Origin of the sequence: Bryobacter aggregatus MPL3 (genome assembly GCF_000702445.1) — a bacterium.
In the GTDB taxonomy this organism is placed as follows: domain Bacteria; phylum Acidobacteriota; class Terriglobia; order Bryobacterales; family Bryobacteraceae; genus Bryobacter; species Bryobacter aggregatus.
This window is the reverse complement of the sequence record NZ_JNIF01000004.1, coordinates 864,784-1,326,156: the sequence shown is the minus strand read 5'-3', so window position 1 is coordinate 1,326,156 and position 461,373 is coordinate 864,784. Positions and strand designations below refer to the sequence as shown.

General features: G+C 57.8%; 393 protein-coding genes, 3 tRNA genes, 1 pseudogene and 1 CRISPR repeat array (1 of these 398 only partly in view). Of the genes and pseudogenes, 203 read left to right on the top strand and 194 right to left on the bottom strand.

Annotated elements, in window-relative coordinates; all coding sequences use genetic code 11:
- Nucleotides 1-214: 214 nt before the first annotated feature.
- The 10 genes from M017_RS0125455 to M017_RS0125415 form a co-directional block, all read right to left on the bottom strand.
- Nucleotides 215-559, bottom strand: coding sequence for a copper-binding protein (locus M017_RS0125455; protein ID WP_080508176.1), 345 nt, complete (start codon nucleotides 557-559; stop codon nucleotides 215-217).
- Complete coding sequence (locus M017_RS0125450) at nucleotides 560-1,252, bottom strand: superoxide dismutase (protein ID WP_080508175.1); 693 nt, start codon at nucleotides 1,250-1,252, stop codon at nucleotides 560-562.
- Entirely contained in the window at nucleotides 1,249-1,425 is a 177-nt protein-coding gene (locus tag M017_RS30830) for a hypothetical protein (protein ID WP_474939341.1), read from the bottom strand. Before M017_RS30830 ends, M017_RS0125450 begins: the two co-directional genes overlap by 4 nt.
- Nucleotides 1,425-2,021, bottom strand: a complete 597-nt coding sequence (locus tag M017_RS0125445) for a carboxypeptidase-like regulatory domain-containing protein (RefSeq protein ID WP_031501075.1) — start codon at nucleotides 2,019-2,021, stop codon at nucleotides 1,425-1,427. The genes M017_RS30830 and M017_RS0125445 overlap by 1 nt, the downstream gene beginning before the upstream one ends.
- 614 nt (nucleotides 2,022-2,635) lie before the next feature.
- Complete coding sequence (locus M017_RS28355; RefSeq protein ID WP_051670868.1) at nucleotides 2,636-3,655, bottom strand: tetratricopeptide repeat protein; 1,020 nt, start codon at nucleotides 3,653-3,655, stop codon at nucleotides 2,636-2,638.
- Nucleotides 3,656-3,853: 198 nt separating this feature from the next.
- Nucleotides 3,854-4,093, bottom strand: coding sequence for a hypothetical protein (locus tag M017_RS29580; protein ID WP_155121625.1), 240 nt, complete (start codon nucleotides 4,091-4,093; stop codon nucleotides 3,854-3,856).
- Between the two features lie 346 nt (nucleotides 4,094-4,439).
- Entirely contained in the window at nucleotides 4,440-5,267 is an 828-nt protein-coding gene (locus M017_RS0125430) for an ABC transporter permease subunit (protein WP_031501072.1), read from the bottom strand.
- The gene (locus tag M017_RS0125425; protein ID WP_051670867.1) at nucleotides 5,264-6,211 is read right to left on the bottom strand and encodes an ABC transporter ATP-binding protein; all 948 of its coding nucleotides are present in this window, start codon (nucleotides 6,209-6,211) and stop codon (nucleotides 5,264-5,266) included. The genes M017_RS0125430 and M017_RS0125425 overlap by 4 nt, the downstream gene beginning before the upstream one ends.
- Before the next feature lies 1 nt (nucleotide 6,212).
- Nucleotides 6,213-6,767, bottom strand: a complete 555-nt coding sequence (locus M017_RS0125420) for a PEP-CTERM sorting domain-containing protein (protein WP_031501070.1) — start codon at nucleotides 6,765-6,767, stop codon at nucleotides 6,213-6,215.
- 30 nt (nucleotides 6,768-6,797) lie between these two features.
- On the bottom strand, nucleotides 6,798-9,734 hold the full coding sequence (locus tag M017_RS0125415) for a dockerin type I repeat-containing protein (protein WP_155121624.1): 2,937 nt from the start codon (nucleotides 9,732-9,734) through the stop codon (nucleotides 6,798-6,800).
- Nucleotides 9,735-9,959: 225 nt separating this feature from the next.
- Between M017_RS0125415 and M017_RS0125410 the strand changes: the two genes are divergently transcribed.
- The 3 genes from M017_RS0125410 (at nucleotide 9,960) to M017_RS0125400 (ending at nucleotide 14,213) form a co-directional block, all read left to right on the top strand.
- On the top strand, nucleotides 9,960-10,541 hold the full coding sequence (locus tag M017_RS0125410; protein WP_031501068.1) for an ECF-type sigma factor: 582 nt from the start codon (nucleotides 9,960-9,962) through the stop codon (nucleotides 10,539-10,541).
- Entirely contained in the window at nucleotides 10,538-13,222 is a 2,685-nt protein-coding gene (locus M017_RS28350; RefSeq protein ID WP_051670866.1) for a protein kinase domain-containing protein, read from the top strand. Before M017_RS0125410 ends, M017_RS28350 begins: the two co-directional genes overlap by 4 nt.
- 154 nt (nucleotides 13,223-13,376) lie before the next feature.
- A complete protein-coding gene (locus tag M017_RS0125400; protein WP_031501066.1) occupies nucleotides 13,377-14,213 on the top strand; it encodes an ankyrin repeat domain-containing protein in 837 nt (278 codons plus the stop codon).
- Nucleotides 14,214-14,876: 663 nt separating this feature from the next.
- Here M017_RS0125400 and M017_RS0125390 read toward each other — a convergent pair.
- A complete protein-coding gene (locus tag M017_RS0125390; protein WP_080508170.1) occupies nucleotides 14,877-18,617 on the bottom strand; it encodes a TonB-dependent receptor in 3,741 nt (1,246 codons plus the stop codon).
- A 101-nt stretch (nucleotides 18,618-18,718) separates the two neighbouring features.
- Between M017_RS0125390 and M017_RS0125385 the strand changes: the two genes are divergently transcribed.
- Nucleotides 18,719-20,920, top strand: coding sequence for a tetratricopeptide repeat protein (locus M017_RS0125385; RefSeq protein WP_080508169.1), 2,202 nt, complete (start codon nucleotides 18,719-18,721; stop codon nucleotides 20,918-20,920).
- Here the strand turns inward: M017_RS0125385 and M017_RS0125380 are convergent.
- Both M017_RS0125380 and M017_RS0125375 read right to left on the bottom strand, forming a co-directional pair.
- The gene (locus M017_RS0125380) at nucleotides 20,897-22,507 is read right to left on the bottom strand and encodes a carboxypeptidase-like regulatory domain-containing protein (protein ID WP_202901723.1); all 1,611 of its coding nucleotides are present in this window, start codon (nucleotides 22,505-22,507) and stop codon (nucleotides 20,897-20,899) included. The two genes, M017_RS0125385 and M017_RS0125380, sit on opposite strands and share 24 nt — an antisense overlap.
- Nucleotides 22,508-22,552: 45 nt before the next feature.
- Nucleotides 22,553-23,653, bottom strand: coding sequence for a mandelate racemase/muconate lactonizing enzyme family protein (locus tag M017_RS0125375; protein ID WP_031501062.1), 1,101 nt, complete (start codon nucleotides 23,651-23,653; stop codon nucleotides 22,553-22,555).
- Nucleotides 23,654-23,822: 169 nt separating this feature from the next.
- Here M017_RS0125375 and M017_RS0125370 point away from each other — a divergent pair, with 169 nt between their 5' ends.
- A complete protein-coding gene (locus M017_RS0125370; protein ID WP_202901722.1) occupies nucleotides 23,823-24,536 on the top strand; it encodes an RraA family protein in 714 nt (237 codons plus the stop codon).
- 99 nt (nucleotides 24,537-24,635) lie between these two features.
- Here the strand turns inward: M017_RS0125370 and M017_RS0125365 are convergent, their stop codons facing one another.
- From M017_RS0125365 to M017_RS0125355, 3 genes are all read right to left on the bottom strand, one after another.
- The gene (locus M017_RS0125365; RefSeq protein WP_031501060.1) at nucleotides 24,636-25,418 is read right to left on the bottom strand and encodes a creatininase family protein; all 783 of its coding nucleotides are present in this window, start codon (nucleotides 25,416-25,418) and stop codon (nucleotides 24,636-24,638) included.
- Nucleotides 25,419-25,652: 234 nt separating this feature from the next.
- Nucleotides 25,653-26,897 (bottom strand): MFS transporter, encoded by a 1,245-nt coding sequence (locus M017_RS0125360; protein WP_080508166.1) that lies wholly within the window; start codon nucleotides 26,895-26,897, stop codon nucleotides 25,653-25,655.
- Between the two features lie 72 nt (nucleotides 26,898-26,969).
- Nucleotides 26,970-27,815 (bottom strand): amidohydrolase family protein, encoded by an 846-nt coding sequence (locus M017_RS0125355; protein WP_031501058.1) that lies wholly within the window; start codon nucleotides 27,813-27,815, stop codon nucleotides 26,970-26,972.
- Between the two features lie 147 nt (nucleotides 27,816-27,962).
- Between M017_RS0125355 and M017_RS0125350 the strand changes: the two genes are divergently transcribed.
- Entirely contained in the window at nucleotides 27,963-28,805 is an 843-nt protein-coding gene (locus M017_RS0125350) for an IclR family transcriptional regulator (protein ID WP_080508165.1), read from the top strand.
- On the opposite strand, the gene M017_RS0125345 is transcribed toward M017_RS0125350, so the two are convergent.
- The 8 genes from M017_RS0125345 to M017_RS0125310 form a co-directional block, all read right to left on the bottom strand.
- The gene (locus M017_RS0125345; RefSeq protein WP_031501056.1) at nucleotides 28,783-30,642 is read right to left on the bottom strand and encodes a S9 family peptidase; all 1,860 of its coding nucleotides are present in this window, start codon (nucleotides 30,640-30,642) and stop codon (nucleotides 28,783-28,785) included. The two genes, M017_RS0125350 and M017_RS0125345, sit on opposite strands and share 23 nt — an antisense overlap.
- Nucleotides 30,643-30,693: 51 nt before the next feature.
- On the bottom strand, nucleotides 30,694-33,921 hold the full coding sequence (locus M017_RS0125340) for a TonB-dependent receptor (protein WP_031501055.1): 3,228 nt from the start codon (nucleotides 33,919-33,921) through the stop codon (nucleotides 30,694-30,696).
- A gap of 235 nt (nucleotides 33,922-34,156) precedes the next feature.
- Nucleotides 34,157-35,446 (bottom strand): DUF1501 domain-containing protein, encoded by a 1,290-nt coding sequence (locus M017_RS0125335; protein ID WP_051670864.1) that lies wholly within the window; start codon nucleotides 35,444-35,446, stop codon nucleotides 34,157-34,159.
- Nucleotides 35,447-35,456: 10 nt separating this feature from the next.
- Nucleotides 35,457-37,964 (bottom strand): DUF1553 domain-containing protein, encoded by a 2,508-nt coding sequence (locus M017_RS0125330; protein WP_031501053.1) that lies wholly within the window; start codon nucleotides 37,962-37,964, stop codon nucleotides 35,457-35,459.
- The gene (locus M017_RS0125325) at nucleotides 37,961-39,613 is read right to left on the bottom strand and encodes a hypothetical protein (RefSeq protein ID WP_031501052.1); all 1,653 of its coding nucleotides are present in this window, start codon (nucleotides 39,611-39,613) and stop codon (nucleotides 37,961-37,963) included. The genes M017_RS0125330 and M017_RS0125325 overlap by 4 nt, the downstream gene beginning before the upstream one ends.
- 4 nt (nucleotides 39,614-39,617) lie before the next feature.
- Entirely contained in the window at nucleotides 39,618-41,066 is a 1,449-nt protein-coding gene (locus M017_RS0125320; RefSeq protein WP_031501050.1) for a DUF1501 domain-containing protein, read from the bottom strand.
- A 22-nt stretch (nucleotides 41,067-41,088) separates the two neighbouring features.
- Nucleotides 41,089-43,662, bottom strand: a complete 2,574-nt coding sequence (locus M017_RS0125315) for a DUF1553 domain-containing protein (RefSeq protein WP_035958838.1) — start codon at nucleotides 43,660-43,662, stop codon at nucleotides 41,089-41,091.
- 102 nt (nucleotides 43,663-43,764) lie between these two features.
- Nucleotides 43,765-44,919, bottom strand: coding sequence for a mandelate racemase/muconate lactonizing enzyme family protein (locus M017_RS0125310; protein ID WP_031501048.1), 1,155 nt, complete (start codon nucleotides 44,917-44,919; stop codon nucleotides 43,765-43,767).
- Nucleotides 44,920-45,059: 140 nt separating this feature from the next.
- Between M017_RS0125310 and M017_RS0125305 the strand changes: the two genes are divergently transcribed.
- The 7 genes from M017_RS0125305 to M017_RS0125275 all read left to right on the top strand — a co-directional run bounded on the left by M017_RS0125305 (nucleotide 45,060) and on the right by M017_RS0125275 (nucleotide 52,175).
- Nucleotides 45,060-45,845 (top strand): IclR family transcriptional regulator, encoded by a 786-nt coding sequence (locus M017_RS0125305; protein ID WP_031501047.1) that lies wholly within the window; start codon nucleotides 45,060-45,062, stop codon nucleotides 45,843-45,845.
- A gap of 15 nt (nucleotides 45,846-45,860) precedes the next feature.
- On the top strand, nucleotides 45,861-47,474 hold the full coding sequence (locus tag M017_RS0125300; RefSeq protein ID WP_031501046.1) for a carboxypeptidase-like regulatory domain-containing protein: 1,614 nt from the start codon (nucleotides 45,861-45,863) through the stop codon (nucleotides 47,472-47,474).
- A gap of 92 nt (nucleotides 47,475-47,566) precedes the next feature.
- The gene (locus tag M017_RS0125295; protein WP_031501045.1) at nucleotides 47,567-47,908 is read left to right on the top strand and encodes a DUF488 domain-containing protein; all 342 of its coding nucleotides are present in this window, start codon (nucleotides 47,567-47,569) and stop codon (nucleotides 47,906-47,908) included.
- Nucleotides 47,909-47,935: 27 nt separating this feature from the next.
- Nucleotides 47,936-48,835, top strand: a complete 900-nt coding sequence (locus M017_RS0125290; RefSeq protein ID WP_031501043.1) for a helix-turn-helix domain-containing protein — start codon at nucleotides 47,936-47,938, stop codon at nucleotides 48,833-48,835.
- A gap of 78 nt (nucleotides 48,836-48,913) precedes the next feature.
- Nucleotides 48,914-49,459 carry a DUF417 family protein gene (locus M017_RS0125285; RefSeq protein ID WP_080508160.1) on the top strand — a complete coding sequence of 182 codons (546 nt, stop codon included), beginning with the start codon at nucleotides 48,914-48,916 and terminating at the stop codon, nucleotides 49,457-49,459.
- Nucleotides 49,460-49,538: 79 nt separating this feature from the next.
- Nucleotides 49,539-51,140 carry a glycosyl hydrolase family 79 N-terminal domain-containing protein gene (locus M017_RS0125280; protein ID WP_031501041.1) on the top strand — a complete coding sequence of 534 codons (1,602 nt, stop codon included), beginning with the start codon at nucleotides 49,539-49,541 and terminating at the stop codon, nucleotides 51,138-51,140.
- Nucleotides 51,141-51,149: 9 nt separating this feature from the next.
- The gene (locus tag M017_RS0125275) at nucleotides 51,150-52,175 is read left to right on the top strand and encodes an alpha/beta hydrolase (RefSeq protein WP_051670863.1); all 1,026 of its coding nucleotides are present in this window, start codon (nucleotides 51,150-51,152) and stop codon (nucleotides 52,173-52,175) included.
- A gap of 31 nt (nucleotides 52,176-52,206) precedes the next feature.
- Here the strand turns inward: M017_RS0125275 and M017_RS0125270 are convergent, their stop codons facing one another.
- From M017_RS0125270 to M017_RS0125255, 4 genes are all read right to left on the bottom strand, one after another.
- Entirely contained in the window at nucleotides 52,207-53,214 is a 1,008-nt protein-coding gene (locus M017_RS0125270) for a baeRF3 domain-containing protein (protein ID WP_155121623.1), read from the bottom strand.
- Between the two features lie 177 nt (nucleotides 53,215-53,391).
- Nucleotides 53,392-56,493, bottom strand: coding sequence for an efflux RND transporter permease subunit (locus tag M017_RS0125265; RefSeq protein WP_031501038.1), 3,102 nt, complete (start codon nucleotides 56,491-56,493; stop codon nucleotides 53,392-53,394).
- Nucleotides 56,490-57,710, bottom strand: coding sequence for an efflux RND transporter periplasmic adaptor subunit (locus tag M017_RS0125260; RefSeq protein WP_051670862.1), 1,221 nt, complete (start codon nucleotides 57,708-57,710; stop codon nucleotides 56,490-56,492). The genes M017_RS0125265 and M017_RS0125260 overlap by 4 nt, the downstream gene beginning before the upstream one ends.
- A 110-nt stretch (nucleotides 57,711-57,820) precedes the next feature.
- Nucleotides 57,821-58,219, bottom strand: a complete 399-nt coding sequence (locus M017_RS0125255) for a hypothetical protein (RefSeq protein WP_031501036.1) — start codon at nucleotides 58,217-58,219, stop codon at nucleotides 57,821-57,823.
- Nucleotides 58,220-58,285: 66 nt separating this feature from the next.
- Here M017_RS0125255 and M017_RS28345 point away from each other — a divergent pair, with 66 nt between their 5' ends.
- Nucleotides 58,286-58,966, top strand: coding sequence for an ankyrin repeat domain-containing protein (locus tag M017_RS28345; RefSeq protein WP_051670861.1), 681 nt, complete (start codon nucleotides 58,286-58,288; stop codon nucleotides 58,964-58,966).
- Here the strand turns inward: M017_RS28345 and M017_RS0125245 are convergent.
- Genes M017_RS0125245 through M017_RS0125230 form a run of 4 tightly spaced genes read right to left on the bottom strand, consistent with a single transcriptional unit; the run spans nucleotide 58,963 to nucleotide 62,433 of the window.
- Nucleotides 58,963-60,081, bottom strand: coding sequence for a WD40/YVTN/BNR-like repeat-containing protein (locus M017_RS0125245; RefSeq protein ID WP_031501034.1), 1,119 nt, complete (start codon nucleotides 60,079-60,081; stop codon nucleotides 58,963-58,965). The two genes, M017_RS28345 and M017_RS0125245, sit on opposite strands and share 4 nt — an antisense overlap.
- Nucleotides 60,082-60,089: 8 nt before the next feature.
- Nucleotides 60,090-60,359, bottom strand: coding sequence for a MoaD/ThiS family protein (locus M017_RS0125240; protein WP_031501033.1), 270 nt, complete (start codon nucleotides 60,357-60,359; stop codon nucleotides 60,090-60,092).
- Nucleotides 60,360-60,366: 7 nt separating this feature from the next.
- Nucleotides 60,367-60,810: an META domain-containing protein gene (locus tag M017_RS0125235; RefSeq protein WP_272945418.1), complete on the bottom strand. Its 444-nt coding sequence runs from the start codon at nucleotides 60,808-60,810 to the stop codon at nucleotides 60,367-60,369.
- A 36-nt stretch (nucleotides 60,811-60,846) separates the two neighbouring features.
- The gene (locus tag M017_RS0125230; protein WP_031501031.1) at nucleotides 60,847-62,433 is read right to left on the bottom strand and encodes an amidohydrolase; all 1,587 of its coding nucleotides are present in this window, start codon (nucleotides 62,431-62,433) and stop codon (nucleotides 60,847-60,849) included.
- Nucleotides 62,434-62,500: 67 nt separating this feature from the next.
- Here M017_RS0125230 and M017_RS0125225 point away from each other — a divergent pair, with 67 nt between their 5' ends.
- The 6 genes from M017_RS0125225 (at nucleotide 62,501) to M017_RS0125195 (ending at nucleotide 75,751) form a co-directional block, all read left to right on the top strand.
- The gene (locus M017_RS0125225; RefSeq protein ID WP_031501030.1) at nucleotides 62,501-63,415 is read left to right on the top strand and encodes a glycoside hydrolase family 43 protein; all 915 of its coding nucleotides are present in this window, start codon (nucleotides 62,501-62,503) and stop codon (nucleotides 63,413-63,415) included.
- Nucleotides 63,412-64,011: an LOG family protein gene (locus M017_RS0125220; protein ID WP_031501029.1), complete on the top strand. Its 600-nt coding sequence runs from the start codon at nucleotides 63,412-63,414 to the stop codon at nucleotides 64,009-64,011. Before M017_RS0125225 ends, M017_RS0125220 begins: the two co-directional genes overlap by 4 nt.
- The gene (locus M017_RS0125215; RefSeq protein ID WP_051670859.1) at nucleotides 64,008-64,529 is read left to right on the top strand and encodes a thermonuclease family protein; all 522 of its coding nucleotides are present in this window, start codon (nucleotides 64,008-64,010) and stop codon (nucleotides 64,527-64,529) included. The genes M017_RS0125220 and M017_RS0125215 overlap by 4 nt, the downstream gene beginning before the upstream one ends.
- A 353-nt stretch (nucleotides 64,530-64,882) precedes the next feature.
- A complete protein-coding gene (rpoB, locus tag M017_RS0125205; RefSeq protein WP_031501026.1) occupies nucleotides 64,883-69,298 on the top strand; it encodes a DNA-directed RNA polymerase subunit beta in 4,416 nt (1,471 codons plus the stop codon).
- A gap of 24 nt (nucleotides 69,299-69,322) precedes the next feature.
- Complete coding sequence (rpoC, locus tag M017_RS0125200; RefSeq protein WP_031501025.1) at nucleotides 69,323-73,570, top strand: DNA-directed RNA polymerase subunit beta'; 4,248 nt, start codon at nucleotides 69,323-69,325, stop codon at nucleotides 73,568-73,570.
- 228 nt (nucleotides 73,571-73,798) lie between these two features.
- On the top strand, nucleotides 73,799-75,751 hold the full coding sequence (locus M017_RS0125195; RefSeq protein ID WP_031501024.1) for a hypothetical protein: 1,953 nt from the start codon (nucleotides 73,799-73,801) through the stop codon (nucleotides 75,749-75,751).
- A gap of 270 nt (nucleotides 75,752-76,021) precedes the next feature.
- On the opposite strand, the gene M017_RS0125190 is transcribed toward M017_RS0125195, so the two are convergent.
- Entirely contained in the window at nucleotides 76,022-76,741 is a 720-nt protein-coding gene (locus M017_RS0125190; RefSeq protein WP_155121622.1) for a hypothetical protein, read from the bottom strand.
- Between the two features lie 181 nt (nucleotides 76,742-76,922).
- On the opposite strand from M017_RS0125190, the gene M017_RS0125185 reads away from it, so the two are divergent.
- From M017_RS0125185 to M017_RS28340, 5 genes are read left to right on the top strand one after another with little or no spacing between them, the layout of a single operon-like run.
- A complete protein-coding gene (locus tag M017_RS0125185) occupies nucleotides 76,923-78,158 on the top strand; it encodes a BamA/TamA family outer membrane protein (protein WP_031501022.1) in 1,236 nt (411 codons plus the stop codon).
- Nucleotides 78,155-78,733: a hypothetical protein gene (locus M017_RS0125180; protein ID WP_031501021.1), complete on the top strand. Its 579-nt coding sequence runs from the start codon at nucleotides 78,155-78,157 to the stop codon at nucleotides 78,731-78,733. The genes M017_RS0125185 and M017_RS0125180 overlap by 4 nt, the downstream gene beginning before the upstream one ends.
- A 4-nt stretch (nucleotides 78,734-78,737) precedes the next feature.
- Complete coding sequence (locus M017_RS0125175) at nucleotides 78,738-80,105, top strand: sensor histidine kinase (RefSeq protein ID WP_031501020.1); 1,368 nt, start codon at nucleotides 78,738-78,740, stop codon at nucleotides 80,103-80,105.
- Nucleotides 80,045-81,373 (top strand): sigma-54-dependent transcriptional regulator, encoded by a 1,329-nt coding sequence (locus M017_RS0125170; RefSeq protein WP_031501019.1) that lies wholly within the window; start codon nucleotides 80,045-80,047, stop codon nucleotides 81,371-81,373. Before M017_RS0125175 ends, M017_RS0125170 begins: the two co-directional genes overlap by 61 nt.
- A 9-nt stretch (nucleotides 81,374-81,382) precedes the next feature.
- A complete protein-coding gene (locus M017_RS28340) occupies nucleotides 81,383-82,231 on the top strand; it encodes an aspartyl protease family protein (protein ID WP_031501017.1) in 849 nt (282 codons plus the stop codon).
- A gap of 266 nt (nucleotides 82,232-82,497) precedes the next feature.
- On the opposite strand, the gene ggt is transcribed toward M017_RS28340, so the two are convergent.
- Nucleotides 82,498-84,195 (bottom strand): gamma-glutamyltransferase, encoded by a 1,698-nt coding sequence (gene ggt / locus M017_RS0125160; RefSeq protein WP_031501016.1) that lies wholly within the window; start codon nucleotides 84,193-84,195, stop codon nucleotides 82,498-82,500.
- A gap of 339 nt (nucleotides 84,196-84,534) precedes the next feature.
- On the opposite strand from ggt, the gene M017_RS0125155 reads away from it, so the two are divergent.
- Nucleotides 84,535-87,363 (top strand): vitamin B12-dependent ribonucleotide reductase, encoded by a 2,829-nt coding sequence (locus tag M017_RS0125155; RefSeq protein WP_031501015.1) that lies wholly within the window; start codon nucleotides 84,535-84,537, stop codon nucleotides 87,361-87,363.
- Nucleotides 87,364-87,433: 70 nt separating this feature from the next.
- On the opposite strand, the gene M017_RS0125150 is transcribed toward M017_RS0125155, so the two are convergent.
- The 6 genes from M017_RS0125150 to M017_RS0125120 all read right to left on the bottom strand — a co-directional run bounded on the left by M017_RS0125150 (nucleotide 87,434) and on the right by M017_RS0125120 (nucleotide 95,608).
- Nucleotides 87,434-87,967, bottom strand: a complete 534-nt coding sequence (locus M017_RS0125150; RefSeq protein WP_031501014.1) for a DUF4136 domain-containing protein — start codon at nucleotides 87,965-87,967, stop codon at nucleotides 87,434-87,436.
- A gap of 83 nt (nucleotides 87,968-88,050) precedes the next feature.
- Nucleotides 88,051-90,261 (bottom strand): 3-keto-alpha-glucoside-1,2-lyase-like domain-containing protein, encoded by a 2,211-nt coding sequence (locus tag M017_RS28335; RefSeq protein ID WP_051670858.1) that lies wholly within the window; start codon nucleotides 90,259-90,261, stop codon nucleotides 88,051-88,053.
- Nucleotides 90,254-91,423 carry an MFS transporter gene (locus M017_RS0125135; RefSeq protein WP_031501013.1) on the bottom strand — a complete coding sequence of 390 codons (1,170 nt, stop codon included), beginning with the start codon at nucleotides 91,421-91,423 and terminating at the stop codon, nucleotides 90,254-90,256. The genes M017_RS28335 and M017_RS0125135 overlap by 8 nt, the downstream gene beginning before the upstream one ends.
- Nucleotides 91,424-91,427: 4 nt before the next feature.
- Nucleotides 91,428-92,834 carry a DUF1501 domain-containing protein gene (locus M017_RS0125130; RefSeq protein ID WP_031501012.1) on the bottom strand — a complete coding sequence of 469 codons (1,407 nt, stop codon included), beginning with the start codon at nucleotides 92,832-92,834 and terminating at the stop codon, nucleotides 91,428-91,430.
- A 7-nt stretch (nucleotides 92,835-92,841) separates the two neighbouring features.
- Nucleotides 92,842-94,794 (bottom strand): DUF1549 and DUF1553 domain-containing protein, encoded by a 1,953-nt coding sequence (locus M017_RS0125125; RefSeq protein ID WP_051670857.1) that lies wholly within the window; start codon nucleotides 94,792-94,794, stop codon nucleotides 92,842-92,844.
- A gap of 49 nt (nucleotides 94,795-94,843) precedes the next feature.
- The gene (locus M017_RS0125120) at nucleotides 94,844-95,608 is read right to left on the bottom strand and encodes a class I SAM-dependent methyltransferase (protein ID WP_031501010.1); all 765 of its coding nucleotides are present in this window, start codon (nucleotides 95,606-95,608) and stop codon (nucleotides 94,844-94,846) included.
- Nucleotides 95,609-95,723: 115 nt separating this feature from the next.
- On the opposite strand from M017_RS0125120, the gene M017_RS28330 reads away from it, so the two are divergent.
- Both M017_RS28330 and M017_RS0125110 read left to right on the top strand, forming a co-directional pair.
- Nucleotides 95,724-96,890 (top strand): sensor histidine kinase, encoded by a 1,167-nt coding sequence (locus M017_RS28330; protein WP_051670856.1) that lies wholly within the window; start codon nucleotides 95,724-95,726, stop codon nucleotides 96,888-96,890.
- Nucleotides 96,868-97,611: a LytR/AlgR family response regulator transcription factor gene (locus tag M017_RS0125110; RefSeq protein WP_031501008.1), complete on the top strand. Its 744-nt coding sequence runs from the start codon at nucleotides 96,868-96,870 to the stop codon at nucleotides 97,609-97,611. The genes M017_RS28330 and M017_RS0125110 overlap by 23 nt, the downstream gene beginning before the upstream one ends.
- An 89-nt stretch (nucleotides 97,612-97,700) precedes the next feature.
- Here M017_RS0125110 and M017_RS0125105 read toward each other — a convergent pair whose 3' ends face one another.
- The 15 genes from M017_RS0125105 to M017_RS0125035 all read right to left on the bottom strand — a co-directional run bounded on the left by M017_RS0125105 (nucleotide 97,701) and on the right by M017_RS0125035 (nucleotide 113,494).
- Nucleotides 97,701-98,627: an NADP-dependent oxidoreductase gene (locus tag M017_RS0125105; RefSeq protein WP_031501007.1), complete on the bottom strand. Its 927-nt coding sequence runs from the start codon at nucleotides 98,625-98,627 to the stop codon at nucleotides 97,701-97,703.
- Between the two features lies 1 nt (nucleotide 98,628).
- The gene (locus M017_RS0125100) at nucleotides 98,629-99,780 is read right to left on the bottom strand and encodes a hypothetical protein (RefSeq protein WP_031501006.1); all 1,152 of its coding nucleotides are present in this window, start codon (nucleotides 99,778-99,780) and stop codon (nucleotides 98,629-98,631) included.
- Between the two features lie 39 nt (nucleotides 99,781-99,819).
- Complete coding sequence (locus M017_RS0125095; RefSeq protein ID WP_031501005.1) at nucleotides 99,820-100,497, bottom strand: DUF3108 domain-containing protein; 678 nt, start codon at nucleotides 100,495-100,497, stop codon at nucleotides 99,820-99,822.
- Nucleotides 100,498-100,638: 141 nt separating this feature from the next.
- Nucleotides 100,639-101,094, bottom strand: coding sequence for a cytochrome C oxidase subunit IV family protein (locus M017_RS0125090; protein ID WP_051670855.1), 456 nt, complete (start codon nucleotides 101,092-101,094; stop codon nucleotides 100,639-100,641).
- A 20-nt stretch (nucleotides 101,095-101,114) separates the two neighbouring features.
- Nucleotides 101,115-101,819, bottom strand: a complete 705-nt coding sequence (locus M017_RS0125085) for a cytochrome c oxidase subunit 3 family protein (protein ID WP_031501003.1) — start codon at nucleotides 101,817-101,819, stop codon at nucleotides 101,115-101,117.
- A 47-nt stretch (nucleotides 101,820-101,866) separates the two neighbouring features.
- A complete protein-coding gene (gene ctaD, locus M017_RS0125080) occupies nucleotides 101,867-103,522 on the bottom strand; it encodes a cytochrome c oxidase subunit I (protein WP_031501002.1) in 1,656 nt (551 codons plus the stop codon).
- A gap of 28 nt (nucleotides 103,523-103,550) precedes the next feature.
- Nucleotides 103,551-104,492: a cytochrome c oxidase subunit II gene (gene coxB, locus M017_RS30355; RefSeq protein WP_031501001.1), complete on the bottom strand. Its 942-nt coding sequence runs from the start codon at nucleotides 104,490-104,492 to the stop codon at nucleotides 103,551-103,553.
- Nucleotide 104,493: 1 nt separating this feature from the next.
- On the bottom strand, nucleotides 104,494-105,417 hold the full coding sequence (locus M017_RS0125070) for an SCO family protein (protein ID WP_051670854.1): 924 nt from the start codon (nucleotides 105,415-105,417) through the stop codon (nucleotides 104,494-104,496).
- Between the two features lie 6 nt (nucleotides 105,418-105,423).
- Nucleotides 105,424-105,906 (bottom strand): hypothetical protein, encoded by a 483-nt coding sequence (locus tag M017_RS0125065; RefSeq protein WP_031500999.1) that lies wholly within the window; start codon nucleotides 105,904-105,906, stop codon nucleotides 105,424-105,426.
- A gap of 17 nt (nucleotides 105,907-105,923) precedes the next feature.
- Complete coding sequence (locus M017_RS27160; protein WP_051670853.1) at nucleotides 105,924-107,129, bottom strand: hypothetical protein; 1,206 nt, start codon at nucleotides 107,127-107,129, stop codon at nucleotides 105,924-105,926.
- Nucleotides 107,130-107,155: 26 nt separating this feature from the next.
- Entirely contained in the window at nucleotides 107,156-107,764 is a 609-nt protein-coding gene (locus tag M017_RS0125055; RefSeq protein WP_155121621.1) for a c-type cytochrome, read from the bottom strand.
- A gap of 7 nt (nucleotides 107,765-107,771) precedes the next feature.
- Nucleotides 107,772-108,356 carry a DUF3341 domain-containing protein gene (locus tag M017_RS0125050; protein ID WP_031500996.1) on the bottom strand — a complete coding sequence of 195 codons (585 nt, stop codon included), beginning with the start codon at nucleotides 108,354-108,356 and terminating at the stop codon, nucleotides 107,772-107,774.
- Between the two features lie 2 nt (nucleotides 108,357-108,358).
- Nucleotides 108,359-109,810 carry an NrfD/PsrC family molybdoenzyme membrane anchor subunit gene (nrfD, locus tag M017_RS0125045; protein ID WP_080508156.1) on the bottom strand — a complete coding sequence of 484 codons (1,452 nt, stop codon included), beginning with the start codon at nucleotides 109,808-109,810 and terminating at the stop codon, nucleotides 108,359-108,361.
- A gap of 20 nt (nucleotides 109,811-109,830) precedes the next feature.
- Complete coding sequence (locus M017_RS0125040; protein ID WP_051670852.1) at nucleotides 109,831-112,812, bottom strand: 4Fe-4S dicluster domain-containing protein; 2,982 nt, start codon at nucleotides 112,810-112,812, stop codon at nucleotides 109,831-109,833.
- A 28-nt stretch (nucleotides 112,813-112,840) separates the two neighbouring features.
- Nucleotides 112,841-113,494: a cytochrome c3 family protein gene (locus M017_RS0125035; protein WP_031500993.1), complete on the bottom strand. Its 654-nt coding sequence runs from the start codon at nucleotides 113,492-113,494 to the stop codon at nucleotides 112,841-112,843.
- Nucleotides 113,495-113,870: 376 nt separating this feature from the next.
- On the opposite strand from M017_RS0125035, the gene M017_RS0125030 reads away from it, so the two are divergent.
- The 8 genes from M017_RS0125030 to M017_RS0124995 all read left to right on the top strand — a co-directional run bounded on the left by M017_RS0125030 (nucleotide 113,871) and on the right by M017_RS0124995 (nucleotide 122,470).
- Nucleotides 113,871-114,569, top strand: coding sequence for a hypothetical protein (locus M017_RS0125030; RefSeq protein ID WP_155121620.1), 699 nt, complete (start codon nucleotides 113,871-113,873; stop codon nucleotides 114,567-114,569).
- Nucleotides 114,570-114,640: 71 nt separating this feature from the next.
- Nucleotides 114,641-115,537: a VWA domain-containing protein gene (locus M017_RS0125025; protein WP_031500991.1), complete on the top strand. Its 897-nt coding sequence runs from the start codon at nucleotides 114,641-114,643 to the stop codon at nucleotides 115,535-115,537.
- Nucleotides 115,534-116,181 (top strand): class D sortase, encoded by a 648-nt coding sequence (locus M017_RS28325; protein ID WP_051670851.1) that lies wholly within the window; start codon nucleotides 115,534-115,536, stop codon nucleotides 116,179-116,181. The genes M017_RS0125025 and M017_RS28325 overlap by 4 nt, the downstream gene beginning before the upstream one ends.
- A gap of 60 nt (nucleotides 116,182-116,241) precedes the next feature.
- Nucleotides 116,242-118,326, top strand: coding sequence for a M28 family peptidase (locus M017_RS0125015; RefSeq protein WP_031500989.1), 2,085 nt, complete (start codon nucleotides 116,242-116,244; stop codon nucleotides 118,324-118,326).
- A 22-nt stretch (nucleotides 118,327-118,348) separates the two neighbouring features.
- Nucleotides 118,349-119,455, top strand: a complete 1,107-nt coding sequence (locus tag M017_RS0125010; RefSeq protein WP_031500988.1) for a hypothetical protein — start codon at nucleotides 118,349-118,351, stop codon at nucleotides 119,453-119,455.
- A 309-nt stretch (nucleotides 119,456-119,764) separates the two neighbouring features.
- Nucleotides 119,765-120,112, top strand: a complete 348-nt coding sequence (locus M017_RS0125005; protein WP_031500987.1) for a bleomycin resistance protein — start codon at nucleotides 119,765-119,767, stop codon at nucleotides 120,110-120,112.
- Entirely contained in the window at nucleotides 120,113-121,390 is a 1,278-nt protein-coding gene (locus M017_RS0125000) for a sulfatase-like hydrolase/transferase (RefSeq protein WP_035958832.1), read from the top strand.
- Nucleotides 121,391-121,396: 6 nt separating this feature from the next.
- Complete coding sequence (locus tag M017_RS0124995) at nucleotides 121,397-122,470, top strand: acyltransferase family protein (protein WP_031500985.1); 1,074 nt, start codon at nucleotides 121,397-121,399, stop codon at nucleotides 122,468-122,470.
- A 1-nt stretch (nucleotide 122,471) separates the two neighbouring features.
- On the opposite strand, the gene M017_RS0124990 is transcribed toward M017_RS0124995, so the two are convergent.
- Both M017_RS0124990 and ispG read right to left on the bottom strand, forming a co-directional pair.
- Nucleotides 122,472-123,728 carry an L-lactate MFS transporter gene (locus M017_RS0124990; protein WP_031500984.1) on the bottom strand — a complete coding sequence of 419 codons (1,257 nt, stop codon included), beginning with the start codon at nucleotides 123,726-123,728 and terminating at the stop codon, nucleotides 122,472-122,474.
- A 14-nt stretch (nucleotides 123,729-123,742) separates the two neighbouring features.
- Nucleotides 123,743-124,972, bottom strand: a complete 1,230-nt coding sequence (gene ispG / locus M017_RS0124985; RefSeq protein WP_155121619.1) for a flavodoxin-dependent (E)-4-hydroxy-3-methylbut-2-enyl-diphosphate synthase — start codon at nucleotides 124,970-124,972, stop codon at nucleotides 123,743-123,745.
- 232 nt (nucleotides 124,973-125,204) lie between these two features.
- On the opposite strand from ispG, the gene M017_RS0124980 reads away from it, so the two are divergent.
- A complete protein-coding gene (locus M017_RS0124980) occupies nucleotides 125,205-125,576 on the top strand; it encodes a DNA-binding transcriptional response regulator (protein ID WP_031500981.1) in 372 nt (123 codons plus the stop codon).
- 3 nt (nucleotides 125,577-125,579) lie between these two features.
- Here M017_RS0124980 and M017_RS27155 read toward each other — a convergent pair whose 3' ends face one another.
- The gene (locus tag M017_RS27155) at nucleotides 125,580-128,123 is read right to left on the bottom strand and encodes an ATP-dependent helicase (RefSeq protein WP_035958830.1); all 2,544 of its coding nucleotides are present in this window, start codon (nucleotides 128,121-128,123) and stop codon (nucleotides 125,580-125,582) included.
- A gap of 208 nt (nucleotides 128,124-128,331) precedes the next feature.
- Between M017_RS27155 and M017_RS0124970 the strand changes: the two genes are divergently transcribed.
- Entirely contained in the window at nucleotides 128,332-128,574 is a 243-nt protein-coding gene (locus M017_RS0124970; protein WP_031500979.1) for a hypothetical protein, read from the top strand.
- On the opposite strand, the gene lepB is transcribed toward M017_RS0124970, so the two are convergent.
- Complete coding sequence (lepB, locus tag M017_RS0124965) at nucleotides 128,575-129,144, bottom strand: signal peptidase I (RefSeq protein ID WP_031500978.1); 570 nt, start codon at nucleotides 129,142-129,144, stop codon at nucleotides 128,575-128,577. It lies immediately after the preceding gene.
- A gap of 51 nt (nucleotides 129,145-129,195) precedes the next feature.
- Nucleotides 129,196-130,917 (bottom strand): DUF885 domain-containing protein, encoded by a 1,722-nt coding sequence (locus M017_RS0124960; RefSeq protein ID WP_031500977.1) that lies wholly within the window; start codon nucleotides 130,915-130,917, stop codon nucleotides 129,196-129,198.
- A 49-nt stretch (nucleotides 130,918-130,966) separates the two neighbouring features.
- On the opposite strand from M017_RS0124960, the gene M017_RS0124955 reads away from it, so the two are divergent.
- The 7 genes from M017_RS0124955 to glmU are packed head-to-tail and all read left to right on the top strand — an operon-like array spanning nucleotide 130,967 to nucleotide 139,648.
- Nucleotides 130,967-131,899, top strand: coding sequence for an ROK family protein (locus tag M017_RS0124955; protein ID WP_031500975.1), 933 nt, complete (start codon nucleotides 130,967-130,969; stop codon nucleotides 131,897-131,899).
- Between the two features lie 24 nt (nucleotides 131,900-131,923).
- On the top strand, nucleotides 131,924-133,408 hold the full coding sequence (gene xylB / locus M017_RS0124950; protein ID WP_031500974.1) for a xylulokinase: 1,485 nt from the start codon (nucleotides 131,924-131,926) through the stop codon (nucleotides 133,406-133,408).
- Between the two features lie 6 nt (nucleotides 133,409-133,414).
- Entirely contained in the window at nucleotides 133,415-135,829 is a 2,415-nt protein-coding gene (gene priA, locus M017_RS0124945) for a primosomal protein N' (RefSeq protein WP_031500973.1), read from the top strand.
- Nucleotides 135,829-136,620, top strand: a complete 792-nt coding sequence (locus M017_RS0124940; RefSeq protein ID WP_031500971.1) for a GNAT family N-acetyltransferase — start codon at nucleotides 135,829-135,831, stop codon at nucleotides 136,618-136,620. Before priA ends, M017_RS0124940 begins: the two co-directional genes overlap by 1 nt.
- Nucleotides 136,621-136,679: 59 nt before the next feature.
- Nucleotides 136,680-137,219, top strand: coding sequence for a hypothetical protein (locus M017_RS0124935; protein ID WP_031500970.1), 540 nt, complete (start codon nucleotides 136,680-136,682; stop codon nucleotides 137,217-137,219).
- A gap of 7 nt (nucleotides 137,220-137,226) precedes the next feature.
- Nucleotides 137,227-138,252: a gluconeogenesis factor YvcK family protein gene (locus M017_RS0124930; RefSeq protein WP_051670850.1), complete on the top strand. Its 1,026-nt coding sequence runs from the start codon at nucleotides 137,227-137,229 to the stop codon at nucleotides 138,250-138,252.
- Between the two features lies 1 nt (nucleotide 138,253).
- Nucleotides 138,254-139,648, top strand: coding sequence for a bifunctional UDP-N-acetylglucosamine diphosphorylase/glucosamine-1-phosphate N-acetyltransferase GlmU (gene glmU / locus M017_RS0124925; RefSeq protein ID WP_031500968.1), 1,395 nt, complete (start codon nucleotides 138,254-138,256; stop codon nucleotides 139,646-139,648).
- A gap of 3 nt (nucleotides 139,649-139,651) precedes the next feature.
- Here glmU and truB read toward each other — a convergent pair whose 3' ends face one another.
- On the bottom strand, nucleotides 139,652-140,554 hold the full coding sequence (truB, locus tag M017_RS0124920; protein ID WP_080508155.1) for a tRNA pseudouridine(55) synthase TruB: 903 nt from the start codon (nucleotides 140,552-140,554) through the stop codon (nucleotides 139,652-139,654).
- Nucleotides 140,555-140,613: 59 nt separating this feature from the next.
- On the opposite strand from truB, the gene M017_RS0124915 reads away from it, so the two are divergent.
- Complete coding sequence (locus M017_RS0124915; protein ID WP_155121618.1) at nucleotides 140,614-141,195, top strand: hypothetical protein; 582 nt, start codon at nucleotides 140,614-140,616, stop codon at nucleotides 141,193-141,195.
- On the opposite strand, the gene M017_RS0124910 is transcribed toward M017_RS0124915, so the two are convergent.
- Nucleotides 141,192-142,526: a hypothetical protein gene (locus tag M017_RS0124910; protein WP_155121617.1), complete on the bottom strand. Its 1,335-nt coding sequence runs from the start codon at nucleotides 142,524-142,526 to the stop codon at nucleotides 141,192-141,194. The two genes, M017_RS0124915 and M017_RS0124910, sit on opposite strands and share 4 nt — an antisense overlap.
- Before the next feature lie 199 nt (nucleotides 142,527-142,725).
- Here M017_RS0124910 and M017_RS0124905 point away from each other — a divergent pair, with 199 nt between their 5' ends.
- The 12 genes from M017_RS0124905 (at nucleotide 142,726) to M017_RS0124850 (ending at nucleotide 151,755) form a co-directional block, all read left to right on the top strand.
- Entirely contained in the window at nucleotides 142,726-142,992 is a 267-nt protein-coding gene (locus M017_RS0124905) for an acylphosphatase (protein ID WP_031500963.1), read from the top strand.
- On the top strand, nucleotides 142,989-143,504 hold the full coding sequence (locus M017_RS0124900; RefSeq protein WP_031500962.1) for an adenine phosphoribosyltransferase: 516 nt from the start codon (nucleotides 142,989-142,991) through the stop codon (nucleotides 143,502-143,504). Before M017_RS0124905 ends, M017_RS0124900 begins: the two co-directional genes overlap by 4 nt.
- Nucleotides 143,504-144,475: a 4-(cytidine 5'-diphospho)-2-C-methyl-D-erythritol kinase gene (gene ispE / locus M017_RS0124895; protein ID WP_051670849.1), complete on the top strand. Its 972-nt coding sequence runs from the start codon at nucleotides 143,504-143,506 to the stop codon at nucleotides 144,473-144,475. Before M017_RS0124900 ends, ispE begins: the two co-directional genes overlap by 1 nt.
- A 37-nt stretch (nucleotides 144,476-144,512) precedes the next feature.
- Nucleotides 144,513-145,460 (top strand): ribose-phosphate pyrophosphokinase, encoded by a 948-nt coding sequence (locus M017_RS0124890; RefSeq protein WP_031500959.1) that lies wholly within the window; start codon nucleotides 144,513-144,515, stop codon nucleotides 145,458-145,460.
- 31 nt (nucleotides 145,461-145,491) lie between these two features.
- Nucleotides 145,492-146,196 (top strand): 50S ribosomal protein L25, encoded by a 705-nt coding sequence (locus M017_RS0124885; RefSeq protein ID WP_031500958.1) that lies wholly within the window; start codon nucleotides 145,492-145,494, stop codon nucleotides 146,194-146,196.
- A gap of 8 nt (nucleotides 146,197-146,204) precedes the next feature.
- A complete protein-coding gene (gene pth, locus M017_RS0124880) occupies nucleotides 146,205-146,825 on the top strand; it encodes an aminoacyl-tRNA hydrolase (RefSeq protein WP_031500957.1) in 621 nt (206 codons plus the stop codon).
- Nucleotides 146,822-147,352, top strand: a complete 531-nt coding sequence (rpsF, locus tag M017_RS0124875; RefSeq protein WP_080508154.1) for a 30S ribosomal protein S6 — start codon at nucleotides 146,822-146,824, stop codon at nucleotides 147,350-147,352. The genes pth and rpsF overlap by 4 nt, the downstream gene beginning before the upstream one ends.
- 29 nt (nucleotides 147,353-147,381) lie before the next feature.
- Entirely contained in the window at nucleotides 147,382-147,693 is a 312-nt protein-coding gene (gene rpsR, locus M017_RS0124870; protein WP_031500953.1) for a 30S ribosomal protein S18, read from the top strand.
- Nucleotides 147,694-148,140 carry a 50S ribosomal protein L9 gene (gene rplI, locus M017_RS0124865; RefSeq protein WP_031500951.1) on the top strand — a complete coding sequence of 149 codons (447 nt, stop codon included), beginning with the start codon at nucleotides 147,694-147,696 and terminating at the stop codon, nucleotides 148,138-148,140.
- A 10-nt stretch (nucleotides 148,141-148,150) separates the two neighbouring features.
- Nucleotides 148,151-148,900, top strand: a complete 750-nt coding sequence (locus M017_RS0124860; protein ID WP_031500948.1) for an SDR family NAD(P)-dependent oxidoreductase — start codon at nucleotides 148,151-148,153, stop codon at nucleotides 148,898-148,900.
- Nucleotides 148,900-150,315 (top strand): HEAT repeat domain-containing protein, encoded by a 1,416-nt coding sequence (locus M017_RS0124855; protein ID WP_031500947.1) that lies wholly within the window; start codon nucleotides 148,900-148,902, stop codon nucleotides 150,313-150,315. Before M017_RS0124860 ends, M017_RS0124855 begins: the two co-directional genes overlap by 1 nt.
- A gap of 243 nt (nucleotides 150,316-150,558) precedes the next feature.
- Entirely contained in the window at nucleotides 150,559-151,755 is a 1,197-nt protein-coding gene (locus M017_RS0124850; protein WP_051670848.1) for a glycosyltransferase, read from the top strand.
- Here M017_RS0124850 and M017_RS0124845 read toward each other — a convergent pair.
- From M017_RS0124845 to ybaK, 6 genes are all read right to left on the bottom strand, one after another.
- Entirely contained in the window at nucleotides 151,692-153,428 is a 1,737-nt protein-coding gene (locus M017_RS0124845) for a hypothetical protein (protein ID WP_031500945.1), read from the bottom strand. The two genes, M017_RS0124850 and M017_RS0124845, sit on opposite strands and share 64 nt — an antisense overlap.
- Nucleotides 153,416-153,892: a hypothetical protein gene (locus tag M017_RS0124840; protein ID WP_155121616.1), complete on the bottom strand. Its 477-nt coding sequence runs from the start codon at nucleotides 153,890-153,892 to the stop codon at nucleotides 153,416-153,418. Before M017_RS0124840 ends, M017_RS0124845 begins: the two co-directional genes overlap by 13 nt.
- Before the next feature lie 70 nt (nucleotides 153,893-153,962).
- Nucleotides 153,963-154,823, bottom strand: a complete 861-nt coding sequence (locus tag M017_RS0124835; RefSeq protein ID WP_031500943.1) for a hypothetical protein — start codon at nucleotides 154,821-154,823, stop codon at nucleotides 153,963-153,965.
- A gap of 71 nt (nucleotides 154,824-154,894) precedes the next feature.
- Nucleotides 154,895-155,242 (bottom strand): FmdB family zinc ribbon protein, encoded by a 348-nt coding sequence (locus M017_RS28960; protein ID WP_035958828.1) that lies wholly within the window; start codon nucleotides 155,240-155,242, stop codon nucleotides 154,895-154,897.
- 17 nt (nucleotides 155,243-155,259) lie between these two features.
- A complete protein-coding gene (locus M017_RS0124825) occupies nucleotides 155,260-156,504 on the bottom strand; it encodes a S41 family peptidase (protein WP_051670847.1) in 1,245 nt (414 codons plus the stop codon).
- Nucleotides 156,505-156,573: 69 nt separating this feature from the next.
- On the bottom strand, nucleotides 156,574-157,032 hold the full coding sequence (gene ybaK, locus M017_RS0124820) for a Cys-tRNA(Pro) deacylase (protein ID WP_031500941.1): 459 nt from the start codon (nucleotides 157,030-157,032) through the stop codon (nucleotides 156,574-156,576).
- Nucleotides 157,033-157,143: 111 nt separating this feature from the next.
- On the opposite strand from ybaK, the gene M017_RS0124815 reads away from it, so the two are divergent.
- Together M017_RS0124815 and M017_RS0124810 are read left to right on the top strand one after the other, a co-directional pair.
- Nucleotides 157,144-157,779 carry a MarC family protein gene (locus M017_RS0124815; RefSeq protein WP_051670846.1) on the top strand — a complete coding sequence of 212 codons (636 nt, stop codon included), beginning with the start codon at nucleotides 157,144-157,146 and terminating at the stop codon, nucleotides 157,777-157,779.
- A 26-nt stretch (nucleotides 157,780-157,805) separates the two neighbouring features.
- Nucleotides 157,806-158,936, top strand: a complete 1,131-nt coding sequence (locus M017_RS0124810) for a serine hydrolase domain-containing protein (RefSeq protein ID WP_035958824.1) — start codon at nucleotides 157,806-157,808, stop codon at nucleotides 158,934-158,936.
- Here the strand turns inward: M017_RS0124810 and cax are convergent.
- The 7 genes from cax to M017_RS0124775 form a co-directional block, all read right to left on the bottom strand.
- Entirely contained in the window at nucleotides 158,926-159,993 is a 1,068-nt protein-coding gene (gene cax, locus M017_RS0124805) for a calcium/proton exchanger (RefSeq protein ID WP_031500938.1), read from the bottom strand. The two genes, M017_RS0124810 and cax, sit on opposite strands and share 11 nt — an antisense overlap.
- Complete coding sequence (locus M017_RS0124800) at nucleotides 159,990-161,519, bottom strand: Hsp70 family protein (protein ID WP_155121615.1); 1,530 nt, start codon at nucleotides 161,517-161,519, stop codon at nucleotides 159,990-159,992. The genes cax and M017_RS0124800 overlap by 4 nt, the downstream gene beginning before the upstream one ends.
- Nucleotides 161,520-161,602: 83 nt before the next feature.
- Entirely contained in the window at nucleotides 161,603-161,953 is a 351-nt protein-coding gene (locus M017_RS0124795) for a TraR/DksA family transcriptional regulator (RefSeq protein WP_051670844.1), read from the bottom strand.
- Between the two features lie 26 nt (nucleotides 161,954-161,979).
- Entirely contained in the window at nucleotides 161,980-162,192 is a 213-nt protein-coding gene (locus tag M017_RS0124790) for a hypothetical protein (RefSeq protein WP_031500935.1), read from the bottom strand.
- Between the two features lie 6 nt (nucleotides 162,193-162,198).
- Complete coding sequence (locus M017_RS0124785) at nucleotides 162,199-162,717, bottom strand: BON domain-containing protein (protein WP_031500934.1); 519 nt, start codon at nucleotides 162,715-162,717, stop codon at nucleotides 162,199-162,201.
- A complete protein-coding gene (locus M017_RS0124780; protein WP_031500933.1) occupies nucleotides 162,717-163,397 on the bottom strand; it encodes a lipid-binding SYLF domain-containing protein in 681 nt (226 codons plus the stop codon). The genes M017_RS0124785 and M017_RS0124780 overlap by 1 nt, the downstream gene beginning before the upstream one ends.
- A gap of 180 nt (nucleotides 163,398-163,577) precedes the next feature.
- Nucleotides 163,578-163,781 carry a CsbD family protein gene (locus M017_RS0124775; protein ID WP_031500932.1) on the bottom strand — a complete coding sequence of 68 codons (204 nt, stop codon included), beginning with the start codon at nucleotides 163,779-163,781 and terminating at the stop codon, nucleotides 163,578-163,580.
- Nucleotides 163,782-163,981: 200 nt separating this feature from the next.
- Here M017_RS0124775 and M017_RS0124770 point away from each other — a divergent pair, with 200 nt between their 5' ends.
- The 6 genes from M017_RS0124770 to M017_RS28320 all read left to right on the top strand — a co-directional run bounded on the left by M017_RS0124770 (nucleotide 163,982) and on the right by M017_RS28320 (nucleotide 171,785).
- Entirely contained in the window at nucleotides 163,982-164,224 is a 243-nt protein-coding gene (locus tag M017_RS0124770; protein WP_031500931.1) for a hypothetical protein, read from the top strand.
- Nucleotides 164,225-164,307: 83 nt separating this feature from the next.
- Nucleotides 164,308-165,990, top strand: coding sequence for an OmpA family protein (locus tag M017_RS0124765; protein WP_238326037.1), 1,683 nt, complete (start codon nucleotides 164,308-164,310; stop codon nucleotides 165,988-165,990).
- Between the two features lie 80 nt (nucleotides 165,991-166,070).
- Nucleotides 166,071-167,480, top strand: coding sequence for a sigma-54-dependent transcriptional regulator (locus tag M017_RS0124760; RefSeq protein WP_031500929.1), 1,410 nt, complete (start codon nucleotides 166,071-166,073; stop codon nucleotides 167,478-167,480).
- A 226-nt stretch (nucleotides 167,481-167,706) separates the two neighbouring features.
- The gene (locus tag M017_RS0124755) at nucleotides 167,707-169,872 is read left to right on the top strand and encodes a response regulator (RefSeq protein ID WP_051670841.1); all 2,166 of its coding nucleotides are present in this window, start codon (nucleotides 167,707-167,709) and stop codon (nucleotides 169,870-169,872) included.
- A 1-nt stretch (nucleotide 169,873) separates the two neighbouring features.
- Nucleotides 169,874-170,239, top strand: a complete 366-nt coding sequence (locus M017_RS0124750; RefSeq protein ID WP_031500927.1) for a response regulator — start codon at nucleotides 169,874-169,876, stop codon at nucleotides 170,237-170,239.
- A gap of 1 nt (nucleotide 170,240) precedes the next feature.
- Nucleotides 170,241-171,785: a sensor histidine kinase gene (locus M017_RS28320; protein WP_031500926.1), complete on the top strand. Its 1,545-nt coding sequence runs from the start codon at nucleotides 170,241-170,243 to the stop codon at nucleotides 171,783-171,785.
- Here the strand turns inward: M017_RS28320 and M017_RS0124740 are convergent.
- The 3 genes from M017_RS0124740 to M017_RS0124725 form a co-directional block, all read right to left on the bottom strand.
- The gene (locus M017_RS0124740) at nucleotides 171,782-172,564 is read right to left on the bottom strand and encodes an SDR family NAD(P)-dependent oxidoreductase (protein ID WP_031500925.1); all 783 of its coding nucleotides are present in this window, start codon (nucleotides 172,562-172,564) and stop codon (nucleotides 171,782-171,784) included. The genes M017_RS28320 and M017_RS0124740 overlap by 4 nt on opposite strands.
- Before the next feature lie 11 nt (nucleotides 172,565-172,575).
- Nucleotides 172,576-174,483 (bottom strand): PAS domain-containing protein, encoded by a 1,908-nt coding sequence (locus tag M017_RS0124735; protein WP_031500924.1) that lies wholly within the window; start codon nucleotides 174,481-174,483, stop codon nucleotides 172,576-172,578.
- An 853-nt stretch (nucleotides 174,484-175,336) separates the two neighbouring features.
- The gene (locus M017_RS0124725) at nucleotides 175,337-177,079 is read right to left on the bottom strand and encodes a TonB-dependent receptor plug domain-containing protein (RefSeq protein ID WP_031500922.1); all 1,743 of its coding nucleotides are present in this window, start codon (nucleotides 177,077-177,079) and stop codon (nucleotides 175,337-175,339) included.
- A 244-nt stretch (nucleotides 177,080-177,323) separates the two neighbouring features.
- Nucleotides 177,324-179,317: direct repeats of the CRISPR family, unit length 32 nt; unit sequence GTTTCAATCCACGCGCCCGTGAAGGGCGCGAC.
- A gap of 265 nt (nucleotides 179,318-179,582) precedes the next feature.
- Between M017_RS0124725 and M017_RS0124715 the strand changes: the two genes are divergently transcribed.
- The 6 genes from M017_RS0124715 to M017_RS0124690 all read left to right on the top strand — a co-directional run bounded on the left by M017_RS0124715 (nucleotide 179,583) and on the right by M017_RS0124690 (nucleotide 184,475).
- The gene (locus M017_RS0124715; protein ID WP_337588911.1) at nucleotides 179,583-180,155 is read left to right on the top strand and encodes a Csu type fimbrial protein; all 573 of its coding nucleotides are present in this window, start codon (nucleotides 179,583-179,585) and stop codon (nucleotides 180,153-180,155) included.
- 52 nt (nucleotides 180,156-180,207) lie between these two features.
- A complete protein-coding gene (locus M017_RS0124710; protein WP_031500920.1) occupies nucleotides 180,208-180,846 on the top strand; it encodes a fimbrial biogenesis chaperone in 639 nt (212 codons plus the stop codon).
- Complete coding sequence (locus M017_RS0124705; protein WP_080508152.1) at nucleotides 180,815-183,157, top strand: fimbria/pilus outer membrane usher protein; 2,343 nt, start codon at nucleotides 180,815-180,817, stop codon at nucleotides 183,155-183,157. Before M017_RS0124710 ends, M017_RS0124705 begins: the two co-directional genes overlap by 32 nt.
- On the top strand, nucleotides 183,142-183,600 hold the full coding sequence (locus M017_RS0124700) for a spore coat protein U domain-containing protein (protein ID WP_031500918.1): 459 nt from the start codon (nucleotides 183,142-183,144) through the stop codon (nucleotides 183,598-183,600). Before M017_RS0124705 ends, M017_RS0124700 begins: the two co-directional genes overlap by 16 nt.
- 84 nt (nucleotides 183,601-183,684) lie before the next feature.
- On the top strand, nucleotides 183,685-184,071 hold the full coding sequence (locus M017_RS0124695) for a VOC family protein (RefSeq protein ID WP_031500917.1): 387 nt from the start codon (nucleotides 183,685-183,687) through the stop codon (nucleotides 184,069-184,071).
- Nucleotides 184,072-184,142: 71 nt separating this feature from the next.
- On the top strand, nucleotides 184,143-184,475 hold the full coding sequence (locus tag M017_RS0124690; RefSeq protein WP_031500916.1) for a YegP family protein: 333 nt from the start codon (nucleotides 184,143-184,145) through the stop codon (nucleotides 184,473-184,475).
- A 7-nt stretch (nucleotides 184,476-184,482) separates the two neighbouring features.
- On the opposite strand, the gene M017_RS0124685 is transcribed toward M017_RS0124690, so the two are convergent.
- Together M017_RS0124685 and M017_RS0124680 are read right to left on the bottom strand one after the other, a co-directional pair.
- Complete coding sequence (locus M017_RS0124685; protein WP_031500915.1) at nucleotides 184,483-185,721, bottom strand: SGNH/GDSL hydrolase family protein; 1,239 nt, start codon at nucleotides 185,719-185,721, stop codon at nucleotides 184,483-184,485.
- Complete coding sequence (locus tag M017_RS0124680) at nucleotides 185,721-186,437, bottom strand: 5-oxoprolinase subunit PxpA (protein WP_031500914.1); 717 nt, start codon at nucleotides 186,435-186,437, stop codon at nucleotides 185,721-185,723. The genes M017_RS0124685 and M017_RS0124680 overlap by 1 nt, the downstream gene beginning before the upstream one ends.
- 116 nt (nucleotides 186,438-186,553) lie before the next feature.
- Here M017_RS0124680 and M017_RS0124675 point away from each other — a divergent pair, with 116 nt between their 5' ends.
- The 4 genes from M017_RS0124675 to M017_RS0124660 are packed head-to-tail and all read left to right on the top strand — an operon-like array spanning nucleotide 186,554 to nucleotide 191,307.
- Nucleotides 186,554-188,470, top strand: a complete 1,917-nt coding sequence (locus M017_RS0124675; RefSeq protein WP_051670839.1) for a methyl-accepting chemotaxis protein — start codon at nucleotides 186,554-186,556, stop codon at nucleotides 188,468-188,470.
- Nucleotides 188,448-189,302, top strand: a complete 855-nt coding sequence (locus tag M017_RS0124670; protein ID WP_051670838.1) for a CheR family methyltransferase — start codon at nucleotides 188,448-188,450, stop codon at nucleotides 189,300-189,302. The genes M017_RS0124675 and M017_RS0124670 overlap by 23 nt, the downstream gene beginning before the upstream one ends.
- A complete protein-coding gene (locus M017_RS0124665) occupies nucleotides 189,302-189,805 on the top strand; it encodes a chemotaxis protein CheD (protein WP_051670837.1) in 504 nt (167 codons plus the stop codon). The genes M017_RS0124670 and M017_RS0124665 overlap by 1 nt, the downstream gene beginning before the upstream one ends.
- A complete protein-coding gene (locus M017_RS0124660) occupies nucleotides 189,802-191,307 on the top strand; it encodes a chemotaxis protein CheW (protein WP_031500910.1) in 1,506 nt (501 codons plus the stop codon). Before M017_RS0124665 ends, M017_RS0124660 begins: the two co-directional genes overlap by 4 nt.
- Here M017_RS0124660 and M017_RS29575 read toward each other — a convergent pair.
- Both M017_RS29575 and M017_RS0124650 read right to left on the bottom strand, forming a co-directional pair.
- Nucleotides 191,304-191,480, bottom strand: coding sequence for a hypothetical protein (locus M017_RS29575; protein WP_155121614.1), 177 nt, complete (start codon nucleotides 191,478-191,480; stop codon nucleotides 191,304-191,306). The genes M017_RS0124660 and M017_RS29575 overlap by 4 nt on opposite strands.
- A gap of 36 nt (nucleotides 191,481-191,516) precedes the next feature.
- Complete coding sequence (locus M017_RS0124650) at nucleotides 191,517-192,173, bottom strand: helix-turn-helix domain-containing protein (protein ID WP_080508150.1); 657 nt, start codon at nucleotides 192,171-192,173, stop codon at nucleotides 191,517-191,519.
- A gap of 96 nt (nucleotides 192,174-192,269) precedes the next feature.
- Between M017_RS0124650 and M017_RS0124645 the strand changes: the two genes are divergently transcribed.
- A complete protein-coding gene (locus tag M017_RS0124645) occupies nucleotides 192,270-192,902 on the top strand; it encodes an RNA polymerase sigma factor (RefSeq protein ID WP_080508149.1) in 633 nt (210 codons plus the stop codon).
- Here the strand turns inward: M017_RS0124645 and M017_RS0124640 are convergent.
- Genes M017_RS0124640 through M017_RS0124600 form a run of 9 tightly spaced genes read right to left on the bottom strand, consistent with a single transcriptional unit; the run spans nucleotide 192,893 to nucleotide 204,758 of the window.
- Nucleotides 192,893-194,893 carry an LssY C-terminal domain-containing protein gene (locus tag M017_RS0124640; protein WP_031500907.1) on the bottom strand — a complete coding sequence of 667 codons (2,001 nt, stop codon included), beginning with the start codon at nucleotides 194,891-194,893 and terminating at the stop codon, nucleotides 192,893-192,895. The genes M017_RS0124645 and M017_RS0124640 overlap by 10 nt on opposite strands.
- A gap of 10 nt (nucleotides 194,894-194,903) precedes the next feature.
- Complete coding sequence (locus M017_RS0124635) at nucleotides 194,904-195,563, bottom strand: hypothetical protein (RefSeq protein WP_031500906.1); 660 nt, start codon at nucleotides 195,561-195,563, stop codon at nucleotides 194,904-194,906.
- Nucleotides 195,544-196,320 (bottom strand): type III pantothenate kinase, encoded by a 777-nt coding sequence (locus M017_RS0124630; protein ID WP_031500905.1) that lies wholly within the window; start codon nucleotides 196,318-196,320, stop codon nucleotides 195,544-195,546. The genes M017_RS0124635 and M017_RS0124630 overlap by 20 nt, the downstream gene beginning before the upstream one ends.
- 2 nt (nucleotides 196,321-196,322) lie before the next feature.
- Nucleotides 196,323-197,030 (bottom strand): biotin--[acetyl-CoA-carboxylase] ligase, encoded by a 708-nt coding sequence (locus M017_RS0124625; RefSeq protein WP_080508148.1) that lies wholly within the window; start codon nucleotides 197,028-197,030, stop codon nucleotides 196,323-196,325.
- A complete protein-coding gene (nadC, locus tag M017_RS0124620) occupies nucleotides 197,027-197,866 on the bottom strand; it encodes a carboxylating nicotinate-nucleotide diphosphorylase (RefSeq protein WP_051670835.1) in 840 nt (279 codons plus the stop codon). Before nadC ends, M017_RS0124625 begins: the two co-directional genes overlap by 4 nt.
- Nucleotides 197,856-200,450, bottom strand: a complete 2,595-nt coding sequence (locus M017_RS0124615) for a valine--tRNA ligase (protein WP_031500902.1) — start codon at nucleotides 200,448-200,450, stop codon at nucleotides 197,856-197,858. The genes nadC and M017_RS0124615 overlap by 11 nt, the downstream gene beginning before the upstream one ends.
- An 8-nt stretch (nucleotides 200,451-200,458) precedes the next feature.
- A complete protein-coding gene (locus tag M017_RS0124610) occupies nucleotides 200,459-201,058 on the bottom strand; it encodes an HAD family hydrolase (RefSeq protein WP_031500901.1) in 600 nt (199 codons plus the stop codon).
- The gene (locus tag M017_RS0124605; protein ID WP_031500900.1) at nucleotides 201,058-203,403 is read right to left on the bottom strand and encodes an ABC transporter permease; all 2,346 of its coding nucleotides are present in this window, start codon (nucleotides 203,401-203,403) and stop codon (nucleotides 201,058-201,060) included. The genes M017_RS0124610 and M017_RS0124605 overlap by 1 nt, the downstream gene beginning before the upstream one ends.
- Before the next feature lie 2 nt (nucleotides 203,404-203,405).
- Nucleotides 203,406-204,758 (bottom strand): M48 family metalloprotease, encoded by a 1,353-nt coding sequence (locus tag M017_RS0124600; RefSeq protein ID WP_080508146.1) that lies wholly within the window; start codon nucleotides 204,756-204,758, stop codon nucleotides 203,406-203,408.
- A 24-nt stretch (nucleotides 204,759-204,782) separates the two neighbouring features.
- Between M017_RS0124600 and M017_RS0124595 the strand changes: the two genes are divergently transcribed.
- The 3 genes from M017_RS0124595 (at nucleotide 204,783) to M017_RS27140 (ending at nucleotide 207,899) form a co-directional block, all read left to right on the top strand.
- Nucleotides 204,783-205,718 carry a branched-chain amino acid transaminase gene (locus M017_RS0124595; protein ID WP_031500898.1) on the top strand — a complete coding sequence of 312 codons (936 nt, stop codon included), beginning with the start codon at nucleotides 204,783-204,785 and terminating at the stop codon, nucleotides 205,716-205,718.
- A 229-nt stretch (nucleotides 205,719-205,947) separates the two neighbouring features.
- Nucleotides 205,948-207,108, top strand: a complete 1,161-nt coding sequence (locus M017_RS0124590) for an N-acetylglucosamine-6-phosphate deacetylase (protein WP_031500897.1) — start codon at nucleotides 205,948-205,950, stop codon at nucleotides 207,106-207,108.
- Nucleotides 207,108-207,899 carry a hypothetical protein gene (locus M017_RS27140; protein WP_051670834.1) on the top strand — a complete coding sequence of 264 codons (792 nt, stop codon included), beginning with the start codon at nucleotides 207,108-207,110 and terminating at the stop codon, nucleotides 207,897-207,899. Before M017_RS0124590 ends, M017_RS27140 begins: the two co-directional genes overlap by 1 nt.
- Nucleotides 207,900-208,084: 185 nt before the next feature.
- Here M017_RS27140 and M017_RS0124575 read toward each other — a convergent pair whose 3' ends face one another.
- The 4 genes from M017_RS0124575 to M017_RS0124560 are packed head-to-tail and all read right to left on the bottom strand — an operon-like array spanning nucleotide 208,085 to nucleotide 211,881.
- Entirely contained in the window at nucleotides 208,085-208,672 is a 588-nt protein-coding gene (locus M017_RS0124575; RefSeq protein WP_031500895.1) for a hypothetical protein, read from the bottom strand.
- Between the two features lie 37 nt (nucleotides 208,673-208,709).
- Nucleotides 208,710-210,014, bottom strand: a complete 1,305-nt coding sequence (locus tag M017_RS0124570) for a homoserine dehydrogenase (protein ID WP_031500894.1) — start codon at nucleotides 210,012-210,014, stop codon at nucleotides 208,710-208,712.
- A gap of 22 nt (nucleotides 210,015-210,036) precedes the next feature.
- Nucleotides 210,037-210,801 (bottom strand): RidA family protein, encoded by a 765-nt coding sequence (locus tag M017_RS28315; protein WP_051670833.1) that lies wholly within the window; start codon nucleotides 210,799-210,801, stop codon nucleotides 210,037-210,039.
- Between the two features lie 27 nt (nucleotides 210,802-210,828).
- Entirely contained in the window at nucleotides 210,829-211,881 is a 1,053-nt protein-coding gene (locus M017_RS0124560; RefSeq protein ID WP_080508145.1) for a M48 family metallopeptidase, read from the bottom strand.
- A 67-nt stretch (nucleotides 211,882-211,948) separates the two neighbouring features.
- On the opposite strand from M017_RS0124560, the gene M017_RS0124555 reads away from it, so the two are divergent.
- The 6 genes from M017_RS0124555 to M017_RS0124530 are packed head-to-tail and all read left to right on the top strand — an operon-like array spanning nucleotide 211,949 to nucleotide 217,038.
- The gene (locus tag M017_RS0124555) at nucleotides 211,949-213,064 is read left to right on the top strand and encodes an aminotransferase class V-fold PLP-dependent enzyme (RefSeq protein ID WP_031500891.1); all 1,116 of its coding nucleotides are present in this window, start codon (nucleotides 211,949-211,951) and stop codon (nucleotides 213,062-213,064) included.
- On the top strand, nucleotides 213,061-213,819 hold the full coding sequence (locus tag M017_RS0124550; RefSeq protein WP_031500890.1) for a sugar phosphate isomerase/epimerase family protein: 759 nt from the start codon (nucleotides 213,061-213,063) through the stop codon (nucleotides 213,817-213,819). The genes M017_RS0124555 and M017_RS0124550 overlap by 4 nt, the downstream gene beginning before the upstream one ends.
- A complete protein-coding gene (locus M017_RS0124545; protein WP_031500889.1) occupies nucleotides 213,819-214,562 on the top strand; it encodes a sialate O-acetylesterase in 744 nt (247 codons plus the stop codon). Before M017_RS0124550 ends, M017_RS0124545 begins: the two co-directional genes overlap by 1 nt.
- Nucleotides 214,563-214,581: 19 nt before the next feature.
- Entirely contained in the window at nucleotides 214,582-215,085 is a 504-nt protein-coding gene (locus M017_RS28310; RefSeq protein ID WP_051670832.1) for a heme-binding domain-containing protein, read from the top strand.
- Nucleotides 215,086-215,104: 19 nt separating this feature from the next.
- Nucleotides 215,105-216,460, top strand: a complete 1,356-nt coding sequence (locus M017_RS0124535; protein ID WP_155121613.1) for a hypothetical protein — start codon at nucleotides 215,105-215,107, stop codon at nucleotides 216,458-216,460.
- Nucleotides 216,457-217,038, top strand: coding sequence for a hypothetical protein (locus tag M017_RS0124530; RefSeq protein WP_031500886.1), 582 nt, complete (start codon nucleotides 216,457-216,459; stop codon nucleotides 217,036-217,038). Before M017_RS0124535 ends, M017_RS0124530 begins: the two co-directional genes overlap by 4 nt.
- Here M017_RS0124530 and M017_RS0124525 read toward each other — a convergent pair.
- From M017_RS0124525 to M017_RS0124510, 4 genes are all read right to left on the bottom strand, one after another.
- Nucleotides 217,035-218,882, bottom strand: coding sequence for an Nramp family divalent metal transporter (locus M017_RS0124525; RefSeq protein WP_031500885.1), 1,848 nt, complete (start codon nucleotides 218,880-218,882; stop codon nucleotides 217,035-217,037). The genes M017_RS0124530 and M017_RS0124525 overlap by 4 nt on opposite strands.
- A 33-nt stretch (nucleotides 218,883-218,915) precedes the next feature.
- The gene (locus M017_RS0124520) at nucleotides 218,916-220,076 is read right to left on the bottom strand and encodes a PQQ-dependent sugar dehydrogenase (RefSeq protein ID WP_031500884.1); all 1,161 of its coding nucleotides are present in this window, start codon (nucleotides 220,074-220,076) and stop codon (nucleotides 218,916-218,918) included.
- 75 nt (nucleotides 220,077-220,151) lie between these two features.
- Nucleotides 220,152-221,498, bottom strand: a complete 1,347-nt coding sequence (locus M017_RS0124515) for a DUF1552 domain-containing protein (protein WP_031500883.1) — start codon at nucleotides 221,496-221,498, stop codon at nucleotides 220,152-220,154.
- A complete protein-coding gene (locus tag M017_RS0124510) occupies nucleotides 221,449-224,523 on the bottom strand; it encodes a DUF1592 domain-containing protein (protein WP_162180041.1) in 3,075 nt (1,024 codons plus the stop codon). The genes M017_RS0124515 and M017_RS0124510 overlap by 50 nt, the downstream gene beginning before the upstream one ends.
- A 318-nt stretch (nucleotides 224,524-224,841) precedes the next feature.
- Here M017_RS0124510 and M017_RS0124505 point away from each other — a divergent pair, with 318 nt between their 5' ends.
- A complete protein-coding gene (locus M017_RS0124505; RefSeq protein WP_155121611.1) occupies nucleotides 224,842-226,380 on the top strand; it encodes a BACON domain-containing protein in 1,539 nt (512 codons plus the stop codon).
- Nucleotides 226,381-226,383: 3 nt separating this feature from the next.
- Here M017_RS0124505 and M017_RS0124500 read toward each other — a convergent pair whose 3' ends face one another.
- The gene (locus tag M017_RS0124500) at nucleotides 226,384-227,202 is read right to left on the bottom strand and encodes a transglutaminase family protein (protein ID WP_031500880.1); all 819 of its coding nucleotides are present in this window, start codon (nucleotides 227,200-227,202) and stop codon (nucleotides 226,384-226,386) included.
- 4 nt (nucleotides 227,203-227,206) lie between these two features.
- The gene (locus M017_RS0124495; RefSeq protein ID WP_162180040.1) at nucleotides 227,207-229,714 is read right to left on the bottom strand and encodes a circularly permuted type 2 ATP-grasp protein; all 2,508 of its coding nucleotides are present in this window, start codon (nucleotides 229,712-229,714) and stop codon (nucleotides 227,207-227,209) included.
- 41 nt (nucleotides 229,715-229,755) lie between these two features.
- Between M017_RS0124495 and M017_RS0124490 the strand changes: the two genes are divergently transcribed.
- From M017_RS0124490 to M017_RS0124465, 6 genes are read left to right on the top strand one after another with little or no spacing between them, the layout of a single operon-like run.
- Complete coding sequence (locus M017_RS0124490) at nucleotides 229,756-230,958, top strand: hypothetical protein (RefSeq protein ID WP_031500878.1); 1,203 nt, start codon at nucleotides 229,756-229,758, stop codon at nucleotides 230,956-230,958.
- 23 nt (nucleotides 230,959-230,981) lie between these two features.
- Complete coding sequence (locus M017_RS0124485) at nucleotides 230,982-232,241, top strand: DUF362 domain-containing protein (RefSeq protein WP_031500877.1); 1,260 nt, start codon at nucleotides 230,982-230,984, stop codon at nucleotides 232,239-232,241.
- A 4-nt stretch (nucleotides 232,242-232,245) separates the two neighbouring features.
- Nucleotides 232,246-233,883, top strand: coding sequence for an ABC-F family ATP-binding cassette domain-containing protein (locus tag M017_RS0124480; protein WP_031500876.1), 1,638 nt, complete (start codon nucleotides 232,246-232,248; stop codon nucleotides 233,881-233,883).
- Nucleotides 233,884-233,905: 22 nt separating this feature from the next.
- Nucleotides 233,906-236,182 (top strand): DUF1592 domain-containing protein, encoded by a 2,277-nt coding sequence (locus M017_RS0124475; protein WP_238326036.1) that lies wholly within the window; start codon nucleotides 233,906-233,908, stop codon nucleotides 236,180-236,182.
- Nucleotides 236,179-237,510: a DUF1552 domain-containing protein gene (locus M017_RS0124470; protein ID WP_031500874.1), complete on the top strand. Its 1,332-nt coding sequence runs from the start codon at nucleotides 236,179-236,181 to the stop codon at nucleotides 237,508-237,510. The genes M017_RS0124475 and M017_RS0124470 overlap by 4 nt, the downstream gene beginning before the upstream one ends.
- A complete protein-coding gene (locus M017_RS0124465) occupies nucleotides 237,510-238,802 on the top strand; it encodes an ankyrin repeat domain-containing protein (protein WP_051670828.1) in 1,293 nt (430 codons plus the stop codon). The genes M017_RS0124470 and M017_RS0124465 overlap by 1 nt, the downstream gene beginning before the upstream one ends.
- 74 nt (nucleotides 238,803-238,876) lie before the next feature.
- Here M017_RS0124465 and M017_RS28305 read toward each other — a convergent pair whose 3' ends face one another.
- From M017_RS28305 to M017_RS0124450, 3 genes are all read right to left on the bottom strand, one after another.
- Nucleotides 238,877-240,040, bottom strand: a complete 1,164-nt coding sequence (locus M017_RS28305; protein ID WP_155121610.1) for a hypothetical protein — start codon at nucleotides 240,038-240,040, stop codon at nucleotides 238,877-238,879.
- A gap of 80 nt (nucleotides 240,041-240,120) precedes the next feature.
- The gene (locus M017_RS0124455; protein ID WP_031500871.1) at nucleotides 240,121-240,786 is read right to left on the bottom strand and encodes a hypothetical protein; all 666 of its coding nucleotides are present in this window, start codon (nucleotides 240,784-240,786) and stop codon (nucleotides 240,121-240,123) included.
- 95 nt (nucleotides 240,787-240,881) lie between these two features.
- Nucleotides 240,882-241,688, bottom strand: coding sequence for a hypothetical protein (locus tag M017_RS0124450; protein ID WP_155121609.1), 807 nt, complete (start codon nucleotides 241,686-241,688; stop codon nucleotides 240,882-240,884).
- A gap of 79 nt (nucleotides 241,689-241,767) precedes the next feature.
- Between M017_RS0124450 and M017_RS0124445 the strand changes: the two genes are divergently transcribed.
- The 4 genes from M017_RS0124445 to M017_RS0124430 are packed head-to-tail and all read left to right on the top strand — an operon-like array spanning nucleotide 241,768 to nucleotide 245,402.
- Nucleotides 241,768-242,529: a menaquinone biosynthetic enzyme MqnA/MqnD family protein gene (locus M017_RS0124445; protein ID WP_051670827.1), complete on the top strand. Its 762-nt coding sequence runs from the start codon at nucleotides 241,768-241,770 to the stop codon at nucleotides 242,527-242,529.
- A complete protein-coding gene (mqnC, locus tag M017_RS0124440) occupies nucleotides 242,526-243,560 on the top strand; it encodes a cyclic dehypoxanthinyl futalosine synthase (RefSeq protein WP_031500868.1) in 1,035 nt (344 codons plus the stop codon). Before M017_RS0124445 ends, mqnC begins: the two co-directional genes overlap by 4 nt.
- Nucleotides 243,561-243,564: 4 nt before the next feature.
- On the top strand, nucleotides 243,565-243,915 hold the full coding sequence (locus M017_RS0124435) for a DUF7009 family protein (RefSeq protein WP_031500867.1): 351 nt from the start codon (nucleotides 243,565-243,567) through the stop codon (nucleotides 243,913-243,915).
- Nucleotides 243,916-243,920: 5 nt separating this feature from the next.
- Nucleotides 243,921-245,402 carry a peptide MFS transporter gene (locus M017_RS0124430; RefSeq protein ID WP_031500866.1) on the top strand — a complete coding sequence of 494 codons (1,482 nt, stop codon included), beginning with the start codon at nucleotides 243,921-243,923 and terminating at the stop codon, nucleotides 245,400-245,402.
- Here the strand turns inward: M017_RS0124430 and M017_RS0124425 are convergent.
- From M017_RS0124425 to aroF, 3 genes are read right to left on the bottom strand one after another with little or no spacing between them, the layout of a single operon-like run.
- Nucleotides 245,344-246,249, bottom strand: coding sequence for a carbohydrate kinase family protein (locus M017_RS0124425; protein ID WP_238326055.1), 906 nt, complete (start codon nucleotides 246,247-246,249; stop codon nucleotides 245,344-245,346). The genes M017_RS0124430 and M017_RS0124425 overlap by 59 nt on opposite strands.
- Before the next feature lie 5 nt (nucleotides 246,250-246,254).
- On the bottom strand, nucleotides 246,255-246,893 hold the full coding sequence (locus M017_RS0124420) for a hypothetical protein (RefSeq protein ID WP_155121608.1): 639 nt from the start codon (nucleotides 246,891-246,893) through the stop codon (nucleotides 246,255-246,257).
- Nucleotides 246,890-247,690, bottom strand: a complete 801-nt coding sequence (gene aroF, locus M017_RS0124415; protein WP_051670826.1) for a 3-deoxy-7-phosphoheptulonate synthase — start codon at nucleotides 247,688-247,690, stop codon at nucleotides 246,890-246,892. The genes M017_RS0124420 and aroF overlap by 4 nt, the downstream gene beginning before the upstream one ends.
- A gap of 287 nt (nucleotides 247,691-247,977) precedes the next feature.
- Between aroF and M017_RS0124410 the strand changes: the two genes are divergently transcribed.
- Nucleotides 247,978-250,134 carry a sodium-translocating pyrophosphatase gene (locus M017_RS0124410; RefSeq protein ID WP_080508141.1) on the top strand — a complete coding sequence of 719 codons (2,157 nt, stop codon included), beginning with the start codon at nucleotides 247,978-247,980 and terminating at the stop codon, nucleotides 250,132-250,134.
- On the opposite strand, the gene M017_RS28300 is transcribed toward M017_RS0124410, so the two are convergent.
- The gene (locus M017_RS28300) at nucleotides 250,127-250,717 is read right to left on the bottom strand and encodes a DinB family protein (RefSeq protein ID WP_031500861.1); all 591 of its coding nucleotides are present in this window, start codon (nucleotides 250,715-250,717) and stop codon (nucleotides 250,127-250,129) included. The genes M017_RS0124410 and M017_RS28300 overlap by 8 nt on opposite strands.
- A 74-nt stretch (nucleotides 250,718-250,791) precedes the next feature.
- Here M017_RS28300 and M017_RS0124400 point away from each other — a divergent pair, with 74 nt between their 5' ends.
- The 3 genes from M017_RS0124400 to M017_RS0124390 are packed head-to-tail and all read left to right on the top strand — an operon-like array spanning nucleotide 250,792 to nucleotide 253,140.
- A complete protein-coding gene (locus tag M017_RS0124400) occupies nucleotides 250,792-251,871 on the top strand; it encodes an HD-GYP domain-containing protein (RefSeq protein ID WP_051670825.1) in 1,080 nt (359 codons plus the stop codon).
- A 33-nt stretch (nucleotides 251,872-251,904) separates the two neighbouring features.
- Nucleotides 251,905-252,276, top strand: a complete 372-nt coding sequence (locus M017_RS0124395; RefSeq protein ID WP_051670824.1) for a hypothetical protein — start codon at nucleotides 251,905-251,907, stop codon at nucleotides 252,274-252,276.
- 39 nt (nucleotides 252,277-252,315) lie between these two features.
- On the top strand, nucleotides 252,316-253,140 hold the full coding sequence (locus M017_RS0124390) for a class I SAM-dependent methyltransferase (protein WP_031500858.1): 825 nt from the start codon (nucleotides 252,316-252,318) through the stop codon (nucleotides 253,138-253,140).
- Here M017_RS0124390 and M017_RS0124385 read toward each other — a convergent pair.
- The 3 genes from M017_RS0124385 to M017_RS0124375 are packed head-to-tail and all read right to left on the bottom strand — an operon-like array spanning nucleotide 253,097 to nucleotide 256,083.
- Nucleotides 253,097-254,167 (bottom strand): hypothetical protein, encoded by a 1,071-nt coding sequence (locus tag M017_RS0124385; RefSeq protein ID WP_155121607.1) that lies wholly within the window; start codon nucleotides 254,165-254,167, stop codon nucleotides 253,097-253,099. The two genes, M017_RS0124390 and M017_RS0124385, sit on opposite strands and share 44 nt — an antisense overlap.
- 50 nt (nucleotides 254,168-254,217) lie before the next feature.
- Entirely contained in the window at nucleotides 254,218-254,832 is a 615-nt protein-coding gene (locus M017_RS0124380; protein WP_031500856.1) for a GNAT family N-acetyltransferase, read from the bottom strand.
- A 21-nt stretch (nucleotides 254,833-254,853) separates the two neighbouring features.
- Nucleotides 254,854-256,083, bottom strand: a complete 1,230-nt coding sequence (locus tag M017_RS0124375; protein ID WP_031500855.1) for a phenylacetate--CoA ligase family protein — start codon at nucleotides 256,081-256,083, stop codon at nucleotides 254,854-254,856.
- A 45-nt stretch (nucleotides 256,084-256,128) separates the two neighbouring features.
- On the opposite strand from M017_RS0124375, the gene M017_RS0124370 reads away from it, so the two are divergent.
- Complete coding sequence (locus M017_RS0124370) at nucleotides 256,129-257,136, top strand: class I SAM-dependent methyltransferase (RefSeq protein ID WP_031500854.1); 1,008 nt, start codon at nucleotides 256,129-256,131, stop codon at nucleotides 257,134-257,136.
- Here the strand turns inward: M017_RS0124370 and M017_RS0124365 are convergent.
- Entirely contained in the window at nucleotides 257,133-257,369 is a 237-nt protein-coding gene (locus M017_RS0124365) for a hypothetical protein (protein ID WP_031500853.1), read from the bottom strand. The genes M017_RS0124370 and M017_RS0124365 overlap by 4 nt on opposite strands.
- A gap of 148 nt (nucleotides 257,370-257,517) precedes the next feature.
- A complete protein-coding gene (locus tag M017_RS0124360; protein WP_031500852.1) occupies nucleotides 257,518-258,855 on the bottom strand; it encodes a glycoside hydrolase family 88 protein in 1,338 nt (445 codons plus the stop codon).
- Nucleotides 258,856-258,896: 41 nt separating this feature from the next.
- Here M017_RS0124360 and M017_RS0124355 point away from each other — a divergent pair, with 41 nt between their 5' ends.
- The 5 genes from M017_RS0124355 to M017_RS0124335 all read left to right on the top strand — a co-directional run bounded on the left by M017_RS0124355 (nucleotide 258,897) and on the right by M017_RS0124335 (nucleotide 263,614).
- The gene (locus M017_RS0124355) at nucleotides 258,897-260,633 is read left to right on the top strand and encodes an alpha-L-fucosidase (RefSeq protein WP_051670823.1); all 1,737 of its coding nucleotides are present in this window, start codon (nucleotides 258,897-258,899) and stop codon (nucleotides 260,631-260,633) included.
- Nucleotides 260,630-261,322 (top strand): LiaF domain-containing protein, encoded by a 693-nt coding sequence (locus tag M017_RS0124350; protein ID WP_031500850.1) that lies wholly within the window; start codon nucleotides 260,630-260,632, stop codon nucleotides 261,320-261,322. Before M017_RS0124355 ends, M017_RS0124350 begins: the two co-directional genes overlap by 4 nt.
- A 72-nt stretch (nucleotides 261,323-261,394) precedes the next feature.
- Nucleotides 261,395-261,760, top strand: a complete 366-nt coding sequence (locus M017_RS0124345) for a YciI family protein (protein ID WP_031500849.1) — start codon at nucleotides 261,395-261,397, stop codon at nucleotides 261,758-261,760.
- On the top strand, nucleotides 261,757-262,938 hold the full coding sequence (locus tag M017_RS0124340; RefSeq protein WP_031500848.1) for an RNA polymerase sigma factor: 1,182 nt from the start codon (nucleotides 261,757-261,759) through the stop codon (nucleotides 262,936-262,938). Before M017_RS0124345 ends, M017_RS0124340 begins: the two co-directional genes overlap by 4 nt.
- Nucleotides 262,931-263,614, top strand: coding sequence for a uracil-DNA glycosylase (locus M017_RS0124335; RefSeq protein ID WP_031500847.1), 684 nt, complete (start codon nucleotides 262,931-262,933; stop codon nucleotides 263,612-263,614). The genes M017_RS0124340 and M017_RS0124335 overlap by 8 nt, the downstream gene beginning before the upstream one ends.
- On the opposite strand, the gene M017_RS0124330 is transcribed toward M017_RS0124335, so the two are convergent.
- Nucleotides 263,548-264,015 (bottom strand): helix-turn-helix domain-containing protein, encoded by a 468-nt coding sequence (locus M017_RS0124330; RefSeq protein WP_031500846.1) that lies wholly within the window; start codon nucleotides 264,013-264,015, stop codon nucleotides 263,548-263,550. The two genes, M017_RS0124335 and M017_RS0124330, sit on opposite strands and share 67 nt — an antisense overlap.
- Nucleotides 264,016-264,042: 27 nt before the next feature.
- Between M017_RS0124330 and M017_RS0124325 the strand changes: the two genes are divergently transcribed.
- The 3 genes from M017_RS0124325 to M017_RS0124315 are packed head-to-tail and all read left to right on the top strand — an operon-like array spanning nucleotide 264,043 to nucleotide 268,413.
- Nucleotides 264,043-264,786, top strand: a complete 744-nt coding sequence (locus M017_RS0124325; protein ID WP_035958818.1) for a glutaminyl-peptide cyclotransferase — start codon at nucleotides 264,043-264,045, stop codon at nucleotides 264,784-264,786.
- Nucleotides 264,786-267,050 (top strand): DUF1553 domain-containing protein, encoded by a 2,265-nt coding sequence (locus M017_RS0124320; protein ID WP_051670822.1) that lies wholly within the window; start codon nucleotides 264,786-264,788, stop codon nucleotides 267,048-267,050. Before M017_RS0124325 ends, M017_RS0124320 begins: the two co-directional genes overlap by 1 nt.
- Nucleotides 267,028-268,413 (top strand): DUF1501 domain-containing protein, encoded by a 1,386-nt coding sequence (locus M017_RS0124315; protein WP_031500843.1) that lies wholly within the window; start codon nucleotides 267,028-267,030, stop codon nucleotides 268,411-268,413. The genes M017_RS0124320 and M017_RS0124315 overlap by 23 nt, the downstream gene beginning before the upstream one ends.
- Here M017_RS0124315 and M017_RS0124310 read toward each other — a convergent pair whose 3' ends face one another.
- Both M017_RS0124310 and M017_RS0124305 read right to left on the bottom strand, forming a co-directional pair.
- The gene (locus M017_RS0124310; RefSeq protein WP_031500842.1) at nucleotides 268,414-269,715 is read right to left on the bottom strand and encodes a hypothetical protein; all 1,302 of its coding nucleotides are present in this window, start codon (nucleotides 269,713-269,715) and stop codon (nucleotides 268,414-268,416) included.
- Nucleotides 269,716-269,725: 10 nt separating this feature from the next.
- Nucleotides 269,726-271,888, bottom strand: a complete 2,163-nt coding sequence (locus M017_RS0124305) for a S9 family peptidase (protein ID WP_051670821.1) — start codon at nucleotides 271,886-271,888, stop codon at nucleotides 269,726-269,728.
- A gap of 25 nt (nucleotides 271,889-271,913) precedes the next feature.
- Between M017_RS0124305 and M017_RS0124300 the strand changes: the two genes are divergently transcribed.
- Complete coding sequence (locus M017_RS0124300; RefSeq protein WP_031500840.1) at nucleotides 271,914-273,323, top strand: MBL fold metallo-hydrolase RNA specificity domain-containing protein; 1,410 nt, start codon at nucleotides 271,914-271,916, stop codon at nucleotides 273,321-273,323.
- On the opposite strand, the gene M017_RS0124295 is transcribed toward M017_RS0124300, so the two are convergent.
- Nucleotides 273,320-274,027 carry a winged helix-turn-helix domain-containing protein gene (locus M017_RS0124295; RefSeq protein WP_031500839.1) on the bottom strand — a complete coding sequence of 236 codons (708 nt, stop codon included), beginning with the start codon at nucleotides 274,025-274,027 and terminating at the stop codon, nucleotides 273,320-273,322. The two genes, M017_RS0124300 and M017_RS0124295, sit on opposite strands and share 4 nt — an antisense overlap.
- Nucleotides 274,028-274,127: 100 nt before the next feature.
- Here M017_RS0124295 and nikR point away from each other — a divergent pair, with 100 nt between their 5' ends.
- From nikR to M017_RS28295, 4 genes are all read left to right on the top strand, one after another.
- Nucleotides 274,128-274,586, top strand: a complete 459-nt coding sequence (gene nikR, locus M017_RS0124290; RefSeq protein ID WP_051670820.1) for a nickel-responsive transcriptional regulator NikR — start codon at nucleotides 274,128-274,130, stop codon at nucleotides 274,584-274,586.
- Nucleotides 274,587-274,635: 49 nt separating this feature from the next.
- Entirely contained in the window at nucleotides 274,636-275,565 is a 930-nt protein-coding gene (locus M017_RS0124285) for a sugar phosphate isomerase/epimerase family protein (RefSeq protein WP_238326033.1), read from the top strand.
- Between the two features lie 237 nt (nucleotides 275,566-275,802).
- Nucleotides 275,803-277,287, top strand: a complete 1,485-nt coding sequence (locus M017_RS0124275) for a sigma-54-dependent Fis family transcriptional regulator (RefSeq protein WP_031500836.1) — start codon at nucleotides 275,803-275,805, stop codon at nucleotides 277,285-277,287.
- A 274-nt stretch (nucleotides 277,288-277,561) separates the two neighbouring features.
- Complete coding sequence (locus M017_RS28295; RefSeq protein ID WP_051670819.1) at nucleotides 277,562-279,301, top strand: serine/threonine-protein kinase; 1,740 nt, start codon at nucleotides 277,562-277,564, stop codon at nucleotides 279,299-279,301.
- Here M017_RS28295 and M017_RS0124260 read toward each other — a convergent pair.
- Together M017_RS0124260 and M017_RS0124255 are read right to left on the bottom strand one after the other, a co-directional pair.
- Nucleotides 279,284-281,359 carry a tetratricopeptide repeat protein gene (locus M017_RS0124260; RefSeq protein WP_031500833.1) on the bottom strand — a complete coding sequence of 692 codons (2,076 nt, stop codon included), beginning with the start codon at nucleotides 281,357-281,359 and terminating at the stop codon, nucleotides 279,284-279,286. The two genes, M017_RS28295 and M017_RS0124260, sit on opposite strands and share 18 nt — an antisense overlap.
- Nucleotides 281,356-282,234, bottom strand: a complete 879-nt coding sequence (locus M017_RS0124255) for a DUF4384 domain-containing protein (protein ID WP_031500832.1) — start codon at nucleotides 282,232-282,234, stop codon at nucleotides 281,356-281,358. Before M017_RS0124255 ends, M017_RS0124260 begins: the two co-directional genes overlap by 4 nt.
- Nucleotides 282,235-282,287: 53 nt before the next feature.
- Here M017_RS0124255 and M017_RS0124250 point away from each other — a divergent pair, with 53 nt between their 5' ends.
- From M017_RS0124250 to M017_RS0124235, 4 genes are all read left to right on the top strand, one after another.
- Entirely contained in the window at nucleotides 282,288-282,875 is a 588-nt protein-coding gene (locus M017_RS0124250; RefSeq protein WP_031500831.1) for a carboxypeptidase-like regulatory domain-containing protein, read from the top strand.
- A 10-nt stretch (nucleotides 282,876-282,885) separates the two neighbouring features.
- Nucleotides 282,886-288,993 (top strand): Ig domain-containing protein, encoded by a 6,108-nt coding sequence (locus M017_RS0124245; protein WP_031500830.1) that lies wholly within the window; start codon nucleotides 282,886-282,888, stop codon nucleotides 288,991-288,993.
- 87 nt (nucleotides 288,994-289,080) lie between these two features.
- The gene (locus tag M017_RS0124240) at nucleotides 289,081-290,256 is read left to right on the top strand and encodes a M20/M25/M40 family metallo-hydrolase (protein WP_162180037.1); all 1,176 of its coding nucleotides are present in this window, start codon (nucleotides 289,081-289,083) and stop codon (nucleotides 290,254-290,256) included.
- Nucleotides 290,257-290,345: 89 nt separating this feature from the next.
- On the top strand, nucleotides 290,346-292,673 hold the full coding sequence (locus tag M017_RS0124235; RefSeq protein WP_031500827.1) for a TonB-dependent receptor: 2,328 nt from the start codon (nucleotides 290,346-290,348) through the stop codon (nucleotides 292,671-292,673).
- Here M017_RS0124235 and M017_RS0124230 read toward each other — a convergent pair.
- From M017_RS0124230 to M017_RS0124220, 3 genes are all read right to left on the bottom strand, one after another.
- Complete coding sequence (locus M017_RS0124230) at nucleotides 292,670-293,023, bottom strand: hypothetical protein (RefSeq protein WP_155121606.1); 354 nt, start codon at nucleotides 293,021-293,023, stop codon at nucleotides 292,670-292,672. The two genes, M017_RS0124235 and M017_RS0124230, sit on opposite strands and share 4 nt — an antisense overlap.
- A 74-nt stretch (nucleotides 293,024-293,097) precedes the next feature.
- Nucleotides 293,098-294,462 (bottom strand): Gfo/Idh/MocA family protein, encoded by a 1,365-nt coding sequence (locus M017_RS0124225; RefSeq protein WP_031500825.1) that lies wholly within the window; start codon nucleotides 294,460-294,462, stop codon nucleotides 293,098-293,100.
- A 67-nt stretch (nucleotides 294,463-294,529) separates the two neighbouring features.
- Entirely contained in the window at nucleotides 294,530-295,216 is a 687-nt protein-coding gene (locus M017_RS0124220; protein ID WP_155121605.1) for a hypothetical protein, read from the bottom strand.
- A 362-nt stretch (nucleotides 295,217-295,578) separates the two neighbouring features.
- Here M017_RS0124220 and M017_RS0124215 point away from each other — a divergent pair, with 362 nt between their 5' ends.
- Genes M017_RS0124215 through M017_RS0124205 form a run of 3 tightly spaced genes read left to right on the top strand, consistent with a single transcriptional unit; the run spans nucleotide 295,579 to nucleotide 299,830 of the window.
- Nucleotides 295,579-298,395 carry a TonB-dependent receptor gene (locus M017_RS0124215; protein ID WP_162180036.1) on the top strand — a complete coding sequence of 939 codons (2,817 nt, stop codon included), beginning with the start codon at nucleotides 295,579-295,581 and terminating at the stop codon, nucleotides 298,393-298,395.
- Nucleotides 298,396-298,429: 34 nt separating this feature from the next.
- On the top strand, nucleotides 298,430-299,008 hold the full coding sequence (locus M017_RS29780; RefSeq protein WP_035959009.1) for a GNAT family N-acetyltransferase: 579 nt from the start codon (nucleotides 298,430-298,432) through the stop codon (nucleotides 299,006-299,008).
- 12 nt (nucleotides 299,009-299,020) lie between these two features.
- Nucleotides 299,021-299,830, top strand: a complete 810-nt coding sequence (locus M017_RS0124205; protein WP_155121603.1) for a hypothetical protein — start codon at nucleotides 299,021-299,023, stop codon at nucleotides 299,828-299,830.
- 3 nt (nucleotides 299,831-299,833) lie between these two features.
- Here the strand turns inward: M017_RS0124205 and M017_RS0124200 are convergent, their stop codons facing one another.
- The 7 genes from M017_RS0124200 to M017_RS0124170 form a co-directional block, all read right to left on the bottom strand.
- Nucleotides 299,834-300,403, bottom strand: coding sequence for a hypothetical protein (locus M017_RS0124200; RefSeq protein WP_031500819.1), 570 nt, complete (start codon nucleotides 300,401-300,403; stop codon nucleotides 299,834-299,836).
- Between the two features lie 16 nt (nucleotides 300,404-300,419).
- Nucleotides 300,420-301,829, bottom strand: a complete 1,410-nt coding sequence (locus tag M017_RS0124195) for an adenosine deaminase family protein (RefSeq protein ID WP_035958816.1) — start codon at nucleotides 301,827-301,829, stop codon at nucleotides 300,420-300,422.
- Nucleotides 301,790-302,743 carry an SMP-30/gluconolactonase/LRE family protein gene (locus tag M017_RS0124190; protein WP_035959008.1) on the bottom strand — a complete coding sequence of 318 codons (954 nt, stop codon included), beginning with the start codon at nucleotides 302,741-302,743 and terminating at the stop codon, nucleotides 301,790-301,792. The genes M017_RS0124195 and M017_RS0124190 overlap by 40 nt, the downstream gene beginning before the upstream one ends.
- A 121-nt stretch (nucleotides 302,744-302,864) precedes the next feature.
- The gene (locus tag M017_RS0124185) at nucleotides 302,865-303,350 is read right to left on the bottom strand and encodes a DUF3106 domain-containing protein (RefSeq protein WP_080508135.1); all 486 of its coding nucleotides are present in this window, start codon (nucleotides 303,348-303,350) and stop codon (nucleotides 302,865-302,867) included.
- Nucleotides 303,347-303,835 (bottom strand): anti-sigma factor family protein, encoded by a 489-nt coding sequence (locus M017_RS0124180; RefSeq protein WP_031500815.1) that lies wholly within the window; start codon nucleotides 303,833-303,835, stop codon nucleotides 303,347-303,349. Before M017_RS0124180 ends, M017_RS0124185 begins: the two co-directional genes overlap by 4 nt.
- A gap of 12 nt (nucleotides 303,836-303,847) precedes the next feature.
- Nucleotides 303,848-304,414, bottom strand: coding sequence for an RNA polymerase sigma factor (locus M017_RS0124175; protein WP_051670907.1), 567 nt, complete (start codon nucleotides 304,412-304,414; stop codon nucleotides 303,848-303,850).
- 93 nt (nucleotides 304,415-304,507) lie between these two features.
- On the bottom strand, nucleotides 304,508-305,884 hold the full coding sequence (locus tag M017_RS0124170) for a sulfatase family protein (protein ID WP_080508134.1): 1,377 nt from the start codon (nucleotides 305,882-305,884) through the stop codon (nucleotides 304,508-304,510).
- A 19-nt stretch (nucleotides 305,885-305,903) separates the two neighbouring features.
- On the opposite strand from M017_RS0124170, the gene M017_RS0124165 reads away from it, so the two are divergent.
- A complete protein-coding gene (locus M017_RS0124165; RefSeq protein WP_031500812.1) occupies nucleotides 305,904-306,710 on the top strand; it encodes a creatininase family protein in 807 nt (268 codons plus the stop codon).
- Here the strand turns inward: M017_RS0124165 and M017_RS0124160 are convergent, their stop codons facing one another.
- The 3 genes from M017_RS0124160 to M017_RS0124150 are packed head-to-tail and all read right to left on the bottom strand — an operon-like array spanning nucleotide 306,711 to nucleotide 309,935.
- Nucleotides 306,711-307,451 (bottom strand): SDR family oxidoreductase, encoded by a 741-nt coding sequence (locus tag M017_RS0124160; protein WP_031500811.1) that lies wholly within the window; start codon nucleotides 307,449-307,451, stop codon nucleotides 306,711-306,713.
- Nucleotides 307,452-307,470: 19 nt separating this feature from the next.
- The gene (locus M017_RS0124155) at nucleotides 307,471-308,163 is read right to left on the bottom strand and encodes a response regulator transcription factor (protein ID WP_031500810.1); all 693 of its coding nucleotides are present in this window, start codon (nucleotides 308,161-308,163) and stop codon (nucleotides 307,471-307,473) included.
- Between the two features lie 2 nt (nucleotides 308,164-308,165).
- Nucleotides 308,166-309,935: a sensor histidine kinase gene (locus M017_RS0124150; protein ID WP_155121602.1), complete on the bottom strand. Its 1,770-nt coding sequence runs from the start codon at nucleotides 309,933-309,935 to the stop codon at nucleotides 308,166-308,168.
- Nucleotides 309,936-310,205: 270 nt separating this feature from the next.
- Between M017_RS0124150 and M017_RS0124145 the strand changes: the two genes are divergently transcribed.
- From M017_RS0124145 to M017_RS0124135, 3 genes are all read left to right on the top strand, one after another.
- Nucleotides 310,206-313,634, top strand: a complete 3,429-nt coding sequence (locus M017_RS0124145) for a TonB-dependent receptor (protein WP_031500808.1) — start codon at nucleotides 310,206-310,208, stop codon at nucleotides 313,632-313,634.
- Between the two features lie 175 nt (nucleotides 313,635-313,809).
- Nucleotides 313,810-314,994, top strand: coding sequence for a pyridoxal phosphate-dependent aminotransferase (locus M017_RS0124140; protein ID WP_238326032.1), 1,185 nt, complete (start codon nucleotides 313,810-313,812; stop codon nucleotides 314,992-314,994).
- A gap of 87 nt (nucleotides 314,995-315,081) precedes the next feature.
- Complete coding sequence (locus tag M017_RS0124135; protein ID WP_031500806.1) at nucleotides 315,082-316,368, top strand: SulP family inorganic anion transporter; 1,287 nt, start codon at nucleotides 315,082-315,084, stop codon at nucleotides 316,366-316,368.
- Here M017_RS0124135 and M017_RS0124130 read toward each other — a convergent pair.
- A complete protein-coding gene (locus tag M017_RS0124130; protein WP_031500805.1) occupies nucleotides 316,365-318,695 on the bottom strand; it encodes a HAMP domain-containing sensor histidine kinase in 2,331 nt (776 codons plus the stop codon). The two genes, M017_RS0124135 and M017_RS0124130, sit on opposite strands and share 4 nt — an antisense overlap.
- 11 nt (nucleotides 318,696-318,706) lie before the next feature.
- Nucleotides 318,707-319,354, bottom strand: a complete 648-nt coding sequence (locus M017_RS0124125) for an HAD family hydrolase (RefSeq protein ID WP_051670815.1) — start codon at nucleotides 319,352-319,354, stop codon at nucleotides 318,707-318,709.
- 35 nt (nucleotides 319,355-319,389) lie between these two features.
- Between M017_RS0124125 and M017_RS0124120 the strand changes: the two genes are divergently transcribed.
- The 3 genes from M017_RS0124120 to M017_RS0124110 are packed head-to-tail and all read left to right on the top strand — an operon-like array spanning nucleotide 319,390 to nucleotide 323,020.
- Nucleotides 319,390-320,226, top strand: a complete 837-nt coding sequence (locus tag M017_RS0124120) for an XdhC family protein (RefSeq protein WP_031500802.1) — start codon at nucleotides 319,390-319,392, stop codon at nucleotides 320,224-320,226.
- Nucleotides 320,223-320,798, top strand: coding sequence for a nucleotidyltransferase family protein (locus M017_RS27120; protein ID WP_031500801.1), 576 nt, complete (start codon nucleotides 320,223-320,225; stop codon nucleotides 320,796-320,798). Before M017_RS0124120 ends, M017_RS27120 begins: the two co-directional genes overlap by 4 nt.
- Nucleotides 320,795-323,020 (top strand): AsmA family protein, encoded by a 2,226-nt coding sequence (locus tag M017_RS0124110; RefSeq protein WP_035958814.1) that lies wholly within the window; start codon nucleotides 320,795-320,797, stop codon nucleotides 323,018-323,020. Before M017_RS27120 ends, M017_RS0124110 begins: the two co-directional genes overlap by 4 nt.
- Here M017_RS0124110 and M017_RS0124105 read toward each other — a convergent pair.
- A complete protein-coding gene (locus tag M017_RS0124105) occupies nucleotides 322,987-323,610 on the bottom strand; it encodes a nucleotidyl transferase family protein (protein WP_155121600.1) in 624 nt (207 codons plus the stop codon). The two genes, M017_RS0124110 and M017_RS0124105, sit on opposite strands and share 34 nt — an antisense overlap.
- A gap of 94 nt (nucleotides 323,611-323,704) precedes the next feature.
- Between M017_RS0124105 and M017_RS0124095 the strand changes: the two genes are divergently transcribed.
- Nucleotides 323,705-324,535, top strand: a complete 831-nt coding sequence (locus tag M017_RS0124095) for a hypothetical protein (RefSeq protein WP_080508133.1) — start codon at nucleotides 323,705-323,707, stop codon at nucleotides 324,533-324,535.
- On the opposite strand, the gene M017_RS0124090 is transcribed toward M017_RS0124095, so the two are convergent.
- Nucleotides 324,519-325,883 (bottom strand): glycosyltransferase family 39 protein, encoded by a 1,365-nt coding sequence (locus M017_RS0124090; RefSeq protein ID WP_162180034.1) that lies wholly within the window; start codon nucleotides 325,881-325,883, stop codon nucleotides 324,519-324,521. The genes M017_RS0124095 and M017_RS0124090 overlap by 17 nt on opposite strands.
- A gap of 44 nt (nucleotides 325,884-325,927) precedes the next feature.
- On the opposite strand from M017_RS0124090, the gene nth reads away from it, so the two are divergent.
- From nth to M017_RS28290, 9 genes are read left to right on the top strand one after another with little or no spacing between them, the layout of a single operon-like run.
- Nucleotides 325,928-326,608, top strand: a complete 681-nt coding sequence (nth, locus tag M017_RS0124085) for an endonuclease III (protein WP_031500793.1) — start codon at nucleotides 325,928-325,930, stop codon at nucleotides 326,606-326,608.
- Nucleotides 326,601-327,071, top strand: a complete 471-nt coding sequence (locus M017_RS0124080; protein ID WP_031500792.1) for a hypothetical protein — start codon at nucleotides 326,601-326,603, stop codon at nucleotides 327,069-327,071. Before nth ends, M017_RS0124080 begins: the two co-directional genes overlap by 8 nt.
- Entirely contained in the window at nucleotides 327,068-329,095 is a 2,028-nt protein-coding gene (locus M017_RS0124075; protein ID WP_031500790.1) for an ArnT family glycosyltransferase, read from the top strand. Before M017_RS0124080 ends, M017_RS0124075 begins: the two co-directional genes overlap by 4 nt.
- Nucleotides 329,070-329,984 (top strand): BadF/BadG/BcrA/BcrD ATPase family protein, encoded by a 915-nt coding sequence (locus M017_RS0124070; RefSeq protein ID WP_031500789.1) that lies wholly within the window; start codon nucleotides 329,070-329,072, stop codon nucleotides 329,982-329,984. The genes M017_RS0124075 and M017_RS0124070 overlap by 26 nt, the downstream gene beginning before the upstream one ends.
- A 15-nt stretch (nucleotides 329,985-329,999) precedes the next feature.
- Nucleotides 330,000-331,166 (top strand): phosphoglycerate kinase, encoded by a 1,167-nt coding sequence (locus M017_RS0124065; protein WP_031500787.1) that lies wholly within the window; start codon nucleotides 330,000-330,002, stop codon nucleotides 331,164-331,166.
- 8 nt (nucleotides 331,167-331,174) lie between these two features.
- Complete coding sequence (locus M017_RS0124060; protein WP_051670814.1) at nucleotides 331,175-332,035, top strand: RraA family protein; 861 nt, start codon at nucleotides 331,175-331,177, stop codon at nucleotides 332,033-332,035.
- A gap of 7 nt (nucleotides 332,036-332,042) precedes the next feature.
- Nucleotides 332,043-332,621, top strand: coding sequence for a GAF domain-containing protein (locus tag M017_RS0124055; protein ID WP_051670813.1), 579 nt, complete (start codon nucleotides 332,043-332,045; stop codon nucleotides 332,619-332,621).
- A complete protein-coding gene (locus tag M017_RS0124050) occupies nucleotides 332,599-333,696 on the top strand; it encodes a YCF48-related protein (RefSeq protein WP_031500783.1) in 1,098 nt (365 codons plus the stop codon). The genes M017_RS0124055 and M017_RS0124050 overlap by 23 nt, the downstream gene beginning before the upstream one ends.
- Entirely contained in the window at nucleotides 333,693-334,688 is a 996-nt protein-coding gene (locus tag M017_RS28290) for an amidohydrolase family protein (RefSeq protein ID WP_031500782.1), read from the top strand. Before M017_RS0124050 ends, M017_RS28290 begins: the two co-directional genes overlap by 4 nt.
- Here M017_RS28290 and M017_RS0124040 read toward each other — a convergent pair.
- Nucleotides 334,618-336,006 (bottom strand): sulfatase family protein, encoded by a 1,389-nt coding sequence (locus M017_RS0124040; RefSeq protein WP_202901719.1) that lies wholly within the window; start codon nucleotides 336,004-336,006, stop codon nucleotides 334,618-334,620. The two genes, M017_RS28290 and M017_RS0124040, sit on opposite strands and share 71 nt — an antisense overlap.
- A 15-nt stretch (nucleotides 336,007-336,021) precedes the next feature.
- On the opposite strand from M017_RS0124040, the gene M017_RS0124035 reads away from it, so the two are divergent.
- The gene (locus tag M017_RS0124035) at nucleotides 336,022-337,002 is read left to right on the top strand and encodes an exo-alpha-sialidase (RefSeq protein ID WP_155121598.1); all 981 of its coding nucleotides are present in this window, start codon (nucleotides 336,022-336,024) and stop codon (nucleotides 337,000-337,002) included.
- Here the strand turns inward: M017_RS0124035 and M017_RS0124030 are convergent.
- Genes M017_RS0124030 through M017_RS0124000 form a run of 7 tightly spaced genes read right to left on the bottom strand, consistent with a single transcriptional unit; the run spans nucleotide 336,965 to nucleotide 343,718 of the window.
- Entirely contained in the window at nucleotides 336,965-337,900 is a 936-nt protein-coding gene (locus tag M017_RS0124030) for a UDP-glucose--hexose-1-phosphate uridylyltransferase (RefSeq protein ID WP_031500779.1), read from the bottom strand. The two genes, M017_RS0124035 and M017_RS0124030, sit on opposite strands and share 38 nt — an antisense overlap.
- Complete coding sequence (gene galK / locus M017_RS0124025) at nucleotides 337,897-338,895, bottom strand: galactokinase (protein WP_051670811.1); 999 nt, start codon at nucleotides 338,893-338,895, stop codon at nucleotides 337,897-337,899. The genes M017_RS0124030 and galK overlap by 4 nt, the downstream gene beginning before the upstream one ends.
- Nucleotides 338,892-339,074: a hypothetical protein gene (locus M017_RS0124020; protein WP_031500777.1), complete on the bottom strand. Its 183-nt coding sequence runs from the start codon at nucleotides 339,072-339,074 to the stop codon at nucleotides 338,892-338,894. Before M017_RS0124020 ends, galK begins: the two co-directional genes overlap by 4 nt.
- A gap of 6 nt (nucleotides 339,075-339,080) precedes the next feature.
- On the bottom strand, nucleotides 339,081-340,778 hold the full coding sequence (locus M017_RS0124015; protein WP_238326031.1) for a sodium:solute symporter family protein: 1,698 nt from the start codon (nucleotides 340,776-340,778) through the stop codon (nucleotides 339,081-339,083).
- Nucleotides 340,779-340,830: 52 nt separating this feature from the next.
- Nucleotides 340,831-341,613 carry a 50S ribosomal protein L11 methyltransferase gene (locus M017_RS0124010; RefSeq protein ID WP_031500775.1) on the bottom strand — a complete coding sequence of 261 codons (783 nt, stop codon included), beginning with the start codon at nucleotides 341,611-341,613 and terminating at the stop codon, nucleotides 340,831-340,833.
- A gap of 3 nt (nucleotides 341,614-341,616) precedes the next feature.
- A complete protein-coding gene (locus tag M017_RS0124005) occupies nucleotides 341,617-343,227 on the bottom strand; it encodes a M28 family metallopeptidase (RefSeq protein WP_031500774.1) in 1,611 nt (536 codons plus the stop codon).
- The gene (locus tag M017_RS0124000) at nucleotides 343,224-343,718 is read right to left on the bottom strand and encodes a DinB family protein (protein WP_031500773.1); all 495 of its coding nucleotides are present in this window, start codon (nucleotides 343,716-343,718) and stop codon (nucleotides 343,224-343,226) included. The genes M017_RS0124005 and M017_RS0124000 overlap by 4 nt, the downstream gene beginning before the upstream one ends.
- Nucleotides 343,719-343,941: 223 nt before the next feature.
- Here M017_RS0124000 and M017_RS0123995 point away from each other — a divergent pair, with 223 nt between their 5' ends.
- From M017_RS0123995 to M017_RS0123980, 4 genes are read left to right on the top strand one after another with little or no spacing between them, the layout of a single operon-like run.
- The gene (locus M017_RS0123995) at nucleotides 343,942-345,792 is read left to right on the top strand and encodes a gamma-glutamyltransferase family protein (RefSeq protein WP_162180033.1); all 1,851 of its coding nucleotides are present in this window, start codon (nucleotides 343,942-343,944) and stop codon (nucleotides 345,790-345,792) included.
- A complete protein-coding gene (locus M017_RS0123990; RefSeq protein WP_031500771.1) occupies nucleotides 345,789-346,463 on the top strand; it encodes a YdcF family protein in 675 nt (224 codons plus the stop codon). The genes M017_RS0123995 and M017_RS0123990 overlap by 4 nt, the downstream gene beginning before the upstream one ends.
- A gap of 19 nt (nucleotides 346,464-346,482) precedes the next feature.
- Nucleotides 346,483-347,394, top strand: a complete 912-nt coding sequence (locus M017_RS0123985; RefSeq protein WP_031500770.1) for a sugar phosphate isomerase/epimerase family protein — start codon at nucleotides 346,483-346,485, stop codon at nucleotides 347,392-347,394.
- Nucleotides 347,395-347,397: 3 nt separating this feature from the next.
- A complete protein-coding gene (locus tag M017_RS0123980; RefSeq protein WP_202901718.1) occupies nucleotides 347,398-348,051 on the top strand; it encodes a pseudouridine synthase in 654 nt (217 codons plus the stop codon).
- A 12-nt stretch (nucleotides 348,052-348,063) separates the two neighbouring features.
- Here M017_RS0123980 and M017_RS0123975 read toward each other — a convergent pair whose 3' ends face one another.
- Nucleotides 348,064-348,474: a hypothetical protein gene (locus M017_RS0123975; RefSeq protein ID WP_031500768.1), complete on the bottom strand. Its 411-nt coding sequence runs from the start codon at nucleotides 348,472-348,474 to the stop codon at nucleotides 348,064-348,066.
- Between the two features lie 80 nt (nucleotides 348,475-348,554).
- Here M017_RS0123975 and M017_RS0123970 point away from each other — a divergent pair, with 80 nt between their 5' ends.
- Genes M017_RS0123970 through M017_RS0123960 form a run of 3 tightly spaced genes read left to right on the top strand, consistent with a single transcriptional unit; the run spans nucleotide 348,555 to nucleotide 353,144 of the window.
- Nucleotides 348,555-349,565: an NHL domain-containing protein gene (locus tag M017_RS0123970; protein ID WP_035958810.1), complete on the top strand. Its 1,011-nt coding sequence runs from the start codon at nucleotides 348,555-348,557 to the stop codon at nucleotides 349,563-349,565.
- Between the two features lie 4 nt (nucleotides 349,566-349,569).
- Nucleotides 349,570-351,741 carry a DUF1549 and DUF1553 domain-containing protein gene (locus M017_RS0123965; RefSeq protein WP_051670809.1) on the top strand — a complete coding sequence of 724 codons (2,172 nt, stop codon included), beginning with the start codon at nucleotides 349,570-349,572 and terminating at the stop codon, nucleotides 351,739-351,741.
- A 14-nt stretch (nucleotides 351,742-351,755) separates the two neighbouring features.
- On the top strand, nucleotides 351,756-353,144 hold the full coding sequence (locus tag M017_RS0123960; RefSeq protein ID WP_031500765.1) for a DUF1501 domain-containing protein: 1,389 nt from the start codon (nucleotides 351,756-351,758) through the stop codon (nucleotides 353,142-353,144).
- 2 nt (nucleotides 353,145-353,146) lie between these two features.
- Here M017_RS0123960 and fabG read toward each other — a convergent pair whose 3' ends face one another.
- Complete coding sequence (gene fabG / locus M017_RS0123955) at nucleotides 353,147-353,881, bottom strand: 3-oxoacyl-[acyl-carrier-protein] reductase (RefSeq protein ID WP_031500764.1); 735 nt, start codon at nucleotides 353,879-353,881, stop codon at nucleotides 353,147-353,149.
- A 19-nt stretch (nucleotides 353,882-353,900) separates the two neighbouring features.
- Between fabG and M017_RS0123950 the strand changes: the two genes are divergently transcribed.
- Together M017_RS0123950 and M017_RS0123945 are read left to right on the top strand one after the other, a co-directional pair.
- Nucleotides 353,901-355,358 carry a menaquinone biosynthesis decarboxylase gene (locus tag M017_RS0123950; RefSeq protein ID WP_031500763.1) on the top strand — a complete coding sequence of 486 codons (1,458 nt, stop codon included), beginning with the start codon at nucleotides 353,901-353,903 and terminating at the stop codon, nucleotides 355,356-355,358.
- Nucleotides 355,359-355,379: 21 nt separating this feature from the next.
- Nucleotides 355,380-355,455, top strand: a tRNA-His gene (locus tag M017_RS0123945).
- A gap of 70 nt (nucleotides 355,456-355,525) precedes the next feature.
- On the opposite strand, the gene M017_RS0123940 is transcribed toward M017_RS0123945, so the two are convergent.
- From M017_RS0123940 to M017_RS28285, 3 genes are read right to left on the bottom strand one after another with little or no spacing between them, the layout of a single operon-like run.
- On the bottom strand, nucleotides 355,526-356,455 hold the full coding sequence (locus tag M017_RS0123940; protein ID WP_031500762.1) for a 5-oxoprolinase subunit C family protein: 930 nt from the start codon (nucleotides 356,453-356,455) through the stop codon (nucleotides 355,526-355,528).
- Nucleotides 356,449-357,123, bottom strand: a complete 675-nt coding sequence (locus M017_RS0123935; RefSeq protein WP_035958808.1) for a 5-oxoprolinase subunit B family protein — start codon at nucleotides 357,121-357,123, stop codon at nucleotides 356,449-356,451. The genes M017_RS0123940 and M017_RS0123935 overlap by 7 nt, the downstream gene beginning before the upstream one ends.
- Before the next feature lie 23 nt (nucleotides 357,124-357,146).
- Nucleotides 357,147-357,647, bottom strand: a complete 501-nt coding sequence (locus tag M017_RS28285) for a GyrI-like domain-containing protein (protein ID WP_031500759.1) — start codon at nucleotides 357,645-357,647, stop codon at nucleotides 357,147-357,149.
- An 81-nt stretch (nucleotides 357,648-357,728) separates the two neighbouring features.
- Here M017_RS28285 and M017_RS28280 point away from each other — a divergent pair, with 81 nt between their 5' ends.
- A complete protein-coding gene (locus tag M017_RS28280) occupies nucleotides 357,729-358,499 on the top strand; it encodes a class I SAM-dependent methyltransferase (RefSeq protein ID WP_051670807.1) in 771 nt (256 codons plus the stop codon).
- Here M017_RS28280 and M017_RS29565 read toward each other — a convergent pair.
- The 6 genes from M017_RS29565 to M017_RS0123890 all read right to left on the bottom strand — a co-directional run bounded on the left by M017_RS29565 (nucleotide 358,496) and on the right by M017_RS0123890 (nucleotide 362,733).
- The gene (locus tag M017_RS29565; RefSeq protein WP_155121597.1) at nucleotides 358,496-358,669 is read right to left on the bottom strand and encodes a hypothetical protein; all 174 of its coding nucleotides are present in this window, start codon (nucleotides 358,667-358,669) and stop codon (nucleotides 358,496-358,498) included. The two genes, M017_RS28280 and M017_RS29565, sit on opposite strands and share 4 nt — an antisense overlap.
- A 147-nt stretch (nucleotides 358,670-358,816) precedes the next feature.
- Nucleotides 358,817-359,173, bottom strand: coding sequence for a hypothetical protein (locus M017_RS29560; RefSeq protein ID WP_155121596.1), 357 nt, complete (start codon nucleotides 359,171-359,173; stop codon nucleotides 358,817-358,819).
- Between the two features lie 355 nt (nucleotides 359,174-359,528).
- Nucleotides 359,529-359,771 carry a hypothetical protein gene (locus M017_RS0123905; protein ID WP_031500754.1) on the bottom strand — a complete coding sequence of 81 codons (243 nt, stop codon included), beginning with the start codon at nucleotides 359,769-359,771 and terminating at the stop codon, nucleotides 359,529-359,531.
- 89 nt (nucleotides 359,772-359,860) lie between these two features.
- On the bottom strand, nucleotides 359,861-361,240 hold the full coding sequence (locus M017_RS0123900; protein WP_031500753.1) for a hypothetical protein: 1,380 nt from the start codon (nucleotides 361,238-361,240) through the stop codon (nucleotides 359,861-359,863).
- A gap of 38 nt (nucleotides 361,241-361,278) precedes the next feature.
- A complete protein-coding gene (locus M017_RS0123895; RefSeq protein WP_031500752.1) occupies nucleotides 361,279-361,581 on the bottom strand; it encodes a hypothetical protein in 303 nt (100 codons plus the stop codon).
- Nucleotides 361,582-361,602: 21 nt separating this feature from the next.
- Nucleotides 361,603-362,733 (bottom strand): hypothetical protein, encoded by a 1,131-nt coding sequence (locus M017_RS0123890; RefSeq protein ID WP_031500751.1) that lies wholly within the window; start codon nucleotides 362,731-362,733, stop codon nucleotides 361,603-361,605.
- A gap of 48 nt (nucleotides 362,734-362,781) precedes the next feature.
- On the opposite strand from M017_RS0123890, the gene M017_RS0123885 reads away from it, so the two are divergent.
- Nucleotides 362,782-363,798, top strand: coding sequence for a Gfo/Idh/MocA family protein (locus M017_RS0123885; protein ID WP_238326029.1), 1,017 nt, complete (start codon nucleotides 362,782-362,784; stop codon nucleotides 363,796-363,798).
- Here M017_RS0123885 and M017_RS0123880 read toward each other — a convergent pair.
- Nucleotides 363,785-364,222, bottom strand: coding sequence for a DinB family protein (locus M017_RS0123880; protein WP_051670806.1), 438 nt, complete (start codon nucleotides 364,220-364,222; stop codon nucleotides 363,785-363,787). The genes M017_RS0123885 and M017_RS0123880 overlap by 14 nt on opposite strands.
- Nucleotides 364,223-364,282: 60 nt before the next feature.
- Between M017_RS0123880 and M017_RS28275 the strand changes: the two genes are divergently transcribed.
- Genes M017_RS28275 through M017_RS0123855 form a run of 5 tightly spaced genes read left to right on the top strand, consistent with a single transcriptional unit; the run spans nucleotide 364,283 to nucleotide 368,243 of the window.
- Nucleotides 364,283-365,158 carry a prenyltransferase/squalene oxidase repeat-containing protein gene (locus M017_RS28275; RefSeq protein WP_155121595.1) on the top strand — a complete coding sequence of 292 codons (876 nt, stop codon included), beginning with the start codon at nucleotides 364,283-364,285 and terminating at the stop codon, nucleotides 365,156-365,158.
- Nucleotides 365,155-366,132 carry a DUF362 domain-containing protein gene (locus tag M017_RS0123870; RefSeq protein WP_051670805.1) on the top strand — a complete coding sequence of 326 codons (978 nt, stop codon included), beginning with the start codon at nucleotides 365,155-365,157 and terminating at the stop codon, nucleotides 366,130-366,132. Before M017_RS28275 ends, M017_RS0123870 begins: the two co-directional genes overlap by 4 nt.
- A 23-nt stretch (nucleotides 366,133-366,155) precedes the next feature.
- Nucleotides 366,156-366,491 (top strand): hypothetical protein, encoded by a 336-nt coding sequence (locus M017_RS0123865; protein ID WP_031500746.1) that lies wholly within the window; start codon nucleotides 366,156-366,158, stop codon nucleotides 366,489-366,491.
- A gap of 4 nt (nucleotides 366,492-366,495) precedes the next feature.
- Nucleotides 366,496-367,152 (top strand): LolA family protein, encoded by a 657-nt coding sequence (locus M017_RS0123860; RefSeq protein ID WP_031500745.1) that lies wholly within the window; start codon nucleotides 366,496-366,498, stop codon nucleotides 367,150-367,152.
- A gap of 2 nt (nucleotides 367,153-367,154) precedes the next feature.
- Nucleotides 367,155-368,243 carry a heparan-alpha-glucosaminide N-acetyltransferase domain-containing protein gene (locus M017_RS0123855; protein WP_031500744.1) on the top strand — a complete coding sequence of 363 codons (1,089 nt, stop codon included), beginning with the start codon at nucleotides 367,155-367,157 and terminating at the stop codon, nucleotides 368,241-368,243.
- Here M017_RS0123855 and M017_RS27100 read toward each other — a convergent pair.
- Complete coding sequence (locus M017_RS27100; protein WP_051670804.1) at nucleotides 368,240-369,724, bottom strand: serine hydrolase; 1,485 nt, start codon at nucleotides 369,722-369,724, stop codon at nucleotides 368,240-368,242. The two genes, M017_RS0123855 and M017_RS27100, sit on opposite strands and share 4 nt — an antisense overlap.
- A gap of 41 nt (nucleotides 369,725-369,765) precedes the next feature.
- Entirely contained in the window at nucleotides 369,766-370,683 is a 918-nt protein-coding gene (locus M017_RS0123845) for a pentapeptide repeat-containing protein (RefSeq protein ID WP_031500742.1), read from the bottom strand.
- A 41-nt stretch (nucleotides 370,684-370,724) separates the two neighbouring features.
- On the opposite strand from M017_RS0123845, the gene M017_RS0123840 reads away from it, so the two are divergent.
- The 5 genes from M017_RS0123840 (at nucleotide 370,725) to M017_RS28270 (ending at nucleotide 375,318) form a co-directional block, all read left to right on the top strand.
- Nucleotides 370,725-371,237 carry a gluconate 2-dehydrogenase subunit 3 family protein gene (locus M017_RS0123840; protein WP_031500741.1) on the top strand — a complete coding sequence of 171 codons (513 nt, stop codon included), beginning with the start codon at nucleotides 370,725-370,727 and terminating at the stop codon, nucleotides 371,235-371,237.
- Nucleotides 371,227-372,882: an FAD-dependent oxidoreductase gene (locus M017_RS0123835; RefSeq protein ID WP_031500740.1), complete on the top strand. Its 1,656-nt coding sequence runs from the start codon at nucleotides 371,227-371,229 to the stop codon at nucleotides 372,880-372,882. The genes M017_RS0123840 and M017_RS0123835 overlap by 11 nt, the downstream gene beginning before the upstream one ends.
- Nucleotides 372,883-372,926: 44 nt before the next feature.
- Nucleotides 372,927-373,208: a type II toxin-antitoxin system Phd/YefM family antitoxin gene (locus M017_RS0123830; protein WP_051670803.1), complete on the top strand. Its 282-nt coding sequence runs from the start codon at nucleotides 372,927-372,929 to the stop codon at nucleotides 373,206-373,208.
- Nucleotides 373,205-373,591 carry a type II toxin-antitoxin system VapC family toxin gene (locus M017_RS0123825; protein WP_031500738.1) on the top strand — a complete coding sequence of 129 codons (387 nt, stop codon included), beginning with the start codon at nucleotides 373,205-373,207 and terminating at the stop codon, nucleotides 373,589-373,591. Before M017_RS0123830 ends, M017_RS0123825 begins: the two co-directional genes overlap by 4 nt.
- A 98-nt stretch (nucleotides 373,592-373,689) precedes the next feature.
- Nucleotides 373,690-375,318 carry a serine/threonine-protein kinase gene (locus M017_RS28270; RefSeq protein WP_051670802.1) on the top strand — a complete coding sequence of 543 codons (1,629 nt, stop codon included), beginning with the start codon at nucleotides 373,690-373,692 and terminating at the stop codon, nucleotides 375,316-375,318.
- Here M017_RS28270 and M017_RS0123815 read toward each other — a convergent pair.
- The 3 genes from M017_RS0123815 to M017_RS0123800 all read right to left on the bottom strand — a co-directional run bounded on the left by M017_RS0123815 (nucleotide 375,315) and on the right by M017_RS0123800 (nucleotide 378,407).
- Nucleotides 375,315-376,898, bottom strand: coding sequence for a M20/M25/M40 family metallo-hydrolase (locus M017_RS0123815; protein WP_238326028.1), 1,584 nt, complete (start codon nucleotides 376,896-376,898; stop codon nucleotides 375,315-375,317). The two genes, M017_RS28270 and M017_RS0123815, sit on opposite strands and share 4 nt — an antisense overlap.
- 63 nt (nucleotides 376,899-376,961) lie before the next feature.
- Complete coding sequence (locus M017_RS28955) at nucleotides 376,962-378,194, bottom strand: M24 family metallopeptidase (protein WP_031500735.1); 1,233 nt, start codon at nucleotides 378,192-378,194, stop codon at nucleotides 376,962-376,964.
- A gap of 128 nt (nucleotides 378,195-378,322) precedes the next feature.
- Nucleotides 378,323-378,407: transfer RNA gene (locus tag M017_RS0123800), tRNA-Leu, on the bottom strand.
- A 21-nt stretch (nucleotides 378,408-378,428) separates the two neighbouring features.
- Between M017_RS0123800 and M017_RS28950 the strand changes: the two genes are divergently transcribed.
- A complete protein-coding gene (locus M017_RS28950; RefSeq protein ID WP_080508131.1) occupies nucleotides 378,429-378,851 on the top strand; it encodes a thiol-disulfide oxidoreductase DCC family protein in 423 nt (140 codons plus the stop codon).
- Here the strand turns inward: M017_RS28950 and M017_RS0123790 are convergent.
- Complete coding sequence (locus M017_RS0123790) at nucleotides 378,790-379,761, bottom strand: hypothetical protein (RefSeq protein ID WP_031500732.1); 972 nt, start codon at nucleotides 379,759-379,761, stop codon at nucleotides 378,790-378,792. The genes M017_RS28950 and M017_RS0123790 overlap by 62 nt on opposite strands.
- A gap of 192 nt (nucleotides 379,762-379,953) precedes the next feature.
- Between M017_RS0123790 and M017_RS27090 the strand changes: the two genes are divergently transcribed.
- The gene (locus M017_RS27090) at nucleotides 379,954-380,487 is read left to right on the top strand and encodes an NUDIX hydrolase (protein ID WP_051670801.1); all 534 of its coding nucleotides are present in this window, start codon (nucleotides 379,954-379,956) and stop codon (nucleotides 380,485-380,487) included.
- On the opposite strand, the gene M017_RS0123780 is transcribed toward M017_RS27090, so the two are convergent.
- Complete coding sequence (locus tag M017_RS0123780; RefSeq protein WP_031500730.1) at nucleotides 380,460-381,317, bottom strand: aminotransferase class IV; 858 nt, start codon at nucleotides 381,315-381,317, stop codon at nucleotides 380,460-380,462. The two genes, M017_RS27090 and M017_RS0123780, sit on opposite strands and share 28 nt — an antisense overlap.
- A 22-nt stretch (nucleotides 381,318-381,339) precedes the next feature.
- On the opposite strand from M017_RS0123780, the gene M017_RS0123775 reads away from it, so the two are divergent.
- Nucleotides 381,340-382,161 (top strand): NAD(P)/FAD-dependent oxidoreductase, encoded by an 822-nt coding sequence (locus tag M017_RS0123775; RefSeq protein ID WP_031500729.1) that lies wholly within the window; start codon nucleotides 381,340-381,342, stop codon nucleotides 382,159-382,161.
- Here the strand turns inward: M017_RS0123775 and M017_RS0123770 are convergent.
- On the bottom strand, nucleotides 382,140-382,988 hold the full coding sequence (locus M017_RS0123770; protein WP_031500728.1) for a HipA family kinase: 849 nt from the start codon (nucleotides 382,986-382,988) through the stop codon (nucleotides 382,140-382,142). The genes M017_RS0123775 and M017_RS0123770 overlap by 22 nt on opposite strands.
- Before the next feature lie 26 nt (nucleotides 382,989-383,014).
- Between M017_RS0123770 and M017_RS0123765 the strand changes: the two genes are divergently transcribed.
- The gene (locus M017_RS0123765; protein ID WP_031500727.1) at nucleotides 383,015-383,233 is read left to right on the top strand and encodes a hypothetical protein; all 219 of its coding nucleotides are present in this window, start codon (nucleotides 383,015-383,017) and stop codon (nucleotides 383,231-383,233) included.
- A gap of 86 nt (nucleotides 383,234-383,319) precedes the next feature.
- Here M017_RS0123765 and M017_RS30005 read toward each other — a convergent pair whose 3' ends face one another.
- Nucleotides 383,320-383,955: a hypothetical protein gene (locus M017_RS30005; protein WP_051670800.1), complete on the bottom strand. Its 636-nt coding sequence runs from the start codon at nucleotides 383,953-383,955 to the stop codon at nucleotides 383,320-383,322.
- A 128-nt stretch (nucleotides 383,956-384,083) separates the two neighbouring features.
- On the opposite strand from M017_RS30005, the gene M017_RS0123755 reads away from it, so the two are divergent.
- On the top strand, nucleotides 384,084-384,536 hold the full coding sequence (locus M017_RS0123755) for a RidA family protein (RefSeq protein ID WP_031500724.1): 453 nt from the start codon (nucleotides 384,084-384,086) through the stop codon (nucleotides 384,534-384,536).
- Here M017_RS0123755 and M017_RS0123750 read toward each other — a convergent pair.
- Together M017_RS0123750 and M017_RS0123745 are read right to left on the bottom strand one after the other, a co-directional pair.
- Complete coding sequence (locus M017_RS0123750; protein WP_031500722.1) at nucleotides 384,533-385,723, bottom strand: aminotransferase class V-fold PLP-dependent enzyme; 1,191 nt, start codon at nucleotides 385,721-385,723, stop codon at nucleotides 384,533-384,535. The genes M017_RS0123755 and M017_RS0123750 overlap by 4 nt on opposite strands.
- An 18-nt stretch (nucleotides 385,724-385,741) precedes the next feature.
- Nucleotides 385,742-387,547: a CocE/NonD family hydrolase gene (locus M017_RS0123745; protein ID WP_202901717.1), complete on the bottom strand. Its 1,806-nt coding sequence runs from the start codon at nucleotides 387,545-387,547 to the stop codon at nucleotides 385,742-385,744.
- A 6-nt stretch (nucleotides 387,548-387,553) separates the two neighbouring features.
- Between M017_RS0123745 and M017_RS0123740 the strand changes: the two genes are divergently transcribed.
- Genes M017_RS0123740 through M017_RS0123730 form a run of 3 tightly spaced genes read left to right on the top strand, consistent with a single transcriptional unit; the run spans nucleotide 387,554 to nucleotide 392,923 of the window.
- The gene (locus tag M017_RS0123740; protein ID WP_080508130.1) at nucleotides 387,554-389,944 is read left to right on the top strand and encodes a PSD1 and planctomycete cytochrome C domain-containing protein; all 2,391 of its coding nucleotides are present in this window, start codon (nucleotides 387,554-387,556) and stop codon (nucleotides 389,942-389,944) included.
- Nucleotides 389,934-391,325 carry a DUF1501 domain-containing protein gene (locus tag M017_RS0123735; RefSeq protein ID WP_031500719.1) on the top strand — a complete coding sequence of 464 codons (1,392 nt, stop codon included), beginning with the start codon at nucleotides 389,934-389,936 and terminating at the stop codon, nucleotides 391,323-391,325. Before M017_RS0123740 ends, M017_RS0123735 begins: the two co-directional genes overlap by 11 nt.
- Nucleotides 391,322-392,923 (top strand): ArnT family glycosyltransferase, encoded by a 1,602-nt coding sequence (locus M017_RS0123730; RefSeq protein WP_031500718.1) that lies wholly within the window; start codon nucleotides 391,322-391,324, stop codon nucleotides 392,921-392,923. The genes M017_RS0123735 and M017_RS0123730 overlap by 4 nt, the downstream gene beginning before the upstream one ends.
- 3 nt (nucleotides 392,924-392,926) lie before the next feature.
- Here the strand turns inward: M017_RS0123730 and M017_RS0123725 are convergent, their stop codons facing one another.
- The gene (locus M017_RS0123725) at nucleotides 392,927-394,441 is read right to left on the bottom strand and encodes a transglycosylase SLT domain-containing protein (protein WP_080508129.1); all 1,515 of its coding nucleotides are present in this window, start codon (nucleotides 394,439-394,441) and stop codon (nucleotides 392,927-392,929) included.
- On the opposite strand from M017_RS0123725, the gene M017_RS0123720 reads away from it, so the two are divergent.
- The 3 genes from M017_RS0123720 (at nucleotide 394,376) to M017_RS0123710 (ending at nucleotide 399,815) form a co-directional block, all read left to right on the top strand.
- Complete coding sequence (locus M017_RS0123720; RefSeq protein WP_080508128.1) at nucleotides 394,376-397,510, top strand: DUF1553 domain-containing protein; 3,135 nt, start codon at nucleotides 394,376-394,378, stop codon at nucleotides 397,508-397,510. The two genes, M017_RS0123725 and M017_RS0123720, sit on opposite strands and share 66 nt — an antisense overlap.
- The gene (locus M017_RS0123715; RefSeq protein ID WP_238326027.1) at nucleotides 397,507-398,949 is read left to right on the top strand and encodes a DUF1501 domain-containing protein; all 1,443 of its coding nucleotides are present in this window, start codon (nucleotides 397,507-397,509) and stop codon (nucleotides 398,947-398,949) included. The genes M017_RS0123720 and M017_RS0123715 overlap by 4 nt, the downstream gene beginning before the upstream one ends.
- Before the next feature lie 89 nt (nucleotides 398,950-399,038).
- Complete coding sequence (locus tag M017_RS0123710) at nucleotides 399,039-399,815, top strand: 2Fe-2S iron-sulfur cluster-binding protein (protein WP_031500714.1); 777 nt, start codon at nucleotides 399,039-399,041, stop codon at nucleotides 399,813-399,815.
- Nucleotides 399,816-399,819: 4 nt separating this feature from the next.
- On the opposite strand, the gene M017_RS0123705 is transcribed toward M017_RS0123710, so the two are convergent.
- A complete protein-coding gene (locus M017_RS0123705; RefSeq protein ID WP_031500712.1) occupies nucleotides 399,820-400,824 on the bottom strand; it encodes a zinc-binding alcohol dehydrogenase family protein in 1,005 nt (334 codons plus the stop codon).
- Between the two features lie 29 nt (nucleotides 400,825-400,853).
- On the opposite strand from M017_RS0123705, the gene M017_RS0123700 reads away from it, so the two are divergent.
- The gene (locus M017_RS0123700) at nucleotides 400,854-403,031 is read left to right on the top strand and encodes a DUF1549 domain-containing protein (RefSeq protein ID WP_051670795.1); all 2,178 of its coding nucleotides are present in this window, start codon (nucleotides 400,854-400,856) and stop codon (nucleotides 403,029-403,031) included.
- Nucleotides 403,025-404,419 carry a DUF1501 domain-containing protein gene (locus M017_RS0123695; RefSeq protein WP_031500708.1) on the top strand — a complete coding sequence of 465 codons (1,395 nt, stop codon included), beginning with the start codon at nucleotides 403,025-403,027 and terminating at the stop codon, nucleotides 404,417-404,419. The genes M017_RS0123700 and M017_RS0123695 overlap by 7 nt, the downstream gene beginning before the upstream one ends.
- Here M017_RS0123695 and M017_RS28260 read toward each other — a convergent pair.
- Nucleotides 404,416-405,321 (bottom strand): cupin domain-containing protein, encoded by a 906-nt coding sequence (locus M017_RS28260; protein ID WP_051670794.1) that lies wholly within the window; start codon nucleotides 405,319-405,321, stop codon nucleotides 404,416-404,418. The genes M017_RS0123695 and M017_RS28260 overlap by 4 nt on opposite strands.
- A 209-nt stretch (nucleotides 405,322-405,530) precedes the next feature.
- On the opposite strand from M017_RS28260, the gene rpsU reads away from it, so the two are divergent.
- Together rpsU and M017_RS0123675 are read left to right on the top strand one after the other, a co-directional pair.
- Nucleotides 405,531-405,728, top strand: coding sequence for a 30S ribosomal protein S21 (gene rpsU, locus M017_RS0123680; RefSeq protein ID WP_031500707.1), 198 nt, complete (start codon nucleotides 405,531-405,533; stop codon nucleotides 405,726-405,728).
- 83 nt (nucleotides 405,729-405,811) lie between these two features.
- Nucleotides 405,812-406,672: a hypothetical protein gene (locus M017_RS0123675; RefSeq protein ID WP_155121592.1), complete on the top strand. Its 861-nt coding sequence runs from the start codon at nucleotides 405,812-405,814 to the stop codon at nucleotides 406,670-406,672.
- Here M017_RS0123675 and M017_RS28255 read toward each other — a convergent pair whose 3' ends face one another.
- The gene (locus M017_RS28255) at nucleotides 406,673-407,737 is read right to left on the bottom strand and encodes a peptidylprolyl isomerase (protein WP_080508126.1); all 1,065 of its coding nucleotides are present in this window, start codon (nucleotides 407,735-407,737) and stop codon (nucleotides 406,673-406,675) included.
- 145 nt (nucleotides 407,738-407,882) lie between these two features.
- Between M017_RS28255 and M017_RS0123660 the strand changes: the two genes are divergently transcribed.
- Together M017_RS0123660 and M017_RS28940 are read left to right on the top strand one after the other, a co-directional pair.
- Nucleotides 407,883-407,959 (top strand) — tRNA-Arg (locus M017_RS0123660).
- A gap of 10 nt (nucleotides 407,960-407,969) precedes the next feature.
- Nucleotides 407,970-408,506 carry a 3-keto-disaccharide hydrolase gene (locus M017_RS28940; RefSeq protein WP_080508125.1) on the top strand — a complete coding sequence of 179 codons (537 nt, stop codon included), beginning with the start codon at nucleotides 407,970-407,972 and terminating at the stop codon, nucleotides 408,504-408,506.
- A 47-nt stretch (nucleotides 408,507-408,553) separates the two neighbouring features.
- Here M017_RS28940 and M017_RS0123650 read toward each other — a convergent pair whose 3' ends face one another.
- From M017_RS0123650 to M017_RS0123635, 4 genes are read right to left on the bottom strand one after another with little or no spacing between them, the layout of a single operon-like run.
- The gene (locus M017_RS0123650) at nucleotides 408,554-409,522 is read right to left on the bottom strand and encodes a substrate-binding domain-containing protein (RefSeq protein ID WP_080508124.1); all 969 of its coding nucleotides are present in this window, start codon (nucleotides 409,520-409,522) and stop codon (nucleotides 408,554-408,556) included.
- A 10-nt stretch (nucleotides 409,523-409,532) separates the two neighbouring features.
- On the bottom strand, nucleotides 409,533-410,543 hold the full coding sequence (locus M017_RS0123645; RefSeq protein ID WP_035958804.1) for a cytochrome-c peroxidase: 1,011 nt from the start codon (nucleotides 410,541-410,543) through the stop codon (nucleotides 409,533-409,535).
- A 6-nt stretch (nucleotides 410,544-410,549) separates the two neighbouring features.
- Entirely contained in the window at nucleotides 410,550-411,101 is a 552-nt protein-coding gene (locus tag M017_RS27085) for a hypothetical protein (RefSeq protein WP_035958803.1), read from the bottom strand.
- A gap of 34 nt (nucleotides 411,102-411,135) precedes the next feature.
- Complete coding sequence (locus M017_RS0123635; RefSeq protein ID WP_202901715.1) at nucleotides 411,136-412,032, bottom strand: aldo/keto reductase; 897 nt, start codon at nucleotides 412,030-412,032, stop codon at nucleotides 411,136-411,138.
- 78 nt (nucleotides 412,033-412,110) lie between these two features.
- On the opposite strand from M017_RS0123635, the gene M017_RS0123630 reads away from it, so the two are divergent.
- The 5 genes from M017_RS0123630 (at nucleotide 412,111) to M017_RS0123605 (ending at nucleotide 417,785) form a co-directional block, all read left to right on the top strand.
- Nucleotides 412,111-413,445: a hypothetical protein gene (locus M017_RS0123630; RefSeq protein WP_051670791.1), complete on the top strand. Its 1,335-nt coding sequence runs from the start codon at nucleotides 412,111-412,113 to the stop codon at nucleotides 413,443-413,445.
- A gap of 75 nt (nucleotides 413,446-413,520) precedes the next feature.
- On the top strand, nucleotides 413,521-415,566 hold the full coding sequence (locus M017_RS28250) for a hybrid sensor histidine kinase/response regulator (RefSeq protein ID WP_162180031.1): 2,046 nt from the start codon (nucleotides 413,521-413,523) through the stop codon (nucleotides 415,564-415,566).
- Nucleotides 415,567-415,624: 58 nt separating this feature from the next.
- Nucleotides 415,625-416,242 (top strand): carboxymuconolactone decarboxylase family protein, encoded by a 618-nt coding sequence (locus M017_RS29550; protein WP_155121591.1) that lies wholly within the window; start codon nucleotides 415,625-415,627, stop codon nucleotides 416,240-416,242.
- Between the two features lie 18 nt (nucleotides 416,243-416,260).
- Complete coding sequence (locus M017_RS0123610; RefSeq protein WP_051670789.1) at nucleotides 416,261-417,502, top strand: alpha/beta hydrolase; 1,242 nt, start codon at nucleotides 416,261-416,263, stop codon at nucleotides 417,500-417,502.
- 10 nt (nucleotides 417,503-417,512) lie between these two features.
- Nucleotides 417,513-417,785, top strand: coding sequence for a hypothetical protein (locus M017_RS0123605; RefSeq protein ID WP_238326026.1), 273 nt, complete (start codon nucleotides 417,513-417,515; stop codon nucleotides 417,783-417,785).
- Here M017_RS0123605 and M017_RS0123600 read toward each other — a convergent pair.
- The 3 genes from M017_RS0123600 to M017_RS0123590 all read right to left on the bottom strand — a co-directional run bounded on the left by M017_RS0123600 (nucleotide 417,763) and on the right by M017_RS0123590 (nucleotide 421,408).
- A complete protein-coding gene (locus M017_RS0123600) occupies nucleotides 417,763-419,670 on the bottom strand; it encodes a hypothetical protein (protein ID WP_031500694.1) in 1,908 nt (635 codons plus the stop codon). The two genes, M017_RS0123605 and M017_RS0123600, sit on opposite strands and share 23 nt — an antisense overlap.
- Before the next feature lie 42 nt (nucleotides 419,671-419,712).
- Nucleotides 419,713-420,699, bottom strand: coding sequence for a radical SAM protein (locus M017_RS0123595; RefSeq protein WP_238326025.1), 987 nt, complete (start codon nucleotides 420,697-420,699; stop codon nucleotides 419,713-419,715).
- Between the two features lie 73 nt (nucleotides 420,700-420,772).
- Complete coding sequence (locus tag M017_RS0123590; RefSeq protein ID WP_031500692.1) at nucleotides 420,773-421,408, bottom strand: hypothetical protein; 636 nt, start codon at nucleotides 421,406-421,408, stop codon at nucleotides 420,773-420,775.
- Between the two features lie 16 nt (nucleotides 421,409-421,424).
- Between M017_RS0123590 and dacB the strand changes: the two genes are divergently transcribed.
- The 4 genes from dacB to M017_RS0123570 are packed head-to-tail and all read left to right on the top strand — an operon-like array spanning nucleotide 421,425 to nucleotide 424,540.
- Nucleotides 421,425-422,813, top strand: a complete 1,389-nt coding sequence (dacB, locus tag M017_RS0123585) for a D-alanyl-D-alanine carboxypeptidase/D-alanyl-D-alanine endopeptidase (protein ID WP_031500691.1) — start codon at nucleotides 421,425-421,427, stop codon at nucleotides 422,811-422,813.
- 5 nt (nucleotides 422,814-422,818) lie between these two features.
- Nucleotides 422,819-423,052 (top strand): FmdB family zinc ribbon protein, encoded by a 234-nt coding sequence (locus tag M017_RS28935; protein WP_031500690.1) that lies wholly within the window; start codon nucleotides 422,819-422,821, stop codon nucleotides 423,050-423,052.
- A 17-nt stretch (nucleotides 423,053-423,069) separates the two neighbouring features.
- Nucleotides 423,070-423,705: an ATP-dependent Clp protease proteolytic subunit gene (locus tag M017_RS0123575; protein WP_080508203.1), complete on the top strand. Its 636-nt coding sequence runs from the start codon at nucleotides 423,070-423,072 to the stop codon at nucleotides 423,703-423,705.
- A 46-nt stretch (nucleotides 423,706-423,751) separates the two neighbouring features.
- The gene (locus M017_RS0123570) at nucleotides 423,752-424,540 is read left to right on the top strand and encodes a hypothetical protein (RefSeq protein WP_031500688.1); all 789 of its coding nucleotides are present in this window, start codon (nucleotides 423,752-423,754) and stop codon (nucleotides 424,538-424,540) included.
- A 61-nt stretch (nucleotides 424,541-424,601) separates the two neighbouring features.
- On the opposite strand, the gene M017_RS0123565 is transcribed toward M017_RS0123570, so the two are convergent.
- The 3 genes from M017_RS0123565 to tsaD form a co-directional block, all read right to left on the bottom strand.
- Nucleotides 424,602-425,813: an outer membrane protein assembly factor BamB family protein gene (locus M017_RS0123565; RefSeq protein WP_162180030.1), complete on the bottom strand. Its 1,212-nt coding sequence runs from the start codon at nucleotides 425,811-425,813 to the stop codon at nucleotides 424,602-424,604.
- A 354-nt stretch (nucleotides 425,814-426,167) separates the two neighbouring features.
- Nucleotides 426,168-426,998: a sugar phosphate isomerase/epimerase family protein gene (locus tag M017_RS0123560; protein ID WP_031500686.1), complete on the bottom strand. Its 831-nt coding sequence runs from the start codon at nucleotides 426,996-426,998 to the stop codon at nucleotides 426,168-426,170.
- Nucleotides 426,999-427,018: 20 nt separating this feature from the next.
- Entirely contained in the window at nucleotides 427,019-428,059 is a 1,041-nt protein-coding gene (gene tsaD / locus M017_RS0123555) for a tRNA (adenosine(37)-N6)-threonylcarbamoyltransferase complex transferase subunit TsaD (RefSeq protein WP_031500685.1), read from the bottom strand.
- Nucleotides 428,060-428,074: 15 nt separating this feature from the next.
- Here tsaD and queA point away from each other — a divergent pair, with 15 nt between their 5' ends.
- Nucleotides 428,075-429,055 carry a tRNA preQ1(34) S-adenosylmethionine ribosyltransferase-isomerase QueA gene (gene queA / locus M017_RS0123550; protein ID WP_031500684.1) on the top strand — a complete coding sequence of 327 codons (981 nt, stop codon included), beginning with the start codon at nucleotides 428,075-428,077 and terminating at the stop codon, nucleotides 429,053-429,055.
- Here queA and M017_RS0123545 read toward each other — a convergent pair.
- Entirely contained in the window at nucleotides 429,044-429,991 is a 948-nt protein-coding gene (locus tag M017_RS0123545) for a quinone oxidoreductase family protein (RefSeq protein ID WP_031500683.1), read from the bottom strand. The two genes, queA and M017_RS0123545, sit on opposite strands and share 12 nt — an antisense overlap.
- Nucleotides 429,988-430,539 carry a hypothetical protein gene (locus tag M017_RS0123540; RefSeq protein ID WP_031500682.1) on the bottom strand — a complete coding sequence of 184 codons (552 nt, stop codon included), beginning with the start codon at nucleotides 430,537-430,539 and terminating at the stop codon, nucleotides 429,988-429,990. The genes M017_RS0123545 and M017_RS0123540 overlap by 4 nt, the downstream gene beginning before the upstream one ends.
- A gap of 76 nt (nucleotides 430,540-430,615) precedes the next feature.
- Between M017_RS0123540 and M017_RS27080 the strand changes: the two genes are divergently transcribed.
- Complete coding sequence (locus tag M017_RS27080; RefSeq protein WP_080508122.1) at nucleotides 430,616-431,392, top strand: alpha/beta hydrolase; 777 nt, start codon at nucleotides 430,616-430,618, stop codon at nucleotides 431,390-431,392.
- Between the two features lie 200 nt (nucleotides 431,393-431,592).
- On the opposite strand, the gene cimA is transcribed toward M017_RS27080, so the two are convergent.
- From cimA to ilvB, 4 genes are read right to left on the bottom strand one after another with little or no spacing between them, the layout of a single operon-like run.
- Nucleotides 431,593-433,206, bottom strand: a complete 1,614-nt coding sequence (gene cimA / locus M017_RS0123530; protein ID WP_031500681.1) for a citramalate synthase — start codon at nucleotides 433,204-433,206, stop codon at nucleotides 431,593-431,595.
- An 11-nt stretch (nucleotides 433,207-433,217) separates the two neighbouring features.
- On the bottom strand, nucleotides 433,218-434,237 hold the full coding sequence (gene ilvC / locus M017_RS0123525) for a ketol-acid reductoisomerase (protein WP_031500680.1): 1,020 nt from the start codon (nucleotides 434,235-434,237) through the stop codon (nucleotides 433,218-433,220).
- Complete coding sequence (gene ilvN, locus M017_RS0123520) at nucleotides 434,238-434,795, bottom strand: acetolactate synthase small subunit (protein WP_031500679.1); 558 nt, start codon at nucleotides 434,793-434,795, stop codon at nucleotides 434,238-434,240.
- Between the two features lie 14 nt (nucleotides 434,796-434,809).
- Entirely contained in the window at nucleotides 434,810-436,570 is a 1,761-nt protein-coding gene (gene ilvB / locus M017_RS0123515) for a biosynthetic-type acetolactate synthase large subunit (protein WP_051670787.1), read from the bottom strand.
- 339 nt (nucleotides 436,571-436,909) lie between these two features.
- Here ilvB and M017_RS0123505 point away from each other — a divergent pair, with 339 nt between their 5' ends.
- A complete protein-coding gene (locus M017_RS0123505; RefSeq protein ID WP_031500676.1) occupies nucleotides 436,910-437,812 on the top strand; it encodes a dihydrodipicolinate synthase family protein in 903 nt (300 codons plus the stop codon).
- On the opposite strand, the gene M017_RS0123500 is transcribed toward M017_RS0123505, so the two are convergent.
- Nucleotides 437,809-439,296, bottom strand: a complete 1,488-nt coding sequence (locus tag M017_RS0123500) for a serine hydrolase domain-containing protein (RefSeq protein ID WP_051670786.1) — start codon at nucleotides 439,294-439,296, stop codon at nucleotides 437,809-437,811. The genes M017_RS0123505 and M017_RS0123500 overlap by 4 nt on opposite strands.
- Nucleotides 439,297-439,321: 25 nt before the next feature.
- Here M017_RS0123500 and M017_RS28245 point away from each other — a divergent pair, with 25 nt between their 5' ends.
- The 3 genes from M017_RS28245 to M017_RS0123480 all read left to right on the top strand — a co-directional run bounded on the left by M017_RS28245 (nucleotide 439,322) and on the right by M017_RS0123480 (nucleotide 444,862).
- Entirely contained in the window at nucleotides 439,322-442,354 is a 3,033-nt protein-coding gene (locus M017_RS28245) for a DUF1553 domain-containing protein (RefSeq protein ID WP_051670785.1), read from the top strand.
- Nucleotides 442,355-442,363: 9 nt separating this feature from the next.
- Complete coding sequence (locus tag M017_RS0123485; RefSeq protein WP_031500674.1) at nucleotides 442,364-443,773, top strand: DUF1501 domain-containing protein; 1,410 nt, start codon at nucleotides 442,364-442,366, stop codon at nucleotides 443,771-443,773.
- 120 nt (nucleotides 443,774-443,893) lie between these two features.
- Complete coding sequence (locus M017_RS0123480; protein WP_051670784.1) at nucleotides 443,894-444,862, top strand: VWA domain-containing protein; 969 nt, start codon at nucleotides 443,894-443,896, stop codon at nucleotides 444,860-444,862.
- On the opposite strand, the gene M017_RS0123475 is transcribed toward M017_RS0123480, so the two are convergent.
- The 3 genes from M017_RS0123475 to M017_RS0123465 are packed head-to-tail and all read right to left on the bottom strand — an operon-like array spanning nucleotide 444,859 to nucleotide 449,271.
- Complete coding sequence (locus M017_RS0123475; protein WP_031500672.1) at nucleotides 444,859-446,193, bottom strand: sigma-54-dependent transcriptional regulator; 1,335 nt, start codon at nucleotides 446,191-446,193, stop codon at nucleotides 444,859-444,861. The genes M017_RS0123480 and M017_RS0123475 overlap by 4 nt on opposite strands.
- Entirely contained in the window at nucleotides 446,162-448,009 is a 1,848-nt protein-coding gene (locus tag M017_RS0123470; RefSeq protein ID WP_031500671.1) for a CHASE2 domain-containing protein, read from the bottom strand. The genes M017_RS0123475 and M017_RS0123470 overlap by 32 nt, the downstream gene beginning before the upstream one ends.
- A gap of 17 nt (nucleotides 448,010-448,026) precedes the next feature.
- Nucleotides 448,027-449,271: a M24 family metallopeptidase gene (locus M017_RS0123465; protein WP_051670783.1), complete on the bottom strand. Its 1,245-nt coding sequence runs from the start codon at nucleotides 449,269-449,271 to the stop codon at nucleotides 448,027-448,029.
- A gap of 26 nt (nucleotides 449,272-449,297) precedes the next feature.
- Here M017_RS0123465 and M017_RS0123460 point away from each other — a divergent pair, with 26 nt between their 5' ends.
- Both M017_RS0123460 and M017_RS0123455 read left to right on the top strand, forming a co-directional pair.
- Nucleotides 449,298-449,588 (top strand): class I SAM-dependent methyltransferase, encoded by a 291-nt coding sequence (locus M017_RS0123460; RefSeq protein ID WP_031500669.1) that lies wholly within the window; start codon nucleotides 449,298-449,300, stop codon nucleotides 449,586-449,588.
- Nucleotides 449,570-450,841 carry a glycosyltransferase gene (locus tag M017_RS0123455; RefSeq protein WP_031500668.1) on the top strand — a complete coding sequence of 424 codons (1,272 nt, stop codon included), beginning with the start codon at nucleotides 449,570-449,572 and terminating at the stop codon, nucleotides 450,839-450,841. The genes M017_RS0123460 and M017_RS0123455 overlap by 19 nt, the downstream gene beginning before the upstream one ends.
- Here M017_RS0123455 and M017_RS28240 read toward each other — a convergent pair.
- A complete protein-coding gene (locus M017_RS28240; RefSeq protein WP_080508119.1) occupies nucleotides 450,769-451,533 on the bottom strand; it encodes a 50S ribosomal protein L11 methyltransferase in 765 nt (254 codons plus the stop codon). The two genes, M017_RS0123455 and M017_RS28240, sit on opposite strands and share 73 nt — an antisense overlap.
- 43 nt (nucleotides 451,534-451,576) lie before the next feature.
- On the opposite strand from M017_RS28240, the gene M017_RS0123445 reads away from it, so the two are divergent.
- Nucleotides 451,577-452,479 carry an NAD(P)/FAD-dependent oxidoreductase gene (locus M017_RS0123445; RefSeq protein WP_031500666.1) on the top strand — a complete coding sequence of 301 codons (903 nt, stop codon included), beginning with the start codon at nucleotides 451,577-451,579 and terminating at the stop codon, nucleotides 452,477-452,479.
- Here the strand turns inward: M017_RS0123445 and M017_RS0123440 are convergent.
- Nucleotides 452,433-454,064: a glycosyltransferase gene (locus tag M017_RS0123440; RefSeq protein ID WP_051670781.1), complete on the bottom strand. Its 1,632-nt coding sequence runs from the start codon at nucleotides 454,062-454,064 to the stop codon at nucleotides 452,433-452,435. The two genes, M017_RS0123445 and M017_RS0123440, sit on opposite strands and share 47 nt — an antisense overlap.
- Nucleotides 454,065-454,141: 77 nt before the next feature.
- Between M017_RS0123440 and M017_RS0123435 the strand changes: the two genes are divergently transcribed.
- Genes M017_RS0123435 through M017_RS0123405 form a run of 7 tightly spaced genes read left to right on the top strand, consistent with a single transcriptional unit; the run spans nucleotide 454,142 to nucleotide 460,227 of the window.
- Nucleotides 454,142-454,507, top strand: coding sequence for a hypothetical protein (locus tag M017_RS0123435; protein WP_031500664.1), 366 nt, complete (start codon nucleotides 454,142-454,144; stop codon nucleotides 454,505-454,507).
- Between the two features lie 60 nt (nucleotides 454,508-454,567).
- Nucleotides 454,568-455,092 (top strand): YceD family protein, encoded by a 525-nt coding sequence (locus M017_RS0123430; RefSeq protein WP_031500663.1) that lies wholly within the window; start codon nucleotides 454,568-454,570, stop codon nucleotides 455,090-455,092.
- Between the two features lie 20 nt (nucleotides 455,093-455,112).
- Nucleotides 455,113-455,295 (top strand): 50S ribosomal protein L32, encoded by a 183-nt coding sequence (gene rpmF, locus M017_RS0123425; RefSeq protein WP_031500662.1) that lies wholly within the window; start codon nucleotides 455,113-455,115, stop codon nucleotides 455,293-455,295.
- An 18-nt stretch (nucleotides 455,296-455,313) separates the two neighbouring features.
- A complete protein-coding gene (plsX, locus tag M017_RS0123420) occupies nucleotides 455,314-456,324 on the top strand; it encodes a phosphate acyltransferase PlsX (RefSeq protein WP_031500661.1) in 1,011 nt (336 codons plus the stop codon).
- 23 nt (nucleotides 456,325-456,347) lie between these two features.
- The gene (locus M017_RS29545) at nucleotides 456,348-456,578 is read left to right on the top strand and encodes a hypothetical protein (RefSeq protein ID WP_031500660.1); all 231 of its coding nucleotides are present in this window, start codon (nucleotides 456,348-456,350) and stop codon (nucleotides 456,576-456,578) included.
- Nucleotides 456,575-458,152: a protein-disulfide reductase DsbD family protein gene (locus M017_RS0123410; protein WP_031500659.1), complete on the top strand. Its 1,578-nt coding sequence runs from the start codon at nucleotides 456,575-456,577 to the stop codon at nucleotides 458,150-458,152. The genes M017_RS29545 and M017_RS0123410 overlap by 4 nt, the downstream gene beginning before the upstream one ends.
- Nucleotides 458,149-460,227 carry a M28 family peptidase gene (locus M017_RS0123405; protein WP_051670780.1) on the top strand — a complete coding sequence of 693 codons (2,079 nt, stop codon included), beginning with the start codon at nucleotides 458,149-458,151 and terminating at the stop codon, nucleotides 460,225-460,227. The genes M017_RS0123410 and M017_RS0123405 overlap by 4 nt, the downstream gene beginning before the upstream one ends.
- A gap of 1,122 nt (nucleotides 460,228-461,349) precedes the next feature.
- Here M017_RS0123405 and M017_RS27075 read toward each other — a convergent pair.
- Nucleotides 461,350-461,373, bottom strand: a pseudogene (locus M017_RS27075) (IS3 family transposase); it runs 1,178 nt beyond the window's last position.

Below are 461,373 nucleotides of genomic sequence, written 5' to 3'. Positions count from 1 at the left end.
CGCTTTTTTACACGTTTGCGGCTATCTGATCCGCATAAATTAAGATCCGCCCGCTCTGATCCAGAAGCCCACTCGGCGCCTTGCGGTTTTTCCTCGAAGTTTCGAAAGACATTCTGGATTCTCGCTGAAGAGTGTCAACTCGAAATTGGCTATCGAGAGACATTAGCCCCAGTGCATCGATTTTTGACTGCTCTGACCGTTACTTCGAAAACTCCTACTCTTCCCGCGTCCGCACTTCCTCAATCCAGTATTCGAAATTAGAATCACGCGCGATAAGGGTCGCGGTGATTTTATTCCCTTTGGTCAGTTGGGCGAAGTCTTCCGGCTTGGGCACCGGAAACTCCATCGTCATTGGCTCCATCCAGATCTTGCCGGCATGATTGACAATTGCACTGTGCTTGATTGTCACGATCTTGGATGCTTCATCTCGACGAATCACCACACCTTCCAATTGGTACTTCTGAACAGAACCGTCATCTATGCCTCTCTCAAGTGTTGCGTTTTGGCGGCACCCCGCCAAAACGCAATAGAACGAGAGTAGGACGCGTCGTCGCGTCATCTATTTCGCGATCTCCTCGTAGCGCTGCGAAAGGAAGTCCCAGTTGATTACCTTGATGAGAGCGGCGAGATAGTCTGCGCGCCGGTTCTGGTACTTCAAGTAGTAGGCGTGTTCCCAGACGTCGATACCGAACAACGGCGTCTTGCCACTCATCCAAGGACTGTCTTGATTTGACGAGGTTTCCATCGCGAGCGCCTCTTTATCCTGCGGCAGGATCCACACCCAACCAGAGCCGAAGACCGTGAGGCCTGCGGCCCGCAATTTCTCCTCCAGCGCCGACTGGCTGCCAAAAGATCTCTCAATCGCTGCCTGCAAGCGCCCTTTCGGCCCGGCCTTGGGTTTGCCGAGAGTCTGCCAAAACAACGAATGGTTGAGATGTCCCCCGCCGTTGTTTCGGACTGCAGCGCGGATTGGTTCCGGTATGCTGACGAGGTTGGATACTAACTTCTCTACAGGCTTGGTGGTGAGCTCCGGATGAGTTGCCAGAGCCTTGTTCAAGTTGTCGACGTAGGCCTGATGATGTTTCCCGTGGTGGATCTCCATCGTCTTCGCGTCGATGAACGGTTCCAATGCGTCCACAGCGTAAGGCAGTTTGGGCAAGGTCACAACGCTCGGCAGAGCTTGCGCAAATGCCGGTAGTATCGTCGCGGTGGAAGCGCTCATGCGCATCATGGTTCTTCTAGTCATGCTCATTTTGTTCTCCTGAGAATCGGTTCAAGAATGTAATCAGCTCCGCGCTTTCGGACACCTGCTGTGAGCTTCATGCCGGGGCGCAGAGTGGAAAGAAACTGTTTGGCGGGTACGAGGAACTCCATTGCGTATGGAGGCTGCATGGCATTCATGAAGCCCGGCACCTCTTCGTGAATCAGCGAAACTGCGCCGTCCTCAGGGAAAATCTTGACGACTTCACCGCGTAAGACATATTTCGGTGGCGAGGTGGGGCGGTGACAGTCACTGGACGCCAGGGATCGCTGAAAGCCGGGTTGGCCAACATGCTGCGATCCGTCAGACTTCGGAGCAATGCCAGCATGTCCGCTTTTGCTCCTGCAGTCAGATCGAAGGCCTTCACGAACTCGCTCTTGTTTGGATTATCGAAGCCGATACCGGCATTTGGTCCGGTCTTAATGGTGCGACCACCGAAGCGATAATGTTCGATCGCGGCCTCCAGCGTGGCTACCGAACCGTCGTGCATGTCGGGCGCGGTGAGCGCGATGTTCCGCAGGGACGGGGCCTTGGAGGCGAAGCCGGGCGCCTTTACTTCTACAACATAGGACCCTGCTTCCAATCCGGGGACGAAGAAGGCGCCGGTGTCGTTGGAAGTTGTTTTGTGGACGGTTCCCCGTGTGCGTTCGAAGACCGAAATATTGGCGTTTTGCACCGAGCCGCCCGACGCATCGGAAATGTGGCCTTGGATTGCGGACTTAATATTCTGCGCCCAAAGTCCAGGCGCATTTCCCGCCATAAGGGCAGCGAGTAAAGCTATTGGGGCGCATTGTCTGATAGCTGGAATGAATCTACACGTCGAACTCTTTTTTTTTGAAAGCGATAAGGTTGCAGGTGAATGAAATACACCTATGGCATACATGCTTTGGAATCTCCTCAAAGTTGAAACAATCATCACCAGAGAGCTTCGCCAGCGAAGGCAAAGTTCCCGAACACGAACTACGCGAAACGTGCGGTGTCAAAAGGAGGAGGTCGCTGGAAGAGCGCGAAGCATAGGACCAGCGCACAGGCGATATGAAGGGGACTTGTGAGTTTGATCCCGATCACCAGAGTGGTGAACAGGTTCAGTGTCGAATTGGCGGCCAGCGTTAGCTGGAGGTTAGGAAGGGCAGGGGCCTGAGCACAATTGGGTGGACATGTTTTGGCTGATATGGCCCCGTCTTGCGACTGAGGGTACGGCTTCTTGCGGCAACAGCAAACCTTCTTTACTCGGCAGCATTTCGTGCCGCAACCGTCGCCAGCCCCAGCGGCAAGGAGCATCCAATTTGCGTTTGACGCCAACAGGAATAGCGCCATCAGTATGGTGCTGATGACCTTTCCGAAAATATTGGCGGAACGCGGTGACATGAAAGGTTATCTCGCCTGGGCGAGCTTCTGCTTCAAAGTTGAAACTAAGTTTCTCGCTGCCGCAATCTGTGCTGCAGTCATTTCTTTCGCGATACGGTCGCGAAGGGCTGCGGATGCGGGAATTCTGAGGCCGGCCAGATCCAGCCAAGCGTAGGCGTGTACGTAGTCCTTGGGCACGCCTTGTCCATTCGCGTACATCAAGGCCAGATTATTTTGCGCTACAGGGTAACCGCGATTAGCCGCCCGCTTGTAGAACGCCAACGCTTCGGAGTAATCCTTTTTGACGCCTCGTCCCTCAAGGTAAAGAGAACCCAGGTTTGTCATTCCCTCCAAGTCATCTTGACCTGCCGCCTTCATGTACCATTTGGCCGCCTCGACGTAGCTTCGTTCCGAACCCTTTGCCGTCGCGTAGAGAACGCCGAGATTGGTCTGTGCCTGCGCGTCGCCCTGTTCCGCGGCCTTCCGATACCAGAGCATCGCCATGGCGAGGTTCGTCTTCACCCCGAGACCGTTCTCATAGAGAAAGCCAAGGTTATATTGGGCGGCGATATGTCCTCGCTCGGCGGCGCGCAGATAGCAATCGGCCGCTTTTGCGTAGTCACGCAAAGCACCTTTGCCTTCGGCATATTTCAGCCCAAGACGATATTGGTTTTCCGCCTCCCGCCCGGCAGGGGTGGTCTGCGCCAGATCATTGAATGTGGAGGGAGAACTCTTCTTGGGCGGCACGCCCGCAACCAACGGAAGTGCCGCCAGCAACAACAGGGAGGCTCCGGAAGCATCGGTTGCAAACCGTACCACGTCATTGGCTTTGCGCGCCTTCCAGAAACCTCGTGTACTTGCAAACAACGATTGCAGCTTTTTTGCATCCTCTGCCGCCGAAGCATCCTTTGCAGTGATCTTCTTTCCAAGCACCCCGTTGGCAGGGCCAATCTGCTTCATTGCATCGGGCATGACCGCCTCGCCGTCTTGACCGGCAAGTAGTCCGGCTGTGGCAAACAGGAACACAAATGCAGGAAATCCTCGCATAGGTTCACTCCTTATGGAACTCAAATTGGTATGGTTCGCTGTGTACTGTGATACACAACGTTGGCACGCGCGTCGGTACAAGACGCACGGTGAACTGTTCAGAAGCACTTACATCTCAGGCATTAGAACGCAATGCAGAGAAGCAGCTACACGAACAAGCTGAGACGAGGCCATACCTCGAAATGAAAAGTGTGGATGTTATGCGAGGAGCTTCGGCGGTCCGCGTCCGGTTGGGGCAGGCGAGGCGAGGGTGGGGAGGATGTCCTCATCCTGAACGATCGCGGAACCGCAAGTGGCTAAGGAATCGAGAGGTGTCGAGTCCGCTACAACAGCAAACTTTGTGTGAGCTGGAGTGGCTGCTCCGGTAGGATAGAGCGGGCAGAGAGCAGCGCCTGCTGTAACTACTGGTCCGGACGGAAGCTGCGATTGTTTCTTCATGCCCATCATCGAGCAATGATGTTTGCCATCCCGTCGACAGCAGGCAGGAAGTTTGGATTCGGGCTCGAACGAGAGCAGCGGCGTAACCAGTCCAGAACTGGTTGCTAGTAACAACAAAATTGCGTAGACGCGCTGCAAGTATCAAGTGTACATCGGCTCAAGAAGTGCCGGATCAAAAATCAGGGTCCTCCGCCCCGGTCTGCCCTCTATCGCAGCAGCCCTCCGCGCCTTCCGGCAACCGGCTGCTGCGAGAACCAATTCAATGGTCTCTTTCTCGTCTCGGCGATGGAAAACACATCTGTTTTCCGCCCCCTGCCAGCGCGATCTGATGCGCACTCACGGCAGGCTACAGATCTTTGCGGGAGAACCGCCACGCCGCCAGCGCCAGGCAAGCGGCGCCGAACAGCCCGGATGTCCAGAGAGGCGACCCGCTTACAAATGAGCCGGTCTGGACATACTCGTTTGTTAGGTGCGCCGTCTCCGCTGCCTTTGGGAGTAGACCTGACACAAACAGCATCGAGTGGTATAGCCATCCGCCGCCCGTGATTCCGTGCAACTCGTTCGGTCTGGAAGCCGCGATGTTGAACATCCCGATTGCCATTGTGCCACTCGCCATCAGGGTGGGCGATGTAGACAGCAGGTGAAGCGACAGCATGGCCGCAAACAGCGAACAATAGAGCAACAGGGTGGTCAGGATTCCAAAGAAGAAGGGCCAGTGCCACAGGTTCACCTTCAGCCCGGTCACTAGCCAGGCTCCCAGGAACGTATAGACAAAACTGCCGGCCGCGAGCACCATGCACCCTAGGAAGCGGCCCAACAGGATGCTAGCGCGCGACAGCGGATGAGACACGATCCACGCGTTGCGAGCAGGATCGAGCAGGCTGGGCACCAGGCTCATCGTTGTCATCAGGCAGAGAAGCAGCTGCACCGAATACACGATCAGCGATGCATTCCCGAAAATACCCCGCGCTACCCATTGCGCGTTCAGATATCGATAGTCCGTGTGACTCATCAAGGTGACCATTGAGGTCGGTCCCGAGAGAGGGTAGGTCCGGAGAATCCAAAACAAGGCCGCGATCGATAGAGTTCCGTTCAGCAGCAGCGCCGCAATCACCTTTCGGGCGCGAGCCTCCTGAATCGTATCCACCACCAATGCAAACATCTGGCTGGTCATGAACGAACCCCCTGCTTCGCGGCTGTTGCGGACAGGAACATTTCCGTCAACGATCTTCCTGCCGGCGCTAGAGATTCGATCTGCCCTTCACCTTCGTTTTGAACTGTCTCGATCGCCCAATCCAGGTCCACCCGCGAAGTGAAATGCAGCCGCACCGCCCCGCTGTCGCCATCGCACACCGGCTGTGATCGAAGAGCAAGAGCAAGCAGCACATTGGCTGGCACGGCGCTCAGCGTCAGCACGTACCCGGCCTGAGCTGCGGAGGCGAGGCATTCCCGCTTCACGATCTCACCATGATTCAGAATCGCGACCTCGTCGCACAGGGACTGCAATTCATCGAGCAGGTGCGAGTTAATGAAAAGCGTGACTCCGGACCGGTTCAGAGTACGCAGAAGGTCAAGAACCAGAACTCGCGCGGCAGGGTCGAGACCGTCCGTCGGCTCATCCAGGATCAGCAACTCTGGCTCATGCAGCATCGCCTGTGCGATTCCCGCCCGCTGCACCATGCCTTTCGAATACTTCGCCAGAGGTACATCGGCCCAATCGGCGAGCCCGACTCGATCCAACAGTTCGGCTGCGCGATTTGCGATTAGGCGTCCGCCCAGGCCCATCAGTCTGCCGTGGAATTGGAGCAGTTGGCGCGCAGTGAGGTATGGCGGGAAAGCGCAGGTCTCTGGAAGGTAGCCCACGAGGCGGGCGGCGCCGGCGCTTCGGGCCAGCCATCCGAATAGTTCCACGCTTCCGGAACTCGGCCGTACCGCGCCGATCATGATCTTCATGAGTGTGGTTTTTCCCGCTCCGTTGGGCCCTGCAAGTCCGAATGCAGCTCCGCGCCGCACCTTCAAATCGACTTGGTTCAGCGCCCGGATCGGGTTGCGCCGGAAGAACGACCGGTACGCCTTCGTCACTCCGGCCACTTGGATCGCGTCTTCAGTCCGGCTCACTCTACCGCCTCCGCGCGATTCGATTCCATCCCAGCACAGCCAGCGCTGTGCCCGCGAGAGCAAAGGTCGCCGGTTCCGGGGTTGGGGCGGTCGTCGAGGACACCGTATAGGACAATGGCACGAAGTCCGGACCATCCAGGAACGTGAACTCTTCGTTGATCGTCACAAACAGCGGGCCCTCTGTTGAGGAAATGTATTGGAACGGAATTTTGAACAGCATGTCATCGGTCATCAGCGAATCGCCACCCGAAAGCAAGTCGCTGACGGTGATCCAGTCCGGTCCCTGGCTGACATAGAAGAATACGCCGTTGTCGCGGAAGTAGCCGAGTTCCACTGGGCTTCCGGCTGTGAGTCCGGCGGAGAATGAAATGTCGAAGTTGAAATCCATAATCTGTTCGGCAGGATCGGCGCTCTTATCGAACACAACGCCGAGATAAATGTCGAACGAATCACCGGGGTTGATCCCCGCCGGTACCGGACTTATGTAAATCGTCGCAGCCTGGGCGCCCCCCGTCAGGAGTGCGGCCGCAAAAGCAAGCTGGAAGAGTGTCTTCATGTCAATTCCTTGTTGTTGTCTGAATCAAAGCTACTGGCATCTCGTGCCGGCCGGCAGATATGGCGTTACCTGCGCTGTGTCGCGAACGTCAATCACGCCGTCCATGTTGTAGTCGGCATTGTAGTCGTAGCCTTCCTGGCCGCGGCGGATCCCGTACCGTGCCGTAATGAAATTCACGTCATCGCAGCTCACCTTCCCGTCCCCGTTTACATCGCCGGGGATCGTCACGCGCACGGTCAGAGAATGAACGTCCCGCGGCTGTATGCCGTTCTCGGCGTAGAACACCAGCGTGGTGCTGCCCACCGTCGTCGGCTTGCCGGTCAGCAGAGCTTTTCCGTATGTGGGTTGTCCGGTATCCGGATCGGTCTGGACCAACGAGAGTCCCGGCGGCAGCACGCCCACTAGACTGAGCTGCATCGGGCCCGGAGGATTCGGGATTCCCTCCAGGGGCTGCATCGGATATCCCGAAGTCAGGATTGGCAGCGTCTTTGTCTGGCCGATATAGAAGTTGATGTTGAACGGAATCCGGAGCGTGGGGTTCTCAGTGACGATGATTCGGAACCATCTGTCGTCGGTCCCGGTGCTATTGCCGTTCGAAGCCCTGAGGAAAACTCCGGTCTCTCCGCCGTTGCTGCCCCGTCCGTTGAGGCGGAATTGATTCGTGCCGGTAGAGAACAGATTGAAGCCCGGGGGCAGGGAAGCGCCCAAGACGCTCACTGTGCCCGGCAGAGTCAACGTGCCGTTGTAGTCGGTGTAGTACTGCGTGCCCCAAAACCCGTACATCGGGCTGCTGACCTGCGGATACTTGACCACGTGCATTCGCAGCAGATTCTCTTCCTTGTAGCCGGTGTAGGTTAGGCCCTCAGTGAAGACTTGGACCTCCACGTTGAAGAACTCGGGAGAATCTGCCGGCGGCGTGCCGCTCAGAGTTGCGGTGCCATTGCCATGATTCACCAGTTGCAGCCAGGAGGGCGGCCGGTTCGCATAGCCTGGCATCACACTGAGAGGTGGGTATTGAATCACCACCGGCACCGCCGATGCCGCCGGGCTCGTCTTGAGCACGATCGAGTTCGGCTGGCCGACAATGAAGTCGACTGTATTGTCGAGGAAGTTCGGCTGGGGAGGAAAAATGGCCGAATAGCTCACGTATGCGCTGTCGCTCGACAAGCCGTTGTCCGCCTTGATGTTCGCTGCGCAGCCCGAAGTGAACTGCAATTGCGGAATTCCGGTGACGGTTGCTGTTCCGTCGCCGTTGTTGACCAACGACATCTGACATAGAGGCCGGACCGTGAGATCGGGATTCCCGGAATTGATCACGCTGAACGTTGGTCGCGGAGAGCCGGTGCTTTGGATCGTAAACGAGGCCGGCACACCGTAGGTGACGGTCGGCGGGGTCGGCGGCACGATCTTGACTTGCGTTGCGATGATCATCTTATAGGTCGCAGTCGTACTTCCTCCGTCATGCGCGGCCCGAATCGGGATGTCCGCAAATACAGCCGTTCCAGATGTTCCATCGTATTGGAATCGCGCCTTGCCGGCGCCCGCCACACTGCTGTTCTCGAACGTCACTCCAGGGGGCAGCGGAGAGTCGATCGTAATTGACGGCAGCGGCAACCCGACCGCCTCAACCTGCAGCGTTTGCTTGCCCTGCCCGATCGAGAACGCGCCTCCCAACTGCGACACGAAGGCCGGAGCCTGCGCCAACGACACCTCTCGCTGTCCGGTGGGAAGATCCATCATCACGGATTTGGCGACGAAGGTCTTACACTGGCTGAGGTAGGTCGCATCGCTGACTCCGCTTGGCCCGGCAGGGCAGTCCGTATCCGATGGAGCCGGATCGTTCTTGGTGACTACCAGGAGATCCGCCGACCGGTCGAGCGTGTACTTCTTCCCGTTCCATAGATACTGCATTTTCAGGCCGAAACTGTCTACTGTTGAAGGACCAAACGTGATCTTCTGCATAAACCATCCGCCGTACATCTGCGCGTCGACTGGGATGTTGTCCCAGTTTCGATAACTCAGCTTGTCGGTGACGGTCTGTGTGTGTAGCGCCCAGTCGAACAATACGAATACAGGGTCGATGTTCGACCGGGCCGGGAGCGGCGTGGGAGTCGGATAACTGCTCTGGCTGTACAGGTCCGGAAGCGCCATCATCGTATACGCCGCGGTCATCCGGGCCATTCCTTTCGAATCCTTCGTCATCGCGTCCAAATTAACGGCGCTGTTCCGTATGGCGGCCTGGTCCTGGTCCAACTGCCCCAGCGCATCCAACTGAGCCTGACCCTCATACATCAGGACGACGGCGACCACGATGATCAGCACCATCAGCGCTAGCGTCACCGCAAGGCTGATTCCGCTCATCATTGAGAATCCGGAATTCGGAAACACCACTTTCGCGATAGCTGAAACCTTCAGAACCATCGCCAGCGATACGAGCCCGATCATAGCGATGGAGCCGAACGCGAGAATCAGCTTGCTTCCTGTCGAAATGTCGCGAAATGCCGCGACTCCTCCGAGGTAGTTGGTCTTAAGCGGTTCGAAGTAGATCTTCTTCTGTCCGTATGACCGGAAGTAGTCTTTTGAAGGAAAAACGGGCGGGACCATCCCCAGGAACAAAGCGTGCCGGTCGTTCTGGCTACACCAGTAACTCCCATCGTAGGTAAAGTTGTACGCCTTGGCGATGTCCGGATCGGGCTTCCAGCGGCACATGTCCTTGATGAGCGCGTTCTTGTGATCCACTGCCTCCTGTGCGGCGTCTACTTCAAACGCCTTGATCCGCGCCCCGAATGCGCTTACGACATCGTTCTCCAGGGACGTCCGTTGTTCGGCCGGAGTCCGGATGATTCCCAGCAACTCGCCCCAGGCAAACGCACGGAGGTCGTTCCTCAGGTCCTCACGGGCGTAGGTGACGAACAGGGCGCGGTCCGCCGGCGACAGTTGATGCGCCGTAAAGTAGTCATTAACCACTTTGTTGTCAAACTGCTGCCACGTCCCGTAGCAACTCTGAAAGATCAGGCACTGTGCCCGAAGACTTCCCGAAAAGAGACATGCAAAGAAGATGAGTAGACCAAGCTGCTGCCATCGCGCCATTGAGGACCTCCGTCAACTGGGGATTGCTTCCCTTACTGAATAAGTGCGAGCAGACGGACAAAACCGGAAGCCATGTAGTAAAATTTTTCAAATTGAGCCTACATGCCTCATGCATCTTCAGCGCAGGTGGGTGACCTGCTCCGCGAGTGGCAAAGCGGTCGCAAGGGTATTGCCGACGAGTTTTTCAATGTGCTGTATCCCGAATTGCGCCGTCTCGCCGCAGTTCGAATGAGCCGCGAGCGAGGGGCGCACTCCTGGCAGCCAACGCTTCTGGTCAACGAGTTGTACCTCGAGTTGCTGAAGAACAACGCTCTCGATCACTCACTGGAAGGGGAGGAGCAGTGTCAGGCCTTTCTCCGCCTCGCTGGATTCCTGATGACGCGTCTACTCATCCTGCACAGCCGCCCCCTCAAGAGAAGGGTTAGCAGAGACACAGACGCCGACCTATCCGGCTTTCCGTCTTCCAGCCCAAACCAGGAAAGTCTCCAATTCGTGGACCAGTTGCTCGCCCGGCTCGGCGAGGTTGATCCGAAGCTCCGTACGGTTGTCGAGCTGAAAGTCTTCGAAGGCCGATCTCACGATGAGATCGCCAGAGACCTGGGGTGTTCCACGCGGTCGGTCGGCGCCTATTGGTCTTTTGCTCGCCGGTGGCTGGAACAGGAGTTGTTGGAGACTCCGGATTGACTGCGGAAGACTGGGTACTCGCCTGGGAAGTCTTTCGGACCTCTGCCGAGTTGCCGCCGGCTGAACGTCTTGCCTTTGTTGATGCCGCCGGACTCCCGCCCCATGTCCTTGAGCAAATCTACGCGCTGCTCGAGGAGGAAAGGCCAACCGAAGAGCCCGTCCCGGGACGTCAGTATGGCCGTTACACGATTCTCGATCTACTGGGCCGGGGCGGCACGGGCGAGGTGTACTCGGCTCGCGACACGGAACTCGACCGCCTCGTGGCCCTGAAATTCCTCAGCAACAAAGCGCGCCTTGTGCCCGCCTCCCGCGAGCGTCTTGTTCGCGAGGCCCAAGCCGCTTCCGCCCTAAATCACCCGCATCTGGTGACCGTCTACGAAATCCTGGAATCTGAAGCAGGCACGGCGATCGTCACCGAACTGATCGAAGGACAGGCGCTCCGCGCTCTATGCAGTACGCCGCAAAGACCTGAGTTCGTGGCCCGGCTGGGCGCGCAGATCGCCCGTGGGCTTTCCGCCGCCCACGCCCGCGGCATTGTCCATGGAGACATCAAGCCGGAGAACGCAATGCTCCGGCCCGATGGCTACGCAAAGTTACTCGACTTTGGTCTGGCTCGTCATCAGAGCGATGGCGTCAATCTGGAGATGGCGCCACTCGGCACCCTCGGCTACATGTCGCCGGAACAGATTGCCGGTAGCCCCCTCACCGGAGCCAGTGACGTGTTTTCACTGGGGGTGGTTCTCGTGGAGATGCTGGCGGGAAGGCATCCCTTTCGTAAGACTACGGTGCACGAAACGACTCGGTCCATCCTCCATGGCAGCGTTCAGATTCCGCGTCCTCAGGATGCGCGTTCCGGCCATCGCGACTTGTCGCGCCTTCTTCGCGAGATGCTCGAGAAGGACCCGGACCGCCGTCCCTCAGCGTCGGCTGTGGCATTGCGCCTCGAGGCGATCACCCGGGCATCGCGTTCGCGGATTCCGAAATGGGCCTTCGCCGCGACCGCGATCGCCACAGTCGCGCTAGCCGCGATCTGGACGTGGCTCCGGCCTTCGGGCGCGATGCGCTTGGGACCCGCCGTCGCCATCACCAGCTATCCCGGAATCGCGTCGCAGGCGTCCTTTTCGCCCGACGGCGCCCGCATGGCCTTTGTCTGGACCGGACCCGAGGACGCCAATCCCGACATCTACGTCCGCGGTGTCGCTACAGAAGATCTACGCCGCATTACGACGGATCCGAGAGACGATTTCAGCCCCGCCTGGTCCCCCGACGGTGCCCGCATCGCTTATTTGCGTCGTGCATCCGACGGCAGCGATGCTGAGATCTTTATCGTCCCCGCAGAGGGCGGCTCCGAGAGATTGGTCGGACGCGTCGTGGATCCGCAAGGCTTTCGCGGCCTGGAGTGGTGGCCTGACTCGCAGTCCCTCGTCGTGCGCGACGCCGGCCCGCGTGGGCGGCCGCTCGTCCGGGTTTTTCTGAGCGATGGCCACAAGCAGATTCTCACGGTTCCCATCGAATCCCAGGACCATCATGCAGCCATTTCTCCCGACGGGAAGAAGATCGCTTTTCTTCGGAACTCGCCGCAGAGCACGCTCATCTGCGAGCGCGATCTGGCCGGAGGTCCGGAAAACTGTGTTCAGTCGATGAGCGATGCGAAATCGCTCGCCTGGGTCAAGGGAACCCTCTTGGCAGTCGATCAGCAGGGCCTCTGGCGCATCGACCTCAAATCCTCTGAGCCAACTCGCCTCTCTCTCGTCGCCAAGGGCCAGTTCGGCGACATTGCGGCAGCCCGTTCCGGATCGCGTCTCCTGTTCGCCACCAGCTACGCCGATCACAACATCTGGCGGCTCGACGTCGCATCCCAACAGGTCGCCAAACTGGTCGGCCGGGAGGGAGAGGATAGCGAGCCTGACTTCTCCGCCGACGGCGGCCGAATTCTCTATCGCTCCAATCGATCGGGCGTATACCAGCTCTACCTGGTCGATCGGGATGGCGGCAACGAGAGGCAATTGACTGCTCTGAACGGCCACGTGGGCAGCGCGCGCTTCTCACCCGACGGCAAATGGATCGCTTTTGATGGCGGCTCCATAACGCTGCCCGGCGGAACGACCACGGCGTTCACAAATCTGTATATCATGCCCTCGACCGGCGGCCCGATTCGGCAGCTTACAGACGACACCGCCGAGCGCATGGTTCCCGGCTGGTCGCGGGACAGCAAGTGGATCTATTATGCCGAGGAGCGCGGTAGTCTGCGCGAGACCTGGAAAATGCCTTTGGAAGGCGGACTCGCCGTGCGCGTCAGCGAGTCCGAGATGTTCGACGTCGTGGAAGACGCCGATTCGCGCTGGCTGTATTACGCGCGCCCCCGCTCCGCGCAGGGCTTGTGGCGCAGGCACATCTCCGGTGACGCGGAAACCCTCATCCCCGGCACGAACGATCTGGTGTATCGCTGCTGGGACCTTCGCGGCAACTCGCTGTTTTTCCTTCGCGCCGGCTCATCCCCCGGTTTCGTCGAACTGAACGTGCTCACGGGAATGTCCCGTCTGATCGGCCCCGGCGTGCGCAACGTCATGAACGGTCCCCGCATTCTCGCCGCCTCCCCGGACGGCAAAACGGTTCTCTATACGCAGTTGGACTCCGCTACCGGCGAGATCCGCATGGCCGACCTTCTGGGCGGCCGCTAGCCTCGGCGCGGAAGCCGTAAATTCTGCTCGGGTGTCGCTGAGGTCTTCGGTGTTCCATGTGCTTGGGGTGGCCACTCTGCTTTCCAAGCCAACGCGCTTGTTTCTTTGGGCGGACGCAGGACGCGCATCTGCTGCCCTATGATATGGTGTCGGCATGCGCACGGTTCTTCTGTTGCTGGTATCACTTACCCTTGCTCACGCTGGAGAACTCCACCAAGCGGCGCGTGTGTGCCATGTGGACCGTATGAAGCAGTTGCTTGCGCAACACCCTTCGGTGAGCGAGGCGGACGAAAACGGGATGCCGCCACTCCATATCGCAGTCGATGCCAACAAGCGAGCTTGTGTGTTTCTTTTGATCAACGCGGGCGCGGATCCTAAGGCACGTGATCGGCAGGGCCGGACAGCAATCGAGATCGCTGCACAGATTCCGAACCAGCGGGACCGGGCGATGATCGGCTACATGCTGCAGAATTTCGTCCGGGATCCGTCTCAAGGACCGGCACAATTGATGCCTTGGTCGCTCGAGCATTCTGTGCCTCGCCGCCAGACCGATGTCACGAAGATGCTGCTGGAGATGGGTGTCGATCCGAATGCGCCTGGAAAAGAAGGCACAACGCCGCTTGCCGAAGCTGCGTTGAAGGGCGATCTTGAGAGCGTTCGCGCGCTTGTGGAGCGCGGCGCGCGGCCCAACGCCATCAGCCGGTCGGGTACGCAGCCGATCCATGATGCAGCGCTGGGTGATAACGCGGAGGTCATCCGGATGCTAGTCGCGAAAGGTGCAGATGTAAACGCCCGCACTCGGGACGAGAATCAAACGCCGCTTCATGTTGCGGCAGCAATGGGCAAGATGAAAGCGGTCGAGGCGCTCGTCGCACTCGGCGCGGATCTGACTCTGAAAGACGCAAAGGGACAGACGCCACTCGATGCTGCTGAACGAGTTGAGCTCAGCGATGTTGTCGCCTTCCTGAGACGTGCAGGGATGCCGAAGTAAATCGCCACCATTCGACATTGAGTTAGGCAACCGGACAGACAGTTCATTCTCTCGACCGCTGGCTGGCCGTGGACTGGCTCTGTCGTTTGGGTGTCGTGCTGACGATCTGAATCATGATTGGCGGGACACTGGCCGTCATCGCGTCGATCTTTTTAGTTAGGTTGACGCTGTTCGCGATCAAAGGCTTTCGACGGCGTCTAGCCCTCTATGCCTCCACACTTCCTTTTGCATGCGCTGCTGGAGCCGGCGTTGTTTTCTTCGCCATACTGGTCATCAATGGGTGTTGCTCGATCGAGATCCAAGGATTGGCGATGGTGCCTGTAGATCCAAGGCCGTTATGTCGTTGCGATTGCAATCGGGGAGAAGCAAGAAGCTCATTACGTCGGCCTATCGATGGAGCGCCGTTGAGGGACTTGCAGAGACTTTGAACGAGTTTTCTCGCTGTTCCGATTGCGGCGTAACGCGAGAGTGAGTTGAAGAGGATGCAAACTCATGAGCCTCCACGGAATAGAGCGCACGGCGTACAGCAGGGATCCGAGGAGGCACAGACCGCCAGTGCTGCTGGCTCAGAAATCAGAGGAGAGTTCCTGCATTAGTGTGCTTCGAAATACAGAAGCCTCCCCGAATGAGGAGGCTTCTGCGCTATGGAGCTGTCCTTCTGTATCAGAACGACAGGCGTGCGGTGAGCTGGATTTGCCGGGGAGTCCAATAGGAGTTCTGGAAGGTTTGGATTCCATCGGTGGAGGGAGTGCTGCTGTTGGGGACGGGATTGGTGAGGCCTTGGATGTTGAACGCGTTGAAGGCGTCCACGTTCAGCCGGAGCTTCCATCGCTCGGAGATATCGAAAACCTTGTAGAGTGACATATCCGTCTGGAAGTTCTTGGGGCCTTGCAGAATGGTCTGCGAGTAGGGGTTGGCTCCGGCAGGACCGGGAGAATAGGCAGTGGTAACCTGCTGCCCATTCTTCAGCGTGACCGACACATTGTTGTTGCCGAAGTTTGTGGTTCCTGGCGTGTTGTTGATCGGAGCCAGATAGGGTTTGTAGTTGTCAGGAACTCCCATCACGCCATTCTTCTGATTGATGACGGCCGGAGAAAGATAGCCATTGAACCAGAGCTTGCCCGGGCGGCAAACACCGCTACGGCAATCGGTGATGGAGATGGCGTCCTTATAGAGCTCGATCGGGTTCGTTGCTCCCCAATTGGAGGATGCGACCTGGAAAGCCTGCGAAACCATGGTTCCCACGAAGGCCATCTGGTATCCGCCGACGAGGGCGTTCACCAGCCGATTGCTGTTTCCGAGGAAGCGCTTCCCCTTCCCGACGGGAACTTCGACGATTCCGTTGAAACTGAGCCGGTGGAGCGGAATTGCGGTGTCGAGTTTGTAGTTCTCCCACTTATTCAATTCCCGGCTGGGTTCGAGCAGGGTGCCTGTGTTCATGCCTGCAGGAAGGATACCCGGGGCATAGTTTGCGGCTGGATAGAGAACGTTGTCGCGGAAGGTATTGCCGCCCAGACGGAAGGCGCGCGAGAAGACATAGAAGGCCTGGAAGCCGACGCCTTTGCGGAACGGACGCTGGTAGTTGAACTGGAAGGCATTGTTATTGGACCATCCGTTCTTGGTGGAAATGACGTTGCCGCCCCAGAGCGTCTGGTCATAGGGACGCGTGGCAGTACCGGCATAAGTACCGGTGGGAAGCGCAGTTCCCGTGCTGGTCTGCCACACATAGGTGGAAGGAGCGTTGTTGTAGGAGTAGTTCTGATCGAGGTTGGTGCCGTGGGTGTACACGTAGCTGGCGCGGAAGACCGAACCGTCATGGAAGGGCTGCTCGATCGTGAAGTTTGCCTCGCGGACTCGCGCCGGAGGATACTTCGCCGCGAGCGAGGTGCCGATGTTGATGCCGGGAAGCAGGGCATTGGTGTTGTTGGAGTTGACCGCATCCGAACTGTTGAGCCCGGCGACAACGGGAATAGGCCCGCGGAGGAGGAGATTGGGCTGTCCATCCGGTGCGTAGGTTGCGTTCGTATAGCTTTGCGAATAGGAAGCGGTAAAAGGATAGTTGGCGGTGAGGTAACGGATGGAGTTGCGAACCGGCACCGGATACACGTACTCGCCATAGCCGCCACGAATGACTGTGCCATTGCGCGCGAAAGTGGGCGTATAGGCGAAGCCCAAGCGAGGCAGCACGTTGCCGTAACTGGAGTAGAAGCCGCGACTGGGCAGGCCAGCCTGCTCGAAGGACTCAAACTTGGCGCCGAGATTCTTCAGATTGGTGAGGAGTGCCTGTGAGGTGAGACCCTGCTGGAGGTAGTAATCGAGAGGGCGGGGCAGGGCAATCGCATTATTCTTGATGTCGAAGGTGGTCAGATAGTCGTTGGCCGCCTTGGGAGCCGGGTGCATTTCCCACCGGAGGCCGACGTTGATGGTGAGGCGATTGCTCAGGCGGAAATTGTCCTGGAGATAGAAATCGAACTCCTCGATGCTGACGTTGTTGAAGGGAGCATTCCTGTTCTGGGAGTAGCTGCTGGCGGCGCCGAGGAAGAAGTCGGCGTCGGCGAAACCGGTGTTCGCTAGGGCCGTATAGTTGGCGCCGGAGGCGGGATCGTAGAGCGCTGTTGCCAGATTGGTGAAGGCGATGGTGTCGGGAGAGCGATCGGACATGTAGCCGAACTTCTCGTGGCGCCAGCGGCCGCCAAAGGCAAACTGGTGCTTGCCCCAGATCTTATTCAGGTTTTCGTCGAGTGTGGACAAGCGCTGGCTCATCCCGTAGTTCCACTGCGAACCACCGTAGGGCATGATGAGGTTCGCGCCGATGTTGGGGAAGCCGATCTGGCCGAAGTTGTTGGGCAAGCCCAGTTGCTTTTCGTAGTTGGCCTGCGACGCTTCGTTGCCTTCGACGTACATCCGTTGCCACTGCATGCTGTAGATGGTTTCGGAGAAGAAGGTGGGTGAGAAGACGTGGGAGAAGCCGAGGGCGCCGCTGATGGTCTGGATCGGGATGCGCTGGAAGCCGGTGGCTCCAGCAGGAAGCCCGCCGCCTGCGATGTTGGCGGGTGAGTTGGCTGGATAGTTCCGGAGTGCCTGCTGCTGCTGGTCGATATCGGTGAAACGGAAGTAGCCGCGATTGTTTTCATTGAAAACATGGTCGAGACGGAAGGTTGTGTTGGGAACCGTCTGTGTGGTGTTGTTGATCGCGTTGAAGTTGGGATTGACCAACGGGTTATCTGCAGTCAATGGGAGCGGTGTGGCAGCGTAGAGCGTTTTTGCGAGAGGGCTGATTCGATTCAGCGGGATCTGATTGTTGGGGAAGGGAGCACGGACATAGTTGTTTTCACGCGACTGGGTGGTGCTGGGATCGTAGAGCTGTTGGAGGATGCCGCTGCCATTGATGAGACCGCTGAAGTCGCCGTTTCGCATCGCCGCTGTCGGTACCGCGACGAGTTGGTTGGCGGCCTGGCGCAGGGAGAAGCGTTCGAAGGCAACGAAGAAGAAGGAGCGGTTCTTGCCGTTGTAGAGCTTGGGGATGAAGATGGGGCCGCCGACGGAGCCGCCAAATTCGTTTCTCACCAGATGGGGCGCCGCGAAGTTCGCAGGATTCTGACGAGCCTTGGCGATTCCGAAGAAGTTGTTGCGCGCCGTTTCAAAGAGGGAACCGTGCACGGCATTGGTGCCCGACTTGGTGGTGAGAATCACGGTGGCGGGTGTTGCGAATTGTGCGCTGGAGTTCATCGTCTCGAAACGGGCTTCTTGCACGGAGTCCGGATCGGGGAGCGTGGCCTGGGCGGAGTTGCCTTCGCCGCCGAAGTTGCGGTTGGTCATGGGCGCGCCGTCCTGGGAATATTCCATACCTTCCTGCATGATGCCGTTGGCGCGGGTGCCACCACCTTCGAGGCCAGGGACTGTGTTCTGGGCGAGGCCCAGGACGTTGCGGCCGTTCATCGGAAGCTGGCTAATGCGGGCGGAGTCGAGCTGGGTGTTGACGGTACCGCTGTCGTAGGTGGCAAGCTGCAAGGTCTCGCCGCTGACCGTAATTTTGTCGTTGGTGTCGCCGACGTTCAACTGCGGATTCAGGACCAGTACTTGACCTGTGGCGAGGGTAATGGATGCCTCATATTTCTTCATCCCTGGGGCGCTGAAGATGGCGGTGTACTTGCCGGCGGTGAGACCGGGTACGGAATAAAAGCCATTATTATTGGAAGTCGTATCATTGGAAACCGAGGTGGCTTGGTTGACGATTCGAATGGCGACAGCGGGAACAGCAGCTCCAGTGAGGTCCTGGACAGTTCCTTGGATCGTGGCCGCACCACTTTGGCAGAACAATGTTCCTGGTAGGAGAAGAGTTACAGCGATTGCGCTGACCCAGACTCCATACAACGCGGGACGGGCGTTGGGTATCGATTTCATCTTGATTCCTTGAGAGAGCAGTTGGCGTAGAGTGGACGTGACCGTATGCCGTGGACAGACCCCAGAACGCTATTGTGTGCAAAGCCTATCACAGGTCATAAATGAGAAATGAAAAGGATTTGTTAAAATCGCGTTACCCCGGCGCGGTGCTGCAATCGGTCTGTCTCCTCTCGTTGTTGCTGGTCTCGCTGGCGAATGCAGATTCGCGCGTGTGTGCGCCTTGCCATCGAGAAATCTGGGAGTCTTATGGCCGGACGGGGATGGGAAAGTCGTTTTTCCGGCTGACGCCGCAGAATCTGGTAGAAGACTTCATCCAGAAAAATTCCTATTTCCACGGGCCGTCGAACAGCTATTTCACGATGTCGGCGCGCGATGGAAAGTACTACCAACGCCGGTACCAGGTGGATGCGGCAGGCCATGCCAGCAATGAGCTGGAGATGCGGGTGGACTATGTGATGGGATCGGGCAATCATGCCCGCGCCTATCTGCATCGGACGGAATCGGGCCGGCTGCTGCAACTGCCGCTTGGCTGGTACGCGGAAAAGGGCGGCTATTGGGCGATGAATCCGGGGTATGACCGGCCGGATCATGACGGTTTTCGCCGGCCGATCGGTTATGACTGCATGTTCTGCCACAATGCCTATCCGAAGATCCCGGCTGGGCATGACCAGCCCTTTGCAGAGGCGATCTATGAGGGAGCGCTGCCGGAGGGAATCGATTGCCAGCGTTGCCACGGGGATGGAGGACAACATGCGCGGTTGGCGGGTTCCGGCAAGAGCAAGGCCGAAGAGATCCGGCGGGCAATCATCAATCCTGCGCGGCTGAACACAGAGCGGCAGATGGAGCTTTGCATGGCTTGTCATCTCGAGTCGACGAGCTATCCTTTGCCGAACGCATTGCAGCGCTATGACAGAGGGCCGTTCTCATTTCAACCGGGTGAAAGTCTTGCTGGCTTCCTTCTGAATTTCGATCACGCGCCGGGGACGGGGCGCGAGGATAAGTTCGAGATTGTGAGCGCTGCCTATCGCTTGCGGCAGTCTGCCTGCTACTTGAAAAGCGAGGGCAAGCTGGTTTGCACGACTTGTCACAATCCACATCGGGTGTCTGGCGCAAAAGAGTTCAATGATCGCTGCCGCAGTTGTCATGTCGCCAGTGAGCATGTCAGGGCCAACTCGAATTGCGTGGATTGCCATATGCCGAAGCGCCGGACGGAAGATGTGATCCATGCGGTGATGACAGACCATCGCATCCAGAGGAGGAAGCCCGCCGGAGATTTACTGGCAGAACTGGCGGAACGGCGAGATGCCTATCAGGGGCCCGTGGTTCCTTACTATCCATCGAAGTTGCCGCCCACGCCGGAGAACGAACTCTATTTGGGGGTGGCGCAAGTCAAGCAGGGGAGTCATACAAAGGTCGGGATTCCGCAGTTGCAGGCAGCGATCTCAAAGCATGCGCCGAAGCGGGGAGAGTGGTATCTCGAACTGGCAGAGGCCTTGGATCGTGATCAGAGTTTTGAGCAAGCTCTGATTTACTTTCGGGAGGCGGCGCGGCGGAGTCCGTCGTCCGGTTATGCGCGGCAGAAGCTGGGCACGGCATTGCGGCGAACCGGACGGACAGCGGAGGCGGTAGAGGTGTTAGTCCAGGCGACGGCGCTCGCGCCAGAGCGAGCGCTCACTTGGCATGAACTCGGGCTTTGTTATCGCACCCAAGGGAAGACTGCCGAGGCGATCGAGGCTTTGCTGCAGGCGATTAAGAAGGATCCAGGGCTACCGGAAGCACATAACAATCTGGGAATCCTGCGCTTGTCCGAGGTTGATTTTCGAGAGGCGATCCGGCTGCGTCCTGAGTACGTGGATGCCCATGCGAATCTGGCAGGACTGTTGGCCCGGAATGGGAGGAGGACGGCGGCTCGTCAGGAGTTTGAGTTGGCGCTTCGGTTGCGGCCGATGGATGCGCCCACCCGGTATCAATATGCCATGCTCTTAGGCGGCAGTGGGGACTATCAACAGGCCAGGAAAGAGCTAGAGGCCTCATTGGCCGCGGATCCAAAGTTTGTGGATGCGCACTTGTTGCTGGGGGATCTTCTCATGGGCATGCAGCAGGAGAGTGAGGCTGTGCCTCATTATCAAGCGGCGCTGCGTCTGCAGCCTGACTCGGGGCGTGCGCATCTGGGATTGGGGGCGGTGCTTGCTGCGAGGGGGGATCGGGCGGGAGCCCTCTCTCATCTCCAGAAAGCGGCGGCGGATGCAGATGCCGGGCTGAGGCAGCGTGCCACGGAGTTACTCCGTAGCTTGGCAAGATAGCATGCGAGTCAGAGCATTGTGTGTGATGCGAGATACTACCGGATCAGGGAAGAGAGAACTGACCCAGGTGATGGAGCCGACCGAGAAAATGGCACCATCGCCGAGAGAACCATAGACAAGGTCTGCGCCGCCTCCGTCGGGGTTGTTGCCTTTGGCGATGCACTGCAGGTTCGGAATGGAAGATGCGGAGATCTTGTCCGTTTCGTGCCCCGAGGCTCCTCCAGGTACTCGCTCATGTAAAGAGTTCTTGCCGAAAGTAGCACCATTTTTTAAGAGCGTGCCCTCTAATAGCCAATGTTTTTCATCAAGCACCGTGTACGGGGCGCTGGTCATCACTCCCGAATAAGTGAAGACAACTCCCAGCAGCCCGGCCTCGGCGGCGTAAGTCCGGTGCATGCGGGATTCATGACCACCCGGCTGGTCGCTGTCGTCATAAGTGAGGCAACGCATGGCGCCGTCCGCTTCGTAGACCACTTCACAGTTGACGCCGTTGCCGCCCAGATAGAGCAGTTGCCCTCCTCGGGTGACCCATTCCTGCACCTTGCGGAACATCTCCCGGGTCCAGTACTCCGGATGAACAGAGAGGATCAGTGCATTGTAACTGTCGAGGGATAAAGTGCCGTCGTGGAGTTGGGCTTCAGAATAGTAGTCATAAGCGAAGCCTTCGCGCTCGAGCCATCCAAGCAGCCGCCATTCGCCAGGAGCCAGGCCGGACTGGACACGTCCGTGGATGCTGTCTTCGATGCTGCGGTTATCCCATGGACTGTTATCGAAGTTATGATTGCCGGGTTCCGGACGTTCGAAGGAGAGTGGTTGATACGCAGTATCGGGGAAACGCCAGACGGGTTGGGGTTGCGTGTAGCGATCCAAATCGAGACGGGCATTCACGGTAGGCTTGTCGGGCAGGCCCTCCGGATTGATGTAGTTCGAACGGCCGCCATAGTTGTTGTACGCGTTCCATGTGTTGGTTGAAGCCAAGACGGCGAGCTTCGCTTGAGGAGCGGCTGGTGCAACGACCCACGGAAAGGAGAAAGACCTTCCGGATGGCGTCCGTGCCCAGAGATAGTAGAGTCCGGATTGCTCCGGCGCTTCGACAAACTGCTGGATATGTGGCGCCGGATAGCCATGATTGTTCCAGTGCATGCCGGTTTGGGTGAAGTCGGTGTCCGGAGCAATTTGCACGGTGGCGCGTGGGCCGTGTTCATCAAACCAACTGAGTGTCCGGACGAATTCCTTCTTGAGTCCATAGCGCCAGAGTGTGAGCTGATATTGCTCAGGGCTGTGTACACGGATCTCTGACTTCTCGCCTGTGCGGAGCCATTTGGGCCACATATAGCCGGCCAAATGATCGCGAAGAAGGCGGAAGCGTTGGGGCACCGCGCCGATCTCGCATTCCACCCACTTAGAACCGTAGCCATCTTTTGCGAAGGTGATCCGGTAACGGCCTTCTGGCAGGTCGGTGTAGAGTGCGCCGCGTGGCGAAGAGCTCAGGAGAGTGATCGTGCCGCTGTGCAGCGACTCAATCTCGACGGCGACTCCTGGGATCGCCAGATCTTCTTCATCTGATATGTAGCCGATGGCTTTCACTTGTTTTCCTCGTGACTCGATAGCACTCATCGTGGTGACCAATCGTCAAGGCTTGAAGTCAACTCCAAGGCCGGGACCATCCGGAAGAACTGCACACCCGTTCCGGAACTGAATCGGAGAAGAGGTGAAATGTTCGTCGTAGTAGAGCGGACCGATGATGTCGTGATCGACGGCGCTGGCCAACGACGGAAGCGCAGCGGCGACATGCAGCATGGCGGCCGACCCAAGATCCATTTCGAGATTGCTCCCGATGGTGCAGCGCAAGCCGGCCACGGCGGCCATCTGCGCAATCTCCAGGGAGCGAGTGATGCCGCCATTCTTTCCGGGATAGACGCTGATGATATCGCAGGCTTCCTGCCGGATCGCCTCCATGGCATCCTGTCTGGTGAATACAGATTCGTCGAGCATGAGTGGGATATGGGTGCGCTCGCGGAGGCGGGCACAATTGCGGAAGTCGCCGCGGCGGAGAGGTTGCTCGATGCAATTGACCTTCAGTGCTTCAAGATGAGGCAGTGCGAGAAGGGCGTCATTTTCCAGCCAGCCTCCATTGCCATCCACAGCAATGCGGAAGTCATCGCCCAGTGCTTCTCGAACAGCAGTGACACGAGCGATGTCGCCTGCGACGTCGAGGCCTACCTTCACCTTGACGGCCTTGAGCCCGATCGACTTGGCATGGAGGGCGACACGGGCGGCTTCCTGCGGGGAGAATGCGCCGATCGAGAACTTCAATCCAATCTCCGGAGCGCGGCGCGGGCCGCCGAGGAGAGTGACGACAGGCACGCCGAGGATCTTTCCACTGACATCGAGCAAGGCCATTTCGAGGGCACATTTGGTGAAGGGGTTCCCGATAAGGTAGCGGTCCATTTTATCGGCAAGTGCTGCGACGTGAGTGGGGTCTTCGCCGATCAGCAGCGGGGCGAGAAGCTGATTGACAATGCTGGCTGCACTGTCTTGACTCTCGCCACTCCAGGCGGGTACTACGGTTGCTTCTCCGTAGCCTGTGTGCCCCGTTTTCGTATGGACGGAGACGACGATGTAGTGGGATTCCGGTTGCGAGCCGGCGGCGCTGATGATCGCGAGGTCTCGCCGGACGACCTGGGAAACCCGACTTACTTCAATGGCGCAGATTTCATTTTGCTGTGTCACAATCACCGATTGTAGGCCGTCGCTGGCAGCACTCTGACCTGGCTTTGGCCGCTGGTTCGGTGAATTGAACAGATTCGACCGAGCGGGCTTGGCATGAAGTTCGAATCTTGCAGGGGTCTCGTATCCTGAACCTAACCGCGACAGGGTATCGAGCATGAAAGGAGGCGACGTGGAGAAAGAATTGGTAACGACTTCACCGAGCCGCATTGTTAGAGAGGCCGCGAGCGCCAAGGATTTAGAACTGTTTGCTCACATTGAGGCGAAATTGTATACCGCCGTTGTGTCGGACTCACTGGACGAGATGGGGTATCGCGACCAGGCGATGCGGAAGGATTTTAGGCCACTTGATCCTACCTTCCGCTGTGCCGGCTGGGCACGGACCGTGCAGTGCATGGATGTATTTGAAATCCCGGAAGACCCCTACGGGCTGGAGATTGAGGCGATAGACAGTCTCTTGCCGGGTGAGGTTGTTGTTGTCAGTACGGGGGACTCGGAGCGAAATGCACCTTGGGGAGAGCTCCTGTCTACGGCGTCGAAAGCTCGTGGTGCGCGTGGGGCGATCATCGGTGGCCTGGTCCGCGATGTGATCAAGATCCAAGAACTGAAGTTTCCGGTATTTGCGACTGGCATCAAGCCGGTGGACTCGATGGGGCGAGGCGTGGTGACGGATTACAATGTGCCCATCGAATGTGGTGAGATTTCGGTGTGGCCAGGCGATCTTGTTTTTGCCGACTTTGATGGAGTGGTGGTGGTTCCTGCGGCTATTGTGAGTGAAGTGATTACCCGGGCGACCGATAAGATGAACCGCGAAAACCACAGTCGCGATGAGCTGATGCGTGGCCTATATCTTGCAGATGTCTATAAGAAGTATGGTGTCTTGTAGGGATTGTCGATGGCCAGGAGTCGCGCGTTCGTCGAGGACGCGCGTTCCCGGCTTTTGAGCTCACCACGCCGGAGAGTGATGGCTCATCTTGCTGGGGTATTAACGCACGGACTTAGTGAGGAGCAATTCTCCCGATTGGTATTGGCGGAGAAGTAAAGCGAGTCGTCCGGTAATTGCATTCAGGAACTGTTCTCCCTTCGCTGCAGTGGCGGTGCGAGGGTCACCGTTTGTACCCGACTTTGTGAATTCCGAGAAGGCGGATGCGATGCCGATCTGTGAGCTGCCGAGCATGTCATGTGCGAGGAAATCGGAGCAAGGCCAGGCTCCGTCCGGCTGCGCCAACTCCAGCCTGACATTGTGCTTGGAGATGGCAAGGAGTATTGACGTTTCAAGTTCACAGGCATGTCCCATGCCGCCCTCAGAGGATTCGCGAAGTCCCTGGATCTCTGCACGCGCTACATTCCAATACGTGGCAGTGACGAAGCTGGCTTGAGGGAACTGGAAGCGGAGTTCCGTGGCGGCGACGTCGAGAATCGCACGATTGCCGCCATGCGCGTTTAACAAAAGGAAGCGATGGAATCCAGCGTGTGCGAGGGAGCTGGCAATCTCCACCGCCACACGAATGTAAGTTTCCGCAGTGAGTGTGATGGAGCCTGCAAAGTCCATATGGTGCGGCGAATAGCCAGCCCATTGGACAGGCAGGATCAAGGCGCTGCCGTCTACCGCTTGGTCGAGGCGCTGGACAAGTTCGGTTGCGATGCGGGCATCTGTTTGAAAGGGTAGGTGCGGGCCGTGTTGCTCCATCGCTCCAAAGGGTGCAACGACGATGGTGTTGCGGGGGAGCGCGGCGACCTCTGGCCAAGTGGCATTTTCGAGAAGCATCGTGGAGATGGTAAACGATGTGGCGGTTGTTGATTGCTCCGATCAGAATCGACGTTCATTCGATGGAACGGTATTAAAAAAAACAAGCGATGAATTCGGCAGGAGGCCTTGGCGATACGCAGTGGCAATCTTGAATCCTCAAGTCTTCGTCGACGGAAGTTTTACTTTCACCGCGATTGACTGCCTCGTGAAAATCCTCCCCCCTCCTTCGCCATGGACGAGATGTCTTCTCCTCTAAGCGGGCACCGTGGCTGGACGATTTGGCATCGCGGGAGTACAGCGGCGGAGCGTAAGCGTGAAGATCAAGGCCATGAGCAGTGCAAAGGCCGCGCCGATCGCCATCAGCGACGAAATAGAAACTGATTGCTTCCAAATGCCGGTGAGTAGGATGGCTGCGCCGCTGCCCAGGCCGCCTGCCATGTTGATGATGCCGGCGGCCAAGCCGAAATTTCCGGGTGAGACGATATCGTAAGCGCTGGCAAAGATATTCGAGACAAAAATTCCTGCGAAGAGGCCAAAGCAAAAGGCTGAGCTCTTGAGCAACAGAAGTGAGGGCGCGGCGAAAGTGCCAAGCGCGAAGGGCGCACAGGCAACAAGGCCGAAAAGCAACACGTGGAAGCGGCCGAAAGGACGCCGCGCCCCGTAGGTGTCGCCGACATAGCCTCCGAGCATGGCTCCCGAGGCAGAACCGGTCTGGAGAAAGAGTGTGGCGGTGAGCCCGCTTTCCGCAAGAGACAAATGGAAGTGGTCGTAGATGTAGGTTGGCAGCCAGGCGTACAGCATCCAGAGCATGCCGCAGAAGCTGAGGAAGGTGATCGAAAGAGCGATGAAACTCGGGGAGCGCAGTAACGCAAGCGGCGTGGCCTGAGCCGATTCCTTCTTCTCTGAAACGCTGCGTTCCGGAGAGTGGAGGAACTTCATGATGACGAAGGAATACGCCACCCCGAGCGCCGCCAGGATCGAGAGGCCCGGTCGCCACCCGATTCCCTCTCCAGCCCAGCCGCCATACCAACTGCCCAGGGTGATGCCGGCGAACTGAGCCAGACCGTGCACGGCCAAGGCGCGGGAGCGCGTGGCGCCAGGATGAGCTTGCGTGATGAGAGCGATAGCCGCTGGTACGTAAAGCGATTCGCTCAACCCGGTGAGGACGCGCGAGATGAGGAACTCATTGAGGTTGCGGCTGCAGGCCGTGGCAAAGGTTGCCAGGCTCCACAAGATGAGTGAGGCGATGACCAGGCGATGACGAGGAAAGATATCGGCTAAGCGGCCCGATACCGGCATCGCTGCAGAGTAGGTCCAGGTGAAGAGACTGCCTGCGAGCCCGAGCTGAATGTCTGAGAACTGCAGTTCGCGGCGGAGGATCGGGAAGATGGCAAATACCACCTGACGATCCATATAGTTGATGACGAAGGCCAGCGAGAGCAAGGCGACCAGCACCCAGGCGCTTCGTCGACTGATTGTGTGCTCTCGGGGTTCCATGGTGTTCAGCGTAAGGGGCCTCTCGTCCGCTCAGCAAGCTCTTGCAGGCAGTGTGTTCCGGATATCGAACAATTAGGGAGCGATGCCCAGGATGGATAAGGAGTCTCTGGTGAAGAGTCTCTCCATGGCATCCATATCGAGACGGGGCAGAGCGGTCCCAGCAAGCATGTCATTGAGTGCGCGCATGCCAGTGATACTGGCGTCAACGGTGGTGAAGGGATAGTCGCTACCAAAGAGCACCTTGTCCCACACACCATACTCCTGCACCAGCATCAACGAATGATAGAGCTGGAAGGGGCGGTAATGTAAGGCGGAACAGTCCGCATAAAGATTGGCGTGTTTTCGAATCGTGACGACGCATTCTCCTTCATAGGGATGACCAAGGTGAGCCAGGACCATGCGCACTTCCGGGAAGCGGATGGCGACGTCGTCAAGCAAGCGTGGCAGCGTGCAATCGAGCGGCGCGTTGCTGATGAAGGTGGTGCCGGTATGCAGCAGAACTGGGAGCGAGTGGCGTGTGGCGTATTCCCAGAGCGGGTCCAGATCACGGGAGTTGGGATAGAAGCCCGCATACATGGGCATCAGCTTAATGCCCTTGAGCTTCAGGTCCTGATGGCCGTGGCGGAGTTCATCCTGCCAGCCCGGCTGAGTGGGGTCCAGCGACAGATAACCGATGAGCCGGCCTGGCTGTGTGGCAACGTAGGCGGCGACTTCATCGTCAGGCACCCACAGTCCTGCGAGCTTTGCTTTGCCGCCAAAGACGACGGTATGTGTGGCGTTTGTGGCTCCTTTGGCATAGTCTGCCCAGCGAACGGTCAGATCGATCTCACGGTTGCGACCGCGGACGGATTCTTTAATAAATGCAGGAGAAAAGTGGCGTGGGTACTCGAAGAAGTGGCTATGAACGTCGACGACCATGAAAGCAGGGTAACGCGCCCACAATCACGATCGTCTTCCTTCAACCGGTCGTGTTCGATTAGCTGCACGGCTCGATTGCCAGGATCGGCCGAATCGTTGACATTCTAACGAGCTGAGCCTATTCTGAGGAACTATCGCGGAGGTGTTATGGAGAATATTTCCAAGGCCACGGCGCCTGCGTTGGAGAGGGGTTTGACAGTTTTAGAGGCCGTGGCGCGGTCGCGAGGTGGCTTAACGCTTTCGCAGATTACGCGCTACCTCGACCTGCCCAAGAGTTCCGCCTTTTGCCTTTTACGGACGCTCGAACAGTGCGGATATCTGATCCGAGATCCGAAGACCGGCAAGTACAGTGTCAGTTTGAGAATTTGCACCGTCGCCAGTATGGCCTTGAATGGCATTGGTCTTCGTGAGAAAGCCAAACCTTATCTGCGCCGGCTCTCAGAAGAGTCTGGTCTCACGGTGCACATGGCGATTCTCGAGAATGGATCTTGCCTGTTGATCGAGAAGATGACTCCCGCAGGCGTTCCACCGATTGCAACATGGGTGGGCAAGCAATTGAGCTTGCACTGCACTGCCATCGGGAAAGCGATTGGGGCCTACATGGACGAAGAAGCCCTGACAACGCTCATGCGCGAACAAGGGTTTATGCGCCACAACGAGAACACCATCTGTTCGATGAGGCGGCTGAAGCAGGAACTGGCCACCGTCCGGCAGCGTGGTTATTCCATGGACGATGAAGAAGAGGAAATCAGCATCCGCTGTATTGGTGGTGCACTGTTTGAGGACGGCAAGGTTGTTGGCGGTCTGAGCCTGGTTGGTACGACAAATGAGATCCACGGCGGAACGATCCAACATCTTGCGTCGATGTTGGTGAATACGGCAACGCAGATCTCAGAGCTGGTGAAGTTGCCGGATCTCAAGCATTCTGCGATGTCAGGACCCTTGCGGATGAAGTCGGTTCCAACTTCTAGGGCCTTAGCCAGCGCTTGAACCAATCGAGGTTGCGCGTCATCATGTCGCGCTGATGGGCGGGCTCGCCAATCGAATGCGGCTCGCGCGGATAGGTAATGAACTCCGTAGGAATCTTGGATTCTGTGAGAGCCAGATAGAGTTCGGCCACGTTGTCGAGATCTCTTTCGCCACGCATGAGCAATGTTGGCGTTTTGATGTTCTTTAAGTGAGGACGCTGTGAGTGCCGGTAATAGGCTTCTAGGCGATCCCAAGGCTTGCCGCCGAAGTACTCGTGGATGACTTCAGGCGGGCCGTCATCCCCGCCGACCGACATCCCGTAGTAAGTGACCCAATCCATGCTGCAACCACCAAGGGATGCGGCCTGGAAGCGATTGGTTTGGGTGATGATCCAGGAGCTGAGAAAGCCGCCATAGCTCCAGCCCATGATGCCGAGGCGGTTGGGATCGGCGATTCCTTTGGCGATGAGATGATCCACACCGGTCATGATGTCGTCCATGTCTCCATACCCCTGCCGCTGGATGGTGGCCGTCCGAAAGGCAGGACCATAGTTGATGCTGCCACGGAAGTTGGGTTCAAAGGTAGCAAAGCCTTCTTGAAGAAAGGCCTGCGTCGGATACATGCGGGGAACAGGGAACGACTCTGTCGCGACACCTGTCGGGCCACCATGAACAAGAACGAGCAAGGGCACTTTCTTGCCAGTTGCGTAGTTCACCGGATAGCGAAGGACTCCCTCGATTTCGAGGCCATCCTTCGACTTCCATCGCACTGTTTCTGTCTGGAAGGCAGGCATGCCCTGCGGTTTCAGATCGACAAGCAGCTTTTGATCGAGATAGAGCGCCGAGTCGCGGAGGAGGGCGGTATGCTGTCCATCGGCACTGATGCTGAATGAGTTTGTGTCACTGTGCCCGAGTCTCTTTCCGAGAGCGTTTGCAACATCGACGGAATAGAGATAATCGCTGCTTCCTTTGCCAGCGCCGAAACGAATCTCCTTGTCATCGGGACTCCACCAGATCTTCGATCCTCCGCTAAATACATCGCCGTCCAAGGTCTGTGTGAGGTAGCGAATCGGGCCGCCACCTGAAGGCACCACGCCCAGCTGTCGCGGACCAAAATAACTGAGACTGCCAACCTGGGAATGGAAGGCGATGTACTTCCCGTCGTTGGAATAAACAGGGTAGAGATCCTGTCCTGGTTGCACGACAAGAGGCGTATCGGTTCCTTTGGCAAGTGAATATTCAAACAGGTCTGCATGAAAGCGTTGCTGCGCCCGTCCATTCTTCTGTGCCGCGTAGGCAATCTTGGAACCGTCCGGAGACCAATCAAAACTCAGAACGTGCTTGGGGATATGCAGCGTCTGCGTGGCCCCTGTCGCAAGGGTCAGAACGACGATGGCGCTGTCTCGATAGTTCTTTCCCGCGATGATCATGTCCCGGCCTGCAGCCCGATCCTGTTGCTCTTCCGCAGAGAGCGGGCGTGGGGCGACATAGGCGATTTGTCTGCCATCTCGAGACCAGCGAAAGAACTGGATGCCGGTGGTCGATTGGGTGAGCTGCCGTCCGGATGAGAGATGAATCTGCAAGTTTCCGCTGCGACGGGAGAGAAAGGCGAGCTGCCTTCCATCAGGAGACCAGCGTGGGCTTGCATCTGTCGGATGTGAGGCAGGCATGGGTTGAGGGGACTTGCCGCGGGTGAGCAGCCAGATCGTAGAGAGATAGCGGTTTGCTGCTGTGTCTACTTGACGCACAACATAGGCAACCTGTTTTCCATCGGATGACAGTTGCGGGTCATGGATGGTCTGTAGCGACATCAGTGCATCAGGAGACCAGACGGAAGCAGCGAAGAGAAGAAGTAGCATGTTGATGATCAGGGTGACGTGGAGACGCCACCCCGCTCCGTTCCATAGAGATTAGAAGAGGAACTTCAGTCCCAGTTGCATGTACCGCGACGACCCGGCACTTGTGATCCTGCCATAGGTTGCGCTGGTCAGCGATGTGCTTGGGTTGTTGTAGTTCACGCGGTTGGTGGTGTTGAAGGTCTCAAAGCGGAACTGAAAGTACTTCGACTCCGTGGCGTGGAAGTTCTTTGTAAGCCCCGTATTGATGGCAAAGTTGCCGGGGCCTTCGATGATTCCGATGCCGGAATTGCCGAAGACGTAGGCGGGCGGCGCTGCAAATGCGGCAGTGTTAAACCAGAGGGCAGGACTTGGATTGCTCACTCCGGGATTCCCGACGATATTGGCTCTTGGCGTCCAGGAATTACCCAGACTCGGGGTACCTGCGGAGATACTGAGAGGCGCACCAGATTGCCCCTGTTGGGTTACATTGAGTTGCCATCCACCGGCGATGAGGTCAACGACACGGTTGATTTGTGTGCCGAACTTCTTGCCGCGTCCAAAGGGTGCTTCCCAAACGACGGTTGCATACTCGATGTGACGGCGATCGAAGGAAGTGCGTCCTCGGTTATACCAATCGGGGGAGTAAGGCGTGAGCGCGCAGGTTTCGCAGTCTGGTGTATTCGACATCATGCTACGCGAGAAGGAGTAAGAGACGGTGAAGGCGAGACCGGTGGAGTAGCGGCGCTCCACTTTGGTCTGCAGTGCGTTATACCAGTTCCGTCCGAAGTTCTCATTGATCTGGATGCTGGCGAAGGCAGGGAAGGGGCGGTCCGCCTGTAGATTCGTATGGAGGCCTGTCGTGGCTTCGTTGTAATTCCGAACGCCAACTTCATTGCCAACCAGTGTGCCGACGTAGGCGACGGTGAGGGCGGTGCGTCCTGGCAGCGCGGTTTGTACCGTGAAGTTCCACTCATGAGTGCGAGCGGGGCGGAGGTTGTAGGCGGGAGCATAGATGGTGCCAGGCCCGAAGGTCGTGGGCGAGGCAGGCCACATGGTCTCCCATCGCTGCAAGGTGGTTGGACTAAAACTCAACGACTCGAGGCTCCAATGCGGAATATTCACGGTCGAGGCGCCGCGATTGCCCGTGTAGCTGTTGTAGAAGATGCCGTAGCCGCCACGAATGATGATGTTCTCATTTTTGAACGGGCGATAGACTGCGCCGAGACGGGGAGCCCAGTTCCCATTGGGTTCGTAGAGTCCATCGGGAATGCCTGCCTCGCGTGCCGTGATGAAGAGGCCTTTGGTGGCTGCTGCCAGATAAGGAGTGACGGCGAAGGCAGTGAGATTGGGCTTGCCATTCGAGTCGACGGCGGTAACCATGATGTTTCGCTTGGGGTCCCAGGTACTCGAGACATCGTTGACGTTGTGGCGGGCCAGCCAGCGCTCATAGCGGATGCCAAGTTCTAAGGTCAGATTCGACCTGACGCGCCAGGTGTCCTGAATGTAGCCGGCAGCGTAAGGGCTCTTATCCGTTCCGAACTTGGTGAGCGGATCGTTGCGATTACTGGAAGAGGCGTAGCCAAGTAGATAATCGGCGAATCCATCATTGGTATAGAGATTGTTAAATGCGAAGGAGCCGCGGGCTGCGGCTGAACCGTGTTCTCCAAAGGTGTGCCAATCGCCGTACTCAAAGCCGGCGGCCAGCGTATTGCGGCCACGGATCGCGCTGACTGCTACTTTGCCATTGCGAACGTCGCCTTTGAGATAGCCAGGAACGCCCCAACCGCCAGGGAAGCTGACGCCGGTATAGCCATTCGCAAAGCTGATATCCGGTGGGCCGATCCAAGCTTCACGGCCTGCTGTCGGGATGCCTTGGATGCCAGCAAGCAGAACATCGTTCTGCTTGCCAAGAGACGGATTGGTATAGCTGCTATTGGTTCGCATCACCCCGGCCGAGGCGGTGAACAAGATGTTGGGCGAGACAGTCCAACTGTAGTTGGCGCCGATGTTGTCCTGCTTCACTTGCGAGAAGCCAGTGATCGACGGATTGGGTACGTAACCGAGTTGATCCTGGGGTTGCCGTACCGTGACCCAGCGGCCGTAAACCCGCTGGCCGGATGTGATCATGTGGTCGATGCGGAGCGTGCCTTCGTGGGTGTCGTTCTTCGCCGAGGCGTTCTGCTTGAAGAAGCCGTCTGAGGAATTGGGTTCGAGGATCAACGGCAGGAAGTATTTCGATGCGGAAGAGATACGATCTGCCGGAATTCGATTGCCAGGGAAGGGCTGCTTTGTCAGAGGATCGATGATGGTTTTGCTGAGCGCACTAAAGTCGCCGGTTTTCATCGCAGGGGTGACGCCAAGACTGTTGTAGATGCGTGCGTTGCGAATGATCGTACCTTCGTAAGCGCCGAAGAAGAAGGTTTTGTTTTTGAGGATCGGGCCACCTACCGCGGCGCCAAACTGGTTGCGGCGCACCCGGGCGATGGTGGGTGAGAAGGTATTGCGGGCGTTGAAGGCGTCGTTCTGCACAAACTCCCATGCCGCGCCATGTAGATTGTTGGTGCCCGATTTGGTGACCACCAAAACCTGCATCGGATTGCGCCCGCTCTCTGCGGTGAAGTTCATGGTCTGGACGTTGAACTCGGCAATCGTATCGACGTTCGGGATTGCTGTGCCGCCCTCATCCATGGGGGCATTGGAGTTCAGCCCATCCAACTGGAAGCCGGCCTTGTTGTTGCGCAAGCCCTGTCCTTGAATGTAGGTGGCGCGCTCGCCCCCATCCTGTGTGCTTTCCCAGCGCATGCCGGGCACCAGCGCAACAAGAGCGAGAGGGTTGCGTGTGGCTAGCGGCAACTCGCGAATCTGCCGCATCTGCACAACCGTTTCGACAGATGTCTTTTCCGTCTGGAGCACTTCGGCTGTGGCCTCGACGGCAACGGTTTCGGCGACGTCTCCAACCGTGAGAACAGGGCTGAGACGGCTGCGGTCCCCGACCGTGAGCTCTGTACGGGAGAGCTCCCATCGTTTAAAGCCCTTAGAGCGAACGCCGATGAAGTATGGCCCGATGGGCAGGGCAGGGATGGCAAAGTTTCCAGTCTCATCGGCGGCGACAGTCTTGGTCAGGCCGGTGTTGAGTTGCTTAATCGTAATTTCGGCGCGAGGTACTGCGGCGCCGGATGAATCGAGGACAGTTCCGAAAAACGAGCCGTCCGTACCGGTCTGTGCCAGGAGCGGCAGCGACAGCAGAACAGCCAAGAGTAGAAGTAGGTAATTGCCGCGTGCGGGCGGGCCTGGATTCATGCGAACTCCACCAAGTACTAGCCTCATAGGCCTCCTTTTGAACGGCAATCTCAATCCTGCTGTGCCGTTCAATCTGGTCTATTTTCACGTGGAGGAAAACGAATGCAGCGTGTTCGTAGCGATACTGTTCATCCCGTTGAACGTGTGTCGATGGAGCCTGCAAGCTGCACCATGACGCAGCACATCGCGCCGCTCGGAAGCAGCGTCGATGCGAGTTTGCGGGGATCGCGTGCGCTTAGGTGAAGAGCTCCGACAACGGTTTGCCGGTCTCATCGTCGAGAGCGTTTGCGATCTTGATGGGCCGGCCAACGGGAGTGTCGTACTCCTTGGTCCAATCAATGCCGAAGGCCTTATAGACGGTTGCGAAGATGTCTCCCATGCTGGTGAGACGGCTGGTGACATTGCCTCCTGTGGCATCGCTCGAACCGATCACCTGGCCGCCGGTAAGTCCTCCACCACCGATCGCCAGAGACCAGCAGGTGGGCCAATGATCGCGCCCGCGATCGGAGTTGACGAACGGGGTTCTGCCGAACTCACCCATTGCGAGCACGACGGTGGAATCAAGGAGACCTCGCTCCTCAAGATCATCGAGCAGGACGGCTAAGGTGCGATCAAACTTCGGACAAAGACGATCCCGATGGCCGGTGTCGTTATCCCCGTGAGTGTCCCAGGCGAGCGTGTGATAACCCGCTGCGGTGACAAAGCGTGCGCCTGCTTCCACAAGACGGCGTGCATACAGAGCGCTTTGGCCTACGGCGTCGCGGCCGTACCGATCTCGCAGGGAATCTGGTTCCTTGGTCAAGTCGAAAGCATCGCGTACAGCGGGGTTCAACAACATCTTCCAAGCTTGTGCTGTGAACCCGTCCATGTTGGAGTGCTCGACGCTTTGCGTCAACTTGCGGTATCGCTGATCGACGATATCGAGAAAGGACTGCCGGCCTGCTACAGCCTGCTCAGAGAGGCCCTTGGGCAAGCTCAGGTCGGTGACTTGAAAGTCTTTGCGGCTCGGGTCGGGCAATGCCATCGGGTCATAGTCCGGACCAAGGAAGCCCGATCCGAAGTACTGCTCATACTGCCGGCTTTGTGCCCACTGCGGAACCAGAATGTGCGGCGGGATGCCGTTGCGGGACCCAACCTCACGGGCGATGACGGAGCCGATCGAAGGGAACTGCATCACTGGATTCGACTCGTGCCCGGTGATCGCATAGTGGCAACCCTGGGGATGGTCTGTGCCGCGCGTGTGCATGGAGCGGACGAGCGAGAGCTTATTCATGCGCTTGGCAATCTGAGGCAATAACTCTGATACCTGGATGCCGGCAACGTTGGTGGAGATTGGCTTGAACGCAGAGTTTGGTTTGGGATCGAAGGTATCCACCTGGCTCGGTCCTCCTTCGAGCCAGAACAGGATGCAGGACTTCGCCTTGCCAGTGCCAGGGCTCGCTGCTGCAGCGCGCAAATATTGGGGGAGCGAGATTCCGAGTGCCCCCAAAGAACCGGCGGAAACAAAATTTCTGCGGGTGGTCATGTTGTAACTCCTAATGGTTTTCTGCGAATTCGCGTGAGCAAATGAGTGCCCAGACAAAGTCGCGTAGTGCTTCCGCGCGATTGCTGCTGGTGCTGACGAGTTTGAGGAGGGCGCTCCGCTCCTGGGCCTCGGGGAGACGAGAGAGAGCAGCAAGATAGAACTCGTCAATGATCTCTGCATCGGACTTGCCCGCGTCGATGCGTTGTTGCAAGCGTCCGGCCGGAGAGGCAAGCTTCTCGTTGTAGACATTGCCTGCTACCATGTGCAGCGCTTGTCCTAGATTCGCCTTGCCGCTGCGTTCTGGGATGGTCAAGCGGTTGGGCCTGCCGTACAGCTCCAGGAAGCGGGAATAGAAAGTCTCAGGCTGGCGTAGCGTGATCGCGCGTGTGTGGAGAGGGGCGTAGCGCGGCGGGCTCTGGCCGTCCGGAATTCCGATTGTGAAGCGTTCCGCAACGCCTGTAACGTCGCTGATTGCATCGAGTAGCACTTCAGCATCGAGGGCACGCGGGGGAAAGTGGGAATAGTTCGTGTGGTCTGATGCGTTATCCGGGCGTGTCTGGCTCGAGAGTTGATAGGTGCGCGACAGGACGATGGTGCGGATGAGTGCGCGCAGATCATGCCGATGATTCCGGAAGGAATCGGCGAGTTCGTTCAACAGCGCAGGATGAGTGGGCGGATTGGTGGATCGGAAGTCGTCGACAGGATCGACGATGCCGCGACCAAAGAAGTAGGACCACATGCGATTCACAATGGCTTCTGCGAAGAAGGGATTCTTTACCATCCAATCGGCCATGATGGTGCGAGGGTTGATGTGATCCTGGGGTTCGATCACCCGGCCATCGAGGAGCGCAGGTTTCAGTTCCGCCTTGGTCCGCGGATGAAAGACTTTGATGTTGGCGTCAACATCGGCGTTGCCCATGGATTTGTGCACGGGATGGTCAAAGACAACATAGTCGTCCGCAACGCCGTTATCGCCAAGCTTGAACATGCGTCCATAAAAGGCGGCCATGCCCCAGAACTGATCCTGGCTCCAGGTTTCGTAAGGGTGGTTGTGACATTGTGCGCAGTCGAGACGGCGCCCGAAGAAGACGCGAACCTCTTCGGCCATGGTCTCGTTGATCGGCGCAATGACATCGTAAGGCAGAAAGTGGCGGCTGGCGGCTGTATAGCCTTGCCCCACCAGGCGTTCGCGGGCGATCTGGTCATAGGGCTTGTTTGTAGCGATGCTTGTGCGGATCCACTCCGCATACATGTTGCTCCACTTCGGGAGCGCGTTGGCATTGACTGAGACACGGAAGACATCGTCAAAGCGGAAGGTCCAATAGTCAACAAACTCAGGACTGCCAATCAAGGTATCGATCAGCTTCTCTCGTTTCTTCGGATCCTTGTTTGTTAGAAACTCACGAACGCGTGCCGGCGGGGGCAGTGTGCCCGTAAGGTCGAGACAAAGCCGCCGAATGAACTCCGAATCACTGGAAAGCTCGCTCGGCACAATGCGAAAGCGGCGTAGCTTCTCGAAGATCTGCTCGTCGATAAAGTTGGTGCGTGGAGTGTCCGGGTACTTGCTCGCGATCGCACCCATCACGCCGACGGTGGCGCTGGCGGCTTGTCCCGCGGCACGGACCACGATGGCCGTTTCGCCGAGCTCCTTTGCCTTGACGATGCCCGCCTCATCGACGGTTGCAACCTCCTTGTTGTTCGATGCGTAGAGGGCCTGATGCGTGAAATCCTTCTGTGTCCCGTCTGCGAAATGAGCGGTAACGATCAGGCGTTGCTGCGTTTTGCTTTCAAGTGCAATGGTTGCCGGGTAGACCTCAAGGCGGGAGACACGGTTCTCTGCTTTTACCTCCGGGCCATAGGGCGCGCCCTTACGAACCCAATCCAAAATACTGCGGTACTCAGGCGAATCTAGCGCAAAGCGACGCCCGCCTCCGTGGGGAATGGAGTTGGTGGCCTTGAGCAGAATGAGGCTCTTCTCTGGTTCTTTGGTATTGACTCGTGGCGTTCGTTCCCCTTTCGCCTCGGCGCTGAGCACCTGGTAGACGCCTCCTTTGACGATCCATTCATAGTCATCCTTCGGATAGAGAACGCCAGAGGATAGCTTCAAGCCGCCACGGCCTTTCACGCCTCCATGACAGCCAGCGCCATTGCAGCCTTTGCGTGTGAGTACATTGCCAATATCCCGTGCGAACTGAAACTCATTGCTGGCAGTAGAGTTTTGCACAATGACTTGCGTCTCGACGGATTTGCCACCGTAGCTGGCAGTCAGCTTCAGATTCCCATCAGCGCGTGCGCGGAGCAGTGCCGTCGCTGATACTTCGACAAGTGCAGGGTTGGAGAGGCGCCAACTTACATTTGCTGTGACGTCGTGTTCGATCCCATCGGGATAAACGGCGGTGACCGCGAGTTGTTGGGAATCGTCGGCGCCGCGAAGCGTTGTCGTGCTTGGGGCGATGCGCAAGGAAAGTGGGGCCTGGGCGAAGGCGGCCACGACAAAGAGAGAAAGGGCGTACTTCATTTTTTGTTCACCACGACGAGGAGAATGTCGGCTGAGGCGATGGGCTCTCCCATGCGGCCATCACGAATGGGCCGGGCGACGGCTCGCACTCGAGTCGGCTCTTGTGAAAGCGGCGCATCCGGAGCAGCCATCACAATCAGTGAGGCTGCTTGTACCCGGGGTTGATAGCGTTCGACCTTGCCCGCGTTCGGTAAGACGGGACGGTCCGCGGGATTCTCGATTCCAAGGACAGAAGTCACACCTGTTGGAAGATTCTCCAGTTGGATGGCGACAAGTCCATTGAATCCCTCTTCGCGCTCAATTCGCACCGAGACTGGACGGGTGCCACCACGTTCGACGCTGAGCGTTTCCTGCTGGACGAGGAACTTCCCGAGGTGGGGAATCTGCGGACGCACCATCACGCGATAGCGGAAGTCCGGTGCTGCATGGTCGGTCGTAATCTCGTGGATCTCAAGCGTATAAATCCCTGGAGCGAACAGCGAGAAAGTCGTCTTGGCCATGACCGACTTCATCATCTTGAGATTGTTGTTATTGAGCCGCGTGTAGAGGTTGCCGACCATCTCTTGTCCGCCTGGTTCGAGCAGTCGCACCACCGGCGTGAACACCGGTGTGGTCGCCTCGGGGGTTTCGATTTCAATAACGGTTTCCTGGGCCTTCTCGATCTGGAGCCGGATGACATGTGTCTGCCCAGCTTTTGCAATGACCCCTTCCACAATGCCGGGAAGCTTCATCACCGGGATTTCCTGGGAACCTTCCGGGACGGCGCGGTAAATCTCAGCAGCTTCGACGGGTAGGGCATTGCCTCGGCTGGAGATCTGTTTCATCCAGTCCTCTCCCATATTGCGTGTCAGTTCGCGTTCCTCCCACGCTGCGGAGAGGGTCGGACGGAGGGAAGGTTTGTGCTGGAGTTTGCCTTCTGTTACGCGCAACTCATAGACAGCGTCCGGCCCGCCCTGTCCGGCAAATGCCTCGACACGGATGCAATAGCGGCCGGCCCGTGGGAATGTATAGTCGAGCTCGGCGTTGAGCGAGAGACCGGGGAAGTTGAGCGGTTCATCATTGAAGGCCAGGCGGTTGATGCGCTTGGGATCGAACCAGCTTCCGGACGGCTCATAGATCGCGACAGAGGGGTCCAGTGTCTTGCTTCCGGAGATGGCCTGGAGAGTCACCTCTTGGCCTGCACGGGCCTCGATCCAGTACTCATCCACCTCGCCAGAGGTCGCAATGCGTCCGGTGACGATGGAGGGAATCGCGAGCGGAGTGCTCGGCTCGGTTGCGACGGGCTGGTCGACCACACGAATTGGAATCTCGTTGGAGAGACCCTGATTGGTGACCACGCGGAGTGTGTGGGGACCAAGCTTCGTATCTGTCGCTATGGTCAGTCCAACGTGGAGTAACTGCGGCTGTGGTCCCTTGGCTCCAGCGGGTATGGGCTCCGGTACAGGTTCCACTTTCTCCACCCGTGCCTGGAAACCGTTCTCTCGAAAGTAGACGGACTGCACCTGATCGAGATGTGCGCCGCGGATGACTGCGGATACGGATTGTCCACGCTGCACGGTAAGGGGGAAGATACTCGTCAGGCGTGGTTCCCGCGACGGCTGGGCAAGCAGAAGGATCGCGGCGAAAGGGAACAGGCAGAGCGGCTTCATCGGATTAAGACAGGATCCCTTCAATCGGCTTGCCGTAATCGATTTCTAAACGTTTGCGGCCCGGCACTTCAAGGCGGCGGGGATCAATTCCCATCAGCTTGAGCACTGTGGCATGGACATCCGTCACATAGTGGCGATCTGTGACCGCATGGAAGCCGATCTCGTCGGTGGCCCCATGGACGACTCCGCGCTTGATGCCGGCGCCTGCCATAAAGATCGAGAAACCGTAAGGATGGTGATCGCGGCCATCGCCTGCTTCGGCCCCGGGAGTGCGGCCGAACTCGGTTGCCCAGACGACGATCGTGTCGTCGAGCATCCCGCGTTGCTTCAGATCTTTCAGCAGACCGGCGATGGGCTTGTCGACCTTCGCGCTCAGTTCACCATGATTCTTCTTGAGCGCCTTGTGCGCATCCCAGGCATTCCCAGCGCCACCGTGATAGATCTGCACAAAACGAACACCGCGTTCCGAAAGGCGGCGCGCCGCTAAGCAGACTTCGCCAAAGCCCTTCGTATTCTCCTGATCCAGGCCATAGAGACGCTTGGTCTCTTCGTTCTCCTCTTTGAACTGAATCGCCTCGGGAACTGCCATCTGCATGCGGTAAGCCAGCTCATAAGACTTGATGCGGGCCTTGAGGGCTGCGTCGGCTGGGTACTCGACGGCGGCGATGGAGTTGAGCTTGTTGATGAACTCGAACTCGCGCTGTTGCTCCTTGCGGTAGACGTCTGCGCCGGGGGAGACGAACGGCAAGGGATGATCGGGATTCACTTCGAGATGTACGCCGCTATGTTCCGGGCCCAGATAGCCGGAGCCATGCGTGCCGTTGCCGCCGCAGCAGTCGCTCGGTGGTTCCCCCAGCACGACGAAGGAGGGCAGGTTCTCATTCAACGAGCCCAGGCCATAGTGCGCCCAGGAGCCGATGGTGGGAAGGAATCCATCAAGGATGTGCCGCCCCGTATGGAACTGCAGAATCGCGCCATGGTCATTGTCGGTGGTCCAGGCAGAACGGACAATTGCGATATCGTCGACGGCGCTCCCGATATGCGGAAACCAGTCGGACACCTCCGCACCGCTTTGCCCATACTTCTTGAAGCCGGTTTGCATGGGATACAGCGAAAGCTGTAGCTTTCGCGTGTCGAGCATAATGGATTTCGCGTTGTCTTTCACTGCCGGGTTCGCCAGTGAATCCTTATACGGGGTGTCTCCGATGGATTTGCCTGCGTACTTGTTCAACTCGGGCTTGGGATCGAAGGATTCCACGTGGCTGACACCGCCCAGCATAAAGAGCCAGATCACGCGCTTTGCCTTAGGGGGGAAGTGAGGCTTCCCATCTGGCGTTTCTGCCTTGAGGTTCTGGCCCAGCATCGAGCCCAACACCATACCGGTGAGGCCCATGCCACAGTCTGAGAGGAAGATGCGCCGTGGGCGACCGTTCGAGCAAAGTGGAGTTTTCATAGAGGCCTCCTGATGGCTTTCGTTAGCGGATGGTGACGAAATCGTTGTGGTTAATCAACACGTGGAGCAAGCTCTCACGGGCCCTTTGTTCTGGCGATTGCGCGGGTTTGAGCAGTGCTGTAGATGGGGCAGAAAAACTCGTAAGCGTGGCGGGCTCCTGGTAGAGCGCTGCTTGCTGTTTGAGGAAGCGGATAGACTCTGCGATCTCTAGGGGTGTTGCAGTGCGGCCAAGCACTTTTTCAAACGCTGAGGCGACGAAGGCGGCAGCTTGCGTATGCTTGCTGAGCGAATCGGCAACGCTTCTGGCAATGGTGTACCCCAGACCGCTGTTAGCCAACGCCAGCGCCTGCTGCGGCATAACACTCTCCGTGCGCTCAAAGCATTCGATGGGATTCGCCAGATCGAAGACGCTCAACATCTCCACCTGAAGATCTGGCGCATGACGGAAGTAGAGACTGCGACGGAAGACTTGCTCGGCCTTGGTTTCATCCAGTTCCGGACCGCCCATCGTGCGATCAAGCTTGCCGGCAATCTGAATCAGGCTGTCGCGCACGGCCTCGGCCTCCATCCTGCGCGGATTCATGCGCCAGAGATAGATGTTGTCCGGGTCAATGGCCAAGTTCGCGTTGTTCGCTACTACCGCGGAGGTCATCTGGTAAGCATTGCTGGTGACCATCAAACGGTGCATGCGCTTCATGTCCCAACCGGAATCCATAAACTCGATGGCCAGATAGTCGAGTAACTCCGGGTGGGAGGGCGCCTTGCCGCTCTTGCCGAAATTGAAGACCGTGGGAACGAGTGCCTTGCCAAAGTGGCGCAGCCACATATGATTGACAGCGACACGCGCGGTGAGCGGATTGTCTTTGGAGGCAATCCACTTGGCGAGAGCGAGACGCCGTCCGGAACTGATATCGGGATAGATCTTGCCGACGGGTGTGTAGGTCTCAGTCGCTTCTCCCAGCGCTTTTACGGCAGCCTCCAGCCGGCTCCTACCTGCGGCGAGCTTCTTCTCTTCACCCTTGGCGCCTTCCATTTCCAGATTGGCGTGATAAAGCTCTTCCTGAGCCTTTAGAATCGTTGCGTGGCGCTCAAGCTTACGGGCCTCGACGCGTAGTGCTTCAATCGCATCGGCGTTGGCGTTCTTTCCGTACTTTGCCTGATCAGCCGCGATTCGAGCCCGTAGGGCGGGGACTTCGGCTTCGAGAGACTCGAGACGTTTCTTCGCTCCGAGATTGGTGGCATCCTTGGCGAGTGTTGCTCTTGCCTTTTCGACACGCTGCTCCGCATCCCGAACCAGATCAGTGTAGACGAAGTCGCGGCCATCGGGATGACGCGAGTCGAAGGGAATTGTGATGGGTTTGATGTCGAGCTTTGCCTGGAAGATCGCAGGAATGCCGGGTGTCAGGGGCTTGTCTTTTTCAGGAGCGGCTTCGTTGCCGCGAATGAAGCGGTAAGTGGGCGTGGTCACGTCGCCATCGAAGATGCGGGCCACCCCCGCCTTATCGATGTCCACTTCCCCCGCAATTCTGTCTGTTCGCACCTCGATGGGCTCAAAAAAAGCGCGGAAGCGATAGTGCTCCACATGGCTGATGGGATCGTACTTGTGCGTATGGCAGCGTGCGCATTTCATGGTGAGCGCCATGAAAGAAGTTGAGGTGTACTCGGCAGCCTCTTGTACCCAGGTGTTGCGATTGAATCGATACCAACTCCGTGCCAGATAGCCGGTGGCGCGGAGGACATTGGGATCGTTGGGGGCAATCTCATCCCCGGCTAGCATCTCTTCAATCATTTGTCCGTAAGACTTGTTTTGATTGAGCGATTCAACGGTCCAGTCGCGCCAACGCCACAGATGCCGCTGGCTGTAGCGCACCTGGTTCTCCTTTCGCCAGCCGTACCAATCGCTATAGCGCCAGATGTCGAGCCAATGGCGGCCCCAGCGTTCGCCGTACTGCGGGCTTGCCAGCAACTGGTCGACCACCCTTTCGTAGGCCTGGGGAGCTTTGTCTTCGAGAAATGCTTTGACTTCCGCCTCGCTGGGGGGCAATCCCACGAGGTCTAGATAGACCCTTCGGATGAGAGTGCGGCGATCGGCTTGAGGTGATGGCGTCAACTTGCGATCGGCTCTCGCTGCCTGGAGGAAGGCGTCGATTGGATTGGCTGCGCCTGGGGGTGGCACTTGCTTAGCCGGCAACCGGAAGGCCCAATGGTCGGCCTGAGGCATGGATTCCGTTGTGGCTCCGTCCATCGTTGCGCCTTCGCGAATCCACCTGGCAATCTGAGCGATCGCCTCATCGGGTAACTTCGCCGCCTGGAACGGCATCGCCGGTTGTTCCGTGTGCGAGATGAGTTTGAGCAGGGTGGATCGGTCTGGGTCGCCCGGGACAACAACCGGCCCATTGTCGCTGCCTTTCATGAGTGCCGCGTGCGATGACAAGTCGAAGCCGCCCTGCTGGAGCTTTGCGTTATGGCAACCGAGGCAATTTTTCGCGAGCAGCGGACGAACCGTCTGGGTGTAAAAGCCGTTCGACGGGTTGGTGGGCTGAGCAACCGCGAGGTGGATGGTGAGTCCGGTGAGAAGCCAGATGCGGTAAATCATAGATGGCAAATCCACCCCCATGCTAGGGCAGCTCCTCGCGCGAGGGAATCTCTGCGTCCACAACTCGGGAACAAATTCGCAAAAAGACGGTGTTTGGGACACCTAAGCGATGCGGTAGCGCTCGATAACATCTTCGTCCACCTCCACTCCTAACCCAGGTCCTTCAGGCACACGAACAAAACCGTCCTCAATCCGCAGACTATTTTTGACCAACTCACGGCTCAGCGGACCCTGTGAGGTATTGAATTCGATAAACACGGCACGCCGGAGAAAGGCGTTGAAATGTAAGGACGCAGCCGTCAGTAGGTCACTCGACCAGGAGTGTGGGATCACTAGAATATTGGACAGCTCGGCCATCTGGGCGATCTTGCGGCCAACGGTGAAACCACCGCAGCGCGTGAGATCTGGTTGGACAATGTCCACACCGCCCCGATGGATCAGTTGCTGGAAACCCCACTCGGTGGCTTCCTGCTCTCCGCAGGCGATCAGCGTGTCGACGGAGTCTGCCACTTTGCGGTAGCCGTCATAGTCTTCGGGATGGAGGAGTTCTTCAATGAAGAAAGGACGATACGGTTCCAGGCTGCGGACCACCTGGATGGCCTCTTTCGCCGTACGTTCGACAAACCAGCCGGTGTCGACCAGCAGATCATTTTTGTCACCAAGCGCAGCGCGCGCGGCTTCCACGAGCCGGACATCGAGTTCCCGATCCTTGCCAAACACACCCCAGCCAAACTTGATCGCGGTAAAGCCTTCATCTTTGTACTTGTGAACGGCCTCGCGCATTGCTTCGGGTGTGGAGCGGAAGAGCGTACTGGCGTAAGCGCGCACACGATCACGCCATTTGGCGCCGAGCAGAATGTGAATCGGCTGGCCATAGAACTTACCGGCGATGTCCCAGAGTGCGATGTCGATGGCCGATATGGCCTGGATTGCGACACCGCGGCGGCCATAGTAAATGCTGCCCCGGTACATGCGATACCAGAGCCGTTCAACTTCGAGAGGGTTCTCGCCAATCAGCAGCGAGGCAAGGCCATCGAAGCACTCCATTCCTGGCTCAGAACTCCATTTGGGGGCTTCAATGGCGGCCTTGGCGACGGAGGCGCAGGTCTCGACATCCGAGTAGCCGCAAATACCGGCATCGGTCGAAACCTTCACCAGTCCCATATAAGTGGGGCCAGAAGCCTCTTCCGCGCCTTCGGGATTGTTGTAGAGGCCGCTGCTTTTAAGAACGAACAACTCGACTTTAGTGATCTTCATAGCTGCCGGTGTCACTAGGGTATTGCACGGCATCGTTCGGCGGAACGGCGGTGCGAAAGGGTGTTCAATACACTGGAAAGCATTTGTGCCGCTGCTTGTATTGGCAGGTTTTCCCTTCGAAAATTGCAATCAGGAGTGGAATGAAACAGGCAGAGTTCGGGACCCCCACCGCGGGCGCTGTGAAGCGGGCGCTGGCCATTCTCGAGTGTCTCGATGGTTCCCGCCGCGGCTTAAACATTTCTGAGTTGAGCCGTAAGCTCAAGATCCCGAAAAGCTCCACCCATGTGATTGTCCTGACACTCGAACGTCTTGGCTATCTGGAGCGGGAAGAGCGAGGATTGCACTACTCGCTGGGTTTGAAAGCGCATATCCTGGGCCAGGGTGTGATGAAGACGCTGCGCCTTGCCGACATCGCTCAACCTCGCATGAGACAGTTGGCGGACAGTTTGCGAGTGACGGCGCACTTGGCAGTTCCGGACAGGGATCAGGGCGTGTTCATCCAGAAGGTGGATGCGCCGGGTTTGATCAAATTTGACACTTATGTCGGCCGCCATATGGATCTGCATTGCACCGCAGTCGGAAAAGTCATCCTCGCTTTTGGCCCGGCGGAAATCCGCGAACATATCCTGGCGAAGTCTGTCTACATGCGCTACACCGAACACACGCTGACTACGCCTCGCCAACTGCTACGCGATCTGAAGCGTGTACAGAGGCTGCGTTATGCCAGCGACGACGAGGAAGAAGAGTTGGAAGTCCGCTGTGTGGCGGTTCCCGTGTACTCTACGGCAGGGCAGTTTCTTGCTGCGTTGAGTGTCACAGGGACCATCCGGCAGATTGCCGGCGATGCGGTGGAGCGGATTGCGGCGCTGCTGAAAAGTGCGGCAGCGGAAATTGGAGCGGCGGCCAGTGTCCAGAATCATGGATGAGCAAAGAGGAACTACATGTTGATTGGTTATGTGAGCGACGAGCATTTTTCAGCGATTGCAGATGCACAGGTGGAGTTTACAGTGGGAGGCTTGCTGGCGGCTGTGGTGCGGTCCACTCCTTCAGGTGCCCTCTATGCCGACATTCCACCCGGCCCCTATCGTGTGACGCTTGCCCGCGACGGCTTCGGCTCAAAACGGGTGGAGATGACTGTAGATCCCGAAAGCCCCTATCAGTTCCGAATGCTCTCACATTCCCTCTGCGGCTATGCCTGGCCCAAGTGGCTGCGGTCTGGGGAGCGCTGCGAGTTCCGCGTGCATTCCATAGAAGCATTTCGCTTGAGTTTGTGGCGCTACGGGCGGGAGAAGGAGTTGATTCGACTGCTCGGATGGCAGGACGAACATGGGCCGCAGGCAATGCGGCAAATCCTGCCTGATGGGGACTTCACCCAGACTGGTACTCATTGGAATCGCATCGGCTTTACCAATCCGCATAGCAATGGCTTGATCCAGGCTCCGGAACGTTCTGGTTTGTACTACCTCCACGCCGAGACGGCCACGGGCGCATTCTTCGCATTTCCGTGGGTGGTTGCCCCCGCGAGGCCTTCGGCTCGTATCGCCGTTCTCGCCGCCACGAATAGTTGGAATGCCTACAACAACTGGGGTGGCCGCAGTAACTATGTCAATGCCGCAGGCCTTCCGCCGGAGCCAACGGTATATGCGCGGCAGGACCTGAATCGCTATCAGAAAGGGCCCTTCACGGAATGGCTGCCCAACGATGATGCCTTCCTCCCGCTGAGCTTTGAACGGCCAGAACTCTTCAATAGTCCTTTTCCCGACGAGGGCGCAGCAGACCCGATCAAAGGCCGCTTGCAATCGAGCATGGCTCCCGGGGAATGGCGTCTGCTCGCTTGGTTAGAGCGCGAGGGCTTCGCCTATGACTACTATTCCGAGCAGCACTTGGATAACGGCCTTCTCGAACTGGATGCATACGAGGTGTTGATCTTCGGTGTCCATCCAGAGTACTGGACAAGACGGATGTATCTGCGATTGAAAGAGTGGGTGCAGGAACGGGGTGGCCGCTTGCTGTACCTGGGGGGCAATGGAGTGAACGCCGAGGTCCAGTTCGTCGGCGATTCTGCAATGTGCATCCATAGTCATTTGAAGAGCGAAGGTGGCACATTCAGCATGCGGGACGAGGCGGGCGAGATCCTGGAGAGCCGCTTCCACCGGAATGTTGAGTCCGAAGCAAACCTACTGGGCGTGGTCTCCACAGACAGCGGCGTGATGACGGCCGCGCCTTACAGGGCCATCCAGCCCGATCACTGGGTCTTTGCAGGGACAGGGCTCGAAGCAGGAGATCTCTTTGGAGAAGCGAGCCAGCACGAACGCTGCCCCGGTGGGGCTTCCGGCTATGAGACTGACAAGAGGAGCCGCTACTCTCCGCAGGAGACTGTCCTGCTGGCGAAGGGTGAGAATCCCGACGAAGGCGGCGCAGAAATGGTGATTTACGAACTGGCGTCGGGAGGCGCCTGCTTCTCCGCCAGCTCCATCACCTGGGTCAGTTCCTTGATGGTGGATGAGAATGTATCGAGAATCACTGCCAATGTGATCCGGAGGTTCTTGCGCTAGATCGCTTTGTCCTGTCCGTCGAAGTAAGTTGTGATGCAGAGAGATCCGGAGTCCATAATGAAGACAGAGTATTTTGGGAAGTAGTTTCTACTATGAGCGTCCACAGCAAACGCGTTTACGAGAAGCCCGGCGCCGAGGATGGCATGCGCATCCTCGTAGACCGGCTCTGGCCCAGAGGTCTCAGCAAAGAGAAAGCGCATGTCGATCTTTGGCTGAAAGAGCTTGCGCCCAGTACCGAACTGCGGAAGTGGTTCGCACATGATCCGGAGAAGTGGGTTGAGTTCCAAAAGCGTTACCGGCTCGAACTCAAGGACCACTCCGAGGCGCTCGAGCAGTTGAAGCGGGAAGTCGATCAAGGTCCCGTGACACTTCTTTATGCCGCAAAGGACGAGTCGCATAATGAAGCCTTGGTCCTTGAAAAACTGATGGGCTGACAGCGATCGGGTATCCTGATCCTTTGCATGAAGTCTGTTGTAGAGGAGACTCCTCTTCATCTCTATGATCCCCGAAACGGAGATCTTGCCCTCAAGCTGGAGCATTTCCAAGTCGCACCGGGAGATTGGGAGCTTCCTCGTTCCAACTGCTTTACGATCTACTGGATACAATTGGGCCGCGGAGACTTCCACGCGGATTTTGGCTGCTATTCCTTCGAACCGAACTCCTTACTCTTCCGTGTCCCTTATCAATTTGCAAGGCTTCATGCGGCGGAGCATTTGCGAGGCATCCTGCTCCAGTTCCACGCAAACTTCTTTTGCATTGAAACACACCATGAGGAGGTCGGTTGCAACGGCATTCTCTTCAATGATGTCTATGGTCTTCCTTTCATTACCCTCGGCCCGCTGAGTGTTGTTGAATTTGCTCGCCTCTTTGACCTGATGAGTGGAGAGTTGCGGGACGCGGCCCTCGCACATTCAGAAGTACTCGTGTCCTATTTGAAGATCCTGCTGATCCAGTCCACTCGCCTGAAGCTGGGGCAACAGCAGTTGTCTCAACTACCGGGTTCCAGAGTCCCCGGGATGCTGCGGCAGTTGCAGGAACTGGTTGAGACCCACTTCCGCCAGCAGCGGAGTCCCTCGAAGTATGCGGAGTTCCTGGCGATCTCGCCCAAAGCTCTGGCGCGCCTGGTCAAGACCCACCTGCACAAAACGCTCACGGAATTGATCCGCGAGCGCATTCTCAAACAGGCGAAGTGGGAACTGTTGCACACGAGAAAGCCGGTGAAGGAGATTGCGCTGGAGCTCGGCTTTGAGGACATTTTCTACTTCAGCCGCATGTTCAAGCGCGGTACGGGCTGTTCGCCGACATTTTTCCGCGACTTCGAGACGGAGATCCGCGGCGGAAGAAATTTGTCCATGTCGTAGCGCCTTCGATCCATTCCTTTCCGTGCCGCATCCTCATAGGCTGAAGGCGTGAACCGAACAATTAAAGTATTCCAAGTGATGGCTGGCGCAGATCGATGGGCCGTTGCGCTGACGCGCCTGGGTCTCATTGTGGTGTTGGTCTGGATTGGCGCTTTGAAAGTGGAGCGCTATGAGGCCGATGGTATCGTCCCCTTTGTCGCCAACAGCCCATTGATGAGCTTTTTCTATGCGCATCCAGCGCCCGAATATAAGCAACACATGAATCGGGAAGGCGATCCTGCTCCTGCCAATCATGCCTGGCACGTGACGAATCATACCTATCCGTTCGCGATCGGCCTGGGCTCGGTCATCGTCGGGTTCGGACTCATGCTCTCCGTTCACCGCTGGTTGCCGCAGGTGGCGGCGGTGGGGAGCTTGCTCGTTTTCCTGATGTCCCTCGTCACTCTTTCCTTTCTGATTACCACCCCCGAGGTTTGGGTGCCAGACTTGGGCGGGCCCGAGCACGGCTTCCCACTGTTGACGGGTGCCGGACGCCTGGTGGTGAAGGATGCAATCATGATGGGCGCCGCGCTGGTCACAATGGCAGACTCGGCGAAAGCCTACCTGAGTAAGGTCGCGCTGTAACTCTTCCCTTGGGTGCCTTCCCTTACAGGAGAGCTGGAATCACAATCTAGCGAAACGGAGAAGGAGGAAGGGAAGCGAGATGCTCTGGAAGCCGCCCCAACGGAACTGGGTTGTCCTCATTGTCTTGCTCGGGAGTCATGCGTGTTCTCATCCTCCTGGTGCGGCTGTGATTTCTCCTGCCAGGATGCCCCGCCTGGCGACGGTTGAGGATCGCTTCCAATCCTTCAACGTCGAGATGGTCGAAGTGACAGGCGGCAGATTCTGGAAGCCTTATCGCGAGATTGAGGGCGTCTTGAAAACTGAGGAATCCTCAAAGCAAGCCGCCGCCGTACCCGCCGGAATGAATCCGGAACTCTACCAGTACCGGCCCCCGATTGATTTGACCAATAAGAAGCTAAGAAAGCTGGCTGCTGCGCTGGCTCCTTCTTATCTGCGCGTGAGTGGAACCTGGGCCAACTCGACATACTTTTACAACGCGGATACGACCGCTCCAGCAAAGCCTCCGGCAGGATTCAATGGAATTCTCACGCGCTCGCAGTGGAAAGGGGTGATGCAGTTCTCAGAGGCAACTGGTGCAAAGCTCATCACGTCTTTTGCCACGAGCGCGGGCACGCGGGATGCGAAAGGACTCTGGACGCCGGTCGAGGCGGAAAAGCTTCTTTCTTATACGGCCTCGCTTGGCGGTAGCATCGCTGCCGCGGAGTTCATGAACGAGCCAACGCTAGCAGTGATGGGCGGCGCACCCAAAGGCTATGATGCTGCCGCATACGGACGGGATCTCGCCGTATTTCGTCCGTATCTGAAAAAGACCTCACCCTCCGTGCTCTTGCTGGGGCCAGGTTCTGTGGGAGAGGGACTGCCGCTCGGGGACGCACTGATTCCAAGCGGAATGTCCTTCCTGAAGTCCGCGGATCTGCTCGCCGCTGCCGGGCCGGGATTCGATGCCTTTTCCTATCATTTTTATGGTGCGGTTTCCGCGCGCTGTGCGTCGCTCGGCGCAGGTTCAACAACAAAGATCGATGCGGCTCTGACAAACGAGTGGCTTTCGCGTACCGATCAAGCCGAGGCCTTTTATCAGGATCTTCGTGACCGCTTCGAGCCCGGAAAGCCGATCTGGATTACGGAGACGGCTGATGCGGCATGTGGTGGAAACCGATGGGCCTCTACTTTCGTGGACAGCTTCCGCTATCTCGATCAATTGGGACGTATGGCCAGGCGCGGCGTTCAGGTGGTGGCGCACAATACTCTCGCTTCCAGTGATTACGGATTGCTGGATGAGAACACCTTGGATCCCAGGCCCAACTATTGGGCGGCCTTGCTCTGGAGGAGCTTAATGGGCAATACGGTGTTGGAGGCAGGCCCTTCGCCCGCATCCGGGCTGCATCTGTATGCGCATTGCCTGCGTGGGCAACCAGGAGGGGTTGCCCTGCTGGTGATCAATACAAATCGTACGGCAACTCAGGCTCTTGAGTTCGGAACGGCCTCCGATCGCTACAGTCTCACCGCGAAACGCCTTGATTCTTCCAGCATTGCTTTGAATGGCGCGGAACTGCGGCTGGAGTCCGGCGATCTGGTGCCCACTCTAATGGCCACGCCTGTCGTGGCAGGCCCGCAGAGCTTTGCGCCGGCGAGCATTACCTTTCTGGCTATTCCGGCGGCCAACAACTCCAGTTGCCGGTAGGGTGGCCGAATGAAGCTTGTGATCCATCCATCCATTGCCCTTACGATCCTCGCAAGCGCTTTATCCGCGCAGCTTCCTTCGCCCGCACCGGAAATCGCAGGCAAGATCGAGGAAGAAAATCATTATCCGAATCATGAGGTGACATTTGCCAATGGTGTGAGTGGCTTCTCGAATCTGGTCTATGCGCAGCCGCTGGGCTATCGGCCCTTATCGCTTGACCTCTACTTGCCACCGAAGACACTTCCGCGGGCCGATGCCGGACATCCCTTGATTGTCTTCCTCCACGGAGGAGGTTGGATGGACGGCGATCCCCAGCGAAGCGGCGCTTTCGTTGATTTTCCGAGCGTGCTCGCGTCTCTTGCCGAGAAGGGATACGTGGTGGCATCGATCGAGTACCGCCTGAGCGGGGAAGCGATTTTCCCTGCACAACTACAGGATGCGAAAGCAGCCATCCGCTGGCTGCGATCTCAGGCTTCGCTGTATGGAATTGATCCCAGCCGGGCGATGGCCTGGGGTGTTGCTGCCGGAGGACATCTCGCGGCACTACTCGGAGTCAGTTGCCATGTTGCCGCTCTCGCAAGCAGGAGCAACGCTTCCGATCCATCGGACTGTGTCCAGGGGAGTGTGGTTTGGTCTGGCGTTTTCGACATGGCGACCATTGCGGTACAGGCACGCGCCGCGAAGGCACTGTCGAGAGATACTGCGGATGCTCCGGAGTGGCGTCTCTTGGGATGCTTTGCCGGGCAGTGTCAGAAAGGACAGCTCGCCGCTGCAAGTCCGGTCACTTATCTTGATCCGAAAGATCCTCCGATGCTGCTCATTGTGGGCGAAGAAGATAAGACCATTCCTGCTCTCCAATCGCTGGAGATGGCAGAAAAGCTGCGCGCCTTCAATCTCCCTCACGAGTTGATCGTGATTCCTGAAGTCGGCCAAGGATTCATTGGCAAGTCCTTGGCGAAAACGCGCGAAGCCAATCTGAAGGCGCTGGCGGCTACCTTTCGCTTTATCAATCAGACGATGAATCAGGAAGAGTAGCCGCCGCAGCCAGGAAGGACAAGGAGCGCCACTAATATCGCATGTAGGCTGCGATTTCAGTTTGATTGGGCATCTTGTCCCTCGGGAACAGATAGACGTCGCCGCCATGGCCTAAGGTCTGGAGCATCATCCAATTCAGCAGGTCTTCGCCGGAATCTGTTTCCCGGGTCTTGTGAGAGATTTCGTCGAATACACCGCGACGCTTTGCATCCGCGGCGACAAACAGGTTGAGGACTCGCCCGTTTACAGTGGCGGCGGCAATAGTGTCGAGATCGGAGGACACCCGCTGTCCGGACGCCTTGGACTGGATGTCGAGAGCGCGCTGTGCCCTGCTTTGATTCAATTGCTCCAGCACCTGAATCGCCCGGCTGTGCAACTCTCCGCCCTTCAGTCCGTCCGGCGACCCGATAACGCCTCCCGGGATGAGATGAGGACAGTTGCTGATCTTGTGATAGAGTGCCACCTCGTAATCCACTCCAGCGATAATAACCGGAAGCTCTGGCTGGTCTCCGAGAAAGATCTGCAGTTGTTTATCAATCGCACTGAAGAAGTTGTGCAGATACTCACCCTTCTTGTCCGCATCCGCTTTGGTGCCAAACGAGATCGACCCATTCTGTCCCCCTGAGGAATGGTTCTCGGACCGATGGTCTGGAATGGCGTGGGAGTTAAACTCGGTCAGATTCGTCGGAAACGACGGGGGCAGGCTAACCTCGATCGAATTGGTTGTGGTGCAACGAATCAGCCGGGTGTGTTTCTGGCTGAGGGCGAGCAGGTAGAACTCGCGATGATCCGAAAGAGATGGAATCAGTGGCGTGATGTGAAAGGAATTGCCGACCATCGCAAAATCACGGATGTCGCAACTCACATCAAATACCCAGGTTTTATGCAGCGATTGGTAGATGGCGAGGCATCCGGTTGGCCGCTGCTCCAACCGTTCTGTAACGCGAGTCCGAATTGCATCGAGGAAAGACTTGGCTTCCTGATCGGAGAGTCCAGCCTGCGCCAGTTGCCTCTTCAATGTGTCAACAAGATGCTGCAATCGGAGGTCTCGGGTACCCGGTACCTCCGCGAGACGAAATAAGAAGGAGAGGCAGGGACCTGTCTCCTTCGCCATTTCATGAATCTGTTCTTTGGTGGGTGAAGTTTCAAGGGTGGCTACTTGCATGAGGAGTCCGCTTTAGAGACTGAGGACTCCTCCTCTTCGTTTCCCAATCCCCTAGGCGACTTGCACTTCTACCGGCTCCAATTTGTGCTTTGCCTTCCGTCGTCCCAAGTTCCGGAATCGCTCCAGATAGAGGTAAATCACGGGGGTGATATAAAGCGTGAGCAATTGGCTGACGAGCAAACCTCCGACGACTGCCAGCCCTAGCGGTTGTCTCGCATCAGACCCCTCCCCGTAGGCCATAGCGATAGGGAGAGTGCCCAGAAGCGCGGCTGCCGTCGTCATCATGATCGGACGGAAGCGTAGAATGCAGCCCTGCCAGATGGCTTCTTTCGGGTCCATGCCTTCCTTCTGCGCCGCGATCGCGAAATCGATCATCATGATCGCATTCTTCTTCACCACGCCGAAGAGCATGATCAACCCGACGAAAGCATACAGATCCAGTTGCTTTCCAAAGAGTAACAGCGTCGCAAGGGCTCCGAATACCGCCGAGGGCAGACCGCTCAGGATCGTGATCGGATGGATGAAGCTCTCGTAAAGAATCCCCAACACGATAAAGATCACCAGCACGGCAACGACCAGCAGGATCGTCATGTTGTCAAACGACTTCTGGAATTCCTTCACCGTGCCCTGGAAGTTGGTGGTGATCACCGAGGGCATTCGCAGATCCTTAATCGCTTCCCCAACCGCGCCGGCTGCTTGTCCGAGCGCGAAGCCCGGTTGCAGATTGAACGAGATCGTGACGGCGGGCAACTGTCCAAAGTGGTTGATGGTCAGCGGGCCGCTTCTCGATTCCGCTTTCACCAGGCTGTCCAAGGGAACCAGCGCTCCCGTGGCCGATCGCAAGTAGAGTTTCTTCAAGGAAGTAGCATCCTTCTGATACTTCGCCTCCACTTCCAAAATCACCGCATACTGATTCGCCGGGGAATAGATGGTTGTGACCTCGCGTTGCCCATAGGCGCCGTAGAGTGTGCTCTGGATCTGTTGTGGCGAGATTCCCAGTGCCTGTGCGCGGTCGCGGTCGATCTCCACATTGAGCTCCGGACTGGCAATCTGCAGATCGGTGTTGACGTCGACAAAGCCCGGCAATTTCTTCATCGCATCCATCAAGCGGGGGGCCCACAGATACATTGCCTTCAAGTCTGTACTTTGCAGGGTCAATTGGTAGGCGCTTTGGGACTGCTGTCCGCCGATCCGGATCGGCGGCGGATTCTGAATGAAGGTCATCACTCCCGGTACTTCCGCCACCTGGGGCCGGAGTTCGTTGATGATTTCGTCCACAGATTTGCTGCGGGATTCCAATGGCTTCGTTCTGGTAGCGACAAAACCGCCGTTGCCACGAGAAACAAAGGAAACGACGCCTGCTACATCGGGATGTGCCTGGAACTTAGCGGCCACCGCCTGTTGGTGTGCGGCCATCGACGCAAAAGAAATATCCTGTGCGGCCTGGGTTTGTGAGAAGAACATCCCGGTGTCGGTGCTCGGAATGAATCCGGTCGGCATCTGCAGGAAGAGATAGATCGTACCCACCAGCATGGTGATCGCGATTCCCATCGTGACCCCGTGCCACTTCAAGGCCGGTCTTAAGGTAGCGGCATAGAGCGAAGCCAATCCGTCAAACGCAGACTCAAAGGAGCGGTACAACCAGCCATGCGCTTTGCCATGTTCGGAGGTCAGCATCCGGCTTCCGAGCATCGGTGTAAGGGTGAGCGAAACAAAGCCGGAGATCAGGATCGCGACTACAATCGTCACGGAGAACTCGTGCAGCAGTCTGCCGACAATCCCTCCCAGAAAGAGAACCGGGATGAAGACGGCAATCAGCGAAATGGTCATCGAGACGATCGTGAATCCAACTTCCTGCGAGGCATCGAGAGCCGCCTGCATGCGCGGCTTGCCCATCTCCATATGACGAACGATGTTCTCCAGCATTACGATGGCGTCATCCACCACAAAGCCCACCGAGAGCGTGAGCGCCATCAGCGAAAGATTGTTCAAGCTATAGCCGAGCAGGTACATCGCGCCAAAGGTGCCCACCAATGAAATGGGCACGGCGAGCCCTGGAATCAAGGTCGCGGGAATGTTGCGTAAGAAGATAAAGATCACCATGATGACCAGCACCACAGTGAGCATCAGTGTGAATTCAACGTCATGGATCGAGGCCCGGATGGATCGCGAGGTGTCGTTCTCAATATCCAACTCAATCGTTGGCGGGATCTCCTTGCGGAACTCGGGAAGCAGTTCGCGGATCTTATCGACGATCTCCACTGTATTCGTTCCGGGCTGCCGTTGCACTGCGAGAATGACGCTGCGCTCGCCGTTGTACCAGCCAATATTTTTGTCGTTCTCGACACCGTCCAGCACCGTAGCAATCTGATCCAACCGCACGGGTGTGCCCCCGCGCCAGGCAATAATCACGGGACGATAGGCGGCAGCATTGGCAAGCGTGCCGCTCGATTGGATGGTCACGGCTTGTTTATCGCCATCGAGCCGGCCGGTGGGCAGATTCGTATTGCTGGTCTGGATGGCTCGCTGGACGTCTTCGACAGAAATGTTGCGGGCGGCCATGCGATCCGGATCCATCTGGATGCGTACGGCATACTTCTGCACGCCAAAGATGTTCACGCGCGAGACGCCGCTCACCATCGAGATACGCTGTGCGAGTTGCGTGTCGGCATACTCGTTCACCGTGTAGAGCGGTTGCGACTTCGAGTGCAACGCCAGATAGACGATCGGCTGCTCGGCCGGATTCACTTTCTGGAACGAAGGAGGCCGCGGCATCGTGGTGGGCAGGCGGCCGCCGGCCTTGGCAATCGCACTTTGTACGTCCTGGGCCGCGGCGTCGATATCGCGGCTGAGTTCAAACTGGATGGTGATCGACGTCGAGCCCTGGGCATTCGTCGAACTCATGGAATCAATGCCGGCAATCGTCGAGAACTCACGTTCGAGTGGCGTCGCGACACTCGTGGCCATGGTCTCCGGACTCGCTCCTGGCAATGCGGCCTGCACCTGAATAGTGGGATAGTCAATCGCAGGCAATGCCGCCACGGGAAGCAGGCGGAAGGCGAGCGTGCCAAACAGAATGATCGACGAGGTCACCAGCGTCGTCATCACGGGCCGCTCGATGAAGGGCTTTGAGAAGTTGAAACTGAGATTCAAGGCGCTACCACTCCTGCCGTCGGGTCGACACCTTTCTTCACTTTAGCGCCCGCGCTGAGACGAAGCTGCCCGTCGGTCACCAGTACATCTCCCGGCTCCACGCCACTCAAAATCTGCAGTTTTCCGGCGACACTTTCGCCGGTGGTCACCTGGACGATCTCGACCGTCATATCCGGCTTTACGCGATAGACCATCGGACCCTTCTGGCCAGGCTGCACAGACTCGGCGGGCACGAGTGTCGCTTGTGCGACGCTGCCCAGTCCAAGCACAACATCGGCAAACTGCCCAGGCCACAGGACGCTGTTCGCATTTTCAAACTTCGCTTTCAGACGAATGGTTCCGGTGCTTGCATCGACGGCATTGTCGATTACGCTGAGCACTCCATTGGCGACAACATCGGGCTGGTCGCGGAGCGTCGCGCGGACAGACACACGTCCCGAAGTATAGAGGCGGCGAATTGCCGTGAGATGCCGTTCCGGGACATTGAAACTCACAAAGACCGGAGCAATCCGATTGATGACTACCAGGGGAACGTCGTTCACCTTTACTAGATTTCCGGCATGCACCAGGAGCATTCCGGCGCGGCCTGTGATCGGCGAGCGCACCGAGCAATAGGAGATGTCGAGTTTTGCGCGTTCCACGCCTGCCAGATCATTGGCGAGATTCGCCTGGGCACTCTCGATCGCAGCGCGAGAAGCGGCCACACCGGCCTGTGCCACATCGCCCGCGGTTTTGAGCTGCTCGTATTGGGTTGCGGAGATGATGCCGCTCTTCTGGAGTTCGGCGTAGCGCTCGGCTTCAGACTTGGCCAGTTTCGCCTGGGCGTTGTCGCGATTCAGGACCGCCTCGGCTTGGCGCAAGGCTCCGCGGTCCCGTGCAACGGCGGCCTCAAATTGGGTAAGGGCCTGACGGAAGGGTTGCTCATCCAACTGAAAGAGCAGATCGCCTTTTTGCACGGTCTGGCCTTCCTGGAACAATACTTTCAAGATCTGCCCGGCCACTTGGGATTTGATCTGTACCGTCTCAGAGGCTTCGACAGAGCCGACGACGCTAATCTCAACGGGGATTGCCGCGCGGGTCACCACTGCCGTCACCACGGGAATCGCCGGCGCATCGGGCGCCTTGGTGGAGACAGTTGCAGTCGGTTTGCAGCCTGCCAGGAAGACCGTCCCGAAGGCAGCAAGGCAGGAGAAGAAAAAGAGAAATCGAGAGTTCAAAGGGAATCGCTCAACAGAAAAAGTGGGATGAGTAAAGCCTAACACTTTGGGAGTGAGAGGCTTTCTCCTTTACTGTTGCCCTGGTAAGTTTGAACGGAACGAAGCCAATCTTAGGAGTTGGCCGCGACGCGGATGTCGTCCTCAATCTCATAAATGCGATCTTCAATCGCTTTGGTGGCTTTACCGGCGGCCTTGGCCTCGGCAAGTTTCTTCTTCTGGACCGCAAGCAATTTCTCCAGCGGATTGGCGGGAGCAGGCTTGGACGGAGTGGGAACTGGCTTTGCGGCTACTGGGGGAGCGGGAGCTGGTGCGGCTTTTTTCGCCGGGCCTTTTTTCGCCTTCAAGGGCAGGCTCACCTTTTCGCCGAAGTCTTCGAGTAACTCGCGCTGGATCTGGAGCAGTTCTGCGCCGACTTCGTGGAATCGCGTCACCAATTCCTTTTTGGCCTGGTTTCTAAGCTTGAGCCAGTTCTGTTTGGCTTCGCGGTATTGATCGAGAGTGGTGGACATAATGCCGAACTCGCATTATAAGCTGTGGCGCCTCTCTGCTTTCTCCGAAGTGCTAGAGTCAGCAACATGGCAATGCTGGAAGAAATCCTGGAAGGACGTACCGACCTGGTTTTTGAGTATATTGCCGCGGGAGAATCTGCATCCGCGACAGATGAAGACGGCACCTCACTACTCCAGTGGTGTGCCTATTACGGCGACGTGAGCGCGATGAAGCTTCTGCTCCAACAGGGGGCAACGCTTGGCTCCCTGGGCCGGAATCTCGATCTCAATGGCGCCGCATTTCATGGCCACTGGCGGCTGGTAAAGTTTCTTATCGATCAGGGCGCGGATGTCAATCTGCCCTTAGAGGATACAGGCGAAACGCCGCTCCACGCCGCACTCTGCACCGCAAACCGCCTGGCGCGCAACCGCGTGCTGCGTGTACTTCTCGCTCACGGAGCAAACCCCAATGTGGCGACCATTCCGAATGTGGAGACCGGAGCGTTCATGCGCGATTGCCGGACCAAAGGGGAGACGCCTCTGCATCGTGCCGCTGCGTTTGGGGACGAAGGAGCAATTCAGATGCTTCTCGATTCCACTGCCGTGATCGACGCGCGGGATGCCAACGGCGAGACTCCGCTCAGTTGGGCCAGTTGGTACTGCCGTCCGATTCCGATCTTGCGCAAGCTCCTCTATGGCAGGCACCGGATCAGCGCCAGTTATGGAGACGGGATGGAAGCAAATCTCCTGGGCAACCCAATGCCCTAAAGATTCTTCTCAAAGCGAACGGCGTAGATGGGCGGCAAGTTCGAGGAGACGGTGGTCCATTGATCGCCTTCGTCTTCGCTCAGCCACAGAGAGCCGGTTGTCGAACCAAAGGCAAGCGTTGCGCCTTTCTCATCGACATCAAGGGCATGGCGGTACACCAGGTCGTAGGCATGTTCTTGCGGCAGACCGGCCGTGAGCTCTTCAAAGGTCTTTCCACCGTCGCGAGTTCGATTCACCACCATGCGCCCGTTCGCTGGATAACGTTTCTCATCCTTCACGGCAGGGACAAACCAAGCCGTTTGCGGATTCTTGGGATGGACGGAGACAGCAAATCCAAAGGCGGAAGGCTTGACTCCCGCAATCTCCTGCCACAAGGCTCCCCCGTTAGTCGAGCGAAAGATTCCGTTATGATGCTGTACCCACAGTGCATCGGGATCCGCCTGGCACTGGACAACGAGATGCGGGTCCTGCACGTTCGGATCAAATTGCAATTCGGGCGGCATAAACTCGGCACGCATTCCAGTACCCGTATGTTCCCAACTCGCACCACCATCGCGGGTTTCCCAGACACCTCCGCAAGACACCCCAATCGTGACATGTTTGGAGTCTCTCGGGTCCACGCAGATCGAATGGATGCCAGGATGATCGGCGCCGCCACCGAACCATTTCTCCCGCAAGGGATGATCCCAGAGCGGCCGATTCAATTCCCAGCTCTCGCCGCCGTCCTCGCTGCGAAACAATCCCCCGGGCAAGGTGCCACACCACAACACGCCAGGTTCATCGGCGCCTCCGGGCGTCAACGCCCAGACCAGCTTTAAGGACCAATCTGCAGCCTTGCCTTCGAGGGGCGCTGCCGGTTGGTAGTCTGCCGGCTTCTCTGGATACTTCGGCGTGGCAATCTCCCGCCAGCTATCGCCATGGTCGTTGGACTTGTGGAGTTTCACTCCAAAATGGCCGTGATTCAAAGCGGCAATCAGACTCTGGTCGCGCGGGTCATGCATCACCAAGGTGCAGTTGTCCCCGATAAAGTTAGACTTCTCGATCGACCAGCCCTGTGCTCCTCGTGCGAGCGAGAACAAGCCTTTTCGAGTTGCAATATGGCAACGTTTGCTCATGTGCTTTCTTATCCTCCAGAGAGAGCCTGTACAACATCCACAACGGAATTTTCTCTTAGCGCATCACTGAAATGCAATATGTCCCGTAGCTGCTCGCCGTCCACGAAAATCGCCATGTGCTGGCGCAGCGCGCCCTGGTCATCAAGGACATAGCCGCGCGCTCGCGGGTGGATCGCAAAATAGGCATCGAGCGCCTCTTGCAGTGTCTTGCCTGGGACCTGAAGATTGGGGCAGGCAACGTGCCGCTGGATGTTCTGAGTAAAGCGCAGGCTTGCCACATGGGACCTATTTCTTCTGCTTCGCTTTTTCCGGCTCGGGCTCTTTCTCCTTTTCGCTCGCCGCTTCAAAATGTCCGATCTTACGCTCGGTTGCATCGAACAGATCGAGCCCCTGATCCTTCACCTTCCACGTCTTCACCATGGGGAGCATCTGCAGGAACTTCATCTCGATCTCCATGCCTTGTGCGCACGCCATCCTGGTGCCCGCCACAGGTCCGAACTCGAGCTTGGTCCCGATCAATTTGTAGCTGCCCGTCAGGCGATTGCAGCCACTAAAGCCAATGACATGATTTCCCTGCGCCTTCAGAATTAAGTAGGGCTTCTTTTGTCCCTTGCCTGGAGTGTAGGGTTCCTCGGCAACTTGCTTCAATCTCCACTGTGTTTCGACCAAGGGCGCATTTTCCGCGCATAGGGCAAAACAGACGAATCCTAGTGCAATAACTCGTTTCATCATGACCTCCTTCGCCAGGATAACGGAGCACCTCGTCTATTTCTGAGGCTGCTCATCTTTTTTCCGCAAGACCGGATACTGGATGCCCAACTGTTCCAGGTAGCTGCTGTACTTGCTGGGATCGTAATAGTACTTGCGCATCTTCTCGCGATAGCTGTCCATCTTGTCGCGATTCAGCTCGATCGCCGGTTGATCGCTGGCGGAGATCAGGGGCTGGTACTTCTGATCCTTCGTCTGCACTTCGCGGAAGTACTTCCACGCTTGCTCCACCAACTCCGGTTGCAACAGATAATCGAGTGCCGTCGTGGCCTGTACCTTCGCGCCCACGGTTGATCCTTTATGGGCGATCGGGGTTGCCATCGAGATCGCGTCGGCCCAGCTATGGCCGGGCAGATTCGGAATATTGGCTGGATAGCGCAGATACACCATCGGCATCACCCAGGAGATGTCGCCCACATCGTCGGACCCGCCGCCCCTCCACGCCGCCGGGGCGTCCAGTGGTTTCACGCTGGTGGGGAGCGGGTCCACCTTGGGTGCTTGGATCTCGCGCTGCAACTCGCGGGCCAGCGCCTGATCCGCCTCCGTCCAGAGGGGCATGCCCACCAGTTCCATATTCTTCTGCTGCACTTCTGCCAGCGGCTTGTTAAAGTGATTCGGCCAGGCGGAGCCCACCACTCGCTGAGAAACGGTGGTGCCGGTGGCCATCGCCGCGGCCTTGGCCATGGTGGTGCCAAACTCGTGCAACTCCTTGATGCGTGCAAAGTCTTCTTCGCGGAAGTAATACCAGACGGTCGCTTCGCTGGGCACGACATTCGGTTGGTCCCCGCCGTTGACGATGACGTAGTGCGAACGCTGTTCGGGCCGCAAGTGTTCGCGCTTGTAGTTCCACATCACGTTCATGATTTCGACGGCATCGAGCGCACTCTTGCCTTTCCATGGGGCGCCTGCCGCATGGGCCGCCTCGCCCTTAAAGGTGAACTGGACCGAGACCAGTCCGCTATTGATCGCTGGATGCCCATAAGATGTCGCCAATTCCCGCCCGACATGGCAACCGAGCATGATGTCGACATCTTTCAGGAGCCCGGCCCGGATGTAGAACGCCTTGGTCGCCACCAGTTCTTCTGCAACACCCGGATAGAGTTTGATCGTTCCTGGGATCTTGTGCTTGGTCATCAGATCTTTCAATGCCAGCGCTGCGACAATATTCACCGCGTTGCCGGAATTGTGACCCTCTCCATGGCCCGGCGCTCCCTCAATAATCGGATCGTGGAATGCCACCCCAGGCTTTTGAGAAGCCCGCGGAATTCCGTCGATGTCGGTGATGAACCCGATCGTCGGCTTGCCCGATCCCCAACTCGCCACCCAGGCCGTCGGCATTCCGGCAACACCGCGTTGCACCTGGAAGCCGTTCTTCTCGAGGATGCCTGTCAGGTAGCGGGAGGTCTCCACTTCCTGAAAACCAAGTTCGCCAAAGCTGAACACCATGTCGACAATCTCCTGCACCATCTTGGTGCGTCCGTCGATATTGGAGATCGCTTCCTTTTTCAGTTGTTCGAGCGAAGGGCTTTGCGCGAGTAGCAGCGCCGGCACGGCAAGGGAGAACAGAGCGATGCGGAGTCTCATAGCCGTTTAGGTTACAACAGACGGCACAATGCAAAAATGGTGGTGGATTGCGACAATAAGGGCGTTTATGACGAATCAAAAGCTCTTTGCCCAACTCCTCGGCCTTCTGGTTCTCTGCAGTGCTCTCGCGTCAGCCAAAGATCGCTATCTGTTCTCTTTCTTTCGCAACAATGGCGAAGATGGCCTCTATCTGGCGGAAAGTACGGATGGCCTCAACTGGACGCCGCTCAATGGCGACAAGCCGGTCCTCAAGCCGGAAGTGGGCGAATCGAGACTCATTCGTGATCCGTCGATCACTCTCGGTCCCAATGGGGTCTATCACATGGTCTGGACCACCTCCTGGCAGGGCCGGACGCTTGGCTATGCGTCCTCTCGCGATCTCAAGACCTGGTCTCCCCAGCGCACCATCACTCCTTTCGGCGATTCTTCGGACGTCCTCAATTGCTGGGCTCCCGAGCTTTACTACGACGCTCCCTCCAAGAGCTATCTCATCATCTGGGCTTCGACCTTTTCCGGGAAGTTTCCAGCCACGCTAGGGCAGGGAAACAAAGAGTACAATCACCGTCTTTACTCCACTAAAACCAAAGACTTTCAGTCTTTTTCTAAAGCAGAACTTTTCTATGATCCGGGCTTCATTGTGATTGATGGAGCACTCTTCTGGGATGGAAAGCGTTATGGGATGGTGGCGAAAAACGAGACCCAGACTCCCCCGGCGAAATACCTGTTCCTGACCTTTGCCGACAGTCTGAATGGTCCCTGGACGCCGCCGAGTGCGAACATCAGTGGTCCGGAATGGGCTGAAGGCGCCAGCCCGCTCAAAATTGGTGACTACTGGTACATCTACTTCGACAAGTACCGCGATCACAAGTACGGAGCCATCCGCAGCAAAGATCTCAAGACTTGGGAAGATGTCAGCGCGCAGATTCGTCTGCCGAAAGGAATGCGGCACGGGACGGCCTTCCGTGCAGGCCGAAAGCAATGAAACGGATTTGCGTCTTCTGTGGCTCCAGCCGAGGCGCGCGCCCCGAATATTTGAGCGCGGCAACCACCTTTGGGGAATGTCTGGCGCAGCAAGGACTGGAGCTTGTCTACGGCGGGGCGCGTGTCGGGCTGATGGGCGCGGTTGCTGACGCGGTTCTCGCCGCTGGCGGCAATGTGATTGGCGTGATTCCGGAAGCGCTCATGGTGAAGGAAGTCGCCCATGGCGGGATCAAGGACCTGCGCGTTGTTGGCTCGATGCACGAACGAAAGGCGCTGATGGCCGAGCTCTCCGATGCCTTTGTCGCGATGCCCGGTGGCTACGGAACCCTCGAGGAACTCTGCGAGATCCTCACCTGGACGCAACTTGGTCTGCAACGGAAGTATGTGAGTGTCCTGAACACGCTCGGCTTCTTTGACCGGCTTCTCGATCTCTTCGACCATCTGGTTGCCGAAGGCTTTCTTCTGCCTGATCATCGTAACTTGCTACTGGTAGACAAGGACCCCGCACGCCTGATTCGCACCCTCCAAACCGCCAAGCTCCCCACGCTCCGTGAGAAGTGGGTTGAGGAACTGAGAAAGTCTGAGCTGCTCGATTGAGCGGGAAGGGAAAGAGGCTCGTCCAGCTCCTGATCCTCTGCCTTGCCTGGAATGCTTCCTCCTGGGCGGGGGAAATCCGGGGGCGCGTTGTCGGTGTGGTGGATGGCGATACGGTACGGATCCTGGTCGATCGGGAAGAGCGGCGGGTGCGTCTGGCCGGAATCGATGCTCCGGAAAAAGGGCAAGCTTTCGGGACACGTGCCAAGCAGGCGCTGAGCGAATTGGTGTTTGGGCGAGAGCTTGGGCTGATCGATCGTGGTCAGGATCGCTATCGAAGGACCTTGGCCATCCTCCGGCTGGACGACGGCACAATTGTGAATGAGTGGCTCGTCGAACAGGGTTGGGCATGGCACTACCGGCAGTATTCGAAGGACCAGAAACTGGAACGCTTGGAGACGGCAGCCAGAGAGGCCCATCGTGGCCTCTGGGTCGATCCTCATCCGCTTCCTCCCTGGGAATTTCGAAAGAAAAGCCAAGGAAAATCGATAAATCAAGTAGAAACAGGAACTTCCAGGTAAATCATCAGCAATCAGGTGCGATCGTGGAAGGGAAACTGTCCTTGGGCCTCATTTGACGATTGAATGACAGTCTGCTAAGCTAGCTTCTGTAGGGCTAGGTTAAGGCGCCAATTTTTGATCCATCTTCAAATTTGTGACCCGCTTCTCGAGACGGCGCGTACTGCGTTGTCTCGTTTTGCTGTTTCTAGCTCCAGATTTTTTCTTTTCCGTGTCTATGATCTGACATCGCTCGCCGGAGAGCCAGGGTTTTAGCCCCTGGGGCCGGTCGATGTTCCCCGCAGTATCTGTAGTCTCCTTCTTATTGATGAATTCGTCAGCTTGACGATTGCCCACGCAGCCAGAGGTTCGAACGAATGCAACAGTCTTCTTCTACACCGGCTTATCGCCCAAATCAGCCGATTACTCGAGTCGACTTCTCCCGAATCAAGTCCTCCATTCCGATCCCTAACCTGATCGAAGTGCAAAAGCTCTCCTACGAGCGCTTTCTGCAGATGGATTTGCTTCCGGATGAACGCGACGAAATCGGTTTACAGAGTGTTTTCAAGAGCGTCTTTCCAATCACAGATTTCCGCGGTCTTTCCCAACTGGATTTTGTCGATTACGCCATCGGCAATTGGGAATGCAAATGTAGCGCGCTGAAGGGGCTCAACCACCTTCGCAGCGTTTGCCGCCAGTGCGGCTCCACCATCAAGACCGATCCCTTCCATGCCGGCGATGTGCTTTGCCACCATTGCGGCACCTTCAACAAGAACATCGTTACCTTCTGCAACCGTTGCGGTGACCCGGTTGGCCTCCAACTGAAGTACGACATTCCGGAGTGCGAAGAGCGCGGTATGACCTTCTCGGCTCCGCTGAAGGTCACCATCCGGCTCACGGTGTACGACAAGGATCCGGACAATCCCGATCCGAAGGCCAAGACCGTCCGCGACATCAAGGAACAGGAAGTCTTCTTCGGCGAAATCCCGCTGATGACTCCCAACGGCACCTTTGTCATCAACGGCACCGAGCGCGTCATCGTCAGCCAGCTCCATCGTTCCCCGGGTGTGTTCTTCGAGCGCGTTCCCGCAGCCGGATACCATCTCGGCAAGATCATCCCGTATCGCGGTTCGTGGGTGGAGTTTGAATACGACAATAAGAACTACCTCTTCGTTCGCATTGACCGTAAGAGAAAGTTCTACGGCACCGTGTTTCTCCGCGCGCTTGGTTTCAAGAGCGATGAGCAGATCATCAAGGCCTTCTACACCGACACCCTGTCGCGCATCAGCCTCAAGAAGGGCAAGCTCATGCTCGGGGTTGCCGATTCTCTGCGCAACCAGAAGCTCAGCTTTCCCATCCTGAACAAGGCTGGCGAAACGATCGTCACCCAGGGCAAGAAGATCACCTCTTCGGTCTTCAAGCTGATCAAGGAAAACAAGGTCACTGAAGTGGAAGTGGCCCCGAACGATCTCGAAGGCGCGCACTTTGCCGCCGACGTCATCGACATGGAAACCGGTGAGATCCTCGCCGAAGCGAACCACAAGCTGACCGAGACCCACTTCTCGAAGTTCCTCGATGCCAGCATCGAGAGCATCGAAATCTTCTTCCCCGAGCGGGACGAAGTCGGTGTCGTCATCAGCGAGACCATCCGCAAGGATGAAAAGAAGAGCCAGGCCGAGAGCCTGCTTGAAATCTACCGCAAGCTACGGCCGGGCGATCCGCCTACCCTCGACACGGCGACCCAACTCTTTCAGGGGATGTTCTTCGACCCCCGCAAGTACGACTTCTCGCGCGTCGGCCGCATGAAGTTCAACATCAAGATCCACGACGACGAAAAGTTCGTTCCGGAAGGCTGGGTCGAAAAGCAGGAAGAGCTGAAGAAGGACGGCAAGCAGAGCTTCACCAACCCGCTCGATCGCCGCACTCTCGATCACGGCGACTTCATCTCGACCATCAAGTACCTGCTCAAGCTGCGCCGCAGCATCGGCGCCGTCGATGACATCGATCATCTCGGCAATCGCCGCGTCCGCGCTGTCGGCGAACTGCTCGAGAACCAGTTCCGCATCGGTCTGGTCCGCATGGAACGCGCCATCAAGGAAAAGATGAGCGTGTACCAGGAGATGTCCACTGCCATGCCGCACGACTTGGTCAACGCCAAGCCGGTCATGGCGGCCATCCGCGAATTCTTCGGCTCCTCGCAGCTTTCGCAGTTCATGGATCAAACGAATCCATTGTCAGAAATCACCCACAAGCGCCGTCTCTCGGCTCTTGGACCGGGTGGTCTGTCGCGCGAACGTGCTGGTTTCGAAGTCCGCGACGTCCATCCGACGCACTATGGCCGCATCTGTCCAATCGAAACGCCGGAAGGTCCGAACATCGGTCTCATCTCGTCGTTGTCCTGCTTTGCCCGCATCAATGATTACGGCTTCATCGAATCGCCCTACCGGCGTGTCGAAGACGGCCATGTCGTTGACGAAGTGAAGATCCTGAACCCGGGCGACACCTCCTATAAGGTCAATGACATCATCAAGCGTCATGAGCTGGAGAAGGCGAATAAGGCTCTCGGCAAGGACAAGCAACTTGCGGAATTCGAGTCCTACTCCGACTATCTGAGCGCTTGGGAAGAAGACAAGTACATCATCGCGCAGGCGAACATCCCGCTCGACGAAAAAGGCAAGATCACCGCTGAGCTGGTCAACGCCCGTCAGGCCGGTAACTTCGTGTTGAAGACGGTCAACGAAGTGCAGTACATGGACGTCTCGCCCAAGCAGCTCGTCAGCGTCGCCGCCTCATTGATTCCGTTCCTTGAGAACGACGACGCGAACCGCGCGCTCATGGGTTCGAACATGCAACGCCAGGCCGTACCGCTGCTCCGCGCCGACTCTCCTGTCGTCGGAACCGGTATGGAGAAGGTCACCGCCCGCGACTCGGGCGCGGTGGTCATCTGTAAGCGTGCCGGCATCGTCGATTCGGTCGACTCCGAACGCATCATCGTTCGCGTGGACGGCGGCGGCGTGGCCGAAGGCCAGATGTCGCGCGAAGTCGGCGCCGACATCTATCCGCTCACCAAGTTCAAGCGTTCCAACCAGAACACCTGCATCAACCAGAAGCCGATTGCCTACATTGGGCAGCGCGTGCGCAAGGGCGATGTGCTGGCCGACGGTCCTTGCACCGACGCCGGCGAACTCGCTCTCGGCCGCAACGTGCTGGTGGCCTTCATGCCCTGGCGCGGTTATAACTTCGAGGACGCCATCGTCATCTCCGAAAAGATGGTGAAGGAAGACTACTACACTTCGATCCATATCGAAGAGTTCGAAATCGAAGCCCGCGACACGAAGCTCGGACCGGAAGAAATCACCCGCGACATTCCGAATATCTCGGAATCCTTCCTGCGCAATCTCGACGAGAGCGGCATCATCCGCATCGGCGCGACTGTGAAGCCGGGCGACATTCTCGTCGGCAAGGTCACGCCGAAGGGCGAAACCCAGTTGACGCCGGAAGAGAAGCTCCTCCGTGCGATCTTCGGCGAAAAGGCCGGCGACGTGAAGGATGCCTCGCTGTACTGCCCGCCTGGAATCGAAGGCGTGGTGGTTGATGCGAAGGTCTTCTCGCGTAAGGGCGCTGATCTTGACGAGCGCTCGAAGCTGATCCAGGAGGAAGAGGTCCAACGCCTCGACCGCAACCTGGCTGACGAAAAGCGGATCCTGAACGACGAGCGTTCAAAGCGTCTCGAGAACATGCTCGGCGGCCGCATTCTGCAAGCCGACCTGCATGATGAAAAGACGAACAAGAAGCTGCTCTCCAAGGGCCAGGAGATCACCCGCGACCTGCTGGAGAAGATGCGTTCGCGCGACTTGAAGCGCATGCGCCTCGACAAGAAGGACCCCCTTCTCAACGAGAAACTCGACGAGATCGAAGACATGACCTCGCGTCAGATCGCCGTTCTCGAAAAGATCACCGAAGAGAAGAAGGCGAAGCTCAAGAAGGGCGACGAACTGCCCCCGGGTGTCATCAAGCTCGTCAAGTGCTATATCGCGATGAAGCGCAAGCTCAGCGTCGGTGACAAGATGGCCGGCCGCCACGGCAACAAGGGTGTCATTGCCCGCATCGTTCCCGAAGAAGATATGCCCTATCTTCCCGACGGCACGCCTGTCGAAATCGTGCTGAATCCGCTCGGCGTTCCTAGCCGTATGAACGTCGGTCAGATTCTCGAAACCCACCTCGGTTGGGCTGCCCGCGCGCTCGGCGTGAAGTTCGCAACACCTGTATTTGACGGCGCCACGGAGAAGGATATCAAGGAGCAGCTCTCGAAGGCTGGCCTGCCTTCTTCGGGCAAGATCAAGCTGGTCGACGGCATGACCGGTATGGTCTTTGAACAGCCTGTCACTGTCGGCTACATTTACATGCTCAAGTTGAGCCACTTGGTGGACGACAAGATCCACGCGAGAAGCATTGGACCGTACTCGCTCATCACTCAGCAGCCGCTGGGCGGTAAGGCGCAGTTCGGTGGACAGCGCTTCGGTGAGATGGAAGTCTGGGCGCTCGAAGCTTATGGCGCCGCTTACATCCTGCAGGAACTGCTCACTGCCAAGTCGGATGACGTTTACGGCCGCGCGAAGATTTACGAAGCCATCGTCAAGGGTGAGGCTGCGGCCGAACCTGGAGTCCCGGAGAGCTTCAACGTATTGATTCGCGAGTTGCAATCGCTCTGTCTCGACGTCGAACTGATGAAGATGAAGAAACTCACGGAAGACGAAGACGCTCCCGTGGACACCGCCCTGGCGGCGGACTAGTGGAAAGGGAAAGGAGCTAACAATATGTATCGTTCATCCCCCTACGATCGTGCGAATATCATCGCGGACTTTGACTCGATCCGCATCTCGTTGGCCTCGCCGGAGAAGATCATCAACTGGTCTCACGGCGAAGTCACCAAGCCTGAGACGATTAACTACCGCACCTTCAAGCCGGAACGGGACGGTTTGTTTTGCGCCCGCATTTTCGGACCGGTAGCGGACTGGGAATGTCTCTGCGGTAAGTACAAGCGCATGAAGCACCGCGGCGTCATCTGCGACAAGTGCGGCGTTGAGGTCACCCTCTCGCGCGTGCGTCGGGAACGTCTCGGCCACATCGAACTCGCTAGCCCCTGCTCGCACGTCTGGTTCTTCAAGGGCCTGCCGTCCAGGATCGGTTACCTGCTCGACATCACGCTGCGCGAACTCGAGCGCGTGCTCTACTTTGAAGCCTATGTCATCGTCGAACCGGGCGAGGCGCACACCGCCGTCACCCGTGGCGAAGTCATCAGCGACGAGCGCAAGCGCGCTCTCGACCTCGAGTTCCCCGGCGGCTACACCGCCATGATGGGCGCCGAAGGCATCAAGGAACTGCTCAAGAAGATCGACGTCGATACCCTCTCCGTCGAAATTCGCGAGCGCATGAAGACTGAACAGTCTGCGCAGAAGAAGCTGAAGTTTGCCAAGCGTCTGCGCGTCACCGAGAGCTTCCGCAAGTCCGGCAACAAGCCGGAATGGATGATCCTCGATGTGCTGCCGGTCATTCCTCCCGACTTGCGTCCGCTCGTTCCGCTCGACGGTGGCCGTTTTGCCACCTCCGATTTGAACGACCTCTACCGTCGCGTCATCAACCGCAACAACCGTCTGAAGAAGCTGATCGAATTGCATGCTCCCGACGTCATCGTGCGCAACGAAAAGCGCATGCTGCAGGAAGCTGTCGACGCTCTGTTTGACAACGGCCGCCGTGGCCGCGTCCTCCGTGGCGCAAACAACCGCCCGCTGAAGTCGCTCTCGGACACCCTCAAGGGCAAGCAGGGCCGTTTCCGGCAGAATCTTCTCGGCAAGCGCGTCGATTACTCCGGCCGTTCGGTCATCGTGGTGGGTCCGGAATTGAAGCTGAACCAGTGCGGTCTTCCGAAGAAGATGGCGCTCGAACTCTTCAAGCCCTTCATCTACCATCGCCTCGAACAGCGTGGACATTGCACCACCATCAAGCAGGCCAAGGAACTCGTCGAACAGCAGGATCCGGTCGTTTGGGACATCCTCGAGGAAGTCATCAAGGACCATCCGATCCTTCTGAACCGCGCTCCTACCCTCCATCGTCTCGGCATCCAGGCCTTTGAGCCGGTGCTGGTCGAAGGCAAGGCGCTCAAGCTGCATCCGCTGGTTTGTACCGCCTTCAACGCCGACTTCGACGGTGACCAGATGGCCGTGCACATTCCGCTTTCGCCGGAAGCACAGATCGAAGCATCGACGCTGATGCTCGCCTCGAACAACATCCTGTCGCCTGCTCACGGCGCGCCGATCGCGACGCCCACTCAGGACATGGTGTTGGGTCTCTACTACCTCACCAAGGCTCGTCCGGGCACCAAGGGAGAAGGCCGTACCTTCGCCTCGGTCGACGACGTTTTGATCGCGCTCGAAATGGGCGAAGTCGAAACCCTGTCGCCCATCCGCCTGCGCTACACCGGCAAGGTGATCGACCTGACCAAGGCCTTTGACTCGCAGAACGTCATGCACACCGAACCGGTGGAATACGTGAAGCAGTACATGGACACCACGGTCGGCCGCGTCATCCTCAACGACGTATTGCAGCGCGCCATCTCCAGCATCTCCACCGAGCCCATCCCGTACCTCAACGGTCTTCTCAAGAAGAAGGGCCTCACGCAGATGGTGCATTATTGCTACCTGCGTTTTGGCCTGCAGGCGACGGTTGTCATGCTCGACGACGTCAAGAGCCTCGGCTTCCACTACGCCACCCGCGGCGGCGTCTCGATCGGCATCGACGACATGGTCGTGCCGAGCGTCAAGCCCAAGCTCGTTTCGGACGCCGAAAAGATGGTGATCGAAGTCCAGCAGCAGTACAACGACGGCGCCATCACCAACGGCGAACGCTACAACAAGACGATCGAAATCTGGCAGCGCGCCAACGACCAGGTCTCCGACGCCATGTTCAAACTCATGGAAGAGGACGACCGTACCGGCCGCTACCTCAACCCGATTTACATCATGGCCGACTCGGGCGCTCGTGGTTCAAAGCAGCAGATTCGTCAGCTGTCCGGTATGCGTGGTTTGATGGCCAAGCCGAACGGCGAAATCATCGAAACCCCGATCACCGCAAACTTCCGCGAAGGTCTGAACGTTCTCCAGTACTTCATCTCGACGCACGGCGCCCGTAAGGGTCTGGCCGACACCGCGCTCAAGACGGCGGACTCGGGTTACCTCACACGCCGCCTCTGCGACGTCGCTCAGGACGTGATCATTTCTGATCTCGACTGCGGCACGCAGGAAGGCATCTTCGTCGAGCCGATCATCGAAGCCGGTGAAATCATCGAACCGTTGCGTGACCGTATCATCGGCCGCGTAGCGCAGGAAGATGAAGTCGATTTCGAAGGCCAGATCATTGTCCGCGCCAACGAAGAGATCACCGAAGAGAAGGCCTCTGCGATCCAGGGTGCTGGTATCGAGCGCGTCAAAATTCGCTCGGTGCTCACCTGCGAATCCAAGCGCGGCGTCTGCCAGCTCTGCTACGGTCGCAACCTCGCCACTGGCCGCATGGTCGAACGCGGTGAAGCGGTCGGTATCATCTCGGCTCAGTCGATCGGTGAACCCGGCACGCAGCTCACCATGCGTACCTTCCACGTCGGCGGTACGGCCAGCTCTCAGTCGGAGCAGTCCACGCAGGACGCCAAGACCGATGGCTTCATCAAGTACGAAGGCATGCTTGTCGTCAAGGACAAGGTAGGCCAGGCGATCTCGATGAACCGCTCCGGCATCCTGGTCATCGTCGATGACCGTGGCCGCGAAAAGGAACGCTACCCCGTTGTATACGGCGCGAAGATTCTGGTCGAAGACGGCGCACCCGTCAAGCAGAATCAGATCGTGCTCGAATGGGATCCCTTCTCGTTCTCGATCCTCACCGAAGTCACCGGTACGGTGCACTTCAAGGACATGATCGATCAGGTGACCATCACCGAGCAGGTGGATGAAATCACCGGCATGAGCCAGTTTGTTGTCATCGATGCAACCGACGACAAGAAGGTTCCGGCTGTGATCATCAAGCAGGCTGGCGGTTCCAAGGCCGACGAACGCAAGTACCTCATGCCGACCCACGCGCACATGCTGGTGCGTGACGGCGAAGAAGTACACGCGGGCGACGTGCTGGCAAAGCTGCCGCGTGCGACCACCAAGACCAAGGACATCACCGGCGGTCTGCCGCGCGTTGTCGAACTCTTCGAGGCCCGCAAGCCCCACGATCCGGCGATCATCGCCGAGATCAACGGCGCCATTCACTTCGGTGAATTGGTGAAGGGTTATCGGAAGATCTCGATCACTGGCGACGACGGTACCGTGAAGGATTACTCGATCCCCCGCGGTGTCCACATCAACTTCCAAGAGGGCGAACGCATCAAGGCGGGCGACCCCTTGATGGACGGACCTCGCAACCCGCACGACATCCTCGCGGTGCTCGGCGAAACGGAACTGCAAAAGTACATGGTCAATGAGATCCAGGAAGTCTACCGGCTTCAGGGTGTGAACATCAATGACAAGCACTTGGAAGTGATCGTTCGTCAGATGCTGCGCTGGGTGAAGATCGACGAGATCGGCGACACCGAATTCCTTCCTGAGGAAACGGTCGATCGCTTCAAGTTCAAGGAAGAGAACACGCGCGCCATTGAGAGCGGTGGCCGGCCGGCCCGGGGCAACCCGATCCTGTTGGGCATCACCAAGGCGAGCCTCTCGACCGACAGCTTTATCTCGGCTGCGTCCTTCCAGGAAACCACTCGCGTACTCACCGAAGCCGCCATCAACGGCAAGGTCGATTACCTGCGCGGTCTCAAGGAGAACGTCATCATGGGTCGTCTCATCCCGGCTGGTACGGGTATGGAGCACTACCGCAAGGCGAAGATCGCTGGTGAAGACATCGTCGACACCGTCGAGCAGGAACCGGAGAACATCATGGATTCGTTGTCAGCCTATGACGACGACGCCAAGAGCCTGTTCGCTGGTGGTCTGGACGACGACGGCGACCTCGGCATGGGCGACGTCGAGTAGTCAAAGTTCACAAACGAACCCAATGGATGGCCCGCTGGCAGAGATGCTAGCGGGCCATCCGCATTTCCTCTCGCGCTTTGCTCACGATCGCAAGGGCAGGGAAAGTTGAATTACAGAAAGTGATTGGAACAGATGTAATTCTACATACAGGAGAGGCGAGCAATCTGATATTGCAAGCAGGAAGGCTGAAGTTCGCTTTTCTCCGCGTTTTGACCCGAGGAGATAGTGATGTTCAAATATATTCTTGCCTTACTCTGCACGCCGCTCTCTGCGCAGATCATGGGCATACGTGTGACCGATGCGCCGAATGGCGATCGCGTTGTCGTTCAATCCACCACACAAGACGGACTCGAGGTCAGCGAGCAAGCTTTGCAGCGTACCCGAACGCCAGGTGAGTGTATTGTGCTGAGTGTTGGCAGTGGTCAGGGAGCGAGAACGATTCCATGTCCGGACCTCTACATTGCGCGTTACGCGCCCAATGCCTCAACGCCAATTGCAGCCACTTATTTCGGAGGTGTGGGCAGTGAGTCGGTTGAGGCAGTTACGGTAGATGCCACGGGGAATGTATTTGTAGCAGGTTACTCCGATTCGCCCGACATCGCTGGCGGCTATCTGCTCACGATGGATCCAACCCTATCTACACTCAGGAGCTTGCGAAAGTTAGGTGAAAATTTCCGGCCTTCCGCACTTGCCGTTGGTAGCGGACGCGTCTATGTTGGAGGGCGTTCGAGTAACCGTCCTGCCGTGATGTCCTTTGCAGGGAACGAAGAGAGCGCAACTTGGACGGTCGAACTCTCTGAGACGCCGGCCGAACTGCCGGCATTAGCGATGGCGACAAGCGGCGACGCCTTGGCGGTCGTCAGCTCGGGTTCCGATCCGAGTTTCGAAAGTTATGTCGTCCGGCTCAGGGCGAGCAGCGGGGAACAACGCGCCCGCTTTACACTTTCCTCCCGCTTCTCTGCGCCAGCCCTTCGTGCGGTCTCTGCCATTGCGGCGCTCCCGGGCGACGGCCTCATCCTAGGCGGCACGGCGTATCTCCACGGCTACGATGCCTATGTGCGTACCGGAACCGGATTCTACCAGCGCTTGAACGCCAGTCTGAACGCGGTCGAAGGCGAGCAATATCTCGGAAGCTCCATCTCTGCGCTGCGCGCCAGTCCAACTGGAATCATCGACATCCTCGGCGCTTCTGACACCGGGCTTGCCACCACCGCAGACGCCAAGAACCCCTGCCGCTCCATTGCGGTGGAGAGCTTCTACGCCTCGCTCGATTACGCGTCCGGTTCTCCCGCGCTGGTCAGCTATCTGCGTAAGAACTCGGTGACGGCTAGCTTTGCCGGTTTCGCCAACAGCGCTGCAAGCTTCTTCGAGAATGGCCAACTGGATACCGTGTCACTACGAGAACAATCTGGCGCAACCGAAGCGAGTCCTTGCCTCGACGCCTTCCTCGAGAGTTACGCGGTCACGCTCCATCAGGCGAGCTATCCAGCTCAAACCTATGGATACAACACGCAGAATGTAGCACCGGGCGAGTTAGTGACCGTGTTTGGTTCTGGCCTCAGCGTAGGGCAAGCGACCTTTCCACCTGAGACTCTCGGTCGTTTGCCGATGGAGGTGGGAGGAACTGAGATTCTTGTCGACGGAGCCCCTGTCGGGATCATCGCGATTGCGCCAACCGCAGTATCCATCGCCCTGCCTTTCACGATTGCCGGCAAGCCGGAGATTCGCCTCGCCGTTTCGCGCAACGGAAAGGTCTCGGAAATCACGCGAATGAAGGTGGTGGCCTCTTCCCCTTCGCAACTTGTGACGGCGACGCCCAGTGGCTATCGACTCGGAGCCTTCAATAGCCGCGGTCTGGTGACAGAGGCTAACCCTGTTGCACCTGGAGAGGTCATCGACGTCTATTTGCTCGGCGGGGGGGACTTGGATCATTCGCTGGACCCGGCGCGTGTCACGGCCAAAGTCGACGCAGCTCGAGCGAAGCTGAAGGTGGTCGCATCGATCAGTGGTGCTGGCGAGCAGGCCGTGAGCTTTGCCGGTACGGTGGAGGGGCAACTCCCCGGCCTGATGCAGATCAAGGTGCGGCTGAACTCCGGGTTCAATCTGCACGGTCCTGCGACTCTTGAGATCGCCGTGGACGGAAGGATCAGCGCAAGTACGATCTGGTTCAAGCCGCTCTAAGTCGGCGAGCTCATCGTCTGAGCAGCGCACATAGAATGCGGAATTGCGTTTTCCGCTAATCTGGCGGAAGCCCTTCACGCGATCGAGCAGCAGCTACCGCAAGCGTGGGGATCAGATGTTGTACCGCTGCAACGCTCGAGCGCCGTTACCGCAAATCTCCTTGAAGGGGCTGGTGCTTTCCTGAACAGAGTTGTAGAATCATTCTGCATTAACCACCAACCCTGAAATGCAAAAGCCTCACCGGCCCCCTCCTCCGGTGGGACTTTTGCTTTAGAGCGACAGCTTCCCTTGGTAGACCATTTCCTTGAGGTTGAATTTCACGTCCACCTCAAGCGGCCCCATCAGTGTCTTAAAGACAATCTGCTTATCGTCCGGGTGCAGATTCAGCTCCTCGCGGCGGAACACGAACAGCACCACCTGTCCATTCACCGTCTTCTGTAGCCGCACTTCCGCAGGCTGAAACACCCGATCGTTGCTCAACTTCAGTGTGGTCATCTGCGTCAAACGCTCCTGGAGATCCTCTTGCATCTCTTTGCGGCGTTCGGCATCGGGCATCTTCTGTCCCCGGCCGACGTCGCCCGCCATTGGCATGCCCAGCACCGAGACCACTACATTCTCCGCGCGCTGCTCCTGATAGAGATCCTGCAGTTTCAAGCGGAGCTTCGCGTCGCTCACAGCCGCCGAGGTCTCAAAGCTCACTCGCACTGGAGGCAGGCGGAGCGGCGTGCCCCCGGCGCCTCCTGCATTTGTACCCATCGGACCCACACCGCTCATGTTGCCAGAACCCCCACGAGATCCCATTCCCGCCGAGCGCGAACTCCGCGCCACCTTCGGGTCCATGAAGGGTGTCGTCGATTTCACCCACGGAGATTCCTCGAGGATCTTAGTGGCCTCAGGCTCGGTCCATTCGGCTGGCTGCTTCGACTTCCAGAAATCCGCTGCCACCACTGCGCCTGCGCAAAGGACTGTTGCTGCAATCAGGTATCTCATCACTTCCATTGAATCGCAGTTCTTCGCCCTCCGAACGATGGAATTGTAAGAAGATGTGAAGCTCGCAACAGTGTCGCAATCTGGTGACACATGAGTGTGCACAGCACACACACATTCTTGTAACTCCTTTTAGAATCAACACGATCAAGATTGGTCGACAAGCTGCATAAGAAGGAAACAGATGAAGTGCCTCTTCGCCACCCTCGTGGCTTCCACGGTTCTCCTGGTCCCCTTCGGGAGGGCCGTGGCTTTTCAAGATACGAATGTGAACTCGCGCTACCGCATCGAGTTAATTACGATCGACAACGGCACTCATCCTCCGAGCGAAGCGCTGCAGCGAGAGCTCGACCGCCTGGTCGGCCGTCCTTACCGGACAGAAACTCTCGATGCCGTAGAGCGCCGCGTGCGCCTCGAGTATCCCAGCTACCGGGTGACGAGAGTCGTGGCCAAAGGCGGGATGCAGGATCACATCCGGGTTCGCTTCGAGCTCGAATCGACGCGCAAGATCATCGATTTCAGTAGTCCGCGCTTCTCCTATCATTCACAGCAACAGTTCACCTTCGGCGCCGGTGCTGACCTGAATTTCGAGCGGGCCAGTTTCAACTTCGGGCTCATCACCGACAACAACGAACGGGTGGAGCGCTACTCCGGTTATCACGGCGCCGTGGTTGCGCCCATCGCCCATAGCCGCTTCAAAGTCGCACTGCTCGGCGAATCCTACCGGACGCAGTGGAATCGCAAGACGCTCATGGTTTCTGATGCTCTCTACCGCACTAGAACTAACATTGAACCCACTCTCATTTATGACATTGCGCGCGGTCTTGAGCTGCGCGCCGGGTTTAGCTTCAACAATTTAGAAATGCAGTTTCCGGTCGCGAGAGACCAAGCTGTCAATGCCGTAATCACGACTCTGCGCTACTCACGGCAGTGGCAGCTTGGCCTTACTGGCACACAAACGCTGGAGGCAGGTTACAGCCTGCGCGCGGCCGCCAGTTTTCTTCGGTCCGATTTCGACTATCGGCGTCACATGGGCGAGGCTCGCTTTACCCTCGCCTCAGGCAACTCCGAGAAGTCTACTTCGAGCCTTAGTTTCAGTAGTTTGGTGGGTGCCATCGACGGTAGCGCCCCCGTTTTAGACCGCTTCGTGCTGGGCAATACACACACCCTGCGCGGTTGGAATCGCTTTGACCTGGCTCCCGCCGGGGCCGATCGGGTCATCCACTTTTCGGCGGACGGCCGCTATCATTTTGTCCGCGCTGTCTACGACACTGGAACGCTTTGGAATGCGGGCCGTCCAAAAGTGTTGCGGCATTCTCTCGGTGTTGGAGTTGTCGTCAGTGGAATCACGGCTATGGTTGCTTTCCCAATCCGGAATGGCTCAATGGAACCCATCTTTTTGGTGGGGATGAATTTTTGATCCCAGCGCGTAGCATCGCGCTGTACCTCTCGCTGCTCTTTCCGCTGGCGGCCCAGTCCCTCGCGCCCAAATGGAACGATGGACAACTGGTTGCAACGGCCCTCAATGTCCGCTTTCTCGAAGGCAAAGCGCTCGATCGCCTGAAAAACGGACAGAGCGTCGCCTTTGATTTTCAACTGCAACTTCTTGACGGCCAGAAGACCCTGGCCCGCTCGCTCGAACGCTTTGTACTCAGCTACGACCTCTGGGAGGAGACCTATTCGGCGGTGCAACTCTCTCAGGCTTCGCCACGCACGCCCGTCTATTCCACGACCCGTCTGAAGTCCGATGCCGTTGCCAACTGGTGTCTGGGCCGCATGAAGCTGCGGCTGAATGAGGCCGACAAACAGAAGCCGCTCACCTTGCAGCTGGAAATCCGCAGCACTGGAGCGAAGATCGCCAACCCGCTGCGCCCGCAGGGTACAGTCGACCTGGGCGTGCTGGTTGAAATCTTCTCGCGGCCTCCCGACCCCAAAGAGGCCCGCTTCACGGCACAATCGCAACCCTTTACCCTAGGATCATTGGCGACGCCCTAACCCCATGCGAAGACTGCGCGACAAACTGCTTCTGCTCTTCCTCCTCGCTACCTTAGCGCCCATGGGGGCCACGCTCTATGTCTCGCTGCGGCTCTTGAACCAATCGCTCGACCTCGCGCCAATCACCGAACTGGAAGAATCCACCACGCAGTTAGAAGCGTCCGGCAAGTTGCTCTACCAGACCGCTCGCGAACTGCTGCGCGAGAAGGCGAAGCATCATGAGATTGAAGCGCAGCCGATGCCCAGCATCCGGCTTGAAGAAGGCGAGGCAGAACGCGTTTTCCTCGATGGGGCCGACATTGTGTTGCTGCGGCCGGAAGGAGCCTATCGCCTCAGGCTTGGCAGCGTTCGCCTGTCGCAGTTGCAATTGGATCTGGCGCGCAGCAGGGAACTGATCGCCTCCCATCAGGATCGAAACTGGAAGCGCGGCTTCTTCCTTACCCTCGCCTCTGTGGCGGGTGGCATCTGGGTGGTCGCACTGCTGGCGATGCTTTACTTCACCGCCCGGGTGACCCAACCTATTCAGAACCTCACCCGTGCCTTGCGGGAATTTGCCGCAGGCAAGCGCAACACGCTTGCGGTATCGGGACGCGACGAGGTGGCTGAGGCAATCACCAGCTTCAATGACATGTCGGAGCAAATCGAGCGCAGCCGCGAGAAGTTGCTGTACTTCACCCGCCTCGAATCCTGGCAGATGCTGGCCCGCAAGATGGCCCACGAAGTGAAGAACTCGCTGACGCCAATCCGCCTGACGGTCGAAGAGATGGTGGCGCGTAGCCATCCCGACGAGCGGCCCTTTCTCGAACAGGCTTCGCAGATTGTCACCGATGAAGTGCAGACGCTCGAGCGCCGCGTGCGCGCCTTTGGCGACTTCTCGAGCGAGCCGCCGCTGATGCTGGTTTCCCTGGATGTTGACGCCTTGGTGGAAGAGCGGGTGGCTTTCCTCAAAACCGCACACCCGGAAGTGATCTATCGAACTCAATTCGAGGGCGGGGAAGCCGTGGCCGACCCGGACCTGCTGAAGGGCATCCTGACGAATCTGCTGGAAAACGCAGCCGATGCGGTGGGCCGTGGCGGCGTGATCCGGGTGAGTACGGAAACGCTGGCCGGCGGCGTGGCAATCACGATTGAAGACTCCGGGCCGGGCTTGAGCCTGCTGGCCCGGGAGAGTCTCTTCCAGCCCACCATCTCCTTCAAACGTACGGGAATGGGCCTGGGCCTTTCGATTGCCAAGCGCAGCGCGGTGTTGATGGGTGGAGATCTTGAGTTCGTAAAAAGTTCCCTAGGAGGGGCAGCGTTCCGCTTGCAGATATGGCAAAACGAATCCTTATCGTCGATGACGAAGAAAATATTGGCCGCTCCCTTCGCCTGATTCTGGAGCGCGAAGGCTATTCGGTATTGACGGCAAACTCGACGGCGGCTTTCCAGCAATCGCCTCGAGCCGACCTCTACATGCTCGATGTGCGCCTGCCCGATGGCAGCGGCATCGACATTCTGCGCCAGGTCATCGGGCAACAGCCGGAGGCGCCGGTGTTGATGATCTCGGGCCACGCGACCATTGCCGATGCGGTCGATGCGGTGCGTGCCGGGGCCTTTGATTTTCTCGAGAAGCCGCTGTCGCGCGAGCGGGTTTTGCTCGCAATCCGCCATGCCTTTGAGCGCACCGAACTGAAGAAAGAGAACATCCAGCTCCGCGAGCAACTGGGCACCGGCCCCCGGATGATTGGCAACTCGCCGGCCTTCCAACGCGTGGTGGAGCAGGCAACGCTCGCGGCCCGCGCCGATGCTCGTGTCTTGTTGATTGGCGAATCGGGGACGGGTAAGGAACTGCTGGCTGCGCACATCCACCAGTCGAGCCCCTTTGCTTCCGGGCCTTTCGTCAAGGTAAACTGCGCGGCGATTCCAAATGAGTTGATCGAGAGCGAACTCTTCGGTCATGAGAAGGGTGCCTTCACCGGCGCGACGGCCATGCGGCGGGGGAAGTTTGAGCTGGCCGATGGCGGCACTCTCTTTCTCGATGAGGTGGGCGACCTGGCCAGCGCCAGCCAGGCAAAGCTCTTGCGCGTTTTGCAGGAAGGCGAGTTCCACCGGGTAGGCGGAGAGCAATCGATCAAGGTACAGGTGCGCGTGGTCAGTGCGACCAATAAGGACCTGCAGGCGCTGGCCCAGAAGCAGCAGTTTCGCGAAGACCTCTACTATCGCCTCGCGGTGGTGCCGATCCGGATGCCCAGCTTGCGCGAGCGAGTGAACGACATTCCGGCGATGGTCGAATACTTTCTCGATGAGTTCTGCCGCCGCAATGCGTTTAAGCCGAAGACAATCTCTCCGGCGGCGCTCGAGGCGCTGGCGAATTATCACTGGCCCGGCAATGCCCGCGAACTCCGCAACATTGTTGAGCGAATGGCGATTCTGACGCCGGGCGATGCGATCGATGAGGAGTCAGTTCCGGTGGAGATTGAGATTGCCGGGATCAGCCGCAATTCTTTGCACGAGGCGCGCGAAGGCGCTGAGCGGGAAGCGTTGCTCAAGGCTCTCGACGACAGTGGCTGGAATGTTTCGCAGGCTGCCCGGGCACTGGGCCTCGAACGGACCAACCTCCACAAACGAATGAAAGCACTCCAACTGGCGCGGAGGAAGTAAGCTCAAGAGATGCTGCTTCTGGCATTGCTCTTGACGATTGAGTTTCCCTTCCGCTTTGCCTCCCCGGAGATTCCGCTGGTGCTGATCGAGGTGGGAGTGAACGAAGGACGGCCGATGATTGCTGTCCTCGATACTGGCCAAGGCGTCTCTCCGCTGCTGCTCTCCGATGTGCAAGCCAAGCAACTGGGCATCGCCTATCGCGAAGAAGACCGGGTGGCGAATACCTTCGGCATCGGGCCCAACAGTGGGCCTCGTATCTATAAGGCGCGCATCCAATCGATGCGGCTCGGTGGGCAAACGCTCCCGGCCATGGATATTGGTGTCACCGACGCGCTGCGGCCGATTGCCGAAGCGATTGAGCAGCCACTGTCAGCCAATCTCGGCTATCTCTTTCTCAAGGACTATACGCTCGTGCTGAACTACCGCTCGAAGGTGGTGCTTCTGTCGAGCAACGCCCTCACCAAGGGCACCTCCTTTACGCTGGGCAGCAGAAAGCCGCTTGCGATCATCGAGGGGCGCATCAATGGCCAAGGCCCTTATCGATTTGCTGTCGATACCGGAGCGTCGAACTCTGTGCTTTCGCAAACCCTCGCGCAACGGCTGATGTTGCCGCACGGAATTCCGGTTCCGGTGATGGGCGCTTCCGGCTCTTCAGCGGGCTACATGACCAAGGTGCAGAACTTCGACATTGCCGGCCGCCGCTTTGCGGATTTCACCTTTGCTACCGGCGATTTCTTCGACGCGATGAGCGCGGCGGCCGGAGCAACCGTCGATGGCGTGCTGGGAGCGAACGCGTTTCAGGATGCGGTGCTGACCATCGACTATCCGAATCGCCGGCTGAGCATCACGCAGCCTTAGGGTTGTCGTGGGCTTTTGAGACGCGCAAGCGGGGCGAAGACATTCATGATCTTTGTGAGCCACACCAAGCAGTGAGGAGGTTGAAGCCATGAGTCCTTCTCTGTCAGAATGCCGACTTGCGTCCGATTCTGTTGCCCAGATCTGGGTCTGTTCGGAAACGACTTCTAAGGTAGGTCGTGTGGCATCATCGGCCAAGTCGTTCGCTCTTGGTGGATGATGCGCTTCCGTCAGTCTGGTATCGCTTCAGCGTCTCAAACGCGAATGTCTTAGGGGATCGCCGGCAACTGCGCGACTGCGGCGGAATCGGTGCGCGGGTCGGCGCCGGCAAAGTTCACACCGCGCTTCTTGTCGTGCAGAACCGCCTCGCCATTGCCGACCGTGCTCGAAAAGCCAGGCAGCGGCGTAATGAGGTGGCCGCGCTTCTGGAGATCCAGGCGAACCGATTCAGGAATGCGGGTTTCCATCTGGACATCGCAGCCCTCAAATGTCAGCTTCGTGAAGCGGGCGCTTTCAAGCGCCATCTGCACATTCATCTTGAAGTCGACGATATTGGCGACAAACTGCGCGTGGGCCTGCGACTGGTTCCAGCCGCCCATGATGCCGAAGCCGATCGTGATGTCATCCTTCTGCATGAAGGCCGGGATGATGGTGTGCAAGGGGCGCTTGCGGCCCATGAGCGTATTTGGCTTGTCGGGGCTGAGCTCGAAACCCGCGCCACGATTGTGGAAGGAGAAGCCCGCTCCCGGGGCGACCATGCCGGTCCCATAGCCGGCGTAGTTGCTCTGGATCAGCGAGACAATATTGCCATCCTTGTCGACGACGGACAGATAGATGGTCTCCCTGCCTTTGGCGTTGAGGCTTTGGCTAATCTCACTTGGCAACACCTTGCAACTGGCCTTGTCCATCTGGATCTGCTGGGCACGCTTGGCCGCCAGCTCTTTGGACAGCATGGCCGCGACGGGCACGGCAGTGAAGCGAGGGTCGCCGACGTAGTGGGCCATGTCGGCATAGGCAAGCTTTTTTGCTTCGATCATGACGTGGAGAGCTGCCGTGGAATTGGGGCCGTAGTCCCCGATGGGGAAGCTCTCCATGATATTCAGCATCGAGAGAGCGGCGACCCCCTGTCCGTTGGGCGGCAGTTCGTAGATCTTCCAGCCGCGGTAGGTGGTGGAGATGGGGTCCACCCATTCCGGCTCATACTCCGCAAAGTCTTCCTTCGTGTGCGTGCCGCCCTGAGCCTGGAGGAACTTCACCATGTTCTCGGTCATGCTGCCCTTGTAATAGGCGTCCCGGCCCTTTGCCGCGATCTGGCGGAAGCTTTCTCCGAGGGACGGGTTCTTGAAGGTGTCGCCCAGTTCAGGCGTGACGCCTCCGGGCTGATAGGTGGCCGTGTAGCCGGGTTGCTTCAGGAGTTTGTCGCTGATCCAGCTTTTGGCTCCCCACTCTGGCATTGAGAATCCATTCTCGGCATAATAGATAGCAGGGGCGAGCAACCTCGAGAAGGGCATTGTGCCGAAACGCTTGCGTAAGGCATCCCAGCCCGCGACGGCTCCGGGTACGGTAATGGCGTGGACGCCAATTGGATCGATTTTGTCGATCCCTTTCGATTTCAGATATTCCGTGGTCAGCGCCTTCGGGGTCCATCCACTTGAATTCAGGCCGTAGAGTTTGCCTGATTTGGCTTCGTAGTAGATGGCAAACAGGTCGCCACCGATCCCATTCACATAAGGTTGGGTCAGGCCCGTCATCGCATTGGCAGCAATCGCGGCATCCACCGCATTGCCGCCGGCTTCGAGGATTTTTGCGCCAGCCTGAGAGGCAAGGTATTGCGGTGCGGCTACGATCCCATATTTTGAAACGATCATCGACCGTGCTTGGTCCCGTGCAGATACAGGTGTTGCCGGAAGAGGAGTTTCTTGTGCCGAGAGGATCGAGAAAGCGAGAGCGAGGGCGAGGGGGCGCATGGGTTCTACAGAGTGTAACGCTGAGGCCTGTTTTTCGCAAAAAATGGTTTCTCACACGGATTCTTGGTTCGCTTCGATTTCTACCGATCACCTGAGGTAAGCTCCTATGTTTCGAGAGGCTTAGGACGTGGAAAAGAAGTGCAAAAAAAGAGGGGAAATGTGGATGAAGTCTGCGAAATCCGCAAGTCGTTGCACCGTATATAGATATTTCTCTTGATGTCACACAATATCTTGTGTCATCATCGCTACGCACCCGGAAATCGCAAGCCTAGCCCGTTTGCTTACTGTCCCTTCTCGGCGCACCCGATTTTTAGTAGAATTAAATGAGGTTTTAGTATTATGGGTCAACTTGCCGTCGCTCTCGGAGCGAAAATTCCAAAGGCTAAGCGCTCTCTCCCCAGGTCCGCACGGACTGGGGTGAATTTCCCGCGCTATTTCACTGCCAAACTGGATGCCGGAAAGACCCCATATGACGACGTCATGTGGGAGAAGCGTACTGCCACGATCGGGAACTCGACGGGTGCCGTCGTGTTTGAACAGCGTGATGTGGAGGTTCCCTCCGATTGGTCGCAAACCGCCACCAACATTGTGGCGAGCAAGTATTTTCATGGGAAGCTGGGTTCGCCGGAGCGCGAAACCAGTGTGAGCCAGCTCGTGCATCGAGTGGTGGACACGATTGCCGATTGGGGCATCAAGGACAGCTACTTTAAGACGGCAACGGATGCAGAGAATTTCCGGCAGGAACTCGCGCATCTGATGCTGACGCAGAAGGCGTGTTTCAACTCGCCGGTCTGGTTCAACGTTGGGGTCAAAGAGCAGCGTGGCTACGGTTGGGTGTGGGATGAATCGACGCAGCAGATTCGGAAGCTGTCGACAGGGGAGCACCGGCCGCAGTGTTCGGCTTGCTTCATCAATAGCGCGGGTGATTCGCTCGAATCGATTCTCGATCTGGCCAAGACCGAGGGCATGTTGTTCAAGTGGGGTTCGGGGACGGGTTCCAATTTGTCCAGCCTGCGGGAAGAGAACGCAATTCTGTCGGGTGGCGGACGCGCTTCGGGGCCGCTGAGCTTCATGCGTGGTTTCGATGCGTTTGCGGGCGTCATCAAGAGTGGCGGTAAGACCCGCCGCGCCGCGAAGATGGTGATTCTCAACACAGACCATCCGGACGTCGAAGAGTTCATCTGGTGCAAGGCAAAGGAAGAGAAGAAGGCTCATACTTTGATCGACGCCGGCTATGACGCGGGCATCGACGGAGAAGCCTATACGAGCATCTTCTTCCAGAACGCGAACAACAGCGTGCGTGCGGACGACGAGTTCATGGACGCGAGCGAACGCAACGGCGAATATTGGACCAAGAGCCGCGTCACTGGTGCGCCGGTCAAGCGTTACATGGCCAAGGACCTGCTGCGCCAGATTGCCGAAGCCACCTGGAAGTGCGGCGACCCGGGCATGCAGTTTGACACGACAATCAACAAGTGGCACACCTCGAAGAACACGGCACGCATCAACGCATCGAACCCTTGCAGCGAGTACATGTTCCTCGACGACTCGGCTTGCAACCTCGCCTCGTTGAACCTGATGAAGTTTCTTGGTCCCGATGGCCGTTTTGACGTCGAGGCTTTCCGCCACGCTGTCGACACTTGCATTCTGGCCCAGGAGATCCTGGTCGACAATGCAAGCTACCCGACCGACAAGATCGGCAAGAACTCGCACGACTATCGCCCGCTTGGCCTTGGCTACGCAAATCTCGGTACGCTGCTGATGGCGATGAGCATGCCCTATGACAGCGATGAGGGCCGCGACATGGCCGGCGCCATCACCGCCGTGATGTGTGGACAGGCTTATCTCACCAGTGCTCGCACGGCAGAGGCTGTGGGCCCGTGCCCTGGCTATGAGATCAACGAGGAGCCCTTCCTTGAAGTGATCCGCATGCACCGCGATAGCGTGGGCAAGATCAGCAAGAAGCATGTGCAGCCCGATCTGTTGAGCGCGGCGCACGAAGTTTGGACCAACGCCTATGAGCTGGGCCGTGGCACTGGCTATCGCAACGCGCAGGTGACTGTGATTGCGCCCACCGGCACGATCGGCTTCATGATGGATTGCGACACCACCGGCATCGAGCCCGATCTGAGCCTGGTGAAGTACAAGAAGCTGGTGGGCGGCGGTGTGATCAAGATCGTGAACCAGACGGTGCCGCAGGCGCTGATCAAGCTGGGCTATCAGCCCGAGCAGGTGGAGAAGATCGTCAGCCACATCGATGCAACGGGCACCATCGAAGGCGCGCCGGGCTTCAAGGACGAGCATCTGGCGGTATTCGATTGCAGCTTCCGCCCGATGAACGGCAAGCGCTTCATCCACCACATGGGCCACGTCAAGATGATGGCGGCCGCGCAGCCCTTCATTTCCGGTGCGATCTCAAAGACCGTGAATATGCCGGAAGAGTCGACCGTCGAAGACATCGCCGATGCCTATCTGCAGAGCTGGAAGCTGGGGATCAAGGCCGTTGCGATCTATCGCGATAACTCGAAGCGGGCACAGCCGTTGTCGAGCGGCACGGGCAAGGGTGAGAAGAAGGCGGGGCCGAGCCAAGCCGATGCGAAGCCGGAAGCTCAGATTGTCGAGAAGATCGTCTATCAGGCCAAGCGCCGCAAGCTGCCTGAGGAACGGGATGCGAAGACGCACAAGTTCTCGATCGCCGGTCATGAGGGCTACATCACCGTCGGCTTGTTTGAGGACGGTACGCCTGGTGAGATCTTCATCACGATGGCCAAGGAAGGCTCGACGATTTCGGGCTTGATGGATAACTTTGCGACGGCGATCAGCTATGGCCTGCAGTATGGAGTGCCGCTGAAGTTCTATGTCGATAAGTTCAGCCATGTGCGCTTTGAGCCGTCCGGCTGGACGGGGAACCCGCAGATTCCTTATGCGAAGTCGATCATGGACTATATCTTCCGTTGGATGGGCGCGAAGTTTATGGGGCCGGAATACGCCTTGGGCGAGGCTGGAGAGGCAACGACCTTGAAGCCGACCGAAGAGAATCCCCAAAAGGAACTCTTTGGGCCCAGTGTTGCGGATGCCCCGTCGTGTGCGGAGTGCGGTGGCATGATGACTCGCAATGGGAGCTGCTATAAGTGTGGCAATTGCGGTTCCACCAGCGGCTGCAGCTAAATCCGGATTGCACTCAAGAACAAAGGCCGACCCTGAAAGGTCGGCCTTTGTTCTTCCAGAGGACGGAAGTCTAGCCTTTGGGCATCGGGGGAAATTTCTTAAACAGATCTTTCACGGTCTGCTTTAGGTTCTTTTCGTTCTTTTCGGGCTTGTTGGAGAGGACTTTACTCGCCCCTCCGCGCCAGATGAGTTTCTTCGATTGTGCATCGAAGATATCGACGGTCAAATTGCCAACGGGGATGTAGTCCACACTGGTGACGGATCGACCGGAACTCATTCCACCGAATCCGCGCCAACCCCAGCCTCCGCCGAAGTTATCGTAGTAAGTTTGCATCTGTTGCTGTTGCCGTGTGGCGCCGATGGCCGTGACCGCCGCATCTCCACCCGTATCCACCTTTTGCCAGCCTTTGGACATCAGTTCTTGATCGATGTCCGCCTCGATGCGATCTTTCCAAAGCTCGCTATTGGCTCTCACCTTCAGCCAAGAGTAAGTCTTGTATCGGCTGAAGTCGACAGATTTGTCATAGTCGGTGACTACGTCAGCAGCCATCAGAATCGCAATCGCGGCAGTGGAGGCGAAAGCGGTTTTTATCCAGGGGTTCATAATGCAGTGCTCCTGGCTTGTAGAGAGAACCCACGCACATTTCGTTCCCGAGGCGATGTGTGGCTACACACAGGCAGCGTTGTCTAGTGGCCGGAAATCGATGCGGCAATTTGACGATCGGCGGATTTCAGTGGTAACAAATCGATGCGCCGGACATAAATCTCCGCCATCTCACTCTGCACTTGGAGTTTGCCTTGTGTGTGCGACAAGTCATAGGCGCTGCTGACGACTTTGCCGTTTAACAGGCAGACCATGCGGTCGCCTGCGGCGATGACTTCCTGGCGATTCCATTGGCCTTTCGGCTTCTCCACCTCGGCCTTGCTACGGAAGTTGACTTCGTCTTTCCACTGCTTCGAGCGGCCATACCAGTTGATGCGGCCCTTGCTTCTGGTGACGGGTTTGCCTTTGGGATCGTAGTAGAGTTCCTTGCCATCCTCGGTGCACAAGCAGGTGGCCGTCATCGGTGTGGTGGCGGTAACGACGAGGATGTCGCCTGAGCCGCCTTCGATGATCTGGGATTCGTAGGATTCCAGCCAGATGCCGCTATAGCCACCATCCGGGCCAACGCCGTGAATCAGGATGCCGCTGTCGCGCGCTTTGCTCTCGCGCGGTGTCCAGGTCTTGTCGCCCCAACGCCATTCCACGACGAGGCGGTAATCGCGATAGGCTTCTTTACTGACGATGCCGCCCCACTCCTGTCCGGAGATGTGCAACTCGCCATTTGCCACCACAAACACATGGTTCGGATCTTCGTGTTTGCTCTCTCTGGTGTAGGTGTAGAAGTTGGTCAGATCCCGGCCATTGAAGAGTTGGATCGGTGCTTTGGGCGTGATGGCGGTGTTGTCGGGAGGGGCGGCGCCGTAATCCCAGGCGGCGCGAAAAGGAACTGGCGCTTCGTTGCGCGTGTCGAGTACCGGCTTCAGCGACCGGATGAGCTCGATACTTTCCCGCACCATTCTTGGGCCGGCGTCGGGCACCAGATTCGTGTAGCTGGTGAGACGTTGTTCGTAGCCGCCTCCGTGCTCGCCGAAGGCGTCGAGAGTGGGGACATAGCCGACGCAGCCGTTGGCGAGTGAGACCGGACTGGTGTAAGGGAAGGGACTCGCTTTGCGGATCTCGAGCCCGAGCGCGACGAACATCTCGCCAGGCGCACTCGTGTACACCGCAGGACCAATCGCAATCGCCTGGAGCTCGATGGGCATGCTGGGCTGCTTCTGCAATTGGGCATCGAGCAGCAACACTTCTTTGGCAAAGACCGATTCAGCGGTGTGGGGCGCGGCGATGGTGGCCTTTGCTTTCGCGATCCGGTCGGCTCCAGGAATCCTGCGGCCCTCGGGGTAGATCTTCGCTGCTGTCGAGATCTCCGGGATGGGCTGCGGGTGCATCGACAAGAGCAGCTTTACGGCTTCCGCTCCCACTCGGCCGCCGATCAGGCGCGCCGATTCGAGGCCGCTTGGGGCAGGGGATTTGTCGAGGTTATTCACCTGAGTCACATCGCCCGAGAAGCCTTGCAGAAAGACGACGATGACGCCGTCGCCGAAGGCGCCGCGGATGGTGCGCTCAAGAAAGTAGATCCAGTTGGCGGAGATCGCGGGCGGGTTGGTGGTGGCGTGGCAGGAGTAGTTGACGATGCAGCCGATCAGTTGCTTGGAATCGTTGAAGACGCCTGCGACGGTGAGGGTTCCATCGATGGGGCCCGCCGCTTCGACGATGTCTGGATTGTTAGGACGAGGATGGGTATAAGTGAGTCCGTTCTTCATGCGGAAGCGGCGATTGAAGATGGCCGCTTCCTCCTTGCCTGTGCCGAAGCCGATGCTGTTGGGTTGTGCGTTGCGCTTGGCGTTCTCGATCGCACGCACGGTCTGATTCTCCACCAGCTGCAAATAGGCCGGGTCCGCTGCAGAGCTTTGCCGGTAGGCCAGATCCTGGATGGCAGCGGAAGCGTGATCGTATTCGCCGGGCTGGACCATGCCGATGGGACCGGAAGAATGCGAGTGCGATGCGCCGAGCATCACTTCGATGCCGGGAACGCGGGCGCGGATCTTCTCTACCAGATGACGCGGGATCATCAGTGCGTCGAGACCCACCAGACAAACCTGTTTTCCGTTGTTGGCAAAGTAAGCGGCGCGTACCTTGCAGGGGTCGTGCAGTGCCTTGTGAAACTGCTTGAAATAGTTGCCGGGCATTTCGCTGCCAATGGCCGGTGTGATGTCGGCTTCTGCAAAGCCTGCCTTGCCTTCTGGAGACTGGGCGGCGAGAGCGAGTGGGAGCGCGAAGAAGTTTCGTCTATGCATGTTGGATGAGTTTCGGTTTTCGTTCAGAGATCCAGAGCAGTGTGAAGATGATGCAAACAATTACCGGCAGCGCCGTTACAGTGCGGAGTGCGGCGGCGGGTCCGGATTGATCGTAAACACGGCCGATGAGCGGCACGGCGAAGCTATTGCTGAGCATGCCCACGCCGCCCATCAGCGCGAGCAGAAATCCGCCGCCTTTCGGAAAGCGTTCGGCTGTGATGCCGAGCATTGTGGGCCAAAGGAAGGTGACGCCGAGGGCGAAGAGCGCAGAGGCGGCAAGCGTGGCCACGGCGCCACTCGCCATGCTGAGGCTGTAGAGTCCGATGCCTGCCAGTAGCGTGCTGCCCATCATGAGTTGCAGGCTGGAGATGCGCTCAAAGACCCATTCACAAGAGGCACGGCCCACGGCCATGATGCCGCTGATCCAGACGAGCAGCGCGATGCCGGGGAGTCCGGTGGTCTTAGAGAGGATGGAGGGCACCCATTGGTTGGGCGCGAGTTCCGTCGCGGCTGTGAGAATCATGCAGCCAAAGAAGAGCAGGAAGATGGGCCGCAGCGCTTCGGCATAGATTTCGCGGAAAGGGACGCCGTGCTCGACGGCCTCGGTGCGCGGGAAGGGGAGTCGAAACAGCATGACGGCGTAGATGACGGTGGGGACAAGGATCATCGCCGTCTTGATGCGCCAGCCCATACCGGCTTCACTCATCGCCCAACAGAGCAGGCCGCCAATGACAATGCCGCCGGGGAACCAGAGATGGAGCAGGTTGAGCTTCTGTACTTTCTGTTCGGGGTAGAGTGTGGCGGCGAGCGGATTGACTGCAGCCTCCACGAGGCCATTCGCGATGCCGATCGCCAGCGTGGCGGCGTAAAGGCTGGTGAAGCCTTGGGCGGCTATGGTGCCGAGGATGCCGACGAGATGGAGGAGGAAGGCACTGCTGAGCAGCGGTTTCATGCCAATGCGGTCACAGAGCGGACCGCCGATCAGCATGGCGACTGTAAAGCCCCAGAAGGCGGTGGAAGCCGTCCAGCCGACCTGTTCGTTGGAAAGCGCAAACTCGGCGGTTTGCGCGTCAAAGATGTCGCCACGAATGGCGAAGCAGAAGGCGGTGGCGATGAGCGCCATGCAACTACCGTTGAAGAGAGACCGGCGATTTGTGTTCATGAGATCAGACGATCTCTTTTATCACTGTTCCTTCAATTTCGGTGAGTCTTTCTTTGCGGCCGAGGTGAAGATAGCTCAGAGCATGCTGGTTGAGGCCCAGTTGATTGAGAACAGTGGTGTGGATATCACGGAAGTGATAGGGCTTCTCGATCGCGCGCAGACCGATGGGGTCGGTGGCTCCGACAACGGTGCCACCCTTGACACCGCCTCCAGCCATCCACATTGTGAAGCCGAGATTGTGATGGTCACGGCCCTTGTTGCCTTGCGATTCCGGACTGCGTCCAAACTCGCCACCCCACAGGACCAGTGTCGAATCGAGCAGGCCGCGTTGTTTCAGATCTTTGAGCAGGGCGGCAACCGGCTGATCAGTTTGCGCTGCCATGCGGAGGTGATTCTCTTCGATGTCCTCGTGCGCATCCCATTGCAGATTGCCGGGGCCACCGCCCGAGGTCACACAGACAAAACGAACGCCCTTCTCGACCAATCTGCGGGCGAGCAAACAGCGGCGGCCATAGTCGTCCGTCGGCTCCTTGCCAATGCCGTAGCTCTCGCGGGTGGCTTCTGATTCCTTTGCAATGTCGAAGACTTCAGGCGCTTCCATTTGCATTTTGAAGGCAAGGTCGTAGGCGGCAATGCGGGCTTCGAGTTCGTTGTCTTCGCCCTGAATGCCGGCGCGGTTCATCGCCTTCAGATATTGGATGGTCTTGGTGCGTTCCTCAAGGCGGACGCCGGGCGGCAGGTTCAGGTTCAGTACTGGCTTGGCGCCCGGGCGCATGACTGTTGGCTGGAACACGGCGGGCAGGAAGCCATTGGCATACATCGGCTGGCCTGCTTCGAGCGCACCGTGTGGATCGGGCAGCACGCAATAGGCGGGAAGGCTGTCGCTCTCGGTACCGAGACCGTAGACGGTCCAGGAACCCATTGACGGAAAGCCGGGAATGATGCGGCCGGTCATCATCTGGTATTGGGCGGCCGAGTGGACGACCATGTCGGCATGAACGGAACGAATGACCGCAATGTCATCGATGCACTGGGCGGTATGGGGCAAGAGGTCTGAGACTTCGATGCCCGACTTACCGTACTTCTGGAAGCTGCGCTTGGTGCCGAGCAGTGTCGCGTTGTTGGTGACGAACTGGTACTTCGCCTCGCCAAACTCGGCGGGCCGCTTCTGGCCGTGCAGTTCGTTCAGCAAAGGCTTCGGATCGAAGGTCTCCATGTGACTGGGACCACCGGCCATGAACAGAAAGATGACGGACTTGGCCTTTGCCGCGTGGTGGGGCAGCTTGGGGGCGAGCGGATTGAGCGTGGCTCCGCTGGCTTGGAGGGCGCCATAGGCAAGGCCGCCAAAGCCGCAGAAAGCGTCTGTGAGAAATTCGCGGCGGTTGCGGGTGTATCGGATGTGCTCGGACATGGCGTTCCTAATTGATGTACATGAAGGCGTTGAGATTGAGGATGGCGAGTGCGAACTCGTGGGGTTGCGCAGTGCGCGCAAACTCGAGGGCGGCGGCGCGTTCCTTGGGATTGGGCAGACGGCCGGCCGCGAGCAGAAAAGCGTGGTCCACTTTCTTGGCAAGATTGTTGCCGGCCAGCTTGTCGAGCCGGGTGGCGAAGGCTGTCGCCTGCTGGTTGCTGAAGGTGCCGTTGAGCAACTCGAGGGCCTGCGGTGCATGAGTCGACGTGTCGCGGCGCGCACAACTGACCAGGCCATCGGGAGCGTCGAAGACTTCCATCATCGGAAGGTGCATGTTGCGCTTGACGAGCAAGTAGAGGCTGCGTCGATTGTGTTCGGTGAGGTCTGGCGTCACCTTCCATTGCGAGGGCGCATAGAGCGCGACGAGCAGTTCCTTCTCGAGCGGTACGGTGACCGAGGGGCCACCGGCCTTTGGATTGAGATTGCCAGACACCGCAAGCATCGCGTCGCGCATCTCTTCGGCATCGAGACGGCGGCGGCTAAATTTCCAGAGCAGCTTATTCTCGGGGTCCTGTTCTTCGGCCTTGGCATTGACGGTGTCGCTGGCCTGCTGCCAGGTATTGCTGGCCAGGATCAGGCGGTGGATGTGCTTGACGCTATAGCCGCTGTTGACGAACTCGTTGGCAAGGTAATCGAGCAACTCGGGATGCGAGGGACGGCCTCCCATGCGGCCAAAGTCATTCGCCGTCACCACGAGGCCTTTGCCGAAGTGATACTGCCAGATGCGATTCACCATCACGCGTGCGGTGAGTGGGTTGTCCTTGGCGGTCACCCACTTGGCGAGCTTGGTGCGCGGCGCCGTTGTTTCATTCGATTCAGGGGCTCCGTCTGCCAGCAGAACGCCCATCGGACGCATACTGACGGAGTCACCTTTGTTGGCGAAATCGCCCCGCGCCAGCAGATGCATTGGCGTTGCTTTGGCCATGTCATTCTTGACGGCAAAGATCGTTGGCGGCACGGGAGGTTTGCTCTTCTCGAGATCGTCAATCTGTTTCTGGACGGCGTCCTTCTCGTCCGGCTTGGCCTTGGCCAACTCGCCGTTCAGTGTTTTGATCTTGGCATCGATTGGCTTAACGATTGCTTCCCACTGTGCTCGATCGGCACTGGGGGTGAGCGGAAAGTCGTTCTCGAGCGTGCCCGAGAAGTAAGCCTGCATGCGGTAGTAATCGCTCTGCCGGATGGGGTCGAACTTGTGGTCGTGGCAGCGCGCGCAACCGAGCGTCACACCGAGAAAAGCCGCACCGACTGCGTTGGTCATCTCGGTGAGGACTTCATTGCGCGAGGAGGCCACTTCCTGGTTGCCGGCGTTCTTGCGCAGCGGACCCAGGCGATTGAAACCGGAGGCGATCAGCAGTTCCTGCTCCGCTGGGGCGATCTCATCGCCGGCAATTTGCTCCTCGAGAAAGCGGTCATAGGGCTTGTCGTTCTGGAAAGCGCGCACGACGTAATCGCGATAACGCCAGGCCTCTGTGCGGTGCGTGTCATATTCAAATCCATCGCTTTCGGCATAGCGGACGACGTCGAGCCAATGCTGCCCCCAACGCTCGCCGTAGTGAGGCGAATCGAGCAGTTGGTTGACGAGATGCATCCAGGCGTCGGGGCGCTTGTCGGTGACGAAGGCCTTGATCTGTTCTGGGGTGGGTGGGAGGCCGGTGAGATCGAAGTAGACACGGCGGGCCAGCGTTGCGCGGGAGGCGGCCGGCGAGGCCGTAAAGCCTGCCTTCTGCAAGCGGGCGAGGATGAAGGCGTCGATGGGCGATTTTGCGAGGGCCGGGATCTCCGGATTGGCACGGGGTTGGAAGGCCCAGTGCCGCCGTTCCGCGGCGCTATATTTGCCAAGAGGCGCGACGTTTGACGCGATCAACTGTCCGATCAGCATCAGCACCAATAGGCTTTTCATTGCGAACTATTCTATGAAAATGAATATTTCGAAACAAGGGGTGGCGGCGTTAAGCGCCTGAGATTGCAGGCCGCTGGACCGCGTGGAAGCGCAAACGCACATAGTCGGCAACCCAGTTGCCCTCTTTGTCCTGTAGCGCAGGCTGCAATAGTGTGACAGCCCGGTCGAGGATGCGCTCCTGGACTTCCGCTGGCAGCCCGTCGCCGAAGGGCTGGGCAAAGGTGCGCAGCCATCCGGACATGCCGGTAGGCAGCGGTGTGGGGCGGGGGATGAGTTCGATCGAGATCGTGTCAAAGCCATGCGCATCGAGCACGGCTTTGAACTCCGAGGGAGTTGGATAGTACCAGGAGAAAGTGGGTTGGGGTGCACCCTCGAGTTCCACAGCAGCACGGATCGCCGTGGCGATGGCTGCGATATTACCAAAGCCTCCAAACTCTCCGACAAAGCGGCCACCGGCATGGAGATGGCGTTGGACGCTGGCGACGGTTGCGTGGATGTCCTGGGTCCAGTGGAGGACGGCGTTGGTGAAGACTGCGTCAAAGATGCGGTTCAGATGAAAGTCGTGCATGTCGGCGAGTGCAACCGGAAGCCCGCGCTGCGCGGCTGCCGTAATCATCGATTGCGAGCTGTCGATGCCGAACACATGAACTCCGAGCGCTGCCAGCTTTGCGGTGAGCGCTCCGTCGCCGCAGCCAAGATCGAGAATCGACTCTCCGCTCACCGGCGCGAGTAACTCCACTACGGGCATTCCGAGATTGGATACAAATCTTGCGTTCTGTGCATAGCGCTGGGCGTCCCATTTGTTCTCCGCCATGCCTCTATTGTGCGCTCTCTCAGAAAAGTCGCTTTGCCGTGATCCTTTCGCTGTCGAGTTTCCGCGATCCATTTGTGATGAGACGGTCCACGTTTGTGCGGAAGGGAATTGAGCATTGTACGATGCGGAACTAGCTTGGAACTTGCAGCGGGAGCAGGATGGACGGAGTGGCATGTGGCTGGTCACTTTGTTCTGGGGAGTGATGGCGATTGTGTCGGTATTCCAGGCTTATTCCTTCTATGCCGGGATCCCGGAAAGCCCGCCGGTCTCGCTGTTGATCTATCTGGCGATTGTGTTCAGTGTGTTGTGGGCCTTGGCAACGCCACTCATCTTTGTACTGGCGACACGCTTTCCGCTGGAACGGCAGACTCTGACGGCACATCTGCCCTTGCATCTCTTATTTAGCCTTCTGGTCGGCGTGGGACATCGGGTGATCTGGTTGCACTTTAGCGTTCCGGCGTTGCAACCCAGCTTCAGGATGCAGTGGGTATGGACGGACCTCGTCACGAGTTTTGAAGATCAGGCGATGGTCTATTGGGTGATCTTAGCGGTGCATCAGGGCGTACTGTATTACGGCAAGTACCAGGAAGGAAAGCAGCGAGCGGCGCAGCTTGAGACTCAGTTGATGCAGGCACAGTTAGCAGGACTCAAGATGCAGTTGCAGCCCCACTTTCTATTCAATACTCTGCATACAATTCACTCTCTTCTCGATGTACGGTCGGACCACGCGAGCGAGATGATTGTGCGGTTGAGCGAGTTTCTTCGTCACTCTCTTGAGAACACTGGGGAGCAAGAGGTGAGTCTGGAACGCGAGCTGGATTTTATCGAGCTCTATCTCGAAATCGAACGCACTCGCTTTGAAGAGCGGCTCCGCGTGGAGTATGAAATCGAAGCGGATACTCTGCAGTACCTGGTACCGAATTTTTTGTTACAACCCCTGGTGGAGAACGCGGTGAGACACGGCATCTCGCAGTTGCCCCGTGGCGGAACTTTAAGAATCTCAGTATTTCAAGGGAACGGAAATTTATCGATCTTCGTTGCTAACAGTGGGTCCTTTCTATCGTCTGATCCGCTAAGAGGGACTCGCCGGACAGGAATTGGTGTGGCCAATACCAAGGCTCGGCTGCGAGCTTTATATGGCGACAACCAGAGCTTCTTGCTGCGGAATTGGTCTGAGGGTGGTGTCGAAGTGGCCATCCAGATTCCGGCCCGGACTGCTTCTGAGAATTTCGAGCAATTAGAAGGAGAGACCCTGACTCATGAGAGTGCTTATCGCGGATGACGAACGGATCGCACGGCAACGCCTGCTGAGTCTTCTGGAGCGGGAAGACGATGTGCAGATCGTTGGAGAGTGTAGCGATGGAGCCGCGGCAGCGGAGCTCTTGAAGTCCAGGCCTGTGGATGTGGCGTTTCTCGACATCGAAATGCCTGGCCAGAGTGGGCTCGAAGCGCTCGGCTTTCCGGAGAGGACTACGCAGCCGCTGATTGTATTTATTACTGCGTTTGAACAGTACGCGGTGCGGGCATTTGAAGCCAATGCGTTCGATTACTTATTGAAGCCATTTCGCGAGGAGAGGCTCCGCAATACCTTGACGCGCTTGCGCGGCCATCTCGCACTCCTCAAAAGGCAGGCATCTCCTGTGACTCGTGATACGGCGGTTGAAGATGTGGAGCGGATTCCGATCAAGTCCAACGGGCGTATCATCCTGTTGCGGACGGATGAGATTGATTGGGTGGAGGCCGAGCATAACTATGTGCGCCTTCATACTCGAGGGATTACGCATCTGATTCGCGAGACGATGACAGCGCTGGAAGTGAAGCTAAATAGCCGCAGGTTCCGGCGCATCCATCGCTCAACGATTGTGAATGTCGACCGGATCCGGGAGATCCAGCCGTGGTTCCGCGGCGATGCGATTGTGATTCTCGACAACGGCCAGAAGCTGACAGCCAGCCGGAACTTCCGCGACCGGCTCAGCGAGTGGTTGGATCGGCCTGCGCGCTAGGACAGTCCTTGCTTGCTCCACTTGTGTTGGCTGTGACATCTGTGACCTTGGGCGACAGCGTGGGCGCGGAATCGTCCCAGACCAGCGACCTATGGTCGAATCAACAATTTGCCACGCGTACGGCCACTCTGGCTAGCGGCAAGAGCTTGTGGGACTTCGTGCAGCGCGAAGGTGGTGTCGATCAGGATTCGTAATACACCCAGGTCGACGAGCTTGGCAATCTCGCGAATGCGCTCGCCGGAGGGTTGGATCCCGTAGATTGCCGAGCGCGCTTCATAGGGGGCGAAGCAGGGCGGTGCCGGAAGTGCATAAACGGAACTCACGTAAGTGCCACCCTGCCGCAAACTGGGCAGAGCGGCGATGCCGCTTTCCGGTCCGACGCAATCGAAGATCAGATCGACATTCTGTACAACGCTGGTGGTGGCCTGAGTATGGTAGTCAATTGGAACCGCGCCAAGATCGCGGATCAAGTCCTGGTTGCGAGCCGAAGCCGTTGCAAACACACGGGCGCCTTTCCACAATGCGAGCTGGATCGCCAGCGAACCCACTCCCCCCGAGCCGCCAAGAATCAGAACCTTCTCCCCCGCCTGCAACTTGCCATGGGTGAAGAGGCCATCCCAGGCCGTAATGCTCGCGACGGGAAGACCGGCGGTATCGGCCAGCGGAATCGATTTGGGTGCATGCGCCATCTCCGCCTCATAGACCAATACGTACTCGGCAAAGGCGCCACAGCGCAGCAGATTGGGATAGCCAAAGACCGGGTCTCCGACCTCAAACTGGCTGGTGCCTGGCCCTAACGCTTCTACCGTCCCTGAAATGTCGCAGCCCAGGGTGTGCGGAAACTCGATCGGCAAGACATCGCGCATGAAGCCTTCGCGGATCTTCCAGTCCACCGGATTCACCGCTGCCGCCGTGACCTTGATCAGCAGCTCTCCGGTTCCAGGCGTTGGCACGTCGATCTCGTCGATGCGCACGGCGTCGATTCCGCCATAGCTGTGGATTCTTGCCGCCTTCATCTTAGGGCTTTGACGGCTTGGAGCCGATTTCCTTCTGCACTTCGCGCGTCATACTCTCGGGGACCTTAGGCTTTGCCGCCGGAGTCTCCTTGGCTGGCGCTTCATTGATGAGGTCCGAGCCAAGCGGTTCCGGAGTGTCGAAGGTGATAGAGGTGTCGGAGCCGAACTTGCGATAGTTCCGGAACTCGATATCGTTGCGCATCATCAGACGTCCCTCCCGCATCCGCATTTCGGCACGGAGTGGCAACAGGAAAGTGACGCCGCTGATCTCGGTGTAATCGTAGTCGAGGAGATTCTTAGCGACTTGGATCGGGAAGCTCGATGGGATATCGATCGCCTCCATCGTCACTCGCGAAATCAAACCGTTGGCCGCATCGGCAAAGATCAGGCCCGTGTAAGCCGGGCGGATGGTCATGGTCTTTTCGTAGCTGATTCCCCATTGGGAATGGGCTTGCGACACGTTGTAGCGAATCACGTGATTGCGGCGGCCGCGCAAGGTCGCCCATCGTTCCCAGGAGAACTGCGCTTCAGTAGCTGGCTCAAAGATCTCGCGCAGCATCGAGCCAAATTCGCCAGTAGAGGAGGCGCCTCCGATCTTGTCCCAGTCAATGTCCTTGTACTGGTTGTTGAGGAAGAGAACCTTCTTTTCTTCCTTGTGCTGGAAGTAGCTGAGCTTGGCGGTGATGGTGTCGGCGGCCACCCAATATTCGAGGCCGTTCGGATCATAGAAGCGGCGGGTGACCTGGGTGCAGAGGAAGTCCGGAAGCTGCTTGTCGTAGTTCAGCGCATACTCACGCAGGCTCTCGATCAACTTCTTCTGTTCGTCGGCCGAGGGTGGGGGAATCAGCCGCGCCACAGGCTTCTCCGCGGGCTCGTTCACCTTAGGTGCCGGGAGCGTTGCGCTGGCGCTCACCATCGACTGGAGTTGTTCATAGGTCTTGGGCCCCATGCCGCTGGCCAGGAGATCTTCCACTCGTCCGGCAGGCAGGCGCTCAGTCAAAGTGACTTTTTTCAGGTAGGCGGCCACCTGGGCATCCGGGTGTTTCAACTTGGCGGAGCTCTTCACAAAACTGACGAGCTGATCGGCACTCAGCTTGATCTGAGCTTGTACGTTGAGGCACCAGAGAAGAACCAGGACCGCGAGATGCTTCATATTTATAGGATACGGCTCTCTGGTCGCCAGCGTTGCAAACTACTGGTGCTTCTCGAGAACCAAGTTGACGGTGCCGATATAGAATCGAAGCGCGATCCGGATCTGAACAGGGATGCGAGCGGCGTCGTCCGTCAACCAGACATGCAGCCGGGCCTTGCGGGCGTAGAGCACTCCATCAAACAGGTAGGCCTCCACCCGGATTGCTTTGAAGTCTCCGGCAGGCGTCTTCACCGTCTCCCGGTCCTGGACTTCGATCCGGGCGTTGACAAACTTTTTGCCATCGCTCATCGGAAGGGTGAAGGACATGCCCGGTTCGAGCTTCATGTGGCGGAGTTCGACGAGCGCGCCAATGATGTCATGCGTACAGCCGGGGATGTCCACCTGCTTGTCGACCGTCTTGTTCAGGATGAGGTCGCGTTCTTTGTAGTCAACCTTCTTCTTGATGCGGTCATAGGTGACCATGGTCTCGCGCTTGCGGGAACCTTCAGCCGCACGCATCAGAGTGGATAGAGTACAGCCCCGCTCGTCCAGATTGGTGGAATAGTCATCCTTGACCGGAAAGAGTTTGTTGACGAGGCCGGCGCTTTCGATGTGCACGTTCGCCTGACCACCGCGGGCGTGTGCAGGATTCCATTGGAGGAATGCTTTGCCCGCGTCGACCAGGCGCCATTCGACACGATATTGAAGATTGAGAGGCTGATCTTGAGCCTGCAACAAGACAGCGACTAGAGACCAGGCAATGAGGATCTTTCGCAGAGGCTTCCCCTTTCGAGACAGAAAACAGGAAGGGCGCTCCAGTTTGAAATCATTCTCGAGCGCCCTTCCAAGACTATCTTAATGCGGACTGTGGGAATTTCCCTAGTGATGTGCCGGAGCTTCATGGCCAGCAGCAGGAGCTGCCGGAGGAGCTGCTACCGGCTTGCCTGCGGCATCGTTCAGGCTGGGCAAGGCAAACACGTTGACCGGACCTTTGTAGGTGGCCGGGCGGGAATCAAAGCGCGAGTCCTGGTCAATCAGGCAGAATGCGAGAAAGACGGCAAGAAAGAGCAGCGTGCTGACAAAGATGATGCCGTTGATCGCCTTGTCGTCCTTCAAATGCATGAAGAACAGAGCGACCAGGGTGGCCTTGATCGTTGCAATGGTCATGGCGATGACGACGTTGGCGGTGGAGGAGCCGAAGTCGTAACGCGATGCCGTCACGGTGATGACCGTGAGAACCAACAGGATGAGGAGAATATACAGATACCCAGTCCACTTGTGCTCGTGGAAATGATCGCCAGTGCCGTGGTCGATAGATTGACTATGAGTGCTCATGTTGAATTAGAACTTTCCGTTTAGGTGATCAGGTAAAGGAGCGGGAACAGGTAGATCCAGATCAGGTCGACCAAGTGCCAGTAGAGCCCGATAAGGTCTACGGGGGTGAAGTACTCGCTGCTGTAATCGCCCTTGATTGCGCGGATGACCAGGTAGGTGATGGCACCCATGCCGCCAAGGACGTGGAAGCCGTGCAAGCCCGTCATCATGAAGTAAAAGCTGAAGTAAACGAACATGTTCGGCACGAGGTCGGGTCCGGTGTAGTGGAAAAACTTACCGGGAAGAAGACCATCGTGGAACTTGTGCTGGTACTCGAAGAACTTGACCACCATGAAGCCGCCGGCGAAGGCGAGCGTGGCCAGAAGATTCATAACCAGCATCTTCTGCTTGTTGCCGTTGCGGTTGTTGCTGGCTGCCCACACCGCCATCACCATGGTGAAGGAGCTGATGAGCAGGAAGCAGGTGTTGAGCGCTCCCATCTTCCAGTCCAGATGATGGTGACCGGCGATGAAAGCCTCGGTGTGCCGCGTCTGCATGATTCCGAAGCCCACAAAGAGGCCTCCGAAGAGCAGGATTTCCGTCGCCAGGAAGAGCCACATACCAATCTTGGAGGCATCGAACTGCTGCTCCATCGTGGCGTAGTGGTGCTGGTGAAACGGGTTGTGTGGGTGGCCGTCGTCGTGGCCGCCTTGCAAACTAGAAGTCGCTTCGTGCGCTTGACTCATTACTCAGTTTCTCGTTTCAGAATTGGATCGCTTCAAGGTGGATCGGGTTATTCGACGGCATCCGCCGGAATCTTGAAGGCGCGATAGTCGTAAGGATCGTGATCGACCGAAGGCTGGCCGATGAAGTTATGCGTGATCGGCGGCGATTGGGTCTGCCACTCGAGCGTCGTACCAGCCCAGGGATTGTCCACCGCATTCTTCGGGTTGCGAAGAGAGCTCAGCAGGTTGACGGCTGCGATCATGAGTCCAGCTCCGAGGATCCAGCTTCCGAAGGTGGAGAACTGATGCATCGGCTGGAACTGGTCGAGGTAGGTGTAGTAGCGGCGCGGCATACCCTGGCTGCCCATGATGAACTGCGGGATGAAGGTGCAATTGAATCCGATGAACACCAGACCACACGCGATACGGCCCACAGTGTCGTTGTACATGCGGCCAAACATCTTGGGCCACCAGTAGTGCACGCCTCCGAGGAAGGCGATCACGGTGCCCCCCATCATCACGTAGTGGAAGTGAGCAACCACGAAGTAAGTGTCATGAAGATGAATGTCCACGCTGAGTGCGCCAAGGAAAATGCCGGTGAGTCCACCGATGGTGAAGAGCAGCAGGAAGCTGATGGCGTACAACATGGGCGTCGCCAGCGAGATCGAGGCGCCGTACATGGTGGAGGCCCAGTTGAAGACCTTGATGGCCGACGGAATGGCGACGGCGAAGGTGAGGAAGCTGAAGATGCCAGCGGCAAGAGCACTCTGGCCGCTGGTGAACATGTGGTGTCCCCAGACCAGGAAGCCGATGAGGGCGATGGCCACGGAGCTAAGCGCAATCAGACGGTACCCGAAGATCGTGCGGCGGCAGAAGGTCGGAATGATTTCCGAAATGATCGCCATGCCCGGCAGAATCATGATGTACACCGCAGGATGCGAGTAGAACCAGAAGAAGTGTTGGAACAACACCGGATCGCCGCCGATCTGGGCGTCAAAGATACCGATATTGAAGGCGCGCTCCATGACGAGCAGCACCATGGTGATGCCGAGAACCGGAGTCGCCAGCACCTGGATGATCGCGGTGGAATAGATGGCCCAAACGAAGAGAGGCATTTGGAACCAGCCCATACCGGGAGCACGCAGCTTATGTACGGTGGCGACGAAATTGATGCCGGTGAAAATCGAACTGAAGCCCAGGACAAACACGGACATCGTCATCATCGTGACGGCACCGCCGGTGGTTGTCGAATACGGGGTATAGAAGGTCCAACCGGTGTCCACACCGCCGACCACAATGGAAACCACCGCCATGATCGCGCCCACCACATAGACGTAGTAGCTGGCGAGATTCAGCCGGGGGAACGCGACGTCCTTGGCGCCCAGCATCAGCGGCAATATGAAGTTGCCGAGCGCGGCGGGAATCGACGGAATGATGAACAGGAAGACCATGATCGCGCCGTGCAAGGTGAAGGCCTGGTTGTAGCGTTCAGCGTTCATGAAGTCTTCGCCGGGATGCATCAGCTCGAGTCGAACAATCAGAGCCATGATGCCGCCAGCCAGAAATGCGAGCAGCGTGGACCAGAGGTACATCACGCCGATCCGCTTGTGATCGACCGTGGTCAGCCAGGACCAGAGACCTTTAAAGTCTGGGTCGGTGAGATAGTCCGCGTGGCGCGGAGCTTTGGCGGCTTGTGCCGCGGGGGAAGCAATTACGTCAGCCATTTTTTCGATACCTCTTCTTTGACGATTCCTACTTCAACGATTTGATGTACGCGATCAGCGCCACCAACTGACGTTCCCTGATCTGGCCTTGGAAGGAAGGCATGATCGGCTGGAACCCTTCGACAACTTCTGCTTGCGGTTGCAGGATCGAGGTACGGATGTAGTTCTCGTCAACGGTGATGATCTTTCCATCTGTCATTTTATGTTGTTGGCCGTAGATACCCTTCCAACTCGGACCCTGGCCCTTGGTGCCATCAATCGAGTGGCACGCCGAGCAACCAAAATTCGTGTAGAGCAGGGCGCCAAGCTCTTCCGGCGGCTTGCCCTTTTCATCAGGATCGCCTTCCTCCAGGAACTTCTCATATTCCTGCTGGCTGACAACCTTGACATAGGCTCTCATCTCGGAGTGGCCTTTGCCGCAATACTCAGCGCAGGGAATGACGTAGTCGCCCACTTCGGTCGCCTGGAACCAGACCTCGGTATAGCGATTGGGAAGTACGTCCGCCTTGACGCGGAAAGCGGGGACATAGAAGGCGTGCAACACGTCTTCCGAGTGCATCACCATACGGACCGGCTTGTTGACCGGCACCCAGAGCTTGCCGATGCCGACCGAGCCGTCGGGATAGCCGAAGGTCCAAACCCACTTCTTTGCGGTGACCTGGATTTCCATCGCGCCGTCGGGAGCGACGGTGGCCTGCATGTAGCTATTGAAGCCCCAGAAGAATACCACCATGCAGAGGATGAGCGGAATGACGCTCCAGCTCAGTTCGAGAAACGTATTGTGCTCGATGTGCGCCGTCTTTTGGGTCTGTGACTTTCGACGATATTTAATGACGAAAAGAACGACCATCCCGAGAATCAGGAAGAAGAAGAACAAGTTCAGGTACATGACGAACATGAACAGGTCGTCGACGTCACTGGCGCGGATGCTAGCCGCATTGGGGAGGAATAGATTTCGTAGCCAAGTCATATTAGTTTCTGGTACCGCCCGGATTGCTCACAGCGAGGGTGGTGCCAGCCCCGCCGGAATTGTCTCGCGTCATAAAATCCTTCCGCCAGAAGCGGAAGAGGAAAAAACCTAGGGTGACCATCACCAGAAAACCTCCAAGACGCATGAAGTTGGTGGCAAACAGCACATACGACTTTGCACTAGGGTCGTAGTGGTAACACATGAGCAGAATCTTCTCGAAGCTCAATCCGAATTTGTCGGCAGCCGCCTCTGTCAAAGCGAGACGAAGATCCTGCTCCTTAAACTTAATCCCATAGAGATAGCGTGAAACCATCCCCTGCGGGGTGAGGATCATGATGGCCGCACTGTGCGCATACTGCTGCTGGTGGGCGTCGTAGTTGTAGCGAAACCCGACCTGATCGGCGAGCTTCTTCACGTTGCCTTGGTAGTCGACCAGAAAGTGCCATCCCGCTCCGACCGGACGGTCGAAATTGCTGAGATAGGCTTCCTTCTTATCCTTGGCCATTTCGGAGGTCTCGGTCGGATCGATCGAGATCGTGACGACGTCAAACTCTTTGCCCGGAGTCCATGCCAATTGCTTGAGCACGGTGACCTGAGCGTTCAGCGTGAGGTTGCAGAGCATCGGGCACTTGAAGTAGACAAGATTCAGAACGACCGGACGGCCGCTCTTGAAGTAGTCGCCCAGCTTCTTGAGCCGGCCGTCTTCACTGACGAAGCTCAGGTCCAGATCCACTTTCTGGCCCAGCTTCTCATCGACTCCCACACCGTTCATTTCGTTCGGCATAAGGGTCTTCTTGTCTTCTAACACGCGCGCCCGCTCGGCGGCATTCCGTGGCATGCCCATGATCTCGTTCTGAGCAAACACGGGTGCGAGCGCGCCCGAAAGGGCCGCCAGGATGCCGAGTTGTGTCAGAACGAACTTCATAGGAACCTACTTCTTTGTTGTTTCAGGAGCTGCGGTTTCGGCGGGGGGAGCCGTCGGCTTTCCAAGAGCCTTGTCGATAACGGCCTGCAGATTCGGATCTTCTTCATGCGGCTTGACGGCGGCGCTATTGCCACCATAGAAGGTCTTGCCCGCATTGGCTTCCTGTACCAGGAGCTGCATCGCGCGTTCGATGGGGAGTTGAACCGTCCCTTTGGCCTTGTCGATGTACTTGTACTGGGTCAGCCGCTCGGTTTCGCCAGCGCGCACTTCGCGGAGTTCCTGCCAGATCGGCACTTCCACTTCGAGGTGCCGTGTGTATTCGAGCTGTCCGATGTACCAGTAGTAAACGGTCAGGCAGCTGCCAATGATCGTGAGAACGATGACGAAAGTGATGAAGCCGATTTTGATGGCATTCGGTTCCGTCCGTTCATAGCCGACTGCTTCGGCTTGTTCGGGAGTGAGATGTTCGTAAGCGTTAGACGTAGACATGGTTTCTCATCTCTCCTTTAGAGGTTGTGGTGCGCCAGGGCCTGATAGAGGCGGACATCGCCAACAGGGACAATGGCGTGCTGCTTGAGCCTGTTCCAGAAGAAGAAGGCATAGAAGCTCGTCGTGGCAATCGGGGCGGTGATGTCTAGCCAATGCGGACTAAAGCCACCGGGGTGCAGGGTCGGCATGACATTCCAATGGATATCGAGATAATCCATCACCAGGAGCCAGACTGCCATGAAGGCAAGGGTGCCGAGATTCCGCTTGGTCTTCCGGGTGATCAGGAAGAAGAGCGGGAACACAAAGTGCCCAAAGACAAGGAACTTCGAGACGCTGAGCCAGCTTCCGACAAAGCGGTTGCGGAACCAGATCGTTTCTTCCGGGATATTGGCGTACCAATACAGCATGTACTGGCTGAAGCTGACATAGGTCCAAAAGACGGTGACTGCGAACATCCACTTCCCAAGATCATGATAATGCTCTTCGGTAATGGAATTCTTGAGAACACCCACCCGGCGAAAGCCGAGCGAAATCAGTGTCAGCGTGCACATGGAGGCCAGTGCGCCGCCGGCATAGATGTAGATGCCGTAGATGGTGGAGAACCAATGGGGATCGAGACTCATCAGCCAATCGAAGGCGGCAAAGCTGGTGGCCAGGAAGACCAGCAGCAGGCCGGGCGCGGAGTAGCGCGAATTCGAGTGCATATGCTCGATGTTCTTATCGGTATCCATCGCCGTCGAATTGCGATAGATGCCCCAGGCAAAGAAGGTCCAGATGCAGAAGTAGACGACGCCGCGGATGATAAAGGCCTGCGAATTCAGCCAGACAGCCTTACCCTGCAGGACATGGTCGGCGGCGACCACGTCGGGATGCGACCAGCGATAGAGCTCGTGGATGCCGAGGGCGACCGGCAGGAACAACAGAATGCCATACGGCAGACAGGAGGCGAGCGTCTCAGAGAAGCGGCGCACGGTCACGTTCCAGGCAGCCCCGGCCAGATAACCAGCCATCAGGAAGAACAGCGCTCCGAGCAGGATGCGCGTGCTCCACATGAAGGCGGCCAAGTAGCTATGGAAGAACTGCTTCTGATTGAGGAAGTAGCCAGCGGCAGTAGCGGCTGCGCTGATGAGAAACAGGAATACGATTACATTGCGGACTTTGGTCCACAGACCCTCGTCCAGCCGGAAGCTGTCGAGAGTAGCGGGTTGGGAATGTTGAGCCATTGTGCTTCTTTCTTTCTTTCCCTTACTTAGCGCAGGTCTGCCCGCAAGTCGGCGGGGACGTCTTCAAGAGTGCCGCGGTCGCTACGCTGCAGTGCGCGGACATAGGCGACCACCGCCCAGCGATCTTGCTCTAGAATCTGGAAACGATAGCCGTGCATGGTGCGGCGGCCATTGGAAATTACGTCATAGAGTTCGCCGTCGGGCATGGCGACGATGCGATCTTCATGCAGATTGGTGGGCAGCCACAGGGTCCGTTTCGGGACAATGCCAGCGCCGGAACCGGTACGGTCATGGCAAGGCGAACAATAGGTGTTGAACTTGGTCTGGCCAGTCTTCAACAGAGCCGCATCGATCTTGTGCGGATTCTTGCCGAGATACTGTCCATTCACGATGCCACGGAAGAGCGCGTCGTCATCCTTGAGATGGCCGACGGCGACCGTACCCGGAACAGGCATGCGGTTCGAGCGGTCATCGGCGAAGACTCCCTGGCCGCGATAAAGCGTCTGGGCCTTGTACTTTTCCTGACGGTCCATGTCGTCAAAGATTTCGATGGGACGGGATCGGGTGGGGAAGTTCTGGCAGCCACTCAGCCCAAGAACCACCATAGCCAAACTCAATAAGCTTACGAGTTTCACGAGAGCTTCAGTCCTCCACAATCTCTGCGCTGGTTGCGCCCAGGTTCATCAGCAGTTGCCGGGTTTCGACGGCCGAAAACTTCGGGTCGCTTCTCTCGACAACCAGTAGAAAGCCGTCATCGGTCGCACGGCCGAAGCGGGAAAAGTTCATCGTCGGATGGTAGAGCTTGGGCAGGCCGTTCAAGGCCAGCATGCCGAAGACGCAGCAGAAGGCCGAAAAGAGAACGCTCAATTCGAACATGATCGGCATGGCGAATTCAAAGGCAAACAGCGGCTTGCCGGCGATGACCAGCGGATAATCCACCGCACCCGTCCACCACTGCAGCAGGATGGCGGTCATGGTGCCGGTGAGGCCGACGCAGATCACCAGATAACCGAGGATCGAGCGCGGGATGCCGATGGCCGCTTCGATCCCGTGGACCGGGAACGGCGTCATCGCATCGAGTTTCGTATAGCCATGCTTATGATGGATGGCCTCGCCTGCCTTGAGCAGGGCTTGTTCATCTTCGAACTCGGCAACCACTCCCCACAACTGCTTGGGAGCATGGGGGTCGAAGATTCGCCGGATGGCTTCAAGATCGATTAAGGACATCGTTAGACCCTCACCTTCATGATTTCGTCGCGGCGTTCGACCAGCAGCTTCTCTACTTCTTCAGGCAGGTGGCGGTGCTTATCGGCAGCGACGACACCCTTCACTTCAGAGATCGCGATCATCGGGACAAAGCGCACAAACAGCAGGAAGAGGGTCATAAAGAGACCGAAGGTTCCAATGAAGGTGCAGATGTCGACGTAGGTCGGCCGGAAGTAGCCCCAGCTCGACGGCAGGAAGTCGCGGTGCAAGCTGGTGACGATGATGACGAAGCGCTCAAACCACATACCGATGTTGATAAAGATCGAGATGACAAACATGAACGGAATGTTCGTACGCAGCTTCTTGAACCAGAAGAACTGCGGCGAGATCACGTTGCACGAAATCATCGTCCAGTAAGCCCACCAGTAAGGACCGAAAGCGCGATTGATAAATGTGAACTTTTCGTATGGGTTGCCCGAATACCAGGCAATGAAGAACTCAGTACCGTAGGCATAGCCCACGATGGTGCCGGTGGTGAGCATGATCTTGTTCATGTTCTCGAAGTGCTTGATCGTAACCAGGTGTTCGAGGTCAAAGCACTTGCGGAAGATGACCAGCAGCGTCATCACCATGGCGAAGCCGGAGAACACGGCGCCCGCAACGAAGTAAGGCGGGAAGATCGTCGTGTGCCAGCCGGGCAGAACGGAGACAGCGAAGTCGAAGCTGACGATGGTGTGTACGCTGAGCACGAGCGGCGTCGAAAGACCGGCGAGCAGCATGTACGCCATTTCGTAGTTGTTCCAGTGGACAGCAGAGCCGCGCCAGCCGAGCGACAGAGCACCGTAAATCTTGGCGCGGAGGCCGGTGGCACGGTCACGAACCGTGGCCAGATCAGGAATGAGACCGACATACCAGAACAGCGCCGACACCGTACCGTAAGTAGAGATGGCGAATACGTCCCAGAGCAGCGGCGAACGGAAGTTCTGCCACATGTTGATGTCGGTGTTCGGAATCGGGAAGAGCCAGTAAGCGCGCCAGACACGGCCAACGTGGAAGACCGGGTAGATACCGGCGCAAGCCACGGCGAACAGCGTCATCGCTTCGGCGGCGCGGTTGATCGAGGTGCGCCACTTCTGGCGGAAGAGGAAAAGAATTGCCGAGATCAGCGTACCGGCGTGGCCGATGCCGATCCAGAACACGAAGTTCGTGATGTCCCAGGCCCAACCGATCGGGGAGTTGTTACCCCAGACGCCGACGCCGGTCATCACCTGATAGGCCAGCATGCCGAACAGCATGCCTGTCACCAGCAGGCTCAAGCCAAAAGCGATCCACCAGGCTTTGGGCGTCTTCACCTCGACGATGCCGACGACATCCTCGGTGATTTCTTTGTAGCCGGTTGGCCTGGTGCCCTTATCGAGCACCAGGCGCGGCGAGATTGCGTCCAGATCGGAGTTCGTTAATGTAAGGTTCGCCATTCGTCTTTACTCGCGTTTCCTTAGTGGGCCGCCGGGGCTTTCTTTTCAGGCGTCAGTTCCGGATTCGGATTCCGCAGCTTGGCGAGGTAGGTGGTACGGGGACGTACGTTCAGCTCAGCAAGTAGCGCATAGTTCCGGCTCGATGCCTTGAGCTTGGAGACCGCAGCATTCGGGTCGTTGATATTTCCAAAGGCGATCGCATCTGCCGGGCAGGTCTGCTGGCATGCGGTCTGGATTTCGCCATCGCGTACAGCGCGGCGTCCAGCCGGATCGGTCTTTGCATTGATCTTGCCTTCCACGATGCGCTGGGTGCAGTAGGTGCACTTTTCCATCACGCCGCGCATGCGGGTGCTGACATCGGGGTTGGAGCCAAGATTCTCAAATTCGGTTTTGCCCTTCGTCCAGTTCAGATAGTTGAACTTCCGAACCTTGTACGGGCAGTTGTTCATGCAGTAGCGGGTCCCGATGCAGCGGTTGTAGGCCATATCGTTCAAGCCCTCGGGGGAATGAACGGTGGCGGCTACGGGGCAGACGCTCTCGCACGGTGCGTTTTCGCATTGCTGGCAATTCAGCGGCTGTACCACGACTTGCGGATCTTCGCCAACGCCCTCTACGCCTTCGCTGACGAAGTAACGGTCGAGACGGATCCAGTGCATTTCGCGGCCCATGGCGACAAACTTCTTGCCCACCATCGGAATGTTGTTTTCACTGAAGCAGGCCACCAGACAGGCATTGCAGCCGGTGCAGACGTTCAAATCGATCGTCATGCCCCACTGGTTGCCCTTGTCATAGCCCCAGTCCGGGAAGAGACTTTCGAGCGGCGGACCTTCCACTTCCTGTGCAAACGAAGGTTCCTTCTTGAAATCAGCAAGCGTTGTCTCACGGACAAGGCCGCGATCATGTTGCCAGTCGCCATCCGGATCGTCCTGGGTGCGCACCAGCATGTAGCTCTTGGCGTTCTTCGAGACGTTGATACCCGTCGCATAACCCTGGGAAGCAGAGTTGCGGAGCTTATAGGCGTTGAAGCCGGCGCCCTTGCCGACACGGCCGACCTTCTCGCGGCCATAACCAAGACCGATGGCGAGAACGCCGTCTGCCTGTCCGGGCATGATGACCACCGCGGCTTCGATTGTTGCGCCGTTGACGCTGAGGTTCACCATATCGCCCGTGAGGCCGATATAGCCCATTTCCGCCTTCAGGCTTTCCGCCGTCTTCTTCGACATCGTGACGCAGTTGTCCCAGACCACCTTGGTCATCGGATCGGGCAATTCAATCAGCCACGCATTATTTGCAAAGCGGCCGTCATAGACACCGACAGAGGGGAGGAAAACCAGTTCCGTACCATTCGAAGGGGAAGGCACGGGAAGCGCAGCCACCTTCTTCACGTCGACGCTCGCCTTCAGCGGCGCGAAGGCGGTGCCTTCGATGATGCCGTCGTGGAGGGCCTTGCGCCAGGCCTTTTCTTTATCACCGGTGAAGCCAGCGGTCCAATGGGCCTTTACGATGTCGTAGGCCTTGTGCTTCTCGAGTCCGGTGACGATCGCGAGTACTTCGGTGGGAGTCCGGCCGCCGAGTAAGGGAGCAATCACGGGCTGCTGGATCGAAGCCGTACCGTCGGCGGCGCGTCCGTCGCCCCAATCTTCGAGGTAATGGGCCTGCGGCAGGCACCAGTTGGCGATGGCAGCCGTTTCGTCGTGCTCCATGCCGATGTGGATTACGGTTTTCGCCTTCTTTGCATTCTCTGCAAAGTTCAGGTCGCTGGGCATAGTGTAGGCGGGGTTGCCACCCAGAATAACGAGCGTAGAAATCTGGCCACCGGCGAGCGCGGCGCCAAAGGTCTTCAGCGCTTCGCCCTGGGGCTCGGTCAGGGCAGGGAGCAGGCTGACCGTGGTGCCGATGTTGCCGAGCACCTGATTGATTGCGAGGACCGTTGCGTGAACCTGCGGCGATTGCCGGGGGCCTGCGAGAACGACACTCTTTCCGGCATTCTTCTTGAGGTCCTTGGCGACTGCGGCGGCAAACTTACGGTTGCCTTCCCCTTCCACCTTGGCCTCGCCGCTTTCCTGGACAAGCTTCAGCACTTCGGCGGCAAAACCAGCCACTTCGCTTGGCTTCAAGCGGAGGCGATTGTCAGCCATGGCGCCTGTCAACGAGTAGTGGCCTTCCACTACATACAGGCGGTTCATCTCGTCGCCGGCCTTCTCGACGCGGCGCTTCTTGCTGAACTGCTTGGTCGGCAGGGTGCTGGTCGCATCGGTGCCGAGGAAGTCGTTGTCTAACGAAAGGATGACTTCGGCCTTATCGAGTGAATAATTGGGTTCGCCCAAAGCGCCGGTGGCAAGTTGTGTGCCAAGCACCGCGTTGTCGTTATTGATGGGTTCCCAGTAAAGCCAGAGCGCCTTGGGGAACTTCTTTTGAGCCGCAGCGACGACAGCGCGGAAGCTGTCCCCAGCATTGCGTTCCGAAACAAAGGCAAGACCGGTGCCGTCACCGATCGAGGAGAAATGTTGCTTGGCGAAGCTTTCAAAGGCTTCCCAGGTGGAACTGGCTCCGTCTTTCATGACGAAACTGCAGCGGTCCGGATCATACAGACTCAGCACACTGCCCTGGGAATAAGTGGTGGCCGCACCCTTCGCCGCGGGATGGACAGGATTGCCTTCCACCTTGGTGGGGCGTCCGTCGTTGGCTTCGATGCGAAGGCCCTGCGCGGTGCCGCCCAGATTGTAAACCGTGTTGTAGTAAAGCGGCTTACCGGGGATTAGATCTTCTACACCACGTGAAAAACTGACGATTGCCGCAGGCGGACGGCGGCAGCTCGCCAGTCCGGCGAGGCCGGCGCCAGCGGCCATGATCTTCAGAATGTCACGGCGGCTATTGCTGTCCAGTTCCTGGTCGTTCGTCGTCGGCAGGCCATTGGCCCAACCCTGGAATTCCGGCGTCTGCCCCAGTTGGTCGAGAGGCATCCGGTTCTTTTTCACGTTGCTGATTTGAACGAGACTCATCGTGCTTGGTTCCTTTTCCCGTTCCGTTTTAGCGGTGGCATCCGCCGCAGTTGACGGGCGGGTTCAGCCCTTTGGCCTTGACAATTTCGAGACCGATTTCCGTGGCCGTCTTGCCCGCTGGCGGTTCCCAATCGAGCTTGGTCACAAATTCGGCAGGGCGGACATTCGGCGCCGGGTTCCGGTGGCAATCGAGACACCAGCCCATGTTCAAGGGCTTCACTTGGGTCACTTCCACCATCTGGTCGACGCGGCCATGGCAGCTCACGCAGCTCACGCCAGCGGTGACGTGGGCGGAATGATTGAAATAGGCGTAATCGGGAAGGCTATGTACCTTGGCCCATTTCACCGGTTCACCGGTAGCGTAGCTGGCCCGGATGGGCGCCAGCGCAGAGCTATCCGATTTCACTCGGGTGTGGCAATTCATACAGGTTTCTGTAGCGGGAATAGCGGCATGTCCGGCTTTCGTTACTGTGTTGTGGCAGTAATAACAGTCCATGCCCAGGTTCCCGGCGTGCAATTTGTGGCTATAGGGCACGGGTTGCACGGGTCGGTACCCGGTATCGATTACGACTGGCATCGTGAAGTAGGTGTAGGCAGCTACACCTACCAAAATCGAGATTCCCAGAAACGCGCCAATGGCGCGGACGATAAAATCTAACGACTTGGGGAAGATCGGCTTCATTAGGCTTCCTTCGAACTATTCCGGACCACTTTTGTCCTACTTTCTGACTTCTAACTTGAGACTAAGCGGTGTCTTTTTAGACACTTGGCCCGAATACCTCTAAATCACAACGATAACCCAACCATTTGGGCAGGGCAACAGATTTTCTCCTCCCATGGGAAATTTTCCTGTCAAACAAGAATTTCTAGGATCGCTCGATTGGGAGCTAGCCGGATTTTACATACCGCCGAAAGGGGCTAGGCGAGAAGTTCCCAGAGGGAGAAGGCACGAAACCGGATCGGCCGGTTATTCCTTTCAGAATCGGGGAAAATCTCTTACTTTTCTTCTCAGTAGCAGCAATTCGTGGTTTGGAGAGTGGATTGCAACCACAGAGGGCATGAAGCTAACACACATCTCACTTTCTGTACTAACGCTTGCTGTTGCGTTGAGTCCGGCACTCCAAGCGGATGAGTGGAACAAGAAAACAATCATCACCATATCCGAAGCCATGCAGATCCCTGGCAAAGTACTGCCCGCGGGAAAGTATGTCTTAAAGCTGGTTGAATCCCAATCGAACCGCCATATCGTTCAGATCATGAACGAGCGGGAAGACCATGTAGAGGCGACTCTCATTGCGATCCCGAACTATCGTCTGCAACCCACAGGGAATTCGAGCTTCGGCTTCTGGGAAACTCCCGCCGGTACTCCCAAGGCTCTACGCTCCTGGTTCTATCCTGGCGATAATTTCGGCCAGGAGTTCGCCTATCCAAAAGACTTTGCAGCAACGCTGAACGCCTCCAACCGTGAGAAAGTTCCGATGCTCAATGAAGAATCTAGCGCAACAACCGAAGTGGCTACGGCTGCAGTGCCGGCAGAAGCACCGGCTCCTGAGGCCGCTCCTGCTCCCGCCCAGGTTGTCGCCCCTGAGACGGAGACCACCGTCGCTGCTGCCGCTCCGGCGCCAGTCTCTGTTACTGAAGCACCTGAACGGACCACACTTCCCACGACGGCTTCGCCCCTTGCGGCCATCGCACTCGGCGGCCTGTTGATGGTTTCGGCCGGGTTGTCGCTTTCCGCCTATTCCGCCCGCCGTTAATCATTGAAACTGGAAAGAGAGTAGTAGTTTCATGGGGCGGCCATGCCAGCGGCCGCCCTTTCGGAGTTCCCATGCTGCTTCAATTGCTTCCATTGCTGCTCCTTTCTGCACCTCAGGAGGAGCAGTTCAAAATCCGGATGGGCGTGGATGTCGTTTTACTGGATACCTTAGTGTCCCGGCAGAACGACATACCCGTGCCAGAGTTGAAGGCATCGAACTTTAAGGTGTTTGTCGATGCGAAGGAAGTTGCTTTAGTCCATTTTTCGCCCCAGGATTCGACGGTCGCACTTGCATTTCTGGTAGATGCCAGTGGCAGCATGCGACCTCTCCGGCGCATCACGGCTATCGCGGCGCAGTCTTTGTTCAATCTCAATAAAAGTGGCGATGAGGTCTCGTTGATCGCCTTCAGTGACCGTCCGCAGGTGCTTCTCGGGCCGATCCCTCAAGAGGTCAAGGATGCCACCATGCTCCGGGATGCTCTTCTCCAACGGGTTGCCTGGGAAGGCCGTACCAGCCTTTATGACGCGATGATGATTGGTCTCAATGGTTTGCAATCTGCGCACGCCTCACGGCGGGCGCTTGTCGTGTTCAGTGACGGAGGCGATAACCAGAGCGTTGCGACCAAGCAGCAGGTCCAGGACGCGGTCCGGTCGCAAAGTGTCACGGTTTATGCGGTAGCTCTGATTGATCCGGAGAGCCGGGATCTGGACGAAAACTTTCTGCGGCAGATCTCCGCAGAGTCTGGGGGGCGTTACTTCCGGGTGACCGAACCCTCGACACTTGAATCCATCCAGAGTGTGATCGCAGCAGATATTCGCGGCCGTTATGTACTCGGCATTGCCGGTTTGCCGCGTGAGCCGAGCCATTCGGCCAGGCATCGCATCCGGATTGAATGCCGGGATAACCAGGGAAACCGTCTGAAAACTTTAGCTCGCACGACGTACTATTCGCGAGAGGCCATCCAATGACGATTCGATTCCGAGTTTCGAGCCATCCTTTCGCCTATCTGCTTTGCGGCGGTGGCATGCTCATGATTGCGGTGGCCGGATTCCTGTGGTTTTCGGGGAGCTGGGAAGAACAGCAGGACCGGGAACGCTATCTGGCCGAGATTGCGGCGCCCGGGGTGGTAGAAGCCGCCGGGCCTCTCCCCAAGGGGAATCCCGCGCCGCACCATAAGGTCTCTACCCGGCCTGCGGCAGCCAGTGCCCTCGGGCTGGGCGTGATCGACATTCCACGGCTGAAACTGACTTCTCTGATTCGTCCGACGGATGAGGACCGGGATCTGTCGCGCGGGGTGGGCCATGTGCGGGGCACCGCATTTCCCGGTCAGGCTGGGACCGTCGCTTTAGCAGGACATCGGGATACGTTTTTCCGCGATCTGCGCTGGATCAGGGATGGCGACACCATTCGCCTGCGCTTGCCGGGAGGGACAAAGCTGTATCAGGTTAAGGAGACCAAAGTGGTGGAACCTACCGACGTGTCCGTGCTCCATGGCAACAACCGCGACCGCCTCGTGCTGATCACCTGCTTCCCGTTTCACTACATTGGCCCCGCGCCCCACCGTTTTATCGTTATTGCCGAGCCGATTCCCCACCAAATTGCCCGCCGCTAGTGCGCTTCTTCGGCTTTTCTTCGCGGTAACCTCGGGCCGCAGTACTACAATCAAGCAAATATGACTCGTTCTTTCCTCTCTCTGCTCGCTGCAGCCGGAATGATCTCCGCGCAGCTCACAGAGAATCCGATCATGCGCCCACCGGAGCAACTGAATCCGAAGACGCTTTTGAAACCCGAAGTGATTGACACACTGGTCAATGAAATTTCCGGTTCGCTTGCCATCGCCAATATCCTCGAAATCGCGCCCTATGAGCGCAACCGGCCTGCCGAAGAGTATGCCGGTCTCTACCGGGAATCTGCTTATGTCGAAAAGAAGCTGAAGGAGTTCAAGCTCGACAACGTAGAAGTGAAGATGTTCCCGATGCCAATGAAGCAATGGGATGGTGAAGAGGGCGAGTTTTGGGTGACGAGTCCGGCCAAAAAGCTGATCGTCAATTATCGTGACGTGGCTGCTGCTCTGGCCGTTGGCTCCAAGTCGGCTGACGTGACCGCGCAACTTGTCTATGCAGGCCGTGGCGACAACAAGAGTGACTACGCCGGCAAGAACATTAAGGGCAACATCGTGCTCATTTCCGGACCGCCTACCGCCGCCTTCGATCTGGCGATCAACGAGTTTGGCGCAGCCGGAATCGCCAGCTTCAACAACCCGGTGGGCCGTCCCTTCGACCGTCCCGACCAGATTGCCTGGAACCCGCTCGGCCGTGGCATCTCGATTGGCGAAGACAAGAATCCCTTTGGCTTCAACCTGTCCCACCGCATGGGCATCGAACTGATGGAACGTCTGGAGAAGGGCGAGAAGCTCACCGTCCGGGCGAAGGTCAAGGCAACCGAATACGACACCAAGATGCAGGTGCCCACCGCCGTCATCAAGGGCGACGGCAGCAGCGATCAGGAGATCACGCTGGTTTCCCATCTGTTTGAAGGGGTTGCCAAGCAAGGCGGCATGGACAACACCTCCGGCAGCGCGATCACGCTCGAAATCGCCCGGGTCTGGCAAAAGCTGATCAACGATGGCGCGATCCCGCGTCCCCGCCGCACGGTTCGTTTCCTCTGGGTGCCTGAGATCTCCGGCTCCATTGCTTACACACGTGCGAATCCGGAAGAGACCAAGAAGATGATCGCTGCCATCGCGATTGACATGGCCGGTGGCGATGTCGCCAAGAGCCACAACTCGCTGCGTCTGATGACCACACCCTACTCGGTCACCAGCTTCCTGAACGACGTTCACACCCAGTTCTTCAACTTCGTCGGCGAAACCAACCGCGAGAAGGTGAATAACCGCCGTCTCTACTACGGCTTCCAGTACCCGATCCTCGATCCGAAGGGCTCGCGTGACGAGTTCTACTACAACATCGAAAAGCACTATGGCGCTTCCGACCACACTGTCTATCTCGGCCAGGGCATCCCGGCCTTGTTGTACAACAACTGGCCCGACGTTGCCTATCATACGAGCGAAGATTCGGTGGCCAATGCCGATCCGACACAGGCCAAGCGTGCCGGTTTCGTTGCACTCGCTGCCTCGATGGTGATCGCCAATGCCGATGGTCCTGGCGCGCTCGGCGTGGCCGGAATGGTGTCTGGCTATGCCGGCCAGCGTTCGGGCAAAGAACTCGGCGCGGCCCTGCAGGAGCTGAGCGAGAACAGCGACCTGCGCTGGGCGCTGGCGCGCATGAGAATCAACTACGAGCGCGAGGCGGACACGATCCGCTCGGCTGCGATTCTGGCCGACAAGGATCCGGCGACCAAGAAGAAGATCGAAGACTACGCGACGGAGTTCTACGAGACCGGCCTCAAGGCCGATCTGGCGCGCATCCAGGCCTTTGCTAAGGCTCGCGGCATTGTCCCTAAGCAGATGACCGAAGATGAGACGCGTGCCTCCAAGCTGGTAGTCGTCCGCGTGAAGCCGAACGCACCGCCCACGATGGGTGGCGGCGGGGGCAGCCGCACCGTTTCGCCGCTCGATGCAGAGAAACTGACCGGCATGGGTTTGTCCGAAGCGAAGGCCTTCGTCAATGGAAAGCGGACCGTACTCGACATCCGCGACGCCGTCTCGGCCGAGTTTGGCGCGATCGATGCGAAGCTTTTCCTCGCTGCTTTTGACGATGCGGTGAAGTCAGGCGACTTTGAGCTGGTCCAGAAGTAGTCGCTCTCTTACGATCCTCGCTGTGCTGGCCTACTATTTGTGGGCCAGTACTGCTTTCAATGAGTTCAGTCCGAACGGATATTACAACTACCTGGCCCGGGGCTTTGCTTCGGGCCATTTGTATGTCCCGATCGAGGTGAATCCGAAGCTGCTGGAGTTGGAGAATCCTTATGATCCCGAGGTTCCCGATGAGCTTCGGATGTCGGACATGGCACTCTACGAGGGCCGCTACTACCTCTATCACGGTCCTGCTCCGGTGCTGCTCACCTTCCTGCCGATCCATCGGCTCTTTCATCGCGATCTCCCCGAGAATCTTGCGCTCTTTCTCTTTGCTTGCGCTGGATTCCTGGCGAATCTGATGACCCTGCGCAAGTTCCATCCCGATGCGGGCTCCCTGCTGTATCTGGGGTTGGGCCTGGCAAACGGCATTCCTTTTCTGCTGCACCGGGCCATGGTTTATGAGGTCGCCATCGGCTGTGGCTACGCCTGTCTGGCGGTTGGTTTTGCTTTGTATTTTCGGGGCAAGCACGCACTTGCCGGAATCGCCTTTGCGTTTGCCATCCTGTCCCGTCCGCACCTGGGCTTGGCTCTCTTGTTTGTGAGTCCGCGCTGCTGGCCTACCGCCTCTCTCGGGGTCCTCGCCAGTCTGAGCTACAACTACCTGCGCTTCCACTGGCCGTTTGAATTCGGTCTGCACTACCTGCTCGCCGGGCCCGGCCAGCAATCTCCGAACTTCCGAGGGGAAGCGATTTTTCCCAGCCTCTACATGTTTTTGTTGCACCCGCCAGAATGGTTGGCGAAGTTTCCCTTTCTGCGCATTACCCGCGATCCGGCGATCGCTCTGCCGCCTCAGTTCTTTCACGAGAACATCATGGGCGCGCTGTGGCTTGCTCCCTTTTTGGTGTTGCAGCGGCCGAAGTGGCGGCTTGCTGCAACGGGAGCCGCACTGCTTCTGTTTCTGTCCAGTGCGGGCTGGGTGACGCAGCGTTATGTAGTTGATTTTCTGCCTTGGATGGTGCTGGCGGCGCTCTGTCAGAAGGCAAACCCGCGGCTGCGAAACCCACTCATCGCCATGGCGGTAGTCATGAATCTTCTCCTGCACTGGCAGGGTCCGTACAACGCTCCCTAGAGGCTGAAGGGAGGCCTCCTTTGGCGATACCAGACCGGCAGCGGCCAGCCAGCGCGGGATCCGTATCTGCAGCGACGCCGGGGGGGATGTCGAGTCGAACAGGATTGTGCTCAAATTAGTGCGCTCCAATCCAGCCGCCTCGTCCACGAGTTTGAGCCTCCCGTTCCGTGCGCGCCAAGAAAGGATTTCCTCTGCCTTCGAGCCGTTTCAAACGACTGCCGGAGACCATCTTTCTCAAGCTTGCCTTCGCGGCCACCCCGGAAAGGAAACGACAGGTTCTAGCGACACCCGTAGAATGGGAGAGCAAGAATGTTCCAATCTACTATTCCGGTCCTGCCTTCTTTGAACCTCGATGAGACGGTCGGCTTCTACACGCGGATCGGGTTTCAGGTCTGGTCCCGCCATGATGATGACTACGCGATTCTGGGCCGTGAGGGCAGCGAGATGCACTTCTTCCTCATGCAGCATCTCATTCCTTCGGAGAGCTTCTTTGGCTGCTATTGGAAGGTGTCTGACGCCGTTGCTCTCCATGCAGAGTTCACAGGGCTGGGGCTGACCAATCTGCACCCCATTGAGGAGAAGCCTTGGGGAATGCGCGAGTTTGCGTTGATCGATCCGCACGGGAATCTGATCCGCGTCGGGCAGGAGATTGAGTAGATGTTCACCCGCCGGGAGATCCTGCCGGTCCCGTTGGCTCTTGCCGCGCAGGCGCCAGCGGCGCCCAACTTCATTGTCATCACACTTGACGATCTCGGCTGCACCGACTTGGGTTGCTATGGCGCCAGAGACCTGAAGACACCGCACATCGACGCGCTTGCCGCCGGTGGAGTGCGCTACGCCAATTGGTACTCGAATGCGCCTGTCTGTGCTCCGGCGCGCGCCTCAATTCTGACTGGCCGCTATCCGGCGTCTGCTGGCGTGGCGACCAACGGTAAGACTCTTCCCGCGCAGCAGCCGACGATCGCAAGCCATTTGAAGAGCAAAGGTTATCGCAGCGCTCTCGTGGGCAAGTGGCATCTGGGCAGCGTGCCCGATTCCACGCCTCTGCAGCGTGGCTTCGATGAGTATTACGGCTTCCATGCGGGTTGTGTCGACTACTACTCGCACCGCTTCTATTGGGGCGAGCCGAAGACTCCGAACTATCACGATCTCTACCGCAACGGCAAAGAGATCTTCGAGGATGGGCAGTACCTGACGGAACGTCTGACGGAAGAAGCCTGTGCCTTTGTCAAGCGATCTGCCGCCGAGCCCTTCTTCCTGTATCTGGCCTACAACGCGCCGCATTATCCGATGCATGCCCCGCAGAAGTATCTCGATCGTTTCAAGCGGCTGGAGCCGGAACGGCGGACTTATGCAGCTATGATTGCCGCCGTGGACGACGGCATCGGAGAGCTACGCGACACGCTGCAACGCAATGGAGCCGACAAGAACACCTGCATCGTCCTGCTCGGCGACAACGGCGCCACCACCGAGGCACGTGCTGGGCTCAATGGCCAATTGGCGACGGCTGGTTCCAACGGTTCCTTCCGCGGCCACAAGTTCAGCCTCTTTGACGGCGGCATGCACGTGCCCTGCATCTGGAACTATCCGGCCAAGCTTGGGGTCCGCAAGGTGGATTCCGAACTGCATCTGTCGATGGACATCCTGCCCACTCTCCTCGGCTACGCAGGCATCAGCCGTCCGGAGAATATCGATGGCGAAGCGATCGACAAACCGCGTGAGACGCTGTTCTGGAAGCAGGGGCAGCAACTGGCGATTCGCAGCGGCAAATGGAAGCTGGTGGTGAAGGGAATTGGGTCGCAGGATGAATACTTCCTCTCGGATCTTTCCGCCGATCCCGGGGAGACGAAGAATCTGCGGCATGAGCAATCGAGGATTCTCGATGAGCTGTTGACGCAGCTCAATCGCTGGGTACAAACTCAATCACCTGACTAAGTTCCAATGCCGCACACTCGACTCCTCTCACTCGATGCCTTTCGAGGCCTGACGATCGCGCTGATGGTGCTGGTCAACACGCCTGGCGACCACCAGAACGTTTACGCGCCGCTCCGGCATGCAGACTGGCACGGCTGGACGATTACGGACTGTATCTTTCCGTCCTTTGTCTGGATTGTCGGAGTCGCAATCAGCCTGGCGCTGGGCCGGAAGCTGGTGCAGGGAACGGTGCTCTATCGTGACATCTTTCGCCGCACTGCGATTCTGTTCGGCTTAGGCGTATTGTTGTATGCCTTCCCTAGTTTTCCGATCGATAGTTTTCGCATCCTCGGGGTCCTGCAGCGGATTGCCATTTGCTACTGCATCACTTCACTGCTCTTTTTGCATACCGGTGTCCGTGAGCAGATTGCGGCGATCTTCGCTTTGCTGGCGGGCTATTGGGCGATCATGGCCTGGGTTCCAGCTCCCGGCTTTGCCGCGGGCGATCTCAGTGTCGAAGGCAATATCGCTCACTATGTCGATCGGGTTCTGCTTGGCGCGCACAATTACAGTCACACCAAGACCTGGGACCCGGAAGGTGTTCTCTCCACTCTGCCCGCGATAGCTACCTGTCTGCTCGGAGTGGTAGCGGGGCATGTCTTGCGCAGTGCGCAGGCGATTGACCGGCGCGTGCAGCAACTCCTGATCATTGGTATGGTGCTCTGCGCCCTCGCCCTGGTGATGGACCCGGTGTTGCCGATCAACAAGAAGCTGTGGACTTCGAGTTTTACGCTGTGGATGGCAGGCCTCGACTTCATCGTTTTTGGCGTGCTCTTGTGGTTTGTAGATGGCCGGAAGATCATTGCGCCCTTCCGGCCCTTCCTGGTGCTTGGCGCCAACGCGATTGCGATCTACCTGTGTAGTGAATTCCTCGACATCATTCTCAGCACTCTGGGCTGGCGGGAACCGATCTATCAAACTCTCTTTGCGCCCTATTTTGCGCCGATGAATGCGAGCTTGGCCTTTGCACTTTGCTATGTACTGCTGCACTTTGGCATCGCCTATGCGATGTGGCAGCGCAAGTGGTTCCTGCGAGTCTGATTCAGGGGAGAGGCGCGGCTTTCCGGCGCAAGGGCAGTGCTGTCAAGGCGGCGATGCAGGCCACGATTGCCAATAGGGTAAAGACTTCCCGGTAGCCGCCCTGCAAGTCCCCACGGGAGCGTGCCGCATCCAGAATCCTGGCAAAGTATCCAGGAACAAGGAAGCCGCAAAGGCCCCAGGCGCTGAAGACAATTCCGTAGTTGGCGCCGACGTACTTGGCTCCAAAGAAGTCTGCGGTCATGGCAGGCATCAAGGCAAGAAAGCCCCCATAGGCGAAGGCAACCAGGCAGAGGCCGAGCAGCAGGCTGGTGAAGCCCTCGGACTGCCGGAGCACCAGCGCACAGGCGAGCGCGCTCGTCGCACACATGCCCAGGACGGCGGGAAGACGGCCGAGCCGGTCCGAGATGCTGCCCCAAGCCAAACGGCCCGCGCCGTTAAAGATCGCCATAACGCCCAGACCTGTCCCAGCGCTCATCATCGCCCCGCTTTTTGCTGCTTCGCGCAACAGTGGCGTTCCTTCACCGATCGCGGTCAAGCCGACAGAGCTGCCGAGAAAATACAGCAGCCAGAGGAGGTAGAACTGCCACTGCGACAGCATCTGGCCCGCGTTCAGGTCGCTGGCCGCCAGGCGGATGCTCGATCCCGTCCAGCCTGCGGGTTTCCACCCTGGGGGAGGCACCGCATAGAACTGCGCGGCTCCGACGACACCCACGAGAAAAACCACCGCCAGAACGAAGAAGGTAGTGGGGATGGTGTGCGCCATCGCTGGGACGTCTTTCCCGAGCATCCACTCGAGCCAGGGGCCAAAGACCAACGGTCCGAGTCCAAAGCCCATTACGGCGAGCCCTACGATCATGCCGCGCTGATCGGGAAACCACTTCACGCACATCGCGATTGGAGTGACATAGGCAAAGCCGACGCCCACCCCGGCAACCAGCCCGTAGCCCACCACCAGGCCTTCCACGGTGTTGTGTAACAGACCGGCAATCAGGCAGCCGAGCGCCAGCAAAAAGCCACCGGCACTGGCGACCACCCGTGGCCCTCGCTTGTCCTGCCAGAATCCGGCAATGATCATGCCCGCGGCAAAGGCAAGAAGCGAGTAACGATAAGGCATGACGCTTTGCGCACGGCTCCAGCCATGGAACTGCTCGAGCGGAGCGCGAAAGACGCTCCAACTATAGAGAATCCCGAGCAGCACTTGCATCGAGATCGCGGCGACGGCATACTTGGCTCGGCCCAGATTCGGTGATTCAGACACCGGACTAGTTTATGTTAAACGTTGGCTGTTTCTTCGGTGCGCGCGTAAGTCTTCTCGACGTAGTCGTTCAGCATGGTGATGAACTCGGCCACAATATGGTCGCCGCGCAAGGTTTTGAACAGCTTCGAGTCGACATAGACGGGCGCCACCGGTTCCTCAAAGGTACCGGGCAGGGAAATGCCGATGTTCGAGTGCTTGGACTCCCCAGGTCCGTTGACGACACAGCCCATGACGGCGACCTTCATGGTTTCCACTCCGGGATAGAGCGGCTTCCAGACGGCCATCTGGTCGCGCAAGTAGCGCTGGATCTGGTCGGCCATGTCCTGGAAGAAGGTCGAGGTGGTGCGTCCGCAGCCAGGGCAAGCAGTCACCTGCGGGGTGAAGGTCCGGATTTCGAGTGCCTGGAGGATCTGCTGGCAAACGATCACCTCTTCGGTGCGATCGCCATTGGGGAGCGGGGTGAGCGAGGCGCGAATCGTGTCGCCGATGCCTTCCTGCAACAGGACGCTGAGCGCGGCAGTCGTATAGGCAATGCCCTTCGATCCCAGCCCGGCTTCGGTCAGGCCGAGGTGGAGTGGATAGTCACAACGGGCAGCCAATTTGCGATAGACAATGATCAGGTCCTGGACGCCGCTGACCTTGGCGCTGAGAATGATCTTGTCGTGCCCGAGGCCGTGGCGCTCGGCTGCTTCGGCGGAGCGAATCGCACTCTCGACAATCGCATTCATCGTCACTTCACGGGCGTCCAGCGGTTCTGGCGACAGTGCGTTCTCGTCCATCATCTGGGTGAGTAACTGCCCATCGAGCGAACCCCAGTTGACGCCAATGCGCACGGGCTTGTCGTACTCGATGGCACATTCGATCATCGTGCGGAAGTTATCGTCATGCTTACGGCCAATATTGACGTTGCCCGGATTGATTCTGTATTTTGCAAGTGCGCGTGCACAGGCAGGATACTTACGAAGTAATTGATGGCCGTTGTAATGAAAGTCTCCGACGAGCGGCACATCGACGCCGTGCAGCATGAGGGTATCGAAGATCTTCGGTACGGCTGCTGCTGCCTCTTCTGTATTGACCGTGATGCGGACGACTTCCGAGCCGGCCTTGGCGAGTTCCATCACCTGTTTCGCCGTTCCCGTGACATCAGCCGTATCGGTGTTCGTCATGGACTGCACCAGGATTGGGTTCGTTCCTCCCACCTTGAGGCCACCGATTGACACGACTTGGCTCTTCCGCCGGACCATTAGCATTGAATCTTCTCCTGAATCCATAATTTTATCAGCGATCGTTTTGAAAAGCGCTAATATGTGGGTAGTAGAGTCTGGCTGTATCTCGTTCGGTCGCTCGTTTCCCCCGTTTTTGAGTGCCCACGAATCCGTCGCGGTACAGCGAAACCATAACGCACCCTCCTCCTAGTTGAGATCTTTCCTGGTAAATGATTCCGAAGTGGAAACGCTTTGAGAAGGAACCGATCCAATGCTTGTGCAAGGTAAAAGCGTCCTCCTGGCTGGTATCGAGCCGATGCTCGCCGAGGATTTATCCCAACATCTGTCAGCGCGTGGGCTTAAAATCCACGAAGCCGAAAATATCGAACCCAACGAATCGCGAGAGAAATATGATCTCGTCTTCTGTGAGACTCGCCAACCTGGATTATTTGCTCTGCTTCGAGCCACTAGCTCTCCCGTTGTGGTTGTGAGCCGAGTTCCGGAAGTCAACGAGTGGTTGGATGCCATGGATGCGGGTGCAGTCGACTACTGCGCCGCACCCTTCGAACGAGAACAACTTGACTGGATTTTAGAGTCTACAATCGGTCGCGGTAAAGCATCCTCAATGGCCGCCGCTGCCTAGAGGCTAGTCGAGTTTTTTAATTCCAGCGAACTTTTCGATCAGCTTCTTCAGTCCAAAGCCGGGGAAGCTGATCACCAATTTCGCATCGTCCCCATCGCCCTCACGGCTCATCACTGTCCCCTTTCCATAGCGCGCGTGCATGACAACGGATCCGGAACGGATTCCACTGCTCGGCGCTTTTTGCTGTTTTGCAGGAACAAAGGTCTTGGCGCCGGCGGCTGCCGGACGCTGGGCCAATTGTGGCGGGGGAGCCGGTTTGACCAGCGGCGGGGTGGTTGCCGGGCGTTTCGCTGGGGTGGGGGCAGAGGTGCTGACCTCCCAGGGTGGGGCTTCTTCGTCGCTAAACAGCGATGCGGTTTTTGGCTTCGGGGGCGGAGGAGGTGCCGGAGGCACCGGTCTTGGCGGAGGAGCAACCGGGCGCGGCAAGGCGGCCGGCGCCGTAGGCCGGGAGGTGGGACGGACGGTGGAAGCGGAATTTCCCGCACCAAAGAACGAATTGATGTTATCCGCCGCCTGCGAGGGCCGCGAACCATAGCTGTACTTTCGCACCGTATCGCGCGCTTCCCATTGCTCGGAACTCAGGTCGATCTGCGGCACCACGGCCACCCTGGAAAGCCGCTCGGTGTAGGGCTCGGGGACTTCCCGGATGAAGCGGGACGTGAGGGCGGGTTCCGGTGTGCCGCCGCCATACTTGCGGCGCATCCGCGCCCAGGTCATAAAGAGTTGTTGCCGCGCTCGCGTCATGCCGACATAGCAGAGCCGGCGTTCCTCTTCCATCTGGTGATCGTCCACCAAAGCTCTCGAGTGCGGGAACAAGCCCTCTTCCATTCCGGCCAGAAATACAACCGGAAACTCCAGACCCTTCGCATTGTGGATGGTGAGCAGAGAAATCTGTGCTTTCTCGTCCACCTTATCCGAATCGCTGACCAGCGCGGCGTGATCGAGGAAGTCACCAATGGCTTCGCCCCGTTCCGCGGATTCCGCCGCGGCATTGATCAATTCGTTTAAGTTCGCCAGGCGGCCCTCATTCTCGGGAGCGGGGTTCTCCTCGAGAGCCTTGATATAGCCGGTGCGGGCGAGTAGCTCTTTGAGCAGATCCCGGATATTGGTGGTTTCGAGATTCTCGCGCAGGTCGAGAATGATCTGCCGGAAGGCAGTGATCGCGGCCTCGGCGCGGGAACCCAGAGCATGTTGCTCGACCAGTTGGCCGGAGGCTTCCCAGAGGCTGGACTGGTTGGTACGGGCATGGGCATCCACCTGATCGAGGGTTGTTTTTCCAATGCCACGGGCCGGAGTGTTCACCACGCGCAGGAAGGCGATGGAGTCCCCGGGATTGACGATGAGTTTCAGATAGCTGAGCGCGTCCTTGATTTCCGCCCGCTGGTAGAAGCTGAGGCCACCGACGACGTTGTACTTGCGTCCATAGCGGCGCAGGGCCTCTTCGATCTGGCGCGACTGGAAGTTCGTGCGATAGAGAATGGCAACCTGAGCGGCGCGGTCCCGGTCGAGGATCTTGTCGATACGGTCTGCAATCCAGAGCGCTTCGTTTTCGCCATCGAGCGCTTCGTAGAGACCGATCTTGGGACCGGCAGATTGCTCGGTCCACAAGGTCTTTCCCTTGCGCTGGGTGTTGTTGGACACCACGGTGCTGGCCGCTTCAATGATGTTCTTGGTGGACCGGTAATTCTGTTCGAGGCGAATGATTTTTGCGTCGCGATAGTCACGCTCGAAATCGAGAATGTTGCGGATGTCAGCGCCGCGCCAACTGTAGATCGACTGGTCTTCATCGCCCACCGCAACGACGTTGCCGTGGGAGTCCGAGAGCAGCCGCATCATCTCGTATTGGCTTCGATTGGTGTCCTGATACTCGTCCACCATGACGAAGTTGTAACGCCGGTTGTAGGTTTCCCGCAGTTGGGTGTCATGGCGGAGCAGCCGGACGCTTTCGAGCAACAGGTCGTCGAAATCCACGGCGTTAGCCTGGCGCAATTTGGCTTCGTATTGTTCGTAGATCACCGCCATGCGGGCGGCAATCGGCTCTCTTGCGTTCTTGTGCAGGTCTTGCGGGGTCTCGTGGTGGCTCTTCGCCTTGCTGATGCGGCCGAGCGCGGCCCGGTATTGCATGAACTTCTCGTCGACGCCCAGACCTTTGAAGATCTGCTTGATCAGCGACATCTGATCGTCGTCGTCATAGATATTGAACTGGCGGGTGAAGCCGTGGCGGAGGTCGGCTAAACGATCGCCATCGCGCCGCAACATGCGCACACAAAAGGAATGGAAGGTGGAAACAAAGGGCGACTCGTAATTTTCGCCGGTCGAGTCGAGCAAATGCTGGACTCGTTCCTTCATTTCCGCCGCGGCCTTATTGGTGAATGTCACCGCGAGGACGGAGTATCCGGGCACCTTGTGAGCGTGAACGAGGTTCGCCATGCGATGCGTGATCACACGTGTCTTACCGGAACCAGCGCCGGCAAGGATCAGCAAGGCACCCTCGCCATGGGCAGCCGCTTCGCGTTGAGAGGGGTTGAGGCCTTCGAGGAAATCCATTAGAATGAGTGATTTGCGGGATATATTTCTACCCTGCGAACCACTCTTATTTTAGCACGAGTCCACCAACCCGAGATTTGGTGGACATATGTACACCAGCATATATTGGAATACCTACAAATGCGGATACTTAATATCCGCAATCTATGTAGAGAATACCCGCATTTGAGGGATTGAGTACTAAGAAATGTACTAGTACAAATGACATATGCCCTCCGCTAAGACCTCTCCCACACAAAAAAAGTCCAGAGACCTTGATCCGCAGAAAGAACTCAATCGTCTCTATCGCCGCCGTGTCGCTGTGATTGGCCTGATCCGTGCGATTGAAGAGTACATGATGGTGACGGAGTCTACCGACGCCGCTCCGTCCAAAGAACTGCCCGGCAAGAAGACAAAGAAGCCGACTCTCCGTGTGATTTACTCCAGAATGCTAGACGAGATGCTGGCCTAGCTAGTGAAGAACGCCGACTCTGGCAAGTGGCCAGTAGACGAAAACCGCCTTCCCGTAGATGTATTCACGGGGAACCGTTCCCCAGGACCGGGAATCGTTGGATGCACTCCGATGATCTCCCATGACGTAATAGTGCCCTTCGCTCACCCGGACCCGGGGAGCGCTGATTCGATCCTGGAATTCCTCTGGAACGTAATTTTCCTCAAGGGGTTTGCCGTTCCGATAGACAACCCCTTCTTTCACTTCGACAGAATCGCCGGGTACGCCAATCACCCGTTTGATATAGGATTTGCTCGTATCTCCAGGGTAAAGAAAAACCACCATATCGCCGGCATGGATGTCCTCAATACCAAAGCGATAGGTGAACTTGTTGATGAAAATGCGCTCCTGGTCGGAAAGCGCTGGCATCATGGAAGTTCCTTCAACCTTTACTGGTTGGTATAGAAACAGGATGATTGCCACGGCAATCAATACACTGAGGACAAGATCGCGCAGGAAAAAACCAGGGCCTTGAGTTGGAAACGGCGCTACTGGTGCCTGGGAGGCAGTTGAGCTCGGCAGTTCTTCCACGAATAAATCCTATAATGAGCCAGACGTAAGCGCACGAAAGATGTTGCGCCTTTAGTGAAGTAGGTCCCGGCCCGTGATCAGTTGGCACACGGAGGCAACCGGCAATCCACCAGCCTCGAGCACTGCCTTGTGATAGGCAGACAGGTTGAATTTGCTGCCTTGTGCCTCGCGCGCCACTTGCCGCATACGGAGATGATCGCGCCAGCCGGCATAATAGGTCACAAGTTGGACGCTCGAGAGCTTGGCCCGTTGCAGCTTGGCCGTCGCTTCCTCTTGTTCCTGAAATGCCTGTTCCGTCATCAACGTGATTGCTTCCTGGTCGGTCATGCGGCCGGTTTGCAGCTTGATGTCGAGAATCGCATTGGAGATCACGCGGAGCTGTTGCTTGAGAAAAGTCAGCTTCAGATCTGGATCGTGATTGAGATAGCCTTCCTCGATCATCATTTGGGTTGCATAGACGGCCCAGCCTTCGACATAGGCTCCATTCGCGTACACACTGCGGAGAAGCCTGCGGCCCCGGGGCTCGACACGGTTCGCGTACTCAAATTGGACGTAGTGGCCTGGCATGGCTTCGTGAATGGTGAGGAGCTTGAGGCCGTAGAAGTTGTATTCCCGGAGTTTTGAGTCCACCCGATCGGCAGGCCAATCGGCGGGAATGGGCGTGATCCAATATTGCGCCCCAAGCTGTGGGTCCATGGCTGGTGCGGGGTTGAAGCCGCCTACTGAATAGATCCCGCGCATGAAGGCCGGCGTCTCGATGAGCTTGAGATTGGTGCTGGGCAGCAGGGGCAGTAACGACTTTGTTTGTACAAAGGCGGTGGCCTCCTCCAGATCCCGGCGCGCGTCGGCAAAGTAATTCTCACGGGTGGTGTGCCGTTTGGCGATCAGGTCGAGACGCTTGCGGATGGTGGCATTCAGATCGCCTTTGCCGTTCCAGCCGCTGAGGCGGCCCATCTCTTCACGGGTTTTCTGCAGTTCCGCTTCCGCCGCAGCCAGCAGTTGATCCGGCGTTTCCGTGGTGCCTAGAGTGAGTTGGAACTTCTTCTGATACTTCTCCGGGCCGAGCCGCCACTCGTCGTCCTTGCCTTGTAGCTCTTTGGCTAGAAACTGATTGAAGCGCTGGATGGCCTTCACTGCTTCATCGGCGGCGAGGTCGAACTTTTTCGAAAGCTCCTCGGGGCGCTCTTTCCGGATGGTGGCAATCAGTTCGATGTTGCCCTGGTTCTCTTCGATCGCAACATCGCGCCAGATCTTCGGAGCGCTGATCAGGTTGCCCTGGGCTTGCAGCAGGCGGGCGGGGAGGCGTTCGAGACGTTTCAGGATGTCGTAGAAGCGTTTGTTGCGGGGGGCATAGTCTTGCGCAAAGGGAACGAAGAGGGCGTTGCCGATGACTTCTGCGTACAATTGCGGCGCGTGTTGCCAGGCAGGCATGTCTTCGAGATCAAAGCGGGCCAAGTCAATCAGTTGCTTGACGAGCTTGTAGTCGGCCAAGTCCTCGGGCGAGAGTTTTTCAGGGACGACATCCCGTTTGAGGCCGGAGGCGAAGCGCGCGTAATAGGCGCGTTGGCGATCGGAGGCGCTGGGTGAAAACTCGTCTACCAACTCATCGAGTGGAACGCCATTGTGCCGATGGTAACCGGCAGCCGTGGCAGCAGAAGGCGAGAAGGTCAAGGTATTGAAAACGTACTCTTCCGCGATGGTGTCAAAGCGTGGCGGTTTGGAGCTACAAGCGGTCAGGAATACGAACAGGGAAAGGGCTGCGATACGGCGCATCCTTCTAGAATGGCACCCACTTCGAATGCCTGCCTGATAGCCTGATAGCGTGACTGAATATTCAATCGGTGTGGACCTTGGCGGCACGAATCTGCGAGCGGCTGTTGTGGATCAGGATGGCAACCTTCTGGATCAGGTGAACGTTGCGACGAGTCCGGATAAGGGGCGCGATTATGTGATTGGGGAGATCGTCGATTCGATCCAGAAACTGCGCGCCAAGCAGTCGGAGGGGCGTTTTGCTGGTGTGGGAATCGGCGTGCCCGGTTTCATTCTGATTGATAAGGGCATCATCGTTGGATCAAATAACCTGGCTTTTCTTGAAGGTTTTGCCCTGCGTGACGACATCGAACGCCGTCTGGGCGCTCCGGTGATTCTGGAGAATGACGCGAACTCGGCGGCGCTGGGGGAGAGCTGGATTGGCGCCGGCCAGGATGTGGACGATCTGGTGCTGCTCACGCTTGGCACGGGCATCGGTGGCGGGATCATCTACGGCAATCGCGTGATGCATGGGCGGGAAGGAATGGCCGGTGAACTGGGACACATCACCGTGGTGCCGAATGGGAATCCCTGTGGTTGCGGGAATGTTGGTTGTCTGGAAAAGCATGCCTCGGCGACCGCGATCAGTTGCCTGGCCGATCTGATGCGCGTCACCCCGCACCCGAACCCGAGTGCGGAAGAGATTTTCAAGCTGGCGGCGGCCGGAGATTGGAAGGCGCAGCAGATCTTCCGCTCGATGGGGGAGGCTCTGGGCGTTGCCCTGGCCATGCTGATCAATACCTTCAACTTCCCGCTGTTTCTGTTGAGCGGCGGGCCGCTGCCGGCCTGGGATTACTTTGCTCCTGCCATGATCGACGAAGTGAAACGCCGTAGCTTCACCTATCGCAATACGAAGACGAGGATTGAGAAGGCCAAGCTGGGCAATCAGGCTGGGCTTTTTGGGGCTGCCTACCTGCCATTCCAAGCGCAGAACTACCGCGCCTGATAGGATTCTCTAGGTCAAAAATCTATGTACTGGCTTGGTATCGATGTAGGGACCGGCGGCACCCGTGCGTTGCTGCTCAATGAGACGGGCAAGATTGTCGCAGGCTGTACCGCGGCGCATGCCGAGATGCGGATGGAGAAGGCACTCTGGGCCGAGCAGGACCCGGAGGATTGGTGGCGTGCCGCGAAGGCCGCCATTCGGGCCGTCCTCCAGGAAGCAAATGCCGATGGCTCCTCGATCCAGGGCATTGGATTTTCAGGCCAGATGCATGGTCTGGTGATGCTCGATGGAAACGGCCAGGTGATCCGGCCCAGCCTGATCTGGTGTGACCAACGGAGCCAGACGCAAGTGGATGCGATCCATGCCCGGGTGGGACGTGAGCGGGTGGTTCAGTTTACGGCGAATCCGTCGGTGACGGGTTTTACGCTCCCGAAGCTGCTCTGGGTGCGCGATCATGAACCCGCATCTTTCGAGCGTCTGCGCACTGTCTTGTTGCCCAAGGACTATGTGCGCTTCCGGCTCAGCGGTGAAGTTGGGCAGGATGTATCCGACGCTTCCGGCACCGGTCTTTTCGATGTGGTGCAGCGCCGTTGGTCGCGTCCGATGATCGAAGAATTAGGGTTAGATTCCAGTTGGTTCCCGCCCATTTATGAAAGCGCGCAGGTCTGTGGACGCGTAACGACAGAGGCGGCGGAAGCCACCGGGTTGCTGGCTGGAACGCCGATGGTGACGGGTGCGGGCGATCAGGCCGCGAGCGCGGTCGGCAATGGCATTGTCGAATCGGGAATCGCGAGTTGCACCTTGGGAACCTCGGGCGTGGTGTTTGCACACATGGATCAACCAGCCTATGATCCAGGCGGCCGTGTTCATACCTTCTGCCATGCGGTGCCCGGCAAATGGCATGTCATGGGTGTGACGCAGGGGGCCGGGCTGAGCCTGCAATGGTTCCGGAATACGCTGGCGCCGGGCACAAGCTATGATGCGCTGATGGCGGAGGCGGCCGAGGCGGAACTCGGGAGTGGCGGACTCTTCTGGCTGCCCTATCTGATGGGCGAACGTACGCCGCATCTGGATGCCCTGGCGCGCGGAGGATGGGTGGGACTGACAGCCCGCCACCAACGCAGGGATCTGGTGCGCAGCATTGTCGAAGGGGTCACCTTCTCACAACGCGATTGCCTGGATGTGATTTTGGAGCTTGGTGTCGAGGTGAACCGCGTACGTGCTTCCGGCGGAGGCGCGCAAAGCAGCTTTTGGCGTCAAGTGATGGCTGATGTGTTTGCACGGCGGGTGACGACACTCGATTCGCAGGAAGGTTCGGCTTATGGCGCCGGACTGCTCGCCATGGTGGGTACGGGCGGGTTCAGTAGTGTGCATGAAGCTTGTGCGGCATGTACGAATGAAGTGACCCAAACCGATCCCCGTCCGCGCGAAGGCGTGGCCTACGCGAGAGCACATGAAATCTATCGCACCCTTTATCCGACACTGAAGAGTACTTTCCGCCTGTTGTAATTGGCAATGGCCCTTTTCTGCGATGTCTGTCTGCCCGTCCCACTCGATCAGCCTTTTACCTATGCGCTGAGCGGTGAGGCGCGCGACGTGGCGCAGCCGGGCTGCCGGGTGCTGGTGCCGTTTCAGCAGCGCAAGTTGAGCGGCACCATCCTGCGCATCCATGATGAGAAGCCGGACTACAAAGTACGGCCGATCGAACGCCTGCTCGATCAGGAACCGGTTTTCGATAGCAAGTTGATTTCTCTCGGCTTGTGGGTGGCCCGCTACTACTATGCTCCGGTGGGTGAGGTGTTCCGGATCATGGCGCCGCTTGGCGGGGAAATTCGCCGGAGCAAAGCCTATGGTCTGACGGACACGGGGCGGGACATGGCGAAGCAGAGTCTGCTGGGTATTGTGGATCAGGAGGACGCTTCACTCGTTGTGTTGCAGGCGCTCGAGAGCCGTCCGATGAGTCTGGAGGCGCTCAAGCGCAAGTCGCCTGAGGCTCCGGCGCTGATCCGGGAGTTTCTCCGGAAGGGCTATGTGCGCATGGAGGAAGAGGCGCAGGAAAAAGATCCTTTGCGGGCACATGCGTCGAAGCTGAATGTCGAGATGCTGGCGGGTGCGCCGGAAGGGAAGTTGCCGAAGTGGGAGCGGGAGCTATTGGCTTATCTGCATCTGCATCCAGGCGTGCATCCGCTCGACGAACTCGAGGATATTGTGAAGAACGCGAGCCAGAGTGCACGCAGTCTGGCCCGGCGGCAGCTGGTGAAGCTGACGCCGCGAGTGGGAGCAATTCGCCGTGCCGCCGAACGTCCGCGGCATGCTCTCAATGCGAGCCAGCAGGCCGCCTATCAGGCGATTGAGGCAGGGATCCAGCGGAAGGACTATCAGGCTTTTCTGTTGCAAGGGGTGACGGGCAGCGGCAAGACAGAGGTCTATCTGAGTGCGATCGAGGCGGCGCTGGCGATGGGACGCAGTGCGCTGTTGATGGTGCCAGAGATTGCGTTGACACCGCAGGTGGCGGGCCAGTTCGCCTTGCGTTTTGGCGAGCAGGTGGCGATCCTGCATAGTGCGTTTGGCGATAGTGAGCGTGCGGAGTATTGGCGCAGGATCCGGCGTGGTGAGGCGCGAGTGGTGGTGGGGACGCGCAGCTCGATCTTTGCGCCGATGCCCGATCTGGGGTTGATCATTGTCGATGAAGAGCACGACGGCAGCTACAAGCAGGAAGAGAATCCGCGTTATCACGGGCGCGATGTGGCCGTGGTTCGGGCGCAGCAGATTGGGGCGACCGTTGTGTTGGGTAGCGCGACGCCGTCGCTCGAGACCCGGCAGAATTCAGAACGCGGCAAATATGTGCGTCTGCTGCTGCCGGAGCGCATTGAGCAGCGTCCGATGCCCGCGGTGGAAGTGATCGATCTGCGGCAGGAGTTTCTCGAGACCAAGAAGAATGCATTGTTCTCGCGGCGCATGGTGGAAGCGGTGCGGGAAAAGCTGGCTTTCGGGGAGCAGGCCATGCTGCTGATGAACCGGCGCGGGTATTCGAACTTTGTCGCCTGCCGCAGTTGCGGATACAAGGTGGAATGCATCAACTGTTCGGTGACGCTCACTTTCCATCGGCGCGATCGCCGCTTGCTCTGCCACTACTGTGGTTATGCCGAGAAGGTTCCTGTGTGTTGCGCAAAGTGCGATAGCGAGCATATCCAGTTCATCGGCAGCGGGAGCGAGAGGATCGAAGAGGAATTGCGCGAGGCTTTTCCTAAGGCACGCATCGCGCGCATGGATCGCGACACCATCAATTCCAAAGCCGACTACGAACACATCCTGCATGGATTTCGGGAAGGGAATTTCGATATTCTGGTCGGCACGCAAATGATCGCCAAGGGTCATGACATCCCGAACGTGACATTGGTCGGGATTGTCAATGCCGATATCGGTCTGGGTATGCCGGACTTTCGCGCCGCCGAACGAAGCTTTCAATTGTTGACACAGGCAGCGGGGCGCGCGGGGCGCGGTGGCCTGCCCGGCACTGTAATCCTGCAGACAATCAACACGGAGCACTATGCGATTCGCTTCAGCGCAATCCAGGACTATGAGTTGTTCTACGAGAAGGAACTGCAGTTTCGCAAGGTGATGCGCTATCCGCCTTTTGCTTCGCTGGCGAATGTGGTGATTCGCAGTGAGCGGCAGGAGGAAGCGCTGCGGATGAGCGGAGAGATCGGCGAAGTGCTCAAGGATTTCAAGGAAGGGATTCGGATTCTCGGACCAGCAGAGGCTCCGGTGCCGCGCGTGAATAAGGAGTTTCGCTACCAGATGCTGTTGAAGGCGGCGCAACGCAAGCGGCTGGGGGAAGCGCTGGATCGTGTGCGGGCTTGTGCGGTAGAGCGCAACTGGCCGGCCACCGCATTGGTGATTGATGTGGACCCGCAAAGTCTTCTCTGATGGAACGCGAGCGCGCACTGCTGGTGGCGAATCTGTTCGACATGATGCGGACCTTTGCGGGAACGCGTCCAGGGGCGGCGATCTGGGAAGAAGACGAACTGCTTTGTGTTTACTCCGGCTTGCCGGGCGCTGTATTCAATTCTGTTCTGCTGAAGACTCCTGTCCGCACAGAAGAAGAGCTCAAAATTAAGCTCGCTTATGCCGATGCATTATTCCGCCGGCAGGATGCGCGGTGGAGTCTGTGGCTGGTAGAGCATTTTGTGCCGGACCAGTTGCTGGGGCGAGTGGGAAGGCTGGTGGAGCGCTATGGTTTGACGACGGTGCTGCGCGGGGCTGGGATGGTGGTGGAGGAACTGACGGCGCCCAGCCGCGTCCTGCCACAACTTGAGATCCGGCCGGTGCAGGCTCCGGCTGCGAGATTTGACTTCTGCCATGTCATGTCGGTGGCTTTCCGGACACCACTGGCGACCTTTCTCGATGTCTATCAATCAGACAACTATTGGAAGGGTCCTTTGCAGGGCTATGTTGCTTACTCCGGGACTCGCGCGGTCGGCACGGCCTGCGTGCTGGCAACACAGGGTGTGGTAGGGATTTATGGTGTGAGTGTGCTGCCGGATGTACAGCGTAAAGGAATCGGACAACGCTTAGTTCGCTATGTTTTAGACCTGACCAAACAGGAGACGGGCCTGTCGATGAGTGTGTTGGAATCAAGTGAGGCGGCAATGGCTCTGTACCAGCATCTGGGTTACCGCCGGATTACTGGTGTGAGCGTTTACAACGAGAGCCGTTGAGGGCGCTACAATATGGCGGTGGGTTCGTTGCGGACGAACACACGGATCACAGGAACTCGATGCAGAAGAGCAATACCAAAGCGGGGCCGGCAAAGTTTGCCACTCGTCCTGCGCCTAGCGTGCAAGAGCCATCGGCTCAACAGAAATCATTTGATGCGGCGATGCAGTCGTTTCATATGCGCGACTTTGCCAAGGCGAAGCAGCAGTTTGAGGCTGCCTTGGAAGGCCCGGTGAAAGAAATCGGTTATGCTGCCAAGCAACACCTGCTGATGTGCCAACAGCGTCTGGCGAGAAACACGATGAAGCTGGACACTGCAGAGGATCTGTATAACTACGGAATTAGCCAGATGAACAAGCGTGATCTGGAAGGTGCGCAGGCGAGCTTTGAGAAAGCACTCAAGCACGACGATGCCGACTATGTTCACTATGCCCTGGCTTTGGTGATGGGACTGCGGCACGATATTGCGGGAGCGGCAGCGCACTTGAAACGGGCCATCGAGATTGCTCCGAAGAATCGCGTGGCAGCCCATAACGATCCAGACTTCGCCGAACTGATGCAGCATTCTCCGATTCGCGAATTGCTGCTGAACTCGCAATAGACTTGCGATGATCGCACCGCCACCTGGTTATCAGGATGTAGCGGGTCCGCTGCGCATCGTGTCTCTGGGCGGTGGGACCGGGCTGTCAGGTTTGCTCCACGGCCTGAAAGAATATGCACGCCGCGGTCAAGTGGATATCACAGCGATCGTAACCGTGACGGATGATGGCGGCTCCTCCGGCCGCCTGCGGCGCGAGTTCGATATTCTACCTCCCGGGGACATTCGCAATTGCATGGTCGCCTTGAGTGAGGATGAAGCTCTGCTCGGCAAGCTTTTTCAATACCGCTTTTCCTCGGGAAAGGGATTGAAAGGGCATAGCTTCGGCAATCTCTTTCTGACGGCACTGACGCATGTCACCGGAGACTTTCCGCGTGCGGTAAAGGTGTCGAGCGAAGTGCTGGCGATCTACGGACGCATCTATCCCTCCACCAATCAGAATGTGGGCTTGCGCGCCACGATGGAGGACAACTCTGTCATTGAGGGCGAGACGAAGATCAGCAAGAGCCGCAAGCGGATTCGCCGCCTGGAACTGATTCCGAATAAGGTCAGACCCTTACGTGATGCGATCGAGGCAATCGCCGCCGCGGATCTCATTACGATGGGGCCTGGCAGTCTCTATACGAGCGTGATTCCGAATCTTTTAGTGGACGGCATTGCTTCGGCGATTCGCCGGGCGCAGGCGACCAAGGCGTACTTTGCCAATCTGATGTGGCAACCTTGGGAGACGATGCAGTTCTCGGCGTCAGATCACCTGAAGGCGATTTTCTCCCATGGAGGGAAGGGGACTGTTGATCGGGTCATCTTGAATACGCGGCCTCTGAGCGGCGCGCAGCGGCGACGCTACGCGGCAGAGAAAGTTTTCCCCGTCGAGATGGATTCTCCGCGAATCGAAGAGATGGGTGTGCAGGTGGTGGGCCGTTCGTTGTTGGCTCGCAGCGAGAAAGTGCGGCATGATGCAGACGCCATCGCGGCTGTCGCATTGGAATTGGCAATTGAAGCGCGTGTGCGCCGGATCAATCTTCGAGGGAAATGATATGCAAACGGAATTGAGCGCCATCGTGCTGGCGGCAGGGCTAGGGACTCGGATGAAGAGCCGCAAGGCGAAGGTACTTCATGAAGCCGGTGGCCAGGCTCTGGTGGAACACGTTCTGGATGCTGCCGGAACGACTGTGCCCGCGGATCGCATTACGGTGGTTGTCGGGCATCAGGCGGAACAAGTCCGTGCGTTACTCGCTCCCCGGGGTTGTCATTTCGTGATGCAGACGGAGCAGCGGGGGACCGGGCACGCGGTGGCGATGTGCCGTGGTGTGGCGCCAGAGAATGGTTGGACACTTCTGCTTTATGGGGATTGCCCCTTGCTGACCTCACAGACCATTGCGCGCCTGGTAGCGGCCCAGCAACGAAGCGGAGCGGCTGCGACGTTGATCACCACAGTCCTCGACGACCCGCATGGCTACGGGCGGATCCTGCGCGCAGAAGACGGCAGTGTAGCGGCGATTGTCGAACAGAAGGCAGCGACTCCAGAGCAGCTGCAGATCCGCGAGATCAATTCCGGTATCTATTGCATCGATAGCGAATTGCTCTGGCGGCACATTGCAGAAATCGAGCCCAATCCCGCGTCTGGCGAAATTTATCTCACCGACATCGTTGAGATTCTCCGCCGGGCCGGTAAGCGTGTCGAGGCGCTGGTGCTGGAGGATGCGAGCGAGATCCTCGGGATCAATCAGCGCTTAGAACTGGCGGAGGCGGATCGCATTCTGCGTGCCCGCAAGACGAAGCAATTGATGCTGGATGGCGTTACTATTTTTCAGCCAGAAACGGTAGCCATTGATGCGAAGGTCGAGATCGGACAGGACTCCGTGATCGCCGCCTTTACACAGATCCTCGGCAAGACAAAGATCGGTGCCGATTGTACGGTTGGGGCCGGCACGGTGATTCGGGATAGTGTGATTGCCGATGGAGTGACGATCGGAGAGTACTGCTTTGTCGGTACTTCTGTCGTGGAGACTGGTGCGCAGATCGGACCCTTCAGCCGTTTGCGGCTGGAGAACCATGTCGGAGCTGGGGCGCAGATCGGCAATTTTGTGGAGTTAAAGAAAACGCGATTTGGCGCTGGGGCGAAGGCGATGCATCTGGCCTATCTGGGCGACAGCCTGGTGGGTGCAGGTGTCAACATTGGCGCCGGGACGATCACCTGCAATTTTGATGGTGCCAATAAGCACACCACGGAGATTGGGGATGGGGTCTTTGTGGGGAGTAATTCTACCCTCGTTGCGCCGGTCAAGTTAGAGGCCGATAGCTACATTGGCGCCGGAAGCGTCATTACCGATCCTGTGCCGGGAGACACGCTTGCGCTGGGCCGCAGCCGTCAAGTGAACAAGGCGGGCTGGGTCCAGCGCAAGCGGGCACAGAAGCCGTCGAAGGACTGATTCTCAGAGCACCAGAATGGGGTGGTAGAGGTTCGGCAGCTTTTGTTCGCCGATCGCGATCACGTCGCCTTCTCGGTTCATCGCTTTGACGTACTTGGTGCTTTGGGTGATGCGGAAGGGCGAAGTGCGGAAGTCGCGGCCTTGGCGGATTTGTGATTCCGTTAGCGTGTCGACGGTCTCGGAAGGGAAATTCGGCAGCAGCCTCTCGCCGCGCAACATCGCCTCGGGAAAGCGTCCCTCTTTTGCCATAGATTCCAATTGTTCGAGTGTGAACGCATCGGCAATCGCGAATTCGCCGCTGAGTGTGCGCCGCAGCTCCTGCACATAGGCGCCACAGCCGAGCGCTTGGCCGAGCTCATGGGCAATCGACCGGACGTAGGTGCCGGCGGAGCACTCGAGACGGATCTGTAGGTCCGGGCCTTCCACCTGATCGATCTCGAGGAGATAAACCTCTACCGGAACTGCTTTTAATTCGACCGGCTTCTGTTGCCGCGCCAATTTGTAGGCCGGCACTCCGTTGATCTTCTTTGCGGAAACCGCGGGGGGCATCTGTTCGAGTGGACCACGAAAGGATGCGAGGAGTGGCTCAATCGTGCTGCGATCGAGGGTCACATCGACGTGCTCGCCAACCTGTTCCCCATCACGATCATAGGAATCGGTGGCATGGCCAAAGCGCACGACGGCCGAGTAGGCCTTACGGTCTTTCGTATAGAACTGCGAGAGCCGGGTTGCTTTTCCAACCACGAGAGGGAGGACGCCGGTTGCCAGCGGGTCCAGGGTTCCGAGGTGTCCGACCTTCTTGGTCCCGGCGATCCGGCGGAGCTTATTCACTGCATCGTGCGAAGTCCAGCCCGTCGGTTTGTCGAGCACGACGACTCCGCATAGAGTTTCAATCAGAGTTTCCAACTTACTTCTATTTTCCTTTTATCCCGACTGCATCGCGAGCCGCGATACCATCAAATTTCATGTCAGATAGGCTTTATCTTTCGATCTGGATCGAGAACCACACGGCGTTGAGTATGCATCGCCAGTTCTCCATCGCCCTTAGAAAATTTCCCTTTTCTACGCAGGCGCCTCAGGTGTATTTCCGCGTGTCCGCTGTCGACCCGGCCGAGCCTGCGCTGCAGGAGGAGGTCTTCAAAATGCCGGAACAATTTGAGGATCTCACGGATGCTCTCGAACGTTGGCGGTCTTCGGATGTCTCGTTTGAGGTGGAAGGGTATTGGGACCTTTGGCAGCAATTGCCGGAAGGCTGGCGCCTGCAACCCTCGCGCGTGAATCTGTTCTTCTACGGACCAGCTTTTCCGTCGGAGTTGGGCGAGGGAATCCGAGCCGAACTCGGTGTTGAGGCGACGTTTCTGCCGCAAGCCTGGAATGCCGGGGAACTGCACTACTACCAATCCAATATCAAGAGTTTGTTGCGCTTGGCTGCAGACTGGACACAGTCCTTGAAGGTGAAAGAACGGCGACTCTGGAGCGAGTCTGGAGATGATTTCAGTGCTCGCTTGAAGATGGTGGGAGAGTCGCCGTCGCAGCGCCAGAATTAGCGAATCGAGAGCGGAATTTCTCCTGGGCTCCAGTAGACACCGAAGCTTGCAAAGAAGGAGCTCCGATTGAAGTTATTGGTGCTGCTTTGGAGGAACTTACGATTGCCGGCCGTCGCGGTAAAAAAGAAACCACCCGAAATGCGGCGGCTGGCCGATCCGCTTGCCATGATCGTCTCAAAGCTCTGGTGATCGCCAACAACGCTCGAGAGCCGGGAGTAACCGACACTTGCTCCTAGCGTCGCAACCCGAAGTCCGGTATAGCCATAGTTCGCACTACCGGAGAGATTCCTTGAAGTATTGATGATGCCGTTGCCTGGGGAGACAAAAAGCCTGCCATTCAGCGACAAGTTACTGCGCCGATTTAGGCTCATCGAGAGCGTTGCGCTTCCGCTTGGCATGTAAGAGATGCCGTAATAGACCTCTTGTGTGGTGCTAAATCCGATGAGGGCGGCAATGACGGGGTCAATTGCGACGGTGCGGAGGCCTAGCGATTCCAGCCGGGTGGCGCCGCCCGACAAATTCAACGTCATGCCAGAACGCAGGATGGTTGAGTAGCCGCCGTAAAAGCCGTTGCCGTAGGAGTCGCCAAAATTGCGGGTGTAGTTGTAAAAGAAGAATTGATAACCGGCGTAGATCGTCTGACGTCGGCTCAAGCGGTAAGCCGCATTTGCCCCGGCATTGGCGCCGTTGAAGCCGAATAAAACGCCTCCCGTGCGGCGTGTGATGAATCCACTTCCAACTACGCCGAAGGACAATCGGGCGGAACGCTGGATTGTGTAGCCCAAACCCACATTGCCGTAGTAAAAGCGATTGTCGAAGAGTTCGTTGGTGGGAACGGTATAACCCGCAGAGTTACCATCGATCGTACCGGCCAGGATGGGTACACCAATGGGACGGTTGGTGGTGCCGGCCGAAGTATTGATCGAGAACTGAGAGCGTCGGGTGAGTTGTGTCCCATAGAACAAAGAAAGAGACTGATCTGTGCCGTTAAATAGTTTTTGTGTGGACTGGTGATAGCCGCCCTGATAATTCAAACCAAGTTGACTGCGCCGGAAGCGCTTCACCCCATAGGCACCAATCACGCCATCGACACCCTTGGCCGTCCGGCTGATGACGGAGCCATCCGGATTGATTTGAAACCCAGTCAGGCCGCTATCAAAAGTTGCAGTGATACCCGCATAGAAGCGGATTCCAAGATCGCCACCCGCGCGCGCTCCTGTGTTAGAACCGACTCCGCGTCCAAGTACGGCAGGTCCGCCGAAGCCGCCGTAGCCACCAGAATTCATTCCACCACTGCCCATTCCTGATCCAAGCTGACCCAGAGCTTGCATGGAAAAAGTACCAGCTAAGAGCGTTGTCGTACAGAGAAGTTTGATTGATTGCAACATGTTAGAGGTGTGTGTGAACGGGTCGCCTTCACCCTGCAAGTGTGACGCGTGTGTCGGAGCAAGTCAAGTTACCTCAAGGGGTATGAGCTGTCTGGCAAAGCCGGTTCTGGTCTGTGCTGCGCGCCCGCATTATCCTGTTGGAATGGGAGCGCGGCGTTGGCTTGTCAGTGGCAGAGTGCAGGGTGTGGGATTTCGGAATTATGTGCAGAAACACGCCCTAAAGAATGGCCTCTCCGGCTATGCAAAGAATCTGGAGGATGGCAGCGTGGAGGTGCATGCCGTGGGAGAGGATACTGCTTTGCAGATCCTGTCCGGGTATGTGCGGCGGGGGCCAATGTTGGCCGATGTCCGGACGGTGGATGAGCAAGTGGCCGAGCACGTTCGCTACGATGGTTTTCACATCCGATGAATGATTTGAAAAACCTGATCCGCGAAGTCGCGGATTTCCCCAAGCCCGGGATCAACTTTTATGACATCACGACGCTCCTCAAGGATCGTAGTGGGCTCAAGCTGACGCTTGATGCTTTGAAGGAGCGCTACAAAGGTTCCCAGATCGATACGGTGATCGGGATCGAAGCCCGTGGCTTCTTTTTTGCTCCTGCCGTTGCCTACGCTCTCGGCGCTGGTTTTGTGCCGGTGCGCAAGAAAGGCAAGCTTCCCCACCAAACCACCTGCGTGGAATATGCGCTTGAATACGGCACGGACAAATTGGAGATTCATACAGACGCCATTCAAGCCGGCGAGCGGGTTCTGATTCTGGACGATGTGCTGGCTACTGGCGGTACTGCCAAAGCGGTTGCGGATATGGTGGCCCAGCTTGGGGGAAATCTGGTCGGACTCAGCTTTGTGATCGAACTCGATTTTCTGAAGGGCCGCGACAAGCTCGCCGGTCATGACGTCTTCAGCTTGTTGCATTACTAATGCCCATCGTTCCTGCCTTCGCCAAGATCAACCTCGGCCTGAAGGTTGTCCACAAGCGCGATGACGGTTTCCACGAAATCGCAACGCTGTTTCAAAGCATTTCGCTGTCCGATGATTTGACGATTGAGGCAGCGCTTGCTCCTACCACGAACATTTCCGTCTGCTGCGATGTGCCGATTCCTGGGAGGGAAGAAGACAATCTGGCCTACCGGGCCGCGCTGCTTGTTTTGGAGCAGTTCGGCCTTAGGGCCCAGATCTCGATCCATATTGCGAAGCGGATTCCGATGGGCGGAGGCTTGGGCGGTGGCTCGACGGACGCGGCGGCTGTGCTGCTCGCCTTGCCTGCGCTGCTGGGCGTCCACGGCGACCTGTCTGCAGCCGCGGCTGCTCTGGGCTCCGATGTGCCGTTCTTCTTGCAAGGGGGCACCTGCGAGGCCTCCGGTCGCGGTGAGATCCTGACTGCGCTGCCAGATCCGCCACCGAGCTACGGCGTGCTCATTGCCCCCGGACTTCATGTTTCTACCCCCGATGCTTACCGGTCTTTGCAGCGGCCGCGCGCAGATGAATTGACACAGGGGCAGAGGGACGCGATAATGGTGAGGTTTCGCGCTCTCGTGCGTAGTGTGCACTTGAGTCAGCCGCCCGCAGTTTGGGCGAGCGATTGCGAAAACGACTTTGAGCCCGTAGCGTTCACTCAGCACGCACAGCTTGAGAAGCTTCTTGAAGCAATCTCGGCGACGGGAGCCCAACCGGCAAGAATGTCTGGTAGTGGCTCCACGCTGTTTGGACTCTATGCGACTGCGGAAGCTGCGGCAGCAGCAGAAGCTCAGCTCAAGGCCGATACATCGGGGCACGTGCCGGCGATTCGAGTGGAGAAATTCCAGACGATCAGCCGCCACCATTACGAGCGTGCCTGGCATACAGCTTTATCATCCATAACGGATGGCGCGAGTTGGCCGCCCCGGTCATAGTTTTGTGCGAAGTAGTATCTCGAAAACACTCAGCGTCATGCGTTTCGACCGAATCAAAATCCTTACCGGCAATGCGAACCCCGCGCTCGCACAAGAAATCTGCGCGCATCTCGATGTAGAGCTTGCACGGACCTCCGTCAAGACCTTCGCTGATGGCGAAACCTGGATCCAGGTGCACGAGAACGTGCGCGGATCCGACGTCTTCGTTGTCCAGCCCACCTGCACTCCCGTCAACCACCACCTGATGGAATTGCTGTTGATCATCGATGCGCTGAAGCGCGCCTCGGCAGACCGGATCACCGCCGTATTCCCCTATTTCGGTTATGCTCGCCAGGACCGTAAGGATCAGCCGCGCGTACCGATTTCGGCACGTCTGGTGGCGAATCTCGTCGAGCGTGCTGGCGCCGACCGCGTGCTGGCTCTCGATCTCCACGCCGCACAAATCCAAGGCTTCTTCGACATCCAGGTGGACCATCTTTTTGTCACCCCGGTGATGCTCGATCACTTTAAAGAAACCCCTATCGACAAGTTGACCGTGGTCTCTCCCGATGCCGGTGGCGTTGAGCGCGCGCGGGCTTTTGCCAAGCGTCTGCAGGCTCCGCTTGCCATCATCGACAAGCGCCGCGACGGCCCCAACGTCGCCGAGGTGATGAACATCATTGGCGAGGTGGAAGGGCGCAACTGCCTTCTGGTGGACGATCTCATTGACACGGCCGGAACGCTTGTGAAGGGCGCTGAAGCGCTCGCCAAGCGTGGGGCCCTTTCGATTCAGGCTTGTGCCTCGCATGGTGTCCTCAGCGGCCCGGCGGTGCAGCGCATTACGGATTCGCCGTATCTGCAACAAGTCATCATTACCAACAGCATTCCTTTGAGTCCGGAGGCAGCGCGGTGTGGAAAGATCCGCGTGCTCTCCGTGGCCAAGCTTCTCGCTCGGGCCATTGACTCCATCCATGGCGAAACATCGATCAGCGTACTTTTTGAGTAAGCGACAGAACTATAAGTAGAGGCAGAATCACATGCGCAAAGACATTACCCTCGTAGCCGAACCCCGCGAAACCCGTGGCAAGAACGCAGCGCGCCGCCTGCGCGTCGAGGACAAGAGCCCGGCTGTGCTTTACGGCACGGGCGGCGATCCGGTGGCTCTCACCGTCAGTCCGAAGGAAGTGGCCAAAATCCTGTTGAGCTCCTCGGGCTACAACACGATCTTCAATCTCGATATCCAGGGCTCCATCAGTCCCGTGATTGTGATCGATTGGCAGACGCACCCGATCAAGGGCAACCTGTTGCATTGCGACCTGAAGCGCGTCGATCTCACCAAGAAGATGACTGTCACCGTGCCGGTGCTCACTACGGGCGATCCGGTGGGCGTCAAGCTCCAGGGGGGCCATTACGAACTCATCAACCGCGACATCCAGATCGAAGTATTGCCGGATGAAATCCCCGAGAAGTTCACCTTGGATGCCTCGCCGCTGAACCTCAATGGCAGCCTGCGCGCCAAGGACGTACCGCTCACTGGTTCGATGCGCCTGTTGTCTGATCCGGAACTCGTTCTGTCCCACGTCGTCGCGCTGAAGGAAGAAGCTGCTGCTGCCGAAGGCGCTGCTGCTGAGCCGGAAGTGGCGAAGAAGGGCAAGAAGGAAGACCCGGCTGCGAAGGCCGCTCCTGCTGCCAAGGCTGCGAAGGCCCCGGCCGCTAAGGCGCCGGCTGCCAAGAAGAAGTAGTTTTTCCTGTGCGCTCCTGGCTCATCGTCGGTCTGGGCAATCCTGGCCCCGAATACGACTGGACGCCGCACAATGTTGGTTTTTTGGCCGTAGACCGTTTTGCGCAGCGAAATGGTCTACGAGTCTCCCGGCCTGAGTGCCAGTCGCTGGTGGGCGTAGGAGACGTGAAGGGTGACCGCGTCATTGTCGCCAAGCCGTTGACCTTCATGAATGTGAGTGGCGCTGCTGTCCGGCAGCTACTCGACAAGTATGAGTTGGAGGCGGCGAATCTGATTGTTGTTTATGACGAGCTCGCACTTGAGTGGGGTAACCTGCGATTGAGACCGCGAGGCTCGGCCGGCGGACACAACGGGATGAAATCGATCATCTCCGCCGTTCGTACGGAAGAATTCACCAGAGTCCGGCTTGGCATCAATCCGGGCTCCCCGCTTGGCGGCGGACCCATCGTATTGGGTGAAAAAGCCAAGCATTACGTGCTGGCGGGTATTCCCAAAAGCATGCGTGCTGCTGTGGATCTTTGGCTGGACGATGCCTCGTCTGCCATCGAAACCATAATTGCCGAAGGCGTCGAAAAGGCCATGACGAGCTTCAATCGTCGCGCCCCAGGCTTAAAAGAAGAGGAAAAATGAGTCTCAGACTTTACGAAGAACTGTTTATCGTAAAACCCGACTCGACCGACGAGTTGGTCGATCCCATCATCGAAGCGATGACTGCCCTGATTGAGAAGGATGGCGGCAAAGTGCAATCTGCTGAAAAGTGGGGCACTCGCAAGCTGGCTTATCAGGTAGGCCGTTACCGCGAAGGCTATTACATTCTGCTGAAGTTCGAAGCCAGCGGCGTAACGATCAAGGAGATCGAGCGTCGTCTGCGTGTGAACGATCTGGTCATCAAGTACCTCACTGTGCGTCTCGACGAAGAGATGAAGTGGGTGGAGAAGCGCAAGAAGCGTCGCGAGAAGCGGGCCGCCCGCAAGCCGCAAGTGGTGGCCATGCCGGCTGCTCCTGCTGCCGCTCCGGCCGCGCCGCAACTTCCTTCCGAGCCTTCTGCTCCGGCGCCTGGCAAGCCGACCGATGGTGCGCCAGCACCTGCGGCTCCTGTCGCACCCGTGGTAGAAACCCCCGCCGCTGAAGCCACCCCGGCTCCGGCCGCTGAATAGCGCGAAAGCAGAAAAGGAGAACCTGAACCATGGCTGAAGGAAGAGGAGGCCGCCCGATTGCGGCTTCAATGCGCCCCACCGGTGGGGACAAGGCGAATATTGTTAGCAAAAAGCAGTATTTCCGCCGGAAGAAAGTCTGCCGCTTCTCTGTTGAGAAGATCGACTACATCGATTACAAGGACATCAATCTGCTCCGCCAGTATGTGTCCGAGCGCGGCAAAATCGTACCTCGCCGCTTGACCGGCACCAGCACGCAGTTTCAGCGCCGTCTGGCTGTCGCCATCAAGCGCGCCCGCAACATCGCGTTGCTCCCGTTTGCGACGCGGGAAGGAGAAAAGTAAATGGAAGTCATTCTCCGCGAAGACGTTGAGAAGCTCGGTTCGCGTGGACAGGTAGTCAAGGTCAAGGACGGCTTTGCCCGCAACTATCTGCTGCCCCGCCGCATCGCGATCACTGCCAACGAAGGCAACAAGAAGATCGTCGAGCAGGAACGCCAGAGCTGGCTGCGCAAGGAAGCAAAGATCAAGGTCGATGCTGAAGGCCAGGCCCAACTGCTCAATGGCATCACGCTCGAGTTTGCCCGCAAGGCTGGTGAAGAAGATCATCTCTTTGGATCCGTCACTTCTGGCGACATTGAAGAAGGCCTCACCAAGAAGGGCTTCAATGTGGACAAGAAGAAGATTCGCCTGGAAGAGCCGATCAAGGTTCTGGGCGAGCACAAGGTCATCATCCATCTCTACAAGGACGTGGATGCTGAGATTACTGTCAACGTAGTCAAGGAAGCTTAAGAGGATAGCGATGGCGTCATATTTTGATCTCACCGGACAGACAGCGATTGTAACTGGAGCCGCAGCGGGCATTGGCGAAGTAATCGCCCGCCGCCTGGCCAACAGTGGCGCGACCGTTGTTATCGCCGACCTGAATGTTACGGCTGGCTCAGAAGTTGCCGCCTCGCTTCCGAATCATTCCTTCGCACTTTCGCTCGATGTCGCATCGAGCGAAAGCTGCGAAAAGTTGATTGCCGACACGATTGCCCGTACAGGACGTGTCGACATTCTTGTGAACAACGCCGGGGTGGCCGGGAAGGCCGCGCCGATCTGGGAACAGACCAATGACGATTGGGCCCTTTGCGTTTCTGTGAATCTGAACGGACCTTTTTATCTCTGCCGCGCGGTTCTGCCTCACATGCGAGAGCGTAAGTACGGCCGCATCGTGAACATTGCTTCGATTGCCGGCAAAGAAGGCAACCCAAATATGAGTGCATACTCGGCCACCAAGGCTGGCCTCATTGGGTTTACGAAATCTCTTGGAAAAGAAGTGGCGCAGGAAGGCATCTGCGCTAACTGCGTGACGCCCGCCGTTGTTCGCACGAAGATGCTGGAGCAACTGACGCCGGCGCAAGTCGACTACATGACACAGCGCATCCCAATGCGCCGTACCGGAGAGCCGGAAGAGATTGCCGCTGTGGTGCATTTTCTCGCGAGTCCGGACGCCTCCTTTGTCACCGCCCAAACCTATGATGCCTCCGGTGGCCGGGCAACCTACTAATGCCAATCCAACCCTCCGCCTATGCTCAGACGCCTGTCTCCACTTTGCTCGATGAAGTGGGCAAGGGCCGCATTGGTTTTGACCAGCGCCTGATTGCCGCGATTGTGGCGCGTCCCGAAGAATCGGTCGAGGCGCTGGTTGCCTATGGCAGCAAGCCCGCGGAAGGAGCGCGTCTTGAGATCGATGCCGATATTCTGAATCTGCTCGCCCATCTGCCTGGGGCTCCGGCCATCGATTACATCGCGACGCTGCTCCGGGAAGGCTTCACCGAATTGCCTTCGAGCATGGTCAAGATTGCCCGTGAAGCTGGTGCCGGTGCGATCGAACCCTTGATCAACGCCTATCGAGCGCTGGAAGAAGACGCGAGCGGCGAAGTGGCCTTTTTGCTGGCTGGTCTCGGCGTGCATGACCAGCGCATCTTTGACATCATCCTCGAACGTCTCGACTTTGACATGGAAGATGGCGCCATCCTGCTGGGTCTCTATGGCGATAAGGCTGGCATTGCACCGCTTGAGAAGCTGCTTGCCGAAGTGGGGAAGAATCGCGAGATCGAGTTTGCCCTGGAACAGTTGAAGCACATCGCTCCTGAGATCCCTGAGCCCGAGATCGATTTCCTGGAGGACTACGCCGCAACTGCTGGTCCTGAATTTGAAGTCCTTGACGACGATGAGATTGTAGAATTCGCGACTTCGCATGAAGACGAAGCGGTGCGTCTAGCGGCTCTCGATGTTCTTGAAGATCTGGAGCTTCCTGAGACGGCCGTGACGCCGTTGATGGCCCTTGCCGCCGGTAGCGATACCATTGCGGTTCGTGCTGCGGCATTCCGTGCCTTGGCCCGGTTGAATCAGATTGCCGAAGTCCGTTCGGTGGCGGAAGCGACTCTTGAAGACAGCCATGCGCCTGCGGCTCTGCGGGCGGCGAGTCTGATTACCTTGTTGCCGGATAGTGTTCCAGCAAAGAAGCTGCGGACTTATGTCGAAGAGTTTCTGGCGAATCCCAGCTCACGCGCCGATGGGGTCCATGCAATGTGGCGCTCGCGCGAAGCGAGCTACAACACGCGCTTTGGTGCTTTCCTTGAGGATCCGGATCTGGCCGTGCGTCGCCAGGCGATTCGTGGGGCGGGCGTTTGTGGCGATGTCACCGCGATTGGCAAGCTGCGGGATCTGATGCTGGACGATGATGTGCGCAAGGATGCGATCTTTGCTTACTCGATGGCCGTACCGAGCGACGTATCGCCGAGCCGGATGCGTAGCCTTTTCAAGCGAATTGAAAAGGAAGCCGGCGGCTTGAATCACGACGAGACCACTGCTGTTGCGATTGCTCTCGACATGCGTCTTGAAGCCGACGGCAAAGAGGCGATCTTCCTCAGTGAGGTGGAAGATGCTGATGAGCACGAAGGTCATCAACACGACTAAAACAATTCCAGCCGGAATTGTTTGAACATTCACGCGGTTGCGATCTGGCTGTAAAGGACACCGTGCAGCCTGGAAGCGATAGGGATTGGGCCTGACGTTGCGCCTTTCTTCCCTGTCGACGATGGAACCGGATGGTGTACGGCAGACGTCTCGAAAGATGATGGACCTGAGATCTGTGGAGAGCCAGGACTTGTTCACGCAACGGCTGTTTGCGCTGCCGGTCTCCCAGACTGGAGTCGCGAGATGCGTGTAGCGTTTTTTACAGATTCCTTTCATGAGATCAATGGTGTTGCCCACACCAGCCGCAATCTCGATGCCTTTGCGCGCCGTAGAAACCTCCCTTTTCTCAGTGTTCATGCCGGTGCCACGACAGAGCTTCGTCGCACCGGGAATCATCTCGAGTTGAGTCTCAAGCGCACTGTGCTCGGCATTCCGCTGGATAACAATATGAGTTTCGACCTGTTCTTTGCGCGGCACTGGCGGCGCACGATGCAGGCATTCCGGGACTTTCAGCCGGACGTGGTCCACATCACCGGTCCGAGCGATGTGGGGATTCTTGGCGCGGTGGCCGCAAAGCACATGGGCGTTCCAATTCTCGCCAGTTGGCACACCAACCTGCACGAGTACGCGGGCACCCGTCTCGGGAGCATCGTAGGCGCTTTTCTGGGTGAAAGCTCGCGCTCGAAGCTGGAGCAGTTCGCAGAGAGCAAAGCCCTTGATGCCTTAAGTCTGTACTACCGCATGGGGCGACTTTTACTGGCGCCCAATGAAGAACTACGCAGGATGCTCGAACAGAAGACTGGCCGTCCGTGTCAGCTCATGCACCGTGGCGTCGAGCGTGACCTCTTTCATCCGTTGCGACGCACGCGCCGGGACGCCACGCTCGTCTTGGGGTTCTGTGGCCGTTTGCGTCCTGAGAAGAACGTACGGCTGCTGGTGAAGCTGGAAGAGATGCTGCTCGCCGAAGGAGTGACGAACTACAAGTTCCTGATCGTTGGCGATGGCAGCGAGCGAGAGTGGCTGCGGCAGAATCTGAAGTCGGTCGAATTGCCGGGCGTGCTGCGCGGCGAGCAACTGGCGGAAGCCTACGCGAATATGGACGTCTTTCTCTTTCCGAGCTGGACCGACACCTTCGGCAATGTGATCCTCGAGTCGCTTGCCTGCGGTACCCCCTGCGTTGTCAATACCGGAGGCGGGCCGAAGTTCCTGGTTGAGAATGAGGTCACGGGCATGATCGCTTCGAGCGATGCGAAGTTCGTCGCTGCCGCTGCATCACTTGCCCGGAATCCCGAGCATCGTTTCCGCCTGCGCGAGGGGGCGCTCCAATCGAAGTTTGTGCAGAGCTGGGATGAGGTCTTCGAGCGGCTCTACCGGTCCTACTCCGAGTGCGCAGCGAGGACGACGCTTTCAACCGCAATCCGGCAGCCTGAAGTGGTTTGACCTTCGAGCGGCGTCGCTGGATTGATCCTCTGTGGGCTTTGTAAGTCGTAGCGCTTCCACCCGGGCGTGAGCGTGAATTCGCCGATATCCACTCCTGCATTGCGTAGCGAGAGTTCGCACGTACCGATCGTAAATAGCGTGATGCCTACTTGATCGCCGCCGTCCGCCTCTAAGGCGACTGAAAAGGATGGCTCCATCCAGCGCATGCCGTTTTCCGCTTTGAGCCAGCCGCGGTCGCCGCTTTCCGGCGGGTCAAAGTGGAGTCCGGGCCGGCGAATCGCGAAGCTCTTCTCGTGATCGAGCTTGGCGATTGCATCCACTTCTTCATTCTGTAAAAGTCGAATCCCTCGCGGATCCAGGTGCACAAAGCGAGCTTGCCGCGATTGGCGGAGGCGATCGATCTGTTTCCAATCGAGGAAATGCTGGCGGTGCCAGAGTACTTCAAATGAATCGGAAATGGCCCGGCTTTCTTCTGGTGCGAGATAGACGTTGCGGACTCCAATAACGCGAAACGGCGAGTCCCGCCAGCCCAGGCTATAGAGGCCCATGCTGAGACCAGAGACGACAACAGGCCGCTCCGGGTCCAGTTGGGCCTGCTGGCTGGCCAACTCGATCACGGAACGGAAGCGGGTGGATTCTGCGACATTTTTCTGTAGCTTCGGGTAACTGACCCGCAGTTCAGCACTGAGTAAGAGCAGTCCAAGTCCGAGCGCAACCGCCCCCAGGGATTCCGATTGCTCTGCTGCCTTGCGAAAAACAAGAGCAAGCAACAGGACGCATCCGGCAAGGGGTACAAACAGATAGTATCCGTTCTGGATGTTGGGCAAGCTGCAGTAGACCAGCACTGTCGAAAGGAGTGCAAAGGGCAGGGCAGTGAGTCGAATTCTAGAAGGCCAGCAGGCCAGCGCGGCGAGTCCCAGAAATGCGAGCCAGAAGAGCCAACTCTGCGGTGTCGCGAGCTGAAAGTAGTGCAGCAGGTTGTGGAGCCACTCCTGTGGTCCCAAGGAAATCTGGTAGGTGTGATTCGCCAGACTGCGGCCTGCCCATCGATGTCCCAGGAAGAAGAGAATTGAGATCCCTGCCATCACGCGCCAGTAGGCCTTACGCAGGATGGGCCAGCCGTCCATCGCCAAGAGATAAAAAGGAATCAGCAGGCAAAGCTCGTGTACGAGGAGGGAGAGACAGAAGACTGGTAACAACCACTTCGGACGATCATGGAGCCAGAGAGCCAGGCCGATGGCCAAGGCCTGCATCGTCTGATTCAACGCGGCTGGCCACAGTTGTGCTTTCTCCAGCGCCGGATTCAAGTACCAGATCGCGATACAGAGCAGTGCGCTTGGCAACGGCAGGCGCAAGAGCTTGACCCAGATCCAGACATTCAGAAGGCTCAGCACTGCCCAGAGGATTCGCATCGGAAGAGGATCGAATCCAAAGAAGTGTGCTGAGAGCAGATAGGGGAGGCGTTCGCTGAGTGTCCTCACGGTTCCTTGCGCCATAGGGGCAAACAGCAGAGTGCTCAGGCCGTCGCCTTGGAGCAAACGGCTATTGAGATTGAGCCAGGCAAAGTCATCCTGCACATAGCCGGCGTGGAGACCGAACCAGAATAAGATACCCAGCGATACCAGGCTTGCAATGGAAACAAGCGCATCTTTCCAGGGAATTAGTCGGCGCAAGTGAATTTGGCCCCCCCGAAATAGAGATAGAGCTTACGACGGTCTCCGGGAAGGTCTGGGGGAATGCCTTGGACTTGAAATTGAAAGCGAGTTGCGTTGGCTTGCAGGGTGAGAGGCATCTCCACGGACTCTGTGTGGGTGATCTCGAGACGGGACAGTGAATTGGGGCCGGTCAGCTCCATCTGGATGCGGTGTTGGTTGGGTGTGAGCAGAACTTCGTTTGCCGCAAAGTAAAGCGCTCCGCTGAGAGCATGGCCCTCCGGGCAACTGTTTTGGATCTCGAGGACTCCCTGGCGTTGGAGCCAGCGATCTTCTCCGTCCGTGGTCTCCGGCGGAAAAGCACCGGAAAGAAAGCGAAGCTGATAGGGAGGCTCGTTCTTTTCGGTGGCGCCTAAGATACTGAGGGATGGCCGGAGACAAGTTGAGAATGCGACAACTAAAAAGAGATGGACTGCAGCTTTCAAGAAGGGCGAGGAACGCTCCACAGTTGGGACTCCAGGATTCTAACTGTAGGACGCCGCAATTGATCTTATCCTAACTTATGATCTTTTGTCTTGCATAAGTAAGAAATAGATCGAGTTGATCCTGGGATATTTCTTCGCGATCGAGTGCCAATAGATCGCGTCCCGCCGCATTCCGAAAGAGCCATTTGGAATATTTGGGGACAAATTCAAGACTTCGGATCTCCTCCCAGGCGACCCACCGGGTTTCCCATCTGGAGTGAGTCTCTACTCCGAATTCATTGGCTCGAATCCGCTTGGTCGCCCGCAGGCTCATCCCATAGAGCAGCAGAAGCAGATACGCGACCCCAGCCCAAGCCATCGGAATGCGCAGCAACAGGTTGCCACCCCGATCCAGTGCGGCGAAGGCGACCATGGCGAGGGCGGCGAGGGAGAATGCTCGCCAGAGGGACTCTCTTGCCGACGGGCCGGGCCGCAATTCTACGACCCAACCTGTGCCCGGAAGTGTCTTCTGCGTGCTTTGCCAACCCTGCGCGGTCCAGGTTTGTAGTGACCCCATTGGAAGAAAGAAAAGGATGGCTAGCGTCAGGAACGCAAAAAATGCAGTGAGCGTCCAGGCGATCGGCAAATACCAGAGGTTCAATTTTCCATAGACGAGTCTTTCCCCGGGCTGCGTTGGGTTCTCAAGGACGGTGACGTGTTCCTGGAGGGAGTAAAGCGAGGCGGGTGTGACTGGCACTTGAATCGGCGTCTTGTCTACGAGGAGAAGCTCCACATGCGTGGGGTTGCTGGTGCTCACCACGACTGCCGGAATGCGCTTCCACTCGCGGAGCACCTGGATGACTGGTTGTGCCTCCTGCATTCCCATCCAGAGGGAAGATCCAGTGGCCCAAAGACAGCCGGCCAGGAGAAAAACTTTCAGATTTCGAATCATCTCGCTTGAAAAAGACTACGGCCCCAGACGGAATCGCGTCTGGAGCCGCTCTTGGGTTGCATGGGAAAACTCTAGTCTGCCTTGGCCGGGGAAGCCGGCGCGCTTGGGGTGCTCTCGCTGCTCTTCGCCGGAGTTGTCTCGCTCTTGGTCTCCGTCTTTGACTCGCTTTTCGACTCTGTAGCGCTAGACGAACTCGATGATGAGGAGGAACCGCCCTTCTTATAATCGGTTACATACCAGCCGGTCCCTTTCAAGTGAAACGAAGGTGTACTCATCAGACGGCTGACATGTCCCTTGCCCTTGGTGGGGCACTCCAGGCTCGCACTCTGCCCGCAGTTCGTATAGGGTTCATCACTGAACTTCTGAATCGCATCAAAGGTCTTACCGCAATCCGCACAGCGGTACTCGTAAATCGGCATATTCCTATTTTCGCAGCTTATCGGCGCAATGCCGCATCGGGATTGATGCCGGCCATGGTCTTGTTGCCGTTCACGAGCTCGATCGCCTTCTTCATCAGGAGGTCTTCCTTGGGCTTCTCGGCCGGGGGGGCATTCGGGATGCCATCGCCGTCCGGATCCTCATCGCCGCCGATAGTGGCGTCGAGCATCGGATAATTCGGGGTCACACCCGTGTCCTGGATCGCTTTGCCATTCGGCGCGTAATATTTGGCGACACTCAGGATCACCGCGCTACCGTCGTCGAGAGACAGAGCCTTCCGGATGGACGCATCGCCATAGGTGCGCTCTCCCACCAAGTCCGCACGCTTATTCTCCAGCAGTGCGGCGGCAAAGACCTCAGCCGCAGTGGCTGTGCCGCGATTGACAATCAGGACCACCGGCAACTTCCAGATCTGCTTGTCAGCTTCCGCGGTGAAATTCACATTGTCGCTACGCTGGCCTTTGACACTGCCAATGGCTCCCTTATCGAGAAACCATTGCGCGATCTCAACTCCATCGGCAGGTTCGCCGGTGGCACAATTCCGAAGATCGATAATCAGCTTCTTGGCGCCCTTTGCGATGGCTGTATCAAGACCTTTCTTGACAGAATCCTTCAGCGAGCCTTGGAGCGACTGCACCACAAAGGTGGCAACGCCATCGGGGCCGAGCGTGAGTACTGGAGTGGGATAGCTGATCTTGGCGCGTGTGAGGGTGACTTTCTCGGGCTCCGGCTTGCGGCTGCGCAGGACCTGGATCTCAACCGTAGTGCCCTCGTCGCCCATTAAGAGCATCTCGGCGAAGGCCAACGGCATGTCGCGGCTGGAAATCCCCTTGATGGTCTCGAGCATATCGCCGGTGTTGAAGCCTGCTTTGTCGGCTGGGGAACCAGGAATGGAATCCACCACGCTGACGTATCCAAAGCGGCGGCTCAGGATGAGACCGACATTCGCTTTGGTGGCCCCCTTGGTGGCCTGATATTGCTTGAACTGATCGGCGTTCAGATAGCTGGCAAAGGGGTCAATCGATTCCAGAAGGCCATTCAATGCTCCGAGCGTGACATTCTTCATGTCGGGCTCTTCGACGTAGTCGCTCTTAATGCGCGTGATCACTTCGCTGAAAACACCGAAGTGCTTGTAAGGATCGTCGCTGTTGTTCGCGCTACGACCAAGCTTGACGCCCACCAGCAGCAGTAGGACTGCGGCCAGTGAGGAAGAAACGAAAAGAAATTGAAAACGCCGATTCATAGTGTTTGGCTATCTCCGCAACCTAATGTTATCAGACGGGAGCAAAATGCTTTCGTTTCAACAGCCTATTCACTTAAACCTCGAAATTCCGGCCATTTTCGCTCCCACCGCCCGGGCGTAGTCGAGTGGATTCAATAAGATCTGCATGCCACGTTGGCCGGGAGAAATGCTGATCTGGTCGAAGAGTTGCGCCAGCTCATCGAGGAGCACCGGGTATTCTTTCCTGGCGGCGAGCGCCGTGACGCCGCCCCGGATGTAGCCTGTGAGCGGCAGTACTTCCTTGAGCGCAACCGGTTCGACCTTTCTGTCTCCTGTTGCGCGAGCCAGGGCCTTGAGATCGAGTTCGGTATTGGCAGGGATTACCGCCATCGAGACGCCGTGGACATCGCCGCGTACAACGAGGGTCTTGAAGACCTGCTCTTCAGGAAATTGGATCTTTGCTGCGACGGATTCCGCGCTCAAGTCGCTCTCATCCACTTCGTATTCACGCACTTCATAGCGGATGCCCAACTGGTCCAGCAGCCGCATCGCATTTGTTTTTGCCGCCACACTTCAGTCTAAAGTAGTGCATATGCGCAAACGTGTGCGACGCTCCCAGAGAGTCTGGTCCGCCTGATGCAACCCGACGTAGCGACCGCATTGAAGTCTCTTTTTCTTGTGGTCTTCACGCTGCTTCCGATCATCAATCCTATTGGTTTGGCTCCGATCTATCTGGGGATGACGGCCGGTTGGCCGGAGCAGGCACGGACTTCGATGGCTCGCCGGATTGGACTCAATACACTGATCCTCCTGGTGGCGGCGACTTTCCTCGGGTCGCTGATTCTCCGTTTCTTTGGGCTCTCCCTGGATGCGGTCCGTATCGGAGGCGGCTTGCTTGTGGCCAGCACGGGCTGGCGATTGCTCCGAAGCGAGGCGGCACCGGCACACGAGAATCTGGCGAGCGAACCCACCGATGAGATCATCTCCAGCCGCGCGTTCTACCCGTTGACCTTTCCTCTGACCTGTGGTCCCGGATCGATCTCGGTGGCGATCACATTGGGCGCCGGAATCTTCTCAGACGGTACCATCCTTGATTTCTCAGCGCTGATCACCGTGCTGGGGCTGCTTCTGGTTTCTGGCGTGGTGTATCTCTGCTATCGCTCCGCACCCCGGCTGGTGCGGCTGATCGGGGAAACCGGCAGTGTGGTGATGCTCCGGCTCTCGGCGTTTATTCTGCTCTGTCTTGGCGTGCAGATTCTTCTCGATGCGGGCTTCAAGATTCTCAAGGGCCACTAGCGCCATATTTCGATACACTGGCGTTGATGTTTCGCCTTGCCCTTGTCAGTCTCAGCGCTTTGCTCCTGTCCGCGCAAAGCAATCCGCACATCGAAGCGGCGATGAAAAAGATGATTGCCGAACAAGAAGTCCCCGGCACGGTGACCTTAGTCGCGAGCAAAACGAAGGTCACTCATCTCCAAGCCTTGGGGCAGGCCGGACCTGACAACACAGGGCCGATGAGGACGGACAGTATCTTCTGGATTGCTTCGATGACAAAACCCATCACGGGCACCGCCATTTTGATGCTCCAGGATGAAGGCAAACTCTCTGTCGACGATCTGGTCAGCAAGCACCTGCCTGAGTTTGCCGCGCTGAAAACGCCATCGGGCCAAGCCGCCAATCTGACGCTCAAGCAACTGCTGACCCATAGCTCCGGTTTGGCGGAACCAACGGCGGCAGAAGCGGCCGCCGCAACGAAACTCGCGGAATTGATGCCTGCGATTCTGAGCAAGCCGCTGTTGTTCGAGCCGGGGGCGAAGTGGCAATACTGCCAGTCCGGCATCAATACGCTGGGGCGAATCGTCGAAGTGATTTCAGGAATGCCTTTTGAACAGTTTCTCGCCAAGCGGCTTTTTGAGCCTCTGGGCATGAAGGACACTACCTTTTACATTCGTCCGGACCAGGTGTCCCGGGTTGTGATTCCGGCGCGCAAAGAGAAAGAGGGTCAGTTGGTTCCGGCGAAGGTGAGCTTGCTGCATGGAAAGCCTGCGACGGCGACGGATCGCTATCCCGCCCCCAACGGCGGCCTTTATTCCACGGCTCCCGATTACGCACAGTTTGCCCGGATGATTCTGAATCGCGGAAAGCTCAACGGCAAACGCTATCTGAGTGAGAAGGCTGTGCGCCAGATGACGAGCATCCAGAGCGGCGATTTGAAGACCGGCTTTACGCCGGGCAACGGCTGGGGACTGGCCTGGTGTGTTGTGAAGACCCCGCAGGGTGTGTCTGCGATGCTCAGTCCGGGCACGCACGGCCATGGCGGCGCCTACGGGACCCAGGCCTGGATTGATCCGGTAAAAGGTGTTGCTTACATTCTGATGGTGCAGCGCTCGAACTTTGCCAACAGCGACGATTCGCCCGTACGCCTGGCCTTCCAAACGGCTGCTACTTTGTAACGGCAACCGGCAGAAAGAAAAAGAGAATGCCGAGCATGATGTAGACGCCCAGCAGTAGCACGCCCTCCATCCAATGGCTGACGCCGTCATCGGCCACTTGCGCGGTGATAAAGACGCTCACCACGACGGCGATCACCTCGCTCAGCGTGAAGACAAGATCGAGCGGTTTTGGCGCGATAAAGTAACTCAGCACCACCAGCAGCGGCGCGACAAAAATCGCAATCTGCAGGCTGGAGCCAATCGCGATGGACAGGCTCAGATCCATCCGATTCTTTCGCGCCACCAGGATGGCGGTGGAGTGCTCGGCAGCGTTCCCAACAATGGCGACGACGATAACGCCGACGAAGATACTCGACATCCCCATGCTGGTGGCGGCATGCTCGACGTGGTGGACCAGGATTTCACTGATCACGGCAATGGTGGCCGTCGCCAAGGCCAGGATGCTCAGACTCTTCGGGACACTCCACGCGCTCTCGTGGGATTCTTCTTCGGCTTCGGTGGCAAAGTAGTGCTTATGCGTTCGCAAGCTGAATAGCAGACTCAATCCATAGATCACGAGCAGCAGAATGGAGAATTCGAGACTCAGATCCCGTTCCCGTTCGATCGCGCCCGGGTTGCCCGCAGTCAGATAGTGGAAGGAGGCGGGAAGAATGAGGGAAATCGCAGACAAGGCGAGCAAGGTGGTTTGCGACTTGGCCGCTTGTGCACTGAAACGCTGCTCGCGATACTTCAATCCGCCAGCCAGGATCGAGGCTCCGAGCACCAGCAGCAGGTTGCCGATGATCGATCCGGTGAGCGAGGCCTTGACGACATCGTAAAGCCCGGCGCGCAAGGCGCTGATGGCAATGATCAGTTCGGCGGCATTGCCGAAGGTTGCATTGAGCAAGCCGCCTACGCTGTCATTGGTTTTGGCTGCCAGATGTTCGGTCGCGTGTCCAAGCCAGCCCGCGAGAGGCAGAATGGCGGCACATGCCAAAACGAAAATGACGGTTGAGTTTTGAGAGTGCGTGAAGTGCAGATACATCACGACAGGACTGAGGAGCAGGAGCCAATTCAAGCTTTTGCTGCTTTCTTCCGGCGCTTGGTTGTCTTCTCGGCGGCGACCACTTCTTCTTTCCGGCCCCAGCGAGCCAGCGGATAGAGCCTCCGGTGTCCTGTGCTCAAGTTCTGAATCTCTACACTCACTTTGCCATTGGCATCGCAGTGATAGGTTTCTTCAATCTGGCAGGCGGCGGCGCGTTCACTGTGTTCGACAAATACGGAACTGAGTTCGGCTACATCTTCTAAGGCTGGATCGAAGGGAAAGAGGATCTCGTCCCAGTAACTGATCTCGCCAGCCGGTTGCTCTTCCTCACTAATCCGTGTGGACTCGAGGAAACGGAAATGCCCAACATTGTGTACCGGCTGATAGAGCCGCCTGACGGTGAGCGGGGCTTCGCCGGCGGCAGGGAGCTGCATCCCCCGGCTGAAAATCGGATCAAAGACTACCCGGCTTCCTTGGTCGGCTTCCCGCCAGACACCGAAGTACTGGTGGGCGTGCTCCCGCAAGGTGTAGCCACTCTGCTGGTCTGCGTGAATGGCGAGTCCGATGGCGGTGGCGGCCCGCATATAGGCGCTTCGCTTGACCTTGCGTCCATACTCCTCGCGGAGTTGGCGTGAGATAAGAGGGAGTTCGCTTCCTCCGCCAGTGACATACACGGCCTCGATCGTTTCCAGGCCGCCGGCCAGTTGTAGCAGGTCGTTGGTGGCGTGCATGGTCTCTGCCACTAAGGGCCAGGCGCGTTCATAATAGTCGGCTACTGCGAGGCGGGCGGTCCAACCCTCGCCTTCAATCTCGATCTTTCTTGTATTGGGGTGCAGGGCTTCTTTCTTTTCGCGGCAGGCCTCGACCAGGGAGAACCATTGTTGTTGGTCAAAGTCACTGGCCTCTTTGGCAATCGATTCCAGTGCCATCTCGGCCAGCACGAGATCAAACTCGTCTCCGCCCAAGGTGGCGATGCCCTCGCTCCACAGGACGCTTCGCTCCGTCTCGGTCATGGCCACGATCGACGCATCGAAAGTGCCGCCGCCCAGGTCATAAACGAGGATTTTGTCCTTTGTCATCTTGTTACGGTGACCGAACTCAATGGCTGCGGCAGAAGGCTCATTCAGCATGGCCAGAACCTGGAATCCGGCCAGACGAAATGCTTCCGCCGTCAGGAAGCGCTGGTTCGAGTTCGCATGGGCCGGGACCCCGAGAATCACCTCCAGCTCTTCTCCCGGTGGGATCTCCATGCTGGAAGAACTCAATAGGGCGTGCTTCAAGGCGGAGGCCAATTCGCGATAGATCTCCAGGGCAGGGAAGCGTTGGGCTCCGACGCGGATCGCCGTGTTGGGCCCGCTGTCACTGAGAAGGCGTTTCAAGCTTCGTACAAAAATCCAGCCTGTTTCGGCCTGCCGCATCCAGGCATCCCAGCCGTAGGCACGGGCGCCGCTGCCATCTTCAGCAAATGCGGCAAGAGCCGGGAACCAATCCCGGCTCGCTCCATCGGCACAATCAAATGAGGCTAACGGATAATTCCCCCGGTCAACCCAAGAAACCACGATCCTGGTTGTTCCGAAATCAACTCCGAGCCGCAAAGCTAGTGTTGCTCCATAGTCTTCATCATACGGTGGAGAACAACTCCTTAGGCGGCAATGGAATGTTCATAGCCAGTCGTGGAGCGCCGATCCGCCGCCTCCTGGCATTTGAGGCAGCGCTTGGCCCAAGGGAGGGCGACCAATCGCCGTTCGGCAATCGGCTCCTCGCAGTCGATGCAGATCCCATAGACACCTTCTTCCACCCGGTCGAGCGCATCCAGGATTTCTTTCACAATGTCGGAGCAGAGGTTCATGCGGGCTGCTTCGAGATCCCGTTCGACAATGTTCCGGGTCAATTCTGCTTCTTCCGCAACATTTTCGATTGTCAGTCCATCACGGCTGCGCAGTGAATTCCGATTCGCTTCCAGATGGCTGAGTAAGATATTTTTTGTGTTCATGGGAGAGTTCCTTTCCTTTTGTGTCTTTAGCGATTCTTGGCCGTTGCCAGCAGGGCGATCCCACCAATCAGGGCGCCGGCGCCTGCAATTGGCGACACGGGAATCGTTCTTTTTGTTTTCTTATTCATCTCAATCGGGCCGAGGTCTACCGCCTTCTCTGTGGTCGTGTAGCTAAAGCCACCCCAAGCCAACCCGATTACCCCTAATACGATCAATGCAGCTGCAATCGCTTTGGTCATCCCTAGTTACCCCTTGTCTACGATGAGTTCGTTCTTCACGGAGAAGACGCCACTGACTCCATTCGCTTGGATATTTGCAATATTCTTGTCCATCTCGTTGGCCACTCTTCCGACCAAGGTCACATTGCCGTTCTTGACAATAATGTGGATGGGCGGCACCGCCTGCAGTGCGTAACGATTGAGGGTGTTGTGCCCGTAAATCGCTCGATATACTGCCAGGCGAATTCTGTCGTCATTGGGCGAGGTCGGAAGCACTTCGATGTCATTGACAACCGTCTCAACACCTTCGACATTCTTCACCGCCCGGGCGGCGTCCGGTTTCAAACTGGGACGGGATACCTGTCCCAGGAGCCGGACTTCGCGCCCATTTACCTGAAACATCAGGTTGTCAAAAACGCCGTAATAAGGCAGCATGACTAACTCGTGACGGACATGCCGTTCGAGGGTCTGCTGTGGGTCGTTCGCCGCTCCGAGAAAGAGCGTCGCGATCAGACCGGTGCTCAGGACTGCAGAAAGAATCCGCATTATTTCTTCTCCCAGGTAGAAATTTGGTTCAGCATGTTGCGCAGCGGCCGGGCCACTGCAGGAGTCGGCCGGGCTTCCAGCAGAATTTGTTCGTTCGAGAGCTTCTTGCCATAAAGCTTTGCGTTATCGTCCAGATCTTCCCGAAGAGTGGAACCGTCGAGGGAGATTCCGGCAAACACCCCGCGCGAACGGGAGTAGCCCAGAATTTCCGCACGCATAAAGACATCGGTCTCGGCTTGGGCGGTCCGGCCAAGCGGTCCGGCCATCACTCCGGCATTGGCTCCCAATTTGAACTCATTCTTCAGAATCTTTTCCGCTCCGGTCTTGTTCATCACGAGCATGATGACGTCCGCTTCTCCGGCGCCGATCTGGAGCCCGAAGCTGCCGCCTTCAATCCGGACGGTCGCCGGACCGCGCCATCCGCCACTCTCCTTGCGGCAGAACATGACACCCTTGCCGTACTTGGCCCCGACGATGAATCCGCCTTGCTTCATGCTCGGAATGATGGCAATGCAGTGCGCCTTTTCAATCAGGTCCCTTGGAATGCTTTTGTCGCCAGCGTTCAGCGCATCCGTCAGCACTTCCTTCGAGGCGGTGAGTCTCTTGACGGCTTCGGCCTGCTGATTTTTTGCTCCCAGCATGAGTCCGCAGGCGGTGAGGATGGTTAGTAGTACTTTCATTCAAATCTCCTGTGGGCTTCTCTTGCAAGTGTCGTGCCAAACTATCTCGACTCTTCGTTTGTAAAATGCACTCGTGCTAGGTAATTTCGTAACAGTTGGAGTGTAAAAAACAAAAAAACGGCCTTGCGGCCGCTTTTTTCCGGTCAACTTCAAGAACGAAGCCAGCCTGTCGAAAAGAAACTAAGATTGATGTTTCTTCAAGAAATCATTGACCTGGCGCGTTGCTTCTTCTTTCGCGATTCCGTAGCGTTCTTGCACTTTTCCAGCAAGTTCTTCCGCCTTCCCTTGGGCTACGGTTAGGTCGTCTTCGGTCAAATGTCCCCATTGTTGCTTAATCTTTCCTTTGAGTTGTTCCCAATCTCCGCGGAGTTGTTCAGTGTTCATTTTCGTTTTCCAATCGATTGAATTCCGCCGTCAGAATGACCAGCGCAACCCAGTCCCTGCAGTCGAAGCACCATTCCGGACTCGTTACTTTTCTTCGCAGAGCGTGTGTCCGCTTACAAAAGTTCGCAACCGCACACTTTGGCACGGCAAATGCTAATAGATCCGTATCGACCTGACGGCAGGAAAGGAAATCGACTCCAATGACCAAATCATTCTCCATATTTCTCGCTGGTATCTGTGCTGGCGTCTCCGCGACATTGGCATTCTGCCCTAGTATCAGGCAGCAAGCGCTCGACGCTGTTGATGGGGCGACCCATGATGCCTGGAACAAGGCGGCGACGCAGAGAAAAGCGATCACGAACTCCGTGGAAGCAGCCAAAGCAACTTATAAGGCGACGGTGAAGTCGGCAGGGCTCCAGACCGCGCCGCTCGAAACCAACTAAGCTATCTCAAAGGATTGATAATGCGAACGATTTTGAAGCAAAACCATTTCGGTCTAGCTACTGCCACATTGCTTTTCGGATGTATGGCATTTGCTCAAGCCCCGAACCCAACCCAAACCAACATTCCAGATACGGCGGACGGGCCCTACCCCGTCTTCCGTGTCACGGCGGTGAGCCGGAGTGTCAAGGCGATCAATTATCATCACCGTAACGGTTCTACTGTGCTCGGCTTTGCCGGCACCAGCTATGCGCCCAAAGCGAAGGGCGAGGCTCGGGTCGAATCCAAGACGGGGGCGACAAAAGTGGATGTCAACTTCGACAAATTGCCGCCGCCCCAGGTATTTGGCAACGAATATTTGACCTATGTCCTTTGGGCGATCACGCCGGAAGGCCGGGCGACGAACATGGGCGAGGTCTATCTCGATGGTGAGAAGGCCAAGCTGATGGCGACGACCGAACTCCAGGCTTTCGGCATGATTGTGACCGCGGAGCCTTATTATGCCGTGACACAACCGAGTGACATGGTCATTTTGGAGAACGTAATCGTCAATAAGAACTCCGGCTCCACGTCCGGCACCATCGGGCCGATCGAGACGAAGTTTGAGTTGCTCCAGAAAGGATCCTACAATGCGTATCTGCCCAAGGCGGACCGCAACCTGACCAAGGATGATCGTTCCGATTCTCCGCTCGACCTGAAGGAGGCACGCTTTGCACTCGCCATCGCCAGCACGCTAGGTGCCCGGCAATATGCAAACGACACGATGAAGAAGGCCGATGTGGAGTTGCTCAATGCGGAGTCCTTCTGGAAGTCCACCAAAGATAAGAAAAAGGTGCAGACTCTGGCACGCAACGTCACCCAACTGGCCGAGGATGCCCGTCTGATTACGGTCAGACTTCGGAATGAAGAAGAGGCGGAAAATCAGCGGAAGGCTCAGGAAGCCCGTGTGGCGGCTGCAAATGCGGAAGCGGAGAGCCAGACGGCGCTGCGCCAGCAGGCTGATGCACAGAAGTTGCGTGCAGACCAGGAACGGGAACGGGCTCGTCTGGCGGAGGCCCAAGCCACTGCCGCAGCCCTCGCCGCCAAGAACGATGCGCTCGAGCAGCAGCGCGAAGCGGAAGCGGCACGGCAACGTGCCGAAGTGGCGAAGGCGGAAGCGGAGCGTGCGCGGTTGAGTGTGATCGAGAGCCAAAAGCAGCTCGAAGAACAGCGTGTTGCGGCGATGCTCGAACGCCAGAAGCTGGAGGCAGAGCAACTGCGGATGAAGGCCCTGGCGGATGCCGCGGAAGCCGGCCGCTTGAAGGCGGAAATGGAGAAGCAGCAACTGCGGGACGAACTTCGCCGTCAATTTAATCTGATTCTTGAAACTCGCGATACGGCACGGGGTTTAATCGTCAATATGTCGGATGTTCTTTTTGATACGGGCAAATACACGCTCCGTCCCGCCGCCCGCGAGAAGTTGTCCAAGATCTCTGGCATCGTGCTGGCCCATCCAGGGCTGAAGCTCGAAGTCGAAGGCCATACGGACTCCGTCGGCAGTGAGGAGATGAATCAGGTGCTGAGCGAAAAACGCGCGAGCGGCGTTCGCGACTATCTGATCAAGCAGGGGCTCAACGAGTCTTCGGTCACCTCGAAGGGTTTCGGGAAGACCATGCCGGTAGCAGACAATGCAACCGCGGCGGGCCGGCAGCAGAATCGCCGGGTGGAGATGGTGGTGTCGGGTGCGATCATCGAACGCACCAGCACTGCGACTCCCACGCAGAACTAAAGTTGAACTTGTTCGCCGGGTGGGCTCACTTGTGGGCCACCCGGCATTTTTCTGCGATTGGATAATAAGGACTGCTGCCTATGAAAGTTCTGCTCGTTGAAGATGATGCTCACCAGCGCGAGCGATGCGCCTCGTTGATTTCTGCGCAAGGGCATGAGATTGAGACGGCTGTCGATGGCCAGGATGGCCTGGAGAAGGCGGCGATCTACAATCCGGACATCATCGTCACGGACCTTCGCATGCCGAGGGTTGATGGTTTTGAGCTCTTGAAGAGCTTACGGGAGTCGGGAAATCTTCCTCCGACGATTGTTTTGACGGCCTTTGGCAGCGTCGAGATGGCGATCTCGGTGGTGCATGATCTGGGCGGCTTCTGGTTTCTTGAAAAACCGGTGGATGGAAAAAGCCTGCAACTGCTTCTGGATCGAGCTGCGTCGCATGGGCGTTTAAAGAATGAAGTGGTGGAACTCCGCCGCCAACTGAGTTTCCAGGGTTCTATCGGGGAAATGGTGGGCCAATCCGCGAGCATGCAGCATATCTTTGCGCTCATCCGCCAGGTAGCTCCAAGCAATGCGCCTGTCCTGGTGACGGGCGAAAGCGGAACCGGCAAAGAGTTGGTGGCACGGGGAGTGCATGAATTGTCCCGGCGCGCGGATAAGCCTTTCATCGCGATTAACTGCGCGGCCCTTCCCGAGGCGCTGGTGGAAAGTGAACTTTTCGGACACGAGAAAGGTTCTTTCACCGGAGCTGTTGATCGCCGCATCGGTTGTATGGAGCAAGCAAATGGCGGCACCCTCTTTCTGGATGAATTGGGGGAGATGCCGATGCCCACACAGGCAAAGCTCCTTCGTGTTCTTGAAGACTATACACTCCGCCGGATTGGTGGGAAACATGACATTAAAGTTGATATGCGGATCATCGCGGCAACCAATCGCGACCCACGGCAGGCGATCAAAGAGCAGAAGCTCCGCGAAGACCTGTTTTATCGCTTAAATGTTTTTCATATTGAGTTACCCCCGCTCCGCGATCGCCGCGAGGATATCGACTTGATTGTGGCGACCCTGGTGGCCCGGCTCAATCCGAAACATGAAACTCGAGTGGCCGGCTTCCACGCTGATACGCTGAACCTGTTGCGCTCGCAGCGATGGGATGGAAACATCCGGGAACTACGGAATGTAATTGAACGATCGATGATCATTGCCGGAGAAGGTCTGGTGCAGCCGCACCATATCTGGTTGCCGAACGCGACGGCCGCCAATCCGGTGCTTCCGGTGCCTGCCACAGAGGCGGCGAAAGAACATCCGACGCTGGATGTCCGTGTGGGCCACACGATCGATGAAGCGGAACGCACCTTGATTGAAGCAACGTTGGATCACACGAGGCAGAATAAGACGCGCAGTGCGGCTATGTTGGGAATTAGCGCGAAGACGCTCCATGCCAAAATCAACCAATATCGCGCCGAAGCCGCCACTGCAGAATCCTCCTCAGATTGATTCACATTCGTGTGATTCGTTACCTAAATACACAAACTGTTACAAATCCACCCGGTTGGCGTGTGTAGATTCGAGCAAGAGCATGAAAGCCAGGATCCAGCTCCGCTTGGCACGATCGTGTGTTTCTAATGAGATGCGATTCTAGTACTCTCAAATCGAAAGGATCATGCCAAAATGTCCAATCTTTGGCTAACTACTTGCACGAGAACGATAGACTGCTAACAGGATGCCAAGCACTACCGTTTCCGCGGGCAAAATTCCGATTTTTGCAGAGGCGCAGAGCAACCGTTGGTTGTGGTTGGCTAGTGTCGTCTTCCTGGCTGGTTTAACGATTGTTTTCTCCAATTGGCACGAGATCCAGAGCATATTTCCGCGCATCACCGCAAATCAAGAAACCTTCTCCAGACTCAATCAACTGTTCACGCTCACTCTCGACGCCGATGCGGCACAGCGAGACTACCTCCTCACGGGAAGTACCGGATACTTAGAATCCTACCGGGATGCGCTGGCCCACTTTAACGAGTTGCACGACAAGTTCCGGGAGGAGTACCATACTCTGACCGGTTCTCACAAGATCATCGACGATTTCGATGCCACATCGCAGAAGAAGTTCGATCAAATGGCGCAAGCCATCTCCACCCGGGATCGTCTGGGAAGCGATGCGGCGCTGGAGTTTGTGCTGGCCAGCGATGGGCGCGTGTTAATGGACCAGATGCGGACGCAGGTCGAGCAGCTCTCAAAGGAGCTGTCTGTGAGCCAGGAGGCCAATTTCCGGGTGGCGCAGGATCGCGGCCTGATGGCATTTCTGGGTTCTTTGATTGGGCTCGTGGTGCTCTTTGTTTCTTTTCTTTATGCGCACTCCAATCTGAAGCGGCAGGCCCGCCTGGCGCTGGATGCGAGCCGGGCCAAGGGCGAGTTCCTTGCGAACATGAGCCACGAGCTCCGCACGCCGCTCAACGCGATCATCGGTTACAGCGGTCTGATGAAGGAACAGGCGGAGATGACGGGTGAGCGGCAGTTTCTGCCTGATCTCGATCGAATCGAGTCTTCCGGGAAGACGCTGCTTTCTCTGATCAATTCCGTGCTCGATCTTTCGCGGGTGGAGGCCGGCCGGATGGAGGTGAACGCGGAAGAGTTCTCTCTGGCGGAGTTAGTGGAGGAGTTGACTGTGCTGATCGCGCCGCAGATGGAGGAGCACAATAACAGGTTCCACATTGAGATGCAGTGGCCCGACCTCATGCTCAATACCGACCGGACCAAGCTCAAGCAGTCCATCACGAATTTGCTCTCCAATGCGGCAAAGTTTACGACCGACGGCGACATCTGGCTGCGCCTCCGTGATCTGGCCGGTGCCAGCCGCCCTTCGATTGTGATCTCGGTGTCGGACAGTGGGATTGGGATGACGCCGGAACAGGTGGACCGTGTTTTCGATGAGTTTGTCCAGGCCGATTCGAGTACCTCGCGCAAGTACGGTGGCTCGGGCTTAGGGCTCGCCATTACGCGGAGCTTTGTTAAGCTTCTCGAGGGTAATATCAGCGTGGAGAGCGCTCCGGGCCGGGGCTCCACCTTTTCGATCGAAGTGCCGGTGCGTCTCAAACCCATTGAGAAGTGCTCCAACACCATGACGGAGAGAACGGGCACCCATCCGGTGATTTTGGTGATTGACGATGATGTCCATGTCTGCGATCTGGTGCGGCGGATGCTGTCACGAGACCGCTATGACGTGGTCTCCGCCATGGACGCAACCGAGGGCGAGAAGCTGATCAAGCAACTCAAGCCCGATTGCATCATCCTCGATATCGTGCTTCCCGAGCGGGATGGGTTTACGCTTCTCAACGACCTGAAAGCAGATCCTTTGACTGCAAGTATCCCAGTGATCCTCATGTCGATTCAGGACGCGCAGGATAAGGGCTACCGCTTGGGCGCCGTCGACTTCCTGACGAAGCCTGTGGATCGTAGCCGCTTGATTGCGTCTCTGGACCGGCACTGCGCACTGGATACCCCACGCGTGGTCTTGATTGTGGAGGATGATGAACTCACCCGCGTCTCGATCGAACGCGCGGTGGTTTCGGCCGGTTGGAAGGCGTTTACGGCAGCCAATGGAATTGAAGGGCTTCAGTTTCTCGACTCGAATGCTCCTCCCAGCGTCATTCTTCTCGATCTTCTGATGGAGGAAATGGATGGTTTCACCTTTCTTGAACAACTGCGGGAGCGGGATCCCTTACGGAAGATCCCGGTGATTGTTGTGTCCTCGAAGGATGTTACGGAAGAGGATCGCCGCCGCATGAATGGGCGGGTGGTGGAATTGGTACAAAAAGGGGACTTCAATCTGGAGTCCCTGTCGCGGGATGTCTCGGCGCGTCTGGGCCGATACGCCCGGAGAAGGATTTAGTATGGCGAAGATTTTGATTGTGGAAGATAACGCAGTAAATCGCGACATGCTCGAGCGACGGCTGCGCTTCCGCGGCTTTGAGGTGGAGGCGGCGGTGGATGGTGTCGAGGGGGTCGAAAAAGCTGCCAGTATCCATCCGGATCTGATTCTGATGGACATGAGCTTGCCACGGATGAATGGCTGGGATGCCACGCGCCAGATCAAGGGGAATCCGGAGACGAAGGAAATTCCAGTGATTGCGCTGACCGCGCATGCCTTGGTAGAAGACCGCACTTTGGCGCTGGAGGCAGGCTGTGTCGGCTTTCATTCGAAACCAATCGAGATGGACGTCCTGCTGGCATTGATGAACCGGTATCTTCCTCGCTAAAATGCATCTGACCTTATTCCAGCTTGCCGAGTTCCGGCACCGTGTTCGATCAGACCTGAACCAGATCCTTGGCTATGCGGAGCTTTTGAGCATCGATGGCCAGGCGGAAATGCCTCCGTCCTGTATCGCATTTCTGAACGATTTGCAAAATGCCACCCGGCGGATTCTGCATACGTCGCAATGGCTATTCAATGGCGATGTCTCTGATGAGGCGACCCTACGCGCGAGCGCCCTCGAATCGATGGGGGGAATCTTGCGCGACATGGAGCATTGCATCGGCGCGCTGTTGAATGAGTTGCCCCCTGCACATCTGTCCGATCTCCAGCGGATCCAGTCTGCCTTCATTGGGCTCCGTTCGTCTTTTGACCAGCCGGTGATTGAGTCTCTGCATGTCAGCCGCGGGATAGCGAGGACGATCGATGTGGATGAACCGTATTCGGCTACGGTCCCGACGGATCTGCGGATCCAGGGGAGACTGTTGGTGGTTGATGATAGTGAGGCGAATCGGCAACTCCTCGATCGGCAACTGATGGAGTTTGGGTTGGATGTCGAGATGGTGGAAACGGGCGAGGCAGCGCTCGAGGCGATGGAGCGGCAGCAGTTCGATTGCGTGCTGCTCGACATGATGCTTCCCGGAATGGATGGCCCCACGGTCTTAAAAGCGATCCGCGGGCAGCCGGATTGGATTGGGGTACCGGTGGTGATGTTATCAGCTTTGGATGAACTCTCCGAGGCCGCCCGCTGCATCGACTTTGGCGCCACGGATTACATCATTCGTCCAACGGAACGGAGCTTTCTCCGCGCCAAGCTGCATTCGGCAATCCGCCAAAAGTATCTCTATGAGGATTGCCAGAAACTCGGGCGCGTTCTCGAGGTGAAGAATGAAGAGTTGAAACGCTTTGTGATGGTCGCCTCGCATGATTTGCAGGCGCCTTTGCGCACCATTGAGACGAATCTGCGCGCGATCCAAAATTCCTTTCCGGAAAGCGAAGGGGAGACTTCGAGTGTGCTGGCCGCAGACTGTCTCTCACGTTGCCACCGCATGAGCTCAATTGTCCAGGATTTGCTCGTCTATGCCCGGCTGGGGCAAGTGGAACCCTTCATTGAGGTGATCGAACTGGATTGGGTGCTCTCCGAGGCGATGGCAAATCTGCAGGAAGCCATCGAGTCTACCAATGCGCAAATTGTTGCAGGCTCTTTGCCGTGTGTCGAGGCAGACTTCAAGCAGATGTTGTATCTGTTTCAAAACCTGATCGGGAATGCGATCAAGTATGCCGGCATGGCCTCCCCGCAGATTCTCATTGAATCTGAAGAACGGGCCGACTCCTGGTTGCTTGCGATTCGAGACAACGGAATTGGGATTGAAGAAGACCAGTGGCAGCGGATCTTTGAACCCTTCCATCGCTTGCATGGAGATTCCATTCCAGGCAGTGGACTCGGGCTGGCCATTGCTCAAAGAGCCGTCGAGCAGGCGGGCGGTAAAATCTGGGTCAATTCTGTCCGCGGCGCCGGCTCGACTTTTCTGTTTACCTTACCGAAGCTTTAGATCGAATTTACGCCCGAGGCGAGGAATCCGCCATCGACGGCGATGCTCTCTCCACTGATAAAGCTTGCCGCATCGCTCGCCAGCAAAATGCAGGCGCCGACCAGTTCTTCGGGTTTCCCGAAGCGCTTCATGGGTGTCCGCATCAGAAACTCGCGGCCGCGTTCAGTGCCATTGAGCAGTGCCGAGTTGAGCTCGGTCGGAAAGACGCCAGGCGCGATGCAATTCACATTGATGTGGTCTGTGGCCCACTCCACTGCGAGCGAACGGGTGAGGCTCAGAACGGCGGCCTTTGAGGCGCAATAGGCCGTCACTTGGGTCAGGCCGACAAAAGAACTCAGGCTGGCGATGTTGATGATTCTCCCTTTGCCGCTTGCCTTGAGCGGTGCATAGAAGCTCTGGCAGGCGCGGAGCATGCCCGTTACATTCACGTCCATGATCCGGTTCCATTCGGCTTCTTCGACATCGATGGTGGGCTTACGAAAGGTCTGCCCGGCCGCATTCAGGAGGATATCGACGCCTCCCAGTTCAGCCACGACGGCGTCGCGCAACTCATCGAGACTCGCTCGCACACTGGCGTCGCAGGTCTTGCGGACGGTCTTTCTGCCCAGCGCTTCGATTTCGGAACAGACCTCTGCAATGTTTGATTCTCTTCGTCCTGTCGGCACGACATTCGCGCCCGCCTTGGCCATTCCGATCGCGAGGGTCTTGCCAATTCCCGAGGTTCCCCCAATCACGACAGCATTTCTGCCCTGTAAATCGATTCCTTGAAAAGTCTGCATGAGCCTTCAGTCTATTCTGTGTACCGGGGCAACGCAAAAGAGAAATTTGAGCCCTGATCGGGCACGGACTCGGCCCAGATGCGGCCTCCATAACGTTCGACGATCCTCTTGCAAATTGCCAGTCCCAGTCCCGTTCCGGGGTGACTGTCCTTATGGAGACGCTTGAAAAGCCCGAAGATCCGTTCGCGGTACTCAGGCTTGAAGCCGATGCCATTGTCCTCGACAGAAATCACCCATTCCGCCCCAGCAGGTTCCGCCGAAACGCGAATCTTTGGCGGCAGATTTTCCTGGCGATACTTGAGTGCATTTGACAGCAGGTTCTGAAACACCAGGGAGAACTGTCCCGTATCGCCAGCGACGATGGGTAAGGATTCGCAGTTCACCACCGCGTTGGTTTCTTCAATCCGGTTCTTCATTACGATCATGGCGTCTTCGAGCGCGGCGCTGAGGCTGGCGGGCGCATACTGCCGGTCCTCGGCATGGATCGCTCGCGAGTAAGCGAGCAGGTCATGAATCAGTTGCTCCATCCGCGTGACGCCACTTTGGATATAGTTCGCAAAGGTCTCGGCTTCTGCATTTCCCTGTGGCACATGGCGGCGCAACAACTGCTCGGTAAAGATGTTCACCATGCGCAAGGGTTCCTGTAAGTCGTGACTGGACACATAGGCAAACTCTTCCAACTCCCGATTCACGCGACGGAGCGTCTCCTCCGTCTGTAGGCGATCGCTGATATCGGTTGAGGTGCCAAACCACTTGACGACCTTCCCATTCTCATCGCGAATCGTCGTCCCGCGAGTCTTGAACCAGTGATACTCGCCCTTGTAATTGCAAATGCGATATTCCAGATCGTAGGGAGCAAGCCCTTCGATGGCTGCCTTCCAGGCATTTTCGGTGCGGTGGCGGTCGTCGGGATGGATCACCAGGTGCAACCAGGCGAGCCCGAGTTGGAGACGTTCCGGAATGCCAGTGAACTCCACCCACTGGCTGCTGAGATAGTCGAAATCGCCATTGGGCAGAGCGGTCCATACAAGTTGGGGGAGAGATTCCGCCAAGGTGCGATAGCGCGACTCACTTCGTCTTAATGCCGCCTCTGCTGTGACTCTCTCCGTGACATCGAGAGAAACTCCGACCATTCGGACAGATTGCCCGGCGCTCCAGTGCGAGCGGCCGCTTGTCAGAATGTGATGCTGCGATCCATCCTTCCAGATCACGCGGTACTCGACCCGCAGATCGGATCCCTGCTCGATTGCATGATCCAGGGCCATCTGTACCTTCGTTTGGTCCAAAGGATGAACCGCCGCCATCCACATCGGGAAGGTGAAGGCTTCCTCAGGGCCAAAACCATAGTTCGCCTTGGATTGCGCGGAGCAGGTTAATTCGCTTGTGCGGACATCCAACTCCCAGGTCCCCATCTGGGCGGTATCAATCGCAATCCGTAGCCTCTCCTCGCTCTCTCGAAGCGCCTGCGCATCTTGTTCATTTTTCTCGAGCTGCTTTTTGATCTCATACTGGTAACGCCGGGCGCGCAGCGCGGTTGTGACTGTACTGACCATGGTTTCCTTGCGCAGCGGACGTTCAAACAGCGATACATTGCCGAGCGGCGCAAGAATCTGCAAGCGCTCGCGGATGGATTCGTTCGTCTCTCCTTCGGCGGTGAGAATAATGACTGGAAGATCAGACCAGGAAGGTTGTTTGGTCAGCGTCTGTTCGAGCTTTTCGACATTGCTGGACGTCAGCGCCTCATCGGCAATCAACAGACTGCCAGCTCCCAGGCGCACGCCATCGAGCATCTCTTCCAGATTGGAACAAGCTTCTGCATCAATTGACGCGGCTCGTAAAATAGACCGGATGAACTCCCCATCCTGACCAAAGGGCGCCAGGATCAAAATGCGGCCAGATTCGTATTTATCGGATGTCATTCCCTCACTCGCCGCAGATCCGCTCCGCGCAGCATTGTGTACCCACTCCAGGCGATCGAGCGCAGAGTCAGGTTTCGTCCTCGACGCGGGAAGTTCTGAGGGAACTCAAAGACTCGTGCCATGAGGGTAGGGTCTGTGAAAAGGCTGCGGCTAATGGGAGAGGGTAGAAGCGCCAGGGGATTGGCATCCGGCCTCAGATCCCTCAAGCGGTGCTCAACGGGAAAGCCGGCCGCAATCGCACCGTTGCTGGAGCCGCGAAGTCTCAAACGTCTGAGCGGCTGTTCCCTGCGCATCAAGCTAGGTGCGATGCTCTCCAGGGACATCGCTTGTTTGCTTGTAAGCGCATTGTCAAAATCAGATATATGGCGCAGGATCCGCGTTTCCGCGAGGATATCTTCTGGATTGGGAACGGAGCTCATCATTCAATTCTGAATCTAAGACTCCGCTTTCCAAGCTCTTGTTTCGGCGTGTGATCTCTCAATCGGGTGTCCGAGGAACGATCCCCAACCACACCAACGGCAAAGCGACAGCCAGTTACTGCAGGAGGGCCGCCGCTTTGCTGGGGAGGCAGCAGCCGTTTGACCCATTCGGGAGTCCCTCGGAGACACTCCAGAAGGTGAGCCGCCAAGCCATCTTCCGGCCAAGATGCCGGCAAAGGAATCTATACCTGGACCTACGGAAACTGGCAGCACAGCGTGAGAGCTGCATTGAGGAAGAGCATCTGATGCCAGATCCTGTGCACAGGAGAATTGCGATTCCGCCGAAGTATCATTTCTGGGGTCGCACTCGCGACCCCGCATAGCTACTTTGAGCGGCTCTTACCGTAAGGCCCCCCAGCTTTACCGAGGGATACTTACCGATTGAGCAACACGAGTTCAATTCCACCGATGACGCTCCGGCCAGGCATGGCGATCCCGGCGAATTCCTGATAGCGAGTCGAGGTGAGGTTGGCAAACTGGAGATAGGGTCTGACGCGTCCGTGTTGCCAGGAGGCGTACAGATCCCAGACTGCATAAGGATCTCGCTGGAAACGTTCCATCGCTCCGATTCTGGATCGCAGCAGCAGTCCAGAATTTGAGAACCATTGCCAGCTTGCGACTCCGGATTGACGTGGATAGTTGAAGACATACTTCGACTGGAGGTTATCGAGCACATCCTGTGCGCCATGCAGCGTACTGTAGGAAAGGTCGAACTTATGGTGGCCCAATCGGGTGGTGACGAGCGATTCCAGTCCGGTAAAGTTCAGTGCCTGGAAGTTGATGGCTCGCCAGGGCTCGGTGGTGGTGGTCCGGACAAAGTCGATTCCGTCCCGTTCGCGCCGCTGAAATACGGTTACTGCAACTTGAGTCCGGGAAAGGAGGCGGAGGTCGAGACCCCCTTCGTAGGTCCAGGCCCGTTCCGGACGCAACAGCGCATTTCCGATATTGGCTGGATCGCGGTAGAAGAGATCGGTATAGGTGGGGAGACGAAACGCACGGCTGGCCGAGGCCCGGAACTTGAGCCGGTCCGTTGCCCAATATCCCAATGCGACGCTCGGGTTCCACTCGTGCTGGAAGTTCCGATAGATCTCGTCGCGAATCCCGGCAGTGAAGGAGAATCGCTTCAGCGCCCGGATATCATAGGCTGCATATACGGCACTGCGCGCGCGCGAATGATGACCCAGATTGTTGGAGTCAATGCGATCGGCCAGGAGTTCGGCGCCGTAGTGGAAGTGGCCATCGGTGCGGCGCAGGCTGCCTTGGTAGGTTTCTGAGACATGGCGGTTGGTGGAGACTTGCGGACGGTCGCGATAGAGAACAAAGAGGTCGCTCGCGCGCCGGTAAGCAAAGGACGCTTCCGTTTTTCGATCGATGCGCTGCCGGATGGCGGCAAACCAGGATTTCGTCCGCTCCCAAGAGTTGTAGTTGCCATAAAACTGATCGGCGCCGTAAGGACGATCGTTCAACGCGAGAGTAATCGAAGTGGATTTGAACTGAGTTTCTGAGGCCAGGCTCAAGTTGCGGTAGTCGCGGTTGGGCGCAAAGCCCGTGGAGAAGTCTCTTGCGAACGTGAGGTGTTCGGAGAACAGCCGATGGACGTAGGCGAGCGACGCATGTTGCTGTTGGGTTCCCCAGTTGCCAAACCCGCTTCGCAGCCGGATTTCTGATTTCTCTGGCGGACTGGTGATGACATTTAACACTCCCGCCGTGGCGTCTGATCCATAGAGGGTGGAACCGGAACCTTTTAGCACCTCAATCTGAGTCATGGCCTCCAGGGGAATGGGGAGGTCCATGCTGAGGTTGGAACTCTGGACGCTGTTCAGGCGCAGTCCATTCCAGAGGACGAGGGTCTGCCCAAAGCTTCCGCCGCGAATGGAGAGGCCGCTATTGACGCCATTGGGCGCCCGGCCCCTGAGGTCAAGTGCGGCGTCGAGATGGAGATAGTCGACGATCGAAGACGCCAGCGGCGTGAGTTCCTTCGCTGGAATTGCGCGTACCGATCGCTCCGCCTCTTCTAGTGGGATGGCTTCGTAGGAGCCAGTGACGACTAGTGTTTCTTTTTTCTTCTCTTGCGCTAATAATGCGCTTGTGAACAGCAGCCAAAAGCAAAATCTCATCGAATGTTTCAGGATACCCGGTCGGCCGCTTCCTCCGATTGGCGGGGCGTTTCAAACCGCTGTTTGAAAGGAGTGTGAGTGAGGCTGCGATTGCAGGGGAAGGCACGATCAGCTTGGTAACTTGTCTCCATCACGGGGCGCAGGGACTCGAATCCCGGACCTCCTGCGTGTGAAGCAGGCGCTCAAAAACATTGGGTGTGAAGGGCGCGACTCCGCCCTTGGAGACAAAGCTGTGCGGGCGATCGTTTCAATCCACGCGCCCGTGAAGGGCGCGACAGCGGACGCCGCAGAGGGGCCGCGATCCACTGAGGTTTCAATCCACGCGCCCGTGAAGGGCGCGACGAGCGCGGCGGAGTACTCCGGCTGGCGAGTAGGGTTTCAATCCACGCGCCCGTGAAGGGCGCGACGCCATAATACTGAGTTCCCGAGTAAAAAGGATTGTTTCAATCCACGCGCCCGTGAAGGGCGCGACCAGGAGGCCGTAAATGCATTCTTCAAAGCGCTCGAGTTTCAATCCACGCGCCCGTGAAGGGCGCGACACCCCGGCTACTGCTTCTACGTGGCCGGGTGGCGGTTTCAATCCACGCGCCCGTGAAGGGCGCGACGTTTTCAATGCGCTCAATGACTAGGCGCTGAGTTTCAATCCACGCGCCCGTGAAGGGCGCGACGCTCTCCGAGCGGATAGCCATCGCTTTTTCGGTGTTTCAATCCACGCGCCCGTGAAGGGCGCGACATGTAAGCCGATGAGGCGAACAGAAAAGGAGCAAGTTTCAATCCACGCGCCCGTGAAGGGCGCGACCCTCGCCAAGGATCACGAGGCCGATCGGCTCATGTTTCAATCCACGCGCCCGTGAAGGGCGCGACCCAAGCTCTTCGAGCAGTACCTTGATGAGTTGCTGCGTTTCAATCCACGCGCCCGTGAAGGGCGCGACATGAAGAGCGTGGCGCTGTCCGGGAGCTTCTTCAAGTTTCAATCCACGCGCCCGTGAAGGGCGCGACACCCAACCTCCATCTTCTTCTTGGTCTATCAGCAGTTTCAATCCACGCGCCCGTGAAGGGCGCGACTCAAGATCTCGAATGAGATTGGACGTTTGGAGTTGTTTCAATCCACGCGCCCGTGAAGGGCGCGACCTTCCCGTCGATCACCCCAGGCGGCCAGTATCGTTTCAATCCACGCGCCCGTGAAGGGCGCGACCTACGCCCAAGGCGAAACCCTTGCACCTGAAGAGTTTCAATCCACGCGCCCGTGAAGGGCGCGACGCACAGATGATCGCGGAAGAGGAGGCTGGGAGGTTTCAATCCACGCGCCCGTGAAGGGCGCGACGATTCATCGGATCTTTCGATTCCTACAGACCCGAGTTTCAATCCACGCGCCCGTGAAGGGCGCGACATCACCCGACTGACGCTTGCTCCCCTCGGCTCGTGTTTCAATCCACGCGCCCGTGAAGGGCGCGACCGCGGCGAGCACATAGAGGCCTAGGCCGATTGTCGTTTCAATCCACGCGCCCGTGAAGGGCGCGACGCTGAACGCGTCAAATCGAACACAGGATCGGAAGTTTCAATCCACGCGCCCGTGAAGGGCGCGACATGACAACTTTGGCGTGATCCGTCGAGTTCGACGTTTCAATCCACGCGCCCGTGAAGGGCGCGACGACTCAATGCCTGACAAACTCAAGCATTTCTATGTTTCAATCCACGCGCCCGTGAAGGGCGCGACAGCTCGGTGATCCAGGATTCGAACGGTGTTAAGCGTTTCAATCCACGCGCCCGTGAAGGGCGCGACGGGAACGACTCGGGGCAAGGGTCACGAGACGCTGTTTCAATCCACGCGCCCGTGAAGGGCGCGACGAGCGAGTGCCGGCAACTTCAGAAAGATTGTCTGTTTCAATCCACGCGCCCGTGAAGGGCGCGACAGCTGACATTGTTCCGGACATTGCTGGGTATTGGTTTCAATCCACGCGCCCGTGAAGGGCGCGACCTGCGAGTATCCCACCGATCCGGGTACGCGGCGTTTCAATCCACGCGCCCGTGAAGGGCGCGACAAAGACTTCCCGAGCGCCTGGCGATTCAAAGCTGTTTCAATCCACGCGCCCGTGAAGGGCGCGACGCAAAGGTCCGCAATACAGCCAGACTCTGAGGCGGTTTCAATCCACGCGCCCGTGAAGGGCGCGACGATGGTGTCGATTATCTGCGACGTGCTGGCCCGGTTTCAATCCACGCGCCCGTGAAGGGCGCGACGGCATCAGTGTATCTCGAATGGATCCAGTCTCTTGGCGACCCATTTCCGCGCACCTCCTTCCAACTGGCCCCATGCCTGCATCTCCAGTCCGGCCCCGAGGCCGGAATCCATTGGGAATCAATCTGTTCCAGCTGGCGCGTACCTCCCGGGATTCCAGCACCCGCTTCCCATCCGCGCAAAGCCTGCGAGTCTCAAGATCTTGTCTGGAGTCGAACTTCTCACAACTGAGTAAATGAGTAATTCATTACTATTTCGTCGTGTTATATGAAAATAAAAACTACTCACTGCCATCTTAAATTGGGCGATATGGCCTTCAGAGAGAGTTCCATGAATTTACTATTTACTCGGCTCCTTCGCCGGTCTGTTCCGATTTGTATCCTCAATCTCCTGGCTTGGTTCGTTCCAGGGGCTTTGGCGCAGACCGCGACATCTACGATCGCAGTGAGTGCAACCGTGATCAAGGTGTGCATTATTTCTGCCACACCGATGGCGTTTGGCAACTATAACGCGAGCAGTGTCTCTCCCAATGATGCCAGCTCCACCATCTCCGTGACCTGTACGAATGGGACTGGATACGAGGTTTCACTGGATGCGGGCTTGGGCGTCGGCGCCACGACCGCGGTGAGGAAGATGACCAATGTGTCAAATACGCTGAATTATCAGATCTATCGTGACACTGGGCGCTCTCTGAATTGGGGAAATACGGCGGGTGAGACCGTTTCTGGGACGAGTTCGGGTGTCTTGGCGAATCATACGGCCTATGGGCGAATTGCAATTTCACAATACAATGCACCAGGTTCTTATGTCGATACAGTTACAGTTACGGTTACTTATTAGCTGCCTGGCGATTGGCATCGGGAGTGATCGGCTGGAAGCCGGTTCGTTTGCCGTGACTCCGATTCGGGTTGAGCTGAGTTCCCGGAAGCCTACGAACCTGATTCTGGTGGAGAATCGCAGTGAGGCCGAGCGGGATTACCAGATTGATGCGGTCCAGTGGAAGCAACGGGACGGAGAGGATCTCTACACGCCGACAAATGCGTTGATCGTCATGCCGCCCCGCTTCCGTCTCAAGCCAGGAGGCACGCAGACCATCCGGATTGGCACACAGTTGAAGAGCAACGCGGAGGAGCAGGCGTTCCGTCTCTATATCCAAGAATTGCCCTTACGGGCCGATCCGAACGAAAGTCCGTCCACCATGGTGCAGACCTTATTGCGAGTGGGCATCCCCATCTTTCTCGCTGCCGAGCATTCGCCGGCCCCCCCGGGAATTGAAGCCGTTCTGCGGAAAGCTGTGGACGGACGCTTCAGTCTGCAACTGAGAAATCCAAGTGCCGTCCACGTCCAGTTGCACAGCCTCAAGCTGGGGGAAACGGCGCCGATTTCGATCAGCCGCTATCTGCTTCCCGGCCAGAACTTCTCTTTGCCGCTGCCGATGGCTCTTCCGGAAGGACAAGCCTCTGTTCCCCTGGAGGCAGGGACCGACCAGGGTACTTTCTATGTTCCTCTCGTCTTGGAGAGCCATCCCTAAGTGCCTGATCTTCTGTTTGCTGTCCAGCATTCTCTGTGTTCCGAAGACTCTTGCTCAAGAACTCTCGTGCACGGATCTCCCGCAACTCCCCGGTTGCCGGCCCGTCGTTCTGACGGTGCGGGTGAACGGCCAACTGACACCCGCTCTCGCCGACACGGGAATCATTTTCTATCAGGATCAGGAAGGACTGTACGCGGGGCGGGAACAACTGACGGCCTTACGGCTGAAGATCCCCGCCGAGAATGCATTCGGCGTGCAGAACCGAGATTTTGTCGCCCTGCGGTCGATTCCACAGCTACGCTACGAAATCCATGCGGCAACCCAAGAGCTGCGTCTGACGATGCCCCCTGAAGGGTTTGAAGGAAATACAATGGACCTCCAAGCTTCCAAACCGTCTCTGACTCCCATCTCCAGAAGCATTGGCGCCTTTTTGAACTACGATCTTTCAGTGCAACACGACAACCGCACTTCCTTGGGGGCTCTTGGAGAAGTGGGTGTGTTCAGTGGCTGGGGACTGGCGACCACGCGCGTCCTCCGGGGCCTGCGGGGCGGCGCACCGATCCGCCTCGATAGCACTTTCATTCATGATCTGCCCGCTAGAAGGCAGAGCATCCGTCTGGGAGATTCCTGGACCAGTCCGGGGAGTTGGGGCCGCTCTCTGGCCTTTGGCGGGATCCAGTGGGGGACGGATTCCGAGACCCAGCCGGATCTTGTGAGCTTTCCCCAGCAGACGATTCGAGGCGAGGCGCTACTGCCGTCGACGGCAGAACTGTACGTCAATCAGGCACTCCGCTGGACCCAGGACGTACCGGCGGGTCCCTTTGAGATCCGCAACCCGCCGCTCGCCAGCGGGCCAGGACAATTCCAACTCGTGCTGCATGACATGCTGGGCCGGGACACGGTGGTCACGCAGTCCTATTTTGCTTCTGCGCGGCTGCTGCGTGCGGGGCTTGCCGATTTTTCCGTCTCTGCCGGATGGATTCGCAAGGAGATCGGCATGGCCAGCTTCGACTATGGCCGGTCCTTCTTTACGGGGTATTACCGCCGGGGACTCAGCAATCGAGTGACGGGCGAGGTGCGGGCGGAGGCTGCCGCTGGCCTCCGGACCATCGGCTTCCAACTGACAGCGCTCACTTTGCCGCATCTTGTGGTGAGTGGGACGGTGGTTGGCAGTGATGCAGGCGGACGCAGAGCGGGCATGGCGGCCGCCTCGGCGGAGTTCCAGACGCGGCGGCTCTCGTTTTCGCTGCAAGGGAGCCAATCGCAATCCAAGTTCCGGCAACTGGGACTGGACCGGAATCTCACTCCAAACCGGCGGCAAATGGGAGCGAGCCTGGGACTGAATCTGTTGCGCCGCGATCATCTGACGCTGTCCTACTTCCGCCAGGATGGCCTCTATCCGATTCGCTACGTCTCGGGCGCCTATTCGTTGAATCTGACGCAGCGGCTGTCGTGGTCCATGACGGCGAACCGCTCGCTCGATCTTCGCCGGGACCTGATCCTTTTTACGAGCTTGACTTACCGCCTGGGGGAGCAGACCTTGCTCACGCAGTCCTGGCTGCGGAACCAGCGCGGGAACGAAGAGCAACTTACGTTGCAGAAGAATCTTCCTCTGGGAACCGGAAACGCCTATCGCATCAGTGCAGTCTCGGGGGCAGACCGGCGCTTGGATGGAATCTACACGCAACGGGCTTCGTTTGGAGAATTGAATCTACAGGCCAGCGCGACGGAGCAGGGCACCGGGGTTCGTGCGGGGTTTCAAGGCGCGGTCACTCTGCTGGGCGGACAAGCTTTCTTCACGCGCCGGATCGATGATGGGTTTGCCGTGGTGAAAGTGGGGCATTATGCGGGCATCCCGGTCTTCTTCGATAACCAGCGCATTGCGGTGACGAATGCACAGGGCCTCGCGCTAGTGCCCCGCCTGCTCTCTTATCAAGAGAACCGGATTTCCATCGACCCCGAGGGGCTGCCTCTGAATGTATCGATTGAGCGCGCTGATGCGCGGCTGCGTCCGGGCCGCCGGTCGGGCGTCCGCTTTGAATTCCAGGTGCAGGAAGAGCATAGTCTCTATTTGAAGATTGTCGATCCGGAAGGAAATCCCTTACCGCTCCGGTCCGTCGTCCGAGTGGTGGAACTGAACCGGGAGACGGATCTCGGAACCAACGGAATGATGTACCTCGAAGAGGTGCGGGATTCCCGGTTGAGCCTGGAGGTCACCACGCCCAAAGGCGTCTGCCGTCTGGTCTGGACCCGGTCTGCGAAATGGTGGCCAGGCACTTTAGAAGGACCAATGGTATGCCGATTCGAATAATTCTCCTGCTGCTCCTGTTCGCTTCCGGTCTCCGGGGAGTCACCTGCACGGTTTCCAATACCGGAATGCTATTTGGATCTTATAACCCAATCAACGGATCTTACGTCGATTCAACAGGAACAGTCACGGTCAGTTGCTCCACCATCCTTGCGCTTCTGCTGAGTTATACCGTCCAATTGAGCACGGGGTCTTCCGGAACGTACTTCCCCCGGCAAATGAAGTTTGGGGCCAACACTTTGAATTACAACTACTATACGGATGCGGCGCGCACCACCGTCTGGGGAACCGGGACGGGAGGCACGGGAGCCCCCTCCTACAGTGCACTGCTCATTCTGCTGGGAACGGTGACCAATGACTATACGGCTTATGGCAGAATTCCCGCCGGGCAGGCTGCGAAACCAGGAGTCTATACGGACACCATCACCATTACAGTGAACTACTAGCGCTCCTCGAGGAGGAGGACGGCTGCCCGTTGCCGTGCACCCACGATACTTGACTTGCCAGATGAAGAATGACCTAATGTTGCGATGAAGATTGTTCTTTGCAGCGTGATGGTTGAGGAGCAGCAGAAAGCCCTGGAGTTCTATACAGAAATTCTGGGATTTGTGAAGAAAGAAGATATCCCGATGGGCGCTTTCCGCTGGTTGACCGTTGTGTCTGCCGATGCTCCCGATGGAGTCCAGTTACTTCTTGAGCCGAATGTCGGGCCAGGCGCGAAGACCTTTCAAGAGACTCTCTTTGCGGCTGGCGTGCCGCTTACCTCTTTTGCCGTGGAAGATGTGCAGGCCGAGTATCAGCGGATGACGGCTCTGGGGGTGAAGTTCCATGGCGAGCCGCGGACGATGGGCCCGGTGACGCTTGCAATTTTCGAAGACGGCTGTGGAAATTTGATCCAATTGGCGCAGCAGTCTTAGCGCAACTCCTTCCGCTCGAGGAGTGGTGCTTGGCTCCATGTTCCGCCGTGAAGGATAGTATGATGAGCGGCATGGCAGCGAAATACGAACTGAAGAAAACCAAGAGCGGTTTCCACTTCAACCTGAAGGCGCCGAATGGGAAGTACATTCTCACCAGTGAGGTTTATGTGGAGAAACGGAGCGCTGTGAAGGGGATTGAAAGCGTTCAGAAGAATTCCGGCAATGAACGGCAGTATGAACTGCGAAAGTCCAAGAAAGAAGAACCTTACTTCGTCTTACTGGCAAAAAACAAAGAGGTAATTGGCAATAGCGAGATGTATAAGACGATGAAAGGTTGCCGCAATGGAATCGCGTCGTGCATCAAGTTTGGGCCTGGTGCACGACTCGAAGATTTAGACGCCTGAGTGTCTCTTAGTTGGGGATCAAGGCAAAGTGCCGGGCCTTGGGTTGCGCGGCGGCACGCTGGTCTGCCACCAGCGCCGTTTCGAGGACATCGAGTGCCTTGAGTGCATCGAGCAGTTCGGGGCTGGAATGCTTCTGCAAGGGCACCTGCAACTGACGCCAGCGGGCATTGTGAATCCCGGTGTGGTGCAGGGTCAGCGTGTGGACAAGAGCGGCTTGTTCGGCCATCGGGGTGGGGAGCTCGGCCAGATTGATCCCGCTTGCCAGTTGTGCCGCATCGAAACTGCCGATGCGTTGATCCTCAATCTGCAGCGTATAAGAAGCTGCACTCAACCCCTGGACCTTCAACGGCTGACGATTCAATGCTTCGGTGAAATTGGATGACTTGAGGGCGAGCGCCGTCAGCGGATCACTTGTATTGACGGGCATCGGGAGTGCCTCGTCGAGCTGGGTCCAGGAAATCCCATGGCCCGCGCTGCGGACTTCGCTGACATGCGTGTTGGTTTCTTCCAGCACCACCTTGCGCTTCGCATCGATGGTGACCGAGGAGACAATGGCAGGCGCCTTCCAGTCCAGCAGCAGCGCCTTCGCCATGAGCAGATGGCCGGCCGGGCCGGGATGGACCCGATCGGGAATGAGCCGAGCCGCCGCCGTCGCGTCGGCCTGGAAGGCCTTGGTCAGCTCTGCCACTACCGGCGTATTCAGGTCGGCGAGTTCGAGATTTTCTGTCGCAGCCAATTCCTTCAGGAAGTCCGAGTAGCGGCGCAGCACTTGATTGTAACCGCCTGCAAAAAGAGGAGCGCGTGTCACATCGTCATACGGACTCGGCTGGATCAAGGTGATGCGGGTTCCCGGCAATTGCTTCTTAATGACGGCCACGATGTGTTTGTAGCCCTTCGTGTATTCGTCGAACAGCGCAGGATCGAAAGCACGATAGCGGGCGTCGTTCATCCCGAGCATGATCGTCACGAGCGTCGGGTTATAAGGAATCACATCGCGCCAGAGCCGCACATCAATCGGTCCGCCGCCTCCCCCGTTGACGGTATCGCCACCCCAGCCGGAGTGGATGAAGCTGATCTTCGCCTGCGGGTAGCGGGTGGCGACATAGGTTTCGGCAAAGGTGGTGTAGAGCCGCTGGTCGGTGATGCTATCGCCGAAAAAGACAACACGATCATTGGGCTTGAGTGCGAACGGGGTTTGCGCGTGCAGCGGCAGGCTCAAAAGGCCGGCAAGGAGAAAAAATCGCATCACTCGATCGTATCCAAGCCCCGGAGGGCACGCAGGATAGCCAAAGCATTCGGCGAATCGCTGTGGACGCAAACGGTGTCGGCAAAGCGGGCGAGCTTGCCGATCTGGGCGAGCGCCTCGGCGGGGTCCTCAATCTGGGCACGGGGATCGGTCCGCGGCACCAGCAAACCCTTGGGCGTATAACGCCGGTCGGCAAAGGCTTCGCGCAGTGTCGTAAAGCCCTGGCGGCGGAACACATTCACCATGACACTTTGTGCGAGCCCCACCAGAAAGACATCGCGGCAAACCTGTCGGACTCCGAACGCAATGGCCTCGGCCACTTCGCCGTCGGCGGCTGCTTCGTTATAGAGTGCACCATGCACCTTCACGTGATACAAGGAACTGCCGCAGCTCTGGGCGCAGTCCTGTGCGAAGGCCACCTGCTCGGCGACGAGTGCAGAGATGTCGGCTGTCGTATAAGGGTTGCGGAACAGCGGCCGCCTTCCAAAGTGCTCCGGATCCGGATATCCCGGATGGGCTCCGGCACGGACCCCGGCCTCGACCGTTTCCTCGATGCTCTGGCGCGTGAGCTCGCGGTCGCCGGCGTGCGCCCCGCAGGCGATGTTGGCGAGATCGCACAGCGACAGGATCTTACGTTGTTCGCCTGAACGCTGGAGGGCCCAGGATTCTCCTAAGTCACAGTTAATAGACGGAACAGGGGGAATACTTTGTTTCATCTCTAAGCTCGGAGTCCAGTGTCAGAAGGATTGAAAAATAAGAGGACATCGATAATATTTCTAAGGATCAAAGTCCTATCTCCGATGAGGAGGTTGTGATCGCTCCAATAACTTCCATGCACAATGCAATCTCCGAAGCGGGCCTTCCGCTTACAACTCCCTCTATCGATAGCGACCAGGAACTCCGAAACAAGTTTCTGGCTTTGAGCCGCGTCCAGGCCATGATTGAATTCACGCCGCAAGGAGAAGTGATCTCGGCAAACGAGAAGTTCCTTGAGTTGTTTGGCTACAACCTTGATGAGATTGTGGGCAAGCATCACCGGCAATTCTGCGATCCCGCCTACGTAGCAAGCGCCGCCTATGCGGATCTCTGGGAGGGAGTTCGCAAGGGAGAATTCCGCACCGGAGAGTTCAAGCGCTTGGGCAAGAATCACCGGGAAGTGTATATCCATGGTTCCTATAATCCTCTATTGAACGAGGCAGGCAAGGTCTACCGGGTGATCAAGTTTGCAACTGATGTGAGCCAGTCGCGAGAAGAGCGGGGCGAGATCGAGGCAACGCTAAGAGCTGTTTCCAAGTCGCAGGCGGTCATTGAATTCAATCTGGATGGAACGATTCTGAAGGTGAATGACAACTTCCTGAACGTCATGGGGTATGAGGCTGCAGAAGTGATTGGCAAACACCATCGCATCTTCTGTGAGCCTCGTTTCTCGGAATCGGCTGACTACCAGCGCTTCTGGCAGAGTCTGAAGCAGGGTGAGTTCCAGTCGGGCGAGTGCCTCCGGATTGGAAAGGGCGGAAAGAGGATCTGGATCCAGGCGACTTACAATCCGGTTTTTGATCTGAATGATAAGGTTTTTAAGGTGGTGAAGTTTGCTGTCGATGTGACGGCAGAGAAACTACGCTCAGAGGCCTCGGAGAGTGTCTACCGGGCGATTGAGAAATCACAAGCCGTCATTGAGTTCGACCTGGACGGCCGGATCCGCCGGGCGAATGACAATTTCTTGAGCGCCGTGGGCTACCGGCTCGATGAGATTGAAGGCCGGCACCACCGTATGTTCTGCGACGACGCCTACACGGCCTCGCCGGCCTACCAGCAGTTCTGGGAGGAACTGCGGGCGGGGAAATTCCAGGCGGGGCGTTTCAAGCGCCGCAACCGCAATGGCGGCACCATCTGGCTCTTTGCGACTTACAATCCGTTGCTGGATGAGGCTGGCCGGGTGACCGGTGTGGCCAAAGTGGCAGCCGACATCACCGCGGCGGTGCTGAAGGAAATGGAGATGGAAGAATCGATCCGCAAGGTGGCCGGAGAGCTGAACCACCAGACGGCGGATATCGCGAAGCGCTCGGCGACCGTCGCCCATGGGGCCCAGTCGCTCGGCGCGACCACCGAGGAGATGAATGCGTCGGTGGAAGAACTGACCGCCTCGATCAATTCGATTGCCGAAACGGTTCGCAAGGCGACCAGCGTGTCCAAGGGCATGCAGGGCGAGGCGGACAAGGGTTCGAAGATGGTCGACAAATCGATCGAGGCGATGGACATGATCACCCGCTCGAGCGAGGACATCGGCGATATCGTCAAGGTCATCAGCGAGATTGCTTCGCAGACGAATCTGTTGGCCTTTAATGCAGCGATTGAGGCCGCCCGGGCTGGCGAACAAGGCCTTGGCTTCTCGGTGGTGGCCGATGAGGTCCGAAAGCTGGCCGAACGCAGTTCCCAGGCAACGCGGGAGATTTCCAAGTTGATTCAGGAATCGATCAAACGCATCCAGACCGGGAGCGAGACCTCGCGCCAGGCGGCAGAGGCCTTCCATCGCATTGTGAGCTGCGTCACCGAGACTACCGAGCTCACCGCCGAGATCTCGATGGCGGCCGAAGAGCAATTGATTGCCGCCCGCGAAGTGGGAACGGCCATCCAGCATGTGGCGGAGCAGACCGAGAAATCTGCTGGCGCCTCGGAAGCGATTGCAGAAGCGACCAAGGAACTGACCAGTTCGGCCGAGGAACTTTATGAAACTCTGCGCAAGTCTTGAAGAGGAACTTCCGTCGCCCAGCTTCCTTGATTGCGACATCCTGGAGGTGATCCACAAGCTCAAGGCCTTGACTGGAATCAGTATTTCGATCGACAAGCGCTTGATGATTGATCGCCGGATCCGCAAGCGGATGCGGGAGCTGGGCTGCCAGCGGCCCAAGGAATATCTGCAGGAAGTGGAGCGAGACCGCGCAGAGCAGCAGACCTTCATCAATCTGCTGACGACGAATGAGACCTCGTTCTTCCGGACCCAAAGCGTTTGGGAGCACTTCTCAAAGTCCTTTCTGCCGGGCTTTGCCGCAGCGAATCCAACCCGGACGCTGCGCATCTGGTCAGGCGCCTCCGCAACGGGCGAAGAGCCTTTCTCGATCGCAATGAGTTGTGCGGAGTTCCGGCGGGTGCACCCGCAGTTTCGCTTTGAGATCACGGCCACCGATATCGACACGGAGGTGCTGGCGGCGGCGAGCAGCGGCTATTTTGTCGGCAAGTCGATCGCCCGGCTGGAGGCCACCCGGCCCGATCTGATCCAACGCTACTTTCACCCCCGCGGGGAGGGCTTCGCGGTGGGGGAAGAGTTGAAGAGGCAGATTCGCTTCCAACCACACAATCTGATGCGGGCGCTGCACCATCCCTTGCCCTTCGACATCGTCTTTCTGCGCAATGTTCTGATCTACTTTGAAGCGCCTGAACAAACGGCGATTCTGCGGCTGGTCGGGGCGGAGATGAGTCCTGTGGCCCAACTGATCCTGGGCGAGTCGGAGTCGATCTCCCGGCTACAGACCTCCTTCCGCTTTCTCCAGCCTCTTGTTTACCAGAGGACTGGCGAGCGGTGATGACCGCCTCCCGGTCTTCTCCGAAAGAACAGGTGCTCATCTGCGAAATTTTGGTTTCGACGACGGGCATTCTGAAGGCCACCTTGGGTTCTTGCGTGGGCATTGCGCTGTTCAGCCGGAAACCACGGATCTGTGGTTTGGCTCACTGCCTCCTGCCAATGGCGCCACCGGGAAAGGAAACGCAGGATGCGCGGTATGCGAATCAGGCGGTGAGGAATCTGATGCGTGCGATGGGCGTAGCGGCAAAACCCAGTAGAAATCTGACGGCCTATCTGAGTGGAGGGGCAAATGTCCTGCACCTGCCGCAGCATCCCGGTCGAAAGCACATTGGAGAACTGAATCTTGAGGCTTGTAAAGCGGAGTTGTACCAGTTGGGCATTCATCTGGAAGAAATCGAAACCGGCGGAGAACTGGCTTGTAACATGCTGGTCGACTGTGTGGCCCAAACCGTGACCAGTAGCCGCATCCTCAGTTTTCCCGAATCCCCCTTGGAGCAATCATGAGCGAAATGGAATCCGTAGCAACGACAGGAACCAGTGGAATCTATGGGACCTTCTATCTCGATGACGATGAGTACGCCATCGAGATGGAAGGGCTGCAGGAGGTGGTCGATGCGCCTTCCCAGCTGCAACGGATGCCTTTGGCTCCCCCCTTTCTGGTTGGCCTCTATCATCTGCGGGGCCGGGTGTTACCCGTTGCGGATCTGCGGACCCTGTTGAAGTTGCCCCCGGCGGCCCACGCCTCGGACACGCCGCGGAGGATGGCCGTAATCAAGCGCGATTCCGCTTGTGTCGGTGTGCTGTTTGACCGGCTGGGCGAGGTCCTGCGCCTGAAGCCGGAGGATCGCGGCCCGATTGCCTTCGGAGATGCAAAGTGCGGCATTCCCGTCAAAGCGGTGATCTGCCGCGAGGATGGCGAGCATGTGGTGCAAGTGCTCGATTTTGAAGCCATTCTGTCGATTCGCAATCTGCCGGCCATCGAGCGTGGCGGTCATGAGGACGAAGCCGCGCTGCGGATGACTCACCGGATGCGCGATCTCTACCGGGACAAACTGATTGGATTCACCGTCGGGGGCTGTTCGCTTGCCCTCGAAATGAAGTGTGTGAATTCGATCATGGGCAAGCTGGGGCAACTGCCGAGCCCGCGGAAATCGAGTCTGTGCGAGACCATCGTCATGCTGCAAGGGGTGATGGTACCAGTGGTCAAGATGGCGAAACTGTTCCACCTCGAGGAGAATGGAGAACTGGGCCGTTTGCTCATTTGCCGCATTGGAGGGGAATTGATTGCCTTTGAGGTGGATGATGTCACCAGCATCATTCCTTACTCGAAGGAACGAATCCTGCCCATTCCGGTGTTACATGACTTCCGCGCCTCGGTTTTCCAGGGTTCCTTTACGGACCGGGAGGGCAAGGACTTTATTGTCCTAGATGAGAATGGATTGCTCACCCGTCCCGAGATCTCGGAGATTGCGCTCGGGCACCAGCGTCTGGCCACAGAGAATCAGGGGCAGGGAACGGCGCAGCGGCAGGATCGTGGAGGGAAAACCTCCCTGCTCACCTTCCGGGTGGGCCGGCTGTATGGATTAAAACTCACCGAAGTCACAGAGGTTCTCGATTGGCGGCAGGAACTGGCCCGGACTCCCGACACACCGCCCGCCGTTCTCGGATTCATGAACCTGCGTGGCGCGCCAATCCCAGTCCTTGATCCCCGCGTACTGTTCCAGATCGACCACGAAGCAAAGGAGCTGGCTCCCAAGATTCTGGTGTTTCAGGAAGGGGGGCGGAAAATCGGGATGCGCGTTGACTCCCTCGACAGCATCATCTCTACTTGTACCGACGGACAGCAGGAACTGCCGGAGCTGTTCTTCCGTGACGAGAAGGGGCGTTTTGAGGAGAGCTTCTCAAAAGGCATTGAAGTGGCGAAAGAAGATGGGCAAAATACGGCAGTCGTTGTCTTGCACGCAACCCAGATCATCCAACGGCTCTCGAATGCACTAGTTGCCTAGGACGGTTTCGGCAAGCCGAATTTCGCCGTTTTTTGCTTCTTGTTCTTAAACTTCTTGTAAACCGGCGGCTTGCTGGCGGGGCGACCCACCGGGCTTTTCTTCTTTCCATAAACAGCCCCTGGGAAGGCGAGGAAGGCAACAAGAGAAAGAATCACAAAGGAGGCGCGCCACATGGGACTTCTATCGGCAGTTCCCGCAAATCCAATTAGCTAGGAACGGGGTGGGGTTGTGATGACGATTGCTCTCGAAATCTCGTCTTCGGCGACCCCGCGGTAGGAGTGGGGGGCCGTTGGGTCAAAGTAAACGCTATCGCCTGCGTGGAGGATATGGTCTTCCTCCTGATACCGGATCTGGACCGAGCCCGCAAGAACATGGATGAACTCAGAGCCCTCATGGACGTGCTCGGTCACGGTTTCTGTCTTCCGGGACGGAAACTCGGCCAGGTAAGCTTGCAAACTCTTCTCCGACGCAGAAAAGGCCAGACATTCGAAAAAGTAGCCTGGCGTGGGAGAATCCGAGCGTTCTGGAAACAACATCCGCTCTTTTGCTCTCACGATACTGAACAAGCACTTCCGCTTCTTTTCCGTGAAAAAGTACTCAAGGCCCACATCAAAAACCATCGCAATGCGTGCCAAAGTCGGCAGAGTCGGAACCAGCTTGCCATTCTCCAACTGAGAGATCATCGATGCCGACAATCCCGTATGCTTCCCAAGGTCGACGAGTGCGATCTTCTTTTTTAGCCGCAGTTGCCGCAGTTTGTTCCCGAGATCATACGCAGAAAGGATTCGGCGAATGGTGCTCTCGGAATTTTCAGCCGCATTTAGGCTCGGTTCAATCACGCTGTCGAAACTGGCTAGATTTTTCATCAGACTAAAATCAACTTCACCCGCGCCTGCCTGGGAGCGAAACTCGCTGTTAAAGTCGTCCCTAGTGCTTACATTCAGACTTTTGAGGATTTTAACATGATTCAAAATCGTCGACAAGCTTTCATCGGAATCGAAGATGAGCACCTGGTGGATGTCGCGAAATTCGGGGATCATCTTGCCTTTGCCGAGTTAGTCGAAAGGCATTATCACTCTTGCTTAAAGCTTTCTTTCTCGATTCTGCGGGATCGCTCCGATGCGGAGGACGAAGTCCAGAACGGTTGCTGGAAGGCCTTCGAGCATCTCGATCAGTTCAATCGCGAGGCGAAGTTCTCCACCTGGCTGGCGCGTATTGTCGTTAATCAATGCTTGATGCGGCTCCGGCAGGCGAAACGGGCACGGCTCTTTTATATCGACGACCTCCTCATTGGCGATGAGGTGGTCAGTCTTCAGTTGCGGGATGAAGGACTCAATCCGGAACAAGCGGTTGGGAAATCAGAGGTTGCTGTCGTTGTGCGGAGTGAGATTAACCGGATTCCACCTCTTCTTCGCGATGTTTTCGTCCTGCGCGACGTGAACCAGCTTCCGATGCAAGATGTCGCCAATCTCCTCAGCATCAGTGTGGCCGCCGCCAAAAGCCGTCTCCTGCGTGCGCGCCAGGAATTGCGGATTCGGCTTTCCCGGCACCAGTCCCGGCTCGGGGCGGCATCGCTGCTGACGGCTCAGGGTTGAAAAATCGACTTCTTCGGTGCGGGCGCAGGAGCCTTCAGATCATCCAGCACCAGACGCAGAGCGCTCTCAAGAAGAGCGGCGCGCGGGTAGGAGTTCTTATCGAGGAAGGTCTTTAGGATCCCCCCTTGCATATTCTCGAGTGGCAAGGCCAGCGCAAAATGATCGCTTCGCGCCGCGCCGAGATAGGTCGATCCAGGAATGATGGCGTCCACCTCACTCAACTGCGCATCATTCCGTGAGGAGAAGCTATTGAGCAGCGTCCAACTCTGGACCATGGCTTTTGAGACCTTATCCTTGTCGGCTACGGCTGGCATGGAGTAAGTGGGGACAAAGGGTGCGGGATATTCCGCGAGGAAGTGCCGCCTTTTTTCTACGGACAGGCTCTTGAAGCCATCGCTCAAATCTCCCTGGCAACCGCCCTTGCCGTTCAGTTTTCCCAGTAAATCGCTCAATTTTGCGGGCAGCGCATCGGCAACAGGAGATCCGCCGCTGGCGCCGGCAAAACTGATGAAAGAAGCGACCATTGGCCGAATCTCCGGTTCGGTCGCCAGCGCAGTCTGGATGTCCGGGGTACCCTTGGAATAGCCCACCAGGATGAACTTTCGTTGGTCCTTGGCCCACTCCTCGCGCAGATACTTGGCGATGGTCTTTGCATTGTCCTCGCTGGAATTGTTGGGGATATTGAGCAGTGCCGCCTCAACCCCTTGCTTCTCTTTCAGGTAGTTGCGGGCCTGCTCAAACGCCGGGGCATCGGAGGCGCAACTGGAGAAGATCCCGGGCACGACAACCACCCGATAGGCCTGGGACATCGGAGGTAAGTTCAATTTCTGATCCGGCTGGGTCTCGATGTAATCGCTGCAATTCCCCCATTGGCCCCCATCGGGATTCGTTGCCAACACGCTGCAGAAGTAGTTGGCAAATCGGGTGGCCGACGCATTGGTTGTCTGTTCGAGATAGGTGATCTGAGTTTGGCCATCGGAATGAAAACTGCCGCCGGTTGCCGTCTTGGCCTCTTTCACCGGGTTCACATGCGTCATGTAAACCTGCTTGATCACCATGCCGCTCTCCATCAGCGTTTGTCCGATGAAGTCACGCTCTTTGTCGGTCTCGGGATCGATCTTGTGGGTGATCCCGTTGTTGCGCTGGTCCCGTTCAAAGCCGATATCGTGGGTCCCGGCGCCTACCCAGACATCTGTCCCATTCGCCTGAAAGGGAGCCTTCCAGATGCGGAAGTGGTGGCGCTGCGCGACCACCACAAACGGAACGGCATGGGCAAAGCCATAGTCCTGCGTGCGGCCAAACATCATCAGCTCGCTCATCGGCATGGTGATATAGGCCTGCTTCGACATGCTGAGCAGAATCGCGTTGATCACGGAATCGCGAACGCTCTTATCCACTTGCACCCAACCCGCAGTTTTGAGTGCGCTTAAGACACTCGCTTCGGAACCAATAATGAAGAAATTGACGCGGTCGCCTTCATTGCCTTCAGCGTCCACCACGCGCAAGGGTGTCGAGTCCAACTGGGCCTGGGTCATCTCAATCACCGGCGCCGCTGTTTTTTCGACCACCGCTGCTTTGGTGACGGTCACCTTCACCGTGTAAGTTCCAGTGCCTTTCTCATTGGCGCCGAGGTTGGCGTTGAAAAACAGCTTGCCTTCAAAGGGCGAGTTGCCGTCCTTCGAGGCGCCGACAAAGAAGGCTTGTGAGGTTTCGCGATCGCCAATCCGGGCAATCAGTGCACCGCGGCCGGAGGAGTTCAATGGCAGAATGCGCAGCAGATCCCGAAACCCACGCGCCAAGCCCGCGGGCGTGCTGGTTTCAGACGCGCCATTCTGGCCCTTCAGTGTCAATTCTCCGCTCGCTTCAATCACAAAGCGATCGCCGCGCCCTAATGTAACTCCAGAGTCCACCCATCGTTGCTCTGCTGAAACCGTTACGGTTTGTGCCGGGCACAGCACTGCCATCAAAATCAGGACCAAGAGGAACCGCATACCTCTAAGTTTATAGATAGAAAAGGCTAAAGCGTGGTAGGGCCGTCTCTTCGAGCAGACGTTGATCCAGAAACTTACGTTCAATTAACATCAGCTCCGGTGCGCTCATCTTGCCGCGATACGGCTTCAACTGTCCTTCGAGTTGCTGGCGCGCCTCAAGCATCTTCTCTTCGCTCTGCCGGCTACGGGCAATGGCGACCATTTTCTCTTCGAGCGAAGCCAGGCGCTGCTCCAACTCTTCCAACTTGTCGAGCCAGTGCAAGACATCGGCAGCCAAGATGCGCAAGCTCTCGGCTACGTCTTCAAAGCCAACCGGCAACTTTGCTGCTGCTCCCGTCAGATGCTGCCGCAACTCCTCGTCGCCAAAGGGAGCTTCGGTTGCCACCGCATCGCGCGGCGTCGCCGCACGCTTCGCCTCTTCCATGACGGCTTGGGAGCAATAGGCGATGGAATTCACCATCTGGCCTTTGCTCTTCTTGGCCCGCCACTTCTCGAAGGCCCGATCGATTCCACGCAGCACGGCCTCGAGCGGAATCCCTGCATCTTTCCAGCTCTCAATGAGCGCCCAATCCAGAGGGGATAGGAGAAAGAAGCCGGTTCCGCGAGCCACCTGGAAGCGCTCCTCGATCTCGGTGAAGTAATTGAAGTAATTAAACGGCTCTTCTGGCATTCCGCTCCCAAATCACTCGTACGCCATGGAGCGTCAAGTCCTCATCAACAATTCGCAGATACTTGGACCCGCCCACCATCAGTTTGGCCTGCCCGCCGGTTGCGACAATCTTTGTCTCCGGCCCCAGCTCCGCCGTCAGCCGATCGAGAATCCCATCAATCGCGCTGATGGTCGAATAGTACAAACCGCTCTGGATGCAATCGACGGTATTCTTGCCAATCAACTGCTTGGGTTCGCGAAAATCCACCAACGGCAGGCGCGCTGCCTTCTCAAACAAGCCGCTGATTGCAATCCCGATTCCTGGGCAAATGATCCCGCCCGTGAAATTCCCTGCGGCGTTCACCACATCGAAGGTGATGGCGGTTCCGAGGTCAACCACCACGCAGGGGCCCCCATATTTCTGATAGGCTGCTGCCGCGTTGGCAAGCCGGTCCGCTCCCGCCTCGCGAGGATTGTCGATCAACACTTGCATACCCAGTTCCGCATCTATGCTGACGAATAATGCTTCGCAGCGGAAGTAGCGGCGGGCAACGTCGGCAAGCTGGTGATCGAGCGGCGGGACGACGCTCGCAATGGCAACTCCCGTGATGATGCGCGCATCCAACTCGCCGACGCGAAACAGGCTCCGCAGATTGATCCCCCACTCGTCGGCCGTCTGCTCCCGAATGGTCCGGAGCCGCCAACTGGCGATGATATTCGGTCCATCAAAGACCCCCACCGTCACATTCGTATTGCCCGCATCAATTGCTAAAAGCATGCTCAGTCCACGGGACGAACACTGCCGGCCAGCACTGTTTCTCGCATCCCGTTCTCCTTCCGGATTCGCAGAAATCCAAATTCATCCAAGCCGTCCGTCACACCATAGATCATGTGACCATCGGAGTCCACGCTCACGCGCCGTCCGCTGACATAGCTCGACGCCTGCGTGAACAAGCGGAGAATCTCATCCCGTCGCAAAGCCACAAAGCTCTGGACCGGACCACGCAATCCCTCCAGCACTTCCGCCGCGACAAAGCTCCGGCCTGTTGCCATCCGCAGTGAAGTGGCTGGTGTCCGCAAGCCTTCCGGAAATTCCGTTTGATTGAGATTCACGCCAATCCCAGCCAGTACGGCTCCATGCTCCAGGCGTGCCAGAATCCCGCAAAGTTTCTTGCTCTGCCAGAGCACATCGTTAGGCCAGCGAATATCCAGGCTCAAGCCACTCAGGTTCGTCAGTGTTTCGACAACCGCCAAGCCCAAGGCCAGCGTCAGGCAGGGCAGGTCCGCGGCCTGTACCGACACGCGGAGGATGAAGGTGGCATACAGTCCAACACCCTTCTCGCTGACCCAATCGCGCCCCTGCCGGCCCTGTCCCGCCACTTGTTCGCGTGCGGCAACCACGGTTCCCGAGGGCGCGCCCAATTGCGCGAGCCGAGCCGCTTCCGTCATTGTCGACGGCAGAGACTCATACCAGTGCACCTCACTCATAACAGTTCGAGGCGGAAGTTGAGGTCCTTGGAGATGGCTGAATGCGTGATCGCGCCACTCGACACAAAGTCTGCGCCCGATTCCGCATAAGCGCGCACGGTCTCGAGCGTTACGCCGCCCGAGATCTCACAACTCGCCCGGCCCGCAACGTAGTCCACCCATTCGCGTGCCTCGGCCGGCGTCAGATTATCGAGCAGCAACTTCGGAGCGCCTCCGGCCAGAGCATCGTCCAACTCGGCCCGGGTACGCACTTCGATTTCCACCGGCAAACCGCTGGGCAGGGAAGCGGCGAGAGCCTGCCTCACCCCGCCTGCCGCGGCGATGTGATTGTTCTTGATCAGAATCGCGTCAAACAGACCCATCCGATGGTTGGTTACCCCACCTGCGGCCGAGGCCAACTTCTCCAGGCGGCGCAGGCCCGGCGTCGTCTTGCGCGTATCGAGTACCTTGCAGGAAGTATGGGCCACCTCGGCGGCAAACTTCGATGCCAGGGTCGCAATGCCGCTCAAGCGCTGCATGAAGTTCAGCGCTGTACGTTCACACTCGAGCAAGGTGGCAGCAAGCCCTTCCACCTCCGCAATGCAATCGCCATCGGTACAGCGGGTACCTGATTTGACCTTCAGCTCAAGACGGCTCACACCGCCACGGCACTCATAGATCAGCGGCAACAGCTCAATGCCGGCCAGCACCATCTCGTCGCGCGCATAGAACTTGCCACGCGCCAGACGCTCGCGTCCCACGGTCAGTTCCGTCGTGATATCGCCCGAGCCGATATCTTCGGCTAGCGCCCGCTCGACGACGTCGTAGATCTCCGGATGCAGCCAATCAGAGGGCATCGAGCGCCTCGCGATTCTTCTGCAGCTGCACCTCATAGTCGGCGAGCTTTACCTTCATGCCATCGACGATATGAGCCGGGGCTTTGCCGATGAACTTCTCATCGCCCAACTGCCGCTTCGTGTTGGCGATCACCTTCTCGAGGCCTTCGATTTCTTTCTCGAGACGCTTGCGCTGCGCCTCTTCCTGGCCCGCCGGGGCCTGCAACGCAACGGTGTAGCCGTTCGGTCCATCCACCAGCGACAGCTTCACGCCGCCCAGCTTGCGCATCCATTCGAGATTCGCAGCCAGCGTGTCGAAATCTTCGCCACTGCCGGTGAGGGTGCCTTCGAGTTCCGCCTTCGGGTCGAGCTTCTTCTCGGCCTTCTCATTGCGAACGCGGCGAATCTCGTTCTGCAAGAGAGCGATCTGCCGTTCTGCATCGGCATCAGAAAGCGCCTCGTCATACTGCGGATAGGCAGCCAGCGAAATGCTCATCGGCATCGTGTCGTTGCGCAGGCGTTGCCACAGTTCCTCGGTGAGGAAGGGCATGGCCGGATGCAGCAGACGCAGAGCACGCTCATAGGTGGCCAGCAGATTCGCCCAGATGCTGGCCCGGTTCTCTTCATCGTTGAAGCGCAGCTTCACCAGTTCGATGTACCAATCGCAGAAATCATCCCAGAAGAAGTGCCACATCGTCTGCGCCGCCTCGTGGTAGCGATTCGCCGCGATGGCCTCATTGCAGGTCTTCGCCGCTGCATTCAGGCGCGACTGGATCCAGCGTTCTTCGAGGAAGAGCGGCTTGGCCTCAGTCGGTACATAAGGTTCGATGCCCACCCGCTCCATGTTGAGGAACAGGAAGCGGGTGGCATTCCAGATCTTGTTGGCAAAGCCACGCGAGCTGGGCAGCTTGTCTTCGGTCCAAAGGATGTCCGATCCGGGCGTGCAAGCGGTCAGCAGCGCCATGCGCACCGCGTCGGTACCGTACTTCGCGGTGATCTCGAGGGGATCGACCGTGTTGCCACGCGTCTTCGACATCTTCTTGCCCTTGGCGTCCCGCACAATGCCGTGAATGTGAACGGCTTGGAACGGCACATCGCCCATGAACTCGATGCCCAGCATCATCATGCGCGCACACCAGAAGAACAGAATCTCGTAGCCCATGATCATGAGCGTCGTTGGATAGTAGGTCTTCAGGTCGGCGGTCTGGTCCGGCCAGCCGAGGGTCGAGAAGGGCCAGAGTCCGGAACTGAACCAGGTATCGAGAACATCGGTTTCTTGCGTGAGGTCTGTACTCTTGCAATGCGCACACTCGGTTGGCGTCTCACGCGCCACCGTCGCTTCTTTACAGTTGCCGCAATGCCAGGCCGGAATCCGGTGGCCCCACCAAAGCTGACGGCTCACACACCAGTCGCGAATGTTGCGCATCCAGTGGAAGAACACCGTGCGGCTCTGCTCGGGCTCGATCGTCGTGCGGCCTTCCTCGACGGCGGCAATTGCCTTGTCTGCCAGCGGCTTCATGTGGACAAACCACTGCTTCGATACCAGCGGCTCCACAATCGTCTGGCAGCGCTCGCAACGGCCAATGCTCAAGTGATGCGGCTCGATCTTCACCAGCGCGCCGCTGGCTTCGAGGTCCTCAACGATTTTCTTGCGCGCCGCAAAGCGATCGAGACCCGCATAGGCGCCACCATTGGTCGTGATCTTCGCGTCCTCGCCAATCACCTGAATGCGAGCGAGCTTGTGCCGTTGACCGGCTTCAAAGTCGTTCGGATCATGCGCCGGGGTCAGCTTGACGACGCCGGTGCCAAACTTCGGATCGGCCACCTCATCGAAGACGATCGGAATTTCGCGGTTCATCAGCGGCAGCATCACCATCTTGCCGCGCAGGTGCTGGTAGCGTTCATCCTCGGGATTGACGGCGACAGCGGTGTCGCCGAGCATCGTTTCGGGACGCGTCGTCGCGACCGTCAGATACTCCTCGCTGCCCACCACCTGATAGCGAATGTGCCAGAGGCTGCCTTCGCTCTCCTCATGTTTCACTTCGAGGTCAGACAGCGCGGTGCCACAGCTCGGGCACCAGTTCACCATCCGCTCGCCGCGATAGACCAGCCCGCGCTCATGGAGCCCACAGAAGACCTCGCGCACGGCACGGGAGAGACCGGGATCGAGCGTAAAGCGTTCGCGGGTCCAGTCGCAACTGACGCCCACGGTCTTCATCTGACGTACGATGTTGCCGCCAGACTCTGCCTTCCACTGCCAGACCCGCTCTTCAAACTTCTCGCGGCCCAGGTCCTTCTTCGTCAGGCCCTCCTGCGCCATCTGGCGCTCCACCACCATCTGGGTGGCGATGCCTGCATGGTCGGTTCCCGGAAGCCAGAGCGTGTTCTTGCCGCTCATCCGGTTCCAGCGCACCACCATGTCGATCATGGTGTGCTCGAGCATGTGCCCCATATGCAGATTGCCGGTGACATTCGGCGGAGGAATGCACAACGAAAAGACAGGCTTCTCGCTCGTATTGTCAGCCGCGTAAAGACGCGACTCCACCCACCACTCAGCCCAGCGTGACTCAAAGCGCTGGGGCTCGTAGACCTTTTCAAATTCCATGGAAGCTCTCAGTTTAACAAGCGGGCACGCAATAACCCGGCCAGATCTTCAGCCTTTGCGACGTGAATGGCTTCAAACCCTGCGGCGCGCGCACTGGTCAGCCCGGCGTTGCTATCTTCAAACACCAATGGATTGCTGACACCCATCCGTCGCGCCGCTTCGAGATAGGGTTCCGGATGGGGCTTCAGATTCGCCACCTGGTCTCCAAATACCATCGTTTCAAAGTGCTTGTCCAGGTGCAGGGTCTGCAATACCGGCTCCACCTCAAGACGAAAGCTGGAAGTCACCAGTCCGATGCGCCAGCCTTGCAGTTCTCGAAACAAGTCCCGCGTTGTGGCAGGCATATGCGGGTTGGCGAGCATCTTGTCGCGCAGCATCTCCTTCTTGACGGGATACTGCGCGTACAGGGCGTCGAACTCAACCCCCACTTCTGCGGATAGATTCTGAATCATCTTCCGGTCGGAGACGCCGATACAGTTCCGGCAGTACTCCTCCCAGCTCAACGAGACGCCAAATGGCTTCAGTACTGCTTGCCAGCACTCATAATGGATGGGTTCACTGTCGACGAGGGTTCCGTCGAAATCGAACAAAATAGCATCAAACTTCACTATTCCGAACGTAGCACTGTCATCGGATCGGCCTTAGTTGCACCGAGCGATGGAATCAATGCCGCCAGCAAAGCGACCGCTCCCAGCACGAGTGTCGCCACCGCTGCGCTCCAGGGATCTCTCGCCTCCACTCCAAACAGGAAGCCGCGAATCAAGTTGCCCAATCCCCACACGAGCACCGCGCCGACGGCGAACCCGATCCCCAGAATCAGACCTGCTTCTTTCCACACCAGCGCCACAATGTCCGTGTTCCGAGCTCCCAGCGCTACCCGCAATCCAAACTCCGGCAATCGTTGCGACACCAGGAAAGCGAGCACGCCATAGAGTCCAGCGGCGGCCAATACCAGCGCCAAGCCCGCCATGATCGTCAAGAGCAGGCTGCGCATCCGTGGAGCGGCCACGCTCTCGGCAATCATCGATTCCAGAGTCAACGACTCCACGGCGATGTCCGGATTGTGGCGCGCCGCTACCTGCCGTGCCAGCTCCGCGAGCGGAGCCGCGTCGCCCTTGGCCCGAATCGCCACCTGCAGTTCATTCGAATGATAAGGGTGCTGTTGCATCGGCATGTAGAGTTCCGCTCGCTGCTCGGCAGCCAGTCCGTTATGCCGCACATCGCCTACCACGCCAACAATCGTCATTGGCTTCGGGCTATCGAAGCCGCAAATGATCTGCCGGCCGATCGGATCCATGCCCGGGAAGCTTTGCTTGGCCAGGCTCTCGTTGATGATCGCGACGAACTGCCCTTCGAATCGATCGTTGTCCGTAAAGTCGCGGCCCTGGCGCAGCGGAATTCGCATCGTCTCAAAGAAGCCAGGTGCTGTGACGCGAAAGCCCGCTTGTGGAGCCTGATTCAGATCCTTCGGCGTCGGCTGTCCCGCAATCGAATAGAAGCCATCTGATCCGTACTTGCCCGTTGGCATGCCCATGATCGCGCTGGCCGAGGCAACCTGGGGAGATTCGCGCAACTCACGCAGCACCTCACGGAAGGTCTGGGTTGCAGCGAGATAGCCTTCCAGCTTCTCGGCCGGAACATGCATGTAGTTGACGAGAACATTCTTTGTGTCCATCCCCATATCGACGGTCATCAGCCGCGACATGCTGCGCACCAGGAGGAGCGCGCCGCACAACATCACCAGCGAAATCGCCACTTGTCCCGCTGCCAGTCCTCTACGGAACCAGCCACTGCCACCGCCCACCATCCCGCGCTGTCCGCCGGATTTCAATCCGAGAGAGAGGTCCACGCGCGAAACCTTCCAGGCCGGATAGAGCCCAAAGAGCAGGCTCGACAGCGTCGCTGTCAATGCGGCGAAAGCCACGACGCGCCAGTCGATCTGCGCGGCAAAGCGCGACGCAATGCCCTGGATCATCCACACCGCCAGCAGAATCCCCACCGCGCCGCTGCTCAGTCCGATGGCAAGGCTTTCGAGCACCACCTGTCCGATAATCCTCGAACTTGTGGCGCCCACTGAGGCGCGCACGGCAAACTCCCGCTGCCGCGCCTGCACCTTGGCCAGCGTCAAGCTGGAGACATTCGCGCACGCAATCAGCAGAATCAGCACAGCGGCGCCAAATAGCAGCGCGAGCGTGTCCTTGTAAGGCGCCGCAATCTCGTCCTGGATCCGCAGCATCCCAATGCCACGGTCTTTGTGTGAGCCAGGATACTGGGCGGCAATCCGGGCGGCAATTGTATCGAGTTCCGCTTGTGCGCTCTCGGGATTCACTTCGGTCTTCAGACGGCCCACGGCGCGAAAGTTGTTTGCCGTCCGGTTCTGGGTGGCCGGGTCGCTGTCGGTTAAGATCCACACGGCCGCCTTGGCCGGAAACGCAAACTCATCCGGCATTACGCCCGCAATCGTGTACAGCTTCTGATCGATCTTCAGCGTTTGTCCGAGCGCCGCAGGAGAGCTTCCAAAATGCTGCTTCCAGAACCCGGAACCGATCACGGCCGAATGGGCATCAGGAAGAGTTCCGAGCTTCGGCTGCACCTCAAAGACCTGGAAGAAATCCGGAGTCACATAGTACAGTTCCTGAAAGATCCCGCGTCCATTCACCGTAACACCCATCTCTCCGCCATTGAAGGCCGCCATGGCGGCAAAGGACTGTGCCTGGGCTTTCCAATCCATAAAGTCCGGCCCTGACACATTGCGCCGCAGCCCGCGCTGCGGCACCTTGTACATCACTCGAACGATCTTGTCGCTATGCGGGTAGGGAAGCGGTCTCAGAATGAGGGCATTGACGACGCTAAAGATCGCAACAGCGCTCCCGATTCCGAGTGCGAGGATCAAAATACTGAAGACAGTGAAGCTGGGGGAACGCCGCAATTGGCGGAGCGTGGTTGAAACCATGCCTACAATAACGTAAAAGAGTTGACGATGTTATCAAAATTTTTTTGCAGGTTGTTCATGTCCCGTTCCGGAGCAATGAACACCAGGTAGACCAACCCGCCGCGATGTTCCATCGTCACCACTGTATCGATCTCATTGCCCCCATCGAGTGGTGACTTGGACATCAGCCTCGTGACATAGACCTTCCGGCCATTGATCGAGTTCTGATTGATCTGCGGTGCATTGCGGCTCATCGATGCATTCTGCTGCTGGATTTGGGCAATCAGCTTCTGCGTGTCTTGTTTGAAATCGAACTTTCCATCATCGTCCTGATACTGCGAGATGATCACGCCTAACCCGATTTGTGTGGAGTTGCCTTCCTGCTTGATTCCCTCGCGTGGCGCAAGCGTCACCGAAGGGCTATTCGGCTCCCCGAGGCCCACCCAGTCGCCCGGATAATTCACCCGGAATCGATCGCCGGTCCAGGTGCGCGTGCCATCGGAGTTCTGTGCAGGCTGATTGGGCACCTGTCCGCCGCCGGCCGTTGCTGTCTTCTTCTTCGGAGCCGGCAACTGCTTGGCCAGCATCTTCATCCTTTCAAACTGCCCGGTGTCGGCTGTGTAATCCTTGCGTGGCAGTAAGGTGATCTCCTCGCTCACGGCCTTGACGCGATTGCCAGGGTTCGGATGATCGGAGAAGAACTGCGAACCACCTTTGCCATACTTCTGTTCCAGAATTTCGAAGAAGCGTGCCATCTCGATCGGGTTGTATCCGGCCTGCGACATCATGCGGGCGCCCAACAGATCGGACTGGCTTTCTGCCGTTCGCGAAAACTTCATGATCAGACTATTGGCGCCCAATCCAACACCCAACTGCGCCAGCGTTCCAATCATGCCACCTTTCATCTGTCCATACACTCCTGCGATCATGGCCGGAATCTGGAGTGCATTGCTCTTGGTGACTTGATTGGTCGAATGCCGCAGCGCGATATGAGAAACTTCGTGCGCGATCACCCCAACCACCTGGCTTTCATTCTCTGCATTCAACAGAATGCCGGAATGCACATAGATCGGTCCTCCTGGCAAGGCGAAGGCATTGATACTCGGCTCATTGACCACTTTGAAGGTGTAAGGAAAACCACCCGCCTGGGGCTGTGCTGCGATCACTTTCCCGAGCCGCGCCACATAGTCATTGAGCGGGCCGTTTGGCAGGACATCCAACTGTTGTTCAATTTGCTGGGAGTACTCTTTTCCCATCTGGACATCCTGATCTTTCGAGAAAAGATTCCAGCCAGGTTTGATGTCTTTCAGCTTGCTGCTTTGCGCAACAAGCAGGGTCGAACAAAGCAAAACGGAGAGTAGGCTACGAGTGGGCATAGGCTTGGAAGATATAATAATCCCATGAAGCCCACCGAAAAAATATGGCACAACGGACAGCTGATCAACTGGCAAGACGCGACGATTCACGTCCTTAGCCACGTCGTCAGTTATGGGAGTGCCGTGTTCGAGGGCGTTCGTTGCTATGAGACAAAGAATGGCCCTGCCGTGTTTCGTTTGAACGAACACGTCCGCCGTCTCTTCGACTCAGCCAAAGTCTACCGGATGGACATGAGCAAGTTCACCCAGGAGCAGGTTGCGAGCGCCATGGTCGAACTCGTTCAAGTGAACAAGATGAAGAGCTGCTACTTTCGCCCGATCGTACTTCGCGGCTATGGTGTCATCGGCGTGAATGGCACCGGAAACCCCACCGAATGCTACATCGCCTGCTGGGAGTGGGGCAAGTATCTCGGTCCGGAAGCCATGGAACAGGGCGTCGACGTCTGCGTCTCCAGTTGGAACCGCATGGCCCCCAACACTCTGCCTGCTCTTGCCAAGAGCGCTGGCAACTATAACAACTCACAACTGATCAACATGGAAGCCAAAGAGAACGGCTACTCCGAAGGCATCGCTCTCGACGTCAATGGTTTGATCAGCGAAGGCTCCGGTGAGAACATCTTTGCTGTGCGCGACGGCATTGTTTATACGCCTTCCCTCGCCACCAGCGTTCTGCCCGGCATCACCCGCGACAGCGTCGTCAAGATCGCCAAGAGCCTTGGCTACCAGGTCATCGAGACTGGCATTCCGCGCGAGTTCCTCTACGTTGCCGACGAAGTCTTCTTTACAGGCACGGCAGCAGAAGTTACGCCGATCCGCAGCATCGATCGCATCACCATCGGCGCAGGCCGCCGCGGTCCGATCACGGAAAAGATCCAGTCCAAGTTCTTTGGAATTGTGAATGGAAGCTTGCCGGATGAATTCGGTTGGCTCACACCGGTGCCGCAACCGATCGCCGTTTAGGAAGGGGGTTTAGATCGGCTCGCTGCTCTCTTCCACTTGTTGGCCACCTCCCCCGAGATTCTCCAACAACCGTCAGCGAGCAGCGACGATCTGGATCTAGTTTTACAGCCGCGTAGCTCCTCTGGCAAGGACAAACTACGCGGCTCCCATGTTTTTGCACCGGTTTTTTCTCCATAGTTTTCTTCAACTTAGCAGCCACATGCTGTCAGTAAGGTGTGTATAAAACGGAATGTCTACAAAATGTTTTGGGTTCGACTACCGAACGGGCGACGCCGTTCGCGTCGACTTCGCTGCTGCCATTGAGTCTGTCAGCGAACTTTTTCCTGTTCCCGAAGGAATCGACACCTGGATTGCTCCGGCCTTCATCGATCTCCAGGTGAACGGCTTTGCGGGCGTTGACTACTGTTCTCCGCATTCCTCGCTCGAAGAAATCGCCCGTTCCATCCGGGAGCAGTTTGCTACTGGGGTGGCGCGTCTCTATCCCACGGTCATCACCGGGAGCGAGGCGGATATGCAAGGCGCACTCCGCAATTTGGCCCGTGCCAAGCGCGAGCTGCCTGAGGGCGAAGCTTTCGAAGCGATCCATGCCGAAGGCCCCTTCATCTCTGCCGAAGATGGCCCTCGCGGTGCCCACCCCCGGCTCCAAGCCCGTGCGCCTCACATCGAAGAATGGCGCCGGATGCAGGACGCTGCTGAAGGCCACATCCGTCTGCTCACGCTTTCGCCCGAATACGAGGGTTCCGCCAAGTTCATTGAAGAGGTGGTCAGTAGTGGAGTTGTCGTGAGCATCGGCCATACGAAGGCCACCCGCGAGCAGATTCTCGATGCCGTTTCTGCCGGAGCCACGATGTCGACACACCTCGGCAACGGCGCCCACGCCGTACTCCCGCGGCACCCGAATTACATCTGGGAGCAGCTTGCCGAAGACCGTCTCACCGCGAGCTTTATCGTCGATGGCATTCATCTGCCGCCCAGCTTTCTCAAGGTCGCCCTGCGGGCCAAGGGCATCGAACGCAGCGTGATTGTCACGGACGCTGTGATGCCCGCAGGCTGCGCTCCGGGCGACTATCGGCTCGGCGAAGTGGAAGTCACTTTGCATCCAGGAGATAAGGTCACCTTACGCGACGGCAATCGGCTAGCCGGCTCGGCCCTGAAGATGCACGTCGGCGTTTCTAACCTGATGCGTCTCGGTGGCCTGACGCTGCGCGAAGCGGTCACCATGGCAACGACCAACGCTGCCCGTGCAGGACGTGTGGGCAGCCGCATCCGCGGACTCAACCCGGGAGATCGCGGCGACCTCATCGAGTTCCGCCTCAACCACACGACCAAAGAGATTACGATTCTCCGCACCTGGCTCTCCGGCCGCCTGGTCTACGAAAATCCAAACTGATGGGAGTCTGGACGCTCAATCCGCTGGTTATCTTTGCGCGAGTCCGTGAGGGCAACGAGACTTGCGCCTGGGTTGGGCTGCTCCACTTTGCCGTGCTGGCTGTGGTTCTGGTGGCGATGCGCTTTGACCACCGCGAACTCCTGGGTGTCAACATCTGGCTCAAACCCGCAAAATTTCTGATCTCGAGTGGCCTCTACCTCTGGACCTTAGGTTGGCTACTGAACTATGTGGAAGCCTCAGCCTTCGCGCAATCCCTTCTCGGGGGCGGTGCGAGTATTCTGATCTTGCTTGAGAACGTCGCAATTGTGACCCAGGCCGCGCGCGGAGTCAGAAGTCATTTCAATGCGGCAACGGGTCTGGACGCGACGGTCTTCACCGTGATGGGAGTTCTCATCATCACCAACACGGTGCTGATCGCGATTCTGTTCTGGTGGTTTTGCGTAAAGCCGGCGCCGCTGTCAGCGGCGGCCTTATGGGGATGCAGGCTCGGGGCGTTGCTTGCGGTACTCGCCAGTATCGAGGGCGGCTATATGGTATTCCGCCAGGCGCATACACTGGGTGCGCCAGACGGCAGTGCGGGGATCCCAGTTCTGAACTGGAGCAAAGAAGCGGGCGATTTGCGCATCGCCCACTTCATTGGACTCCATGGCTTGCAGGTCTTGCCGCTGGCTGGTTTCTGGCTGGGCGAACTCGGCGCCACTGCGGGAATTTTCATTCTGGCCGCGCTGCATTACCTCGCCTTCTTTCTCACCTTCCTCCAGGCAGTGGCAAAGAAGCCGCTTTTCTTCTAGCGCTTCCGCCGCGCGATTTTGTTTCCAGACACCGGAACAGGTTGGGAGACGAAAACGATTCTCCGCAGTCAGGGCTACGCGGAGCACGAACACGAGAATGAGAACAAGAAAGCCTATTTCATTACAAAATAGGCTTTCTTGTTTTGCTTGATAAATATGCTGGAGCGAAACTTAGCGTTTGGACCTCAAGATTGCGAGCGCTGCCGGAGTCCCAGGCCGATTCCCACCAGTACAGTTGCGACAGTGGCAAACGGAGATGGTTCCGGAACCACGACAGCCTCGTTTGTTCCCGAGACTTGAAAGATGGCATCATTCAGTCCACCGCTCGAGAACGCCAGTTGGGCGTCGCTTGAAAAATAGGCATTCCCGCCGGAATAAGGATTTCCCAGCGAGCCGGCCACTACAATTAAGCTGTCCAGAAAGAGAAAGTACTGCTGATTGGACTGCAGTGTAAAGCCGGGACTGAACACCCATTCCGATCCGACGATCGTATTGGTCTGGGCGAGCGCAGACGCCCCGCTCAAATCTTGAGGTGTTCCGGTGTAGGCACTGGTGAAGATGTAGAGGGTTCCGGTTGGGGTTGCTGGGCCGCTGAGCGTCCCAAAGCTGACCGAAATGTTGGTCCAGGGGCCATCCGCAGGAGTTGTAAAGGATTGCCCCAGATACACTTCGGCATGGTTGGTACCTACCGTATTTTCAGCGATGACTGCACCGTGCGAGAGAGCTGCGCCCAGTGCAAAGAGAAGAAGCCAGTTCGGAAGTGATTTCCACATTGCTTGATCATGGTACCAGCACGCACCGATCCCTTGTTTAAACACCCTTTTCGAGGGGAAGGGCCAGCGGTTCTTCTACCAGGAAGTCCAAGGAAGACATTGCACTCAAGGCATTCCGGAGATTGGCCTCGCGAGCGTGCTCGACCGTAATGACAAAGGGCAGATTCGATTTGTCGTCCGACGGCAACTGCAGCACGGCATCGATCGAGATCCCGTTCTCGGCGAGAATCTTGCACAGCGCGGCAATGATGCCGGTGGTGTCGCGCACCCGGAAACGTAAATAGTATCCGGAGGTGAACTCGTCGCTCGAGGCGAGCGCTTCCTGCCGCAGTTGCAGGAAGCTGAACGGCGAGCAGCGCTGCACGGATTGGGTCTTGAGATCGCGAGCGGCCCGCATGATGTCGCTGACCACGGCGACGCCGGTGGGCAAGGGGCCCGCGCCGCGGCCGTAATAGAAGGTATCCTGGCCTGCCGCGCCGCGAACCCAGATCGCGTTATAGGCGCCAAGCACGCTCGCAAGAATCGTCGACTTCGGAATCAAAGTCGGCCGTACTGACAGTGCGAGACCCGCCGGAGTCTTGCGCGCGGCGCAGACCAGACGGATCGTATGGCCAAGCGTGTGGGCATACTCAAAATCAAAAGGCGTAATCCGCCGGATGCCTTCGCACAGAATATCGGTTGGAGACACCTTCTGTCCAAATGCGATCTGGGCGAGCAGCGCAAGCTTCGACCGGGCGTCATAGCCTTCCACATCCGCTGTCGGATCCGCCTCTGCATAGCCTAGCTTTTGCGCATCGGCGAGCACAGCTTCAAAGGCGCTGCCTTTGGCCTCAATCTCTGTCAGGATGTAATTCGAAGTCCCGTTCAGAATGCCGAAGAAGCCGACAATCGAATCGGCCGAGATTCCTTCGCGCAACACGGAGTGAATCGGGATTCCACCGGCAACCGACGCTTCCATGTGGATGGTGGCGCCGTGCGCAGTGGCGAGCGCCTGCAAATCGGAACCCTGCAGGGCCATCAATTCCTTGTTCGCCGTCACCACGGGCTTGCCCGCGCTCAGCGCCGCACGAATGATCTCCAGTGCGGTTGTCGTTCCCCCGATGAGCTCGCAAACAAGATCGACGTCATCGGCAAAGACCACTTCGCGCCAGTCCGCAGTGATGCGCGCGCCGGCGGGAATGTGAGACACCTTCTTGTTGAGAATGTTCTGGCTGGAAACAGCGGTGATTTGAAGCGGAAAACCAAGCTTCGATTGCAGTTCGGCGGCATTGCTCGAAAGGATTTCGAGGGTGCCTGCGCCTACATTGCCGGAGCCAATGATACCGATACGGACGGGTTGCATGAACCTCTAGGGTAACGCAGGCCTATTTGCTGGCGACAACGCTAATGGCCACGCGCCCGCGAGAAATCGAGAACGGTTGTACGGTCGTCCGGGTGGGCGCGCGCAGGAGAAAGAAACTGGCATAGGCGGCATTCATTTTTGAGAATTCCGAGATGTCTGTCAGGTAGACATTCGTTGCCACCACCTTCGCCAGAGAACTGCCATGGAGCTTCAAGCGCGCATCGAGGGCTCCCAGGACGGCTGCAGTTTGTTGTTCCACATCGGCGCCTCCTGCTGCCACTTCCACTCCACACTGCACAAACTGTTTGGACGCCTTACAGCCCGCCGCCTGCTCGAGAGAGGGCGCTTCCAGCTCGCCGCTCTGTTTGTTCTTGTGTGCGTAAGCGGTAATCTCGAGCGGTGTTTCCACCGGAAGCTTCGGAACGTAGAGCAGGGAATGCGGGGGCACCTTGCCTGAGAAGCTGTCCTTCAGCACCTGATCGACAATCGCTTCCTGCGATTTGTCGGTCAAATAGATCTGCAAGGAGAAGATGTTCGCAAGATCGAGATGCCCGAGCTTCAGGATGTTCCGAACATTGTTGATGCACTGGATCGCTTGGCTTCGCGTATCGGCGGGCCGCTTGCCCGCACTATCAAGAACGCCTTGCCCGGACACAAATACAAACTCACCCACTGCAATGCCGGGAGAGTAAGGCCCAACTGGCTTGGGACCTGTAGCCGGAAACAACGGTTTGATCTCCTGGGCAGAAATAGAAAAAGAGAGGACGGCAAGCAGGGCTAGGCGCATCCTCTCTACTCTATACGGAACGGTTGTTTATTTGTCGTCTTTATCGGAAGGCCGGCGCTTTAGGGTTGGACGCTCGTCCTCATCCGTCTTGGTCTTCTTCCCATTTTCGTCTTCGACCGTCGTGGTGCCGTCGCCAGGCTTGCGGCGCAGACGCGGCCGGTTCGGATCCTGCGGATCCAGCTTGCGACGGTTATGCATCGACTGCAGCCGTGCCTTCACATCCTGGAACTCGCTGGTGGTCACCACGTATTCCGGACGTTCCTTGAGCATCGATTGGATATTGGATTGAGCCGTGGTCACGCGGTCATCGGTGGGAGGATGCGACGAGAAGATTTTCGAGATCGTCCCCGGCTTCCGCTTCTCTTTGGCCTGCAGTTTTTCAAAGAAGTCGACAAAGGCGCCAGGGTCGTATCCGGCCTTATACATATACTGCAAACCCAGCATGTCCGCTTCACGCTCAAAGCTGCGGCTGAAGTAGAGGAAGCCTGCGGGGATCATGACCTGTGCTGCTTGCCGGATTCCGAAGCCAGCCCAACCGCCCATGAAGATCAGCGGAATGGTAGCCAGATTCGCGATCTGGCCACGGGTGGCCCCGCGGGTGCCATGCCGGGCTGCGATATGAGCAATCTCATGTCCCATCACGCCGGCAACTTCAGCTTCTGTGTCGGCTGCGAGGATCAGCCCGGTATTGACAAAGAAGAAACCGCCAGGAAGGGCGAAGGCATTGATCTCTTCGGAATCGACAACCTTAATCGTGAACGGAACCTTTGCATCCGAGTTCCGGACCAGATTCTGACCCAGGCGGCTCACATATTCAGAGATCACCGGATCGTCAACAATCTTGGCGGAACGCTCAATGTCCTGTGCGAGCCCTTTACCGAGAGCGATTTCTTTCTCGATCGAATACCAGTTCACACCCTTGCCGACATCACGCTCGCCGATATCGTCCGGGTTCTTTTTGCTGGTCTTCTTCTTCTCTTCTTTTTTCGGCTTCGAATCTTTGGTGGAGGACTCTTTGCTTGTGGTATCGTCCTGCCCAAAGGCGAGGCCGAGGATCAGAAAAAAGGACAAAATTTTCATTGTGGCGGAGTGCCTCCAACCGACAGACTTCTATCTGTCTATTAGCTTATAACGTATTGTGGAAAAGATGAGTTTCGAATTTCCGGTCAAGTCCAACCTGTTTTATCTGAACCATGCCGCCGTCGCGCCCTTGCCTCGCGTCGCTGCCGAAGCCATGCGCCACTATGCGGACGATGCCATGAACTGGGGAAGCTTCCACTATCCCGAGTGGATGGCTGCCATTGATGGTGTGCGTACCGAACTCAGCCGGATGATTGGCTGTAAGACCGGCGAAGTTGCTCTCGTCAAGAACACCAGCGAAGGCATCGCCACGATCCAGATGGGAATCGACTGGAAAGTGGGTGATGTGGTTGTAGTGTTTCTTGAAGAATTCCCTGCTAACCAATACTGCTGGAGGCTATTAGAGGAACGAAAAGGCTGCAAGCTGCGTTGGCTCAGTATCTATGACCCCCTTGAGAAAATTGAGGAGGCTTGCCGCGGAGCCCGGCTTCTGGCAGTCAGTTGGGTGAATTATCTCAGTGGTTTCCGGGTAGATTTGAAAGCAATTGGCGAGATCTGTAACCGCCACAATGTCTTTTATTTCGTCGATGCAATCCAAGGGCTGGGGGCCTACCCTCTCGATGTAAAAGCATGCGGGATCCACGCCTTGGCTGCTGATGGCCACAAATGGTTGCTGGGACCCGAAGGCTGGGGTGTTCTCTATATCGAACAAGAGGTTCAGGATCAAGTCTTTCCAGTAGAATTCGGATGGACTACTGTAAGGAACTGGGCCGACTACTCGAGCCGCGACATGACCCTTCGCGCCGATGCCGGCCGCTACGAACCTGGGACTCTGAACGTCGCCGGATCATTCGGACTCCACGCCTCGATGAAGCTCTTAAATGACCGGGGCATTCTCGAAGTCAGCCGGCGCGTTGACGCGCTCGCTCAGCATCTTGCCGACGGTCTTCTCAAGCTCGGGTGTGAGCTGCTCACAGAACGAAGCCAATCGAACGGATCGGGAATCCTCAGCTTCCGTAAGGACGGCATTGATTCCACCCGTCTGCATGCGGCTCTCAAGACGCGCAAAATCCTCTCGGCGCCTCGCCAGGGCTGGGTCCGCTTCTCTCCTCACTTCTATCTCGAAATCGAAGAAATGGAAACCGTTCTCGATGCCGTCCGTGATAGCTTGAACTCCATATGAAGCTCGGTGCCGTTACCTACAACGTCCTCAAGGATTGGGACGTGGACACGATCATCAAGAACCTCGAAATGGCTCGCTTCGAGGCGGTGGAACTCCGAACCGGTCATAAACATGGGGTGGAACCTACACTGACGCCGGAGGCCCGCAAAGCCGTTGCGGCCAAGTTCAGTGCCTCAAAAATCCGGCTGCTCAGTTTCGGCTCTACCGCTGAGTTCCAATCTCCGAACGAAGCCACGCGCCGCGAGAATGTGGAGAATGCCAAGCGCTTTGTGGACTTGGCTCATGACACCGGAGCCTGGGGTGTGAAGGTGCGGCCCAACGGAATGCCTGAGGGGGTGCCTGAAAATACGACGATCGGTCGTATTGCGGACTGCCTCCGGGAAGTTGGGGATTACGGAAAGGGCAGGGGAGTGGAGATCTGGCTGGAGGTCCATGGCCCCGTTACACAGAATCCTCCCATCGCTGCAGCCATCATGAAAGCGACGCACCATGAGATGGTGGGTCTCTGTTGGAACTCCAATCCTACCGACGTCTCCAATGGAAACATCGAAGCCTCCTTCCGACTTCTTCGTCCCTGGATCAAGAACGTCCACATCAACGAACTTGCCGGACCCTACCCCTTCCGCCAACTCTTCCGCTTGCTGCGCGAATCCAAATACGAACGTTACACACTTGCCGAAGCTGCGGAGAGTAAGGAGCCAGAACGCTTCCTTCGCTGGTACTCTGCGCTCTGGAGCGAAATGCAGAGACCATAATGTACAAACTCTTGCTCTTGGTTACTGTTGCTTTTGCTGATGCTTTCGCCGAGCAGCCAACGGACATCTTTCTCCTCATTGGACAGTCGAACATGGCCGGGCATGGCGTTGTCGAGGCGCAGGACAAGAGGCGAATTCCTCATGTCTTCACACTGACCAAGGAGAAGACCTGGGTTCCAGCGATCGACCCGATTCATTTCGACAAGCCGAGCCTGATTGGGGTTGGGCTGGGACGCAGCTTTGCGGCGACGCTGATTCAATACAAAGCCGTCAGGTCAGTCGGGCTCGTACCTGCCGCTTTCGGCGGTTCCGCGCTCGAAGAGTGGACTCCCGGCAGCGAACACTATCGCAACGCGGTTGCCCGGGTGAAAGTGGCACTGGAAGGCAAGAACGCACGGCTGCGCGGAATCCTCTGGCATCAAGGCGAAGCCGATTCAACCGAAGCTCGCTCTGCTACTTATGCAGTTCGCTTCACCGCCTTCATCCAACAACTCCGTGCCGACCTGGGGACTCCCGACTGCCCGGTGCTGGTCGGTCAATTGGGTGAATTTTTGAAAATGAATCTTTCTGAAAAAATTAATCTACAACTGGCGACCCTTCCGCTCAGCATTCCTCATACCGGCTTTGTCTCCAGCCAGGGACTCAAGCACAAAGGCGATGAGATTCACTTCGACTCGCCAAGCCTACGCGAATTCGGCCGACGTTACGCCTTAGCGTGGTTGGCGCTTCCGTCTGGCCGTTGAATGATATAAGCTTAATCCCATGTTTGGAAAGTGGATACTCGGCGGCATCGCTTGCCTCTCGGTTTGGGCCGCAGCCAGCACCTTCTCGGCCCATCGGATGGCGCAGCGTGATGCTCACATCGACAATTCGGCCCTTCTCGCTGGTACCAACGCTCCCAAAAATATTGAGAACATCGTCGATCGGGCTTGTCGGGATTGCCATTCCAACAAGACGACTTTCCCTTGGTATGCCGGGCTTCCTCCCATCTCCTGGATGGTGGAGAAAGATGTCGAGAAGGGACGCAAGTTCCTGAATATGTCGAATTGGGAGAAGTACTCTCCCGCTCAAAAAGTCGGTTTTCTTGCCAGCATGACGACGTCCACGATGCAGAACCGCATGCCTCCGCAACCCTACCGGATTTTGCATTGGCCCGCGAATCTCAGCGCCAGCGATCGTGCTGAGATCAAGAGCTGGGCGATCGGCGAGTCCAAGCGCATCATGGCAGAAGTCCGCGCCGCTCGTAAGGCACAATCTCAGCAGTAATCACAATATAGTTTGTAGGATGCGAACCATTGGGTTGTTGTGCATCCTCACTTTGAAGGCCTGGGGAGAGCTGCGTGCCGGCGCCGCTGAACGAGACATCACACCTCCTGCAGGGGCCCCCCTCGCGGGCTATTACTACAATCGGGCTGCGACCGGAACGCATGATCCTCTGCATGTAAAGGCTCTTGTCCTCGAAAGCGATGGGGTCCGGATTGCCCTCGTCACCTGCGACCTCACCAATCTTCCGGAATCGATTGCTAGTGCGGCACGCCGGCAGGCTGGGATTCCGGCCACCCATGTCATGATCAGCGCGACGCACACGCACACCTCGCCGATCGTGCTCGGTGGTTTCAATCGTTACAATCTCAGCGGCGAGCCGAAGCGCATGGCCGAAGACTACGCCGCCCGGCTGCCTGGAATCATTGCAGGCGCGATCTCAGATGCTGTGGCTCACCTCCAGCCGGCACGCCTCTCCGCCAGCATCGGGAACGAGGCCAGCATTGCCTTCAACCGCCGCTACTGGCTCAAGAATGGAAGCGTTGGCTGGAACCCTGGAAAAGGAAATCCAGAAATTGTTCGTCCGGCTGGTGCGGTTGATCCACAAATTCCGCTGCTTTACATAGAAGGCGTTGATGGCACTCCCATTGCCGCCTATCTGAACTATGCGATCCATCTCGATACCATCGGCGGCACGGAGTTTTCGGCAGATCTGGCGAATCCGCTCAGCGAAGCTCTGCGCGCTGTCAAAGGCAAGAACTTCATGACCCTCTTCACCATGGGTTGCGCCGGCAACGTGAATCACATCAATGTCCAGTCCAAGGTCAAGCAGAGTGGGGCGGGCGAGGCAGCGCGGATTGGCACCATTCTGGCCGCCGCGGCACTCAAGAGCATGGACAGGCTGGAGCCGGTCGAGGACCACCGGATCAGCGCTCGCAGCGAAATCGTGCCGCTCGCGCTGCGGGAATCAACTGCTGCAGAACAGACTCAGGCGCGAGCCACCGCCGCAACCTTTGGCCAAACTTCCGCTGCGCCCTTTCTCGATCTGGTGAAGGCCGCTCGTATTCTGGAAGTGGCTGAGCGCAAAGGTGTGCCGCTACAAGCCGAAGTGCAGGTTCTCCGCATGGGCAAAGACCTTGCCTGGGTGGGACTTCCAGGAGAAGTTTTTGTCGAGCTGGGTTTGCAATTGAAGACCCAGTCGCCGTTGCGCTGGACGATTGTCGCCACCCAATCCAATGCCTCTCTCGGCTACATGCCGAACCGAGCGGCATACGCGCAAGGCGCCTATGAGGTGGTCAGCACGCGTCTGGCTCCGGGCTGGGCAGAGCGTCTGGTAGAACGGGCCTTGGCCATTCTCAGCGAAGGTGCAAAAGAGTGAAGATCTCTTCTGAAGTGCTCATTCGCCTGGTTCTTGATTTGTTTCGCGAGCATGCGCATGGCCGTGAGGATTTAACCAAGAGCGATGTCGTGTGGGATCTGCTTCTTCGCCGCTTTCCGGACATTGATGGTGTCATCATGCCACCTCGACGGGAGGACATCCAACGAATCTATCTGGCTGACTTTATCAACCTCACGGCAAAAGGTTCCTATCATCCTTCTGCCGCTCCTCCGAACGGTCCTGAGTTCCGTCAGTCTCTCGAGCACAACGCAGTCCTGCGGATTGCGGCTCACGCGGCTGCACCGCCTACGCCCACGATCGGCAGTCAGATTTTGAACGCGATGGAGGTCCTGAGTGGCGACGACATGGCTTCTCTCGCACTGGTGATCACAATGGCGATGGGCCGGGAGCAGCAGGAAGCCATGCGTATCGCCAAGCTCCTCAGCAGCATCCAGGCGGACCATGGAATAAGCGTCGTACATGCGCCGAAAGAGAAACCAGCCCAGAAGCTTCCTCAGCCGTATACCCCTGACGAGATCCGTTCCCGGCTCAGCCGTGGCTACCGGGGTGGAGTTTAACGAACGATCAAGACCGGCGCCGCCACCTCATGACGCACCGCATTGATCGTAGAGCCAAAGATGAGATCTTTGATGCCCGCATGGCCATGGGCCGCCATGATAATCAGGGATGGCGAAGCGGCGCGGGCCGCTTCGATGATGGCCTGGCGCGGGCTTTTCCGGTGCACGACAGAGGCTTCGGCCTCAATGCCTTGCTCCTTCAGTTTTCCAACGATGCGCGTGAGGTAATGACTCCCCTCTTCCACCTCAGCCGTCTCGCTCAAGTCCCCATACACCTGACTGGTCACACCCTCTTCAATATGGAGCAGCAGCAGCCGGGCTCCATGCTGGCGGGCAAGCGCGCTTGCGTGGCCGAGCGCAAACCGGTCGCGATCGGAGTGGTCGAGCGGCACCAGGATCAATTCGTACTTGGGCGCCTCAAAGGCAAGAATCTCGGGCTCCGGCAAGATGCCGGTCACTCGTGTCTGTGCCAGCTTCGGAATCCAAGGCGAAGCGGTCACATAGAGGAGCAAGCCCAGAATCGGCAGCACCAGCAGCCACACCCAGGCCCCGAAGGCCTCCAGCGTTTCCCAGGCCAGTTGCAGATTCAGCGCGACAATAATTGCTGCCGTCACCCAGGCCAGCAACTGTACCCAACGGGCATTGGCAAACTCGCCCATCCGCTTCTGGTCGGAGGTGAAATGAATGAGCGGAATGATTGCGAAGGGCAACTGCAGACTCAGCACCACCTGACTGAAGATCAACAGTTGATAGGTGGATTCTTCTCCGGCAATTACGATCGTGATGATGGCGGGGATGATTGCAATCAGGCGCGTCACCAGGCGACGCAACCAGGCCTGCATGCGAATGTTAACGAAGCCTTCCATGACGATCTGGCCGGCCATGGTGCCAGTGATGGTGGAGGACTGCCCAGCGCAAAGCAGAGCCACTGCAAAGAGCACACTCGCCATCCCTGTGCCGAGCAAGGGCGTCAGCAATTGATAGGCCTGCTGAATCTCTTTCACTTCCTGGCCATGCTTGAAGAAGGTGCTTGCCGAAAGGATGAGGATGCCCGCATTGACCAGCAGCGCTAGGTTCAGTGCGAGGGTGCTATCGATCAGATTGAAGCGGCAGGCTTCACGCTTTTCCTCGACGCTCTTGCCAATCCGCCGTGTCTGCACCAGAGCCGAATGCAGGTACAGGTTATGCGGCATCACGGTCGCCCCCAGAATGCCGATGGCGACATAGAGGCTGTCTCGATTCAGACGGGGAATCAGGCCACTGGCCATCTCGCCGATATCTGGCTTCGCAAGGAAGATCTCGATGGCAAAGCATCCGCCAATCGTCGCGATGAGGACGAGGACGACGCTCTCAATGATCCGGATGCCATAGCGAGTCAGCCATAGGATCAGCAGAGTATCGAAGCTGGTGATCAGGACGCCGTAGAGGAGGGGGAGATGGAAGAGGAGATTCAGTGCGATCGCCGCGCCGATGACTTCCGCCAGATCGCAAGCCGCAATCGCTAATTCGCAGAGAATCCAAAGCGCGTAGTTGATGACGGGCGGATAGCTCTCGCGACAAGCTTGCGCCAGGTCGCGGCCGCGGACGATTCCCAGGCGGGCGCAAAGGGTCTGCAGTAACACCGCCATCAGGTTGGACATCACCAAAACCCAGAGGAGGTGGTAGCCGAAGCGTGCGCCACCTTCGAGGTCGGTGGCCCAGTTGCCCGGGTCCATGTAGCCAACGCTGACGAGGTAGGCCGGTCCGGAAAAGGCCAGCATGCGGCGCCAGAATCCAATCTGGCGCACATGAACACTGGAATGAACTTCCGCGAGAGAGCGGGAGGCGGGGTCGCCTTGAATCATAGGTAGCTCTTACGAGTTAACTATAGTTTACAACTATTTTCCGAAACGGATTCGCCAGATTTTGTTGTTGCCATCTTCGGACACCAAAAGGCTTCCGTCGCTCAATTGGGCCAAGCCCACGGGCCGTCCCCAGACCTCGCGCTCTTTCGCGTCGAGCATCCAGCCGCTGACAAAGTCTTCTGCCGGGCCTGCGGGCTTGCCATTCTGAAAGGGGAAGAATACGATCTTGTAGCCGACGCGGGTGGCGCGATTGCCCGAGCCGCGCTCTGCCAGGAAGATCCCGTTCTTGTACTTTGCCGGGAACTGCTTGCCGGTATAGAAAAGGAAGTCCATCGCGGAGACGTGAGCGCCGATCACCAGATCCGGCTCCACTGACTTCTTCACCATTTCAGGTGCTTCGCCCTTATGGCGCGGCTCTTCATTCTGGCCGATATATGCGTAGGGCCAGCCGTAGAAAGCGCCGGGCTTCACTTCGGTGAGAAAGTCCGGAACCAGATCGTCGCCCAGTCCATCGCGTTCCTGTACGGACACCCAGAACTTGCCGGTAACAGGATTCTTGCGGAGTGAGACAGGATTGCGCAAGCCGCTTGCAAAGATTTCGTGGCCGCTGCCGTCCAGATTGTACGAGTTGATGGCGGCGCGATCTTTCGGATCGCCGGTGTCGACATTCGATCCGGAACCCACGCCAACCAGAATCTTGTTTGCCTTTTCATCGAAGGCAATCGAACGCGTCCAATGGCCCTTGCCATAGCCCTTCAGCGAAATGATCTCTTGGCCCGGACCGACGCTGAGCTTCTTTGCATCGAAGGGATAGCGCTTGATCGATTCGGCTTCAGAGACATACAGATACCCCTTGAAGACGGCGAGCGTAAAGGGCCGATCGAGATCGGTCAGGATCGCCTTGTGATCTTTGCCGTTGTTGGTCAGTGCGATCACACTTCCCTTGGCTGTGCTTTCTGAAACCAGCACCGTGCCAGGAGCGACCTCCAGCAAAATGCGCGGTTTGGAGAAGCCGCTGGCATACTCTTCCACGGTAAAACCGGCCGGAGCGTTGAGTTTGCGGCCTTCCGGCTGGGGGATCAACTTGGGAGGATTCGTTGCCGACGGAGTAGCGAAGGGAGCCGGCAATTGGACCTTCTGGTCAGCGGCAGAAAGGGCCAGGGCTAAGGAAAAAGAGAGCGAGAGTTTACGCATATGAAGAATGAGGGGAAGCGAAAGTGTATCATGCCACCGCGGCGCCGGAAGCTTCCAGCGCCGCGGTGAGGTGGGTTAGAGGTTGGTCAGGCGCTTGTCGCTATCGCCAAATTTGTCGAGCTTGACGCCCATCCGGTCCATCAGCGAGAGGTAGAGGCTGCAAGCACGGCGCTGGTCGTTTTCCTTGTCGAGATAGTCGAGTACGCGGCCAGTCTTCAGTGAGCCGCCGCCCTTGCCCGCAAGGAGAATCGGCATCTGATCGGCGCTATGAGTGTCACCGTCAAAGAGGTTGGAGCAGAGCATCAGCATCGAGCTGTCGAGCAGCGATTGGCCGCCTTCGTCGATCTTCTTCATCCGGTCCACCAGATAAGCAAACTGAGCGATGTGGAACTGATTCGTCTTCAGATACATCGCCTCGGCGGCGGGAGCCTTGCCGTTGTGAGTGAGATCCAGATGCAGGGCGCCCTTGACCCCTTCGAGGAACTTGAAGTTCATCTGCGACAGATCGTTGTTCAACATGCAGGTGGCGACACGCGTCTTGTCCATCTGGAATGCCAACACGGTCAGGTCCATCATCAACTTCATGTGCGCCGGAACATCCTGCGGCAGGCCGTCTGCCGGACGGGGCATATTCGGTTTGGTCAGCGTGGGACGCCAGCCTTCCAGCCGTTCTTCCTTCGAGGCTCGCTCAATGCGTTTCTCGATGTCCCGAATCGATTCCAGATACTCGCCTAACTTCTGTTTGTCATTGCGGCTGATCTTCGGTTCGAGACCATGTGCTTCCTGCAGTACCTCATCGAGAATGCTACGGTCCAACTGCCGTCCGCTGCCATCCCCCACCAGGAGATCAAAGGTGCGGGCCGGATAGATTTCCTTCGTGGCCGGTTTCGTACTCGTTGCCCAGGATAAGCACGAGCCATAGATCATCGACAAGCCGTCTTCGAGACGCAGCTCATTCGGTTCGATGCCCAACACCAGGCTCGGCACCGCGGTCTGGCTTCCGATCTGCTGCGACAGCACCTGATCGAAAGTGGTTCCAACCCGAATATCAGCCGGGTCCAGACTGACCTTGGCGCCCGAAAGCGTATTCGGCATGCGGCCCAGATGTGGGCTGGTCGAGACAAATGCCTGCTGGTTGTACAGCCCCCGTACGAAGTTCATGTCTTCGCGATGGGGCATCATCGCTTGCAAGGCGGGGCCCAACTCCATCGACGAGCCTTCGCCCTTGGCAAACCAATGGATCGGTTCTACGCCATTGGAAAAATAGATGCAAGCAAAGCGGACCGGCGGACGATCTTTCGGGCCCGCCGCAAACACCGGCAGCGATTCCATCCAGGGAAGGGCAAGAGCGACTCCAGCTCCCCGGAGAAAATTACGGCGTGACTTTGGCTGATGCGACAGATCTCGTTTGATTCGGTTCATTGCTTCCTTCCATCTCCCGCTTATAGCGGAATTGCTTACTGGTAACTACGTCAATTGCCAACTGGGCAAAGCTGGCGTCACCGCCCGCCTGCACCATTTTCCGCACCAACAATTCGTCGGAGGCCAACACTGTGCGGCCCAGTGCATAGCCGATGATCTTTTGCGACATCGTGCGCATCACCTGGTCCCGCTGCGTATCGAGATACTTCACCAGACCATCGACTCCAGCAACTTCCGTCTTGTCTGCCATCTCTGTTGTATCTTCGATCGGTTTTCCGTCCGCGTAGAGCTCGCGTGTCCGGCCTACCGGATCGTACTTTTCGAGCGGGAAGCCCAACGGATCGATTCTCGAATGGCAACCGGCGCAAGTGGCATTGCGCTTGTGTGCGGTTAATCTCTCCTTGACGGACATGCCGCCAAAGGCCTTGTCGTCTGCCGGGATTGAACCTGCATCGGCCGGGGGCGGGGGAGTTGGTGTGCCGAGGATGCGGCGCAGCAGCCAATCGCCACGCTTGACCGGGCTGGTGCGCAGCGGTGCGGAGGTCACCGTCAAGACAGTGCCCAATCGCAGAACTCCACCGCGCTGGAAGCCGTTGGCGCCATCCACCTGGACAACCGGTCCGGGGGAGGCGATCTCCGCTTTCACGCCATAATGCTTTGCCAGTGCCTGGTTCAGGAAGGTATAGTTTGCATCGATCACTTCGCGTACCGGCCGGTTCTTCCGAATGATGTGTTCAAAAAAGGAGACAGACTCGTCGTACATCGAAGCCTTGATTTCCTCGGTGAACTCCGGGAAGCGGCCGGTATCGACGCCACGATATTGATCAAAGCGATAAAAGCCGAGCCATTGTCCAAAGAGCTCGATTGACAGGCGGCGAGCCTTCGGATCGGCCAACATCCTGCGAGTCTGCTTCTCGATTCCAGCAGTCTGGGACAGTTCTCCCGCAGCTGCGGCGCGGCGCAATTCGTCGTCGGGCAGGGAAGCCCAGAGGAAGTAGCTCAAGCGGCTGGCGAGTTCCCAGTTGTTGAGGGGCTGCGCAGATGCGGACTGTACCGGCTCTTCCACACGATAGAGGAACGCGGGCGCCACCAGAATGCGAGCTAGCACGGCACGGGTTGCCTTCACATGATCGGCCTTCAATACTTCCCGTTGCCGTTTGTAGAAGGAGCGCAGGCCTGCGCTCTCGGCGGGGCTCAGTGGATGCCGCCACGCTTTGGCTGCAAACTGGAGTACCTGTTCCAGATGCCCCGGTTCCGCCAGCAATTGCGCACGATAGGCCGCATCATATTCCTTCTTCAGCGGAGCGACATACTTGCGGGCTTCTTCCGGCATGGCATCGATTTCAGCCGGCGTCAGCTTTGCCATCGGCTTGCCCTTGAGACCCAGTTTGTACTTGGTGTCCAGGAAGATCAGGAACTGGTCGTGGTACTCATACGCCACATAGAGGTCATGCCAGGCCTGGTCCAAACGGACCCGGGAAGCATCGTCGAGAATCTTCTCGTAGAGGAACTTGTCTGTGCGGTAGTACTTGAGCTTCTGATGATAGAGATCGCGTTCCGGTTGATTGTAGGTATTGTTCCAGGGAGCTGGAATGGGATCCTTATCCGCCGGTGTCGCTTCTCCTTGTGAGTTCTGCGGCAGTATGGCGCCAAAGGCGAGGACATTCGATTTCCAGGTCTGGTAGGCCTGGCTCTTGGCGTCGCCGAGCAGAACAGAAACGGGACGGCCTTTCGAGGCCTCTTCGCGATCGGACAACACAGCACGTGCGATCGTATCCCCACTTGCTGAAGGCAGCAGTTCGACATCCACCTGGAAGTCCATCGTTGTGGCGTCTTCCGGCACCTTGAAATCGAGCGCAATGACGCCATCTTCAGTCACCGTCCGCTCGGTCACCTCAGGCACCGGAATGCTGGCTCCAAACGGAGTTTTCTCATTGCGATAACGCACCACGCCATTTCGCCAGATCACGGTCGGCTTCTCTTTGGCTGACGGGTTTGCCGAAGCGGTGGAGAGAAATACGCGAATCGGTTTTCCGGCGCGGAGCCGTGAGGCGAACTTGAAGTGATGCTTGGCCTTGACGGCAAGTGTCTCGTCATCAAGAGACAGCGCGCGTTCATCGCCTTGCCCACCTTCTGCCGCTTCTCCGGCGGCAAAGATCCAACGCACCCAATTCACGATCGATTGCTGCACCTGCACGCTTCCAGCGCGGGCTGCCTTTTCTCCCGCGCGAGCGGCAGGCATCTTCTTCCATTCCGCCACCACGACCGAAGTCGGATAAATCGGATTCGGTTGATTCAAGACCTGCAGCAGGTGCTCCACAAATCGTGGGCTACTTCCTTCGCTTTTCGCAATCTCCGCAATCGTGGCGCGTGGTTGCCCCAGTTCGCGACGATGCTGGTAACGCCAAGCGGCATAAACAGCTTTGGAAACCCGTTCGAGACCGTAAGGCTTTCCGCCCTCGCCGGAGACGGCGCGAAATCCATTCTTTTCGTAAATTTCCTGAATTCGCGTGATTGCCGAGATCTCGAAGCCGCTCTTGCCGGGATCAACAAAGAAGTCGAGCGGTCCGGACCCGATCACCGCGTGTTCTGAGAGAGTCTTTGCACTATGCAGATAGCGCTCCAGATAAGCATCCTGCATGAACTGGACATCACCGAAATTTGTAAAGCCTTCTCCGCCCACGGAGTCGCTGACGAAATCGCCATCCACCTTGACGTCCATGCCCGTCAGGTCTTTGACCGTATACCCGTATTCCGCACTGGTCAGACGCCGCACGGTCACCCGGCCGGGGTCACCGGCGTGCTTGGTGGCATACTCGTCCAGCCGGGCCCGGATCCAGGCCACGGTCTGCTTTCGGTCCGCTTCGCTCGGCTGAGGCATCTTGGCCGGCGGCATCTGCTTTTGCTCGAGTGCCGTCGCCACTTTCTGCCATTGCTGAAAGTGGTCTCCAATGGTGGTCATCTTCTCGATGCTGATCCCACCCATCGAAGCCTTGCCATGGCATTGGGTGCAGTATTGCTTCAAAAGTGGGGGTGCAACGGGACTGGCGGCGGATTCATTTGCAGCTGGGAGTGCAAGTGGAAGCAACAGAGAGCTATACCGGAGAACCCTAGAGATGTTTTTTAGATTAAGCATCCTAAGTATTGATGGTGCCAACTCTATCACTTTGCACTGCAAGAATATAGGGGTCTATCATGTAGGACAGTGTCCAGACTGCTGCCGGGTTTATTTTCTCTAATTTTTCTCTTTCCTTTCGCTCATGCCAACGCTGCTTCCCTTCTGGTGCAATCCGCGCCATTAAGCTTCTTTTATCAGCGAGGGGGAAGTCTCCCTCCCGCCCAGGTGGTGCAGATTCAGAGTGATGGCACTCCGCTGAGCTATAGCGCGACGGCGACAAGTTCCGGGGATTGGCTTCGATTGGGCACCAATACTGGAACCACTCCTGGAATTTTATCGGCGAGTGTCGATCCTGGGAGGCTCGAACCAGGCACCTACGAGGGATTCATTACGATCTTTGCGCAAGGCGCATTGAATAACCCGCAACTCCTTCGAGTGAATCTCACCGTACTGGTGGGCCACACCCTCAGCGTTGCACCGACTTCGCTGAATTTCTCTCATCGTCTTGGTACGGCTTTGCCCCTGCCGCAGCAGCTTGTGGTGGGCACCAACTCCTCCCCACTCGACTTCACGGCCGTCGTCAGCAGCAATGGAAACTGGCTTTCTGTTGCTCCAAGCAGCGGCGTCACACCAGCGACCATCCAGGTTGCCGTCAACCCAACCGGACTCGCAGCGGGCAGCTATGTCGGCACGATTCTGGTCACGGCGCCGGGCACGATCAATGGTTCGATGACGGTGACAGTGACCCTCACTGTCAGTCCGGTCCAGACGCTGATTGTTTCGACGAATCCGGTTGTGTTCAGCTTTGAGAGTTCGTCCTCGCTGCCTTTTGCCCAAACGCTCATTGTCGGAAGCAATGTTCCAGCGATTGGCTTTACCGTTGCCCCCTTGTCGGGCGCCTCCTGGCTGAGTGTCACACCGGGCGCGGCCACCGCCCCGGCGACGATCGAAATTCGCGCCAATCCCGCTGGACTGGCGGCTGGGAACTATTCGTCCTCGATCGTGATCACCTCTTTCGGCGTATCCAATTCGCCGGTGGTGGTTCCGGTCACGATGGCGATCACATCAAACCAGCCGGTCACCTCGGTGGGCGGCATTGTGAATTCGGCGAGCGCCCCATCCACACAGATAGCCCCGGGTTCGTTGTTTTCGATCTATGGAATTCGCCTGGCGACGGAAACGGTTGCGCCTTCGGGAATCCCGCTTCCCACCACAGCGGGTGGAGTGAAGGTTGAGGTGAACGGAGTGGCCGCGCCGTTGTTCTACGTCAGTGAAGGACAGATCAACGCGCAGATGCCCTATGAAATTGAGGTAGGGAATGCGACCGTGGTGGTCACCACGAATGGAGTTGCAGGGAAGGCGACGGTGATCCCGATCCAGGCCAGCGCGCCAGGAATCTTCCTCAATCCCAATAGCACCCGCGCCCTTGTCCAGAACGAAGATTACAGCCTGAATGGCGCGACGAATCCGGCGAAGGTCGGCACCTATATCACGGGTTATTTGACCGGCCAGGGGGTGTTGGACAATCCTGTTCCAACTGGTATGTCTGCTCCGCTGGCGCCTCTCTCGATTCCCCAGGCCCCTGTCTCGGTGAGCATCGGAGGCGTTCCCGCAAAGCTTTACTTTGCCGGACTCACTCCGGGGCTGATCGGGGTCTTCCAGATCAATGTGCAGATTCCGGAGCTTCCGGCAGGGGAACATCCGCTGCAGGTGAAGGTTGGCAGTAGCAATAGCAATGCGGCGACGATCATCGTCGGACGCTAAGCCTCAGGCGGGCGTCACGCGGACATCCACCTCGAGCGTGTGCTCGCCGCCGCCAATTGTGATGCCTTTGACGGGGGTGACGTCCCCGTAGTCGCGTCCCCAGGCAATGGTCAGATGGCCTGTCCCTGGCAGAACATTGTTGGTGGGGTCGAAGTCGATCCAACCTTGTTCGGGGACAAAAACTGACACCCAGGCATGCGACGCCTGGGCTCCCTGGAACTCGGCATCGCCACGCAGATAGCCGCTCACATACCGGGCGGCGATGCGATGAGCTCGCAGCGCGCCAATCATGACGTGCGCGTAATCCTGACAGACGCCTTGCCGCTTTTCGAGCACCTCTGCCAGCGGCGTCTCGATTGCGGTCGCCTTCGGTTCATAGGCAAAGTCACGATAGATCTGGCGCATCAAGGCCTCGGCAGAAGACGCCAGCGAATGTCCTTGTTGCAGAGCGGGCTTTGCATACTCGGCCAGATCCTCGAGCCAGGGCACATACGGAGAGGGCCAGATAAAGGCATTCGCTTGCAGCATGTCGTCCCAACGCGGCGAGAATCCAAGCGTCGATTCCCGCGGTAACACCTCCACCAGGCTCTCTGCGCTCACGATGAACTTGTTGTGCGGCTCGAGGACCGCAAAGGAGCTGACGTCGTTGCCAAAATAGTCCTTGCGGGACAGGATCGCGCGGGGCGCCGGACTCACCGTCAGATTCCAGTCGCGCAACTGCTGGTTCGGGAGGATGCGTGGCGTCAGTCTCGCTTCGCTCAGGCAATGCGAAACCGGACCTTCGTAACTGTAGCTGGTGGTATGGATGGCGCGATAAAGCATGGCGTTATACCGGAGTGAGCCGTGAAGGCATGATATGCGTCAGGTAGCGGCCGGTCAGTGCTTCGGAGAGATCAAAGAGATCCCGCCGCAGCGTATCGAGAAACTGTGCGAGCACGGGCATCTGTAGAAAGTCCTGTGTGTTTGCCAGCCGCACTGCGGTCTGAGCCTTCAGAGCCAGGCGGCGTTCCGCACTGAGCCGGTCGCCTGCTTCCTGGCGCGGAAGCCGTTGGGTCAGCTCCACCAGACTGGCCAATTGGAAGCCGATCGCATGTGGGTTGGTTTCGTCAATCAGCAGGAGGTCGAGAACATAGTTGGGGCGAAGGGCGGTCAGGTAACGTGAGCGATAGGTGATGGAGCTGTCGGCAGTCTGCAGCACCAGATCGAGGCTCGATCGCGAGGAACTGCCAAGAGTCATGCCATGCCGGAGCAATTCGATCATTTGCAGCGCACGCTCCAGCCGCCGTCCGATCTCAAGAAACCGCCAGCCATGACCACGGGTGGTTGAGTCCGAGAGTAGGCCGGCAAAGGCCGACAGCGAGGTAATCGCTTGATCGAGGTGGATTTGTAATGAAGCGGGCCGCTTCTGCACAAAGGGATTGGAGGGCCGGCTTGCTTCCGATTCCAGTTGTTGCAGCACGCGCCAGGTATCGCTCGAAAGCCGTTCCTTGAGCGGCCAGGCCGAGCGGCGAATTTGCTTGAGATTCCATCCCAGGCTCGACATCCCGGCCAGGTCATAGATCATCCCTGTCAGCATCGCTTCGAGCTGATGCAATTGTTCGCCGATGGGCGCGGTGAGTACGGACTTGGGCAAATACTGATACCCAACCAACAATCGCACGGTGGCATCGAGTGAGATATCGTGCGAAATTTCCTCTTCGCCGGCCAGGGCAGGCAATACGCTGCGGAGCAGACGAATTAACGCTTCGACACGCTCCGTATAACGGCCGAGCCAGAACAGATTGTCTGCCACCCGGCTTGGCAGATCGCCGCTAATGTGGGGCTGTACACTCTCTTCCGGATCAAATGCAATGCGAGCAAACTGCGAGGGTTCCGGACGCCCCAACACCCAGGTGTCCTTGCTCCCGCCCCCGTGCTGCATCGATACGATCAAAGAGGTAGTGGAGTTTGACACGCGGGTCATGCCTCCGGGCATCACAGCATAGCGCTCTCCGTCCCAGGTCGCATAAGCGCGCATCATAATATGCCGTGAGCTCAGGCCATCCTCGGTCCACACCGGTGCGGTGGAGAGTGACACGAGCTCTTGCGCGATGTAGTTCTCAGGACGCAACTCGATCTTGCGAGCCAGTTCTGCCCGCTCTGCTGCGCTCAGCCGATCGCCGAAGATTGGATTTCGTCCGAAGCCAGGGAAGGTTGGCTTGATGATGAGTTCGTGCAGGTGCTCGAGGACAAAGCGCCGCTCATAGGGTTGGCCGCACCACCAGGTGGCGACGGACGGGAGCCGCAGCTCTTCTCCGAGCAGCTTACGGCAAAGTCCCGGCAGAAAGGCACGGTGTGCCGGCGTTTCAATCAGTCCGCTGCCGAGCGCGTTTGCGATCACGACATTGCCAGCGCGCACCGCGCCGAGCAGTCCCGGCACGCCCAGCAAGGAGTCGCCACGCAACTCAAGCGGGTCGCAGTAGTCGTCGTCCTGCCTCCGGAAGATCAGGTCCACTTGCTCCAGACCTTCCAGTGTTTTTAGATAAACTCGCTGATCGCGCACCGTAAGGTCCGGACCTTCCACCAGCGGGATCGAGAAGGTCTTTGCCAGATAGGAATGTTCGAAATAGGTTTCGTTATACGGACCGGGCGTCAGCAGCACCATGCGGCGATTGCCGCCGGCCAGTGAAAACAAGCCATGCCGCTGTGCGGCAAAGAAGTTCGTGAGTGGGCGTACCGAGTGCTGGCTGAAGAGATTCGACAGCGTACGCCCGGCAGCCAGACGATTCTCCAGCGCATAACCAGCGCCGGAGGGCACCTGTGTCCGGTCCGCAATCACCCACCAGAGGCCATCAGCGGAACGCGCCAGGTCCACGGCATAAAAATGGAGGCGAATGTCTCCCGGCACAGGAATTCCGTGGCAAGGGCGCAGGAAGTTCGGATTGGCAAAGACCAGTTCGGGCGGCAACTTCTGCTCGTGCAGCAAGCGTTGCGGGCCATAGCAATCATTCAGGATCTGATTGAGCAGGGTGGCACGTTGGGCGATCGCCTGCTCCAACTGCGTCCATTCCGCATCGGGAATGATGAGTGGAATCGGGTCGAGCGGCCACAATCGTTCTGTACCCTGTGCGTCTCCATACACGTTGTAGGTGATGGAGTGATTGCGCACCATCTGTTGTGCCGTCAGCCAACGACGTTCGAACTCTTTACGCCCCATCTCCCGCAAGGCTTGCGTAAAGTGCTGCCAATGGGGACGGATCGCCCCATCCGAGGCCTGCAACTCATCCCAATAGGCCGGATCTGGCACATAGCGCCAGATGGCATCCTCAGATTTTGTGTCTTGTTCTGTTGGCAAGGGTCTCTGCCATTTCACCATGCCTCGACCTAAACTGGGGTATGCCAATTTCCGCGACGCAGTTTGTGGTTCGTTGGACGAATCCGGCTCCGGCTCTGCTTCCTCTCTTCCAGACCGCTGGTGTAGAGGCGCTTCTTGTTGCAGAAGCGAGCGCTGCTTTTGTGGAAGCGGCGGCTGCGGCAAAGCTGCCTCTCCTGCATTCCAGTGAAGAGACAGGACTCATTGGCGCGGGTCTTTGGCCCGGCGTCCGGCAGAGTGCGAACCGGGTCCGCGACATTGAAGTGGTTAGCGCCAGCAGGGAACCCTGGGTGGATGCGAACTCTTACCTGGTGGCCTACCACCGTGCGCTCGATCCCGCGAAGACGCCGGTGCTGGCCTACGAAGCAAACGAGAAAGCCGGTGTTCGGCCGGATGTCGAGATTCCGTATGACACTGCTGCGCTGGGGCTGATCGAAACCCGCATCGCCGGTGGCAATTTCGTCGTCGATCTCCCGCCTCGCTTCAAAGAAAAACTCCTCAATGGCGATGCAAAAGCACAAGCCGCCTGGGCCGGACTTGGCCGCACGGCTGCGTGGCTCCAGGCGAATGCGTCTCTTCTGGGCCGGCCCGCGCTGCCCGAGATCACAGCGATTGTCGAAGAAGGCGCGCCCACCAGGGAGATCGCCAATCTGCTCCATCGCCGGGGCGCCAGCCCGTCACTGAAGAGCATCGCGCGGGTGCCGGCTCCGGACAAAAAGATCCTCGCTCTGGTTGCGGCGAGCCTCCGGCAGGTGCCTCCTGCTGTGTACGCCCATGCAGAAGCAGGCGCAGCCGTTGTCATCGATAGCGTCCCCCCGGGCGGCGCGAAACTGATTCGCGAAGAAATCGATCGGGTCTTCTATTCTTATGGCGCCGGTACGATTGTTGCTTACCGCAAGCGCATTGTCGATCCCAGTGAGTTTGCCCTGGACGTGATCGACATCGTGACGCATAAGCGCCGCGCCACGCGGCTCTGGAATGCAAACTCCGCCATTCCTCTGGCCACGATGGGAGAACATCCCAACGAAGCCATCCTCCACATCGTCAACTACGGATCGCCGACGCAGGAAGAAATTCAGGCCCACATCCAGGGCCGTTATGCAAAGGCGACGCTCCATGCTCCGGGCAAAGATCCCAAGCCACTGAAGGTGGCTCCCCGTGGTGCCAGTTCCGAAGTCTTTGTGCCCCCCATTGAGCGCCTCGCGGTTGTGCGATTCTCAAATTAACCCGATTTCGCAAGGAGCCTCCCATGGAACTGTCACGCCGCCAAGTCCTGAGCATGAGCGCAGGTGCATTTGCCCCCATCGCTTTGCAGGGAGCACGCATCCCGAAGTCTCAATTCACCGTGCATCCTTTTGTGGAGGCACACCCGAAGGCGGTCTTCATCAAGAAGACGAATGTCGCCACCAAGACGGATGAAGAGGCAAAGCGCGCGGAAGGCCTCAGCTTTGCCCGCGACGTACTGATGCCTGTCGACCTGAAGGGAATTCCGGTCTCCCACCGCGTCATTCTCAAGCCGAATTTCACCAGCGTCCGCAACCAGCGCCCCGATGTCGAAAACCTCGGCACCGGCACCGACGCGCAGTTCTACGAAGGCATCGTGATGGGCCTTAAGGAGTTGGGCGTCAAGAAGATGTCCTTCCTCGAAGCAAACGGCTTCCACACCTGGAACTACCGCGGACTCATCGACATCAACGAACGCCACGGCATCGACATGAATGAGCCCGATCGCCGCGAGCGCAATTTCCGCGACGGCTACGAGATGACCTGGACCAAGGTGCACGATCCCGTCGTCTACTCCCGGATTCCTCACTACGCCCCGGTCAATGAACCGAATACCTGGCTGCTGAATATTGCCAAGTGGAAGTCGCACGGCATGTGCATGACGCTTTCCACCAAGAACCTGCAGGGTCTTGTGGTGAAGCCCTTCGTTCGCTTCTGCCCCGGCTGGAGCATGGTCACCGGTGTGCCGGCTTTCATGAAGCCCGACATCCACGCTGACGTCGAAGCCCGCGTGAATCGCTACTTCGACAATCACAAGAAACTCGGCTACGCCCGCTACGATAGCCCCGCCGACCTCAGCCCCGTGCATCAGGAGATCTGGGCCCACAAAACCTGTGACAACTACCAGACCCTCACGCCCGGTCTCAACATCATCGAAGGCATCTATGGCCGCTCTGGCGACGGCTTCGGCGTCGGGACAGACTACATGACCAACCTCGTGATGTTTGGGAAAGACCGTCTGAATCTGGACCTGATTGGCATGTACCTCGGCGGCCACGAGCCCGGCAACGTCAATCTTTTCCGCATCGCCAAGGAGCGTGGACTCATGTCCACCTTCAACCCATGGGAGATCGAGATCTTCGAATGGGTCAATGGCAACCCTGTGCCACGGAAGCTGAGCCAGCTTACCCGCACTCCTCTCGACACTTATTACCTCCAGAAAGTCGGCGAACCCAAGTATCACTTGGTGAACGACCGCTTCGATTACGACAAAGTTCGCGTTTGATTTGATGATTTCCTTTTCTAATATCCAAAAGCAGTACGGCAAGCAGCTCATATTCGTTGACGCTAACTTCCAACTCAATCCCAGTGAAAAAATCGGTCTGATCGGCCCGAATGGGGCAGGCAAGACCACCCTCTTCCGCATGATCGTCGGTGAGGAAACGGCCGACGACGGCGATGTTTCCGTTCCGAAGAAGGTCACGGTGGGCTACTTCCGCCAGGACGTCGAAGAAATGAGCGGCCGTACGGTGCTCGATGAAGCGATTGCCGGCAGCGGCCGCGTCGGCGATCTACACCATGAGCTCGAAGCAATCCAGAATGCAATGGGCGACCCGGAGCAGGCCGATAACCTCGATAAGATCCTTGAACGCTTCGGCGAAGTGCAGGAAGAATACGAGCATCTCGGCGGCTATACGGTTGAGTCGCAGGCGCGCGAAGTTCTCCAGGGCCTCGGCTTTAGCGAAGAGCAGATCGACGGTGACGTCGGCGCTCTCTCGGGCGGTTGGAAGATGCGTGTCGCTCTGGCCCGCGTACTTCTCGGCAAGCCCGACGTCCTCCTCATGGACGAGCCGACGAACCATCTCGATATCGAGTCCATCATCTGGCTGGAAGGTTTTCTCAAGGCCTTCGAGGGCGCCTTGCTCATGACCTCGCACGACCGGCAGTTCATGAACCGCATCGTGTCGAAGATCGCCGAAATCGATGCCGGTGAAATCACGCTCTACTCCGGCGACTACGACTTCTACGAACGCGAACGCGCCATTCGCGAATCGAACCAGCAGGCCGCCTTTGCCCGCCAGCAAGCCATGCTCGCCAAAGAGCAACGCTTCATCGAACGCTTCAAGACTCACGCCGCCAAGGCCGCTCAAGTACAGAGCCGCGTCAAGGCGCTCGACAAGATCGAGAAGATCGAGCTACCGAAGAAACGCCAGATCGTCAGTTTCGACTTCCGCATTCCGCCGCGCTCGGGCGACATCGTCGCCGAGATGACAGACCTACATAAGGCTTATGGCTCCCGCGTCATCTACAACGGTTTCAACCTCACCATCCGCCGTGGCGAACGCTGGGCCGTGATGGGCCGCAACGGGGCAGGCAAGAGCACACTGCTCAAGATGATTGCAGGGGCGACGCAGCCGGATAGCGGACAAGTCCGTCTCGGCGCCAGCTTGAATATGGGCTACTTTGCGCAGCAGTCGCTCGACACCATGGATGGTGACGCCACAATCACCGAACAGCTCCAGAACGATTTCCCCAAGGACAGCGTCGGCTCTTTGCGCTCTCTGGCAGGTGCCTTCCAGTTCTCGGGCGAAGATGTTGACAAGAAGATTCGCTCGCTCTCAGGTGGTGAGAAGTCGCGGCTGGCCATGGCCCGCATGCTCTTTCATCCGCCGAATTTTCTCGTGCTGGACGAGCCCACAAACCATCTCGATCTCGCGACCAAAGAGATGCTGGTCTCGTCGCTGAAGGATTTCGAAGGCACGATGATCTTCGTCTCCCACGACCGGAGTTTCCTGCAAGGTCTTGGCACCCGGGTGCTCGAATTGGGCGGTGAAACCGGCCTCGAACGCAATCCCCGCGTCTATCCTGGCTCCTACACCGAGTACGTAGAAGCGCTGGGTCACGAAGCTCCAGGCATCTACCACTAGACAACGCGATATGATGCGGGCAATGAGACTCCGTCTCCTCGCCCTCTTCCTCACGAGTCTCGCCAACGCTGAACCGATTCTCGATCGCTATTGCGCCGGCTGTCACAACGAAAAGTTGAAGACGGCCGGCCTTTCCATTGCCGCGGTGGACTTCCATCAGGACAGCGCCGCCGCCGAGAAAATCATCCGCCGCCTGCGGGCTCGCCAGATGCCGCCGCCCGGCCTTCCTCGTCCCGACGAAGCGACCTATCAAAGTCTCGTCACTGCTCTTGAAGCCTCTGTAGACAAGGCTGCTCTTGCAAATCCCAACCCTGGCCGCACGGACACTTTCCGCCGTCTGAACCGCAACGAATATCAGAATGCGATTCGCGATCTTCTCGCGATCGATGTCGACGTCACTCCGCTGTTGCCGGCAGACGAAGCGAGCCACGGGTTCGACAACATCACCGTCGGCGATCTTTCTCCGACACTGCTCGAGCGCTACCTGAACGCTGCGCGGAAGATCAGCCGCCTTGCCATCGGCGCGCCAATCAAGGCCCCGAATGGCGACACCTTCACCCTGCCGCCTGACCTCACGCAGGAGGACCACTTCGACGCGCTTCCGCTCGGCACTCGTGGCGGCACCTCGCTGCGCTATACCTTCCCGCTCGACGCCGATTACGAGATCGTCCTCCGTCTCGCCCGAGACCGCAACGAGCACGTCGAAGGTCTCACTGAAGCACACGAAGTAGAGATCCTGATCGATGGCGAACGCGTGCAGCGGTTCACCGTCAAGCCGCCCAAGTCCGGCGAAGACCACCACGCCGTCGATCTCCATCTGAAGCTCCGCACCGCAGTCAAGGCGGGTCCGCACCAGATCGCCGCCGCCTTCGTCAAGAAGCCCACCGCTCTTCTCGAAACTGAACGCCAGCCGTATCCGGCGCACTTCAATATGGACCGCCACCCGCGTGTCCAACCAGCCGTCTATTCCGTCAGCGTCAATGGCCCTTATGAAGCAAGAGGCCCCGGCGACACACCAAGCCGCCGCAAGATCTTTGTCTGTACCACCCAGGACAACAAATGTGCCGAACGCATCTTCAGCAATCTCGCACGCCGTGCGTATCGCCGTCCGGTGGACGCGAGCGACCTCCGCGCTCCGATGAAGTTCTACACCGCGGCTCGCGCAACAGCGCCTTTCGAGGAAGGCATTGAAATGGGCCTGCGTGCGATTCTTGTTAGCCCGGAATTCCTCTTTCGCGTTGAGCGTGATCCAGACAAGCTCGCCGCTGGCGCCGCTTACCGGGTCAGCGATCTGGAACTCGCCTCGCGGCTCTCTTTCTTCCTCTGGAGTAGCATCCCCGATGAAGAGCTTCTTGCTGCTGCCGAGTCCAAGACTCTTCACAACGCCGCGGTGCTCGACAAGCAGGTCCGCCGCATGATGCGCGACCCGCGTTCCCGCGCCCTCGTCAATCACTTTGCCTCGCAGTGGCTCTATCTCCGTAACATCTCCTCGACACTTCCGGATATGCGCCTTTTCGCCGATTTCGATGACAATCTGCGCCAGTCCTTCCGGAAGGAGACGGAGCTTTTCGTGGAAAGCATCTTGCGCGACGACCGCAGTATTCTCGATCTTCTCCGTGCGGACTACACCTTTCTCAATGAACGTCTGGCGAAGCATTACGGGATTCCAAACATCTATGGCAGCCGCTTCCGCCGAGTTCAACTCGATGCGGATAGCAAGCGCGGCGGCCTCTTGCGCCAAGGGAGCCTGCTGCTTGTCACTTCCTATCCGACACGCACCTCACCGGTCATCCGTGGCAAGTGGGTGCTCGACAATCTCCTAGGCATTCCGCCCCCACCTCCGCCGCCCAATATCCCCGCCTTGAAGGACAAGGCAGCGATCGGCAAGAACCTCTCGATGCGCGAACGTCTTGCCGAGCACCGCGCCAACCCGGCCTGTGCCGGTTGCCATCAACTGATGGATCCTATTGGCTTCGTTTTTGAAAACTACGACGCCGTAGGCCGCTGGCGCGAGCGGGAAGACTCGCTTCCTATCGACACCGCCGGGGCGCTGCCTGATGGGACCAAGTTCCAAAGCGTCGCTGACTTGCAGAAGGCCTTGCTCCAGCGTCCCGAACTCCTGGCTTCCACCTTTACCGAAAAACTACTCACCTTCGCTCTCGGGCGCGGAGTGGAATTCTACGACGAGCCTGCCGTCCGTGCCATCACGCGCAAAGCAAGCACTGACGACTATCGCTTCTCCTCGTTTATTCTTGGGGTAGTTAGCAGTCAGCCATTTCAAATGAGGAGATCCAAATGATCGTCACCAAGAAGGCGCTTCCCAGAAGAAGTTTCCTGCGCGGAGGTGGCGGCCTGCTCGCTCTGCCCCTGCTCGATGCGATGGCGCCTAGCATGACGGCGCTGGCTGCAACTGCCGCTGCTCCTGTCCAGCGGCTTGGCTATGTCTACATGCCGATGGGCGCGTACATGGCGCAATGGACCCCGCAGAGCCAGAACGGCCGCATCACCAAGCTGTCCCCAAGTCTCAGCTCCCTCGCGCCTGTACTCGATCAGATCTCCGTCCTGAACAACCTCGAACTCAAGAACGCCTACCCTGGGACTCACGCTACTTCAAACGCTGCCTTCCTCAGCGCGGCTACCTCGAAGTGGACCGAGAGTAGCGATTACGAACTCGCCACTACGGCCGATCAGATTGCAGCGCAGAGTGTTGGCCAGGCCACGCGGCTGCCCTCGCTGGAGTTGGCGATGGATCTGCTTACTACGGTCGGACAATGCGACAACGGCTATGCCTGCGTCTATCAGAACAACCTCTCCTGGTCTTCCCCCACCACGCCTCTTCCTGCCGACGCACATCCTCGCGTCGCCTTCGAGCGTCTCTTCGGCGACGGAGGAACCGCAACGGAGCGGCTCGCCGAGATGCGCAAGCAGGCCAGTCTTCTGGACTACATGCGTGAGGACATCTCCCGTCTCCAGCGCAAGCTCGGCGCCAGTGATCGTACGAAGGTCAGCCAATATCTCGACAGCGTGCGTGAGGTCGAGCGCCGCATCCAGATCGCCGAGGCAAAAACAGAGCATTCCAATCTGAAAGACCTGGACCGTCCGGTTGGCGTTCCTGCTGCCTACTCCGATCACGCGAAGCTGATGTTCGACCTGCAAGTGCTCGCGATGCAAGGCGACGTCACCCGCGTCTTCACCTTCCAACTGGCGCGTGAAACCTCGACTCGTACCTACCCGGAAGTCGGTGTTTCTGAGGCGCACCATCCCCTCACGCACAACGGTGGCGATCTTGAAAAGCTCGCAAAATGCGCAAAGATCAACGCCTTCCACGTCTCGCTATTCGCCTACTTCCTCGAACGCCTGAAAGCAACTCCCGATGGCGACGGCAGCCTCCTCGACCACACCACCTATCTGTATGGCAGCGGGATGGGCAATGCGGACATCCACGATCATGTCAATCTGCCGATCATTGTGGCTGGTGGCAAAGGGGGCCGTCACATCACCTACGAGAAGCCCACTCCGCTTGCCAACCTGCACCTCACATTGCTCAATCGGGTTGGCGTCAAGATCGATCGTTTCGCCGATAGCAACGGCAAAATTAAAGAACTCGGCGAGCCCCTCAGCGTCTGATGCACCAAGCCATTCTCATCGCCACCCTCCTGGCTGCGGACACGCTTCCGGAAGCCGTACATGCCGACAAACTCGATGTCGCACAGCGGATGATCCGTGCGGGCGCGAGCGTCCAGGAAGCGAATCGCTACGGTGTTACGCCGCTCTCGTTGGCTTGTGAAAACGGCAACGCCGCCATGGTCCGGCTTTTGCTGCAAGCGGGCGCCGATCCGGAAACCACACTCCCTGGTGGCGAAACGGCACTGATGACCGCCTCCCGTACCGGCAATCTGGAAGTGGTGCAACTCCTGCTCGCGCACGGCGCCAAAGTGGATGGCAAAGAAGCGCGTCGCAGTCAGACCGCGCTCATGTGGGCCGCCGCAGAAGGCCACGCGAAGGTGATCGAAGTCCTGGTCGCAGCTGGAGCGGACCTCCATGCCCGCGTCAGTTCGGGCTTCACTCCGTTGCTCTTCGCCGTGCGGGAAGGCCACTCCCAGGCTGTCTTCACGCTGCTCAAGCTCGGAGCAGACCCGAACGAAAGCATCGAACTCGCCCCCGGCGTCACGAAGAAATCACTGGGCCCTCGTGCGGGAACCAGTGCATTGCTGCTGGCGGTGATCAACGCGCATTTCCAACTGGCGGCGGATCTTCTCGATCGCGGAGCGAACCCCAACGGAGATGCGTCCGGCTGGACCGCTCTCCACGCCATTTCCGACGTGCGAAAGCCTGGGGTCGGCGACAACAATCCTGCGCCCTTCGGTTCTGGTCTGATGACCAGCCTCGAGCTTGTCAAGAAACTCAAGGAGAGTGGCGCGAATCTCGACGCCCGCATGACCCGGCGCATTGCAGTCGGACTGACCGGAATTAACACTCTTGGCGCAACGCCTTACTTCATCGCCGCCCGCGCCGCGGATGCGGAGCTGATGCGTGCTTTGGTGCAACTCGGCGCGGATCCCAAGATCCCCAACGCCGATGGCTCTACGCCGCTCCACGCGGCGGCCGGACTCGGCACTCGTTCGCCTGGCGAAGATGCAGGCACCGAAACAGAAGTCGTCGAGGCCCTGGCCGTTGCGCTCGAACACGGGGCTGACATCAACGCAGTGGACAAGAATGGCGAAACGGCCATGCACGGCGCGGCCTATAAGAATTACCCCGCTGCCGTCCTATACCTGGCCTCAAAGGGCGCGAAGCGAGAGATCTGGAACCAACCAAACAAGCAGGGTTGGACTCCCATGCGCATTGCAGAAGGCTACCGCTTCGGCAACTTCAAGCCATCGCCCGAAACGGTTGCTGCGTTGCAAAAAGTTCAATAGGGTACAAAAGCAAAAGTCCCGCTCAGGCCGAAGCAGGAGCGGGACGAAAATGAGGTCGGGTTTCTGTAGAGGAATTACTTCTTCTTCCGCTTGCCGCCAAAGTCAGAATCCATCTTGGCGTAGCCGGCCGGCACCTGGAAAATGCTCTCCTCGATTGCAGCCGTCGAGAAATTGCTCGCGTCGGTTACCGATTCCATCATCAACATGCCGTCCGGACTCTTGCTCGCCGCTGCGGCTTCCGTCGCAGTCTTCCGCGCTTGTTCTGCCTGAGCGGCTGCGTCGGCATCGGCCTTCGCCTTAGCGTCCGCTTCCGCCTGTGCGGCCGCATCGGTCTTCTTCTTGCCGAAGCCGCCAAAGCCACCCATCTTGCCCCCGAGTGCACCACCCAGCATGCCGCCCATGGAACCACCCAGTGCGCGTCCTGCCGCATTCCCGGCTGCCTGTCCGCCAGCCTGCTTCACGGCGTCGCCGGCAGTGGGTGCATTTCCATTCGTTCCACCGTTTCCGTCCGTGTTGCCGCCATTCGCGCTGGAAAGACTGGGCATCTGGACACCTGGCATTGTCACACGGGAAATCGTCAGCACGGGAATGCCGGGAGTCTTTTGCATCTCCTCTGTCATCTTCCGCATGCCTTCGGCCATGCCACGCTGTCCGGCCATTGCCGACTGCATCTGCCCGAGGCTTAAGAAACTGCGTTTGTCCGACAGACGAGCCAGAAACGCTTTGTATTCGCCGTAGCCAGTCACCGCTTCGCTGTGCCAGCTATCGTTCTTCATGAGGAGTGCTGTGCCCGAATTCTTTCCATCGGTCGCACCAATCTCAATGGTAAAGAGCACTTCCTTGGCCGGATAGCCACCCACTTCTTTTTGCACTCCGGTCGCCTTCACATCAAAGCGGATATCCAACTGGGCATCCTGGTCCTTCGTGTTGTTCTTCACTTCTTCCTGCGCCTCGGCCATGCGTTGGCGCATCTCGTCGAAGGTCAATTGCCAGTATTGCCGATCCTTGTGATTGAGATTGGTGAAGAGCTGCTTGTCAAAATCGATGATCGTTGTGCTGTCTGTGCTCACCGTCGCAATGCGGCCACCCTTGTAGTAATGCGTTGTCTTGACGGGTTCCTGCTTCTTCCCAAAAGTCAGCTTGCTCGCCATTCCTTTGGTAATACGGGTTGTGCTCTCGTACCGGAAGTCTGCCATCAGCAGCGCGGGCAGGGTTAGGAACATGACAGCTTTTTTCATCGGGTTACCTCCACTTCATCTAGAGCAGTTCGCTGCTCTCCCTTACAGTAGCGGAACTTGATCCTAAAATTGGCTCATCTTCACTGAGCTTTAATTTCTTGGTAGCCAGGCGGTACCGCAAACTCATGTTCCTGGACGGCAGATTCCTGATAATCCTGGATCTGCACAGTGGCATCCATTACTTTTGCGCCCATTGAAATTCGCAGCGAAAGCGGCAGGTTGTTTTGGCCGCGAATGGATTGCAGCCCTTTTTCGATCCCAGGCGCCAGTGGCGTGAGTGTTTCCATGGCGGGCAGCAGATAGCCGAGCCCGTACTTGGCGCGAAAGCGGGCCAGGCTCGGCATGGCGCTGCCATCCCCCACGCGCTCGACGCTCGTTGATGAGGAGCCGTCGCCGCCAAACAGCTTTTTCAATCCATCGACAAGTGCGGTCGGGAAATCGGCGGCAATCCGCTGCCTCATCTCTTCGATTTTCACGCGTTCAAAAGTCTTGTCCGTGTGATCGAGGATCACTACATTCGACGTTGCATAGTCGACGATGAGAGTACTGGTGTCGCCTTTGACGAGGATCTTCGCGCCTTTGAGCAATACCGTCTCGCCGCTGCTGTTCAGCTTGCTCAAGCCCGCCACCCGGGCCCCCAACTGCACCAGCAGATTCGCCTTCACTTGATAGGCAAGCTGATAGCGTGCGTCGGCGGAGAGTGTCGTCGCAATGCAAAGGAGACCGGCGATACAGCGTTGCAACATCTATTTGACTTCTGTATCACCCGAAGGGAGTTCGAACGGGGCGGCCTGCCGCAGACTCACCATACACCCAATTAAAATTTTTCTCATTCCACTCCTTACTCGACTTCTTTGTATCCCGCCGGAATCTCAAACAGCTTCGCCGGCAGCGGTCCGCTCGTAATCTGCGTCGCTTTCACAATCATATTCATTCCGGCAGGTGGCGCTGCATCGATTCCTGGCGGCAATAACTGGTCCATCCCGGTGATCTTGGTCTGAATCTTCATCTCGAGGCAAAGACTCCCTGGCGGGATCGCCTTCCGGACAGCCGCTCCATGATCCGGCAATCCGTTCAGCAACGGTGCGATCTGCATCTCCAGCGGCGACTTTGTGCCCTCTCCGGCGGCCAATCCCGCGATCGGATTGCTTGCCCAGATCTCCATATTCGTGGTTGTTCCGATGATCACCGGCTCACCCTGAGGATTGCGAACTCCTTCCATCGGCATCTCGATCTGAAACCGAATTGCCGTTCCTTTGGCCGTGTATCCTTCGATCTTCCTGCTGGTTGGAATCGCTTTCGTCTCCACATTCAGCTTCATTCCACGATCCTTCAAATCCTGAAGTTGCCGGCCGAGTGCAGTTTCGCTCGCCGCTTCCACCCCTTTACTCCAGGACTTTGTCTTCGGATCGATGTAGATCGTCTCTTGCGTCTGCAAGTCCGTTCGCACGATCGCCGACTTGGTCTGGAACAAATAGTACTTCCCATTGGTGAGTACCTCGCCTTGGCACTCATCCAGCACCTTCTGCAAAGCGGGGTCTTCTTTGGTCACCTCGCCCAGTTGCAATACCTCACAACGCATCTGGTAACGGAGATCGGCCGAGGCGGCCGAACTGAACGCGGCAAGTAAAAATACGAGACTTCGCATGTTTCCTCGGACGCGCGCGGGCTTTCCGCGTTTCCGATTCTCCAAAACGCTCATAAGTTTCGCATCCTAGTAGATAGAGATGCATCTCTCCGCAGTCAGCTACCTGAATACCCGTCCCCTCGTCTGGGGATTTCTGAACGGCCCCCAGCAAGGACTGGCCCAAGTGGATTTCGATCTCCCGAGCGTTTGCGCCCGCCGCCTTGCCTCGCGCGAAGTGGATGCTGGCCTGGTTCCTGTTGTCGAAGCCGCCCGGCTCCACCTTGCGCAAATCGGCAGTCTCGGCATCGCCTGCCGCGGCCCTGTCCGCAGCATCCTGTTGCTTTCGAAGGTCCCCATTCGAGACATCCGCACGCTCGCCCTCGACAGTTCCTCGCGATCGTCTGTGATGCTGGCGCGCATCGTTCTCGAACGGGGTTACCAGTTGGAACCCAACACCCTCACAATGGTTCCCGATCTTCCCGCAATGCTCGGACGCGCCGACGCCGCGCTGATCATCGGCGATCCTGCACTCCGCATCGATCCTGCCAGCAGCGGCCTCCACGTGCTCGATCTGGGCGAAGAGTGGCTGAAGCTCACCGGCCTCCCCATGGTCTTTGCGATTTGGGCCGGCCCGAAACAGAACCCGGAACTCGCCGCTCTCCTCCAGGCCAGCTATGACTACGGTAAGACCCGGCTCAACGAAATCGTCCTTGCAGAAGCCGCGGAGCGCAGTCTGTGGCCCGGCCTCGCCTACGAATACCTGAACAGTCTGATCCAGTTTGAGATCGTCGACGACTACAAACGCGGCATGAAGCTCTACATTGAAGAAGCGATGCGCATGGAAGGAAAACAACTCGCATGACACGCCAGCAGGCTACCGAAGCCTTTCTCTCCGATGACCTCATCGGCCTCGGCATGGAAGCCGATCAAGTCCGGCAGCGTTTCCACCCCGACAACATCGCCAGCTACATCATTGATCGCAACATCAATTACACAAACTTCTGCACCGAGTACTGTACCTTCTGCAACTTCTACCGCCCGATGAACTCGCCGGAGGGTTATATCCTCACCCGCGAAGACATCTACCGCAAGATCCAGGAAACCATCGATCTCGGCGGGACCGGCGTCCTGATGCAGGGCGGCCTCCATTCCGAACTGAAGATCGATTGGTATGAAGCACTCTGCCGCGATATCAAACTGAAGTTTGGCGACAAGATCTGGCTCCACTTCCTCAGTGCCCCCGAGATTCTGAATATCGCGCAGATCTCCGGCATCAGCGTCCGCGACACCATCGCCCGTCTCCGCGATTCCGGTCTGCAGTCCATCCCCGGCGCTGGGGCTGAAATCCTTGATGACGAAGTCCGCCACCGCATTGCCCGGCTCAAGTGCAATGTCGAAGAATGGGTGGACGTCCATCGCACGGCGCACCAGCTCGGCCTCAAGACTACCGCAACGATGATGTATGGCACCGGCGAAACTTTCGAGCATCGCCTCAACCACCTTGAGGTCATTCGCAATCTACAGGAAGAGACGGGCGGCTTCACCGCCTTCATCCCCTGGAGCTTCCAGCGCGAAGGCACCTCGCTCGGCCGCTTTGTCAAAGAAGAAGTCACGGCCGTCGAGTTCCTCAAGATGCTCGCCATCAGCCGGGTCTTTCTCGACAACATTACGAACATCCAAACCAGTTGGGTCACTCCTGGCTTGAAGGTCTGCCAGATGGGCTTGCGCTTTGGGGGCAATGATGTCGGCAGCATCATGATCGAAGAGAATGTCGTCTCCCAGGCGGGGGCCCGCTTCCATGCGACGGAAGAAGACCTGCGTCATCTCATCCGTGATGCCGGGTTCATTCCGAAGCAGCGCGACACTCTTTATCGCACCTACTACCTCAACTAAAGCCATGAAGCTCAGACTCCGCGCCAACACCATTCGTCTCCGGCTGGTCAGAGCCGAGGTGGAACAGCTATCCACAGGCCAAGCCATTGTCGAAACGCTGTCCACCCCTACGCCCTTCCACTTCCAACTCGCCCCCACGGCAACGGACGAACTCCGCGCCAGCTTCGAGCAATCGACACTGACCATCGAGGTTCCTCACGCTTGGGCCGCCACCTGGGCTGCCAGTGAGGAGGTGGGCCGCTCCGCGACCAGCGGTGGCGTCTCAATCCTCATCGAGAAAGATTGGGCTTGCACCACGCCGCGGAGCGGCGAGGACGACTCCGATACTTATCCGAACCCGGTGGGGTTAAGCTAAGTAGCTTGGCAACCGCAAATTCTGATACGGCCTTCTTTGGCCACCCTCGTGGCCTCTCCACCCTGTTCTTTACCGAGATGTGGGAGCGCTTCAGCTATTACGGCCTGCGCGCCATCCTAATCCTCTACATGATGGCCGACCCTGCTACTGGCGGCCTTGGCTTTGGCATCGGCAAGGCGACCGCGATCTACAGCCTCTATGCTTCGATGAACTATCTGTTGTCGCTGCCCGGCGGTTGGCTCGCTGACAAGTTTCTGGGGCTGCGCAACGCGGTCATCCTCGGGGGCCTGCTCATCGCCAGCGGCAACGCGCTGATGTTCTTTCCTGGCATCGAGGTTTTCTATATCGGGCTCGCGGCCATCATCTTTGGAACCGGCTTCCTCAAGCCCAATGTTTCGACCATCGTCGGCACGCTCTATGAACAGAACGATATCCGTCGCGATTCTGCCTTTTCCATCTTCTATATGGGCATCAACGTCGGTGCGCTCATCGCCCCGCTGATCGTTGGGTACCTCGCACAACGCGTCAATTGGCACTACGGCTTCGCTGTCGCTGCCGTCTTCATGGCTATTGGCATCATCCAGTTCATTCTCGGCTCGAAGTACCTGCCACGCCGCGTCTTTGTCCCCGTCCCACCATCGGACATCCTCGAGCAGCAGCAACGCAAAGTATGGTTACAGTACGGCTCTGTTGCCCTCATCGCCACCGCGGCACTGCTGTTTCTTCTGGCGCCCGCGGCAGAAGCACTCGCGGATCTGTTCGGCTATTTGCTCCTCCTCATCGTTGCCGTCGTACTGAGCTACTTGCTGTTCAAGGAAAGTCCGAACGCCTACGAGCGCCGCCGTCTCGCCGTCGTCTGCATCCTCTTCTTCATCTCGGCGATCTTCTGGTCCAGCTTCGAGCAAGCAGGAAGCACACTGAATCTCTTTGCCGAGCAGAACACAAACAATACGGTCTTTGGCTATGCCTTCCCCTCATCCTGGTACCAGAGCCTGAATTCGGCTTTCCTCATCCCGCTCGCCCCCGTTTTCGCTGCCCTTTGGATTCGCATGGGCACCCGGCAACCGAGCGTCCCGGCAAAATTCACCATCGCGCTGTTCTTGGTGGGGCTTGGTTATTTATTCCTGGTGCCTGGAGCCGAGCTCTCCGTTGGAGGCAACAAGGTTTCGCCCCTCTGGCTCACCGGAACTTACCTGATCCATACCGTCGCCGAACTCTGCCTCTCTCCAGTTGGCCTCAGCGCCATGACCCGCCTCGCCCCGGCGCGCATGGCTGGTTTCATCATGGGTGTTTTCTTTCTCTCGATCTCCGCCGGCAACTATGTCGGAGGCCGCATGGCGGGCTTCTACGAGAAGTTCCCGCTCCCCCACCTCTTCGGCGCCATCGGCGCCTTTTGCATCATTGTCGCGCTGCTCTTCGCGATCTTCATCAAGCCGGTTGCAAAGATGATCGATGCTGCGCCTGCATCCACTGCGCCGTCTGCCTGAAGCTCCGCACCCCTGCAATCGAACCAAGTTTTGTCACACTGAGCGCCGCAGCCGCATTCGCAAACTGGGTGGCGGCAACGGGCGGTTGGCCTCGGAGCGACGCAGCAATCCAGGCTCCGGCAAAGACGTCTCCGGCGCCCGTCGAGTCCATCGCGGCAACGGTATAACCAGGCACAGCCACGCCATCCACCACGGCCCCTTGCTTGCCACGCTTGAGCACCACCCGCTTGGCTGGCAACAACGGAATCGCCGCTTGCCAACTCTTTGCGCCACTGATCAGCATCGCCTCTTCCTCGTTGACGAACAAGACATCCACCCATTCGAGGCAGGGAAGCACGACGCTCCCCCACTCCCCGCGAGAATCCCAACCGGCATCGAGAGAGGTCGTCATCCCCGCCTTCTTCGCACGACGCAGATTCTCAGGGGCCAGCGTCCGCAACGCCGGAACCCCAAACGGATTCGCGACATGGAAATGCTCTGCTTTCGGCATCCGCAGCGCCTTGGTGAGCGCCCCGCGGCTCGCCCCAGGCCGGTGTACAAAGGCCCGCTCTCCGGTTTTCTTCACCATGGCGAGTGTCGTCGGAGTTGGCAGTGCCAATCGCTTGACGCCGCTGGTCTCCACGCCCACGTCCTCCAAGAGCCCCAGCAGCTCCGTACCTTCGGCATCCTTTCCGACCGCGCCTGCCAGCATCACCTCGACACCCATCTTCGCGAGCGTATAGGACGTATTCGCGCCATTGCCACCGACACTCCGCGCAAACTCATCCACCCAGATCGTGCCATCCCAACGCAACTCCGTTACGGGCCAGGCAAGCAGATCCAACACCAGATTGCCCGCCACCAACACCCGGCTCAATCAAACACCTTATCGAGCGGAATTGTCCTGCTGACTGTGCCTGCCTTCAATTCCAAGGCCCGCCCTTTCAGTTGTGCTTCCACCATCTCCTCCCCGCTCAATCCCCACCGCGAGAAATACTTGCCCTTGCCGCGGATCCACAAGGGTGTATCCCGCCACTCGACTATCGGTGTGCGTGACACCTCCATCGAGGTCACCGCAAACTGGACTGGCGATACGGCAATCGCCATCGTATTGCCGCTCAGCCGGGTCAAAGAAATCCACCGTTCCGGCTGGCTTGCCGGCATCGCGCAGACATCCTTCACACAGTTTCCGGCATAAGCGGAAATCTTCTTCCAGTCAAAACGGCCGCTCGCGACATAGTAGCTGGCTGGTTCCCCGATCACCGCGACGATCCGATCCAGATCCTTGCGAAAGTCAAAGCCGGTCTTCTCGATAAATTCCCGATACTCCGGCTCCTCCCCTCCTGCTTCGCCCGCCAGTTGGGCGATCACCGCGCGGTCCACAACCAGGACGATTCCTTCGTTGCTGGGCAGGTGCCGCACCATATCGGCTACGGTCATACTATGCTGTCGAGTCCAAAGCCACAGTGCGCCCAACCCAATCAGCGCTGCTGCAGGCAACCATCGTTTCACGACTTCAGGATACGCGACGGCAGCATCGCCATCATGTCGCGAAACTGATTCAGATCGAGACTCTGCGCGCCATCGCTCCAGGCTTTATCCGGATTCGGATGGCATTCCACCAGCAAGCCGTCTGCCCCCACGGCGAGAGACGCTTTGGCCAGGGGCGCAATCAGACTCCGCCGGCCCGTCGCATGGCTCGGGTCCACAACCACCGGTAAGTGCGTCATCTCCTGCATCGCAGGCACCGAAGCAATATCAAGCACGTTGCGCGTATGCGAATCGAAACTCCGAATCCCCCGTTCGCAAAGAATCACATCCGGGTTGCCATTCGCCAGAATGTACTCCGCCGCCATCATCCATTCCTTCAACGTTGCTGAAAGACCCCGCTTCAACAACACCGGCTTGCCGCATTTCCCCAGCGCCCGCAGCAAAGGGTAGTTCTGCATGTTCCTTGCGCCCACCTGCAGCAGATCAGCATAAGAGGCCACCATTGCGATCTCGCTTTCGGCCATCACCTCGGTCACCACCCCAAGTCCGAAACGCTCCCGCGCCAAAACAAGCAGACGTAATCCCTCCTCGCCCAGACCCTGAAACTCGTAAGGCGAAGTGCGCGGCTTGAACGCCCCGCCGCGTAACAACGCGCCACCGCTCTCTGCAATCACCTCGGCACAGGCCATCAACTGCTCTTCGCTTTCGACGCTGCAGGGACCGGCGATCACCGGGAAGCTGCCATCGCCAAAAGCGATCTCACCAACCCGGACGATACTATCCTCCGCCTGGCATTCTCGACTCACTAACAAGTTCACAACGCTCTCCTCAATAGCAAAAGGCCCACCCGGAAGCTTCCGAGTGGGCCGTATTGTCTAAATCAAAATTAGAATTAATGTTTCATGACACGGGGGCTCACTCGTTCGCTGAACGCGAAGTACCAATAGCTAAATCGGTAGGAGTGGGCAAAGGCCATGACTTCCCGAATGATAACTCAAAGAAATTTAGTTGTCACGTTTGCCATTCCGGATTGATCCCTAGTCAAGCTTTCAGGTAAGCTATGAAACGCTTTCGGATTTCCGGAAAGGTTTTTTGACACGTGAATATGTACCTCAGTGCTGCTAGCGGCCAATCAATCCTCGTCTCGATTCTCGGCATTAGCGCGTTTGGCATGATCGTTGCCTTGTACCTTGCGCGATTTGTTCTTGCGAAGGACACAGGAACCCCGGAGATGCGAAAGATCTCTGACGCCATCAAGGAAGGCGCTGAAGCGTACATGAGCCGGCAGAATGTCACCATCGCCGGTCTTTCTATTCTGCTTGCCGTCATCATTTATGTGAGCTACCTGGTGGGCAAAGGCGACACGCAGCTCGCCGTCCGCATGACCATCAGCTTTCTCTTCGGCGCGATGTGTTCGCTGGCCGCTGGCTTCAGCGGGATGTGGGTTTCGATTCGAGCCAACATCCGCGTTGCTGCTGCCGCCCGCTCCAGCCTCGGCGAAGCGATGCAGATCGCCTTGCGGGGCGGGGCCGTCACCGGCATCGCAGTCACCGCGCTGTCCACCTTCGGCGTGACCTTACTCTTTGCCTTTTTCGATGGACTCACCAGACCGCAGGATGTACCCGGTCAGATTGTTGCCTTCGGTTTTGGCGCGAGCTTTGTCGCCCTCTTTGCACAACTGGGCGGCGGCATCTATACCAAGGCTGCCGACGTTGGAGCCGACCTCGTCGGCAAGATGGAAGCCGGAATTCCGGAAGACGACCCCCGCAATCCCGCCGTCATTGCGGATCTTGTCGGCGACAATGTGGGAGACTGCGCTGGTCGCGGCGCCGACATCTTCGAATCCACCGCCGCTGAGAACATTGGCGCCATGATTCTTGGCGTCACGCTCTATAAAGTCTTCGGCCTCTCCGGAATCCTGTTCCCCCTCTACACCTGCGCCCTCGGTCTCATCGCCAGCATCGTTGGCGTTTTCACTGTCCGTCTCAAGGGCAATGAGGACCCCATGCGCGCACTCAACCGTGGCTTCTATGTCACCAGTGCGATTGCGATTGGCGGCTTCTACCTGGCAATTCGCCAACTCCTCGGCGGCAACCTATGGCTCTTCGGAGCGGGTGTCGTCGGCATCCTCACCAGCTTCCTCTTCGTTTTTCTCACGCAATATTACACAGACCACACACATCGCCCTGTCCGCTTCATTGCCGAAAGCTGCACGACGGGCCCGGCTACCGCCATCATCACAGGCCTTGCTGTCGGAATGGAGTGCACCGGGCTGGTGGTCCTTACGATCACCGCCGCCATCTTCACGTCGTATTGGATGGGGATGCAAGCGGCACTCCCAGGGGTCACCCTGTTGTCGAGCGGTCTTTATGGCACCGCCATCGCCACCATGGGCGTGCTCTCCACTGCTGCCTATGTCCTCGCCATGGACACCTTCGGCCCGATTACCGACAATGCTGGCGGCATTGTCGAAATGTCGAAGCAGGCTCCCGAAGTGCGCCATCGGACCGATCTTCTCGATGCCGCAGGCAACACCACAAAGGCTTTGACCAAGGGCTACGCCATCGGCAGCGCCGCGCTCGCCGCCTTCCTCCTCTTCAGTGCCTACATCGATGAGGTAAAACTGGTGCTGGCGAAGCGGCTCGGCAAAGAATTTGACCAGATTCCCTTCAGTGTCGACATCGGACAGGTTCCTGTCTTCCTCGGTGCCTTGCTCGGGGCCATGCTTGTTTTTGTATTCAGCTCTTTGGCGATCCAGGCCGTGGGCCGGGTGGCGCAAACCGTGATCTGGGAAGTGCGGCGGCAATTCCAGGAGAACCCGGGCATCCTCGCCGGCACCAGCCTGCCCAATTACCGCCAATGTGTCGACATCGTCACTCGTGGCGCATTGCGGGCGATGATTGTCCCCGGTGCACTGCCGGTCCTTGCCCCCATCGTCGTCGGGCTGCTCTTCAAGCAATTGCCCCCCGCCGCCGATGGCACTCCCATGGGAGCCTGTGCCGTCGCCGCCCTGCTCATGGTGGGAACGATCACAGGAATCCTGATGGCCTCCTTCATGAACAATGGAGGCGGCGCCTGGGATAACGCGAAGAAGTACATCGAACTCGGACACTATGGCGGCAAGGGCTCCGATGCGCACAAGGCCAGCGTTGTCGGCGATACGGTCGGAGACCCCTTCAAGGACACCGCTGGTCCGTCGATTCACGTTCTCATTAAGCTATTGGCCACCATTACGCTGGTGGCCGCACCGCTATTTATTTAGTAGGAAAGCCCGGAGCGGCCTTGGTTTCGGCAATCTGTCCCAGATGCCGTTCCGTATGGGCGGCCAGCAACAGATACACCTGATAGGCATCGATTTCGAAATCCGGCAAAATTTTATGCCGCAAGTCCTGATCCTGGGTGGCCTCCACTAGCGCGATCGTCTGGTCCCGCTTGGTCCTAAAATCGGCTAACCGCTTGGTGGAATTGGCGTAGCCTTCTTTGGGCTCAATCACTTCGGGCGCCTTCATCTTCTGCTTCCGGTCTCGAACCGAAGCGAGCACTTCTTCATCTTTTTGCGCGCTCTTCCGCGCAGGATCGGCGGGGCTGCTGGCCGCTTTGCGGTAGAGGGACAGCATATGGTCCTCCGTCAACGCCAGGTGATCGGCCAACTGCGCCAGCGACCAGCGATCGGCGGCCGGCTTCCATTTCATTTGCGCTTCGCTCAAATTTGCCATCGCATCCAGCAGCAATTTTCGCGACGCATGCAATTCACTCATGGCACGCTGGCGCTCCCCAGGAGTCAATGTGACAGCGGGGGCGAGCATCGCGCCGAGTACTACAATCGGGATCAACCTCAACATCATTCTCTGATACTAGTATTTTTCTCATGGGGTTCTCCTAATGCTTCCTGACAAAATGACCGATTTCTTTATATAGAATGGCGAGTCTCCTAAATGCCGCTCCGCTAGCCGCAATCGGTGAACACGTTGAGCTCTTCACCGCTCACGATACTCCGCCGACGATTTTGCTTGTGGACAGCACAGAACTCAATCGCCGTGTCATTCGGGCCACCCTCAATGGCGTCGGGTCTCGCTTCCTTGAGGCGAAGCGACCCAGCGAAGCCTTTGCCATTCTCGATTGCGAGCGAGTGGACTTGGTCATCTGTGACATGTTTCTGCCAGAACTCAATGGAATGGAGTTCTGCCGCCGCCTCAAAGCCAATCGTGCGACACAGCTTCTTCCCATTCTCATGCTCACCAGTGTGCAGGGGGCGGAGCACGAAGTGGCTGGCCTGACGAGCGGCGCAGACGAATATCTCCTGCAACCAGCTCATCCCAGTATTCTCAAGGCGCGCGTTCAATCAATGCTGCGCCATAAGGCGGCTCTCGATTCTCTCGATGAGGTCGAAAGCATCCTGTTTACGCTGGCTCAGGCGGTTGAGGAGCGCGACAAGTGTACTTCCGATCATTGTCGCCGCCTGTCTTATTACAGTGTCGAGATGGGCATTCGCCTCGGCCTCGGCCGCAATGACCTTTTGGCTCTCCATCGAGGGGGCTATCTGCACGACATCGGAAAAATCGGCATTCCGGACTCCATCCTGAATAAGAAAGGCCGCCTCAACCCCGAGGAGTGGAATGTCATGCGCAGCCATGTCACACGGGGCGAAGAGATCTGCCGTCCGATGAAGAGCCTGGAAGCGGTTCTCCCCATCATTCGTCATCACCACGAACGTTGGGATGGCACGGGCTACCCGGACGAGTTGAAAGGATCTGAGATTCCTCTCCTGGCCCGGATTCTGCAAACCGCCGATGTTTTTGATGCCTTAACCAGTGAGCGCCCCTACAAAGCGGCACTGTCTCCGAGCGATGCCTGCCGGGTTCTCGAAACCGAGGCTTTGACGGGTTGGCGCGATCCGGAACTCGTGCCACTCTTTGTCAACATGATTGAAAATGACAACGACGCCTCCCGCATGTCAAGCAGCTTACGGGCCATGGCGCATGGCATCAATCAGGGCTAGGCAATCGATCTCCGTATTTGATAGAGTCTCGGCATGATCCAACGTAGAACGATCTTTCAAGCAGTACTCCTTCTCGGAACCCTCTGCTTCACCCTGTCTGCCGCCGACATTGCGGGCAAATGGGTGGCAGAAGTTCCCGGTCGCGACGGCCAGAAGCGCGAACAACCGATGACCTTCAACGTCGATGGCAATAAGCTCACCGGTACCATTGGGGGCCAAGGGGGCGACACCGCTATCCAGGACGGCAAAATTGAGGGCGACACTATTACGTTCAAAGTCACCCGGGAGATGGGGGGCAATTCGGTTACCTGGACCTATACTGGAAAAGTGAGCGGCAAGGAAATTGCGTTCAAGCGTGAAGGTGGCCGGGCTCCGCAAGAATTTACCGCAAAGCGAGTGAATTAGCCTATCGGTATCAATGGACTGGAAGTATAAAAAAGTTAGATGAGTTCTTTTTTTGGGTCTTATGCTGCCCCCGTCGTGCAGCATCGTGAAAAAGAGTATTGGGAAGACCACCTCACGGATAAGGCTCGCATGGGACCCCAAGAAGAATGGCTCCGGTATTCTCGCGAAACCTATGCCGCGTGGGTCCGCCAATATCTCTCCGGTGGAGAACGCGTTCTCAAGACAGATTGTTTCGAGGAGATTCGCGGTACGGAGATCGTCGATGCGCTGACAGAACGTTATGGTCAGGTGGTCATTGGCGACTTGGCTGTTCCAGCACTGCAGCAAGCGGCCCATCTCTGTAAGGATCCAAAGTTGAATTGGGTCCAGTCCGCAGCCCAGAATCAGCCTCTGGCTGACGCCAGCTTCGACGCTGTCACCTCATTCTCCACGCTCGATCACTTCCGCTCGGTTGAAGAGATCAGTCAGAGCCTGCGGGATCTGGCCCGTCTCACTCGTCCCGGCGGCCAACTGCTGATTACCCTCGACAATGACGCGAATCCGCTGATCTCGATCCGGAATCTGCTCCCCAACAAGTTATTATGCCGTCTGGGCCTTGCGCCCTACGAATATGGCCGTACCCTTGGTCCACAGGCCTTCCGTGCCGCACTCGAAGACTCCGGCTGGCGAGTGAAGACATTCACTAGCGTCATTCACCAACCGCGCGTTCTTGCTGTTGCAATGTCCCGTTTCTGCAACACCGGTGGACTGCTTACTCCCTGCCGCTACCGGCTCATCCTGCATCCGTTCGAAATGCTGGGCCGCTTGCCAACCCGCATGCTCAGTGGCTACTTTCTTCTGGCGCATTGCCATCGCGCTGCTTGAGCAACTGGAGAAACTCTTCCGTATTCTCCGGCAACGTTTCGCTCTCGAGCCACAAGCAAGCGGACAAGCCGGCGGGAACAAGCTGCGCTCCAATCGAACAGCCCACCAATCTTCCGCAATCCCGCACGATCGGCGCATACTGTTCCAAATAGGCGTGCACCGTTGCGGAAGGACGCGACCAGTACAGGGCGATCTCATCAAATGAAACATCGGGCGAGTCATAGAGCACAGATCCCCAGCGGCGTTTATACTGCAGCAAGCCATCGGTCAACGAGGGCCGGCTTCCTCGAAAGTCCACCTGGCGGCAGCCCCACTCGCGGGCGACGGCGAAGCTGTAGGAATAGCAAGCTGTCATCGCGCCGCTGCGGCGAGAACCCATCCGTGTCCCAATGGCGGATAGAATCAGCGTCGTCCCATCGCGTTGGATCACGGCCCCGCCAATACGGCCATTTTCGCTTGTAATCCAAAGCAAAGCTCCTCGTTGCACCATCTGCTTCACTTGGCGAACTGGCATTAAGATCGCATGGGCACCATGGCGTTCGATCATCGTGGGCCGGTAATATTCGTGATAGAAAACATCCGCGCTCGCTAGGTCGTAGTCGAGGGTGAATTCGAGCTTTTGCTTGCGCACCGTCTGCATCGCGCCCGCAACGCGTTCGAGTTGGCGCTTTTCTTCGATCCTGTCTCCAGGCACCGGGCTTCGATGGCCTACCCAGGCAGGCATGGAAAGAAAGCGGCCTCCAAATAGGAGCCGTCCCGAAAAACGCCCGGTCTGTGCAAATACCAGATCCGCTTCTTGGCTCAAGGTCTCTAAGCGTTGACGAAGATTCCAGGATCGGACCGACCCCAGTTCCTCAACGTGCGGCTCTCCCGCAAAGAGCCGTCCGAGCAGATGATCCCGAAATCCCAGGGACCGGCTTGCGATCACGATCGAACCTGTCTCCGCACTGCCTCGCAATGCCGCACGGTATCGAATCAGCCGGTAGCGTGCCCCCAGCGAGCAGATGGAAAAATAGCAAGACCACACGCGCCCGCTCCAGCGGTGGGGGACCCAGGGGCTTACCAGCTCATAGAGCGTCAAGAAAGCGGCCGCTGGAAATACCGCCGCCAGGGTCCCCACTGATAAAAGCCCCAAACCGAACGGCGTCGAAATCCGAATTTGCTGAAGGCTCGAATCGATGCTTGGTTGTATCGAAAGATGATGCTCAGTGCTCGTTTCCGGCCCTGCGCCCGGTAGTGTTCCATCACTGTGCCGAGCAAGGCTCCGAAAATTCCGGCGCCACGGCATTCTGGAACGGTATACACGGCAAACACATAGATTCCATCCTGCCCCAAGACAAGATCGCGATCAAGATAGCTCAAGCGATAGTCCCGATCTGTCGCCCACAGCCGGGCGGCAATCCGCCCCTCCGCCCGAGCCACAAAGCAGGCCGCACCGGGCTCCTTCGCATGTTCTCTCGCTTCTCCCGGATCTTCCGCTCCCGAGGCAAAATAGTCCTCCAGTTCCTCGACCTGCACCATTGAAATCTGCACAGGGATTCTGGAGGTGGGCACTTGCAGTTCTTTCTCGAAATCGAACTCGAAGATGGGCATCTCGCGATAGACCGAGAGGCCAGCCAACACGCGCAGGTGCAAACCATGAAGACCAAAATCACGCACGTGCTCGGCGAGCCGCTGAAAACTGCTTGGCATCTCCCTTCAGCTTAACGCTCGTTAATGCCGAATGACGGCTCTGAATTTCTCGCCGATCCGGATTGGAATCCGCTCCATTGCTTCACATTCAAAGGCGACACGCTCTGGCAGATTTGCAGAGATCGCCTCTTCGATGTGGGGCAATTCCGACATCTCCGTCGCCAATTGCACAATGAGCGATTGGTCCGGTTGTTGGATCACTCGCCATTGCCGCAAGCGCGTATAACGTCCCAGCACTTCGTGGAAAAATTCCCAATGCAGCGTTCGTCCTGAAGGCAAGTGCACGGAATCCATCGCCCGGCCATGGATGACTTGCAACACCGGATTGGTCCGTCCACAGACGCACGAGGAGTGGAAGGATTGTGGCTTCCATTCTCCAAGATCTCCTGTCCGGTACCGGATCATCGGCATTCCGGTCTGGTTGAGATCGGTCACGACAATCTCTCCCTCGATCACCTCTACGATGTGACTGTCGGCGCTGATATGAAAGCCAACATGCGCTTCGCATTCCCAGGCAAAGTCCGACAATTCCACCAGGCCATAAACATCAATCGGATTGACTCCGAGACGGCGTTGGATCAATGCTCGATCGGCCGGATACAGCGTCTCGCCATCGGAGATAACAACACGGGGCGGCACACGCAGGGGAGGGCAAACGGTAGCCAGCGTGCGGAGTGTGCCTGCCGAGGCGACTAGAAAGGCCGGCCGTTCGGCCAGAAGAGTTCTCACCCAGTCCTGCGGATCATCAAGAATCGAGAGCCACGTCTTCGGAGCAATCCCCAATCGCTGGACAGGGTGAATGGTTCCTTTGGTCATGCGAATCTCCATCGTCCGGTCGGTCCAACTGAATCCATGCTCGAACAAGATCCGCCAGGCCGCCACGCGTTGCGCCCGTTGCCCCGCCTGGTCCAGCAGAATCCGTAATGGGATACCGGAAGATCCTGAAGTGGAGACCATATTGCAATGCTCCAGCGCAATCCCGCTGGCAATCATCTCGCGCGGGGGCGTCTCGCGGATCTGTTGCTTTTGCAGCATCGGCACCCGCGCCAGATCGGCAAGACTTTTCAGTTGTTTCGGATGAAAACCATGTTGGTCAAAGTGTTGCCGATAAAAAGGTACCTGGGCATAGGCGCCTTCCAACAGACGCTGTAACAGGCGAAGTTGGTGGACCGGAAAGCGTTCTCGAGGCCAATAGCTGGAAGCGAGTGCGTTACGAATGCCGCATATCGTTTGAATTCCATTTCTGATCATCAACCACAGCCGCCGTGGACGCCAGTTTCGATATACTCGTCAGTCATGTCAGCGCAAATTAATCCTGTCCGTATCTTCGGAATCATGTCGGCCTTCCAGCAAAGTGCAGCGCTGAAAGCAGCGATCGAGCTGGAACTCTTCAGCGCAATTGGAGAAGGGAACTCCACCGCTGGAAAGATTGCAGAACGATGCCAGGCTTCAGAGCGTGGCATCCGCATCCTGGCCGATTTCCTCTGTGTACTGGGTTTGCTTTCGAAGGAGGGGCTGAACTACTCCCTTGCACCCGAAGCCGCTCTCTTCCTGGATCGGAAGTCTCCGGCCTATCTGGGCGCGATGACTACCTTTCTTGGCGGCAAGAACATCCAGCAACAGTTCTCTAGTCTAACGGAAGCGGTGCGTAAAGGTGGAGTAGCGGACAACCAAGGTAGTACTGTAACCGAGTATGAAGGTTGGATCGACTTCGCAACGAGTATGGAAGCGATGATGGGGCCGGCGGCGCAGCAGATTGCGCAGGCGGTGACGGGGAGCAGACAGGATGCCATTGAGGTGCTCGACGTTGCGGCCTCTCACGGTCTTTTCGGGTTTGCCATTGCGCAGCGCAATCCGCAAGCCCGGATCACGGCGCTGGACTGGGAGAATGTCCTGCAGATCACTCGCGCAAATGCTGCGCGCTGGGGACTGGCAGACAGGGTTCGCACGATCGCAGGCGACGTCTTTACCGTGGATCTCGCCGGGCCCTACGACGTCGTATTGCTGACGAACCTTCTGCACCACTTCGATTTTGAAACGAATGTACGGCTGCTCCAGCGCATCAAAGCAGTTCTCAAGCCGGGTGGCCAGGTGCTGACTCTCGAGTTTGTGCCCAATGAGGATCGAATCTCGCCGCCCGCTTCGGCCACCTTCTCACTCGTCATGCTGGCATCCACTCCGGCGGGGGACGCCTACACCTTCTCCGAGTTCGAGCGCATGTTTGCAGAAGCGGGCTTCGCCTCCAGCGCTCTCGTCCCCTTGCAGGACACGCCGGAAGCACTCATTCTCAGTCAATTGGCCTAAGAAAGCGCGGCCGCGTCAATACTCGCGATTCTCACGACAATTTTGGAAGCCTGTTGGTTTCGGCCTTCAATGAAGTGCTCTCCAATGGCAGTCACCAGCAAGCCGATCGTTTGCCCGTGCAGATAGAGGGTGACGCCTTTCTTGGTCTCCATGCTGCTGCGCAGTACATTCAGGATGGGGTCACCGTTCTGTGTTTCGGCCACCAGCGCGGAAGCGATGGTAAAGGGAATCATTCTTCGTGTCATATTGCGTTCTCAAAAGAGAATGCGCGAACCGGCCCCAGAACCGATCACGGAAAAAGAAAATCAATGAAAAACTGTTCCTGCTATTGCGACAGGGGCGGCCTGGAGTGGGCCACCCCTGTCGTACCGAAGACATAAATCAAGCCCAGAACTTCAGGTATGGCTTGCCCTTGGCCATCCGTTCCACCAGAAGGGCAAGCTCCCGCAGATGATAGTCGCCCCACATGCAGCTCTCGCCGCAAGGCACTTTACGGCCCGCCGGAACATGATCCCAATTGTTCGGACGGTGATACACCGAGTGCAAAAGCAAACCCTGGTGCGTGGCATCGGTGGAGAGATAGGGCTCGTCGAGCAAAGTCCGCAGAATATTCAGACCGGCATTTACATAATTCGACTCCTTCAAATGCACACCCAGCCGGATCAAGCCCTGTGCCCCGATGGCCGCTGCCGAGGAATCCACCGGTTCCCAGTCATTAAACGGCTCCGCCGGACGATCCAGATAGTCGCCCAAACGATGCAGGTTCGGCGCACCGGTATCCCAGTAAGGAACTCCGCAAGTCGGCGTCTGTTCCAGATAGAAGTCGCAGGTTGCCCGGGCGGCTCGCAGCATCGTTGCCTTCGCGCCTTCAAGTCCTGTCTCGGTCAAGGTCTCGAAAAACTCCAGTTGTTCTGCAAACCCGCACATCGCCCAAGCCAGACCACGAGTCCAGGTGGTAAACGGCGAATAGCCCTGTTGCGAACTCGGGCATCGGAAGTTGCCGTCATTGCGATTGAAGATGCTCTCATGGACCGTCCGTCCTCGCAGGTCCCAGGTGTCGCGGCCTTCGCCATAGTAGACGCTGTACTTCGCGGTCGCTTCAGCGTGTTCGATCAAGCGGTCCAGGAGTGAGATGCGCTTGTCGTTTTCGGCGGTCAGCACATGGCCCAGCCGATGCCCGACGGATAAGGCGCGCAGCGAGCGGATCGTATCGACAAACAAAGAGTGTGGCCCATTAAAGGAATAGATGTATCCCCCGCCGCCGGCGATCGTGGACCAGCGTGCCGCCTGCACCGCACCAGACGCCTTGAGCGCGAACTCGTAGAAGTTCTTCTCCCACTCGTTGTAGGCTGTCCGGCCTTCCACCATCAACCGCAACAGATTCCCATAGGTGCTGACATTGTTGAAGCCGTGATCATGAACTCCGATATGGGTCACATGAGGAGCCATCAAGTCGAGCGTATGCTTGCGGCCCGATTCGAGAAACTCTGGATCTCCCGTCGCATCGAATTGCAGAATCGACGCTCCAAACTGGAAGCCCTGGGTCCATTCCGTCCAACCACGAGAGGTGTACTTACCTTCGATGGTGAATACGGGCGAACCCTTTGCGGGCTCCCAGTCCGCATCGAGGCTCGCAATCTTTGCGGCAGATACCTGCCACATGCGTTCAATTGAGGGGAGAAGGGAGGCAGCTGTAATTGCCGGATCAACTTTGACCATGAACTTTATAGAATAGACGACGGAGCCCTTTCCGGAGTCCTATGATGAAACCAATTGTTGGTCTATTCGCGCTCGCAGGTCTTCTCCTGGCGCAACCTTCGCAGCCGCCCCTTGACGACCAGGCGCGTTTGCAATGGTTCCAAGACGCAAAGTTTGGGATCTTCGTCCATTGGGGCGCCTACTCTGTCATTGGCCGTCATGAATGGGCACGCCACCGTTTCCAGATTCCGCAGGCGGACTATGACGTCTACGCCCGCCAGTTCAACCCCGTTCGTTTCAATGCCGACCAGTGGACCAGCCTCTTTGAACGGGCAGGGGCAAAATACGTTGTCATCACCTCAAAGCACCATGACGGTTTCGGCATTTGGCGCTCGAAGGTAAGCGACTACGATATTGAAATCACTCCCTATCCCGGCGATCCGCTCAAGGATCTGGCCAAGGCCGCTCCCAGGCATAACCTCCGTCTTGGCTTCTACCACTCGATCATGGACTGGCATCACCCCGCCTACCGTCCACGCCGCGCCTGGGAATCGAAAGACCCCAATGCAGGCGGCGACAACAATGCCTATGTCGACTACATGAAGGCCCAACTCCGCGAACTCCTCACCGGCTATGGCGATGTCGCCGTCCTCTGGTTTGACGGCGAATGGGAGCACACCTTGGCGAATCTGAAACGCGATGACGAGATCTACAGCTACATCCGCATGCTGCAACCGAACACGCTCATCAACGACCGCCTGTATGAGCGCAAACCCGGAAGCCGTGCCGACTTCGGAACGCCTGAACAGTTCGTGCCCGCTACCGGGATCAAGTCGCCTGATGGCAAAGATGCGCTCTGGGAGAGTTGCGTCACGGTGAACATGGATAGCTGGGGCTACAACAAGTACGAGACGAACTTCAAAACCGAGCGCGACCTCATCCGTATGTTGGTCGAAGTTGTCAGCAAAGGCGGCAACCTCCTGCTCAATATCGGGCCGAAGCCCGACGGTAGCATCCAGCAGGAGTTTGTCACTCGCCTCGAAGCGATGGGCGATTGGCTGCAGGTCAACGGAGAATCCATCTATGGCACCAAGGCCAGCCCCTTCTCCCGCCTTCCCTTTTTTGGGCGCGCCACACAAAAGGATGCAAACCTCTACCTCCAGGTTTTTGCCTGGCCCGAAGATGGTCAATTACGCGTTCCCGGCTTGAAGAATCTTGTCCACTCCGCCTATCTCTTGGCAGACCCGAAGAAGACTCCACTCAGTTGGCGTCGCGATGGAGCGGATATTCTGATCGGAGTTCCCAAGCTGGCGCCCGACGATCGGGTGAGCGTTGTCGCGCTCCGCCTGGACAGCCCTCCGCTCGTCGAGCCCTTCCTCATCCGCCCGGATGTCCAAGGCAATCTCAGCCTGGGCGTTGCAGCAAGCGAGATCGAGACCCGCTTTGAACAGCGGGCAAAGAAAGAGAACGCGCTCGGTCACGTTTTTCTCACCAACTGGACCCGTCCCGATGACATTCCCACTTGGAACTTTGAAATCCCCAAAGCTGGGGCCTATCGTGTCGAAGTGAGTTACGGCGCAACCCGGACCGGTAAGGATAAGGATTATGTAGTGAGCGTAGGCGGCACCAGTGTCAACGGCAAGATTGTGGAGACCGGCGGCGAATGGGTCTTCCACGCCCAACGTCTTGGCGTGCTTCATCTTGCCAAAGGAGCCCATAGCCTCCAAGTGAAAAGTGCAGGCACACAGGGGCTGGACGGTGTCACCTTGGAACGTGTTCTACTGGTGCCGGTGATATGAAAACAATCTGCGCCCTGCTCATCGCGGTCCTCTTGCTGTCTTGTGAAAAGCGGCATGCCCAATCTGGTGCTGTGGTGACCACAGAGAAAAAGGCGAGCGCGACAAAGGCTGAGATGCTCCGCGCCGAGATCGATATGGCGGCGGGCGAGCTCAGCATCGAAGGTGGCGGGAAAGATGAGGTCGCGGCTGTCTTCCATACCGGTGCGGAAGATCCAGTGCCTAACTTTAAGTTTGACAACACCAGCTTTCGAGCCCGCCTGGTGATCGACCAACGCAAGTCAGACAGCCTGACTGGCGAGAATCGCTGGGAACTGAGTCTTCCGAACAACCTCTCTACCGACCTTTTCGTGAACATGGGCGCTGGCGAGGCCAAGTTGCGTCTGGGTTCTCTCGATCTGCGAAACGTCTCTCTCTCGATCGGCGCAGGCAAAGTAAGCGCCGATTTTCTTGGCATCCCGAAGCGGGATTACGACGTGAAGATCCGCGGCGGTATCGGCGAGTGTGAAGTGATCCTGCCGCGCGAAGTGGGCATTCGAGCAGAAGCGCGAGGTGGCATCGGCAGTATCGATGTCCAAGGACTCGAACGCAGGAATGGCGCTTATGAGAACTCCGAGTTCCAGAACGCGAAGGTTAAGATCCGTCTCGATGTTCAAGGCGGGATTGGCGAGATTCGGATTCGCACTCGATAATTTTTTCTCCTCGCTGTCGAGACTGCGTATACTCACTCGTCGTTGCTAGCAAAGGAGGGAATTCACATCCCTATGAAGTACATGCTTCTCATTTATGAAGATCAGGCCGCCTATGCGACCAGTTCCGAGGAACAACAACACGCACTCTTTGCTTCTTATATGAAGTTCACCGAGGAACTGCGAGCCTCCGGCCGTCTAGTGGCGGGAGATGCACTCCAGCCCTCGATGACGGCTACCACGGTGCGGGTGGAGAACAGTAAGCGCGTCAGTACAGACGGCCCTTATGCCGAGACCAAGGAACAACTGGCCGGCTATTACATCGTTCAGGTGAAAGACATCGAGGAAGCGACTGCGATTGCTGATGAGATCTGCCGCCTGCACACCTGGAATCGGGTGGCGCTCGAAGTCCGTCCGGTGATGGAAATCGGAGGCGAGTGAGCTCGGGCATTCTCGAAGCTGTCTATGTGGAAGAGCGTGGACGAATTCTCGCCACGCTCATCCGCATGGCGCGCAACTTTGAGGATGCCGAAGAAGCTTTGCAGGACGCTGTCACCAAATGGCCGCGGGATAGCGTTCCGCAGAATCCGGGAGCCTGGTTGCTCACCGTCGCCAAGAATAGTCTGATCGATCGACGACGCGTCGACGCAAGGCGCCGCGAACTCCGCGCGCTCATTGTCGACACGCAAGCAGACGAAGAGTTGCCCGACGATGTCCTGCGTCTGATCTTTTTGTGCTGCCACCCGGTGCTGTCGCCCGAGGCGCAAATCGCACTCACGCTTCGCACTCTGGGTGGTCTTGAGACAGTGGAGATTGCCCGCGCTTTTCTGGTGCCCGAGCCGACGATGGCCCAGCGACTGGTGCGAGCCAAGCGCAAGATCGCCGAAGCGGGCGTGCCCTATCGCATTCCAACCAACCAAGAACTGCCGGAGCGTGTCGATAGCGTTCTGGGCGTCATCTACCTGATCTTCAACGAAGGGCATGTGGCCCGTGCCGGTGATGCGCTGCTGCGCGTTGAACTATGTACGGAGGCGATTCGGCTTGCCACTCTGCTGAATTCCTGGCTGCCGCAACGGGCCGAGGTGGAAGGTCTGTTGGCGCTCCTGATTTTGAGCCATTCGAGACGTGATGCAAGGACGAAGCCAGATGGATCTCTCGTCACACTCGAGCTACAGGACCGGAGTCTTTGGAAGCGGACGGAGATCGAGCAGGGGACCAGGCTGGTGGAAACGGCGCTCCGCCGGAAGTCGTTAGGCCCCTACCAGGTGCAGGCTGCGATCGCCGCGCTCCATTCCGAGGCAGCGACAGCCGCCCAGACCGACTGGCTGCAGATCGCAAGTCTCTATGTCGAACTGCTCCGTTTTGATGCAAGCCCCGTCGTTCGCCTGAACCACGCAGTGGCCTGCGGCTATGCCGGAAGCTGGCAGATGGCGATCGGGTTGATCCAAGCCATTGTGGGCTTGGAAGAGTATTACCCTTATTACGCGGCAAAAGCACAAGCACTGCAACGCCTCGGCCGCCAAGCCGAATCGCGCGTTGCCTTGGAGCGAGCCATCCGTCTCACGCAAAACCGGGCAGAGCGCGAGTACTTATCGAGGATGATGAGGAGTAGTGAGTAGAGAGCTGCAAAAAATCGCCGAACGTGTCGTGGCCTGCACCGCCTGTCCGCGGCTGATCGAGTATTGCCAGGAAGTCGCCCGGGTGAAACGGCGCGCTTATCGGGACGAGGAGTATTGGGGCAAACCAGTGCCCGGCTTTGGCGATCCGAATGCGAGGCTGCTGATTGTTGGTCTCGCGCCGGCCGCGCATGGGGCGAATCGCACAGGCCGGATGTTCACCGGCGACCGCAGTGGCGACTTCCTCTTCCGCGCCATGTATGAGACCGGCTTTGCCTCGCAGCCGGAAGGCAAGCATCGCAACGATGGCCTGGAACTGATCGACGCCTATCTCGCGGCATCGGGCCGTTGTGCCCCGCCAGACAATAAACCGCTCCCGGAAGAACTCGCGAGATGCCGGCATTTCTTGATCGAAGAAATGGCGGCGCTCAAAAACATTCGTGCCGTGTTGTGTTTGGGGCAGATCGCGCTTGATTCCTACACGCGCGCCATTGCAAGCAAGCGTCTCGCCTTTGGCCACGGTCTGGTGCACGACCTCACGCCAACCGTGCTCTGCTCCTATCACCCCAGCCAGCAGAATACACAGACAGGGCGGCTGACCATGCCCATGTTTCAGGACATCTTCGTCAAAGCAAGCCAAGTGATCCATACGCCGGCCACAAAGCCTCCGAGCGCATAGAGCCAGGGCGACAGTGGTTGGGGCGGGAGGACCGGGAGCGGTTCCGGTTCCGGCAATTCCCGGGCCTTCAGCGAGATGGCATAGCTACCCTTGGGAATTTCAAGAATCCAGGCGTCATTTGCCCCTTCCCCCTGGTAGTACTCCACTAGCTTGGCGCGCAAGCGGGAGGTCTGCACGCGCACGGTGGAATCCTGTCTTGGGTCGAAATTCTCAGCCTTGTTAAAAACTGCGGCGGCAATGGCTGCTTCGCGGATCGGCTCTCCCGGATGTTCGGTCGATTGGCGAACTAAATAGCTCAGTAAATTCCGCAACGACTCGGCACCGGCGATCGGAGGAGAAGAGCTGATTTTCTGTAATGTTTCGAGGACGTAAGTCTCAGTGGCATGGAGCCCGTCGGTCATCTCCGACTAGTCTACGCTAAGGATGTGATGCCTCTTTTTCTGCTGCTTCTGACGATCGCACAGTTCGTCAGTCCCCAAGCTCCTGTTCGCTACAGCTACAAGGTGATAAACAGTTTTCCCCATGACCGGAATGCCTTCACACAAGGCCTGGAATTCAAAGATGGAATCTTTTATGAGGGCACCGGACTGAACAATCGATCGAGTGTCCGGCGGGTCAACCCGAGCACGGGCGAAGTCCTCCAGAAAGTGGATGTCCCGGGACAATACTTCGGCGAAGGCATCACCGTGATCGATGACCGGATTCTCGAACTCACCTGGAAGAACGAAGAGGGCTTCATCTACAACCGCAAGACGCTGAAGCAAATTGGCAAGTTCAAGTATTCCGGAGAAGGTTGGGGCTTGGCAAACGACGGCAAGCAGATCTATATGAGCGATGGGTCTGCGAATATCCGGATCCTCGATCCCAAGACGCTCCAGGAGATACGCCGCATCACGGTGAAGAACGCCGGTCGGCCGATCGATCAGATCAACGAACTGGAATACATCGATGGTGAGATCTGGGCGAATGTCTGGCAGACCGATTTCATCCTCCGCATCTCTCCGAAAGACGGACAGATCACCGGCATTATTGATCTCACTGGAATCTTAAAAGACACCAATGGCACCGACGTTCTGAACGGCATCGCCTGGGATGCGGTGGGCAAACGTCTTTTCGTCACCGGCAAACTGTGGCCGAAGATTTTCCAAATTGAGTTGGTGAAGGGACGCTAGTGTTTGACGAAATCCGCCGTTTTGTGAAGAAGATTCCGAAAGGGAAAGTGGCAACTTATGGGCAAGTGGCCGTGGCGGCAGGCTTCCCGCGAGCCTCCCGCCAGGTGGCCTGGTCGCTGAAAACTTTCGATCCGACGCTCCCTTGGCAGCGGGTGGTGGGCAAGGGAGGTAAGATCCTTTTACGGGGTGCGGGTGGAGTAGAACAAGTACAGCGCCTCGAAGCAGAAGGAGTTGTCGTGCACGGCACTCGCATTGATCTCAAACGCTTCGGCTGCATCTTGCTGCTCGCGATGGTGCTGCAGGGCGCGGACCTAAAGGAAGAAGCGCTCGTTGCCAAGCGGCGCAGTTATTGGGCATTCCAGAAACCGGTGCGTAGTGAGATCCCGGCCGGTGTGCATCCCATCGATTTTCTTGAAGCGGCCAAGCGTCCGAAGCTGGAACGGCGTGCGCTCCTCCGCCGGTTGAGCCTGGACTTAACAGGGTTGCCGCCACAAATCGACGGCCCTTACGAACAGATCCTCGACCGGTTGATGGCGACTCCGCGCTATGGCGAACGATGGGCGTCGAAGTGGCTCGATGTCGTGCGCTATGCCGATACGAATGGTTATGAGTTGGATGTCGAACGCGAACAGTCCTGGCGCTATCGCGACTATGTGATTCGCGCTTTCAATGCAGACAAGCCTTATCGCGATTTTCTGCGCGAGCAACTCGCGGGGGATGAGCTGTATCCCGGCGAGGCCGATCCTCTGATTGCAACCGGATTTCTACGTGCCGGGCCACGGCATGTCGTGGGCGGCAACCAGGACGAAGAACAGAACCGGCAAGAAGACCTGATCGAGATGACCCACGGCATCTCCTCTGCCTTTCTGGGCATGACCGTAGGGTGTGCCCGCTGCCATAATCACAAATTCGACCCGATCCTGCAGACCGATTACTACCGTCTGCAGGCGGTGCTGGCCTCCACGCAGTTCCGCCAAGTGCAACTGGCAGATGGCGATACGATGCTGGCCGTGGATCGGCTCCTCGCACGCCATCAGGCACGCCTGAAGCCGATTCTGGATGAGCTGGCTGCGATCGAGAAGCCTTATCGCGAGCAGTTCAAGCGAGACAAGAAGAAGACTTTAGAGCCACAGTTCCAAGCGGTGCTCAATCTCGATCCGGGCCAGCTCAATGACGAACAGAAGCGCCTCCGTAAAGATGCCGAGAAACAACTGACGCCAACCTGGGATGAAGTGGTTGCGCTGATTCCTCCTGCCTTAAAGGCAAAACGGGCAAGCTTGCGCAAGCGGATGCATGAGCTTGCTTACGATGAGCCAGCGGCGGCGCCCCAAGCTTATGCAGCTTTCACCGTGGACGCGGCCTTGCCCACGCATGTCCTGAAGGTGGGGGACCCTAAGTTCAAGTTGCAGACCGTTGAGGCTGGGCTGCCGCTGGTGCTGGCGAAAGACCTTGGCAATCTATCCCCAGACCCACACGGACGCCGGGCTGCACTCGCCAATTGGCTGGCTTCTCCCGATCATCCGCTCACGGCGCGGGTGATGGTGAATCGGATTTGGCAGTTCCGCATGGGGAAGGGAATTGTCGCAACGCCGAATGATTTCGGGGCTCTGGGAGCCCGTCCAACGAACCTGAAGCTTCTCGACTGGCTCGCCACCGAATTCATTGCGAGTGGCTGGAGCGTGAAACACATCGATCGACTGATCCTGACCAGTGCCGTCTACCAGCAACAGGCCGAGCAACGCCGCCGGATGGATTCCGACATGCTGCGCGACTCGATTCTCGCCACCAGCGGCAAGCTGAATCTGAAGATGTATGGCAAGCCAGTGAAGACTCCGATTGAGCCGGAAGTCTATGACCTGATCTTTACCGAAGGCGAGCCGGACAACCTTTGGCCCTTGCCCAAGGACAAGACGGAGATGGATCGCCGTTCGATCTATGTCCTAAATAAACGCACCGTCCGCTTGCCCATGATGACGAACTTCGACCAGCCGGACGCGATGTCGAGTTGTCCGGAACGATCGACGTCCACTCATGCTTTGCAGAGCCTTTCGATGATGAACAGCGACTTCATCCAGGAACAGGCAAAGGCCTTTGCCGTGCGGATCAAAGGCGATCCGGTGGGACAAGCTTATCGGATTGCGCTCTTCCGGGAAGCAACGGCCGCAGAGCGGCAACAGGCTCAAAACTTCTTTCAGAAAGGGGGAACGGTTGAGGATTTCGCCTTGGCCATGTTGAATCGTAATGACTTTCTCTATCTCCCGTAGAAATATCCTGCGTGCCTCGGCGAATGGCTTTGGAGCTGTTGCCGCGGAATGGCTGCTACAGCGTCAAGCCTTTGCGGCCAAGCCCCCGCATTTTGCGCCGAAGGCGAAGAGCGTCATCTTTCTGTTCATGGTGGGCGCTCCCTCCAGCATGGATACCTTCGATCCAAAACCATCGCTCAAGAAATATGAAGGACAGCCTTTGCCAGCTAGTTTTGGCAAGGTAGGTGGACAGTTTACCGATGGTTCGAATCCATTGCTGGCCTCGCCGTGGGAGTTTCAGCGTTATGGCCAGTCGGGGATTCCAGTATCTTCGTTGTATCCGCATCTTGCCCAGTGCGTTGATGACATCTGCTTTGTCCGCAGCTTCTACACCGAGAGCGTGGTGCATGCGCCTGCCATGTATCAGGTGCATACCGGGCGGATTCTGATGGGCTGGCCGAGCATGGGCTCCTGGGTGACCTATGGGCTGGGAAGTGAAACAGACAATCTGCCGGCCTATGTGGTGATGCCACAGCCGGAAGGCACACCCGAGGGAGGGACGCCCTGCTGGGGCTCCGGTTTTCTGCCGGCTGTTCATCAAGGCACCCTGTTACGTAGCGGCGCAAGCCCCATCTTGAATCTGAAGCCACCTGCTGGAGTGACGCCGGAGAAGCAACGCCGGACGCTGGATTTGCTGCAACAGATGAACGCAATGGATGCCACGCCGCAAGACCAGGAGATGGCGGCGCGTATCGCGAGTTATGAACTCGCCTTCAAGATGCAAACCAGTGCCCCTGAGGCAGTGGACATCTCAAAGGAGCCAGAGCATATTCGCAAGATGTATGGCATTGACCAGAAGCGCACCGTCGACTTTGGCATGCGCTGTCTGCTGGCCCGGCGGATGGTGGAACGCGGGGTTCGTTTTGTCCAACTTTATTCCGGCGGTGGCCCGGTCAGTATGCAGTGGGATGCCCATAGTCATCTGAAGGCGAATCATGAGAAGATGTGCGGCCTCACCGATCAACCAGTGGCCGCATTGCTGCAGGACTTGAAGCAGCGCGGACTTCTCGATACGACGCTCGTCATCTGGGGCAGTGAGTTTGGCCGCTTGCCGACTTCAGAAAGTGGCAATGGCCGCGACCACAATCCGCATGGATACACGATGTGGTTCGCGGGCGGCGGCGTCAAAGGCGGTCGCATCATCGGGGAGACCGATGAGTTCGGCCTGCGTGGCGTGGGCCAACGCTATCACATGAGGGACTTCCACGCGACGATTCTCGAGTTGCTCGGCATGGACCAGAACCGGCTCTGGTATCTGCACAACGGGCGCCACGAGAAGCTTACCGATTTCGGTGGAACGGCGATCAAAGAAGTCTTTACTTAGCTACTTGATGCGGAGCATGCGATTCTCGCTCCACTCAAAGACCGCGTAGTCGTTGCCGGTGGGTTTGTCCTTCAGGTTCGGATTGGTGAGACAGACAATCTCCAGTGACGGATCACGATAGAGCAGCCTCGAAGCAAAGGTGCTGGCCCAGTGTTCGTGAGCGAGGAAAGGTTCGCGGAGAAAGCGAATCTGGCTTCCAGGCGGCAGTGTGGGCGCGGCGACTTTGAGTTCCCGGTAGAAGTTGGTGATGTTGCCGTACTCGACATCGGCTCCACTGAGGTCAGACTTCGCTGGTACCCAGAGGAACATCGCCGCAAAGAGAAGTGCGGCACACAAGAGCCTTAGTTTTTCCTTGGGGATGAGGAGGAGCAGACAAGGCAGGCTCAGCGCGAGACCGGCGCAAGCAATGTAGACGCCTTCGAGACCGCGGTCGGGGACGAAGGCGAGGGGCAGGATGCCGATCGGGAAAACCAATGCGGCGAAGGTCGACATTCGGGTTCGCAGCAGGAAGGGCGTGGCGGCGACCAGGGGCGCGGCCCAGAGCGGCAGTGCCTCCCACAGGATCAATCCACTCAAGTAGCCGCGGAAGCGTTCCAGGTAGACCGAGAGCTTGTAGTCCGGCTTGTACAAACCGATGGACGAGATGCCATTCAGCCCGTAGACCCGGCCGAAGATGAAGGCCAATGTGATCCCGCCGAAGAGCGCGAAGACCTTCCAATCGATGCGGCGGTGCCAGAGGAAGTCATAGAGCACGAGGAAGACCGGTAGCACGACCACACTCTCCTTCGCGTTGAGACCAAGGATGTAGAGGAGGGCTGTTGCAGGCAAGACCCATGGCTTGTCACGAAACTCGACAAAACAGGCCAGTCCCGCATAGACGAAGGTGAAAGCGAGGATCTCGTAGATCGTGCCGGTGTTCAGGTAAAGGAAGGGCCAATTGTAGTGATAGCTGGCAATGGCAGTGGCTGTGAGGCCAAAGGCGAGGCTTCCGCTGAGCTTCGTTGCCAGGTGGCCGAGGAGGAACGCGTTGAGGATGAGGATGCTGCTAACCACCAGCCGCCACGGCCAGATGTTCAGGTCGGAATACTGGAATCCGATCTTGTAGAGAACCTGGCCGAGAGGTCTGAATTGGTTGCTGGGCTTCCAGAAGGTGACGATGTCCCGGAGCGTAGTGGACCACGAGTTCTCGAAGGCCCGGTAGCAGTTCATGAGGTCGTCATGGGTCCAGTTCGCCTGCATGCTGACCGGAGCTTTGGTTTTGAAATAGAAAAGAACTGCGATCGTCCAGCATAGGAGAATCACAATTCGCTGTCTAGTGGAGTAAGTTTCGTTCAAAGAACTGTACCATCGCTTCGTTCAAATGGAAGCGGGCCGGGCCGGTGACGCCGTGGCTTTTCTGGGGATAGATCAGGAGGTCAAATTGCTTGTCGGCCCGTTCGAGGGCATCGGTCATCTGTAGCATGTTTTGGAACAGAACATTATCATCGCCGATGTTGTGGACAAGCAGGAGTTTGCCTTCGAGATTCTTTGCCTTGTGGACAGGTGAAGATTCGCGATAGCCCTTCTCGTTCTCTTGCGGGGTGCCGAGATAACGTTCTGTATAGATGGTGTCATAGAGCAGCCAGTTGGTGACGGGTGCACCGCTGATTCCAGCCTTGATCAGTTTGGGCTCGCTCAGCATGGTGTTCAGCGTCATGTAGCCGCCGTAGCTCCAGCCGGACATGCCAACGCGTGCGGAATCGACAAAGCCCAGGCCCACCAGATACTCGATTCCAGCCTTCTGGTCCTGTACTTCAATCTCTCCAAACTTGCGATAGAGCTTTGCTTCCCAGAGATGGCCGCGGCCGGCGCTGCCACGATTGTCCACCTGCCAGATGACGAAGCCTTTGTGTGCGAGGACCTGGTCAAGGTTGGCTGCTGTGGTCCAGGCGTTGCGAACGCTCTGGGCGTGTGGGCCGCCGTAAACCATCACGATGGCCGGATACTTTTTCCGGGGATCAAAGTTCTTCGGCTTGATCAGGCGTGCGTCGAGCGTCGCTCCATCCTTGGTTTTGAAGTGGAGGAACTCAGTGGGCAGGATGTCGTATTCGTCGATGGAGGTGCGATCGCTTGGTTTTAACTCTTCAAGATTGGAGCCGTCGCTCGCGTGCAGCGTCTGGCGAGTTGGGACGGTAATCGAGGAATAGGTGTCGGTGTAGAAGCCGGCAGCCGGACTCATCGAGATGATGTGCGTGCCTGGCTCGGTGGTCAGCTTGCGCTTGTTCTTGCCGTCGAAGCCAATGACATAGAGATGGCGTTCGAGAGGACTGACTTCGGTGGACGTGTAGTAGACAAGTTTCTTCTCCCAGTTGACTCCGGCAACGCTGGTGACTTCCCAATCGCCTTTGGTCAGTTGTCCAAGCTCCTTGCCCTCATAGCCAAGCAGATAGAGGTGGCGGGTGCCGGACTTCTCGCTTGCCCAGAGAATCTCTTTTCGCTCCGGGTTCAGCCGGGTCATCGAATTGACGTTGATCCAGTACGGGTCGGTCTCGCCGAAAGCTTTACGCACCTGGCGTGTTTCCCAATTTGCAGCGAGGAACTCGAGCTTGTCCTGGACACGCGACATGCGTTGCACGCTGACTTCAGAAGGATTGAGCCAGTCGACACGAGCGAGGAGATGGTCGCGTGTTTCTCCAAGATCCATCCAGCGGGATTTCACCGTTTCGAGATCCACCACACCCAGGCGGACGTCTGCATTGGGCGTGCCTGCTTGCGGGTAGCGTTGGGGTTCGGCCACCGCTGGAATCTTCAGCAGGTCGGCCTGCGGGTAGATCATCTCTTTCGAGATATCGAACTGGAGATAGGCAATGCGGGCGCTATCGGGACTCCACCAATAAGCCGTATTGAGGTCGAGCTCCTCCGGATATACCCAATTCAGCTTGCCGTTGAGCAGGGTTTCACTGCCGTCCCGGGTGAGCCGGGTGACTTTCCCAGAGGCAATGTCCTGGAAGTACAAGTCATTCTCGATGCGGTAGCTGACGCGCTTGCCATTGGGGCTGAGCTTCGCATCGGCCTCGACAGCTTCCGTCTTGGTCAGTTGCTTTACGGTTCCGTCTTTCGCAGTAATCCAGAACAGATCCCCACCTTCGGCGATGAGCAGCGCGCTGCTGTCAGGGGCCCACTGGACGTGCTGTTCGGTGACGCGACGGTTCTGCCAACCAAAGGCTCCTTCGGGGCGAGAGTCCTTTACGGCCATCGCCGTGAGGTCGCTGAGCCGCGCAAAGAGAGGCCGGCTCTGTTTGGTACGGCAATCGTAGAGATGCAAGCCCCCATTGCGCAGGTAAGCAAACTCAGAGCCGTTGGGCGCCCAGATGGGAGCGAAGAGCGCGGTAGCTGTGGGACGTTGTTTGAGCGTGTCTAAAGTGATCGGCTTCTTCTGTGCGAGGAGCGAAAGACTGACAAGCAGACTGAGAAAGAGAGTGCGTCGAAGGGTCATCGATAACATATAGTTTGCACTAAGCATGGAAATACATTTTTGGGGCGCCACACGTACGGTAACCGGTTCAATGCATGAGATCCAGCATGCGGGAAAACGGCTTCTTTTAGATTGCGGACTCTTCCAGGGGAGGCGTAGCGAGGCACGAGACCGCAACTGTTGCTTCCCCTTTTCTGCAAGCGCGGTCGATCAGGTTGTGCTGTCGCACGCGCATATTGACCATTCTGGAAATCTCCCGAATCTCGTGAAGCAGGGATTTCGGGGGCCGATCCATGCGACGGCAGCGACGCAGGATCTCTGCCGGGCGATGCTCGCCGATAGCGCCTATCTGCAGGAGCGCGACGCTGACTTTTTGAACCGTCGCCGTGACCGCCGCAAGCGGCTGATGCCGAACTATCAAGAACAGTTGGTGGAGCCGCTCTACACGAGTGTCGACGCGGAGAATACCTTTCCGCTCTTTGCTCCGCTTCCCATGAATGGGAGCCTGGACCTCGGCGACGGCTTGACCGTCGAGACCGTGGAGGCGGGCCATATGCTGGGCAGTGTTTGTATGCGGCTCACTGATGGTAAGGTGCGGCTGGGCTTCTCAGGCGATATCGGCCGCAAGAACCTGCCCATCATTCGCGACCCGCAGGAGATGCTGGCCTGCGACTACCTGATCATGGAATCCACTTACGGAGACCGGTTCCATCAGGATGAAGGCGCCGTGCTCGATAAGCTCGCCGATGTGGTGAACCGGACGGCCGCCCGTGGCGGAAAGATTGTTGTGCCTTCGTTTGCCGTGGGCCGCACGCAGCAGTTGGTGCTGCTCTTGAATCAGCTGGCGCAGGCGGACCGGATTCCGAATATTCCGATCTTCGTCGATTCGCCGCTGGCCGTGAACGTGACGCAGACCTTCCGCAAGTTCAGCAACCTCTTTGATGCTGAGACGGCCAAGATGCTGGCTGGCGATGCGAAAGGCGACGTGTTTGGCTTCTCCCGTTTGCGCTACATCAAGGATGTCGCCGACTCGAAGGCGCTGAACGACATTCGAGGACCCTTCATTGTGATTTCCGCCAGCGGTATGTGCGAGGCCGGGCGTGTGGTTCATCATCTGCGCAACACGATTGCCGATCCTAGAAACACCGTACTGATTACAGGCTTCCAGGCTGAGAACACCCTAGGACGTAAGATTCTCGACAAATGGCCGGAAGTGCCGATCTTTGGAGACATGATCCGGCTGCGGGCGGAAGTCGCCAAGATCAATGAACTTTCGGGGCACGCCGATCAGCGGGAGCTCCTGGAATGGCTGCAGCCGATCGCCAAGGGATTGAAGAAGATCTTCCTCGTGCATGGCGAATCGAAACAGCAAGAGGTGCTCCAGAAGGTAATCCAAGAGGCCTATGGCGTGGAAGTGGTGATCGCGAACCGCGGGAATATTTTCCGCCTCGATTAGGCGGAAGCCGCCAAGGCGATGTTGACGCTCTCGTTGAAACTGTATCCGAAGCCGCGAACGCTTCGGATATAGTTGGGAGCGGTGGCATCGGCCTCAATCTTTTGCCGCAGGCGCAGGATGTAAACATCAACGGTGCGATCGGTGACGGCGCGGTCATGGCCCCAAACGGCATCGAGGAGTTGTTCGCGAGAGAAGACAACACCGGGCCGGGACATCAGGAACTCGAGCAACCGGAACTCCGTGGCCGTCAGTTGCAGGTCGGTGTTGGCCAGCTTGACACGGCAGGAAGTGCGGTCGAGCTCCAATTCGGCAGATTTCAGGACCTTGGTCACGGTCTGCTGGCCACGGAAGTGGACCTTGACCCGGGCGATGAGCTCGCGCACGAAGAAAGGCTTGACGATGTAATCGTTGGCGCCGAGTTCAAGCCCCAGAATTCGATCGGTTTCACTCGCCCGTGCGGTGAGGAAAATCACAGGAATGTGGGCCAGTTCGGGATGGGAGCGGATGCCCTTGCAGATGTCGAGGCCATCGGAATCGGGCAGCATGATGTCGAGCAAGATCAGATCGGGCTTCTCGCGACGGCAGAGGTCAATGGCGCCTTTTCCGGTCTGGGAGCCAACCAGACCGAAGCCTTCCTTCTCGAGGTTGTACTTCAACAACGAGAAGAGGTCCGCGTCATCTTCGATCAAAACAATCTTTTTCATGCGTTATGCCTACTGTGACGATTTTCGCTAAAGAAGATAGGGATTGCATTGCAATTTCGTTACAAATCAATGAATCGCTGCTTCAGGCGATGATAGAGGGATGTCGAACAAAGGGAAACCGGAATTGTGCCGGATTGGAGTGGCTATCGATGCAGATCTGCTGGAGAGGTTCGACAAGCGAATAGAAAAACGAGGTTACGCCAACCGGTCGGAGGCGTTTCGCGATTTGATTCGTGAAGAGTTGATCGCAGAACATGCCGAATCGCCGACAAAGCCGGTGGTGGGTACGCTAACGCTGATCTACGACCATCATGTTCATACTTTGCATGAAAAGTTAACCGGGATGCAGCATGAGCATCACCATGCGATCATTTCCACCTTGCATGTGCATCTGGATCATGACAACTGCCTTGAGGTGTTGGTCTTACGAGGGAAGAGCGCGGAAGTGCGTTCTATTGCAGACCGGCTGATCAGCATGAAGGGGGTCAAACACGGACGCCTGACCATTACGACCGCAAATGCGGGTGCTTCCGGGATTGCTCCTCACTCGCACTCCTGATAGAGTGCGACTCAGTATGAACCACTTATCGCGACGCGAGTTTGGATGGATGGCAGCGAGTGCAACGGCTTTGTCTGCCGCACCAAACTCGAAGATCCAGGGAGTCCAGCTCGGCGTTATTACGTACAGTTTTCGAGGCAGCAATGACCTCGACGAGATCATCAAGAACATCAGCGACATCGGTTTGAGTGAAGTGGAGTTGATGGCCAATCATGCGGAAAGTGTTGCCGGAGCACCGATGCCTGCGCCGCGTCCTCCGCAAGGACCAAGGCCCAGTGGCCCGCCCACGCCGGAACAACTGGCCGCGATGCGTGCCCGGATGAATGGTCCTGAGGCGCAGAAGGCGCGCGAGGATCTCCGCAAGTGGCGCTTGTCCGCCTCAATGAGTGCATTTCAGCCTGTGAAGAAGAAGTTTTCCGATGCAGGTATTGATTTGCGTCTGCTGTGCTTCAACATGAACGAGAGCTTCACCGATGATGAGTTCGAGTACATGTTCCAGGTGGCCAAGACCTTAGGTGTCAAGGCAATCACCACCAGCACCCAGTTGACCGTGGCAAAGCGCGTAGCGCCTTTTGCGGACAAGCACAAGATTCTGGTGGGTTATCACGGCCATGACAACGTGAAGGACCCCAATGAGTTCTCCACGCTGGAGACCTTTGAAACGGCGATGTCGTATTCCAAGTACAACGGCTTGAATCTCGACATCGGACACTTTGTAGCAGCAAATTCCGACCCCATCGCGCTGATCCGGAAGCATCATCAACGGATCACAAACCTGCATCTGAAAGACCGGAAGAAAGACCATGGCCCGAATACGGTTTGGGGCGAGGGCGACACTCCGATCGGTGCTGTACTGCAGGTGATGAAAAAGGAGAAGTATCCCTTCCCGGCGAATATCGAGTACGAGTATCGCGGGCAGGGCACTCCGGCAGAGGAAGTGGCGAAGTGTTTTGACTTCTGTAAGAAGGCGCTTGCTTAAGCGCTCTTACTTTCCTAATTTCTTCAGCCAGGCCGTGGGAGGGTTCATCGCGAACCAGAGAATCGCGAAGAGCACGAACATGATGAAGCCGACGATGAGATTGCCAATCATGCCTATTCAGATGCAATTGGCGGGCCAACGATTCGGCCTTTAATTTGTATCGGTTGGCGTTGCAATCACGACATGTCGATATTGATATGTCGTGATTGCAACGAGACTTCGTGATAATTTGGAGTTGTGGACCTCGAGCAACTAGAGGCGGTGTCGTTGGCGGTGGCGGAGCATCGCAATGTCGATACCGTTCTGCGAATGATCGTCGATCGCCTGAGCCGCGACGCATCGTGTGCGCTGGCGCGGATCTGGCTGGTGGATGGAGAGGAACTCCGTCTGGTGGCAAGCGCCGGGGAATCGGATCGCCTGGGAGGCCGCTTTTCGCGGTTCGCCGTGGGGACGGGAAAGATCGGCAAGATTGCAGCCAGCCGTGAGGGCGTCTTGATCGAAGATGTTCGCAAGGATGGGGCCTGGATCGCGGACGGGGAATGGGTGCAGGAGAGGGGCGTGCGGAGCTTTGCCGGACAACCCTTGAAGTATCGGGGGGAAGTCTTGGGGGTCCTGGCGATTTTCAGCCGTAGACCGCTGGGAGCGGTGGAGGCCCGCTGGCTTGAGGTATTTGCCCGCCATGCGGCGATCGCGATTGCGAATGCACGAGCCTTTGAAGAGATCGATGGACTGCGGCGCCGTCTGGAGATGGAGAATGAGTATCTTCGCGAAGAAGTGAGCGAAGGCATGGGCGGCATTCTGGGGAATGGCGCGGCGATTGAGCGACTCCGGCGGCAGATCGACGTGGTGGCGCCGACGAGCGCCAATGTGCTGATTGTCGGCGAATCGGGAACCGGGAAAGAACTCGTGGCGCGCGCGGTACACGCGCAGAGTGCCAGGCGGGATTCGCCGCTGGTGAAGGTCAATTGCGCCTCAGTGCCGAATGAGCTGTTTGAGAGCGAATTCTTTGGTCATGTGCGGGGAGCCTTTACAGGTGCGTTGCGGGATAGGGTGGGGCGCTTCCAGTTGGCGGATGGCGGCACGCTGTTTCTCGATGAAGTCGGCGAGATTCCGGTGCAATTGCAGGCAAAGTTGCTCCGGGTTCTGCAAGAGGGGGAGTTCGAGCGGGTCGGTGAAGATAAGACACGCAAGGTGGACGTGCGGGTGATTGCGGCGACGAATCGCAACCTGAAGGAGGAGATCGCCAAGGGGCACTTCCGCCAGGATCTCTACTACCGGCTAAGCGTCTTCCCGATTGTGACGCCAACCCTGCGCGAGCATATTGAGGACATTGCCGGCCTGGCGCAACACTTCGTCGAACAGGCGGCGCGGAAGTTGAATGTAGCCGTACCGAAGTTGAGCGAAGCAAACCTCGCGGAGTTGCAGCAATACGATTGGCCGGGGAACGTACGGGAGTTGCAGCATGTGGTGGAGCGGGCCTTGATCCAGGGGCCTCGCGGAAAGCTGGTGTTTGACCTGTCTGCAAAGGAGCGGAAAGTGGCCAGCGGCGCGTTGACCCGTGATGAATTAAAGCGGTTGGAGCGGGTGGGCATTGAAGATGCCCTGCGACGCGCGAAGGGGAAAATCTATGGTCCCGGCGGAGCGGCCGAGTTGTTAGGGATGAAAGGCACAACGCTTGCATCCCGGATAGCAGCATTGGGCATTGAGAAAAGCGGACGCTGAAACAGATCGCAATTGTGCAGTTCCAATCCATATGAACAGAGAGGATCGAGCGCGGAGTTCAGAGTTTCAGGCAGCACTCGAAGAACTGCAACGCGATTACGAGATGGCTGTGGAACGAGCACGGGATCCGCGGTTGGTGAAAGATACCGAGTCACGCGGGGAACTGGAGAGGCTGGCCGAGAGGAAGCGCCTTGAAATCGAAGCCTATCTCAAGGGGCAACCTTGAATTGGGGCCGGTTGAGTACGCGTGCGCGAATCTGAGATACTGCTACGATTGAGCCAAACCATTCGCGGACAGTACGAGGTGCAGCAGGAAATCGGCTCCGGCGGCATGGGCAAGGTGTACCAGGCGAAGGACCTGAAGCTGGGACGGACCGTCGCGATCAAGGCCCTCCATGCCGCGGCGGGAGGCAACGAGGAGCGCCGCCGTCGCTTTCTTCTGGAGGCTCAATCGGCGTCTGCGCTGAATCACCCCAACATCATCACCATCTTCGACATCATCGAAGAAAACGGCGCGGACTACATGGTGATGGAGTATCTGCCTGGAAAAACACTCCTGGACTTGATTCCCCGCGGCGGAATGCGGTTTCCGCAAGTGATCCAGTTGGGAGTGCAGATTGCGGATGGTCTCGCCGCAGCGCATGCGGCGGGTATTGTGCACCGGGATCTGAAGCCGGGGAACATCATTGTTTCCGATCGCGGCTTTGTGAAGATTCTGGATTTTGGCTTGGCAAAGCTGGCAGAGAGCACGCCTTCCGACGATCCGGATGCGACCACGGATGCGCCGTTGACGGTGGAGGGTTCGATCCTAGGCACGCTCTCCTACATGTCACCGGAACAGGCGCAGGGAAAGAAGGTGGATGCGCGGTCCGACGTCTTCTCCTTTGGCGCGGTGCTGTATGAAATGACGACGGGGCAGCGTGCGTTTCCTGGGAAGAGCAGCGCGCTGATCCTGACAAGTGTGTTGCGCGATGAGCCAAAGAGCTTGGCGGAACTGGCGCCAGATGCTCCCCCGGACTTCGCTCATGCAATCTGGAAATGCTTGCGTAAGGAGCCTGACGAACGCTGGCAGACGATGGAAGAGTTGCATCGCGTCCTGCTGGCACTGAAGCAGGGAAGCGATTCGGGAGTATTGTATCGCCAGCGGCCTGTGGCGCCTTACGTACAGCCCGTTGTCCCCGCCGTGCCGGTCGCACCAGTTGTGGTGAAGAGTTCCGGCGCCTGGAAGGCCTTCAAGATCATTGCGGGACTGGGATTCCTTCTTCTCTTCTTCCTGATTGCCGGCGGACTCTGGATTGCACAAAAGGCAACGGATCAATTGAAGAATGTGCCGATCGAGATCAGCGAGAAGGGCGTGAAGGTTGGCAATCTGAAGGTAGATGCTCCAGAAGGCAAGAAGATCGGGAATGAAGAGATTCTCGAAATGGTCAAGGCCAAGGTGCCAGACACTCTCATTTTGAGCCAGATTCGCAGCTCCAAAGCGGAATTCGATCTGTCGAGCGACGCGGTGACTGACCTGGTGCAAGCTGGAGCCTCCGAGAAGGTGATCGACGCGATGCGCAACCCGAAGAAGGTTCCGCCGCAGCCGTCCGTAACGATTGGAGATTTGATCAAGTCTCAGAAATCCGAAGCGATTCCTGCAACCGTGGTGCCAGACGGCACGCCAATCTCACTCACTCTGGCCGAGGATGTCCCCGCAGATGCCCCCGTGGGCACGGAGTTGGAGTTTATGGTGGTGGCAGATGTTGAGGTCAAAAACTCGGTTGTGGTGGAAAAGGGCGCCCGCGCGACGGGTTCCATCATGGATAAGACAAAGAAGAAGCTGCTGGTGATGGGCGCCCGGACCCAGTATCAGCTGACGGAAGTGACGGCGGTGGGTGGTGAGACTTTGAAGCTGCGGCGGACGCTGCGCAGCTTTGACGGTCCGGTTTCGGATAAGCGGTTGGTGGCCACTCAGGGTGGGGTGTTTATTGGATATACCGACGGCGAACAGCGACTAACGGGTAGCCGCTAAAGCCTGGTTGAAGCTGCGCAGCATCGCCTTGACGTTCTTCGCTTCATCCATATCCGGATTCAGAATCAGCATCCGTTCAAAGTGCTTGCGAGCGGCAGACAAGGTCTCGAGACTTCCGGATGCCTGCGCCTGGGTGGCGAAGACCAAGCCTGTCAGATAGTGCGCATAAGGGTATTCCGAATCGTATTGGAGGCTCTTCTGACAGAACAACGCTGCGTCGTCGAGTTTCTTATCGCGATAGGCGCAATCGCAGAGACCGAAATAGGCCAGACTCCGCAGGTCCTGCCAAATATCTTTCTGTGCCGCACGGCGCCGCTTTCCGTGACCTACGAGAAAGCCCACGACGTAGTAGTTGAGATTGCCGGATAAGCCGGAATCAAAGTTACTGTACTTCAAGTAATCGACATACTCTTTGCGCGATTCCTTGTAGGATCCATTCATGCGCAAACTTTCGGCGAGCCAGAAGTGCGGCTCGGCGACGGTGGGTGAAATCGCGATCGCGGATTTTGCGCTCTCGATGGCATCGTCGTAGCGCTCCTTGATACGGAAGGCCTGCGCGCGCAGGTAGAGAGTCTGCACATCTTTCGGATTGCGCTTGAGAACAGTGTCGAACTGGCGGATGCTCCCATCAATGTCGCCGACGTCGAGGAGCATGCCGCCAAAACTGGAGCGCGCTTCTGAATAGTCCGGATCGATGCGGATGGCGAGTTCAAAGTATTGGCGGGCCTTTGTCTGATCAAAGAGCGCATTGTTTGCCCGGCCAAGATAGAGAGCCGCTTGGCTATAGGTGGGGTCCAGGGTAAGGGCTTGGGCCAGATGTTCCGCCGCCTTACGGTAGTTCTGCTCAAAGCCCTTGTTGTAAAACTCGAGTCCTTTGTCGAACTGCTCGACCGCTGCCTTCGGACGTTTGCGTGGGATCAGGATCTGGATCTTGACCGTCGTCTCTTGTCCTGGATAGACCATCTCTTCGCGCGGCCCATCAGGTTCGTAGCCCATCTTGATACCTTGGATCTGGTGTGCGCCAGGGCGGAGACCGGGAAGACGCAAGGGCGCTGTCTTGGTGGCGATTCCGGCACTTTTCCCATCGACAAAGACTTCTACCTCTTCGCGATTCGTCTCAAACACGAGAGTGCCGAATTTTGGAGCCGGTGGTGGGGCTGCTGTCGCATAAGAAGGGACATAGGCGATGAGCATTTCGGGATCGAAGCTGCCTCGATCAGAACGAGGCGTCTGCTTGCCCTTGGTGGCCTCGCGAACATTTTTACGCACATACTCCGTCATCTCCGAGGCAGTGACAATGCCATCGCGATCGTCATCGGCTTCGCCCTCCATGCCTTTGACCACGTAATAGGTGAAGACGCCATGACCGCCACCGAAATCCGCCGATTCAAAGCTGCGCTCCTGGTCGCGTGAGGCCGTGAGGCTGAACATGCTCTTGTCGAGATTCTGGATCATCGAATTGAGCGAGTCCGCACGGGTCTCAGTGTTGACAAAGCCGGAGTGGCAACTATCGGTCATCATGACCTTCCACTTTGCTTTGACCTTCTGGCCGACTGTTTTGGCTAAGCTTTCCATCGGGTAGCCGGTGCCGGCTACATCGTTGAGATTGAAGTCATAGGGGGCAAGATAGCCCTTGCCCTGGTGGATGAAACCGTGACCAGCAAAGTAGATGAAGACGCGGTCGTTCTCTTTGGCCACGCGTGGCAGCCACTCCTCAATCTCCTGCTTGAGATTGGCAAGCGTTGCGCGGGGGCCGAGGAGCTTCTTCACGTTCTCCGCGCGATAGTTGCCACCTTCGAGACTGATGAGGATGGAATAGAGAGAGTCGGCGTCGCGTTCCGAGTAGGCGAGGTGCAGATCTTTGGGGAGATTCTGATAGGCGCCAACGCCCATGATGATGGCGTAGCTGCGCGGGATGTCTACCTTGCGGGTGAGTAGTTGCGACTCCCCTTCCGGAAAGGGATCGGCCTCCACTTTGAGGTCGCGCGCTTTCTTAGAGGCGGAGGACTGCGCCGCGAGGAGTGCTGCAGCGAGGAAGAGAGCGTAGAGAATTCTCATTTGTGTGTCAGAGTCATTTCGGCAACCACACGGGGATCATCCTGGCGTTTGCTAGCGACATAGGAGGCGTGTTCAAAGCGAGGGCCGAGGCTGGAGGTCTTGACCTCGCCTTCCACTTTTTCAACCACAAGATCGCGCGCATAGAGCGTCTTCATGCGATCGACGAAGGGATCTCCGATGCTGATATTGGAAGCCAGGATGATGCCGGGAGCTTGCTGGCGTGGGGCGCCGGCCGGCGCGGGGGCGGCATTGCGGTCAGGTGAGACTTTGTAGATGAGGCCATCGAAGTCCGTCTCCGGCTTGCGGCTGAAGACGACAAAGACGCGCTCTTCACCGGGATTGTCATCGAACTTGAAGACAAAACCAGCGGGAATGGTATAGGCCTGATTCGGACCGACACGGTTGTCGCCACCAGAGATCTGCGGGGAGGGGAAGAGCGGACTCCACTTGCCGGAACTGCCACGGGCAAAGATGTAGAGGTATCCGAAGTCGTTTACTTCGACGCGGACATTAATGCGGTCTCCACTCTTGAACTGCTTCGTCGTGGGAACTTCTTTCTTGGTGCCATCGGGCGACAATTGCGCAATGCTCCAACGCATGGCGAGCCCGGAACCATTGGTCGAAGTGTCGGTAGCAAGGCGAACCGGTACATCGGGCTGGACATGCGTGGGGTTGCTGATCTTGGGTGCAGAGGATGCGATTTCTTTGACCGGCTCCTTCGGCTTCTTGGCTGGAGTTGCTTTTGGGGTGGCCGCGGGCGCGGCCGGTGCGGCGCCATAGAAGATCTCGCGGGCCGTGAGTCGCGGGCCGCCTTCAGCGGGAGTGTCTTGCGCCAGCAAAATGCTAGCGCTCAGTAGAATCGCGGTACCGAACATAGAGCTCATCCTAGTGTGTTTGATTTGTCTTCAGTATATTCTGATAGGACACCATGCATTCCCATCTCTTTCGCAGGTTCCTGGCCCAACTCCTGGTTCTTTTCTTGCTCCATACTTCGGCGTTTTCACAAGAAGTGAAGGCACCGGAAGGCACGCCAAAACTCAATATTCTCGTGATCAATGGCGATGGCGCGATTAACAACATTAAGAGCCGTACGGCACGGGAAACCATTGTGGAAGTCCGCGATGAAAACAACAAGCCCGTCGCTGGGGCTAGCGTCGTCTTTCTGTTGCCCGATTCCGGGCCCGGACTTGTCAGTTCCAATGGGACTCGCATGATTACCACCATGACCGACGCAAATGGACGAGCCGCCGCCCGGGGATTGAAGACGAACGGACAATCCGGACGCTACAACCTCCAGGTACGTGCGAACTACCAACAGTCTTTTGGGCAGATCGCCATTGCACAGTCAAATATAGTAGCGGCGGGAGCCGCCATTTCGGGTCTTACGGTCGCACTCATTGCTGTGGGAGCCGCAGCGGCTGCGGGTACGGCTTATGCGGTGACACGCGATAGCGGACCTGGCAGGGGCTCTGTGGGCGTAAATCCAGGTTCGCCATCGGCTGGGGCGCCTCGCTAAAGGAATCGCAATGAGAATCATTCAAAAGGTAGTTTTGGCGAGCCTGTTTGTTGTGGCGGCTGCATTTGGGCAGATTACGATCCAGCCCTATACATTCCCGGATGGGACGCAGAGCACTTCCTATGGCCCGGTTACGCTTGTAGCCACCGGAGCTATGAATTATGCCTGGTTCATCAGTGAAGGAGCGCTTCCGAGCGGCCTTGGCATCGATCCTTCTACGGGCGTTGTGAGTGGTTTTCTGGACTCCGGTGCGATGCCCGGAGTTTATCCCTTCACGGTGCGGGCCGTTGATTCCAGTTCCATTGCCTACGGTGAACGAAATTTTTCGATCCGCGTCGTTGCCCCTCCAACCCTCACCGCCACGCAAAGCAGCCTTCCGAATGCAGTGGCCAACACGCCATATTCGGTAACTCTGGCGAGTTATTTCACAGTGAATGGTGGCGTAGCGCCATACAAATTCCAGTATGAGTATTCCCCGGTGTCCGGGCTTAATTTAAATAGTGCTGGAACGATTCTCTCCGGAGCCGCTCACGTCGCGCCCAATACCTATGTTTTCAGTCTCTATGTCAGAGATGCGAATCATGCCATATCGAATGTGGCGAATATCAATCTCACGGTAACCTCGCTGCCGCTCCAGATTTCAACCTCCACTCTTCCCAACTGGACTGTGAATCAGCCATACTTCGGCGTCATCCAGTCGGCAAACGGGATTGGAGCCTACCGGTATTCCGCCACGGGGAGCTTGCCGCCAGGAGTTGTGAATATCCCAAAGGCGAATTGTCCGTTACTCCCCACCAATCCAGTTGCGGGACGTTACTTTCAGGCTCAAGCGAGTCTTTCGGGAGGAACAGGACCCTATAGATTTTGGATCACGAATGCAGACCCTCCCCTACAACTGACAATGAACTCGGCTGGGACCTTATCCGGCGCCGCGCCGAGTGCAGGTAGCTATCCTTATACGCTTTACGCAGAAGATGCGACAGGACTGCAGGTCTACCGGGATTGTGCGCTGACCATTGTGCCCCCATATTCGGGCTTCAGCATGAGTGCTGCGTGCCCACAGAGTTACGCGCAACTGGGTTCTCACTATGCCTCCGGACTGACTCTGCTTGATGCGCAGTACCCCTTCGGGATTCAATTGCTGAGCGGCAGTTTCCCTGCAGGACTCAGCCTGAACAGCGAAGGTCTGCTCTCCGGGACGCCGACCACGGCTGGTCTGAGTACCTTCACGATGCGAGGAACATCGGGTTCGGAGGTTGTGGATAAGACCTGCACGATTCGTGTTTTCAATGCGCCCTCCCCGGTGAATGCCGGTGCTATTTTCGGCACCCCGACAACAACGGGGACCTTCAACTTTACGGCCACGGTGGACGATGACTACGAAGAAACGGCAAGTCAGACCTACCAGGTGACGATCAATGCTGCGCCTGCTTTTGGAAGCATCGTGATGCCGCAAGGTGTGCAGGGTACGGCCTACTCCAGTAGTGCAGTGCCCTCTGCGCGGAGCGGCGGCACCCCAACCTTTAGCTGGTCCATCGCGACGGGTGGACTGCCGCCCGGCCTCAACTTAAATAGTGACGGAAGTATCGGTGGCACTCCTTCTGCGAGCGGCTCCTATACTGCCGGGATTCGGGTGACTGATCTCAGCGGCGCCACGGCAGTGGCTACGGTGCAGATTGTCATTCTCTCGTCAGGATCGTCGGGTCCAGTCACCATTACGACGACAGAGATTCCGAGCGGCGTAGTTGATATCGCCTATCCGGCATTTTCGTTCGCAGCAAGTGGCGGCACTGGCACCGGATATCATTTCGACGTCAGCGATGGTTCGCTGCCTGCAGGGCTTTCACTGTCATCTTCCGGTGTTCTGAGTGGAACGCCTCACGTGACTGGCAGTTTCAATGTTGCCATTCGGGCCGTCGACAGTGGAAATAATTCCGCGGTGCGCTCCTACACTGGCTTGATTACAAGCTTCACCTGCCCGGACAATTCTGCGATTGTGGGGCAGACTTATAGCTCCGCGGCGACGCTGGGGCAGTTTGGCGCGATTGTTTATTCCGTTGTCGGTGGCAGCCTGCCAACCGGGCTGACCTTGAATTCGTCGAACGGCTATGTGACTGGTACGCCGACTGTGGAAGGACTCTACACCTTTACTCTTCGTGCTGGTGATGTCTCTTCCCGCACGGTGAACCGGTCTTGCTCCATTACCACCCAGAGCCCGATCCAACTCACCAGTCCACGGACGACGGCACGGGTCGGCGTTCCCTATTATTCGGGTGTGTCGGCAGTTGGCGGCACCAGCGGTTACTCGTTCTCGATCGTGAGCGGCAACTTGCCGAATGGGCTGGCATTGAATTCGTCCACTGGGGGCATTCAGGGTACGCCAACGACGGCGGGAACCAGTAATTTCCGCGTCCGGGCTGTCGATAGCGCCAGCCGGACGGCGGAACGCGACTTCCTGATTGTGTCGCTAACGCGCACAACCACACCGTCGCTTCGTTGCCCGTTGCCTTACACAATCAGCAACACTCCATATCGATCTGCACTGAGCGTGAATCTGAGTGGGACCTTGACTTACGCTATTACTAGCGGGACCTTACCCCCGGGCTTCTCGCTGAACGCACAGACGGGTTTGATTAGCGGTACAACGAATATGGGGACCGACACTTCGAGCAGCTCAGAACGCACCTTCACGGCTACCGTGAGTGGTGGTCTGAATGGGCCAATCTCCACTTCCTGCACGATTTTCGGCGGAGCATCCGCGACCTTCCTTCTGAACGTCGCTTGCCCCGATCAGAACGATCTGGTTGCCGGAGAGGCCTATACTTCTCCAGCCATCGCCAGTGCGGGACGACGGCCTTATTCCTACTCGCTCTATCAGAGTTCTCCGCCTCCAGGCCTGAGCCTGAACCCGGAGACCGGCATGCTCTCTGGCACTCCTTTTGCGAGTGGAACTTATCCGTACCAGATCGCCGTCCAAGACTCCAGTAACATTTACTATGAAGTCTCGCCCCCGCCGACAACGGCATCTTGCGTTGCCAATATCTCAAATGCCACTCCGCTGAACTGGGTGACCACTTCTCTTCCCACTGGCAGCCCGAATAGCAGTTATTCCGCGCCGCTTGTGCTGAGTGGAGGCATCGCTCCCTATCATTACTACTTGAGCGGCAGTCTGCCTGCCGGGTTGAGCCTGAGCTCGAGCACCGGCGTGATTTCAGGAACGCCACAATCTCCGGGTACAACAACCTTCTCGGTGACTGCTTATGACTACATGGAGCAGTCTGCCACTCGCAGCTTTTCGATCACAATTGGAACGACAGACCCGTTGCACTTTGCCACGAGCTTTGTGGACGGTGGGACCGTCGGCTTGAGCTACTCGCAGTCGATCCAAGCTGCTGGGGGAACGCCTCCCTACCGGTTTGCAGTGAGCTCCGGCAGTGTTACGCCAGGTGTGAGCTTTTCTGCAGATGGCCGTCTGAGCGGTACGCCAACGACAGCCGGAACCTACACGTTTACAGTGGTGCTGAGCGATGCTGCTGGTGGGAGCGTGGATGCTCGCTTTTCCATGCCAGTATTCCAGGGGAGCTTCCGTCTAGGTTGCCCGAATGCCGCCGCGGAGTTCGGAGTTCCCTATCTTTCCGCCGCGAATGTGTTGGGCGGCAGAAGTCCTTATCTGTTCTCGCTCTCTTCCGGAAGCCTGCCGGCTGGACTGGCACTCGATCCGGCGAGCGGCTCGATCAGCGGGACGCCGACAGCACTCGGCGCTTCGGTATTCGTTTTCGCCGTCAGTGATGCGGGCAGCGCGAAGACGCAGACCCAGTGTTCGATCGGTGTGGCCAATGGCGATCTTCGAATCCTCACTGCCGGGCCGATCGCGGTGACGGCTGGCGAAAGCTACACCGGAAAGGTAGAAGCGGGCGGTGGAAAGAGTCCCTACTCCTGGACACTGCTCGTGGCTCCGAATGACTCTGGCTTCAAGCTCGCGAGCGATGGCAGCTATTCCGGTGTCGCCCTCACAAAGGGGAACTTCGCCCTCTCTCTCCAGGTGAAGGATGCGACGGGGGCAACCGCCAGCCGGACCATTCTGCTGGCTGCGGGAAATTCCACCCTATCGCTCTCCTGTCCCGCGACATTGACGCTGCCCTTGGGCGTGACGACACGCGGCAGCTTCCCAATCAGCGGTGGCCTGGCTCCTTATACTCTGGCTCTTGCCTCGGGAACGTTGCCGACCGCGTTTGCCTTCGATGCCACCTCCACCGGTGCGGCGAACTTCAGCGCGAAGCCAGAAGAGGCGGGTAAATTCACCGGCGAATTCGAAGCGACGGATCGCACGGGGACCTCGGTCAAGACCTCCTGTATCTTTGAGGTGACCGGACAACCCTTCCTCATCTCAACAACCTCGTTGGCAGACGGCGCAGTGGGCGGGGCCTATGCAAGTACAGTGGCCACCAGCGGCGCCGTTGGTTTTGTTCGCTTCGGCATCACGAGCGGCTCCCTGCCAGAGGGGCTGTCGATCGATGTACTTTCCGGCAGCATCGAGGGTACGCCCACCAAGAAGGGTAGCTTTGGCTTTACGGTCACGGCGACGGATGATCTGAAACGCAAGGCGCCCAAAGCGCTGAGCATCGAAATCAAAGACGGCAATCTGCCGCTGACGATTACGACAGGTTCGCCGCTCTCGGACGCGATCGTTGGCAAAGCCTACAGTGCTGGATTTGGAGTAGAAGGAGGGAAGGCTCCGTATAGCTGGAGCATCGAAGGCACTCCCGCCGGGCTGAATGCGAACGGAGACTCCGTGAGTGGCACTCCAACGCAAGCAGGCGATGTGAGCCTTTCGGTATCCGTTTCCGATGCGAAAGGCGCAAAGGCGCAGAAGTCATTCCTGCTGCATGTGAAGCCGGCTGGCTCGCTCGATATTACGACCGATGCGATTCCAGATGGCAAGGTGGATGAAGCCTATGCAGCCGGCCTGGCTGCCGAGGGTGGTTCTCAACCGTTGTTCTGGACCATTGTCCGTGGTTCGATTCCAAGCGGAGTGAGTTTCGATCCGGCGACGGGTTCCTTCTCCGGCACGCCCAGCGTTACCGGGCAGTTTGGAGTTACGGTGCAGGTGATGGATGTGACCGGCGCTACAGCGCGGAAGAGCTACAACTTAGAGGTTCGTCCGGACGGTGTGAAGAAGTTGCAGATCACAACGGAATCGTTGCCGAACGGGAGTGCTGGAGTGAGCTACAGCAGTTCCATTGGCGCAACGGGCGGCCGTGAGCCTTATCGTTGGAGCATCGACGGCGATTTGCCCACTGGGCTCAGCTTCTCTGCGAATGGCGGGATCAGCGGCACGCCTTCCGTAATCGGGACAAAGAGCTTTGTGGTGACGGTGACGGATAGCCTTGGCCTCCGTGCAACGAAGGTCCTCAGCCTCAAGGTGACGACGGATAGCACTCCGGGCGTTTCTGTTAATGGCTTGCCGGGCACTGGCGGTGTGAATCAGAATTTGCCGTTCACGATTCAAATCGCGAGCCCCTTCGGCGTGCCAGTGACAGGGGAATTGACGTTGAGCTTTGTTCCGGACGCCATCCATGGTGTTGACGATCCGGCGGTTCGTTTTGCGAACGGGACTCGCAAGATGAGCTTCACGATTGCAGCCGGGTCGACGCAAGTCACTCTTGCCGATGCAAACGCAAGCATTGCAACGGGTACGCTTGCCGGAACCATCCGTGTGGATAGCGTGCTGAACTTTGCGGGAGTCAGTTCTCCGGGCCCAAGCCGGACGATCGTGATTGCCCGCGCCGCTCCAGTGATTACTGCGGTTCGTGTCACTCGCTCGAGTGGCAGTCTTGAGATTCGCGTCGAAGGCTACTCGAATACGAGGCAACTGAGCGAAGCCCGGATTGCGTTTAGTGCTGCGGGTAGCGTGGATCTGACGACGGCAACGCAAGTAGTGGTGAATGTGCAGGCTGCGATCCAGGCTTGGTTTGCCAGTGCGGCAAGCCAGAGCTTTGGTGGTCAGTTTGCGTTGACTCTGCCCTTTACGGTTTCGGGCAACCCCGCCGATATCACGGGCGTGAGTGTGGTGATCACCAACGGGGAGGGCGCCTCAGCAGCAGTTGCGGCGAATTAGCATCGTATCCTGAACGGATAGATGCAACCAATCCTGATCCTTCTTTTGGGCTCCCTTGTCTTGGGAGCCCAAACTGCTTCTGAGTGGATGGCGGACTCACGTCTCGCCGCTACGCTTGCCTCCATTCAAACGAATAACGCCTGGACGATCGAACAGCAAACGTCGATCTGTGAAATTCCTGCTCCTCCTTTTGGTGAGGCCGCGCGCGGCAAAGAGTATGCACGTCGACTCGCAGCTCTTGGCATGGAGGAGGTTCGCATCGATTCAGAAGGCAACGTCATCAGCCGTCTGCCAGGATCGACTGCGTCGAAGCCGCTGATTGTATTCAGCGCGCACCTCGACACGGTCTTTCCAGAGGGCATGGATGTCCACGTCAAGCGGGAAGGGAAACGGCTGACGGGCCTTGGAATCGGAGATGACTGCCGGGGACTCGCCGTAGTGCTTGCCGTTGGGAAGGCTCTACGCGAGAACAAGCCGCAGTTCAAAGGCACAGTCCTCTTCGTCGCCACCGTTGGCGAAGAAGGGCAGGGCGATTTGCGCGGTGTCCGGCATCTGTTTACTAAGGAGCTGAAGGGCCAGGTGGATGCCTTCATCTCCGTCGATGGCACCGGCTTTCGCATCACCTCTCGCGGCGTTGGAAGCAATCGCTATCTGGTCAGCTACAAGGGGCGTGGCGGACATAGCTATGGCGCGTTCGGAATGCCGAACCCAGCTCATGCGATGGGCCGCGCGATCGCCAGGATCGCCGATATCGAAGTGCCACAGAATCCTCGCACCACCTTCAATATCGGGACGGTGAAGGGTGGAACGAGCGTGAACTCCATTCCCATTGAGGTGAGCATGGAGGTGGATATCCGAAGTGAATCTCCAAAGGAACTCGCCGCGCTCGATGAGCGCCTGCGCGCGGCCCTGCAGTTTGGCCTGGAGGCGGAGAAGAAGCGTTGGCCCAACAGTCAGGCGGCATTGGAGCTCGAGATCAAGAACATCGGCTCGCGTCCGGCGGCAAGCCCTGGTGATGATCTGCCCATCATCCAAGCAGCCTTCGGTGCGGCAAAGGCGCTGAAGATTCCCGCATTCGCGACTGGAAGCGGGAGTACGGACTCGAATCTTCCCATGAGTCTCGGCATTCCAGCGGTAACGATTGGAGGTGGCGGACGGAGCCCGAACGCGCACTCGATCGACGAATGGTTTGAGGAAGGAGACGACGCCTATCGCGCGCCCCAGATGGCGGCATTGCTGGTGGCGATGCTCGCCGGCAAATAGTGGTTCTTGTGTTTAACCATAGTTAACTGTATTCTGATAGTTCAAGTATGACTATCAGGTTAGCTCTAGTATTTCTATTTCAATCTTTCTTGATCTTTGCCCAGACAGGCGGCAGTCTTGTTGTCCAGGTTCAGGACAGTTCCGGTTCTGCCGTTCCCGGCGTGCAGGTCGAACTGAGTCTGGAGGCCGGAGGCTGGCAGCAAGAGCTCAAGACCGATGCAGGAGGGGGCGTACGTTTCCTGAACCTGCCCTGGCAACGGTTTCGATTAACGGCGAGCGGGGCACAGCTTGCCAGTGCCACGCGAACGATCGCGATTCGTTCGAACATTCCGGAAGAAGTGGTGCTGGTTTTGGGAGTCGCTCATAGCGGTGAGAGCTTAACTGTAGTTGAGCGGTCTGAGTCTACCAACATTGATCCAGAACAGACAGGCAGCCGTGCGCAGATGTCGCGTGAGACGATTGACCAATTGGCGCGGAGTGGGGGATCACGAGGGCTGGAACAAGTATTGGCCACCTTTCCGGGCTTTGCCCAGAACGCGAATGGCAGCATCCATCCGCGTGGGGCGCACAACCAGATGACCTTCGTTGTCGATGGGATGCCGATCAGCGATCAGCTTGGCGGCGCCTTCGCCAACGCAATTGACCCGTCGATTGTCGAGACAGTGGAACTCTACACCGGCAATATTCCGGCCGAGTATGGCAACAAAGTCAGCGCGGTCGCACAAGTGACAACGCGCTCGGGGCATGGCCTGGGCCGCAAGTTTACTGGAGTGTGGAATGCACAGGCGGGTCAGTTCGATTCGTTGAGCCAAGGGCTTTCGGTGGCGGGAGAAGCGGGGCGCTTTGCCTGGTCTGGAATGGGCATGACGGTCAAGACGCATCGCTATCTCGATAGCGTCTCTCTCGACAATCTTCATAACGGCGGAAACTCGGAACGCTTCTTCCAGCGATTGGATTATCAGGCGTCGAACCGCGATACGATCCGGCTTTTGTTTATGGGCGGAAGAGCTGGCTTCGAGAGTGCAAATCTTCGCTCACAACAAGCCAACCGGATGGACCAGCGGCAGGATCTGAGCGACTTGAGTGTCTCCGGAACCTGGCTGCATGTGATCGATGCCAGCAGCACCTTCGAGTCGAATCTCAGTCTACGTTCAACGCGTGCGCAGTTGCTGCCGAGTGCGGGGGATACACCAGTGACGGCATGGCAAAACCGGACGGCGAAGACAATCAATCTGAATGCGCGCTACTCGAAGATCTGGGGCCGGCACAACCTGCGTATCGGCGTCGACTCCCAGCACTATCCCTTGCATGAGCAGTTTCGCTTTGCCGTGACCGACCCGAACTTCGATCCGGAACTGGCCGACTACACGCTTCCACTTGGTGGCAAGACCTTCCACTTTAACGCGAAGGATCGTGGCGCCTTGCAGAGCGGATTCTTTCAGGATCAAGTGCGGATGGGACGCTTTACCGCAACGCTCGGACTGCGTTATGACTCCTATCGCTTTCTGACGCATGGCGCCCAATGGCAACCCCGGCTTGGGCTTGCGTATCATCTGCGGGAGACGGGGACGGTGTTCCGGATTGCTTACAATCGGCTGTACCAGACCCCACCGAATGAGAATCTGCTGCTCTCCAGTTCTGACGAAGCGGGAGCACTCGCGCCACCAGTGGTCCGGCAGACTTTTGGCGGAACAACGATTCGCATTCGCCCCGAGAAGCAGAACTTCTATGAAGCGGGCGTGCAGCAGAGCCTGGGTACTTGGATCAACTTTGCAGGCGCGGTCTATCACAAGGATGCAACGAACCAGCAAGATAACAACAACTTCTTCAACACAGGAATCATCTTCCCGATTGCATTGGCCAGTATCCGGGTGAATGGAGCAGAGGCAAGGATCGAGATGAAGTCCAGACGCGGCTTTACCGGGAATCTCAGTCTGACGCATGCGCGGGCGATCTCGACCCCGCCGTTTACGGGCGGCTTGTTTATTGGGAATGATGCGGTTGCTGCTTTGTCGCAAGGACCTTTCGTGATCGATCACGATCAGAAGCTCGGCGCGAGCGGGATGATTGCGTATCGCAGCCAGCGGGGATGGTTTGGCACCTTCAGCGGGCGGTATGATTCCGGACTGGTGGCCAATCCATCCGACCCGCGAGAGGTTGCAGCAGACCCTGATTATGCCGACCTGCTCCCTTACGTTGCACTTGACCAAAGGACTCCTCGCGTACGCCCCAGAACCATATACGATCTGCTAATCGGCTATCGGAAGACCGTGAAGGATCGAGCCCGTTGGGAGCTTGGCGCCCAGGTGAATAACCTGACGGATCAGACGGCGCTCTATAACTTTCAAAGCGCATTCGTCGGCACCCGGCTCGTACAGCCGCGCACGATTTCAATCCGTTATCGCATCTGGTTCTAAGTGGGAACCGTACGAAGGAGACGCCAATATTGCCAGCCGCTGACTGTGGAGATCGCAAATGCGAGCCAGAAGGCTGTTGGAGATTCAAACCCCATCCAATAGACTTCAAGGGTTCCGATGAGAGCGGACAGCGGAACGATCCAGAGGTGGGCCTTCTGCAGCAAGGCGATGCATAAGGCCACTGGCAAAGCTGCCGGGAATGCAACAGCAATGACATAGGGAAGGGAAGCAAGACTATTCCAGGTGGGGTAAACAAGAAAGACGCCGGCTTGTCCGGCGACCAAACCAAGTAGCAGTGAACGCGCGGCATAACTCAGCCGCAACAAATAAGAAGTGACGGACTTGGCCACGGCATCATTGGAGCACAAATAAAAAGTCCCCGCCACGGGGGCGGGGACAGGACAAACAAAGGGTTGAGAGGATCTTAAGCCTTGACGGGCTTGTCGGAAACCTTCCAGTTCTTCTCGTCGAAGTAGAGTACCTTACCCTGACGGAAGCTCTGAACAGCCATGGTGATGAGCACCTGGGCGCGAGCGCCCGTCTCCACATCCAGACGCGGCTTCTGGCGAGTGCGCATGCAGCTCAGGAAGTTGCCCACGTGGGTCTGCATCGTATTGTTCTCTTCAACTGCAATCTTGATCTCGTCCTTGCCCTCGAATTTCGCTTCGAGTTCGGGAACGATAAACTTGCCGTTTCTCTTCTCCGCCTTCAGCGTCAGGTAGGGAGAGAAGCCTTCGAAGCGGCCGTGCTCAACCATGGTCAGGGTAGCGCCGTGACCGCGGATGAGTCCGGGGATGTGCTGCGAGTTCGCCATCGAGGCGCTCAACACGAGCGAATGGCCCTTCGGGTATTCACCGATGACACTGAAGGTATCCGGCACTTCGCGATCGGGCTTCGAGGGATCTTCAGGCAGCTTGTCAAAGGCATAGATGCCGCCACCGGAAACGACCTTGCTCGGGAACTGCGGTTCGCCCCAGCAGATGTTCATCGGCGCAACCACGTGGTAATAGAGGTCGGTGGCAATGCCGCCGGAGTAGTCCCAATACTTGCGGAAACGGAAGAAGCGGTCCTGGCCCATGTCCTTCGCCCAGTCGCGCTTGGGAGCCGGACCATTCCACATCTTCCAATCGATGTAGTTCTCGCCCTTGCCGTCCGGACCGGCTTCGTGGTCGATCGGGTAGTTCCATTCGCCTTCGATCGAATTGCGATGGTAGCTGCCCTGCGACATGATCAACTTGCCGAGCATGCCGTCGCTAATCACCTTGCGCGCCTGGGCCCACTGGTCACCGGAGGTGGTTTGTGAACCCACCTGCAGAATGCGCTTGGTCTCTTTCACGGTCTCCGTCAGACGCCGTGCCTCATCAATGGTGTGGCACATCGGCTTTTCGAGATAAACGTCCTTGCCCTTATCCATCGCTTCAAGAGCAATCGTGGCGTGCCAATGATCCGGGGTGGCGACGATGACGGCGTCGATATCGCTGCGGTTCAGGAGTTCGCGATAATCGAGCGTGCCATCGCACTTGTACTGTTCTTTGGCGCGGTTGACGCGCTTCTGATAGACGTCACAAACGGCAACGATCTGGGCATTGGCCCCATTCTTGCCGGCTTTGTCGAATTCACGGGCCACATAGAAGCCACGGCCACCTGAGCCAATGACACCTACATTGATCCGATCGTTGGCACCAATGACACGGCCAGCGGCGGGTTTAGCAGCAGAAAGCGCTTTGGCGGCACTCAAGGCGCCTGCGCTCATTAGAAAGTAGCGACGGTTAACAGAATCTAGGGACATACGTGGAGAGGATCCTCGCATCCAGTCTATCGGGAGTCCCTCTTCAGGTCAAAGGAAAGCTGACGCGCTAGGAAACACTCTGCAAGTTCGGGGAGTCCGCGGCATTCACCCTTGAAAAGGCGTTGTACCAACAGTAGGAACAGGCGTAATTGGAGAGGTAGATCGCGAAGTAAGCCCCGGTGTACATGAGGACACGCTTCTCCGCCAGGATGATCATCCCGTCGCCAATCACCTGTCCAGTCATCATGAGTCCGATGCCAGTACTGAGCAGCATCAGACGGCGCTGGACTTTGCGCTTGCGCAGGAGGAGAGTCCACCAATAGAGGTTCAGGAGTACCATCCAGAAGCTCACCACTTGGCGGATTCTCGTAAAATCGTCACCAAAGTAAAGATAGGCCAATCCCGCAATCAGGCCGGAGACCGCCCCCATGCCGATGGTGACCGAGGCCGGTTCCCCTAAACTGAGAAGAGTTTGCCGGATGAGTTGGAGCATAAGCGCCAACAGCAGGATGTGCATACAGAGATCGGCAAGCTCATAACCCCGGGTGAAGCCGACGGTCATCGGAATCAGGTTCGGACGGAGATTCAGGATGTAGGTGAATACAGTGAGGGGGAAAAGAAAGAGGGAGAAGAGGATGGCGAGCGGGAAGTCGCGGTTACGGGCTTCTAAAAAACGAGAAAGTACCGCTGCTTGCAAGAGCAATGCGATGAGTGGGCCATAGACAATTACAACATCATAAAGGTTTCGAGCCACCGTTCCCTCCATCTTAAGCGTATTCGCCAGAAAGAGTTACGATGGCTCGGAAAATTTTGTTCAGTTAATGGCTAGCGCGAACTACTTGACGTCGTCCGGCAGCGGGGGGGTAACCGGAATGATCTTCACATCGTCAGGAAGCGGCGGGGTTACGGGGATGATAAACATTTCTTTACAATTCCTCCAATGAATTCCTTAGAACATGAGTACTAGCGAGTAGCCCTAACGCTAAGGTGAATACCTTAAGTATGCGTAGGGAATAGTACAAGGTCAAGTGAATCCTCATTCTTTTTTAGGGTTTTTACCTTAGAATTCCCTGAAACCGAATTGGGTTCCAATTGCATCTCTCAATGGAGTTCTTGTTGCGATCTAAATTTTGTTTTGCGGTGGGGTTTGTTTGGGCAGGGCTTTGGGCTTTTGCGCAAACTCAATCCAATACGGGCCAGATTGACGGTCGAGTCCGCGACGCCCAGGGAGCCCTCCTCGTGGCGGCGCAGATTTCGCTTCGGAATCTCGACACGAACTTTCAGCGTGAGCTCCAGACCGACGAGGAAGGGCGCTACCTCGTCCCCTTTCTGCCGATTGGGGAATACGAAGTCACGATTGCGGCCGAGGGCTTCGCCCGCTACCGGATGACTGGCGTTACGCTTTCGACGGGACAACTGGTGACGCTCGAACACAGATTGAATCTGGTTTCGGCACATCAGACCATTACTCTCCCCGGCGAATCGCCGATGGTGGAGGTCGCGCAATCGTCCAGTTCCCGGGCGCTCACGGCGGTGGATATTCGAAATTTGCCCAATCTGGCGCGGAATGAGCTGCAGTTCTCCTTGTTGCAACCCTTTATCAACGCCAATCGGCCGCGAGAGTATGAGGCCCCCCGTTTTGATATCGGTGGGCTTGCCCGCCGGGTGAATTTCCAGATCGACGGCTTTGAGAATACGACCTCGCAACAGAAGTCGTATCGAGTCACCAGGCTCGGTCCCACCTCGGTGGACGAGACACAGATCATGACCTTCGGGGCCAATGCCGAGTACGGCCGGACTGGCGGCGGTGTGATTAATAACATTACGCGGTCTGGCACAAATACGCTGCATGGTCAATTTGAGTACTTAGTTTCACGAACTGGCTTCAACGCGGTGCCCTTCCGATCGGCTGGCGCCGTCAAGCCCTATGCGGATATCGGCGCATTTGGGGTGGGGGGCGCGCTCCGCAGGGACAAGCTGTTTTACTTCGTTTCGAACGAGACGAGCCGGCGGGCGTTTCCACTTCCGCTTGGATTTACCGACCCGGCGGCCCGGGCCCAGGTGGTGAGTCTTGGTTTTACCGAGAAAGATATCGATCTGTTGCCCAGTCAATTCAACCCAACACTTTGGCTTGTTCGGCTGGATTATCAACCCTTAGATCGTCATACGATTACATTCCGGGCGAATACATATCGGGAATTCAATGAGGCGCAGTCCCCTGGGGGTACGACAGTACTCAGTTCGTCTGCTGGTGCGCTGACGAACACTTACGCGTTGGCCGCGATGTGGAACTGGTTGATCACCCCGTCGCTGACCCACGAGTTTCGCACACAGCTCGCCGACCGCTATTCGCGCCGGACGCCCTATCTCACACCCAATGCGGACACACTGCCAACGACGATTCTCAGTGGCGTTGTGAGCTTTGGCTATCCCGATCATCTCTCTGCAAACCGGGAGCGAATCGAAGAGTTTTCAGACAATATCAGCTTTCATCGCTCGACCCATCTGTTGAAAGCGGGAGTCAATCTGGTTCGCTCACCAGTGATGTACGATGACTCCCTGAATCCGGTTTTTCTCTTTGCCGGAACCAGTGATCTCACGCCGCTCGAGCAGTACCTGCGGACGATCAAGAGAGAAATCGATCCCTCGACAGGACGACGCTACAGCTACACCCAATTGACACTCAGTTTCGGGAAACCCCGGCTGGAGTACCAACAGACCTATCTTGGGGGTTATGTACAGGACTCCTGGCGCCTACGCCCGAACCTGACCCTCAACTACGGATTGCGCTACGAGACTATGTACGTGCCATCGGCACCCGCAAATGCGCCCCACCCGCTTTCCCGGCAGATTCCTTCGGATCGCTACAATTTTGCACCCCGGCTCGGCTTGGCCTGGTCTCCGCGTGGGAATCCCCGGATGGCGTTCCGGCTTTCCTACGGGGTCCATTTTGATGCACCCTCGGGCAACGCTTTTCGCGACAGCCTGATTGAGAATTCAGTCAATGAGGTCTCTGTCGAGATTGCGGGCGATTCTCCAGGGTCCCCAAACTATCCGTTCTATCCCCGTGTCAATAGCGGATCGGTGCGCGTGAAGCCGAGCCTCAGCGTCATCTCTCCCGATTTTCAGTGGATGACCGTGCATCAGTTTCAGGTGGGTGTGGTGCGGGAAATCGCTCATGATCTCAGTGTCACGATTACAGCGGCTGGCTTGCATGGCTCAAAGATTCCTGTGCTGCAGAACATCAACCTGGATCCGGTCTCTTCACTTCCGCCCTTAGCTGACGGCCGTACCGTTTATGGGGCCCGGCGTCTCGATCCGAATTTCAACAACATCATGGAACTGACGAGTGCGGGCAACTCGAACTATCATGCGCTCGGCATCCAGGTATTGAAGCGCTTTCGCAATGCGCTCCAGTTCAATGTGTCCTACACCTGGTCCCATTCTCTCGATAACGCTCCAGAGAACGGTGTCTCCGGCGGCAGCGAGCAACCACAGGACACCTACAACCGGCGGGCCGAGTATGGCAACTCAATCACGGACGTTCGGCATGTACTGAACGCCAGTTCGGTGGCGCGTTGGCGCGGATTCCAACTGGCCACCTTCCTGTTTGCCCGGTCTGGCACCACCTACGATGTGCGCGCCGGCGCTGATCTCAATCGTGATTCCGTCGCAAATGACCGGCCGCTCTTCTACGGGCGCAATGTCGGCAAAGGCCCGGCCTCGATGCAGATGGATGCCCGCCTGTCTCGATTTCTCTCGATGGAAAGAGTGTGGCCGCGAGCCAAGGCGGAAGTCTTTGCGGAATCGGCCAACCTCTTCAACTCCCCGATTCCTGATTCCACGAATGCCTTTCTCAACCGGACAAATTTCACGATTCTGTCCTGGCACGAGATGCGCCGGGTCCAACTTGGGTTCCGCTTCCTGTTCTGAGGGTAAGCTCAGAATTGTGATTCCTCATCCCACTGTGCTTGAAAACGGCGTAGTTCAACTCCGGCCCTTGGCCCTCAATGACGTCGAGGCTCTCTGGCCCCAGGCAAGTGAAGCCGAGATCTGGAAGTACATGCGCGGCGGGCTGCAGGATTCACCGGAACGGTTGCAGCATTGGGTGCAAACCGCTTTGGCCAAACGGGATCAGGGAATCGAGTATCCCTTTGTTACTCTGGATTCCTCCAGCAGACAAATTGCCGGTTCCACCCGGTTTCTGACGATCGACCCACCGAATCGTTCCTTAGAAATCGGAGGCACTTGGCTGGGGAGGGAGTTTCGAGGGACGGCAATCAACCTGAATGCAAAGTATCTGATGCTTTGCTTCGCCTTTGAAAGCTTGGGTTGTGTGCGCGTCCAGTTTCGAACGGACTCTCGCAATCTGCGATCTCAGCAAGCGATTGAGAAGTTGGGAGCAGTTCGGGAGGGAGTATTTCGCAAGGACTACATCTTTCCAGACGGCTATCAGCGATCGAGTGTTTTCTATTCCGTGATTGATGACGATTGGCCCGTGGTAAAAAGAACCATTGCGGCCCGGTTGTACGCTTTATCTATATAGACAGGATCTGCCATGAAATCTAAATTTTTCCTCTTTGCGGCGATGGCCGCTACTCTGAGCGCTCAGCGCGTCACTGACTCGAGGACTGCTTCCATTCGAGGCGGAGGAGGCGATGGGAAATGCACCATCGAAGTGGAAGTCGATGATGTTGCTGAAGTCGAGATCAACGGCGATCGCGCACAGATTCGTACCCTCAGCGGGAATCCCGCCACGTTCCGGCGCTTTGAATGCAACCAAGTGATGCCGAACAATCCGAACGATTTCCGGTTTCAGGGGGTGGATGGACGAGGACGCCAAACTCTGGTGCGCAATGCCGGCGGCAGGAATGGAGCGGTGATCCGTATTGAGGACCCCAAATCGGGGAAGGAAGGCTATACCTTCGACATCTTCTGGCGTGGCGGTAGTGACTACAACCAGGGGGGCTATGACGGGGATCGCGGGCGCTTTCCGGGGAACGGCAATGGGAATCGATATCCGGGCAACGGAAATGGCAATGGATGGAACAACGAGGTCAACTATAACGGGCGGGGAGATGGCTATCTGCGCACGAACCGGAACGAGCAGAAGCTCTATAACTGCACCGTATCGATTGGCCGCCGTGGCGATGTCGATGTCAGCTTCGAGACCAATCGGAATTCCCGTGTCAACTTCAACGGCCGCGTTCTGCGCATGGACCGGGATCGGATTATTGCGGATGTGAACGGGAGCAACTACCGGGGCGAGATGGAGATCGAAGTGGATAACCGCAACCGCGTCCGCAGCATTACAATTTCCAATGGCGGACGCGATCGCGATCGCATCGATCTGCGCTGGCGCAACTAGGCGCTAACGCGCCTTGTCCGGCAACTTCATAAACTCTTCGCGCGTGATTTCGGATCCGATGAAAGCCACTCTCTCAAAGGGCCATCTCGCGCGCAACCAAAGCTTCACTTCTTCATAGAGGCGCTTGTCAAAACCGATGATGGCCTGGTTCTCGGTGACCCACATCCGGACCGTGGCATCATAGCCTTCTTTGGTGCTCGGGCTGATATAGACACAACCGAGTTCGCGGGACTCGACAGGATTCAATACGGCATAGGTGAACTTCCGGCGGGCGTGAAAGCCCGCCTCTTCTCCTTCTGTATCCCGAATGGCATCAGCCAAAGAGATACCTGCGTTTGGCCAGCGTGTTGAGAAGCTGAACGTCTTTTGCAAGTGTTCGATCGATCCCATATAGGCGTCATAGTCGAGCTTTGCGTATTTCGGAACCAAGGGCTTGAGTTTGAAGGTGCCTTGCCGGGAGACATAGATTTCCGGTACCTGGAAATCCGCGGCCACAAAGGTCTTTGCAGGGGCCTGAGCCCAGAGAAGGGGCGACACCAAAACGGCAGAAAGCAGGAATACAGCGGGACTCATGATCAGTACAGTATAGCTACGGAAGCAAATTTTTCCGGGCATAGCCACTGATCTCCGGGCGAATCCGGGAAAGCTCCGCCGCCCAGTCTCCGCTGGCGAATCGTTCCTCAAACTGGCGAAGATCGCGGTCATAGTCCGCCAGCATCTTCTGCTTTAAGGCTTCGGGCGCAAAGCTGTAGGTCAAACTGTTGTGCCCCAGTTGTTTGATCTCTGTCCAGGTGAGGCGAAAGAGCTGGACGGCGTGCATGTATTCATCGGTCATGTTGGAATCCCAACTGCCTCGATCGTCGGTATTCAGACAGACGGGAATGCCAAAGCGGAGGTATTCCGGGAAGGGATGCTTCGAGAGGTCCGGCACATAATCGAGGACCCGGTTTGAGATCAGATTGATCTCGACAAGGTAGCGATTATGGCGAAGGAGCAGCATCGTGTCCGGGTCACTGATCAGGTTCAGACCGTGGCCGATGCGCGAGGCGCCGAGCAAGAGCGTATCGTGCACTTCACGGCCAGGCGAGTCCTTCTCGCCTGCGTGGATGCTCATCGGAATCGCGGAGTGTTTGCGGCGGGCTTCGCGGAAGGCATTCAGCATCCGGAGCGCATAGCCTTTGTCGTTATCTTCCCGCCCAGCGGCATTGATGCCCACCCAGAGATCACGGTGCCGGTCGATGAATTCGTACTGGAAGGCGATCTGGCGCTCGACGTCGTCGCGAAAGCGAATAACCGTGGTGTGGAAACGATACTGGACGCCGCTGGCGATGACATCCGGTTGCGCCATGCGTTTCTTGAAGATGGCAATCGCTTCGTCAGGAGGAAAAATCGTGCCATCGGGCCGCTCCATGGCAATCGGACTCCATTGGGCCTCGATGTAGCGTACGCCTTCGCGGCCGAAGAGCTTCAGATTTTCGGCAAAGCTGTCGGCAAAGTAATACGGGTTGCGCAGGAAGGGGGAGAGGCGGGGAACGATCTCCTCAAAGAACTCATTGCGCGTTTCGCCCGGCTGGTCCAGAATCAGCGCGGAAATCCAGGCAGAACGCTGCGTGGCCGACAGGTCGTCGAAGGGTGTGAAATCGGACTGCCGGCAAGGGCTCAGCTTCGCGTAGTTTGCACTGTTGATGTTCTGGTAAAGGATGACAGCGCCATTCTCGTTGTCGCCGCAATCGTGGAAGCTGGTGCGCGTATAGACACGGTAGCCGTTCTGCCTCTGCTTCAGACCGACTTCAAGCGCCGTACGGGCATAGATGCTGAGGCCGGCATGATGATGCAAGTCGCCCCCTTTGGGAAGCGCATAGAGGAAGGAATAGAGTTGCTGCGGAGTCGCGCGGTCGCGAATCTCGGCGAAGCGGGATTCAAAATCCTGGCTTCGTCCGAGACTCGCAAAGAAAAGAATTAAGGCAAGCGCCCGCGCGTGAGGGTTGGAATACGACACATATACATGTCAGCACAGATGTATAGGACACTGCCGTTATTACCCCAAGCGCAATTGGCAGTGGCTTCGCCGGTTTCGATCCGGCCGAGCAGGCTGCCTGCCGCGCTGAAAACATAAATGCCTCCGGGGCCTGAGGCAAAGAGATTACCTTTCTCATCCACCTTCAAACCGTCCGGTAAACCGGGCATCTTGCCCGCATTAGCCGTGACATCGTAGAACACTTTGCCCGTGCCGAGGGTGCCGTCGTCCTTTACCGGATAGGCCATCCAGTTTGCCTTGGCCGGATCGGAGTTGGCGACATAGAGTATCTTCTCATCCGGAGAGAACGCGATGCCGTTAGGACGGGTCATTTCTTTGGTCAGCAGAGTGACGCTCCCATCTTGCGCCCGGCGGTAGACACCGCAAAAGTCCAGCTCGCGGCGCGGGTCCTCATAGTTACCGGGGAGACCGTAGGGCGGATCTGTAAAGTAGAGGTCCCCATTCGATTTGAAGCAGCAATCGTTGGGACTGTTGAGGCGCTTGCCCATGTAGTTGTCGGCGAGAGTCTGCTTGCCGCCGCCCTTGGTGAGGACACTGACACGCCGATCGCCATGTTCGCAGCTGACCAGTTGTCCCTTCGGGTCGAGGGTCAAGCCATTGGAGCCGGGCTCCTTGCCGTAATCGGTATTTCCCGTATAGCCGGATGGCTTTACGAATGCGCTGGTGCCTTTGCCTTCTTCCCACTTGTAGACCGTATTGCGCGGGACGTCGCTGAAGAGAAGATACCCGCCGTTCTTGACCCAAACCGGGCCCTCACTCCAGTCAAAGCCAGAGGCAATGACTTCCAGCCGGGCGTCCGTTCCGACAAGCGAATCGAAAGCAGAATCGTAACGATGAATTTTGCCGATCGAGGGGTAATTCTTGGTATCGATCATGAGATCGGCCTTCTTGTCCTGGGCGAAGGCGAGGCCACTCGTAAGAGTCGCCAACAGAGCGGAACGACGAGTTTGCATAAGTTGTGTCAAGCATCATGACACAACTTCTTCGAAGGCGCTGCTAATCCTCAGGGGACGATGAGGCGTCGGCCGGAGGAAGCGTATTCAAGGCTTCTTTAATCAGCTTGCGCTCATCTTCATTGAAGCTTTGCTGGAAAGCCCGGGACGCCATCTTACGGCCCCGAAGATCGACCGGTTGCTGGCGTAGCGTGTTGATAGCGCTGCGCACCGCCGGGCGCCGTTCGTCGGGCAACTCCGCAATCTGCTTTAAGGTCTTGCGTACGGCATCCTGCTTTTCGGGCGGCAGCTGCTGAAAGGACTCGTAGTCTTTCTTCAAAGTTTCACGAGCTTCCGGTGCAATCCGGTTGAGGTGGTCGATTCGCTCCTCGAGCACGCGGCGGCGATCGGCGGGCATACGGTTCAACATCTTCTGGCGCTCACCGGGAGACATCTGATTCAGACGTTCAATCAGTTTGATGCCAGTACCCTTCGGTCCCTGAGCCAACATGGGCAGGCTGCATAAGGTGAGGATCCAAAACCACCTCATAAAGCCTCCTTCCGGGCCGAGGACCGATCCGCATGCCGGAGAGCATGGAGCGCTTCCATATCATCGAGCGTCCGTTCCACTTGCTCGATCTCGTCGGCCTTCAGACCTTCACTCTGGTGCAGAGAGGGGAAGGGTTCTGGAGTGCGCAGGATCAGAACAGCAAGTGCAATCAGACCCAGAGCAAGTGGAAGCGCCGGCTTCCAGCCGACTTGTACAGAGAGGATTCGATCCCACCACGGGAGCGGCTTCGCGTCTCCGGCATGGATGAGTGCAAAGAGCTGACGATCGAAATCCGGGCTGACTTCCGGTGGATGCCAGAGGTCGAGCGACTCATCGACGAATTGTTGCATTTCCACCATTGTCCGGCAATCCGGGCACCGGGCAATGTGAGCCTGGAACACACGAGCCTTCTCAAGATCGAGGGTTCCAGAGCAATACCCAAGGAGGAGTTCTTCCTGTTCGTGAGTTTTCAAATTGCAGTTCATCGTTATGCTCCTCTATGTCCCCTTCACTCCGTCTGAGCCTGGGCTAAAATGCTTCAGGCGGTCACGCAGGGTTTCGTAAGCACGAAACAGCAGGCTTTTCACTGCTGAATCGGAACATCCGAGAACACCCGCAATCTGCGAATACTCCATTTCCTGATACTTGTGTAGCAAGACTGCGAGACGTTGTTTTTCGGGCAACTGCTCGATTGCATTCCGGACTTCGCTCAAGCGCGCATCCTTTAGAAGGCGCTGTTCCACATTGGTGACGCGGTCCGCCAGTTGTCTGGGAACGGCATCCTCCGCATTGTTGTCGATCGAGTCGTTCAACCGATCATTGCGGCGATCCCGCACATGATTGAGAGCCAAATGAGTTGTGATGCGAAATAGCCAGGTCGTAAACTTCGCTGTCGGTTCATAGCTTTCCCGGCTTCGATAGACACGCAGGAAAACTTCTTGCGCCAATTCTTCTGCGATCGCTCGATTCTGCACCATGCGGAATAAAAAATGGATGACAGAATTACGATGCTTTTCGAGGAGGAGAGCAAACGAGGATTCATCCCCCTCTCGTACGCGAAGCATCAGTTCGGCATCCCGTTCTAGTGTTGCCGCCGATGTCACACTCACATGAACCCGTATCCTTTCTGAAGGTTTCGCTGAATTCCTGCAAAATCATCAAGCGCCGTCGCGTGGACGGAGCCAGCCGTCAAGATCCTGATTCTGCTCGGGATGCGTCGTGCGGAATCGATCTTCCAGACGTTTGGTCAGCGTCTGGACTAGTGCCGGATACTTGGCCGCAACATTCACAAACTCGCCGGGATCGTGGCGGCGGTCGTAGAGGCGGATGGTTCTTCCGGGAGTCGGATTGTCAGTGAGGTAACCGTCGTTGCGCTTGCGCTTTCCGGTGGTGTAGATCAGCTTCCACTCGCGCCAGAGCAGGCAGGCTTCCTCATTTTCAAGGTACTCACTGAAGATCTCGTCCCGGGCTGGGCTGGTCCACAGATCGCGCCCGTGGGTGCGATCAAAACGATGTTCCGCGCCGAGTAAGCGCAGGATCGTCGGACCGACATCGACAGATTCCGTCGGCCGCCGGACCACTTTCCCTGATGCGATCTTGCCCGGGAACCGGAACAAGAGCGGCACGCGCATCGCTGGTTCGTAGAAACAGTGCTTCTCAAAACGTCCGTGCTGCCCGAGGCAATAGCCATGGTCCGCCATGTAGACGACCAGCGTATTGTCGTCGAGTTTCAGCTGCCGCAGGTGGTCGAGGATGCGGCCCATATTGCGATCGAGAAAGGTGGCGCTGCTGTAGTAGGCGGCAGCGATGCCTTGCTTTTCACTGTCAGATAAGTCTCGAAAGATCAGAGGGATCTGCGAGGCATCCTCAGGTCCGACTTGAGGCACTTTGAACTTCTCCGGCTGGAAGCGAGGGCCGTCTTCTGTGGGGAAGTCAAAAGGCGAGTGCGGCTCCTGGATGCTGAACCACATCGCAAAGGGCCCATCGTCTTTGTGCTCGGTCAGCCAGCGCTTGGCCTGTTCCAATTGCCAGGTGCTGCGCATCTCCTCATCTTTGAAGGGGAGCGGCGACTTCGATGCGTTCAGCCATTGGCGGGCCGGGTCCTGGAACGGACGCCAGGGGGGACGGGGTCGCCCCACCGCCGCCTGCCAACCTTGGTTGATCCGGTCTTCGACCATTGCGGTACCGAAGCCGTGCATTCCGTCAGCGCCGGGACGATTGAAGTGCATTTTGCCAAAGACGGAGGTCTGATAGCCGTCGGCGGCGAGAAGCTCGGCGAGGGTGGTGCGGTCGTCTGCCAGTGGGGTGCGGAGGGTGGTGACCCCTGCGGCATGAGGATAAAGGCCAGTCAAAATGGATTGCCGGGATGGAGTGCAGACAGGGGAGTTACAGTAGTTCGCGGCAAAGCGAGTCCCTTCGCTAGCCAGCCGGTCGAGGTTGGGCGTGTGGGCCAGCCGATTGCCGTCAGCGCCCATCACGTAGGCAGCATGATCATCCGCGATGAGGAAGAGAAGATTCGGTTTTTGTTTCACCATTCGCTATCGTAGATCGTACATGAGATCGACGATTCTGCTCATTAGCTGCGCTAGTTTTCTGTTGGCTCAAGCTCCACGGACGCGGGAAGCCGATGAACTGAACTGGATGGAATACAAGGACCTGGTTCCGGCGAAGATCAACACGATTCTCTTTCCAACCGGAACCGTGGAGGCACATGGGGTAGCTCACAATGGAGCGGACAGTACGGTGCCGACCGCGATTGCCCGGCGGATCGCTCCGGGTTTGAACGCCTTGGTGGCTCCGACGCTCAACTACGGGATTACCGGTTCGCTCGAAGCCTTTGCCGGTGGCATCGCGATTTCAGACGAGGCGTACCGGGCCTTTACCCGCGACATCCTGCGTGGATTTGCGCGGCATGGGATCAAGAACATCCTCATCGTGAACGGCCACGGCGGCAATACAGCGGCGCTCAACGCGGTGGCGGAAGAAGTGGGGAGAAACGAGAAGGTGCGGATTCTGATCGTGAACTGGTGGACCTACTGCTCCGATCTGACCTTCAAAATTTTCGGCGAAGACGGTGGCCATGCCGGGTGGAACGAGACGGCCATGGTGCAGGCAACGACACCGCAGAACATCAGGAAGGAACTCTATCGGGATGAGCTTGCTACTGCTCGCGGTGCCGCTGGAACCTGGACGGCCTATCCGTTTCCGAGTTCGATCATTCTCTATCAACCCAAACAAGGCTACGTGAAGTTTGATGAAGTAAAGGCCAAGGAATACTTCAACTCCTGCTCGGACAAGATCGCCGCTCTGGGCGCGGAGGTCATTCAGAAGTGGGATCTGGCCGGGCTGTATGTGAAGTGATCAACCGCGGCCAGCCAGCGGCATCTTCGTCGCCATGACCGTCATCGTAAGGACGTTTGCCTCCAGCGGCAGACTCGCCATATAGAGAATCGCATTCGCCACGTGCGCAAGATCCATTCGCGGCTCCGGACTCATCGTGCCGTTGGCCTGCATCACCCCGACAGTCATGCGTTGGGTCATCTCGCTGGCTGCATTGCCGATGTCAATTTGGCCGCAGGCAATGTCGAAAGGACGGCCGTCAAGCGCGATGGACTTGGTTAAGCCAGTGATCGCATGTTTGGTCGCTGTATAAGGAGCGGAATTCGGGCGGGGCGTTTGCGCCGAAATCGAACCATTGTTGATGATGCGGCCACCCTGGGGCTTCTGCTTTTTCATCAGCCGCATGGCCGCTTGTGCGCAAAGGAAAGATCCGGTGAGGTTGACGCCGACAACCGCGTTCCATTGCTCAAAGCTGAGTTCGTCCATTGGAATGGCGGGCGCGCCCATGCCGGCATTGTTGAAGAGCAGGTCGAGCCTGCCATAGTGGTTCTCAATTGCCTCGAAGAGTGCCTCGACGGCTGTGGGTTGCGACACGTCGGCTGGAACAACAAGCATTTGCCCGTTTGCTGTTTCCTCGAGTGGCTCGCGCCGTCTTCCAGTGACAACCACTTCATAACCCGCGCCGTGCAGAGCTTGTGCCGCCGCCCGGCCGATTCCAGTGCCCGCCCCAGTCACCAGGGCAATCTTTTTCGAAGAATTCATCCCCACTAGCTTATGGCGCTTAGGGCATGAAACGGTAGCCAACCCCACGAACGGTCTGAATATAACGAGGGTTTTGCGGGTAATCTTCCAGCTTCTGCCGCAACCAGGCAATGTGGACATCGATCGTGCGGGAATTCACATCGGCCTGATAATCCCAGACCGTTTTTAAGAGGATCTCTCTCGGAACGGTCTGCCCGCGATACTCAATCAGATATTGCAGCAATGAGAGTTCCTTGCTGGCCAAACTCACAGGGGCGCCATCCTTGAGTACGAGCATGCTTTGAAAATCAATCTCAACTTCGCCAAAACGGTAGCGGAGCAGGGAACTACTCCGGCTTCCTGGCTTGCGTTTAGCCACTCGCCGCAACAAGGCCTCGACGCGGGCCAGGAGTTCAGCTGGATCAAAGGGCTTGCTCAAATAATCGTCGGCCCCCAGTTTGAGCCCCACCACCCGGTCGACCACCTGAGTCTTGGCCGTGAGCATCAAAATCGCGGTATCGTTGCCAATCTGGCGCAATTCACTGCAAACATCCAGGCCAGATTTTCCTGGAAGCATGACGTCGAGAATGATCAAATCAAATGCCTTTTGCTTCGCCAGACTCAGACCGCTCAGACCGCAAGTGGCCGATTCGACTTCATGTCCTTCATCCACCAGGAGGTCGGTCAGGGTCAATACGACACCAGGTTCGTCCTCAACGAGTAAGATCCGCATTTTCAGATCCTCTCTTCCGGTGCTGCCGGAATCTTCAAAATAAACTCCGTCCCTTGTCCAGGAAAACTCCGGAGCTGAATTGTCGCGCCGTGAGCCGCCACAATTTTCTGCACCAAATTCAATCCTAATCCGGTTCCGTGGATCTGCGCGGCAATGGCGCGGCGGCCTCGATAAAACGGGTCGAAGATGCAGCGTTGTTCATCGGCGGGAATACCCGGGCCGCGGTCGCAAATTCGGATCTCGACGGCGGGTTGGCCGGCCAGCACCGCATTGCGGGTGGAGATGCCGAGCCAATCCCCGCCTTCCATTCCATAGATCAGTGCATTCTCGATCAGATTCTGAAGCGCCTGGCGCATGGCTAGTTTGTCCGCCAGAACCGGCGGCAAGCCGGGTTTCCAGTCGCGCTCCACTTCACACTGCACGCGATCGATGACGCTCTGCCGGGATTGCAGTGCTTCGACGATCAATTGTTCTGCCGAAATCGGCTCCAGTTTCTGGGTGAGATTGCCGGCCTCTGCGCTTGAAAACTGCAAGACGCGCTCGACAATCGCGGTGAGCTTTTCACTCTCGCTCTCGATGAGCGCCCCGTACTTCTCGACATGAACCGGCTTGGTGGACATCTTGCCGCGCAGGTTGTAGGCAGCGGTGCGAATGACGGTGAGTGGAGTACGCAGTTCATGCGAAACGTTGGCAACAAACTGCATCTGCAAATCGCTATAACGGTTGGCTTGTTGTGTGAGGTGGAGCACCGCGGCAACGGTGCAAATGAGCAGAAGAATGAGCACCCCCGACACGGCAAGATTCCTCTTTCTCACTTCAGACACATAGCCAGCCAGAGAACCGGAAAGGTGGCGGGCTGCCAGCGTCCAGCGTCCACCCCCTCCAGCGGGCGAACCTGGTGTGGCTTCAAAACCCTGCGGAGGCATTCCCGGAAACTCCCGGGATCGCGGAGGGGGCATCCGGCGAAAGTTCATGTCAAAGAAGTTCTCAAACAGGGGGACGCTCACGTCAGCCCGGCTCGCGATGGGGCCGGCCTTCCCCGGGTTGTACTCAAAAAGAATCTTCCGCGGGTCATTGCGGCTGCGCAACTCGAGTTGATAGTCGATGTGCCCTTCGTAGCTGAGATGACGGTGGAGTAGCCTCGGGAGGAGAGTTTCGAAGAGATAGTGAGGATCGAAATCGATTAGGAGTGTCGGGTGCGAGTGAGCCTCTGGGCTCCCAGGCCCCATCTGTGCGAGCTCAACCAGCGTGGGATCTCCTGGCGGCCCCGGGCGCCAACGCTCGCCTTTGCTGTGAGCCAGGATCCTCATCCGCGCGGCCTTCCAATCCGCAGGCCATTCGCTGCTTTCAAAGTCCAGCGTCTCAGGGTTCAGGATCTGCAAGTTCACTTGATGTCCCGCGGGAGTGGCCAAGGCGATCCGCCGGATCAATTTCGAACCTGGATTGGCGCTGCGCCATTTGCTGAACTTCTCTGCGTAGAGGTGAGGCGCGTTGTCCGTCGAGTCGTCGAAGTTGGGACGGAGAACCGAGACCGCGGCCGCCAGTTCCTGCTGGAAGTCCTGCCGCAGACGATCGAGCGATGCCCGGAGCGAGGCCTTCAACTTTGCCTCTTCCGCATTACTGATCTCGCCAATCCAGCGATATTGCAGGAGAGCCAGGATCAAACAGAGCGCGACAAGTGTACCCAGAATGAGCCAGGAGAACCAAGGCCGGCGAGCAAAGTGATGAGCAGAAGGGAGCACGAAGGTCTTCATCTCCAGGATAGTCTGCACGTCGGCGGAAAGTAGAAAAGGCGAAAACGGCAGAGGATTCAGATCCAGCCATCAAAATTTTCTATTGAACAGGCTTCTATTTTTCTTGGTTTGTATGACGGTTCTGTTTATACTGCATCCACGAGGGTCCGCTCCGTAGTCAAGTTGTTATCCCTCCCCGTCCCACCTCAGTTGACCTGAGGCCTGTAGTAAGGCCTGCAGTTCTTCGCCTAGTTGCGATCCCGGCTCTCTTTTGTTGCGAGCCAACAAATTTCTGTTCAGGGGATCTCAATGACACAATCGCGACTGAGTTTCGTCTCTCTCTCGCTAGCGACCCTCCTACTGCTGGATAGCGTGAGTTGGGCGCAGACGACTTATGGAAATATTCGCGGAGAGGTAAAAGACTCCGCTGGCGCCTCGATTGTCGGCGCCAAGGTGACGTTACTCGAAGAGTCAACTGGAGTGAGCCGCTCCACCCTCACAAGCTCCGCCGGCGAGTATGTGTTTGCCAATATCAATCCGGACACCTATACCGTCATGGTGGAGCAGCCTGGCTTTAAGAAAATAGAACGCAAGGGACTGATCGTTGGAACACAGCAGTCCATTACGGTGGATATCAAGCTGGAAGTGGGCGACGTGACGCAGAGTGTGATGGTGACGGAAGAAAGCCCATTGCTGGAGACGGCTTCCGCTTCTCAAGGCCAAGTGGTCGACCGGCAAAAGCTAATCGATCTGCCCAATCTGGGCCGCAATCCCTTCATGATGAGCCGTCTCTCGCCGACTGTCGCGCAGGTGGGCAATCCGGCCTATAACCGCATGCAGGACCAAAGCGGATCTTCACAGATTACGATCAACGGTGGTCCGGTCCGTGGGAATAACTATCTGGTCGATGGGATTCCAATCACCGACTTTGCGAATCGCGCGGTGATCATTCCTTCCCTGGAAGCAGTCGAAGAAGTCAAAGTACAGTATTCGACCTATGACGCGGAAATGGGTCGCACGGGAGGAGGCATGTTCAACACCCTGTTGAAGAGCGGTGGTAACTCTTATCACGGCTCCTTGACGGGCTACATCCGGAACTCTGATTGGATGGGGAACAATTACTTTAATAATCGTTCAGGAATCGCGCGTCCCGAGCAGCCCAACCGGACCTATGCCGGAAGCTTTGGCGGTAAGGTCTGGATCCCCAAGATTTACGATGGCAAGAATCGTACGTTCTTCTGGCTCGGCTTTGAAGGCTATCGGGATACACAAGGCGCGAGTCTCGACGCGTACACTCCCACTGCAGCCGAGCGCATCGGCGATTTCTCCGGCCGCTCGAATATCATCTACGACCCACTCACCACCACGGCAGCCGGCACCCGGACGCCTTTCGCGGGCAATATCATTCCTTCCAGCCGGATCGATCCGGTGGGACGCGCAATTGCTGCCACCTATGTCCTGCCGACGCGAGTGGTGAGCACCTATGGCTCCGCCAATGTCACCTCGGCCAGCACCTTGCCCTCCAAGGCCGATCAGAAGTTCATCAAGCTCGACCACACGGTTTTCTCCTGGTGGCGTGCCAGCTTGAGCTATATGAAGTACAACTCGTCGGAACCCGGCGAAAACAACTTCAAGAACATCAGCTCTCCAAGCCAGTGGTTTCTGGGCCGCATTGTCAATGCGACGGCATGGAATAACACGATCACGCCAAACGCGACAACGGTCATTAGCGTGCGCTACGGATTCAATCGCTTCCCCAACCTGGGCACCCAAGTCAGCCAAGGCTTTAACCTGGCGGCCATCGGATTCGCGAACTCTTTTGTGAAGGATGTGCCGTCTCCGACATTCCCCAATATCTCGATGAACAGTGCTTACTCTCTCGGCACCAACAATAACTTCAACTACGTCCATCACTCAAAGAATCTTGGCGCGCAACTCTCCAAGTTCATCGGAAAGCATACGATCAAAGGCGGCTTTGACTATCGCCGTCTCCATGCCGATGGTCTCGACTTTGGCAACAGCGCCGGCGCCTTCACCTTCGACAATACCTTCAGCAAGTCGAACACCAGCGGCAATGTCGGCGGCGTCGACATGGCGGATCTGCTGCTCGGAACACCGAATTCCGCGGTCGGTTTTATTCCGACAAAGCTGTATCAGTATGTCGATTACTACGGCCTGTTTCTCCAGGACGACTATCGCATCAGCAAGACACTGACCGTCAATCTCGGTTTGCGCTGGGAACGGGAAAGCGGCTTAAAGGAAACGAACAATAACCTCATCACCAGTTTCGATCCCAAGGCGACCAATCCGATCCAGACCACAAGCGGCTACACCTCGCCCGGCGTCTTCCTCTTCTCTGGTGTGAATGGCGCTCCGACCGAGACCAGCAACTACAAACAGAACAAGTTCTCCCCTCGCATCGGGATCGCCTACCAGTGGAACCCGAAGACGACCATTCGAGCCGGATACGGCATCTTCTGGGCGCCCGCTTTTGGGTTGGGTTCTCCGTTCAACAGTGAAGGCATCACCGCACAGACGCAACCCAATGCGAATGTCGCGGGCATTCCTCAGGTTGTACTGAGCAATCCTTTTCCGAATGGTCTCGACAAGCCAGTAGGGAATTCGCTCGGCGGGCTGACAGGCATCGGCAAGAGCGTCAATGTTTATGCGCCCAATGCCACCAGCGGCATGGTGCAACAGTTCTCCTTTGACGTACAACGCGAGATCGGGTTTGGAGCTGTCCTGACGGCTGGTTATTCCGGCAGCCGCTCCTCGGACCTCACCTTCAACGCCGCGACACTCAACATGAACCAGTTGCATCCGTCCAATTATGGTCTTGGCGCGACGGCACTCCGGACTGCAGTGGCCAATCCGTACTACCTGAAGGGAGGAGCAAATGGCGTCGCGGGAGCCACCGTAGAGCGCCAACAACTCCTTCGCCCCTATCCGCAGTTCACCGCCGTCAACTATCTGAACAACAGCTATGTCCAGGCTCAATACGACGCCTTCACTGTAAAGTTACAGAAACGATATAGCTACGGGTTAAACTTCCTCACTGCTTATACTTACTCGAAGAATATGGACAATGCAGGGGGCGGCGCTGGCAACAATCAAAATGCCGGAAACGCTGGCCCGCAAAATGTCTATAATCTCGATGCGGAATGGGGATTATCTTATGCCAACGCTCCGCAGCGATTGACCAATTCGGTGACCTACGAACTTCCGATCGGCAAGGGCCGCAGCTATCTCTCGAGCGCCAACTATGCCACCAATCTTCTACTGGGCGGTTGGAGTATGAATGCCGTCAGCACCTTCTCCTCGGGATTTCCAACACAGTTCTATATGAACAACAATCTGAACAGTCCCTATGGGAATGCCCGCCAGCGTCCGAATGCCACAGGCGTCAATCCAGGCGCTTCCGGCAGCTTTGCGCAGCGGATTGACGGTTGGTATAACCCTGCAGCCTTCACCGCTCCAGCGGCCCTGGAGTTTGGGAACGTCACCCGCACGGTGGGCTTGCGCGGACCGGGTCAAGTGAACTGGGACATGTCCATCTTCAAGAACTTCGCGATCACGGAAGGCTTCAAGGCTCAGTTCCGTGCCGAGGCATTGAACGCGACCAACACGCCATTGTTCCGTGCTCCCAACTCCGCGGTTGGGAATGGTTCGTTTGGCAAGATTACACAGCAGGCAAACTTCCCGCGGATGTTCCAACTGGGGTTACGTTTGTTCTTCTAAGATTTTGGTTGGAGTTGTAACCAAAGATACCGCCTTCGTAACGGGATGCTATTTCTTTGGGACGTGGGGCCGTCCGGGTACCACAAAAGTGGATCATCCGGCGGCACACGGCACATATAATGGACCTAAGTATTCGGCTCTCCGCAGCGGGCGATAGACCCGGGTTGGAGAGGGAGTGAGAGAAAGGATTGATCAGGACATGTCGTTCTTCAGCACAGAGGTTGAACAGGATCTTATTCAGCGCGGTTATAGCCGGCGCAACTTCGGTCGCATTGCTTCGCTCATCGCGGGCGGTGCGGCCCTGCCGTTCTACAACGAAGCCGCGATGGCGCAACTTTCTATGCGGATGGATGCCCCCAAGGATGCCGTTCGCATTAATGCCAATGAGAATCCGCTCGGCCCCTGTCCGGAAGCAGCAGAGGCAATGTATGCCGTGATCAAGGGCGGCGGACGTTACATGTACGAGAAGACATTTGAGTTTGCCAAGACTCAGGCGGACCTCGATGGCGTCAAGCCCGACTATGTGCAGCCCTTCGCCGGATCCTCCGCTCCATTGCACTACTCGGTCATTGCCTTCACTTCCAAAGATCGCGGATTGGTGACGGCCGATCCGGATTACGAAGCTGCCGGTCGTGCGGCACAGTTTGTCGGCGCCAAAGTCACCAAGGTGAAACTGGACGCAGCAAACGGCTATAAGCACGACGTGAAGGCTATGCTTGCTGCCGACCCGAACGCCGGAGCCTTCTACATCTGCAACCCGAACAATCCAACGGGCACCCTCACGCCGAAGTCCGACATCGCCTGGCTGATCGCCAACAAACCGGCAGGCAGTGTCGTCATCCTCGACGAGGCCTACATTCATCTCACAAACTCCGATTTCGGGAGTGACTTTGTGCAGCAGGATAAGGACGTTGTGATCCTGCGCACCTTCTCAAAGCTCTTTGGCATGGCCGGACTGCGTGCCGGCGCCGCCATCGGCCGTCCGGACTTATTGAAGAAGATCATGCCGTACTCGGCCGGTGCACTTCCGGTTACCGGAATGGTGGGGGCAACGGCTTCGTTGCGAGTGAAGGATCTGGTGCCGAAGCGCCGGGCAATCATCGCCGGCACACGCGAAGATACGCTGAGCTGGTGCACCAAGAAGGGCTATGCCTTCATCCCCTCGGTTTCGAATAAGTTCATGGTGGATGTGAAGATGCCGGCCCGCACTTACATCGAGAACATGGTGAAGGAGAAGGTGCTGGTTGGCCGGGCCTGGCCCTCCATGCCGACCTATGTTCGCGTCTCGATCGGTTTGCCAGAAGAGATGGCGAAGTGGAAGGTGGCTCACGAGAAGGTCATGGCGAGTGCCAATGCCTAGCCTGTAGTTCGCAATTTCCGGGAGGCAGTTTCCACGTCCGCTGCTGCCTCCTTCAACATTCCCAGTTTTTTTCTCTCTAGGACGAACTTGAAACTCCCTAAGATCGATTATTCCTGGAAATTCTTTGGCGGCGACGTATTCGGTGGCGCCATTGCAGCGTTGATCGCTCTGCCCTACGGCCTAGCAATGGCTAGCCTGATGGGCATCCCTCCCATTTACGGACTCTTCACCTCTCTCATCTCTGCTCCGATTACGGCATTCCTGGGCCGGAATCCGGTTCTCATCGGCGGCACCTCCACAGTCACTCTTCCTTTCCTCGCCTCAGCCGTGCATCAGCAAGGCTTGGCAGGCTGCGCCAAGGTGACGCTCGTGGCTGCTGTCTTCATGATGGTCTTTAGCGTCCTGCGGCTGGGGCGGCATATCGCGAAGATTCCGCACACGGTTGTCTCCGGCTTCTCCTGTGGCATCGGCGCGATGATGGTGGTGAATCAGCTCCGCACCATTCTCGGAGTCCAGATGCCACCTGGCGTCGCTTGGCCACACAGCGTGCCCGGCCAACTCAAGGCCGTACTGGTTTCTCTCGGCACAGCGCAATGGGCTCCGTTGACGCTCGGCATTGTGGTCATTGGTAGCGCTTTTTTCTTCTCGAATCTCAGCAAGAAACTACCCGCTCCCTTGCTGGGAGTTGTCCTCGCGATTGGGATCTCGGTCCTCTTCGGAATGCACGAGAAAGAAGTGGGGCGGCTGAATCTGAATGTGCCGGAGTTCATGGGCTTCACCTGGCACCCGATCGAAGTTCTCGATTTGATCAACGAGGGCTTCGGACTTGCGATCGTCTCGAGCATCAATCTGCTGATCACTTCGCGCGTTGTCGAGCACTTCCGTGGCCGGCATAATCCGATGCACGCAGAAGATGCCGATGGCGAACTGGGAGCTTATGGGATCGCGAATGTGGTGTGCGGCATCTTCGCCGCTCCGATGAGCGTCGGCATTCCTGCCCGTTCGCTCGCGAATGTGCGTTGTGGCGGTTCCAGCCGGGTGTCGAATCTGGTCCATGCGGCACTGTTATTACTCTTTTTGGGCATGGGCTCTGAGATGGTGTCTCATATTCCATTGCCCGCGCTCGCGGGTGTCACGGCCTATGTCGGAATCTGCCTGCTCGAGTGGGGCACCTGGGGACGGCTCTTGAAGATGCGTGTTGTCGATTCTGGAGCCTTCCTGTCCACGGCGCTCGCCACCTTGCTGATCAATGCAGTGGTGGCTGTGGCAATCGGGTGTGCCTTCTACCTGGTGCGCTGGGTCTACCAGACGGTGCTGGCCCGGCCCCAGAGCAGCGAGACCTCTGGAACCAGCGCTGCCGCAACGTCCATCTAGCTGACCGAGCGGCCCATGCTGTTTTGCTGCAGGCGCTCCAGCAGATTCAGAATGTCGTTTTCTTCAACTGGCTTCCGGAGCATGGAAGAAGAAGAGCCATCCAGCAGGTCTTCGGTCTGGAGATCTGCACTTTCGCTCATCAGGACAAAATGTGGAGTGCGATGGTGCACCTTGTGGAAGAGTTCCGCCCAGGTGCCACCTTCTGGTCTCGCACTCGAGAAGACGATGTCAAAGCGCAGCTTCTCCGCCAGATCTGCCGCTTCTTCGATATTTCCAACCGGGATCAAACGATGATTCAGTTCTCCGAAGATCGACAACAAGCGTCGCTGGGACTGCATCTCAGGTTCCACAAGAAGCGCCGTCACTTGATTCCTCTGTGCAGTTGGCCGCATGCCCTCGTTGAATTCTTCGTTGGGACTGGAGTTCAAGAGCGGTAACTCGACCTCGTAACGATAGCGGCCCGCCCGCAGGATCCGAAAGCGAATCTCTCCGCCATGGGACTGCAAAAGCCCTCGGCTGATGGCAAGCCCGAGCGCCGCCTCATTGAAGTCTGGACCCTGCGCCTCACCAAAGGGACCAGAGAATTCAAGCTCGATCATCGCGCTCCGTCCGATGCGATTCACATTCACAATCAGCAACTTCTCGAGAGAAAAGAGTGCCGCGCTCCGTGCATGCTGCAGCAGATTCTCGAAGACCTTGCTGAGTTGATCCTGGGAGCCCAGGATGTAGAGTGAATCGGGCGAGAGGTTCACCTCGGTCTCGAGCTCACCCGCGGTCTCGTCCATCTCTTCAACCAGCCGTTCAAACAGAAAGCGCAACTCGACGGGGCGGGCATCGATCTGTTCCGCCTTTGCCACCGAGACAATCCGGCGCACCATTTCACTCGCCTTCTGCACTTGCTCATGAATCGCAAGCGCGTCCCGCTCTGGCAGACGTTCGGTGAGTGCTCGAATGTTGCCCAATGGAACGTTCAGCTCCGTAATCACGCCATGGATCAACTGGCCGGCAACCGCCAATTTCTCACTCCGATGAATCTGCTCTCTCAACGCAGTCTGATCCAAACCTTCGAGATATTGGCAGGCATCGTTCGCCAAGTGTTGTGCCGCCGGGTGCAGCGAGGCTTTCAATAGATGCACTCTGGGCTTTCCGGTAATCACGATCGCTCCCCGGGACTCTTCCCGGCTGCGCATCGGAATCACCAGCAAGGACTGAGAGGGTTCATTCGCCTTTCGCAAGAGATCGACCGCGCGCGTGTCCGTAAACTGCAACATCGTCTTATTCCGGACCGCCAAGGCGATTCCGCTCTCAGTAGCAGTGGCACACTCATCAATGTGAAAGCTGTGGGGCAGAGAACTGACAGAATCTGGAAGCCGCTCCAGCACCTTACGAGAAGAATTGTAATGATACACACTCACCGTCTCGCCGGATACCAGTTCAAGCAGGCGGCGGCGCAGGATCTCGGCCAGTTCCCGAGGGGAATTCGCTCCGTAAAGCTCCTCACTCGTCTCGAGAATGCGCTGGATCACACGATTCTGACGGCTGGAACGTTGTTGCAGATACCAGGCCAACAGGATGCATAAGAGGATCACGAGCACCGCGGCAGGAACCAGTTGCGGCGGGATGACAGGCCGCGATTCCAGCAATTCGATATCTTTCGGACTCGCAATCAGTAACTGAAAAAAACGATTATACGGTTTGGTCATGCAATACTGGCTCACCAGTCCTTGCACTTGCACCTTATCGCCCCGCTGGTAACGCGCTAAGGGCCGTTCGGAAGATCGCTTCAAAATGGGGAGAAAGACGCGAAAGGATTGTCCCGTACCGACAAACTCAAGTAAGTCGCCATTAGAAGCTTCGCGATACTCTGAGATTTCCCCTTGCACCTTGACGAGTAAACCTTCGTGAGCAAAGTTAGCTGCCTCGCGCGGTGTGACGTGGATTGGCTCTGGAGCACCTTTGTGGCCAAGCTTCTGGATTGAGATCGGCTTCACAACAGCCTGTCCCGCGTGGAGACTCACGATGCCACGAGCTTCGATGAGAGTACCAACCTTCAGACTCTCCGGCCGGGGCTGCATGGCCTTGTTCTCACCAGAGAAGATCAGCATCAGGCCGCGATCGCCGCTAACCGGATCGATTATGGCAAGATAACCTGCGTCCTGCGCTTCTAAGACAGGTGCGGCAATCACCCCGGTCACCAGCACTTCTTCACCGAGAAGCCGGGGAACGAAGTCAGGTCCACTGCGTTCTGCGGCCTCCGCCAGACGGACCGGACGGTAGATATGAATATCATCACCACCCGTTTGTGCCGCAAGGGTGGTGAGAGTCAATACGAGTATCGTCAGGTAAGTTGCTGTTCTAACCATGCAACAAGCTGGGGTTCAAGAAAATGATCGGCTTCAAAGGTCTGACCATGTAGAGTCGCCCGGTGTGAATTAATGGCGATGACGGTCATGCCCGCGGCTAATGCCGCATCGATTCCTGTCTGAGAATCTTCAAAGACTATACAGTCGATAGGGTCAATTTGCAATAGACTGGCGGTTTTGAGATAGATCTCTGGATGCGGTTTCCCGTGCTTTACCTGCCCGCCATCGGTCGCATAGCGAAAGTGGTGGGCCAGCTTTGCTTCGCGCAATACAAACTGGACGTTCGGGCCCTCTGCATTCGAGGCGACCGCCTTCGGAAGTGCCTGGTAACGATCAAGAAAGGTGCGAATTCCGGGGAGAAGGGAAGTCTCAAGCTGGGGAGCAATCAGTTCCCGGTAGAGCGCCTCTTTTTCGGCGCCCATCCGCTGGATTTCTGCCAGAGTCGTGTCCGGTGGCAGGAACTCCCTTAAAAGTTCATCATTATGCTTGCCGTGCATCTTTTGATTCATCAGAGTCGCATCGAGACCAAGTTTCCGCAGATAAAGGTCCCAGGCACGGGTGTGGAAGGGCATGGAGTCAACGATTACGCCGTCCATGTCAAAGATCAAAGCTTGTTGTTTCACTGGATTCTAATGGGAGGGGCTAAAATCAGAATGGCATGGATTTGTTCGCCGAAATCGTTCGCTTGCGCAAAGCAGGCCAAAAGTGTGCGCTCGCTACGATCGTTGAAGTCAACGGATCGATCCCGAGCTATGAGAGCGCGAAGATCCTGGTCCGCGAAGATGGCAGTTTTATCGGTACGATTGGCGGCGGCTGCGTCGAAGCAGAAGTCTGGAATGCTGCGCGGGAAGTGATTGCAACCGAAAAGCCCAAGCACCTGGCCTTCAATCTGGGACAGGATGCGGCGTATGATAACGGCTTAATCTGTGGGGGGCAACTTAACGTCTTCGTGGAGGCGATCGTCCCGCAGCCGCAGGCCCTGATCTTTGGCGCCGGACACATCTCGAAGAGCTTGGCGAAAGTCTCGGCAATGGCCGGCTTTGGCGTTACGGTGATAGATAATCGCGAAAGCTTTGCCAATCGGGAGCGTTTTCCAGAAGCCGACGAAGTGATCGCCGAGGAGTACGAAGAGGTCTTTCCGCAGCTTACGATCAATTCCTCCAGTTATCTGATCATTGTCACGCGTGGCCATCGGGACGATATGCGCATTCTGCGCTGGGCAGTGACGACAAGTGCCCGCTATATCGCGATGATTGGTTCCCGCCGGAAGGTCATTGCCGTCTTGCGGGAGTTCGAAAAGGAAGGCATCAGCCGCGAGAACTTCGATCGCATCCAGGCCCCAATGGGCCTCGAAATCGGTGCGATTACACCAGAAGAAATCGCAGTGAGTGTCGCCGCGGAGATGATTGCGGTGCGCCGTGGCGCCGACCCCAAGTGGCGGACGGTTTCAAAAGGAATTTTCGCCACCTCTGACGCGGCGACCGTACTCAAATGATTGGCGGCATTGTCCTCGCTGGAGGCGCCTCCTCCCGGATGGGGCAACCCAAGGCGTTGCTGCCTCTGGGGGGAATCACCATGCTGGAAAGAATCGTGACGCTCTTCCAAAAGCACTGCACCACCATTTGTGTGGTGACAGGTGCACATGACAGGGAACTCAGAGAGGCCCTGCCGGATTTCGCGCCGTTCCTGCTTCACAACGCTCACTACGCTGCGGGCATGTTCTCCAGTCTGCGTACCGGTTTACGGCATTCCAGCCATTGCGACCGGATTCTCTTCAGCCCGGTCGATTTTGCTGGAGTACTTCCGCAAACCATCGAACCGTTGTTCGAATCGAAAGCCATGGTGGCCAAGCCGCGTTGGCAAGGACAAAGTGGACACCCGGTTTTGATCGGATCAGACGCAATCCGTGCGCTGCTCGAAGCCGGTCTCGAATCGAATGCGAAAGAAATTCTCGCAGGGTTTCCGTCGCAGTATTTTGATGTGGATGATCGCGCTGTCGCGGAGGATTGCGACACTCCGGAAGACTATCAGCGTCTGATCTCCTGGTGGAGGGCCGCGCAGGCATGAGAAGGAAATGGTGGATTGTTGCGGTGCTCGGTTTGGCTTTTGCACTGGCGCTGCCCTATGTCAGCGCGGAACCGATTCGGATCCATCTCGAGTCCTCACTTGAGTCGGCGCTGTCGCGGCGGGTGCGAATTCAGGGCAAGACGCATTTTCGTTTGATTCCGAGCCCGGCACTCATTGCCCAGAAGGTCATCATCGATGAAGATCCCAACTACTCGCTTGAACCCTTCGCCTATGTCACCGAACTCGAAGTGCAACCTCGCCTGAGCGCGCTGCTCTCCGGAAAGCTCACGGCAGCACGCCTGCGCCTGAAGGAGCCAAGTGTCAATCTGATGCGCGGCGCGACGGGCTGGAATGTACAGAGTCTTGGCAAGCCAGGACTGCGTCCGCCGGAGATCGAGGTCCGCAATGGCCGTCTGAATTTCAAGCAGGGCGATGCGAAGAGCGCGTTTTACCTGACGAATGCGTTGGTGGATATCAGCGCGCCCAGTGCGCAGGGCGACGTCACGATTTTCATGTCTGCAGAGCCCGCACGTACCGATCGTGGCGCGCAGGGCTTCGGCAATGTTGCGGTCCGCGGCGAGATTCATGCTCCCGGTCCGCGCGAACCAGAGCTCGATCTTGATATCGAACTCCAACCAAGCGCGCTTCATGCGTTTAATTTCTTCTTCGGTGCGCGAGGGGTCGATTTCGCGGGAAAACTCGCCGCAAAGGGCCGCATCAAGGGGCCGTGGACTCGAGCGTCCATCAACGGAACCCTGCAGTTGGAAGGGCTCGAGCCTCAAAGCTTTCTGCCCTTTGCGGGCAAGAGCGACCGGATCGCACTCGCCGGCTCGATCGACTTCCCGGGACAGCATCTGGCCCTGGATACGGTGGGAGGCACCTCACTGCGGACGCGAATCCGCGCTCGTGATTTCTTCCAGAAGCCGAAGGGAGCCTTCCTGCTGGACGTACGCCGGATCGATGCGGCAAAGTTATTGGAATTTGGCCATGCGGCGAATGCCAAGCTGCCTGCGGGCATCAGCGCCAAGGGACAGTTCAGCGCGGTAGTGGGTTACTCCTGGCCTAGCCCGGAAGAAGTTCCCGCCAAGGGGATGATCTGGTTTGAGGATGCCCGGCTGGATCTTCCGGATCAGCCGAGCCTGGAGATTCGGGATGCCCGCGCCATTGTCGAAGGCTCCCGTTGGCGGCTGGCTCCCGCTGAGATCGTAGTGGGGCAGTCGCAATCAGCCGCGATGGATGCCGATTGGAACGCCCGGACAGGCGCACTCCGGGTGAATGTGGCAACACAGCTCCTGAGTGTCAAAGGGCTGACCAAGGGCCTGGGCATGCTCTTGCGTGCCTCGAATCTTCCCTTTCTCCCCAGCGCTCGCGGCGGGAGTTGGCAGGGCAACGTCAAGTATGAACGGACGGAGGATTCCGATGAAGGAGTTTGGAGCGGCCGGCTGAGCGTCCGAAATATTTCCCTCGATGTGGAGGGAATTTCCGCCCCGCTCGAAATCTCATCGGCGTCCGTACTGTTCGATCCCAGCCATGTGACGCTCCAGCGGATGCGGGCAGAGTGGGACGGCACCGAGTTTGAAGGAAATTACCAGTACTTTCCAGGCAGCAAGAAACCTGGCGAACTTGATCTGGTGATCCAGGAAGCCAGTACGAGCGGTCTGGAGTCGCTGCTGCATGATGCCTATCGTCCGCCTCCCGGGTTGCTGGAGAAGATCCGTTTCCGCCGGGCGAAGTTACCTGATTGGCTGCTGGCGCGCAATCTAAGCGGCCGGCTTCGCTTCAAGACTCTGAATTTTGCGGGCGGCGCATTCCAACCGCTCGTCCTCCAGATTGATTGGCGCGGCGTGAAACTGAAGAGCACCATCACCCATGCGGCCTTTGTGCTTTTCGATGCGCCAGGCAGCTTGCAGTGGAAGGGCAGCTTGGAAGCTGAGCTTTGGCAGCCCGCCCCCCGATATCGATTCGATGGGCAGATTAGCAACTGGCCTACCGGCGAGGGAAGCGCAAGCTTTGATGGGACACTCCAGACGACTAGCTTGCGTGAAGGCTGGCTGGAGAGTCTGGACGGGGAGGGAACTGTCCTCCTGACAGGCTCCACGCACGAAACCGCAAAGCTGGTGGCCCGGCAAGGCCAACTGACTCTCGACTTTGGCGAGGGCAAGCGGAAGTCGGCTCATCTCACTCCGCCTTATTGGCCGTTGGATCTTCCTGACGAGCCATAAAGCCGGCTCACCTCGGGAATGATCGCCGGGGGAACCAGATGCTCCCAATCCAGCCCGGAGGCAATGCGATCCCGGACCTGCGTCGAGGACACCTCCCGGTGGGCCGTCGCAGTCTCCAGCCAACGTATGGAGTCCTGGTACTCGAGCGGCACGACCCATTGATCCTGACGCCGCAGGCTCAACAGCGGCGTGTGTTGCAAGTGCGTTTTCAGGTACTCCCCCTTCCAGTCTTCGCCCTCGCCATAGTCCCATTCAAAGAGACGACGGACTCCGTCTTCGCCAATCAGAAGATGAATCCTCGCTGCTGGAATTGTCTCGCGAAGCTCTTGGGCAACGGCAAAGAACAGGTTTTCGCGAGTTACTGCAACGGCATCGGTTGTCGCCTTGAGGACAAGTTGCAAGCGCTCCGCACGGCCCACAGTGTCGTAACTCTTGTGCGGGAAGCTTTCTGGCATGGCCCAGACAATCGCGTCGACATGCTGGCGAGCAGCCTGGCTCAGGGCAAGATGCGCCACGGTCGGCGGGTGGAAGGCCCCACAGAACACTGCGATCTCGCGGCTAGCGGCAGGAGGCTCTCTCAAGAACTGCATGCTGTCCTGAGCATACAACTCCTCGCAACACAGGAAGGGAGCAAAACGTCCCTAGCAATGTACGCGACAACGATACACTCTGAGATAACAACCAATGTTCACCTGGATCTGCCCGAAATGCGGAAGAGAAGTTGGCCCTTCTTATTCCGAGTGCCCTTTCTGTGCTGAAGCGGCTTCCAAGCCAGCGGCCGCCCCTCCTCCTCCCCAGCAGCCCCAATACGCGCCTCCGCCTTATCCACAGGCCCCCTATCCTCCGCAGGGATATCCGCAGCAGCAATATCCACCCCAGCAGTATCCGCCACACCAGCAATCGGTTCCACCGCCGCATTACCAACCGCAGCCCGTACCGCCGCAATATGTACCTGTGCCGCCCGCTGCTCCAGCCTTTGAAGCGCCGAAGCCCGACCCGATTGCTCCTCCGCCGCTGCCGCCTTCGAAGCAGGTTTACTATGTCGGCGCGGATGACAACAAAGCTGGCATTCCCCAGTGGCTGGCATTTCTCTTAGCGTTTGCCGCGATTGGCCTTGTCGTCTGGGGGATCATTTCGATTGTCCGGCACAACAGAAATCCTGCTGCGAAATCCGCAGTTGTAGCAAAGAAGGGAGACGGAGAAAGTCCCTACAAGCGCTATCTTGAACTCGGTGGTTTCCGCATCTCCGAGTCGGCCAAAAAGATGAAAGTCGAGTTCATCGCAGTCAATCACGGGGCTGCCGATATGGCGAATGTGGGCGGTACGGTGAAACTGTTGGCCAAGGGCGCTGAGGCCGATACACCGGCCTGCACCTTCAAGTTTCAGATCTCGAATCTGCCCGCCTACGGCGTGAAAGAGATCATTGTCACGGACTTTAGCCAGAAGCGGAAGTTCATCGACATGCCGGACTGGCAGTTTCTGGTACCTGTTGTCGAACTCAATCCTTCCGAGTAGCAAGCTGTTCCAGGGCCTCGCGTGCCGGGCGGTGCGCGGGGTCAATCTGGAGGGTCCGTTCAAAGTCGGCCTTCGCGGCATCGCGTTGTCCGATCGCGAGAAGTGCGACTCCGCGGTTGTAAAGATTAGAAGCTTTTCCAGGCTCTGCGCCAAGCGCCTTGCCAAAGGCTCGGAGTGCGTCCACCGGCCGTTTGAGATCAAGATAGACGCGGCCGAGTTCAGTCTGGTAGTCGCTTTGGCTTGAGAATTCGCGGTGCTGTTCAAGGGTCAAGAGCGCCTGATCGGGTGGCAGATAGCGGCAGGCTTGCAGCAGAGCACGCGAGTCACCGGGTTGCTGTTCAAAAGTTGCCAACCAGAGTTGTTCCGGATGTGCGAATAGCGTATGAGCGCGGTATCCCGTCACGCCGGTGAGAATCAGGATCCAGGCAGCGACAAGTTGATGCTGGAGCACCGGCAGGGCCGCAAACAGAAAGGCTGTGGGCAGGTACATACGCCGGAATGCCGCGACATCGGCAATCGGGAGAATGCTCGAGGTGGGGAGTAAGAAGAGCAAGGCTCCGATGGGCCAGAGGATCCAGGATTTTGCTCGCGCCATCCAAATCCCCATGAGGGGAAGCAACCAGAGTAAGGCTCCCGCAGGGGGCCACAACGACGGTTGCCAGGTGAAGCCCAGGAAGCTGGGCAGCAACAACTGTTGGAGATAGATGGCGATCACTTTCGGCTGTGTCGCGAAGTAGGAAAGCGCATTCACACCGGATTGCGCTCCCGCACCCGAGCCTTGCAGCTTTGCGGCCAGCAGAGCGGTGGTGAGGGCCGTCCCCACACCGCAGACCAGCATCGCGCTGACGGCCCGCAGGTCGCCCGGCAGCTTGGGTCCGCAGTAGCGCAGAGCAAGAAGAAAAACCGGGAAGGCCACGGCCTCCTCCTTGGCAGTCAGGGCAAGCAAGAAGGCTCCAAAACTGATCCAATGCCGGCCGTCCACCCAACGTTCCAGTGCAAGCCAGAGGAAAACGCCCATCAGGACAATCGGCCGCCCAAAGATGTAGAGAACCGCGTCGGCCTGGATCGGGCTGATGGCAAAGGCAGCGGCAGCAAGGAAGGCGCGCTGGTCCCCGATCAGCCGCCGCAAGGCCCGGTAGCAGAGTTGTACGCCGACGGCATGCAGCAGGATATTCGTGAGCCGGAAAGCCCAGGGTGTCGCGCCAAAAGCTTTCAGATTCAGCCAAAAACTGAGATAAGTGAGAGGGCGAGGACGGGAGAGTGCGGGGAATGTAGCGTCAAGCAGAGAGAAGTCGTCAAGTAGCCAGTCGCCCGGCAAACCGAGCAACCAGACGCAACAGAGTCCCAAAAGCAATCGCGGATAGAAGGCCGATGTTATTCTGCTAGTTTCGCATGAGCACTTCGTTGGTCCGGCCGAAACGCCCCCGCAGCAAAGCGGAAAGACAAATTCGGCTGGACGCGATTCTCGCCACCTTGGATGAGATGTACCCGAATGTGACTTGCGCCCTGCACCACACCAATCCGTGGGAACTCCTGGTGGCAACAATTCTCTCCGCCCAATGTACCGATGAGCGAGTGAACAAGGTCACGCCCGATCTGTTTGCGAAGTATCCGACGATGGAAGATTTTGCGGCTGCCTCGGCAGAAGAACTGGGCAGAGACATCTATTCGACCGGCTTTTACAACAACAAAGCGAAGAACATCATTGGCGCGGCCCGTCGCATCCTCAGCGTGTATGGGGGCGAGATTCCGCAGGATATCGACGCACTGCTCACCGTCCCCGGGGCAGCGCGCAAGACAGCCAATGTGGTTCTTGGAACTGCATTTGGAATGGCCACAGGCGTGGTGGTGGACACCCATGTTTCGCGGATCTCCCAGCGTCTCGATCTCACGCGCAACACCGACCCCGTCAAAATTGAGCGCGATCTGGTGGCGATTCTTCCGCAGGAACGTTGGATCAGCTTCAGCCATCAACTCATCCACCATGGCCGTGGCCATTGCAAGGCCCGCAAGCCCCAGTGTTTTGATTGTCCGCTCAACCCACTCTGCTATGCCGAGGACAAGAATGCGTAGCCTTTTGTTGTTCAGTCTCTGCCTGACCGGATGTGTGAATTTTCCGAATCAATTTGCTCCCGAGCGCGCACGCCAGGCCGACACGGGCCCGGATCCACGCGGACTGAAAGCGTTTATCGAAATGAAGGACGGTGCCGTTCCTGCCCACTTCGCCTGGGGCATCAATCCCGCCGCCTTCGATGGAGAGAAGCGCAAGACAGCTCCTTTTGCCGCGCTTCGCTTCCAAGTGCTGGACCCGTCGAATCAGACTCTGAGCATCGATTACGTTTCGCCCGTCGCTCAGGTCGTGCGGATCAAATGGAATGCGCTCGAAGTGGGCCGCGAGAGTGCGGCGCCTGGCGTTGTCCATCATTTTGAAGCGCCAGCCGATCCGGCGAATTTTGTTCCTGGCACCGCCACACTGGTCGAGATCGAGAGTGAGGCTGGGGTCGGCCTGATCCGTGCCGGCTTCATTCGCCGATGAGCGCTGTTTTCTATCTGCTTCTTGGTTGGATACTCACGGTCGCGAGCTGTGTCGCGATGGGAACCTGGGTGAAGCGGGCACTGCAGCTTGAAGTAGAAGGATGGGAAGACCTGTGCTATCGCTTCCTGCTTGGCGCCGCCGGACTCAGCCTGACGATGTTTACGCTCGCCTCCCTGGGGCTGATCCGCAAGGGTGTGATCTACGGCGTGGCGGTGCTCGCCTGCCTCAGTCTGTATCGGCATCTGCCGCAACTGCCGAAGCCGCTCTGGCACTGGTCGGCGATTCCGTTTCTTGCCTATGTCCTGTTCTATCTCAGCCACGCCATGGCCCCTGAGATCTCGCCAGACGGCATGAGCTATCACCTCGGCCTGGTGGCCCGTTACTATCGCGAACATGGCTTCGTTTGGTTTGCGACCAACATGTACGCCTACCTCTCGCAAGGTCTGGAGATGCTGTTTCTGTTTGCCTATTCGATCGGACGGCATTCGGCAGCGGCTCTGGTGCACTTCAGTTTCCTGCTGCTCCTGCCGCTCCTCTTAGCGGCCCATGCCGGACTGCGTGGCTGGCTGGCAGGCCTGGTTGTGTTTCTGATGCCGGTGGTGGGCATCGATGGCATCAGCGCCTATAACGATGTTGCGCTGGCGGTGGTGGTACTGGGCTGTGCGCTCGCGATGGAGCGCTGGCGGCAGACGAATCAATTGGCCTGGGTGAGCACGGCGGCGCTGCTCGCAGGCTTTGCCTTCTCGATCAAGTACACCGGTGTGGTAGCGCTGCTTTTCTTATTGCCCAGTTGGCGTGCCTGGCCGCGCTGGTTGCTCGCATCAATTTGTGCGCTGCCCTGGCTGGTGAAGAATTGGCTTTGGTCGGGCAATCCGCTCGCCCCCTTCTTCAATGCCTGGTTTGCCAACCCCTGGTTCAATGTCGATTTCGAGAACGACTATCGCAGCTACTTTCGCCATTACGACCTGAGTGGGCCGCTCGCTTGGGCGAAGGAAGTGTTTCTGGGTGGCCCACAGCTGAGTGGAACCCTGGGGCCGGTCGCCATTCTGTTTGTCGCGGCGCTGCTTGGTGTCCGCCAAGCCAAAGTGCGCCGCTATCTCTTTGCCGCCGCCTGTGTGCTGCTGCTTTATCCGCTCAATCTCGGCACGCGCTTTCTGATTCCTGCCATGCCGCTGCTGGCGCTCGCGCTATATGAGACCTTTCCACGCCTTGCGCCTGTTTCTGTCCTGGCTGCGGCGATTCTCGCCTGGCCCAGTGTGATGTCTCTCTTCACTTCGCCTTATTGCTGGCGGCTGGAGAAGGCGCCATGGCGTGCGGCGCTTCGCATCGAGACCGAAGAGGGGTTCCTGGTGCGAAAGAGCCCAGGCTATGTGGCGGCACGGATGATTGAAACCTTTGTTCCCGTGGGCCAGAGTGTCTACCTGCACTCTCCGGTCTCCGACAGCTACTGCTCACGCAACCTGATCGTGGGCTACCAAAGTACGATCGGCCTGAAGATGCAGCACGCGATGGTTGCTCCCAGCTACGAAGCCTACCAGCCGCGATTCCTGTACCACTGCCCGACATCCAAAATTGAGATCGCAAAGGACACGACAAACACCTGGAGCATCATCGAGATCGAGCCGCGGCCGGAAAGCGCGTACTGCAATCGCATGCCCTGGGATGCAGGTTTGCTGCGTGATGGCAATTGGCTCAGCCGCTGGCGCTCCTGGGGACCAGTGAAGGCTGCTGACTTCTGCCAGCTCAGCGGCGCCGGGCCTTACAACGTTTGGGGCAGCGGTGACCAGTGGGAGGTCGAGTTGAAAGGTTGCACGCGGGAGATGACTCCACATGCAGCCGATTTTCGCGCGGAAGCCCGCCGTTATATGCAGAGCCAGGGGATTCACTACGTTGCGATCGATCAGCGCGACTTCAACGCGCAGGACATGATCGACAATGCGGCGCTCTGGCAGATCACGCTCGTCGCCGAACGGGGAAGCGTGAGACTCTATCGTTGGAATGACTCAATACTTCCTGGGCGTTGACGGCGGCCAATCGAGCACGACGGCCATCATCGCAGACGAGAACGGCCACATCCTGCACATTGGCAAAGGCGGCCCCTGCAACCATGTCAAAACCGGCGATGGCCGGGCCAAGTTCGAGAATGCGATTCTCGGTTGTCTGGGGAGCCACGCCCGGCTTCGTTTTCGCGCCGCTTGCCTGGGTTTCAGCGGTGGGCCCAAGGACAAGGAAGCGCTAGTGCGCCAGATGATCGCCGCCGAGCAGTATTCCGTCACCAACGATGGCCTGATTGCGCTGACTGGCGCGACGGGAGGAGAACCCGGCATCATCGTTGTCGGCGGAACGGGCTCCATCGCCTATGGCCGGAATGCCCGCGGGGAATTGAGGCGGGCCGGAGGCTGGGGCTACATCTTCGGCGATGAAGGCGGTGGCTTCGACATCACAAGAGAGGCGGTGCGCGCCAGTCTGCGCATGGAAGAGGGCTGGGGACCGGCCACTTCGCTGCGCGAGAAGCTGCTGGCGATGACGCACTCCGAAGACGCAAACGATCTCGTGCATCGCCTCTATACGAGCGATTTTCCGCGTCCCTTGATCGCCTCCTATTCAAAGCTTGTCGATCAAGCGGCGCGCGAAGGCGACCCGATCGCCATTGGCATCCTCAACCGGGCCGCGCAAGCGCTGGCGGGCTTTGCTTCGAGCGTCCGCAGCACGCTGTTTGCGCCGGATGAAAAGCCAGTGGTCTGCCCGGTGGGCAATGTCTACAACAGCGAAATTCTGCGGGCCCGCTTCGAGATGCTGGTCGAGAATACACAGGACCCGCTGTATGGTCCAGCCTCGGGCGCACTCATCGAAGCATGGCGAATGGCAGGCAATCCGGTCCTCACGGCTCATCTGCCAAAGGCAGAGAAGTAAAATTGAATACGATACATGGCAAAGCTATCCATTCGCGATCTTGACCTCAAGGGCAAGACAGTTTTCATTCGCGTTGACTTCAACGTTCCGCTCACCAACGGCGGTAAAGAGATCACATCGGACAAGCGCATCCGCGCCTCCGTCCCCACCATCGAATACGCTCTCGAGCAAGGCGCTGCCGTCGTTCTCGCCAGCCATCTGGGCCGGCCCAAGGGCAAGCCGAACGCAGAGATGAGCTTGGCCCCGATTGCCGTCCGCCTCAGCGAAATTCTGAAGAAGCCGGTCGAAATGGCCAAGGACTGCATCGGCGTCACGAAGCCCGCTCCCGGCTCTGTGCTGCTGCTCGAGAACCTGCGTTTCCACGCCGAAGAAGAAGCCAACGACGCGGCCTTCTCAAAGCAACTCGCTGAAGGAATCGACGTATACATCAACGACGCCTTTGGCGCCGCGCATCGTGCCCATGCCTCAACCGTGGGCATCATCCAGTTTGTCCCCCAGGCCGCGGCGGGCCTGCTGATGGACAAGGAACTCGACTACCTCACGCGCGTTACGGCCAACCCCGAACATCCTTCGGTTGCCATCATTGGCGGCGCCAAGGTGAGCGACAAGATCGAAGTGATCCAGAACCTGCTCAAGGTGACTGACAAGCTTCTGATCGGTGGCGCAATGGCCTACACCTTCCTCAAGAGCCAGGGCCTGCCGATCGGCAAGAGTCTGGTGGAGGAAGATAAGCTCGACTTGGCAAAGGAGTTGCTTGCCACCTCCGGCGATAAGTTGATGCTGCCAGTGGACCACGCCGTCAGCCCGGAATTCAAGGCTGATGCAGGCTACGCCACGGTAGACCAGATTCCTGATGGCCAGATGGCGCTCGACATCGGCCCGAAGACGATCGAAGCCTATGTCGCAACGATCTCTGCCGCGCGTACCATCATCTGGAACGGACCGATGGGCGTGTTTGAAATGCCTCCCTTTGACAAGGGCACGATGGCTGTTGCCAATGCGGTGGCAGAAGCAACCGACAAGGGTGCGATCAGCGTGGTGGGCGGTGGCGATAGCGAAAAGGCTGTCAAGACTGCGGGGATCAGTGATAGAGTTTCTCACGTGTCCACAGGCGGTGGCGCCAGCCTCGAGTTCCTCAGTGGTCTCGAACTGCCTGGCGTAGCTGCCCTCTCAGGCAAATAGGAGAACTCATGTCCCGGCTGGCCCTCGTCTTCTTGCTCGCGTTTTCTGCGAGTGCGCAAGTGCATCTGTTTAGCAAAGACCAGATGATTCAGTACACCGCGAAGAATCCGTATGAACGATTTGCAGATGGGCGCCCCAAGGTGCCTGACGCAGTTCTCGAGAAGATGAAGGGCCTGTCGGTCGAAGAGATCTGGAAGATCCTGAATAGCTCAGGCTATCAGAATACTTATGCCGGAGACTTCCAGCAACTGCACTCCGGCATGAAGCTGATTGGCCGCGCGGTGACGGCGCAGTTCATGCCGGCCCGCGAAGACATCATGGAAGTGGAAGACAAGGGCGCGAGCGATCGTGGTTGGGCAAAGAGCGAGCACCAGCGCGTGATCGATCAATTGCAGCCCGGCGATGTGCTGGTGGCCGACCTCTTCTCCAAGATCGAAGGCGGCACACTCGTGGGCGACAATCTGGCAGCCGCCATCCATAGCGCCACCGGCAATGGCTTTGTGGTGGATGGAGCGATTCGCGATCTCGAAGGCATCTTCCCGATGCAGATGAATATCTACTATCGCGGCGTCCATCCGTCCGCGGTGCGCGACATCATGCTCACCGGCTACAACGTGCCAGTGCGGATCGGCAATGCGGTCGTGATGCCGGGCGACATTGTGTTCGGCGACCGTACCGGTGTTTACTTCGTGCCGCCACATCTGATCGAAAAGATTCTGCAAACCGCCGAAGAAACTCACATTCACGACGAATGGACGAAAGATAAGTTCTCGAAAGGCCACTACAAATCGACCGACCTTTACCCCACTCCCAAGGACCCGGCGCTGAAGAAAGAATACGAAGACTATAAGAAGAAGCGCCTGCGATAATAGAGAAGTGTCCAAGGTAAAAGAGCTGGAACGACAACTGGATCTCGCGCAGCAACAACTGCGTGTTTTTCAGAAGATCAGCCGCTTCATGGTCAAGGACTTGAACCTGAAGCAAGTGCTGGCTGGTATTAACGCGTTGGTATTGGAATTCATGCGTGGGGACTCTTGTCTGCTGTACTTGCTGGACAAGGGCGACCTGCTCTTGTGTTCTTCGAACAACCCCTCGCCGGGAACTCTCGGCAATTTGCGTTTGCGTCTGGACGAAGGTCTTACGGGCTGGGTGGCCCGCGAGCGTCGGCTGGTTGCCATCAGCAAAGAGGCCTTTACAGATCCTAGATTTAAGGGCTTTGCCGAATTGCCGGAAGATCAGTATGAGGCCTTCCTATCCGCACCGATCATTGCACGCAATAAGGTAGTGGGTGTCATCAACGTGCAACATCGCAAACCGCATGTCTTCACAGGCGAGGAAATGGAAACCCTGACTACGGTTGGCGAACAAGTGGGCGTGCTGTTGAGTCTGGCCCGGCTGGAGAGTGGTGTGACTTCCGAGGAAGTGGGTGCCCTTGTCGCAGCCGCTGCATCTTAGCCGCCGCGCCCTGTTTGCGGCTTTGCCCGTCTTTGCAGCCGGTCCAAAGTTTGCGAGAGTTTTCCACTATGTGGCGCCGGATTCGGTTCTGTTGCTGGTGGACTTCGCTTTTGGATCGGATCGCCGCGGTTGGGCTCTCGGTGGACTCAGCCATCGCGGTTCCGGCTTCAAGGGCATTCAACTGGCGACTGACGATGGTGGAAACACCTGGACACAGTCGGAGTTAAAGTTCATTCCTGAATCCCTCTTTGTGTTGGACGACTCTTTGCTATGGGCGGTCAGCGACAAGGGCGAGATCTGGTTCAGCGCGGAAGCCGGCCGCGATTGGCGCAAGCTCTCGAAAAAGAAGGAAGCGCGCAAGCTTCACTTCCTGGATGCTGAGAACGGTTTTCTCATCGGTGAGAAAAAGACCTTCATGCGCAGCTCGGATGGCGGCAAGACTTGGCGCCATGTGCCCGAAGGAGCGCAGGCCAAGGGCAATAGCGAGAACCTGGCCTACCGTCTGATTGCCTTCTGGAACAACAAAGTCGGCATTGTCATGGGAAGCTCCGAGACGACCACTCCGGAGCGCTTACCGGGATGGATGGAGCCAGAGCGGGTGGGCAGGCGTGTAACGCCAAAGCTCATGGTGAGCCTGGAAACTGGGGACGGCGGCCTCTCTTGGAGCGCTCAGGACGCATCCACCTTCGGCCAGATCCATCGCAGCGTGGTTGGAAGCGATGGCACTGGTTTTATGCTGGTGAAGTATGAGAAGTCCTTCTCCTACGGTGGGGAAGTGTACTCCTTCTATCCCACCAGCAAACGAAAGGGCGAGAAGCTCTTGCGTGTCAAGGATGCAGACGTTCACGACATCCTCTATCTGCCAGGCGATGGGGTCTATCTTGCCTGTACGGAGCGGCTGGGCAATCTGCCTGTCCCTACGAAGGTACGGATCCTGCATTCGAAGGATTATGTGAATTGGACAGACCTTGCCGTCGATTACCGTGCTGCGGCGCAGCGCGTGTATCTCTCGGCAACGCCGTCCGGCAAAGTATTCGCAGCTCTCGATCAAGCAACCATTCTGTCCTTGCGATGATCATCGCGAACATCGGAACGCTACTCACGCTCGAAACGGAGCCGCTCCACAATGCTTTTCTCGAAGTGGACCAGGGTGTCGTCATCCGCTTTGGCTCGATGGCCTCGGCGCCCCGGGCTGATGTCGACGCCGAGCGCCGCGTCGTGATGCCAGGCTTTGTCGATTGCCACACGCATCTCGCCAACATGGGACAGATGCACGGCAGCTTCGAGGATCGTTGCCGCGCTGTGGCGGCAGCCCAGCCGGAAGAGCTCCGTGCTTCAATCGAGCGCCAGATCGCGATGATGCTTGCCTTCGGGACCACAACCGTCGAGATCAAGACCTGTTATGGATCTCCCGAAAAGTGTCTTGATGCGATGCCCCATGATGTGATTCGCACTGAGATGGCGCCGCCCGATTGGACCCTATGGAGACAGCCACACTTTGTCGATGCCCTGGCCGAAGGGATGACGGCGGAGCGCTTGCTGGCCACAAAAACTCCGGTGAAGGTGCATGTGCTCGATCGCGGACTGGAGATGGCGCTGGAGGCCGGAGCGGTCAGTGTGGAGCATCTGCTCCACGCAACCAAACGCGATGTGGCAACCCTCGCCCAAACCAGCACCCTTGCCGTGCTGTTGCCAGCCATGGCTTACTACACGCGTGCCGGGCGCTTTGCGCCGGCGCGACAACTGATCGATGCCGGCGTCAAGGTTGCTCTGGGCACCGACAGCAACCCAGGCGACTCGCCAAGCTTCTCCATGCAAATGGTGATGCACCTGGCCTGTCGGGAGATGGGCATGACTTGCGAGGAAGCGATTCGGGCGGCAACTCTGCATGCTGCCGCCGCGCTGCGGCTCGATCATCGATTGGGTTCACTGGCGCCCGGCAAGGATGCCAATTTTCTGATCCTCGAGACCGGCGATTACCGGGACCTGCCCGCCGTTATTGGCTCGAACTTAGTTCGTAAGGTTTATCGCCGTACTTATGCTGCAGGCGAGTTATCTCCCGCTTGAGCGTGGCTACTAAAGCAGGCTGCTTCGAGGCAAGGTTTGTCATCTCATGCGGATCCTTCTTCATGTCGAAGAGCTCATACTCGGGCTCCGTCGTCTGGTAGCGGATCAGCTTGTGGGTCTTCGTGCGCACGCCATAGTGACCGGGAACATGGTGGTCCCGGTCATCGTGCATCCAGTAGCGGTAATACATCGATTGCCGCCAAGTGGGCGGGGTTCTGCCTTGCAGATTCTGACGGAAGCTTTCCCCCTGCATCTTCGGGTCGCGGCCCATGCCCGCGTAATCGAGGAAGGTGGGCGCAAAGTCGATGTTCAGTGAGATATCGCTGTTCCTCGTGCCGGCCTTGATCTCCTTCGGGTAGCGAGCCAGGAAAGGCATCCGCAAGGACTCCTCATACATCAGCCGCTTGTCGAACATGCCATGATCGCCGAGGAAGAAGCCCTGGTCTGAGGTGTAGATCACGATGGTGTTTTCACGCAGATTGTTCGCGTCTAAATGATCGAGGATGCGGCCGACTGAATCGTCCACGGACTGCACACAGCGCAGATAATCCTTCATATAGCGCTGGTAGGCCCACTTGCGGAGTGCGTCTCCGGTGAGACCTTCGGGCGGCTTCATTTTCAGGTCGCGCTCGGTGGTGTCTTCGCCAACACGCATTTTGAGGCCACGGCCAACGGGCTGATAGAGGTTTGATGGTTCCGGAATGTCCTTGTCATCGAAGAGATTTTTGTACTTCGGGCCAGGGTCCCAGGGACGATGAGGGGCCTTGTGGTGGCACATCAGGAAGAAGGGTTTGCTCGCATCGCGTTCTTTCAAGAAGTCGATCGCAAAATCAGTGATGATGTCCGTGCAATAACCCTGGTATTGCTTGCGGCCCGTCTTCTCGAGGAAGAACGGGTCGTAATAGACACCTTGTCCCGGCAGGATGCGCCAATGGTCGAAGCCTTGCGGCTGGGTGCCCAGATGCCATTTGCCGATCATCGCCGTCTGGTAGCCAAAGCTCTGGAGATGGGTGGCAATTGTGGGGCGCTTGATGTCGATCGAGTCATCGAGCGTGTTGACGCCATTGATGTGGCTGTACTGGCCGGTTAGAATCGCGGCCCGGGATGGCGTGCAGATGGAATTGGTGCAGAAACAGTTGTCGAAGCGAACGCCTTCCTTCGCCAGCCGGTCGATGTTCGGCGTGGAGTTGATCTTGCTGCCGTAAGCAGAGATGGCGTGAGCGGCATGATCGTCGGACATGATGAACAGAATGTTCGGCTGGGTCTGCGGCTGCGGCATGAGGCTGGCGAGCAGGCCTCGCCGGGAGATCAAAGGCATGTCAATATTATGAGCATGATGCATCGACGTGGTTTTCTTGCTCTTGGCGCGCTCCCTCTGCTGGGACAGCAACTGAGTGGGCGGCAGCTTCAACTCAGCGCCGAAGGAAGGCGGATCTGGCTCACTTATGGCAATGGCCTCGATGCGATTTTGAAGAGTTCCGATGACCTTGGCAAGAGCTGGGTCGACCGCGCGGTGTACTCCGGCAAAGGCAAACTGATGCTCGGCATGCGCCGTGGCCCGCGCTATGCGAACGGCGTGGTGAGTGGAATCGCAAATGGCGATCTCTGGGCCTGGCGGGAAGGGTCGGTGGTGAGAGTCAACGATGTGGCGAATTCGGCTCGCGAAGGTCTGCACGCGATGGCCGCAGGCGGGGGCAAGATTTATGCGGCTTGGCTCGATCTTCGTACTGAAGGAATGAAGCTCTATGGCTCCATCAGTTCCGATGGCGGCAAGAGTTGGAGCCCGAACCTCGAACTTTATGCCTCGCCCGACGGTACCATCTGCCAGTGTTGCCATCCCAGCCTGCTCGTCGATACAGCCGGCAAAGCAACGGTGATGTTTCGCAACGCCCTCGGCGGCATGCGCGATATGTACACGATGGAATGGGGCAGTAAGCCCGTCAAGTTGGGCAGCGGAAGCTGGAAGATTAACGCCTGTCCGATGGACGGTGGCGGCATGGTGCGCGACGGCGACGGGAAACTGGTGACCGTTTGGCGTCGCGATACGCAGGTGTTTCTCTCGCGGCCCGGTAGCGATGAGGAGTTGCTCGGCAGCGGCAAGCAGCCGGTGATTGTCCGCGGCAAAGAAGGACTTTGGGTTGCCTGGGCCGAAGGAAAATCCATCGTCGTACGCAGCCCTGACCAACAGAAGAAGCAAGTCGGCGAGGGCGCCTTTGTCAGCATGGTGGCGCGTCCGGATGGGGGAGTGCTGCTGGGTTGGGAGAACGAAGGACAGCTCAGCTTCGCAACAGCTGAGCCGCCGATTCGGGCGTGATGTCGCGCTGCGGCATGGCCAGCATCTCGAAGCCCACCATGAACTTGCGAATCGTTGCCGAACGCAGCAACGGCGGGTAGTAGTGGGCGTGCAGATAGAAATCGGCAACGCCATTCGGCCGCTGGTGCCAGCCCATGGTGTAGGGGAAGCTGGTGTCGAAGAGCTTGTCGTAGCGAGCAGTCAGCCGCTCGAGAATCTCACTCAGCGTCTCGCGTTCCACATCCTCAAGATCCGTGAGGCGGCCGACGGCACGCCGAGGAATGACTAGCGTTTCAAAGGGCCAAATCGCCCAATAGGGAACAACAACCACCCAGTGCTCGTTCGAACAGACCAGCCGCTCGGCCAGTTGCCATTCCTGCTTCCAGTAGTCCCCAAGAACGCGTGTGTTGGTCTCTTTCACGAGTTCGGGAGGAATGAAGCTGGTGGCCCAGATCTGTCCATGTGGATGTGGGTTCGAGGCCCCCATCATGGCGCCGCGATTCTCGAAGATCTGTACGGACTGGATATCGGGATGCGCAAAGAGCTCGGCCGACTGCTCACACCAGGCGTCGACGATTCCGGTGGAAGGGCGAATCGAGTGGTGCGGCGAATAGCAGAGGACGCGGCAGATGCCACAGGCTGGTTCCGATCGCAGCAGACCCATCTGAATTGGGTTCGTTTGGTGCGTCAGCAGAGCGGGGAAGTCATTCTCGAAGACATAGGTGCCTTCGTAATTCGGATTGTGTTTGCCTGCCGCCCGCTCGTTGCCCGGACAGAGATAGCAGCTGGGATCATAAGCCAGCGCCGCAGCCTCCTGCGCTGCATCCACCTGGCCTTGCCAGGGACGCAGCGCGCGGTGGGGAGAGACAAGAACCCACTCCCCATTGAGCGGGTTCCAGCGGCGATGCGGCAGATTCACGAGGCACTATCCGCGGCACGAGTGATCAACAGGCTCGGATTGATGCCGGTTTTCGCATAGTAGCGGCGGGCGAGTTCGGCACGGAACGCTTCGGCCTGATCGGCATGAACCAGGTTGATGGTCGAGCCGCCAAAGCCGCCGCCCGTCATCCGGGCTCCGATCAGCCCAGGACAAGTCTGCGCCTCTTCCACCATGATGTCGAGCTCCGGACAAGAGACCTCAAAGTCGCCGCGCAGACTCGCGTGTGAGGAAGCCATCAGTTCGCCGAGCGATGCCAGATCTCCGGATTCCAGCGCTTCGACAAAGCTCAGAACCCGCTGATTCTCCGTAACGATGTGACGCGCCCGTTTGTTGTCGCCCCAGGACGTCGCATCGCGCAAACTACTGACGCCGAGATCGGTTGCGGCGATTTCGCATTCCTCACGGCGCAGGTTGTACTCTCCATCGGCCAGCTGGTGCTTGATCATCGTGTTTGCGATCACAAAGACAATGCCCTCCGGGATGGGCACCGCTTTGAAATCGAAGTTGCGGCAATCGAGCAGAACCGCGTGGTCTGCCTGGCCATGCAGAGAGATGAACTGGTCCATAATGCCGCAGCGCAGGCCAACATTTTCGATCTCGGCAAGCTGGCAGAGCCGGGCGATGTTCATGCGTTGCAGACGTGTTTCGGCCAGGCTCAGAAAGGCCAGGGCGCTGGAGACTTCGAGAGCGGCAGAACTCGAAAGGCCGGCTCCCATCGGTAGCGTGCTGCTGAAATCGAGACGTGCCGGCGGAACTTCAATCCCATGCTTGAGGAGTTGTTCGTAGACCCCCAGGACATAGATTTCCCAGCCTTCGGGTGCGTTGCTCGCAGTATAGAGTTCTAGTTTTTGGGAAGGAGTGACTGTAACGGTGGTGTGAAAACCGATGGCCGCCGGGAGGACAAAGCCTTCGTTGTAATCGGTGTGTTCCCCAATCAGATTGACGCGTCCAGGCGCGCGGAAAGTAGTGGTCATGTTTTACGGCTCGCGATGGTAAAGACAACACCAATCGCTAACATTACGATTCCCCAGACGAGGTTGATGTTGCCGCCAAACAGCTGCGGCTTCGACCCGGCATCGATGGTGAAGGCCGCCAGCACGAGAAGCGCCCCCAGGGCGAGGAAGAGACGGCCAATGATGAGTCTGAGATCCATTGTTGTTTACCAGAAGATGATGTTCAGTACAACCAGAACGGCGAGAATCCCGCAGGCGAGCAGCTTCGGACTGCGATCCGCGGGTATCTCCGTGTGCGCGTAGACGAGGCCCTTCAATTCACTGACAGGCTTCGGACTGGTGACCAGGCTGACCAGAATCGTGACGACAAAGCACGCCGTCCAGGCCCAGATGGCGGTATAGAAGTTCTGTGCCATCTCGCTCGGATAAGTAGCGACCATACCGAGCCAGCCCCCCTTGATCCCCGGCACACTCGCCACCGGCAGTGTGAGGCCATGGTGCAGCGCAGCAGCCAGAGTCCCGGAAACAAGACCGAAGAAGGCGCCATTCGCACTCGTGCGCGACCAGAACATGCCCAGCAGGAAAGTGGCAAAGAGCGGCGCGTTGACAAAGGCGAAGATCAACTGCAGCAGATCCATGATGTTATTGAACTTCACAGCCGCATAGGCGGCAGCGACCGAAGCGAGGATGCCAAAGACAGTCGCCAGTTTCCCGATCTTCAGATAGTGCGCGTCGGAGCGGCCGGGGCGGATGTAGGCCTGGTAGATGTCATAAGTCCAGACGGTGTTGAAGGCCGTGACATTGCCCGCCATGCCCGACATAAAGCTCGCCATCAAGGCAGTGAGCCCAAGGCCGAGCATCCCGGCAGGGAAGAAGTTCTGGAGCATCAGCGGAATCGTCATGTCGTAGTTCAACGTGCCGTCCGGCTTGACTGGCAAATGGAAGGCGCCGTTGGTCTGGTTCGAAATCGCAAGGGCGATCATGCCGGGCAGAATGACCAGAAAAGGAAAGATCATCTTCGGCACGGCAGCAATGAGCGGAGTCTTTCGGGCGGCGGCCATGGAATCAGCGGCCATCGCGCGCTGTACGACGAGAAAGTCCGTACACCAATAGCCAAAACTCAAAACGAAGCCAAGCCCCATCGCCATGCCGAACCATTCAATGCCCATCGGGTTTGCCGAAGGGTTCGACATCTGCGCCCAGGCCTCGGTATACGCGCCAGGGACATAGCCTTTCGAAACAGCGACACGCTCCAGTTGGGTGGTGAGCCCGTGCCAGCCCCCCACGTTATGAAGGCCCACAATCACCAGCGGCAAGAAGCCCGCACAAATCAGGAAAAACTGGAGAACTTCGTTGTAAATCGCTGAGGTCAAACCACCTAAGAAGATGTAGACAAGGACAATTACGGCAGCCAGGGCGATGCTCGCGTCGAAGTTCCAGCCGAGCAGGGACGCAAGCAGCAGACCCATGGCGTAAAGAGAAATGCCGGAAGACATCACCGTCATAATGGCGAAGGTAATGGCGTTAAAGGCCCGGGTTTTCTCATCAAAACGGAGCTTCAGATACTCCGGGACCGAGCGCGCTCGCGAACCGTAATAGAACGGCATCATAAAGACGCCGACAAAGAGCATAGCGGGCACCGCGCCCACCCAATAGAAGTGGCTGGTGGCGATGCCATACTTGGCACCTGAGGCCGCCATTCCCATCAGTTCCTGAGCGCCAAGATTGGCGGAGAGAAAGGCAAGGCCGGCGATCCAGGCCGGAATCGAACGCCCCGAAAGCAAGTAATCTTCGCTCGACTGCATCTGGCGCCGCAATTGGAAGCCGATGCCAAGCACGAACGCAAAGTAGGTGAGCAGGATCGCGTAGTCGATCCAATGAAGTTCAATCTGTGGGAGGGACACGGGTAAGGGCCTAAGTTATCGGGGATAGCCGGGTGTGTCAAGAAAAGTTTGTCTAGCCCATGGCAGGCATACGAAAAACGAGCGAACTCCACTCCCCTTCACTTCGCTCGCCAAGCAGCGGCAGGCCGTAGATCTGCTTGACGCGGTCCGCTTCTTCGACGCCGAATCCAGCCAGAACCACGACGCCATCTGGCTTCACGATGCGCAGAATCTCGTCCGCAAAGTTCACCAGCACAGCCGCGCTGATGTTTGCCGCAACGATGTCGAAGCTCTCGCTCGCGATACAGTCCGCCATGCCTTGTACCACCGGAACTCCGCTGAGCTGGCGCGTAAGGTGGCAGCTATCGTCCTCAACATCGACACCCACCACCAGACCGGCTCCCAGCAGGCGAGCCCCACGGGAGAGGATGCCTGCACCGCAGCCAAGATCGAGCAGGCGCATGCCGGGCTGCAGGTATTTCTCGATTGCCTCCAGAGCATGGCGGGTGGACGGATGTTCGCCGCTCCCGCAGGCTGCGCCGTCCTGGTAGTCAATGCGCCAGCGCCCTTCGGGCGTCGCTTCATCGCTCCAGGAAGGAGCGAAGTAAAATCGTTCCCCCACCAGCCGGCTCTTCCAGACGAGATGACTGATGGTGACCCAATCGGTGGCGTCTTCAAAGACTTCGACGCCAAAGCCGCTCGCGGCTTCCCGCGTATCGAAGCTGGCCTTCAGCGTGTAGCGGCCCTCTGGTTCATCCAGCTCCGCAATGCCGGTTGTACCCGCATCGAAGAGGTCGGAAATGAGGATGTCTTTTTCCTCTTCACTACAGGGGAGCAGAATATAAAAATTGGGCACTGATTACTTTGCGAATCTCTGAAAGAAGCTCGCATCCTTCCACTTGGGCGTTTCTGGAGCGTTGGCTGCCGCCGTGATGATGGAGCTGAGGACGCGATTGTATTGCGCAGCGGCTTCCTTCTCTACCGGCTGCGTGAGGTCATCTGCAGGTGAATGATAGCGATCGCGCAGCCAGGCCTGCACTAGCTTCTCTTCGGGGGTCCCTTTCCGATAGCCAAATTTGAAGGCCAACGCGGGAATGCCATTTCGGATGAAGCTGTACTGGTCACTGCGGATAAAGGTGTTGCGTTCCGGCGCCGGGTCGGGCCAGACTTCGATCCCTGCGTCCTGCGCACTTTTACGCGCCAGATCGCCTAAGGTCGACTCGTCCACGCCCAAAATCAGCAGAGCCTTGAGCGGAAAGAGCGGAAGGTACATATCCATGTTCAGATCGGCGACCACGCGCCCCTTCTTCTCCTGGCCGAAAACCGGATGCTGCGCATACCAGGAGGAGCCGAGCAATCCCTTCTCTTCGCCCGTCAGCGCGATAAAGGCAATGCTGCGCTTGAGAGGGAGATTGGCTTCTTTGATGAGCCGGGCCGCTTCGATCAGGCTGGCGACACCGCTCGCGTTGTCCATCGCGCCGTTATAGATCTGGTCGCCGCTGATCTTGTCGTTGACGCCGAGATGATCGAGATGGGCTGAGATGACAATGAACTCATTGCGAAGAGCAGGGTCAGTCCCATAGCGGATACCAATCGTATTTTCACCCTCAATCTTCCGCTGGGTGTAGGCGGCCTTCACCGTGAGCTTCCCTTGGAGAGGAAAGTGCGGCAAAGCTTGCCGTTGGTTTGCCAGAGCAAACAACTCGTCGATGCTGTGTCCGGAGCCCGCAAAAAACTTGTCGGCGTGTGCCGCGTTGATGGTGAGCGAGACCTTCAGCCGGTCCGTGCCTGTGCCGGGCTCATCGATCGACATCGAAGGCATCAGCCGGGCCAGAGTCGCGCGGGACCAGGGAATGTCGCTATTGCGTGGATTCGCGATTGTGGCCGATCCGATCGCACCAGCTTCGGCAAGAAAGCGCGCCCGCTCTGAGGCGCTCTGGTAATGGCTCGCGAGAGGGCCCGGAATGCCTTCTGGTTGTCCGGAGATGAAAACGGCGATCTTGCCCTTGAGGTCCACTCCCTTGAAATCGTCGTAATTGTTTTCTGGGACTTTGGTGCCATAACCCACAAAGACCATTTCCGCCTCGACGCTGGCCGCGGGCGCGCTGCGGATTCCAATATTGGCGTCTTCTCCTAACTGGAGCAACTCCGCCTTGCCATCGCGGGTAAGGGTCAACGAAGATTTCGATTCATCAATCGTGCGTTCCAGAAACGGCACTTTCTGGGTGTAGCTGCTTTTGGAGGCACCCGGAGCAAGACCGGCCTTTTCAAACTCGGCGGCGACATACTTCGCCGCGGCGCGGAAGCCGGGGCTCCCGACATTGCGGCCCTTCATCTCGTCCTTGGCCAGCACCTCGACGTGCGACCACCAGCGTTTGCCTTCCTGGGCATAGTTGATGTCCGTGCTGCGTTCCGCGGCAATGAGAGTGGCGCCAACCGTCGCGATGGCCGCCATCTGGCGTAGTTTCATGCACCCGCTCCTGTTTGTTTGGACGCTTTGTATTTTTGCCGGATTTCACGAACTTCCATGAGATGATCCTCAGCATGCTGGATGTGCTCACGGAAAAACTGCAATAAGGTGATGGGGCCGGTTTCAGTATGGGTGCCTTGGCGGCTCCAGACAGATTCCGGCTGTTCCTTCAGCAGATCATAATTTTCGGCAATCATGCGCCGGTAGAGCTCCACGGCGCCGGAAAACTTACGCTGGCGGTAATTCAGATTTGCGGTCCAGGCGGCGCCGTCGAAGGCGACAAGGGTGGGGTTTTCTTCGGCGATCAGAGCGCTGAGACGCCCATGAGCAACCAGTTCGGTATCCATCAGGTGGCAGACGATCTGCCGGACACTCCATAGATCCGCATTCGCCTGGAAGTCTAACTCAGCCCCGGCCGCGCCCGTGGTGAGAGAGGCGAGTAATTCTCCACCGCGCCGAAAACGTTCCAGCAATTCCGCTACTTCGCTCATGTACAGTTCATCCTCAGTAATAATCGGAGCAGGACATATAGTAGCCGCAACGCGTGCAGAACAACTTGCATTTGCGCTGCTCCAGCCTGACACTGCACACCGGACAAAACAGCATCGGGTGCTGATCTCCGTCCGGTTCGACGCCTTCTCGTAACGTCTCGCGCGCTGCTGCGTCCTGATCCATAGCCAAACCCATTATATGAACGGCGCTACAATCAAGCCCATGCGGCGGCCAATTGCACTCTTAATTCTTATTGCCCTGCTCCTTGCCTGCGGCACGGCTCAACAGACGATTCAAACGCGGGATCTGGCCGATGCGCTCCTTCCCAAGGAACCAGCCCGCGGGAAAAATGGCGCAGTTGCGGGCGGAACCGCTGCTGCCGTCGATGCCGGAATGAAGATCTTCAAGATGGGCGGCAATGCGGTGGATGCCGGTGTCGCCACCATGTTTGCGGCTGCTGTGGCCGAGTATTCCCATTTTGGCTTTGGTGGCGAGGCTCCGATTCTCATCCGCACCAAGGATGGCACTGTTGTCACGATTGGGGGCGTCGGCACGATGCCGAAGCTGGGAACGCCGGAGTTTTTCCGCAAGCACCAACTGGAACCGCTGGAAGTCGATTCCAACGAGCCGAACGGACTGACGAAGTATCTTCCTGTCACCGGCCTGCTGCCGGCAATTGTCCCCGGCATGGTGGAAGGCGGGCTGGTGGCGCTTCGCGACTACGGCACGCTTTCGTTTGAGCAAGTGATCGGGCCGGCCATTGAGCTGGCCGACGAACAGGTGGTGGACGATATGCGCGCCGCGGTCGTGCGCTATGCGCGGCCCTTCTTTGATCGCTGGCCCACGTCAAAGGCTTATTTCATGCCCGATGGTCACATGCCCCGTCCTGGTGAGACCTTCAAGCAACCGGCACTGGCCAAGACGCTGCGGGCGATGGTGGCCGCAGAGCAACGCGCGGCCGCACTGAAGAAGCCGCGCACGCTTGGCATTGACGCGGTGCGCGATTATTTTTATCGCGGCGAGATTGCCCGCAAGATCGACGCCTTCTCCAAAGCAAATGGCGGCCTGATCCGCTACGAAGACATGGCGAATTTCCGGGTGAAGCCAGAGCCTTCCCTCGGGGGCAGCTATAAGAATTACACCGTCTACAAGCCGGGTTTCTACACCCAAGGCCCGGCTGCCATCGAACTGCTGAACCTGATGGAGAACACGAACGTCGCGAAGCTTGGTTTCGGATCGGAACAGTACATTCATACGATGACCGAGGCGATGAAGCTCGCCTATGCCGACCGTGACGCCTACTACGGCGATCCACTGTTTACCAAGGTGCCGAGCGCCGAACTGCTGTCGAAGGAATACGCGAAGACTCGTTTCTCGCTCATTACCGATGCAGCCAGCCTCGACTTCCGCCCCGGCAAAGTGAAGCACGCGAATGGCACGCATCCATCGAGAGAGGAACTGGTGCGCCGCCAGATTGACGATGCCCTGATGTATGGCGACACCACCTGCGTCAATGCGATCGACAAAGACGGCGTATTGTTCAGCGCCACGCCGAGCGGTGCGGCTCTTCCCAGCGTGATCGTCGGGGACACCGGCATTCCGCTGACGCAGCGTGCGCAGAGCTTCTACCTGATTGGCGACCATCCGAATGATGTTGCTCCCGGCAAACGTCCACGGGTGACGCTGACACCGACTCTTGTCCTCAAAGACGGCAAGCCTTACATGGTGATGTCCACCCCGGGCGGCGACAATCAGGACCAGAGCCTGGTGCAGATGTTCTTCAACGTGGTGGAGTTCGGGATGAATGCGCAACAGGCGGTGGCGGCTCCGCGCTTCCAGTCGCGGCATCTGGTATCGAGCTTTGATAACCATGCAATGAACCCAGGCAGTCTGCTGGTGGATGAACGCTTTGGCCGGCCTGTGGCCATTGCTCTCAAGAATCGCGGCCATCGCGTTGAGTTCCGATCGCGCTTCTCTTCAGGAGCCGCTCCAACGATGATTCTGCTGCAGCCGGATGGCACGATCGAAGCCGGCGCCGATCCTTACGCATTTCGAGTCGCCAAAGCGTTTTGAGTTCGACAGCGATCCTGGTTGCGGGTCACGCCATTGTGCGGGACCTGAGCAATTATCAAGACGATAAGGCCTGGCATCTGCTCGATTTCCAGCGCGGAGAACCGCCAAAGTATGTCGAACACATCCGGCGTGCGGTGACAGAAGCGGCAGCAGATCCCCAGTCGATTTTGATCTTCTCGGGAGGGGCCACGCGCCGGGATGCTGGTCCGCGGAGCGAGAGCCTCAGCTATTGGCTGCTGGCGGAGCATCTGCAATGGTTTGGACATCCTGAGGTTGCCCAGCGCAGCTACCTCGAAGAGTTTGCGCGGGACAGCTTTGAGAATCTGCTTTTTGGCATTTGCCGTTACCGGGAGGTCCGGGGACAAGATCCGGAACACGTGACCCTCGTCAGTTGGGCCTTTAAGCAGCAACGCTTTGAGAATCTGCACCGGCAGGCCATTGGTTGGCCTCGCGAGCGCTTCCGCTACATTGGTCCGAATGATCCTGAGGATCTATCACAGGCACAGCGAGCTGAAGAAAAAGCGCGTGCCCAGTACCTGGCAGATCCCTACAGCCTGGGTCCCGAGTTCCAGGCCAAGAAGTCAGAACGCAATCCGTTCCGCCGCCAGCATGGCTATCGGACGAGTTGTCCGGAATGGTTTTCCGTAGACAAGCCCTGGCATATGTTTTGATGGAAGAGAACCAATCATGCTGCAACTTGGCTTTGTATCCGCGATCCTTCCCGATCTCACTCTTGAAGAAGTATTGACCTTTGCCAGCGAAGAGAAATTTCGCTGCGTCGAGGTGATGTGCTGGCCCAAAGGCAAGGCCGAACGCCGCTATGCCGGCGTCACCCATATTGACGTCGTTGGCTTTGATGCCGATGCCGCCAAGCGGGTACAGGACCTGACGGCAAAGACCGGAGTCGCCATCAGCGGTCTGGGCTATTACCCCAATCCGCTGACGCCCGACGAGGCGGAAGCTAAGGTTTATGTCGATCACATTAAGGCCGTGATCCAAGCCTCAAAGCTGCTGGGCATTGGAGTGGTCAACACCTTTGTCGGCCGTGACTGGACCAAGAGCGTCGAAGACAACTGGCCACGCTTCCTCGCCACCTGGAAGCCGCTCATCGACTTTGCCGACGACCACGGCGTGAAGGTGGGAATCGAGAATTGCCCGATGTCCTTCTCAAAGGACGAATGGCCCGGCGGCAAGAATCTTGCCACCACGCCGGTGATCTGGCGCCGGATGTTCAACGATATTCCCAGCTCCAACTTCGGCTTGAACTTTGATCCGAGTCATTTCGTGTGGCAGGGCATGGACTATGTCAAAGTGCTGCGCGAGTTCAAAGATCGCCTGCACCACATGCACGCCAAGGACGCTCGTCTCGATCGCGACCGTCTCAATGAGGTGGGGCTGCTTGCCCACCCGAACGAGTACCACACGCCGAAGCTCCCCGGCATGGGCGACGTGAACTGGGGCCAGTTCCTCGGCGCGCTGGCGGAGGTGTATGACGGTCCGCTCGCCATCGAAGTGGAAGACCGCGCCTATGAAGGCACCCTCGAGGCACGCAAACGCAGCCTCCAGATCAGCCGCAATTACCTGAATGCGTTTGTCGGTTAAGCGATGACAACCCTGCGTGTGAACCGCATGCGGTATCTGCTGTTTTGGAAGCCATATGGGGTTCTCACGCAGTTTACGCCGGAGCCTGGGAGTGTCCATGAAACGCTCGCCAAGTACATTGATGTCCCGAACGTATATCCCGTAGGCCGTCTCGATTGGGATAGCGAAGGGCTGGTCCTGCTCACCAACGATGGAGAGTTGCAGCATCGCTGGACCGATCCACGCTTCGGACATTCCCGGACCTACTGGGTGCAAGTAGAAGGGGAGGCCAGCGAGGAAGCAATTGCCAAGCTGAGGGCAGGAGTCGCGGTCCAGGATTACACCAGCAAGCCTGCTCAGGCGCGGCTCTTGTCTGAGGAAGACGTCGCCACGCTGCCGCCGCGCAATGTACCGGTACGTTTCCGCGCTGCGATTCCAACCAGTTGGCTGGAGATCACGCTGACAGAGGGCCGCAATCGCCAAGTGCGGCGGATGACCGCCGCCGTGGGCCTGCCCACGTTACGGCTGATCCGTGTCGCCTCTGGTGAATTGAATCTGAAAGGCCTGCAGCCAGGGGAGTGGCGCGAAATCGCTGCTCCCAAGCTGCCGCCGCGCCCCGCAAGCACTCCGAAAAAAAGCCCGGCTCCATGGAAGAAACCGGGTGTGAGGAAGTCTTAAATTGGGAGCAGGTCAATAGCGGGGCGGAATGCCTCGATTGGCCCGGAAGGTGCGGAGTTGGTCGCGATGAAAAGCAATGCGTTGCTTGTCTTGCGGATACAACTCCCGCGCCGTAAGCAGGCGATTCAAATTGTCGATTGCCTGATCGAGGCGCCCGTTGTCAAACTTGCCTCGCGAGGCGTTGGCCTGAAAGCGCTCAAGGTTATTCACAGCGTCGCTAAATTGCCGGCGCGCCCAGCCGTCCCACGCAGCGCGTTGTCCAATGCGCTGCAAGTCATTTTGAATGCCATCAATAAAGCGCTGGCTACTCGAGTAAGGATTACTCGGACCATAACCGTAGCCACCCCGATTCGGGTAGCGGCCATATTGCGCAAATGCCGCCGTGCTCGCCAACAGCGTCAGGACGAGGATCTGTTTGGTCATCGATTGCCTCCTGTCCGGTTGGACGCAAAAATGTTGTTCCGGTTTCAGCAGTTGAATCCTGTTGCACAATTGGACAAACGATGAAGACCTTCTTCCTCCTCCTCACCCTGCTCGCCACCGCTTCTGCGCAGAAGATCGAGACGCTGATTGGAGACGGCAAGCCGGGCTTGAGCGATACGCAGGTGAACAATCCCTATGGCCTGACGATCGGTCCAGACCGCGCGCTGTATTGGTGCGACATCGATGGCCACGTCATCCGGCGCATGGATCTTAAAACACGCAAGACCTCGATTGTCGTCGGCACCGGCGTGAAGGGTAATTCCGGCGATGGCAATCTTGCAACCAAGGCCGAAATTGACCAACCCTATGAGGTACGTTTTGACACAAAAGGCAATCTGTTCTTTGCCGACATGACCAATCATGTAATTCGCCGGGTCGACAAGAAATCCGGATTCATCCGCACCATTGCCGGAACCGGCAAAGCCGGCTTTAGCGGTGATGGCGGCTACGCTGTAAAGGCTAGCCTGCGCCAGCCACATAGCATCGTCTTTGACCACGCAGGCCGTCTGCTCATCTGCGACATTGGCAACGACCGCGTGCGCCGCATTGATCTGAAATCCGGCCTCATCGAAACCTACCTCGGCAATGGGCAGAAGAAGGATCCAGTCGAAGGCGCCAAGACCTTCGACACACCGCTGCTCGCTCCGCGCGCGATCGAAGTTGCTGCCGACGGCAAGCTCTACATCATCAAGCGCCAGGGCAACGCATTGTATGAAGTGGACCCGAAGCATGGCACTTACCATCTGTTGGCCAGCACGGGGATGAATGGGCCCAAGGGCATCTCTGCCGGCCCAAAGCAGAATCTGTTCATTGCGGACACGGAGAACCACGCCGTGCAGCGCTTCAACCTGAAGAAGGGCACCTTGACCCGGGTGGCCGGGACAGGCGAAAAAGGCGACGGGCCGGATGGCGATCCCTTGCAGTGCAAGATGAACCGGCCTCACGGCGTTTTCGTCGATCGAAAGGGAGTTCTCTACATCGCCGACAGCGAGGCACACCGTATCCGCCGGATGCAAATTGCATTAAGATAATGGCGTGAAATTGCTGATCTGGATTGTTTTCAGTGGATTGCTGCTTCTCACTGCGGCAGAAGAGACGAGAACATTCACGGTCATGCAAAAGCGCTGGTGGGCAATCCAACCGCTTGCAAAAGCACCGCTGCCCATTGTGAAAACACAGGGCTGGGCGAAGAACGAAATCGATGCCTTCGTACTGGAAAAGCTGGAGGCAAAAGGCCTCAGTCCGAATCCTGCTGCGGACAAAGCCACTCTGCTCCGCCGCGCCACCCTGGACCTCACAGGTGTCCCCCCAACCCCGGAAGAAGTGCAGCGCTTTCTCGACGACTCGTCATCACAGGCCTGGGAAAAGGTCATCGACCGCCTGCTCGCCTCGCCCGGCTATGGAGAGCGCTGGGCCCGGCACTGGCTGGACATTGCGCGCTATGCCGATTCCGATGGATTCAAGGCCGATGATACGCGCCCCGATGTGTGGCGCTATCGTGACTATGTCATCCAAAGCTTCAATGCCGACAAGCCTTACAACCGCTTCGTCAAGGAGCAGATTGCGGGCGACGAGTTGTACCCCGGCAATCAGGAAGCGCTCATCGGCGTGTCCTTCAACCGCCACTTTCCCGACGAGTACAATGCAGCGCACATCCGCCTGCGCCGGCAGGAACAACTGAACGACATCACCGATGCCGTGGGCTATGCCTTTCTCGGAGTGACGGTAGCTTGCGCGCGCTGCCACGATCACAAGTTCGACCCCATCCTGCACAAGGATTACTACCGGCTGCAGAGTTTCTTCGTCAACACCAGAATCGAGGAAGGTGTCGTTCTCGATCCTCCGGAAAAGCAAGCTGCCTACAAAGCACAGCGGGCAAAGTGGGAAGAGGCGACGCTGAAGATCCGCACAGAGATGGAAAGCCTGTTGCAACCCGCTCGCGATGCGTTTTACAAGGAACGCCTGGAACGCTTTCCCGAAGAGATCCAAGGCATCCTCACCATGAAGCCCGAAGATCGCACTCCCGACCAGTGGATGATGTTCCACAAGGCAGTGCCGCAGGTGCAGTTCACCAACGCAGAAATTGCAGCAAAGCTGAAGGGCGAAAAAGCCGCTCGTTACCGCGTTCTCGATCAGGAATTGAAAGGCTTCGATTCCTTGCAGCCAGAGCCCCTGCAAACGGTGCAGACCATGATCGATGGCTCGAATACGGCCCCCAAGACCTATGTGCTGCGTGGCGGCGCCTGGGACGGCCAGATGGAGGAAGTGCAACCCGGCTTCCTCAGCATCATCGACCCCGGCAATGCCAAGGTCCAGCCCACCGCCAACTCGACAGGACGCCGCAGCGCGCTCGCCAACTGGCTGGCCAGTGCGGACAATCCGCTTTCGACCCGCGTGATGGTGAACCGTGTCTGGCATTATCACTTCGGCCGTGGCATCGTTGGCACGCCCAGCGACTTTGGAGTGATGGGCGAACGCCCCTCGCACAAGGAGCTTCTCGATTGGCTTACCAGCCGTTTCACCCAGGATGACAACTGGAGCATCAAGAAGCTGCACAAGCGGATTCTAGTGAGCGCCACCTACCAGCAGAGCTCCACCAGCCGTGTTGATGCGGCGAAGATCGACCCCGATAATAAGCTGCTGTGGAAGTACTCGCGGCGGCGCCTGGAAGGCGAGTCGATTCGCGATTCCATGCTCTCGGTGAGTGGGCTCTTGAATGCCAGGATGGGAGGCCCCGGCATCTTCCCGCCCCTGCCGGACGGCGCGATGCCCAAGGGTTATAAGCTATGGAACTCCGCTGCCGATGACGAGGCGAGCAATCGCCGCAGCGTCTACATCTTTGTGCGGCGCAACCTGCGCTACCCGATGTTCCAGAGCTTCGACATGCCCGACACGCACGAGAGTTGCGCCCGGAGGCAAACGACGGTGACGCCCGATCAGGCCTTGGAGTTGATGAACGGAAAGCTGATCCAGCAATGGGCGAAATCGCTGGCTTCACGCGTCGAAAACGATCGCGGCATCGACACCCGAGGCAAGGCCGAGCGCGCCATTCGCATCGTATATTCACGGACTCCCAAGCCCGAAGAACTGGACCAGGCGGCCAGCTTCCTCGCGAAGCAGGAGAAGATCGCAGGCAGCCCGGAAGCTGCGCTCGAAGATCTCTGCCACACGCTCCTGAGCTCCAACGAGTTTCTGTATATCAACTAGAGAAGGGATCCTGAATGTCACTGCACAAGCGCCGGCAATTCCTGATGCAAGGTGGAAGCGGATTGGCTGCGATGGCCTTCTCTTCGATGCTCGCGGCGGAACAGAATCCCAAGCCCCACCACACGCCCAAGGCGAAGGCCGTCATCTTCCTGTTTATGGAAGGCGGGCCCAGCCACATCGATCTGTTTGACCCGAAGCCGAAGCTCAATGAGTTGCACGGGCAACCTATGCCAGCTAGCTTTGGCAAGCTCATCACCGCGATGGGCACCGGCAACAACTCGCTGCTCGGCTCACCACGCAAGTGGAAGCAGTATGGCCAAAGCGGCACCTGGGTCAGCGACTGGTATCCGCACATCGCCAACCATGCCGACGACCTGGCGATTGTCCGTAGTTGTGTTGCCGACGGCTTAAATCACGTCGGCAGCGTCTGCCAGATGAACACGGGCGATATTCTCGCCGGCCGCCCCAGCATGGGGGCCTGGATCAACTATGGCCTGGGCAGCGCCAACACGAATCTGCCCACCTTTACCGTGTTGATCGACGACAGAGATCCGCTTGGCAACACGAAGAACTGGTCTGCCGGTTTTCTTCCGGCGACGCACCAGGGGACGCTGTTCCGCCAGGGTGACACGCCGATCCTGAACACAAAACTGGGCCTCGGACAGACGCCCGAACGCCAGCGCAGCAAGCTCGATTTCCTCTCGCAACTGAATCAAAACTGGAGTGCGGACAAGCAGGAAGACTCAGAACTGGATGCGCGCTTGAAAAGCTACGAGCTGGCCTACAAGATGCAGGCCGCGGGCCCAGAGGCGGTCGATCTCAGCCGGGAGAGCGAAGAGACCAAATCGCTCTACGGTCTGGACGAGGCGGCAACAGCAACCTTTGGCCGCAACTGTCTGCTGGCGCGCCGTCTGGTCGAGCGCGGCGTCCGCTTTGTCGAACTCTACTGCGGCTCGGGCAGCGGCTGGGACGCGCACAACAATATCGAAGGCAATCACGGCAGATGGTGCAAGGCCTCGGACAAGCCGATTGCCGGGCTCCTCACCGATCTCAAGCGCCGCGGCATGCTCAACGACACGCTGATTGTGTGGGGCGGGGAATTCGGCCGCACGCCGTTCAATGAGAAGGGCGATGGCCGCGATCACAACCCCTGGGGCTTCACGATGTTCTTTGCTGGTGGAGGCGTTCAAGGCGGCCAAACCATCGGCGCCACCGATGAGATTGGCTTGCGGGCTGTGGAAAAAGCCTCGCATGTCCACGACATCCACGCTTCGATTCTCTGGCTGATGGGCCTCGATCACAAACGGCTCACCTACATGCACAACGGGCGAGCCGAGCGGCCCACCATCGTCGGCGGCGAGACGATGGTACCGGAACTCTGGGGCGAAAAGCGTAAGGCCTAGCCCTACATGTACATGCCGCCATTCACCTTCAAAATGTGCCCGGTGATGTAGCTCGCGTTGTCGCTCGCGAGAAAGGCCACAGCGGCGGCGATGTCGTCCGCCTGGCCCAGACGCTTCAACGGAATCAGACTCGTGATGCGTTCCTTCTGCTCGTCGCTCAACACGGCGGTCATGTCGGTCTCGATGAATCCGGGCGTCACCGCATTCACCGTGATGTTGCGGGAAGCAAGCTCCTGCGCCAGGCTCTTGGTCAGCCCGATCAGCCCGGCCTTCGAGGCGACATAGTTCGCCTGCCCAGGATTGCCCATCTCACCCACCACGCTCGCGATATTGATGATGCGGCCCCAGCGCTCCTTCATCATGCCGGACATCACGGCCTGCGCCGCGACAAAGGCGCCGGTCAGATTCGTCTGGATCACCTGGTTCCAATCGTCCATCTTCATCCGCATCGACAGACCATCCTTGGTCACGCCTGCGTTGTTCACCAGGATGTGAATCGGGCCCGCTTCGGCAATCGCCTTCTTGATGCTCTCCTGGATTGATTCAGGAGAGGACAGATCGATCGTGATCGCCAGCGCCTGCCCGCCTTCTTCGCGAATGCTCGCAGCAGCTGCTTCCAGCTTCTCCAGGTTGCGCGCAGCAAGCACCACTTTGTTGCCCGCCTTCGCCAGCGCCTTCGCACAAGCCAAACCAATTCCACGGCTTGCGCCGGTCACCAATGCTGTTCTCGTCGTCACCCTTCCATAATAAAAGGAGATGTCTTACCTCAACCTCTCCGAGTTCCTATCTGCCCTGGAAAAAGCCGGAGAGCTCAAACGCATTCCCTTTGAAGTGGATCCTTATCTGGAGATCACGGAGTTTGCTGACAGGGCGGTCAAGTCCGGAGGGCCTGCGCTGCTCTTTGAGAAGCCGAAGGGATCGAATGTGCCGCTGGCCATCAACCTCTTTGCCAGCGACCGGCGCATGCAGATTGCACTCGGGGTCGATTCGCTCGACGAGATCGCAGACCGCATCACCGACTTCGTGCAGATGAAGATGCCTACCGGCGGCCTGATGAGCAAACTCAAAATGCTGCCGATGCTCGCCGAGGTAGGCAGCTTCTTCCCGAAGGAAGTCTCCACCGGTCCGGTGAAGGAAGTGATCCAGAAAGATAACTTCTCGCTCGACGATTTCCCCATCCTGCATTGCTGGCCCGAGGACGGAGGCCGCTTCATCACGCTGCCGCTGGTCTTCTCAAAGAACCCGGCCACCGGCAAGCGCAACTGCGGCATGTACCGCATGCAGGTCTACGATTCCAAAACCACCGGCATGCACTGGCAATTGCACAAGCAGGGCGCCGACCACTACCGCCGCCTTCTTGCCGAAGGCAAGCAGAAGCGGATGGAGGTTGCCGTCGCTATCGGCGCCGACCCCGCCACGATGTACTCCGCGATTCTGCCCCTGCCGCCGGAGATCGACGAGATGATGGTTGCCGGCTTCTTGCGCTCCAAGCCCGTCGAGATGGTAAAGTGCGAAACCGTCGATCTCGAAGTGCCGGCGCAGGCCGAAATCGTGCTCGAAGGCTATGTGGAGCTCGGCGAACTGCGTACAGAAGGTCCCTTTGGCGATCACACCGGCTACTACTCGCTTGAGGACGACTATCCGGTCTTCCACATCACGGCGATCACGCATCGCAAGAAGCCCACCTACACGGCCACTATCGTCGGGCCGCCTCCGATGGAGGATTATTGGATGGGCAAGTCGATCGAGCGTGTGTTTCTGCCGCTCATGAAGCTGCAGATTCCAGAGGTGCGCAACATCTCAATGCCCGCCGAAGGGGTCTTCCACAACCTGATGCTGGTGAGCATTCGCAAGGCTTATCCTGGCCACGCGCGCAAGGTGATGCACGCCATCTGGGGCCTGGGCCAAGCGATGTTCACCAAATGTATTGTGGTGGTGGACGAGGAGGTCGACGTGACGAACTATTCGGAAGTCGTTTGGAAAGTGTTGAACAACATCGACCCGCAACGCGACATCGAGTTTGCGCTCGGCCCGATCGATTCGCTCGACCACTCTAGCCGTCTCCCGAACTTCGGGTCCAAAATGGGCATCGACGGCACCAAGAAATGGGTCAGTGAAGGCTTCACCCGTCCCTGGCCGCCCGTCATCACCATGAATCAGGATGTAAAACAAAAAATTGATCAGATGTGGAAGCAAGCGGGAATGACAAAGTGATAAACTGAAAGAGTTGTTGCGGTGCCCATAGCTCAGTTGGTAGAGCGCCGGATTGTGATTCCGGATGTCACGGGTTCAAGCCCCGTTGGGCACCCCAAAAACTCTTCATTCCAATACATCGATCCTTCGTTTCTTGTAGCGGCTCCCCTCGGGAGCCGCTTTTGCATTTAGACCGAGAGTGCGCGCCAGGCGTCAGCCATTCTCTTATAAAGAGCGCGTGCCGTCTCCAGACTCACCCGTCCAAAGCGAATCTCCTCCCGCGGCCGCAGTTGGCCAAGCACCTCGAGGTCGGCACGAATGACAGACCCCAGAATCGGATAGCCACCTGTCGCCGGATGATCCGTCCCCAGCACTTGAGGGATCCCCGAGGGAGGCACCTGAATCGCTCCATGCCAGGCACCCGTGCTGAGAAGCGGTTCGCGCGGCGCGGATAGTTGCAGGCCATCGATACGAATCGCCATCCGGCTCGACAATTCTGTCACCTTGTAGGAGGTGCCGAGAAAGAGCGACATCGACTCCGGTGGAAAGAGAGACGCATGTGGTCCATCCACAATGCGCAACACCTTCGCACTTCCATTGAGAAGCGGGCTATGCGGGTGCTCCCTCAGAAAGCGGGGCGGGGCAGCGACGGGAAGTGCAAGTTTGAGTTCCGCGCCACGTTCCAGCTTCTGTCCACCGAGCCCGCTTTGCACATGGGTTGCCGCACTCCCTTGCCAGCGGGTGATCTGGATGCCCCCATTGCAGGCGATATAGCCCCGCAGCCCCGTGCGGCAATAGTCGCCCTGTAGCGTCGAACCAGCCCGCACTTCAATACTCTGATGCATCGAAATCGGGCGGCCATCGAGACGCCAGCCAAAGTCGGCGCCGCTAATTCCGATGCGAGTTGCGCCGGTAAACAGGAGCCGCGCCGGTTTCATGGTCACTTCAATGCCCGGTTGCGGCTCATCGTTGCCCGCCAGATAATTTGCTTCAAAATAGCTGACGCTCGCCATCGGGCCCGCTTCGCTCAGGCCGTAGCGAGCGAGTCCAAAGCGAGGTTGGTCCTGGATCGTGGTGAGAAAGCCAGGGTCAAGAATGCGGATACCGGGATTTACCATGCGGATGGGTTCGAGGGATAAAAGCGAATCTGGGCGCCAATCGAGAACAGTGAAAAGTTCGTCCGAGCGGTGTCAATCACCTTGAGCGGTGTCCGCCCGAGGATGCGCCAGCCACCAGGAGACTCCGTCGGATAGATGCCGGTCTGGACACCCGCAATCGCCACGCTGCCAGCCACCACCTTCGTGCGTGGCGTACTCAGCCGGGAGAGGCTCCACTTCGCCGGCCAACCTTGCAGATAAGCAAAGCCGGGCAGAAAGCCAAAGAAAGCCACCGAGTAGGTCTGGTCGCAATGCGCCTGCACCAATTGCGAAACGCTCATCTTCAACAAGTCAGCCGAACTATGCAAATCGGGGCCATATTCCCCGCCATAGAAGACCGGAACCTCCATCTGTTGCGGAATTGGAAGTTCAATTTGACCAATCTGCTCCAGGCAAAATCTCACGTGTTCCTCAACATTTTCCGGGCTCAGTTGCAGTGGATCAAACTCGATGAGGAGATTCGAGTACGACGGGGTGATCTCTTCAATGCCAGGAACCGTCGAGCGGTCCAGCAGGGCTACCAGCCGATGGACGCGCTGCACGATATCAGGTCGAACCTCTGAGCCTTGTCCGGAGCCAAACTCGACAAGGACTGCAGCCTCGCAGGCTTGGCGAAACGATACGTCCATGTCTTCTATTGTCGTCTCGAATGCTAGTTCACGGTGTCGCCTTCGATCGGAATGTAGATATCAAATTCAGAATCGGATGCGTCGGCATGGAAACGCGAGTCATAGACTTCGAAATGGGGAGCCGCCCGGAGCCGGGTTCCGGATTGCAGCAGCCATACCTGATAGATGGCACGGAGCGTCTTGGGGTACTCCTGAAGAAGCCCCACATGAGTGAATACGGCATGCAGTCCGGCCGGAATTCGATGTTCCGACATGCCGTCAGGAATCTCTTGCGACTCCGCGGCTTCTACACCTGCTGTATACAACAGCTCTCCCGGCCGGGCATCTTCGCTTTCCAGGCATTCCGACAGACCAAAGGTATTCAGGCTCGGACGATCCTTAATTTCGGCAGCGCGAGCCATGAATCTGGCCCACAACGCCGGAATGACCTCTGGCGCATTGCCCTCAGGCGTCAGGATGGAGAAGAAAGGAGCACTGAGGCCGAGGATTCGCTTGGAACCGATGGAGATGAACTTGGGATGCATGACAGTACCGGAAACTCTATTCCCTTTGTTCTATCAGGTTTGCTTGAGAGAATATCGCCGAAAAGCTAAAATGACGAACCAATGAGCAATCCATTCGGTACTGAAGAGATGGCGGCTGGCTATGCGAATTCCCGGCCGGCGGTACATCCGCTTGTCATGGCAAAAGCTTACCAGGCACTAGGCCGGCCCCGGCCTTTCTATCGGGCGCTCGATGTGGGCTGTGGCGCGGGTGTTTCGACGAGAGCTCTCGGTGGCTTAGCCGAGCATCGCATCGGCATGGAGCCGGCCGAGGCGATGCTGCGTTGGACCAGCTCCGTCGCTCCCAGTGCCGATTTTCTGGTTGGCACGGCAGAGTCGATTCCAGTCGCCGATCGCTGCGTCGATCTGATCAGTGCGGCAGGTTCCTTGAATTACGTGAAGCTCGTTCCGTTCTTTGAGGAAGCGGCACGCGTTCTGGCCCCCACTGGTGTGCTCGTCGCCTACGATTTTTCTCCGGGAAGAAGCTTTCGACATTCGGATAGATTGGACCAATGGTTTGGCGATTTTGTGAATCGCTACCCCTGGCCCCTCTCCGAGGCCCGCACCCTCAGCCCCGAGATTCTCGGCGGTCTGGATTTCGGCTTCCAGTTACAGAAGGCAGAGGTCTTTGAGATTGGGGTACGCCTCGATCCAGCCTTCTATCTGAACTACATGCTGACGGAGACAAACGTCGCCGCGGCCGTACGCCGTGGTGTCGAACTCGATTCCATCCGGCAATGGTGCTCAGAGACATTGGCGCCGGTGTGGGATCACAAGCCGCACGAAGTCCTGTTTCGCGGCTATTACGCGTGTCTGACGGCACTGCCCTCCTAGAAGTAAGGAGCACCAAGCCGGTTCAGCTGCACATCAGTCATCGTGAGAAGTGCGGCCAAACGTCCAGCTAGGCTCTGGATTGAGTCCACAAACTGTTGCACTTCTTCGTCTCTTGCCGTTTCGAGCCAAAGCCCGACCACCAGGTAGGTTGCATTTCGATCGATAGCCATCCATAGACGTGAAACTTCGAGACTGACCTCCTTCTGGCCGGAGTGAAGCGAAGCCTGGAGCAATCGCTGATAGGCCACATCTCGACTGTAGGCGGGCAGCTCAGCGTCTGGATCCTTTGTCCTTGCGGCGATCAACAGTTGGGCAAACTACATGGCGAACTGCAACTGTTGCCGGCTCTCGGCCATCTGCCCAGCCTTCGCCTGTGCCGTAGCAAGGGCCGTCGTCACCCAGAACGTTCCAAAGGGAAGATCTGGCACGGCGGCGATCAGTGCTTTTGCCTTGGCAAAGTGGAGATCGGCCTCTAAGGGCTTGCCCGCTTGGACGAAGGCCCGGCCCATGAAAACGGCAGCCTCCGCTTTGGCCAGGGAGAGATCGGAATCGCTTTCCGGTATCTCCGCCACCCTCATCGCCGCCGCTGGCAAGTCGCGCTGCCCAATCCCAAAAAGAACTGCGCTGGCAGACCAGAGCATGCGCTGGAAGGCAGTGGTCGCTGGATCGTCCATCGGCTGCACTGCTTTCGGGTCGCCTGCGGCGATGCGCTCGAAGAGTTTCTTCAGGAAATCCCGATTCTGCGCCGTGCGGACTTCCTCTTTGAAGCCGGATCGCGGAATCCTTCGATCTGAACCGGAAAGGACGGAGTGAGATCGTCCTTTGGAGCAGGGCGCTGTGTTGTTTCGCCTTTCATCGTGAGTAAGCGGGGAGGGTCGTCTAAGAAATACTTCTGATTCCGGCCGATCCCGTCCAGGGCCTGCTTGCGAAGCGCAGGGTTGGGAATCTGAGCCGAAAGTTCTAGCGCTCGGTCCAGTGGCCGCAACGCTTCGTCCCGCTTCCCCATCCTCCACAGAAAGTCAGCAGCGCTCACCACTGCATTGGTTCGCTAGGAATCGTCGCAATATCCCGTAAGGCTCCCGGTAGATCTCCAGAAACCAGGCGTGCAGTCCAGATCGCATAGGGAACTGCCGCCTGCTTCCCAAACGCGCGCTTGGCATCTTCGAGATATCCGGCCCGCGCATAAATCCGGCCTACCCAGTCAAGGCTCTTCAGTCGCTGCTCCCAATTGGGTATCGACAGGGCCAGCTTTTCTGCCTCACGAAGTTGCAAGCGCAATTCCGGATAGAGATCTAAAGCGGTCTGAGCTTGTGCGTAGCAGTGAAAAGAAGAAAAAGTATGAAGCGAAACATCGGTAGTGATTAGAGATTCGGAACGCCGTCGAGAAAAGCGCGATCTTTTGCAAGTGCGATGAAGGCATCGGTTCTTTGTTGCGGATCTTTGATTTGCCGCGCGAAGAGTGTGGCAGGCTCGACCATGCCTGCCTGGAGCCAGCTATTCACGATGGAGGTCGCCGCATCGGTGGCATCCTGGGACCAAAGCGCCGACACCTTTTGCGCGAAAGCCAGATGATTCACCTCAATTGCTGCAATCAACATAGCCCGGTATCCCTCGTCCCGATAATGAACTCCAGAAGGCTTAGGATAGGAGCCGCCTTTGGGTGGAGTCGGAAAGAGAGGCAATCGCCGTCCATACTCGACAGCCAGTTCGAAACTCCGTGCGCTCTCCGTGCTCATACCATACCGGGCCTGGACGGCAGCCATTCCGGTCAGTACCATGGTCTGTCCCCAGACAAGATCGGGCGCTGATTGCACATGAGCAGTGGCAGCCGAGAAGGCGGTCCGTGCCCGGTCCAAATTCTTCAAACGAAGCCATTCCGCGCCCACCGCACGCATCGCTTCTGCCTTTGCCAAACGGGTATCAGGCGTGCTTTCCGGAATCTGATTGGCGAAGGATTCCGCGGCCTCCGGCTGATGCAGCTGAATGAGAATGTGTTCGATACAGGCAAAGCCGAGGGTCTTCTGAAAGGGGGTTTGCGCCGACTCAAGCAGTGCATTGAGCCCTTCGCGATCCTGCGCCCGCATTCTCTCGAAAAGCCGCTCCAGAAGATCATTGTCCGCCTTGGACTGGCTGGACACGGTCTTCGAGTCGCGACTCCGAAAACCATCGGTCGTAATGGGGAAGGGAGCAACTGGCGAAGCACCGGGCAGAGACCGCTCACGGGGTGTCGGAACAGCAGAGAGGCGGTAAGGCGGTTCTTCGCCGAGATAGCTGATGTTTCGAGTGATGGTCGCCTGATTATTGGCGCGGTGTCCGACGTTTGCATACTTCGGCAGAACGGCGAGAGCAGCCTGATACAAACGCTTGGCTTCTCCGGGCTGCCCCATCTTCCAAGCCACATCGGCAAGAGACATCAGGCTCTGCGCTTTCACTTCCGGGTCTGTCATCGCATTTGCTAACTTCTCGGCATCGGCAGCCCTTCCGTAGACGGCGAAGGCCTTCAAATGCCGAGGCCATCCACTTTCCTCCGCTCCGAAAACTCGATCTGCGTCAGCAAAATAACCAGCCTTCGAATAGAGAGTGGCGATATGATCCCGGGTCCAGCGGGCACGGTCAACAGGCCGCAACTCAGAGAAAGCCGTTTCCGCCTCCCGTAGCAACGCGCGAATCTCTGGATAGACGTCTATCTGAGCAAGGATGGAACAACGGAGAAAGAGAAATAAGAACAGGCCACGGCACATGGGTATCGTGATTTAGCCTAACAAAGAGAGGCTTGTGCTTAGTTTGGAATCTCGATCATCTTCGGAGTGATCTTGTCCTGCTTGTAAGTGGGGCTCACTACCAGTTCGTGCAGCTTATCTTCGGGCAGTGGCGAAGCCGGTTCGGCGGGAATCCGCTCGATGCTTGTGCTGTTATAGAAGCCGCCATAACCCAATCCATAAGCACGGCGATAGGGCCGGACCGTCCGGATACTTCGATTCTGGTGTGTTGGCGCCGGCGGAGGGCCTGAAATCTTCGGCGCTGCGCCGCGATTCGCGGCACTCGCTTCCACCGAGAGGAGCAGGAACAACGTGACCAGCATGCCCTTAGTCTAGAGCATTTGCTATTGGATCGGAACTTCCTTCGGCCCCTCGGGTAAGCCATAGATCATGACGGTCTTACGGACAGGAGCAATCGGTTTTGCGGGCGCCACAGGCATCACGGGCTTCGGCGCTTCCACGGGCTTAGGGGCTTCTGCCACAACCTTTGCCGCAGGCCGACTCTTGAGCAATCCACTCGTCATCAGTTTGTCTAACTCTGCTTGCTCCAGATTCAAAGAAGCGCGGATCATGTTGCCGGATGCGCTCATTTGCAGTGCGTTCTCGAGATCGATGGGAAAAGGTTCCGCGGCAGTCGTATTCATGCGCGTTATCGTCACAACACCTTTGAGCAGATCCAGCATCTGTGTGGCAGCCTTGGGGGTCGTGGTCTGTAGTTGGAGATCGAGCGAGATATCGCGCCGGACAGACATGCCCAGCGAGAAGTTCCGCACTTGGCTCGCCATCTGCGACATCGGATCGGTATTCTTACCCGGAGCCTGGCTCAAGTTCAGAGGCGCCGTGCTTCCGACCAGCCAGAAATCATTCTCCGATTCGAGATTCCGTGCGCGATCAAAAAGGGGATTGGCTTGGGGGTTGAGGTTGGTTTCCATGCGTTCCATCGCAACACGCAAGGGCGCTTCTTCCGCAATCAAAACATTCTTCGAGTCGTAAATCGCAAAGACTGGTTTCCCGTGGGGAAGCTCCGCCTGGAACTGCACCTTCTGGAGGCTGACCGGCCGGTTCTTGCCTGGAGATGGCTTAGGCCGGGGCTGACTCAAGACTTTCGTCTTGCCCCATTGTTCTACCCGCATGCCGTTCTTGGTCCCCAGTTCGATCAACTTGTCCACATCGAACTTTCCCTGCACCAGCAACACAACGTCACTTTGTTGTCCGGCGCCCGGTTTGGCGCCTCTGGAAACCGCGGAAAGGTGTACGGTCTCGATCTGATCGAGAATCGCTTCCAATGGCTTCAGTTCGCCCAGCCCGCCGTGGATCTCCGTCCGGAGCGTAGACCCGATGCTGCTTTTGAGCAGCCATTTGACATCCACCCCGAGCAGGATCTCGGACTGCGGGAACGCAAAGCGATAGTCCGTCTCCGCGTGGAGAATTGCAACGGCGAAAGCAAGAATAGCGAAAGGACGAATCTGGCACATGCTAATGGCACTATCGGCTTCGATCCATATTTTCTATAGAATGGTCGCGTGATCGATCGTAGAACCTTGCTTCTTGCGCCGGCAATGCTGGCTGCTGATGAGAAAAAATTCCGCGTTGCCGTCGTGGGGACGGAACATGGCCATGTCCGGGGATTTGTCAATGCGGCAGCAAAACGGCCCGATGTGGAAGTGATTGGCCCCATCCCGTTCGAGGATCGAGCCAAGCTGAAAGGTGAAGCTGTCGAAGCCGTCGCCTGTTTCGCCTCCACCGACCGCCATCTCGAAGTCGCGAAACTGTGCGCTTCGCTCAAGCTTCCGATGATGATGGAGAAGCCGCTCGCCACCACCAATGAGGACGCGCGCGCAATGGCCGCCTTATCGGCCAGCGCCGGAATTCCGATCTTCGTCAACTACGAAACCACCTGGTACAAGAGCCACGGCGAAGTCTGGCGATTCTTCAAGGAAGAGAAGGCAGCCGGGAAGATCCGCAAAATGGTCGCCATGGACGGCCACCAGGGACCTAAGGAGATTGGGACGGGGCCGGAGTTCTTCAGCTGGCTCACAGACCCGGTCCGCAATGGAGCAGGCGCACTCTTTGACTTTGGTTGCTATGGCGCAAATCTGATGACCTGGATGATGGACAACCAAAAGCCCTTACGCGTCTTTGCGAGTGTGAAGCAAAACAAGCCGGAAATCTACCCACGAGTCGACGATGAAGCCACAATCATTGTCGAATACGACGGCGCGCAGGGAATCATTGAGGGCAGTTGGAATTGGCCCTTCTCCCGCAAGGACTTTGAGGTCTACGGCGAGAAAGCTTATGCGAATGCCTTCGGGGGCAACCTCGTGCGGCGGCGCCGGGTGAATGATCGCGTCGAGGAAGCCATCACGCCTGCCGACCTGAAGCCGGATGAGGCCGACTCCATCTCTTATCTGAAAGCCGTTGCGCGGGGCAAGCTGAAACCAGCCGGATTATCGAGTCTCGAGAATAATCTGGTGGCCACTCAGATTCTGGTGGCAGCCAGGGACAGCGTGAAGACAGGCCGCATGGTCAGTCTCCGGTAATCTGTGCAAGATGGGCCTTGAGGTGGGAAACGTAGTCGGTGACGAGAAAGTCTAAACTCACGGGTTCGTTTTCTCCGATTCTGCAAACGGTATTTCGTTTGGAGTCGGGAATCTGGTCCATGACATGGCACAGCAGCAGGTTGTAGGAGACCCACAGGGCGACCAACTGGTCTGCCGGATAGCTCGCATACGCCTGCACGCGGACACAGCCCAATTGGTCGTACTTGGAGCCGGCAAGCTCCTCCTCAAGCAGCGCCCGCACAAAACGGAGATGGTTGTTCGCTGCTGAATCAACCAGATGACCAAGAACCTCGATCCGCCGCCACTTTCCGGGACCATAGGGAGACTGCCAATCGATGTCATTGACCTGAAATACAAAGGATTCCAGGCATTTCCGCAACTCGGCAGAAGCTTCTTTGCTCATGGGTATTAGATTAACGGATGCGGCTAAAGCCTTAGGCTGCGCTGGTCGATAGCAGGGTGTATGAGTAGGATCGAGGCCCGGCGCAGTCTTTTACGGACGAGTCAGAATCGCGACGGGGGCTGGGGCTATTTCGCTGGGCAAGAGAGCCGGGTGGAGGCGACTGCATACGCATTGCGGGCCATGGGAAGTGCAGACGCAACGTGGGAACCGGGAATTGCATTCCTATTGGCAAGGCAAGAAAAAGATGGAGGGCTTGCCCCTTCTCCGAGTGTTCCAGGTAGTAGTTGGGTCACCAATCTGGCTTTTCCGCTCCTCAAGCGAGCCCAAACCGGAACCAAGCCACTCGAGCGGATGGCGGATTGGATTCTTAAGACTGAAGGGGCCGAGGGTGGTTTCCGGCAGCGCCTGCTTTATGCCATGGGGATGGCGCAGGCAGACCAGAATCCGCGGCTGAAAGGCTGGCCCTGGAGGCCGGGCAACAACAGTTGGGTCGAACCCACTGCCCATGGACTGCTCGCCCTGCGCTGGATGGAGGGTCTAGCCCCGGAAGTAGCGCTTCGCTACCGGCGGGAACTGGGCACCCAGATGCTGCTCGACCGGCGTTGCAGTGATGGCGGTTGGAACTACGGCAATAAAAAGGTGCTGGGGGAGACACTCCCGGCCTATCCAGAAACGACAGGACTCGCCCTGCTGGGGCTGGCTGGTAGCAGGATCGATGCAGCTATCTTAGAGCCAAGCCTCGCGCGCGCCAAGGCGGACTTTGCCACCGTCCAGGGAGCCTACGGACGTGCGTTGCTCGCCCTGGCCCTGCGTCTGCATGGCATCGAGTGCGGCTACCGGGCGGCCACGGAAGAACCGCACCCGAGCCGGAATCTCATGTTGGCTTCGATTGAGATTCTCGCGGAATCGGACCCGGCGGGAGTCTTTCTGCCATGACGCGGCGAGATCTCATCGCCGCAGGAAGCATCGCAGGACTGGAAGCCTGCTCGAAAAAAGAAGCCCCAAAGGAAATGCTAGTGGAGAAGTCGCCCGTAGCCATTGTGAAAGCCGCTTCCTATGAACAGGAGCTCTTGGCGCGCCTGGACGAAGGGATGAAGGCCGCCTGGCCAAGCGCCGCCCGGGAACTCCAGGACAAAAGGGTCGTCTTGAAGCCCAATCTCGTGGAATTTGACGAAGATACAGTCATTAACACCGACCCGCGGCTCGTGTTTGCGGTGCGGGAACTATTCCTGAAACTCGGAGCCCGCGAGGTCTGGATGGGAGAAGGGCCGGGCCACCGCCGGGACACCTGGGATCTCGCCGATCAGGCCGGATATCGCAAGATCATGCCAGATTTCGACAGCCGTTTTGTCGACCTGAACCTCGATGATGTCAAAAAAATCAAAGCCTTCGAGAACAGCGTCGATCTGTATCTGCCACAAACGATCCTCAATGCCGATCTGGTCGTCAGCGTTGCCAAGATGAAAACACACCATTGGGCCGGGGCCACCTTGAGCATGAAGAACTTCTTCGGCGTCGTGCCGGGTGCAATCTACGGCTGGCCGAAAAACTTTCTACACTACCAGGGGATCGATCGCTCCATCGTCGAGCTGAACCGGATCCTGAGAAAAACCTTCGCCATCGTCGACGGCATAGTCGGGATGGAAGGCAATGGCCCCATTCAGGGAAAGCCTGTTGCGGCAGGAGTCATGGTGATGGGCCGCGATGTCGCCGCCGTCGATGCCACCTGCGCACGCCTCATGAAGCTGGATCCCCTGCAGATGAAATATCTCCGGGATGCCTCGGCGCTGAAGATCTCTGGTTTGGGGGCCATCGAAGAGAGGTCGATCGAGCAGAGAGGCGAAAATCTGGCAGGATTGGCGCGCTCCTTTGCGGTCCTCCCGCAGTTCGAAGCGTTACGGTTGAGCTGAAGCTAGTATCATGAAGATTCGGTATGCGACGCTGGATCTTCTGGGAATTTGCCCGTGCGAGTTGGCAGTACGACATCATTGTCGCGCTGTTGCTTGTCTTTATTTTTTTTACGCCTCGGGAGATTTTTCGGGATCAACCCAGGGCTTCAAGTGTGGTGATGGTACCCGCCAGTGATGGAGCTTTCGTCTTCTACATCGACCCGCATGTACTGGGACAAGTGAGCGAAGATCGGCGCCGGGCGGACGCTTCGCGCATGATCGAGCAAAAGTACAAGGAGAAATGGGATGTGGTACGCCTTGAGACCCTCTACGACGCCGAAAACGAAGTCAAAGGTTTCCTTGCTTACGCGAAGCATTAGCCTGTTGTTTTGCGCGAGCGCGGCACTGCTGGCCGCGCCCCTGAGTCTACCCGATCTGTTAGCAAAACTCGATCAGAATGCGGCTTCCTTTCGCTCGATGAGCGCCAAGCTGGAGCGGGTGGATTACACCGCCGTGCTCAAGGATGCGAGCAAGGAAGTGGGCGAGATCCTCCTGCTCAAGCGCAAGCCCGGCCAGGTAGAAATGCGGATTGATTTCTCCTCCCCTGACGTCAAGCAGATCAGCTACGCCGATAAGAAGATCCAGAACTATCTGCCCAAGATCAACACGGTGCAGATTGTCGATGTCGGAAAGATCGACGCGCTGATCAGCCAGGGAATTCTGATTGGCTTCGGAACCACCGCCAAGGAATTGCAGAAGGCCTATACGCTCAAATTGCTTGGGGAAGAGTCGATCAACGGCAAGGCGGCCACGAAGGTCGAACTGACCCCTAAGGGCGACTCGCCCTTGATGAAGCTGAAGAAGATTGAGGTTTGGCTCGCGATCGCCGACGGCTATCCGCTGCGCCAGAAGTTGTACCAGGCTTCGGGCGATTACAATCAGGCCACCTATACCGATTTGAAGATCAACCCTTCCATTTCCGATCAGGCTGTTCGTCTGGACCTGCCCAAGAACGTTAAGAAGGAATATCCTTCGAAGTAGCGATGGCGCGGGACCGTATCCACGCTTCCCAGAGTCGTCTGGGCTTTCTCGACTGGACTCGTGGGCTGGGTGCGCTCATCATGCTCCAGGGTCATGTTGTGCACAGCTTCATGGCCAAGGACCTTCGGGAGGGGTCGGCCTATGTCCTCTCGCAGTTCGTGGGTGGGATGCCGCCCGCGCTTTTCCTCTTTTTAACCGGAGTCACGCTCGGCTTTCTGATGGATAGCCTGGGCAAGAAGGAGCTCAGCAACTGGGACCGCTTTGTCGCCGCAATGGTGCGGGCGCGCTATCTCTTTGTCGTCGCCTTTCTATTCCGCATCCAGCTCTGGCTTTTCGCCTGGCCTTACTCGGGCGTCTCCGACCTTCTCAAAGTCGATGTCCTGAACTGCATGGGCTTCACCATGGCCGCGCTTGCCTGGCTGGTCGCATTCGACACCCGGCAACGTGTGCTGTACGCCGGCGTCACCGGACTGGTGATTGCCTGCTGCTCCCCGCTGGTTGCCAATGCAGACTGGACCGGCATCCCCGAGCTTGTGAAAAATTACCTGATGCCGGGCCCGAATTTCTTCCCGCTCTTCCCCTGGGGCGCTTTTCTTGCCTTCGGCGTTTCTGCCGGGAGTGTCATCCGCTTGGTTCCGGCCGAGGACTACGGCAAGATGATGCAGTGGGCGATGCTCGTCGGATTCGGGCTGATGATGGGCGCCAATTACTTCTCGAGCATCCCCTATTCGCTCTACACGAAGAGCGACTTCTGGATTGATTCGCCGGGACTGGTCTTGATCAAGACGGGGGTGTTGCTGTGTCTTGCGGGAGTGGGCTATCTCTGGACGGTCTACCAAGCCGGGCGCTGGAGTTGGATTGCCACCCTGGGGCAACATAGCTTGCCCGTCTATTGGGTTCATATCGAGCTTGTCTATGGACGCTGGTTCAACATGTGGAAGGAATCGTTGAGCTTGCCGCATACCCTCCTCGTTACCGTCGTACTGACAATCGCGATGGTTATCCTTGCAACGATGAAGGGCTGGTATGACCAGTCGGGCTGGAGGGGTCTGCGCGTCGGCATGTCCCGCTTCTTGCCGATTGGCGCTTAGTTCGGCCGCAGTTTCCTGAGGGCCTTGCGGCCATTTTCATTCGCCGGATTCAGTTCGAGCGACTTCTCATAATTCGCAATCGCCCGCGCCGTGTTGCCACTGGCGGCATGGGCTTCTCCCAGACTGTCATAGCCGTTCCAGTCCTGCGGAAATGCGGCGATGTTCCGCTCGAAGACTCGAATTGCCTCGGCGTGCCGCTTCCCACCAAGCAGATAGTAACCCAGCGCATTCAGAGTGCTGGCATTGCGCGTCAGTTTGTTCTCGTGCGCCAAGGCTGCATCCAGTCCGCGCAGTGCACTGATTACGATGAGAATATCCGCAGCCCCGCCGGCTGGTGGCTGCCACTTCCAGTGGTACATGTTCGCGACATGGGAGGCCACAAAGCGGCTGACAGGAGAAAACGCATCGGAGTTCCCCATAGCCACGAGCCCTTGTCCCGAGTCACTCAACATCATCAGTTGCGATCCAAATCCTTTATTTGCACCATTGTGTTGGAGGAGTTCCGGACTCTTGCCATCGCCCAGTCCCCAACCAAGGCCGGAAGCGCCGCCGTCTGCCACTATCTGCGGTTTCAACATCTCCAGCGTTAGGGCGCGGCTCAGAATACGATTTGCTTTGCCGTGCTTGGAGAGTGCAATTTCGATTGCAAATTTCGCAAGGTCGGAGGGAGTGGTCCAGAGGCCATCGGGCGCCAGTTCCGGATACAGGTGCCAGTTGCCGTCTACCGGTTTTCCGTCCGCATGCGTAGCGATGGCCGCACGGCTGGCAAGGGCAGGGGGCAGCACTTGGACGAAACTACTGTTGCGCATTCCCAGCTTGTTGAAGACACTTTCTTGCAGGAAAACAGGGAAGGATTTGCCGGTAACTTCTTCGATCAGCAGCGTCTCGATGGTGACGCCACCGCCTGAATAGCGCGAAGCCGTTCCCGGAACCGCTTCAACGCGCACCGCTGCCGTATTGGCTGGCTTCTCTCCGTTCAGGATCTGGACCAAAGTGGGGAGCGGCGCCCCTACCGGATAACCAGGAAAGCCATGGACATTGAGCCCGGCACTGTGGCTCATGATTCGACGCAGGGTGACTTTCTCGGTGGTGGTAAACTGGTTCTCCGGCACCTTCCAGCTTCTGAGCTTCACATTGACATCCTCATCCAGTTGCAGCTTTCCGCTTTGGACGAGAGCAAGAATTCCAGCGGCGCTCACCGGTTTGCTGATCGAAGCCGCCTGAAAGAGAGTCTCCGTGGTGACCGGAACTTTGCCGCCAGCCTGGGTCGTGCCATATCCCTTCGCCCATGCAATCTGATAGTTGTCGATGACGGCCATGCTGAAGCCGGGGTCGCGGAAGATCTCCATGAGTTGCTGGAGGGTGACTTCGAGAGGCGCCGCTGCCGTCTCGATGCGCAGTACAACGCTTTCTGGCGCAAGCGCCCGCGGAGCCTGGGCCTGCAGACTGAGGCAAGCAAAGATCAGGGCGGCAAACTTCATGATGAGTACTACGCAGAACGGCTCTCTTCGTTACTGGCAATCTAGCGAGTTGCAGGGCGCTCGGCGCCGGAACGCTTGACGTAGGGTCCTGGGATGCCAGAGGGGAGGATGGTGCGTTGGTCGGTGAGTGCGCTCGCAAGTTGGTCGCTGGTCAGCTCACGAGCATTCTTCAGATTTGCGGCGCGCAGATCGGCCCCGCGAAGTTTCGCATTTTCAAAACGCGCATTCTCGAGATTGGCTCCGTACAACTCCGTCCCGAACAGTGTGGCCTCTCGAAAGTTGGCAGAAACGAGCTGCGCTCCGTTCAATTGCGACTGGGTGAGATCTGCCGAGTTGAACTTGGCCTGGGAAAGCTGGGACCGGGAGAGATCACAGTTCTGCAGCTTCGCCCCAATGAAGTTCACATGCTCTGCCTCGACCGAGTAGAGCCGGCAGAAGGACAGCGTCGAGCGGGAAAAGTTCGCCTCGCTCAGATTGGCGCTCGTCAGGTTGCATTCCGACCATTGCGATTGCTGCGCGCAAGATTGGGTGAGATCGACACTATTGAAGAGACATTTGTGCCAGCGTGCCGATTGCAGCATCGCCTGCTTCATCGACGAATAGGAAAGATCTGTGGCCGAGATGGTGGTATCCGCAAACACCGCGGAGTTCAAAAACGAGGACATGAAAACCGTATTTTCAAGGCGCGCGCCCATAAAATCGACACTCGTCAGCAGTGCACGGCGGAAGTCACAGTAACAAAGGTCGGCAAGGTTCAAACTGGACTGGGCGAGATCCGCCTCGAGAAAACTCGATCCGGTTAGAATGGCGGCGCGAAGATCGGCCTTCTCGATGCGCAGGTCGTTCCAGCAACCGCGTTCTGAGTGGAATCGCACGCCCTCCACCTTCTCTTCCAGCCACAACTTATGCAGTTCCAGTCGATGAGATAAGCCGCTCGGAGAAATGGTGCTTGCTGCCATATTCTTATCTAGGTAGGATCCTTATCGTCTGAAAAATCAGCATGGAGAGGCTGATTTTCCAGAACAGCAGCCTGCCGGGTTATGATGCCCCCATGGATTCACTGCGAAGGCGGGATTTTGTTGCGCTGAGTGCGATTGCACCAGCGGTTTCCGCGCAAGAAACGGTATTCTTTTCAACGGGAGATGCCCGTTGGATTGACGCTCTGATGGCCCGGATCATTCCGGCTGACGACACCCCGGGAGCACGCGAAGCAGGATGCCTGCAGTATCTCGACAAGCAGCTCAACGGTCCGCTCGCACGCTTCGCCACGGCCTACCGCAGTGGATTACAAGCCTTCCAGCAGTCCTTCCCCAACTTTCTTCAGGCCGTTGCCGAGGAACAGGATTCCATCCTCCAAGGGATTGAGAAAACTCCGTTTTTCGAAATGCTGGTCGACCACACGATGCAGGGCTTCTATGGAAGCCCGGAGCACGGCGGCAACCGGGAGGAAGCGAGTTGGAAGATGTTAGGAATCGCAAAGTACATGGGGGGAGGGCACTGGCATGGCGCTTGATCCTGTGGACGCCGTCATCGTTGGAGCCGGCGGCGGCGGAGGCGTGGTGGCCTATGAGCTCGCCAAGGCGGGTTGGAATGTCGTTCTCCTCGAAAGAGGCCGAGCACAGACCTTTGCAGAAACCGGACACTCGGAGTTGCACTCCCAGCGCACCACCGTCCTCGGCAACGCGTTCGGACCGGATGATACACGGCATCTCCGGATTCGCGAGGCAGAGAATGGCCGTTGGGTCAAAGTGCTTCCCAGTGATGGCGCTTACAACAATGTGGCTGCCTGCGTCGGGGGTGGCACCCTCAGCTATGGGGCCATGGCCTGGCGCTTTCTGCCGAAAGACTTCCAGATGCGCAGCACCTATGGCGCCCCCGCGGGATCGACGCTCGAGGATTGGCCCCTCCGCTATGAGGAACTGGAGCCCTACTATGCCAAGGCCGAGTGGGAGATTGGAGTCAGCGGCAAGGCGGGTGCCAATCACTTTGAGGGCAAACGCAGCAAAGACTATCCCATGCCACCCTTGCCTTTCAACCGGGAGGCTTCCTTACTGGCTCCCGCAGCGAGAAAGCTGGGCTGGCATCCGTTTCCGATTCCGATGGCGATCAATTCAATCCCCTACCAGGGCAGGCCCGCCTGCGTGCAATGTCCGCACTGTGTCGGTTTCCGCTGCGAGGTGGATGCCAAGAGTTCCACCGCCGTTACCGTGATTCCGAGAGCGATCGCAACCGGCCATTGCAAGTTGCGCACGGAATGCGTGGTGAAAGAAGTTCTTCTGGACAAGAAAGGCGATGCGCGCGGTGTCGCTTATTTCAATGCCGACGGCGAACTGGTCGAGCAACTCGCCCGGGTGGTTGTGGTGGCCGCAAGTGCAACCGAGACTCCGCGCTTGCTCTTGAACTCCAAGAATGCAATGCACCCCAATGGACTCGGCAATCGTTATGATTGGGTGGGCCGCAATCTCCAGGGACATGCCTACAGCGGCGCTTTCGGGCTCTTTGAGCAGGAAACCTGGGATGGCGTGGGGCCTGCGGCAAGGGTCGCGCTGTGCGATCACAATCATGGGAATGAAGGCTGTGTCGGCGGCGGAATGCTGGCGAACGAGTTCATCCGTCTGCCCTATCTGTTCGCCCGCAGTGTGCGGCCTCCCGGAGCCCCCCGCTGGGGCCAGGCGCATAAGGACTGGCAGCGGCGCTGGTACAAACGATCGATGGGCGTCAAGGGTCCCGTACAGGAAGTGCCGCGCTGGGAGAATCGTGTCGAGATCGACCCGGTGGCCAAGGATGCCTGGGGAATTCCCACCCTACGGCTCAGCGGGCGCAAGCATCCGTCGGACTTGAAGACCGGAAAGTATGTGGCAGCCAGAGCAGCAGAGTGGCTGCGGGCAGCCGGCGCCATTGAAGTAGTCGAGACTCTCCCGGGAATGGGATTGTCCGGCGGCCAGCATCAGGCAGGAACGGCACGCATGGCCTCTGAGGCGAAGTTAGGCGTGGTGGATCGTGATTGCCGGGTCTTCGGAACTTCCAATGTCTACATCGCCGACGGCAGTGTACATGTGACCAATGGAGGCTTCAACCCCTCGTTAACCATTCAGGCCTTGGCTTTCCGGACCAGCGAACGGATCCTCGCGGCCGGTCATCCCGGGAAAAGAGGTTGAGAATTAGACTATATTTTAAACCAGAATAGTGATAGGATTTGGTCATGGATCAGTTCAGTATCCAAGACGCAAAGACTCATCTGTCGAAGATTCTCGACCAGGTAGTAGCGGGCGTGACCGTTGTGATCAATCGCCATAACAAACCCATTGCCGAGATTCGCCCCATCGCGCCCAAGCCTGCTGCGGCGCGGAAGCGAGTCCCCGGCTTGCTCAAGGGCAGGATGAGCTGGACGGAAGATTGCTTTGCTCCAATGAGCGAGCAGGAGCTTTCTGATTTTGAGGGCGCCCCCGTCTTTCCGCTCCAGGCCAAGGCTGCCGGGCAGTGAAGCTGCTGCTCGATACCTGCGCCTTTCTCTGGTTTGTCTCCGATTCGCCCGCACTTTCCGCGAAGGTGCGGGTCGCCATTTGTGACGAACAGAACGAGGTCTATCTGAGCGCTGTGTCGGCTTGGGAGATCTCAAGGAAGTACGCCCAAGGCCAGTTGGAACTCCCGGAGCGGCCTGAAGTCCTGATTCCAGAACTGCGCAACGAATCGGGTATCGAGACGCTTCCGCTCACCGAGGAAGATGCACTCACTGCCGAAAAGCTCCCGATGCTCCATCGCGATCCCTTTGACCGGATGTTGATCGCCCAGGCGCTCGTGCAGGGAATGGTGATCGTCACGTCAGATCGCGCCTTTGCGCAATACCCAGTCCGGGTCCTCTGGTAGACCTGAGCCTTTTCGCGCCCTCACGCCGCGTTTATTAGTGAGTGCTAACATCTCCTGCAACCAATTTCGCGGATCGGAATCCAACCGAAGAAGACCTTATGGATATCTTGCGCGCGAGTAGTGGGGGTGCCGAAGCTTCGCCGAGTCCCGGAACCTACAAACTCCCCCCAGCTCTACTGGAGAAAACAGCCGCCCGGCTGTGCTGGATTTCAACACTGTGCGCCGTTGCGACGGTCGTCGTACTAGGGCTCGAATGCTGGCTACAACCCGAGTTTGCCACCGCTTTCCGTCTTCTCTCCAATCAATTGGCAATGGCCGGAGTACTCCTGCTTTCTCTGGGCTTCCTCACCATCCAGCGCAAGGGATGGGTGAGCAAGCAAGCCCTTCTCGATCTGGGGATTGTGTTCCAGTCCGGCGTCGCCTTTGCGATTTCGATCTTTGAGACCTCCATCCCTTGGGATCCCAGCGATCCTGTCCTGGGCCATAGCGGCGTCGCAATCTGGCTTGCGCTGTGTGGCCTTCTGCTGCCGAATGCTCCGCTGAAATCCCTCCTCGCCGCCGCGCTGAGTTGTCTCGCCTGGCCTGCGGCTTACGTCCTCAATCTGCATCTGCACGGTTACACACCGCTGCCCTGGAACCGGCTTCTGATCTGGATCCTGCCCATTGTTGTGATGGCCGTGTGGATGTATGTGCTGAATGCGCGCATCTTTGCGATGCAGTGGAAGCAAGTCAAGGCTGAAGAGATGGGCAGCTACAAGCTGGACTATCTGATTGGCAAGGGAGGAATGGGAGAAGTGTGGCGGGCCAAGCATACGATGCTCGCCCGCGATGCGGCCGTTAAACTGATCCGTGGCGATGTGCTGGCAGAGGCAAGTGGCAAGCAGGGAAGCCTGATGCGGCAACGCTTTGAGCGGGAAGCAAAGGCGACGGCCAGCCTGCGGAGTCCGCATACCGTTGCTCTCTACGATTACGGCCGCACCAAGGATGAAACGTACTATTACGTGATGGAGATGCTGGACGGCATTGATCTCCAGACCATCGTCGAACGTTTTGGCCCCATGCCACCCGGTCGCGTCGTGAAAGTGCTGCAAGGAGTTGCCGCCTCACTCGAGGAAGCCCATCACGCGGGGATGGTGCATCGGGACATCAAACCGAAGAATCTTGTGATGGCAAAGATTGGCGTTCACTACGACTTCATCAAAGTATTGGATTTTGGCTTGGTGAAGACCCGGGTTCTGGATGGAGAAGCAAATCTCCTGACGATGGACGGAATCGCTACTGGAACGCCAGCCTATCTCCCCCCGGAAATCGCGCTCGGCGAAGAGGGAATCGACGGCAGGGCCGATCTCTATTCGCTCGGTTGCGTCGCCTACTATTTATTGACCGGCCAACTTGTCTTTGCGGAACCCACTCCCACAGCCATGGCGTTGGCGCATGTGCAGAAAACACCGGTGCTCCCCAGCATCCGGCTGGGTGCCCAGCTTTCTCCCGGGCTGGAACAAATTGTGATGGACCTGCTGGAGAAGAAGCCCGCAAACAGAATTCAAAGCGCCCGCGAGTTGTTGCGGCGCCTGCGGGCACTCGATGACGTCAAGGAGTGGTGCGAAGATGCGGCTGCAGATTGGTGGAAGACCCATCTGCCTGACGCAGAAAGCAAGAAGGCGGCGGTAGAGAATGATGAGATCCCCACCGCCGCGGGCATTGGGTTGGTGGCGGCGCGCGGCTAGCGGCTCGACGTCGAATTCGTCGTCGAACTTGTCAGAGGCTTCGGCATCGGCACGCGCGGCATCATCTCCTCGCGATTCGCAGTGTTATAGACAAACCACGCCATGATGGCGGCAGCTTGCATCACATCGCCAGGAACGACGCGATCGTAGTTGTCCATGTTCGAATGGTGCGTACGCGTCGCGTACTCCATCGGATCCTGGAGAAAGCCGAAGCCAGGCAATCCGATCCAGGTGAAGCTGGTGTGATCGGTGCCACCTGGTTGGCGCGTGGGAGGCGCCACTGTACCGGCGATGGTCTTTGCACCCAGATCGTGAAAGGGCTCCAGCCACTTCTCAAAAATAGGCTTGACCATATCGTTGCCACCGATGCTGATACCACGGAAGCGGCCTGTGCCGGTGTCATCGTTGTAGTAGGCCGACAACTTTGAATACTCCGTCGTAGGCTGCATCGTCTGGCGGTTGGCAAAGTGTTCCTGGACATAAGCCATCGAGCCAAGCAAACCCTGTTCCTCACCACCCCACAGCGCAATGCGCACCGTACGGCGCAGCGGCACCTGCAGACTCTTCAGAATCCGCACCGCTTCGATCGCAACCGAGACACCCGTGGCATTGTCGGTCGCACCGGTCGAGGCGTGCCAGGAATCAAGATGCCCACCGAGCATCACCACTTCCTCCTTCTTGTCAGTGCCCGGAATCTCGGCAATGACATTGAAGGAATTCAGATTGTCCTTGAGGAAGGCGACTTGCACATCGAGTTCCATGCGAACAGGAATCTGGTGTTCGATCAGACGGGCCATGCGGTTGTAGTGTTCGGGGGTGAGGACGATGGTGGGTGGTGGAACGGGGTCTTTGGGATCGCGCGAGCCGCCATCGGTGCCGAAGACCGTTCCACCATCGCCGTTGGTGCCATAGGTGATCATCGCGACCGCGCCCTCATCGATCAGAAACTGATTGACGCGAGCCCGAAAGCGGCGCAGCGCCTCCCGATCGACAGGTGGAGTGGCCGGGCCGAAGCTGGAACGGGAAGGGTCGAGAGTGTTGGTACGGGCGAGAAGATCGGCATCGCTGAGACGGCGGGCCAGCGGCTCAAAGCTCGGGTTGATCACTTTCTTGTCCACCGCGAGGACGATCTTGCCGCGGATCTTGCCTTTGGCCTTCTCCAGGTCCGCCTCGTTGCGCAGAAGCTGGAAGGTGACATCGGCCTGGACAGGACCCGCCGTCGGACCGGTCCAGGCTAACGGAAAGCCAATGAGCGGCGCATACTGCGGCATGATCATGTGCGCTGAGAAGTGCTTCAATTGCCAGCTCTGGCCAAAAGGTCCCCAGCCCTCGAGCTTCGCATTGGTCAAACCGTAGCCCTTCAGCCGTTCGATTGCCCAACTCGCGGCGGCTTTGTGCCCGGGTGAATTATTCAATCTCGGTCCATAGACATCGGCCAGGTAAAAGAGATGGTCCATGATCTGCGAGTTGTAAAATGCCTCAGTTTTGATCCGGTTGGCAATGGACAAATTGATCGTCTCTTCGGCCATCAGGGTGCCGGCTAAAGTGAGAGCGAGGAAGGAGGAGAGTGTGCGATTCAAGCAAATGGCCTCAGAGAAAAAATGGTGCGGAGGCAACAGGGGCCGCTCGGAACTGTTTGCAGTTTAACAGGCGCGTGCAAAGATGCGGCGAGGCGCCAAAGCGTAGGGAGCAACGATGCCCGCCGTGTTGGACAAGGGCAGCAGGCTGTCGGGAATCTCGATGCCCAGCACATTGTGGAGGAAATCGCGGCGTTGGCTGATGCGCTTCCATGCATGCGGATAGTCCTGTTGGAGGGTGCGCTGGAGTTCGCGGCTGGCAATGGCATAGCCGTCCTCGGCACGTGTCGAAGCGTAGACCGGATGGCTCGGAATGATATCAGACTGGATCACCATACCTGAGCTCAGTGTGACTTGGGAATCGGCATAGAACGGAGAACTGGGCCACTCCTCATAGGAAATGAGATGTCCCGGATTCAGCTCGATATGGAACAGCTCCTGCGGCAGTTCGCGATGGATCTGGTCAAAGAGAGCCGAGCAAGCTGCGCCTTCTTCGAGGTTCTCCAGCCAGTTGGCGAAGGCCGTGAAATAAGGCGCGGCAAAGGCAGCCACATAATCGCGAGCCGGGGCAGGGAGATCCCTCTCGTCATGAGCCACCCAGTTGGAGCGGCAGATATTCGCCCCCCAGTAGGCAATGTTCGCGGACCAGGTATTGCCGCTCTCGATGCGATTGCCGGAGGGGCTGGCCAGGCTGACTCGTTTGGGTCCCGTCTTGCATCCCATATGGCAGGACAGCGGCGTGCCATCGTAGCGGCTCGCTTCTGCGAGTAATTCCTGATCACTCAAACCGGGACGCAGGGCGAACTGGATGCGGCGCATCGCCTCTGAGGCCTTGACGTTATTCGCCTCGAAGCTCGCAAGATCGAAAGGCGAGGCGTGAACTCTCAAATTATGAATCAGCCAGCCAGTTGCGTTGCGGACGGAATCGGGCCCGGCCAAGCTGCGCAGTGTATCGACCAGATAGGAGGGCAGGTCGCTCGCGAGCGGGTTGGAATAGGTCTTCCATCCGATGGCGGCAATCCGGGAACCAGCGCTGATGCCTTCCTCCCGGAAGATCGCCTCGATTGTTCTGGACTGATTGCGGGGCTGGTCTTCGAGTGAGAAGGGCTGGTAGCGTTCGTGCCGCAGCTGACCGAGCTTCCAGGGTGGACTGATCGGAAGATAGGCGACACATTCATTGCCGACCAGAAGCAGCGGTTTCCCTTGCGGCCGGACCAGAAGCAAGGCCTCTTCAAAACGCGGATCGAAGCCGGTCAGAAAATGGAGATTTGCAAAGTGTTCCCGATCACCGTAGACCACGGCATGCGTAAAGCCACGCCGTTCGAGCGTCTGTGCAAAAGCCTCAAGGCGACTGGCATGGAGAGTGGGGGGAGGGAAAAGGGCGTCGAGCGTGTTGTCAAAGCCCGGCCAATCCAGCTCGATGAGCCTGGTGCGGTCGCCGAGACTTGAACTCGGATGGGTTGCCCCGCTAGATCCTAAGTCTAGTGCGTCTGCCAATTTCGCCACGACCGCGTTACTCTATGATAACCCTCAATGAGCCGTTTATTTGTACTCTTTGACGGCTACTGTAACCTTTGCGACAGCTTCGTTTCCTTTGTGATGCGCCAGGATCGGCGGAAGAGATTCGAGTTTGTCCCCTTGCAGAGTGAAGAGGGCCTGCGACTGTTGTCCGAAGCGGGTTTTGCGCCGCAATCGGTGGACTCCGTGGTGCTGATCGAGAACGGCATCGGGCTGCGCAAAAGCGACGCGGCGCTCCGCATCTTCTGGCATCTGGGCTGGCCGTGGAGATCGCTCAGTTGGCTTCGTTTGTTTCCCTTGGCGTTGCGGGACAGCGTATATACGGCGATTGCCAAGTCGCGCTACCGGGTCTTTGGCAAGAAGGAGTTCTGCGAGCTCAGTCCAAGGTCTCGAATGCAACAGGCAGCACGAAGAATCCAAGTGAAAAAAGACGATTGAAGATGCCATCCCGTTCTTCGCGAACATCCACCCAATGGATCGACGCCGTCTCGCCCTTATCGGAGAAGAAGCCGATTCCGCCCCGCTTCAGACGATTGTCTTTCCAGGAATCGACGACCTGTCCGTTGACCTTCGTAATGAACTGATCTCCCCGGACGCTCATTTGCACGTGATAAAGCGTATCGGGCTGGATGGCGATGGGAAGTGGCAGGCGCAACCGGTCGCGTTCCGCACCGTTCAAGACCGTGTAGCGAACCAGATCTGCAACGGTTGCACCACTAGTTTTTTTCAGAACAATCTTGGTGGCATAGTAATTCCGCAGATCGGGAGCACGGAAAGCCCAGCTCATGGCGTTCCGGTCGATCTGGCCTTCAAATTCAAGCCGGTAATCCGACAATTGCACCGATGGCTTCCAGACCCGTAGACCGGCAGGACGCAGAGTGCCCCCAGCGACGGACCAATCGGAAGTCCGGGCCCCCATCCAACTGACAATTCCGGCAGTAAAGTCGTCATGAATGCGGACAGGCGGAGAGCTGGGCAACATCGATTTGATGTAATTGGTCGCCTGCGAGAGGAGCGGACTGCTGCGCGAAAGCTCTCCGGTCAGGGAGACGGTCCGCTGGTGGAGCGTGCCGCCGCTGCTTCCTGTGGCGGCAGAAAACGCAAGGACGCCAATCATGACAGTAGACAAGACAACAATGATCTGCGCCTGCAGCTTGGAGTGCTTCTGTTTTTGCTTGCGCTCCTCATTGCCAACCTCATAGAGCTCTTCGTCGCCATAGATGAGGCTCTCGCGAGCTTGCCTGGCGGTGACATTCCGGCCACGACGGCGATGCTCCTCATTGCAATACTCTCGATCCGAGAGACCGCGCCAGAAGCCGATTTTGCCTTTACAGTAACTACACCGCATGAGAGAGTACGAATCGCCCAGGAACAGAATAACCAGGACTAGAATCAGCTTCTAGCACATAGGTGGCGAATCCTCCTGAAATCAGGTGCCACCCGGTTTCCACCTAGGGCTCCTTTTCAAAGCTGGAGTCTCAATTTTCGTCTGCACAAGCTTTATCGGCAGTTGACCGTACTAGCATTAGGGATTGCTTCTATGAGGATTCCTGATCTAAAAATCAATGCCAGTGGCGACGAGAAGAGTCTTGAGCTCATTGCAATGCTGCTCACTCATAGCGCGAGACCCTTCGATCGCGCCCAATACTGCCCTGGTCATCTGACAGCAACCGGTCTGGTGTTGCATCCGGACGGCAAATCGATCGCGATGGTACACCATGCCCGTCTCGATCGCTGGCTGTTGCCCGGGGGGCACGTGGAAGCTTCTGATGAGAGTGTGGAAGCCGCTGCAGCACGGGAAGTTCTGGAGGAAACCGGGCTTCAGGTGGTGGATCCGGGAAGGATCATTGGGGGAGATGTCCATGGTATTCCGGCCAAATGGAAAGAAGGCGTCGAAATCGAACCCTACCATCTTCACCATGACGTACTGGTTAGCTTCCGGGCCGCCGCAACAACACTGGTGGTGAGCGAAGAGAGCTTTGCAGTGCGCTGGGTGGCGCCGGTCGATTTCGATCTGCTTGGTGTACCCCTCAATGTCCGCCGGGGTTATGCGCGGGTTCTGGCCGCACAATAGTTTTCGATCAGCGACTGGAAGGCCGCACTCAAAACCGCACGCATCTGTCCGCCTTGCCGGATATTCAGATTCTGGATTTCACGCACCGCGAGGAGATCGCGGGTGGAGGAAGTGATAAAAATTTCATCTGCTCTTTCCAGGTCGGCGGGAGTGAGTACGGCCTCCCGGATGATCAATCCGGGAATCTGGACCTCCTCCAAGAGCAGCGCTCGCGTGACACCGGGAAGACAACCAGAAGACAGCGGCGGTGTCACCACCTCGTTGCCATAGACCGCAAAGATATTGGCAGAGGTCAGCTCCGAGACCTCGCCCCGTTCATTGAGGAGCAGAACTTCATCGAAGCCATCGGCTTGGGCTTGATCGTAGAGGCAAAGATTGAAGCTCCAACTGAGCATCTTGGTTCCGGCGAACTGGTTGGCAGCGTGCCGCGCCTGGGGCACAAGACCGAGGCGAACGCTGGCCCCCCAATGCTTCAGGCTGGTGCTAAACGCAATGAGGTCGAAGGGACGATCATTGCCTGGTCCTTCCCAAAGTCCACCGCGATTGCGGAGAACGATCACCCGGAGCGTGGCCTCTTGCGCCTGATTCGCTTCCAGCAGCCGGAGGAGTTGCGCCAGCATGGCGTCGCTGCTCGAGGGGAAGGGAACCTGGAGGAGCCTGGCATCTTTCAACATGCGTGCATAGTGACGTTCCCAAGCGAATAAGACTCCACGGTGGACACGCAAGGTAGAGAAGACGCCCCAGCCATTGACCGCTCCCACCTGCCCCGGGGATAGGGTCCGAGCACCTGCCGGAAAAATCGTCTCGTTCACAAGCATGAGGTCGTGCATGAACCCTCTATTCTAGAGGTTAGTGATCGAAATAGTTGGCGGGGGCCTGATTGGGCTGAGTTGTGCGTGGGAACTGGGACGGCGTGGGATCGAAGCCGTCGTCTACGAACGGGATCCGTTGGGAGTGGGAAGCGCGAGTTGGGCCGGTGCGGGCATGATCGCGCCCCATGGAGAAGCCTTTCCTGATGAAGAGTGGCGGCAGATCGGAGTGGAATCGGCGCGTCTGTATCCTGGGTTCGTTGCGGCGGTGGGAGGCAACATCGACTTCCGCCCGGCCAGTGAGGGAGTGGACGGTCAAGTGGACCCGCGGGATCTGTTGCGGGAACTCAGCAAGCAGGTGCGGACCGTGCAGCGTGATGTCACAAGCCTGGCTGAATGCAATGGGGAACAAGTGGTGGTCTGCGCAGGCGCTTGGGCTTCGCAGTTGGCGATGCCCGTCGCCGTCGAACCGGTGAAGGGGTATCTGCTGGCATGGGATCACTTTCCGCCCGGTACTCTGCCGGACATTCTCCGGCACGGGGAAACTTACATCTTCCAACGCCAACACGGGCGCGTGATCGCTGGGTCGAATGAAGAACGTGTGGGCTTCGACCGGCAAATCGACGCAGCCCAAGTGGCGGCAGTGTTGCAGCGGGCGCGTGCCCTTTGGCCTCCGCTTGCAGACAAGGAACCGGATGCGGTGTGGTTTGGCTTTCGACCCGCAACCGCCGATGGGCGCCCCGTGATTCGACGGATCGATGCGCGGGTGGTGGCCGCCTATGGGCACTATCGAAACGGCATACTCCTCGCCCCTTGGACCGCAGCGTGGGTGGCCGATGAAGTTCAGCGCCAACTGACGAAGTGATTCGGATAGCGATCGTGAGTCGCCTCGATTAAGCTCGCCACTTTCGAGCGGCGGCGGAAGAGGCGCTCAAGGAGGATAGGGAGTTCCTCTTCATCCCGAGGCGTCATCCAGGCACGCGGCAATTCCCCGAAGGCTTGATCGAGAACGCTGGTGGGGAAGCATTGGATGCGTTCGAGCCAGGGCTCAAAGTCTTTCCAACCTCGGATCTTGCGATAGACGTCCGCGCGGTAGTAGAGACCGAAACCAGGTGCGTCCGGAAAATCCCAATAGCCGCCATTGAAGCAGTAGCCCTGGTCAATCATTGAGGCAACCAGACCGCGTGAGGTGGAGTCTGCAAAATCATCGGAACCGTCGTCGTCCATGACGTCCACCAGGCGTGCCCGATAGAAAATACATTGGCGGGCATCGGCGTTCGCGGTCCATTTGTCGAAGGTGAGCGCGGCAGCAAAGTGATGGAGATTCCGGCAGCTTAGGAGCTGTGCTTCTCCGAGGATGTCGTGAACGCCATGCAGGGAAGGATGAAGGGGATAGCGAGACCCGAAGTGCCAACCGGCCACCGGAGGAGTCACCACCTTACTGCGCTCAATGCCGAGTTTCGGACTTGCATCGATCACCGATTGGGGGATGTCGATGATTTCGATGTCGGGGCAAGGGATCCGGAGATAGCGCATGATGCGCTGGGCGATCCACTCATTGAGGAGAGTGCGCAAGCCCTGCGGGTTGTTGGTGAGTTTGACGACGTAATGTTGCTTGTCGCCGGCTTCGAGGAGATGGGTTTGGGAGCCGCCGCGCAAGGTACGCAGCCAAGCGGTCGCGGTTACAGGCATGGGAGGTGCGCTAAAGTGGTGTCGTCATGGCTGAAGCGACAAACACTACACAAGATAGCGCAAAGAGTAACGTTGATGAGACGGCGCTCGATATGATGAAGTTCATTGCGGTGCAAACGGGATATGGGAAGTCCACCGGACAGCAGACCGGATTTGGAGCCAAGGGGTCCACTTCGCCGGAACAGTATGCGGATGCGCTGCTCGAACTGTTCCAGCGCTGCAAGAAGACGATCAAGGAGAGCTGACGGCCGGGCGAAACCATCGCTTTTGATGAAAAAGGCATTCCGAATCCTTCGATCCGGAATGCCTTTTTTCTGAGCTGCCAGCTCGATTAACGCTTCTTCTTTGCGGACTTTTTGGCTGCGATCTTCTTGGCCGGAGCCTTTTTCGCCGAGACCTTTTTTGCAACTACTTTCTTGGCGGCGATTTTCTTGGCTACGACTTTTTTCGCAGCAACCTTCTTGGCCACTACCTTCTTCGCTGTGACTTTTTTGGCCGGCGCCTTCTTCGCAGGACTTTTCTTTGCAGCTACTTTCACAGGAGCTGCTTTCTTTGCCGGAGCCTTTTTCGCGGGTGTCTTGACGGGCGGAGCCTTCTTTGCCGGGGCTTTCTTGGCAGGCGGAGCGGCTTTCTTGGCGGGAGCCTTCTTCGCAGGTTTTTTGGTGGCAGAGGCTTTCCGGGCAACGGCCTCCGCCTTATCGTGCAGGGGGGACGCGGCAATCGATACTACTTCTGCCTCTACGGATTTGTCGTAAGCAACCGGTACATCCGGCGCAGGGGGAGCAGGCGGAGGAGGAGGGGGCGCCGCGGGCATGATCGCAGGTTTCAGCTCGGCGACCGGTTCGGCATCATCTTCATCCTCATCGTCGTAGTTGTACTCAGACAACTCGTTACCGAAAGTCACATTTTCCTCCATCAGATCATCCACTTCTTCATTGGGCGATACGTAGTGATAGCGATCAAGCATGGCGATAGGTCCGTGGGAATAGCATATCGTGTTGTAGCAAATCTGCAAGAGGGGAGATGGTGAAACTTCAAATCCGCGGGCAGGTCCCTGGGCTAGGGCTTCGCGATCAGGCGAGTTATAGTCAACTCATGACGAGAACACGATTTTATCAAGCGGCGGCAACCATGGTAGCTGGATGGCTCGCGACGGCATCAAGCGCGGTGGCGCAGAGCGGGTCTCTTGAAAAGAAGGTGCATCGCAAAGGTCCGAAGCCTGCCAAGACTCCCTTATTCAATGGCGCGGTCAGTTACGGAAACCTGCTTTTTATCGCAGGCAAAGGAGCTCACTTTCAGGGAGACATCAAGGCGCACACAGATCACGTCCTGAAAGAAATTGAGACAGAGCTGACGAATGCCGGCTCCTCCATGAACAAGGTGTTGAAGTGCAACGTGTACTTGAACACGCTCGACGACTACAAAGGGATGAACGAAGTGTTCCTCGGCCGTTTTGGCACGGAACCGCCGGTGCGAACCACCATTGCTGCAGCCGGCGGCATTCCTGGTGACAGTCTGGTTGAGATCGACGTGATCGCCTACATTTAGGCCACTGCCGATTTCAGAACATCCTGAATCCGCTTGGCGACGATCTCCGCTTCGCCGGGCTTTAGCATCCACACGGTGACGACGAGATTCGTCTGGTCTGTCGACGGCGTGACCTCGATGCAGGGCTCCGTGTCGAAGAGCTTCTTTTTGACTTCCAAGGGACTGATCTTGATCTTCGATTGGTCCCAGGTCATCTTGAGATGCGGTGTGTGGTTGGCAATTTCAGGAACCTCGACGGATGAGGTGACCGTGGGAAGCTTTTCCGCGGACTTCCGGATGGTGTCCACACGGCGCTCCCACTCCTTCCACTCGGCGTTGTGATCGCGCTTGAGAAACATCTCGAGGGCAACCAACAAACCGATCATCTCTTCCTTATTCACCTTCATCCCACGGGCAATCGAATCTGAATACGGGCTGGTATTGAGGCGTGCAGCCTCGATCAGATTCTTCCGTCCCATCAGAATGCCCGTCGATTGCGGCGCACAGATGCCCTTGCCACCGGAGAACGTCACCAGATCGAAGCCCATCTTGTTGTAGAGAGAGAGACGTTCGACAGGAAGCGAATCGGCAGAGGCATCGATGAAGGTCGGAATTCCGTGCTGCTTGCCAAGCTGCACCCAGCCTTTGCCATCGATTCTGCCGCGCTTCTCCGCGTCGTTAAAGAAGAGCGCCATCGCCGTCCGCGGACTAGCCTTACGGTGGAACTCCTCTTCCGTCTCGATCTCAATCATCTTGACGCCACAGGCCCGCACCGCATGGTCGTAGCCGTAGCGATGCGCCTTCTGCACCAGCACCTCGTCCTTGAGGCCGGTGAGATCGGGAATCTGGAGGATCTTCTTATTGTCCGTGCCCGTGATGCAACCCGCGGTGCCGACCGTGAGCGCGCCCGAGGCGCCGCTGGTGACCATCGCCGATTCTGCCTGGAGTAGCGTCGCAATGCGCGCGCCGACAGCGTCCTGCACCTTGGTGAGGTGGACAAAATGCTTAGAGGCGTACTCCATCGCGTCCATGACTTCCTGTGGCATCAGGGAGGCCGTCAACGTCGTGTAGGTGCCAGCAGCGTTGATGAAGGGACGGATGCCAAGATCCTTAAAGTAGTCCGGTGTTTTCAGCTTCGCCGCCGTGGCTTTTGTAGAAAAGAACGGCAGACTCGCGAGGGCTTCAAAAAAGGTACGGCGTGAGGACATGTTGCATTGTCTCCTGAATCAAGGCTGGGTGACTACGGGCAGGACGATGTGGCTGGGACGTGGTCCACCGGTGTGGACACTTTGCCGGGCGACTCGAGTTCGAGTGCCGGCACCGAGCGCTTCGCCTGTATTCGGGTTGCGATCAAACTGCGGAAAGTTGCTGGAAGTGATGTCGACACGGATGCGGTGGCCGGGCTGGAAGACATTCGCGGTGCCCACCAGGTCGACAGTGAAATCGTAAACCGTATTCGGAGTGAGGAGTTCCGGCTTGTCGAGGCCGTTGCGGAAACGGGCCCGGAGGATGCCTTCGGCAACGGGCATGGCAAAACCGTTTGGATAGACATCGACCAGCTTGACCATCCAATCCGTATCCGGCCCGTCGGTGGCCGCGGTCAGCTTCATCTTCACTGGACCGGCAATCGAGATGGGCGTCTTGAGGAACTCACTCGTATAGACCAGAACATCATTCCGGCCTTCGATGTGGCGCTGGTCCTTGGGGCCAGCGGGCGTGGGAGTGCCGCAGCAATTGTTGCCACCCATGGTGAGCACAGGTTCCTCAGGGTTGTAGTTGTACTGGTGGATCTGCGTTGCCGCGGGCTTGTCGAAGCTGAGTGTACCCCCACCACGGACAGAATTCGCAGCGCCAGCGCCGCCGAGATAGAGCTCGCGGTAGTTGGTGTCCGGAATGGGCCAATCCTTCTCCGAGCGCCACTTATTGACGCCCATATAGAAGATCTTGACCGGGAGGTTGCGGTCAAGCCCGTTGTCCAGGCCTTTGAGATTGTGATCGAAGAAGGCAAGCTCTTCGTCAAACTGATTGATCATCGCGTCCTTACCGAAGTCGACGTCACCGTACTTCTGCGTGGGGCCGTGCCCCCAAGGTCCGATGATCATCCGTGTGTTCTTACGGGCCCGTTCGGTGGCGGCCTGCTGCTTCATCATCGTGTAGCCGTTGATCGTACCGGCGAGAAAGATATCGAACCAGCCGCCAGAGACCTCGGCCGGAACCTGCATCTTGTTCATGCGCTCTTCATCGCTGATCGCTTTCCAGTAGGAGTCATAGCTTGGGTGGGCGAGCCAATCGCGATAGTGCTTCACCTCGGAACCGGCACTCTTGAGGTCGCCCGTGTTCAGGGGAAGATGCCAGAGGATGTTCTCATATTTGAGCTCTTCAGGAGTATACGCTTCGGTGTGCCAATACTGCGGCAGCATGATCCGGTTTGGCATTCGAACAACACCCCATCCATAGTTAAAACTCAGCCGGAACGCACCGCCGTGCGTAATCCAATTGGCATAGATGTTTGTCGAAGCCAGGGCAGGGAACATCGCCACCAAGCTTGGCGGCTGCTGGCTTGCCGCGGCCCATTGGACATGTCCCAGATAAGAGCCTCCCTGCGTGGCTACTTTTCCGTTTGAGAAGTTTTGTTTCGCGGCCCACTCGATGGCGTCGTAGCCATCTTGCGCTTCGCTGCGGAAGGGGTCCCAATTGCCGCCACTCTCGTAACGGCCCCGGTTGTCCACTACGACGACGGAATAGCCGCGCTGGGCAAACTTGATCATCGTTTCGTGCACGCCATCGCGCTGGAGTCCGTAGGGCGTGCGCACGAGGAGAGTGGGATACCGTCCTTCGGACGAGGGCCGATAGACATCGGCATAGAGCGTGACTGAGTCACGCATCGGTACGGCTTTATGCCGTTCGATCCGGATTTCGTACATGTAAGGTTTACCACCAGGTTCCGCGGCAAATCCTGCCAACGGAAGGAAGAGAAGGAAAAGATAGAGGGCTTGCATCGCGGCTTCGTTCGATTCTAATAGAATCGACATAGCAATATGTGGAGAATCCTAATCCTCGCGACGGCTGTGTTTGCCGCTGATTCTGATTTGCCCCGGCGTGCCGAAGCGATTCTGAGTCAAAACTGTTACTCGTGCCATGGGAGCAGCGCGATGGCGGGATTGCGTCTGGATCAGCAGGGAGATCTTGCCGACGGAATCATTGTGCCCGGCAAGGTGGAGGAGAGCCGTCTTTGGGTGATGATGAGCGGCAAGGGCCGGGCGATGATGCCTCCGACCGGCAAGCTGAAAGATGCGGACTTGGCCGTGATTCGGGATTGGATCAAACAAGGCGCCAAGTGGCCCGAGAAAAGTGAGTCGAAGGCTGCGGCCCCCAAGTGGTGGTCCTTTGAGCCGGTCAAAAATGTCGCGCCGCCAGTGGTGGAAGGTAGCTGGGCCCGCAATGATGTTGATCGATTTATTCTCGCCAAGTTACGCGAGAAACAATTGCAGCCGTCCGCAGAGGCAGACCGGCCTACGCTGATTCGCCGCCTGACTTATGACTTGACTGGTCTGCCGCCGACGATGGCGGAAGTGGAAGCCTTTCGCGCTGATAAGAGCAGCGACGCCTACGAGCGGCTGGTAGACCGCTTGCTGGCCTCGAAGCACTATGGCGAAAAGTGGGGTAAGCACTGGCTGGACCTGGTTCGCTATGGCGATACGGCGGGCTTTGAGCAGGATCCTTTTACGTTGTACGCCTGGCGCTACCGCGACTATGTCATCGACAGCTTCAATGCCGATAAGCCCTACGATCAGTTCGTTAAGGAGCAGATCGCTGGAGATGAGTTGTTTGAAGATCCCGCCCAACAGCAAGGGACCGGATACTTTGCAGTGGGCGCGAATCGCGACATGCTGTACAAGGTGGAAGACATCAACCGGGTGGAAAGTCTGACCGACTTCACCGATACCACCGCCGGCGTCTTTCTTGGCCTCACAGTCGGCTGCGCCCGCTGCCATGACCATAAATACGATCCGATCCCGCAGAAGGACTACTACCGGCTGCAGGCCGTCTTTGCGCCCTTCCAGAAGTCGCGGGTCTTTCTGCATTACAACAATGCGCGCGGATACGATCTGAACGAGGTGGGCCGCAACTTCAAATTGTTCGACATCGGCTCCGAGCTGGCGCGGCTGAAGAAGCCCTATTATGAGCGTCTGCGCAAGGAACGGCTGGCAAAGCTCAGCCCGGAATTCCAGGCCGCCTTTGCCGCCGAGGAAGAGAAGCGGACGCCGGAACAAAAGGCCATCTACGAAGCAAATTTCAAAAAGATCAATCCTTCCGACGACCAGATCTGGGCCGTATTGAACGATGCCGATCAGGCCAAGTTGGAGCATTTGAAGAAGCGGCTGTTGTCGCAGTTTGGGAGCTATGCGCCCGGACCTTTTTCTCCTGGCGTCACCGACGTGGGCCGCGAGGCTCCCAAAACTTATGTCCCAGGCAAGGGAACTCCTTATGGAGAAGAAGTACAGCCCGGCTTCCTCACGGCTCTGGGAGGAGGCGCCATTGCCCCGCCACCTCTCGATTCGCTCACCACGCGCCGGCGTGCGGCCCTGGCCGAATGGATTGCAAGGCCATCGAATCCGCTAACGGCCCGCGTGATGGTGAATCGCGTCTGGCAGTATCATTTCGGCCGTGGCATTGTCGCGAGTTCGAGCGATTATGGCGCACGCGGCTCCGCGCCGAGCCATCCGGAATTGCTCGACTATCTGGCCAAGCGCTTTGTCGACGACGGCTGGAGCGTCAAGAAGCTGCATCGCATGATTCTGTTGTCTGCCACCTACCGGCAGGTGGCAGCGATTGCTCCTGGCGTTCGCGACAAGGATCCGGAGAACCAGTATTTGTCGCACTTCACGCGGCGGCGTCTGGAGGCGGAAGAGATCCGCGACGCGGTGCTGCAGGCCAGCGGCACGCTGAATCCGAAAATGTATGGACGTCCCGTGGTGCCGGAACTGGCGGCGGAAGAACTGTATGGCATGAGCCAACCGCCGGGCAGCGCGTGGCCGGTGAGTTCCGATCGTGAAGAGCACACCCGGCGATCGGTCTATATGCTGGTAAAGAGGACGTACCGGATGCCGATGCTGGAAGTCTTTGATAGCCCTGATGGCGTGTTGAGTTGCTCTCGCCGGGAGAGCTCGACCACTTCGACGCAGAGCTTGAGCCTGTTGAATTCGAAGTTTACGGTGGACCAGGCAAACGCATTGGCTCTGTCTGCGAAGGGCGATCCTGAAGCGATCTGGAAAGCGGTGCTGCAGCGGCCGCCGAGTCCTGAAGAAGTGGCGATGGCGCGGGAGTTTGTGACAAAGCAAACCGCGTTGCTGGGGAGCGCGCCGGCAGCGCAGCGCGAGTTGGTGCGTGGTTTATTGAATACGAATGAGTTTCTTTATGTGGAGTAAAGACATGGAATCATCGAGACGAAAATTCTTTTTGAATGCGGGCAAGGGTTTTGGAAGCCTGGCCTTTGCAAGTATGATTTCACGCGCGGCTGAACAGGCGCGGGCGAAGAACGTCATCTTTCTCTTCATGCACGGCGGAGTCAGCCAGGTGGATACCTTCGACCCCAAACCGACACTGACCCGGCTGAGCGGGCAGCCACTGCCCGGCAGTGTCGGAGAGGGTCTCATCACCAGCCGCATCGACTTCCGGAAAGCGCTGATGCGCGGAAGCCCCTGGAATTTTCAGCGTGGTGGGAAGAGTGGCCTGGAGATCAGCGATCTGTTTCCGGAGATCCGCAAGCACGCTGATAAACTCGCTGTCGTTCGCAGTTGTTATGGCGATGCCTTCGATCATGCCCCGGCTATTTATTTGAGAGCAAGCGGCAGCCAGTTTCCTGGCAAGCCGTCGCTCGGCGCCTGGTCGGTCTACGGACTGGGCAGTGAGAACCGGAATCTTCCGAGCTTTGTGGTGATGAGCGATGGAGCGATGAAAAGCGGATCAGGAGCTTACGGAAGCGGATTTCTACCCGCGGTGTATCAGGGCACGGTGTTCCGTACCGGCAAGAGTCCGGTGCTGCATCTCGCTTCTCCGGACGGGGTCTCCGATGTGTCGCAGCGCGAGACGCTGGACCTCATCACGCGCATGAATAAGAAGCATTATGCCAGCCGCGAGGAAGACACGACGCTCGATGCGCGCATCTCCTCCTACGAGCTTGCTTATCGCATGCAGTCGGAGGCTCCCGATGTGGTGGATCTTTCGACGGAGTCCGATGCCACTCGCAAGCTGTATGGCATTGGAGAAGCAATGACCGATGACTTCGGCCGGAAGTGTCTGCTCGCGCGCCGGCTGGTGGAGCGTGGCGTGCGCTTCGTGCAGCTCTACTCCGGAACCAATCTCGGAGACGACTGGGACGATGCCCACAACGATCTGTTGGGTAGCCACAACAAGATGGCGAAGAAGAGCGATTTGCCGATTGCCGGTTTGCTCGCCGACTTGGAAGGACGCGGATTGCTCAGTTCGACGCTGGTCGTCTGGTCGACCGAGTTTGGCCGGACACCGCTTGCGGAAGGAAAGAATGGCCGCGATCACCATCCCTATGGCTTTTCGATGTGGATGGCCGGGGCGGGCATCCAGGGCGGCCGTGCGCTCGGCGCCACCGATGAATTTGGATTGCGCGCCGTCGAAGAACGCAAGAGCGTTCATGACATGCATGCAACGATCTTCCGTCTGCTGGGGCTGGATCATACGAAAGTCACATACCGCTTCCAGGGCCGCGATCAACGATTGACCGACGTCCATGGAGAGGGAGAGTTTACGGACTGGCTCCTGAAGAGTTCATGAAGCTGGTTCTTCGCTGCGTCATTCTGGCCTGGATTCTTTTTGGAGCGTGGCAGCTCCTACAACTGGAAACCCGTACCTGGGGCAAAGACTTGGCCACTCATCCCGATGAGGCGGCACACTTCACTTCGGGTGTGATGGTGGCCGACTATCTCCGTGGCGGAGCGGGAACGAACCCGGTTGCCTTTGCATCCGAGTTCTATGTGCATTATCCGAAGGTCGCGATCGGTCATTGGCCACCGTTCTATTACCTGGTAGAAGCCGTTTGGTTTGGCATTGCGGGAGAGACGGTCTCGAGTGCCAGAGCCCTTGTGATGCTCACTGCGCTGCTCTTGATGGCAGGCACGTTCTGGTGGGCGCGCCGGGACCTGGGATGGACGGCAGCCTTCGCGGTGTGTGCCGTGCTGCTCAATCTCAACGTGTTTCGCATCGGAGCGAGTGAAGTCCTCTCCGACGCGATGGTGGCGTTTCTAAGCATGGCCGCCTTGTTTTTCTGGGTCCGCTATTTCGAGAAGTACCGGCGGGCCGACCTCTTCCTCTTCTCACTGGTTGCCAGTGCGGCCATTCTCACCAAAGGAAATGCCTGGGTGATTCTGCTTGCCGTTGGCCTGGCTCCCTTGTTGGCGGGGCGCTGGCGTATTTATCTCGATCGTTGGTATTGGATCAGCGGCGTGCTGGTTGTTCTCCTTGCCGCCCCCTTCTACGTGTATGCCCAATCGACGGAATCTGGGTATCCGACTGGTAGTGCGCAAGCTGTTTTGCAAACAGGGGTCATTGCGCGCAGGTTTCAGATGTTTGTTGCGGGACTGCTTCCTGTATTGCCTCCGGCGGCTTGGGCACTCTCTGCCATCGGCTTATTGGCAGGATTTCGCCTGCGAGAGGGCGCACACAAGTTGCGATGGGCGATGGCAGCGGCATTTGCAGTCTCCATGATTGCCTTCTTGGTTTTGAGTGGCTTGTCCTTTGAAGATCGCGTTCTGTTGCCAGTGGTCCCCTTCCTGCTGATTCTGGCGTGCCAAGGGGCCATCGCGCTCGCTTCTCTCAGAAAACCATTTGCTGTTCCTGTGCTCCTGGCGTGCCTGCTGCTTTGTTTCCTCCCCTTACAGGAGTTCAACGCCAAGCCGCGGGATGGGTACAAGGAGATTCTTCTCGACATTCCTGCTTCGCAGAGCCCCAGAGCATTGCTTGTGTTGAGCGATTCGATTGGTGAAGGAGCGGTTCTGGTCCATGAGCTGATTCAAGATCCACGCCGTCGCAACGCCACGATCCGCGGAACGAAGTTCCTCAGCGAGCAGGACTGGAATGGGCAGAATTACCGGGAGCTGTTCCCCGAGGATCAGGCCTTGCTCGAGGAACTCCAGAAAATTCCGGTGACCTACGTGCTGATTGACGATTGGTCCAGACGGGCCGAAACGACCCGGCTGCGAAGAGTGGCGGCAGCGAACTTCACATTGCTCAGCCGCCGGGCGGTGCAGGGAAAGTTCATCGAACTCTATCAGAACCCCAAGGCGGACGGACGAGGCATTGAATCATTACGATTCAGCCTGGGTCCCAGTCACGGAAGCCGCATGGTCGAGCTCGACCCGAAAGCGCACCAATAGCAGCTAGCGTTTGGAGCTGCTTGGTTTGCTCGGCCTCTTTACGGATGGCGGGTGAATCGTTTTTTTAGTACTGACAACCGGAGCTTTTAGGGCGCTGGCTTTCGTGGGAAGCTTCGTGTGGCGGGCAGCCGGGGCCGCTTTGGGAGCTGTTTTTGGAGCTGTAGTGCGGCGCATCACGACTCGGGTGGGCTTGGGAGCTGCTACGGTGAGCGGAACCACTGCGAAGCTGGCGGGCTCCAGCGACGGATTCGCTTCTTCCAAAAGTGCCGGGTTCGACTGGTATTGCCGCGCAATGCTTTGCGCCGTGTCGCCACTCTGTACGCGGTGCAATCGCCAGGAGTTGCGTTTGTCGGTTGGAACGCGTTCGAGCGCGGCAACCACGTCGGCGGCGCTGTTCTTCGGCACGCGGAGAAAATAGCCCTGCGGCACCATATTGTGGAGCACCGCTGGATTCATGTCCTGCAACGTCGTCACGGGGACCTGCGCCGCATCGGCAGCCAACTGCAGACTGGTATTCGCATAGACTTCGATCGTGTCGTACTCGATCGGCGCGTCCATCTCCAGATCGCCAAGCCCATAGTCGACCGGGTTTTTCATGATGATCGTCAGCGCGAGGATGATCGGGACGTAGTTGGTAGTTTCAATCGGCACCGCGTGGCGATTGCGAAGTTCCCAGTAGTCGGCGAAGGCTGTCTTTTGTACAGCCCGGTCGACGCAACCCGGACCACAGTTGTAAGCAGCGAGCGCCAGATGCCAGTCGCCCAATTGCTCGTAGAGATCGCGAAGATGCTTGGCCGCGGCGCGCGTGGCGCGTTCGGGATCGAGACGATCGTCGGTCCAGGCCGTCTGCGCCAAGCCGTAGAGCTTACCAGTGTCCTGAATGAACTGCCACATTCCCACGGCAGCCTTATAGGAGACGGCGCGCGGCATGAAGCCCGATTCGGCTTGTGCCAGATAGATCAATTCGGCAGGAACACCCTCTTCCGCGAGCACGCGGAAGATCATCGGCCGGTACTTGCCCGAGCGCTTCAGCGCATACTCGAGCGTCCTGCGGCCTCTGCCATTGGCAAAGTAGTTGATGAAGCCGAGAACGGTGTCGTTCACAACAAGCGGCAATTGTGACGAGGTAGCTTGCAACTCCTGTTGCACCTTTGACTTCATGCGCGGATCGACGGGGAAAGTGAGTTCGCGAATGTCATCGAGCGGACTCTTGTCAAAGCGGACATCGTCGAGATTCCGTGCGGCACCCAGCGATTCAAGATCAATCGCGTAGATCTTCGCCGCCAGGTTCTGGATATAACGGTCGAGCGATTCCCGATCCGGATCTTCAGCCGGCGCTTCGAGCAGGTGGTCGATGGCCCGATCGAAAAAATTGCGAGCCTCCGCAGGATTCCCTGCAGAAACGGCAGAACGCCCCTCGCTCACCAGACGCTCGGCCTCGCGGACACGGGGATGATTTGCAATTTTCGTATCGCCGAATGCGAGAGTCGCAGTGAGGAGAGCGAGCAAAACCTTCATCGTTTGGAATACCTACAGTCTACGGAATTTAAGCGCGATAAGATGACGGGATACATGAAGCTCTCGCTATTACTCTTATCGGGCCTCGTTGTTTTTGCCACAGAACACGTTGATTTCCGGCGGGAAGTGCGTCCTATTCTAAGCGATTCCTGTTTCCATTGCCATGGCCCTGATAAAGAGACGCGCATGGCGGGACTTCGTCTTGACGTTAAGTCTGAAGCATTTCGAGCACGAAAGAATGGCACGCCGATCGTTGCGGGCGATTCTGCCAATAGTCTGATTCTAAAAAGAATCCTGCACGAGAAAACAGCGCTTCGAATGCCGCCTCCGGCCTCTCACAAAAATTTGACGGCGGCGCAGATCGACGTTCTCAAACGTTGGATCGATCAGGGTGCCGACTGGCAGGAGCATTGGGCTTTTCTGACCCCCGTCAAATCTCCGTTGCCAACCGTGAAACAAACTGCGTGGCCGACGAATGAGATCGATCACTTTATTCTCGCACGTCTCGAAAAAGAAGGTCTCACGCCCTCGGCCCAAGCCGATCGCCGAACCTTAGCCCGCCGTGCGGCCCTGGACGCGACAGGACTGCCGCCGTCGGAAGCCGCAGTCCAGTCCTTTCTTAAAGACCAACAACCCGGAGCCTGGGAACGTTATGTGGATCAGATGCTCGCTTCTCCGCATTACGGCGAGCATCGCGGGCGTTACTGGCTCGACGCCGCTCGCTATGCCGACACGCACGGCCTGCACATCGATAACTATCGCGAGATCTGGCTTTACCGCGACTGGGTGATCCAAGCCTTCAACCGGAACCAGTCTTTCGACAACTTTGTTCGCGATCAGATTGCCGGCGACCTGTTGCCGAATCCGACAAAGGAGCAGTTGATCGCCTCCGGCTTCCATCGCAACAATGTCACCACCAATGAGGGAGGAGTGATTGAAGATGAAGTCGCGGTGATGTACGCGAAGGATCGTGTCGACACCACGAGCACCGTCTTTATGGGCCTCACCGTCGGCTGCGCCACTTGCCACGATCACAAGTTTGACCCCATCACTCAGAAGGACTTCTATTCAATGGCGGCCTTCTTCCGTAATACCGAGCAGAAGCCGCTCGATGGCAATATCAGCGATACCCCACCAGTGATTTTCCTCCCCGCCAAGCAGGATGAATCGCGTTGGGCGACTCTCGATCACCAGATGATTGCCCTGCGCGGCAAGCTTGGCGAACGTGCCGATCATCTGTCTCCCCAAGCGGGCGCAAAGCTGGAGTTGCCCAAGTCCTTCAAACCGGAATGGGCTCTCGAACAGATTGAGTTCCCGGCGGAAGGTGGGCTCAAAGAGATTCCGCGCTTCCAACTGATCGATCCCGACAAGCCTTTCACCATTGCTGCCTGGGTCTACTACCCGAAGCCTGATGAAAACTGGACCATCCTCTCACAAACCAATTCGATGGAGAAAGAGAGCAAAAATATCCGTGGCTGGAGCCTGGACATCCAGGGTCGCCAACCGTTGTTGCGCTTGATTGGCGACAACGGCGAATCGATCGTCGCCCGGGGCGGCAACGGTGCGAAGATGACGGCGGGCGGCTGGTATCACGTCGCGTTTACCTATGACGGAAGCCGGAGCAAGAAAGATGGTTTCGAGCTTTACTTCAACGGCATCAAGGCGGTGCATGAAGGCAAACAGGAATCGGCCCGTTCCGCACTCAAGGGCAATTTCCTGCCCGGGATTCCGCTGCGCATCGGGGGCGACGGCAACAAGCGCAGCTATAAAGGTGGCGCACTGAAGGACCTGCGCATCTACTCGCGCGTGTTGTCGAGCGAGGAGATCTCGGTTCTCGATATGCTGCCCCGCGCCAAAGAAGGAGCACCGGTCGAGTTGTCGCGCGTCTGGGCCGCCAGTCGCGATGGCGCTTCCCGCAAGATGATGACCCAGCTTGCTGTGCTGGAAGCCGAGCGGCGCAATATCCTTCGCCGCGGAGCCGTAACGCACGTCATGGTGGAGCGCAAAGACTCGAAGCCAAGCGCAAACATTCTCTTCCGGGGCATGTACGATCAGCCGCGTGAGAAAGTCGAAGCCGATGTGCCGGGGGTCCTAGGAGGCCTCGGCCCCAAGGTGGAGAAGAACCGGATGGGCTTGGCAGAATGGTTGCTCAAGCCGGAGAATCCGCTTTTTGCCCGCGTTGCGGTCAACCGTTATTGGCAGGAAGTCTTTGGCACCGGAATCGTCCGGACCAGCGAAGATTTCGGGAGCCAGGGAGAAGCACCCAGTCATCCCGAATTGCTCGATTGGCTCGCAGTCGACTTCCGCGAGAACGGTTGGGACGTCAAGCGTCTGCTGCGCCTGATGCTCACCAGTTCTGCTTATCAACAACAGGCCGTCACCACTGAGGAGCGGCGCAAGATCGACCCGGACAATCGTCTGCTCAGCCGGGGGCCGCGCTTCCGCATGGACGGCGAGATGGTGCGCGACTATGCACTCGCCGCAAGCGGGCTGTTGGTGCCTACCATCGGCGGGCCCAGCGTCAAGCCTTATCAGCCAGAACGCATCTGGGAAACGGTGGCGATGGAATCCTCAGATACACGCTTCTATACCCAGGACCACGGGGACGCGCTTTATCGCCGCAGCCTCTATACCTTCTGGAAACGCAGTGCGCCGCCACCGGCGATGGACATCTTCAATGCGCCCTCGCGGGAAGCCTGCACCGTGCGCCGCGAACGCACCAACACGCCGCTCATGGCGCTGTTGACGATGAACGATGTGCAGTTTGTCGAGGCGGCAAGGGCCTTAGCGCAACGGGCAATCCATGCGCATCGCAACGACTTCGACGCACAACTCGACTATCTGACCGAACGGCTGGTGACACGCCGCTTTGAGGGCAGGGAACGCGAGATCTCGCGCGCCGCCTATCGTGACTACCTGCGCCACTACGACACCGACCCAGCGGATGCACGGAAGCTGATTGCCGTAGGTGAAAGCAAGGCCGATCCCAAACTTCCGGTGCCCGAATTCGCGGCACTCACCATGATGGCGAACCAACTGATGAATCTCGACGAGGTACTGAACAAGTGAAAATCCACGACGCAGAACGGGATGCGGTACTGCTTGCCACCCGGCGGCAACTTCTCGGCAATGGAGCGCGGGGCTTTGGTGCTCTTGCGCTGAATCAATTGCTCGGCGCAAAGGAGCAGGGAAAAGAACTGCCGCACTTTGCCCCCAAGGCGAAGCGGGCCATCTATCTGCACATGGTAGGCGCGCCACCGCAGCATGACCTCCTCGACTACAAACCCGCCATGAAGGACTGGTATGACAAAGATCTGCCAGAGAGCATCCGGAACGGCCAACGCCTCACGACGATGACGAGCGGCCAGACGCGTTTTCCGATCGCTCCGACAGTTTTCAAGTTTGCCCAGCACGGGCAAAGCGGCGCCTGGATCAGCGAGTTGCTTCCGAACGTCGCGAAGATGGCCGACGACCTCACCATCATCCGTTCGATGCACACCGAGGCGATCAACCATGAGCCGGCCATCACCTTCATCCAAACCGGCAACCAGATCGCGGGCAAGCCCTGTATCGGTTCCTGGATCGCCTATGGCCTGGGCAGCATGAATCAGGATCTGCCCACTTTCGTTGTTCTGAATGCGAACCACACGCACCCAAAGGCGAATGTGCAAGCCATTTCGGCCCGGCTTTGGAGCGCTGGTTATCTGAGCGCCCAGTACGCGGGAGTTTCTTTGCGCAGCGCTGGCGAGCCGGTTCTCTACGTGAAGAATCCCGAAGGCGTGCCACCGGAGATGCGCCGCCGGATGCTCGATGCATTGGGCGAGCTGAACCAAATGACCTATGAAAAGTACGCCGATGCGGAAACCAAGAGCCGCATTGCGCAGTACGAGATGGCCTTCCGCATGCAGTCGAGCGTGCCGGATTTGACCGATCTCAGCAAGGAACCGGCTAGCACTTACGAGCTATACGGTGAGGAGGCGCGTAAGCCTGGCACCTTTGCCAATCAGGCCCTGATGTCCCGGCGCCTTGTCGAACGCGGCGTTCGCTTCGTGCAACTCTACATGCGTGGCTGGGACGTGCATGGCGACCTGCCCGAGGTGCTGCCATCGCAATGCAAGGACGTCGATCGCGCACTCTACGGTCTGATCCAGGATCTGAAACAGCGCGGCATGCTCGACGAGACACTGGTGGTCTGGGGCGGGGAGTTTGGCCGCACCATCTATTCTCAGGGTAAGCTGACGCCGACCAACTACGGTCGCGATCATCATCCGCGTTGCTTCTCTCTCTTTATGGCCGGCGGGGGCGCCAAGCCTGGGATCGTCTGGGGAGAGACCGATGAGTTCAGTTACAACATCGTTCGAGATCCCGTCCACGTCCGGGATTTCCAAGCCACACTGCTGCACCAGTTTGGCATTGACCATGAGCGCTTCACCTACAAGTACCAGGGCCTCGATCAGAAGCTCACCGGTGTCGAAAAGGCAAACGTGATCAAAGGACTCGTGGCCTGAGCCCGCACGAAGAATGGCTGGCCGCACTGTCAGCCATTCACCCTGAAGTCCATGGCCCGGACCGTGATGCACTCCGCATTTGGTTTGCCATGTGGCCGGAGATTCTGCCAGAGCTTGCAGAACGTTTCGTCTTCTTCCAATTGAAGGGCCAGAGCAAGCTCGCCCAACAAGCGAACACCTCGCATGCCTTTCTCGACAGCCATCGTTTTTGGGGCGCCGTTCGCCTGGCACTGGACGAGGCGGACTGTTCGCCGCTGGAATCCCGCATTCGCAGTCTCGCCCGCCGTAGCGGAGCTCCGGTTGCGCACGCGCTTCCGATGGCCGCCATCGCACTCCGCACGGTGGAACTCTGTGGACCAGACTTTCTCAAAGAAACCTGGACACCTCCCGCAGACCGCAGCACCGAACGCGCCAGCCGTTACGCGCCCTCGTTGCTCGAGAGGATGAAGGGCAGAAAGGCTTGCGACCGCGTCATCTTTGAGGAGCGCAAGCAGGATGGCTGGTTCCCAATCCTTCCGGCCCAGGAGATCACTTCCGCCGCCGAACTCGACAAGCGTAATTATCACGATAGCGACGCACGTTGTTATGAGGGCATGGGGCCGATTCCGGTTGATTGCCGCGCCGGTTCCTGTGGCACCTGCTGGATTGGGGTTCTGGGCGGGAACGAGAAGCTGGATCCCGCCGACGACTTCGAGCGGAAACGGATGCAGTATTTCGGCTATTGGGATAGCGGCTTCATTGATTCCGATGTCGAGCGGCCACTGATTCGCCTGGCCTGCCAGGTGCGCGCGAATGGCAGCGTTAGCATTGTCATTCCGCCGTGGAACGCGGTATTTGGCGAGTCGCGGCGGAAGCGGGAAGGCTAGCGTCTTACCAGCTCACGACGGCTTTGAGGATGCCACTCCCCGGGTCTGTCCAGGTGGGAAATCGATCGGCCATTCCCTCGGCCGGACACAGTTCGCTGACCCAGCTCCGGGTCTCGATGCTGCCGTTCTCCAACTGTTCGAGGATGAAGCGATGCTCGGCGGGCAGGGCATTGCGCGAACTCAGAATGGTCATCTCCCGGCGATGGAAGGGGTCGGGGTCGTGGAAGCTGATGTCGCCCACAAAGAGCCCGACAAAGGTGAGCTTGCCACCAGCCGCGGTGTAGGAGAAAGCATCGTGCATCGAGCCCGGATTGCCGGTGCAGTCGAAAACAAGGGTCGGCAACTCCGGCGCCTGGGCCAACACGCTTTCTTTCGATTCATGGACGACCGAGGCCGACATCTGCTTGGTCGCAAATTCGCGGCGGCTGGGACTGAGGTCGAGCACTTCAAAGGGCGTACCTTTCAAGCGTAAAAACTCCATCACCGTACAACCGATCGGGCCTGCTCCGATGACCAGCGCGCGATCTCCAGCGACGGGTTGCGCCCGGTTCACTGCGTGGCAGCCAATCCCGAGTGTCTCCACCAGAGCCAGTTCCTCGAGCGACAGTTTCTTGGACGGGTAAAGGTGCGCAGCCGGCAGAATCATCTCTTCGCGCATGCCGCCATCGACATGAACGCCAATCACCTTCAAAGTGGTGCAGCAATTGGACTTCCCACGGCGGCACGCAATGCAGGTGCCGCAGGCGAGATAAGGATTCACCGCGCAACGGTCGCCGGGCTCCAGCCCAACGACACCTTCGCCCACGCGCAACACCTCAACGCTCAACTCATGACCCAGAATTCTCGGATAGCTAAAGAAGGGTTGCCGTCCTTTATAGGCGTGCAGATCGCTCCCGCAGATACCAACGGCACGGATGCGCACCAACGCCTCTCCAGGCCCCGGCTCATTGGCCGCAGGAAGATCGATCCATTGAAATTCACCCGGTGTGGTCAGACTGATAGCTCGCATGAATTCTTGATTGTATAGTTGAATCTGCAATGCGTAGCTCCTTGCATCGTCTTCTTTTTCTTTGCCACTTGGCATGGGTCGCCAGCGCTGCCGACTTTGTGACCGACATTCACCCGATCCTGGCCGCGCGCTGCCTGTCCTGCCATGCTGGTCCGAAGGCCCAGGCGGGTCTCGATCTCACAACGCGCGAGAATGCATTGCGCGTGCTGTCGCCCGGCAATCCGGCGCAGAGCGCACTGCTTGCGCGCGTGGAAGGCCGAGAAGGCCGTCTGATGCCCCCAGTGGGCAAGCCGCTCGAGCCCAAGCAGATCGAAGCGCTGCGAGACTGGATCGCTCAGGGCGCGACATGGGCCGACACCAAACAGAGCGCCCCAAGCACTTGGGTGGCGCCGCTAGCCCCGCGCGCCGTCGCTCTGCCCTCTGGCAGCGGCAATCCCGTCGATCGCTTTCTCCCCGCTCCGCCGAAAGGAATCGCGACTGACGCGGTTTTCGCCAGGCGCGCCTATCTGGACCTCTGGGGTATCAGCCCGTCCGCGCAGAGTCTGCAAAGCTTTGTATCCAGTACCGATCCGCAGAAGCGGGAACGCCTGATCGAAAACCTGCTCTCCGAGGAGAAGCTCTATTCCGGACACTGGATCAGTTGGTGGAATGACCTTCTGCGCAATGACATTGGCGTTGTCTATCACGGCGAACGCAAGGCGATTACGCCCTGGCTGGAAGCGGCTCTGCGCAACAATATGCCTTATGACGAGATGGTGCGCGAGCTCTTGAATCCGATTGGCGCGGACTCTCCAGAAGGCTTTCTCATTGGGGTGAACTGGCGCGGGGATGTGAATGCGAGCCAAACTCCCTACATGCAGGCCTCGCAAAACACAGCGCAGGTCTTTCTCGGCATCAATCTGAAGTGCGCCAGTTGCCACGACAGCTTCATCAATAAGTACAAGCTGAAGGAAGCCTATGGCTTGGCCGCAATGTTCTCCAACGAAGCGAAGCTCGAAGTGGTTCGTTGCGATAACAAAACCGGGGTCTTCCAGGAACCGCAGTTCCTTTGGCCGGAACTCGGCACCATTCCCGCCGGCGCCAGCCCGAGTGAACGCCGTTACTGGGCGGCCAAACTCTTTACCAGTCCACAGAATGGCCGCCTGGCGAGAACCATCGTCAATCGCTATTGGCAGAAGCTGATGGGCAAAGGACTGGTGGAGCCAGTCGACGACATGGATGCCAAACCCTCCAATCCCGATCTCCTCGATTGGCTGGCCTCCGACTTCGCACAACACAACTACGACCTGAAGTATCTGCTCCGCCTCCTCATGAGTTCCGCCGCCTACCAGCGTGCTGACGCACAGCCGCGCCGGATGAGCGCCGAGCAACTTGTAGATACGCTGAGCGCGCTTACTGGGGAGTGGCGCGCCGTCCAGAGCAACAATTCCGACCGGGCGATTCTCGGACGGGATTGGCAGCACAAGAGCAGCCCCTTAGACCGTGCTCTGGGCCGTCCGATTCGAGATCAGGTCTACACGACGCGCAACGAAGAAGCCACCACCTTTCAAGGGCTGGAGTTATCGAACGGAACGACACTGGCCGCGATGATCCATCGGGGCGTCATGCATCTCCTCGGGGAACTTCCTCCCTCACCGGACAATCTCTACGACTCGCGCGCCGTACGCGGCGGCGAGCTGAACGTGGAGGTGAGCATCCAAGGGCTCAAGCAAGTGTGGCTTCTCACCGAAGACGCGGGAACCTTCGATCCGGAAAAAGCCGTGGTCGGCTGGAAGGACATCACCCTCCGGGGCAAGAACGGAAGCAAAATCCTGCAGCAGGGTGCGGTGCCGGCGAAGATTGGCAGCCGCATGGTGTTTGAGCTGGAACCAGGCTATGACACTCTGCAGGCCAAGGTCTGGGTGAGCGATGCCTCGAAGGCCAGCGATATCAACGCCAGCGTTCGCTTCTTTGTCTTCGGAGCCGAGCCCGATCGCACACGCCTCGTCAAAGTTTCTGGCTATTCCCCCTGGCCTGCGCCGCCCACACTCCGTACCAGCGATGCGGCGATCGACTACTTCTGGCGCAACCTTCTTGGTCGCGCACCGTCTGCTGCAGAGAGGAGTCAGGCGATGCAACTCTTTCCCCAAGGTAAGCTCCAGCGGGAAGGAGCAGAAGATCTTCTATGGAGCCTAATGATGCACCCGGAGTTCCAATTCATATGGTGAATCGTCGTGACTGGCTGAAAGCCGCCACCTTAGCTGCCTTTGCACAAGGCGAAGCGAAATTGATTGCTGCCCCCCCGGTCGCAGCAAAAGCAGACTCGATGATTCTGCTCTGGATGGCCGGAGGAATGGCGCAAACAGAGACTTTCGATCCGAAGCTCTACACTCCATTCCAGCCGGGTCTTCGAAGTGAAAAAGTGCTCTCGACCTTCCCGTCGATTCCCACTGTTCTCGATGGGGTCCGCCTCTCCCAGGGGCTGGAGCGGACTGCGAAGATTCTCGATCGCGGAGTGCTCTTACGCTCACACAGGGTTGGCGACCTGGGTTTCATCCTTCACTCCCGGCACCAGTACCATTGGCATACCGGCTATGAACCGCCACAAAGTGTTGCGGTGCCGCACATGGGCTCTTTCATCAGCCGCACCCTCGGGCCGAAGAATCCGGACATTCCAGCTTTCATCGACATTGGACAGAATCTCGAAATTGGCGGCGAAAGCGACAGTCTGAAGGCGTTTCATACGGCGGGCTTCCTGGGAGGCGAGCATTCGCCGTTCTTCATCACAGATCCCAAGGATGCTGTCGCCTCCACGCGGCCGAGCGAGTTCCTGGGCATGTCGCGCTTTGAGAATCGCTACAAGTTTTATAAGGAACTGGTGGCCAAATCCCCGCTCCAACAGAACGGTGGCGCCTTTCAAAAGGAGAGCCTCGCACGCAGTTTCGAGAATTCTCATCGGCTTCTCACCTCTCCAGCAGCCAAGGCCTTCGATCTGAGTCTGGAGAAACCGGAAGTGGCGGCCAAGTACGGCGACACCCGCTTTGGCCAGGGCTGCCTGCTCGCCAGACGGCTGGTCGAGGCAGGTGCTCGATTCATCGAAGTCACAACGGAATACATTCCCTTCCGCTTCTGGGACACACACGAAAACGGACACTCCCGTGCGGAAGGCATGAAGCAGACCATTGATGGTCCGCTCTCGCAGTTGATTCTCGATCTCGAAGAGCGCGGTCTCCTGGACCGCACGCTCGTCGTTCTCGCCACCGAGTTTGGCCGCGACATGATGATGGAAGGCAAGCCCGGACAACTCGTCAAAAATCAGGTCACGGTGCCCGATGTGATGACCGAACCCAAGCACTACGGGATGCACCGTCATTTTACAGAAGCATCCAGTGTTTTGCTCTTTGGCGGCGGAGTGGCCAAGGGCAAGGTCTACGGCGAAACTGCGCCGGAAAGACCCTGCCGCATTGTCAAAGATCCCGTTACCATCACCGACCTGCACGCCACGATCTACAGCCTGATGGGCATTGCTCCTGACACGGCCTATGAAGTGGAGAAGCGGCCGGTTTATGCCACCAAAGATGGGAAGGGCAAAGTCGTGACAGGTCTCCTCGCCTAGGCGGAATTCCGGGCCCGCAGCGGGGGACCGACAAACTTGAGGCCATGCTTGGAGAAGACCGGAATCACCTGGTTGAGATCTGGTGGCTTACCGGCCGGCGCTGCAGTCTCAAGGTCTGCAAAGAAGTCGTCCAGGCCCCCCGGAAAGCTGGCGACCACCATGCGGGAGCCGTGGCTCCCAACGTTGCGGAAGGTGTGGGGTACATCACGCGGCGAAAAGAGGGCATCTCCTGCTTTCGCAAAGATCTGCATTCCATCAATGAGAAATTCATACTCTCCATCGAGGATGTAGAAGAATTCTTCTTCGCGGCCATGGCTGTGTTCCGGTGGGCCTCCCATCGGATGGGTCAGGTTTTCGAGCACCGACATCCGGCCTTCGCTATCAGCCCGTGAAACCAACACGTCCATCTCATCGCCAACCACATCCAGCTTTCGTCCGATCCGGCTCTCGCCCGGTTGGAGAACAAAGGCCTCGCGTCCCTGCAGGACCGGACCCGTCGTTGTCACCGTATCGTGCGCCAGCGGCGGAGCGATGTAGACAAGATTGTGTTTCTCATACAACTTGAGGAACTCCTGCGTCTCCGGCAACTCTCCTGGAACCACCAGCGTGCACAGGTCGCGAAAGAAGAGGTCGAGTCCACCAGGAGCGGAAATTGTCAAAAGGCGTCCCGGCTCCGTCCCGATATTCTGGAAGGTGTGCGCGATCCGGCGCGGTCCGAAGACACTGCCGCCTTCTCCGACAATCGTTTCCTGGCCGCCGACAACAAATCGGTATTGGCCTTTCAGGACATAGAACCACTCGTCGTCGTAACGATGCAGGTGTACGGGAGGCCCAAAGTTCGGCGGGGTGACCACTTCGCAAACCGCGTAGGCGCCGTTGCTGTCAGCCGTAGAGAGCTTCACCTGGACTCGGGCATCCCATTGCGATTGCGGCCACCGGCACTCGCCGGATCTGGTGACAAATGCGGATGTTGTAGTAGCAGTCATGTCCTATACGCGTAGGGATCGACGAAAAGTGGCTCACGGAATCGCGGAGATTGATGCTAAACTAGCGATTTGTGTCCGTCTCAACACGGGCGCAAACATTGTGCCAAGAGAGGAGGTGAAGAGAAATGGCTGAAATTCTTTTACAAGACGGTGAGACCCTGGAAGCGGCACTGCGTCGCTTTAAGCGCAAAGTGCAACAGGAAGACATCATTAAAGAAATCAAGAAGCATTCCTTCTACCTCAAGCCCGGCGAGAAGAAGCGCGTCAAGCAAGCGCTCGCCCGGAAACGCAACCGCAAAAAGCGGCGCGGAGACATGGAATAGTTTCTCATCGATTTTTGAACCAAATTTAAGGCCACCGTCGCTAGACGAGTGGCCTTAAACTTTTCATCAAGGAGGTAGCTCCAATGCCACCACCGCCAATCGCTGAAACTGCGCCCCGGCTGAGTCCGCGTGACATGGTCAACCGTTTTCGCCGTCTTCTTGTTCCTCAGGTTATGCGTGGCAGTGGAGACACGCTCCTGTGTGTACCCAGCGGAATCCCCTTCGAGTTGAACAACTATCTCTGCAACAACGCCCAGTTTGGGGGCGCTGTCGAAGCACTGAAGCTGAAGGACCAACTCCTGAACATCACCTGGGGCTCTGGCGCGCATCCCCCCAAGCTCCGGTCTCTTTTCAATATTTCGGGCATCGACCTTGTCAACGTCTTTACCGGCAAGGGCACCCCAGCGCAAATGGAGAGCGTTCTCTCTTATCTCGACTTTGTGATTCGCGAAAAACCGCAGGCGCTACAACGGAGCTTTCCGAAATTGGTGGCGCAAGGGATCACCCTGATGCAGGACATGGCGGAACGTGGCAAAGTGCTGATCGGGCTGGATTGCAATGGTTTCGTGGGCAACTGGCAAATGGCTGCCGGATATCTCCGTTGTACGCCGAACGATTCGATTCAGTGGTGGCCGAATAAACGGGTACGCCAATCCCTCGCGGACATTCATAGCTACGATGTAGCCGCCTTTGCGAATCACATGCACATCGTTGCGCTCCATCGTGTCTACGAGGAGGGTGGAAAGAAGTACGCGGATATCGCACAATCGACAGGACGCCAGGGTTCCACAGGCGGGCCGCAATTCTCACAGGCGCATGAGATCCGGGCAACCAACCAAAACGGAATCTTTGTCATTCGCCCCTCTAGCGCAGGCTTCAATCCCGTCGTATTCGGTACGGAAAAGCAAGTGCGGATTCTCGCGACCGGCTTCAACTCGATGTAGCTACTCAATTGTCATCTTGATGATTTCCAGACGGCGCTTGGGGGTCTCGCCATCGACCTCTTCTTTTTCGAAGGCTGCAATCGTCTCCAGCCCTTCGATCACGCGGCCGAAAGCAGCGTAGTTCTTATTGAGATGAGGTGAGGGTGCCAGCACCACAAAGAAAGATGTTGTCGCTGAATTCGGATCGTCAGTACGTGCCATCGAAAGGATGCCGCGCTCGTGCAACACCGGGGCAGAGAACTCGCCCTTCAAGGACCGCACCCAACGGTCCGCCGGATGCGCCTGGTTGCCTTGCCGCATGCCTTCACTACCAGCCTGCACTACAAATCCTTTTGAGATCCGGTGGATCGCGGTGCCTTCGTACCAACCGCTCGCAGCCAACTTGAGGAAGTTGCGCACTGTTTCCGGAGCCCATTCCGGCTCCATCGCCACACGTAAAGGGCCGAGCGTCGTATCGATCCGAATCGTCTTTTTCATCTCCGCCACCGTGGCAGTCAGATAAGGCTCCACCTTCTTTTTCTCGATATGGATCCGCACAATCCGCACCGGCTTCTTCACCAGCCCGCCCTCTTCCGCCGCAACACTTGAGATCTTCTCGACCACATCGAAGCCTTCTGTGACGCGTCCAAAGGCGGAGTACTTGCCATCTAAAGCCGGCTGCGCGGCCAGGCACACAAAGAACTGCGCTCCGTCGCTATCGGGAGTGTTGGGAATGCTGACGGTGGAGACAACGCCTCGTTCATGCTTCAGATCACTGAACTCGTTCTTCTGCAGCTTCAAGCCACCAGAGCCCCAGAGAGCCTTCGGCGTCTTGGGGTCCTTCAGCAAGGGATCGCCCCCCTGGATCAACGAATAGGCGAAGACCCGATGGAAGGCGCTTCCGTCGTAATAGCCCTTACGCACCAGGCCGAGAAAGAAGTCGACATGCTTCGGAGCCTTGTCAGGAGCAAATTCGATTCGAAAACTGCCGAGCTCTGTCTCGACTACTGCCTCGACCTCATTCGGGTTCTGAGCGAAGATCGCCATTCCACAAAGCAGACTCCACCCCATCAATCGCATCCACATTCCCTCATCCTAACCCTAACCATGAGATCCGGCTCCTTGGCTGGCAATTCACGACAGAATATATATTATCAGAAGCACTAAACTCTGCCATCGCCCGGATTCATATTGGCAAGTCCAACGGACCGCGCCATAATAGACAGTACGTGCACCCGTAGCTCAGGTGGATAGAGCATCTGCCTTCTAAGCAGAGGGTCGCTGGTTCGAGTCCAGCCGGGCGCACCACTTCTTTCTCATGCTTCCCTTCTTCCTCCTTCTCCTCAGCGCCGCGCAGTGGACCAGTCTTTTTGACGGCAAGACGCTCCAGGGTTGGGTCAAGGAAGGAACGGCGAACTTCCGCGTCGTCGATGGCGCAATCACCGTCGATCAGGGCCAGTACACCTGGCTGCGCAGCGAGAAAACCTATCGTGACTACGAACTCAAGCTGGAGTTCAAAACCACGACCGACGGAAATAGTGGGGTCTTTCTACGGAGTGCAGCAGAAGGCCTGCCGCACATCACCGGCTACGAACTGCAGATCTTCGACCAGCGTCCCACATTTGCGACCGGCGCCATTGTCGACGTCGCCGCTCCCAATCCTCCCGTGTTCATCAAGCACAACGAGTGGAATCAATTCGAAGTCCGGCACGTCGGGCCGCGCATCCTCGTGAAGTTGAATGGGAAACAGGTTCTCGACTGCCAGGATTCCAAGTCGTTGAGCGGTCACATTGGACTGCAGTTCAACCCTGGCAAGCCGGTTTCTTTCCGGAAAATCGAGATCCGCAACCTCTAGAGATACGCTGAGGGGCACAAGTACGCGCCCCCCAGCTCATCAGCAAACTATGGCAGGTACTTCTTGAGGTCCGGATTCACGAGTTCTTTGATTTCCGGTGTATCGACGTTTTGCGCTGTTACCAGCTTCGGTTCCAGGTTCTGAATTTTTTCAACCGGCTTCCCTGCTAATTGATTCACCGCAGCGATCACGCTCTCATAACCCATTTTGAAGGGCTGCTGGACAACCAGCGAATCGATGATGCCTTTACGCAGATCCTCAATCAGCGGTGCCGACGAATCGAAGCCAACCATCTTGATCTTGCCACCGCGACTCCGCAGACACTGCGCAGCGCCCGCGGCGCTCGACTCATTGGAAGCGAAGAGGCCGGTCGCTCCCGGGTGGGCTGTCAGCATATTCTCCGTCACCGCCAGACTCTTTGCATAGTCCGCCATGCCGTAGCGTTTGTCGAGGATCTTAATCCCCGGAAACTTCTTCGCAAGCGTCTCCTCAAAACCCGATTCGCGGGCCATCGTCGAGGCCGCGCCAGGCTGTACGGCGACAATCACCACCTCACCCTTGCCACCCAGAATCTCGCCCATGCGGTCGGCAGCCATCGCGCCAGCGGCATAGTTATCCGTCGCGATCTGACTGACAAACTTGTCCGTATCGATGGGCGAATCAAAGATGATCACCGGAATCTTCTGCGCTGCGGCCCGCTCTACAACGCTGACCATGGCCTTCTTGTCGATCGGCGCCAGACAGATGGCATCGACACGGCGGTTGATCATCGAATCCACAATCTGGAGCTGTGCGTTGAAATCGGTTTCGGTAGCAGGACCATTCCACGAAATCTCGACGGCAGTCTCGCGCGATGCCGCGATGGCTCCCGCCTGGACACTCTGCCAGAACAAATGAGCCCGCCCCTTGGGTACTACACCAATGATGCGCTTCTTTTCGCCACCACAGCCGGTCTCCCATAGGAGGCCGGCCGCCCCGAGGCCCAGGGCGCTCATTGCGTTTCGTCTTGATGTCATGTCTTGATCCTTATTGTGGGAACGCCGTCGGAGGCACTAGCTTCGATTGCCAGCCTTCGCCACTGAGCGCTTTCAGAAATTCTACAAGGTCTTTCTTTTGCGCAGCCGTCAGCTTGAGAGGCTTGATGCGTTCATCGAGATTCTTATTGGCGATTCCGCCCTTGTCGTAATACTCGACAACATCTTCCAGAGTTGCCAAGCTACCGTCGTGCATATAGGGAGCAGTACGAGCGATCTCACGGAGAGTTGGCGTCTTGAAGGCGCCCCAATCCGCGGGATTCTTCGTAACGGCAAAGCGGCCTTCGTCTGGCGAGGCTTTGTCCATTCCAACTCCGAGGTTGTGATACGCGTTGGTCGTCAGGTTGATGCCTTCATGGCACTGGTCGCATTTCGCCTGCGTAAAATAGACGTCCATCCCGCGAATCTGGGCGGCAGTCATCGCCTTCTTGTTGCCAGCCTTATAACGATCGTAGGGAGAGTTGCCTGACAAGACAATCCGCTCATAGGTGGCAATGGCCTTGGTCACTTCGCTGAGACCAAACTCTTCTGAACCGAAAACCTCTTTGAAGCGGGCGCGGTACCCAGGAATGCCGCGCAGTGTGCTCACGACGACATCATGCGTGTTGCCCATTTCGATGGGGTTCGCCATTGGACCGGCAGCCTGCTCTTCGAGCGAAGCGGCCCGTCCATCCCAGAACTGATTCAGCGAATAAGCGCGATTGAATACAGTAGGCGCACTGCGGCCGCCCTTCTGGCCCCGGATGCCATCGCTCACAGCCTTCCCGTCGGTGAACCCGGCTTTGGGATCATGGCAAGTGGCGCAAGAGACGGTGCCATCGGCGCTAAGCCGCTTGTCGTAGTACAGCAAGCGCCCTAATTCACGCTTCGCAGGAGTGTAGGGATTGTCTTTCGGAAAACGAATGGGTAGCAGGCCGAGCGGCACTTCGAGTGCCGGGTCCTGCGCGAAGATGAGAACGGCTGGCGCAAGAAGCGCCAGCCGGGTAAAAATCGAAAGCCTCATAGTTGCTTACTTTTTCGTGAAACCGTGAACGTACACCGCATTGATGCCATTGTGGGCCCAAAGAGTCCCCGTGACTTCCATGATGTGTGCCGTATGATCGACCGCCGCAGAACGGAAATCCGTTAAACCATCACGGCGCAGATCATGTTCTTCTTCCATCAGCATGTAGAGCGAACCATTCTTCGTCAACAAGCCAATCGGCTGGCCATTCTTGAAGCACTTCTGCCCACAAGCACGATGCTTTTCGCCATGCTTGCCGATCTGCAGATAGCACGAAAAGTCCACAATCTCACCGGTCACCGTGATCGGCTTCGCGCCGGGGTTCGGCTTGCCGTCCACGGCTGCGCCGATCGTCGTCGCAGACCAGACTTCGCCTGCGGTCACGGCTTCCCCGAGCTTGCCCATCGGCTTTTCATAAGTGCCTCCGTCGGCAGCCACCGTCATTTGGGGTTGCAGGATTCCTGAGCCAGACTTCTTTGCCGGTGTCTGCGCCACAAGCATTGTTCCAATGAGACAAGCGGTCGCGCCGACGGCGACTCCCAACCATTGCATTTTCATAACCTGATTTTCTCCTCCTCCATCATATTCTTTCCTAGCCGCGAGTTGATGCAGCGGGAATCTTTCGCAATAAGTCTTCCATCTCTGCCCGGCTCTCGCTGCCAATCGTGAAGCAATCCGTCAATTGCTGCCCTAAATGCCACTGCAGGGCTTCATCCGCCTTGGTCCGCAGCTTGCCAGCGCCCAGAACCTTCATGCCAATGATTCCCTTCCCGGCCGCTTTCATTTCTTTGAGGACACCAGCCACCACTTCCGGCTTGTCGTCCATGGCGACACCGGCAGGATTGAAGCGCGCCAGATCCACCTCGACCCAGGGCGATTTCGCCGCTGTTTTCAATGCGCCGAGCGTGTGGCAACTGGTTCCCTTCGTTCGAATCCAGCCCTTCTCTTTCGCCTCACTCAGCACGTCCATGGCGCCTTTGTAGCGCTGGTCCCAATCGTCATCGATCATGCAATGCATCAGCACAATATCGATATAGTCCGTACCGATCTCGCGGCGGAAACGATCGAGGTCTGCCCGCATGTCTGCCGCCGTCAGCGCGCGGCTCTTGCTCATGATGGTGACCTTCTCGCGCGGGACGGTCTTCAGGGCCTCTTTGAGATGGGGATGGCTCCCGTACTGATCTGCGCTATCCCAAAAGAATACGCCCTGGTCCGCTGCCGCACGGAACAACTCCGATACACCATGGAAGCCGAGTTTCTTCGTCTGATTCGAACTGCCGCCTGTCCCGTTGGTGCCGGTGCCCATCGCGAGCCGCGACACAGGCACTTTTGCTGGCCCCAAAAGGATGCGGTCTTGCGCAGACTTGCGCGTGCCGGCATACAGATGATGTGGAAAACGGTCCAAGGCCATTAAGGCCGCACCCGCCTTGAGAAAGTGGCGGCGCTGCATGCGGTGGCATCCGGAATTCATGATCTTCGTCTGAGTCATTCCGACTCCCTTTCTAGCCCCCAAAAGGAAGAATAAGGATTGGGCTCGCGGCCCTGTGAGAAGACTATCATAAAGAGCATGTTTACAAGACGTCAGCTCTTCTTTGCGGCTCCTGCTTTTGCGGCAAAAGCAAGTCTGCGGGTTGCCACATTCGAGGCTGATGTGACACCACCCAAGGGCTCGCCGCTTTGCTACTCGCTTGTCGTACCCGCAGAGCGCGTAGAAGCGCCACTGCTGGCAAAAGGAATCGTCCTCTATCCATCCGGCCAGCAGCCCATTGTTCTTTGCGCCGTCGACTGGCTGGGCATTGGCAATGGATCGCATGAGCAGTGGCGGAAAACACTTGCCCGGGCAGCGCGCACCTCGCCAGACCGTGTGGCCGTACAAACCGTACACCAGCATGACGCGCCCGGCCATGACGAGAGCGCCTATGTCCACCTTCCCGCTGCCCGGCGCGAGATGCTGCTCAATCCAGCTGCATTTTGCCGCACGAGTATCGATCGTGTCGCGTCTGCGATTCGAAATGCCAAACCGGAAGCTGTCACGCACTGGGCCACAGGCCGTGCCGAAGTGGAGCGGATCGCCTCGAATCGCCGGATTCTTTCCCCTGATCAGAAGACATTCCTATTCCAACGCTTTACGGCATGCCGCGCGTCTGACTATTGCGATGCCCCGGTTGGCACCATCGATCCCATTCTGAAAACCGTGAGCTTTTATCAGAGCGAGCGGCGCATTGCGAGCCTCCACTACTATGCCGTGCACCCGATGTCGTACTACGGCAAAGGAGTCGTCAATCCGGATTTCGTCGGCATTGCACGGCAATCCTTACCCGGCTTCCATGTCTATTTCACGGGTGCGGCAGGCAATATTGGCGCCGGAAAGTACAATGATGGCGCCCCGGCCAATCGTCAAGTGCTTGCCGATCGTTTGTCCGCTGCCATGAAGGCAGCCCTCGCAAGCGAGCAGAAGCAAAACGATACGCGGCTCGAATGGCGAGTGGCTCCCGTACATCTCCCCCATCGCCAGGGAGAGGAGTTTCACGAAGCTTCCATCCGGCGTATCCTGGCAGACCCCAAAGCGGCAGATAAAGATCTGGCAAGTGCGGCACGCTACTTGGCCTGGTGGCAGCGATGCCAGTCCCTGGCCCCAAACATCCTCCTCCAGGCTCTCCGGCTCAATGGAGCCGCCATCCTACACATGCCCGGCGAACTCTTCATTGAATATCAGCTCGCCGCGCAGGCAGAGCGCAAGAGCGAGGCCGTGGCGGTTGCCGCCTATGGGGACTATGGGCCGATGTATATCGGCACCTCCGCCTCATACGCTCAGGGAGGGTACGAAACGGGCCCTGTATCGAGAGTGGGGGCCGATGTACAAGAAATTTTGCAATCTGGGGTGAAAACCTTAGTAAGCTAGGCTGAAGTTTCTCATACCTTAGGCCGATATTAAACCGTGAAGTTGGCTCAGCGGCTCCCTCGATCTTGAATGCAGTTGAAGTATGTAATCTCCATTCTTCTGTTCAGTGCGAGCACCCTCTCGTGCCAGTTCCCAGGACGCCCGATCGGCGCCCGTAAGGTGCTTCGGATGGGGTCCAACCAAAGCCCTCCATTCAATTATTGGGACGAAAAGGGCCAGCCGGCTGGCTTTGCGGTGGATGTCATCAATCGCGCGGCAGAAATTGCGGGATATCGCCTCGAATGGATTCATTCGGACTTGTCTCCGGACGATACACTGGCGCAGAAGAAGGCCGATTTCTGGCCCTTCGTGACAGTCTATGAGGAGCGCCGGGACGACTTCTACATGACCGATGCCTGGTGGCGCACCGCAACGATTCTATTCTTCCCCAAGCAACTTCAAATCAAATCGGCCGCAGACTTGGCGAATCGGTCCATTGCGCTCACTTCCCCCTCCAAACAATTTGTCCCGAAACTCCAATTGCCGGCATCAACCACTGTCAGAATTCAGGGAACGTCAGAAGAAACGTTTCTTGCCATGTGCCAGGGAAAAGTGGATGCTGCCTGGCTCGATTACCGGGTTGCCGACGGCGTGCTTCTGAACCGTCCGGAAGCCTGTCCATCAATGCAATTGGGTTCGCTTTTGCTCGAAGACACCGCACGCACCTTCTCCATCGGGGCAAGATTTGGATTCGAGAATGAGGCCAAGCGGCTGCGAGCCGCCATTGATGAAATGGGGGACTCCGGAGAAATCGTCACCATTGCCACCAACTGGAAGCTGTTGCACAAAACAGACTCGGCCTTCATTCTCTGGCTCAACCGGACCCAAGAAAAGAACACCCACCTCAGAGTGCTCTCCGGGGCCATCCTGGTGGTATTGGGCATCGCGATCTTCTTTCTCCAACGCATGTCCCAGGCGCGGAAGAATGCGGAACTCTCGGCGCGCGCTCGTAGCCAGTTTCTGGCCAATATGAGCCATGAGATCCGGACTCCGATGAATGGCATTCTCGGCATGATGGAGCTCACCCTCGATTCCGAGCTCTCGAGAGAACAGCGGGAGAATCTCTCGATGGCTCGGCACTCCGCGCGGGCGTTGCTTGAGATTCTCGACGACATCCTTGATTTCAGCCGCATCGAGAGCGGAAAGCTCTCGTTGGAATCGATTCCTTTCGATCTCCGGGAGGTGGCCAAGCGCTCTGTGCAGATTCTGAGCCTGGCCGCACATGAGAAAGGCCTTCATCTTGAGGTTCTGGCTGACGAGAAGCTGCCCGCCTGGCTCGCAGGGGATCCGGGACGCCTGCAGCAGGTGTTGGTCAATCTATTGGGGAATGCCGTCAAGTTCACCGCGATGGGCAAGGTTCTGCTCCGGCTCGAGGCGGAACCGCAAGAGAACGGCTACTGGAAGATCGCAATTGCCGTCATCGATTCTGGCGTTGGCATTCCGGTCGAGCAGCAGAATCGGATCTTTGACGCCTTTACCCAGGCAGACTCGTCAACCACACGCCGCTTTGGCGGCACGGGACTCGGGCTCGCAATCTCCACACAGCTCGTAAAAATGATGGGTGGAAAGCTCGAAGTCCATTCGAAATTGGGTGAAGGAAGTACCTTCTCGTTCGAGATCCAGTTGCACGAAGCGCAAGCCGCAGTCCCCACTCCCACCGGCAGCAGGCTGAGTCCATCGAGACCGCTATCGCTTCTGGTTGCAGAAGACAACGATGTCAATCGGACGCTACTCCATCGCATCCTCCAGAGAGCAGGTCATGAAGTCGAAACAGTGACCAACGGACTGCAGGCGCTTGAGGCACTGCAGAACCGTAGTTTCGATGTGGTTTTGATGGATATTCACATGCCGGAGATGGATGGGCTTGAAGCAACGCGGGCAGTTCGCGCACGGGAGAAAGCCTGTGGCAAGCACACCCCGATCGTGGCGCTTACCGCTCTGGCCTTAAAGGGAGACGCCGAGCGCTGTCTTGCCGCGGGAATGGATGCCTATCTGCCCAAGCCCTTGAACCGGAGCGATCTGTTCGCGCTGCTCGCCAAAATTGAGGCGGGTGCGGACGTAAAAGTGCCCTCCCCTTCCTGATTTCCGAAAATTCACCTTACACGAATCGATCGCACGCAATGTCACATACACTGTAACCATGTCGGACACCTACCTTCCCGATTTGGAGAAAGAATCCAACGCCGGCGGGCCATACGCCGCCAGCATCAAATCGATGCGCGCCGCCGGTCTTGAAGTACCCGGCATTCTTCACCTGCTGACCTTCAAGCCCAAGGCGACTGATCTGTTGAGCCAGTTCACGCAAGAGGTGATGCGTGGCAAGTCGCCACTCAGTCCCGCCTTTCGCGAACTGATCGCAACCATCACGAGCGAGGGCAACAAGTGCGAGTTCTCCCGTGATGCACACGCCCAGGCAGCGGCACTGCTCTTTGAGACAGAAGGCCGGGTTAAGTCTGGGAAGGGACAGGCCTTCTTAGGCGCGGTTCTGCAGGGCGACGCCAAGCTGACCGATGCGGAATGGGCACTCCTGGAATTTGTTGTCCAGGTGAATCTCGAGGCACAGGACGTCGAGGAAAAGGACATCCGGAAACTCCGGAAGGCTGGCTGGAGCGATGAAGCGCTTTACGACGCCATCACCGTCTGTTCTCTGACGAACTTCTACAATCGCTGGGTTGGAGCCGCGGGCGTTGCCTGGCAGAATGAAGAATCTTCCATATCAAGCGGCACACGTATTGCCAAGCGGGGCTACATCCCATAGCATCGAAGGGTCCTCATCATGCGACCCTTCTTTCTTACCCTCATTAGTGCCCTCGTCCTGTTTGCGCAGAAACCGGAGCCGGCTGCAGTTTTAAAAATGGCCGCCAAGCCGGCATCCCCAGAATTCCAGAAGAACCTCGAAGCGAGCTTCACCCCGCAGCAACTTGAGAAAGGAGAAGCCAGTCTAGCGGTTGGTCCGGATTCGCTCTACGCAATCAAGGCCGCGAAGCCCCCGCAGCTCTTCGTTGACGATCAACCCGCCGGCGCCATGAAGAAGGCCGGGGCCTACTATATCGGCACGGCAAAGATCGCGCCTTACACCTCCCATACCTACCACTACATGATCGATGGCAAACGCTTCGGCGGCCGCTTCGATGTCATTGCATTTGGACCCGAAGCCTATGAACAAGCCGGAGTGCCGCAAGGCAAGCTCAGCGAGAAGTTCACATCCAACAGCAAGATTTATGAAGGCATGGCCAGCGAATACTGGGTCTATGTCCCGGCCCAATACAATGCGGCGACGCCCGCGCCTGTCATGATTTGGCAGGATGGCCAGAACTACGCGAACCGTGCAGCGAACAACCGCGTCCTCATCCAGATCGACAACCTGGTTCACCAGAAGCGGATTCCGGCCGCGATTCACATCTTCATCGCGCCGGGCAAGGTTGGCGCCAAGGCAATGCGCAGCATCCTGTATGACACCTACACCGACAAGTACTCGCACTACCTGCTCGAGGAGATTCTCGCCGAGGTGAGCAGCAAGTGGAATCTGCGCAAGGACGGCTATTCGCGCGCGATCGCTGGAGAAAGTTCTGGAGCCATCTGCGCGTTCAATGCGGCTTGGTGGCGTCCGGAGGAGTTCACTCGTGTGTATTCCCGCATCGGCAGCTACACCAGTATCCAGTGGAAGCCGGGCGAACTGGATGGCGGCAACATCTATCCGTTCGCGATTCGGAAGATGCCCAAACGCAACATCCGCGCTTTCTTGAGCGACGGCAGCGAAGACATCGAGAACAATCACGGCTCCTGGCCGCTGCAGAATATCCAGATGGCAAACTCATTGAAGCTGCGCGAGTATGACTTCCGCTTTGTCTTCGGCACGGGCGCACACAGTACGGCGCAGGGCCACGCAGAAATCCCCATTGCCCTGCCCTGGATCTGGCGTGGCTATGACCCGGCAAAGACCAGCGAAGAGTTTGTGATGGATCCGGCGGAGAAAGAGAAGCCTTACTTCCGCGTAAAAGCTCTGAACCGCAACTAAAATAGAAACAGTGCCCATCGACGAACGCCAGTTTTACGCCGAATCGCAGACCACCAAACCTGCGTCTCTGAATTGCCCCTTTTGCCGGTCTGTCGAGACCTATGATTTGCGCTGGTTGTTGCGCAAGAAGCGGGATCGACTGCCCGGAAACGGGGATGACCGCGACCGGGCAAAATTCGCCAAGGCGCAAAGCTACATGGTGCTGCTCGACGATAAGGTGCCATGTAAGAAGTGCCGGCGCTCTTTTGAAATCTCGGGGGTTAAGACAACGGCTTTCGTCTAATCGCGAAGTTGTTTAACGCCCCTAGCCAAAGCATCCAGGCCGTGGCGCAAAGCAGGAGAATGAATTTCGATTGGCGGAATTCCAGATCGATCTGCGTTGCGCCCGGCTTTGTTGTTTGTAGCCACATTTGTCCGAGCCCATCCTCGTACAGATCGAGCGTTTGCCCGTTCGTAGAGGCATGCCAGCGCGGATCGTAGGCGATCTGGATGCTGATCGCATCTTCTGGACCTGGCGATGCTTCGATGCGCGCCCGGCTCGGGGTGAGCCAACGCAGATCGCCACCCTTGGATTGCGGGCCTTCGAGCGCATTGACATAGCGGAACAGCTCAGCCGTATCCAAGTAGCTGGTTGGTGGATGCACCACCAGCGCCGCGCCAGGAATGGCATGGGCTAGCGATTCGTTCCAGCGATTCAGCTTGAAGATCCTGTCAGAGCCCTCTTGCCACAGCACCGGCAATAGAGCATCGAACTGATGGGGATCGTACCAGATGCGATAAGCATTGGCGCTTTGCTCGTCACCCACTGCAACGTAATCAACTCCATAGGCCTTCAGCCAGGCACTGGTCAGCTTTCCATCGCCCTTATAAACCACGATCCCGTAGTCCGCCAGAAGGTGGAGCGGCAAGCGGGGGCCGTTTGCAAAACCACCACCAAACTGCGGCTGATCGTACTCGACTCCGGCAAAGTAGCGCGGCGATCCGCCGAAGTAGACCCGCGCTTCCGGGTCCTGATTCGCCATCCAGTTCGTGATCCGATGCTCCCAAGTCTCCTCGAGGCGCAGTGGCCGGATCGACGGGTCCAGTTGCCGCCCCTCGATTGCGCCGAAGACCAGCAGACCAGCGAGACCGGCGCCACCGATGATATTTCGATAGGGCAACATCCCCAGTACGACCGCCAGCAGCAATGCAAGAGCGAGATCCATCTCGAGGTGGTAGCGATGCGGCTGCGGCAGGAAGAAGTACTGGCCAAACTCCCAGCTCAGCGGGATCACAAGCATTGGGAAGGCAAAGGCCGCCACGATCGCCAGTGCGGGCCGCTGCCGCAGCTTGTAGGCGATGCCAATGCTCAGCAGAATGAGCCCGAGCAAGGCCAGGTAATGCCAACGGTCCATCACGAAGTGTCCCCCCGCAAGCGGGGCGTTGCGCCGGATGTCTGCGAGCAGAGCGGGCTGGAGCCATCGCAGCGACAACAGATAGGCCCACGCACCAATGGCCAAAGCCTGCGGCACACCGCGCCAGTTGCGGCCAGCCATGACAGCAAGAACGCCCCAGCCCAAGGCGAAGCCACCGATCAGATTGCTCAACGGAACCAGCGCACAAGCCAAGGCAGCCAGCGCCGCCCGTCTCCATCCGAAATCTTCAAGCGCCCAATCGAGAGCCAGCAGTGCAAAGGGCAACAGCGCGAGCGATACCAAATGTGGACCCTCGCCATAGAAAGAGAGTACGTGCAGCCGCTGGTTGGACCAGTATCCATGGAGGTCTGCCGTGATGCTCGGCATGAGCCAGGAGCAAGGAGACAACAGGCTATATGCCGCGGCAGCGCAAAGGCTGGGCCAGATGCTGCGCGTTAGACGCCGGGCCAGCAGGTAGACGCCCAGAGGCCCCAGGCAAAAGAAAAAGCCAGTCACCAGATGATAGGCCCGGCCCGCGCTGATCTTCGCAAGAACGGCGCTGATTGCGACCAAATAGGGGAGCAGCGGCTGATAGGTATTCTCAAACGGCACCCCAGCGTACCAATAGGGAAACCACTCCGCATCGCCATAGATCGTCGCGAATCCATGCACTCCAATGTAGCGAGCAAGAGTGAGATAAACCCACTCAATCGAGTGCCGCGCGTCGGTATATTCGAGGCCGAGCCACTGAAGGGCAACCCACGCATTCCCCAACAGGAGAAGCGCACCAGCGGCGATCGCCGCGCCTCGAATCGTCTATCTCCCGGAAGCCTGTATTTGCACCAGCGCCGCTTCCTTCTTCGGAAGATCCAACGGCTCCAGCGTCTGCTTGTCCCGCCAGGAATCCATCATCGAGGTTTGGTGTACACAACTGACGGTGCAATTCGGCGCGCAGCCCTTTTTCGTGTTGTACTCACGGCGCAGATCGGTCAACGTGTACTCGGAAATCGGAACGCCGGGATAGCCACGCTGCTGCGAGCAATAGTGAACCAGGCCGTCTTCGCAAACATAGATGTAGCGAGCACCGGCGCGGCACTTCCAGTCATTCGGGCGGCCATCGGCGATCGCATCCTGGAACTTGTTGAGACGGGCGTAGCTGCGCTTGGACAGATTGCGAATGCGATGGAACACATCGCGCTCCACTGCACCGAGAGGCCGCAATTGCCCACTGCCGTCGTGAATGATTCCAACCGTCGAACTCAGTTCGAGTTCGTGCGCGCGCTGCGCAATCACGTAAGCGTCTTCGGGGTTCTTGACACCGGCACCGACAACGCTGTTGATGTTGACATGGAACATCGCAAACTGGGCAAGCCACTGCAGTTTCTTGTCGAGCACCTTGAGGCTCTTCTTAGAAACTTCATCGGGCATGATGTTGTCGATGGAAATCTGAAGATGGTCGAGACCGGCGGCATTAAGCCGCTTGATGCGGTCTTCGACCAGGAGATAACCGTTCGTGATCATGCCGGCAATGGCGCCGGTCTTCTTGATCTCACGAATGATTTCATCCAGGTCTGGATGGAGCAACGGTTCGCCACCACTGATCGTGATGAGTGTTGTGCCCAACCTCCCCAGATGACGCACTCGCTCGAGCATCACCTCAGTAGGGACTGGCTTTGAAAAATCGTCGTACTCATTGCAGTAGCCGCAATCGATATTACAGCGGCGAATCGGCACGATGTGCGCTTGCACGATATGGTCTGTCGAGGCGAGACCCTTGGCAACTAGGCCGAGCTCCCGCAACATTCGCCTATAGGCGGCAAGTCGCCGTTGGACACGGAAAGTGAATGAAGGCATTGGCCGAATCTCTCATTGTACTTCAGCGAAGCTTGAGTTGAATTGGCTCTCTCTCGCCACTGTATTCCAACACCATCGACTTCACCTTTGCCGTCTTGCCTGGGAAGGAAAAGAAGAGATTTCCGGCGCGGGTTCCCATCAGCTTTCCTTCAGGAAGCGAACTCTCAACAGCCGCATCCCATCCCCGCAGAATCACATCGTTACTTGCGCTGCCAGGCGCCGGAACGCGGCCCGGCTTACCGGTATTGACATCGATATTGCCAACGCCCCCAGTCGATTCGAGACGGCGGCGCAGGGGGTCTGCAGCCGCGTTGCGCAAGCTAGCCGCCACAATGCCGGGGGGCGTAGGAGAGAGCCGTTGACGGTCGACGATGAGTTGAAAATCAGAGAGATTCAACTCCGCCGGAGCATCCTTCGGAGCAAAAATGCCCACTTCCACAACGATGAAGCGATCCGCATCAAAGAGCGCCGTTTTCTGGCGGACATTCTTGCCAGGAGACACGGCAGCAAAGCTGCGGCCCATGTACTCGGAGGCGATCTGAATCTGTCGCAGATCGGCATGCTGCGGGTAGTCTGTCGCCGCAGGCCGCGCTGGAATTCCACTTGGGACCACTTGCTTCTGACTGGGCTGTCCCCAGGCCGTAGCAAATGCCGTCACAATAAGAAATCTCCGTATGTTCCGCATTTTCTTCATCTTACTCCTCGAAGTTGTGCTAGCCAATGCGCAGAAACTGCCGTCTGCCGTACAGTCCATCCTCAAGCGTAACCCTCGTGTGCATTGGGGCATTCATGCGGTGCAACTGAAGACCGGCCGTGTTCTGGTCTCGATGAACGCCGACCAGTACTTTGTTCCCGCCTCAAACATGAAGCTGTTCTCCACCGCCTTTGCGCTCGAAACGCTCGGGACAGAACATCGCTTCACCACCCGGGTGCTCAGCGCCACCCCGATTGATACGCAGGGATCGCTTGCGGGAGATCTGATTCTGCAGGGAGGAGGAGATCCATCGCTCTCCTCCCGCCGCCATCCCTACCAGCAGGAGAATCCGTTTGCCGAAGACCGCCTGCTTCCCTTGCGGGAACTCGCACGGCAGTTGCGAGAGCGTGGAGTGCGATTCATCCGCGGCCAGATTGTCGGCGACGACTCGATGTACAAATTGGATCCGATCCCCAATGGATGGGCTGCCGATGATGGGGTCTTCGAGTACGGCGCGCCCGTATCGGCACTCAGCTTCAACGACAACATCTTTGGCCTGCGCGCAACCAGTGGCGCAACCCAGCTCTCTCCGGCTGTCGAGTATTTTTCTATCTTGAACGAACTCCGCAATGTGGAGACACTTCCACGAAAAGTGCTTGCCTCCCGGGCCGTTGGTTCGCGCGTCTTGCGTTTGAGTGGGAACATCCCACCCCGAGCAAAAGAGTATTCAAACGACTTCGCCGTCGATGAACCCGCGCTCTATGCCGCCACCGCGTTTCGCGAGGTGCTGCTTGAGGAAGGCATCCGGGTAGACGGAGAAGCCGTTGTCCGTCACCTTGCTCCCGCAACGCTGGAGAGCATCGAGTTGGCTCGTCGTGATTCCCCGCCCTTGCCGTTACTGCTGCAGGTGGTCGACAAAGTGAGCCAGAATCTGCACGCCGAGTTGGTGCTACGGGCTGCCACGCAGAAGCGGCCGCTGGCGAACTTCCTCCAGCAGACCGGTATTGCAGAGCAGGATACAAACTTCGAGGACGGCTCCGGAATGTCCCGCCTATCGCTGGTGACTCCAAAGGCCGTAGTGCAACTGCTGCGCTACATGTCACAACAAAAAAACTTCGAATTGTTTCGAAGCCTTCTGCCGGTGGGCGCGCAAGACGGCACATTGCGCAATCGTTTCGACAGGTCGCCCCAGGCCATCCGCATCCAGGCCAAGACCGGAAGCCTGACTCACATCTCTGCACTCGCTGGTTATGCCGACTCCAAGCGCCACGGCCCCATCGCATTTCAAGTGATCGCCAACAACTCCAACGCGCCTAGCCAAGAGGTCAGGGCCGCTATCGATCGAATCGCGTTAGCATTATTGCAGTAGCAACTATGCCGATTTACGAGTACTCTTGCGAAGATTGCGGATCACGTTTTGAAAAACTGATTCGCCGCCCCGCCGACCAGACTGAGTTGGCTTGTCCGAAGTGCACTTCCCAGCAGTTAACCCAGGAGTATTCGTCGTTTGCAGCGCGTGTACCCGAGGGTGGAAGTCGCCAGCCCGCAGCGGCTGGTGGATGTCCCGCTGGAATGTGTCAGTCCCCCGGACTTTGCGGACGTAATTGAAAGGTTTCTTGAATCCCATGCCTAAGAGCCATACCCCCGAATATCACAACTCTGTTCTCGTCCCGATGGTGATCGAGCAGACCACACGCGGAGAACGTTCGTTCGATATCTACTCGCGCCTGCTGAAGGAAAACATCATCTTCCTCGGTACGCCGATTGACGATCAGGTGGCGAATCTCCTCGTCGCGCAAATCCTTTTCCTCGCGAGTGAAGACCCGGACCGGGACATCAACATCTACATCAATTCGCCCGGCGGCTCGATCACTGCCGGTCTGGCGATTCTCGATACGATGAACCTCGTCGAACCGAACATCGTCACTTACTGCATCGGTCAGGCGGCCTCGATGGCTGCTGTGCTGCTCGCTTGTGGCACCAAGGGCAAGCGCTTTGCCCTGCCCCATTCGCGCATCATGATCCATCAGCCTTCGATGAACAACCTCGGTGGGCAGGCGACGGATATCGACATCTATGCGCGCGAAATCCTGCGGATGAAGGAAGTGATGAACAACATCATGGCTGACGCGACGGGACAGCCGATCGAGAAGGTCGCCCGGGACACCGAGCGCGATTATATCCTCGAGGCGCCCCAGGCGATCGAGTACGGCATCATCGACAAGATCATTGCTTCTCGCGAGCGCCCCGGCTCCAAATAAATTGATCTGATTGGTCCGCTGGCGACGCGTTTTGATAGAGGAAACGATGAAAGCCAGCGGACTGATTGACCCATCACACGAGCGTGTATTTTGCGAAGCCGCGAGCCATTTTCAGGTATTCATCCTCGTTCGTGCGGCAAATCCCAAGGCCTTCCGCTTTTATCAGCAAGCCGGCTATTACCCCAAACGTCTCGACGTCAAGGCAAAGACCGCAAAAGAGGATCAGGGGAATTATGTTCTAGGCGGGCTGGTTGTGAATCCCCACATCCACCCTGGCGCCTTTGGCGGACGCGAGATGCGAGGCGTCCTCAAGAACTGGGAACAATCTCTCAACGCCATCTACATTCCTAGTGCGGGAGAAAAACGCGTCTATCTGCCGGCGGGTAAGAGCTATGCCGTTGAGATGGATCGCAACCACAGGCACTATGGCGTCCTGTATTACAGCAAGTCTGGCCTGCTCACCCAAAAGCTTTATGTGTGTGGCGACTACGACCTCTATGGGCTGATCTCTGCCCGAAACCCACAAGTTCATCATTTCGTGATCGAGAAAATGCTCGGGAATTCTCATGTTCGCTCTCCGGAGCTGCGCGACGTGCAGTTCTATCTGACCCGTCATCTGGGCCAACCCCTGATCCAACATGGCGCTCAGGAAAGCTATCTCGAACATCAGGATGAACCCGTTCTGGTATTCGAGCCTGGCGGCGCAATCCGGCTGCTCCACAACAAAAGCGAGATCGAGAGCTACTATCAGGCCACTCTCAAAGGCCGTCAGGCCTTCCACTCGAAGCATCCGGAGCTGGCAAAGCCAGGCTTCGGACGATGGAATCAGATTTAGCTAGTGGTGGCCGAAGGGCTCGCAACTCCGGCCGGAATAGACCGGTCGTGGCCTGGCAGTATCACTGCAGCTTGACGAGCGCTTGGTAGGAGTCTACCCACAAACCGCCGTCTACGGGCGCCACGGCGCCGAAAGACCAGTTCGGTTCTGCGGTCTGCCGCGAAAAAGACCACACAATCGCGCGGGTATTGATATCGAGCGCGTGCAGTGTGCCGCGACGGGCAACCGCGGGTTTACTCTGCGGGCTTCCCTGGAAGTAGAGGATATTGCCGGCGACGGCTGTCGAAGGCGAGGTTGTATTGTACTCGCCGGCAAGCTCCCATGCGGTCTGGCCCGCGGTCTTATCGAACGCGATCAGGAACTCGGATGTCATGCCGATCAATACGGAACCGCCATCCACCAATCCGTGCACTTCGACGGGCCGGACCTTTCCATCCACCTTTCGCTGAACCTCGACGGGTTTCCAGCGATCGCGCCCGGTTGCCCGGTTCACCGCGTAAAGACGGTTCTCGCCGGCCGCAAAAACCGCATCGGCCGTAACCACTGGCTGGCGGAGGCAGACTCCCGAGTGAACATAGGGCGCTTCGGCACGATAACGCCAGCGTTCCACTCCCGTATTTGCGTCGAGGGCGAAGAGATAATAGCCGGCGGGTTTCGAGGGGTCGCCTGGTGTTGCTGCGGCGCTGCCTGTCAGGTAGAGGGTGTCCTCACTCACGATCGGCCGGGAGGCGCAAACGGCACTGTTGGTTGTGAAAGCGACCTTCCACCGCTCGCGACCAGTTGCAGCCTCAAGTGAATATAAGTGCCCATCCTTGCCGAGAATATAGATCAGCTTTCCGCTAGTCGCGACTGCCGCTCCCTGTGCCGGGTCTGGACCACGCCACACTTCCTTCCCTGTGGCCAGCGAGACGCCTGTGACGGCGCCGGGATAGGCTGCGGCAAACGGCGTGACGACGATGTCGCCAGAGATGGCGGGCGCAGTTGCGACGGATGCCGTACCGCTTTTGAAGACAGGCTTATACGTCCACTTCACCTTGCCGCTCAAGTCATCGATGGCCACGACACCGCCGTGGTTTGTCTGGTTGCCCGCAACGATCGTTGCGCCGGCCACTGTAGCCGGACTCCAATCCCGAAAACCCGCATTCACGGTCAGCTTTTCTGTCGGCGCAGTCCGAAGCGGCGCAACGGGTGCGGAGGCCGATTGCCCCAACACCAACCCTGAACAGTACAAGCAAGCCGTTACTGCGTACCACACCTGAATCGACAAAGTCACGCGCCACGCTCCTTGTCGCACATCATCGCACAATCGGTCTGCCTTCCGGGAGCAGGCTGCGTCCCTGATTGGTCCGATCATGCGCGCTGCGGGATCGCCACGGGACAGGCGATCTCGGAGCGACGCTCTTTGAAGGTTTCGGCTGTGATCGGGACAGGCACAAGCCATCCAGAAATGAAGGTCTGCCGACGCCCCGATCGTGGGCAGATGACGCGCAAGCCGGAAAAGCGCCAGTGGCCTGCTGTTCGGTCGCGCTTGAAACCCCAGCAGGCCCAGACACGGCCATAGCACCCCGCCGCTTGCGCGCACTCAAAAGGCAATGGTCTCGCTCAGGACCTGCTACCGGTGGAAGAGCTAGCCAACGATGCGCTTATAATTCTCGAGGCACTTCTTAGCGGTTTCGAGGGGTGGCAGCGCACTGCCTTCCTGCTCGACCAGAAGATGTTCCACTCCACCCTTGGCGCGGGCGGCAGCCACGATGTCTTTCCACTTTGCATCGCCGTCCCCAAGCAGGACACGGTAGCCTTCATGGGGCGTAGCCATGCCGCTCTTCCAATCCTTCATGTGCATGCTCTTGATGCGGCCAGGATTCTTCTTGATCCAATCGACAGGATCGACGTTGGACTCAATGGCGGTACCGACGTCGAGTTGCAATACGACGTCCTTGGCAGTCTCTGCCGCCAATACATCCATCGGGCGAACGCCGCCAATGGCCTTCCATTCCACGGCATGGTTGTGGAAGCCGGTTCCCTTGCCGATCTTCCGAAGCTGTTCGGCCGCGGCGTTCAAGGTGGTGGCGATCCCCTTCCAGCCGTCGATGTCGGTGACACGGCCAGCGCTGGACATGATCATGTACTTGCTGCCCAGAATGACGTTCAGTTCGATGACGCGAGCAAGTTCGGGCGGCGTAAAGTACTTGACTCCCGTGTGGGCCGACAAGCAGGGCATCCCGAGATCATCGAGCTGCTTCTTGACTTCTTTGGCATACTCGGGCTTCCAGTCTGCATAGGGGCCGAAGAACTCTACTCCTTCATAGCCCATCTTCGCCACAGCGCTGAGGGTGCCAGGCAGGTCCTTGGCCAGTTCATTGCGTACGCTGTAGAGTTCGAGGCCAACAACTGGTTTTGTCGCGCCCTGTGCAAGAGTGGTGGCGGCTGCTGCCGCAAGAAAACTTCTACGATCCATATCTGTCTGTTGATCCTATCTCATCCTTGGAGCGGAAGGTTGGCTTTGGGTTGCAGGGACAGGTCAGAGATGCCCCCACGCTTCCAGCGTGCGTAGCCAGCCAACGCAATCATGACGCCGTTGTCCGTACTCCATTTCGTTGCTGGAAAGTAAACGGGCATCGGCCACTTGCGGAGTTCAACGGCCCGCCGCAAGCCGCGATTCGCCGCCACGCCGCCGCTGATCACCAGGGCTTTGGCGCCGATGCGTTCCGCGGCCTTCCCTGCCCGGTTCAGCAACTCCTCAATGACGGTGTGCTGGAAGCTGGCAATGACGTCGAGTGTCTCCTGATCGGTCAGCTGCAGCCAGTCCTCAATGGAGGCGTTCCGTAAGCCCTTCCTGGTTGCGATGGCGGCGGAGACGTCCCGGGCCTCCGTCCAGCGCAGCATCGCCGTCTTGAGGCCGCTAAAGCTGAAGTCGGAATCATTGCCTTTCATCCGCGGCGAAGTAAAGCGCACCGCACGGGGATTGCCATGCTGCGCCAGCGCGTCGAGGACAGGACCTCCTGGATAACCGAAACCCAGTAGCTTTGCGACCTTATCGTAAGCCTCGCCTGCGGCATCGTCACGCGTCTTGCCCTCCAGTCGGTACGCACCCGGACTCAGGCACTCAAAAAGGTGCGTATGACCGCCGCTGGCCACCAGCGCCAAGGCAGGATACTCGAGCTCCACGCCCAGCAAGGCAGCCTCGATATGGCCTTCGAGATGGTGCACGCCAATGAGCGGCAATCCCTTGGCCATCGCGAGGGCTTTCGCATAGGTGACGCCCACCAGAAGGCTCCCGAGAAGGCCTGGACCCTGCGTCACCGCGATCGCGTCAATCTCAAGCTCCCCAAGCGCCTCACGCACGACAGGAACGATGGCGCGCACGTGCTCGCGGCTGGCCAATTCCGGAACAACGCCGCCATACTTTTGGTGAACGTCCATCTGGGACGCTACGCTGGAAGACAGGATCGTTTTGCCATCTTCGACCACTGCGGCTGCTGTCTCGTCGCAGGAAGATTCAATGCCAAGGATTCTCAAACCTTCAGTTTAACCGTGACCTTTCATTTCGACCTACCCAATGAGCTGATTGCCCGCCAACCGCTGCCGGAGCGCTCCGCGTCCCGCATGCTGGTTCTAGACCGGGCGACACAGAGCTTTACTGACGACGTTTTCGCAAATTTCCCTAAGTACCTGCGACCCGGCGATTGCCTGGTGCTCAATAACACCCGCGTCATTCCGGCGCGCTTATTTGGCGTGCGGCCTGGACATACCGGTAAGATCGAGATTTTTCTGCTGCGGCATCTGGGCGAACAGCGCTGGCGCGCCCTTGTCCGCCCTGGGAAGAAATTGCGAGTGGGCCAGGAGGTGCTGCTTTCCGAGAATCTGAAGGCCACGATTGTCGAACACCTGGAGATGGGAGAACGGATTCTGCAGCTCTCGGGTTGTGACGATGTCGAAGCGGAATTGAACCGCATCGGCCACATGCCGCTCCCCCCCTACATCGATCGCCCGGATGAGGCGTCTGATCGCGAGCGCTACCAGACCGTCTTCTCGAAGCATGTCGGCGCAGCCGCCGCCCCCACGGCCGGGCTCCACTTTACGCCCGAAATCCTGGCCGCCGCAGCCGTTCCTGTCGCCGAGGTGACGCTCCATGTCGGCCTCGGCACCTTCCAGCCCTTGAGCGAAGAAAGCCTCCGCACGGGCAAGCTGCATCGCGAATTCTACGAGATCTCGCCGGAGTCCTCCGCTATCCTGAAGGCGGCTCAGCGCCGGGTGGCGATTGGCACTACCAGCGCCCGCACCATCGAAACCACGATGGACGCAGGCTCTGGCGAAACCGATATCTTCATTCGTCCGGGTTACCAGTTCCAGGCCGTGGGCGCACTGTTGACAAACTTTCACCTGCCCGATTCGAGCCTCATCATGCTGGTCGCAGCCTTTGCCGGCCATGACCTCACGATGCGCGCTTACGCCCATGCGATCGCCACACGCTATCGCTTCTTCAGCTATGGCGACTGTATGTTAATTCTTTAGCAGGAGTTTGCCGCTGGTCTTGCGGCTCTCGAGATCCCGATGCGCCTCGGCCGCCTCCGCCATTGGGTAGATCTTCTCGATGTGCAGCCAAAGTGACCCGTCGGCGATCCAGCGGAACAGATCGCCGCTGCGCCAAAGCAACTCGTCCCGAGTTGCCGCGTAGTGAGCCAGCGTGGGCCGGGTGAGGAACAGGCTCCCCTTCTGGCTCAACACCAGAGGGCTGACATCCGGTACGGGACCACTCGCATTGCCGAAGGTGACCATCATCCCGCGTGGACGCAAGGCATTGAGACCGGCCTGGAAGGTGGCCGCGCCCACGCCATCATAGACGACGTCGACCCCCTTGGGCTTAAAGTTCTCGTAACTGTAGATCTCGTCTGCACCTGCCTTCTGAGCCAACTCGTACTTCACCGATCCCGGCTGGGCACTCGTTGTCCCGATCACCTTCGCCCCAATCTTCTTCGCAAGCTGGGTGAGGATCAACCCGACGCCGCCGCTGCAGGCGTGGACCACGCAGGTCTGCCCGGCTTCGAGCTTCCACGTCGAATGGGAGAGATAGTGCGCCGTCATTCCCTGCAACATCACGGCTGCCGCGTTCTCCAGGCTCACCGCATCGGGAACCGGTACGGCCTGCCAGGCCGGGATCACGGCATATTCCGCGTACGAACCGATGTTCATCGCGTAGGCGACCCGCTGCCCCACCTGCAGACCGCTGACCTCTTCACCCAAGGCCTCAATTGTGCCAGCGGCTTCCATTCCGGGAATGAAAGGAGTTGGCTGGTGGTACAAACCGGTGCGATGGTAAGTGTCGATGAAGTTGACGCCACTGACGGCGATCTTCACCAGCACCTGCTTCGGCCCCAGTTTGGGAAGCGCAGTTTCGCCAAGCTGCAACTGCTCCGGTCCACCCGTCTGATGAATCAAAATTGCTTTCATATATTCCTCAACCATCTTCTCCCGTGCAGCCAGGCTGCGTAGGCGGCAAAGTAGGCCATCCCGAACGGAAAGACCAACATACGCAAGGGGAGCCAGACGCCACCCTCGCCGGACATTCCCGCACGGAAGGCCATGAAGTGCAGGATGATCTTCCAGTTCGTGTAATCGGCCCAGAAATAATCGCCATTCTCATTCATGACGAAGACCTTCGATGGCAATGCTGCGGTCAGCAGCCACTTCCACTTCGACATGACGGGCACACCCGCGCAGAGGATTCCGAGTATAGTGGGGCCTTGGGTGCGCAGTTCTTCCGCCATGCGCTTGGCGCCGTCCCAGCCGCGATAGTCCTGCACCCGGTAAATCTTGCCGTTGGACTCACGAAAGCCTTCTGGCTTCCCCGCATAACAAGTCACCAGGTTGATGCGGATCTGGTCTCCGTACTGTTCGTACAGATGGCCGATGTAGTTGTCGTAGAGGCTCCGCGGGCCGCTCTCGACGAGAACGACATTTGTCAGATCCGGGATGCTCTTTGAGAAGAATAGCTGCAAACTACTAGGATATGATCCTTGACCGTATGCAGGAAATCATGGGGCCGCTGCCTATCCTTCCCCAAGCGCCCCTGCGGTGGAAACGCAAGAGGAAATCGTGGATGGCGGCCTTCTCCGGCGGCACATTCGATTTGAAGGCGTGCCCGCCTGGTTGCTGCTTCCCCCGCGTATCGAAGCAAAGCGAGCGGCCGTACTCTGTCTGCACCAGACCACCAAAATCGGCAAGGATGAGCCGGCCGGGCTTGGCGGCAAAGCGAATCTCCACTATGCCCGCGAACTCGCACTGCGCGGCTTTGTGACGCTTGCGCCAGACTATCCGAACTTCGGCGAGTACACTTTCGATCCTTACGCGAATGGCTTCGTCAGCGCCACAATGAAAGGCATCGTCAATCACATGCGAGCCGTCAGTCTGCTCTCGCATTTGTCCTATGTCGATGCGAAGAAGATCGCCGTTTGCGGCCATTCGCTGGGAGGTCACAATTCGCTGTTTGCGGCGGCCTTCGACAAGCGGATTCGCGCCGTGATTACGAGCTGTGGCTTTACCAGCTTTGCCAAATACTATGGCGGCAATCTGAAGGGCTGGTCGCACAAAGGCTACATGCCCCGGATGGCGGAGAAAACACCGGAAACCATGCCCTTCGATTTCAAGGATGTCTTGGCCGAGATCTCTCCTCGCCCCATCTTTGTGAATGCGCCACTGCACGATGCGAACTTCGATGCCTTAGGCGTCGACGATGCGGTGCGCGATTCCAAACATCCCGGCATTCAGGTGGAACACCCCGATTGCGAGCATGACTTTCCGCCGGCAGTACGGCAACAAGCTTACGCGTGGCTCGAGCGGCGCTTGACTTGATGGCGGGCCCAGAGTCTGCCCGCGAGATACACCAATCCTGCAAAGACCCGGGGATGATTCAAAGTTTCTGAACCCGCTATCATTCCGGCCGGAAATCGATTCCGCAAGCGCGTTCCGCCACGCGACGCGTTCGGGCGACATTTTGAAAATTCGAGCAACGTTTTCCTGCGCCGCAGGCGGAGTCTCCACGATAGCGCTGCTCAGACGCCCCAGCTATAGTCCTTCAGCGCGGCATCGAGGTCTTCGGTCGAGTCATGCAGGCGCATCAGTTCAAGCCGCAGCGCGTCGCACATCGCTTTGAAACTCGCTTCGATGATGTTCTCGCTGACACCCACGGTGGCCCAGCTGCGCTTGAAGTCGCTCCACTCCACCAGCACACGTACCTTCGAGGCCGTTCCCGGTTTCGAATCGAGTACACGCACCTTGTAATCGGTGAGGCGAACCTGTGCGATCTCCGGATAGCGGTGGCTCAGGCACTGCCGCAGCGACAGGTCAAGCGAATTCACCGGGCCGTCTCCCAAAGCAGAGGCGGACAACGTCTCGCCATCCATCATCTTGATGATGACGCTCGCCGTCGTTGCCGACTTGCCAGAGGGCGTCGAACGCGTCGCCACTTCATAGTTCGTCACATCGAACAGATGCGCACTCGGACGCAGGGCTTCCCGCACCAGCAACTCGAAGGTGCCTTCAGCAGCCTCCAAGTCGTAACCTTCGTACTCCAGATCCTTGATGCGCTCGAGCAGTTCCCGGCGCGCCTCTGGCGAAAGCTTCTCGCCAAGCCCACGCTCTTCGAGCTTGTAGATGATATTGCCGCGACCGCTCAGATCGCTGAGCAGCACACGCTGGCGATTGCCAGTTGCCTTCGGGTCAATGTGTTCGTAGGTGGAGGAATCCTTCAGGATCGCGCTGACATGCACGCCGCCCTTATGAGCAAAGGCGCTCTTGCCGACATAGGGTTGGTTGTTGGCAAGCGGCAGATTCGCAAGCTCCGCCAGATAACGGCACACCTGCGTCAGCTGTCCCAACTTCTCGACACCGATCGTGGTATGACCCAGCTTCAATTCCAAATTGGCGATCACGCTGGCCAGATTCGCATTGCCGCAGCGTTCGCCATAGCCATTCATGCAACCCTGCACATGAGTTGCGCCGCATTCCACCGCCGCGAGCGTATTGGCCACGGCGACATCGGAATCATTGTGGCAATGGATGCCGACAATCTTGTCAAAACGCTTGCGCACCTCGAGCACAATCTCAGCCAACTGATGCGGCAGCGTGCCACCGTTCGTATCGCAAAGCACCAGCGCATCGGCGCCTGCCTTTGCTGCGGCCTCCAGCGTCTGGAGCGCATAGCTCGGGTTCGCCTTGAACCCGTCAAACCAGTGTTCGGCGTCGTAAATCACTTCACGGCCAAACTTCTTCAGGTAAGCAACCGTTTCGCTGATCAGCTTGAGATTCTCATCCTCAGTGATACCCAGCGCACGGTGCACATGCAGATCCCAGCTCTTGCCAAAGATGGCGACAGCGGGAGTCTCTGCCTCGACAAGCGCATTCACGCTGGCATCCTTCTCAACGGGGTTGCGGGCCAATCGCGTCGAACCAAAGGCCGTCATACGTGCATGATGCAGCTTGAGGCCTTTGGCGCGCGCGAAGAATTCCTTATCCTTCGGGTTCGAACCCGGCCATCCGCCCTCAATGTAGTCAATGCCCAGATCGTCGAGTTTCATCGCAATCGAGAGCTTGTCGTCCACACTGTAGCTGACGTTTTCCCCTTGGGTCCCGTCACGGAGGGTCGTATCGAAGGTAAGGATTCTCATATTGGTTTCGGCTATTCTTGCGGTACGCCGACTTCTTTCTTCTTCTTGAGGAAGGTCATCATCTCACGGAGTTCTTTGCCCACCGTTTCGATGCGCGTGTTGGCTCCAGCCTTACGCATGGCGAGGAACTTCTCACGGCCAGCCTTGTTCTCTGCCATCCAGGTGCGGGCAAAGTGACCGCTCTGGATTTCGCTCAGAACCTTCTTCATCTCGGCGCGGGTGGCGTCGGTGATGATGCGCGGGCCAGTGACGTAGTCGCCATATTCGGCAGTGTCAGACACCGAGTAGCGCATGTAGCCCAGGCCGCCCTCATAGATGAGGTCGACGATCAGCTTCAGCTCGTGCAGGCACTCGAAGTAAGCGATTTCGGGAGCATAACCAGCGTCTACCAGCGTTTCAAAACCAGCGTTGATCAGTTCGCTGACGCCGCCGCAAAGGACAGCCTGCTCACCGAACAGATCGCTCTCGGTTTCTTCCTTGAAGGTGGTCTCGATCACGCCAGCCTTCAGACAGCCGAGGCCGAGGGCATAGGCGAGAGAATTCTCGAGAGCCTTGCCGGTCGCGTTCTGGTGGATGGCAACGAGTGCGGGTACGCCCACGCCTTCCGTGTACAGTTCGCGAACGCGATGGCCAGGAGCCTTGGGGGCCACCATCGTGATGTCCACACCCTCGGGCGGCGTGATGAAGCCGAAGTGGATGTTGAAGCCGTGCGCAAACATCAGGGTCTTGCCCGGGGTCAGGTTCGGCTTGATTTCCTTCTCATAGATGTCGGCCTGGATGTGATCGCTCACCAGGATCATGAGGAAGTCGCTCGCCTTGGTGGCGTCAGCAACCGTCATCACCTTCAAGCCGGCTGCTTCGGCCTTGGCCCAGCTCTTCGAACCCTCATAGAGGCCCACGACCACATTGAGGCCGGAGTCACGCAGGTTCAACGCATGGGCGTGTCCCTGGCTACCGTAGCCTACAATTCCAATAGTCTTGTCTTGCAGAAGGCCGAGATTGCCGTCTTTTTCGTAGTAGCGATTTGGCATTTACTTGCTCAGTACTCTTTCCTGTTGTTCTTCTTCTTCTTCGGCCGCACCCATCGGGACGGGCGAGGCGAGGCGCAGTTTCTTCGGTTCGAGCGTTACCGCCACCAAACCGCTACGGGTCACTTCGATCTCTCCGTAGCTACGCATCAAATCAACAAATTCATCCAGCTTTTCGGGGTCACCCGTGCACTCGATCGCGAAACCTTCGACGCTCGAATCGACCACGCGCGCCTGGAAGATTTCCGCTTCCTTGAGGATCGCAGTCCGGTTCGCCATCTCAGCCCGCACCCGTAGCAACACCATCTCGCGAGCGACACTGCGCTCTTCGGTCAGGTCCTGCGCCTGGAGTACATTTACCAGCTTATTCAACTGCTTGACCACTTGGGCGCGAACTTTCGATTCCACGTCCACAACGATCGTCATGCGGGAAAGCGTTTCGTCGATCGTGCGTGCGACCGTTAGGCTTTCCACGTTGTAATTACGAGCCGCGAGCACACCCACCACGCGCATCAGCGCGCCGGGCTTGTTCTCGAGCAACAAAGATAAAGTTTGCAACATGGGTAATTTCCTTACTAGGCCACCGCAACCGGCTGCGGCGGAGTCAGCACCATCTCGTTGATTGCCCCACCAGCCGGAACCATCGGGTAGACGTTCTCGGTCGGGGTCACGCGTACGTTCAGGAAGTACGGACCGGGCTCATTCACCGCCTCTTCAAGCGCAGCGCGGAGTTCTTCCGGCTTGTCGATCGTGCGGCCCTTGAAGCCATAGGCGCCGGCCAGCATCGTCGCATCCGGGAAGCTGTCGAGCGTCACCTGGCTCAAACGATTGTTGTAGAACAGTTCCTGCCACTGGCGCACCATGCCGAGATAGCCATTGTTCATGACGATGATCTTGATCGGCAGCTTATGGTTGGCGATGGTTGCAAACTCGGGGATCGACATCTGGAAGCCGCCGTCACCGCAGATCGTAAACACCAGCTTGTCCGGGCAAGCCATCTGCGCGCCAATCGCGCTCGGCAGGCCAAAGCCCATCGTGCCCAAGCCACCCGAATTGATCCAGAGGCGCGGATGATCGTAGCGGATCAACTGCGCGGCCCACATCTGGTGCTGGCCAACGTCGGTGGTGACAATCGCTTCGCCGTTTGAGATGCGATTGATTTCCGCCATCAGGTGCTGCGGCTTGATCTGATCGATCGAGAACTCGTGCTTCAGCGGATGTTCTTCCATCCAGCCGCGGATGGTGTTCCACCATTCGGCGCGCTGGTTCGACTTGAGCGCGCGCATCTCGGGTTCGAGTTCACGCATCACGCGGTTCAGCTTCTGCAGGACCTTCTTCGCATCGCCCACAATGGGGAGTTCGGCGTTGCGGATCTTTGAGATCTCACTCGGGTCGATGTCGACATGGATCACCTTCGCATGCGGCGCAAAGGCAGCCAGGCGGCCCGTCACACGATCATCAAAGCGGACACCGAGAGCAATGATCAGGTCCGTGTTGTACATGCCCATGTTTGCGGCATAGGATCCGTGCATGCCGGGCATGGAGATGAAGTTGCGATGATTGCCGGGCAGCGCGCCCAGGCCCATCAACGTGTTGACCGTCGGCAGGTCAGCCAGCTCCACCAGTTCCTTCAACTCATCATGAGCGTGGGAGTGAATGATGCCGCCGCCGGCGTAGACCATCGGACGCTCCGACTCCCAGATCATCTGGGCGGCGCGGCGGATCTGGCCGGTGTGGCCTTCCGTATAAAGCTTGTAGCCAGGCAGGTGGATCGAATCGACCGGCTGGTAGTGCGAGGAAGCCTGGAAGATGTCCTTCGGGATATCGACCAGTACCGGCCCCGGCCGGCCCGTCGAAGCCAGATAAAACGCCTCATGGATGATGCGCGGCAATTCGCTGACATGCTTCACCATGAAGTTGTGCTTCGTCGCAGGCCGCGTGATGCCAAAGGTATCCGCTTCCTGGAACGCATCGGTGCCGATCAGCTTCGAGGTCACCTGACCCGTGATCGCTACCACCGGAATCGAATCCATCATCGCGTCCACAAGACCCGTAACAAGGTTCATGGCTCCAGGTCCGGAGGTGGCGCAGCAAACACCTACTTTTCCTGTCGCGCGTGAATAACCTTGCGCAGCAAAGGCAGCGTTCTGCTCATGGCGTACGAGGACGTGTTGGATCTCGTGATCGTACATCGCGTCATAGAACGGAAGCGTCACGCCGCCGGGATAGCCAAAAATCAAGTCGACGCCTTCGCGGCGGAGACACTCGAGCAGGATCTGCGATCCGCTCAACAGAGTGCCAGCTGCGATCGGCTGGGTAGTAGTGGTGGAAGCCATAAATCAAAAAACTCCTCGCTGCAATGAAAAGGGCCACTGGCCGGTTTTGTTTCCCCGCCAGTGGCCCTTGAATGTTTGATTCCGAAGGCCGCTTAGGCGGGAACGAAGGGAACTTGTACGACCCCAACCCCTACGATAAGTACGCCAATGATGGTAATGACAATCGGAACAAGGGCAAGCCGCTGATTACGGAGGTTGCTCAGGTTGTTTGTCATACTTTGGAGTCTAAGGCAAAAGTTGCGCAAATGCAAGATCCATTCTGCATAAATTCGCTTAATCGGTAGATTTCGCGATCTCGCTTCCCGCCATCGCGATAGGATAAGGGATTCCAGAGCATCCATGTCGCAACTACGTGAAAAACTCCGCGGCGTCTTCGGTTTCCCCGTCACGCCTTTCAACCGAGACCTGACTCTCGACCTTGACTCCCTCGAAAAGAACGTCGATGCCATGACGCATCATCCCTACTGCGCCATCGTCGCCGCCGGGGGCACGGGCGAAATCTATTCGATGACTCCCGATGAGTCCGTGCAGGTGGTCGAGGTTGCTGTCAAAGCAACTCAAAGCCGCATGCCCGTTGTCGCCGGCGTGGGCTACAACGCCGCCATTGGCGCCGACATGGCCCGCCGCATGGAGAAGGCCGGCGCCGATGCGCTGCTGGTCATGCCACCTTATTACATCAATGCGCCGGAGCATGGCTGGATCGATTACTACAAAGCGATTGCCAACGCGACCGGTCTGCCGCTCTCGCTCTATTCCCGCGACTGGGCGGCCTTCACGCCCGACCAGGTAGCACGCCTGGCCGATGCGGTCCCCACGCTCCAGATCTGGAAAGACGGGCAGGGCAACATTCGCATGTACCAGCGCATCATGGCCAAGCTCGGCGACCGCCTCGCCTGGGTCGGCGGCTTGGGCGACGATTGCGCCGGCGGCTACTGGTCCATCGGCGTCCAGGCCTTCACCAGTTCCATCTCGAACATCAGCCCTGCCATCGCGCTCGCCATTGCCGAAGCAGGCCAGACACAGAACTTCACCCGTCTGAATCAGATCATGTTCGAGTATGTCCACCCGCTCTACAGCTTGCGTGACAAGCTGCGCGGCTATGAAGTCTCGGTCATGAAGGAACTCATGGAATTGCTGGACATTCCGGCTGGCCCGGCGCGTCCTCCCCTTTGCGCCGTTCGCGAAGATCACAAGGCCGAGCTCCTCAAGCTGGCCAATCTCTTCCGCCACGCAAAGCCCTAGGGCGCACAACTCTTCGCTGCAGGCACTTCCGGATTGGGAACAAAACGAAGTGCCTGCAGCTTCGGTGGATTGGTGGGAGCAAGCGTAAAGGTCACACCGACCTTGCCCTCCTTGCATTCCAACGGAAAAGTACCGCGCAGCCAATTCTCTGGCTTCAAGGCCCCCGCACTGCAGTTCGTAAACTTCCCCTTCAACTCTTCCATCTCACTCTGGTAGATCCCACGCGGCTTATCAAGAAACAGGTTGTCCGCAGCAATGGCATCCATCCCCGCATCGCTCCAACGATTCCAAAGCCCCAGCAAAGAGGATTGTGTCGACAGCAACACGGGCGAGGCGGGCAACACGCGCGGCTCAAGGCCACCTGTCTTCGCCAATACCTCAAAAGCCTCACGAATCGCCTGCGCTCCACTCGTATAGGTGAGGTTGGCCATCGCCACCATGCCCACACCATACTCCGGAAGCCACATCATGTAGGAGCCAAAGCCGGGCAGCCCTCCGCCATGCGAGACAATCTTGTCGAAGCGGCAACTGGAACTGATGCCCAAGCCATAACCATAACCACCCGATCCATTCGCGCGCCAGATACGTTGCATCTCCCGCATGCTTGACCGCTTGACGGGACCATTGTCCATATCGTCACGTGGCGGCTCGGCACTCAACTGATAGGCGACATACTTCGCCAGATCGCGTACATCGGTCACCAGCCCACCCATCGGACCGAAGGCGCCATGCGCCAGCGATGGAATCTCAAAGTACTTCTCATTCCGCTTGCCATAACCGAAGGCGCGCCGTTGCGGCGGCACCAGGCGCGGTTCCACCCAGGTGGATTGCAAACCGAGCGGTTGCAGGATTTCCTTCTGCAGGTACTCCTCATAAGTCTTGCCACTTGCCTTGGCGACAATTCGTCCCAGCATCGCAAAGCCGTAATTCGAATACTCATAGCCGCTATCGGGTGGCGTCGAAAACGGAATCCCGGCCTCCAGCCACCTCGTCATCTCCGCATCCGAAATTGCCAACTGCCGGTCGCCCCAGGGATTATCTTCTGGAAAACCGGCGCTATGCGTCAGTAATTGCCGCACGCGCAGCGGTGCGGAATCGCGCGTTGGATACTTCCAGTTCGCCGTCTCGGGAATCCACTTCGACACCAGATCGTCCAGCGACAGCTTCCCGGCATCCCGCAGCTTCAAGATCGCCAGCGCTGTAAAGCTCTTTGACATCGAAGCAATGCGGAAAGCCGTCTCTGCCGTCACGGGCTCCTTGCTGCCCAGTTCGCGCACGCCAAAGGATTTCGTCCGTACTAACTCACCGTCGATGATCAGGCCATAGACCATTCCGGGCACTTGCTTCTCTTCAAAAAACTTCTGAAAGACCTTGTCGATTTCCGGGTACGAGCTGGCAAGAAGCGCCTTTCGCTGCGGGTTCAAAAACTGTGGTGTTTGAGCAGTCAGGGCCGTGACGAGAGCAAAGAGGAGGAGTGCGCGCATTTCCCTATCATGATAAAGTTTCGTAATGTTGGGGCGTCCCCTCCTTTGCATCCTCGCCGGAATCCTCCCTGCCTTCAGCCAAGTCGATGGCCCTGCTTTCTTTGAAAAAAACATCCGTCCCATCCTGGTGAAGCAGTGTCTGGCATGCCACTCCGCCACCAGTCAGCCGATCATGGGGAGCCTGCGTCTCGACACGCGTGAGATGGTGCTCAAGGGTGGCTCGCGCGGCCCCTCCATCACCCCCGGCAATCCTGCCGAAAGCCTGCTGCTCAAAGCTGTATTACACACGGCCGGCGCCTTGAAAATGCCGCCCGGCCCGAAGATGAAGGACGCCGATCTCGCCATGCTTGCCCAATGGATTGAGATGGGTGCGCCCTGGGGGAATCCTCTCACCACCAGCGCGGCACCGAAGACTTACTGGGCCTTCATCAAGCCCACGATGCCGAAGACTCCGGAGTTGAAGAACGCCACCTGGGCGAAGTCGCCGATCGATGCCTTTCTCTTAAAATCACTCGAGGCGAAAGGTCTCTCCCCTGCCCCTCCCGCCGACAAACGAACCCTCATCCGCCGCGCCACTTATGATCTGATCGGACTCCCGCCCACGCCAGTCGAAGTCCAGTCCTTCCTCGCCGACAACAGCCCGCAAGCCTACCCGAATCTGATCGACCGCCTGCTCGCCTCACCCCGCTACGGCGAGCGCTGGGGCCGCCATTGGCTCGACGTCGCCCGCTATGCCGATTCGAACGGTCTCGACGAGAACCTGGTCTACAAGAACGCCTTCCGCTATCGCGACTACGTCATCGCCGCCTTCAACAAAGACAAGCCCTACGATCAATTCCTCACCGAGCAACTTGCTGGTGATCTGCTACCCGAAAGCTCCGACCTGCAGACCACATTCGAGCGCTGGACCGCCACCGGTTTCCTGAGTCTTGGCGCCAAGATGCTCGCTGAAGACGACCCGAAAAAGATGGAGATGGATATTGTCGACGAGCAACTCGACACCACGGCGCGTGCCTTCATGGGCATGACTGTCGGTTGTGCCCGCTGCCACGATCACAAGTTCGACCCGATCCCCACCGCCGACTACTACGGCATGGCGGGCATCTTCAAATCGTCGAAGACCATGGAGAACTTCAAGGTGGTTGCCAAGTGGCACGAATACGTCCTCGCGCCCAAAGAACAGCGCGATCAGTTGGCGGCGCACGAAGCGAAAATCGAAGCCAAACGGAAAGAGATCTCCGCCATCACCAAAAGCGAGAACGACACGCTCACCAACGATGCCAAGAACCATGTCGGTGCGTATCTGCTGGCATCGGCTCGTCTGCAGCACGACCAGGAAATCCGGATCGCTCCTGTCGAAACCAGCTCCCAAGGAATCTCTCTCGCCTCACCGCCCAAGAACGACGGCAAGACCATCGACTTTAGCTTTGATATACCGAAAGCGGGCCAATACCAGTTGGATATTCTCGACCAGGAACGAGGCGCTGGCACTGCCGACATTTTCGTGAACGGCACTTGGGTGTTGCAAGGTCTGCCTCCAGTGCAGAATCGCGCCGCGTCGCCCGAGACGCCAGGCTGGACCTATCTCGCGATTGTCCAACTCCAGCGTGGGAAGAACACCATCCGCATGGAGCATGCCAGCAAGTTCCCCAAATTCGACAAGCTCCTCCTGTCCCCTCACACGGCTAAAGAGACGCCGCTCACCCCCGTCCAGATCGCAGCGCTGCACAAGGTGAACCCGACGATTCTCGAACAACTGATGGACTTCTTCGACCGCTCGCAAGGCGCGCCAGCCTCTGCCCTCTATGAATGGGAAACCAAGGAGAAAACGCCAGCTCTGGCCGCACAGTACGAGTCGAAATTCCAGCAAGCGCTTCGCGACAAGGACAACGCCGCACTCAAGCCGCTGCTAGCTTTTCTTGAAGAGAAGTTCGGTCCCTTCCGCGCGCCGGCCAATGCCCGCCGCTATTACAGCGAAGCTGCCAAAGCCAAGCTGAAGGTCTTCGACGAAGAGCTAAAAACTCTCGAGAAAGCAACGCCCGACTTCCCGAAGGCGATGGGCGTCACCGAAGGCGACCAGATCGCCGACACCCAAATCCACACCCGCGGCAGCCACTGGACTCTCGGCGAAACCGTGCCCCGCCACTTCCTCAGCGTCATTGATGGCAAGAAGCTGCCCGAGATCGGCGACAAGACCAGCGGCCGGCTCCAGTTGGCTCAATGGCTCACCCAACCCGATCATCCGCTCACCAGCCGCGTGATGGTCAACCGCATCTGGCGCAATCATTTTGGCCGTGGTATTGTCCCCAGCGTCGATAACTTTGGCCGCCTCGGCGAAGCCCCAACCAACCAGCCCTTGCTCGATTACCTCGCGCTGCGTTTCATCGAAAATAAGTGGTCGATCAAGGCCATGCACCGCGAGATGATGCTCACCAACGCCTATCAGATGAGCAGCACCCTCGACGCGAAGGCAAACGAAGCCGACCCCGAGAATGTCCTGCTCTGGCGCTTCCCGCGCCGCCGTCTCGAGGCAGAAGCCATCCGCGACGGCGTGATGTCCAGCTCGGGCGAACTTACCACCAAGATGGGCGGCACCATCCTCGATTACAAAGATCGCGCCTATGTCGCCAATACCTCGAAGGGCGGCTCTGTCGACTACGATCGCCCCATCCGCTCCGTCTACGTGCCGGTCGTCCGCAGTTCGATGTACGAGGTATTCTCGGCCTTCGATCTTCCCGACCCCACCATGTCCAATGGCGATCGCGACGCCACCGTCGTCGCCCCGCAAGCGCTGTTCATGATGAACAGCTCCGTCATCCTCATCCACAGCCGCAAGATGGCAGACTCCCTGCTGGCCGACCAGACCCTCGACAACCAGGGCCGCATCCGCCAAGCTTATGAACGGGCACTGTCCCGTCCTCCGACAGCACAGGAGATCGACCAGGCCCTCACCTTCCTCGGCAGCATCGAGAAGGACTGGAAAGGCGACAACGCCAAGGCTTGGCAAAGCTTCTGCAAGTCACTCCTGGCAACCAACGAATTCATCTATCTGAACTAGGTCGAGCCCATGAACCCACACTGGAACGCACATCTCAACAAGACTCTTTCCCGTCGCGATCTGCTGCAGGTCTCAAGCGCCGGCTTCGGCAGTCTCGCACTCGCCGGTCTGCTCGGCGCGGAAGAAAAGCGTGGACCGCTCGATCCGCGCGCGCCGCACTTTCCAGCGAAAGCAAAGCGAGTGATTTTCCTGTTCATGCACGGTGGCCCCTCGCAAGTCGATACCTTCGATTACAAGCCGCTGCTCAAGCGCGACCACGGCAAACCGCTGCCCTTTGCACGTCCCAAGGTTGTCTCAAGCGAAACCTTCAATCTGCTGCAATCGCCCTGGAGCTTCAAGCAGTATGGCCAAAGCGGCGCCTGGGTCAGCAGCTTGTTTCCAGAGATCGCCAAGTGCGTCGACGACCTCTGCATCGTGAAATCGATGTACGGCTCGAACTCGCGCCACGGCGGCGCGCTGCTGGAACTCCACACCGGCTCTGACACCTTCGTCCGCCCGAGCATGGGTTCCTGGATCACCTACGGACTCGGCACCGAGAACTCGTCGATGCCCGGCTTCCTCACCATCTGCCCCACCCAGTCGCATGGCGGCGCGAACAACTTCGGCTCCGCCTTCCTGCCTGCGCCCTACGCGGGCACCGCGATCGGCTCGGTCGGCATCGCGGCCAAGGACGCACGCATTCCCTTCATCTCGAACAAAGAGACGCCCCGCGAAATCCAGCGCCACGAGATCGACTACAGCCAGATTCTCAACCGCAAGCAGTTGGAGATGACTGGACCCGACCGCGCTCTCGAAGGCCGCATCGAATCCTTTGAACTCGCCTTCCGCATGCAGGCCGAGGCGCCCGATCTGCAGGACCTCAGCAACGAATCGGAGGCCACCAAGAAGATGTACGGCCTCGACAATCCGCTCACCGAAGACTTCGGCCGCCAATGCCTGATGGCCCGCCGCTTCTCAGAGAAGGGAGTGCGCTTCGTCCAGGTCAGCCACACCTACAAGTGGGACCAGCATGAACACCTCAAGCGTGATCACGAACAGAACGCCGCTGAAGTCGACAAACCAATCGCCGCGCTGCTCCACGACCTCAAGACTCGCGGGCTCCTCAAGGACACGCTCGTGCTCTGGGGTGGCGAGTTTGGCCGCACCCCGACGGCGCAAGGTTCAGACGGCCGCGATCACAACCCCGAGGCCTTCACCATGTGGATGGCAGGCGGCGGCGTGAAGCCCGGTCTCAGCTACGGCTCTACCGACGACTACGGCTATTACGCGGTGGAGAACAAGGTCCACTTCCACGACCTCCACGCGACCATCCTGCACCTGCTTGGGCTGGACCATCTCAAGCTCACCTACAAGTACGCCGGCCGCAACTTCCGGCTGACGGACGTGCACGGCGAAGTCGTCAAAGGGATCCTTGCCTAACGGTCCTCGCCGGAACAACACTGTGGAACAACAGCCAACGACAATTCTCGACGACCAGCTCGTGAGCGACTGGCGCTACTGCAGTCACGTGTACCCAGGTTCCATTTAAGGTGAACTCGCATGCCACCGATCCCGGCGCTCAAGCGTACTGATCTTGGCATGCTCCGTCGAAACTTTCTGTTCACTCCGCTGCTTTTGAGCGCGCAAGACGCCATCAAGGTGGACGTCAATCTGGTGAATGTCCCCTTCACCGCTCGTGACGCGCGCGGCCAATGGGTGCAGACTCTCACAGCGAACGACCTCGAAGTCACCGAAGACGGCGCCCCGCAGAAGATCGCCTTCTTCTCCCGTGCCTCCGATTCGCCCCTGAGCATCGCCATCATCGCCGACATCTCCGGCTCCCAGCAGAAGTTCCTCAAGGACCACCGTCGCGACCTGCACCATTTCCTCAAAACCGTCCTCACCCCGCGCGATCAGGCCATGCTCGTCTGCTTCGGCAACTCGGTACGTCTCGCCTCGCCCTTCCACCATCAGGCCGACTATCTCGACGATGCGCTTGAGGACTACCAGAAGGCGAAGAACGTCTCACAGCTCCCGCGCCTCGGCCCGCAAGAGCTGCGCCACGGCGGCACGGCCTTCTACGACGCGATCTTCCATACGGCAAAAGAGATGGCCAACCAGGAAGGACGCCGCGCGATCATCCTGCTCTCGGACGGTGAAGAAAACTCGAGCGCGCACAATCTCATGGATGCGATCGAAGCAGCGCAAGAATATAGCGCCACCATCTTTGCGCTCCGCTACACCGAGCTCCGCAAAGACAAAGTGGTAACGGCCAGGAACAAGTACGGACGCTCCGTCATGAAGCGGCTCGCCCAAGAGACTGGTGGTCTCGATTTCGACGCCGCCGAAGACAAGCACCTCAAGGAAGCATTCACCCAGATCTCGGCCATGCTGCGAGCCACCTACGATCTGGCCTACACCAGCAATCAGCCTAGCGACGACGCGAGCTTCCGCAAGATCCGCATCCGCTCGAAGATCCCCCAACTCAGCTTCCGGCACAAGACCGGCTACTTCCCGCGCCAGTCCTAAAGCAGGCCCATCCGCTCCAGCTTGCGATACAGCGTCTTGCGTTCGATGCCCAGAATCTTTGCCGCGCGGCTCTTGTTCTGGCTGGTTGCTTCGAGCACCTTCAGAATCTGTTCCCGCTCAGTATCGCGCAGGCTCTCCGTCACAGCAGTATCTTCCTGGTCGGAATCGCGCAGTGCATCCTCCACTGCTTCAGCGTCAATGCGCCCACCCGGCGCCAGAATCACCAAGCGTTCCACCGTATGCTGCAACTGCCGCACATTGCCCGGCCAGGCAAACTCGCTGAGCGCCTTTTGCCCGCTCGCGGTCAAGATGGCATTCAGTTCGTAGCGCTCGTTGTACTTCCGTAGAAAGAAGTGCGACAGCAGCGCGATATCGCTCCGCCGATCCCGCAGCGAAGGCAATGGAATCCGCACGACGTTCAGGCGGAACCAGAGGTCTTCGCGAAACTTCCCTTCCTCCACCATCTTCTGCAGGTCGCGATTGGTCGCCGCAACCACCCGCACATCGACGGTCTTCGCCCGGTTCGAGCCCACTGGCCGGATCTCCCGCTCTTGCAGAAAACGTAATAACTTCAATTGGAAAGCCGGGTCAATCTCACCGATTTCATCAAGAAATACAGTGCCCTTATTGGCTGCCTCAAACACACCCACGCGGTCGCGATCGGCTCCCGTATAGCTCCCCTTCATCGCGCCAAACAACTCGCTCTCGAGCAGCGACGGCGCAATGCCGCCACAGTCCACCGGAACAAAGGGACCGATCACACGCTTCGAATTCGTATGGATCATGCGCGCCACCAGTTCCTTCCCGGTTCCGGTCTCGCCCGTGATCAACACCGTCGCATCGGTCGGCGCCACCTGGCTGAGTGTCTTATAGATCTCGATCATCTTGGTCGAGCTACCGATCATCTCGGTCTCGGGCAAATCATCGATATCGGTCTCCCGATCCTGATTCGCCGCTCCCTCGATTTCAAGTTCCGCCTTCTGGATTGCGTTCAGTAACTCATCCAGTTCAAACGGCTTCGCCAAATACTCAAAGGCGCCGCCGCGAGTAGCGGCCATCACGGTCTCCATGCTCCCGCGCGCGCTCATCAGGATCACGCGGCACTCGCTGCTTGCTTCCTTGGCCGCACGCAGCACGTCGAGCCCAGTCCGCTCGTCCAGATAGATATCGCTGATCACAATCGGATAGGCCGCATGCAGCAGCTTCTCCATGGCCGCACGCGTGCTTGAGACGGCTTCCACCTTGTAGCCTTCCAGATCAAGAAACGTGAGAAGTGTATTCCGGACGCTCGTATCGTCTTCAACGAGCAATAGTGGTGCGCTGATTGGCATTCCCTACTTCCGAGTCTACCGAAGCACTTGGCCGAAAAGGCAGAATTACCGTAAATACACTTCCAACGCCCAATTCGCTCTCCACGTCGATCCGTCCCTCATGTTGCTGCACGATCTCATTCACAATACTCAAGCCGATTCCAGTGCCCGAAATCCCGCTCTCCTCTGCGCGCTTGGAGCGATAGAATCGATCAAAAATCTTCTTCAGATCCTGCGGCTCCATGCCCATGCCATGATCGCGGATCGCGATCTTCACCTTACCGCTCTCCACCACGCAATTGCATTCAATGCCAGTCGATTCGGGGGAATACTTCACGGCGTTATTTAACAGATTATAAATCGCATACTCCAGAAGCTCCTTATCGCCTCGCAACTGCCCCGCCGGAATCGCGCCCACGCTCATCGCCATCTCTTTCTTCTCGGCCAGCACCCGCGCCCGGTCCAGCGCCGCCAGCAACACATCGTTCAACCCAAACACCTCGCGCTTGAGCTCAATCTCACCTTCCGCAAGACGTTCCACATCGAGGAAAGTTTGGATCATGCTCGCCAATCTTTTCGACTCGGCATGAATCATCTGCGCAATCTGCTTCTGCTTGTCTTCGTTGAGCTTGTAGCGGCTCATGATCTCGCTCGACCCCTGGATCGCCGTCAGCGGAGTCTTCATCTCGTGCGTCACAAAATGGATCGCCTGCTGGTAGCGATTCTTGTCCGCTTCGCTCTTCTTCCACTGCCGGCGAATCACAAAGTAATGGAAGCTCGCCGATGCAATCGTCGCCAGCCAGACACCGGTCAGTGGCATGGTCGGCCGCAGAAACAGATTGTCCCAGAACAACCACTGCGGCACAAAATGAATCAACACCAGCCACGCGGCGGCTGACACCCAGGCAATCGACCCGCTCAGAAACACAAAGATCAGCCCCGCGCCCACAACGGCAATCAAGGTCAACAGCACCGGAAAACTCACTGGCGCATCTTCGAGAAACACCCCTTGTTGCAGCGTCTCAAACAGATTCGCGTGGATCTCGACACCGGTCATCAGATGCCCCATCGGCGTCATCAGGCGGTCGCGAGCGGAACTCTGGTCGGTATACCCGACAAAGACCACTTTGCCGCTAAACAAGAGTGCCGAGGCAGGGTTCTTACGCAATTCCTTCAAGCTCACTTGCGGAATTGGAGCCGGTGCATAGCGAATATAGACACTACGCGCCGTCGGCCGCGCCGCAGGCACCTTCGTCATCCCCACTTCCAAGTCCTCCGGAGTTTCGAGGATCGGCCCCGACTGCCGCGACAGCCGAAACGCCTCCAGCGCCAAAGCCCAATACCGCCTGGCCGCCACAGCCTTCTCCAGCGGAATCCGCCGGCTCACCGGGTCCGGATCGGCATGCACGTGTCCCAAGGACGCAGCCACTTTGCGGAATGCGGCCGTCGGCTCTTCCCATTGCAAGCCATCGCGCATGATGTCGGTGCCCAGCACAACGCTCGGACACTTTTGGAACGCACGTTCCAGCGCCTGATCGCTCTTCGGTTCCTCGGTCGTCGAAAGCATCAAGTCGACTGCGATCGCCAGCGGCTTGGCCGCACACACTTCGTCGAGTGCATCGGCCAGCGCTTGCCGCAGATGACGAGCACCGCCAATCTCAATGAGGCTGCCCTCATCAATGGCCAGCAGCATCGCCTTGGGCTTCCAGTTCTCCGGCTGATTGACAGAAAACAGCCAGTCATAGGCCTGGCCATCCAATTGCGAAGCCGCCTGCGACCAACCAAAGAGCAGCGCCACCGCGAAGCAAACGCTCAGCAGCCCGCCCAGATATCCCAACTGCCTGCGCGCTGCGCTCAGTGCTTCATCCTCCGCTCAATCTCATCAGGTTCCCGCGGCAACGCGCTCGTCATCAAGCGCGACCCGTCCTTCGTCAACACAATCATGTCCTCAATCCGGACGCCAAGATTCTCCTCGGGCAAATACAGCCCAGGCTCCACCGTAATCACCGCGCCCTCCGGCAGCGGCATCGCAGGATCGAAGGGATCATGTACATCCAGCCCAATATGATGACTCACCCCATGCGTCAGATAGCTACCCCACGGCTTGCCATTCGGTCCATTGCCTTGCTTGTCGAAATAATCGCGGGCAATCTTTGTCATCTCGCTCAACAACATGCCGGGCTTGGCGGCATCGATGACCGCCTGCTGCGCCCCCAGCACCATCTGGTAAATCTGCTTCTGCCGTTCAGTCCAGGTACCATCGACGGGAATGGTGCGCGTAATGTCAGCCGCGTACATCGAACATTCGGCAGCTACATCCAACACCATCACGTCCCCGGCATCCATCCGCCGCTTGTTCGCCGAGTAATGCAGGATCACGCTATTCGGACCACTCCCGACAGTCGGCGGATAGGCGTTTCTCTCACAACCTTTTGAATAGTAGACCTGCTGCATCACAGCCGACACTTCATACTCGTACAAGCCCGGCTTCGTTACCGTCCAGCTCTCCAGATGCGCGGCCACGCTCGCATCCACCGCATTCTGCAGCAATGCAATCTCCGCATCGCTCTTCTTCATGCGCATGCGATTCAACGCCATCTTGACGTCTTTCACCTCGCGCAGAGGGGCAATCTTAGCCAGCGTCGTCTCATGGCCATCGAACAGGGTATACAGGTCTCCTGCTGATTCCAGCGCACGGGCAATCGTGCCCTCCAACTTCTCAAACGGAAGCACCGTCGCAAAACCCGTCTTGGCCACGGCATCCCGGTCTCCTGGCGCTACCTGGGGCCCTTCAAAGATCTCCTTGCGCGCGTTGCGCTTGGGCAGAAACAGCACTTCCCGGCTTCCCGCCGGACAGGCCCCACACAACAAAAGAGCCGCATTCGGCTCCTTCCAGCCCGTCAGATAGAAGAAGTACTGCTCCTGGAACACGCCATTCCGATCATAGATATCGGGAGGAGGTTGCGCGGCCCACATCACGACTACCCCATCCGTCAAAGTCTTCCGTAAGGCTTCGCGGCGCCCTGCGTACTCACTCAGGGAAATCCCTTGCGCCAATCCATCTAAGGCAAAGAAAACCAATAACAGACTTCTCAGCATGCTCAATATCATCCCAGAATAGAAGTGTGCTGCCAAACCGCAAGATTCTGGTGGTCCCCATCCTCGATGGCTGGCCCAAGCTGGTAGATGGTTTGTTTGTCGGAGTTGCAGATCAGCTCGACGTGATCGACCGCGCCCGCGCCCTTGCCGAATCGCTCGGTCTCGATAACTGCATGTTCACCGAAGGCAATGCCGATGATCTTCCCTGGCGCGATGGCTTTTTTACCGACATCTACACCTCCGGCCCCATCACCCCTGAAATCCGCCGCGTTCTTGCCGAGGGAGGCCACATCCACGAATGGCAAAGCATGTCCTGATCGCCACCCTGGGCTCCTTCGGAGACCTGCACCCTTACCTCGCCATTGCCATTGGCCTCAAGCAGCGCGGCCATTGGGTCACCCTCGCCAGCAGCAGTATGTATCGCGAGAAGGTCGAATCGGAAGGCATCCGTTTTGTTGCGATTCCGCCACAGCTCGACCAACTCGAGCACGACCGCGAAACTCGCCGGAAGGCCATGGATAGCCTCGATGGCACACGCTATGTCCTGCAGGAACTGTTCCTTCCACCTCTGGCAGAGTCTTACCGCATCCTGCTTGCCGAAGCGCGAAACGCGGATATCCTCTTCGGTTCTGTCTTAGCCTTCGGCCTGCCGCTCGCTGCGGCCAAGTTGAGACTCCCCTACATCCATTCGGCCTTGCAACCGGCGGCCGTGTTTTCGGCCTTCGATCCGCCGCTCATCCCGGCGATGCCCTTCTTCCCTGCTCTTCCCCCTGCGATCCTCCGCATCCTCTTCAGCGGACTGCACCAGCTGAATCGCCTGCTGCTCAAGAAGGTCTACCAACTCGCCAAACAGGAAGGCCTGCCGCAAAACGCAGTCCCCCGCCTCTTCGGACATACTTCTCCTCATGGCAATCTCATGCTGTTCTCCAGGCACTTCATGGCGCCGAAACCGGACTTCCCACAGCCCTTCACCATGTGCGGCTTTCCCTTCTACGACAAGCTGGACGGCAATCAGTTCTCCATCGATTCCGACATCGAAAGCTTCTTCTCCGCTGGCGATCCGCCCTACGTGTTCACGCTCGGAACCTCGGCCGTTCTGGACCCGGGCTCCTTCTATGAAGAAGCCCATACCACCGTCACAAGAATGAAGAAGCGGGCGATCTTTCTGGTGGGCCGCACCAACTTTGCGCACTACCAGAAGCTCGCCTCAGACCGCATCCTGGTCTCTCCCTACGCGCCGCACTCCACGCTCATGCCACGTGCGGCGGTCAACATCCACCAGGGCGGCATCGGCACCACCGCTCAGGCGCTCCGCTCCGGCAAACCAATGGTAGTCGTGCCCTTCTCACACGATCAACCCGATAATGCCCGCCGCTGCGTCCAGCTTGGGGTCGGCGTCTCCATCCCGCGCAAAAGCTTCAACACCCACCTCCTCGAAGAAGCGCTCGTTGCCGCCGGAACCAAGCAGGAACTGGCCCGCAGCATGGGAATCTTGATTCAGTCAGAAGATGCGGTCGAGGCCGCATGCGAGAAGATTGCCGCCACCCAACCGTCTCCCCGCAAAATCTGACTCTGCTTCGCAAAGCCGGGCAGCGCCTCTTCAATCCGCTCCGCCTGCCAGGAATAGTAGCCGCTCAGAATGAGAGTGCCTCCCACCTGGAGCAAGCGTCCGTACTCGGGCGCCAGATCGAGGTGCACATAGCCTGGAACATTCACCAGAAGAACATCAAACTGGGCGTCCGGAAGTGCGAAGCTCGGCCCCTGGTAGGCAGTCACGCCACGCTGCTGCGCCATCACGGCGGCATCCCATTCGAGGTCACAGCCAATCGCCAGAGTAGCGCCCAGCTTTTGCGCCGCTTCCGAAAGAATCCCCGTCCCGGTGCCCAGATCAAAGACGCGCTTGCCCGCAAAATCAACGAGTTCCATCATCTCGAGACAACCGCAAGTCGTCTCATGCTCGCCCGTCCCAAAAACCAGCCCTGGACTCATCTCCAGCCGGAACCGCCCCGCGGGCGCCTCTCGATCCGAGGCCGGAGCCAGCCACCACTTCGTTCCCACCGCCTTCGCCGTCCATTCCTGCTGGTAGCTCAAATCCACTTCCCAGACCGCCTTCTCCACCTTCGAAGAGAAGGCCTTGGCAAAACTCTTTGCCACTACCGGATTCGAAAAATAGACCCAGGTCGAGGTCTCTTTTTCTTCCGCTCCATCAATCGGCCAAGAACCCCAATCCTCCCGAATCTCCGCCACACGCACCATAAACATCGATTTGATCTCTCTGTAACATTCTCCAGCGAAACTGGAAGTAGTGCAAAAAAGTGTTGTGATTCTCGGTGCGGGAATCAGCGGCCTGATGGCCGCTCATGATCTCCGGCGCCACGGCTTCCAGGTGACGGTTCTCGATAAAGGCAATCGCGCCGGAGGCCGCCTAGCCACGCGTCCCTTTGAGGGCGCCATCTTTGATTACGGTGCGCAGTACTTCACGGTGCGCCACGAACGTTTCGCCAGCTACCAGCGCGCCTGGGAGACCAAGGGGATCATCCGTCTCTGGGATCGGGACCGCTACATCGGCCAGGCAGGCATGAACTCGATCGCCACCCACCTCTGCCAGGGCCTCGACCTCCGCTGCGGCACCAAGGTCCGTCAGATCTTTGAATCCGCAGGTGTCTGGAACCTGGAGACCGATTTCGATGAAGTGCTGCACGCCGACGCGGTGATCTCCACCTGCCCGGTGCCCCAAACCCTCGCCATGCTCGACCGCAAGCTCCCCGAGCTCGAAGCGATCACCTACGACCGCTGCCTCGCCCTGATGGCAATCCTGAGCGAAGCCCCCGATCTTCCCGAGCCAGGCTACAAGCAGATCGACGATGGAGGACCGGTCACCTGGATTGCGGACAACCGCCGAAAGGGCATCTCGCCTTCTTCCCACAACCTCACCATCCACGCCAGTGCGCAATTCAGCCTCAACCACTGGGAACGCAATGCGGAAGACATAGCGCCCATGCTCCTCAATGGCTACCAGGCAACGGCCTGGAAGCTGCATCGCTGGAAGTATGCCAAGCCCACCGTTCAGCACAACACGAGTTTCTACGAAGTCGATTCGAAGAAACCCCTGCTGCTGGCCGGAGATGCCTTTGGAGGAGCGCGCGTCGAAGGCGCCGCGCTTAGCGGTTTATTTGCTGCGGAGCGGCTTCGAGAGCTGCTTTCGTAGCGGCACGGAACTGCAGCAGGCCCTGATACTCTTGCCAGAGTGTGCTGAATCCAGCCCAGTAGTATCCGCTCACAAAAATCATCAGGAACGGAATACTCAGGAAGTTCAACGATTCGATGCAGTAGTAGACCATTGCCAGAAAAGCGCTGCCCATCGCGATCTCGAGAAAGGGCAGCCAACCGCTTTTGCGGCGATACTCGGCCTGATCCACTTTGATTTTCTTGTCGCTCAGATTGTATTTCGCCGTGCGCGCAAAGCTGGTCTGCACGTTGAATAAGGCCTCGAGCACCGCCTTCGTGTTGCTGATGGTGAGCGCCACCCCAGCCGCCATCAGAGCGGGCATAAACCAGATGGTGCGCTTCCAGCCCTTCGGGTCCAACTCACGCTGCGCGATCAAATAGAAGGCCGTCAGGCTGACGAAGTTCGCAATGATCAGCGGAAAGTCCAACAGCAACATTTCGAGCGGCCCCATGTAGAAGCGAATGATCATCACCGGCAGCATCAGTGCCGACACCAGAATCATCATCGGATACGAAATGTTCGGGGTCAGGTGGCAAAACGCCTCCAGCTTGACGCGGAACGGAAGATCCTTGCTCAGAATCATCTTCAGCAGTTTCTTCGCGCACTGTGTCAGACCCTTGGCCCAACGCGATTGCTGCACCTGAAAGCTGTAGGTTTCCACCGGCAACTCCGACGGACAATGCACATGCGGAAGGTACACAAAGCGCCAGCCTCGAATCTGTGCGCGATAGCTCAAATCGCTATCTTCGGTGAGCGTGTCATGCTGCCAGCCGCCCGCATCTTCCACCATCGACTTGCGCATGATGCCAGCCGTGCCGTTGAAGTTGAAGAAGAGTCCGGTCCCGGCGCGGGCACCGTGCTCCAGGATGAAGTGACCGTCCAACAGCATGGTCTGGACTTCGGTCAACAGGTTATAGTGCCGGTTGAGATAGCTCCAGCGCGTCTGCACCACACCGACCTTTTCATCGGTGAAATAGTGAACTGTATTTTCGAGGAAATCTTCGGGAATGACGAAGTCCGCATCGAAGATTGCCATCAATTCCCCAGTCGCTGTAGCCAGCCCCGCTTGCAACGCACCGGCCTTGTAGCCCTGGCGATTGCTGCGATGGCGATACTCCATATTGAAGCCACGCTCGATATAACTGTCGACCAATTCCTTCGTGAACGGAGCAGTGTCATCCGTCGAATCGTCCAACACTTGGATCTGCAGCAGCCCCTCGGGGTAACGAACCCGGCTCGCGCTCTCCAAAAGCCTCTCTACGACAAAACGCTCATTAAATAGAGGAAGTTGAATTGTGACCTTAGGCAGCTGGGTGAATCGCTGTGCCGGTTCCTTCGGCATGTTCTTCAAGCCCTTAAAATAGCCCCGAATCATCGCAAAACGGTGGCAGCCATAGAAGCTCAACACCAGCAGCATCAGAAAATAGGGGATCAAAATCAGGTAGTCAAATGCAGCCAGCGAGTGGACACCAGCGAAGGTGTCGTCGAATAGCGCATCGAGAAGTTTCTCAGCGGTACTGGGAGCCGCAAGCAGAAACGCTGGAGATTCAGTGCCGATAAGCATTAGAAGTGGACGATTCTCGAATAGTATAACGTATCGTTTCTGTTTTTTCGCCGTCGAATCGGTATTATGGAATTCGCATGGCGCAACATCTTCGTACGTTGGCGATCTTGATGATCGTGATGGGAATCGGCGGCGGCCTGGGTTCTCTCATCTGGATGCTCGCCAATGGGGGGCCATCGGAGCTGTCCAACGCTTTCGAGGGCGCCTCAACGGTGCTGGGTCCGATCGTCGTCGGAATTGTCTTCTTAAATATTTTCCTGGCTGTGCCACTGACGCTCACCGGCATGGGTTTGTTACGATTACAGCCCTGGGCCCGGACGCTCGGGATGGTGATTTGCTCGCTGACCATCATCAGCATCCCCATTGGCAGTGCTCTCGGCGCATATGGAATGTGGGTTTTGACTTCCATGGAAGTCGAGCCGCTCTTTGAAGACCGCGGCTAACGCAAATTGGTGCTACAATTGAAGTTTTGCGACTCGCGAAACTGAAGCGAGGAGGTGTGCATGTTTCTGAACGTGCGGGATATGGAGTTACGTCCCCTGCGGATTTCACTCGAGTTACCGGTTGATGCAATCGATTTTCTCGATCCGAAATTAAAGCAGGCTTCCCCTCTTAAAGTGGAAGGTCAAGCCGAGTTACGGCAGGTGCTCGATGAGATTCGGGTCAAAGGCCACTTGAAGTTGGATTTTGACATCGAATGTGATCGGTGCCTGGAATCGTATCGTTTCCCGGTCGACACAGACTTTGATTTGGTTTATCTGCCGGAAAGTCCGGACATGAAACCAGAAGAAGGCCTGGGCGACGAGGACGTCGAAATCGGTTTCTATGCCGGCGAAGGCCTGGAGTTGAACGATTTATTGCGAGAGCAAGTTGTATTGGCTCTCCCGATGCAAAGGACTTGCCGCGAGGATTGTCAGGGTCTGTGCCCGTCCTGCGGTGAGAATTGGAATCTGCGAGATTGTACCTGTGAGCCGGTGGAAGCCAAGGATCACTGGGAAGCACTCCGTGGACTGAAATTGAAGAGTTAGTTTTTTAGAAGGAAATTGAAATGCCTAATCCGAAACGCCGTCACTCGAAGCGCCGCACCTCCACCCGCCGGGCTCATGATGCGATTGCCAAGCCCGTCGGCAGCGAATGCTCCAACTGCGGCGCCTCCAAGCTCCCCCACCGCGCCTGCCCCTCCTGCGGATTCTACAAGGGTCGCGCTGTCGTCGAAGTCGAGAAGTATTAAAGCTCACAAACACGGCCAATGATCACCATTGCCGTCGATGCAATGGGCGGCGACCACGCCCCCAAAAGCGAAGTGGAAGGGGCGCTCCGCGCCGTCAAAGCCTTTGATGTTCGCGTTGTACTTGTCGGACGCGAAAGCGTCATCAAAGACGAGCTGAACCTGCACGGAAAATGGAAAAACCTGCCCATCGAGATCACCAACGCAAGCGAGGTGATCACGATGGAGGATTCTGCTGCGAAAGCAATGCGGACCAAAAAGGATTCCTCGATTCGTGTAGCCTGCCGGCTGGTCCGTGATGGCGTTGCCGCTGGCGTTGTCTCCGCAGGCAATACTGGCGCCGCCATGGCGACCTCGAAAATGGTCCAGGGCATGATCCGTGGCGTCGAACGCCCTGCCCTGGCAACCGCCTTCCCTACTCTCAAAGGAACCCCCACCGTTCTGGTCGATATCGGAGCGAATGTGGACGCGTCTGCAGAGATGCTGGCCCAGTTCGCCTTCATGGGGCACATCTACAGCCGGGCCATCTTCGGCATTCCCAAGCCCCGCGTAGGCCTCCTCTCCATTGGTGAGGAGGAACACAAGGGCAATGCTCTGACCCACGCCACCACCCCACTGTTGAAGCAGTTGCCGATTCATTTCATCGGCAATGTCGAAGGCCGCGACCTGTACACGGGTCTGGCCGACGTGATCGTCTGCGACGGTTTCATCGGGAATGTGGCGCTGAAGGTCAGCGAAGGTCTGGTCGAGGTCTTCAAGAGCATGCTCAAGGAGAGCCTAAGCTCCACCATCACCCGCCAGGTAGGCGCGGTGCTGGCCAAGAACGGCTTCAGTGAGCTCAAGCGCCGTACGGACTACTCCGAGTACGGTGGCGCACCGCTTCTGGGCGTTCGAGGCGTTTGTATCATCTGCCACGGCCGTTCGAACCCGAACGCGATCAAGAACGCCATCCGCGTTGCTGCCGAGTATGCCAACAATAGCGTAAACGACAGAATCGAAGAAGGTTTGGCGACCTTGCGCGAATCCAAATAAACTGCGCCAGAATCAATAGATATATGCGCCGCCTTGTCTGCCTGCTTGCCCTAGCTGTTTCCAGTCTGGTTGCACAGAAGCTGGACCCGATCCACTGGGCACTCGGACCAATTCCGGCAGCCAAGGCTGGCGCGGAGTTCAAGATTCCGGTCCGGGCTAAGCTCGATGCAGGGTGGCATCTGTATTCCCTCACCACGCCCCCCCTCCTAAACCCACCAAAATTCAAGCTCCTGAAGCGGCCGCGTTTGAAGTGATCCGTGTCGACCAACCGGCGCCGATCCGGAAAATGGATCCGGGCTTCGGTACCGAAACCGAGACTTTTGGAGATGCCGTCGAGTTTACTCTTGTGGCAAAGGCAACAAGAGACATTGCGGCAAACCAACCCGATCTTGCAGTCGAAGTCCGTTATCAGGCTTGTGACGACAGTCAGTGCCTGCCGCCGAGGAAAAAGGCAGTCGTTTACGACGCCGCCTTCGCCTGGACTACAACCCCCACCCAGACCGCCCCCGCCCAAAAGAGCATCAGCGAGTTTCTCCTGCTCGCCTTTGGCTTTGGTCTCGCCAGCGTCCTCACTCCTTGCGTCTTCCCAATGATTCCGATCACGATGAGCTTTTTCCTGCAAAAGCAGGGTGCCTCGAAGGGCAGAATTCTCGCTGACGCCGTACTCTTCTGCGCCGGGATTGTCGTCCTGTTTACGGCCATTGGCTTCGCTTTGACAGCAATTCTCGGCCCCTTCGGAGTGGTCTCGATCGGATCCAACGTCTGGGTAAACTCCTTCATCTGCATTGTTTTCTTTGCACTGGCGCTCAGTCTTCTAGGAGCATATGAGATTACCCTGCCTTCCGGCTTGCTCACAAAGCTGAATTCCGCAAGCGATGGCGGCGGCATTGCCGGCACCCTGTTGATGGGACTCACCTTCTCTCTGACGAGCTTCGCCTGCGTCGGCCCCTTCGTCGGAACGCTCTTGGCCGCCTCCATCCAAGGCGACAAACTCCTTCCCGCCCTGGGGATGATGGCCTTCAGCTTTGGCCTTTCGCTCCCCTTCTTCTTTTTGGCTTTGTTTCCCGGCGTCTTGAAGGGGCTCCCGCGCGCCGGCAGTTGGATGATCCGTATCAAGGTCGTGATGGGCTTTCTGATCCTTGCGGCCATGCTGAAATACCTGAGCAATGTAGACGCCGTTCTCCATTGGGGCTTCCTCACCCGGGAACGCTTCCTGGCTGCCTGGGTCGTATTGTTCGCGCTGCCCGGCTTCTATCTCCTTGGAAAGATTCCGATGGACGGGATCAAGATCGGAGAGAGCCTGGGCGTCGGACGAGCCCTGGTCGGAACCCTATTCATCACCTTCGCGCTGTCCCTGGTGCCCGGGATGTTTGGTGCGAATCTCGGTGAGCTGGAAGCTTATGTTCCCGCCGCAGCCGAAGGAAGCCGGGCCAGCTTCGGCGGTCCCGCAGAAGCCAAACTGCCTTGGATGAAAAATGACCTGCAAGCAGCAATCGCCCGGGCAAAAGCCGAAAATAAGCTGGTGTTTGTCAATTTCACCGGTGTCGCCTGCACGAACTGCCACTGGATGAAGGCGAACATGTTCCCGAAACCGGAGATCAAGGAAGCACTGGAGAAGTTCGTACTGATTGAGCTTTATACCGACGAGTTGGACGATCCGAACAGTGTGGCGAACCAGAAATTGCAGGAAAGTCTCTTCCAGACCGTAGCGATCCCCTATTATGCTGTATTCAATACCGATCAGAAGGTGGTTGCAAGCTTCCCGGGCCTGACGAAGGATGCCGGGGAGTTCAGCAAGTTCCTGAACTCGGCTCTTGGCAAAGCATGAAGCAACTCTCTCTCTCGTTAGTTTGCCTGCTGCTCCAGCAGGCCTATGCCGCCGAACCCATTCGCGGGTTTCCAGAAGACGAAGCGAAGGCGCGGCAACCCTTCGAAGAGCGCCTGCGCGCCATGGCGGAATCCAACAAGATTCGTGCTTCGATGGCCCGTCTGGCCCGGGAACCGCATCACGCCGGATCTCCGGCATCCAAGAGCGTGGCCGAGTATGCCCTCGCGAAGTTTAAGGAGTTCGGCCTCGAAGCCCATCTCGAGAGCTTCGACGTGATGCTTCCCTACCCCGTCCAGCGCACGCTTGAGATTGTCAGTCCAAATCATCACGGCGCGAAGTTACGTGAGCCGGTGGTCAAAGAAGATCCAGACTCGGGCAACGCCAATCAAATTCCCACCTTCAACGCCTATACAGCCAATGGCGACATCACCGCGCAGGTCGTCTACGCGAACTATGGCCTGCCGGAAGATTATGCCTTCCTCAAGTCAAAGGGCGTCGAGGTGAAGGGAAAGATTGCGCTGGTCCGCTATGGAAGAAGCTTCCGCGGGATCAAGCCGAAGGTTGCCGCTGAGAATGGCGCCATCGGTTGCCTCATCTATTCAGACCCCAAAGATGACGGTTATTACCAGGGTGACATTTATCCGAAGGGTCCATTCCGGCCGCCACCGGGAGTACAGCGTGGCAGTGTCATGGATCTGCCCATGTATCCCGGAGACCCGTTGACTCCTGGGAAGCCAAGCATTGCCGGTGTCCCGCGCATCAAGATGGAGGACGCGAAGAACATCCAGAAGATTCCGGTGCTGCCGATTTCCTGGGAGGACGCCAAGCCGATTCTGGAACAGATCGAGGGCGACATCGCGCCCCTCGAATGGCGCGGTGCGATCCCGGTGACCTACCACGCAGGCGCAGGCCCCGTCACCGTGCACATGCGGGTGCAAGTGGACAACGCCACGCGAACCATCCATGACGTCATTGGCCATCTGAAAGGGAGTGTCTACCCCGATCAGTATGTGATTTACGGCAATCACCATGATGCGTGGGTGAATGGCGCAGCGGACCCGGTAAGCGGCGCCGCCAGTCTCCTCGAGTCGGCGCGCATTCTCTGCAAGGCCGCGCAACAAGGCTGGAAACCCAAACGCACCATCATATTTGCACTGTGGGATGCGGAAGAGTTTGGCTTGATCGGCTCGACGGAATGGGCGGAGAAGCATCGCGAGAATCTGTTGAAGAATGCCGTCAGCTATTTCAATTCCGACTCCACCTTGCGCGGCGCGATGTCGGTACAAGCAACGCCTTCGCTCGAGAAATTTGTGGAAGAGTGGATGCGGGACTATCCCGATCCAGCAACGGGCAAGAGTTTGCTCGAATCGTCCAATCGCAAAGCCTACCGCGCTTATGCCTTAGGAAGCGGCAGCGACTATACGGCATTTGTTCATCATTTGGGAATTGCCAGCCTGAATGCAGGCTTCGAGGGCAACATGAGTGGGGTTTACCATTCAATCTACGATACGGTCCGCTGGTTCCAATACTTTGGAGATCCGGATTACGTTTTCACAACAGCCTTTGCTGGGTTCATGGCAACTGGTCTGGCCCGGATGGCCGATGCCTACGTGGTGCCGTTTGATTTCGGAAGAGTGGGACGCTTCATCCACGAGGTGGTGGATGAGCTCAAGAAAGCACCCAAGGCAAAAGGACTGGGCTGGGATCCGCTCGAGCGGGAGGTGGACAAGATCGCCTTCAGTTCCCGTGCCTTCGGCACGGCGATGCGAGCCATCGAAGCAAAGTTCGCGACACTGGACCGCGCAAAGTTGAAAAAACTGAACGAAGCCGTTTTCCAGAGCGAGCGCGCGCTCACACGGCCCGAGGGCCTACCCGGACGAGAGTGGTACAAGTATCAGCTCTCCGCACCGGGGAAATATACCGGCTATGGGGCCAAGACCCTACCCGGCATCCGCGAGGCGATCGAAGCAGGAAAGATCGAAGAAGCACAGACGCAGATGAAGGCATTCACGGAAGCGCTCGTGCTGTACAACGAAAAGATTCGGCTCGCCACCAAGCTGGCGACTGAGTTTTAGAAGCATACCCAAACGATCTGCATCCTGGGAAGTTGATCAGAGACGCAACGTTGGATCCGGGTAGAGATTTCGCTGCCATGGATCACGACTTGCGTGAGATGCTGCGTCTGGGGGCAGGACCTAAAGCGTAGCCGGCAGCGACTATTCTCGATAACATTGACTCCGAAGAGTGGGTCACGTGCGGCTACGACGGAGCCAAGAGAAGAACAGCCAGCAAGGTGCATCTGGCCGTAGATCTCCTGGGCTCGATGTAATGTCTCAATAGGTTGTCGACCTGATCAAGAACTGGGAAGCTGAGCTTGCAAAGACATCGGTGACCGTGGAGACCAGATGGACTGTCACCACAATGCCCGACCGACGATTCATCGTCGAGAGCAACTTGCCCAAAAAGTAACGTCAGCACGAAGGCTGCCGCGACATGGGGCCATCGTCGTTTTCGCAGCTTAGCTCCAGCAGGCTTGATGAACGCAGTTTGCGACCTCACCGGCTCCGATGCCAGACACCACTTGAATTTGTCGCAAAGGTAGAGGCGCTACGCCGGGAACACTGGGCAGGCTGCCGGATACCCGCAACACGCAGTGAAGCCGAGTCGGCAGAAGCATCTGGAACCTTCAATTCCGGTCCCGCGCTACAAGCATGACCGGCCAGGGGATCTGCTCCACCTGGACATCAAGAAGATTGGCCGCATTGTCATGCCGTCCCATCGCATTCCTGTATGCGGTCTTAATTCGGAATCCAGTTCCCGGCCATCCTGACTGGCAACGGAGCCGCCTATCAGTCCAAGTCCTTTGGCCACTGCCTGTCGCGACCTTGGGATCAAGTATCGCTTCACAGAACTCGACATGCCACGCACCAACGGCAAGGCCGAATACTTCCTTCAAACAGCTCTCAGAGAATGGGCTGATGCACGGTCTTCCCAAGATTCTGCAGACCGATTCCGGGCTCTTGCACCCTAGCTCCACCAATACAACTGGCACAGACTACATGAGAGTCTGGGCCTGTCGCCTCCCATCAGCAGATCCCTACTCAAGAGCAATCATCTGTTGAGACTCCACATCTAGAGCCTGCAATTAACTTGGACTCTGAACCGCCCCGGGTTTACCGGAGGCTGGTTGATCTAAGTTACGCGACCAAAGCTGGACGCTC

What these genes read in the sequence shown, in the direction of transcription:
- M017_RS0123940 (WP_031500762.1), bottom strand. Translation starts at nt 356,455, where the DNA reads ATGGTAAATCCCGGTATCCGCATTCTTGACCCTGGCTTTCTCACCACG.
- M017_RS0125015 (WP_031500989.1), top strand. Translation starts at nt 116,242, where the DNA reads ATGACTCGTTCTTTCCTCTCTCTGCTCGCTGCAGCCGGAATGATCTCC.
- M017_RS0124785 (WP_031500934.1), bottom strand. Translation starts at nt 162,717, where the DNA reads ATGCGGATTCTTTCTGCAGTCCTGAGCACCGGTCTGATCGCGACGCTC.
- M017_RS0125190 (WP_155121622.1), bottom strand. Translation starts at nt 76,741, where the DNA reads ATGAGATACCTGATTGCAGCAACAGTCCTTTGCGCAGGCGCAGTGGTG.
- M017_RS27090 (WP_051670801.1), top strand. Translation starts at nt 379,954, where the DNA reads ATGAGGATTCCTGATCTAAAAATCAATGCCAGTGGCGACGAGAAGAGT.
- M017_RS0125065 (WP_031500999.1), bottom strand. Translation starts at nt 105,906, where the DNA reads ATGTCTACGTCTAACGCTTACGAACATCTCACTCCCGAACAAGCCGAA.
- M017_RS0124685 (WP_031500915.1), bottom strand. Translation starts at nt 185,721, where the DNA reads ATGCGATTTTTTCTCCTTGCCGGCCTTTTGAGCCTGCCGCTGCACGCG.
- M017_RS0124175 (WP_051670907.1), bottom strand. Translation starts at nt 304,414, where the DNA reads ATGCTTCGCGTACGAGAGGGGGATGAATCCTCGTTTGCTCTCCTCCTC.
- M017_RS0123545 (WP_031500683.1), bottom strand. Translation starts at nt 429,991, where the DNA reads ATGAAAGCAATTTTGATTCATCAGACGGGTGGACCGGAGCAGTTGCAG.
- M017_RS0123455 (WP_031500668.1), top strand. Translation starts at nt 449,570, where the DNA reads ATGGCAAAGCATGTCCTGATCGCCACCCTGGGCTCCTTCGGAGACCTG.
- M017_RS0125130 (WP_031501012.1), bottom strand. Translation starts at nt 92,834, where the DNA reads ATGTCCGAGCACATCCGATACACCCGCAACCGCCGCGAATTTCTCACA.
- M017_RS29545 (WP_031500660.1), top strand. Translation starts at nt 456,348, where the DNA reads ATGCGCCGCCTTGTCTGCCTGCTTGCCCTAGCTGTTTCCAGTCTGGTT.
- M017_RS0123935 (WP_035958808.1), bottom strand. Translation starts at nt 357,123, where the DNA reads ATGGACGTATCGTTTCGCCAAGCCTGCGAGGCTGCAGTCCTTGTCGAG.
- M017_RS0124190 (WP_035959008.1), bottom strand. Translation starts at nt 302,743, where the DNA reads ATGATCGATACCAAGAATTACCCCTCGATCGGCAAAATTCATCGTTAC.
- M017_RS0124740 (WP_031500925.1), bottom strand. Translation starts at nt 172,564, where the DNA reads ATGCAGACTTTTCAAGGAATCGATTTACAGGGCAGAAATGCTGTCGTG.
- M017_RS0125345 (WP_031501056.1), bottom strand. Translation starts at nt 30,642, where the DNA reads ATGCTACTTCTTCTCTTCGCTGCTTCCGTCTGGTCTCCTGATGCACTG.
- M017_RS0123700 (WP_051670795.1), top strand. Translation starts at nt 400,854, where the DNA reads ATGCGTAGCTCCTTGCATCGTCTTCTTTTTCTTTGCCACTTGGCATGG.
- rpsF (WP_080508154.1), top strand. Translation starts at nt 146,822, where the DNA reads ATGAGTCTCAGACTTTACGAAGAACTGTTTATCGTAAAACCCGACTCG.
- M017_RS0124850 (WP_051670848.1), top strand. Translation starts at nt 150,559, where the DNA reads ATGCGTGTAGCGTTTTTTACAGATTCCTTTCATGAGATCAATGGTGTT.
- M017_RS28280 (WP_051670807.1), top strand. Translation starts at nt 357,729, where the DNA reads ATGAGCAATCCATTCGGTACTGAAGAGATGGCGGCTGGCTATGCGAAT.
- M017_RS0125450 (WP_080508175.1), bottom strand. Translation starts at nt 1,252, where the DNA reads ATGAGCATGACTAGAAGAACCATGATGCGCATGAGCGCTTCCACCGCG.
- M017_RS0124400 (WP_051670825.1), top strand. Translation starts at nt 250,792, where the DNA reads ATGGCGAGTCTCCTAAATGCCGCTCCGCTAGCCGCAATCGGTGAACAC.
- M017_RS0123735 (WP_031500719.1), top strand. Translation starts at nt 389,934, where the DNA reads ATGTGGAGTAAAGACATGGAATCATCGAGACGAAAATTCTTTTTGAAT.
- M017_RS0124835 (WP_031500943.1), bottom strand. Translation starts at nt 154,823, where the DNA reads ATGATTCGAAATCTGAAAGTTTTTCTCCTGGCCGGCTGTCTTTGGGCC.
- M017_RS27100 (WP_051670804.1), bottom strand. Translation starts at nt 369,724, where the DNA reads ATGAAGTTTGCCGCCCTGATCTTTGCTTGCCTCAGTCTGCAGGCCCAG.
- M017_RS0125325 (WP_031501052.1), bottom strand. Translation starts at nt 39,613, where the DNA reads ATGAAGCCGCTCTGCCTGTTCCCTTTCGCCGCGATCCTTCTGCTTGCC.
- M017_RS0123895 (WP_031500752.1), bottom strand. Translation starts at nt 361,581, where the DNA reads ATGCTGGTCACGTTGTTCCTGCTCCTCTCGGTGGAAGCGAGTGCCGCG.
- M017_RS0124640 (WP_031500907.1), bottom strand. Translation starts at nt 194,893, where the DNA reads ATGCGGTTCCTCTTGGTCCTGATTTTGATGGCAGTGCTGTGCCCGGCA.
- M017_RS0123790 (WP_031500732.1), bottom strand. Translation starts at nt 379,761, where the DNA reads ATGCGGTGTAGTTACTGTAAAGGCAAAATCGGCTTCTGGCGCGGTCTC.
- M017_RS0125025 (WP_031500991.1), top strand. Translation starts at nt 114,641, where the DNA reads ATGCTGCTTCAATTGCTTCCATTGCTGCTCCTTTCTGCACCTCAGGAG.
- M017_RS0124305 (WP_051670821.1), bottom strand. Translation starts at nt 271,888, where the DNA reads ATGACCCTTCGACGCACTCTCTTTCTCAGTCTGCTTGTCAGTCTTTCG.
- M017_RS0124675 (WP_051670839.1), top strand. Translation starts at nt 186,554, where the DNA reads ATGCACAATGCAATCTCCGAAGCGGGCCTTCCGCTTACAACTCCCTCT.
- M017_RS29580 (WP_155121625.1), bottom strand. Translation starts at nt 4,093, where the DNA reads ATGAAGAAACAATCGCAGCTTCCGTCCGGACCAGTAGTTACAGCAGGC.
- ctaD (WP_031501002.1), bottom strand. Translation starts at nt 103,522, where the DNA reads ATGGCTGACGTAATTGCTTCCCCCGCGGCACAAGCCGCCAAAGCTCCG.
- M017_RS0124970 (WP_031500979.1), top strand. Translation starts at nt 128,332, where the DNA reads ATGCCCTCCGCTAAGACCTCTCCCACACAAAAAAAGTCCAGAGACCTT.
- M017_RS0123970 (WP_035958810.1), top strand. Translation starts at nt 348,555, where the DNA reads ATGAAGACCTTCTTCCTCCTCCTCACCCTGCTCGCCACCGCTTCTGCG.
- M017_RS0124485 (WP_031500877.1), top strand. Translation starts at nt 230,982, where the DNA reads ATGGAACTGTCACGCCGCCAAGTCCTGAGCATGAGCGCAGGTGCATTT.
- M017_RS0124790 (WP_031500935.1), bottom strand. Translation starts at nt 162,192, where the DNA reads ATGACCAAAGCGATTGCAGCTGCATTGATCGTATTAGGGGTAATCGGG.
- M017_RS27140 (WP_051670834.1), top strand. Translation starts at nt 207,108, where the DNA reads ATGGGAGTCTGGACGCTCAATCCGCTGGTTATCTTTGCGCGAGTCCGT.
- M017_RS0125350 (WP_080508165.1), top strand. Translation starts at nt 27,963, where the DNA reads ATGGAGAATATTTCCAAGGCCACGGCGCCTGCGTTGGAGAGGGGTTTG.
- M017_RS27120 (WP_031500801.1), top strand. Translation starts at nt 320,223, where the DNA reads ATGATTGGCGGCATTGTCCTCGCTGGAGGCGCCTCCTCCCGGATGGGG.
- priA (WP_031500973.1), top strand. Translation starts at nt 133,415, where the DNA reads ATGGCCCTTTTCTGCGATGTCTGTCTGCCCGTCCCACTCGATCAGCCT.
- M017_RS0125110 (WP_031501008.1), top strand. Translation starts at nt 96,868, where the DNA reads ATGAGAGTGCTTATCGCGGATGACGAACGGATCGCACGGCAACGCCTG.
- coxB (WP_031501001.1), bottom strand. Translation starts at nt 104,492, where the DNA reads ATGACTTGGCTACGAAATCTATTCCTCCCCAATGCGGCTAGCATCCGC.
- M017_RS0124035 (WP_155121598.1), top strand. Translation starts at nt 336,022, where the DNA reads ATGATGCATCGACGTGGTTTTCTTGCTCTTGGCGCGCTCCCTCTGCTG.
- M017_RS28315 (WP_051670833.1), bottom strand. Translation starts at nt 210,801, where the DNA reads ATGCGCCTAGCCCTGCTTGCCGTCCTCTCTTTTTCTATTTCTGCCCAG.
- M017_RS0124295 (WP_031500839.1), bottom strand. Translation starts at nt 274,027, where the DNA reads ATGAAAAAGATTGTTTTGATCGAAGATGACGCGGACCTCTTCTCGTTG.
- M017_RS0124170 (WP_080508134.1), bottom strand. Translation starts at nt 305,884, where the DNA reads ATGGTGAAACAAAAACCGAATCTTCTCTTCCTCATCGCGGATGATCAT.
- M017_RS0124680 (WP_031500914.1), bottom strand. Translation starts at nt 186,437, where the DNA reads ATGAAACAAAGTATTCCCCCTGTTCCGTCTATTAACTGTGACTTAGGA.
- M017_RS0125135 (WP_031501013.1), bottom strand. Translation starts at nt 91,423, where the DNA reads ATGAACACAAATCGCCGGTCTCTCTTCAACGGTAGTTGCATGGCGCTC.
- M017_RS0123705 (WP_031500712.1), bottom strand. Translation starts at nt 400,824, where the DNA reads ATGCGAGCTATCAGTCTGACCACACCGGGTGAATTTCAATGGATCGAT.
- M017_RS0124855 (WP_031500947.1), top strand. Translation starts at nt 148,900, where the DNA reads ATGCCAATCCAACCCTCCGCCTATGCTCAGACGCCTGTCTCCACTTTG.
- M017_RS0124260 (WP_031500833.1), bottom strand. Translation starts at nt 281,359, where the DNA reads ATGAGAATTCTCTACGCTCTCTTCCTCGCTGCAGCACTCCTCGCGGCG.
- M017_RS0124445 (WP_051670827.1), top strand. Translation starts at nt 241,768, where the DNA reads ATGCATCTCTCCGCAGTCAGCTACCTGAATACCCGTCCCCTCGTCTGG.
- M017_RS28285 (WP_031500759.1), bottom strand. Translation starts at nt 357,647, where the DNA reads ATGCATCCCAAGTTCATCTCCATCGGTTCCAAGCGAATCCTCGGCCTC.
- M017_RS0124490 (WP_031500878.1), top strand. Translation starts at nt 229,756, where the DNA reads ATGCCAATTTCCGCGACGCAGTTTGTGGTTCGTTGGACGAATCCGGCT.
- M017_RS0125290 (WP_031501043.1), top strand. Translation starts at nt 47,936, where the DNA reads ATGAAGTCTGTTGTAGAGGAGACTCCTCTTCATCTCTATGATCCCCGA.
- M017_RS0124595 (WP_031500898.1), top strand. Translation starts at nt 204,783, where the DNA reads ATGAAGCCCACCGAAAAAATATGGCACAACGGACAGCTGATCAACTGG.
- M017_RS0123950 (WP_031500763.1), top strand. Translation starts at nt 353,901, where the DNA reads ATGTCTTACCTCAACCTCTCCGAGTTCCTATCTGCCCTGGAAAAAGCC.
- M017_RS0124180 (WP_031500815.1), bottom strand. Translation starts at nt 303,835, where the DNA reads ATGAACTGCAATTTGAAAACTCACGAACAGGAAGAACTCCTCCTTGGG.
- M017_RS0124095 (WP_080508133.1), top strand. Translation starts at nt 323,705, where the DNA reads ATGTTCACCTGGATCTGCCCGAAATGCGGAAGAGAAGTTGGCCCTTCT.
- M017_RS0125445 (WP_031501075.1), bottom strand. Translation starts at nt 2,021, where the DNA reads ATGGCGGGAAATGCGCCTGGACTTTGGGCGCAGAATATTAAGTCCGCA.
- M017_RS0124825 (WP_051670847.1), bottom strand. Translation starts at nt 156,504, where the DNA reads ATGAATCGGCGTTTTCAATTTCTTTTCGTTTCTTCCTCACTGGCCGCA.
- M017_RS0124860 (WP_031500948.1), top strand. Translation starts at nt 148,151, where the DNA reads ATGGCGTCATATTTTGATCTCACCGGACAGACAGCGATTGTAACTGGA.
- M017_RS0124960 (WP_031500977.1), bottom strand. Translation starts at nt 130,917, where the DNA reads ATGCGCCGTATCGCAGCCCTTTCCCTGTTCGTATTCCTGACCGCTTGT.
- M017_RS29550 (WP_155121591.1), top strand. Translation starts at nt 415,625, where the DNA reads ATGTCGGACACCTACCTTCCCGATTTGGAGAAAGAATCCAACGCCGGC.
- M017_RS0124775 (WP_031500932.1), bottom strand. Translation starts at nt 163,781, where the DNA reads ATGAACACTGAACAACTCCGCGGAGATTGGGAACAACTCAAAGGAAAG.
- M017_RS0125185 (WP_031501022.1), top strand. Translation starts at nt 76,923, where the DNA reads ATGAAGTGCCTCTTCGCCACCCTCGTGGCTTCCACGGTTCTCCTGGTC.
- M017_RS27160 (WP_051670853.1), bottom strand. Translation starts at nt 107,129, where the DNA reads ATGGCTCAACATTCCCAACCCGCTACTCTCGACAGCTTCCGGCTGGAC.
- M017_RS0123870 (WP_051670805.1), top strand. Translation starts at nt 365,155, where the DNA reads ATGACGCGGCGAGATCTCATCGCCGCAGGAAGCATCGCAGGACTGGAA.
- M017_RS0123750 (WP_031500722.1), bottom strand. Translation starts at nt 385,723, where the DNA reads ATGTCCTCACGCCGTACCTTTTTTGAAGCCCTCGCGAGTCTGCCGTTC.
- M017_RS0124000 (WP_031500773.1), bottom strand. Translation starts at nt 343,718, where the DNA reads ATGAGCGAAGTAGCGGAATTGCTGGAACGTTTTCGGCGCGGTGGAGAA.
- M017_RS0124365 (WP_031500853.1), bottom strand. Translation starts at nt 257,369, where the DNA reads ATGATTCCCTTTACCATCGCTTCCGCGCTGGTGGCCGAAACACAGAAC.
- M017_RS0123560 (WP_031500686.1), bottom strand. Translation starts at nt 426,998, where the DNA reads ATGGATCGTAGAAGTTTTCTTGCGGCAGCAGCCGCCACCACTCTTGCA.
- M017_RS0124240 (WP_162180037.1), top strand. Translation starts at nt 289,081, where the DNA reads ATGGCGGACTCACGTCTCGCCGCTACGCTTGCCTCCATTCAAACGAAT.
- M017_RS0124900 (WP_031500962.1), top strand. Translation starts at nt 142,989, where the DNA reads ATGAATGATTTGAAAAACCTGATCCGCGAAGTCGCGGATTTCCCCAAG.
- xylB (WP_031500974.1), top strand. Translation starts at nt 131,924, where the DNA reads ATGTACTGGCTTGGTATCGATGTAGGGACCGGCGGCACCCGTGCGTTG.
- M017_RS0123505 (WP_031500676.1), top strand. Translation starts at nt 436,910, where the DNA reads ATGTCGCAACTACGTGAAAAACTCCGCGGCGTCTTCGGTTTCCCCGTC.
- M017_RS0124455 (WP_031500871.1), bottom strand. Translation starts at nt 240,786, where the DNA reads ATGTTGCAACGCTGTATCGCCGGTCTCCTTTGCATTGCGACGACACTC.
- M017_RS0125150 (WP_031501014.1), bottom strand. Translation starts at nt 87,967, where the DNA reads ATGAACCCCTGGATAAAAACCGCTTTCGCCTCCACTGCCGCGATTGCG.
- M017_RS0124665 (WP_051670837.1), top strand. Translation starts at nt 189,302, where the DNA reads ATGACCGCCTCCCGGTCTTCTCCGAAAGAACAGGTGCTCATCTGCGAA.
- ybaK (WP_031500941.1), bottom strand. Translation starts at nt 157,032, where the DNA reads ATGCGGCTGCTGGACCAGTTGGGCATCCGCTATGAAGTGCGTGAATAC.
- M017_RS0123475 (WP_031500672.1), bottom strand. Translation starts at nt 446,193, where the DNA reads ATGCCAATCAGCGCACCACTATTGCTCGTTGAAGACGATACGAGCGTC.
- M017_RS0124245 (WP_031500830.1), top strand. Translation starts at nt 282,886, where the DNA reads ATGAGAATCATTCAAAAGGTAGTTTTGGCGAGCCTGTTTGTTGTGGCG.
- M017_RS0124080 (WP_031500792.1), top strand. Translation starts at nt 326,601, where the DNA reads ATGCGTAGCCTTTTGTTGTTCAGTCTCTGCCTGACCGGATGTGTGAAT.
- M017_RS0124065 (WP_031500787.1), top strand. Translation starts at nt 330,000, where the DNA reads ATGGCAAAGCTATCCATTCGCGATCTTGACCTCAAGGGCAAGACAGTT.
- M017_RS0124645 (WP_080508149.1), top strand. Translation starts at nt 192,270, where the DNA reads ATGATTCAAAATCGTCGACAAGCTTTCATCGGAATCGAAGATGAGCAC.
- M017_RS29565 (WP_155121597.1), bottom strand. Translation starts at nt 358,669, where the DNA reads ATGGCTATCGATCGAAATGCAACCTACCTGGTGGTCGGGCTTTGGCTC.
- M017_RS0124185 (WP_080508135.1), bottom strand. Translation starts at nt 303,350, where the DNA reads ATGAGGTGGTTTTGGATCCTCACCTTATGCAGCCTGCCCATGTTGGCT.
- M017_RS0124755 (WP_051670841.1), top strand. Translation starts at nt 167,707, where the DNA reads ATGCCAAGCACTACCGTTTCCGCGGGCAAAATTCCGATTTTTGCAGAG.
- nikR (WP_051670820.1), top strand. Translation starts at nt 274,128, where the DNA reads ATGTCGAACAAAGGGAAACCGGAATTGTGCCGGATTGGAGTGGCTATC.
- M017_RS0124770 (WP_031500931.1), top strand. Translation starts at nt 163,982, where the DNA reads ATGACCAAATCATTCTCCATATTTCTCGCTGGTATCTGTGCTGGCGTC.
- M017_RS0124075 (WP_031500790.1), top strand. Translation starts at nt 327,068, where the DNA reads ATGAGCGCTGTTTTCTATCTGCTTCTTGGTTGGATACTCACGGTCGCG.
- M017_RS0124465 (WP_051670828.1), top strand. Translation starts at nt 237,510, where the DNA reads ATGCACCAAGCCATTCTCATCGCCACCCTCCTGGCTGCGGACACGCTT.
- M017_RS0123995 (WP_162180033.1), top strand. Translation starts at nt 343,942, where the DNA reads ATGCGGCGGCCAATTGCACTCTTAATTCTTATTGCCCTGCTCCTTGCC.
- M017_RS28245 (WP_051670785.1), top strand. Translation starts at nt 439,322, where the DNA reads ATGTTGGGGCGTCCCCTCCTTTGCATCCTCGCCGGAATCCTCCCTGCC.
- M017_RS27085 (WP_035958803.1), bottom strand. Translation starts at nt 411,101, where the DNA reads ATGAAAATGCAATGGTTGGGAGTCGCCGTCGGCGCGACCGCTTGTCTC.
- M017_RS0124705 (WP_080508152.1), top strand. Translation starts at nt 180,815, where the DNA reads ATGTTCCTCTCGTCTTGGAGAGCCATCCCTAAGTGCCTGATCTTCTGT.
- M017_RS0124765 (WP_238326037.1), top strand. Translation starts at nt 164,308, where the DNA reads ATGGCATTTGCTCAAGCCCCGAACCCAACCCAAACCAACATTCCAGAT.
- M017_RS0124940 (WP_031500971.1), top strand. Translation starts at nt 135,829, where the DNA reads ATGGAACGCGAGCGCGCACTGCTGGTGGCGAATCTGTTCGACATGATG.
- M017_RS0124200 (WP_031500819.1), bottom strand. Translation starts at nt 300,403, where the DNA reads ATGAGTCCCGCTGTATTCCTGCTTTCTGCCGTTTTGGTGTCGCCCCTT.
- M017_RS0124545 (WP_031500889.1), top strand. Translation starts at nt 213,819, where the DNA reads ATGTACAAACTCTTGCTCTTGGTTACTGTTGCTTTTGCTGATGCTTTC.
- nth (WP_031500793.1), top strand. Translation starts at nt 325,928, where the DNA reads ATGAGCACTTCGTTGGTCCGGCCGAAACGCCCCCGCAGCAAAGCGGAA.
- M017_RS0125235 (WP_272945418.1), bottom strand. Translation starts at nt 60,810, where the DNA reads ATGAAACGAGTTATTGCACTAGGATTCGTCTGTTTTGCCCTATGCGCG.
- M017_RS0124560 (WP_080508145.1), bottom strand. Translation starts at nt 211,881, where the DNA reads ATGAAAATTTTGTCCTTTTTTCTGATCCTCGGCCTCGCCTTTGGGCAG.
- rpsU (WP_031500707.1), top strand. Translation starts at nt 405,531, where the DNA reads ATGGCTGAAATTCTTTTACAAGACGGTGAGACCCTGGAAGCGGCACTG.
- M017_RS0124780 (WP_031500933.1), bottom strand. Translation starts at nt 163,397, where the DNA reads ATGAAAGTACTACTAACCATCCTCACCGCCTGCGGACTCATGCTGGGA.
- M017_RS0123765 (WP_031500727.1), top strand. Translation starts at nt 383,015, where the DNA reads ATGGCTGAAGCGACAAACACTACACAAGATAGCGCAAAGAGTAACGTT.
- M017_RS0123610 (WP_051670789.1), top strand. Translation starts at nt 416,261, where the DNA reads ATGCGACCCTTCTTTCTTACCCTCATTAGTGCCCTCGTCCTGTTTGCG.
- M017_RS0125320 (WP_031501050.1), bottom strand. Translation starts at nt 41,066, where the DNA reads ATGAAAACTCCACTTTGCTCGAACGGTCGCCCACGGCGCATCTTCCTC.
- M017_RS0124285 (WP_238326033.1), top strand. Translation starts at nt 274,636, where the DNA reads ATGGCAGCGAGTGCAACGGCTTTGTCTGCCGCACCAAACTCGAAGATC.
- M017_RS0125155 (WP_031501015.1), top strand. Translation starts at nt 84,535, where the DNA reads ATGGGTCAACTTGCCGTCGCTCTCGGAGCGAAAATTCCAAAGGCTAAG.
- M017_RS0125230 (WP_031501031.1), bottom strand. Translation starts at nt 62,433, where the DNA reads ATGAGACTCCGCATCGCTCTGTTCTCCCTTGCCGTGCCGGCGCTGCTA.
- M017_RS0125355 (WP_031501058.1), bottom strand. Translation starts at nt 27,815, where the DNA reads ATGGTCGTCGACGTTCATAGCCACTTCTTCGAGTACCCACGCCACTTT.
- M017_RS0124735 (WP_031500924.1), bottom strand. Translation starts at nt 174,483, where the DNA reads ATGACATCCGATAAATACGAATCTGGCCGCATTTTGATCCTGGCGCCC.
- M017_RS0124360 (WP_031500852.1), bottom strand. Translation starts at nt 258,855, where the DNA reads ATGGTCAAAGTTGATCCGGCAATTACAGCTGCCTCCCTTCTCCCCTCA.
- M017_RS0123960 (WP_031500765.1), top strand. Translation starts at nt 351,756, where the DNA reads ATGTCACTGCACAAGCGCCGGCAATTCCTGATGCAAGGTGGAAGCGGA.
- M017_RS0125430 (WP_031501072.1), bottom strand. Translation starts at nt 5,267, where the DNA reads ATGACCAGCCAGATGTTTGCATTGGTGGTGGATACGATTCAGGAGGCT.
- ilvB (WP_051670787.1), bottom strand. Translation starts at nt 436,570, where the DNA reads ATGGCTTCCACCACTACTACCCAGCCGATCGCAGCTGGCACTCTGTTG.
- M017_RS0125385 (WP_080508169.1), top strand. Translation starts at nt 18,719, where the DNA reads ATGAGAAATGAAAAGGATTTGTTAAAATCGCGTTACCCCGGCGCGGTG.
- M017_RS0125300 (WP_031501046.1), top strand. Translation starts at nt 45,861, where the DNA reads ATGTTGATTGGTTATGTGAGCGACGAGCATTTTTCAGCGATTGCAGAT.
- M017_RS0124715 (WP_337588911.1), top strand. Translation starts at nt 179,583, where the DNA reads ATGAAAATAAAAACTACTCACTGCCATCTTAAATTGGGCGATATGGCC.
- nrfD (WP_080508156.1), bottom strand. Translation starts at nt 109,810, where the DNA reads ATGGCGAACCTTACATTAACGAACTCCGATCTGGACGCAATCTCGCCG.
- M017_RS28340 (WP_031501017.1), top strand. Translation starts at nt 81,383, where the DNA reads ATGCTGCTTCTGGCATTGCTCTTGACGATTGAGTTTCCCTTCCGCTTT.
- M017_RS0125315 (WP_035958838.1), bottom strand. Translation starts at nt 43,662, where the DNA reads ATGATTTACCGCATCTGGCTTCTCACCGGACTCACCATCCACCTCGCG.
- M017_RS0124110 (WP_035958814.1), top strand. Translation starts at nt 320,795, where the DNA reads ATGAGAAGGAAATGGTGGATTGTTGCGGTGCTCGGTTTGGCTTTTGCA.
- M017_RS28950 (WP_080508131.1), top strand. Translation starts at nt 378,429, where the DNA reads ATGAGCCGTTTATTTGTACTCTTTGACGGCTACTGTAACCTTTGCGAC.
- M017_RS0123880 (WP_051670806.1), bottom strand. Translation starts at nt 364,222, where the DNA reads ATGAGCAAAGAAGCTTCTGCCGAGTTGCGGAAATGCCTGGAATCCTTT.
- M017_RS0124995 (WP_031500985.1), top strand. Translation starts at nt 121,397, where the DNA reads ATGCCGCACACTCGACTCCTCTCACTCGATGCCTTTCGAGGCCTGACG.
- M017_RS0124060 (WP_051670814.1), top strand. Translation starts at nt 331,175, where the DNA reads ATGTCCCGGCTGGCCCTCGTCTTCTTGCTCGCGTTTTCTGCGAGTGCG.
- M017_RS0125330 (WP_031501053.1), bottom strand. Translation starts at nt 37,964, where the DNA reads ATGAAGTACGCCCTTTCTCTCTTTGTCGTGGCCGCCTTCGCCCAGGCC.
- M017_RS0123500 (WP_051670786.1), bottom strand. Translation starts at nt 439,296, where the DNA reads ATGCGCGCACTCCTCCTCTTTGCTCTCGTCACGGCCCTGACTGCTCAA.
- M017_RS0123630 (WP_051670791.1), top strand. Translation starts at nt 412,111, where the DNA reads ATGTTTACAAGACGTCAGCTCTTCTTTGCGGCTCCTGCTTTTGCGGCA.
- ispE (WP_051670849.1), top strand. Translation starts at nt 143,504, where the DNA reads ATGCCCATCGTTCCTGCCTTCGCCAAGATCAACCTCGGCCTGAAGGTT.
- M017_RS0124700 (WP_031500918.1), top strand. Translation starts at nt 183,142, where the DNA reads ATGCCGATTCGAATAATTCTCCTGCTGCTCCTGTTCGCTTCCGGTCTC.
- M017_RS0124410 (WP_080508141.1), top strand. Translation starts at nt 247,978, where the DNA reads ATGTACCTCAGTGCTGCTAGCGGCCAATCAATCCTCGTCTCGATTCTC.
- cimA (WP_031500681.1), bottom strand. Translation starts at nt 433,206, where the DNA reads ATGAGAATCCTTACCTTCGATACGACCCTCCGTGACGGGACCCAAGGG.
- M017_RS0124695 (WP_031500917.1), top strand. Translation starts at nt 183,685, where the DNA reads ATGAAGATTGTTCTTTGCAGCGTGATGGTTGAGGAGCAGCAGAAAGCC.
- M017_RS0125090 (WP_051670855.1), bottom strand. Translation starts at nt 101,094, where the DNA reads ATGAGCACTCATAGTCAATCTATCGACCACGGCACTGGCGATCATTTC.
- M017_RS28270 (WP_051670802.1), top strand. Translation starts at nt 373,690, where the DNA reads ATGGATATCTTGCGCGCGAGTAGTGGGGGTGCCGAAGCTTCGCCGAGT.
- M017_RS0124625 (WP_080508148.1), bottom strand. Translation starts at nt 197,030, where the DNA reads ATGAGTGAGGTGCACTGGTATGAGTCTCTGCCGTCGACAATGACGGAA.
- M017_RS0124905 (WP_031500963.1), top strand. Translation starts at nt 142,726, where the DNA reads ATGGGAGCGCGGCGTTGGCTTGTCAGTGGCAGAGTGCAGGGTGTGGGA.
- M017_RS0125195 (WP_031501024.1), top strand. Translation starts at nt 73,799, where the DNA reads ATGTTCAAATATATTCTTGCCTTACTCTGCACGCCGCTCTCTGCGCAG.
- M017_RS28355 (WP_051670868.1), bottom strand. Translation starts at nt 3,655, where the DNA reads ATGCGAGGATTTCCTGCATTTGTGTTCCTGTTTGCCACAGCCGGACTA.
- M017_RS0124795 (WP_051670844.1), bottom strand. Translation starts at nt 161,953, where the DNA reads ATGAACACAAAAAATATCTTACTCAGCCATCTGGAAGCGAATCGGAAT.
- M017_RS0124935 (WP_031500970.1), top strand. Translation starts at nt 136,680, where the DNA reads ATGCAGAAGAGCAATACCAAAGCGGGGCCGGCAAAGTTTGCCACTCGT.
- M017_RS0124590 (WP_031500897.1), top strand. Translation starts at nt 205,948, where the DNA reads ATGTCTACAAAATGTTTTGGGTTCGACTACCGAACGGGCGACGCCGTT.
- M017_RS28305 (WP_155121610.1), bottom strand. Translation starts at nt 240,040, where the DNA reads ATGAAAAAAGCTGTCATGTTCCTAACCCTGCCCGCGCTGCTGATGGCA.
- M017_RS0125400 (WP_031501066.1), top strand. Translation starts at nt 13,377, where the DNA reads ATGCGCACGGTTCTTCTGTTGCTGGTATCACTTACCCTTGCTCACGCT.
- galK (WP_051670811.1), bottom strand. Translation starts at nt 338,895, where the DNA reads ATGACCACTACTTTCCGCGCGCCTGGACGCGTCAATCTGATTGGGGAA.
- M017_RS0124375 (WP_031500855.1), bottom strand. Translation starts at nt 256,083, where the DNA reads ATGATCAGAAATGGAATTCAAACGATATGCGGCATTCGTAACGCACTC.
- ilvC (WP_031500680.1), bottom strand. Translation starts at nt 434,237, where the DNA reads ATGCCAAATCGCTACTACGAAAAAGACGGCAATCTCGGCCTTCTGCAA.
- M017_RS0124570 (WP_031500894.1), bottom strand. Translation starts at nt 210,014, where the DNA reads ATGCAACCCGTCCGTATCGGTATCATTGGCTCCGGCAATGTAGGCGCA.
- M017_RS0123845 (WP_031500742.1), bottom strand. Translation starts at nt 370,683, where the DNA reads ATGGCAGCAAGCACCATTTCTCCGAGCGGCTTATCTCATCGACTGGAA.
- mqnC (WP_031500868.1), top strand. Translation starts at nt 242,526, where the DNA reads ATGACACGCCAGCAGGCTACCGAAGCCTTTCTCTCCGATGACCTCATC.
- M017_RS0125175 (WP_031501020.1), top strand. Translation starts at nt 78,738, where the DNA reads ATGCGAAGACTGCGCGACAAACTGCTTCTGCTCTTCCTCCTCGCTACC.
- M017_RS0124350 (WP_031500850.1), top strand. Translation starts at nt 260,630, where the DNA reads ATGAAAACAATCTGCGCCCTGCTCATCGCGGTCCTCTTGCTGTCTTGT.
- M017_RS0124325 (WP_035958818.1), top strand. Translation starts at nt 264,043, where the DNA reads ATGCCTCTTTTTCTGCTGCTTCTGACGATCGCACAGTTCGTCAGTCCC.
- M017_RS0125070 (WP_051670854.1), bottom strand. Translation starts at nt 105,417, where the DNA reads ATGAAGTTCGTTCTGACACAACTCGGCATCCTGGCGGCCCTTTCGGGC.
- M017_RS0125280 (WP_031501041.1), top strand. Translation starts at nt 49,539, where the DNA reads ATGCTCTGGAAGCCGCCCCAACGGAACTGGGTTGTCCTCATTGTCTTG.
- M017_RS29575 (WP_155121614.1), bottom strand. Translation starts at nt 191,480, where the DNA reads ATGTGGCGCGCCTCCTTTGTGATTCTTTCTCTTGTTGCCTTCCTCGCC.
- M017_RS0124470 (WP_031500874.1), top strand. Translation starts at nt 236,179, where the DNA reads ATGATCGTCACCAAGAAGGCGCTTCCCAGAAGAAGTTTCCTGCGCGGA.
- M017_RS0123485 (WP_031500674.1), top strand. Translation starts at nt 442,364, where the DNA reads ATGAACCCACACTGGAACGCACATCTCAACAAGACTCTTTCCCGTCGC.
- M017_RS0125340 (WP_031501055.1), bottom strand. Translation starts at nt 33,921, where the DNA reads ATGAATCCAGGCCCGCCCGCACGCGGCAATTACCTACTTCTACTCTTG.
- nadC (WP_051670835.1), bottom strand. Translation starts at nt 197,866, where the DNA reads ATGCCCTCTGATTGGCTGCATCCGGAGATCTACGACGTCGTCGAGCGG.
- rpsR (WP_031500953.1), top strand. Translation starts at nt 147,382, where the DNA reads ATGGCTGAAGGAAGAGGAGGCCGCCCGATTGCGGCTTCAATGCGCCCC.
- M017_RS0124670 (WP_051670838.1), top strand. Translation starts at nt 188,448, where the DNA reads ATGAAACTCTGCGCAAGTCTTGAAGAGGAACTTCCGTCGCCCAGCTTC.
- M017_RS0124355 (WP_051670823.1), top strand. Translation starts at nt 258,897, where the DNA reads ATGATGAAACCAATTGTTGGTCTATTCGCGCTCGCAGGTCTTCTCCTG.
- M017_RS0124660 (WP_031500910.1), top strand. Translation starts at nt 189,802, where the DNA reads ATGAGCGAAATGGAATCCGTAGCAACGACAGGAACCAGTGGAATCTAT.
- M017_RS0123695 (WP_031500708.1), top strand. Translation starts at nt 403,025, where the DNA reads ATGGTGAATCGTCGTGACTGGCTGAAAGCCGCCACCTTAGCTGCCTTT.
- M017_RS28240 (WP_080508119.1), bottom strand. Translation starts at nt 451,533, where the DNA reads ATGTTTATGGTGCGTGTGGCGGAGATTCGGGAGGATTGGGGTTCTTGG.
- rpoC (WP_031501025.1), top strand. Translation starts at nt 69,323, where the DNA reads ATGTATCGTTCATCCCCCTACGATCGTGCGAATATCATCGCGGACTTT.
- M017_RS0125170 (WP_031501019.1), top strand. Translation starts at nt 80,045, where the DNA reads ATGGCAAAACGAATCCTTATCGTCGATGACGAAGAAAATATTGGCCGC.
- rplI (WP_031500951.1), top strand. Translation starts at nt 147,694, where the DNA reads ATGGAAGTCATTCTCCGCGAAGACGTTGAGAAGCTCGGTTCGCGTGGA.
- rpmF (WP_031500662.1), top strand. Translation starts at nt 455,113, where the DNA reads ATGCCTAATCCGAAACGCCGTCACTCGAAGCGCCGCACCTCCACCCGC.
- M017_RS0124605 (WP_031500900.1), bottom strand. Translation starts at nt 203,403, where the DNA reads ATGGTTTCAACCACGCTCCGCCAATTGCGGCGTTCCCCCAGCTTCACT.
- M017_RS0123980 (WP_202901718.1), top strand. Translation starts at nt 347,398, where the DNA reads ATGACAACCCTGCGTGTGAACCGCATGCGGTATCTGCTGTTTTGGAAG.
- M017_RS0124330 (WP_031500846.1), bottom strand. Translation starts at nt 264,015, where the DNA reads ATGACCGACGGGCTCCATGCCACTGAGACTTACGTCCTCGAAACATTA.
- M017_RS0123570 (WP_031500688.1), top strand. Translation starts at nt 423,752, where the DNA reads ATGAAAGCCAGCGGACTGATTGACCCATCACACGAGCGTGTATTTTGC.
- M017_RS0123855 (WP_031500744.1), top strand. Translation starts at nt 367,155, where the DNA reads ATGGCGCGGGACCGTATCCACGCTTCCCAGAGTCGTCTGGGCTTTCTC.
- M017_RS0123745 (WP_202901717.1), bottom strand. Translation starts at nt 387,547, where the DNA reads ATGTCGATTCTATTAGAATCGAACGAAGCCGCGATGCAAGCCCTCTAT.
- M017_RS0124155 (WP_031500810.1), bottom strand. Translation starts at nt 308,163, where the DNA reads ATGCGGATCTTACTCGTTGAGGACGAACCTGGTGTCGTATTGACCCTG.
- M017_RS0123465 (WP_051670783.1), bottom strand. Translation starts at nt 449,271, where the DNA reads ATGCTGAGAAGTCTGTTATTGGTTTTCTTTGCCTTAGATGGATTGGCG.
- M017_RS0125030 (WP_155121620.1), top strand. Translation starts at nt 113,871, where the DNA reads ATGAAGCTAACACACATCTCACTTTCTGTACTAACGCTTGCTGTTGCG.
- M017_RS0124450 (WP_155121609.1), bottom strand. Translation starts at nt 241,688, where the DNA reads ATGCGAAGTCTCGTATTTTTACTTGCCGCGTTCAGTTCGGCCGCCTCG.
- M017_RS0124750 (WP_031500927.1), top strand. Translation starts at nt 169,874, where the DNA reads ATGGCGAAGATTTTGATTGTGGAAGATAACGCAGTAAATCGCGACATG.
- M017_RS28335 (WP_051670858.1), bottom strand. Translation starts at nt 90,261, where the DNA reads ATGCATAGACGAAACTTCTTCGCGCTCCCACTCGCTCTCGCCGCCCAG.
- M017_RS0124650 (WP_080508150.1), bottom strand. Translation starts at nt 192,173, where the DNA reads ATGAAAAATCTAGCCAGTTTCGACAGCGTGATTGAACCGAGCCTAAAT.
- M017_RS0123480 (WP_051670784.1), top strand. Translation starts at nt 443,894, where the DNA reads ATGCCACCGATCCCGGCGCTCAAGCGTACTGATCTTGGCATGCTCCGT.
- M017_RS0125220 (WP_031501029.1), top strand. Translation starts at nt 63,412, where the DNA reads ATGAAACGGATTTGCGTCTTCTGTGGCTCCAGCCGAGGCGCGCGCCCC.
- M017_RS0125305 (WP_031501047.1), top strand. Translation starts at nt 45,060, where the DNA reads ATGAAACAGGCAGAGTTCGGGACCCCCACCGCGGGCGCTGTGAAGCGG.
- M017_RS0125120 (WP_031501010.1), bottom strand. Translation starts at nt 95,608, where the DNA reads ATGGCGGAGAACAAATGGGACGCCCAGCGCTATGCACAGAACGCAAGA.
- plsX (WP_031500661.1), top strand. Translation starts at nt 455,314, where the DNA reads ATGATCACCATTGCCGTCGATGCAATGGGCGGCGACCACGCCCCCAAA.
- M017_RS0124370 (WP_031500854.1), top strand. Translation starts at nt 256,129, where the DNA reads ATGTCAGCGCAAATTAATCCTGTCCGTATCTTCGGAATCATGTCGGCC.
- M017_RS0123975 (WP_031500768.1), bottom strand. Translation starts at nt 348,474, where the DNA reads ATGACCAAACAGATCCTCGTCCTGACGCTGTTGGCGAGCACGGCGGCA.
- M017_RS0124120 (WP_031500802.1), top strand. Translation starts at nt 319,390, where the DNA reads ATGGATTTGTTCGCCGAAATCGTTCGCTTGCGCAAAGCAGGCCAAAAG.
- M017_RS28960 (WP_035958828.1), bottom strand. Translation starts at nt 155,242, where the DNA reads ATGCCGATTTACGAGTACCGCTGTGCGGATTGCGGTAAGACCTTTGAT.
- M017_RS0123440 (WP_051670781.1), bottom strand. Translation starts at nt 454,064, where the DNA reads ATGCTTATCGGCACTGAATCTCCAGCGTTTCTGCTTGCGGCTCCCAGT.
- M017_RS0125225 (WP_031501030.1), top strand. Translation starts at nt 62,501, where the DNA reads ATGACGAATCAAAAGCTCTTTGCCCAACTCCTCGGCCTTCTGGTTCTC.
- M017_RS0124390 (WP_031500858.1), top strand. Translation starts at nt 252,316, where the DNA reads ATGAGTTCTTTTTTTGGGTCTTATGCTGCCCCCGTCGTGCAGCATCGT.
- M017_RS0124885 (WP_031500958.1), top strand. Translation starts at nt 145,492, where the DNA reads ATGCGCAAAGACATTACCCTCGTAGCCGAACCCCGCGAAACCCGTGGC.
- M017_RS28940 (WP_080508125.1), top strand. Translation starts at nt 407,970, where the DNA reads ATGCTTCCCTTCTTCCTCCTTCTCCTCAGCGCCGCGCAGTGGACCAGT.
- M017_RS0124205 (WP_155121603.1), top strand. Translation starts at nt 299,021, where the DNA reads ATGAAATCTAAATTTTTCCTCTTTGCGGCGATGGCCGCTACTCTGAGC.
- M017_RS0124300 (WP_031500840.1), top strand. Translation starts at nt 271,914, where the DNA reads ATGGAAATACATTTTTGGGGCGCCACACGTACGGTAACCGGTTCAATG.
- M017_RS0125295 (WP_031501045.1), top strand. Translation starts at nt 47,567, where the DNA reads ATGAGCGTCCACAGCAAACGCGTTTACGAGAAGCCCGGCGCCGAGGAT.
- M017_RS0123725 (WP_080508129.1), bottom strand. Translation starts at nt 394,441, where the DNA reads ATGAAGGTTTTGCTCGCTCTCCTCACTGCGACTCTCGCATTCGGCGAT.
- M017_RS0123595 (WP_238326025.1), bottom strand. Translation starts at nt 420,699, where the DNA reads ATGTTGCGGGAGCTCGGCCTAGTTGCCAAGGGTCTCGCCTCGACAGAC.
- M017_RS0123835 (WP_031500740.1), top strand. Translation starts at nt 371,227, where the DNA reads ATGGCGCTTGATCCTGTGGACGCCGTCATCGTTGGAGCCGGCGGCGGC.
- M017_RS0125410 (WP_031501068.1), top strand. Translation starts at nt 9,960, where the DNA reads ATGCCTCATGCATCTTCAGCGCAGGTGGGTGACCTGCTCCGCGAGTGG.
- M017_RS0123650 (WP_080508124.1), bottom strand. Translation starts at nt 409,522, where the DNA reads ATGACATCAAGACGAAACGCAATGAGCGCCCTGGGCCTCGGGGCGGCC.
- M017_RS0125390 (WP_080508170.1), bottom strand. Translation starts at nt 18,617, where the DNA reads ATGAAATCGATACCCAACGCCCGTCCCGCGTTGTATGGAGTCTGGGTC.
- M017_RS0123780 (WP_031500730.1), bottom strand. Translation starts at nt 381,317, where the DNA reads ATGCACGACCTCATGCTTGTGAACGAGACGATTTTTCCGGCAGGTGCT.
- M017_RS0124915 (WP_155121618.1), top strand. Translation starts at nt 140,614, where the DNA reads ATGTCAGATAGGCTTTATCTTTCGATCTGGATCGAGAACCACACGGCG.
- M017_RS0124435 (WP_031500867.1), top strand. Translation starts at nt 243,565, where the DNA reads ATGAAGCTCAGACTCCGCGCCAACACCATTCGTCTCCGGCTGGTCAGA.
- M017_RS0124550 (WP_031500890.1), top strand. Translation starts at nt 213,061, where the DNA reads ATGAAGCTCGGTGCCGTTACCTACAACGTCCTCAAGGATTGGGACGTG.
- M017_RS0123710 (WP_031500714.1), top strand. Translation starts at nt 399,039, where the DNA reads ATGTGGCCGGAGATTCTGCCAGAGCTTGCAGAACGTTTCGTCTTCTTC.
- M017_RS0125365 (WP_031501060.1), bottom strand. Translation starts at nt 25,418, where the DNA reads ATGCTTCTCGAAAATGCCACTTGGCCAGAGGTCGCCGCGCTCCCCCGC.
- ggt (WP_031501016.1), bottom strand. Translation starts at nt 84,195, where the DNA reads ATGCGCCCCCTCGCCCTCGCTCTCGCTTTCTCGATCCTCTCGGCACAA.
- M017_RS0124225 (WP_031500825.1), bottom strand. Translation starts at nt 294,462, where the DNA reads ATGTCCCTAGATTCTGTTAACCGTCGCTACTTTCTAATGAGCGCAGGC.
- M017_RS0124525 (WP_031500885.1), bottom strand. Translation starts at nt 218,882, where the DNA reads ATGATTCAAGGCGACCCCGCCTCCCGCTCTCTCGCGGAAGTTCATTCC.
- M017_RS0125035 (WP_031500993.1), bottom strand. Translation starts at nt 113,494, where the DNA reads ATGAAGCCGATCTTCCCCAAGTCGTTAGATTTTATCGTCCGCGCCATT.
- M017_RS0124910 (WP_155121617.1), bottom strand. Translation starts at nt 142,526, where the DNA reads ATGCAAGCTCTGGGTCAGCTTGGATCAGGAATGGGCAGTGGTGGAATG.
- M017_RS0124250 (WP_031500831.1), top strand. Translation starts at nt 282,288, where the DNA reads ATGCATTCCCATCTCTTTCGCAGGTTCCTGGCCCAACTCCTGGTTCTT.
- M017_RS0124555 (WP_031500891.1), top strand. Translation starts at nt 211,949, where the DNA reads ATGAGTTTCGAATTTCCGGTCAAGTCCAACCTGTTTTATCTGAACCAT.
- M017_RS0124980 (WP_031500981.1), top strand. Translation starts at nt 125,205, where the DNA reads ATGCTTGTGCAAGGTAAAAGCGTCCTCCTGGCTGGTATCGAGCCGATG.
- M017_RS0124615 (WP_031500902.1), bottom strand. Translation starts at nt 200,450, where the DNA reads ATGGAATTTGAAAAGGTCTACGAGCCCCAGCGCTTTGAGTCACGCTGG.
- M017_RS0124690 (WP_031500916.1), top strand. Translation starts at nt 184,143, where the DNA reads ATGGCAGCGAAATACGAACTGAAGAAAACCAAGAGCGGTTTCCACTTC.
- M017_RS0124890 (WP_031500959.1), top strand. Translation starts at nt 144,513, where the DNA reads ATGCGTTTCGACCGAATCAAAATCCTTACCGGCAATGCGAACCCCGCG.
- M017_RS0125275 (WP_051670863.1), top strand. Translation starts at nt 51,150, where the DNA reads ATGAAGCTTGTGATCCATCCATCCATTGCCCTTACGATCCTCGCAAGC.
- M017_RS0124315 (WP_031500843.1), top strand. Translation starts at nt 267,028, where the DNA reads ATGACTTTCTCTATCTCCCGTAGAAATATCCTGCGTGCCTCGGCGAAT.
- M017_RS0124040 (WP_202901719.1), bottom strand. Translation starts at nt 336,006, where the DNA reads ATGCCTTTGATCTCCCGGCGAGGCCTGCTCGCCAGCCTCATGCCGCAG.
- M017_RS0124810 (WP_035958824.1), top strand. Translation starts at nt 157,806, where the DNA reads ATGTTTCGCCTTGCCCTTGTCAGTCTCAGCGCTTTGCTCCTGTCCGCG.
- M017_RS0123430 (WP_031500663.1), top strand. Translation starts at nt 454,568, where the DNA reads ATGTTTCTGAACGTGCGGGATATGGAGTTACGTCCCCTGCGGATTTCA.
- M017_RS0125050 (WP_031500996.1), bottom strand. Translation starts at nt 108,356, where the DNA reads ATGTCCTTAATCGATCTTGAAGCCATCCGGCGAATCTTCGACCCCCAT.
- M017_RS0124575 (WP_031500895.1), bottom strand. Translation starts at nt 208,672, where the DNA reads ATGTGGAAATCACTTCCGAACTGGCTTCTTCTCTTTGCACTGGGCGCA.
- M017_RS0123840 (WP_031500741.1), top strand. Translation starts at nt 370,725, where the DNA reads ATGGAGAGGCTGATTTTCCAGAACAGCAGCCTGCCGGGTTATGATGCC.
- dacB (WP_031500691.1), top strand. Translation starts at nt 421,425, where the DNA reads ATGTTCCGCATTTTCTTCATCTTACTCCTCGAAGTTGTGCTAGCCAAT.
- M017_RS0125005 (WP_031500987.1), top strand. Translation starts at nt 119,765, where the DNA reads ATGTTCCAATCTACTATTCCGGTCCTGCCTTCTTTGAACCTCGATGAG.
- ilvN (WP_031500679.1), bottom strand. Translation starts at nt 434,795, where the DNA reads ATGTTGCAAACTTTATCTTTGTTGCTCGAGAACAAGCCCGGCGCGCTG.
- M017_RS0125085 (WP_031501003.1), bottom strand. Translation starts at nt 101,819, where the DNA reads ATGAGTCAAGCGCACGAAGCGACTTCTAGTTTGCAAGGCGGCCACGAC.
- M017_RS0123865 (WP_031500746.1), top strand. Translation starts at nt 366,156, where the DNA reads ATGCGACGCTGGATCTTCTGGGAATTTGCCCGTGCGAGTTGGCAGTAC.
- M017_RS0124500 (WP_031500880.1), bottom strand. Translation starts at nt 227,202, where the DNA reads ATGCTTTATCGCGCCATCCATACCACCAGCTACAGTTACGAAGGTCCG.
- M017_RS0124520 (WP_031500884.1), bottom strand. Translation starts at nt 220,076, where the DNA reads ATGCGTAAACTCTCGCTCTCTTTTTCCTTAGCCCTGGCCCTTTCTGCC.
- M017_RS0123770 (WP_031500728.1), bottom strand. Translation starts at nt 382,988, where the DNA reads ATGCCTGTAACCGCGACCGCTTGGCTGCGTACCTTGCGCGGCGGCTCC.
- M017_RS0124600 (WP_080508146.1), bottom strand. Translation starts at nt 204,758, where the DNA reads ATGCCCACTCGTAGCCTACTCTCCGTTTTGCTTTGTTCGACCCTGCTT.
- M017_RS0124930 (WP_051670850.1), top strand. Translation starts at nt 137,227, where the DNA reads ATGATCGCACCGCCACCTGGTTATCAGGATGTAGCGGGTCCGCTGCGC.
- M017_RS0125285 (WP_080508160.1), top strand. Translation starts at nt 48,914, where the DNA reads ATGGCTGGCGCAGATCGATGGGCCGTTGCGCTGACGCGCCTGGGTCTC.
- M017_RS0124630 (WP_031500905.1), bottom strand. Translation starts at nt 196,320, where the DNA reads ATGCTTTTAGCAATTGATGCGGGCAATACGAATGTGACGGTGGGGGTC.
- M017_RS0124345 (WP_031500849.1), top strand. Translation starts at nt 261,395, where the DNA reads ATGAAGTACATGCTTCTCATTTATGAAGATCAGGCCGCCTATGCGACC.
- glmU (WP_031500968.1), top strand. Translation starts at nt 138,254, where the DNA reads ATGCAAACGGAATTGAGCGCCATCGTGCTGGCGGCAGGGCTAGGGACT.
- M017_RS28290 (WP_031500782.1), top strand. Translation starts at nt 333,693, where the DNA reads ATGATCATCGCGAACATCGGAACGCTACTCACGCTCGAAACGGAGCCG.
- M017_RS0125105 (WP_031501007.1), bottom strand. Translation starts at nt 98,627, where the DNA reads ATGAAGGCGGCAAGAATCCACAGCTATGGCGGAATCGACGCCGTGCGC.
- M017_RS0125000 (WP_035958832.1), top strand. Translation starts at nt 120,113, where the DNA reads ATGTTCACCCGCCGGGAGATCCTGCCGGTCCCGTTGGCTCTTGCCGCG.
- M017_RS0125245 (WP_031501034.1), bottom strand. Translation starts at nt 60,081, where the DNA reads ATGAGCAAACGTTGCCATATTGCAACTCGAAAAGGCTTGTTCTCGCTC.
- M017_RS28255 (WP_080508126.1), bottom strand. Translation starts at nt 407,737, where the DNA reads ATGTGGATGCGATTGATGGGGTGGAGTCTGCTTTGTGGAATGGCGATC.
- M017_RS0123730 (WP_031500718.1), top strand. Translation starts at nt 391,322, where the DNA reads ATGAAGCTGGTTCTTCGCTGCGTCATTCTGGCCTGGATTCTTTTTGGA.
- M017_RS28935 (WP_031500690.1), top strand. Translation starts at nt 422,819, where the DNA reads ATGCCGATTTACGAGTACTCTTGCGAAGATTGCGGATCACGTTTTGAA.
- M017_RS0124635 (WP_031500906.1), bottom strand. Translation starts at nt 195,563, where the DNA reads ATGCCAGAAGAGCCGTTTAATTACTTCAATTACTTCACCGAGATCGAG.
- M017_RS0123435 (WP_031500664.1), top strand. Translation starts at nt 454,142, where the DNA reads ATGGCGCAACATCTTCGTACGTTGGCGATCTTGATGATCGTGATGGGA.
- M017_RS0123635 (WP_202901715.1), bottom strand. Translation starts at nt 412,032, where the DNA reads ATGACTCAGACGAAGATCATGAATTCCGGATGCCACCGCATGCAGCGC.
- M017_RS28275 (WP_155121595.1), top strand. Translation starts at nt 364,283, where the DNA reads ATGAGTAGGATCGAGGCCCGGCGCAGTCTTTTACGGACGAGTCAGAAT.
- M017_RS0123645 (WP_035958804.1), bottom strand. Translation starts at nt 410,543, where the DNA reads ATGAGGCTTTCGATTTTTACCCGGCTGGCGCTTCTTGCGCCAGCCGTT.
- M017_RS0124380 (WP_031500856.1), bottom strand. Translation starts at nt 254,832, where the DNA reads ATGCCAAGCAGTTTTCAGCGGCTCGCCGAGCACGTGCGTGATTTTGGT.
- M017_RS0124020 (WP_031500777.1), bottom strand. Translation starts at nt 339,074, where the DNA reads ATGGATCTCAGACTCATCATTGGCCGTCTCTTCCTCGCCCTGGGGGCG.
- M017_RS29560 (WP_155121596.1), bottom strand. Translation starts at nt 359,173, where the DNA reads ATGGACGATCCAGCGACCACTGCCTTCCAGCGCATGCTCTGGTCTGCC.
- M017_RS0123575 (WP_080508203.1), top strand. Translation starts at nt 423,070, where the DNA reads ATGCCTAAGAGCCATACCCCCGAATATCACAACTCTGTTCTCGTCCCG.
- rpoB (WP_031501026.1), top strand. Translation starts at nt 64,883, where the DNA reads ATGCAACAGTCTTCTTCTACACCGGCTTATCGCCCAAATCAGCCGATT.
- M017_RS0123900 (WP_031500753.1), bottom strand. Translation starts at nt 361,240, where the DNA reads ATGTGCCGTGGCCTGTTCTTATTTCTCTTTCTCCGTTGTTCCATCCTT.
- M017_RS0124395 (WP_051670824.1), top strand. Translation starts at nt 251,905, where the DNA reads ATGATCCAACGTAGAACGATCTTTCAAGCAGTACTCCTTCTCGGAACC.
- M017_RS0124005 (WP_031500774.1), bottom strand. Translation starts at nt 343,227, where the DNA reads ATGAAACTACGCCAGATGGCGGCCATCGCGACGGTTGGCGCCACTCTC.
- M017_RS0124480 (WP_031500876.1), top strand. Translation starts at nt 232,246, where the DNA reads ATGATTTCCTTTTCTAATATCCAAAAGCAGTACGGCAAGCAGCTCATA.
- M017_RS0124105 (WP_155121600.1), bottom strand. Translation starts at nt 323,610, where the DNA reads ATGCAGTTCTTGAGAGAGCCTCCTGCCGCTAGCCGCGAGATCGCAGTG.
- M017_RS0123830 (WP_051670803.1), top strand. Translation starts at nt 372,927, where the DNA reads ATGGATCAGTTCAGTATCCAAGACGCAAAGACTCATCTGTCGAAGATT.
- M017_RS0125360 (WP_080508166.1), bottom strand. Translation starts at nt 26,897, where the DNA reads ATGGAACCCCGAGAGCACACAATCAGTCGACGAAGCGCCTGGGTGCTG.
- M017_RS0124255 (WP_031500832.1), bottom strand. Translation starts at nt 282,234, where the DNA reads ATGTTCGGTACCGCGATTCTACTGAGCGCTAGCATTTTGCTGGCGCAA.
- M017_RS0125455 (WP_080508176.1), bottom strand. Translation starts at nt 559, where the DNA reads ATGACGCGACGACGCGTCCTACTCTCGTTCTATTGCGTTTTGGCGGGG.
- M017_RS0125255 (WP_031501036.1), bottom strand. Translation starts at nt 58,219, where the DNA reads ATGTCCACCACTCTCGATCAATACCGCGAAGCCAAACAGAACTGGCTC.
- M017_RS0124725 (WP_031500922.1), bottom strand. Translation starts at nt 177,079, where the DNA reads ATGAGATTTTGCTTTTGGCTGCTGTTCACAAGCGCATTATTAGCGCAA.
- M017_RS0124070 (WP_031500789.1), top strand. Translation starts at nt 329,070, where the DNA reads ATGACTCAATACTTCCTGGGCGTTGACGGCGGCCAATCGAGCACGACG.
- M017_RS0123675 (WP_155121592.1), top strand. Translation starts at nt 405,812, where the DNA reads ATGCCACCACCGCCAATCGCTGAAACTGCGCCCCGGCTGAGTCCGCGT.
- M017_RS0124145 (WP_031500808.1), top strand. Translation starts at nt 310,206, where the DNA reads ATGACACAATCGCGACTGAGTTTCGTCTCTCTCTCGCTAGCGACCCTC.
- M017_RS0125125 (WP_051670857.1), bottom strand. Translation starts at nt 94,794, where the DNA reads ATGAAAAGCCTATTGGTGCTGATGCTGATCGGACAGTTGATCGCGTCA.
- M017_RS0123720 (WP_080508128.1), top strand. Translation starts at nt 394,376, where the DNA reads ATGATTTGCAATTTTCGTATCGCCGAATGCGAGAGTCGCAGTGAGGAG.
- M017_RS28345 (WP_051670861.1), top strand. Translation starts at nt 58,286, where the DNA reads ATGGCAATGCTGGAAGAAATCCTGGAAGGACGTACCGACCTGGTTTTT.
- M017_RS27155 (WP_035958830.1), bottom strand. Translation starts at nt 128,123, where the DNA reads ATGGATTTCCTCGAAGGCCTCAACCCCTCTCAACGCGAAGCGGCTGCC.
- M017_RS0124515 (WP_031500883.1), bottom strand. Translation starts at nt 221,498, where the DNA reads ATGAACCGAATCAAACGAGATCTGTCGCATCAGCCAAAGTCACGCCGT.
- M017_RS0125335 (WP_051670864.1), bottom strand. Translation starts at nt 35,446, where the DNA reads ATGACCACCCGCAGAAATTTTGTTTCCGCCGGTTCTTTGGGGGCACTC.
- M017_RS0125420 (WP_031501070.1), bottom strand. Translation starts at nt 6,767, where the DNA reads ATGAAGACACTCTTCCAGCTTGCTTTTGCGGCCGCACTCCTGACGGGG.
- M017_RS0124535 (WP_155121613.1), top strand. Translation starts at nt 215,105, where the DNA reads ATGCGAACCATTGGGTTGTTGTGCATCCTCACTTTGAAGGCCTGGGGA.
- M017_RS0123890 (WP_031500751.1), bottom strand. Translation starts at nt 362,733, where the DNA reads ATGTGCCAGATTCGTCCTTTCGCTATTCTTGCTTTCGCCGTTGCAATT.
- M017_RS28320 (WP_031500926.1), top strand. Translation starts at nt 170,241, where the DNA reads ATGCATCTGACCTTATTCCAGCTTGCCGAGTTCCGGCACCGTGTTCGA.
- M017_RS28310 (WP_051670832.1), top strand. Translation starts at nt 214,582, where the DNA reads ATGTTTGGAAAGTGGATACTCGGCGGCATCGCTTGCCTCTCGGTTTGG.
- M017_RS0123740 (WP_080508130.1), top strand. Translation starts at nt 387,554, where the DNA reads ATGTGGAGAATCCTAATCCTCGCGACGGCTGTGTTTGCCGCTGATTCT.
- M017_RS0124760 (WP_031500929.1), top strand. Translation starts at nt 166,071, where the DNA reads ATGAAAGTTCTGCTCGTTGAAGATGATGCTCACCAGCGCGAGCGATGC.
- ispG (WP_155121619.1), bottom strand. Translation starts at nt 124,972, where the DNA reads ATGGTCCGGCGGAAGAGCCAAGTCGTGTCAATCGGTGGCCTCAAGGTG.
- M017_RS0124475 (WP_238326036.1), top strand. Translation starts at nt 233,906, where the DNA reads ATGAGACTCCGTCTCCTCGCCCTCTTCCTCACGAGTCTCGCCAACGCT.
- M017_RS28300 (WP_031500861.1), bottom strand. Translation starts at nt 250,717, where the DNA reads ATGATGTTGAGGTTGATCCCGATTGTAGTACTCGGCGCGATGCTCGCC.
- M017_RS0125100 (WP_031501006.1), bottom strand. Translation starts at nt 99,780, where the DNA reads ATGAAGCATCTCGCGGTCCTGGTTCTTCTCTGGTGCCTCAACGTACAA.
- M017_RS0123755 (WP_031500724.1), top strand. Translation starts at nt 384,084, where the DNA reads ATGACGAGAACACGATTTTATCAAGCGGCGGCAACCATGGTAGCTGGA.
- M017_RS0125040 (WP_051670852.1), bottom strand. Translation starts at nt 112,812, where the DNA reads ATGAGTCTCGTTCAAATCAGCAACGTGAAAAAGAACCGGATGCCTCTC.
- M017_RS0124165 (WP_031500812.1), top strand. Translation starts at nt 305,904, where the DNA reads ATGAGATCGACGATTCTGCTCATTAGCTGCGCTAGTTTTCTGTTGGCT.
- M017_RS0123405 (WP_051670780.1), top strand. Translation starts at nt 458,149, where the DNA reads ATGAAGCAACTCTCTCTCTCGTTAGTTTGCCTGCTGCTCCAGCAGGCC.
- M017_RS30005 (WP_051670800.1), bottom strand. Translation starts at nt 383,955, where the DNA reads ATGCTTGATCGCTATCACTACGTATCGCCCAATGAAGAAGTGGATGAT.
- M017_RS0124160 (WP_031500811.1), bottom strand. Translation starts at nt 307,451, where the DNA reads ATGAATTCTTCGAAAAAGATTGCCCTGGTGACTGGGGCGGGCACTGGA.
- M017_RS28325 (WP_051670851.1), top strand. Translation starts at nt 115,534, where the DNA reads ATGACGATTCGATTCCGAGTTTCGAGCCATCCTTTCGCCTATCTGCTT.
- M017_RS0125310 (WP_031501048.1), bottom strand. Translation starts at nt 44,919, where the DNA reads ATGAAGATCACTAAAGTCGAGTTGTTCGTTCTTAAAAGCAGCGGCCTC.